The sequence below is a fragment of the Thiocapsa rosea genome (assembly GCF_003634315.1).
Classification (GTDB): Bacteria; Pseudomonadota; Gammaproteobacteria; order Chromatiales; family Chromatiaceae; genus Thiocapsa; species Thiocapsa rosea.
This window is the reverse complement of the sequence record NZ_RBXL01000001.1, coordinates 942,881-1,400,210: the sequence shown is the minus strand read 5'-3', so window position 1 is coordinate 1,400,210 and position 457,330 is coordinate 942,881. Positions and strand designations below refer to the sequence as shown.

At 64.5% G+C, this 457,330-nt stretch carries 420 protein-coding genes, 2 tRNA genes, 1 other RNA gene and 5 pseudogenes (1 of these 428 only partly in view); 236 read left to right on the top strand and 192 right to left on the bottom strand.

Annotated features, from left to right (window positions below; all coding sequences use genetic code 11):
• Positions 1-107 precede the first annotated feature (107 nt).
• The 3 genes from BDD21_RS06435 to glgC form a co-directional block, all read right to left on the bottom strand.
• Positions 108-905: a thiazole synthase gene (locus tag BDD21_RS06435; protein WP_120796450.1), complete on the bottom strand. Its 798-nt coding sequence runs from the start codon at positions 903-905 to the stop codon at positions 108-110.
• 75 nt (positions 906-980) lie between these two features.
• Positions 981-1,181 (bottom strand): sulfur carrier protein ThiS, encoded by a 201-nt coding sequence (thiS, locus tag BDD21_RS06430; protein WP_120796449.1) that lies wholly within the window; start codon positions 1,179-1,181, stop codon positions 981-983.
• Between the two features lie 13 nt (positions 1,182-1,194).
• A complete protein-coding gene (gene glgC, locus BDD21_RS06425) occupies positions 1,195-2,466 on the bottom strand; it encodes a glucose-1-phosphate adenylyltransferase (RefSeq protein WP_120796448.1) in 1,272 nt (423 codons plus the stop codon).
• A 272-nt stretch (positions 2,467-2,738) separates the two neighbouring features.
• Here glgC and glgB point away from each other — a divergent pair, with 272 nt between their 5' ends.
• The 3 genes from glgB to BDD21_RS06410 all read left to right on the top strand — a co-directional run bounded on the left by glgB (position 2,739) and on the right by BDD21_RS06410 (position 6,164).
• Positions 2,739-5,021: a 1,4-alpha-glucan branching protein GlgB gene (gene glgB / locus BDD21_RS06420; protein WP_120796447.1), complete on the top strand. Its 2,283-nt coding sequence runs from the start codon at positions 2,739-2,741 to the stop codon at positions 5,019-5,021.
• Between the two features lie 14 nt (positions 5,022-5,035).
• Positions 5,036-5,494 carry a YaiI/YqxD family protein gene (locus tag BDD21_RS06415; RefSeq protein ID WP_120796446.1) on the top strand — a complete coding sequence of 153 codons (459 nt, stop codon included), beginning with the start codon at positions 5,036-5,038 and terminating at the stop codon, positions 5,492-5,494.
• 97 nt (positions 5,495-5,591) lie between these two features.
• Entirely contained in the window at positions 5,592-6,164 is a 573-nt protein-coding gene (locus BDD21_RS06410; RefSeq protein WP_120796445.1) for an NnrU family protein, read from the top strand.
• A 231-nt stretch (positions 6,165-6,395) separates the two neighbouring features.
• Here the strand turns inward: BDD21_RS06410 and BDD21_RS06405 are convergent, their stop codons facing one another.
• Positions 6,396-6,650, bottom strand: coding sequence for a hypothetical protein (locus tag BDD21_RS06405; RefSeq protein WP_120796444.1), 255 nt, complete (start codon positions 6,648-6,650; stop codon positions 6,396-6,398).
• 50 nt (positions 6,651-6,700) lie between these two features.
• Positions 6,701-7,126 carry a hypothetical protein gene (locus BDD21_RS06400; RefSeq protein WP_120799781.1) on the bottom strand — a complete coding sequence of 142 codons (426 nt, stop codon included), beginning with the start codon at positions 7,124-7,126 and terminating at the stop codon, positions 6,701-6,703.
• A gap of 240 nt (positions 7,127-7,366) precedes the next feature.
• On the opposite strand from BDD21_RS06400, the gene moaE reads away from it, so the two are divergent.
• Positions 7,367-7,837, top strand: a complete 471-nt coding sequence (gene moaE, locus BDD21_RS06395) for a molybdopterin synthase catalytic subunit MoaE (protein WP_120796443.1) — start codon at positions 7,367-7,369, stop codon at positions 7,835-7,837.
• 330 nt (positions 7,838-8,167) lie between these two features.
• Here moaE and ureG read toward each other — a convergent pair whose 3' ends face one another.
• The 4 genes from ureG to BDD21_RS06375 form a co-directional block, all read right to left on the bottom strand.
• Positions 8,168-8,782: an urease accessory protein UreG gene (ureG, locus tag BDD21_RS06390; protein WP_120796442.1), complete on the bottom strand. Its 615-nt coding sequence runs from the start codon at positions 8,780-8,782 to the stop codon at positions 8,168-8,170.
• Between the two features lie 10 nt (positions 8,783-8,792).
• Entirely contained in the window at positions 8,793-9,479 is a 687-nt protein-coding gene (locus BDD21_RS06385; protein ID WP_120796441.1) for an urease accessory protein UreF, read from the bottom strand.
• On the bottom strand, positions 9,463-9,921 hold the full coding sequence (gene ureE, locus BDD21_RS06380; RefSeq protein ID WP_170164926.1) for an urease accessory protein UreE: 459 nt from the start codon (positions 9,919-9,921) through the stop codon (positions 9,463-9,465). The genes BDD21_RS06385 and ureE overlap by 17 nt, the downstream gene beginning before the upstream one ends.
• Positions 9,922-10,203: 282 nt before the next feature.
• A complete protein-coding gene (locus tag BDD21_RS06375; RefSeq protein ID WP_120796440.1) occupies positions 10,204-11,421 on the bottom strand; it encodes a phosphatase PAP2 family protein in 1,218 nt (405 codons plus the stop codon).
• Positions 11,422-11,745: 324 nt separating this feature from the next.
• On the opposite strand from BDD21_RS06375, the gene mgtE reads away from it, so the two are divergent.
• Together mgtE and BDD21_RS06360 are read left to right on the top strand one after the other, a co-directional pair.
• Positions 11,746-13,158: a magnesium transporter gene (gene mgtE, locus BDD21_RS06365; RefSeq protein ID WP_120796439.1), complete on the top strand. Its 1,413-nt coding sequence runs from the start codon at positions 11,746-11,748 to the stop codon at positions 13,156-13,158.
• Positions 13,159-13,290: 132 nt separating this feature from the next.
• Positions 13,291-14,925, top strand: coding sequence for a choice-of-anchor I family protein (locus tag BDD21_RS06360; protein ID WP_120796438.1), 1,635 nt, complete (start codon positions 13,291-13,293; stop codon positions 14,923-14,925).
• 56 nt (positions 14,926-14,981) lie between these two features.
• Here the strand turns inward: BDD21_RS06360 and BDD21_RS06355 are convergent, their stop codons facing one another.
• The 3 genes from BDD21_RS06355 to BDD21_RS06345 form a co-directional block, all read right to left on the bottom strand.
• Entirely contained in the window at positions 14,982-16,337 is a 1,356-nt protein-coding gene (locus BDD21_RS06355; RefSeq protein WP_245969442.1) for a hemolysin family protein, read from the bottom strand.
• Positions 16,327-17,670 (bottom strand): hemolysin family protein, encoded by a 1,344-nt coding sequence (locus BDD21_RS06350; protein ID WP_120796436.1) that lies wholly within the window; start codon positions 17,668-17,670, stop codon positions 16,327-16,329. Before BDD21_RS06350 ends, BDD21_RS06355 begins: the two co-directional genes overlap by 11 nt.
• Before the next feature lie 247 nt (positions 17,671-17,917).
• Positions 17,918-19,369 (bottom strand): glycosyltransferase family 2 protein, encoded by a 1,452-nt coding sequence (locus tag BDD21_RS06345; RefSeq protein ID WP_120799779.1) that lies wholly within the window; start codon positions 19,367-19,369, stop codon positions 17,918-17,920.
• 516 nt (positions 19,370-19,885) lie between these two features.
• Between BDD21_RS06345 and BDD21_RS06340 the strand changes: the two genes are divergently transcribed.
• Positions 19,886-20,269, top strand: a complete 384-nt coding sequence (locus BDD21_RS06340) for a hypothetical protein (RefSeq protein ID WP_120796435.1) — start codon at positions 19,886-19,888, stop codon at positions 20,267-20,269.
• A gap of 43 nt (positions 20,270-20,312) precedes the next feature.
• On the opposite strand, the gene BDD21_RS06335 is transcribed toward BDD21_RS06340, so the two are convergent.
• From BDD21_RS06335 to BDD21_RS06305, 7 genes are all read right to left on the bottom strand, one after another.
• Positions 20,313-21,224 (bottom strand): Tim44 domain-containing protein, encoded by a 912-nt coding sequence (locus BDD21_RS06335; RefSeq protein WP_120796434.1) that lies wholly within the window; start codon positions 21,222-21,224, stop codon positions 20,313-20,315.
• A gap of 129 nt (positions 21,225-21,353) precedes the next feature.
• Positions 21,354-23,096 (bottom strand): gamma-glutamyltransferase, encoded by a 1,743-nt coding sequence (ggt, locus tag BDD21_RS06330; RefSeq protein WP_120796433.1) that lies wholly within the window; start codon positions 23,094-23,096, stop codon positions 21,354-21,356.
• Positions 23,071-23,322, bottom strand: coding sequence for a YfhL family 4Fe-4S dicluster ferredoxin (locus BDD21_RS06325; RefSeq protein ID WP_120796432.1), 252 nt, complete (start codon positions 23,320-23,322; stop codon positions 23,071-23,073). The genes ggt and BDD21_RS06325 overlap by 26 nt, the downstream gene beginning before the upstream one ends.
• A 67-nt stretch (positions 23,323-23,389) precedes the next feature.
• A complete protein-coding gene (coaD, locus tag BDD21_RS06320) occupies positions 23,390-23,866 on the bottom strand; it encodes a pantetheine-phosphate adenylyltransferase (RefSeq protein WP_120796431.1) in 477 nt (158 codons plus the stop codon).
• An 87-nt stretch (positions 23,867-23,953) separates the two neighbouring features.
• Entirely contained in the window at positions 23,954-24,547 is a 594-nt protein-coding gene (gene rsmD / locus BDD21_RS06315) for a 16S rRNA (guanine(966)-N(2))-methyltransferase RsmD (RefSeq protein ID WP_120796430.1), read from the bottom strand.
• A 239-nt stretch (positions 24,548-24,786) separates the two neighbouring features.
• Entirely contained in the window at positions 24,787-26,133 is a 1,347-nt protein-coding gene (locus tag BDD21_RS06310; RefSeq protein ID WP_120796429.1) for a M16 family metallopeptidase, read from the bottom strand.
• Positions 26,123-27,499, bottom strand: a complete 1,377-nt coding sequence (locus tag BDD21_RS06305; protein ID WP_120796428.1) for a M16 family metallopeptidase — start codon at positions 27,497-27,499, stop codon at positions 26,123-26,125. Before BDD21_RS06305 ends, BDD21_RS06310 begins: the two co-directional genes overlap by 11 nt.
• 552 nt (positions 27,500-28,051) lie before the next feature.
• Between BDD21_RS06305 and ftsY the strand changes: the two genes are divergently transcribed.
• From ftsY to BDD21_RS06265, 8 genes are all read left to right on the top strand, one after another.
• Positions 28,052-29,290 carry a signal recognition particle-docking protein FtsY gene (gene ftsY / locus BDD21_RS06300; protein WP_120796427.1) on the top strand — a complete coding sequence of 413 codons (1,239 nt, stop codon included), beginning with the start codon at positions 28,052-28,054 and terminating at the stop codon, positions 29,288-29,290.
• Between the two features lie 12 nt (positions 29,291-29,302).
• On the top strand, positions 29,303-29,971 hold the full coding sequence (gene ftsE, locus BDD21_RS06295) for a cell division ATP-binding protein FtsE (protein ID WP_120796426.1): 669 nt from the start codon (positions 29,303-29,305) through the stop codon (positions 29,969-29,971).
• Positions 29,972-29,973: 2 nt separating this feature from the next.
• Entirely contained in the window at positions 29,974-30,984 is a 1,011-nt protein-coding gene (gene ftsX, locus BDD21_RS06290; protein WP_120796425.1) for a permease-like cell division protein FtsX, read from the top strand.
• Positions 30,985-31,325: 341 nt separating this feature from the next.
• Positions 31,326-32,738 (top strand): SLC13 family permease, encoded by a 1,413-nt coding sequence (locus BDD21_RS06285; protein ID WP_120796424.1) that lies wholly within the window; start codon positions 31,326-31,328, stop codon positions 32,736-32,738.
• A 74-nt stretch (positions 32,739-32,812) separates the two neighbouring features.
• Positions 32,813-34,720 carry an ATP-binding protein gene (locus BDD21_RS06280; protein WP_147431001.1) on the top strand — a complete coding sequence of 636 codons (1,908 nt, stop codon included), beginning with the start codon at positions 32,813-32,815 and terminating at the stop codon, positions 34,718-34,720.
• Positions 34,717-35,202, top strand: a complete 486-nt coding sequence (locus BDD21_RS06275; protein ID WP_120796422.1) for a response regulator — start codon at positions 34,717-34,719, stop codon at positions 35,200-35,202. The genes BDD21_RS06280 and BDD21_RS06275 overlap by 4 nt, the downstream gene beginning before the upstream one ends.
• A 413-nt stretch (positions 35,203-35,615) precedes the next feature.
• Complete coding sequence (rpoH, locus tag BDD21_RS06270; protein WP_120796421.1) at positions 35,616-36,455, top strand: RNA polymerase sigma factor RpoH; 840 nt, start codon at positions 35,616-35,618, stop codon at positions 36,453-36,455.
• Between the two features lie 348 nt (positions 36,456-36,803).
• The gene (locus BDD21_RS06265) at positions 36,804-38,927 is read left to right on the top strand and encodes a YgiQ family radical SAM protein (protein ID WP_120796420.1); all 2,124 of its coding nucleotides are present in this window, start codon (positions 36,804-36,806) and stop codon (positions 38,925-38,927) included.
• On the opposite strand, the gene BDD21_RS06260 is transcribed toward BDD21_RS06265, so the two are convergent.
• The gene (locus tag BDD21_RS06260; protein WP_120796419.1) at positions 38,918-40,237 is read right to left on the bottom strand and encodes a BPSS1780 family membrane protein; all 1,320 of its coding nucleotides are present in this window, start codon (positions 40,235-40,237) and stop codon (positions 38,918-38,920) included. The two genes, BDD21_RS06265 and BDD21_RS06260, sit on opposite strands and share 10 nt — an antisense overlap.
• 294 nt (positions 40,238-40,531) lie before the next feature.
• Positions 40,532-42,493, bottom strand: a complete 1,962-nt coding sequence (locus tag BDD21_RS06255) for an SEC-C domain-containing protein (protein ID WP_120796418.1) — start codon at positions 42,491-42,493, stop codon at positions 40,532-40,534.
• A 314-nt stretch (positions 42,494-42,807) separates the two neighbouring features.
• Here BDD21_RS06255 and BDD21_RS06250 point away from each other — a divergent pair, with 314 nt between their 5' ends.
• Positions 42,808-47,787: an nSTAND1 domain-containing NTPase gene (locus BDD21_RS06250; protein WP_120796417.1), complete on the top strand. Its 4,980-nt coding sequence runs from the start codon at positions 42,808-42,810 to the stop codon at positions 47,785-47,787.
• 205 nt (positions 47,788-47,992) lie between these two features.
• Positions 47,993-48,388: a phospholipase A2 family protein gene (locus BDD21_RS06245; protein WP_120796416.1), complete on the top strand. Its 396-nt coding sequence runs from the start codon at positions 47,993-47,995 to the stop codon at positions 48,386-48,388.
• Between the two features lie 139 nt (positions 48,389-48,527).
• Here BDD21_RS06245 and BDD21_RS06240 read toward each other — a convergent pair whose 3' ends face one another.
• Positions 48,528-48,851, bottom strand: coding sequence for an SEL1-like repeat protein (locus BDD21_RS06240; protein ID WP_120796415.1), 324 nt, complete (start codon positions 48,849-48,851; stop codon positions 48,528-48,530).
• A 241-nt stretch (positions 48,852-49,092) separates the two neighbouring features.
• Here BDD21_RS06240 and BDD21_RS06235 point away from each other — a divergent pair, with 241 nt between their 5' ends.
• From BDD21_RS06235 to BDD21_RS06215, 4 genes are all read left to right on the top strand, one after another.
• The gene (locus BDD21_RS06235) at positions 49,093-50,337 is read left to right on the top strand and encodes a DUF1015 domain-containing protein (protein ID WP_120796414.1); all 1,245 of its coding nucleotides are present in this window, start codon (positions 49,093-49,095) and stop codon (positions 50,335-50,337) included.
• 297 nt (positions 50,338-50,634) lie between these two features.
• Positions 50,635-52,848, top strand: a complete 2,214-nt coding sequence (locus tag BDD21_RS06230; RefSeq protein WP_120796413.1) for a RelA/SpoT family protein — start codon at positions 50,635-50,637, stop codon at positions 52,846-52,848.
• Position 52,849: 1 nt separating this feature from the next.
• Entirely contained in the window at positions 52,850-54,001 is a 1,152-nt protein-coding gene (locus BDD21_RS06225) for a phosphotransferase enzyme family protein (RefSeq protein WP_120796412.1), read from the top strand.
• Positions 54,002-54,335: 334 nt separating this feature from the next.
• Positions 54,336-54,695 (top strand): hypothetical protein, encoded by a 360-nt coding sequence (locus BDD21_RS06215; RefSeq protein WP_120796411.1) that lies wholly within the window; start codon positions 54,336-54,338, stop codon positions 54,693-54,695.
• Here BDD21_RS06215 and BDD21_RS06210 read toward each other — a convergent pair.
• The 3 genes from BDD21_RS06210 to BDD21_RS06200 form a co-directional block, all read right to left on the bottom strand.
• Positions 54,667-56,208 (bottom strand): B12-binding domain-containing radical SAM protein, encoded by a 1,542-nt coding sequence (locus BDD21_RS06210; protein WP_120796410.1) that lies wholly within the window; start codon positions 56,206-56,208, stop codon positions 54,667-54,669. The genes BDD21_RS06215 and BDD21_RS06210 overlap by 29 nt on opposite strands.
• 46 nt (positions 56,209-56,254) lie before the next feature.
• The gene (locus BDD21_RS06205) at positions 56,255-57,184 is read right to left on the bottom strand and encodes a 2OG-Fe(II) oxygenase (RefSeq protein ID WP_120796409.1); all 930 of its coding nucleotides are present in this window, start codon (positions 57,182-57,184) and stop codon (positions 56,255-56,257) included.
• 171 nt (positions 57,185-57,355) lie between these two features.
• A complete protein-coding gene (locus tag BDD21_RS06200; RefSeq protein ID WP_120796408.1) occupies positions 57,356-58,324 on the bottom strand; it encodes an MBL fold metallo-hydrolase in 969 nt (322 codons plus the stop codon).
• A 496-nt stretch (positions 58,325-58,820) separates the two neighbouring features.
• Here BDD21_RS06200 and BDD21_RS06195 point away from each other — a divergent pair, with 496 nt between their 5' ends.
• Positions 58,821-59,606, top strand: a complete 786-nt coding sequence (locus tag BDD21_RS06195; RefSeq protein ID WP_120796407.1) for a DUF2189 domain-containing protein — start codon at positions 58,821-58,823, stop codon at positions 59,604-59,606.
• 288 nt (positions 59,607-59,894) lie between these two features.
• Here the strand turns inward: BDD21_RS06195 and BDD21_RS06190 are convergent, their stop codons facing one another.
• The 8 genes from BDD21_RS06190 to BDD21_RS06155 form a co-directional block, all read right to left on the bottom strand.
• The gene (locus BDD21_RS06190) at positions 59,895-60,557 is read right to left on the bottom strand and encodes a sulfotransferase family 2 domain-containing protein (protein ID WP_120796406.1); all 663 of its coding nucleotides are present in this window, start codon (positions 60,555-60,557) and stop codon (positions 59,895-59,897) included.
• 96 nt (positions 60,558-60,653) lie between these two features.
• Entirely contained in the window at positions 60,654-61,568 is a 915-nt protein-coding gene (gene xerC, locus BDD21_RS06185) for a tyrosine recombinase XerC (RefSeq protein ID WP_120796405.1), read from the bottom strand.
• 187 nt (positions 61,569-61,755) lie between these two features.
• Positions 61,756-62,457 carry a DUF484 family protein gene (locus BDD21_RS06180; RefSeq protein WP_120796404.1) on the bottom strand — a complete coding sequence of 234 codons (702 nt, stop codon included), beginning with the start codon at positions 62,455-62,457 and terminating at the stop codon, positions 61,756-61,758.
• Between the two features lie 103 nt (positions 62,458-62,560).
• Complete coding sequence (gene dapF / locus BDD21_RS06175; protein ID WP_120796403.1) at positions 62,561-63,391, bottom strand: diaminopimelate epimerase; 831 nt, start codon at positions 63,389-63,391, stop codon at positions 62,561-62,563.
• An 8-nt stretch (positions 63,392-63,399) separates the two neighbouring features.
• Positions 63,400-64,071: a class I SAM-dependent methyltransferase gene (locus BDD21_RS06170; protein ID WP_120796402.1), complete on the bottom strand. Its 672-nt coding sequence runs from the start codon at positions 64,069-64,071 to the stop codon at positions 63,400-63,402.
• Positions 64,068-65,318 (bottom strand): diaminopimelate decarboxylase, encoded by a 1,251-nt coding sequence (gene lysA / locus BDD21_RS06165; protein WP_120796401.1) that lies wholly within the window; start codon positions 65,316-65,318, stop codon positions 64,068-64,070. The genes BDD21_RS06170 and lysA overlap by 4 nt, the downstream gene beginning before the upstream one ends.
• A 57-nt stretch (positions 65,319-65,375) precedes the next feature.
• On the bottom strand, positions 65,376-65,585 hold the full coding sequence (gene lptM, locus BDD21_RS06160) for an LPS translocon maturation chaperone LptM (RefSeq protein WP_120796400.1): 210 nt from the start codon (positions 65,583-65,585) through the stop codon (positions 65,376-65,378).
• 202 nt (positions 65,586-65,787) lie between these two features.
• On the bottom strand, positions 65,788-66,669 hold the full coding sequence (locus BDD21_RS06155) for an META domain-containing protein (RefSeq protein WP_245969440.1): 882 nt from the start codon (positions 66,667-66,669) through the stop codon (positions 65,788-65,790).
• A gap of 434 nt (positions 66,670-67,103) precedes the next feature.
• Between BDD21_RS06155 and BDD21_RS06150 the strand changes: the two genes are divergently transcribed.
• The 5 genes from BDD21_RS06150 to BDD21_RS06130 all read left to right on the top strand — a co-directional run bounded on the left by BDD21_RS06150 (position 67,104) and on the right by BDD21_RS06130 (position 69,888).
• On the top strand, positions 67,104-68,027 hold the full coding sequence (locus BDD21_RS06150) for a TolC family protein (protein WP_245969438.1): 924 nt from the start codon (positions 67,104-67,106) through the stop codon (positions 68,025-68,027).
• The gene (locus BDD21_RS06145; protein WP_120796398.1) at positions 68,024-68,797 is read left to right on the top strand and encodes an efflux RND transporter periplasmic adaptor subunit; all 774 of its coding nucleotides are present in this window, start codon (positions 68,024-68,026) and stop codon (positions 68,795-68,797) included. Before BDD21_RS06150 ends, BDD21_RS06145 begins: the two co-directional genes overlap by 4 nt.
• 204 nt (positions 68,798-69,001) lie before the next feature.
• On the top strand, positions 69,002-69,235 hold the full coding sequence (locus BDD21_RS06140; protein WP_120796397.1) for a hypothetical protein: 234 nt from the start codon (positions 69,002-69,004) through the stop codon (positions 69,233-69,235).
• 111 nt (positions 69,236-69,346) lie between these two features.
• Positions 69,347-69,616 carry a type II toxin-antitoxin system Phd/YefM family antitoxin gene (locus BDD21_RS06135; protein ID WP_120796396.1) on the top strand — a complete coding sequence of 90 codons (270 nt, stop codon included), beginning with the start codon at positions 69,347-69,349 and terminating at the stop codon, positions 69,614-69,616.
• Complete coding sequence (locus BDD21_RS06130) at positions 69,613-69,888, top strand: type II toxin-antitoxin system RelE/ParE family toxin (RefSeq protein ID WP_120796395.1); 276 nt, start codon at positions 69,613-69,615, stop codon at positions 69,886-69,888. Before BDD21_RS06135 ends, BDD21_RS06130 begins: the two co-directional genes overlap by 4 nt.
• A gap of 201 nt (positions 69,889-70,089) precedes the next feature.
• On the opposite strand, the gene BDD21_RS06125 is transcribed toward BDD21_RS06130, so the two are convergent.
• Positions 70,090-72,390 carry a primosomal protein N' gene (locus BDD21_RS06125; protein ID WP_120796394.1) on the bottom strand — a complete coding sequence of 767 codons (2,301 nt, stop codon included), beginning with the start codon at positions 72,388-72,390 and terminating at the stop codon, positions 70,090-70,092.
• Between the two features lie 521 nt (positions 72,391-72,911).
• Here BDD21_RS06125 and BDD21_RS06120 point away from each other — a divergent pair.
• The 4 genes from BDD21_RS06120 (at position 72,912) to BDD21_RS06105 (ending at position 75,273) form a co-directional block, all read left to right on the top strand.
• Positions 72,912-73,541 (top strand): HNH endonuclease, encoded by a 630-nt coding sequence (locus tag BDD21_RS06120; RefSeq protein ID WP_120796393.1) that lies wholly within the window; start codon positions 72,912-72,914, stop codon positions 73,539-73,541.
• 45 nt (positions 73,542-73,586) lie between these two features.
• A complete protein-coding gene (locus BDD21_RS28225) occupies positions 73,587-73,730 on the top strand; it encodes a hypothetical protein (protein WP_211334985.1) in 144 nt (47 codons plus the stop codon).
• Between the two features lie 26 nt (positions 73,731-73,756).
• Complete coding sequence (locus tag BDD21_RS06110; RefSeq protein WP_120796391.1) at positions 73,757-74,632, top strand: fructosamine kinase family protein; 876 nt, start codon at positions 73,757-73,759, stop codon at positions 74,630-74,632.
• Positions 74,633-74,757: 125 nt separating this feature from the next.
• Positions 74,758-75,273 carry a SixA phosphatase family protein gene (locus tag BDD21_RS06105; RefSeq protein WP_120799777.1) on the top strand — a complete coding sequence of 172 codons (516 nt, stop codon included), beginning with the start codon at positions 74,758-74,760 and terminating at the stop codon, positions 75,271-75,273.
• Positions 75,274-75,424: 151 nt separating this feature from the next.
• Here the strand turns inward: BDD21_RS06105 and BDD21_RS06100 are convergent, their stop codons facing one another.
• Entirely contained in the window at positions 75,425-77,473 is a 2,049-nt protein-coding gene (locus tag BDD21_RS06100; RefSeq protein ID WP_120796390.1) for an elongation factor G, read from the bottom strand.
• A 33-nt stretch (positions 77,474-77,506) separates the two neighbouring features.
• Between BDD21_RS06100 and BDD21_RS06095 the strand changes: the two genes are divergently transcribed.
• The gene (locus tag BDD21_RS06095; RefSeq protein ID WP_120796389.1) at positions 77,507-78,472 is read left to right on the top strand and encodes a L,D-transpeptidase family protein; all 966 of its coding nucleotides are present in this window, start codon (positions 77,507-77,509) and stop codon (positions 78,470-78,472) included.
• On the opposite strand, the gene BDD21_RS06090 is transcribed toward BDD21_RS06095, so the two are convergent.
• On the bottom strand, positions 78,451-78,648 hold the full coding sequence (locus BDD21_RS06090) for an alanine-zipper protein (RefSeq protein ID WP_007192175.1): 198 nt from the start codon (positions 78,646-78,648) through the stop codon (positions 78,451-78,453). The two genes, BDD21_RS06095 and BDD21_RS06090, sit on opposite strands and share 22 nt — an antisense overlap.
• 436 nt (positions 78,649-79,084) lie before the next feature.
• Between BDD21_RS06090 and BDD21_RS06085 the strand changes: the two genes are divergently transcribed.
• From BDD21_RS06085 to BDD21_RS06065, 5 genes are read left to right on the top strand one after another with little or no spacing between them, the layout of a single operon-like run.
• Entirely contained in the window at positions 79,085-79,696 is a 612-nt protein-coding gene (locus BDD21_RS06085; RefSeq protein WP_120799776.1) for a chorismate--pyruvate lyase family protein, read from the top strand.
• 41 nt (positions 79,697-79,737) lie between these two features.
• The gene (locus BDD21_RS06080; RefSeq protein ID WP_120796388.1) at positions 79,738-80,436 is read left to right on the top strand and encodes an RDD family protein; all 699 of its coding nucleotides are present in this window, start codon (positions 79,738-79,740) and stop codon (positions 80,434-80,436) included.
• A complete protein-coding gene (locus BDD21_RS06075) occupies positions 80,433-81,419 on the top strand; it encodes a stage II sporulation protein M (RefSeq protein WP_120796387.1) in 987 nt (328 codons plus the stop codon). Before BDD21_RS06080 ends, BDD21_RS06075 begins: the two co-directional genes overlap by 4 nt.
• Positions 81,409-82,974: a DUF4129 domain-containing protein gene (locus BDD21_RS06070; protein ID WP_120796386.1), complete on the top strand. Its 1,566-nt coding sequence runs from the start codon at positions 81,409-81,411 to the stop codon at positions 82,972-82,974. The genes BDD21_RS06075 and BDD21_RS06070 overlap by 11 nt, the downstream gene beginning before the upstream one ends.
• The gene (locus BDD21_RS06065) at positions 82,964-84,136 is read left to right on the top strand and encodes a DUF4350 domain-containing protein (protein ID WP_170164695.1); all 1,173 of its coding nucleotides are present in this window, start codon (positions 82,964-82,966) and stop codon (positions 84,134-84,136) included. The genes BDD21_RS06070 and BDD21_RS06065 overlap by 11 nt, the downstream gene beginning before the upstream one ends.
• Positions 84,137-84,236: 100 nt before the next feature.
• On the opposite strand, the gene BDD21_RS06060 is transcribed toward BDD21_RS06065, so the two are convergent.
• Positions 84,237-89,048 (bottom strand): RecQ family ATP-dependent DNA helicase, encoded by a 4,812-nt coding sequence (locus BDD21_RS06060; RefSeq protein WP_245969437.1) that lies wholly within the window; start codon positions 89,046-89,048, stop codon positions 84,237-84,239.
• A gap of 637 nt (positions 89,049-89,685) precedes the next feature.
• Between BDD21_RS06060 and ltrA (BDD21_RS06055) the strand changes: the two genes are divergently transcribed.
• Positions 89,686-90,942, top strand: coding sequence for a group II intron reverse transcriptase/maturase (gene ltrA / locus BDD21_RS06055; protein ID WP_120796384.1), 1,257 nt, complete (start codon positions 89,686-89,688; stop codon positions 90,940-90,942).
• On the opposite strand, the gene BDD21_RS06050 is transcribed toward ltrA (BDD21_RS06055), so the two are convergent.
• Positions 90,914-91,555: a PolC-type DNA polymerase III domain-containing protein gene (locus BDD21_RS06050; RefSeq protein WP_120796383.1), complete on the bottom strand. Its 642-nt coding sequence runs from the start codon at positions 91,553-91,555 to the stop codon at positions 90,914-90,916. The two genes, ltrA (BDD21_RS06055) and BDD21_RS06050, sit on opposite strands and share 29 nt — an antisense overlap.
• A gap of 53 nt (positions 91,556-91,608) precedes the next feature.
• On the bottom strand, positions 91,609-92,766 hold the full coding sequence (locus tag BDD21_RS06045) for a GGDEF domain-containing protein (RefSeq protein WP_245969436.1): 1,158 nt from the start codon (positions 92,764-92,766) through the stop codon (positions 91,609-91,611).
• A gap of 183 nt (positions 92,767-92,949) precedes the next feature.
• On the opposite strand from BDD21_RS06045, the gene BDD21_RS06040 reads away from it, so the two are divergent.
• Positions 92,950-93,819 carry a hypothetical protein gene (locus BDD21_RS06040; protein WP_120799774.1) on the top strand — a complete coding sequence of 290 codons (870 nt, stop codon included), beginning with the start codon at positions 92,950-92,952 and terminating at the stop codon, positions 93,817-93,819.
• A 347-nt stretch (positions 93,820-94,166) separates the two neighbouring features.
• Here the strand turns inward: BDD21_RS06040 and BDD21_RS06035 are convergent, their stop codons facing one another.
• From BDD21_RS06035 to BDD21_RS06025, 3 genes are all read right to left on the bottom strand, one after another.
• Positions 94,167-95,036 (bottom strand): restriction endonuclease, encoded by an 870-nt coding sequence (locus BDD21_RS06035; protein ID WP_120796382.1) that lies wholly within the window; start codon positions 95,034-95,036, stop codon positions 94,167-94,169.
• 241 nt (positions 95,037-95,277) lie between these two features.
• Positions 95,278-95,922: a LutC/YkgG family protein gene (locus BDD21_RS06030; RefSeq protein ID WP_120796381.1), complete on the bottom strand. Its 645-nt coding sequence runs from the start codon at positions 95,920-95,922 to the stop codon at positions 95,278-95,280.
• Positions 95,919-97,328, bottom strand: coding sequence for a LutB/LldF family L-lactate oxidation iron-sulfur protein (locus BDD21_RS06025; RefSeq protein WP_120796380.1), 1,410 nt, complete (start codon positions 97,326-97,328; stop codon positions 95,919-95,921). Before BDD21_RS06025 ends, BDD21_RS06030 begins: the two co-directional genes overlap by 4 nt.
• A gap of 649 nt (positions 97,329-97,977) precedes the next feature.
• Between BDD21_RS06025 and BDD21_RS06020 the strand changes: the two genes are divergently transcribed.
• On the top strand, positions 97,978-98,364 hold the full coding sequence (locus BDD21_RS06020) for a type II toxin-antitoxin system RelE/ParE family toxin (protein ID WP_120796379.1): 387 nt from the start codon (positions 97,978-97,980) through the stop codon (positions 98,362-98,364).
• Entirely contained in the window at positions 98,345-98,662 is a 318-nt protein-coding gene (locus tag BDD21_RS06015; protein ID WP_120796378.1) for a helix-turn-helix domain-containing protein, read from the top strand. The genes BDD21_RS06020 and BDD21_RS06015 overlap by 20 nt, the downstream gene beginning before the upstream one ends.
• Before the next feature lie 354 nt (positions 98,663-99,016).
• On the opposite strand, the gene BDD21_RS06010 is transcribed toward BDD21_RS06015, so the two are convergent.
• Complete coding sequence (locus BDD21_RS06010) at positions 99,017-99,793, bottom strand: (Fe-S)-binding protein (RefSeq protein ID WP_120796377.1); 777 nt, start codon at positions 99,791-99,793, stop codon at positions 99,017-99,019.
• 360 nt (positions 99,794-100,153) lie between these two features.
• Between BDD21_RS06010 and BDD21_RS06005 the strand changes: the two genes are divergently transcribed.
• From BDD21_RS06005 to BDD21_RS05990, 4 genes are all read left to right on the top strand, one after another.
• The gene (locus tag BDD21_RS06005; RefSeq protein WP_120796376.1) at positions 100,154-101,191 is read left to right on the top strand and encodes a type IV pilus twitching motility protein PilT; all 1,038 of its coding nucleotides are present in this window, start codon (positions 100,154-100,156) and stop codon (positions 101,189-101,191) included.
• A gap of 123 nt (positions 101,192-101,314) precedes the next feature.
• A complete protein-coding gene (locus BDD21_RS06000) occupies positions 101,315-102,472 on the top strand; it encodes a PilT/PilU family type 4a pilus ATPase (protein WP_120796375.1) in 1,158 nt (385 codons plus the stop codon).
• 61 nt (positions 102,473-102,533) lie between these two features.
• Positions 102,534-103,439: an LOG family protein gene (locus BDD21_RS05995; protein ID WP_120796374.1), complete on the top strand. Its 906-nt coding sequence runs from the start codon at positions 102,534-102,536 to the stop codon at positions 103,437-103,439.
• Positions 103,440-103,452: 13 nt separating this feature from the next.
• Positions 103,453-105,720: a TonB-dependent receptor family protein gene (locus BDD21_RS05990; RefSeq protein WP_120796373.1), complete on the top strand. Its 2,268-nt coding sequence runs from the start codon at positions 103,453-103,455 to the stop codon at positions 105,718-105,720.
• A 107-nt stretch (positions 105,721-105,827) separates the two neighbouring features.
• On the opposite strand, the gene BDD21_RS05985 is transcribed toward BDD21_RS05990, so the two are convergent.
• The 3 genes from BDD21_RS05985 to BDD21_RS05975 all read right to left on the bottom strand — a co-directional run bounded on the left by BDD21_RS05985 (position 105,828) and on the right by BDD21_RS05975 (position 108,567).
• Positions 105,828-106,637, bottom strand: coding sequence for a Fic family protein (locus tag BDD21_RS05985; protein WP_245969435.1), 810 nt, complete (start codon positions 106,635-106,637; stop codon positions 105,828-105,830).
• A complete protein-coding gene (gene ppk2 / locus BDD21_RS05980; protein ID WP_120796372.1) occupies positions 106,634-107,482 on the bottom strand; it encodes a polyphosphate kinase 2 in 849 nt (282 codons plus the stop codon). The genes BDD21_RS05985 and ppk2 overlap by 4 nt, the downstream gene beginning before the upstream one ends.
• Before the next feature lie 275 nt (positions 107,483-107,757).
• Positions 107,758-108,567, bottom strand: coding sequence for a proteasome-type protease (locus BDD21_RS05975; RefSeq protein WP_120796371.1), 810 nt, complete (start codon positions 108,565-108,567; stop codon positions 107,758-107,760).
• Positions 108,568-108,817: 250 nt separating this feature from the next.
• Here BDD21_RS05975 and BDD21_RS05970 point away from each other — a divergent pair, with 250 nt between their 5' ends.
• The 3 genes from BDD21_RS05970 to gltS all read left to right on the top strand — a co-directional run bounded on the left by BDD21_RS05970 (position 108,818) and on the right by gltS (position 112,403).
• Positions 108,818-110,242, top strand: coding sequence for a dihydrolipoyl dehydrogenase (locus tag BDD21_RS05970; protein WP_120799772.1), 1,425 nt, complete (start codon positions 108,818-108,820; stop codon positions 110,240-110,242).
• Positions 110,243-110,331: 89 nt separating this feature from the next.
• Positions 110,332-110,685 (top strand): hypothetical protein, encoded by a 354-nt coding sequence (locus tag BDD21_RS05965; protein WP_120796370.1) that lies wholly within the window; start codon positions 110,332-110,334, stop codon positions 110,683-110,685.
• 485 nt (positions 110,686-111,170) lie between these two features.
• Complete coding sequence (gene gltS / locus BDD21_RS05960) at positions 111,171-112,403, top strand: sodium/glutamate symporter (RefSeq protein ID WP_120796369.1); 1,233 nt, start codon at positions 111,171-111,173, stop codon at positions 112,401-112,403.
• Positions 112,404-112,558: 155 nt separating this feature from the next.
• Here gltS and BDD21_RS05955 read toward each other — a convergent pair whose 3' ends face one another.
• From BDD21_RS05955 to BDD21_RS05940, 4 genes are all read right to left on the bottom strand, one after another.
• Positions 112,559-113,077: a hypothetical protein gene (locus BDD21_RS05955; RefSeq protein WP_120796368.1), complete on the bottom strand. Its 519-nt coding sequence runs from the start codon at positions 113,075-113,077 to the stop codon at positions 112,559-112,561.
• A 19-nt stretch (positions 113,078-113,096) separates the two neighbouring features.
• Positions 113,097-113,636 (bottom strand): hypothetical protein, encoded by a 540-nt coding sequence (locus BDD21_RS05950; RefSeq protein WP_120796367.1) that lies wholly within the window; start codon positions 113,634-113,636, stop codon positions 113,097-113,099.
• A 15-nt stretch (positions 113,637-113,651) separates the two neighbouring features.
• On the bottom strand, positions 113,652-115,220 hold the full coding sequence (locus BDD21_RS05945; protein ID WP_120796366.1) for a PDC sensor domain-containing protein: 1,569 nt from the start codon (positions 115,218-115,220) through the stop codon (positions 113,652-113,654).
• A 193-nt stretch (positions 115,221-115,413) separates the two neighbouring features.
• Positions 115,414-117,252, bottom strand: coding sequence for an SLC13 family permease (locus BDD21_RS05940; RefSeq protein ID WP_120796365.1), 1,839 nt, complete (start codon positions 117,250-117,252; stop codon positions 115,414-115,416).
• A gap of 189 nt (positions 117,253-117,441) precedes the next feature.
• Here BDD21_RS05940 and BDD21_RS05935 point away from each other — a divergent pair, with 189 nt between their 5' ends.
• Positions 117,442-118,056: a Uma2 family endonuclease gene (locus BDD21_RS05935; RefSeq protein WP_120796364.1), complete on the top strand. Its 615-nt coding sequence runs from the start codon at positions 117,442-117,444 to the stop codon at positions 118,054-118,056.
• A 270-nt stretch (positions 118,057-118,326) separates the two neighbouring features.
• Here BDD21_RS05935 and BDD21_RS05930 read toward each other — a convergent pair whose 3' ends face one another.
• On the bottom strand, positions 118,327-119,229 hold the full coding sequence (locus BDD21_RS05930) for a DUF6268 family outer membrane beta-barrel protein (protein ID WP_120796363.1): 903 nt from the start codon (positions 119,227-119,229) through the stop codon (positions 118,327-118,329).
• A 335-nt stretch (positions 119,230-119,564) separates the two neighbouring features.
• Between BDD21_RS05930 and BDD21_RS05925 the strand changes: the two genes are divergently transcribed.
• The 3 genes from BDD21_RS05925 to BDD21_RS05915 all read left to right on the top strand — a co-directional run bounded on the left by BDD21_RS05925 (position 119,565) and on the right by BDD21_RS05915 (position 123,740).
• On the top strand, positions 119,565-122,240 hold the full coding sequence (locus BDD21_RS05925) for an ATP-binding protein (protein ID WP_120796362.1): 2,676 nt from the start codon (positions 119,565-119,567) through the stop codon (positions 122,238-122,240).
• Between the two features lie 127 nt (positions 122,241-122,367).
• Positions 122,368-123,186, top strand: a complete 819-nt coding sequence (locus BDD21_RS05920) for a response regulator transcription factor (RefSeq protein ID WP_120796361.1) — start codon at positions 122,368-122,370, stop codon at positions 123,184-123,186.
• A complete protein-coding gene (locus BDD21_RS05915; protein WP_120796360.1) occupies positions 123,186-123,740 on the top strand; it encodes a hypothetical protein in 555 nt (184 codons plus the stop codon). Before BDD21_RS05920 ends, BDD21_RS05915 begins: the two co-directional genes overlap by 1 nt.
• Positions 123,741-123,989: 249 nt before the next feature.
• Here the strand turns inward: BDD21_RS05915 and BDD21_RS05910 are convergent, their stop codons facing one another.
• From BDD21_RS05910 to BDD21_RS05900, 3 genes are all read right to left on the bottom strand, one after another.
• The gene (locus tag BDD21_RS05910; RefSeq protein WP_120796359.1) at positions 123,990-125,114 is read right to left on the bottom strand and encodes a baeRF11 domain-containing protein; all 1,125 of its coding nucleotides are present in this window, start codon (positions 125,112-125,114) and stop codon (positions 123,990-123,992) included.
• A 148-nt stretch (positions 125,115-125,262) separates the two neighbouring features.
• Positions 125,263-126,069: a hypothetical protein gene (locus BDD21_RS05905; RefSeq protein ID WP_147430999.1), complete on the bottom strand. Its 807-nt coding sequence runs from the start codon at positions 126,067-126,069 to the stop codon at positions 125,263-125,265.
• Between the two features lie 60 nt (positions 126,070-126,129).
• Entirely contained in the window at positions 126,130-127,959 is a 1,830-nt protein-coding gene (locus tag BDD21_RS05900) for an SLC13 family permease (protein ID WP_120796357.1), read from the bottom strand.
• A 322-nt stretch (positions 127,960-128,281) separates the two neighbouring features.
• Here BDD21_RS05900 and BDD21_RS05895 point away from each other — a divergent pair, with 322 nt between their 5' ends.
• The 6 genes from BDD21_RS05895 (at position 128,282) to BDD21_RS05870 (ending at position 136,772) form a co-directional block, all read left to right on the top strand.
• Positions 128,282-128,659: a hypothetical protein gene (locus tag BDD21_RS05895; protein WP_120796356.1), complete on the top strand. Its 378-nt coding sequence runs from the start codon at positions 128,282-128,284 to the stop codon at positions 128,657-128,659.
• A 509-nt stretch (positions 128,660-129,168) separates the two neighbouring features.
• On the top strand, positions 129,169-130,587 hold the full coding sequence (locus BDD21_RS05890) for a dihydrolipoyl dehydrogenase (RefSeq protein ID WP_120796355.1): 1,419 nt from the start codon (positions 129,169-129,171) through the stop codon (positions 130,585-130,587).
• A gap of 37 nt (positions 130,588-130,624) precedes the next feature.
• Entirely contained in the window at positions 130,625-131,407 is a 783-nt protein-coding gene (locus BDD21_RS05885) for a 3-hydroxybutyrate dehydrogenase (RefSeq protein ID WP_120796354.1), read from the top strand.
• Positions 131,408-131,449: 42 nt separating this feature from the next.
• Complete coding sequence (locus tag BDD21_RS05880; protein ID WP_120796353.1) at positions 131,450-131,596, top strand: rhodanese-like domain-containing protein; 147 nt, start codon at positions 131,450-131,452, stop codon at positions 131,594-131,596.
• A gap of 52 nt (positions 131,597-131,648) precedes the next feature.
• Positions 131,649-135,050: a mechanosensitive ion channel domain-containing protein gene (locus BDD21_RS05875; protein ID WP_170164693.1), complete on the top strand. Its 3,402-nt coding sequence runs from the start codon at positions 131,649-131,651 to the stop codon at positions 135,048-135,050.
• 30 nt (positions 135,051-135,080) lie between these two features.
• The gene (locus BDD21_RS05870) at positions 135,081-136,772 is read left to right on the top strand and encodes a GntP family permease (protein ID WP_425470219.1); all 1,692 of its coding nucleotides are present in this window, start codon (positions 135,081-135,083) and stop codon (positions 136,770-136,772) included.
• Between the two features lie 186 nt (positions 136,773-136,958).
• On the opposite strand, the gene BDD21_RS05865 is transcribed toward BDD21_RS05870, so the two are convergent.
• Entirely contained in the window at positions 136,959-138,374 is a 1,416-nt protein-coding gene (locus BDD21_RS05865; RefSeq protein ID WP_342769594.1) for a patatin-like phospholipase family protein, read from the bottom strand.
• A gap of 182 nt (positions 138,375-138,556) precedes the next feature.
• On the opposite strand from BDD21_RS05865, the gene BDD21_RS05860 reads away from it, so the two are divergent.
• The 7 genes from BDD21_RS05860 (at position 138,557) to BDD21_RS05830 (ending at position 147,388) form a co-directional block, all read left to right on the top strand.
• Positions 138,557-140,023: a GntP family permease gene (locus BDD21_RS05860; RefSeq protein ID WP_120796350.1), complete on the top strand. Its 1,467-nt coding sequence runs from the start codon at positions 138,557-138,559 to the stop codon at positions 140,021-140,023.
• 54 nt (positions 140,024-140,077) lie between these two features.
• Entirely contained in the window at positions 140,078-141,160 is a 1,083-nt protein-coding gene (locus BDD21_RS05855; RefSeq protein ID WP_245969434.1) for a phospholipase A, read from the top strand.
• A 176-nt stretch (positions 141,161-141,336) separates the two neighbouring features.
• Positions 141,337-142,449 (top strand): efflux RND transporter periplasmic adaptor subunit, encoded by a 1,113-nt coding sequence (locus tag BDD21_RS05850; protein ID WP_170164692.1) that lies wholly within the window; start codon positions 141,337-141,339, stop codon positions 142,447-142,449.
• A gap of 4 nt (positions 142,450-142,453) precedes the next feature.
• Positions 142,454-145,582 (top strand): efflux RND transporter permease subunit, encoded by a 3,129-nt coding sequence (locus BDD21_RS05845; protein ID WP_120796347.1) that lies wholly within the window; start codon positions 142,454-142,456, stop codon positions 145,580-145,582.
• Positions 145,583-145,850: 268 nt separating this feature from the next.
• Positions 145,851-146,243 (top strand): nucleotidyltransferase domain-containing protein, encoded by a 393-nt coding sequence (locus BDD21_RS05840; RefSeq protein WP_120796346.1) that lies wholly within the window; start codon positions 145,851-145,853, stop codon positions 146,241-146,243.
• The gene (locus BDD21_RS05835; RefSeq protein ID WP_120796345.1) at positions 146,222-146,674 is read left to right on the top strand and encodes a HEPN domain-containing protein; all 453 of its coding nucleotides are present in this window, start codon (positions 146,222-146,224) and stop codon (positions 146,672-146,674) included. Before BDD21_RS05840 ends, BDD21_RS05835 begins: the two co-directional genes overlap by 22 nt.
• A gap of 129 nt (positions 146,675-146,803) precedes the next feature.
• Positions 146,804-147,388: a Uma2 family endonuclease gene (locus BDD21_RS05830; protein ID WP_120796344.1), complete on the top strand. Its 585-nt coding sequence runs from the start codon at positions 146,804-146,806 to the stop codon at positions 147,386-147,388.
• Positions 147,389-147,422: 34 nt separating this feature from the next.
• On the opposite strand, the gene BDD21_RS05825 is transcribed toward BDD21_RS05830, so the two are convergent.
• The 4 genes from BDD21_RS05825 to BDD21_RS05810 all read right to left on the bottom strand — a co-directional run bounded on the left by BDD21_RS05825 (position 147,423) and on the right by BDD21_RS05810 (position 150,039).
• Positions 147,423-147,731: a hypothetical protein gene (locus BDD21_RS05825; protein ID WP_120796343.1), complete on the bottom strand. Its 309-nt coding sequence runs from the start codon at positions 147,729-147,731 to the stop codon at positions 147,423-147,425.
• Positions 147,732-147,752: 21 nt separating this feature from the next.
• Positions 147,753-148,007, bottom strand: a complete 255-nt coding sequence (locus BDD21_RS05820) for a Txe/YoeB family addiction module toxin (protein WP_120796342.1) — start codon at positions 148,005-148,007, stop codon at positions 147,753-147,755.
• Positions 148,004-148,258: a type II toxin-antitoxin system Phd/YefM family antitoxin gene (locus tag BDD21_RS05815; protein WP_120796341.1), complete on the bottom strand. Its 255-nt coding sequence runs from the start codon at positions 148,256-148,258 to the stop codon at positions 148,004-148,006. Before BDD21_RS05815 ends, BDD21_RS05820 begins: the two co-directional genes overlap by 4 nt.
• A gap of 77 nt (positions 148,259-148,335) precedes the next feature.
• A complete protein-coding gene (locus BDD21_RS05810; RefSeq protein ID WP_120796340.1) occupies positions 148,336-150,039 on the bottom strand; it encodes an FAD-dependent oxidoreductase in 1,704 nt (567 codons plus the stop codon).
• A 517-nt stretch (positions 150,040-150,556) separates the two neighbouring features.
• Here BDD21_RS05810 and BDD21_RS05800 point away from each other — a divergent pair.
• Positions 150,557-153,196 (top strand): mechanosensitive ion channel domain-containing protein, encoded by a 2,640-nt coding sequence (locus tag BDD21_RS05800; RefSeq protein ID WP_147430998.1) that lies wholly within the window; start codon positions 150,557-150,559, stop codon positions 153,194-153,196.
• Positions 153,197-153,378: 182 nt separating this feature from the next.
• The gene (locus BDD21_RS05795; RefSeq protein WP_170164689.1) at positions 153,379-154,212 is read left to right on the top strand and encodes an alpha/beta fold hydrolase; all 834 of its coding nucleotides are present in this window, start codon (positions 153,379-153,381) and stop codon (positions 154,210-154,212) included.
• Between the two features lie 57 nt (positions 154,213-154,269).
• On the opposite strand, the gene BDD21_RS05790 is transcribed toward BDD21_RS05795, so the two are convergent.
• Together BDD21_RS05790 and BDD21_RS05785 are read right to left on the bottom strand one after the other, a co-directional pair.
• On the bottom strand, positions 154,270-154,740 hold the full coding sequence (locus BDD21_RS05790) for a hotdog family protein (RefSeq protein WP_120796336.1): 471 nt from the start codon (positions 154,738-154,740) through the stop codon (positions 154,270-154,272).
• A 73-nt stretch (positions 154,741-154,813) separates the two neighbouring features.
• Positions 154,814-155,155: a hypothetical protein gene (locus BDD21_RS05785; RefSeq protein WP_120796335.1), complete on the bottom strand. Its 342-nt coding sequence runs from the start codon at positions 155,153-155,155 to the stop codon at positions 154,814-154,816.
• A 181-nt stretch (positions 155,156-155,336) separates the two neighbouring features.
• Here BDD21_RS05785 and BDD21_RS05780 point away from each other — a divergent pair, with 181 nt between their 5' ends.
• The 3 genes from BDD21_RS05780 (at position 155,337) to BDD21_RS05770 (ending at position 157,620) form a co-directional block, all read left to right on the top strand.
• Positions 155,337-156,101 carry an MlaC/ttg2D family ABC transporter substrate-binding protein gene (locus tag BDD21_RS05780; protein WP_120796334.1) on the top strand — a complete coding sequence of 255 codons (765 nt, stop codon included), beginning with the start codon at positions 155,337-155,339 and terminating at the stop codon, positions 156,099-156,101.
• Positions 156,102-156,313: 212 nt separating this feature from the next.
• Positions 156,314-156,850: a retropepsin-like aspartic protease family protein gene (locus BDD21_RS05775; RefSeq protein ID WP_245969433.1), complete on the top strand. Its 537-nt coding sequence runs from the start codon at positions 156,314-156,316 to the stop codon at positions 156,848-156,850.
• A 281-nt stretch (positions 156,851-157,131) separates the two neighbouring features.
• Entirely contained in the window at positions 157,132-157,620 is a 489-nt protein-coding gene (locus BDD21_RS05770; protein ID WP_245969431.1) for a retropepsin-like aspartic protease family protein, read from the top strand.
• A gap of 143 nt (positions 157,621-157,763) precedes the next feature.
• On the opposite strand, the gene BDD21_RS05765 is transcribed toward BDD21_RS05770, so the two are convergent.
• On the bottom strand, positions 157,764-159,347 hold the full coding sequence (locus tag BDD21_RS05765; RefSeq protein ID WP_120796333.1) for a gamma-glutamyltransferase family protein: 1,584 nt from the start codon (positions 159,345-159,347) through the stop codon (positions 157,764-157,766).
• Between the two features lie 265 nt (positions 159,348-159,612).
• Here BDD21_RS05765 and BDD21_RS05755 point away from each other — a divergent pair, with 265 nt between their 5' ends.
• Positions 159,613-161,052 carry a formylglycine-generating enzyme family protein gene (locus BDD21_RS05755; protein ID WP_120796331.1) on the top strand — a complete coding sequence of 480 codons (1,440 nt, stop codon included), beginning with the start codon at positions 159,613-159,615 and terminating at the stop codon, positions 161,050-161,052.
• Positions 161,036-161,968, top strand: coding sequence for a PfkB family carbohydrate kinase (locus BDD21_RS05750; protein WP_245969429.1), 933 nt, complete (start codon positions 161,036-161,038; stop codon positions 161,966-161,968). Before BDD21_RS05755 ends, BDD21_RS05750 begins: the two co-directional genes overlap by 17 nt.
• 84 nt (positions 161,969-162,052) lie before the next feature.
• On the opposite strand, the gene BDD21_RS05745 is transcribed toward BDD21_RS05750, so the two are convergent.
• From BDD21_RS05745 to BDD21_RS05725, 5 genes are all read right to left on the bottom strand, one after another.
• Positions 162,053-162,865 (bottom strand): DUF429 domain-containing protein, encoded by an 813-nt coding sequence (locus BDD21_RS05745; RefSeq protein WP_120796330.1) that lies wholly within the window; start codon positions 162,863-162,865, stop codon positions 162,053-162,055.
• A 14-nt stretch (positions 162,866-162,879) separates the two neighbouring features.
• Complete coding sequence (locus tag BDD21_RS05740; RefSeq protein WP_120799767.1) at positions 162,880-163,920, bottom strand: NADP(H)-dependent aldo-keto reductase; 1,041 nt, start codon at positions 163,918-163,920, stop codon at positions 162,880-162,882.
• A gap of 286 nt (positions 163,921-164,206) precedes the next feature.
• Complete coding sequence (locus BDD21_RS05735) at positions 164,207-164,761, bottom strand: Spy/CpxP family protein refolding chaperone (RefSeq protein WP_120796329.1); 555 nt, start codon at positions 164,759-164,761, stop codon at positions 164,207-164,209.
• A gap of 297 nt (positions 164,762-165,058) precedes the next feature.
• The gene (locus BDD21_RS05730; protein WP_120796328.1) at positions 165,059-165,778 is read right to left on the bottom strand and encodes a response regulator; all 720 of its coding nucleotides are present in this window, start codon (positions 165,776-165,778) and stop codon (positions 165,059-165,061) included.
• The gene (locus BDD21_RS05725) at positions 165,779-167,311 is read right to left on the bottom strand and encodes an ATP-binding protein (RefSeq protein ID WP_120796327.1); all 1,533 of its coding nucleotides are present in this window, start codon (positions 167,309-167,311) and stop codon (positions 165,779-165,781) included. It abuts the gene before it with no gap.
• Between the two features lie 541 nt (positions 167,312-167,852).
• Here BDD21_RS05725 and BDD21_RS05720 point away from each other — a divergent pair.
• From BDD21_RS05720 to trpC, 12 genes are all read left to right on the top strand, one after another.
• Positions 167,853-168,374 carry a hypothetical protein gene (locus BDD21_RS05720; protein ID WP_120796326.1) on the top strand — a complete coding sequence of 174 codons (522 nt, stop codon included), beginning with the start codon at positions 167,853-167,855 and terminating at the stop codon, positions 168,372-168,374.
• 301 nt (positions 168,375-168,675) lie between these two features.
• Positions 168,676-169,341 (top strand): energy-coupling factor ABC transporter permease, encoded by a 666-nt coding sequence (locus BDD21_RS05715; protein WP_120796325.1) that lies wholly within the window; start codon positions 168,676-168,678, stop codon positions 169,339-169,341.
• Between the two features lie 13 nt (positions 169,342-169,354).
• A complete protein-coding gene (djlA, locus tag BDD21_RS05710; RefSeq protein WP_120796324.1) occupies positions 169,355-170,176 on the top strand; it encodes a co-chaperone DjlA in 822 nt (273 codons plus the stop codon).
• Positions 170,177-171,068: 892 nt separating this feature from the next.
• Positions 171,069-171,752 carry a ribulose-phosphate 3-epimerase gene (rpe, locus tag BDD21_RS05705; RefSeq protein ID WP_120796323.1) on the top strand — a complete coding sequence of 228 codons (684 nt, stop codon included), beginning with the start codon at positions 171,069-171,071 and terminating at the stop codon, positions 171,750-171,752.
• A gap of 142 nt (positions 171,753-171,894) precedes the next feature.
• A complete protein-coding gene (locus tag BDD21_RS05700) occupies positions 171,895-172,563 on the top strand; it encodes a phosphoglycolate phosphatase (RefSeq protein ID WP_120796322.1) in 669 nt (222 codons plus the stop codon).
• 333 nt (positions 172,564-172,896) lie between these two features.
• Positions 172,897-174,390, top strand: coding sequence for an anthranilate synthase component I (gene trpE, locus BDD21_RS05695; RefSeq protein WP_120796321.1), 1,494 nt, complete (start codon positions 172,897-172,899; stop codon positions 174,388-174,390).
• A 49-nt stretch (positions 174,391-174,439) separates the two neighbouring features.
• Positions 174,440-174,676 carry a FitA-like ribbon-helix-helix domain-containing protein gene (locus BDD21_RS05690; RefSeq protein ID WP_120796320.1) on the top strand — a complete coding sequence of 79 codons (237 nt, stop codon included), beginning with the start codon at positions 174,440-174,442 and terminating at the stop codon, positions 174,674-174,676.
• Complete coding sequence (locus tag BDD21_RS05685) at positions 174,663-175,082, top strand: type II toxin-antitoxin system VapC family toxin (RefSeq protein WP_120796319.1); 420 nt, start codon at positions 174,663-174,665, stop codon at positions 175,080-175,082. Before BDD21_RS05690 ends, BDD21_RS05685 begins: the two co-directional genes overlap by 14 nt.
• A gap of 202 nt (positions 175,083-175,284) precedes the next feature.
• The gene (locus BDD21_RS05680) at positions 175,285-175,539 is read left to right on the top strand and encodes a hypothetical protein (protein WP_245969428.1); all 255 of its coding nucleotides are present in this window, start codon (positions 175,285-175,287) and stop codon (positions 175,537-175,539) included.
• A gap of 114 nt (positions 175,540-175,653) precedes the next feature.
• Positions 175,654-176,283 carry an anthranilate synthase component II gene (locus BDD21_RS05675; RefSeq protein WP_120796317.1) on the top strand — a complete coding sequence of 210 codons (630 nt, stop codon included), beginning with the start codon at positions 175,654-175,656 and terminating at the stop codon, positions 176,281-176,283.
• 255 nt (positions 176,284-176,538) lie between these two features.
• Positions 176,539-177,579, top strand: coding sequence for an anthranilate phosphoribosyltransferase (trpD, locus tag BDD21_RS05670; protein ID WP_120796316.1), 1,041 nt, complete (start codon positions 176,539-176,541; stop codon positions 177,577-177,579).
• Between the two features lie 2 nt (positions 177,580-177,581).
• On the top strand, positions 177,582-178,388 hold the full coding sequence (trpC, locus tag BDD21_RS05665; protein ID WP_120796315.1) for an indole-3-glycerol phosphate synthase TrpC: 807 nt from the start codon (positions 177,582-177,584) through the stop codon (positions 178,386-178,388).
• A gap of 245 nt (positions 178,389-178,633) precedes the next feature.
• Here trpC and crp read toward each other — a convergent pair whose 3' ends face one another.
• The gene (gene crp / locus BDD21_RS05660; protein WP_007192305.1) at positions 178,634-179,290 is read right to left on the bottom strand and encodes a cAMP-activated global transcriptional regulator CRP; all 657 of its coding nucleotides are present in this window, start codon (positions 179,288-179,290) and stop codon (positions 178,634-178,636) included.
• 170 nt (positions 179,291-179,460) lie between these two features.
• Between crp and BDD21_RS05655 the strand changes: the two genes are divergently transcribed.
• Both BDD21_RS05655 and speD read left to right on the top strand, forming a co-directional pair.
• A complete protein-coding gene (locus BDD21_RS05655; RefSeq protein WP_120796314.1) occupies positions 179,461-179,910 on the top strand; it encodes an OsmC family protein in 450 nt (149 codons plus the stop codon).
• Positions 179,911-179,946: 36 nt separating this feature from the next.
• Positions 179,947-180,768, top strand: coding sequence for an adenosylmethionine decarboxylase (speD, locus tag BDD21_RS05650; RefSeq protein WP_120796313.1), 822 nt, complete (start codon positions 179,947-179,949; stop codon positions 180,766-180,768).
• Between the two features lie 430 nt (positions 180,769-181,198).
• Here the strand turns inward: speD and coq7 are convergent, their stop codons facing one another.
• On the bottom strand, positions 181,199-181,843 hold the full coding sequence (gene coq7, locus BDD21_RS05640) for a 2-polyprenyl-3-methyl-6-methoxy-1,4-benzoquinone monooxygenase (RefSeq protein WP_120796311.1): 645 nt from the start codon (positions 181,841-181,843) through the stop codon (positions 181,199-181,201).
• A 209-nt stretch (positions 181,844-182,052) separates the two neighbouring features.
• Complete coding sequence (locus BDD21_RS05635) at positions 182,053-183,291, bottom strand: (Fe-S)-binding protein (protein WP_120796310.1); 1,239 nt, start codon at positions 183,289-183,291, stop codon at positions 182,053-182,055.
• Between the two features lie 155 nt (positions 183,292-183,446).
• Here BDD21_RS05635 and BDD21_RS05630 point away from each other — a divergent pair, with 155 nt between their 5' ends.
• The 5 genes from BDD21_RS05630 to BDD21_RS05610 all read left to right on the top strand — a co-directional run bounded on the left by BDD21_RS05630 (position 183,447) and on the right by BDD21_RS05610 (position 186,782).
• A complete protein-coding gene (locus BDD21_RS05630; protein ID WP_120796309.1) occupies positions 183,447-183,761 on the top strand; it encodes a (2Fe-2S) ferredoxin domain-containing protein in 315 nt (104 codons plus the stop codon).
• A 182-nt stretch (positions 183,762-183,943) separates the two neighbouring features.
• On the top strand, positions 183,944-184,381 hold the full coding sequence (gene rplM / locus BDD21_RS05625) for a 50S ribosomal protein L13 (protein WP_120796308.1): 438 nt from the start codon (positions 183,944-183,946) through the stop codon (positions 184,379-184,381).
• An 11-nt stretch (positions 184,382-184,392) separates the two neighbouring features.
• Positions 184,393-184,782, top strand: a complete 390-nt coding sequence (rpsI, locus tag BDD21_RS05620) for a 30S ribosomal protein S9 (protein WP_120796307.1) — start codon at positions 184,393-184,395, stop codon at positions 184,780-184,782.
• A gap of 151 nt (positions 184,783-184,933) precedes the next feature.
• A tRNA-Gln gene (locus BDD21_RS05615) sits at positions 184,934-185,007 on the top strand.
• Positions 185,008-185,501: 494 nt separating this feature from the next.
• Positions 185,502-186,782: a porin gene (locus BDD21_RS05610; RefSeq protein WP_120796306.1), complete on the top strand. Its 1,281-nt coding sequence runs from the start codon at positions 185,502-185,504 to the stop codon at positions 186,780-186,782.
• A 210-nt stretch (positions 186,783-186,992) separates the two neighbouring features.
• Here the strand turns inward: BDD21_RS05610 and BDD21_RS05605 are convergent, their stop codons facing one another.
• Together BDD21_RS05605 and rpiA are read right to left on the bottom strand one after the other, a co-directional pair.
• A complete protein-coding gene (locus BDD21_RS05605) occupies positions 186,993-187,460 on the bottom strand; it encodes a DUF29 domain-containing protein (protein ID WP_120796305.1) in 468 nt (155 codons plus the stop codon).
• Positions 187,461-187,710: 250 nt separating this feature from the next.
• Positions 187,711-188,370, bottom strand: coding sequence for a ribose-5-phosphate isomerase RpiA (gene rpiA / locus BDD21_RS05600; RefSeq protein WP_120796304.1), 660 nt, complete (start codon positions 188,368-188,370; stop codon positions 187,711-187,713).
• Between the two features lie 406 nt (positions 188,371-188,776).
• On the opposite strand from rpiA, the gene ilvA reads away from it, so the two are divergent.
• Entirely contained in the window at positions 188,777-190,309 is a 1,533-nt protein-coding gene (gene ilvA / locus BDD21_RS05595) for a threonine ammonia-lyase, biosynthetic (protein WP_120796303.1), read from the top strand.
• 694 nt (positions 190,310-191,003) lie between these two features.
• On the opposite strand, the gene BDD21_RS05590 is transcribed toward ilvA, so the two are convergent.
• The 4 genes from BDD21_RS05590 to BDD21_RS05575 form a co-directional block, all read right to left on the bottom strand.
• Positions 191,004-191,615, bottom strand: coding sequence for a 5-formyltetrahydrofolate cyclo-ligase (locus BDD21_RS05590; protein ID WP_120796302.1), 612 nt, complete (start codon positions 191,613-191,615; stop codon positions 191,004-191,006).
• Positions 191,616-191,633: 18 nt separating this feature from the next.
• Positions 191,634-191,819: non-coding RNA, 6S RNA (gene ssrS / locus BDD21_RS05585), on the bottom strand.
• 15 nt (positions 191,820-191,834) lie between these two features.
• On the bottom strand, positions 191,835-192,164 hold the full coding sequence (locus BDD21_RS05580; protein ID WP_120796301.1) for a cell division protein ZapA: 330 nt from the start codon (positions 192,162-192,164) through the stop codon (positions 191,835-191,837).
• The gene (locus tag BDD21_RS05575) at positions 192,161-192,370 is read right to left on the bottom strand and encodes a TIGR02449 family protein (RefSeq protein WP_093032316.1); all 210 of its coding nucleotides are present in this window, start codon (positions 192,368-192,370) and stop codon (positions 192,161-192,163) included. The genes BDD21_RS05580 and BDD21_RS05575 overlap by 4 nt, the downstream gene beginning before the upstream one ends.
• Before the next feature lie 84 nt (positions 192,371-192,454).
• On the opposite strand from BDD21_RS05575, the gene BDD21_RS05570 reads away from it, so the two are divergent.
• From BDD21_RS05570 to yihA, 9 genes are all read left to right on the top strand, one after another.
• On the top strand, positions 192,455-193,081 hold the full coding sequence (locus BDD21_RS05570; RefSeq protein ID WP_120796300.1) for a UPF0149 family protein: 627 nt from the start codon (positions 192,455-192,457) through the stop codon (positions 193,079-193,081).
• On the top strand, positions 193,078-194,385 hold the full coding sequence (gene pepP, locus BDD21_RS05565) for a Xaa-Pro aminopeptidase (protein ID WP_120796299.1): 1,308 nt from the start codon (positions 193,078-193,080) through the stop codon (positions 194,383-194,385). Before BDD21_RS05570 ends, pepP begins: the two co-directional genes overlap by 4 nt.
• 199 nt (positions 194,386-194,584) lie before the next feature.
• The gene (ubiH, locus tag BDD21_RS05560) at positions 194,585-195,823 is read left to right on the top strand and encodes a 2-octaprenyl-6-methoxyphenyl hydroxylase (protein WP_120796298.1); all 1,239 of its coding nucleotides are present in this window, start codon (positions 194,585-194,587) and stop codon (positions 195,821-195,823) included.
• Entirely contained in the window at positions 195,810-197,072 is a 1,263-nt protein-coding gene (locus tag BDD21_RS05555) for a UbiH/UbiF/VisC/COQ6 family ubiquinone biosynthesis hydroxylase (RefSeq protein WP_120796297.1), read from the top strand. Before ubiH ends, BDD21_RS05555 begins: the two co-directional genes overlap by 14 nt.
• A gap of 171 nt (positions 197,073-197,243) precedes the next feature.
• Positions 197,244-198,497, top strand: a complete 1,254-nt coding sequence (locus tag BDD21_RS05550; protein ID WP_120796296.1) for a 6-phosphofructokinase — start codon at positions 197,244-197,246, stop codon at positions 198,495-198,497.
• A 370-nt stretch (positions 198,498-198,867) separates the two neighbouring features.
• The gene (ppa, locus tag BDD21_RS05545) at positions 198,868-199,416 is read left to right on the top strand and encodes an inorganic diphosphatase (RefSeq protein WP_120796295.1); all 549 of its coding nucleotides are present in this window, start codon (positions 198,868-198,870) and stop codon (positions 199,414-199,416) included.
• A gap of 137 nt (positions 199,417-199,553) precedes the next feature.
• Positions 199,554-200,144: a cyclic pyranopterin monophosphate synthase MoaC gene (moaC, locus tag BDD21_RS05540; protein WP_120799766.1), complete on the top strand. Its 591-nt coding sequence runs from the start codon at positions 199,554-199,556 to the stop codon at positions 200,142-200,144.
• On the top strand, positions 200,141-200,626 hold the full coding sequence (locus BDD21_RS05535; protein WP_120796294.1) for a bacteriohemerythrin: 486 nt from the start codon (positions 200,141-200,143) through the stop codon (positions 200,624-200,626). Before moaC ends, BDD21_RS05535 begins: the two co-directional genes overlap by 4 nt.
• A 23-nt stretch (positions 200,627-200,649) precedes the next feature.
• A complete protein-coding gene (gene yihA / locus BDD21_RS05530) occupies positions 200,650-201,285 on the top strand; it encodes a ribosome biogenesis GTP-binding protein YihA/YsxC (RefSeq protein WP_120796293.1) in 636 nt (211 codons plus the stop codon).
• Positions 201,286-201,361: 76 nt separating this feature from the next.
• Here the strand turns inward: yihA and BDD21_RS05525 are convergent, their stop codons facing one another.
• Positions 201,362-202,153 (bottom strand): hypothetical protein, encoded by a 792-nt coding sequence (locus BDD21_RS05525; RefSeq protein ID WP_120796292.1) that lies wholly within the window; start codon positions 202,151-202,153, stop codon positions 201,362-201,364.
• Positions 202,154-202,551: 398 nt separating this feature from the next.
• Between BDD21_RS05525 and BDD21_RS05520 the strand changes: the two genes are divergently transcribed.
• On the top strand, positions 202,552-204,039 hold the full coding sequence (locus BDD21_RS05520; RefSeq protein ID WP_120796291.1) for a phosphomannomutase: 1,488 nt from the start codon (positions 202,552-202,554) through the stop codon (positions 204,037-204,039).
• A 481-nt stretch (positions 204,040-204,520) separates the two neighbouring features.
• Here BDD21_RS05520 and ptsP read toward each other — a convergent pair whose 3' ends face one another.
• The 13 genes from ptsP to BDD21_RS05450 all read right to left on the bottom strand — a co-directional run bounded on the left by ptsP (position 204,521) and on the right by BDD21_RS05450 (position 215,350).
• Positions 204,521-206,263, bottom strand: coding sequence for a phosphoenolpyruvate--protein phosphotransferase (ptsP, locus tag BDD21_RS05515; protein WP_120796290.1), 1,743 nt, complete (start codon positions 206,261-206,263; stop codon positions 204,521-204,523).
• On the bottom strand, positions 206,260-206,529 hold the full coding sequence (locus BDD21_RS05510) for an HPr family phosphocarrier protein (RefSeq protein WP_120796289.1): 270 nt from the start codon (positions 206,527-206,529) through the stop codon (positions 206,260-206,262). The genes ptsP and BDD21_RS05510 overlap by 4 nt, the downstream gene beginning before the upstream one ends.
• Positions 206,526-206,933 carry a PTS sugar transporter subunit IIA gene (locus BDD21_RS05505; protein WP_120796288.1) on the bottom strand — a complete coding sequence of 136 codons (408 nt, stop codon included), beginning with the start codon at positions 206,931-206,933 and terminating at the stop codon, positions 206,526-206,528. The genes BDD21_RS05510 and BDD21_RS05505 overlap by 4 nt, the downstream gene beginning before the upstream one ends.
• A complete protein-coding gene (gene rapZ / locus BDD21_RS05500) occupies positions 206,930-207,799 on the bottom strand; it encodes an RNase adapter RapZ (protein ID WP_120799765.1) in 870 nt (289 codons plus the stop codon). The genes BDD21_RS05505 and rapZ overlap by 4 nt, the downstream gene beginning before the upstream one ends.
• A 56-nt stretch (positions 207,800-207,855) precedes the next feature.
• Positions 207,856-208,818: an HPr(Ser) kinase/phosphatase gene (gene hprK, locus BDD21_RS05495; protein ID WP_120796287.1), complete on the bottom strand. Its 963-nt coding sequence runs from the start codon at positions 208,816-208,818 to the stop codon at positions 207,856-207,858.
• Between the two features lie 22 nt (positions 208,819-208,840).
• On the bottom strand, positions 208,841-209,290 hold the full coding sequence (locus BDD21_RS05490; RefSeq protein ID WP_120796286.1) for a PTS sugar transporter subunit IIA: 450 nt from the start codon (positions 209,288-209,290) through the stop codon (positions 208,841-208,843).
• A gap of 240 nt (positions 209,291-209,530) precedes the next feature.
• Positions 209,531-209,866, bottom strand: a complete 336-nt coding sequence (hpf, locus tag BDD21_RS05485; protein WP_120796285.1) for a ribosome hibernation-promoting factor, HPF/YfiA family — start codon at positions 209,864-209,866, stop codon at positions 209,531-209,533.
• Positions 209,867-209,896: 30 nt separating this feature from the next.
• Positions 209,897-211,381, bottom strand: a complete 1,485-nt coding sequence (locus BDD21_RS05480) for an RNA polymerase factor sigma-54 (protein WP_120796284.1) — start codon at positions 211,379-211,381, stop codon at positions 209,897-209,899.
• A gap of 181 nt (positions 211,382-211,562) precedes the next feature.
• Complete coding sequence (gene lptB, locus BDD21_RS05475) at positions 211,563-212,333, bottom strand: LPS export ABC transporter ATP-binding protein (RefSeq protein ID WP_120796283.1); 771 nt, start codon at positions 212,331-212,333, stop codon at positions 211,563-211,565.
• 89 nt (positions 212,334-212,422) lie between these two features.
• Positions 212,423-212,944, bottom strand: a complete 522-nt coding sequence (gene lptA / locus BDD21_RS05470) for a lipopolysaccharide transport periplasmic protein LptA (protein WP_120796282.1) — start codon at positions 212,942-212,944, stop codon at positions 212,423-212,425.
• Positions 212,941-213,567 (bottom strand): LPS export ABC transporter periplasmic protein LptC, encoded by a 627-nt coding sequence (lptC, locus tag BDD21_RS05465; RefSeq protein ID WP_120796281.1) that lies wholly within the window; start codon positions 213,565-213,567, stop codon positions 212,941-212,943. Before lptC ends, lptA begins: the two co-directional genes overlap by 4 nt.
• Positions 213,564-214,085 carry a 3-deoxy-manno-octulosonate-8-phosphatase KdsC gene (kdsC, locus tag BDD21_RS05460; protein WP_120796280.1) on the bottom strand — a complete coding sequence of 174 codons (522 nt, stop codon included), beginning with the start codon at positions 214,083-214,085 and terminating at the stop codon, positions 213,564-213,566. The genes lptC and kdsC overlap by 4 nt, the downstream gene beginning before the upstream one ends.
• 245 nt (positions 214,086-214,330) lie before the next feature.
• Positions 214,331-215,350, bottom strand: a complete 1,020-nt coding sequence (locus BDD21_RS05450; RefSeq protein ID WP_120796278.1) for a KpsF/GutQ family sugar-phosphate isomerase — start codon at positions 215,348-215,350, stop codon at positions 214,331-214,333.
• A gap of 304 nt (positions 215,351-215,654) precedes the next feature.
• Between BDD21_RS05450 and BDD21_RS05445 the strand changes: the two genes are divergently transcribed.
• The 11 genes from BDD21_RS05445 (at position 215,655) to BDD21_RS05395 (ending at position 224,747) form a co-directional block, all read left to right on the top strand.
• Positions 215,655-216,218 carry a hypothetical protein gene (locus BDD21_RS05445; RefSeq protein WP_120796277.1) on the top strand — a complete coding sequence of 188 codons (564 nt, stop codon included), beginning with the start codon at positions 215,655-215,657 and terminating at the stop codon, positions 216,216-216,218.
• Between the two features lie 137 nt (positions 216,219-216,355).
• Positions 216,356-217,288: an ABC transporter ATP-binding protein gene (locus tag BDD21_RS05440; protein WP_120796276.1), complete on the top strand. Its 933-nt coding sequence runs from the start codon at positions 216,356-216,358 to the stop codon at positions 217,286-217,288.
• Positions 217,285-218,067 carry a lipid asymmetry maintenance ABC transporter permease subunit MlaE gene (mlaE, locus tag BDD21_RS05435; RefSeq protein WP_120796275.1) on the top strand — a complete coding sequence of 261 codons (783 nt, stop codon included), beginning with the start codon at positions 217,285-217,287 and terminating at the stop codon, positions 218,065-218,067. Before BDD21_RS05440 ends, mlaE begins: the two co-directional genes overlap by 4 nt.
• Positions 218,068-218,072: 5 nt before the next feature.
• The gene (gene mlaD, locus BDD21_RS05430; RefSeq protein WP_120799764.1) at positions 218,073-218,537 is read left to right on the top strand and encodes an outer membrane lipid asymmetry maintenance protein MlaD; all 465 of its coding nucleotides are present in this window, start codon (positions 218,073-218,075) and stop codon (positions 218,535-218,537) included.
• The gene (locus BDD21_RS05425) at positions 218,537-219,154 is read left to right on the top strand and encodes an MlaC/ttg2D family ABC transporter substrate-binding protein (RefSeq protein WP_120796274.1); all 618 of its coding nucleotides are present in this window, start codon (positions 218,537-218,539) and stop codon (positions 219,152-219,154) included. The genes mlaD and BDD21_RS05425 overlap by 1 nt, the downstream gene beginning before the upstream one ends.
• A complete protein-coding gene (locus BDD21_RS05420; protein ID WP_120796273.1) occupies positions 219,151-219,465 on the top strand; it encodes an STAS domain-containing protein in 315 nt (104 codons plus the stop codon). Before BDD21_RS05425 ends, BDD21_RS05420 begins: the two co-directional genes overlap by 4 nt.
• Before the next feature lie 281 nt (positions 219,466-219,746).
• Complete coding sequence (gene murA, locus BDD21_RS05415; RefSeq protein WP_120796272.1) at positions 219,747-221,021, top strand: UDP-N-acetylglucosamine 1-carboxyvinyltransferase; 1,275 nt, start codon at positions 219,747-219,749, stop codon at positions 221,019-221,021.
• Positions 221,022-221,053: 32 nt separating this feature from the next.
• Positions 221,054-221,755, top strand: a complete 702-nt coding sequence (gene hisG / locus BDD21_RS05410; RefSeq protein WP_120796271.1) for an ATP phosphoribosyltransferase — start codon at positions 221,054-221,056, stop codon at positions 221,753-221,755.
• A 6-nt stretch (positions 221,756-221,761) separates the two neighbouring features.
• Positions 221,762-223,090, top strand: a complete 1,329-nt coding sequence (gene hisD / locus BDD21_RS05405) for a histidinol dehydrogenase (RefSeq protein ID WP_120796270.1) — start codon at positions 221,762-221,764, stop codon at positions 223,088-223,090.
• A 178-nt stretch (positions 223,091-223,268) separates the two neighbouring features.
• The gene (gene hisC, locus BDD21_RS05400; RefSeq protein WP_120796269.1) at positions 223,269-224,345 is read left to right on the top strand and encodes a histidinol-phosphate transaminase; all 1,077 of its coding nucleotides are present in this window, start codon (positions 223,269-223,271) and stop codon (positions 224,343-224,345) included.
• A gap of 174 nt (positions 224,346-224,519) precedes the next feature.
• Positions 224,520-224,747 (top strand): hypothetical protein, encoded by a 228-nt coding sequence (locus BDD21_RS05395; protein WP_120796268.1) that lies wholly within the window; start codon positions 224,520-224,522, stop codon positions 224,745-224,747.
• Positions 224,748-224,892: 145 nt separating this feature from the next.
• Here the strand turns inward: BDD21_RS05395 and BDD21_RS05390 are convergent, their stop codons facing one another.
• Positions 224,893-225,384, bottom strand: a complete 492-nt coding sequence (locus tag BDD21_RS05390; RefSeq protein WP_120796267.1) for a DUF192 domain-containing protein — start codon at positions 225,382-225,384, stop codon at positions 224,893-224,895.
• Positions 225,385-225,606: 222 nt separating this feature from the next.
• Between BDD21_RS05390 and BDD21_RS05385 the strand changes: the two genes are divergently transcribed.
• The 3 genes from BDD21_RS05385 to BDD21_RS05375 all read left to right on the top strand — a co-directional run bounded on the left by BDD21_RS05385 (position 225,607) and on the right by BDD21_RS05375 (position 227,350).
• On the top strand, positions 225,607-226,218 hold the full coding sequence (locus BDD21_RS05385; RefSeq protein ID WP_245969426.1) for a CIA30 family protein: 612 nt from the start codon (positions 225,607-225,609) through the stop codon (positions 226,216-226,218).
• A 7-nt stretch (positions 226,219-226,225) separates the two neighbouring features.
• Positions 226,226-226,792: a cytochrome c3 family protein gene (locus BDD21_RS05380; protein WP_120796266.1), complete on the top strand. Its 567-nt coding sequence runs from the start codon at positions 226,226-226,228 to the stop codon at positions 226,790-226,792.
• 228 nt (positions 226,793-227,020) lie between these two features.
• Positions 227,021-227,350, top strand: a complete 330-nt coding sequence (locus tag BDD21_RS05375; RefSeq protein ID WP_120796265.1) for a c-type cytochrome — start codon at positions 227,021-227,023, stop codon at positions 227,348-227,350.
• On the opposite strand, the gene BDD21_RS05370 is transcribed toward BDD21_RS05375, so the two are convergent.
• The 3 genes from BDD21_RS05370 to trxA form a co-directional block, all read right to left on the bottom strand.
• The gene (locus BDD21_RS05370) at positions 227,342-228,451 is read right to left on the bottom strand and encodes a hypothetical protein (protein WP_120796264.1); all 1,110 of its coding nucleotides are present in this window, start codon (positions 228,449-228,451) and stop codon (positions 227,342-227,344) included. The genes BDD21_RS05375 and BDD21_RS05370 overlap by 9 nt on opposite strands.
• 194 nt (positions 228,452-228,645) lie before the next feature.
• Positions 228,646-229,902 (bottom strand): transcription termination factor Rho, encoded by a 1,257-nt coding sequence (gene rho, locus BDD21_RS05365; RefSeq protein WP_120796263.1) that lies wholly within the window; start codon positions 229,900-229,902, stop codon positions 228,646-228,648.
• 219 nt (positions 229,903-230,121) lie between these two features.
• Positions 230,122-230,448, bottom strand: a complete 327-nt coding sequence (gene trxA, locus BDD21_RS05360) for a thioredoxin TrxA (protein ID WP_007192251.1) — start codon at positions 230,446-230,448, stop codon at positions 230,122-230,124.
• Between the two features lie 232 nt (positions 230,449-230,680).
• Here trxA and BDD21_RS05355 point away from each other — a divergent pair, with 232 nt between their 5' ends.
• Positions 230,681-232,297 (top strand): DEAD/DEAH box helicase, encoded by a 1,617-nt coding sequence (locus tag BDD21_RS05355; protein WP_120796262.1) that lies wholly within the window; start codon positions 230,681-230,683, stop codon positions 232,295-232,297.
• 27 nt (positions 232,298-232,324) lie between these two features.
• Here BDD21_RS05355 and yrfG read toward each other — a convergent pair whose 3' ends face one another.
• Positions 232,325-232,990: a GMP/IMP nucleotidase gene (gene yrfG, locus BDD21_RS05350; protein WP_120796261.1), complete on the bottom strand. Its 666-nt coding sequence runs from the start codon at positions 232,988-232,990 to the stop codon at positions 232,325-232,327.
• 69 nt (positions 232,991-233,059) lie between these two features.
• Between yrfG and nudE the strand changes: the two genes are divergently transcribed.
• The 11 genes from nudE (at position 233,060) to BDD21_RS05295 (ending at position 246,776) form a co-directional block, all read left to right on the top strand.
• Positions 233,060-233,611 carry an ADP compounds hydrolase NudE gene (gene nudE / locus BDD21_RS05345; protein ID WP_120796260.1) on the top strand — a complete coding sequence of 184 codons (552 nt, stop codon included), beginning with the start codon at positions 233,060-233,062 and terminating at the stop codon, positions 233,609-233,611.
• A 210-nt stretch (positions 233,612-233,821) separates the two neighbouring features.
• Positions 233,822-234,868 (top strand): thioredoxin family protein, encoded by a 1,047-nt coding sequence (locus BDD21_RS05340; RefSeq protein ID WP_120796259.1) that lies wholly within the window; start codon positions 233,822-233,824, stop codon positions 234,866-234,868.
• A 341-nt stretch (positions 234,869-235,209) separates the two neighbouring features.
• A complete protein-coding gene (gene pta / locus BDD21_RS05335) occupies positions 235,210-237,345 on the top strand; it encodes a phosphate acetyltransferase (protein ID WP_120796258.1) in 2,136 nt (711 codons plus the stop codon).
• A gap of 13 nt (positions 237,346-237,358) precedes the next feature.
• Entirely contained in the window at positions 237,359-238,576 is a 1,218-nt protein-coding gene (locus tag BDD21_RS05330; protein ID WP_120796257.1) for an acetate/propionate family kinase, read from the top strand.
• A gap of 110 nt (positions 238,577-238,686) precedes the next feature.
• Positions 238,687-240,348 (top strand): OmpA family protein, encoded by a 1,662-nt coding sequence (locus tag BDD21_RS05325; protein ID WP_170164687.1) that lies wholly within the window; start codon positions 238,687-238,689, stop codon positions 240,346-240,348.
• Between the two features lie 72 nt (positions 240,349-240,420).
• Positions 240,421-241,275 carry an urease accessory protein UreD gene (locus BDD21_RS05320; protein ID WP_245969424.1) on the top strand — a complete coding sequence of 285 codons (855 nt, stop codon included), beginning with the start codon at positions 240,421-240,423 and terminating at the stop codon, positions 241,273-241,275.
• 165 nt (positions 241,276-241,440) lie between these two features.
• The gene (ureA, locus tag BDD21_RS05315; RefSeq protein ID WP_120796255.1) at positions 241,441-241,743 is read left to right on the top strand and encodes an urease subunit gamma; all 303 of its coding nucleotides are present in this window, start codon (positions 241,441-241,443) and stop codon (positions 241,741-241,743) included.
• A 216-nt stretch (positions 241,744-241,959) separates the two neighbouring features.
• Positions 241,960-242,280, top strand: coding sequence for an urease subunit beta (locus BDD21_RS05310; RefSeq protein WP_120796254.1), 321 nt, complete (start codon positions 241,960-241,962; stop codon positions 242,278-242,280).
• Entirely contained in the window at positions 242,277-243,980 is a 1,704-nt protein-coding gene (gene ureC / locus BDD21_RS05305; protein WP_120796253.1) for an urease subunit alpha, read from the top strand. Before BDD21_RS05310 ends, ureC begins: the two co-directional genes overlap by 4 nt.
• Positions 243,981-244,384: 404 nt before the next feature.
• Positions 244,385-246,157: an arginine--tRNA ligase gene (gene argS / locus BDD21_RS05300; RefSeq protein WP_120796252.1), complete on the top strand. Its 1,773-nt coding sequence runs from the start codon at positions 244,385-244,387 to the stop codon at positions 246,155-246,157.
• 1 nt (position 246,158) lies between these two features.
• Positions 246,159-246,776, top strand: coding sequence for an SPOR domain-containing protein (locus BDD21_RS05295; protein WP_120796251.1), 618 nt, complete (start codon positions 246,159-246,161; stop codon positions 246,774-246,776).
• 63 nt (positions 246,777-246,839) lie between these two features.
• Here the strand turns inward: BDD21_RS05295 and phoU (BDD21_RS05290) are convergent, their stop codons facing one another.
• A complete protein-coding gene (gene phoU, locus BDD21_RS05290) occupies positions 246,840-247,505 on the bottom strand; it encodes a phosphate signaling complex protein PhoU (RefSeq protein ID WP_120796250.1) in 666 nt (221 codons plus the stop codon).
• Between the two features lie 126 nt (positions 247,506-247,631).
• On the opposite strand from phoU (BDD21_RS05290), the gene BDD21_RS05285 reads away from it, so the two are divergent.
• Entirely contained in the window at positions 247,632-248,291 is a 660-nt protein-coding gene (locus BDD21_RS05285) for a histidine phosphatase family protein (protein WP_120796249.1), read from the top strand.
• 118 nt (positions 248,292-248,409) lie between these two features.
• Here BDD21_RS05285 and BDD21_RS05280 read toward each other — a convergent pair whose 3' ends face one another.
• Both BDD21_RS05280 and BDD21_RS05275 read right to left on the bottom strand, forming a co-directional pair.
• Complete coding sequence (locus BDD21_RS05280) at positions 248,410-250,695, bottom strand: bifunctional diguanylate cyclase/phosphodiesterase (protein WP_120796248.1); 2,286 nt, start codon at positions 250,693-250,695, stop codon at positions 248,410-248,412.
• Positions 250,696-250,699: 4 nt separating this feature from the next.
• Positions 250,700-253,651: a chemotaxis protein CheB gene (locus BDD21_RS05275; protein ID WP_120796247.1), complete on the bottom strand. Its 2,952-nt coding sequence runs from the start codon at positions 253,649-253,651 to the stop codon at positions 250,700-250,702.
• Between the two features lie 400 nt (positions 253,652-254,051).
• Between BDD21_RS05275 and BDD21_RS05270 the strand changes: the two genes are divergently transcribed.
• Together BDD21_RS05270 and BDD21_RS05265 are read left to right on the top strand one after the other, a co-directional pair.
• On the top strand, positions 254,052-254,246 hold the full coding sequence (locus BDD21_RS05270; RefSeq protein WP_120796246.1) for a cation transporting ATPase C-terminal domain-containing protein: 195 nt from the start codon (positions 254,052-254,054) through the stop codon (positions 254,244-254,246).
• 94 nt (positions 254,247-254,340) lie between these two features.
• Entirely contained in the window at positions 254,341-255,117 is a 777-nt protein-coding gene (locus BDD21_RS05265) for a Uma2 family endonuclease (protein ID WP_120796245.1), read from the top strand.
• A gap of 77 nt (positions 255,118-255,194) precedes the next feature.
• Here the strand turns inward: BDD21_RS05265 and BDD21_RS05260 are convergent, their stop codons facing one another.
• From BDD21_RS05260 to BDD21_RS05215, 10 genes and pseudogenes are all read right to left on the bottom strand, one after another.
• Positions 255,195-255,653, bottom strand: a complete 459-nt coding sequence (locus BDD21_RS05260) for a PAS domain-containing protein (RefSeq protein WP_120796244.1) — start codon at positions 255,651-255,653, stop codon at positions 255,195-255,197.
• 88 nt (positions 255,654-255,741) lie between these two features.
• Entirely contained in the window at positions 255,742-257,424 is a 1,683-nt protein-coding gene (locus BDD21_RS05255; protein ID WP_120796243.1) for a proton-conducting transporter transmembrane domain-containing protein, read from the bottom strand.
• Entirely contained in the window at positions 257,421-258,920 is a 1,500-nt protein-coding gene (locus BDD21_RS05250; RefSeq protein ID WP_120796242.1) for a proton-conducting transporter transmembrane domain-containing protein, read from the bottom strand. The genes BDD21_RS05255 and BDD21_RS05250 overlap by 4 nt, the downstream gene beginning before the upstream one ends.
• Complete coding sequence (locus tag BDD21_RS05245) at positions 258,917-260,389, bottom strand: complex I subunit 5 family protein (RefSeq protein ID WP_120796241.1); 1,473 nt, start codon at positions 260,387-260,389, stop codon at positions 258,917-258,919. The genes BDD21_RS05250 and BDD21_RS05245 overlap by 4 nt, the downstream gene beginning before the upstream one ends.
• 4 nt (positions 260,390-260,393) lie before the next feature.
• Positions 260,394-260,702 (bottom strand): NADH-quinone oxidoreductase subunit K, encoded by a 309-nt coding sequence (locus BDD21_RS05240; protein ID WP_120796240.1) that lies wholly within the window; start codon positions 260,700-260,702, stop codon positions 260,394-260,396.
• Positions 260,699-261,703, bottom strand: a pseudogene (locus BDD21_RS28220) (hydrogenase subunit MbhD domain-containing protein). The gene BDD21_RS05240 and the pseudogene BDD21_RS28220 overlap by 4 nt, the downstream one beginning before the upstream one ends.
• Positions 261,704-261,741: 38 nt before the next feature.
• Positions 261,742-262,047 carry a monovalent cation/H(+) antiporter subunit G gene (gene mnhG, locus BDD21_RS05230; protein ID WP_120796239.1) on the bottom strand — a complete coding sequence of 102 codons (306 nt, stop codon included), beginning with the start codon at positions 262,045-262,047 and terminating at the stop codon, positions 261,742-261,744.
• Complete coding sequence (locus tag BDD21_RS05225) at positions 262,034-262,315, bottom strand: MrpF/PhaF family protein (protein ID WP_120796238.1); 282 nt, start codon at positions 262,313-262,315, stop codon at positions 262,034-262,036. Before BDD21_RS05225 ends, mnhG begins: the two co-directional genes overlap by 14 nt.
• On the bottom strand, positions 262,312-262,833 hold the full coding sequence (locus BDD21_RS05220) for a Na+/H+ antiporter subunit E (RefSeq protein ID WP_120796237.1): 522 nt from the start codon (positions 262,831-262,833) through the stop codon (positions 262,312-262,314). The genes BDD21_RS05225 and BDD21_RS05220 overlap by 4 nt, the downstream gene beginning before the upstream one ends.
• The gene (locus tag BDD21_RS05215) at positions 262,833-263,222 is read right to left on the bottom strand and encodes a hypothetical protein (RefSeq protein WP_120796236.1); all 390 of its coding nucleotides are present in this window, start codon (positions 263,220-263,222) and stop codon (positions 262,833-262,835) included. The genes BDD21_RS05220 and BDD21_RS05215 overlap by 1 nt, the downstream gene beginning before the upstream one ends.
• A 201-nt stretch (positions 263,223-263,423) precedes the next feature.
• Between BDD21_RS05215 and BDD21_RS05210 the strand changes: the two genes are divergently transcribed.
• From BDD21_RS05210 to BDD21_RS05175, 6 genes are all read left to right on the top strand, one after another.
• Positions 263,424-266,054, top strand: a complete 2,631-nt coding sequence (locus BDD21_RS05210; protein ID WP_120796235.1) for a hypothetical protein — start codon at positions 263,424-263,426, stop codon at positions 266,052-266,054.
• Positions 266,055-266,205: 151 nt separating this feature from the next.
• Positions 266,206-266,499, top strand: a complete 294-nt coding sequence (locus BDD21_RS05205) for a molecular chaperone DnaJ (protein ID WP_120796234.1) — start codon at positions 266,206-266,208, stop codon at positions 266,497-266,499.
• 3 nt (positions 266,500-266,502) lie between these two features.
• Positions 266,503-267,180 (top strand): nucleotide exchange factor GrpE, encoded by a 678-nt coding sequence (locus BDD21_RS05200; RefSeq protein WP_120796233.1) that lies wholly within the window; start codon positions 266,503-266,505, stop codon positions 267,178-267,180.
• Positions 267,177-268,958 carry an Hsp70 family protein gene (locus tag BDD21_RS05195; RefSeq protein WP_120796232.1) on the top strand — a complete coding sequence of 594 codons (1,782 nt, stop codon included), beginning with the start codon at positions 267,177-267,179 and terminating at the stop codon, positions 268,956-268,958. The genes BDD21_RS05200 and BDD21_RS05195 overlap by 4 nt, the downstream gene beginning before the upstream one ends.
• Positions 268,959-269,426: 468 nt before the next feature.
• The gene (locus tag BDD21_RS05180) at positions 269,427-271,265 is read left to right on the top strand and encodes a hypothetical protein (RefSeq protein ID WP_120796229.1); all 1,839 of its coding nucleotides are present in this window, start codon (positions 269,427-269,429) and stop codon (positions 271,263-271,265) included.
• The gene (locus BDD21_RS05175; RefSeq protein ID WP_120796228.1) at positions 271,258-275,409 is read left to right on the top strand and encodes a DEAD/DEAH box helicase; all 4,152 of its coding nucleotides are present in this window, start codon (positions 271,258-271,260) and stop codon (positions 275,407-275,409) included. The genes BDD21_RS05180 and BDD21_RS05175 overlap by 8 nt, the downstream gene beginning before the upstream one ends.
• A gap of 316 nt (positions 275,410-275,725) precedes the next feature.
• Here the strand turns inward: BDD21_RS05175 and lysM are convergent, their stop codons facing one another.
• The gene (lysM, locus tag BDD21_RS05170) at positions 275,726-276,163 is read right to left on the bottom strand and encodes a peptidoglycan-binding protein LysM (protein WP_120796227.1); all 438 of its coding nucleotides are present in this window, start codon (positions 276,161-276,163) and stop codon (positions 275,726-275,728) included.
• A 160-nt stretch (positions 276,164-276,323) separates the two neighbouring features.
• Between lysM and BDD21_RS05165 the strand changes: the two genes are divergently transcribed.
• From BDD21_RS05165 to BDD21_RS05155, 3 genes are all read left to right on the top strand, one after another.
• Positions 276,324-277,532: a cell surface protein gene (locus tag BDD21_RS05165; protein WP_120796226.1), complete on the top strand. Its 1,209-nt coding sequence runs from the start codon at positions 276,324-276,326 to the stop codon at positions 277,530-277,532.
• Positions 277,529-278,485 (top strand): DUF6384 family protein, encoded by a 957-nt coding sequence (locus tag BDD21_RS05160; protein ID WP_120796225.1) that lies wholly within the window; start codon positions 277,529-277,531, stop codon positions 278,483-278,485. Before BDD21_RS05165 ends, BDD21_RS05160 begins: the two co-directional genes overlap by 4 nt.
• 100 nt (positions 278,486-278,585) lie before the next feature.
• Positions 278,586-280,073 carry a coiled-coil domain-containing protein gene (locus BDD21_RS05155; RefSeq protein WP_120796224.1) on the top strand — a complete coding sequence of 496 codons (1,488 nt, stop codon included), beginning with the start codon at positions 278,586-278,588 and terminating at the stop codon, positions 280,071-280,073.
• Positions 280,074-280,196: 123 nt separating this feature from the next.
• Here the strand turns inward: BDD21_RS05155 and BDD21_RS05150 are convergent, their stop codons facing one another.
• Positions 280,197-281,138, bottom strand: a complete 942-nt coding sequence (locus BDD21_RS05150; RefSeq protein WP_120796223.1) for an ADP-ribosylglycohydrolase family protein — start codon at positions 281,136-281,138, stop codon at positions 280,197-280,199.
• 217 nt (positions 281,139-281,355) lie between these two features.
• Between BDD21_RS05150 and BDD21_RS05145 the strand changes: the two genes are divergently transcribed.
• The 5 genes from BDD21_RS05145 to BDD21_RS05125 all read left to right on the top strand — a co-directional run bounded on the left by BDD21_RS05145 (position 281,356) and on the right by BDD21_RS05125 (position 285,731).
• A complete protein-coding gene (locus BDD21_RS05145) occupies positions 281,356-281,907 on the top strand; it encodes a cytochrome b (RefSeq protein ID WP_120796222.1) in 552 nt (183 codons plus the stop codon).
• A 239-nt stretch (positions 281,908-282,146) separates the two neighbouring features.
• Complete coding sequence (locus tag BDD21_RS05140) at positions 282,147-283,325, top strand: aspartate aminotransferase family protein (RefSeq protein WP_120796221.1); 1,179 nt, start codon at positions 282,147-282,149, stop codon at positions 283,323-283,325.
• A gap of 28 nt (positions 283,326-283,353) precedes the next feature.
• On the top strand, positions 283,354-284,289 hold the full coding sequence (argF, locus tag BDD21_RS05135; RefSeq protein WP_120796220.1) for an ornithine carbamoyltransferase: 936 nt from the start codon (positions 283,354-283,356) through the stop codon (positions 284,287-284,289).
• 109 nt (positions 284,290-284,398) lie between these two features.
• The gene (locus tag BDD21_RS05130) at positions 284,399-285,082 is read left to right on the top strand and encodes a TIGR04211 family SH3 domain-containing protein (protein WP_120796219.1); all 684 of its coding nucleotides are present in this window, start codon (positions 284,399-284,401) and stop codon (positions 285,080-285,082) included.
• Positions 285,083-285,275: 193 nt separating this feature from the next.
• Positions 285,276-285,731 carry a bacteriohemerythrin gene (locus BDD21_RS05125; RefSeq protein WP_120796218.1) on the top strand — a complete coding sequence of 152 codons (456 nt, stop codon included), beginning with the start codon at positions 285,276-285,278 and terminating at the stop codon, positions 285,729-285,731.
• A 290-nt stretch (positions 285,732-286,021) separates the two neighbouring features.
• On the opposite strand, the gene BDD21_RS05120 is transcribed toward BDD21_RS05125, so the two are convergent.
• Together BDD21_RS05120 and BDD21_RS05115 are read right to left on the bottom strand one after the other, a co-directional pair.
• Entirely contained in the window at positions 286,022-286,303 is a 282-nt protein-coding gene (locus BDD21_RS05120; protein WP_120796217.1) for a hypothetical protein, read from the bottom strand.
• A gap of 244 nt (positions 286,304-286,547) precedes the next feature.
• Positions 286,548-287,024 carry a HyaD/HybD family hydrogenase maturation endopeptidase gene (locus BDD21_RS05115; RefSeq protein ID WP_120796216.1) on the bottom strand — a complete coding sequence of 159 codons (477 nt, stop codon included), beginning with the start codon at positions 287,022-287,024 and terminating at the stop codon, positions 286,548-286,550.
• A 120-nt stretch (positions 287,025-287,144) separates the two neighbouring features.
• Here BDD21_RS05115 and BDD21_RS05110 point away from each other — a divergent pair, with 120 nt between their 5' ends.
• Positions 287,145-287,390, top strand: a complete 246-nt coding sequence (locus BDD21_RS05110) for a HypC/HybG/HupF family hydrogenase formation chaperone (protein WP_120796215.1) — start codon at positions 287,145-287,147, stop codon at positions 287,388-287,390.
• Positions 287,391-287,438: 48 nt separating this feature from the next.
• Here the strand turns inward: BDD21_RS05110 and BDD21_RS05105 are convergent, their stop codons facing one another.
• The gene (locus BDD21_RS05105) at positions 287,439-287,894 is read right to left on the bottom strand and encodes a hypothetical protein (protein ID WP_120796214.1); all 456 of its coding nucleotides are present in this window, start codon (positions 287,892-287,894) and stop codon (positions 287,439-287,441) included.
• A 206-nt stretch (positions 287,895-288,100) separates the two neighbouring features.
• On the opposite strand from BDD21_RS05105, the gene ppsR reads away from it, so the two are divergent.
• The 5 genes from ppsR to BDD21_RS05080 all read left to right on the top strand — a co-directional run bounded on the left by ppsR (position 288,101) and on the right by BDD21_RS05080 (position 292,797).
• Positions 288,101-288,916 (top strand): posphoenolpyruvate synthetase regulatory kinase/phosphorylase PpsR, encoded by an 816-nt coding sequence (ppsR, locus tag BDD21_RS05100; RefSeq protein WP_120796213.1) that lies wholly within the window; start codon positions 288,101-288,103, stop codon positions 288,914-288,916.
• Between the two features lie 137 nt (positions 288,917-289,053).
• Positions 289,054-290,151 (top strand): Re/Si-specific NAD(P)(+) transhydrogenase subunit alpha, encoded by a 1,098-nt coding sequence (locus BDD21_RS05095; protein ID WP_120796212.1) that lies wholly within the window; start codon positions 289,054-289,056, stop codon positions 290,149-290,151.
• 121 nt (positions 290,152-290,272) lie between these two features.
• Positions 290,273-290,569, top strand: a complete 297-nt coding sequence (locus tag BDD21_RS05090) for a proton-translocating transhydrogenase family protein (protein ID WP_120796211.1) — start codon at positions 290,273-290,275, stop codon at positions 290,567-290,569.
• Between the two features lie 12 nt (positions 290,570-290,581).
• Positions 290,582-291,982: an NAD(P)(+) transhydrogenase (Re/Si-specific) subunit beta gene (locus BDD21_RS05085; protein ID WP_120796210.1), complete on the top strand. Its 1,401-nt coding sequence runs from the start codon at positions 290,582-290,584 to the stop codon at positions 291,980-291,982.
• A 245-nt stretch (positions 291,983-292,227) separates the two neighbouring features.
• Positions 292,228-292,797 carry a Uma2 family endonuclease gene (locus BDD21_RS05080; RefSeq protein WP_120796209.1) on the top strand — a complete coding sequence of 190 codons (570 nt, stop codon included), beginning with the start codon at positions 292,228-292,230 and terminating at the stop codon, positions 292,795-292,797.
• Positions 292,798-293,115: 318 nt separating this feature from the next.
• Here the strand turns inward: BDD21_RS05080 and BDD21_RS05075 are convergent, their stop codons facing one another.
• From BDD21_RS05075 to BDD21_RS05070, 3 genes are all read right to left on the bottom strand, one after another.
• Positions 293,116-294,504, bottom strand: coding sequence for an alginate export family protein (locus tag BDD21_RS05075; protein WP_120796208.1), 1,389 nt, complete (start codon positions 294,502-294,504; stop codon positions 293,116-293,118).
• On the bottom strand, positions 294,494-294,664 hold the full coding sequence (locus tag BDD21_RS27735) for a symporter small accessory protein (RefSeq protein ID WP_170164686.1): 171 nt from the start codon (positions 294,662-294,664) through the stop codon (positions 294,494-294,496). Before BDD21_RS27735 ends, BDD21_RS05075 begins: the two co-directional genes overlap by 11 nt.
• A gap of 220 nt (positions 294,665-294,884) precedes the next feature.
• Positions 294,885-296,714 carry a sodium:solute symporter family protein gene (locus BDD21_RS05070; protein WP_120796207.1) on the bottom strand — a complete coding sequence of 610 codons (1,830 nt, stop codon included), beginning with the start codon at positions 296,712-296,714 and terminating at the stop codon, positions 294,885-294,887.
• 252 nt (positions 296,715-296,966) lie between these two features.
• On the opposite strand from BDD21_RS05070, the gene BDD21_RS05065 reads away from it, so the two are divergent.
• A complete protein-coding gene (locus BDD21_RS05065; RefSeq protein WP_120796206.1) occupies positions 296,967-297,332 on the top strand; it encodes an acyl-CoA thioesterase in 366 nt (121 codons plus the stop codon).
• Between the two features lie 26 nt (positions 297,333-297,358).
• On the opposite strand, the gene BDD21_RS05060 is transcribed toward BDD21_RS05065, so the two are convergent.
• A complete protein-coding gene (locus BDD21_RS05060; protein WP_120796205.1) occupies positions 297,359-297,787 on the bottom strand; it encodes an acyl-CoA thioesterase in 429 nt (142 codons plus the stop codon).
• Positions 297,788-298,190: 403 nt separating this feature from the next.
• On the opposite strand from BDD21_RS05060, the gene BDD21_RS05050 reads away from it, so the two are divergent.
• The 5 genes from BDD21_RS05050 (at position 298,191) to folK (ending at position 304,883) form a co-directional block, all read left to right on the top strand.
• A complete protein-coding gene (locus BDD21_RS05050) occupies positions 298,191-298,835 on the top strand; it encodes a c-type cytochrome (RefSeq protein WP_120799761.1) in 645 nt (214 codons plus the stop codon).
• Positions 298,836-298,840: 5 nt separating this feature from the next.
• Positions 298,841-299,542, top strand: coding sequence for a c-type cytochrome (locus BDD21_RS05045; protein WP_120799760.1), 702 nt, complete (start codon positions 298,841-298,843; stop codon positions 299,540-299,542).
• 327 nt (positions 299,543-299,869) lie between these two features.
• Positions 299,870-303,316 (top strand): acyl-[ACP]--phospholipid O-acyltransferase, encoded by a 3,447-nt coding sequence (locus tag BDD21_RS05040; protein WP_120796203.1) that lies wholly within the window; start codon positions 299,870-299,872, stop codon positions 303,314-303,316.
• 238 nt (positions 303,317-303,554) lie between these two features.
• Complete coding sequence (locus tag BDD21_RS05035; RefSeq protein ID WP_120796202.1) at positions 303,555-304,061, top strand: Hsp20/alpha crystallin family protein; 507 nt, start codon at positions 303,555-303,557, stop codon at positions 304,059-304,061.
• Between the two features lie 204 nt (positions 304,062-304,265).
• Positions 304,266-304,883, top strand: a complete 618-nt coding sequence (gene folK, locus BDD21_RS05030) for a 2-amino-4-hydroxy-6-hydroxymethyldihydropteridine diphosphokinase (RefSeq protein ID WP_120799759.1) — start codon at positions 304,266-304,268, stop codon at positions 304,881-304,883.
• 41 nt (positions 304,884-304,924) lie between these two features.
• Here the strand turns inward: folK and BDD21_RS05025 are convergent, their stop codons facing one another.
• From BDD21_RS05025 to BDD21_RS27375, 4 genes are all read right to left on the bottom strand, one after another.
• Positions 304,925-306,211, bottom strand: a complete 1,287-nt coding sequence (locus BDD21_RS05025) for a DNA cytosine methyltransferase (protein WP_120796201.1) — start codon at positions 306,209-306,211, stop codon at positions 304,925-304,927.
• A 121-nt stretch (positions 306,212-306,332) separates the two neighbouring features.
• Complete coding sequence (locus tag BDD21_RS05020) at positions 306,333-306,707, bottom strand: hypothetical protein (protein WP_147430996.1); 375 nt, start codon at positions 306,705-306,707, stop codon at positions 306,333-306,335.
• A gap of 136 nt (positions 306,708-306,843) precedes the next feature.
• Positions 306,844-307,104, bottom strand: coding sequence for a hypothetical protein (locus BDD21_RS05015; RefSeq protein ID WP_147430995.1), 261 nt, complete (start codon positions 307,102-307,104; stop codon positions 306,844-306,846).
• 507 nt (positions 307,105-307,611) lie between these two features.
• Positions 307,612-308,244: a fibronectin type III domain-containing protein gene (locus BDD21_RS27375; RefSeq protein WP_147430993.1), complete on the bottom strand. Its 633-nt coding sequence runs from the start codon at positions 308,242-308,244 to the stop codon at positions 307,612-307,614.
• 346 nt (positions 308,245-308,590) lie between these two features.
• Between BDD21_RS27375 and cysD the strand changes: the two genes are divergently transcribed.
• Together cysD and cysN are read left to right on the top strand one after the other, a co-directional pair.
• On the top strand, positions 308,591-309,490 hold the full coding sequence (gene cysD, locus BDD21_RS05010) for a sulfate adenylyltransferase subunit CysD (RefSeq protein WP_120796198.1): 900 nt from the start codon (positions 308,591-308,593) through the stop codon (positions 309,488-309,490).
• A complete protein-coding gene (gene cysN, locus BDD21_RS05005; protein ID WP_120796197.1) occupies positions 309,490-311,397 on the top strand; it encodes a sulfate adenylyltransferase subunit CysN in 1,908 nt (635 codons plus the stop codon). Before cysD ends, cysN begins: the two co-directional genes overlap by 1 nt.
• A 189-nt stretch (positions 311,398-311,586) precedes the next feature.
• Here cysN and BDD21_RS05000 read toward each other — a convergent pair whose 3' ends face one another.
• On the bottom strand, positions 311,587-312,594 hold the full coding sequence (locus tag BDD21_RS05000) for a sulfate ABC transporter substrate-binding protein (RefSeq protein ID WP_120796196.1): 1,008 nt from the start codon (positions 312,592-312,594) through the stop codon (positions 311,587-311,589).
• Between the two features lie 335 nt (positions 312,595-312,929).
• Between BDD21_RS05000 and cysT the strand changes: the two genes are divergently transcribed.
• From cysT to BDD21_RS04980, 4 genes are read left to right on the top strand one after another with little or no spacing between them, the layout of a single operon-like run.
• Complete coding sequence (cysT, locus tag BDD21_RS04995) at positions 312,930-313,784, top strand: sulfate ABC transporter permease subunit CysT (RefSeq protein ID WP_120796195.1); 855 nt, start codon at positions 312,930-312,932, stop codon at positions 313,782-313,784.
• Complete coding sequence (gene cysW / locus BDD21_RS04990) at positions 313,784-314,668, top strand: sulfate ABC transporter permease subunit CysW (RefSeq protein WP_120796194.1); 885 nt, start codon at positions 313,784-313,786, stop codon at positions 314,666-314,668. The genes cysT and cysW overlap by 1 nt, the downstream gene beginning before the upstream one ends.
• A gap of 10 nt (positions 314,669-314,678) precedes the next feature.
• Entirely contained in the window at positions 314,679-315,767 is a 1,089-nt protein-coding gene (locus BDD21_RS04985; RefSeq protein WP_120796193.1) for a sulfate/molybdate ABC transporter ATP-binding protein, read from the top strand.
• A gap of 1 nt (position 315,768) precedes the next feature.
• Positions 315,769-316,704, top strand: coding sequence for a CysB family HTH-type transcriptional regulator (locus BDD21_RS04980; RefSeq protein WP_120796192.1), 936 nt, complete (start codon positions 315,769-315,771; stop codon positions 316,702-316,704).
• Positions 316,705-316,726: 22 nt separating this feature from the next.
• Here BDD21_RS04980 and BDD21_RS04975 read toward each other — a convergent pair whose 3' ends face one another.
• The 3 genes from BDD21_RS04975 to BDD21_RS04965 form a co-directional block, all read right to left on the bottom strand.
• Positions 316,727-316,945: a hypothetical protein gene (locus tag BDD21_RS04975; protein WP_120796191.1), complete on the bottom strand. Its 219-nt coding sequence runs from the start codon at positions 316,943-316,945 to the stop codon at positions 316,727-316,729.
• A gap of 445 nt (positions 316,946-317,390) precedes the next feature.
• On the bottom strand, positions 317,391-318,710 hold the full coding sequence (locus tag BDD21_RS04970) for a ferredoxin reductase family protein (protein WP_120796190.1): 1,320 nt from the start codon (positions 318,708-318,710) through the stop codon (positions 317,391-317,393).
• A 276-nt stretch (positions 318,711-318,986) separates the two neighbouring features.
• Positions 318,987-319,295 (bottom strand): PepSY domain-containing protein, encoded by a 309-nt coding sequence (locus tag BDD21_RS04965; RefSeq protein WP_120796189.1) that lies wholly within the window; start codon positions 319,293-319,295, stop codon positions 318,987-318,989.
• A 213-nt stretch (positions 319,296-319,508) separates the two neighbouring features.
• On the opposite strand from BDD21_RS04965, the gene BDD21_RS04960 reads away from it, so the two are divergent.
• Genes BDD21_RS04960 through BDD21_RS29155 form a run of 3 tightly spaced genes read left to right on the top strand, consistent with a single transcriptional unit; the run spans position 319,509 to position 320,102 of the window.
• Positions 319,509-319,724 (top strand): hypothetical protein, encoded by a 216-nt coding sequence (locus tag BDD21_RS04960; protein WP_120796188.1) that lies wholly within the window; start codon positions 319,509-319,511, stop codon positions 319,722-319,724.
• The gene (locus BDD21_RS29160) at positions 319,703-319,930 is read left to right on the top strand and encodes a phosphoadenosine phosphosulfate reductase domain-containing protein (protein WP_425470216.1); all 228 of its coding nucleotides are present in this window, start codon (positions 319,703-319,705) and stop codon (positions 319,928-319,930) included. The genes BDD21_RS04960 and BDD21_RS29160 overlap by 22 nt, the downstream gene beginning before the upstream one ends.
• A 16-nt stretch (positions 319,931-319,946) precedes the next feature.
• The gene (locus BDD21_RS29155) at positions 319,947-320,102 is read left to right on the top strand and encodes a phosphoadenosine phosphosulfate reductase domain-containing protein (protein ID WP_425470215.1); all 156 of its coding nucleotides are present in this window, start codon (positions 319,947-319,949) and stop codon (positions 320,100-320,102) included.
• A 159-nt stretch (positions 320,103-320,261) separates the two neighbouring features.
• Here the strand turns inward: BDD21_RS29155 and BDD21_RS04950 are convergent, their stop codons facing one another.
• Positions 320,262-321,836, bottom strand: a complete 1,575-nt coding sequence (locus tag BDD21_RS04950; protein ID WP_120796187.1) for a carbon-nitrogen hydrolase family protein — start codon at positions 321,834-321,836, stop codon at positions 320,262-320,264.
• A gap of 162 nt (positions 321,837-321,998) precedes the next feature.
• On the opposite strand from BDD21_RS04950, the gene BDD21_RS04945 reads away from it, so the two are divergent.
• The 9 genes from BDD21_RS04945 to sdhB all read left to right on the top strand — a co-directional run bounded on the left by BDD21_RS04945 (position 321,999) and on the right by sdhB (position 329,362).
• Positions 321,999-322,997, top strand: coding sequence for a zinc-binding dehydrogenase (locus BDD21_RS04945; RefSeq protein WP_120796186.1), 999 nt, complete (start codon positions 321,999-322,001; stop codon positions 322,995-322,997).
• A 4-nt stretch (positions 322,998-323,001) separates the two neighbouring features.
• Positions 323,002-323,625: a metallophosphoesterase family protein gene (locus tag BDD21_RS04940; protein WP_120796185.1), complete on the top strand. Its 624-nt coding sequence runs from the start codon at positions 323,002-323,004 to the stop codon at positions 323,623-323,625.
• The gene (locus tag BDD21_RS04935; protein ID WP_120796184.1) at positions 323,622-324,395 is read left to right on the top strand and encodes a tRNA 2-thiocytidine biosynthesis TtcA family protein; all 774 of its coding nucleotides are present in this window, start codon (positions 323,622-323,624) and stop codon (positions 324,393-324,395) included. The genes BDD21_RS04940 and BDD21_RS04935 overlap by 4 nt, the downstream gene beginning before the upstream one ends.
• 327 nt (positions 324,396-324,722) lie before the next feature.
• Positions 324,723-325,055 carry a helix-turn-helix domain-containing protein gene (locus tag BDD21_RS04930; protein ID WP_120796183.1) on the top strand — a complete coding sequence of 111 codons (333 nt, stop codon included), beginning with the start codon at positions 324,723-324,725 and terminating at the stop codon, positions 325,053-325,055.
• On the top strand, positions 325,045-325,452 hold the full coding sequence (locus tag BDD21_RS28525; protein ID WP_245969418.1) for a HipA N-terminal domain-containing protein: 408 nt from the start codon (positions 325,045-325,047) through the stop codon (positions 325,450-325,452). The genes BDD21_RS04930 and BDD21_RS28525 overlap by 11 nt, the downstream gene beginning before the upstream one ends.
• The gene (locus BDD21_RS28520; protein ID WP_245969417.1) at positions 325,400-325,813 is read left to right on the top strand and encodes a HipA domain-containing protein; all 414 of its coding nucleotides are present in this window, start codon (positions 325,400-325,402) and stop codon (positions 325,811-325,813) included. Before BDD21_RS28525 ends, BDD21_RS28520 begins: the two co-directional genes overlap by 53 nt.
• Before the next feature lie 278 nt (positions 325,814-326,091).
• Positions 326,092-326,724 carry a succinate dehydrogenase/fumarate reductase transmembrane subunit gene (locus BDD21_RS04920; protein ID WP_120796182.1) on the top strand — a complete coding sequence of 211 codons (633 nt, stop codon included), beginning with the start codon at positions 326,092-326,094 and terminating at the stop codon, positions 326,722-326,724.
• Positions 326,721-328,610: a succinate dehydrogenase (quinone) flavoprotein subunit gene (gene sdhA, locus BDD21_RS04915; RefSeq protein ID WP_120796181.1), complete on the top strand. Its 1,890-nt coding sequence runs from the start codon at positions 326,721-326,723 to the stop codon at positions 328,608-328,610. Before BDD21_RS04920 ends, sdhA begins: the two co-directional genes overlap by 4 nt.
• Entirely contained in the window at positions 328,607-329,362 is a 756-nt protein-coding gene (gene sdhB / locus BDD21_RS04910; RefSeq protein WP_120796180.1) for a succinate dehydrogenase iron-sulfur subunit, read from the top strand. Before sdhA ends, sdhB begins: the two co-directional genes overlap by 4 nt.
• Here sdhB and BDD21_RS04905 read toward each other — a convergent pair.
• From BDD21_RS04905 to BDD21_RS04895, 3 genes are all read right to left on the bottom strand, one after another.
• Complete coding sequence (locus BDD21_RS04905; RefSeq protein WP_120796179.1) at positions 329,337-329,837, bottom strand: bacteriohemerythrin; 501 nt, start codon at positions 329,835-329,837, stop codon at positions 329,337-329,339. The two genes, sdhB and BDD21_RS04905, sit on opposite strands and share 26 nt — an antisense overlap.
• 252 nt (positions 329,838-330,089) lie before the next feature.
• Positions 330,090-330,545 carry a hypothetical protein gene (locus BDD21_RS04900; RefSeq protein ID WP_120796178.1) on the bottom strand — a complete coding sequence of 152 codons (456 nt, stop codon included), beginning with the start codon at positions 330,543-330,545 and terminating at the stop codon, positions 330,090-330,092.
• A 57-nt stretch (positions 330,546-330,602) separates the two neighbouring features.
• On the bottom strand, positions 330,603-330,905 hold the full coding sequence (locus BDD21_RS04895; RefSeq protein ID WP_120796177.1) for a hypothetical protein: 303 nt from the start codon (positions 330,903-330,905) through the stop codon (positions 330,603-330,605).
• Between the two features lie 66 nt (positions 330,906-330,971).
• On the opposite strand from BDD21_RS04895, the gene BDD21_RS04890 reads away from it, so the two are divergent.
• The 3 genes from BDD21_RS04890 (at position 330,972) to BDD21_RS04880 (ending at position 333,380) form a co-directional block, all read left to right on the top strand.
• On the top strand, positions 330,972-331,571 hold the full coding sequence (locus BDD21_RS04890; protein ID WP_120796176.1) for a histidine phosphatase family protein: 600 nt from the start codon (positions 330,972-330,974) through the stop codon (positions 331,569-331,571).
• Positions 331,572-331,711: 140 nt separating this feature from the next.
• Positions 331,712-332,161, top strand: coding sequence for a DUF29 domain-containing protein (locus tag BDD21_RS04885; RefSeq protein WP_120796175.1), 450 nt, complete (start codon positions 331,712-331,714; stop codon positions 332,159-332,161).
• Positions 332,162-332,327: 166 nt separating this feature from the next.
• Positions 332,328-333,380 carry a 3-deoxy-7-phosphoheptulonate synthase gene (locus BDD21_RS04880; protein WP_120796174.1) on the top strand — a complete coding sequence of 351 codons (1,053 nt, stop codon included), beginning with the start codon at positions 332,328-332,330 and terminating at the stop codon, positions 333,378-333,380.
• A gap of 262 nt (positions 333,381-333,642) precedes the next feature.
• Here the strand turns inward: BDD21_RS04880 and BDD21_RS04875 are convergent, their stop codons facing one another.
• The 3 genes from BDD21_RS04875 to BDD21_RS04865 form a co-directional block, all read right to left on the bottom strand.
• Positions 333,643-334,584 carry an IS1595 family transposase gene (locus BDD21_RS04875; RefSeq protein WP_120796173.1) on the bottom strand — a complete coding sequence of 314 codons (942 nt, stop codon included), beginning with the start codon at positions 334,582-334,584 and terminating at the stop codon, positions 333,643-333,645.
• Between the two features lie 226 nt (positions 334,585-334,810).
• Positions 334,811-335,641, bottom strand: coding sequence for a monofunctional biosynthetic peptidoglycan transglycosylase (gene mtgA / locus BDD21_RS04870; protein WP_120796172.1), 831 nt, complete (start codon positions 335,639-335,641; stop codon positions 334,811-334,813).
• The gene (locus tag BDD21_RS04865; protein ID WP_120796171.1) at positions 335,641-336,348 is read right to left on the bottom strand and encodes a biliverdin-producing heme oxygenase; all 708 of its coding nucleotides are present in this window, start codon (positions 336,346-336,348) and stop codon (positions 335,641-335,643) included. Before BDD21_RS04865 ends, mtgA begins: the two co-directional genes overlap by 1 nt.
• Positions 336,349-336,557: 209 nt before the next feature.
• Here BDD21_RS04865 and BDD21_RS04860 point away from each other — a divergent pair, with 209 nt between their 5' ends.
• A complete protein-coding gene (locus BDD21_RS04860; protein WP_120796170.1) occupies positions 336,558-336,830 on the top strand; it encodes a hypothetical protein in 273 nt (90 codons plus the stop codon).
• Between the two features lie 39 nt (positions 336,831-336,869).
• Here the strand turns inward: BDD21_RS04860 and BDD21_RS04855 are convergent, their stop codons facing one another.
• Both BDD21_RS04855 and uvrB read right to left on the bottom strand, forming a co-directional pair.
• On the bottom strand, positions 336,870-337,085 hold the full coding sequence (locus BDD21_RS04855; RefSeq protein WP_245969415.1) for a DUF29 family protein: 216 nt from the start codon (positions 337,083-337,085) through the stop codon (positions 336,870-336,872).
• Positions 337,086-337,391: 306 nt separating this feature from the next.
• Positions 337,392-339,401, bottom strand: a complete 2,010-nt coding sequence (gene uvrB, locus BDD21_RS04850; protein WP_120796169.1) for an excinuclease ABC subunit UvrB — start codon at positions 339,399-339,401, stop codon at positions 337,392-337,394.
• Between the two features lie 109 nt (positions 339,402-339,510).
• Here uvrB and BDD21_RS04845 point away from each other — a divergent pair, with 109 nt between their 5' ends.
• Both BDD21_RS04845 and BDD21_RS04840 read left to right on the top strand, forming a co-directional pair.
• Entirely contained in the window at positions 339,511-340,695 is a 1,185-nt protein-coding gene (locus tag BDD21_RS04845) for a pyridoxal phosphate-dependent aminotransferase (protein WP_120796168.1), read from the top strand.
• A gap of 64 nt (positions 340,696-340,759) precedes the next feature.
• Positions 340,760-340,835: transfer RNA gene (locus tag BDD21_RS04840), tRNA-Asn, on the top strand.
• A 514-nt stretch (positions 340,836-341,349) separates the two neighbouring features.
• Here the strand turns inward: BDD21_RS04840 and BDD21_RS04835 are convergent.
• A complete protein-coding gene (locus BDD21_RS04835; protein WP_120796167.1) occupies positions 341,350-342,600 on the bottom strand; it encodes an ISL3 family transposase in 1,251 nt (416 codons plus the stop codon).
• 298 nt (positions 342,601-342,898) lie between these two features.
• Here BDD21_RS04835 and BDD21_RS04830 point away from each other — a divergent pair, with 298 nt between their 5' ends.
• Positions 342,899-343,864, top strand: a complete 966-nt coding sequence (locus BDD21_RS04830; protein ID WP_120796166.1) for a hypothetical protein — start codon at positions 342,899-342,901, stop codon at positions 343,862-343,864.
• Positions 343,865-343,883: 19 nt separating this feature from the next.
• Entirely contained in the window at positions 343,884-344,435 is a 552-nt protein-coding gene (locus BDD21_RS04825) for a BRCT domain-containing protein (protein WP_147430992.1), read from the top strand.
• 278 nt (positions 344,436-344,713) lie between these two features.
• Here BDD21_RS04825 and BDD21_RS04820 read toward each other — a convergent pair whose 3' ends face one another.
• Positions 344,714-345,259: a hypothetical protein gene (locus BDD21_RS04820; protein WP_120796164.1), complete on the bottom strand. Its 546-nt coding sequence runs from the start codon at positions 345,257-345,259 to the stop codon at positions 344,714-344,716.
• Between the two features lie 333 nt (positions 345,260-345,592).
• Here BDD21_RS04820 and BDD21_RS04815 point away from each other — a divergent pair, with 333 nt between their 5' ends.
• Both BDD21_RS04815 and BDD21_RS04805 read left to right on the top strand, forming a co-directional pair.
• Positions 345,593-345,835 carry a hypothetical protein gene (locus BDD21_RS04815; RefSeq protein WP_245969413.1) on the top strand — a complete coding sequence of 81 codons (243 nt, stop codon included), beginning with the start codon at positions 345,593-345,595 and terminating at the stop codon, positions 345,833-345,835.
• Positions 345,836-346,373: 538 nt separating this feature from the next.
• Positions 346,374-346,679, top strand: a complete 306-nt coding sequence (locus BDD21_RS04805; RefSeq protein WP_007191777.1) for a helix-turn-helix domain-containing protein — start codon at positions 346,374-346,376, stop codon at positions 346,677-346,679.
• Between the two features lie 947 nt (positions 346,680-347,626).
• On the opposite strand, the gene BDD21_RS04790 is transcribed toward BDD21_RS04805, so the two are convergent.
• A complete protein-coding gene (locus BDD21_RS04790; protein WP_120796162.1) occupies positions 347,627-347,908 on the bottom strand; it encodes a helix-turn-helix transcriptional regulator in 282 nt (93 codons plus the stop codon).
• Complete coding sequence (locus tag BDD21_RS04785; protein WP_120796161.1) at positions 347,901-348,200, bottom strand: type II toxin-antitoxin system RelE/ParE family toxin; 300 nt, start codon at positions 348,198-348,200, stop codon at positions 347,901-347,903. The genes BDD21_RS04790 and BDD21_RS04785 overlap by 8 nt, the downstream gene beginning before the upstream one ends.
• Positions 348,201-348,960: 760 nt before the next feature.
• Here BDD21_RS04785 and istA point away from each other — a divergent pair.
• From istA to ltrA (BDD21_RS04770), 3 genes are all read left to right on the top strand, one after another.
• The gene (gene istA / locus BDD21_RS04780; RefSeq protein WP_120795811.1) at positions 348,961-350,502 is read left to right on the top strand and encodes an IS21 family transposase; all 1,542 of its coding nucleotides are present in this window, start codon (positions 348,961-348,963) and stop codon (positions 350,500-350,502) included.
• Between the two features lie 57 nt (positions 350,503-350,559).
• Complete coding sequence (gene istB / locus BDD21_RS04775) at positions 350,560-351,315, top strand: IS21-like element helper ATPase IstB (RefSeq protein ID WP_120795810.1); 756 nt, start codon at positions 350,560-350,562, stop codon at positions 351,313-351,315.
• 238 nt (positions 351,316-351,553) lie between these two features.
• Positions 351,554-352,885: a group II intron reverse transcriptase/maturase gene (ltrA, locus tag BDD21_RS04770; protein ID WP_120796160.1), complete on the top strand. Its 1,332-nt coding sequence runs from the start codon at positions 351,554-351,556 to the stop codon at positions 352,883-352,885.
• Positions 352,886-352,967: 82 nt separating this feature from the next.
• On the opposite strand, the gene BDD21_RS04765 is transcribed toward ltrA (BDD21_RS04770), so the two are convergent.
• Together BDD21_RS04765 and BDD21_RS04760 are read right to left on the bottom strand one after the other, a co-directional pair.
• Positions 352,968-355,223, bottom strand: coding sequence for a diguanylate cyclase (locus BDD21_RS04765; RefSeq protein ID WP_170164685.1), 2,256 nt, complete (start codon positions 355,221-355,223; stop codon positions 352,968-352,970).
• Between the two features lie 123 nt (positions 355,224-355,346).
• Entirely contained in the window at positions 355,347-356,135 is a 789-nt protein-coding gene (locus tag BDD21_RS04760; RefSeq protein WP_245969411.1) for a type I restriction enzyme endonuclease domain-containing protein, read from the bottom strand.
• A gap of 150 nt (positions 356,136-356,285) precedes the next feature.
• On the opposite strand from BDD21_RS04760, the gene BDD21_RS28515 reads away from it, so the two are divergent.
• Entirely contained in the window at positions 356,286-357,896 is a 1,611-nt protein-coding gene (locus BDD21_RS28515; protein ID WP_245969410.1) for a hypothetical protein, read from the top strand.
• A 334-nt stretch (positions 357,897-358,230) separates the two neighbouring features.
• Here BDD21_RS28515 and BDD21_RS04750 read toward each other — a convergent pair whose 3' ends face one another.
• Together BDD21_RS04750 and BDD21_RS04745 are read right to left on the bottom strand one after the other, a co-directional pair.
• Positions 358,231-358,530, bottom strand: coding sequence for a helix-turn-helix domain-containing protein (locus tag BDD21_RS04750; RefSeq protein ID WP_120796158.1), 300 nt, complete (start codon positions 358,528-358,530; stop codon positions 358,231-358,233).
• A pseudogene (locus BDD21_RS04745) lies at positions 358,527-358,799 on the bottom strand (type II toxin-antitoxin system RelE/ParE family toxin); the annotation flags it as partial. The pseudogene BDD21_RS04745 and the gene BDD21_RS04750, both read right to left, overlap by 4 nt.
• A 162-nt stretch (positions 358,800-358,961) precedes the next feature.
• Here BDD21_RS04745 and BDD21_RS28210 point away from each other — a divergent pair.
• Both BDD21_RS28210 and BDD21_RS28205 read left to right on the top strand, forming a co-directional pair.
• Positions 358,962-359,186, top strand: coding sequence for a hypothetical protein (locus tag BDD21_RS28210; RefSeq protein ID WP_211334982.1), 225 nt, complete (start codon positions 358,962-358,964; stop codon positions 359,184-359,186).
• A gap of 72 nt (positions 359,187-359,258) precedes the next feature.
• Entirely contained in the window at positions 359,259-359,432 is a 174-nt protein-coding gene (locus BDD21_RS28205; RefSeq protein WP_211334980.1) for a hypothetical protein, read from the top strand.
• Between the two features lie 132 nt (positions 359,433-359,564).
• Here BDD21_RS28205 and BDD21_RS27730 read toward each other — a convergent pair whose 3' ends face one another.
• The gene (locus BDD21_RS27730; protein WP_170164684.1) at positions 359,565-359,705 is read right to left on the bottom strand and encodes a hypothetical protein; all 141 of its coding nucleotides are present in this window, start codon (positions 359,703-359,705) and stop codon (positions 359,565-359,567) included.
• 51 nt (positions 359,706-359,756) lie between these two features.
• Between BDD21_RS27730 and BDD21_RS04735 the strand changes: the two genes are divergently transcribed.
• Both BDD21_RS04735 and BDD21_RS04730 read left to right on the top strand, forming a co-directional pair.
• Positions 359,757-360,410 carry a hypothetical protein gene (locus BDD21_RS04735; protein WP_120796157.1) on the top strand — a complete coding sequence of 218 codons (654 nt, stop codon included), beginning with the start codon at positions 359,757-359,759 and terminating at the stop codon, positions 360,408-360,410.
• 161 nt (positions 360,411-360,571) lie between these two features.
• The gene (locus BDD21_RS04730) at positions 360,572-360,994 is read left to right on the top strand and encodes a hypothetical protein (protein ID WP_211334978.1); all 423 of its coding nucleotides are present in this window, start codon (positions 360,572-360,574) and stop codon (positions 360,992-360,994) included.
• A gap of 66 nt (positions 360,995-361,060) precedes the next feature.
• Here BDD21_RS04730 and BDD21_RS04725 read toward each other — a convergent pair whose 3' ends face one another.
• The 16 genes from BDD21_RS04725 to kaiC all read right to left on the bottom strand — a co-directional run bounded on the left by BDD21_RS04725 (position 361,061) and on the right by kaiC (position 378,900).
• On the bottom strand, positions 361,061-361,888 hold the full coding sequence (locus tag BDD21_RS04725; RefSeq protein WP_120796156.1) for an ABC transporter permease: 828 nt from the start codon (positions 361,886-361,888) through the stop codon (positions 361,061-361,063).
• A gap of 180 nt (positions 361,889-362,068) precedes the next feature.
• The gene (locus tag BDD21_RS04720) at positions 362,069-362,596 is read right to left on the bottom strand and encodes a nitrous oxide reductase accessory protein NosL (protein WP_245969409.1); all 528 of its coding nucleotides are present in this window, start codon (positions 362,594-362,596) and stop codon (positions 362,069-362,071) included.
• 160 nt (positions 362,597-362,756) lie between these two features.
• Entirely contained in the window at positions 362,757-363,641 is an 885-nt protein-coding gene (locus BDD21_RS04715) for an ABC transporter ATP-binding protein (RefSeq protein ID WP_120796154.1), read from the bottom strand.
• Complete coding sequence (locus tag BDD21_RS04710; protein ID WP_120796153.1) at positions 363,638-364,615, bottom strand: NapH/MauN family ferredoxin-type protein; 978 nt, start codon at positions 364,613-364,615, stop codon at positions 363,638-363,640. The genes BDD21_RS04715 and BDD21_RS04710 overlap by 4 nt, the downstream gene beginning before the upstream one ends.
• Entirely contained in the window at positions 364,612-365,463 is an 852-nt protein-coding gene (locus BDD21_RS04705) for a 4Fe-4S binding protein (RefSeq protein WP_120796152.1), read from the bottom strand. Before BDD21_RS04705 ends, BDD21_RS04710 begins: the two co-directional genes overlap by 4 nt.
• Before the next feature lie 14 nt (positions 365,464-365,477).
• Positions 365,478-366,890 carry a nitrous oxide reductase family maturation protein NosD gene (nosD, locus tag BDD21_RS04700; RefSeq protein WP_245969408.1) on the bottom strand — a complete coding sequence of 471 codons (1,413 nt, stop codon included), beginning with the start codon at positions 366,888-366,890 and terminating at the stop codon, positions 365,478-365,480.
• A 95-nt stretch (positions 366,891-366,985) separates the two neighbouring features.
• A complete protein-coding gene (locus BDD21_RS04695; protein WP_245969407.1) occupies positions 366,986-368,260 on the bottom strand; it encodes a hypothetical protein in 1,275 nt (424 codons plus the stop codon).
• 139 nt (positions 368,261-368,399) lie between these two features.
• Positions 368,400-369,161: a c-type cytochrome gene (locus BDD21_RS04690; RefSeq protein ID WP_120796150.1), complete on the bottom strand. Its 762-nt coding sequence runs from the start codon at positions 369,159-369,161 to the stop codon at positions 368,400-368,402.
• A gap of 235 nt (positions 369,162-369,396) precedes the next feature.
• The gene (locus BDD21_RS04685) at positions 369,397-369,723 is read right to left on the bottom strand and encodes a c-type cytochrome (RefSeq protein ID WP_245969406.1); all 327 of its coding nucleotides are present in this window, start codon (positions 369,721-369,723) and stop codon (positions 369,397-369,399) included.
• Positions 369,724-369,888: 165 nt separating this feature from the next.
• Complete coding sequence (gene nosZ, locus BDD21_RS04680; RefSeq protein ID WP_120796149.1) at positions 369,889-372,201, bottom strand: Sec-dependent nitrous-oxide reductase; 2,313 nt, start codon at positions 372,199-372,201, stop codon at positions 369,889-369,891.
• 220 nt (positions 372,202-372,421) lie between these two features.
• On the bottom strand, positions 372,422-373,285 hold the full coding sequence (locus BDD21_RS04675; protein WP_120796148.1) for a sirohydrochlorin chelatase: 864 nt from the start codon (positions 373,283-373,285) through the stop codon (positions 372,422-372,424).
• Between the two features lie 199 nt (positions 373,286-373,484).
• The gene (locus BDD21_RS04670) at positions 373,485-374,129 is read right to left on the bottom strand and encodes a response regulator transcription factor (protein ID WP_120796147.1); all 645 of its coding nucleotides are present in this window, start codon (positions 374,127-374,129) and stop codon (positions 373,485-373,487) included.
• 155 nt (positions 374,130-374,284) lie between these two features.
• Positions 374,285-376,381, bottom strand: coding sequence for a hybrid sensor histidine kinase/response regulator (locus tag BDD21_RS04665; protein ID WP_120799754.1), 2,097 nt, complete (start codon positions 376,379-376,381; stop codon positions 374,285-374,287).
• 53 nt (positions 376,382-376,434) lie between these two features.
• The gene (locus tag BDD21_RS04660; RefSeq protein ID WP_245969405.1) at positions 376,435-376,824 is read right to left on the bottom strand and encodes a circadian clock KaiB family protein; all 390 of its coding nucleotides are present in this window, start codon (positions 376,822-376,824) and stop codon (positions 376,435-376,437) included.
• 31 nt (positions 376,825-376,855) lie between these two features.
• Positions 376,856-377,173, bottom strand: coding sequence for a circadian clock KaiB family protein (locus BDD21_RS04655; protein WP_120796146.1), 318 nt, complete (start codon positions 377,171-377,173; stop codon positions 376,856-376,858).
• A 17-nt stretch (positions 377,174-377,190) separates the two neighbouring features.
• Positions 377,191-378,900: a circadian clock protein KaiC gene (gene kaiC / locus BDD21_RS04650; RefSeq protein WP_120796145.1), complete on the bottom strand. Its 1,710-nt coding sequence runs from the start codon at positions 378,898-378,900 to the stop codon at positions 377,191-377,193.
• A gap of 609 nt (positions 378,901-379,509) precedes the next feature.
• Here kaiC and pufB (BDD21_RS04645) point away from each other — a divergent pair.
• From pufB (BDD21_RS04645) to pufA (BDD21_RS04630), 4 genes are all read left to right on the top strand, one after another.
• Positions 379,510-379,653 (top strand): light-harvesting antenna LH1, beta subunit, encoded by a 144-nt coding sequence (gene pufB, locus BDD21_RS04645; RefSeq protein WP_120796144.1) that lies wholly within the window; start codon positions 379,510-379,512, stop codon positions 379,651-379,653.
• Positions 379,654-379,673: 20 nt separating this feature from the next.
• The gene (gene pufA / locus BDD21_RS04640) at positions 379,674-379,892 is read left to right on the top strand and encodes a light-harvesting antenna LH1, alpha subunit (RefSeq protein ID WP_120796143.1); all 219 of its coding nucleotides are present in this window, start codon (positions 379,674-379,676) and stop codon (positions 379,890-379,892) included.
• An 89-nt stretch (positions 379,893-379,981) separates the two neighbouring features.
• Entirely contained in the window at positions 379,982-380,122 is a 141-nt protein-coding gene (gene pufB, locus BDD21_RS04635) for a light-harvesting antenna LH1, beta subunit (RefSeq protein ID WP_120796142.1), read from the top strand.
• Between the two features lie 29 nt (positions 380,123-380,151).
• Complete coding sequence (gene pufA / locus BDD21_RS04630; RefSeq protein ID WP_120796141.1) at positions 380,152-380,307, top strand: light-harvesting antenna LH1, alpha subunit; 156 nt, start codon at positions 380,152-380,154, stop codon at positions 380,305-380,307.
• A gap of 555 nt (positions 380,308-380,862) precedes the next feature.
• Here pufA (BDD21_RS04630) and BDD21_RS04625 read toward each other — a convergent pair.
• The 7 genes from BDD21_RS04625 to BDD21_RS04595 form a co-directional block, all read right to left on the bottom strand.
• The gene (locus tag BDD21_RS04625; protein WP_120796140.1) at positions 380,863-381,615 is read right to left on the bottom strand and encodes an anaerobic ribonucleoside-triphosphate reductase activating protein; all 753 of its coding nucleotides are present in this window, start codon (positions 381,613-381,615) and stop codon (positions 380,863-380,865) included.
• 39 nt (positions 381,616-381,654) lie between these two features.
• A complete protein-coding gene (gene nrdD, locus BDD21_RS29010; RefSeq protein ID WP_120796139.1) occupies positions 381,655-381,846 on the bottom strand; it encodes an anaerobic ribonucleoside-triphosphate reductase in 192 nt (63 codons plus the stop codon).
• Between the two features lie 53 nt (positions 381,847-381,899).
• Positions 381,900-384,887, bottom strand: coding sequence for a ribonucleoside triphosphate reductase (locus tag BDD21_RS29005; protein ID WP_120796138.1), 2,988 nt, complete (start codon positions 384,885-384,887; stop codon positions 381,900-381,902).
• A gap of 316 nt (positions 384,888-385,203) precedes the next feature.
• A complete protein-coding gene (locus tag BDD21_RS04610) occupies positions 385,204-385,737 on the bottom strand; it encodes a DUF302 domain-containing protein (RefSeq protein ID WP_120796137.1) in 534 nt (177 codons plus the stop codon).
• A gap of 166 nt (positions 385,738-385,903) precedes the next feature.
• A complete protein-coding gene (locus tag BDD21_RS04605; RefSeq protein WP_120796136.1) occupies positions 385,904-386,932 on the bottom strand; it encodes a YeeE/YedE family protein in 1,029 nt (342 codons plus the stop codon).
• A 203-nt stretch (positions 386,933-387,135) separates the two neighbouring features.
• The gene (gene soxZ, locus BDD21_RS04600; RefSeq protein WP_120796135.1) at positions 387,136-387,459 is read right to left on the bottom strand and encodes a thiosulfate oxidation carrier complex protein SoxZ; all 324 of its coding nucleotides are present in this window, start codon (positions 387,457-387,459) and stop codon (positions 387,136-387,138) included.
• A 37-nt stretch (positions 387,460-387,496) separates the two neighbouring features.
• A complete protein-coding gene (locus BDD21_RS04595; protein WP_120796134.1) occupies positions 387,497-387,961 on the bottom strand; it encodes a thiosulfate oxidation carrier protein SoxY in 465 nt (154 codons plus the stop codon).
• 306 nt (positions 387,962-388,267) lie between these two features.
• On the opposite strand from BDD21_RS04595, the gene miaB reads away from it, so the two are divergent.
• The 5 genes from miaB (at position 388,268) to BDD21_RS04565 (ending at position 393,254) form a co-directional block, all read left to right on the top strand.
• Positions 388,268-389,644: a tRNA (N6-isopentenyl adenosine(37)-C2)-methylthiotransferase MiaB gene (gene miaB / locus BDD21_RS04590; RefSeq protein ID WP_120796133.1), complete on the top strand. Its 1,377-nt coding sequence runs from the start codon at positions 388,268-388,270 to the stop codon at positions 389,642-389,644.
• A gap of 14 nt (positions 389,645-389,658) precedes the next feature.
• The gene (locus BDD21_RS04585; RefSeq protein ID WP_120799752.1) at positions 389,659-390,657 is read left to right on the top strand and encodes a PhoH family protein; all 999 of its coding nucleotides are present in this window, start codon (positions 389,659-389,661) and stop codon (positions 390,655-390,657) included.
• Positions 390,654-391,217 carry an rRNA maturation RNase YbeY gene (ybeY, locus tag BDD21_RS04580; protein ID WP_245969404.1) on the top strand — a complete coding sequence of 188 codons (564 nt, stop codon included), beginning with the start codon at positions 390,654-390,656 and terminating at the stop codon, positions 391,215-391,217. Before BDD21_RS04585 ends, ybeY begins: the two co-directional genes overlap by 4 nt.
• The gene (locus BDD21_RS04575; protein WP_120796132.1) at positions 391,198-392,088 is read left to right on the top strand and encodes a CorC family transporter; all 891 of its coding nucleotides are present in this window, start codon (positions 391,198-391,200) and stop codon (positions 392,086-392,088) included. The genes ybeY and BDD21_RS04575 overlap by 20 nt, the downstream gene beginning before the upstream one ends.
• 137 nt (positions 392,089-392,225) lie before the next feature.
• Complete coding sequence (locus tag BDD21_RS04565; protein ID WP_120796131.1) at positions 392,226-393,254, top strand: ribonuclease T2 family protein; 1,029 nt, start codon at positions 392,226-392,228, stop codon at positions 393,252-393,254.
• Between the two features lie 276 nt (positions 393,255-393,530).
• Here BDD21_RS04565 and BDD21_RS04560 read toward each other — a convergent pair whose 3' ends face one another.
• A complete protein-coding gene (locus BDD21_RS04560) occupies positions 393,531-394,307 on the bottom strand; it encodes a 23S rRNA (adenine(2030)-N(6))-methyltransferase RlmJ (RefSeq protein WP_245969403.1) in 777 nt (258 codons plus the stop codon).
• 220 nt (positions 394,308-394,527) lie between these two features.
• Positions 394,528-395,418: a phosphoribulokinase gene (locus BDD21_RS04555; RefSeq protein ID WP_120796129.1), complete on the bottom strand. Its 891-nt coding sequence runs from the start codon at positions 395,416-395,418 to the stop codon at positions 394,528-394,530.
• A 275-nt stretch (positions 395,419-395,693) separates the two neighbouring features.
• On the opposite strand from BDD21_RS04555, the gene BDD21_RS04550 reads away from it, so the two are divergent.
• The gene (locus tag BDD21_RS04550) at positions 395,694-397,850 is read left to right on the top strand and encodes an ATP-binding protein (protein WP_120796128.1); all 2,157 of its coding nucleotides are present in this window, start codon (positions 395,694-395,696) and stop codon (positions 397,848-397,850) included.
• Positions 397,851-397,937: 87 nt separating this feature from the next.
• On the opposite strand, the gene BDD21_RS04540 is transcribed toward BDD21_RS04550, so the two are convergent.
• The 7 genes from BDD21_RS04540 to metG all read right to left on the bottom strand — a co-directional run bounded on the left by BDD21_RS04540 (position 397,938) and on the right by metG (position 405,781).
• Positions 397,938-398,660 (bottom strand): electron transport complex subunit E, encoded by a 723-nt coding sequence (locus tag BDD21_RS04540; protein ID WP_120796127.1) that lies wholly within the window; start codon positions 398,658-398,660, stop codon positions 397,938-397,940.
• Entirely contained in the window at positions 398,660-399,307 is a 648-nt protein-coding gene (rsxG, locus tag BDD21_RS04535; protein WP_120796126.1) for an electron transport complex subunit RsxG, read from the bottom strand. The genes BDD21_RS04540 and rsxG overlap by 1 nt, the downstream gene beginning before the upstream one ends.
• The gene (gene rsxD / locus BDD21_RS04530; protein ID WP_120796125.1) at positions 399,304-400,350 is read right to left on the bottom strand and encodes an electron transport complex subunit RsxD; all 1,047 of its coding nucleotides are present in this window, start codon (positions 400,348-400,350) and stop codon (positions 399,304-399,306) included. Before rsxD ends, rsxG begins: the two co-directional genes overlap by 4 nt.
• Positions 400,351-400,461: 111 nt before the next feature.
• A complete protein-coding gene (gene rsxC / locus BDD21_RS04525; protein ID WP_120796124.1) occupies positions 400,462-402,060 on the bottom strand; it encodes an electron transport complex subunit RsxC in 1,599 nt (532 codons plus the stop codon).
• Positions 402,061-402,073: 13 nt separating this feature from the next.
• Positions 402,074-402,646: an electron transport complex subunit RsxB gene (gene rsxB, locus BDD21_RS04520; protein WP_120796123.1), complete on the bottom strand. Its 573-nt coding sequence runs from the start codon at positions 402,644-402,646 to the stop codon at positions 402,074-402,076.
• Positions 402,647-402,659: 13 nt separating this feature from the next.
• Complete coding sequence (gene rsxA / locus BDD21_RS04515; protein WP_007191813.1) at positions 402,660-403,241, bottom strand: electron transport complex subunit RsxA; 582 nt, start codon at positions 403,239-403,241, stop codon at positions 402,660-402,662.
• A gap of 458 nt (positions 403,242-403,699) precedes the next feature.
• Positions 403,700-405,781, bottom strand: coding sequence for a methionine--tRNA ligase (gene metG, locus BDD21_RS04505; RefSeq protein WP_120796121.1), 2,082 nt, complete (start codon positions 405,779-405,781; stop codon positions 403,700-403,702).
• A gap of 245 nt (positions 405,782-406,026) precedes the next feature.
• Between metG and apbC the strand changes: the two genes are divergently transcribed.
• Both apbC and dcd read left to right on the top strand, forming a co-directional pair.
• Positions 406,027-407,118, top strand: coding sequence for an iron-sulfur cluster carrier protein ApbC (gene apbC / locus BDD21_RS04500; RefSeq protein WP_120796120.1), 1,092 nt, complete (start codon positions 406,027-406,029; stop codon positions 407,116-407,118).
• Between the two features lie 241 nt (positions 407,119-407,359).
• Positions 407,360-407,926 (top strand): dCTP deaminase, encoded by a 567-nt coding sequence (dcd, locus tag BDD21_RS04495; protein WP_120796119.1) that lies wholly within the window; start codon positions 407,360-407,362, stop codon positions 407,924-407,926.
• Between the two features lie 88 nt (positions 407,927-408,014).
• Here the strand turns inward: dcd and BDD21_RS04490 are convergent, their stop codons facing one another.
• Positions 408,015-409,241 (bottom strand): glycosyltransferase, encoded by a 1,227-nt coding sequence (locus BDD21_RS04490; protein WP_120796118.1) that lies wholly within the window; start codon positions 409,239-409,241, stop codon positions 408,015-408,017.
• A gap of 84 nt (positions 409,242-409,325) precedes the next feature.
• On the opposite strand from BDD21_RS04490, the gene BDD21_RS04485 reads away from it, so the two are divergent.
• From BDD21_RS04485 to BDD21_RS04450, 8 genes are all read left to right on the top strand, one after another.
• Positions 409,326-409,724, top strand: coding sequence for a hypothetical protein (locus BDD21_RS04485; RefSeq protein WP_120796117.1), 399 nt, complete (start codon positions 409,326-409,328; stop codon positions 409,722-409,724).
• Between the two features lie 124 nt (positions 409,725-409,848).
• The gene (locus BDD21_RS04480; RefSeq protein WP_120796116.1) at positions 409,849-410,892 is read left to right on the top strand and encodes a PstS family phosphate ABC transporter substrate-binding protein; all 1,044 of its coding nucleotides are present in this window, start codon (positions 409,849-409,851) and stop codon (positions 410,890-410,892) included.
• A gap of 94 nt (positions 410,893-410,986) precedes the next feature.
• A complete protein-coding gene (gene pstC, locus BDD21_RS04475; protein ID WP_120796115.1) occupies positions 410,987-412,378 on the top strand; it encodes a phosphate ABC transporter permease subunit PstC in 1,392 nt (463 codons plus the stop codon).
• Complete coding sequence (gene pstA, locus BDD21_RS04470; RefSeq protein ID WP_120796114.1) at positions 412,371-413,678, top strand: phosphate ABC transporter permease PstA; 1,308 nt, start codon at positions 412,371-412,373, stop codon at positions 413,676-413,678. Before pstC ends, pstA begins: the two co-directional genes overlap by 8 nt.
• A 149-nt stretch (positions 413,679-413,827) precedes the next feature.
• Positions 413,828-414,691 (top strand): phosphate ABC transporter ATP-binding protein PstB, encoded by an 864-nt coding sequence (gene pstB, locus BDD21_RS04465; RefSeq protein WP_120796113.1) that lies wholly within the window; start codon positions 413,828-413,830, stop codon positions 414,689-414,691.
• Complete coding sequence (phoU, locus tag BDD21_RS04460) at positions 414,691-415,455, top strand: phosphate signaling complex protein PhoU (RefSeq protein WP_120796112.1); 765 nt, start codon at positions 414,691-414,693, stop codon at positions 415,453-415,455. The genes pstB and phoU (BDD21_RS04460) overlap by 1 nt, the downstream gene beginning before the upstream one ends.
• Positions 415,456-415,699: 244 nt before the next feature.
• Positions 415,700-415,987: an encapsulin-associated ferritin-like protein gene (locus BDD21_RS04455; protein WP_120796111.1), complete on the top strand. Its 288-nt coding sequence runs from the start codon at positions 415,700-415,702 to the stop codon at positions 415,985-415,987.
• A 211-nt stretch (positions 415,988-416,198) separates the two neighbouring features.
• The gene (locus BDD21_RS04450) at positions 416,199-416,501 is read left to right on the top strand and encodes a 4a-hydroxytetrahydrobiopterin dehydratase (protein WP_245969402.1); all 303 of its coding nucleotides are present in this window, start codon (positions 416,199-416,201) and stop codon (positions 416,499-416,501) included.
• Here BDD21_RS04450 and BDD21_RS28500 read toward each other — a convergent pair.
• Positions 416,498-416,671 carry a hypothetical protein gene (locus tag BDD21_RS28500; RefSeq protein ID WP_245969992.1) on the bottom strand — a complete coding sequence of 58 codons (174 nt, stop codon included), beginning with the start codon at positions 416,669-416,671 and terminating at the stop codon, positions 416,498-416,500. The two genes, BDD21_RS04450 and BDD21_RS28500, sit on opposite strands and share 4 nt — an antisense overlap.
• Here BDD21_RS28500 and BDD21_RS04445 point away from each other — a divergent pair.
• The 6 genes from BDD21_RS04445 (at position 416,612) to BDD21_RS04420 (ending at position 422,163) form a co-directional block, all read left to right on the top strand.
• A complete protein-coding gene (locus BDD21_RS04445; RefSeq protein WP_245969884.1) occupies positions 416,612-417,802 on the top strand; it encodes an ISAzo13 family transposase in 1,191 nt (396 codons plus the stop codon). The genes BDD21_RS28500 and BDD21_RS04445 overlap by 60 nt on opposite strands.
• Before the next feature lie 29 nt (positions 417,803-417,831).
• Entirely contained in the window at positions 417,832-419,091 is a 1,260-nt protein-coding gene (locus BDD21_RS04440; RefSeq protein ID WP_120796109.1) for an ABC transporter permease, read from the top strand.
• Positions 419,092-419,318: 227 nt separating this feature from the next.
• Positions 419,319-419,900, top strand: coding sequence for a DUF3299 domain-containing protein (locus tag BDD21_RS04435; protein ID WP_120796108.1), 582 nt, complete (start codon positions 419,319-419,321; stop codon positions 419,898-419,900).
• Positions 419,901-420,203: 303 nt separating this feature from the next.
• On the top strand, positions 420,204-420,698 hold the full coding sequence (locus BDD21_RS04430) for a 6-pyruvoyl trahydropterin synthase family protein (protein ID WP_120796107.1): 495 nt from the start codon (positions 420,204-420,206) through the stop codon (positions 420,696-420,698).
• On the top strand, positions 420,695-421,396 hold the full coding sequence (locus BDD21_RS04425) for an SDR family NAD(P)-dependent oxidoreductase (RefSeq protein WP_120799749.1): 702 nt from the start codon (positions 420,695-420,697) through the stop codon (positions 421,394-421,396). The genes BDD21_RS04430 and BDD21_RS04425 overlap by 4 nt, the downstream gene beginning before the upstream one ends.
• 5 nt (positions 421,397-421,401) lie before the next feature.
• The gene (locus BDD21_RS04420; RefSeq protein ID WP_120799748.1) at positions 421,402-422,163 is read left to right on the top strand and encodes an SDR family NAD(P)-dependent oxidoreductase; all 762 of its coding nucleotides are present in this window, start codon (positions 421,402-421,404) and stop codon (positions 422,161-422,163) included.
• A 144-nt stretch (positions 422,164-422,307) separates the two neighbouring features.
• Here the strand turns inward: BDD21_RS04420 and BDD21_RS04415 are convergent, their stop codons facing one another.
• Together BDD21_RS04415 and BDD21_RS04410 are read right to left on the bottom strand one after the other, a co-directional pair.
• Positions 422,308-422,727, bottom strand: a complete 420-nt coding sequence (locus BDD21_RS04415) for an SCP2 sterol-binding domain-containing protein (protein ID WP_120796106.1) — start codon at positions 422,725-422,727, stop codon at positions 422,308-422,310.
• Positions 422,728-422,896: 169 nt separating this feature from the next.
• Positions 422,897-424,420 (bottom strand): Ppx/GppA phosphatase family protein, encoded by a 1,524-nt coding sequence (locus BDD21_RS04410; protein ID WP_120796105.1) that lies wholly within the window; start codon positions 424,418-424,420, stop codon positions 422,897-422,899.
• A 177-nt stretch (positions 424,421-424,597) separates the two neighbouring features.
• Between BDD21_RS04410 and recQ the strand changes: the two genes are divergently transcribed.
• Together recQ and BDD21_RS04400 are read left to right on the top strand one after the other, a co-directional pair.
• Complete coding sequence (gene recQ / locus BDD21_RS04405) at positions 424,598-426,802, top strand: DNA helicase RecQ (RefSeq protein ID WP_120796104.1); 2,205 nt, start codon at positions 424,598-424,600, stop codon at positions 426,800-426,802.
• A 54-nt stretch (positions 426,803-426,856) separates the two neighbouring features.
• Complete coding sequence (locus tag BDD21_RS04400; RefSeq protein WP_120796103.1) at positions 426,857-427,243, top strand: hypothetical protein; 387 nt, start codon at positions 426,857-426,859, stop codon at positions 427,241-427,243.
• Positions 427,244-427,355: 112 nt separating this feature from the next.
• Here BDD21_RS04400 and metH read toward each other — a convergent pair whose 3' ends face one another.
• The 3 genes from metH to BDD21_RS04385 all read right to left on the bottom strand — a co-directional run bounded on the left by metH (position 427,356) and on the right by BDD21_RS04385 (position 432,668).
• Positions 427,356-429,995: a methionine synthase gene (metH, locus tag BDD21_RS04395; RefSeq protein ID WP_120796102.1), complete on the bottom strand. Its 2,640-nt coding sequence runs from the start codon at positions 429,993-429,995 to the stop codon at positions 427,356-427,358.
• 608 nt (positions 429,996-430,603) lie between these two features.
• Complete coding sequence (locus tag BDD21_RS04390; RefSeq protein WP_120796101.1) at positions 430,604-430,870, bottom strand: hypothetical protein; 267 nt, start codon at positions 430,868-430,870, stop codon at positions 430,604-430,606.
• Positions 430,845-432,668 carry a Na/Pi cotransporter family protein gene (locus tag BDD21_RS04385; RefSeq protein WP_245969400.1) on the bottom strand — a complete coding sequence of 608 codons (1,824 nt, stop codon included), beginning with the start codon at positions 432,666-432,668 and terminating at the stop codon, positions 430,845-430,847. Before BDD21_RS04385 ends, BDD21_RS04390 begins: the two co-directional genes overlap by 26 nt.
• Before the next feature lie 593 nt (positions 432,669-433,261).
• Here BDD21_RS04385 and BDD21_RS04380 point away from each other — a divergent pair.
• The 7 genes and pseudogenes from BDD21_RS04380 (at position 433,262) to BDD21_RS04350 (ending at position 440,163) form a co-directional block, all read left to right on the top strand.
• Positions 433,262-433,696, top strand: a complete 435-nt coding sequence (locus BDD21_RS04380; protein ID WP_120796100.1) for a death domain-containing protein — start codon at positions 433,262-433,264, stop codon at positions 433,694-433,696.
• 752 nt (positions 433,697-434,448) lie between these two features.
• Positions 434,449-435,611: pseudogene (locus BDD21_RS04375) on the top strand (type I restriction-modification enzyme R subunit C-terminal domain-containing protein); the annotation flags it as partial.
• A 507-nt stretch (positions 435,612-436,118) separates the two neighbouring features.
• Positions 436,119-436,364, top strand: a complete 246-nt coding sequence (locus BDD21_RS28200; RefSeq protein WP_211335234.1) for a hypothetical protein — start codon at positions 436,119-436,121, stop codon at positions 436,362-436,364.
• Between the two features lie 218 nt (positions 436,365-436,582).
• Complete coding sequence (locus tag BDD21_RS04365; protein WP_245969396.1) at positions 436,583-437,398, top strand: transglutaminase-like domain-containing protein; 816 nt, start codon at positions 436,583-436,585, stop codon at positions 437,396-437,398.
• On the top strand, positions 437,395-438,141 hold the full coding sequence (locus tag BDD21_RS04360) for a proteasome-type protease (RefSeq protein WP_120796099.1): 747 nt from the start codon (positions 437,395-437,397) through the stop codon (positions 438,139-438,141). The genes BDD21_RS04365 and BDD21_RS04360 overlap by 4 nt, the downstream gene beginning before the upstream one ends.
• A gap of 203 nt (positions 438,142-438,344) precedes the next feature.
• A complete protein-coding gene (locus BDD21_RS04355; protein ID WP_281269129.1) occupies positions 438,345-439,115 on the top strand; it encodes a substrate-binding domain-containing protein in 771 nt (256 codons plus the stop codon).
• 64 nt (positions 439,116-439,179) lie between these two features.
• Positions 439,180-440,163 carry a D-cysteine desulfhydrase family protein gene (locus BDD21_RS04350; RefSeq protein ID WP_120796097.1) on the top strand — a complete coding sequence of 328 codons (984 nt, stop codon included), beginning with the start codon at positions 439,180-439,182 and terminating at the stop codon, positions 440,161-440,163.
• Between the two features lie 503 nt (positions 440,164-440,666).
• On the opposite strand, the pseudogene BDD21_RS29120 reads toward BDD21_RS04350, so the two are convergent.
• Together BDD21_RS29120 and BDD21_RS04330 are read right to left on the bottom strand one after the other, a co-directional pair.
• Positions 440,667-441,461: pseudogene (locus tag BDD21_RS29120) on the bottom strand (DinB/UmuC family translesion DNA polymerase); the annotation flags it as partial.
• A gap of 10 nt (positions 441,462-441,471) precedes the next feature.
• Entirely contained in the window at positions 441,472-442,077 is a 606-nt protein-coding gene (locus BDD21_RS04330) for an HD domain-containing protein (protein WP_120796095.1), read from the bottom strand.
• A gap of 261 nt (positions 442,078-442,338) precedes the next feature.
• On the opposite strand from BDD21_RS04330, the gene BDD21_RS04325 reads away from it, so the two are divergent.
• The 3 genes from BDD21_RS04325 (at position 442,339) to BDD21_RS04315 (ending at position 443,391) form a co-directional block, all read left to right on the top strand.
• The gene (locus BDD21_RS04325) at positions 442,339-442,599 is read left to right on the top strand and encodes a CopG family ribbon-helix-helix protein (protein WP_120796094.1); all 261 of its coding nucleotides are present in this window, start codon (positions 442,339-442,341) and stop codon (positions 442,597-442,599) included.
• Positions 442,596-442,886, top strand: a complete 291-nt coding sequence (locus tag BDD21_RS04320) for a type II toxin-antitoxin system RelE/ParE family toxin (protein WP_120796093.1) — start codon at positions 442,596-442,598, stop codon at positions 442,884-442,886. The genes BDD21_RS04325 and BDD21_RS04320 overlap by 4 nt, the downstream gene beginning before the upstream one ends.
• A 190-nt stretch (positions 442,887-443,076) precedes the next feature.
• Positions 443,077-443,391 (top strand): hypothetical protein, encoded by a 315-nt coding sequence (locus tag BDD21_RS04315; RefSeq protein WP_120796092.1) that lies wholly within the window; start codon positions 443,077-443,079, stop codon positions 443,389-443,391.
• A gap of 480 nt (positions 443,392-443,871) precedes the next feature.
• Here BDD21_RS04315 and BDD21_RS04305 read toward each other — a convergent pair.
• The 3 genes and pseudogenes from BDD21_RS04305 to tnpC form a co-directional block, all read right to left on the bottom strand.
• Positions 443,872-444,135 (bottom strand): annotated as a pseudogene (locus BDD21_RS04305) (Txe/YoeB family addiction module toxin).
• Complete coding sequence (locus BDD21_RS04300; RefSeq protein WP_120796090.1) at positions 444,132-444,374, bottom strand: type II toxin-antitoxin system Phd/YefM family antitoxin; 243 nt, start codon at positions 444,372-444,374, stop codon at positions 444,132-444,134. The pseudogene BDD21_RS04305 and the gene BDD21_RS04300 overlap by 4 nt, the downstream one beginning before the upstream one ends.
• A gap of 603 nt (positions 444,375-444,977) precedes the next feature.
• A complete protein-coding gene (gene tnpC, locus BDD21_RS04295; protein ID WP_120796089.1) occupies positions 444,978-446,423 on the bottom strand; it encodes an IS66 family transposase in 1,446 nt (481 codons plus the stop codon).
• A 202-nt stretch (positions 446,424-446,625) separates the two neighbouring features.
• On the opposite strand from tnpC, the gene BDD21_RS04290 reads away from it, so the two are divergent.
• Positions 446,626-447,051: a type II toxin-antitoxin system VapC family toxin gene (locus BDD21_RS04290; RefSeq protein WP_147430990.1), complete on the top strand. Its 426-nt coding sequence runs from the start codon at positions 446,626-446,628 to the stop codon at positions 447,049-447,051.
• 164 nt (positions 447,052-447,215) lie between these two features.
• On the opposite strand, the gene BDD21_RS27370 is transcribed toward BDD21_RS04290, so the two are convergent.
• Positions 447,216-448,097: a hypothetical protein gene (locus BDD21_RS27370; RefSeq protein ID WP_147430989.1), complete on the bottom strand. Its 882-nt coding sequence runs from the start codon at positions 448,095-448,097 to the stop codon at positions 447,216-447,218.
• Positions 448,098-448,231: 134 nt separating this feature from the next.
• Here BDD21_RS27370 and BDD21_RS04280 point away from each other — a divergent pair, with 134 nt between their 5' ends.
• Positions 448,232-449,494: an ISAzo13 family transposase gene (locus BDD21_RS04280; RefSeq protein ID WP_120796086.1), complete on the top strand. Its 1,263-nt coding sequence runs from the start codon at positions 448,232-448,234 to the stop codon at positions 449,492-449,494.
• A gap of 28 nt (positions 449,495-449,522) precedes the next feature.
• On the opposite strand, the gene BDD21_RS04275 is transcribed toward BDD21_RS04280, so the two are convergent.
• The 4 genes from BDD21_RS04275 to BDD21_RS04260 form a co-directional block, all read right to left on the bottom strand.
• Entirely contained in the window at positions 449,523-450,818 is a 1,296-nt protein-coding gene (locus BDD21_RS04275; protein WP_120796085.1) for an AAA family ATPase, read from the bottom strand.
• A 142-nt stretch (positions 450,819-450,960) separates the two neighbouring features.
• Complete coding sequence (locus tag BDD21_RS04270) at positions 450,961-451,176, bottom strand: DUF433 domain-containing protein (protein WP_425470277.1); 216 nt, start codon at positions 451,174-451,176, stop codon at positions 450,961-450,963.
• 353 nt (positions 451,177-451,529) lie between these two features.
• The gene (gene uvrA, locus BDD21_RS04265; protein ID WP_120796084.1) at positions 451,530-454,355 is read right to left on the bottom strand and encodes an excinuclease ABC subunit UvrA; all 2,826 of its coding nucleotides are present in this window, start codon (positions 454,353-454,355) and stop codon (positions 451,530-451,532) included.
• Between the two features lie 199 nt (positions 454,356-454,554).
• Positions 454,555-454,782 (bottom strand): hypothetical protein, encoded by a 228-nt coding sequence (locus BDD21_RS04260; protein ID WP_120796083.1) that lies wholly within the window; start codon positions 454,780-454,782, stop codon positions 454,555-454,557.
• Between the two features lie 134 nt (positions 454,783-454,916).
• On the opposite strand from BDD21_RS04260, the gene BDD21_RS04255 reads away from it, so the two are divergent.
• The 3 genes from BDD21_RS04255 to rfbB all read left to right on the top strand — a co-directional run.
• Positions 454,917-456,299, top strand: coding sequence for an MFS transporter (locus tag BDD21_RS04255; protein ID WP_120796082.1), 1,383 nt, complete (start codon positions 454,917-454,919; stop codon positions 456,297-456,299).
• 78 nt (positions 456,300-456,377) lie between these two features.
• Entirely contained in the window at positions 456,378-456,890 is a 513-nt protein-coding gene (ssb, locus tag BDD21_RS04250) for a single-stranded DNA-binding protein (RefSeq protein WP_120796081.1), read from the top strand.
• 222 nt (positions 456,891-457,112) lie between these two features.
• On the top strand, positions 457,113-457,330 hold the 5' end (the start) of the coding sequence (gene rfbB, locus BDD21_RS04245; protein WP_120796080.1) for a dTDP-glucose 4,6-dehydratase. It continues 841 nt past the right edge of the window; 218 of the gene's 1,059 nt are visible here — the first part of the coding sequence; the start codon lies at positions 457,113-457,115; the stop codon falls past the right edge of the window.

Genomic DNA, 457,330 nt, shown 5'->3' with positions numbered 1-457,330 from the left:
ATCGAACCAGTGGATTCAACAATTCTGAACCGCGTCCGGCACGAACCTCGCCCGTAGCCTGCGACGCCAGCCCCACAACGACCATCCCATTCCGCTCGAGACGCGGTTCAGAAGAACAGCCCTTCGATCGGCGAGGACGCCGAGGCGAACCGCTTCGGCGCCATGCGCCCGGCCAGGTACGCCTCGCGCCCCGCCTCGATACCCTTGCGCATGGCGCTGGCCATCAGGATGGGGTCGCGTGCCGCGGCGATCGCGGTGTTCATCAGCACGCCGTCGCAGCCGAGCTCCATCGCCACGGCGGCATCGGAAGCCGTGCCGACACCCGCGTCGACCAGGATCGGGACATGGGCGTTCTCGACGATGGTGCGGATGTTGAGCGGATTGCGGATGCCGAGACCCGATCCGATCGGGGCGGCCAACGGCATGACGGCGATGCAGCCGATCTCTTCGAGCTGCCGGGCGACGATCGGGTCGTCGTTGGTGTAGACCATGACCTGGAAGCCGTCCTTGACCAGCTCCTCGGCGGCCTTGAGCGTGGCGATCACATCCGGGAAGAGTGTCTTCTCGTCGCCGAGGACCTCGAGCTTGACCAGGGTGTGACCGTCCAGCAGTTCGCGCGCCAGCCGGCAGGTGCGCACGGCGGTCTCGACATCGTAGCAGCCTGCGGTATTGGGCAGAATGGTGTAGCGCTCGGGCGGCAGGATGTCGAGGATGTTCGGCTCGCCCGGGGTTTGACCGAGGTTGGTGCGCCGCACCGCGACCGTGACGATCTCGGCGCCGCTCGCCTCGATGGCACGCGCGGTCTCCGCCATGTCTTTGTATTTTCCGGTGCCGACGAGGAGTCGGGAGCTGTACTCGCGTCCGGCGAGGGTGAAGCGATCGGATGCGGCTGTCTCTGTGGGCATGGATGTCGTGGCCAAGAAAGAAAGATTCAGGATCGTTTCAGGATAAAGGATTCGGGGCAGGACCCCCAAGTCGGGTCATCCGCCGCCGACGGCGTGGATGATCTCGACCTGATCCTGCGGGGCGAGCCTGTGCTCGGAGAAACGGCTGCGCGGGACCAGCTCGGCGTTGACCTCGACGGCCAAGCGGCGGGTGCCGAGCTCGAGCTGCTCGATCAGCTCGGCCATGGTGAGTGCGTCGGCCACCTCGGTGGCGGCGCCGTTCAGGATGATCTGCATTCGGACGAGGCCCTCAACGGACGTGGTTGGCGTCTTGGCCGAGCATCTCGGGCGTGACGAGTGTGACGCCGCCCTCGCTGACGTAAAAACCCGCTTTGCGATCCGCTTCCTGATCGAGGCCGATCACGGTTCCCTCGTCGATTTGGCAATAGCGATCGATCACCGCATTGCGGATCGTGCAGTTGCGCCCGATCACCACATCCGGAAGGATGACGGAATCCTTGACATAGGCGTAGGAATTCACGCGTACATTCGAGAACAACAAGGAATGCCGCACGGTGGACCCGGAGATGATGCAGCCGCCCGAGACCATGGAGTCGACCGCCATACCGCGTCGATCTTCGTCGTCGAACACGAACTTCGCCGGCGGCAATTGCTCTTGATAGGTCCAAATCGGCCAGCTCTTGTCATAGAGGCTCAGGGGTGGTGTGACGCCGATCAGCTCTAGGTTTGCCTCCCAAAAGGCGTCGAGCGTACCGACATCCCGCCAATAAGCCTGCTCGCCGCTGCGCGGGTCGCGGAAGGTGTGCGCCATGACGCGATAGTGTTTGATGACGGAGGGGATAATGTCCTTGCCGAAGTCATGCGAGGAGCGCGGGGTGTCGGCATCCTTGATCAGCTGTTCGAACAGGAAGCCGCGATTGAAGACATAGATGCCCATCGAAACGAGGCTCTTGCTCGGCGACCCGGGAATGGATTCCGGTTCCTTCGGCTTTTCGGAGAACTGCAGGACGCGGCCCTCGTCGTTGACCGACATGACGCCGAAGTCACTGGCGCGCTCGGTCTCCATCTCGAGGCATCCGACCGTCATATCCGCGCCGGATTCGACGTGATAGGCAATCATGGCGCCGTAATCCATCTTGTAGATGTGATCGCCGGCAAGCACGAGGATGTAGTCCGGATTGTGGTCGCGAATGATGTCGAGGTTTTGGAAGACCGCGTCCGCTGTACCCGCATACCAGGCGGTTTCCGCAACACGCTGCTGTGCGGGCCATAATTCGACGAATTCGCCGAATTCGCCGCGCAGAAACCCCCAGCCTTTCTGGATATGTAGAATCAGTGAATGCGCCTTGTATTGCGTCAAGACGCCGATACGGCGGATCCCCGAATTGATGCAGTTCGAAAGCGGGAAATCCACGATCCGGAATTTACCGCCGAAGGGCACGGCCGGCTTGGATCTCCAGGCCGTCAGGTGCATCAGGCGCGAGCCCCGTCCTCCGGCCAAGATCAGCGCCAGGGTATTTCGGGTCAGGCGGCTGACGAACCGGGGATTCGTTTGGGGCATAAGTCCTCCTGTAGTCGTCTAGACGAAGGCATAAGAGTAGTCCCCCTTATGTTAACATCAAGCCGGTACGAAGCGTCGGCGCGCTGCCCAGCGGTCGGGTGATCCCCTCGCCGCGCCTCGGGCCGTCGATTCCGACGAGACCCCCGAACCTGTCCGCCCATCTGCTGCCGACCCGCAGATTCAGGGCGTGGCGCCGCGATATCGAACGGTTTCCGCGACAGCGCCGATCACAGGCGACATCGAGAAGCCGACAGCGAAGGAATTACTTCAGAATGGCAACCGCGACACAGCAAGCCCCCAAGGTTCCGGAACCCTTGCAGCGCATCATCGAGGCGCGCCACCACGACCCGTTCGAGGTCCTCGGCCGACACCTCGAGGGCGACCGGGCAGTGGTCCGCGTGTTCCTGCCGGGCGCCGAGTCGGCCATCTTGGTCGAGGCGTCCGAGCCCTTCGCGCGGATCGAGGGGACGGATTTCTTCATCTGGGAGGGCACGGCGTCCAAGGTTCCCGAGCGTTACCGCATCGACTGGATCGATGCCTCCGGCGAGCATCACGTCCATCATGATCCCTACTGCTTTCCCCCCCAGCTCGCGGATTTCGATCTGCACCTCTTCGGCGAAGGCCGACACTGGCACGCTTACCGGTTCTTGGGCTCGCATCTGACCGATGTCGAGGGCGTGTCGGGCGTGCAGTTCTCGGTCTGGGCGCCGAGCGCCGAGCGCGTGAGTGTCGTCGGAGACTTCAACCAATGGGACGGGCGCGCTCACCCGATGCGTGTGCGCGGCGGCACGGGTGTTTGGGAGCTGTTTATCCCCGGGATCGGACAAGGCGGGTTCTACAAGTACGAGATCCGCGATCGCGCGACCAACATCCACGTCAAGATCGATCCCTACGCGCAGGCCTTTCAGGAGCGCCCGCAAACGGCCGGTTTCATCTGCCCGGAAAGCCGTTTCCGTTGGGCCGATCAGGATTGGCTGGCTGCCCGAGCCGAATCGGATTGGCAGCATGGGCCTTTCTCCGTTTACGAGGTCCATCTGGGATCCTGGCAACGCGGTGCGGATGGCGAGTTTCTCAATTATCGGGTGCTTGCAGAGCAGCTCGCGGACTATGTGACCGAGCTTGGCTTTACCCATATCGAGCTCCTTCCCATCACCGAGCACCCCTTAGACGCCTCTTGGGGTTATCAATGCACCGGTTATTTTGCGCCGAGTGCCCGTTTCGGCTCGCCGGACGACTTCCGCTTTTTCGTCGATTATCTGCATCGCCGCGGTATCGGTGTGCTGCTCGACTGGGTGCCCGCCCATTTTCCCAAGGACGCCTATGCCTTGGCGCGCTTCGACGGCACGGCCCTCTACGAGCATGCCGATCCGCGCATGGGCGAGCACAAGGATTGGGGAACCCTCATCTTCAATTTCGGCCGCAACGAGGTGAAGAACTTCCTGTTGTCGAGCGCGCTCTATTGGCTCGACGAGTTCCATCTGGACGGGTTACGCGTCGATGCTGTCGCCTCCATGCTGTATCTCGATTATTCGCGCAATGCCGGTGAATGGATCCCGAACAAATACGGCGGCAACGAAAACCTCGAAGCCGTCGATTTCATCCGCCAACTCAATACCGTGACGCACGAGCAGCACCCGGGTACGCTCATGATCGCCGAGGAATCCACCGCCTGGCCGGCGGTCTCGCGTCCGACCTATCTCGGCGGTCTCGGCTTCAGCATGAAATGGAATATGGGTTGGATGCACGACACCCTGTCCTACATGCAAAAGGATCCCATCTATCGTCATTATCATCACGATCTGCTGACGTTCGGTCTTCTCTATGCCTTTACGGAGAATTTCGTGCTGCCCTTCTCGCACGACGAGGTGGTGCACGGAAAGAAGTCCATGCTGGATAAGATGCCCGGTGACGCCTGGCAGAAGTTCGCGAGTCTGCGTCTGCTCTACACCTTCATGTTCAGCTACCCGGGCAAGAAGCTGTTGTTTCAGGGCTGCGAATTCGCACACGGCGCGGAATGGGACTTCGACGCGGCGATGGATTGGGAGCTGCTCGCGCGTCCGCAGCACGAAGGCATCAAGCAGATCGTCTCGGACCTCAACCGCCTCTATCGGGAGCAGCCTGCGCTGCATGAGGTCGACTTCGACAGCACGGGGTTCGAGTGGATCGATTGTCACGACAGCTCGCAATCCGTTTTGAGTTATCTGCGCAAGGACATCTCCGGTCAGCAGATCGTGGCCGCTGCATTCAACTTCACCCCCGTGCCGCGCACCAACTATCGCATCGGTGTCCCCGAGCCCGGCTTCTATCGCGAGGCACTGAATTCGGACGCCGAGCTCTACGGCGGCAGCAACGTCGGCAACCAGGGCGGTGTCGAGGCTGAACCGGTGAGCTGGATGGGGCGCCCTTATTCCATCCCGATCGCCCTGCCTCCGCTCGCCGGACTCATCCTGGTGCATGAGCCGATGTCCGCCGACGCGGTCAAAAGCGAGGCCGAAGGCGCGATCACCGATGCCGAGCAGCCGACCGCAGCGCCCGTTGCGGCCGAGGCGAGCTGACGGGGCCGAGACAGGTGGAGATCTGGGTCGACGCCGACGCCTGTCCGAATGCCGTGAAGGAGATCCTCTTTCGCGTCTCGGAACGGCTCGGTGTTGCTGTGACGCTGGTGGCGAACGGGCCGGTGAGCACGCCGCCCTCGCCCTTGGTGCGCTCGGTGCGGGTCTCCGCGGGGTTCGACGTCGCCGACAACGAGATCCTGAATCGACTCGCCGCCGGCGATCTGGTCATCACCGCGGATATCCCGCTCGCGGCCGAGGTCATCGAGCGTGGCGGCCAAGCCCTGAACCCCCGCGGCGAGCTCTACACCAAGGATACGATTCGCGAGCGCCTGACGATGCGCGACTTCATGGATACCCTTCGCGGCAGCGGCATCAACACAGGCGGGCCTCCCGCCTTCGGGGCGCGCGATCGGCAGGCGTTTGCGAACGCCTTGGACAGTCTTCTCGCGAAATCCAAACCGCGTCCGGCGTAATCTGCGGGGTTTCGAGTGCGAGGGAGTTCGCCGCGTCCTACGATCTCGGTGAGGCGCGGTTTGGATGATTTTTCAATGCTTGTGGAGGAATCCTCGGATGGCAGTACTCGTCCTCGGTTTGATCCTGTTTCTCGGTATTCACTCGGTGTCCATCATCAATAGCCAATGGCGTACCGACCTGGTCGCGCGATTCGGCGAGATTCCATGGAAAGCCGTGTACGGGCTCCTCGCCCTGGTCGGGTTTTATTTGATCGTCTCGGGATACGGGGCCACCCGTCTATCGCCGGTCATCATCTACGAGCCGGCAGTCTGGATGCGTCACATCAGCCTGCTGTTGATGCTGCCGGTCTTTCCGCTCCTGCTTGCGGCCTATCTTCCGGGTCGGATCCAGTCCGCGACCAAGCATCCGATGTTGCTCGCGGTGAAGATCTGGGCGACGGCGCACCTGCTCGCGAACGGCACGGCCGCCGACATCCTGCTGTTCGGGACCTTCCTTGCTTGGGCGGTGGCCGACCGGATCTCGCTCAAGCATCGCACGACCCCGACCGTCTACGGAGCACCGCCCAGCCAGGTGAACGACGCCATCGTCATCATCGGCGGGATCGGGCTCTACCTGCTCTTCATGTTCTGGCTGCACAAGTTGCTGATGGGCGTTGCACCGATCGGGTGAGCGGTTTAAACCGCGCCCGGTGCGGTATGCGTCATGTGTTGGAGTGGATTGGACGCGCCAGCTCCGACGACTGCCGGAGCTGGCGCGGTTTAAAGTGTTGAAAAAATTAAAACTTAAACCGCGTCGCACCGAGATCGAGGATATCTCCAAAGCCAAACGCAACGCGAAAATGACGCATATCGCTCTGGACGCGGTTTAGGAGCCGCGGTTCCGGGGTTCGCCCAAGACGCTTCAGGGCCGCTCGTCCAGGACCGAGAAGCTCACGAAGGTGGCGATCAGGATGAAGGTTGCGACACAGCCCGGGCTCGGGCAGAGCAGCATCAGGACGGCGGCGCCGCTCCAGACGAAGAGGCAGAGTGTGCGACGCGCCCGGTGGGCCGGCGTGGCCTTGCGGCTTTGGAAGGCAACGTAGTCGGAGCGCCCGCTGCACAGCCAATCGATGGCTCGGTGCGGCCACCCGGCGATTTGCGAGAGAAACCGATGCATGCTCGATGGATTTATCGCGAGGCGCTTCGGCGCCTCGCGATTCGCACCGATCAGAATTTGGTCACGACGACGTTGACACCGTCTTCTTGGCCCAGGTCGAAGGTGTTGTCGCTCAGCTTTGCGACCGTGCCGATGACCTCGACAACAACGGCGGGATCGCTCCCTGCGTTGATGACGAGACCATTACCCGAACCATCGTCGATCACGAGGGTCGCGGCATCCGGTCGGGTGATCGAGATACCCTCGGCGGGCGAGACGATGGTCAGGTCCGCGTTCAGGAAGCGCACGGACAGCGCGGAAGGATCGCGATTGGCCTCGACGAAGGCGTCGGCCGCGTCGACCGCGCCGGTCTTGACCTTTTCGACTAGACCCGCGGCCGCCGCTTTCGCCTTGCCCGCGATCTCCCGTGCATTCTCGCTCGTGGCGGCCTCTTTGACCGCAGCCACCGCTTTGTCGAGTTGCTCTTTCCAGTTCATCGTCGTTTCCTCTTGTGGATGGTTGTGCAAAACAGGGACTTGGAGGACGACATCGGGCATGATTCGTCCCTGAGTGGGTCTTCCTCGGCGGGCGTTTCGACACCCGGGTCGGAGGGAAAGCCGGCGAGATCCGAGGCCGAACGCTCGCACTCGAAAGTATAGGATCCCCCTGATTTCTTTGCCGAGCGGACCGGGCAGACCGGGGGCGAACCCCGGACACCAGCGTCGGAGGAACCGAACATGCAACGCATTCGAGTCCAACGCGACCTCTTCGACATCGCGGAGGAGCAAAAAATTCTCTCCCGCGACAAGCCGCAGGTCGGCGCCGTCGTGACCTTCGTCGGTTTGATGCGCGACATCAACGAGGGTGCCGAGGTCGTCGCCATGACCCTGGAGCACTATCCTGGGATGACCGAGAAGGCACTCGTTGCCATCGCCGAGGAGGCCGCTCGGCGCTGGGATCTGGAGGACATCAGCATCCTGCATCGCGTCGGCGAGCTCGCGCCGCAGGATCCGATCGTCTTCGTGGGCGTGAGCAGCCGACACCGTGGCGAAGCCTTTCGCGCCTGCGAGTTTCTGATCGACTATCTCAAGACCCGTGCACCCTTCTGGAAGAAGGAGCGGACGGCGCAGGGCGAGCGGTGGGTCGATGCGCGCGGGACGGATGACGACGCGGCGCGGCGCTGGGTGGATGGATCGACCGACTTGTAGGGGCGAATTCATTTAGCGCCCCTACGCCCTTCCTGGCATGCGCAGTCGGGACCCTTCTTCCCTGACGTCAACCTAACCCGGCAGAGCCGGAACCAAGAAAAGAGGTCGAAAGGTCCGCTCGTTGTCGTTGTCGTTGTCGTTGTCGTTGTCGTAATCGGATTCCGGACGAACACGACAACGACAACGAGAATTCCGCGACGGTTTGCACAAGACGCGCGGCGTGAGGGACTGATCTATTTTTTAATCTCTTAAACCGCGCCGACTCCGGCGGTCGTTAAGTCTGCCGGGCCGATCTCATCCAAACACATCGCATACCGCGGCGGGCGCGGTTTAAGCCCCGAGCATCCCCTGATGCTCGATGAAGTCGAGGATCGTCTCCAGCCCCTGACCGGTGCGCAGATTCGTGAAGACGAACGGCCGCTCCCCGCGCATGCGTTTGGAGTCGCGCTCCATCACCTCCAGCGATGCCCCCACGTAGGGCGCTAGGTCGATCTTGTTGATGACCAGGAGATCCGAGCGGGTGATGCCTGGCCCGCCCTTGCGCGGGATCTTCTCGCCTTCGGCCACGTCGATGACATAGATGGTCAGATCCGCCAGCTCGGGGCTGAAGGTCGCGGCGAGGTTGTCGCCGCCGCTTTCGATGAAGACCAGATCCAGGTCCGGGAAGCGGATCTGCAGATCCTCCACGGCGGCCAGATTCATCGAGGCGTCCTCGCGAATGGCGGTGTGCGGACAGCCGCCGGTCTCTACGCCGACGATGCGCTCGGCGGGCAGTGCCTGCGAGCGGATCAGGAACTCGGCGTCTTCACGGGTGTAGATGTCGTTGGTGACCACCGCCAGCTGATAGCGGTCTCGCAGCGCCTTGCAGAGCGCGTCCAGCAGCGCCGTCTTGCCGGAGCCGACGGGACCGCCGACCCCGATGCGCAGGGGTGTTGCATCGACCATGGTGTCTCCTTCAGGAACGAAACAAGCGAGTGTATTGGGTCTCGTGGGCGGAGCTTGCGATCGCCAGGGCCGGAGTCGAGGCGCCGATCTCCTCGTCCGCGACCTCCAGGGCCGCGCCGACCGTGCTCGGGATAAGCGTTGCCAGGCGCGCCAGCGCCTGTTGGCCGCGCGTCTGGCCCAAAGGGACGAGCTTGATCCCGGCCAGAACAAGATTCTCGAGCCAGCTCCAGGCATAGCCCGTTGCCGCGTCGCGCGGCTCGATCCGCCATGAGCCCGCGGCGAAGGCGAAGCCGGCGGCTTGACTGCGCGCGAGCTGCGGCTTCCAGGCGAGTGCGTCTTCGAGCCCCCAGGCGATGAGCAGATCGGCGAGCGCGCGTCCGCGATCGGTTTCCTCGCGCCGCAGCTCGGCGGTTTCGCGTCCGGCCAAGAGCCGATCGACCCAACCGGCCATCACCGCTTGATCGCGATCGAGCGCCGCGGCCTGCATCCGCACCAAGAGCGGAAGGTCCAGATACCGAAGGCTGCCCCCGATCTGATCGGCCATCCAGCCTTCCAAGTCGTCGGCATCGCGGATCCAACCGGTCTCGACCGCCCATTCGATGCCCTGGGAGTAGGTGAAGCCGCCGACAGGCAGCGACGGGCTGACCAGGTGCATCAGGCGCAGCAGAGGCAGCGCCCCGTCAGTGCTCGTGGACATGGCCCGAATGATCCGCGCCCTGACCGCCATAGGCCCCGGCCTCCGGCTCGAAGCCGGCATCCACGAGCCTGACCTCGAGCCCGAGACCGCGCACCATCTCGTCGAGGACCTGATCCTGTCGGTAGCTGAGTCGCCCCGGCTCGATCTGCAAAGGCACATGCCGGTTGCCGAGGTGGTAACAAGCGCGTGCGAGCAGCAGGGGATCCGCGCTCTCGACGCGCGAGAGGTGCTCCGGCGCCGCGATGATGCGCGCGACCAGACCGTCCTCGGCGATCAATCCGTCCCCGTGATTCAGCACGGTGCCCCGGGGCAGAAAGAGTCCGGCCTCCCGGCCGTCGTCGAGCATGACGCGCAGCCGACAGCGGGTGCGTTGCTCCAGCGTAAGTGTCAGGGTCACGTCCGCCGGGATGTGTGCGGTGGTCGTGCGGTTGAAGCGGATCAAGGGTTCGGATTGCGGCACGGCTTCGCCCCCGGTTGTGCACAAGACTGCGGTCCTAAACCGCGCCAAGCGCGGTATGCGTACTGTGTTGAAATGGCTTGGCCGCGCCAGCTCCGGCGGCTGCCGGAGCTGGCGCGGTTTAAGTCATTGAAAAAAATAAAATTCTAAACCGCGTCGCCGCTAAGGGCCGTGGATGCAACCAACGTCGAACTCACGCGAAAGTGAGCATATCGCTCTGGACGCGGTTTAGCAGGTGGCTGTCGATCACTGTGCGCACATTGCCGATCAGTGTTCGACCCGGATCACCTTGCCATCGGCCGTCTGCAGGTCGAGCTCGGGGAGCGGATCCTGCGAGGGATGGACCCGGATGTCTCCCGAGTCGATCCGGACCTCGACCCGATCCCAATCGTTCGCGACGATCCCCATGACGACCTTGGTGTCCTTCTCCGTGAAGATCCCCTGATGGCTGAGCCGGTAGGTCAGCACCCGGTGGTCGCCGGTCAGCTCCGGCTCGACCTTGCTCCAGGGTAAGCCGAAGCCACGCGCCTCCAACCGAATCTCGGCCGTGCGGTGCGTACCGCCCGGCCAGAAGAGGATCACGTATGCCTGATCGGCGACCAGGCGCAAGACTCGGGGAGACGGATCGAAGTCCCCCGGCCGAACCCATTGGATCTGTACGTTCTTCAACGGCGTCGCCAACAGCACCGCCCCGATCATCAAGACCGCGACAAGCGCGTAGAGCGCCGCCGTCAGCTTGGGGCGTCGCAACTCGGGCATCGGCGACAGGGGTGACGCCGCCTCGACGGCCTCGCGCCTCGGGATGCGCAGGACGAAATAATAGAGCCCCCAGGCAATCCCGTAGGCGATGACCCCGGACCAGATGACGTCCGAGAGGAAGTGGTCCCCCGCCGCCATCCGCCCGATTCCGAGCAGCGTGCCGAAGGCGAGCGAGCCCGCCAGCGCCGTCCAGGCGAGCGCCGGTCTGCGTCTGCGCCAGATGATGAAGAAGACGCCGAGCATGTAGCCGATGGAGCTGTGCCCGCACGGGAAGGACTTGCCGTCCCCGTGCTCGGAGATCGCGAGCGGCGGGACATAGGCGCGGGTCCCGCCGAGCTGCTCGATCTGGTGCGGTCGCGGCCGACCCCAGTTGTCCTTGAAGACACCGTTGACGATGAGGCCGGGTCCGAGGATGGTCGCGGCGATGAGCAGGATCGCGTAACAGCGCAGCCGCCTGAACGACTGCCAGACCGCGCCGGCGCCGAGGACAAGCAGGCCGCCGAGCATGACGAAGCCGGTCAGAAGCGGCGAGGCGACATAGAGAAAGGACCACAGCTGGGCTTGGGCCTCGTACCAGGGGTCGTCGGCCTCCGGATGATAAAAGAGCGCGGCGGCCTGGATATCCAGGTCGGTCAGCCAAAAGGGCAGGGTCCCGGCCAGGGCGATCAGGACTAAGGCGATGCCTTGCGGGAGCCAATCCCGGTGCGCTGCGGTGGTTTGCGGCATGGGTTGTCTCGGCGGTGCTCAGTCCAGGTGCTTCAGCCAAACATGAAAAACCCGGATGCGCAGCCGCGCGAGCGCCGGCAGGTCGGCGATCAGATCCGCTCCCGTGCGGCACTCGACGTGCAACTCGGACATTGAGAACCCTCGTTCCTTCACGCGTGATTCGGACCGGTCCCGCGACGGCAATCGCGCCCGATCATCCCGAGACCTTCGATGCGGCATCATAACCCGGTCGGATTTGATTTGATCCGCCGGTGTTGCCACACTCGCCGGCTTTCGAGCCTTCGAAACGCCGCTCAGCACTCCTGCGCCGGGACCGCCTCAGCCATGACAGAGACCACCGAAGCGCTTCGGCTGCGATGGACCCGCGGCCGACCGGGCGAGACACTCGACGTGAACCGCCCACTGGTCAAGGTCATCGGGCGCATGATCAAGGCGGGCGAGCGCGACGAGATTCGCCGTCTGCTGCGAACCTGGCACCCGCAAGACATCGTCGAGCTGCTCGTACAGCTTCCCCTGAAGCGCGCTCGCAAACTGTTTTTGGTCTTGCCGCCCGGCCCCGCCGCAAAGGTGATCGCCGGGCTCAACAACGATTTTCGCAGCGCCCTGCTCGAAGACGCCACGATCGAGCGTCTCGCCGAGATCCTCGACGGCCGGGATGCCGAGGACGTGGTTCATGTGCTGACCGAGCTTCCCGACGAGGTCCAGGAGCGGCTCATCCCGCACCTGCGCGAGGCCGACGCCATCCGCGAGCTCAAGGCGTATCAGGAGGATTCGGCCGGCAGTATCATGACCCGCAAGCTGGTTGCGGTGCCGCCGGACTGGAGCGTGGGGCAGGTCGTGGCCGAGGTGCGTCGTCGCGCCGATCTGATCAAAAAACTCTCGGCGGTCTATGTCGTGGATGCGGACCGCAAGCTCCTCGGCTATTTGAAGCTGCGAGATCTGCTGCTGCGCCCCAGCGACATCCCGGTGGAGCAGGTCATGCGCACCGATCTCGTCTCGGTCAGCTCTGAAATGGATCAGGAAGAGGTCGTGCGGGTGACCACGGAGAACGACCTCATCACGGTGCCCGTGGTGGATGCCGAAGGTCGGCTGCTCGGGCGCATCACCGCCGACGAGCTGCAGCGTGTGGTCCGCGACGAGGCCGAGGAGGACGTGCGTCTGCTCAGCGGTGTCTCGCCCGACGCACGCCCCAACGATCCGGTGCTCGGCATCGTCAAGAACCGGCTGCCTTGGCTGCTCGCGGGGTTGGTCGGCGCGCTCGTCTCGGGCAGCGTCATCAGCTCCTACGAGGCGGAGATCGCCACGGCGGCCATCCTCGCGAGCTTCATCCCGATCGTGATGTCGATGGCCGGCAACGCCGGTATTCAGGCCGCGACGGTCGCCATCCAGGGCCTTGCCGCCGGCACCCTCTGGATTGGCGATCTGCCCTGGCGTCTCGTCAAGGAGATGCTCGCGGCCTTGCTGAACGGGTCGATCGCCGCGCTGATCCTCGCCGGGATCGTGCTCGTCGTGGGGCCCTTGGTGGGCGTTGCGGAACCGATACGCTTGGCGTTGACCGCAGGTGTGGCCTTGACCATCGTCACACTGCTCGCCGTGACCATGGGCGCGGCCGTACCGCTGATCCTCAATCACTTTCGAATTGATCCGGCGATGGCCACGGGGATCTTCATCACCACCGGCAACGATATCATTGCGGTCCTGGTGTTCTTCCTGGTGGCGTCGCTGTTCTATCTCTGAGTACCTTCGCGGTGATCGGCGTCCGGCTCGCGGCACGCAGCCGCGTATCGCCGAATCGTCATCGCACTGACCCTGAACGGTCATGCCTGATCCCGATAATCGTGGATTTTCACCCACGAGGATCTCCGTCTCATGACGTTTCCGACCGTCTCTCGACTTACCGCAGGCTGCGCCCTGGGGCTCGTTATCGCCACTCCTGCCCTAGCGGGCCCCCACCTACCCCTTCCTACGATCGCCATCGCGCCGCTCGGCACCTATTCAACCGGCGTATTCGGCGAATCCGCGGCCGAGATCGTGGCCCACGACCCCAAGACGCAGCGTCTGTTCGTCGTCAATGCGCAGAGCGGCAACGTGGATGTGCTCGACATCCGCACCCCCTCCGCCCCGCAGCTCTTGTTCAGCGTGGGCCTCGACGGGATCGTCAACAGCGTGGCTGTCCACAAGGGGTTGATCGTCGCCGCGGTCGAGGCGGATCCCAAAACGGATCCGGGCAAGGCGGTGTTCTTCAATGCCGACGGGAAGGTTCTCGCGTCCGTCGAGGTCGGCGCGCTGCCGGACATGGTGACCTTCACGCCGGACGGAAAGCGGGTGCTGGTGGCCAACGAGGGCGAGCCGAGCGACGATTACACGGTCGATCCGGAGGGCTCGGTCAGCATCATCGATCTGCCGCGCAACATTCGCAACCTCGCACAGGCCGACGTACGCACGGCCGATTTCCGCGCATTCAACGACGCGAAGCTCGACCCCTCCGTGCGAGTCTTCGGTCCGAACGCAAGCGTCGCGCAAGACCTCGAGCCCGAGTACATCACGGTCGACAAGGACTCCAAGACCGCCTGGGTGTCGCTCCAGGAGAACAACGCCGTCGCCGTGCTGGACATCAAGTCCGGAGCATTCACCGCCATTCACGGTCTCGGTTTCAAGGACCACCTCTTGGCGGGCAACGAGCTAGATGCGAGCGACCGCGACGAGGGCATCAATATCGCCAACTGGCCGATCCTGGGCATGTATATGCCCGACTCGATCGCGAGCTACGAGCACCGCGGGCGGACCTACATCGTCAGCGCCAACGAGGGGGACGCCCGCGACTATGCCGGCTTCAGCGAGGAGTCGCGCTTCCGGGCGCTCTCCGGAGCGACCCCGATCTGTGCCGACTCGCCCCGCCTTCAGGCGTTCTTGGCCAACAATCCGATGGGGGTCACCGATCTTGCCGGGCTGCGCGAGAACATCAATCTGGGACGACTCACGGTGACCACCGCAACCGGACTGCGCGATGACGGAAGTTGCTACGAGGACATCTATGCCTTCGGTGCCCGCTCCTTTTCGATCTGGAGCGCCGACCTGACGCAGGTCTACGACAGCGGTGCGGATTTCGAGCGTATCACCGCCGACATCTATCCCGAGAACTTCAATTCCAACCACGTCGCGAACGCCTTCGACGACCGCAGCGACAACAAGGGACCCGAGCCCGAGGGCGTGACCGTAGCCAAGCTGTGGGGGCGCACCTATGCCTTCATCGGCTTGGAGCGCATCGGCGGCGTCATGGTCTACGACGTGACCAACCCCTATGCACCGAGCTTCGTTCAATACCTCAACAACCGCGATTTCAGTGCCGAACCGGGCACGCCTGAGGCGGGCGATCTGGGTGCCGAGGGGCTGACGGTCATCGAGGCGTCGAAGAGCCCGATCCGAGGGGTGCCCTTGTTGGTCGTCGCCAACGAGGTGAGCGGTACGACCACACTGTTCCGCATCGAGCGGGTCCGGCGGTAAGGCATCGGGTCTTCTGCCGCGGCCTTAAGGGATGCCGTGATCGTCGCGGGCGACGATCACGGCTCCGCGCCCTGCTCGCGATCCTCGTCGTTCGGCGTCTCCGGCATCTCGAACGTCAGGGTGGCCTGGCGGACACCACGGCCGAAGAGGCCGCTGACCTCGAATCGCAGGCCGTTCCACCGGACCAAATCTCCGAGCACGGGCGGTCGGCCCAGCTCGCTCAGGATCAGCCCGGAGACGGTGTCGATCTCGGGGTGCTCAAGCTCGCGCCCGATCAGATCGCCGAGTGTATCCAGGCGCACCGTGCCTTGGACCTGGTAGCCCGCGGTGCCGACCGGCAAGACATCCGGGACGTCCTCGACACCCTCCTCGATATCCCCGACGGCCTCGGCGCAGATGTCTTCCATGGTGAGGATGCCCGCGGTCCCGCCGTGCTCGTCCATCACCACGATCATTTGGTTATGTACCCGATCCATGGCTGCAAGGACATCGTCCAAGGTCGCGGTTTCGGGCAGGAAGGCCGTCTCTCGGACCACCGCGGGGTCGAGCCCCGTGCCTGCACGCAGCAGCGCCATCAGATCCTTGACGTGGATGGTCCCGATGATCTGGTCGAGACTGCCCTCGTAGACCGGGTAGCGTGTATGACGGTGCTGATGCAGGATCTCGCGGAGCATGGCGTCGGTTGCGCCGACCGGGATCCCGCTCGCGCGTACCCGCGGCACCATCGCCTGCACGGCGGCGATCTCGCTGAAGTCGGCAAGCTCGAGGAAGATCCGACCGCTCTCCTCGCTCAAGAGGCCGCTCTCTTGGCTCTCGCGGGCAAGCGACTCCAGCTCGTCCTGGCCCAGATAATGGGCCGCGCTGCGTCCGCGCTTGAAGCCGACCAGACCAAGCAGGATGTTGCCGGTCAGATTGAGCGCACGGACCAAGGGATAGAGGATCAAGCCGATCACCAGCATGGGCGGGGTCACCCACATGGCGACCGTCATGGGCCGGGTGAGCGCAAGTGCCTTGGGGACCATCTCACCCAAGACGATGTGCAGATAGGTGATCGCGGTGATGGCCAGCACCGCTGCGAGCCCATGCGCCGTGACGAGCGCGCCTAGGCCGGTGAATCCCGCGAGCAAGAGCCATTCCTCGAAGAACCCGGCCAGGGTGTGCTCGCCGTACATCCCCAGCCCCAAGCTCGCGAAGGTGATGCCGAGCTGGGCCGTGGCGACATAGCGATCGAGTCGCGCCGGGTCGTCGAGGATGCGGGCGATGCGCCTTGCCAGGGCGTCTCCGGCCTCCGCGCGCGCGGCCATCGCGGCGCGCGAGGTGCCGATGATCGCGAACTCGGCCGCGACAAAAAGTCCGTTGAGGGCCACCAAGGCCATCACGACGATCAGGACGATCGAAAGCTCATGCATCATCGTCTCCCGATGTGCCGCCGACGACACGGACCATGACGGATACGATCGCCGGCCCGTCCATCGCCTCGATCTCGAACGCGAGGCCGATCACCTCGAGCCTGTCGCCCACCTCCGGGATGTTCCCGAGCTGCTCCAACAACCAGCCGGCCAGGGTCTCGGCATGACTGTCGTGCCAGACGGCCGGGTCGGTGTAGGGGCGCGCCCAATCGATCGCCTCGTCGAGCGGGAGGCGTCCGGGCAGGCGCCAACGCTCGGCATCGAGCTGCTCCGGGTCGAGCTCGCTGTTGGACTTGAACTCGTCGGACAGCTCGCCGATCAGCTCGCGTACGATGTCCTCCAGGCTGATGAGGCCCTCGACGTCGCCGTATTCGCTCACCACCAGAGCAATGCGGGCGCGCCGATCGCGCATCTGTCCCAGCACCCGATCCAGGGTCAATCGGTTCGGCAGCGCCAGAAGCGGGCGGACCAGGGGCTGCAGCGCGAGGATCTCGCGCCCGCCGGCGGTCGCGATCGCCAGATCCTTGACATGGATGAAGCCACGCACGTTGTCGAGCCCACCCCGGTGGACCACCAGGCGGGTGTAGGGCGACGCATCGATCTCGGCCAAGAGTTCATCGAGCGGTGCGGCCAGATCCAGACTCGCGATCTGTCGCCGCGGGACCATGAACTGGCGCACCGTGTGGCGGCTCAGGCGCAGCACTTCGCGCAGACGCTTACTCGCCTTGGCCTCCAACATCCCGCCCTCGTTGCTTTCGCGAATCAGCAGCTCGATCTCGTCCGGAGAATGGACATGGCGGTGGCTGACCTCCGGGTCGATGCCGAACCGCCTCAGAATCAGGTTGCCGCTCCCGTTGAGCAGTCCGATGAAGGGGTAGAACACGACCAAGGACCAGCGCATCGGCAGGTAGGTGTACATGGCCGTCCCGACCGGGTACTGGAGCGCCACCGTCTTGGGGATCAGCTCCCCGAGCACGACCTGCGTCGAGGTCAGCACCACCAGCACGATGGTCGCCGACAAGGCATAGGCGCCCACGGTTTCCATCCCCCAGTCCGAGACCAGGAGTGCACCGAACGCAAGGGCGATCGTCGCCTGTCCGAAGGCGCCGAGGATCAGGCTGGAGAGTGTGATCCCGATTTGGCAGGTGGCGATGTAGCGATCCAGGCGCGTCGTGTCTTTGACGATGGGCAAGAGTGCCGCCGCGAGCCGGTGACCCTTCCGGGCAAAATGCTCGACGCGACTGGCCCGCGCACCCACGATCGCGAACTCGGCCGCGACATAGAGTGCATTGATCAGGATCAGAACGCCGACGACGAGAAACATCCATGCGCTCATCGGGGGCCTCCGGCAAGGCCGGGAGGCGGGCTCGAGCAGCGAGAGGTTGGATCCTTCGTGAACTGTGGGGCGGGGATCAAGCCCGGACTGTCGGGGTCCGCGGAGTCGGCATCGTCGGGTTTGCCGACGACGAGCATGGGGGGGTTGTTCATATCCGTGAGTCTATCAGGCAAGCATGGGGGGCAAGCGTCGTCCTGCATGCACCCGAATCGGCCGAACATGGTTTGACCGACTCGGGCGAATGGCGTCAGGAACCGGCGCCTGTCTGTTTCGACAGCGCGCGTCCGTCCAGGAACTGCAAGGTTCCCACGCCCAGCAAACCGCCGATAACCATGACCAGATAGATGACGGTGACCGGCTGTTCCATCAGGGCGAAACCCAAGAGGCCAAGTCCGGCACTCAGCTCCACGAGCCCGTTCGGCCAGCGCACGATCCTGCGCGGGCCGGCGGTAACCGCGCCCTTCGGGGTGCGTACGAAGGGACTGCGGTAACCGAGCAGCGCCTCCAGGCCGGCGCGCGCGTTGGAGAGGAGAAGCCCGGTGGTCAGGAAGAGCGCACCGAAGACCTCGGTCGCCGTTGCTCGGGCTCCGGAGCGGATGCCCGCGAGTGTCAGGAAACCGATGGGTGCTGCGAAGCCGAGTAGCGAGGTGACGATCGCGACGCGTCCCAGTGTCTCCCCGGCGACCGCCGCGCCGGCGATGAAGGGCAAACCCAAGACCACGCAGGCCGCGCCGATCAGGAAGGCCAGGGGTTGGCCCAGCTGGAAGCTGATCATGACCTTCTGCCAGCGCGGCAGCGCCGGGCTGGCCCAGATCATCGGCAGCAGCTTCACGAAGCACTGAGCGAATCCCTTGGTCCAGCGAAACTGTTGCGTCCGCCAGGCGCGCACCGAGACGGGCAGCACGCCGGGGACCGGAAGGTCCTTCATGAACCCGGACCGCCACCCGCGCAGACGGGCCCGCAAACTCAGATCCAGGTCCTCCGTGAGGGTGTCGCCTTGCCAGCCGCCGGCGTCATCGATGGCGCGGCGACGCCAGACACCGCAAGTCCCGTTGAAGGGGACCGGCAGACCCAAGCGCCAACGTGCCTCCTGCTCGACCTGGAAATGCGAATCGAGCAGACGCGCCTGCGTGCGGGTGAGCAGGTTGTCGTCCCGGTTGATGTGCGCCCAACGGGCCTGGACATAGGCAAGATCGGGCTGTGCCAGCAAGGGGTCGATGGTCTTGCGCAGGAAATCCGTCGGCGGCATAAAATCGGCGTCGAAGATGGCCACGAACTCCGCATCCGAACGCTCGAGGCCGGCCGCCAGCGCGCCGGCTTTGAAGGCGGTGCGCTTAATGCGATGCAGAAGCTCGATCTGCACACCTTCGCGCCGCAGCTTGGCGACGGCCCGCTGGCTGAGCGACAGCGAAAAGTCGTCGGTGCTGTCGTCGAGCACCTGGATCTGCAAGCGGTCTCTCGGCCAATCCAGGGCCATTACGGCCTCGAGGACGCGATCGACCAGCTCCCCCTCGTTGAAGAGCGGGAGCTGAATCAGCACGCTCGGCAGTTGTGCGTGCGCGTGCGACGTCGCGACGAGTCGTCGGGACGGCGTGATCAGACGCGCAAACATCAAGCCGAGCAGATTGAGCGAAGACAGCGCCAAAAGGATCAAGCCGAGCGTCAGGATCAGCTCGACAAAGGGCTCCGCTGCGAGCATGGGGATATGTCCGTAGGATCTGGATCGGTTGTAGGGATAGGTTGGCCGGTCGGCCGGCGGTGAGGGAGACGGGGCGAGCGGATGGCCAATATCCCCGGCAAGGATGTTTCGATTCGGGTCGGGGTCGGGTCCTTCGCCGACCATCCGACTGATCGGCGGCTCCGGCTCGTACGCGCGACAGAATAGAGCGAGCTGCAGCACGACCGCAAGAGCCGCATCGTGCAGCCTGTCTCGATTCGTGCGTGAAAGGCCGTCGGGCGACGAAAGGCGAAGTACAAGCGCGTTGCACCTCGTAAAATCAGGCATCTATCCTAAACCGCGTCCAGAGCGAGATGCTGATTTTCCAGTGAGCTCGATGTTTGGCGTGTTCACGGCCCTTGGCGGGGACGCGGTTTATCATAATATATTTTTTAAGCGGTTAAGCCGCGTCAGCTCCGACGGTCGCGGATGTGGCCGTGGCCGATCCAATCCAAAAACATTGGACGCGGTTTAACTTCAGACGACCAGGCTCCGGACATGCTCGATCTTATGCAGCACATCGCCTTGCGTTGCGCACCGGCCCGCGCCGTCCTGATGGGCCTTGCCTTGGCGGGAGTATTGGCCGCGGGGATCTCGCTCGTCGCGTTCGAGGCGGCGAAGGGCGATCTGGTTCTGTTTCCCGCGTTGGTCGTTCTGTTGTGGTCCGTGCTGGGGGTGGTCTTCATCGATCTGTTTGCCCGAATCCCGGGAGCTCCCGAGGCGGGCGGCGGCTGGCGCCGATGGATGCGGGGGCTGTTGCGAAGGCTCTACTGGCTCCTCGCCATGGGCTTCTTGATCCTTGGTTTAATCGCCGTGGATGTGAGTTTTTCCATCGCACGCGAGTGGTTCAACGACAGGGCACCGATCGGGCAGGACAAGTGAGGATGCCGGCCTGCGCCGCGAGCGGCGCAGGCCGGTTCCAGGATCAGCCTTCGACCTGCTGGATCCCTGCAATGTGCCAGTCGCCCTCGGCGCCGTCCCAACGGTGCTGAACATGCCAGATCTCGCTGAAGGCATCCGCTGCGCCGTTTTCGTCCTCGCGGATCAGGCCGGAGAAGAGCACGCTCGCCACAACCAGGTCCCCCTCGCGACGCACCCCGATCATCTCGGCGTTCAAGCGCACGACCTCGGTGGATTGGCTCCCTTCGGTCTTGAGGCGCTCGCGCTGCAGATCCGCGAAGAGCTCGGGGGTCATGTATTCGCGAATGCCGTCGAAGTCAGCTTGGTCCCAAGCCGACTGAAGATTGATGAAGTGCGACTTCGCGCCTTCCAGGAAGCCGGCGCCGTCGAACCAGCTCGGTGACTGGTTGTCGCCGGCCACCGGACCGCCCTGAGCGCCGATGCCGGGGTGCAGGATGCCGCTATCTGCCTGTCCGCGGCGCTCGTAGGCCGGAGCGGATCCGGCGTGCGGGAACCCGCCGCCCACGCCGGCCGCGGCCATCGCCGGTTTGGCCTGGTTACGCTTCCACATGCGAAACAGCATGAAGCCCCCGACCGCAAGCAGCGCGATCAGCAGGAAGTCCATGATCTGGAACCCCTCGAAGCCGTCGCCGAAGAACATGGAGGCCAGCAGACCGCCGGCCGCAAGACCGGCCAAGGGACCGAGCCAACGGCTCGCACCGCTCGCCGGGCGTTGACCGGCAGCGGCTTGTGCTGCATTGGGCTGGGCCGGACGTTGCGCCGTCGCGGCGGGTTGGGCCTGGCGCTGCATCCCGCTGGACTGCTTGCCGAGGTTCATACCGCCGCCCATGCGCTTGGCCTCGACGTCGGCGGGGACGGAAAGGACGGTGACCGCAACGATGGCGATGGCCGCAGTCATGAGTGATTTGAATCTCATGCGAGTCGTGACTCCTCGATAGGTGAATTGACGTAATCATTGTGGCGATTCGGGACTCGACAGCAACCCTTTAGCATCCGGTCTGCGTGGCAAAAAACAATTCGGACCTGACCGCCCGATCCGCCGGATTCACCGAACCTCGGCGTGTCCGGCACCGCGCGGATCGCTCGCGGCCTTCACTTGCCCGTTCGCGCGATCCCAGAGGATCGCCTGCATGTCCCCGATGGGGCGGATCAGCAGCTCGAGGCGATGCCCCATCGCCGTGAGATCGCGTTGTTCGGCCGGGCTCAGTGCACCCGATTCGAACTCGAGTCGGTCCGGAAGGTACTGATGATGGATACGCGGTCGCGCGATCCAGTCCTCGAGCGGGACCCCGTCCACAGCCCCCAGAACACCCTGCAGCACCATGGTGATGATGCGGCTGCCGCCGGGTGTGCCCAGGATGGCGACCGTCTCGGACGACTCCAGAAAGGTCGGCGACATGCTCGAGAGCATGCGCTTGCCGGGGGCGATGGCGTTGGCCTCCCCGCCGACCAAGCCGTAGGCGTTCGCCACACCGGGTTGTGCGGAGAAATCGTCCATCTCGTCGTTCAGCAAGACACCGGTGCCGGGCGGGACGAATCCGGAGCCAAAGGGATAGTTGATGCTGAGCGTCGCTGCAACCCGGTTGCCCTCGCGATCGAGGATCGAGAAATGGGTGGTGTCGCGGCCCTCGGAGGCGGGCACATCGGTCTCTGGGGTCGTGCTCGGGGTGGCTCGGGTCGGATCGAAATCGCGGATCAGGCCGGCGGCGTAGTGCGGATGCGTCAGACGCTCGATCGGCATCTCCACATGATCGGGGTCGCCGAGATAGCGGGCGCGGTCGCGATAGGCCCGGCGCATCGTCTCGGTAAGCGCATGGACCCGCTGGGTGTCGGATTCCGGTTGCGGCTCGATCGCGGAGAGCATGTTGAGGATTTGGACGAGCAGCACGCCTCCGGAGGAGGGCGGTGCGGCACTGACGAGACGCCAGCCGCGAAACTGCGCGACGATCGGCTCGCGCTCCACGGCCCGGTATTCGGCAAGGTCCTCGAGCGTCCAGATCCCGCCCGCGGCACGCACGCCTGACACCAGGCGCTCCGCGGTCTCGCCGGCATAGAAGCCCGCATGGCCGCCACTCGCGAGGCGCTCGAGTGTGTCGGCGAGATCCGGCTGACGCAGACGGTGCCCGCGGGGCGGGACCTCGTCGTCGACCAGGAACTGAGCGGCTCCTGCCGGCGAGGCACGCAAGGCCGACAGACGCCATGCGGCCACCCGTCGATACCCGTCGCCGATGTCGAACCCATCGCGCGCGAGACCGACCGCCGGAGCGAGGGTCTGCGCCAACGGGAGGCGTCCGTAGCCCTCGGCGAGTTGTACGAGCCCGGCCGGTGTGCCGGGAATACCCGCCGATAGGGGGCCGACAAGGGCAGACTCGGGGACGAATTGCCCGGCGTCGTCGAGAAAGAGGTCGCGATGGGCCGCCAGCGGTGCACGCTCGCGTCCGTCAAGCATGGTCTCGTGGCAATCGTGTGCGCGATGAAGGAGCCAGAAGCCCCCGCCGCCGAACCCGGAGCCGTAGGGCTCGACGACAGCCAAGGCTGCAGTGACGGCGACGGCGGCATCGAAGGCGTTGCCTCCGGCGTCGAGAATCTTAAGGCCGGCCTCGGTCGCCAAAGGGTGGGCAGAGGCGATCGCGGCCTGAGCAGGACGGACCTGCGGTCCGTCACAGGCGGCTCGGACCCCCGCGGATGCGAGCAGGAGAGCCGCGAACCCTAAGCCGCCGAGCCACAGGGCGCGGCGACGGCCTGCGACGCTTCGGGCGACGTCAGCTCTCCCCGGTGATGTGCTCATACTTGGCCCGAAGCTCCTCCTCGGTCTCCTCGTGATCCGGGTCCTTGATGATGCAGTCGACCGGGCAGACCTCGACACACTGCGAGGTCTCGTAATGACCGACGCACTCGGTGCAGAGGCTGGCCTCGATGACATAGATCTCGTCGCCTTGCGAGATGGCGCCGTTCGGGCACTCGGGCTCGCACACATCGCAGTTGATGCACTCGTCGGTAATAATCAGGGCCATGAAATCACTCCTGGTCGAGGGGTTTAGGGTAGCTGAACCCAAAGGGCTGTATGGGGATGCGCGGATCTTATCCAAACCGCTCGTTCAGTGCAGCCTGCACCGCAGGCGCCACGAAGGTCGAGACATCCCCGCCGAGTCGAGCGATCTCGCGTACCAGCGAGGAGGAGATGTAGGAGTAAGTCTCGGCCGGCGTGAGAAACAGGGTTTCGATGTCCGGCGCCATGCGTCGGTTCATACCGGCGAGCTGGAACTCGTACTCGAAGTCCGAGACCGCCCGCAAGCCACGCATGATGACACTGACGCCGAGCTGCCGAGTAAATTCCACGAGGAGCCCGTTGAAGGGAACCACCTCGACGTTCTCACGCGGCCCGAGTGCCTCTCGAACCAAAGCCACGCGCTCGTCGGTCGAGAACAGCGGCGTCTTGCCGGTATCCACCGCGACGGCGACGATCACGCGGTCGAACAGTCGCGCGGCGCGCAGGATCAGATCGGTATGACCATTAGTGACGGGATCGAATGTCCCCGGATAAACCACGCGTCGCAAACCCGTGTCCTCGCTCGGATGAAGGCCCGCAGGCCCCCGGGGCCGTCGGCGGCCCGCACGATACCACAGCGGAGGCTTGGGTAGGAGTCATGTGGTTTCGGCATCCGCGCCGACGATCACGAGCCCGTAGCGCACCTCCCCGGCCGTCTTGTCACGAACGAGGTCCCAGTTCGCCGGCAGATCCGGAAACCCGATCCGCGCCGGGGCCTCCAAATAGACGCGCCCGCCCGGCTTGAGCCAGCCGCGGCCGTCCAAGCGCTCGATCGCGGGTGCCCAAAGCGCCTCGTCGAAGGGCGGGTCGAGGAAGACGATATCGAACGGCTGATCCGAGCCTTCGAGCCAGCGGATGGCATTGCCGCGCACGATCCGCGTCTCTTCAGCCCCCAGTCGACGGGCGTTGGCTTCGAGCTGGCGCGCGACCGGCGCGGACTGCTCGATCAGAACCACCTCGCCCGCGCCGCGCGAGACCGCCTCGAATCCCAGAGCGCCGCTCCCGGCAAAGACATCGAGACAGCGCGCCCCGGGAATCACCGGTGCCAGCCAGTTGAACAGGGTTTCGCGCACGCGATCGGGCGTCGGTCGCAGCCCGGTCTCGCTCGGGATCGGCAGGCGGCGGCCGCGATAGCGACCGCCGATGATCCGCAGCTCGCCCCGAGTGCCCCGTTCCACCTTATTTTGCATGCTCAGAGCCCCCCAAAGGCGTCAGGGCAAGGCACAGGCCGCGGGGAATAGTGGGTCCTATCTCCAAGGGCTGTAACGCCGCCCTGGCGCCTTTGGGGGGCTCCCGTAGGGCGAGGCGAGAAGCGCTCAGCGCCGTTGTTGCGCGAGTTTGCAAGAGGGCCACTCTTCCTTCACTCGCGCGCCTAGCCGCTGAACGCTTCTCGCCTCGCTGAGCATGAAAAATAAGGTTGAACGGGGCACTAATCTTCGTCACCGACACGCGCGGTTTGCTCGGTGCTGCCCCCGACCACCACGATGGCCAGCCGATCCGGATGGAGCCGACGCGAAAAGGCATCCTTGATCTGCTCGGCCGTCACCGCCTCGATGCGGTCGGTGAAGCGGTCGAGATAGTCCAGCGGCAGGTCGTAGAAGCCGATCACGGCAAGATATCCGACGATGTCCGAGTTGCTCGCGATCCGCAGCGGGAACCCACCGGTGATGTTCTTCTTCGCTGCGGTCAGCTCCGCCTCGCTCGGTCCCGACGCGATGAAGCGACGCAGGGTGTCGAGCATGACCTCCCGTGCCTGGTCGGCCTGATCGTTTTTGGTCTGCAAGCCCATTAGGAAAGGGCCGGGCTGCGCCAAAGGCAGGAAATAGCTGTAGGTGCTGTAGGAGAGCCCGCGCTTCTCGCGGATTTCCTCCATCAGCAGCGAGACCAGACCGCTGCCGCCGAGGATGTGGTTGCCCACGTACAGGGTGAAATAGTCAGGATCGCCGCGACGCATGCCGGGTTGACCGGCCACCACGGTGGTCTGGCTGGACGGGAAGGCGATCTGCTCGGTCACCGCGGCCTCCAGATCCGCCACCTCCGGCAGGGGCGCCGGCCGCTCGCCCTGTGGAAGTCCGGCGGTGATCCGCTCGGCGAGCGCCTCGGCTTGCGGGCGGTCGAGCGCGCCGACGATCGCCAGCACCAGGTTGGCCCCGGTGTAGTGGCGCCGATGGAAGTCGACCAGATCCTCGCGCGTGATCGCCGTGACCGTCTCGGCCGTACCGGACGGGTCCGCCGCGTAGGGATGAGTGCCGAAGATCTTGCGATAGAGCGCCTTCTGCCCGACGGTGCGCGGCGACTCCTCGGCCTGGCGCAGTGCGATGAGCTGATTGCGACGCTCCCGCTCGAGATCCGCATCCGCAAAGCTCGGGTTGCTCACCAGGGTCGCGAGCGTTTCCACGGCCGTATCCATTGCCGGCTGTCGGGTGAGGGTACGCAGCGACACCGTGGTCTTGTCCCGATCCGTGCTGGCGCCGAGTTTGGCGCCGACGTCTTCGAGCCGTGCCGCGATCGCGTCGGCGTCCCAGTCACCCGCACCCTGCGTCAGCATGCCGGCCGTCATGGACGCCAGGCCCGAGCGCTCGCCGTCGCGGGCGCTGCCCGCGTCGAAGACCAGGTTCACGTCGACCATCGGCAGCTCGGGCGAGGCCACGAAGAGCACGCGGGCGCCGCTCGCGGCCTGCCACGTCTGAATCTCGGGGGCGGCCTGAAGCGTCCCTGCGGCGCACAGCAGAAGTGCGCTCGACCAGACGGAGAATCGGCGGGGATCAATGCACATTGGTCTGCATCTCCAGCGCAACCGGTGCGCGCGCGGTTTGGTTGTCGTCCATCGGCTGCGGATCCAGGATACCGACGGTGAGCTTCTCGGGGACCAGATACTTCTGCGCAACGGCGCGGACCTGCTCCGGGGTGACCGCCGCAAGTTTGTCGACATAGGTCTCGGCGAGTTCCCAACCCAGTCCCACCGTCTCGAGTTGGCCGAGGACCATGGCTTGGTAGAAGAGAGAGTCGCGCTCGTAGACCTTATCGGCGATCAGTTGATTGCGCACGCGCTCCATCTCGCGCTCGTCGACGAGATCGGTTCGGACGCGCTCGATCTGCGCGAGCAAGGCCGCTTCGACCTGCTCGATCGTTTGGCCCTTGGCCGGCACGCCGCTCAACATAAACATGCCCGGCAGGCGACCGAAGGCGCTGTAGCTCGCGCTCGCCGAGGAGGCAACCTGGCTGCCGCGCACCAGCTCGCGCTCCAGCCGTGCACTGCTCCCTCCGTCCAGGACCGAGGTCAAGACCTCGAAGGCGTACGGCTCCCAGGCCTCTTCGGCGTCGATCAGGGCCGGCGCCTTGTAGCCCATCAGGAGGTAGGGCTCTTGCGCGGGCGCCTTCACGACGATCCGCTTGGCCCCGAGCTGCTCGGGCTCGGGTTGCATCTTGGGAGCCCGGATCCGCTCGGGCTCGAGCGGGCCGAAGTGCTTCTCGGCCAACCGGAAGACCTCCTGCGGATCGACATCGCCTGCGACCACCAGGGTCGCGTTGTTCGGGGCATACCAGAGACGGTACCAGTCGCGCAGGTCCTCGACGCTTGCCTGCTCCAGATCGCCGGACCAGCCGATCACGGGGATTCGGTAGGGCGAGGCGACGTAGGCGACGGCGTTGAAGCGCTCGAAGGTCAGGGACTGGGGGTTGTCGTCCGTGCGGGTGCGGCGCTCCTCCTTGACGACCTCCAACTCCTTGACGAACTCCTCCTGATCCAAGGCGAGATTGCGCATGCGCTCGGCCTCGAGCTCGAAGGCGATCTCCAGTCGGTCGTTTGCGAGCGACTGGAAATAGGCGGTGTAGTCACGCCCGGTGAAGGCGTTCTCCTCCCCGCCGTTCTCCGCGATGATGCGCGAGAACTCACCCGGGGCGAGCCGCTCGGTCCCCTTGAACATCATGTGCTCGAGCAGGTGCGATATCCCGGTGATCCCGCCGTACTCGTAGCTCGATCCCACCTTGTACCAGACCTGCGAGATGAGGATCGGGGCTCGCCGGTCCGGTTTGACCAGGACCTTGAGCCCGTTGTCGAGCGTGCGTTCATGGACGGTCTCTGCCGCCGACAGCGTCAGCGTCGGCAGACACAAGAGCAAGCCTAAAAGAATTCGGTGCATGAAGACTCCGGTCGGATGTAAACCGCGTCCAGCGCGGTATGCGATGTTTTTGGATGGGATCGGCCCCGGCAGACGTGACGAGCGCTAGAGTTGGCGCGGTTTAAGAGATTAAAAAATATATCATTTTAAACTGCGTCTCTGCTGATGGCTGTAGATGCACGAAACATCGAACTCACTCGAAAACGGGCATCTCGCTCTGGACGCGGTTTAATCGGAAGGCGAAAAACCGCTGCGGGCGATGTTGGGGCAGAGACGGGGCCTTGGTAGTTCCCGGAGATGACGGTTTGTTAAGCCGCGCCCAGAGCGGTATGCGATGTTTTTGGATGAGATCGGCCCCGGCGGATTTGACGACCGCTGGAGACGGCGCTGTTTAAGACCGGGTTCACCCCGCGACGGGCGAGGCTTGGGGGATCTGGCCGCGGCGATCTGATAGCATTGCGTCCACACGGGCGGAGCGGCCTCGTCTGGCGTTGTATCGCAGTCACCGTCGAGTGCTCGACGGATCGCTCGTCTGCCCCTCGCTGTTTCTCTCCCCCCTTCAGGCATGTCGTTATGTTCGGTTTCGGAAAAAAGCACAGGAAAGCCGCGTTGCCGGAGTCGGATCAGTCGGCTGCCGCCGAGCCGTCAATCGGCCTCGGCGGCTCCGACGCGTCGGCCTTGGTGGCCGAGGCGTCGTCGGCCCAATCCGCGGTCCATTCCGGGTCGGTCGAGTCCGAGCCGCTACCCAAGCGGGGCGGGTGGTTTCGATCCAATCGCCAACCGGTCGAGGCGAACATGCCGAGCGCGTCTGCGTCGCCGGCTGTCGAGACGCGTGCTCCCGAGCCTGTTGCTGCCCCCGCCCCGGTTCGCGTTCAAGAGGATTCAACGGAGAAGAAATCCGGCGTCCTCTCGCGACTTCGCGAGCGCTTGACGCGGACCCGCGAGACGCTCGGCGACGGTCTCGGGACGCTCTTCATCGGTCGCAAGCGCATCGACGACGATCTCATGGAGGAGCTCGAGACCCTGTTGCTCACGGCCGACGTCGGTGTCCCCACGACCGCCCGCATCATGGAGGATCTGGCGAGCCGCGTGAAGCGCAAATCGCTCGCCGACCCGCAGGCACTGCTCCGGGCGCTCAAGGGCGAGTTGCGCGCCGTCCTGCTGGCGGCCGATGCCCCGGTTCGTCAGCCTGCAGCCGGTCGCCCCCAGGTCATCCTTATGGTCGGGGTCAACGGTGCGGGCAAGACCACCACGATCGGCAAGCTCGCCAAGCGGCTGCAGGAGGAGGGCAACAGCGTCATCCTGGCCGCCGGCGATACCTTCCGCGCGGCGGCGGTCGAGCAGCTCCAGACCTGGGGCGAGCGCAACCGGGTGAGCGTGGTCGCGCAGCAGACCGGGGCGGATTCGGCATCCGTCATCTTCGATGCCCTGCAGGCGGCCACGGCGCGCGGCGCCGATGTCCTGATCGCCGATACGGCCGGGCGGTTGCACACCAAATCCAACCTGATGGAGGAGCTGGCCAAGGTCGCTCGCGTCATGAAGAAGATCGACCCCGATGCGCCCCACGAGGTCATGCTGGTCGTGGATGCGACGACCGGTCAGAACGCGCTCAGCCAGGCGATCCATTTCCATCAGGCGATCGGTTTGACGGGGATTACGCTGACCAAGCTCGACGGCACGGCAAAGGGCGGGATCCTTTTCGCGATCGCGGACCGTCTGAAGGTTCCCATTCGTTTCATCGGCGTCGGCGAGACCATCGATGACTTGCGCCCCTTCGACGCCGACGAATTCCTCGATGCCTTGCTGAGCTGAGGAGGCGGGGCCGTGATCTCTTTCGAGCACGTCTTCAAGCGCTATCCGGAACGCGGCGAGGCGCTGAGCGATCTCAGCTTCGAGATGGAGGCCGGGGAGATGGCCTTCCTCACCGGGCACTCGGGCGCCGGCAAGAGTACACTGCTGCGCCTGATCGGGCTGCTCGAGCGGCCGACGCGCGGCCAGGTGATCGTCAACGGCCGCAATCTCGCCGCCCTGCCCAGACGCAAGATCCCCTATCACCGCCGCGAGGTGGGGATGATCTTCCAGGATCATCGATTGCTCCCGGACCGCAGCGTCTTCGACAATGTCGCCCTGCCGCTGGTCGTCGCCGGACTCGGGCAGCGGGAAATCGGCCGGCGGGTCCGGGCCGCGCTCGACCAAGTGGGTCTGCTCTCGCGCGAGCGGGCCACCCCGGTTGCACTCTCGGGCGGGGAGCAGCAACGCGTCGGCATCGCGCGCGCCGTGGTCGGGCGTCCGCCGCTGGTGCTGGCGGACGAGCCGACGGGAAACCTCGACCCCGACCTCTCGCGCGAGATCTTCGGTCTCTTCGAGCGCTTCCATCAGGTCGGCGTGACCCTCTTGATCGCCACCCATGACCTGGGTCTCGTCATGTCCATGCCGTATCGAACCATCACCCTCGCCGACGGGCGATTGGCCAACGACTCGGGGACCTGGTAAGCATGGCCAAGCCCAAGACGGCCAAGCCCAAGACGGCCGAGCCCAAGACGTCCAAGCGCACGCCGCACCGCCGCAGCGGTCCGCGTCTGCTGGACATGCCCGGGCTTTGGGCGAACAGGCATCTGCAGAGCGCGGTCGCGACCCTGGGGCGCCTCATGCGTACGCCGCTGCCGACCGGGATGACGATCGCGGTGATCGGGATCTCGCTGGCCTTGCCGGCCGCGCTCTTCGTCGTGACGGAGAACCTGCGCACCATGGCCGGCGGCTGGGACCAGGCGGCAGCCATCTCGCTGTTTCTGAAACAGGATGTCGACGATGCCGGGGCCGCGCGGTTGGCGGAGCAGTTGCGCGCTCGCCCCGAGCTCGCCCAGGTCCATCTGATCAGTCGCGAGCAGGCGCTCAACGAGTTTCGGGCACTCGGCGGATTCGAGGACGCCTTGTCCCAGCTCAAGAGCAACCCGCTGCCGGCCGTCCTCGCCCTCTATCCGCGCGCCGCATCTTCCGCGCCCGAGCGGTTGCAGGCGCTGCACGACGAATTGATGACACTGCCGGAGGCGGACTTCGCGCGGATGGATACGCTCTGGCTGCAGCGCTTCCAGGCGATCCTCGACTTGGCGCAGCGTGCGGTTCTGCTGCTCGGCGGGCTCCTGGGTCTCGGTGTCTTGTTGATCGTCGGCAACACCATCCGGCTCGAGATCCTGAACCGGCGCATCGAGATCGAGATCATGGAGCTGGTCGGCGCGACCGGGGCCTTCATCCGTCGTCCGTTTCTCTACGCCGGGGCTTGGTACGGCCTGCTCGGCGGCCTGACCGCTTGGTTCCTGGTGACCATCGCCGTCGTACTGCTCCAGCAACCGGTCTCGCGCTTGGCGACCCTCTATCGGAGCGAATTTCCGCTCACCGGCCTGGGACCATTGGCGATGCTGGTGATCCTCTCCGGGAGTATGCTCTTCGGTCTGATCGGCAGCTGGATCGCCGTGAACCGTCATCTGCGCGGCGCCGAGCCGGGCTAAACCGCGCCCGGTGCGGTATGCGATGTTTTTGGGTTGGATCGGCCGCGGCCGGAACCTTCGGTGTCGGAGCTGGCGCGGTTTAGGAGTGTTGAAGATGAGAACGGCAATCCTGCGTCTCCGCCTCGGTTCCGGGATGCACTCATCTTCGGACTCCCCGTTTGGTGCATCCACGGTCACGAGCGGGACCGTGTTTTAAAATGATATATTTTTTAGTATGTTAAACCGCGCCGGTGCCAGCGGCCGTCAAGTCTGCCGGGGCCGATCCCGTCCAAAAACATCGCATACCGCACCGGGCGCGGTTTAGATCCGGCTCAAACCCCGAAATCAGGACGTTCTTACCCATGTCGACCCCGATTGCGCGACCGCGCGTCAGCTTGCCGCGTCCCACCCCTGTGCAGCGTCTCGGGTTGCTCCTGGGCTCGATCGCCTTCGTGGTGCCGCTCCTGGTCGAGATCCCGGGCTTGGAGCCGGCCGGACATCGGATGCTGGCGATCTTCCTGCTTGCGATCCTGCTCTGGGTGACGGAGGCGATTCCCCTCTATGCCACGGCGATGCTGGTGATCCTGCTTCAGGTCCTGATGCTCTCGGATCAGGCGCTAGTCGGCGGCGTTGGTCCGCTACCGTCCGCGGCGAGCTATTTCGCGGCCTTGGCGAATCCGGTCATCATCCTCTTTCTCGGCGGTTTTCTGATTGCGGACGGCGCCCACAAATTCGGGCTGGATCGCAGCCTCGCGGCCGTGATGCTGCGGCCCTTCGCCGGCAACGCCCGCTCCTCGGTGCTCGGGCTCATGGCGATCACGGCGCTGCTCTCGATGTTCGTCTCCAACACGGCGACCGCGGCCACCATGTTCGCGGTCGTCATCCCGATCCTGGCGGCGCTGCCGGCCGGACCCGCCCGCACCGGCGTGGCCTTGTCGATTCCGGTCGCAGCGAACGTCGGCGGGATCGGAACCCCGGTTGGCTCTCCACCCAACGCCATCGCGCTGGGTGCTCTGGAGGCATCGGGCCAGGGGGTCTCGTTCGTCGGCTGGATGCTCCTGGCGGTCCCGCTGATGCTGGTGGTGTTGCTCTTTGCCTGGTGGTTTCTGACGCGTCGCTACATCGCCGCGGATACCCCGTTGACGCTCCAGCTCTCGGCCGACTTCGACCACTCGCCCGCCGCGATCCTCTTCTACGTGATCGCCGGTGCCACGGTGCTGCTCTGGTTGACCGAGCCCTTCCACGGTATCTCTTCCTCGACGGTCGGTTTCCTTCCGGTCGTCGCGCTGCTCGCAACCCAGGTCATGGGCGCCGACGACATCCGACGTCTGCAATGGCCGGTGCTTTGGCTGGTCGCCGGCGGGATCGCGCTGGGTGCCGGGATCGGCAACAGCGGTTTGGATGCCTGGCTGGTCGGTTTGGTCGCCTGGGATGCCCTGCCGTTGACGATCTTGCTGCTGCTGTTGGTGGGTGTCTCGGTCGGACTTTCCACCGTGATCTCGAACTCGGCGACTGCGAACCTGCTGGTCCCCTTGGCGCTGAGCCTGGCGATCGGGCTGCCGATCGATCCGACCGCGGTCGGCGTGATGGTTGCGCTCGCCTGCGCGCTGGCTATGGCCTTGCCGATCTCCACGCCGCCGAACGCGGTCGCTTACGCGACCGGCGAGGTGCCGACACGGGAAATGGTCGTCAGCGGCATCGCCATCGGTGGCTTCGGTGCGCTCCTCCTGGCGCTGGTGATGCCGACGCTCTGGGGCGTCCTGGGCCTGTTGTGACCGAGTCCGCTGATCGCGCAGGAGCGCAGCGAGCACCGACGGGCGATCGCCTCTCTCCCCTGTGGGTTTTGATCGTGGCACCCGAGCCCTTGGCCGGTTCGGTCGAGGAGGAGGTCGCGCGCGGGGTGGCCGACATCGCGGAGGTGGCCAGGATCGCCGATGTCGTGGAGGCTTGCGCCTTGGTGGCAGCGCATCCCGAGCGGGTCGTACCTCTCGTCCTCATGGCGGCTTCGACCGCGCAGCCCGAGTCAGTCGACACGCGCATCGCGACCCTGGACGAGCAGGCGGTCCTGCGCCGGGCGAGCGTCCTCCTCCTGACCGACCGAGTGCTTCACGATGATCTGTCGCTCTCGGTCGACCGCGACCGGCTGCATGCCGTGATGACCTGCCCGTGGTCGCCCGGCATCCTCGCCTGGCACGCGCGGGCTCAAACGGTGCGCTGGCTGAGCACGCACCGACCGACCGATCCGCGCACCCGGGCGCTCGTGGCGGTCGACGGACGCCCGGTTGCGCAGCCCGAGAGCGATCTGCTGCGACTGCTCGAGCTAGATACGCACGAGGTGGCCACCCAACTGCTCGCCGGGGTCGAGCGCGTTCTGGGTCCGCGCCCGCGTTTGCTCCTGCCGGCCGGGACACGCCTGATCCACGAGGGCGTCGATGTGGACGCCGTCCTGGTCGTGCTGCGCGGCAGGGTCGCGCTCGACCACGCCTCGCCGACCGGGGATCTGCGGCTCCACCACGACTCGACCGGGTCCGTTGTCGGCCTGCTGTCGCTGGCCCAACAGCAGCGCGCCTTCTTCACGGCGCGTGCGACGACCGAGGTCGAGGTCGTGCATCTCTCCTTCGAGCAGCTCGATCGCGCGCTGGCTGTGGATGCCTCTCTCGGTGCGGCGATGGCGGCGGTCTCCATCCGCGCCCTCGCCAAACGGCTGCGTCGCGCCGATCAGCTCCAGGTCGAGAAGACCCAGCTCAATCATGTCCTGGAGCGTGAGCGGCAACAGCTCTCCGAGGCGCTGCACCTGCTCGAGCAGGCCCGTTTGGATCTGGTCGAGCAGGCGCGCTACGCCACCCTCGGCGAGATGGCGACCGGGATCGCCCATGAGCTCAACAATCCGGTCGCGGCCATGCTGCGCGCGACGACTTATGTCGGCGAGGACCTGGAGCGTGTGCTCGCGAGCCATCCGCAAGGCCGCCTTGCGAGCGAGATCTTCGCGGCCGAGCGCGACCGTGCGCCGCGCAGCACGCGCGAGGAGCGCGCGGCGCGTCGACATCTCGAAGCGGCCCTCGGCGATATCGGCCTGGCCCAGCGTCTGTTCGATGCCGGAATCGAGGACCCCGACCGGGCGCGTGCGCTCGCAGCCGATCCCCCGAGCCTCGATCTGGCCGAAGCGGTCGCCGGCATCGGCTCGGCGGTGCGCAACCTCGAGGTGGCGTCCCGACGGATGTGCGAGCTGGTGACGAGCCTGCGCGCCTACGCCCGTCCCAAGGGCGAGCCGGTCGCCGGGGTCGATCTGCATGCCGGTCTCGAAGACACGCTGCGTCTCGTGGCGCACCGGCTGCGCGATGTCGAGATCGAGCGCCGCTACGGCGATCTGCCGCCGATTCGCTGCCATCCCGGCGAGCTCGAGCAGCTTTGGACCAACCTCCTGGCCAACGCCCGCGACGCGCTCGGGGACGGCCCCGACGGCGGCGGGCGCATCGCTTTGATCACGGATGCGCCCGACGCGCGGCATGTGCGTGTGCAGATTCGCGATAACGGGCGCGGGATCGATCCGCAGGTCCTGCCGCGGGTCTTCGAGCCGCGCTTTACCACCAAACAGGGTGCCGTGCGCTACGGGCTTGGGCTCGGCCTCGCCATCGCGCGGCGGATCGTGGATGCTCATGGCGGCACAATCGAGCTGAGCTCGCGCCCCGGCTGCACACGGGTGACTATAACGCTGCCGGTGGCCGGCCCGCCGGACGACGAGGACATCGAGACATGAAGCTGGCACTGTTGATTCTGGAGGACGAGCGCCCGGTCCGCGAGGCGCTCAGGCGCGACCTTGCGTTGTTCGCGCGTCATGTGCGCATTGAGGAGGCCGAGGACGTGCCGACCGCGTTGGAGGTCATCGATGAGATCGACGCGGCAGGCGATCGGCTCGCGCTCGTGATGGCCGATCACCGCTTGCCCGGAATCAGCGGTGTCGACTTTTTGATCGGCCTCGCGGCCGACGATCGCACCGCAGCCGCACGCAAGGTCCTGGTGACGGGCCAGGCCGATCAGGACGACACCATCCGCGCCATCAACGAGGCCGGACTCGACCGCTACGTCGCCAAACCCTGGCAGGCGGATGCCTTGTGCGACATGATCCGGGACCAACTCACCGAGTTTGTCGTTGCTGCCGGTGTGGATCCATTGCCTCATCTCGCCGTCTTGGACGCCGAGCGTGCACTTGCGATCGTGCGGGAGCGCGGAGATCTGTGAGCGGGAGTCTTGCCGGATGCGGAGGCTTGCACGGCTCCGGACCTGGAGCGTTCAGGTCTCACGGACCGTCTTTTGAAGCGATAGGGCGTCTACGCCTTGAACAGGTTCGCGATATTAAATCCCATGATTGTTCAGGGTGAAATGTGCCCTCAAGGCGTCTCCGTGAAATTTTGTTAATTTCGCATTCTATTGATTCTAAGATATAAATATCATCATCAGCGCTGACGATGAAGATCATCGGAACATACGATCTTGATTTTGAACGTGTCTGTCTTGCCGAATTTGCGAACCTCTCCTAGAGTCTGGTGAACTTTTGTCGCGGTCTGACCTCCAAAACCCCGCCGAAAGTGCTGGCAAAATCCCGAGCGTACTGCTAGGATATTTTCCAAGGTAACTAACTCAGGTATTGGATCATGGCCAAAGACTTCGCTCTCATGCCGACGGGTACCATCGACTCATACATCAGCGGCGCCTACCAGATTCCGGTCCTGACTCCGGAAGAAGAGAAATCGCTCGCCATTGCGCTGCGCGACCATGGCGACATGGACGCGGCGAAGCGGCTCGTCACCTCCCATCTGCGTTTCGTGATCCGCATCGCGCGGGGTTATCTCGGTTACGGACTGCCGCTTCCGGATTTGATCCAGGAAGGCACCGTGGGTTTGATGAAGGCGGTTCGCCGGTTCGAGCCGGACATGGGGGTGCGTCTCGTCTCCTTCGCCGTGCACTGGATCCGGGCTGAGATCCACGAGTACATCCTGCGGAACTGGCGTATCGTGAAGGTCGCGACGACCAAGGCCCAGCGGAAGCTCTTCTTTAACCTGCGCAGCGCGAAGAAGCGGCTGGGCTGGTTCACGAAGGACGAGGTCGAGGCCGTTGCCGCCGATCTGGGCGTGAAGCCAGAGACCGTCCTGCAGATGGAATCTCGGTTGGCCAATCAGGATCTGTCGTTCGACGGTTTGGAAGACGACGATGACGACTCGCCCTCCGCGCCCTCGACATATCTACCCGACATGCGGATGGAGCCCGCCAAGCTGCTTGAGCGCCAGGACACCGAGCGCGACCAGCACCATCGTCTCTACTCCGCGCTCAAGGGACTGGACGAGCGCAGCAAGACGATCCTGCGCGAGCGTTGGTTGTCGGAAAAGAAGCAAACACTTCATGAGCTTGCCGAGCAGTTCGGTGTGTCCGCAGAGCGCATTCGCCAGATCGAGAAGAATGCGATGAAGAAACTGAGGCTCCAGCTCGAGGTGTAAGATGGTCCGCAAGCCGAGGTCGCAGCGTGCTCCGGCGAGCGCGTCCTCGGCCCCGTGACCCGAAGACGGTCTGCCGACCGCTTCTGGCCCCGTGCATACCCGATCCAAGGCGGTGGTCACCCCAACGGTGTCCGCCGCTTTTTTGTTTGGCCCTTAAACCGCACCCAGCGCGGCATGCGATGTTTTTGGATGGGATCGACCTCGGCAGACTTGACGGCCGCTGGAGTCGGCGCGGTTTAAGAAATTGAAAAATATATTATTTTAAACCGCGTTCCCGCTAATGGCTGTGGATGCACCAAACGTCGAAGTCACTCGAAAATCAGCATCTCGCTCTGGACGCGGTTCAATATGATGAAAGCACCCGACATCTTCTCCCACCGCAAGCATTGGGCTCACAAGCTGGGGACCGCCCCCGAGCTGCCCATGTCGCGCGCAGAGATGGATCTGCTCGGCTGGGACAGCTGCGACATCGTCATCTTGACGGGGGATGCCTATGTCGATCATCCCTCGTTCGGGATGGCGATCATCGGTCGGCTGCTCGAGGCGCAGGGCTTTCGTGTCGGCATCATCGCCCAGCCGGACTGGACCTCGGTCGAGGACTTCCGACGCCTCGGACAGCCGAACCTCTTCTTCGGCATCACCGCCGGGAACATGGACTCGATGGTGAACCGCTACACCTCCGATCGGCGTCTGCGCTCGGACGATGCCTACACGCCGGACGGTGCCGCGGGTCGCCGCCCCGATCGATCGGTGACCGTTTATGCCCAACGTGCGCGCGAGGCATTCAAGGGCGTGCCCATCGTGATCGGGGGGATCGAGGCGAGCCTGCGTCGTATCGCCCACTACGACCATTGGTCCGAGCAGGTCCGTCGCTCCGTCCTGGTGGATGCGAAGGCCGATCTCCTGATCTACGGCAACGCCGAACGCGCACTGGTCGAGCTGGCGCATCGCCTGGCGCGCGGCGAGCCGATCGAGCAGATCCGCGACCTGCGCGGGACCGCCTTCATGACCCGCGGCCGCCCGGAGGACTGGGCGGAGATCGATTCGAGCGGGCTCGATCGGCCGGGCCGAGTGGATCCGCATCCGGATCCCTACGCGGTTGCCGCGAAGGAGGCCGACGCGAGCGACTCCCCCTCGACCCCCGATGGGGCGCAGGTCCTCCGGTTTCAGCCGCGCCCGCAACGCACGGATCGCGCCCGCACGGTGGTGCGCCTGCCCTCGTTCGCGCAGGTCCGCGATGACCCTGTGCTCTACGCCCATGCCTCCCGGGTCTTCCATCTGGAGACCAATCCGGGGAACGCGCGTGCGATGGTCCAGGCCCACGGCGATCGCGATGTCTGGCTTAATCCGCCGCCGATCCCGCTCACCACGGCCGAGCTCGACCGGGTCTACGAGCTGCCCTACAGCCGCCGCCCCCATTCGAGCTACGGCGAGGCGCGCATCCCGGCCTGGGAGATGATCCGATTCTCGGTCAACATCATGCGCGGGTGCTTCGGCGGCTGTACCTTTTGCTCGATCACCGAGCATGAGGGCCGCATCATCCAGAGCCGCTCGGAGGAGTCCATCCTGCGCGAGCTCGAGGAGATCCGCGACCGCACCCCGGGCTTCACGGGCACCATCTCCGATCTCGGCGGACCGACCGCCAACATGTACCGGCTCGCCTGCAAGGATCCGCGCATCGAGTCGTCCTGCCGACGTCCGTCCTGTGTCTACCCCGACGTCTGCCCGAACCTCAACACCGATCACGCCCCGTTGATCCGGCTCTATCGCCGTGCACGGGCCATCCCCGGCATCAAGCGCGTCCTGATTGCCTCCGGATTGCGCTACGACCTGGCGGTGCGCTCGCCCGAGTACATCCGCGAGCTGGTGACGCACCATGTCGGCGGTTATCTCAAGATCGCACCCGAGCATACCGAGGCCGGACCGCTCAGCAAGATGATGAAACCCGGCATCGGGACCTACGACCGCTTCAAGGAGTTGTTCGACCGGTACTCGCGCGAGGCGGGTAAGGAGCAGTATCTCATTCCCTATTTCATCGCCGCCCACCCGGGCACCAGCGACGAAGATATGCTCAATCTGGCGCTCTGGCTCAAGCGCAACGGTTTCCGACCCGACCAGGTCCAAGGTTTTCTGCCGACACCGATGGCGACCGCCTCGGCCATGTATTACTCGGGTCGCAATCCGCTGAAAAAGGTCACGCGTGATTCGGAGCGGGTCCCCGTGGTGCGCAAACAGCGCCAGCGGCGTCTGCACAAGGCCTTCCTGCGCTACCACGATCCGGAGAATTGGCCGCTGCTGCGCGAGGCACTGAAGGAAATGGGCCGTTCCGATCTGATCGGAAACGGCAAGCGTCACCTGGTGCCGTCCTTTCAACCCGCCGGCACGGGTCTGTCGCCGGAAGGGCGCCGCAGCGCCGGTCGCCCCGGTCGCCCGGCCGTGCGAAATCGCCGACCGGCAAAGACTCAACCGTAAAAGATATCCCGATAGGCGGTATAGATGGCGATGGTCAGGACGGGCACGACAACCAGCAGCCCGAGCATGAGGGGCAGGGAACCGAGGATCACCAGCGCCATCGCGACCAGCCCGTAGATCAGGAAGGGCAGGATGTTTTTCAGGCAGCCGGAGAAGCTCAGCCCGAACGCCTTGAGCACCGGGACCTGATCGAGTGCCACCAGGCTCGGGGCGAAGAACATGGCCATCGCGAGCGGGATGCCGAGCAGCATCGCCACGAGCACCGGAAGGAGGATCATCGGGTTCGCGAAGACGATGCCGATGTCGTTCGGGTCCATCGTCGACAGATCCATCGTGCTTCCCATGGACGCGAATACCGCGGCGAACAGCAGCCCCGCGACGATCACGATGCCGAACGCCAGCAGCAGATAGACGAGACCGACCAAGGCGAGCGGCCCCGGACTCTGCGACACACCCGCAAAGAGGTGACTGATCTCGAAGCGACCCTCCCGAGACTGACGGTGCGCGCCGATCACGAGTCCCGCGCTCAGCATCGGCGTGAGGATGGTCACGACCAAACCGCCGACGAGGGGCACGATGCTGATCAGAATCAGGATGATGTAAAACAGGACCACCGCACCGATCCAGGCCCCCGGCTGTGCCTTGAACAGCTGCCACGCCTCGGTGATCCACAGCCAACCGTGTCCGACGGGCCGCGATTGAGGTGCCTGCAGCGCGTCGTCCTCAGGCTCGGCGCGAGGCGGTGTCAAATCGGCGCGCGGCGGGGCATAGGGGTTGTCGACCCGGTTTGGCGGGCGCGTTGGACGCATCCCGTGGTTGGCAAGGTAGCGCTCCACGACCACTCCGCAGGCCTGACAGATGCCGGTGAGCTCCGAAACGGCGTCGGCGCCGCATTTCGGGCAGCGTGTCGGACCGCCGTCGGCGCTGGTGTCGGGGGTGTTGCCGGCTTGTCGGCCGTCCCCTTGCCGTCCCTCGCCGGGCCGAGCCGATGCTTCGGGGCCGTTGGGCCGCGGTGCCGGCTGCGCGACGACCCCGCCCGTTCGGCTGCCCGCGGGCGCCGGTGCGGCGTTTGAGGTGGATTCCGGCTCGAGGGTCACCTTCAGTCCGATGGTGCTCAGCGCGTCCCGATAACGCTGCGCCTCCCCGCTCGTCAAGCTGTGCTTCAAGACTCGGCCGGGTCCGCCGAGAATCAGATCCCGCGCGGTGTCTTCCTGAAGTTTAAACTTTGCCGCCAGCCGCGGCACCACGTCCTGCAATGCATGGCCGGGCATAAGCTCGCCGGCGTAGAGGATCCGATAGCGTCCTTCCATCGCGGTTCTCCTGAGAAAGGCAGTGATACGGGAGCGACTCGGTCAAGCGATGTCCAACAGACCGCCGACGACCAAGAGGCGGGGTCCGCCCAACGGGCTCGTCTAAACCGCGTCCAGAGCGAGGTCCTAAACTTTACGAGTGAGCTCGACGTTTGGTGCATCTACGGCCCTTCACGGGGACGCGGTTTAAAACGATCTATCTTTTAATCCCTTAAACCGCGCCAGCTCCAGCGGTAGTCAAGTCTGCCGGGGCCGATCCCATCCAACAGCATCGCATACCCTGCCGGGCGCGGTTTAAGCGGTCAGGCGTCTCAGCCAGGCGAGGATGCCCGGTTCCGCCGCCCAGACGTCGCGCATCGCCTCGCGGTACATCCAGGCTTGGTCGTCGCCGCCGGGAAGGGTGTCGGGCGGGGCGAACCGAGGACGTTTGATGCGTTTACGGGTCAGATAATGCGGGATTCTCGGCAAGCGGTTGACGGCGGTCGTCAGCACCAGGCGTGCCCTGTCCTGCCGCCCGAGGCGGTAGAGTGCCAGCACCTCCCCGTAGGCGAGATCCGCCAGTCCATCGTTCGGAAAGCGCCGGGCCAGCGCCAGTGCGAGTTCGTCCTGGCCGTCGCGCAGATAGTGATTCATCAGCTCCGCGCGCACGCCGTGATTGTCCCGAGGGTTGAGTCGCAGCAGGGTCTCGAGCGTTCGTGCCGCACCGTTCGGCTCGTCTTCGTCGATCTGGCAGAGATACTGTCTGAAGAGTAGCCGCAACGCCGGGCGATTGGGGGGCGCAGACCAAGGAATATGTTGGGGAGCGTCCTCGGGCAGCACCTGATCCAGAATGCTCCGCGCGCGCTCGAGGAGCGGACGCAACAGGAGATGGGAGATCCACGGCAATGCGCTCTCGGGATGCAGGTAGAGGGCGGTCGCGAGATCGTCGAGCACCTCCAGACTGTCGGCGAGTGCCGGGTTCGCCTGCAGGTGATCGAGCCAGTCGGGGGTCGACCAGAGATCGACGTCCTCGTCGGGAACGAGCCGGGTGGAATCGGGTTTTGCCCGGGGAAAGACCGATTTCCAGTCGGTTTCGAGCTGGCGCAGTGCCGCCGGGGGGCGTAGCCGTACCGGGTTGGGGCCGTATCGCGAGAGGCCGAGGTCCCCGTCGTCGTCGTCGCCGTCCGGCACCGGGGCATCGAGGTCGTCGAACAACGCGAGCTGTCCCGGCAGCCACCCGGGCGCATGGACGTTCAGCGGCTCCAAGCGGTAAACGGGCAACGGACGTGCCTGAATCAGGGTGACCACGTCGTGAAGATCGAGCAGGACCGGATCCAGTGCATCCGAGTGGCTGTCCACGAGCGCTTGTTGCGGATCCTCGACGGCCTGGTTGAGAAAATCCAAGACGCCGGGATGGGTGAACCCGATCTGACGGAATCGGAACAGCCAGAAGCGGGCGCGCTCGCGGGCGATCCAGTCCTTGTGCTGGGCTGCAAGGAGCGTGATCTCGAGGATCGCCGTGCCGGGATTGTCCGGGTCGCTGCGCAACGCGGCCGTGAAGGCGGCATCGGCCTCGGGGAAATCGCCGTCGTCGATCGCCATGGTGCAGCGCCGCTGCCAGGCGGCGGCTTGCAAGGGGCGGCTGCCCTCGGAGCAGATTCGGGCGAGGAACGTCTCCTTCTTGCGCCGATGACCGAGGCGATCGTAGGCATCGCACAGGATGTCGATCGACGGCTCGAATTCACCGTCGAGATCCTCGAGCGATCCCGCAAACAGGGGTTCCAGGAGCGCGGCCGCGCGCTTCGGGCGATCCTCCGCGAGCCAGCGATCGGCGATGCGGGCAAGCAGGGGCTCGGGAACCGCATGCAGGTCGAGTGCCTCGCGCAGCCCGTGCTCGGGCAGCTCGTCGAGCAGGATCTCCCAGACCAGGTCGCTCGAGAGCTCGGGCACCTCGTCGATGGCGCCGCAGCACTCGCCGTAAGGGCTTCCCGAGCCGCAGGAGCAGGGTTCTTCGGGAGGATGAGGGGTCATCAGTCGCGTCTGGAAGGCGCAGGTCGGCTGCGGGGTCGCGTTCCAGATCGCGGTGCCGAGGAGATTGGCGAGGCGTCGACGCTCGACCTCGTCGAACTCGGTCCCGGACAACCCGAGCATCTCCGGGAGATGCGCGCGCGCCCAGTCGAGGAAGCTGTCCGGATCCGGTGCAAGCAGGATCTGTCGCACTGAACGCTGAATCACCTCTTCGAAGCGTTCGGTATCGGCCATGTCGTGGTCCAGCATCGCGATCTCCTCCGTCGGATGGAGGCAGTGTGGGGATGCGCCCGCCGCGGCTGAATCGGTCTCGCGGCGGATCCTGCATCATCCGATTGTAAACCCTCTCGGGTCGGCTGTGTCGATGACCTGAAACAGTTGAAGCTAAACCGCGCCCGGGACGATATGCGATGTGTTTGGATGGGATCGGCCCCGGCAGGCGTGACGACCGTTGGAGTCGGCGCGGTTTAGGTTGAATTGACACGCGGCGGTCACCCATCCCGGTTCCGAAAAACCCGTCTGCCCCGAGTATAGTTGCGGTATGTCCGTCCCCGATCATCCCTATGACTGAGCACAAGGTCAGAATCTTCGTCTCCTCGCCGTCCGATCTGGAGCATGAGCGTGCCCTGGTGAAGGATGTCATCGAGGCGTTGGCCCAAGAGTATCTCCCCTATTTCAGCCTCCAAGCCGTGCTATGGGAAGAGGAGGCCCTGACGGCCGCGCAGAGTTTTCAGGCCGGACTCCTGCGACCTTCCGAATGCGAGATCGTGCTTGTCATGCTCTGGACCCGGCTCGGTACGCCGCTTGCCGAGGACCCCTACGAGGGCATGACGGGGACCGAGTGGGAGTTCGTCGATGCGGTGCGGGAGTCTGCCCGCACGGGCACACCCGAGGTCTTGGTCTATAAAAAGACCGCGCCGCGCATGGTGGACGTCAACAATGCGGAGGCGACCCGCGAGGCGCTCGCCGACCGGCATCGACTCGAAGAGTTCTTCCGCACCCACTTCTTCAACCCGGACGGCAGCTTCAGCCGCGCCTTCAGACAGTTCGGCAACGACCGCAGCTTCCGCGAGCTGCTCGAAACGCAACTGCGCAAGCTCCTGAACCGACGCATCAGTGCGGAGCGGCGCCTGGCCTCCGATGCAGCCGACTGGCGCGGGAGCCCCTTCCGTGCCGGTACACCCTTCGAGCTGGCCGACGACCGCGTCTTTACGGGTCGCGAGATCGAGACGCGCGAGCTGGTCGCCCGCCTCGAGGTGCTGCAGGGTCCGGGGTGCGGCCTGCTCCTGTTGAGCGGTCCGAGCGGGGTGGGCAAAAGCTCCCTGATCCGCGCCGGGCTGCTGCCGCGTCTGGTTCGGCCCTTTCTCTTCCCGGGCATTGCCGGGTGCCGCTGGGGTTTTGTGGATCTGGAGGATCGCGACCCGATCGATGCCCTGGCCGTCACCCTCGCCGCGCCCGGTCTGTTGGGGCCGGCGCTGGACGGCTTCGGGCTCGATGTCGCGCGCCTGACGCGATTGCTGGTGAGCGAGCCGGAGGTCGCCGCCGATCAGCTTCTGGCCGCGCTCGCGCAGTTGGCCGATGATCCGGCGAGCAGAAGCAACGACGCGAACGGGCGTTTACAGCTCGCGGTCATCGTCGACCCGCTCGATCGTCTGTTCACGGAGGCGATGCGGTCGGAGCCTCGCACTCGCGCCTTCGTCAAGGCATTGGCCCTGCTCGCCGCCCGAGACGGCGTCTGGGTGATCTCCTCGCTGCGCAGCGACTACCTGCGCCACCTCAGGGAGATGCCCGAGCTCGCGTCGCTCCTGGACGAGCAGAGCTGGTTTCGCCTGGAGCCGCCGCCCGCGGCGCGGATCAGGCAGGTGATCGAGATCCCGGCACGGGTGGCCGGGATCGAGTACGAGGGCATGGCCGGCGGCGGACGCGGTCTGGTCGAGGCGCTGGAGTCGGAGGCGAGCCTGCTCGAGCACTGGCCGGCCGTGCTCGAGCCTGCCCTGGACGAGCTCTACCGCCGCGCGCGCGACGGCTCCGGCGATGCGGAATCCAATCGAAATCGGCCCCTGACCCTTGCCGATTATCGCCAGGTCGGCGGACTTTCCGGCTCATTGCTGGGCCGTGCTGACGCCCTTTGGGAGGCGTTGGATCCCGAGGTTCGAGATGCGCTCCCGGTGCTCTGCCGCGGTCTGATCGCACTCGAGGGCGGAGGCGCGTCGGGGCTTGGTGCACGCCGCGGGGATCTTCGCACCCTGAGCTGTCAGCCGGCGGTCGCCAGGCTCGTCGAGTCGCTGATCGAGGCTCGCCTGTTGGTCGCCGAGGGCGTGGCCGATCCTTCGACCCGGCTCGGCTGCTCGCAGGAGGCCCCGCGTCTCATGGACGATCTGCGGCGCATCATGATCCAGACCGGCGAGGAATGGCGCGAGCGGCTGCGCAGCCGGCGCGATACCGCAGGGCGCAATGAGTCGGTGCCGTCGGACGGCGATTTCGAGGTCGCCTCCGATCCCGCCATCGTGGCCTCGGCCATCGATCGCGACGCGGACCCCGACGCCGTGTCGGTCCTGCACTGGGAGGATTACCGTGCGCTCGCGACCTTCATCCATCCGGCCCTGTTCGAGCGGTGGTCGCCGATCCACGACTGGGTCGGGGACCCGAGCAACCGACGCGATCTCATCCTGCGCTATCAGATCTCCCGCCAGGCGCGCCTGTGGAGGCGCACCGATTGCAATCGCGAGTATCTGCTCGGAGAGGCCGGCTATGCCGCGGCGCGGCGCTTCGCCGATGCCTACGGCGAGGAGCTCGAACCCTTGGAGCAGGAGCTTCTCGAGCACTCGCATCAACACCTGGTGCTGCAGCGACGGCGCAATCGGTGGGCCCGTGTCCTCGGTCTGACCTTGGCCACACTCCTGGTGCTCGCCACGGGAGCGGCCTTCTGGGCTTGGGACGCCTCGCGCGAGGCCACCTTGAACCTGCAGCGCAGCCTGCTCAAAGCGGCCGATCTCGCCGTACGACAGGGCAACACCCCGGAGGCGGTGCGACTCGCCCTCAACGCCGGTCCCTATCTGCCCGAAGCGGCGACCGAAACCTTGAGTCGCGCCTTTACCACGAACCGTATGATCGCGATGGTCCAGTCCGAGGCAATGGCGGGCGACCAACCGCTGCCTCCGGCGTTTCGAGAAGACGGCGAGCGCTTGGTCACTCAATCGCGGGGCGAAGGTGCGCAGCTTTGGGCACTGCGCGGGCAGAGCTACCAGCCCGAGGCGCGTCTATCCGGTCCGGAGATCCCGATCCATTCGGTGCGCTTCGTCGGCAGCGGCGAGGCGCAGACCATCCTGGGGATCGGCGAGGACGGGGTTTGGCGGCTCCCGGCCGAGCCGGGGCAGCCGCCGGACTGGAGCTGCGGCGCGCGCCCGGACAGCCCGATCGCGCTGGACCGGGACGGCCGTTTTCTCGCACTCTCCCACGGTGCGCCGCAGGATCGCTATGCCGTCTGTCTTCTGGACCTGAGCCGCCCGGGTGCGCCGCTCTGGGACGAGCCCGTGCACGCGAGCGAGGTGCGCAGCATCGCCTTCGCGCCGGATGGGGAGCTGCTCGTCACCGCCTCGCGCGACGGCTCCGCGCGCGTGCTCCAAACCGGTACGGGAACCGAACGGGTGGTTCTGCCGAGTAGCGGCTCGCTCGGCCGGCCGGCCAACGATGCCCGGTTCGACCCCGCCGGTCTGCGGATCGCCGTGGCCTCCGCCGACGAGCGGATCCGTGTCTACGACCTCGACGGCGGCGAGCTTGCCGAACTCGGCATCATCGAACGCGACGGCCGACGCATTCGTATCCACAAGTCCGCGGTGCGCGAGGCGGTGTTCTCGCCCGGCGGACAGTATTTGATTGCCGGCGACGATGCCGGGCAGGTGGTGCGTTGGGATCTCGAGAGCCGCCACGCCGAGGTCCTCGGGCATCACGGACTGAGCGTGGAGCACGTGCGGGTCTCGCCGGGCATGGACGACGAGGATCGCGAGCCTCTTGTCCTGAGCGCCTCGCTCGACAAGACCGCGCGGCTCTGGGGCTTGCTCTCCGGCAGGGAGGTCGCGGTCTTCAGTCATGACGCCGCGGTGACGGATGCACGCTTCAGTGCCGACGGCCGCCGAGTCCTGACGTACTCGGATCCGGACGGCTCGGCCCGGCTCTGGTCGGTCAAGCCGACCGAGACGCTGGCCTTTCATCTCCCCAGCGCGGATCACGTCTGGCATCTGGCGATGGCCGAGACACCTGCATCCCCGAGCCCCGCATCGCCCGATGCCGGAGCGCATGATTCCGGGACGACGGAATCGGAATCGGGGGCGGGCTCGGGCTCGGTCATGCTGGCCACCGCGGCCTTCGACGGACGGGTCGAGGTCTGGCAGTACGATCGGCGCGACGATGCGCCTCCGCCGGTGCGCATCTGGACCCTGGCGGGGCATCAGGGGCGGGTCCGGCGGGTCGCCTTCTCGCCCTCGGCTGACCGGCTTGCGAGTGCGGGTCACGACGGCACCGCCCGGGTTTGGGATCTGAACACCGGCGGTGGGTGCCGCCTCGTGGCCGCCACCGACGGTGCGCCCTGCAGCCCTGATGGCGGGCGCGCCTGTCCGAACGTCCATCAGGTCCTGTTCGCCCCCGACGGGCGCTGGCTTCTGACCACATCGAGCGATCTCGCCGAGCCGGTCCGCTTCTGGAATCCGCAGACCTGCGCCCCGCTGGAGGCTGCACCCGGCTGGGGCGATGGCGGAAGCGGGGTTCAGGCCGCGGCGGTCTCCTCGGGTGTGGACGGAACGACGCTGGTCGCAACCGGCGACGACGGCGGCGGGGTCCAGGTCATGCGGATGGAGAGCACCGGCGGCTGGGTGCCGGTGTGCTCCGCTCAATGGCACACGAACACCGTCACCGACGCGGCCTTCTCCCCGGATGGTCGGTGGCTGGCGACCTCCAGCGAGGACGGCAGTGCCGCCCTCGTGGCACTGAACCACGAGGGTTGCGCGTCCCCCCGCTATCTGGAGCCCCAAGCCGGCATCCTCTACAGCGTCGCGTTCGCGCCGGACAGTCAGGCACTCGTTACCGCGTCATTGGACGCGAAGGCACAGGTGTGGGCCCTGGACGGCTCCCGGCTCGCGGATCTCGTCGGGCACAAGGATCGGATCTACACCGCCAGGTTCAGCCCCGACGGACGTTGGATCCTGACCGCCTCGCGTGACGGTGCGGTGCGCATTTGGATGCGTCCCACGCGTCCGAGCGTGTTGCCGGAGGAGTCCTTTCTTACACTCGATGGCGCCCTCGGCGGGGTTGCCTACGCAGACTTCAGCCCCGACGGCCATTCCATCGGCGCCGCCTACTGGGAGAACGCTACCCTGCTCTGGCGTCTCTGGACCGAAGAGACCGCGCCGGACCGCCGCCTCGAGGCGATTTGGGGCCGGGACCGCGCGCGCCTTGCCCTGATCCGCGAGGCCGCGCGCTTCAAGGCGGAGAACCGGCTCGACCGGCGCGAGCGCGATATCTCGGATGCGGCGCCGCAGGTCGAGTAGTTTCGCCGCCTGCCGCCTGCCGCCTGCCGCCTGCCGCCTGCCTCGCCGTCGCTTTCGTTGTCGTTGTCGACGATCGAAACGACAACGATTACGACAACGACAACGACAACGACAACGACAACGAATGGTCTCGACACATCTGCCATGCTGCACTAGCCTCTCGGGCGTGCAAGCATCAGTCCCCTCGAGCGAACGAGGATTCACCATGAGCCGTACCGCTGTCCTTTCCTGTCTTCTCGGCGCCCTGCTCGGCACCTGCGCGACCCAGGTCGCTGCCTTCAAATGCATGCCGCTCTACGGCAATTGGTGCGGGGTCGGATACCCGGTCGCCGGGTTCCCGCCGCCGGTGGATGCCTTCGATGCGGCCTGCATGCGCCATGACCTCTGCATCGCCGGTCCCGGCCCTGAGCAGGTCTGCGATATCGCCTTCGTCGGCGAGCTGCATGCCGTCGCCGCCCAAGTCGGCTATCTGCCGCGACCGCTGCAATGGGCCGAATACGTCATCCGCGTGAAGGCCGGCGGCCCGGTCGGGGGCATGCCGATGCCCTCGCCGTTCGATGCCTTCGGTCTGATGTCGAGCGTCGCCGCGCCCTGCTGGTAAGTCAGGAACGATTCAAAAACAACCGAAACACGTAGGATGGGTAGAGCGAAGCGAAACCCATCCAGCCCGCGCCAAGCCCATCGGAGCGAAACCCGTCAACGCGTCGGGCAGTTTCGACGAGAGTCGGAGTCAGTACGGTTCAGTGCGTGGTCGTTGACGCCGCGTGGGTCGCACGATGCGCGACGATCAGCTCCTTGGCCGCGTCGAACTCGGCATCGGTCATCTGGCTGCCGATGATGTTGCGCAACTGATCGGCGTCCGTGTCCCCTTGCGCGATGGCCAACGACAACCAAAAATGGGCGCGGGCCAGGTCGATCTCGACCCCGCGCCCCTCGGCATAGATGAGGCCCATCGCATACTGGGCGTCCATCTCTCCGCGCTCGGCGGCATCGCGAATGCGCGCGACCTTTGACGGGTCGTTGCGCAGCAGGATCAGGTCCTTGAGGTAACTGTTGTCGGCCATGCTGTCGATTCGGATTCGCGGCGGAGGCATCCGCATGAGTATAGAGCAGCCTTCCCGAGCTCGCGTCCCCGGCGGCGGGCTCGTCCGACTCCGCGTCGCCCGGCTCGGGTCTGCAGATCGCGCGGCGGACAGCCGCGTCGGATTTGGCCGAGGCTCGATCCGAGCTGATACCATTGGGCCGCGGACACCGATGTCCCGAACGCCATCCATCCAGTCTCGACGCCACCGACGGTGAGTCTCCATGCCCCTGATCAAACCTTTCGCGGCGCTCCGCCCGGCCCGCGCGCATGCCGCGGACGTGGCTGCCCCGCCCTACGACGTGATGAACGCCGCCGAGGCACGCCGGCTGGTCGAAGGGCGCCCCTGGAGCTTTCTGCACATCTCGCGCCCCGAGGTCGATCTGCCCGAAGGCATCGATCCCTACAGCCCGCCGGTCTATGCCAGGGCACGCGAGAATCTCGATCGGATGCTGGGCGAGGGTGTCTTGGTGCGCGATGCGGCGCCCGGCTACTACGTCTATCGTCTAACGATGGGCACACATCGCCAGACCGGTCTGGTCGCTGCCGCCTCGATCGATGCCTACGACACGGATCGGATCAAGCGCCATGAGCTCACGCGTCCCGTCAAGGAGGACGACCGGGTGCGCCAGATCGATGCACTGAACGCGCAGACCGGACCTGTCTTGCTCGCCTGCCGGGCGCGACCGGACATCGATGTCCTGCTTGCGAGCCTCGTCGCGAGTCCGGCCGAGACGGACGTCACCGCGCCCGACGGGATTCGACACGAGCTTTGGCCGATCATGGACGCGGCGCCGATCGCCGCGCTGACCGCGGCCTTCGAGGGCCTGGACGCACTCTATATCGCCGACGGCCACCACCGTTGCGCCGCGGCCTCGCGCGTCGCCGCCATGCGCCGCGCCGCGAATCCGCATCACACCGGGGCCGAGCCCTACAACTTCATGCTGTCGGTGATCTTTCCGCACGATCAGATGCGGATCCTGGACTACAACCGCGTGGTCAAAGATCTACACGGTTACAGCGTCGAGTCCCTGATGCAGCGACTCGCGGTCGCCTTCGAGATCGAGGGCGCACCGGGTCCGGTCGCGCCCGAGCGTCCCGGCGCATTCGGGATGTACCTGGCCGGTCACTGGTATCGGCTGGCGCTCGATCCGGGGCGGATCCCCTACGACGACCCGGTCGGGCGGCTCGATGTCAGCCTGCTGCAGGACAACCTGATCTGCCCGATCCTCGGCATTCAGGACCCGCGGCGCGATGACCGGATCGATTTCGTCGGCGGCATCCGCGGACTGGAGGCGCTCTCGGAGCGGGTCGACTCGGGCGAGATGGCCGTCGCCTTCGCGCTCCACCCGACCCGGATGGAGGATCTGATGGCGGTGGCCGATGCCGGCGAGGTGATGCCGCCGAAGTCGACCTGGTTCGAGCCGAAGCTGGCGGACGGGCTGGCGAGCCATCTGCTGACGGATTGAACCCGCAAGGATCCTCTCGACACGAGGCCCGCAACGACGCGCGCCGCATCCTTAGACTCGGCAGTGCGTCGAGTCTGCGTCAACGATCCAGTCCGCACGTTTTCTTTGCGCCCTTCGTGTCTTTGCGTTTGGCTTCGGAGATGTCCTCGATCCCGGTGAGACACGGTTTAGAATTTAATCGTTTTGAATACGTTAAACCGCGCCAGCCCCGACAGTCGTCGGAGCTGGCGCGGTCAAAACACTCCAACACATGACGCCTACCGCACCGGGCGCGGTTTAAGAGAGTCGCTCCACATCATGGTCAAACCCACCTACAACCTCCCAGAGTCGCATGGCGACGACGACGAGGCGATCCGTCACTGGCTCGACGGGTTGGCGAGCCATTATCCGACCGAGGAGCTTAAGCAGATCGCCGGCGCCTGCGCGGCACTGACGCGCTGCCGCGGCGACCGGCGTATCGAGACCGGCGAGACCCATGTGCGTCACGTGCTCTCCACGGCGGACATCCTGGTGCGTCTGCGGATGGACTTCGAGACCCTTATCGCGGCCCTGCTCAACGGCTGTCTGGATCAGGGCGACCTCACCGAAGCGCAGCTCGAAGATCGCTTCGGCCCCGGGATTGCGCGGATGGTCGGCGATCTCTCGCGCATCGGTCAGATCGCCAACATCGACGCCATCATTGCCGCCAAGGATCAGGACGAGCACGAGGAGAACCTGCGCCGTCTGCTGCTCGGCATCGCGGAGGACGTGCGGGTGGTGCTGGTGGTGCTCGCCGAGCGCGTCCACCTGATGCGCGCCATCAAGGACCTGGAGCCGGAGCGCCGCGCCAAGATCGCGCGCGACACCCAGCGCATCTATGCCCCGCTTGCCAACCGTCTGGGCATCTGGCAGGTCAAGTGGGAGCTCGAAGATCTGAGCCTGCGCTACCTCAATCCCGAGGAGTACAAGCGTATCGCCAAGCTCTTGGCCGAGCGCCGCGAGGAGCGCGAGGACTACATCGCGACGGTCATCCAAACCCTGTACGACACGTTCGGCGAGGCCGGCATCGCCGCCGAGATCACCGGCCGCCCGAAACATATCTACAGCATTTGGCGCAAGATGCAGCGCAAGGAGGTCGAGATCGCCGAGATCTTCGACCTGCGTGCGGTGCGCATCCTGGTCGGGTCGGTCGCGGACTGCTACGCCGCGCTCGGGCTGGTGCACGGGCTCTGGAAGCACATCCCCCGGGAGTTCGACGACTACATCGCCACGCCCAAGGGCAACATGTATCGGTCGCTCCATACGGCCGTCGTGGGGCCGGAGGACAAGCCGCTCGAGGTGCAGATCCGCACCCACGAGATGCATCAGCACGCCGAGTTCGGTGTCGCTGCCCATTGGGCCTACAAGGAGTCCAAGGGCCACGACGCCGAGTTCCAACGGCGCGTCATCTGGATGCGCAACTGGTTGGAGCTTAAGAACGAGGGCGACGAGACCGGCGGCTTCCTCGAGCGCTTCAAGGCCGAGTTCGAGCCGATCCACATCTATGTGCTCACCCCGCAGTCGAAGGTGATCGAGCTGCCCAAGGGGTCCACCGCACTCGACTTCGCCTATGCCATCCACTCGGAGGTCGGCAACCGCTGCCGCGGCGCACGCATCAACGGACGGATCGTACCGCTGAACTACGAGTTGCGCAGCGGCGAGACCGTCGAGATCCTGACCCAGAAGAACGCCTCGCCCAGCCGCGATTGGTTGAGCCCGCATCACGGCTATCTGACCACGGCGCGCGCTCGCAACCGGGTCCGCCAATGGTTCAAGCAGCTCGATCACGATCAGCATCTGCAAGGCGGCCGCGCCACCCTGGAGCGCGAGCTGAGCCGCTTGGGCATCGCGGAGAAACCCAATCTGGAAGAGCTGGCGACCCGCTTCAACTTCAAGCGGGGCGAGGATTTGCTGGCTGCGATCGGACGCGGCGACCTCTCGGTCGGACAGGTCGCGCGTCAGGTCGGGGAGCGCAAGACCGAGGAGGACAAGGAGATCGAGCCCAAGCTCCGCCAGCCGCACAAGCCGCGGTTGGAGGGCGCCACCGATGTCGTGGTGGAGGGCGTCGACGACCTCATGACCCATCTGGCTCCCTGCTGCAAGCCGGTCCCCTACGACCCCATCATCGGCTTCGTGACCCGCGGGCGCGGCGTGACCATCCATCGTAAGGATTGCAGCAACCTGCGCAACCTGCCGCCCGGCGAAGCGGAGCGTCTGATCGATGTGCGTTGGGCGGATCAACCCGCCAACGCCGGCTACTCGGTGGACGTGCTGGTGATCGCCGCGGATCGTAAGGGTCTGCTGCGCGATGTGTCCTCCGTGCTCTCCGACGACGAGGTCGACGTGCTCGGCGTCAACACCCATTCGGAGCGATCCACGGACACCGCCGCGATGCGCTTCACCCTGGAGGTGAAGAACATGGCGCATCTGGAGAAGATCCTGGCGAAGCTGCAGCAGATCCCGGATGTCTTGGACGTGCGGCGGTCTTACTGAGATGGGGCGGGCAGAGATCGACGAGGCGCCACAGCCGCAGACGCACGCATCGCTCGTGACCATCGCCGAGGCGTTCGAGATCCCCGCGCCGGTCGCGACGATCGAGCCTTACGGACGCGGGCTGATCAACGACACCTTTCGTGTCGCGGCCGATGGAATGTGCTATGTGCTTCAGCGGATCAACGGCGCGGTCTTTCCGGAACCGTTGCGGATCATGTCCAACATCGAGGCGCTCGATCGGCAGGCGCGGCTGCACCCCGATCTCGGATTTCGGGTTCCGGCGTTGATCGCGACCCGTGCAGGCGATGCGGGTCTGCGCACGCCGGACGGAAGCGTCTGGCGTCTCATGACGCTGATCGAGGATGCCGTCGGTCTACCCCGCATCGAGCATCCCGAGCAGGCTCGAGAGGTCGGCAGGCTCCTCGGTCGCTTCCATACCCTGCTGCAATCGCTCCCCGCCGAGGCAATGGGCGTCACCCTCCCCGGATTTCACGACACGCCGGCCTATCTCGCGCGCTTTCTGTCGGCCCTGGAGCGGGTCGAGGGCGCCCGGAACGACCCACAGATCGAGACCTGTGTCCGGTTCGCGATCGACCGCCAAGCGCTCGCGATGCGCCTCGCCGATGCGCGCGATCGAGGCGAGATCCCCCTGCGCGTGACCCACGGCGACCCCAAGCTCGACAACATCCTTTTCGATCGCAACAGCGGGCGTGCACTCGCCCTGATCGACCTCGACACCCTGCAGCCCGGCCTGATCCTGCACGATATCGGCGACTGTCTGCGCTCCTGCTGCAACCGCAGCGGTGAATCCGCGAATGGCCACACCGGGGTCGCGTTCGATCTCGCCATCGCCGAGCCGATCCTCGGCGCCTATGCCGCGCAGACGCGCGATTGGCTGAGCGCCGAAGAGATCGCCCTGATCCCCGAGGCGATCCGCCTCATGCCCTTCGAGCTGGGCCTGCGATTCCTGACCGACCACCTCGAAGGCGACCGTTATTTCAAGGTCGCGGAGCCGGGCGAGAACCTGCGCAAGGCCGGGATCCAGTTCGCCTTGGTCGAGGATATCGAAGTCAAGGCCGAAGATATCAGCGTGATGGTGAGCCGCTGCTTTCGCACAACCGTAAAATGGATCTGCCGGCAGGCAGAGCCGTAACCAGGAAAAGTGGTCGAAGGCTCTACTCGATGTCGTTGTCGTCCGGAATCCGATTACGACAACGACAACGACAACGACAACGACAACGACAACGACAACGACGACGACGACGACAACGACGACGACGACAACGACGACGACAACGACGACGACAAATGCCGCGACGGTTTGCTCGAGACCAACGGCGTAAGGGACTCGATGCCTTCCATGCATGTGCAGTCGGGATGCTTATTCTCGGAAATCGCCGTACCGCCAGCACAACCTGCAGCGCTTCTTTCACGTCCTTGGCCGACGTCGGCTCTTTTCAGGCTCATCCATTGCGACAACCGAAACCATGACCGCACCCGATGCCCGACTACTGTCCTCGCTGACCCACCTCGCCGAGCTGCTCGCCCGCATCGGGCACCCGCGGGCCGCGGAAGTCGAGGAACAGGTCACCCTCTTCGCGGAGTCGCCCGAGCGCGTGCGACACCGCCTCGACGCCAATGATTGGTGGGCCGGCGCCGGCTCACTGGCGGCCGAGACCATGGCCGATAATCCCGGTCTGCCCGAGGCGCTCTGGCGCCGCGAGGTCCGCGAGTTTCGCGAGCTGATGATCGAGATCGGCGAGGTCCTGCAGGCCGAAGGTGCCGCCAATCCGGGCATCTCCTCTTGGCTCCTCGCCTTCAACAACTGGAATGCGTCCGAGGTTTGAGATGACGCGCCTGGCGCGTCGGCAGCGTCCCCTCGGTCTTCGGCGACGGCGGTGGGATCCGCCGCGTGGGGTCGAACGATAAGCGTCCACGCGCACCGCAGGCCGCATAGTCGCTGCGCAATGCCGCGGTGGCCGTCTCCGCCATCCCCTGCAGCGACAGCCAGGCGTGCAGGCCCTCGTACAGATGCTCGAGCGGGATGCCGTGTGTCTTGCCCGAGTGCGCGTAAAACCAGTCGGACCAGGCGAGAAAGCGCTCGAACGGCGCATCGCCCAGCAGGAGCGGCAGGGTGCGACCGAACCGCCCCGAGTTGCCCACCAGATCCCAGTAGCGCGCGAACCGCGTCAGCCGCTGCATGGTCCCCCGGTCGATGCGATCGCTGGCGAGCAGGCTGTAGGGCGGGTCCGGGCTGAACACCAGCCCGAACCGCTCGGCGTGCCGACAGACCGGCGCGCCGCGCAGCCGCTTCAGTATCCCGACCTGGATCTCGTGGGGACCGATTCCCATCAGCCGGTCGAAGCCGGCCGCGAACGAGGCCGGATCCTCGCCCGGCAGGCCGATGATCAGATCGGCATGCAAATGTGCCGTGGTTTCGGCATGCAGCCAGCGCAGATTGGCCTCCGCCTGCACATCGTCCTGACGCCGCGAGATCAGCGCCTGGACGTCGGGATTGAAGGTCTGCACGCCGATTTCCAACTGCAGCGTGCCCGCCGGAAATGCCGCGAGCATCCCCTTCAGCCGCTCCGGCAGATGATCCGGGACCAGCTCGAAGTGCAGAAAGGGCAGGTCATCCGGGCACTCCCGGATGCGCTCCAGAAAAAACCCCAGGATCGCCGAGGCGTGATCGATCTTCAGGTTGAAGGTCCGGTCGACAAACTTGTACCGGCGAGCGCCGCGCGCGTACAGCCGATCCAGCTCCGCGATCAACGGTTCGAGCGGAAAGGGCCACGCGGTCCGATCCAGCGCGGACAGACAGAAGGCACACTTGAACGGACAGCCCCGCGACGCCTCGACGTACAGATTTCGCCGCCTCAGATCCTGGTCCGAGAACTCGTCGTAGGGAAAGCGGATCCTCTCCAGAGGCGGCTGCTCGCCCGCATGCACTTTCGCCGCGGGCCGCTGTCCGTCCAGGATCGTGCGCGCCAGCCGGGCGAAGGTCACCTCGCCCCAACCCGTCACCACATAGTCGGCCAGCGCGCAGATCCGCTGAGAGTCGACCTCGTGACTCACCTCCGGGCCGCCGAGCACGACCACCACATCCGGAGCGGTCTCCTTGAGCAATTCGACCACACGCGTCAGGGGTTCGACATTCCAGATGTAGACCGACAACCCCACGATGCGCGGGCGTTCGGCCAACAGTTGTTCGACGACCTCCGCGGGTGCCGCGCCGAGTACAAACTCGCACAGCATGCTGACCTCGCGCAGCGGCCCCAGATTCGCACGCAGATAGCGCAACGCCAGCGAGGCATGCGCAAAGCGCGCGTTCAAGGTGGCGAGGACGATCGGGGTCGGCATGCAGGGCTCCTGATTCGGTGGACAGGTTAACCTGTTTTGACTCTTTCTATTCCGGCAGGCAAAGCTGCCATGCAGGCTGGAGGCGCGTAAACTTTTCTACTCGATTGAGTTTGTTTCGCAAGATATTCCAGTGCGCCAGATCAAACGAATCCCGATACAAGTAGGCCATCCAGTCCGCCAGGAGCACGGCTGCATCGGTTTCCGTGTCGCCGGTATCACAGTCAGCAAGCCCGGCGCTGTGACGGTACCCGGTCACAATGGTTGCCTCGTCATAGCCCAAGCGATGGAGTGCAACCGCCGCTGTACCTGCACGGAATGTCGTATCCTCGGGCAGAATCGATTCTGCCGATGAGGCAACAGGGTCGAGTGCCGCCGGTAATTCCGAGAAATGAAGGTTGGCAAACAAGGCTTGAACGTAAGCAGCCAGTTCGGGCGTATTCGCAATATGCCAAAAATTGAAGACCACTGTTTGGCGTGGCTGTGTAACCTCGGTCACCCCATGGTATGAATCTGCGTGAAGCGTAAACCCAAATGCCGTGTTGTATTCAGGGTCAACACTGAACACTGCTTTGCCCTCCGGCGATGAGAATAATTCCAAAACACCGCCATGATCAGGTTGCCATTCTTGATTAAGTTGCACGACCAGTCGCGCAATCTCGTAGCCCAAAAGCGGCCGGTCACTATGTATGCCGATGACGTGCCCAGGCAGCATTCGTTGAGCCGTGACGTCAACGCGATCAACGAGTGGCAACCGGGTAATCTCTCGCATTCTAGCGAGTATTTCGGCCTGAAAGGATGCCGGAATCGTCTTGGTGACATCGCAAAGAGAGCATCGGTAAAAGGCACCATCCCGATGCTGCCAATCATTGGTCCGCAAAAATAGTGCCTCCAGCACAGCACACTGGTCCTCTGAAAATGCAGAGTCCACGCAAAAAAAGGGGAACGGGTTATGGTGGTGATTCGCGTGCAAGAGCAACGGCTGAACTCCTACGCTGCGCGCCGAGCGGGAGTCCCGCAGCCGCGGAGGCAATATGCTGAGCGCGTCATGCACGCCGTGAGGCCATATCAGGGCGTTGTCGTGCCCGGCGGACCAACGGGGAGTCGCACACTGTCCGGCATGGAGAGACTATCCGGGTGTAGACGACATCTACCGAGCTTTCGCTCGCCGCTTCAACCAAACCTCCAGCCCCTGCGCATTCAGCTCCGTATCAAGGCTGAGTAGCTCGGCGATGGCGTCGTCCGAGAGCGAGACACCGTGGGCGCGAGCGCCGGCGACCAGATAGGCACTCACGGCGCTTTTGATGCGGGACTCGCGGTCCGGATCGGCGTTGTCCTCCTCGGCGAGTGCGATGTCGGCGAGGGCGCGGATGCTGGCACGCAGGTCGTCGACCAGATCTGCGGGGTTTTGGACTCGGCCGTAATGGGTGAGATACATGGCTTGCGGCGCATAGGCCATGAGCTTGTCGAGGCTGTCGAGCCAGGCGTCGGGGTCGAAGGCGACCGGGGTGGTCGGGGCGAACAGCCAGGGGCCGGCGGCGGTGTCGAATTCTCGGTAGGAGATGCCGAAGGTGTCGCCGGTGAAGAAGCCGCGGCTGGTCTCGTCGTAGATGCAGCCGTGGTGGTTGGCGTGTCCGGGCGTGTCGATGAACCTCAGCTTACGGCCGGCGAGATCGAAGGTGTCGCCGTCCTGCGCGATGATGATGCGCTCCTCGGGCACGGGTGTGAGTGCACCGAAGTCGCGGGCAAAGGCGTCCTCGCCATAGACCGCCGTGGAGCCGGCGGTGAGGCGGCTCGGGTCGATCATGTGAGTCGCGCCCTTGGGATGAATGACCAGACGCGCGTTCGGGCAGGCGGCCATCAGGGTGCCGGCGCCACCGCCGTGGTCGAGGTGGACATGAGTCGGGATGACGTAGTCCACATGCTCCGGGGTCAGGCCCAGGTCGGCGATCACGCCGAGCAAACCCGGAACGGAGTTGGCGGCGCCCGTGTCGATGAAGGCTAGCCGATCCGCGGAGCGCACCAGATAGCAGGCCGCAAGGCCGTGCCGGTAGAGGCCGGTCTCGAGGCAATAGAGACCGTCGTCGATCTGTTGGTAGGGTGCGGGTGCGGTGGACATGCGCGTGCGTACTCCGATGTGAATGCGTGGCTTGGATGGGCGCCGAGTCTAAACCAAGCGCCGTCTTGATGCAGCGCAGCACCCATCGGGGTCCGGGTTTGTATCGGGTAACACCTGAGATCCCATCGATATTTTCCCTATAAACAGTCACCCGCATGACGTAAGCTTCAGCCCGTCGATTCGGGGTTCCGTCCCGCTTCATGCGGTGCTGCAAAGGCGTTGGGAATTCAACGAGCCTCGAACGGTGATGAGGTCGCGAACCTGGCATCTCGGGATTGCTCACGAGGCGATCTGTCGGAGCCTCGGCCTTCGCCCCGGCCCCAGGTCCGACCCGCTTGCCTTTTGCCGAAACCTTGTAGAATCTTAGCGCCTCGCTCAGTCTTCGCTCAGGGTCGTGTTGCTCGGGATCTGAAGGATTGCCGACCGCGGGTCGGCCGCTACCGCAGATCCGGACAGCCCCTTTGCCGGTTTCCATAACAATATCGGAGGAATCAGGATGGACAACGCTGCCGTCGCGGACGAACCGCGCCACGTGGAGCCTCGCGTCAACAAGATCACCCTGGATCACCCCTGGCAATGGCTTGCCAAGGGTTGGCGGGACATCAAGACAGCACCTGTCTACAGTCTGAGATACGGTGCCATGATCGTGCTGCTCAGCGGTCTGATCGTCTGGCTGACGGTCATCGGGCATTTGACCTTTTTGATCCCCTTCCTGACCGCGGGTTTTTTCTTGATGGCCCCGTTTTTGGCGATCGGGCTCTATCAGATGAGCGCGCACTTGGAACGCGGTGAGCCGGTGGATCACTGCCAGGCATTGGAGGCATTCAAGCGTAATCAGGGTCAGTTGGGGATCGCGATGGGGTTCCTCCTGATGACGATGCAGCTCTGGATCCTGGCATCCGTGTTTCTCTTCATCATGATGTTCAACGATCCCTTTCCACCGTTTTCGCGCTTTATTCCGGTCGTCGTCCTGTCGGGCGAGTATTTGGGACTCATGCTCGCGGTGATTCTGGTCGGCGCCTTTTTCGCCATTTGCGCCTTCTGCATTAGCGCCATTTCGGTGCCGATGCTGATCGACCGCCCGATCGACGGCTTCACCGCGATGCGCACCAGCGTCCGCGCGGTGGCGCTGAATTGGTTGCCCATGTTGCTGTGGGCGATCCTGCTGGTCGGGATCGTGGGGCTTGGGCTTCTGACCTTCTATATCGGACTCTTTATCGCCGTTCCCTTGGTGGGACATGCGACCTGGTATGCCTATCGGGATTTGGTGCCCAGAGATTGAGTGACTCCGGCCATAGCGTTACGTGGCGCAGAGCGCCACGGGGGTATGCGTGACACCGCGGAGCGGTGTTACGCGTTTCTGAAGAAGGTGGGGTATCGCTGCGCTCTTTGGGTGCGCGGTCACCGGGGGCGGAGCGGGGAGGATGGGTTTCGCTGAGCTCTACCCATCCTACGGTTTTGGTTTTTTTGAGTTGTTCTTTATCCTCCTAGACCGCGTCGGCGAGGATCGCGCTGATGCCTAAGAGGCCAATCCAATCCCGAGACCGTGCATAGGACTCCGGGACGCGGTCTAGTCAGGATCGAATCGATAGCCGAGTAGCTCGACATCCGCGGCAAAGTGTTTCGCGACCAGCTCGGCGGTCGTGTCCGTGTAATAACCCCGATAGTCCTTGCTGCGATCGGTGGCCTTGCGCGCATGCGGAAGTGCCGGCGCGGGGATGCCGATGCGCTTGCAGGCGACAGCGAAATCCTCGTGCAGACGCTCGTAGCGACCGATGAAGTCCACGATCACGGCGCCGTGCAGGTCGATCAGATAGTCGCTCTGCAGCTCGATCGAGGTGTCGACGTGATATTGGTACGGCCGCTCGGGGTCGAGCTTCCAGCGCAGGAAGGGCTCGAACTCGGTGTGGCCGCCGAGGTACTGCGGCCGTTCGCGCCGGATATGGTGGAACGAGCTGACCTGAAGGTCCCAGGGGTTGCGCACGAAGGCGAACTTGAACAGCCCGTCGAAGACCTCCTTGGGCAGCATCTCTTTTGCGGCGATCGCCTTGGCATGGCGGGGCAGCTTGGTGGCGATACGGTGCCCGCTGAGATGGCTCAGTCTGCTGCACAGAAACATGGACCAGTACCAGGGATCGCGCCAGCGCAGCCCTTCCAGCGCGGCGCGCACGCTGGTCCCGCCGGTCTTGGCGATATGGACGAAGAGAAAGCGATGTTTGGGCGAGAGCAGCATGGTGTAGGGTCAGCGGGGTCGATAAGCCTGAAAGCGGTCGTTGATCACGCTCGGCGTGAGGTCTGCTCTTCCGGGTTGAAGCCGGAGGAGGCGGCGTCAATCCGACCTGGGTGTCTTCTTCTTCGCACGCGGGTGGGCCTGGTCGTAGACCTGCGCGAGATGCTGGAAGTCGAGATGGGTGTAGATCTGGGTGGTGCCGATATCGGCATGGCCGAGCAGTTCCTGAACCGCGCGCAGATCGCCCGATGATTCCAGTAAATGGGTGGCGAAGCTGTGCCGCAGCAGATGCGGATGCAGGTCGCGCGTAGCGCCTTGCACGCGGGCCCAGCGGGCGATGCGCACCTCGACCGTGCGCGGGTTGATCCGCGTCCCGCGACTGCTCACGAAGAGTGCGGGCTCCCCCGCCGCAGCCAGATTGGCGCGCACCTGCATCCAGCGCTGAACGGCGTCGCGGGCCTTGCTGCCTACCGGTACGCGCCGGGTCTTGGATCCCTTGCCCAGCACGCCGAGCTCGCCCTCGGCCATGTCGATGTCGCCGACGTTGACCGAGACCAGCTCGGCGAGCCGCAGGCCCGAGGAGTAGAACAGCTCGATCATGGCCTGATCGCGGATCGTGAGCAGATCATCGTCGGCCGGATGGTCCAGCAGGCTGCTCAGCTGATCGGCGTCGAGTGTCGCCGGCAACCGCCGGGGGCTCTTCGGTGCCCTCACCCCGACGGCCGGATTGGATCCGGCGAGCCCCTCGCGCAGCAACCAGCGATAGAGACTGCGCAGGCTGGACAGCTCGCGCTGCAGCGTCTTTCCGGAGGCGCCGCGACGGTGCCGCCAGGCGAGATATTGACGCACGGCCTGCTCGTCGAGCTTCTCGATGGCGAGTGATTCGGCCTCGCTCAGCCAGGCATTCAGCCGCTCGAGATCGCGGCGGTAGGCGATTAGGGTTTGCTCCGACAGCCGTCGCTCATGGGCGAGATGGCCGAGGAAGGATTCGATCAGGTCGCCCGATGTACTCATGTCATAGCAGTGAGTAGTGAGTAGTGAGTAGTGAGTAGTGAGTAGTGAGTGCAGCCCCGAGCTTCGGCGGGCGATCTGTCAAAAATTCTATTTATTTCATTGTCCTAAATCGCGTCAACTCCGACGCTTAAGGATCTGGCCGAGGCAGATCCAATCCAAAAACCATGCATATCGCTCCGGACGCGATTTAGCTCGTCTCGTCGCAATGTCCCAGCGGCACGACGCGCAGCTTCTGTCCGAGGATCTCGCCGAGCCGGTCGAGCAGCTCGGTGCCCATGTCCGGGCGAAAGCGCTCCCCGTCGTGGCTGCCGATCGCCAGCACGCCGGCATGGCCGTCCGCACGGACCGGCACCAGCGCGGCGGATCGGATCTCGGCCCCCGCCTGGCCGAAGAGGATCTGCGCCTTCTCGCTGTTGAGCGGGCCGCACAAGGCATGGTGGCGATCGACGAAGTCGCGGAACGCCAGCGTCAGTGCGTCCGGTCGAGGGCCGCCCTCGTCCTCGGTCTGGAAGAGCTTGAGCGTCATCGCTTCGGCCGAGAACTCGGTCAGGAGCGCATCCTTGAGCAGGGCGCAGATCTGCTGCGAATCCTGCGCGGCAATGAGCTTCAGGACCAGATGGTGGAGCCTGCCGGAGAGCGCCTCGTACTCGCGGGCACGCGAGATGAGATGCGTGAGGCGGTGGCGCTCGGCTTCCAGCTGCTTGCGCAAGAGGCGCACCTGCTGCTCGATCAGAGACACGGCGGCCCCCGAGTCGTGCGGGACCTCGAGCGCCGCCAGGAGCTTCGGGTTGCGGGCGAAGAAGGTCGGATCGCTCAGGAGATAGTCGATGACCCTGGATTCGATCTCCGGGTCATCGGTCGCGACGGGCGCGGGTTCGAGGGGAGTCATGCGCAATACCTCCCTGCGGGGGTGATGTCGGGCCTCGCGATCTCGGCCCGACCTGCTGCGGTCTGTTGGATGTCGTGCACGCGGTCGGACCCGCCGAGGCTTCTCATAGCGCGATCTCGCCTTCAAAGACCTGCACGGCCGGTCCGGTCATCCACACGGGTTCGCCGGGTGCGTTCCACGCGATCAGAAGATCTCCGCCGGGCAGGCTGACCCGAACCCGCGAGTCCACCAGATCGCATCGGCGGGCGTGGACCATGGCCGCGCAGGCACCGGTGCCGCAGGCCAAGGTCTCGCCGGCGCCGCGCTCGTAGACGCGCAGGCGCAGATGATCGCGGGCGAGGATCTGCATGAAACCGACATTGACCCGTTGCGGGAAGCGCGGGTGGGCTTCAACCAAGGGGCCGATGCGCGCGAGCGGAGCCGTGTCCAGGTCCTCGACCAGGATGACGGCGTGCGGGTTTCCCATCGAGACCGCGCCGATGACCAGCGACTCGCCCGCGACAGCCAGGTCATAGGTGAGCGCTTGCCGATCCGCCAGAAAGGGAATCCGCTCGGGCCGGAACTCGGGCGCGCCCATGTCGACACGGACCTGATCGGCGTCCTCCAGATAGAGTCGAATCGGACCGGCGGCCGTTCCGACCGGGATCTCGTCGTGATCGGTCAGGCCCCGGTCGCGCACGAAGCGGGCAAAACAGCGCGCACCGTTGCCGCACTGCTCCACCTCGGAGCCGTCGGCGTTGAAGATGCGGTAGTAGAACTCCGTGTCGGGCAGGCGCGGCGGCTCCACGAGCAGAATCTGATCGCAGCCGATCCCGAAACGCCGGTCGGCAAGACGGCGGGCGAGTGCGGGGTCGATCGCGATGGGGTGCGCGGTGGCATCCAGGACGACGAAGTCGTTGCCCAGGCCCTGCATCTTGCTGAAGGCGAGTCGCATCCGTTCACTCACTCGGGCAGGCGTCCCGAGACAGCCAGATGGCGGTCGCTGACGACGCCGACCTTGAGCCCGTCGAGCCCCGCGACGGTCAGCTGTTCGGCGACCTCCGCCGGCTCGAAGGCGGCGAAGAGCGAGTTGCGGAAGTCATCGCGCAAGACCTTCGGCTCGCCGTCGGCATAGGTCGATACCAGCGCCTCGACCCAACCGGCCGAGGCGGGGCGCATCAGATCCATGATCAGCACCAGCGCACCGGGCTTGCCGGTCTCGATCAGGGTCCGCCACAAGACCTGAGGGTCGTGCAGATGGTGCAGCAGGCTGTTGGAGATGATCAGGTCATAGCCGCCGCGATCCAGGGCCGCGGAGGGGATTTGATCGCGGATCAGTCGACACCGCTTGGCCACACCCGGCAACGCATCGAGCGCGGTTTGGGCGAGATCCAGCATGGGTTGCGAGCCGTCGAGCGCATCGCAGGTTGCCTTGGGCCAGGCCCGCAGGAAGCGGATGCTGATGTCCGCCGGCCCGCAGCCGATGTCGAGTGCGCGTGCGCCATCGAGTGGACCCGGGTCGAGCCGACGCAGCAGCTCGATGAAAAGCGTGTTGGATTCGTTGAAATCCGCTTGGGCATAGGCGAGCGCTTGCTCGTCGCTGTCCATCAACTCGGGTTCGGGACGGCGTTTCATGACGGCAGAACGGACTCCCCGGCGAAGAGACTCGCGATGGTCTCGCGCTCGCGCACCAGATGCACGCGATCGCCGTCGACCATGACCTCGGGCACGCGCGGGCGGCTGTTGTAATTGGAGCTCATGGTGAAGCCGTAGGCGCCCGAGCCGCGCACGGCGAGCAGGTCGCCCTCGCGCAAGGCGAGCTGGCGTCCCTTGCCGAGGAAGTCTCCGGTCTCGCAGACCGGGCCGACCAGATCATAGCGGGCCGGCTCGGCGTCAATGTTGTGCATCACCGGCACGATGTCCTGAACGGCCTGATAGAGCGCGGGGCGCACCAGGTCGTTCATCGCCGCGTCCAGGATCGCGAAGCGACGCTGGCCGTTGTGTTTGAGATATTCCACGCGGGTCAGCAACACGCCGGCGTTGCCGGCGATGGCGCGGCCGGGCTCCAGGATGATCTCGTAGGGGCGATCGCCGAGCAGGTAGCTCATGGCCGCGGCATAGGCGGCGGGCTCCGGGGGATGTTCTTCGGTGTAGCGGATGCCGAGTCCGCCGCCGATGTCGAGATGCGCGATCGGGATGCCGATCTCGCCGAGCCGCTCGGCCAGCGTCAGCACGCGCCCGAGTGCGTCGATAAAGGGGGCCAGATCCGTGAGCTGCGAGCCGATATGACAGTCGATCCCGCTCACCCGCAGGTTGGGCAGTGCCGCCGCCCGGACATAGACCTCCTCGGCCGCATGGATATCGATCCCGAACTTGTTCTCCTTCAAGCCGGTGGCGATGTAGGGATGGGTCTGGGCATCGACGTCGGGATTCACCCGCAGCGACACGGGCGCGACCACGCCCATCTCCCCGGCGATCCGATCGAGTCGAACCAGCTCGGACTCGGACTCGACGTTGAAGCAGCGAATCCCGACCTCCAAGGCGAAGCGAATCTCGTCCTCGCGCTTGCCGACCCCGGAGAAGATCACCTTGGCCGGGTCGCCCCCGGCGGCGAGTACGCGCTCGAGCTCCCCGAGCGAGACGATGTCGAATCCCGAGCCCAGGCGCGCAAGCACATTGAGCACCGCCAGATTCGAGTTGGCCTTGACGGCGAAGCAGACCAGGTGCGGATGGTCGCGAAAGGCGCGGTCGAAGGCGCGCCAATGGCGTTCCAGCGTCGCACGGGTATAGACATAACAGGGCGTACCGAAACGCGCGGCGATGTCGGCGAGCGGGACATCCTCGGCGTAGAGGACATCGTCGCGATAATTGAAGTGATCCATGCGGTCTCGGGAGGCTCTCGGCTTGATGGAATTAGGGGGTGATTGGGGACGATTCGGCTAGGGTCTGTCGGGGGGTGCGGCCGACTCGGGAGGCGCAACGGGGGCACTCGGGACATCCGAGCCGAGATCGGCTGCGGGCGCCGACACCTCGACGATCGGCCGCTCGGGTAGATAGAGCGGGCCTTTCTGACCGCAGGCCCCGATCATACTCGCGATGCCGAGCACCGTGACGAGGAGGTAGAAAGCTGTTCTGGCCCAGCAGTGCATGCGTGCCTCGTTCGGGTCGGTCCCATGACGATCGGGAGTATACCCGGACTTGATGTTGGTCGGGCGGCTCCCCCGGGAGCCGCCCGACCAACATCAAGGTGGTAAAAAGCTTGGAAGAATTAAACCGCGCCCAGAGCGGTGCGCGATGTTTTTGGATGGTGCCGGCTCACGCAGACTTGACGACCGCTGGAGTCGGCGCGGTTTAACGCCCCTCGGTCGCCTTCGCCGCCTCGGGAACAACCCGGAAACGCGCGGCGGTCGTGCCGCCCTCGGTCGTCAGCCACAGTTGCTCGCCCTCGATACGATAGCCGCGCACCATCCCGAGCGCCGCGGCATAGGCCGCCGCCTGCTCGGCAACCGCCTGCGGGTCCCGGCAGGCCATGCGGGTGGTGGCGATGGGGCCGATCATGAGCCGACTCTCGTCGAGGGTGAAGCCGCTCATGTAACGGTTGCAGCCGTCGGAGCCGGAGAGGGTTCCTTCCGCGGTCAAGGCCAGGGTGATCTCGGTGCCCTTCACCGTCGAGACCAGCGCCTCCTTGCCGTTGTTGTAGGTGTCCAGTCGCCAGGTGACGCCGACCAACGGTGTCTCCGCCAGCGTTTCGAGCAGGATCAACACGGCGCCGTGGGAATCGAGCAGCTCCAACGTCTGCCCGGCCTGTCGATAGCCGGCCACGGCGGCGAGATGCGCCGTGATCGCCTGCTCCAAGGCCATCAACGACTCCTCGCAGGCCATCATGGTCATGGCCATGCGCGGGTCGATCGTCAGACGATCGCCGTCGAGGGTGTAGCCACCCGAGAAGCTATTGCAGCCCACGTTGCCGGAAACGCGACCCTCGGCGAAGGCGAGTCGCGGCGGCAGCTCGCGGGTTTCGATGGAGACGAGATCGTCCTCGTCCTCGTCCTCGTCCTCGTCCTCGTCCTCGGCGTCGGACCGATAGGCGAGGATCCGCCACGGCGTCGCGTCGATGGCCGGCACGGCAGTCTCGGCGCCGTCCGCAGTCGGCTCGTCGGTCGCAAAGGACGGAGCGATCATGCCGGTCAGGCCGATCAGGCCGAGAAGAACCAGGGTTCGAAGGGCTGACATGCGCGAGTTCCTCTGTGATTCGGGTGGGCTGGGTCAGGGTTTCGGCCATCGCCGCAGTGAGCGCGAAGCGCCGAGCGCCGGCGTGGAACATGTCCTGTCGATCCGGTGGAAGCGGCGTCACCCCGCCAGTGTAACCCCGCCCGAAAGACCTGCCGAGCCGTCGCGGGAGCCCTGCGCGGTAAACCCGAGCGGATCACTTGAGCAATGACCCTGAATCGGCTTAATCTCCGGCTTCGCGGGCTCGGGTTCACCGAGCCCTGCCACGAAACCCCGCCCTACGAGGGCAAGCCGGCAACACGATGCGCGAGGTGGATCCGATCCATGACAGGGCCAACGTCCGAGATGCCGACACGCATGGATCCGCACCCGTGAGGACCGTGGCGCGACGGTGTGCGCTTGGATGCCGAATCGTTGTCCTGTTCGTCGGAGCCGTCTTGACCGGCACGGCGGCAGCCATCTCCGACCCGCTCGGCTTGGAGGAGGCCCTGGAGACCGCGTCCGGTCACCCGCGGGTTACGGCCTCGCCGGAGGTCGCCGATCTCCTGCCCCGTCGCCAATCGCTCTACCTGGACTGCCAGCGGCTGGCCTTTCGCAGCTCGAGCGTCGCCGACCCCGAGCGGAACCGCCCGCTCGAACCCCTGATCAGCGCCCGGGACGCGCAGCGTCTTGAAATCATGGAGCGCTTCTTCGACGTGCTCCTCGCCGATCTGAGCTTCTCCACCGAGAGCGAGGCCATGGCGGTCGCCTACATTCAGTTCGACCGCGCCTCCGTGCGCAACGAACTCGGCCAGATCTCGCCCCTGCGTGTCCTGGAGCTGGAATCGGTCTATCAGGAGATCCTGCACCGTCGGGCCGCAAGCGAGATCAGCCAGCAGTTGACGCGCGCACTGCTCGCACAGGCGCTCGGCAATCCGGCCGATCTGCCGCGCAACCTGCTCCAGCCCGCCCTCTCGATGCCGCCCGACCCTCTGCCGACCCTCGACGCCGTTCTCGCACGGGCGGCCGAGACCCCGGTCGTGCTCGGGTTGACGGCCGGCCGCTCGCAGGCCGACCGCGACCTCATTGCGATGGAGATCCGCCAGCAGGCGTTGGAGCTGCTGCTGCGGCTGCGCGCATTGACCGCGGCGGAGCGCAACCTGCGCACCGAGTTGGCCTGGCGCGATCTAAAGCTCGACGAGAGTCGCACGCTCTACGAGCAGGAGGTGACCGCCGATCTGGGTTACTCGATGAGTCAACAGACCCAGACCCGGCAGCAGAGTCAACGGGTGAGCTTCTGCCGCGCACTGGTGTGGGCGGAACTCGAGGCCCTTGCCGGGCAGCCCCTCGCCGAAGCGGCAGACGGAGATCAAGATCAATGACGAAACAGGCGTGGATCATCGCCCTCGGCGCGCTCATGCTCGCCACGGAGGCCTTCGCCGCGGCGGAGCTCAAAGGCTGGCTCGAATGGGTGCATGAGGTCGAAATGCGCGTGCTCGAAAACGGCGTCGTCGACGAGGTCCTCGTCAGCGCCGGTCAGCATGTCGTGAAAGGCGATCTCCTCTTGCGGATGGATCAGCGCGAGGCCCAAGCCCGGCTCCTCGAGGCCAAGGCACGCGTCGCCCGAGCGCGCGTGGAGGTGGAAAAGGCCGGGCGCGATCTCGTGCGCAGCCAAGAGCTGTTCGATCGCGGCTTGATCGCCATCGAAGAACTCAAGGATGCGGAGCTTCAGCAGCTCGCCGCCGCAGCGGAGGAGGAAGCCGCGAAGGCGGCCGAGGCCACGGCGCAAGTCGCACTCGAACACACCGAGCTGCGCGCCCCCTTCGACGGCATCGTGGTCTCGCGCAAGGTCTGGAACGGTGCGGTGATCTACAAGACCATCCAGCAGGAGCCCCTGATTGTGATCGCGCCGGACGATCAAATGCTCGCCCGGGCCTTGGTGACCGCCGGCACGCTGCGGCGCTTCAAACCGGGCCAGCCGGCCCGCATCAAGATCGACGGCGCCGTGCGCGACGGGCGGGTTTACAGCCTCGGTGTCCAGGCCGTGCGCGTGGAGCTCGAAGGCGCCGTCTACTATCTCGACATCATCTTCGAGCGCCGCCCCAACGAGCTGCTGCGGCCGTCCGAGACCGTGCAGATCGTTTTGCCCTGATCACCGCCGCGCATCTCGGCCTCGCTCGTAAGAGCGACCACCCAAAACATCACTCGCTCGTGACACCCGCTCTGCGGTGTCACGCATGCCCCTGGCGCTCTGCGCCACGATGGCCGGAGTGACGAGCAAGGCCCGCATCTTTACGCGGCGCGGACGCGGCATGACCCGCAGGCGCGCTACGGCTTCAAGCGCCGGCTGGCGCGGTTGCTGTATCGCCACGGCCGGGACCGCCAGCGGATCCTCGATCTGTTCGCCGTCATCGACTGGATGATGCGGCTGCCGGACCCTCTCGAGCAGGCGCTTTGGAACGAGATTCAAACGATTGAAGGAGAACGCAAGATGGCGTACGTGACGAGTGTCGAACGTCTGGCGAATCAGCGCGGACAGCAGGAAGGCGAGGAAAAGGGCCGCTTCGAGGGCGAGGCGAGGGCGCGGTGAAGGGCCGCGTCGATCTCTTGGCCCGCCCAAGACCCCGGTCCCAGGATTGCGGTTGCGCACCCTTTACCGCATGATGAACCGCACGATCAAGCATGAATCCAGGAGTCCAACGTGACCAGCATCAGCGCCAACGAGCTGAAGACAAAGGGCGTCGCTGCCATCGAGACGGCCCTGTCCGGGCACACAGAGGCCGTGGTCTCGGTGCGTGGCAAGGACCGGTTTGTCGTCATGGACCTGGCCCAGTATCACTACCTGCGGGAGTGTGAGCTGGATGCGGCTCTGGCCCAGACCCAGGCAGACCTGGCCACCGGCCGTTTTGTGGAGGAGTCTCCGGATGACCACCTCAAGCGCATCGATGCCTTGCCGGACCCGGCGGAATGACCTTTCGGCTACTCTTCACGGAGCAGTATACCCGCCGCGCGGCGCGCTTCATCAAGCGTCATCCCGAGCTACGCCAGCAGTACCTGAAGACGCTGGAATTGCTTCGGGCCAATCCGTTCCACCCCTCTTTACGCCTGCATCCACTCGAGGGTCGCATGGCGGGCCTGTACTCGGTATCCATCAACCTGTCGTACCGCATCACCCTTGAGCTCTTGATCGAGGACGAGCGAATCACGCCGGTGAACGTGGGCGACCATGACGCCGTCTACTAAACCGCGCTCGGTGCGCTTTCAGAAAAATCCGCGCGGGCGTTTCATGCAAACCAAGAACACATGACGTTTAATTTGGCGTGGTTCGCTCCCAACTGCAAAGTTCTCTCGGCGGAACGCTCGGCAACATCAGCGGCGCGAACACTGTAGGGGCGACTCAAGTCGCCCCTACAGTGACTCTCGACAACAGCAAGGGCTCGAATTTCAGTACATGTCCTGCGGATCCACGTCCAGCGACCAGCGCAGCCCTTTGCTTCTGGGCAAGGCGCGCAGGGCGAGGCTCCAGCCGGCAAGAAACCGCTGGAGCCGCGGGCGTTGTGACGATTGGATCAGGAGCTGCGCGCGGTGACGCCCGCCGCGGCGCTCCATCGGGGCTGGGACCGGGCCGTAGCACTGCACCCCAGTCTCGGCGAGACGTTCGGTACGGCCCTCTGCAAGCCCTTCTGTAAGCCCTTCTGCAAGCCTTTCTGCAATCAGGCGCGCCTGATTCAGGAATGCCGTTGCGGTTTCGGCGGCCGGGGCCTCGGCGCGCAGCAGGGCGAGATGGCTGAACGGCGGCAGCTCGGCCTCGCGTCGCTCGGCGAGGGCCGTGGTCGCGAAACCCGCGTAACCCTCGCGCAAGAGACTTTGGAGCAGCGGGTGCTCGGGGTGGCGGGTCTGGAGGACGACCCGACCGGAGCGCTCGGCGCGTCCGGCGCGTCCGGTGACCTGCACGATCAGCTGTGCGGTGCGTTCCGGTGCGCGGAAGTCGCTTGCGTAGAGCGATTGGTCGAGATCCAGGATCCCCACTAGGGTCACGCCGGGGAAGTCGTGTCCTTTGGCCAGCATCTGAGTCCCGAGCAGGATCTGCACCTCGCCGCGGCGGACCTCGTCGAGGAGGCGCGCCAGCTCGCCGCGACGTCGGGTGGTATCTCGGTCGAGCCGGGCGATGCCGACGCCCGGAAACAGGGGGCGCAGCTCCTCGTCGAGTCGCTCGGTGCCGCGTCCGAGCATGCGCAGGTCCGTCCCTTTGCAGTCCGGACAGGCGTCGGGCAATGGCCGAGTCCAACCGCAGTGGTGACACCAGAGACGTCGTCGGGCCAGGTGAAGCGTGAGTCGTGCGTCGCAATGCGGGCAGTCGCCGACCCATCCGCAGGCGTGACAGGTGAGCACCGGGGCATAGCCGCGGCGGTTCAGGAAGAGGAGCACCTGGTTGCCGGCAGCGATCTCGGTCCGCATCTCTTCGCGCAGGACCGCGGAGAGCCCGGCCTGGAGCGGCTGATTGCGGATGTCCAGCAGCGAGGTCCGCGGCGTGCAGGCGGCACCCGCGCGCTGCGGCAAACGCAACCAGCCGTAGCGCTCGGTCTGCGCGTTGTTGAGCGTTTCGAGCGAGGGTGTCGCCGAGCCGAGAACGACCGGGCAACCGACCAGTTGGGCGCGTCGCACGGCAACGTCGCGTGCCGAGTAGCGGAAGCCCTCCTGCTGTTTGAGCGAGGCGTCATGCTCCTCGTCGATCAAGATCAGCCCGAGCCGAGGCAGGGGCGCGAAGACCGCCGAGCGGGTCCCGAGCACGACCCCTGCACGCCCGGAGGCGGCGCGGTGCCAGGCCCGCTCCCGTTCTCCTGCAGCCAGCCCGGAATGCAGCACTGCGGGCGGATCGGGCAGTCGCGAGGTCAAACGCTCGCGCAACTGGGGGGTCAGGCCGATCTCGGGAACGATCAGAAGGGTTTGGGCGCCGCGGGCGGCAGCGGCCTCGATCAGGCGGATATAGACCTCGGTCTTGCCGCTGCCGGTCACGCCGTCGAGCAGGAAGGGGCTAAACCCGCCGAGCCCGGCTGCGACCCGACGCAGCGCCTCGGCCTGATCCGCATTGAGCTCGGGACCGGGGGCGGACTCGGCGCGGGGTGGGCGCGTGACGGGCCCAGCCGGCGCGAGGCGGCAGGTCTCCAGCAGGCCGCGGGCACGCAGGCTGCGCAGTGTTGCGGCGCAAGGACCCAGGCATGCGGTCAGATCCGTCACCGCGATTCCCTCGCGTGTGCTCCTGACCAGGCCGAGAAGCTCACGCTGTTTCGGTGCGCGCCGCAGCGTCTCGAGGTCCAGGGTCCGGCCGGCGGGCGTCGCCGAGACGCCCGGGACCTGCTCGTCCAGGATGGGTTTGGCCTGGCGCAGACGGGCGGGGAGGGCGCTGAACAGGGCCTCTCCGATCGGCTGCCGGTAGTAGTCCGCCGCCCAGCGGATCAGGGTCAAGTCGGCTGCGCTTAAGACGGGGCGTGGGTCGAGGAGACGCTCGATCGGCTTCAGGCGCGCGGGATCCTGATCGGAGGTGTCGCGCAGCTCGAGCAGGATGCCCACGCGTCGACCTTGGCCGAAGGGTACCAACACACGCTGACCGGGCAGCAGTGACGGCGTTGCCGAGCCGTCGTCCGATGCCGGAGCCGGCGGCAGATAATCGAAGGCATCCATCAGCGGCGCAGCGACGGCGACACGCAGGATCGAGCCGGGTTTTCCGAGTGGGGCAGGTGGCACGTTGGTTGAGCGCGTTTTCCGAGGACGGGTTCTTGAGGACGGGCGGCAGTCGTCGATTAAACCGCGTCCCCGCTAAGGGTCGTGGATGCACCACACGTCGAGCTCACTCGAAAGTGGGCATCTCGCTCTGGACGCGGTTTAGACGCGGGACGTCCACGCTTGGCTAGGAAACACCGGCAATCACTTGTCGCGGAACATGAAACCCGAGCAACTCACAATTTCTGTGGATAAGTCTGGGGATGACTCGTGTAAAGCCGATGCGAGCAGGCGCCGTTGTTACGGTTTTGTTCGTTTGGAAACTTTTTGGCCAATTTGTAAACATGTTTTTAATCAATGTGTTGCGCATTGCCTCGGCCGTTCCCGCCGGGCGCCGCGAAACCGCGCCGGGCGCCTTCGCCCGCATGCGAGGCGGCTGTGAATGATCGGTTGTGCAAACAGTGGTTTCGCCACATGACGGCGCCGGGTTGCGCAAGAAGGTCAACTGTGTATCATGCTCGCAAATTCCGAGCCGTAACGCCGCTATGTTGTCACTGACTCAACAGGTACTGCGAACGGATTTGGCGGGTATGCCGATGGAATGGGTGGACTACCGGGTTGCCGCCCGGCTGTATTTCCTTGGGCAGGTGGCCTATGCCTGCGGCGATGCTTTGTTCGAGCTGCGCGGCGGCATCAACTCAAGTACCCACCGACAGAGTCGTCTGGAGATCCACTCCATCATCGCGACTTACGGGACGCATCACGCCCTGAACAAGCTTCAGGACGATTATGCGCCACCTCTGTCGAACCGCACCCTGTTTCACCGCGACGACCACATGTGCATGTATTGCGGCAGCCGCTTCTCTGGGCGTCATCTGTCGCGCGACCACGTGCGCCCCACCAGTCGCGGCGGAATGGACGTCTGGAACAACGTCGTGACCGCCTGTCTGCGCTGCAACAACTTCAAGGCCGGGCGTACGCCCGAAGCGGCGGGCATGGAGTTGTTGGCCGTGCCCTTTACGCCGACGCATGCCGAGTACATCTTCCTGATGGGACGCCACGTCCTGGCGGATCAGATGGCCTTTCTGCGCGCCCATTTTCCGCGCTCGAGCCCCTTGCATCGGCGTGCCGCTCGGGGTGTCGAGGAGATCCCGATGAATGAGCCCGACGAGTGAGCCCGATCGGTGATCGGGGCGTTATTCATAAGCTCGGTCGGTAGGGTGGACGAGCGAGAGCGCAGTCTACCGATCCCCGCGCCGACGCTGGTGGACTGCGCTACGCTTGCCCACCCTACAGTGCTTGTCTACTCGACCGCCGCGATCAGCGACGTGGCCGGTTTGATGGACGAGGCCGTGATCGGGTGACCTGATCAGGAGGGTGAGCAATCCAGGTGAATGATCGCGCAACGATCGCACGCCATATCACGAGTGCGACCGGCCGGCCTTTCCGGATCCAACGAGAGCAATCGGTCGGAGGCGGCTGCATCAATCGCGCCGTCGTTCTCGCCGACGGTGCGCGAGCCTATTTCGTCAAGCTCAACAGCGCAGACCGGCTGGCGATGTTCGAGGCGGAGTCCGAGGGGCTCGCCGCACTGCGCGAGGCGAAGGCGATCCGGGTTCCGGAGCCTGTCTGCACCGGCATCGCAGGCGCCCAAAGCTATCTGGCCATCGAGCATCTGGATCTCGCCGGGCGCTTGGACGGTGCGGAGGCGGGCCGTCGACTCGCGCAGCTGCATCGATGCACCGCGCCCGACTTCGGCTGGCATCGCGACAATACGATCGGCTCGACGCCTCAGCACAACGCCCGAGCCTCCGGCTGGGTGGACTTCTGGCGTGCGCATCGGCTCGGGTTTCAGTTGGATCTGGCGGCCCGCAACGGCTACGGTAGGGCGCTGTCGGACTCGGGCGAGCGGTTGATGTCGGTCCTCGACGACCTGATCGGCCACCGTCCAGCGCCTTCTTTGCTGCACGGGGATCTCTGGGGCGGCAACATCGGCGCAACCCGCGAGGGCGAGCCGGTCATCTTCGATCCGGCTGTCTATTACGGCGACCGGGAGACCGACCTGGCGATGACCGAGCTCTTCGGCGGCTTCGGGTCCGACTTCTACGCGGCCTATGGGGAGACCTGGCCGCTGCCGCCCGAGTACGGCACGCGGAAGACCCTCTACAATCTTTACCATGTCTTGAATCACCTCAACCTCTTCGGCGGCGGCTATCTCGCACAGGCCAAAGGGATGATGGATCGGCTGCTGGCGGCGGCGCGTTGAGGGGGTTGGGTGCGCGGCGCGGGGCATCCTCATTTCCTTGAAGATGACGGATATGTTAAAAGGCACGCTATTGCGACCAAGATTTGTCCACACTCTGCTTGAGTTACGCCGACCCTTTCTTCTCCATGCCCAGAGAGCTCCTCATCCTGCGACACGCCAAGTCCGACTGGGACTCGGTCGCGACGAGCGACTTCGACCGTCCCTTGGCCAAGCGTGGAAAGAGCGACGCCCCCAAGGTCGGCGCCTGGCTCTATCGGGAGGGTTTGGTCCCGGATTTGGTGGTGAGCTCCCCGGCCGAGCGCGCCAAACAAACCGCGTCGAAGGTCTGCAAGTGTCTCGACATCAAGAAAAAACAGATCCTCTGGGATGCCGACATCTACGAGGCCGAGGTCCCGAAGCTCTTGTCCGTCCTCGGGCGCTGCTCTCCCGAGGCGGCGATCGTCCTGCTGATCGGCCATAACCCGGGTCTCGAAGAGCTCCTCATGCACCTCGTCGGCGAGGATCTCGAGATCCCCGACGACGGCAAGCTCCTCCCCACCGCCACCGTCGCCCGACTGGAGATGCCAGACGACTGGGGGGCCCTGCCGTGCGGCAGCGCCCAACTGATCTCGATCACCCGCCCGCGCAGCCTAAAGGGCTGATCCCGTCAACGATTCCTATCCGCAGGCCCTGCGGCGTCCGAAGAACATTCCCTTTTTGCTTTTTTTCTCCTAAACCGCGCCCCGCCAAGTCCGCATGTATCCGCTAAGGCCGCAGCGGCCCCGAAACGTCGCATGTCGCGTCGAGCGCGGTTTAGACGTCGAATCGGTCGAACTCCATGCTGAACTGCCCCCGGCCTTGCGTGAGGCTGCGCAGCGCGGTGGCATAGCCGAGCAGGGGTTCGAGGGCGGCCTCCACGCGGATCGCGATGTCTTCGCCGACGGACTCGGTGCCCTGGATCAGGGCGCGTCGTGCCTGCAGATCGCCCAAGACCGTGCCGAGGCTCGGCTCCGGGATGACGACCTCGACCCGCATGATCGGATGCATCGCTGCCGGCTCGGCGCGTTCGAGCGCCTGGCGCAGCGCCTTGGATGCCGCTGCCCCGAGCGCCTCGGGGGTGGAGGCCGCGCCGAAAAGCTCGACCTCGGTGATCCGCACCAGGACGTCTTGGACTTGGGCGGCGAGCAAAGGCCCGGCCGCCAGGGTCGATTTGAGCGATTGCTCGATCGCCTCGCGTTGCGCAGCGCTCGGCTCCGCCCCTTCGGGGATGACGCGCGCGGCCCATTCGATCCGCTCGCCGGTCCCTCGCGGGAGCGGCTCGATCGCGAGTGCGACGCGCGCCATGAGGTCCTGCTGACGCGGATCGGGCGTCGGCGGCGGTGCGAAGAGGGCATCCGCCGATGCCGGCCGGCGGATGGTCTCGCGCACGGCGACGGCGGGTCGGCCGCTGCGGATCCGCACGCCGAACTCGCGCTCGATGCGCTCGAGCACGATCTGAAGGTGCAGCTCCCCCATGCCGCGCAGCAGCCGTTGGCCGGTCTCGGGATCCTCCTCGACGCGCAGCGTGGGGTCCTCCTGCTGCACCTTGTCCAGGACCTCGAGCAGCTTCTCTTCGTCCGTGCCGGCGGCGGGCTCGATCGCCAGCCCCAGCACCGGGGCGCGGGCCTCGATCCGTTCGAGGCTCAGCAAGTGACCGGGGGCGCACAGCGTATCGCCGGTCGAGGCGTGGCGCAGTCCGGCCAGGAGGACGATCTCGCCGGCTTCGGCGCGGTCGATGCGGGTCTTCTTGCCGGCGTCCACGTCGAAGAGACGTGCGACCTGCTCGCGCCGAGCCCCGCCGGTCGGGGTCGGCACCTCCACCGTGTCGCCCGGCGCCAAGGTCCCTCGGTAGATCCGCACGAAGACATGACGGCGTCCGTCCCAGAGTTGGACCTTGAAGGCGAGGGCCGCCAGCGGACCCTCGGTGCCCATGGCGATCTCGACCTCGGTTCCGTCCGCAAGCACGGCATGTGCGGACGGCCGGTCCAGCGGGGCGGGCAGGAAATCGACCACCCCGTCGAGCAGCGGTTGAACCCCGAGATTGCGGAGCGCACTTCCGCCGTAGCAGGGGCAGAAGCGGCCTGCCAGCGTGCCGCGACGGAGCGCGGCGCGCAAGGCCTTGGGCGGGGGTTCCTCGCCGGCCAGGACGCCATCGGCCAGGTCCTCATCCATCTCCGCGGCGGCTAGATACAGTGACTCGCGTAGATCCGAGAGCGCCTCCCAGAGTGCGTCCGGGCACGGCTCGGTGACGAGCGCGTCCCCCTGCTCGCCGAGGAAACCAATTCGCCTTCGCTCGATCAAATCCACGACCGCGTCCTCTTCCGGAAGCGGAAAGGTGATGGCGATCGGCTCGATCTTCAGGCGCCGTCTGACCGCGTCGAGCGCCCGCCGGTAATCCGCCCCGGGGCGATCCATTTTGTTGACGAAGAAAAGGGCGGGCAGATTGAAGCGGGTGCGTTGACGCCAGACCGTCTCGGTCTGAGGTTCCACGCCCCGCACCCCGTCGAGCACCAGGATGCAGCCGTCGAGCACACGCATGGCGCGCTCCACCTCGATCGTGAAGTCGACATGTCCGGGCGTGTCGACCACCTGCAGCAGGTGCTCGCGCCAAGGTGCCTTCGTGACGGCGGCGGTGATGGTGATGCCGTGTTGCTGCTCCTCGGCCATATAGTCCATGTGGGCCGCGCCGTCATGGACCTCGCCGATCTTGTAGGAGGCGCCGGTGTAGAAGAGGATTCGCTCGGTCAGCGTGGTCTTGCCCGCGTCGACGTGGGCGGCGACGCCGATGTTGCGGACGTGAGACAATCGCGACAATTTCTTCATCCGATTTCAACCGATACAGAAGCGAGAGAGTCTATGAGCGATATTGATCTTGGCCGACGCAAACGCGCGTGGTTTGCCACGGCGGTTTGCGCATCCGTGTTGGGCGTCGGGGTCATCGACGGTGCCGGGGCCGAGACCTTCCGCCTCGAGAACCCGAATGATTCGGTGGTGGGGGTCCCCTTCTACTTCAAGGCGCGTGCCCAGGATACCTTGCTGGACATCGCACGCCAGAACGGGCTCGGGTTCGACGACATGCGTCAAGCCAACCCCAACATCGATGTCTGGTTGCCCGGCGAGGGCACCCCCGTGATGGTTCCGGCCTTTTACGTGCTTCCGGATGCACCGCGGACCGGCATCGTGGTCAATCGTGCCGAAAAGCGACTCTATTACTTCCCGCCGAATGACCCCAACGAGGTGCGTATCTACGCGATCACCGTCGGCAAGGACGCGATGAGCACACCGCTGGGCAGCTTTAAGGTGATCGAAAAGCGCGAGAATCCGACCTGGACACCCGGTCCGATGACGCGCGCGAACCATGCTGCTCGTGGTCACATCCTGCCGCCGACGGTACCGCCGGGTCCCGACAACCCGCTGGGCGAGTATGCCATGCGTCTGAGCAATCCGGATTACCTCATCCACGGGACCAGTCAGCCCTGGGGCCTCGGGATGGAAGTCAGCGGCGGCTGTATCCGCATGTACCCCGAGGGAATCGAAGAATTATATCGTCTGACGGACATCTCGACGCCGGTCAACATCATCGATCAACCCTACAAGGTCGGATGGCGTGGAGACGACCTGTACTTGGAGGTCCAGACCGGGGAGAAAAGCGTGCGGCGGAGCGCGAGAGAGGTGATCCCTCAGTGGGTGAAGGACACCGACGGTGTGAAGATCGACTGGGAGGCGGTAGAGCGTGCGGTTAAAGAGGACACCGGCATCCCACAACTCGTGGGAAGCCGGCGCAGTCCCTCGGGAGGGTCTTACTTGCCCATGATCTTCTGATACATGCGGTCAAGACGCTCGGTGTTGGCGTTGCAGCAAGCCTGGGCACTGTTGGCAGTGTCCATGGCTTGCTGAGCCATGTCGCGAGCGGTCTGGTCGGTGGTGCAACCGCCCAGCAAGGAAACGCCGAGAACGGCAACAGCGGACAGGGAAGCGAGCTTGACAATCTTGGTCATCGTTTTAAATCTCCAAAGTTGGCCACTAGGCCCTATGTATATAACACATAACCGCGGGTTTTTCCGAACCTCCGGCCTCGTCCCGCCCGAAGGTGCCGGGACGCTCGGGGCGGAGGCAGGTCACTGATCTCGCGCTTGTTGCTTTTACCTCACTCCGAGGGGTGCGAGGCGCCGGCTTCAGGCGCGGGTCACCGTACAGATTGAGGCAAATTTAGCCACGTATCAAGTCCGCCACGCCGAAGGGTGTGATTTTTTTCCGGACGGAGGATCAAGACGGCTTCACGGAGCGCGGAACGACGGCCATCCGTCTATCGCGCGGCTGTGTTGTCGTGCGTCTGCACTGGAACCGCGCACCCTCATGGGGCAGAATTGCATCCGGTCGATCACGCCGATGATCCGTCGGGAGACCGCCCTCGTCGGCCCGAAGGAGATTCAGATGCGCCGTTTCTACGGTCGTTCAGTGCAGGACCAGGGCGCGCGATCCGCTCAGGTGTCCTTTCGATGCGACGGATTCGTTCGCGACGGCGTCATCTCGACCCCTTCCGGGGAGCCGGCGCCGCTGATGGCGCTTCCTCCCTTTCTGCGTGCACTCTTGGTGACGGACGGCACCGTGACCAAGATCCTCGAGGCCTATTTCTGGGAGCCCGTCACGGTCGATACGCTCGAGCAGCGTTTCGAGACCGCCGAGGAGCCCGTTCCCGCGATCCAGATCGTGCCCGGCGATCGTTGTTTGACCCGCGATGCACGGCTGCGCGGAACGGATTCGGGACGCAGTTTTGCCGAGGCATTCTCGCTGATCCGCACCGAGCTGATCCCGTCCGGCTTTCGCCAGCGCCTGATCGATCGCGAGATCGGCATCGGCGTGCTGATTCGCGACAGTGGTCTGGAGAGCTATCGCGAGGTTCTTGATGTCGGTATGGAGGTGAGCTCCGACGGCGGCCTTGCCGTGTGCCGAACCTATCGCATCATCATCGAGAAGCGTCCGGTGATCCTGATTACCGAGTGTTTCCCGCTCGCGCTCTATGCCGGGGAGCGGGACGCCACCTGACCCGGCCCGACTCTCGCCCCGACCCTGGCCCCGAACGGATCATGCCGACCCCCATCGATACCGTTCGGCTGCACGAGACCCCGGAAGGCGTCGACCTTGCCCTGCGGGTCGCGGGTCCGGCTCCGCGCGCCATCGCCTACCTGCTGGATGTCGTCATCCGCTTCGCGCTCCTGATCGTCGTGCTGCCGCTCGCGGCCTTTTCCGGCTTCGGCACCGGGCTGATCCTCCTCGCCCTTTTCGGGCTTGAATGGCTCTATCCCGTGTTCTTCGAGGTGCGCAGCGGGGCCACACCGGGCAAGCGCTCGATGGGCCTGATGGTGGTGCACGACGACGGGACGCCCGTGCGGTTGCCTGCGTCTTTGATCCGCAATCTGCTTCGTACCGTGGACTTTCTCCCGATACTCTACGGGGTCGGGCTCGTGAGTATGCTGGTGGATCGCGATTTCCGCCGTCTCGGCGATCTGGCCGCCGGCACCCTGGTGGTCTACGCCGATACGCCGCCGGAGAAACCGAGCATCCCGCAGGTCGCTGCACAGGCCCCGCCCGCCGGTCTGGCGCTCGAGGCGCAACAGGCGATCCTGGCCTTCGCCGAGCGCGGCCATGCCCTGTCCGAGGCACGCCGGATCGAGTTGGCCGAGATCCTCGCGGGCAGCGTCGGCCGGCGGGGTGAGGCCGCCGTCGCGCAGGTCAACGCCTGGGCCGCATGGCTTGCCCGCGGGGCGCCGGAGGGTCGCGGATGAAACAGGACGCCTTCGAGGCCGCCGCGTCGCCGATCTGGACCGACTACCGCGCCATGCTCGACGCACTCGAGAACCCGCGACGGCGGCGGGCACATGTTCCGGCCTTGACGACCTTTCCGCATCTGCATCGACGTCTGTGCAGCGACTATGCGCTGGCCCGCAGTCGGCGCTACAGTCCGGGGCTGATCGCCGAGCTCGAGGTGCTGGTGCGGCGGGGCCACCGCCAGCTCTATCGGAGACGATCGGCCCCGTTGCGTTCCACGCTCGACTTCATGGCGAGCCAGTTTCCCCGCACCCTGCGTCGGCATGCGAGCGTCTTTTGGATCGCTGCGGCGCTGTTTTTCCTGCCGATGATCGGGATGGGGATCGCCGTTCATCAGGACGCGGATCTCGTCTACAGCCTGCTCGATGCCGAGCAGGTCGCGGAGTTCGAGTCGCTCTACGACCCCGTTCGGCATCAGCCGGGACGCGGCAGCGAGCGGCAGGCGGATACGGACGTGGCCATGTTCGGCTTCTACGTGATGAACAACGTCGGGATCGGGTTTCGCACCTTTGCCGGCGGGTTGATCCTGGGTCTGGGCAGCCTGGTTATCCTGCTCGTGAACGGATTGTCCATCGGTGCCGTCGCCGGACACCTGACCCGTTTGGATTACGGCGCCACCTTCTGGCCCTTCGTCAGCGGTCACGGACCCTACGAGCTGACCGCGATCGCCATCTGCGGCGCGGCCGGATTGCTGCTCGGCCAGGCACTCCTGGCCCCCGGGCAGCACACCCGACTCGCCGCACTTCGAGCGAACGCGCGCGATGCCGTGATCCTCGTCGGCGGTGCGGCGGTTCTGCTGGTCTTTGCCGCGGTGATCGAGGCATTCTGGTCGGCAGGTCCTGCGCCGTCGGGCCTGAAATACGGTGTCGGTGTCCTCGGGTGGGTCCTGGTTGCGGTCTACCTTGTGCTGGCCGGACGAGCGGGCGACGATGCGCCTTGACGCTGTCGGTGCACGCCTGCGTCCGCGTCGCCCCTGGGAGGGGGTGGATCTGGGCTTTGCGCTGGGGCGACAGTGGTTCGTGACGCTCTGGATCCTCTGGTGGATCACCGCGCTGCCGGTTGCCGTGCTCTTGGCGGTGCTGACCGGCGGACGGCCGGACCTCTGGCTGGTCGCCGTCTGGTGGTGCAAGCCGCTGTTCGAGGCACCGCTTCAGTCCTGGGCGGGACGCGCCCTGCTCGGCGAGCGCCCTGAACCTGCCGAGCGTGTCACCATCATCCGCGTCGCCGTGACGCGACACATCCTGCCCCTGCTCCTGTGGCGCCGATTTGCACTGCGTCGCTCCTTCCTGATGCCGGTCGCGCTCCTGGAGGGTCTGAGCGGTGCCCCGGCTCGGCGCCGTCGCGCGGTCTTGAGCAACGGCATCGGCGCGCCGACCTGGCTGACCCTGATCTGCTATCACTTCGAGGCCATTCTCTGGGGCGGCGTGCTGCTCGCGCTGGTCTTCCTGGTCCCCGAGGAGCTGCCCCGTCTCGATCTGACCGCCGCGGTCACCCAGTCCGACTCCCCGGTTTATTGGATCAGCGCCGCAGTCTATCTGCTCGCCTTTTCCGTGATCGCGCCCTTCTACGTCTGCGCCGGCTTCGGCCTCTATCTGACCCGTCGCACCGAGCTGGAAGCCTGGGATCTGGAGCTTGCATTTCGGCGTGCCCGCGACGAGCAGGATGCGGCCGCTCGCGGGGCCGCGAGTCTGACCTTGACTGCTCTCTTGGCCGTCGGTTTGGTCCTGTCCTTGCCGAGCCCCACTGCCGAGGCGTTCGTAGCGCGCGATGCCGCTCTTGATCCCCTTTTTGAAACCCTTCCTAATCCGGGCGAGGCGCAGCTCCTCATCCGGGAGATCCTTGCGGACGACGAGTTCGGGAGCACGCAAGAGGTGACGCTCTGGCTGCCGGTCGAGCGCGACCCGGTCGAGCCCCTCGAGGGCTGGACCTGGCCGAGCGACCTCGGCGCCTTGGCGGTGACGCTCGCCGAGATCCTCAAGTGGTCGTTGCTGATCTTGGCGTTTGCAGGACTCGTCTGGCTGGCGCTCAAGGTGATTGTAGGGGTGGCGCAGAAGCGGCCTCGATGGCGCAGATCCAGACCCGGAGCGCGAGACGACGGAGACTGGTCAACGGTCATGCTCAAGCATCTGGGTGCTGAGCCGTTTCCCGACGATCTTCGGGCGCGCGTCCGCCGTTTGATCGAGCAGGGCGAGCATCGCGCGGCCCTTGCGTTGTTGTACCGCGTGAGCCTCGCCGAGCTGGCTCGGCAGGGTGTCGCGATCCCGGCGGGTGCGACGGAGGGCGATTGTCTGGCATTCGCGGCGCAGGCCCGGCCGTCTGCGCGGGTCGGCCTCATGACCCGCTTGACCGAGCACTGGAGCCGGGTTGCGTACGCGCATCGGCAGCCCGCCGACGCCGAGATCATCGCGCTGCTCGATGACTGGTGTCGTGCTCGGGATCTGCCGACCGGGCCGACCGGGCCGACCCGAGATCCGAGAGCGTCTCATGACGCCTGAGCGCCGCGTCCTCAGGCTCGTGATCGTCGGGCTGATCCTGGTCCTCGTCACCCTGATCGGCGTGGCCCTGAGTCAGCTCGAGCGCAGAACCCTGGAGATCGAGGTCGGCCCCTCGGAAGAGGCCAGGCGCAACCCCTTCCTCGCGGCGGAGCGCTTTCTGGCGCGTCTTGAAATCCCGGTGTCGAGCGAAAGCGGGCGCGAGCGTCTGCGCCGACTCCCGCCCCCGACCGACACGCTGGTCGTGCGCCACCCCGGGTCTCTCGCGCCCGAGCGCCGTCGGGCGCTCGACCAATGGATGACGGATGGCGGGCGCTTGGTGGTCACGGCGAGCGAGTCGGTTACGGCGTATGCCGAGGAGGGTGACCTCGCCGCCGGGTACGGGGTCTGGTTGAGCAGCGACGACGCCGATCGGCCTGCGACCGAGGGTCAAACAGAGGTTCTCGCCGAGGTTTCGATCGAGGGTCCGGGGAGCCCGCTTCGGGTCGCCTTCTCGACCGAACGCGCTCTGGAAACGCTTGCCGAGCCCGAAATGGCGGCCATCGCCGCCGATCGGCTGCGCATGGTGCAACTGCCCGTGGGCGAGGGATCACTCGTCGTGCTCGCCGACGATCGTTTCATGACCAACGCCGCAATCGGCGAGCACGACCACGCGCTCTTGATGGCGTACCTCCTCGCCCCCGCTCCCGGCGGTACCGTTTGGCTGCTCTACGACCGCGACGTGCCTTGGATCGGTGCGGTGGTCTGGTCCGCCGCGCCCTACGCGGTGATCTCAGGCGCCCTGTGTCTGCTCGTCTGGGCCTGGTCGGCGGGCGCGCGTCTCGGACCGCTCCAGCCGGTGCCGAGCCGAGACCGGCGCGATCTCCTCGAACACTTGGATGCGAGCGCCGACTTTCTCTGGCGACACGGGCAGGCCGCCCATCTGATCAAGCCCACCCGCCGACGGGTCCTCGAGCTCTGGCGACGCCGCCGCCCGGACCTCGGCGGGCTCGACGACGCGGCGCTGGCCCACGCGATTGCGATCGCCACGGACGAGGACCCGGACGCCGTCGTCCGGGCGCTCCATGTCCATGCGGAAGACGCCGATGCCTTCGTGCGGCAGAGTGCACTGCTTCAGCGTCTCTGGCGCAAGGCGTCGATTCGGTCGGGTGGACAAGCGCCGTAGGGTGGACAAGCGCAGCACAGTCCACCAACGCCGGCCCAGGATTCGGTGGACTCCGCTCTCGCTCGTCCACCCTACAGGTCCCAAAAGCCCCGCATCACCCTCAAGGCCCGCGCCAGCGGATCTCCACCAGCGGGACCTCCCATCGCTCCGAGCGGCAGTGTTGCGCATGCTCGGGCGTGTTCTGTCGGTTGTCGCGGCGGATCAGGGCATCGACGCGGATTCGCTCGATGCGATCGATGTCGGGGAGCCAACGGGCCGTTGCGCGTTTGGACAGGCGGGCGACTCGATGGCCGGCTTGGTCGAGCAGAAACAGGTCCTGACCGACCGGCTCCCAACGCACATCGTCGCCAGGTCCGAGTGCGGCCAGATGACGGTGGATCGCCGCATCCGGTGCCATCCGCCCGGCATAGCCGAGATCCAGGTCCGCCGGTGTCAGGCGCGCGTAGCGACGCCGGATGACCTCGGCCGGCGGTGGCTCCACGACCGGTTCGATCTTGACGAGCCAATCGCCTTCGATCTCGGTCAGATAGGGGTGGCGGCTGCCGGCGATCGCCATCAGCGTCAGGGTCTCCTTCGCCCGTGTCATGCCGACATAGAAGAGACGGCGCTCCTCCTCGCTCTGCGGATGCGCGTCCCATGCGCCGTCGGCGACGAGGACATGGGGAAACTCCAGCCCCTTGGCACCGTGCAGGGTGGTCAGCAGGAGACCCTCGCCGAGCCGGCGTTCGCGCCGTTGCTCGGCAAGGGTCTCGTAGCAGAATTCGGCGATGTCGACGGCGGGGACCTCGATGGTGCCGGCCTCGGCCCGCCAATCCTCGATCAGGCGTTGCAGAAGGGAGCGCCAGGGGTTCGGCCGCTCCGGCAGCCACGCCGACAGCGCCGCGGCGCTCAGCGGCTCGCGTGCGCGTTGTGTGAGCGCGCTCAGGAAGGCGTCGATCTCGCGCACCCGGTGCAGGGGAGGCAGGTCGCCTGGCCAGTCGACCGGGATGCCTCGGTGCTCGCAGAGTGCGCGGACCGGTTCCAGGATGGCATGGCGGCGGGCGAGGACGGCGATGTCGGCCCAGTCTTGATCGCCGAGGCGCCGAAGCTCCTCGATGCGTGCGACCAGCGCGGCGGCCTGGCACGCCGGATCGGCCACACGGAGCACCAGCACCCGTCCCCTGGCATGACCGTCAAGGTCTTGCCAACGCCCGCCGCTGGGTCGGGTGGCGCGACGTCGATCGACCCGGATCGGGTGGTCGCGCTTCATCCGGTCGCGGTTGTGTGCGATCAGAGCGTTCGCTGCGGCGACGATGTGCCCGGTCGAGCGATAGTTCTCGACCAGGTGATGCAGCTCGGCGGCGTAGTCCGCTTTGAAACGGCGGATACACTCGACGTTTGCGCCGCGGAAGGCGTAGATGCTCTGATCGTCGTCCCCCACCGCGAGCAGGGTGAGCTTGTCCTCGTCTTGGGCCCGGCCGGCGATGGCCGCCACCAGCCGGTATTGCTCCGTGTCGATATCCTGATACTCGTCGACCAGGATGTGCCGATAACCGGCGAGGAGTCGTTCGCGCGCCGTGTCGGGCTCGATGCCGGGCAGGTCCACGCGGCCCTCCAGCAGGTCCACGGCCTCGCCGATGAGACCGTCGAAGTCGAGCGCGGCGTCGGTCGCCGCGGCGAGACGCTCGGCGTAAGAGCGCCCCGTCAGGCGCATCGCAAAGCCGTGGTAGGTCTGTACCGTGACGCCGCAGGCGTCCTCCCCGACCAGCTCCGCAAGCCGGCGGCGCAGCTCCAGCGCGGCACCGCGGTTGAAGCAGAGGACCAGGATGCGATGCGCCGGAACCCGCAGCACCCGCAGCAGATAGGCGCAACGGTGGACGATCACGCGGGTCTTGCCCGAGCCCGGCCCGGCCAGCACCAGACGGTTGCCGTCCTCGTGGGCCGCGACGATCTCGATCTGCTCGGGGTTGCCCAGATCCTCGACGATGCGGCGGAAGGACTCGGCGGTGGTCGCACGCAGGAGCTGCTCGCGGCGGTCGGCGAGCCAGCGTTTCACGAAGGCCTCCTTGCCGAGCGTGAAGTAGCCGGTGACCAGGCTCAGGGCCTGGCGGATCTTCTCCGCGCCCAGACGGGCGTACTCGTTCATGACATGGATCTGGAAGACCCGCTCGCGATAGTGCTGGGCCAGCGGCTGATACTGGGCCTCGCTGTAGCGTCGTCCCTTCGCCTGCGGGAGCAGGCGCAGGGTCATGGCCGAGCGGAAGACCGCGAATCCGCTTTGCAGGATGATGGCGCCGTGCTCGTGCAGGAACAGCAGGCCGCGCTCGGCTGCCGCCAGCGGGTCGCGCAGCTCGGCGGACAGGGCCAGATCGTCGCGCAGCGCGCGGGTGAGCTCATCCGTACCGAAGGCGACCAGCAGCGCGCCGTTGGCGGGGGCGTCGTCCGGGAGCTTGGCCAGGAGGGTCTTCAGGATGCGGGCGGCCACGGCGCGGCGACGCTCGGCGGTGCGGTGCAGGGTCGGCCAATCGCGATGCAGGCGCAGACGGTAGTGGTCCCGGTCGGTCTGGCGCAGATCCAGGCTGCCGCGGGCGCCTGCCAGACCACGACCGTCTAGGGTCAGACCCTTGAGCAGGGTGCGCAGGGTCTCCGGGTTGCTGTCGTGGCCCTGATCGAGCAGGTGCTGGTTGAGACGGCGCAGGGAGAGCGGCAGCCAGACGCCGGTCTCGGCGCCCGGCTCTTGCTCGCGCAAGACCTCCAGCATGGCCCGCTCCAGACGCGCGACTCGCGTGAGGATCAAGGCCGAGTGGTTCCTGACCTTGTGACTGACGAAGGCGGTGAGCTGCGGGCCGTCGCGCAAGAGGCCGGCGCCGGCCATGTCGTGCAGTGTCCGCAGGACGCGCTGCGAGGGGGTGTCGCCGCGATCCCAAGGCGGGACAGGATCGGGCGAGGCGGTTTGGCCCTCCGCGGTGCGGACGAAGGCCGGCAGTCGTGCTAGGTCGTCGGCGGTGAAGGCGTCGTTAGGGTCGGCATTGAGCATCGCCTCCAGGATCGCCAGCCAGCGTCGGCCTTGGGCGGCCGAGAGGCCCAGCCCACGGATCCTCCGCTCGGCCTCCTCCAGGCTCGCCACCGCGGGGCGGCCCTGAAAGACGAAGGTGCGGTTTTCGTTGCGCTCGACCAGCCCGGCACGCTCCAGCCAGGCGATGGCGATCCGCACCCGGGTGTCGGCGTCCGTGGCCTCGGGATCGAAGCCCAGCCTGAGGTCCTCGTCGCGCAGCAGCTCGCCGCTGGTGACGACCACGACGCCCTCGCGGTCGCGCTTGGCCCGGCGCACCCCGCGCAGGATCTCGGCGATGTCGCGGCGCGACAGCTCGGAGAGGGACTCCATCCGAAACTGCGACTCGATGTCCTGCTCGTCGTAGAGCAGCACGCAGGCTGCGGGTTTGCGGTCGCGCCCGGCTCGCCCGGCCTCCTGGATGTAGCTCTCGAGCGAGCCGGGGATGTCGGCGTGCACCACCAGGCGAACGTCCTCCTTATCCACGCCCATCCCGAAGGCGTTGGTGGCGCAGATCACCTGCAGCTCGCCGGCGACGAACGCCTCCTGGATGCGCTTCTTCTCCGGCGCAGGGATGCCGGCGTGGAATGCCTCGACCGCCCAGCCTTGGCGGCCTAGGCACTCGGCCAGGGTCTCGGTGCCTTTGCGCGTCGAGGCGTAGACCACCGCAGCGCCGCCGGTCGGGTCCGGATCCTCGCTGGATCTCGGAGGGCCGAGGTGCTCGGTCAGGATCGCGTGGATCCGGGCGTCCTTCTCGTGCTTGCCGACGACCTGGACCTCGAATTCGAGGTTGTCGCGCTCGACTCCGCCGGCGTAATCGACCAGATCGAGCCCCAGCTCCTCGCGGAAATAGGCCAGGATCTCGGCCTTCACGTCACGCTTGGCGGTGGCCGTAAAGCAGGCCACGGGCGGGACCGGCACGCCCTGGCGCTCGGCCAGGGTGCGGATGAATCGCCCGGCATAGAGATAGTCGGGGCGAAAGTCGTGGCCCCATTTCGACAGACAGTGGGCCTCGTCGAAGACCCAGCAGCCGATCTCGCGGCTGGCCAGGACGTCCGCCACCGAGCGGTTGCGCAGTTGCTCCGGTGAGATGTAGAGCAGGGCGATGTCGCCCAGGCGAACGCGCTCCATCACGTCGCCGCGCTCCGGCGGGGTCAAGAGGCCATAGATGGCCGCCGCACTGGTTGCACCCGTCTTCTTCACCAGGTTGTCCACCTGGTCCTTCATCAGGGCCTGCAGGGGCGAGACGACGACGCTGAGCGTGCCTCGACGATGCGCGCGCACCAGGGCCGGCAACTGAAAGCACAGTGATTTGCCGCCGCCGGTCGGGAGGATCGCGAGCAGCGATCGGTCGGCGATGCCGTCTCGGACGACGATCTCCTGCAGGCTTTCGCCGTCCTGCGCCTGCGGCTCGGCGCGGAAGGCGTCGAAGCCGAACCAACGCGCAAGCTGCGCCCGCGGATCGTTCACCTCTCGGCACCAGGCACAGCCGGGATCCTCGCAGGGGTTGCCCCGCAGGGCCTTGAGCAGCGTCACCGTTCCCGGGAAGCGATGCCGCACCCAGGGCGGCAGCACCGAGTTGCCGCCGGCCACCTGGAGCCAGGCCGCGGCATAGGCGAGGACCGGGCGGCGGTCGGGATTCGCCAGATGATCCAGGATCAGGCGCGGGGCGACGCTCGAGCAGGCACGGTCTTGCCAGCGGCTCAGCAGGGTCTCGCGCACCTCGGTGACGCTCGGCAGCTCGCCCGAGAGCAGCCGAAAGACCGCCGCCAGGCCGTCGCCGCCGGTGGCGTTGGCCTCCAGCAGGGTCGCGCCGCGAAAGCAGAACTGGAAGACCCGGATCAGGTCGCGCTCGCCGTTGCCGGCTGCAGACGTGTGCATCTCACCGGCAGGTAGGGTGGACGAGCGAGAGCGAAGTCCACCGAGGTCTGGGTTGACGCTGGCGCTGGTGGACTGCGCTGCGCTTGTCCACCCTAGTGTGCCCGACATGGGCATGTACTTGTTACCTGAAAGGAGGTAACCGCGAAGAGTGACGAGAAGCGTAGCGAAACCCAAGGTGGACGCCGCGAGGCCAAGCTGAAAGCAGGGTGTAGCCAAGACACGACCGTAGGAACACGAACAGGCAGCGAGGCCGGATGCGGGCGATGAGCGTGCTAGGGAACGCGAAATCCAACCGTCACCGAAAGACGTCTCCGGTAGAGCCTGGCGGCACGGGTCGAAAGTACATGTTCTTACTCGGGGAGATCTGGCCCGTGAGAGCGGTCCAGAAGTCAGCAGAGGCCGTAGTAGCGTTGAGGCCCGGTGAAAGTCGGGAGGAGTGAAGGGCCGAAGAGTCACGAAAGAACCACAGTCTGCATCCGATCCGGAAGGCGGGCAGATGGGCGACACGCACTCGGCGTTGCAACTGCGGCAGCTACCGGGACGGCGAGCCGAACCGAACGGGTGGATTCCCGCATGGGGGAGGTCCGCGCTCATCAAGTCAACCGTGATCGCGAGCACAGACGCAAGAAGGGGTTCAATGAGCAACACGGTTGAGATCAGTCTGGAGGCGGTGCTCGACACCGTCAACATGGAACGGGCCTGGGCGGGGGTGAAAGCCAACGCCGGGTCCGGCGGGGTCGACGGCAAAGGGATCGCCGAGACCGAGGCCCACCTCAAGTGCCACTGGCCGGTGATTCGGGAGAAGCTCCTTCGGGGCGATTACCGCCCGGCGGCGGTGCGCGCGGTGGACATTGCCAAGCCGGGCGGCGGGACACGCCGCCTGGGCATTCCCACGGTGCAGGACCGGCTGATCCAGCAGGCCCTGCACCAAGTGCTGAGCGCGGCTTTCGATGGCGACATGAGCGAGCACAGCTGGGGCTTTCGCCCCGGACGCTCGGCCCATGACGCCGTCACGGCCGCACGCGGGTACGTGGCCGACGGCAAGGAATGGGTGGCGGATATTGATCTGGCGCGCTTTTTCGACCAGGTCAACCACGACCGCCTGATGCACCTGCTGGGACAGCGGATCAGCGACAAGCGGATCATGACGCTGATCGGGCGCTACCTGCGCGCACCGATGGACGAGGGCGATGGACGGCACATTCGGCGCAGCCGCGGCACGCCGCAAGGCGGGCCGCTGTCGCCGCTGTTGGCCAACCTCTACCTCGACGTGCTGGACCGGGAGCTGGAGCAGCGGGGCCTGTCGTTCGTACGCTACGCCGACGACATCGCCGTGTTCGTGGCCAGCGAACGGGCCGCCGAGCGGGTGCTGGAGCGCCTGACGCGGTGGCTGCACACGCACCTGGACTTGGACGTCAACGCCACCAAGAGTGGCGCACGCCGTACCGAGGAGAGCGCGCTGCTGGGCTTTCGCATCCACCCCGGTGGACAGGTGAGTCCGGCGCCGAAGGCCATCGAGCGGTTTAAGGATCGGGTGCGCGAACTCTGGGACGCCCGGCAAAGCCTCACCAGCGAGCAACTGCGTGAACAGTGGCAACGCTATGTCACCGGATGGTGGAACTATTTCGGCTACGCCAACTGGCGCCGCGAGGTCCACGCCCTGTCGGGTTGGGTCAGGCGGCATATGCGCAAATGCTTCTGGCTGCGCTGGCACGATCGCCACGGACGGTTCAACGCGCTGCGGCGCCTCGGCGTGCGCGGACGTGCGCTCGGGGTGGCCGGCTGTCGGCGCGGTGCCTGGTTCATGGCGCGTCATATCGTCGTCAACCAAGCATTGAAAACCGCAACACTGAATCGACACGGATTCACTCTACCGTGGACGCTTGCGGGCTAAGCCCGCTGGGCTCAACCGCCGGATGCGGAAAACCGCATGTCCGGTGGTGTGGGAGGGCTGACGGGCGCAATCCCGTCAGCCCGACCCGATCGGGGCTTGTCCACCTTAGGGCGCTTGTTGTCCCGACTGCGCTTGTTCGCCCTTCGGTGCAGCGCCGCGCCAGCTCGTCGAACTGCTCGCGCAATACCTGCTCGGCCAAGCGGCAGTCCTGAACCGGGTCGGCGACGCTGTCGCGCACCAGCTTGTAGTCCTTGACCAGCCGGTGATAAGGGTTCGCCGGGAAGGCCAAAGGCGACAGATAGAGGGTATCGATGATGCGCCGCCCGAGCAGGTCCAGACTCGGCGCTCGGGCGCGCAGTGTCGGCAGGTCGTGCCCCAGCAGATTGTGGCCGATGATGAAGCTCGCATCGCCGGCAAACCGCGTGAGGTCATCAAGTGCGCGCGCCGGATCGAATCTCCCTTGGCGACGGAACTCACGCCCCTGTCTGATCGCCCCGATCTTGTGGATGGCGCCGTCCGGCCCGGTCTCCAGATCGAGCAGGAGCGAGCGCTCGATGAGCGAATCGATGCCGGACGTCGGTGCCGGCTCGGACGGTGGGGCGTGATGGGGCACGGGTCTGGTGCAGGTCGGCTTCCGTGAATTGGATAAGCGCGCCGAGGCCGGGTTCAGGGGGCGATGGTCGCGACCTGATTGCGCCCTCGGCGCTTGGCCTCGTAGAGGGCTGCGTCGGAAGCGCGGATCAGATCGGCCTCCGAAGCCACGGACGCATGGTCGGAGGATGCGACACCTAAGCTGACTGTCACGCGCTCGGCGATCGGCGATGCCGCATGAGGGATGTTCAGGTCCCACACCGCCTCGCGGATGCGCTCCGCGACCTGCTCCGCCCCGAGCAAGCTCGTCTGCGGAAGAACAAACGCGAACTCCTCTCCGCCGATGCGGGCCGCGGCGTCACCCGGTCGCTGCAGGGCTGCGGCCATGGCCTGTGCGACGCCGAATAGGCAACGGTCGCCGGCCGGGTGTCCGTATCGGTCGTTGTATGCCTTGAAGTGGTCGATATCGGCCGAGATGACCGCCAGGGTAGCGTGCGCTCGATCGCCCCGCCTCCATTCGTTTCCGAGCTGCTCTTCGAAGAACCGCCGGTTTCCGATGCGGGTGAGCTCGTCGATACGCAACATCTCCTGAAGCGCCGAGCCCTCCGCAATCGATGAAGCCAGCTTCAGCCGCATGTCGGTGGCATCTTGAAATAATCGCCTCACCCGAGCGGACGAGGACAGCATGGCGATGCCGAAGATCAGGATCATCATGCCCATGATCCAGTGCACGCGGTCACCGACCAAGACCATGCTGAGTGTCATGGGCAGCACGATCGGGATCGCGAAACAGGGATAGGCTCTATTCAACGGCGACAGCAGCGGTACGCCGCCCGCGACCATCCCGCCGAGCACGAAGGCAAGAAAGACCTGATGTGCTAAGGAGCTTGGATGAAACAGGAAGAGCCCCGCTCCTCCCCACACGAATCCCGCCGCGCACGCGCCCGCCACGAAGACACGCCTCCAGACGGCATCGTCGACACGTATCCGTCGCTGCGGATCGGAAAACGCACGCAGGGTCCTGAACCGAAATGCAGTCACCGACACAAGACAGGCCAACCAGATGAGCAGGGTCGCTTTCTCGATGCCTCCCCAGAGAACGCCGGTGAGCAGCAGAGCGTTGACCAGGCTCACCACCAAGGCGATCGGGAGTTGTCGATAGGCTTGCTCGGTCAGTGCGGAGAGAATGTCCTCTTCTCTCGGGCCGATGAGGTCGGGGGCTGCGGTTTCCAATCACGACCTCCTTTGGCTCGATTTCGGTGGTGCGAGACGTCGTCATGCCGGGTAGCGCGCGTCCCAAGCGGACTCGATCATAACGCCGGCCAAGCCTTCGGCGAAGGTGTGTTTTTTCGCTTTCCGCGATGTATCGACACCTCGAGTCGGGCGCCGACGCCGCAGCGGGACTATCATCGGGCCATGAGTTCACTGCGCGAGTCCATGGCCGAGCACGGCTTCGAGTCCAACGACGACTACGACTTTCAGGTCCGTTGTCTGTTGAAGGGGACGCCCAACCGTATCCGTACCCTGAGCATCCAGGGCGACGGCGAGCGGCGCAAGACTGCATTCGCGACCGCGCTCGCCCATGCTTTGGAGACCCCGCACATCCTCTATCACGACTTCTCGGACGAGGTGCCGCCTACACCTGAGGTGATCTTGCCGCCGGGCACGGATGAATACGGCCGCAAGGCGTCTCCGGTCGACCCGCTCGACGACATCGTGAGTCAGGCCTGCGCGCTGAGCGAGGCTGAATCGACGGTGCTGATCTTGGATCAGTTGCAGGCGGCCGATTTCCGTGAGCATATCCGGATTCATCGTTTGATCCGCGACCGGCGCTGGTTGGTGCGCGACGCGCCTTATCACGCCAACCCGCGCAACCTGCTGTTGTTCCTGATCAGCGAGGCGTCGCTCTACCATGCGTTGCAACGCGAGAGCTTCCGGGTCTGGGTCGGCCGCGTCTCCGAGCGGCGGGTGACCTTGAGCCCGGCGGAGCTTGGACTCAAGCCCGACGCGGCGCTGCTGCTCGATGCCCTGAACGACCTGTTCGGTGCCGTCGATGCCTCACCGACACGCAGCGAGATGGCACGGCTGCTCGACGACCTTGCCTCCCATGTCCAAACCGAGGAGCACCTGATCCACGCCTTGTTCGGCCGCTGCGAAGGGATCGACCGCGATCGGATGAAGGATCCGGAGCTGCGCCCTGCGCTGAGCCGAGTCATCGAGCAGCTACGCGACTATCTGGATATCGAGCAGATCGTTGTCGGAAGGGGTTGCGAAGACGTGGAATGAGGTATCGACGGGATGGGTCGGACGTTTAAACCGCGTCCAGAGCGAAATGCGTCATTTTCACGTTGTGTTCAGCGTCGGGGGCTTCCTCGATCTTGGCGAGACGCGGTTTAAAATTTAATCTTTTTAATACTTTAAACTGCGCCGGCTCCGACCGTCGTCGGAGCCGGCGCGGCCAAGCCATTCCAACGAATGACGCATACCGCACCGGGCGCGGTTTAGGTGATTTCCGGGAAACAGCATCCCAGCTGCGCTGACCTACGACGTGTCGAGGGGAATTCAGGCGCACTTACGATGTGTGGTCGCGGGACGCGCCGAAGCGTTCAGTTGAATTCGCCGAGATGTTGCTGTCATCGGTACTGCTCGAAAAACGGTTGGTCGATGTCGTAGTCCTTTTTCGGCCGAAGCCCCAATCCAAGCGACTCGAACATCTCGACCAGCTTTTCCCCGTCAACCAATTCGATTGGCGTCGCCCCATCACGGATCGCTTCCCGTTTGGCATCGGTCGTAAAGGTCCCGGTTGTTAGGACGATCCCCTTGTCGGCTCGACCCTGAAGTGCGCCGCGAAAATCGCGAACGGCGGATACGGGGACCGCTCCGCGGTACCGTTTGCATTGGAACAGGACCTTGAAGGATACGAGCGGGTTGATCTGCAGGATGCCGTGGCCGTCGATTCCGCCATCGCCCGAGCGACCGGTGACGGCGACCTGTTGAAACCCCGATTCGCGCAGCAGTCGCTGGCAGATCCGCTCGAATCCTTCAGGCGGAAGAGCTTGGAGCGTTGCAAGCAGCAGAGTCTTGTAGTCGAGATGGTCGTCGACACCGTCGGGATTTGTCTGATCATCCGCTGGGGTCGGTTCGACATCCTGCACCGATTTGGGCTCCGAGATGAACTCCCGTTGAGCGCCTCGGAAGAGCGTGAGAACGAACTCCCGATCCAGCGCGCTTGCGCGCCCCTTTTCGGTGAGGTCCCAAATACCTCGCTGAGAGGAGCTGATCAGGCCCGCTTTGACCATGTAAAACCGTGCCCAGGCAATCTGGTTGCGGATCCGAGAGCCACCGTTCTTGTTGGTGACCTCCTGCTCCGCTTCCGGAATGCGCATGCGATCGATGACGAGATCCGTCACTTCGGCGGGGCGTCCGGATCCTCCAAGCTCACGCAGAACCTCGACGATGGGGATACAGAATCTCAGAAACTCAGGTCCGTTGCGCTTTGCCATGCCTTGTGTCGCGTCCTTTTGTTGTTGGCGATTACGGCCTCGATCATCGTTTGGTCCACCTAGCCGGCGAGAGTACGGCGCCCAAGCGTAAGATTCTGATTTGCAAGCCAAGACCGCAGCTATTCTCGCTCTTGCGCTGGGTTTTGGACCAAACGATGATCAAGGCCGCGATTACAGATGTCGGCGATCCGAAAACGACATCTGGGGCGCTGGCTATGGGGCAACCGGCTGCAGGATTTCATCAACCCACCAGCACCACATGCAACCGCCGCGGCCCATGCGCGCCGAGCTGGATGGTTTGCTCGATGTCGGCGGTGCGCGAAGGACCCGAAACGAGGTTGACCGCACGCGGCATGCCGTCCGTGCGCTCGCGCAACGCTGCCCAAGCGTCCTCGAAGTGCCGGAGGATCGGCCGGGCCTCCAGGATCACGACCTGGTTGTCGGGGACGAAGTTGTGGGTAGTCGGGCTTTCGGGCGAGGCGAGGAGCATGAGGGTGCCGGTCTCGGCGATTGCCGCGAAGGCGGGTGTGACCGACAGGGTCTCCTCGATACCGGCGCGGTCGTGATGGATGGTCCACTCGGCGGGCCATGCGAGGTCCTTCAACCCGGCACCGACGGCGGCACGCGGGGCGAGGCCGTGAGCTGACCGGAAGGTCTCCACGGCGGCGGGGATCTGCGCTCGTTCGGCAACGCGTGCAACTGTGCCCGAGCGGCTTTCGAGCTTGCGGATAAAGCGCGTGGTCAGGTCTTCGTCGAAGGCCGGGCGGAGATGCCGGACCGGTGTGGCGATGCGTGCATCCAGGGTTGCGCGGGTGGGTGCATCGAGCGATTCGCGTCCCGCTGCACGACGTACGGCATCCAATATGTCCTCTCGCGCGGTGCTCATGACTGCCCTCGCTCGGCCTGCCAGCGTTCCAGAAAGGTTCGGCCCGGCGGGGCGGGGAGATCGCGTGCCTCGGTCCATCCGCGGGCTCCCGGCAGGCCGCGGATGCGACCCGCACGACCGCCGATCGCGGCGAGCGCACGCCCCACCAGGCGCTCCAGCGCATGATAGAGCTTGGGACGGGTCGCCAGAAGGCGCCAGGCGCCAAGCGCGTGGCGCTTGCGACGCGGGACGATGGCCTGCTTGAACTGCTCATGGCGCAGTCGTCGCAGGAGATCGGGCAGCGGGATCTTCACCGGGCAGACCGAGGCGCAGCGGCCGTTCAGGGTGCAGGCGTTGGGAAGGTCGTAGGCGGCGTCCAGACCCTTGATCAGCGGAGTCAGCACCGAGCCCATGGGTCCGGGATAGACCCAGCCGTAGGCATGGCCGCCGATCGCGCCGTAGACGGGGCAGTGATTCATGCAGGCACCGCATCGGATGCAGCGCAGCATCTCGCGAAAGGGCCCCGCGAGCATGCGGGAACGGCCGTTGTCGACCAAGACGACATGGTATTCCTCCGGCCCGTCGAGATCGCCCGGCCGCTTGGGTCCGGTCGAGAGGGTCGTGTAGGTCTCGGTCTCCTGACCGGTGGCGCTGCGGGCGAGCAGGCGCAGGAAGAGTGTTGCGTCGTCCAGCGCGGGAACGACCCGCTCGATGCCGGCGGTGACGATGTGCACCCGTGCGAGCGTCTGGGTGAGATCGCCGTTGCCCTCGTTGGTGACGATCAGGCTGGAGCCGGTCTCGGCGATCAGGAAATTGCCGCCGGTGATGCCGACATCGGCCTGGAAATAGCGTTCGCGCAGCGCCAGACGGGCCGCGTCGACCAGGTCCGCGATCTCGGTCAGGCGCGGTCCGCCGTGGGCCTTCTCGAAGAGATCCGAGACCTGCTCTCGGGTCTTGTGCACGGCCGGAGCGATGATGTGCGAGGGCGCCTCGTCCGCAAGCTGAATGATGTACTCGCCCAGATCGGTCTCGACCACGGTCAGGCCGGCGTCGATCAGGGCCGGGTTGAGGCCGATCTCCTCCGACACCATGGATTTTCCCTTGGTGACGGTGCGCGCATCGACCCGTTTGCAGATGTCGAGGATGATCCGACGGGCCTCGGCGTCGTCGCGGGCCCAATGGACTTGACCGCCGGCCGCGACGACGGCCGCTTCGTAGCGTTCCAGATAGTGGTCGAGATGGTCGAGGATGTGGTCCTTGAGCGTCTTGGCTGCCTCGCGCAGGGCCTCGAACTCGGACAGCTCGGCGACCTGCACAGCGCGCTTGGCGACGAAGCCGTCGCGCGCCTTGTCCAGCGCCTGTTGGAGGCTGGCGTCATGGAGCGCGGCGACCGCGCGCGGCTGAAACTCGTGGGAGCGGATGTCCAATGAGCGTGCCCTCGAAGCCCCTGGTTGGATGTCGGTCGGATGGGTGCAGGGTCATCCGCCGTGCCGTTTTGCAATTGCGTTGCCGCTCACCTTATTTCACAAAAAGCCCTCGGAGTCGTCCCCGCCGATTTTTTCGGACGATTCCGACGTTGCGAATCCAGCGCGTGGATCCGCGATTCTCGTTCGGATTGCGGTTTTCCTTCAGCCCGGAATCGACCGGAAGCCGCCGCTCAACCCGGTCCTGTCGAGTGGCGACTTGACGCGCTTTGCCGACGCTAGCCCTAACGCTCCGGATAGGCCGTCGACCTATTAATGCCGCCGAGCGCCGACTGCTTCGACGTCTGGAACGGACGGGGAACCGGACGCTCGGTACTCTCGGCGACGACAGCTCTGGTCGGGGCAGCGATCCATTCGCCTCGCTTTCACGACCTGCAGAGATCCGACGTCTGACCTGTAAGTATTGTCGGATCGGACCCGCATGAGCTGACAACGTCTGACCCTACCGACCCGCATTCGACTGACAACAGGCCAGATTCACATCGAATCATCCTGGCGTTGCGCTGGTTAACGCCTGGAACGTGGCGTATCGATTTCGTATGACCTTATGATATAACACTTGGTGTGATATCGGGCCGGAGCACAAGGGCACGTGAGGATCTTCAAGAATGCTTGGTTCGAGCGCTTCGCGCGCAAGCAGAAGATCCGGGACGGGATGTTACGCGAAGCCGTCCTCCGAGCGGAGCAGGGTCTAATCGATGCCGATCTCGGCAGCGGGGTCATTAAACAGCGTGTGGCGCGCCCCGGGCAAGGTCGCTCTGGAGGCTACCGGACCCTGATCTTGTACCGCCGGAGGCATCGTGCTTTTTTCGTCTATGGATTCGCCAAGAACCAGCAGGCCGACATCAGCGACGAGGAAGAAGCAGCGTTCAAGAAGGCCGCACGGCACGTCCTCGAACTGACGGACGAGCAGCTCACTGCGCTGATCCAGAACGGGCAATTCTCGGAGGTTAAACACGATGGCGAAACAGTATCGTAGCGACGCGATGGCCTCGATCCACGAAACCATGGAAGCCCTCCATGAGGTGGGCGCCATCGGCAAGCAGACCATGCGCGAGTTCGATGACGTTTGCCTGACGCCGGTCGAACCCCTCTCTCCCGAGGCCATCCGCGCCCTGCGCGAGCGCGAGCATCTTTCTCAGCCGGTCTTTGCCCGTTACCTCAATGTCAGCAAAAACTTGGTCTCGGACTGGGAGCGAGGGGTCAAGCGTCCCGGCGGACCAGCGCTTCGGCTCCTGACCGTCATCGAGAAGAAGGGGATTCAGGCCATCGCGTGAACACTCGGCCCCGAGTCGAAAGGACGCTCGCGGCAGTGATCCCTCGCTGTTCAGTTCGGAGAAACGAACGGCAGGCAGGGGCCGGATTTTGGCGATTAGGGCCACAGCAGCGGGCCTAGTGTCAAGATCGGCCGCGGACTACCTGCGTCCACTGGATAGGTCATTGCGGCCGCTCCTCGGTGCCGGCTGAGCGTCCGGAGTCGGCCTCGACGCCATAAAGAGGGCCGTCCACGTGCGACCGCAACGCGTCCGGATCGGTCACTCACGACCACGCGCAGAGCTGCAGTTCCGGGTCGTGATACGGGTCTTTCCACTCGCGCCATCGGGAACGTCCGCGCGTCGCGTTGCAGCGTCTCAACCCCGCCCGTCCCCGATGCCTGGCCCGTCGGCCGTCCCGGCAAGCACCTCGGCAACATGATAGACCCGGATCGCCGAGCCGATTCGGCTCAGCCGCCCGGAGATGTTCATCAGACAGCCCAGATCGCCGCCGATCAGCGTATCGGCCCCGGTGGCGAGGATGTTCCGGATCTTGTCGTCGACGATCTTGACCGAGATCTCGGGATATCCGACGCAGAAGGTCCCGCCGAACCCGCAGCAGACCTCGCTGTCGGTCATCTCGTGCAGGGTGAGCCCCTCGACGCCCGCGAGAAGCTGGCGCGGCTGGCCTTTGATGCCGAGTCCGCGCAGGCCGGAGCAGGAGTCGTGGTAGGTTGCGATACCGTCGAATCTGGCCTGAACACGCGTGATGCCGAGGACGTCCACCAGGAATGACGTCAGCTCCCAGCTTTTTGCCGCAACGGCTTCGGCGCGGTCGCGCCAGTCGCGGTCTGCGGCAAAAAGGACGGGATAGTCGTGCCGGATGGTCGCCATGCAGGAGCCCGAGGGACCGACGAGATAATCGTAGTCCTCGAAGGCGGCGATGACCTGTTTGGCGAGTGCGCGTGCGGAGTCGTTGTCGCCCGAGTTATAGCCCGGCTGTCCGCAACAGGTTTGGTGTTGCGGCACGCAGACGGTGCAGCCCGCATCCTCGAGAAGCTGTGCGGCGGCAAAGCCGATGCTTGGCCGGAAGAGGTTCATGAGGCAGGTTGCGAACAGGCCGACACGCGGGGAGGTCTTCGGGGTATCGGTCATCTAAAGGGGCTCCGGTGGGTCGTGGACTTAAGCCCTGGTCGGTATCGATTCGGCACTCTAAACCGAATGGGGCGAAACGCCGCGCCGATGGATCCATCGAGACCGGGGCCGGCTCTTCGGGCTATGCTAAACCGCGTCCAGAGCGACATGCGTCGTTTTCACGTTGCGTTTGGCTTCGGAGATGTCCTCGCCCTCGGTGAGGCGCGGTTTAAAATTTAATATTTTTTAGAACCTTAAACCGCGCCGGCTCCGGCGGTCGTCGGAGCCGGCGCGGCCAAGCCAATCCAACAAACGACGCATACCGCACCGGGCGCGGTTTAGACCATGTCATGCCGGCCGCGGTTTAATCGGGAGTGATTCGTGGATATCGCCGAACTACTAGCCTTCAGCGTCAAGAACAACGCCTCGGACTTGCATCTCTCGGCCGGCCTGCCGCCGATGATCCGTGTCGACGGCGATATGCGCCGCATCAATGTCCCGCCGCTCGAGCATCGTTCGGTGCACTCGCTTGTCTACGACATCATGAACGACAAGCAGCGCAAGGACTACGAGGAGTTTCTGGAAACGGACTTTTCGTTCGAGATTCCGGGTCTGGCCCGGTTCCGCGTCAACGCCTTCAACCAGAAGCGCGGCGCCGGCGCGGTTTTTCGGACCATCCCCTCCAAGGTCTTGTCGCTCGAAGAGCTGAACGCGCCCGAGAGCTTCAAGGAGATCATCAGTGTTCCGCGCGGTCTCATCCTGGTGACCGGGCCGACCGGCTCGGGTAAGTCCACGACACTCGCCGCAATGGTGGACCATCTCAACGAGACCGAGTACGCGCACATCCTCACCATCGAGGATCCGATCGAGTTCGTGCACAGCAGCAAGAAGTGTCTGGTCAACCAGCGCGAGGTCCACAAGGATACGCTGGGCTTCAGCGAGGCGTTGCGCTCCGCGTTGCGTCAGGATCCGGACATCATTCTGGTCGGCGAGATGCGCGACCTCGAGACCATTCGGCTGGCGATGACCGCGGCCGAGACCGGGCATCTGGTCTTCGGCACACTGCACACCACTTCGGCGGCCAAGACGATCGACCGCATCATCGACGTCTTTCCCGCAGCGGAGAAGGAGATGATCCGGGCGATGCTCTCGGAGTCGCTGCGCTCGGTCATCGCGCAGACCCTGCTGAAGCGGGTCGGCGGAGGGCGGGTCGCCGCGCACGAGATCATGATCGGCACACCGGCCATCCGTAATCTGATCCGCGAGGCCAAGGTGGCCCAGATGTATTCGGCGATCCAGACCGGACAGGCGCACGGGATGCAAACCTTGGATCAGAACCTCAAGGAGCTGGTCCAGCAGGGGTTGGTGTCGCGTAAGGATGCGCGGATGAAGGCCCAAAACAAGGACGGCTTTATCTGATCCGGATCCGTCGCCGTGGCTCGCAAACCTGCCCACGTCGCTGCATCCTTTGCGAATCGAAAGGTCCGGCCGAGCATGGATGGATGCCGCCCGGGAGTGTTCTCCTGAAAAACGAGGTCTCGTATGGACCTGAATCGTGCAATCGAGCAACTGCTGAGCATGGTGGTCGAGCGCAAGGCGTCCGACCTCTTCATCACCGCAGGCTGGCCGCCCAGCGTGAAGATCGACGGGGCCATCTATCCTGCGACGAAGCATCCCTTGTCGGCCGAGCAGGCACACGACATGGTGCTCGGCCTGATGAACGATCGTCAGCGCGAGGAGTTTCGGGCGACCAAGGAGTGTCAGTTCGCGATCGACCGCCCGCATCTGGGGCGCTTCCGCGTCAGTGCGTTCGTCCAGCGCGAGGCGACCGGGATGGTCCTGCGTCGGATCGAGACCGACATTCCGACCATCGAGGCGCTCAAGCTCCCTGCGATCCTGCGCGAGCTGGCGTTGACCAAGCGCGGTATGGTGATCTTCGTCGGCGGAACCGGGACGGGGAAATCGACCTCGCTCGCCGCGCTCGTGGGGTATCGCAACCGACACAGCTCGGGCCACATCATTACGGTCGAGGATCCGATCGAGTTCGTCCACGAGCATCACGGCTGCATCATCACCCAGCGCGAAGTGGGCGTGGATACCGAGTCCTACGAGGTCGCGCTCAAGAACACCCTGCGCCAAGCGCCGGATGTCATCCTGATCGGCGAGATCCGCACGCGCGCGACCATGGAATATGCCATTGCCTTCGCGGAGACCGGCCATCTCGTTTTGGCGACCCTGCACGCGAACAACGCCAACCAGGCGCTGGACCGCATCATCAGCTTCTTTCCGGACGACTCGCGTAACCAGCTCCTGCTCGATCTCTCTTTGAATCTCAAGGCCGTCGTCGCGCAACAACTCGCACCGCGCAAGAGCGGTCAAGGGCGTCGGGCCGTCGTCGAGATCCTGTTGAATACGCCCTTGGCCTCCGATCTCATCCGCAAGGGCGAGGTGCACAAGCTCAAAGAGCTGATGAAGAAGTCCAACGAGCAAGGCATGAACACCTTCGATCAGGCCCTGTTCAACCTCTATCAAGAGGGCGAGATCAGCTACGAGGATGCACTGCGTTATGCCGACTCGGCCAACGAAGTGCGGCTCGTCATCAAGCTGCAAGGCGGCGCTGCGCAGCGCGAGGCAACCGATCGCATGATCGATGGGGTTTCCCTCGTGCACGACAACGAGTACCGCGGCCGGCGCCCCTGATCCGAGTACCCCCGACGGCCCGCCCCGGCCTCCGAAACCGACCCCGAGAACCCATCACCCCATGCACAAGCCGACCGAACGCGATCACACCGCCTTACCGACCGCCCGCGAGGATGCCGCGCGGGCCGCCGAAACCAGCTCGACACCGCAGACGCGCTCTGCGGCCTACCGTCTCGCCTACACGGATGTCGATTTTCTGATGCGCGAAGAGGCGCGGCCGCTGCGCCTGCAGCTCGAGCTGCTCAAGCCGGAGTTGGAGCTTCAGGATCAGCGGGTCGAGTCCACCATCGTGGTCTTCGGCAGTGCCCGGATTCCGGACCCCGAGACGGCTGCCCGCAACCTCGTGGACGCCGAGCGCGCCCGGGCCGACGCGCCGGCCGACGCGCAGGCGCAAGCTGCGGTCGAACGCTGCCGGCGGGCGCTCGATCGCTCGCACTACTACGCGGAGGCGAGGCGTTTCGCGCGGATCGTCTCCGAGCAGGAGCAGGACGCACGATCGCGCTGCTTCGTGATCGTCACGGGTGGCGGACCCGGCATCATGGAGGCGGCCAATCGCGGCGCAGCAGACGTCGATGCCGTCTCGATCGGGCTCAGCATCACGCTCCCGCACGAACAGGCTCCGAACGCCTACATCACCCCGGAGCTGTCGTTCCAGTTTCACTACTTCGCCCTGCGCAAGATGCATTTCCTGATGCGTGCGAAGGCATTGGTGGTCTTCCCCGGCGGCTTCGGCACCTTCGACGAGCTCTTCGAGACGCTCTGCTTGATTCAGACAAAGAAGATTCGACCTATGCCCGTGATGCTCTTCGGGCGCGCGTTTTGGGAGCGCGTCATCGACTTCGAGGCGCTGGTCGAGGAGGGGGTGGTCAGTCGCGCCGACCTCGCCCTCTTCAGCTTCGTCGAGACCGCGGAGGACGCCTGGTCGCGGATCTGCGCCCATTACGACGAGTTGGACTGCGAGTCCTGATCCGGATGCCCGAGTGACTCGCGCAGGCGGCCCGACCATCGGTGGCAACGTGCGGCATTCGGGGTCGACTCGCGGCGTCCTCGCGGCCGCGCTCGCGGCTCTCCAGTGCGGGACTGCGGTCGCGCAGGGGCTCCAAGCCGAGTCCGACGAGGAGACGATCGAGTTGGCCCCTTTGGTGGTGACCGCCACGCGCTCGGGCGAAAGTCCCTTTGACCTGCCGGTCGCCATCGATGTTCTGGACAAGGCGATCATCCAGAACCAAAAGCCCATGGTGCTGATCTCCGAGGATCTGCCGCGTGTCCCCGGAACGGTCGTGACCAACCGCGGGACCTATGCGCAGGAAGAGCAGATCATGATCCGGGGCTTCGGCGGGCGCTCCCAGTTCGGAACACGCGGGATCAAGCTGATCGCAGACGGCATTCCCGCGAGCACGCCCGACGGCCAGGGCGGACCCGGACTCTTCGATCTCGGCTCGGCACGGTCCATCGAGGTGATGCGCGGCGGTTTCTCCGCCCTCTACGGCAACCACTCGGGCGGCGTCGTGCAGGTCTTCACCGAGGACGGCCCGCCCGAGCCGACCCTGTCCGTGCGTGCGATGGGCGGCAGCGACGGCACCTGGATCGCCGGGTCCAAGCTGGGTGGCGAGGCCGGGCGTCTGAACTATGTCGTCGATCTCTCCCGCGCGCAGACCGACGGCTACCGCGATTGGAGCCGCGCCACCAAGGAGCAGGGCAACACCAAGCTCAAGGTCGCGCTCGACGGCGGCGGTACCCTCAGCCTGATCGCGAACGCCTTGAATTTGCCTGAAAGCCAAGATCCGCTCGGCCTGACCGCGGAGGAGGTCAAGCGCAATCCCCGCCAGGCGTCGCCGGCCGCGCTGACCTTTCAAACCCGGCGCACGCTCGATAATCTCCAGGGCGGGGTCGTCCTGGATCAGCCGCTGAGCGCTGCGGACGACCTGCGCGTCATGGCCTACACCGGAACACGCAGCAACGAGCAGTACATCGCCATCCCGCTCGCCAACCAGAACGCCATCACGGCCTCGGGCGGCGTGAGCGCGTTCGATCGGCGTTTTGCCGGCGGAAACCTCCTGTGGACCCATTCGACGACACTCGCCGACGGCCCCATGACCTTGGTCCTGGGCGGGGAATACGATCGGTCTTCGGAGGAGCGCAAAGGTTATCTCAACGTCTTGGGCGAACGTGCCGCGCTCAAGCGCGACGAAGACAATACCGTGGCGAGTTGGGGAACCTTCGTTCAGGGCACCTGGGGCTTCGCACCCCGCTGGAGTCTGGATCTGGGGTTACGCTACACCGAGGTCCGCTTCGACTCCGACGACGGCTTCATCTGCACCCCCGATCGCGTGACCGCACCCGGCACCCGGCCGGGCACCTGCAGCGGCTCGACCGTTCCGATCACGGCCGCCAACCTCAACCCCGACGACAGCGGCAGTCGGACCTACGGCGCATGGACGCCCGCGCTCGGCCTCCTCTACAGCCTGACGCCCTCGATCAATCTCTACGCCAACCTCGGCAAGACCTTCGAGACGCCGACCTTCACCGAGCTGGCCTATCGCCCCGACGGCGGTGCCGGCCTGAACCTGGGTCTGGATCCCGCCGTGAGCCGGCATTACGAGATCGGCGCCAAATTTCTGCTCGGCGCGGACGCCCGCCTGAATCTCGCACTCTTCCAGATCGACACCGACGACGAGCTGACCGTGGCGACCAACGGGGGCGGACGGGCAACCTACCGGAACGCGCCCGCGTCGCGTCGCCGAGGTGTGGAGCTGCTGCTGGAGTCACCTCTCGGCCGGGGTTTTGCCGGCTATCTGGCGGCGACCTACCTGGGCAGCACATTCACCGAGAGCTTCCCGGCCTGCGCGGGCATTCCCTGCCGTACCGTCGCGCCGACGCTTAATGTCACGAGCGTCGAGGCGGGCAACCGCATCCCGGGCGTCCCCGCGTTCACGCTCTTCGGTGAGCTCTCCTACGCCTACGAGCCCCTGGGCTTCGACGCGGCGGCCAGCCTCTACGGTCAGGACAAGGTCTACGTGAACGACCGCAACAGCGAGACGGCGCCCGGCTACTGGCTCGCCAACCTCCGAGCGGGCTTTACGCAGGATCTGGGCGGACTCCGGCTCTCCGAGTTCGTGCGCATCGACAATCTGCTCGATGAGTCCTACATCTCCGCGGTGAGCGTCAACGATGCCAACGGCCGCTTCTACGCACCCGGTCCCGGCACCAATTACCTGGTCGGCATCACGGCGAGCTACAGCTTTTAAACCGCGTCCAGAGCGAGATGCTGATTTTCGAGTGAGCGCGACGTTGGTTGCACCCACAACCTTTAGCGCGGACGCGGTTTAAATCATTGCGCCGCGGAGGCCGTCAATCACTCCGCCCCGAGACGTTCCAGCAGGGTCTGCATGGCGTGCAGGACATGCCCGGCGATCAGGGTAATGAAGTCGGTGCTGTCGGCCTCCAGATTGGCCTTCTCCAAGGCATCGTAGTAGGCGCGGCGGCTGTCGGTGTCGCCGGGGATATTGGCGATGCAGTAGCCGTCGGCCAGCAGGCCCAGATTCATGACCAGTCGCGCCGTGCGGCCATTGCCGTCGAGAAACGGATGGATCGTCACCAGCCGCTCGTGGGCCTCGGCGGCGCGCACGACGGGGTGCAGGTGCAAGGCGTCGTGCGTAAGCCACAGCCCGTAGTCCTCCATCAGCTTGGGCACGGCCCAAGGTTGCGGCGGTAGATGACGGCTGCCGGAAATCATCACCGGCAGCTTGCGGTAGCGCCCGGCGTTGTCGCGGTCGATGCCGCGCAGCACCAGCGCATGAATGTTCCGCACCTCGCCCTCGTCCAGTGCCGCGCTCCGGGCCGCTAGCTCGCGGATATAGAGGATGGCCTCGTAGTGGTTGATCGCCTCGAGATGCTCGCGCAGGGGCTTGCCGCCGATCGTGAGGCCCTTGTTGACCACCAGATCGGTCTCGCGCAGGGTGAGGGTGTTGCCCTCGATGCGGTTGCTGTCGTAGGTGTACTCGATGTCCAGCGCCTGTTGCAGTTGTGCGCTGGTGAGCGGCCGAACGGCATCGAGCCGGGTCTTCAAACCGTCGATCTGTGTGAGAAGGGTCTCGAGCTCGGCCATCTTCGGGTTCTCCTTCGATGCCTCGGCGGCCTTGTCCGCGGTGCCCGACCTGCTCACCAATGCTCGGGGATCCAACGCCGATCGACCATGCTGGCCTGGTCGTCGTAGGCGTCGTCGGTCTCGCGATCCGGCATTTTGACCTTGGTCTTCGGCAACGGGTCGTACGGGAATTGGCTCAGCAGGTGGCGGATCACGTTCAGGCGTGCCCGCTTCTTGTCGTCTGAGCGCACGATCGACCAAGGGGCCGTATCCGTGTCGGTGGCGCTCAACATGAGGTCGCGCGCGCGTGAGTATTCATACCAGCGCTTGCGGGACTCCAAGTCCATCGGAGAGAGCTTCCACTGACGCACGGGGTCTTCGATGCGGGCGCGGAAACGCCGCTCCTGCTCGGCGTCGCCGACCTCGAGCCAGTATTTGATCAGCGTGATGCCTTGCTCGACCAGGTTGTTCTCGAACCAGGGGGTCGCGACCAGGAAGTGATCGCGCTCGTCCTCGGTGCAGAACCCCATCACGATCTCTACCCCGGCACGGTTGTACCAGCTGCGATCGAAGATGATGACCTCGCCGGCGGCCGGGAAATGCTGCAGATAGCGTTGCATGTAGAGCTGTGTCTTCTCGCGGTCGGAGGGCGCCGGCAGGGCGACGACTTGGAAAACGCGTGGACTCAGGCGCTCGGTGATCGCGCGAATGGTGCCGCCCTTCCCGGCGGCATCGCGTCCCTCGAAGACAATGACCACGCGCTCTCCGGTGCGCTTGATCCACGACTGCAGGGCGCTGAGCTCGACCTGAAGCTCGCCGAGCTCGCGCTGGTAGTCCTTGCGGCGCAGCTTCTCGCGTGGGGCGTCCGTTTCGGGAGCTTTCTCCTCGTGCTTCGCTTTTTTCTTCCCGTCATGTTTCGACATGCGCTCGCCTCCGCTCGCTGATATAGGGCTCGCTCGGAAACCCGGCCTCGTCTCTGCAGAGCGGGTAGGGTGGACAAGCGCAGCGCAGTCCACCAGCGACGGTGCAGGAGTTGTGTAGGGGCGACTTAAGTCGCCCCTACCTCGCCCTTACCTCGCCCCTACAGGGTGAGGGATCCCGTTCCGTAAATCATCTTAAACCGCGCCTGCTCCAGCGCTCGTAAAGTCTGCCCGAGCCGATCCCATCCACAAACATCGCATGTCGCGTCGGGCGCGGTTTAACTCTGCATCTGATGCGGACTCTCGGCCTCGGCGCCGCTTGCCGTGTCCGGTTGCTCCCACGGGAAGTGAGGCAGACCGAAGAAGGCGTGGCGCAAACTCTCGACCCAATCACGCGTCATCGTCTCCAACTCCGCCGAGGACTCCTCCAACCGGAGTCGGTGCGACGGCGCCAAGGCGTCTTTCGGGCAGATCGCGACCTCGAAAGGTGGCCCGACGGTCAGGTTGGAGCGCGCCGTCCCGGCCAGCGAGACCAGGCACACGCGCGCCCCGTCGTTCAGTGAGAGGGCTGGCGCCACGATTTGATCCAGGATCGGCTTGCCGTATTTGCTCTCGCCGATCTGCAGAAAAGGCGTCTCGGGTGTGGCCGCGATGCTGTTTCCCTGAGGGTAGATCATGAAGAGTCCGTGGGGTTGCCCGGCGATCTGTCCGCCCAGGATAAAGGTGGCTTCCACGCTCGCGCCGATCTGGCGCAGCGCGGGACCATGTTCGTTCTGGACCGCCTGGTTGACCTGGCCGATATAGTTCGCCGCCTCGAACAGGTAGTTCACGCTCGCGAGCGTGACGGCGGGGGCCGGATCGTTTTGACCCGGATTCGCCGCTTGATCGAGATCGCGGCGGATCCGGTTCAATACCTCTTGGGTTGTCGCCAAGTTGCCGGCTGCGAGCAGGACGAACATCCGGTCCGGCGCCGGCTGGAAGAGGTGCAACTTGCTGTAGGAGGAGATGTAGTCCACGCCCGCATTGGTGCGGGAGTCGGATGCCATGACAAGGCCCTGGTCGAGACAGAGTCCAACGCAATAGGTCATTCGGGTGAATCTCCGAGGAGTGGAAGGGTCGGTCGATATCGGGTCCGTCCGGAGTGATGCGGATCGACAAACGGCGTCGGTCCACCCGAGCGGGATCACGAGGATGCGAACAGCATCAAGCTTGCTCCGAACGGCGTCAAGAACCTCCCGCCGGTCGGCGTCACTCGCGCGGGATTGTCATCGTGTCATGCGAGCATGGACAATCAACGTGACCGTCGGGTCATCCGGCAAAGACTCCGAGGAGAATCAGGTGAAAGAACGCAACGTCGACGTCGCCATCATCGGCTCCGGCACCGCCGGACTGAACGCCATGGGGCAGGTCCGCCGGGCGGGCAAGAGCTTCGTCCTGATCAACGGGGGCGAGCCGGGGACGACCTGCGCACGGGTCGGTTGCATGCCATCCAAGGCCATGATCCAGATCGCCGAGGATTATCATCGGCGCACGCATCTGGGCAAATTCGGCATCGACGGTCACCAGGGCATGACCCTGGACATCCCCGAGGCGCTCGAGCATGTTCAGGATCTGCGCGACACCTTCGTGGATCGCGTCCTCGGCAACAGCACCGACGACATGTCGGAGGATCTCTTTCTTCAGGACTACGCCCGCTTTGTCGAGCCGACCCTGATCGAGGTCGCCGGTCAGCGCATCCGCGCCAAGGCCGTCGTGATTGCGACCGGCTCGCGACCCTTGGTGCCTGAGCCATGGAAGGCGTTCGGCGACCGCGTCATCACGACCGACGAGATCTTCGAGCTCGAGGATCTCCCTGCGACCATGGCCGTGATCGGCCTCGGGACCATCGGGCTGGAGATCGGTCAGAGCCTGGCCCGGATGGGCGTGGAGATCACCGGGTTCGATGCGGTCGACCATATCGCCGGGGCTCAAGACCCGGAGGTCAACCAGTCCGCCATCGAGCTGCTGGGCAAGGAGTTTCCCATCCATCTGGGCGCGCCCGCCGAGATCGCCGAGGAAGGCGATCGGTTGCGCGTCACCGCGGGCGAGCAGAGCGTCCTGGTCGACAAGGTGCTTTGCAGCATCGGGCGCGTGCCCAACGTGGAGCGGCTCGGGCTGGAGCATCTGGGCGTCCCGCTTGACCCGCGCGGCATCCCGTCCTTCGATCCGCACAGCATGCAGGTCGGCGATCTGCCCGTCTTCATCGCGGGCGACGTCTCCGGATACCGGCCCATCCTTCACGAGGCCGGCGACGAGGGCAAGATCGCGGGCTACAACGCCGCGCGTATCGACACCGCCGCCGCATCCGAGCGTTTCCGCCGCAAGGTCCCGCTCTTCATCAACTTCTGCGACCCCAACATCTTCGCCGTCGGGATGCGCTGGAACGCGCTCGATCCCGAGACCACCGCGGTCGGACAGATCAAGCTCGCCCCGGTCGGGCGCGCGCTCATCATGGGCAAAAACAAAGGGGTCATCCGCGTCTACGGTGACAAGGCGACCGGCCGTATCCTCGGCAGCGAGATGATCGGACCCAAAGGCGAGAACCTCGCCCACCTGCTCTGCTGGGCGATCGCGCAGGGCCTGACCGCCGGCGATCTGCTGCGCATGCCGTTCTATCATCCGGTGATCGAAGAGGCCCTGCAGGCCGCACTCTACGACCTCTATTCAAAGGTCGAGGCCAAGAACAGCGGGGGGATTACGGAGCTGGAGCGTCTGGAGGATTGAGGCGTAGGGACATAGTCGGCTCGCGTTCTCCCCGCGGAGTGCATCGGCGAGTTCGGCAAGGACTTCAACAGACAAAGAGGGCGTTCCTAATGACCAAATCAGAACGGGCAAGCCAGATCTGGGCAGTGCTGGCCTGGGCGGCTCGGAATCGCCAGACCGTGACCTATGTGATGCTGGCACGCTTGATCGGCGTGCCGGCGGCTGGACTCGGCCAACTTCTCGAGCCCATTCAGTCCTATTGTCTGATTTGGGACCTGCCACCTCTGACTATTCTTGTGGTCAAGCAGGAGTCGGGCTTACCGGGTGCTGGGTTTACCGGCGCCAGCGCTTCGGACCTGGCTCGGAAGCAGATGGAAGTTTTTGCGTTCGATTGGCTGGAGCATGGCAACCCGCAACCCGGCAAACTCGAAGCCGCAGTTCATGATTGGCCGTCTAATGGCTGAGAGCCTCGAAGGGCGCATGTCCGGCCGAACAGGGCCGCTTGGTCTCCACGTGCGGACCGCGATCGGGCGGCAACTGAACTACTCGCCTGGGCCGAGTGCCGTCACCACCCTAATGGGTTGCCGCCAAGTTCAAATACAAGACCGCGTTGGTATCCAGAACAACGTTCACGTCCATTCATCTGAGTCCCTTAGGGGTTCGGTGGCCGGTCGATTAAGCGATGCCGCCGCGCTGACAAGGGCATCATCCGCCGAAGCCGAACCACACTCAAATGGATCGAATGCGGGCAAGCAGGTATCCTCCCGCTACGCTCGAGTGAGCCGGCACCAGCCTGCGAACGAGCGCAACGCTCGCCGAGTTCGAGCAGGACCCGGCCGAATCGACATCGACCGTAGGTTCAGACGCCCAAGCACCTGCAAGAAAGCGTGGACCGACAGGATGCCGCGCGGACATTCGTGTGTTTCCTGCAACAACTAAGAGGCATGATATGGAGCTGTTGGACGGTATCATCCGGATCGATTCATTCCTCGCCGTGACGATCGGCATCGTCGTGCTGTTCGTCGGCAAGCTGCTGAACACCAAGATTGGGTTTCTGCGCGAGTTCAGCATCCCCGAGCCGGTGACCGGCGGATTGCTCTTCTCCGTCCTCTTCGGGCTGCTCTATTTCGCCTCCGGGCACGCGATCGAGTTCGAGCTGCGCGCGCGCGACATCCTGCTGGTCTATTTCTTCACCACCATCGGCATCAATGCGAGCGCGCGTGATCTGGTGACCGGCGGTCGCCCGCTCTTGATCCTGTTGGTCATCACGATTGCCTTCATGTTCGCGCAGAATCTTACCGGGATCGGGGTGGCCTCGCTCTTCGATCTACCGGCCGCGGTCGGCGTGGTCGGGGGCAGCATGTCCCTAATCGGCGGGCACGGGACGACCATCGCTTGGGCGCCCTCGATCGCGGAGAACTTCGGAATCTCCAACGCCATGGAGATCGGCATCGCCAGCGCAACCTTCGGTTTGATCCTGGCCAGCATCATGGGCGGTCCGATCGCCAAGTTCCTGATCACGCGCCACAAGCTCACGCCCGCGCCCCAGGTGGTCGAAGAGGTGCAGGATGTCGGGCTGACCGAGAAGCAGCGCAAGGACGGCGTCGATCACATGGACTTTCTGGGTGCCGTCCTCGCCATCCACATCTGCATCATCATCGGTTACGCGCTGAACAAGGCGATTGCGGAGGCCGGGCTCATGCTGCCGCTCTTCGTGACCTGTCTCTTCGCCGGCATCCTCATCACCAATCTGGTTCCCAAGAACTTCTCCAAATGGAGCGGGGTGACTTGGCCGACACGCACCTCCGCCGTTGCGTTGATTGCCGACATCTCGCTCGGCGCCTTCCTCGCCATGTCGCTGATGAGTATGCAGCTCTGGACCTTGATCGATCTGGCCGGACCCATCTTCACCATCCTGGCGGCTCAGTTCGTCCTGGCGGTGACCGTCACCATCTTTATCCTCTTCCCGTTGATGGGTAAGAACTACGATGCAGCGGTCGTCTCGGCCGGATTCGGCGGCGTCACGCTCGGCTCGACACCCACCGCCATGGCCAACATGGCGGCGGTGACCCAGCGCTTCGGCCCGTCGCACCAGGCCTTTATCATCGTCCCGCTAGTCTCGGCCTTCTTCATCGACCTGACCAATGCGTTGGTGATTCCCTTCTTCCTGAGGACCTTCTAAACCGCGCGCGGTGCGGTATGCGTTGTTTGTCGGAGCTGGCGCGGTTTGGAGGATGGGTTTCGCTGCGCTTTATCCATCCTACGCGTGGATCTGGCCCGCGCCGTGAGGGCTGTAGGTTCTACCGAGCCGTCGGGGGTACGATAGGCCCCGCCCCGTCAGGGTACCGGCCGCGCCATCTGATCCACATCCAGTCCCATCTGGCCGACCTTCTGGTTCAGACCTCGGAATCTGAGCGCCATGTCCGAGACACTGGCGTTGATGGTCCCGACGCGCCCATCCATCTCGCCCATGCTCTCGGTCATCTCGCCGACGTCCCTGTTCATGCGCTCGACCTTCACCGCCAGGGTCTCCATCTGCTCGCGCAGCACGGGCATGAGACGGATCTCCTGCTCCATGCGGGTCATGTCGCCGCGAATCTCGGACATGCGCCCGGAAACGGTAGCGAAATGGCCGTACATCTCGTTGAGGTTCGAGATGATGGCGCGGATCTCCATCGTCAGTTGATTGACGAAATAGAGGTTGGCGAGTGCCAGAATGCCGATCAGCACGAAGAAGACACGGGGCGCGATCGCCTTGCGACCGGCCTTCTTCTGGTCGCGGATGCGTCGGGTCAGGTCCGCTTCCGTGCCCTTGAGGATCTCGTTGATCCGGTCGGTCTGTGCGTTGTCGAGCATATCCGTGATCCGAGCGGGTTCAGCGAAACGGGTTCATCTGGTTGAAGAAGCGCATCGGTTTGGACATGTGATTGACGTCCTGCATCATCCGCATGAGGCTGTCGTCCATCACGGCAAACGACAGGCTCATGTCGTTCACCTGCAGCGTCATATGGCCCAGGTTCGTATTCATCCTCGCCACGCGCCCCGTCATGGTCCCGACGCTTCCGCTCATGTCCGCGACATCTCCATGGATGTTGTCGACCTGAGCGATGATTCCCGAAAGGCTGGCGACATCCTCGGTCATCCGGGCCATGCTGCGGCGAATGCTGAACATGTCGTCCGACATGGCGCCGAAGTGGATGTTCATGGTTGCCACGGCATTGCGAAGCTCGGGCGCTTGGACAGACAGGATGATGATCAGCAACGAGATCGTCAGGACGACGGCGAAGAGATCGAACAAGGCCAGCCTCGACAGCACCGAGATCCGTCGATCGAGAAACTCTTGTCGCTCGCCGAGCAAGCGGATGACGCGTTGCAGTCGGTCGATCGCCTCGTCGATGCGTTCTTCATCGGCCATGAGGAGCGGTCCTCGTCAAGCTCGGGTGATGATCGAATCGTTCGGGCCGCGGGGCGGAGCGGCGGCGCCGTCGGACCGCAGTCGCTCGCAGTGCGCGATCAAGAGCGCGCATGCCCGATCGTCGGGCGCATAGACCAGAGCCTCGCTGAAGGCCGCGATTGCCTCGTCCCAAGCGCCTGCACGGTACTTTGAAAAACCCAGCTCGCACAAGCGGATGAATTCAGGCTCCTCGGCCTTGAGGGTCCCGGTCGCGAGCGCTCGGACGACCTCCGTCGGCAGCCGACTCTCCACGAGCACCATGGTATCGCGCATGCTGCAAATCGCCTGGTCCATCTCGCGGATCTCGCGAAACGCCGACGTGACCGGGACGACCTCGGCGGGGCGGAAGAGACGCAGCAGCTGGGTGTTGCGGGTGAGCTGCTCGACGGACTCCGCAAAGGTCGCCGCCATCGGATAGACCACGAAGAGTGCAAGCATGACGATGATCGCCGAGATCACGATGGATTCCTGCAGGGCGCGCTGCGCCTCGCTCAGGAGATCCGCCTCGTCCAAGACGATGACCAACCGCCACGGCAGGCCGAACCCTTCGCCGAAATAGATCACGTGAGCGAGGTAGGTGCGGCCGTGCGTGACGGACCGATAGGCGTGGTCGGATCGGGCCGAGGCGCCGAAAGGCCCGATCGAGCCTAGGGCGTTCCTGACCCAAGGCAGCGCGACCTCGCTCGCTATCGGCAAGCCGTTTGTATCCGCTGAGCCTAAGTTTGGGCCTACGTTTGGGCCAGTGTCCGAGCCGCCGCCGATCCCGAGACGATGCGGATAGGCGATGAGCCGATCGCGCTCGTCGAGCAGGAAGGCCGCGCTGTTGGGCCCGATGTCTTGGCGCGAGAGAAACGCCGAGAGGCTGTCGAGCGTCGCGTCCGCTCCCAGCACGGCCAGGATACGGCCTTCGCCGTCCAGGAGCGGGTAGGTGACCGTGATCCCCAAGCGGCCCGACCCACTGAACCGATAGGCGTCGGTCCATTGCAGGCGCCGCTCCGGGCGGGTGTTGCCGTACCAGGGACGCTCGCGCGGGTCGAATGCGGGCTCCCGCTCGAGGTGCGCGAGCGGACGATAGTCGCGATCGCGGACGATGATGCGCTCCGTCGGCGGCGTGACCCCGCGGTCGATGACCCGGGTCGCGGGCTCGGGCTCGGTCCGGGCCTGTACGAAGTTGCCGGCCTGATCGGCGATATAGATGCCGGTCAGCTCCGGGGTGAAGACCACTTGTTGCCAGAAGAGGTCGGAGAAGAGGACCTGTCCGGGGATGACACGCGTCGCGGCGGCGACCGCGGCATTCGACAGGAGATGGCCCTCCGCCGTCCGCACGATCCCGGTCGCGCGTGCGACCACCTTCTCCCCGATCTCCTCGACGATCCGGCTCGACAGCTGATAGACGACCGACTCTGCGCGCTCCGACATCTTGTAGACGATGGCCATGACCGTGACCATCATCGGGACCAAGAAGAGGAGGAGGATGGCAAACCGGAACGAGGCCAGCCGCCTCGGAACGAAGCGGGCCAAGCGGGTTGGTCGGCGGATCGTCATCGGTTAAACCGCGTCCAGAGTGAAATGCGTGATTGTCATGTTGTGTTGGGCTTAGGGATTTTTCCGACCTTTGTGGAGACGCGGTTTAAAATCATATGTTTTTTAATCTCTTAAGCCGCGCCGGCTCCAGCGGTCGCTCAATCCGCCGGGGCCGATCCCATCCAAACACATGGCATGCCGCGTGGGGCGCGGTTTAAGAGAGCGGCAGCAGCCAAGGCACCAGGAGGACGCTCATGATCATCACCAAGAGCGTCAGGGGCAAGCCGATGCGAATGAAATCGGCAAAGGTGTAGTTGCCCGCGGTCGCGACCAAGGTGTTGATGGGCGAGATAGGCGTCATGAAGGCGCTCGATGCCGCGAGAGCGATGATCATGGCAAAGGGGTAGGGCGATGCGCCCAAGGCTTCGGCGACGGCGAGTGCGACCGGGATCATCAGGACCGCATTGGCCGTGTTCACGATGAAGAGGCCCAGCAGCACCGTGATGGCGAACAAGACACCGAGCACCACATGGGGACCGGCGTCCCCGATCCAGGCCACCAAGGCGTTTGCCGCGATGTCGACCCCGCCGGTGCGGTCCAAGGCGAGCGCGAAGGGCATCATGCCCACGATCATGACGATGCTCCTGAGCTGGATCGAGCGGTACGCCTTGTCCAGATCGATGCAGCGAAAAAGCCCCATCATGAGACAGCCGATCAGAGCGGCCTGGACGTTCGGGACAAGGCCGGTCGCCATCAGTGTCACGACGACGACGAGCGTCAGAACCGCGTAAGGCGCGCGTTTGGCCGCCGGAAGATATTCGTCGAACTCCTTGGGCAGATTGAGCACGATCAGATCGCGCGTATCCTCCTGCAGGCGGCGGATCGTCTTCCAGGGGCCGACGAGCAGCAGGGTATCGCCGATCTTCAGGGTCTCGGCGCGCAGGCCGTGCGGTGCATGGGCCTCCGGGCCGCGCCGCATCCCGACCACGGTCAGCTCGGAACGGACCATCACCTCCGCCTCCGCGATCGTCTTGCCGGCAAAGCGCGACTCGTCCGCGATCATGATCTCCACCATGCCGATGTCCTGCGAGCGGTCGACGAAATAGCGACCCGTGCGCGGCAGAAGTTCGACCCCGTAGCGCTCGCAGAACTCGGTCACGTCGATGTGCTTTTCCTCCAAGTCGACGTCGATCAAGAGGATGTCGTGCGCTTGCAGAGCGGTCTGCGGCGTGCGCGGGAGCAATTGGCGCGCACGCCCGAGACCACGCTCGATGAGGATGATCCGCACACCGATCTTCGCGGGCAGATCCAGCTCGCCCAGCGTTCTGCCGAGCAAGGGCGAGTCGGGTCGCACCCGCACGCGGTACTCGCGATCGGCGAGCCGGTAGCGCTCGACCCACTGCATCAGTTTCGGGCGCATCCGGGCGGTCGGCGCCTCGGATGTCTTGGGACGCAGCCAGCGCTGCGTGACCAGCATATAGAGGGTCGCCATCAGTAGGATCGGCAACCCGAAGGGCGTAAAGGAGAAGAAGTTGAAGCCCTCCTCGCCGGTGCGCACGAGCTCGTAGTTGATCACCAGATTGGGCGAGGTGGCGACCAAGGTCATCATGCCGCTGATCAGTGCCGCATAGGCCATCGGCATCATGAGCTGGCTCGCCGGGATGCGGCGCCGGCTCGCGATGCGCAGCACCACCGGGATAAAGATGGCGACGACCCCGGTCGAGCTCATGACCGAGCCGAGAAAACCCACCGAGAGCATCAGCAGCACCAAGAGTCGCCAGGCGCTGTGGCCGCCGCGGTTGGCCAGCCAGTCGCCGATGCCGCGAGCCACCCCGGTGCGGGCCAGCGCCTCGCCGATCACGAACATGGCTGCGATCAGGACGATATTGGGATTACTGAAACCGGCGAGCGCCTCCTGGACCGAGATGACGCCCGTAAAGGGCAAGGCCACCATCATGATGAGGGCCACGGCATCCACCCGCGGCTTGTTGAGCGCGAACATCAGGATCGCGGCGCCCAGCATGAGAAGGACAATCAGAAGGTCTTGCGACATGCCGTTTCCTCCGTGGCGCTGCGACCCGTGGCCGGCCCGGCGCGATGGATTTCCGACCCGGGACCCCGCGCCCCGATCCGAAAAGCGTTTATCCTATCGGAAAGCGCCATGGATCTCGCACGCACTGCCGTGCGAGTATCGATGGCGCCGTGCGCGGTGTGAAACGATCGGCATCGGAGACCAAACCTCATGTCCAGTCAGGCCCGATATCGGCAACCCGACCCTGAACCGACCCATGACGGCATCATCCACTTCTCCGGCGTGAGCTGGGATGACTACGAGCGTCTTCTCGTGATGCGCGGCGATCATTCCGCCCCGCGGATCGCCTACCTGGAAGGAGAGGTCGAGATCATGAGCCCGTCGCAGACCCACGAAGGCATCAAGTCCGTGATCGGCCGTCTGGTCGAGACCTATTGTCTGGAGCGCGACATCGTCTTCTCGACCTACGGCTCATGGACACTCAAGGACAAGGCCCGCAACCGCGGTGCCGAGCCGGACGAGTGCTATGTCTTCGGGACCGAGGCAGCGGAGCGCCCGCATCTCGCCATCGAGGTCGTCTGGACCCACGGTCGCATCGACAAGCTCGAGATCTACCGCCAGCTCGGCGTCGCGGAGGTCTGGTATTGGCGCAAGGGTGTGATCCAACCCTACTGTCTGCGCGGGGAGCGCTACGAGCCGGTGAACGAGAGCCAGGTCCTGCCCGGATTGGATCTGGCCCTCCTGATGCGCTTCATCGAAGAGCCGACCACCTCGCAGGCGATCCGCGGCTATCGCGATGCGTTGCGGGTCGAGGAAGGGCGCTGATGCCCGAAAGCGTCGCACCGGCTCGCCGTGAAACGGCCGCCCCTCCCCGGGATAGTCGACTTGCAGTCGACCTCTTCCGCAGACCTGAACCGCGTCCAGAGCGAAATGCGTAGTTTTCATTTTGTGTTTAGCGTCGGAGACTTCCTTGATCTCAACGAGACGCGGTTTAAAGTTAATTTTTTATACTTTAAACCGCGCCGACTCCGGCGGTCGTCAAGTCTGCCAGGGTAGATCCCATCCAAAAACATTGCATACCGCGCTGGGCGCGGTTTAAAAGCGCCCGATCAAAGACACCCCCAACATCACCGCAGGATCCTGATCCTCCTCGTACAGCCGTCGCCCCTTCTCGTCGTCGACCCTTAGGGTGGTTCCGGTCGACGCACCGGCGTAGAGCTTGAAGCTCAGGCTCTCGGTCAGGTCGCGTCCGAGCTGCACGAAGACGGGGATAAATCTGTGCTCGCCGACGCCGTCGGGGAAGGGGCCGTCGGAGTCGAGCCGAAAGCGATAGGAGCGGTAGGCCGCGCCCAAGCCCGCAGTCCATCCCGAATCGAGCACATACGACAGCTCCAACCCGGCGGGACCGGCCGGGCCGGCCGGGAAAGGATTGGTGAGGCGCAAGCGATCGTTGATCCGCCAGTCGATGATCAGGAAGGGGAAGGCGCTCGTCTTCTCGATCTTCTCGAAGACGCCCACGCCCACACCGAGAGTGAGATCGGGCCGCAAGGCGCGCGATACCGAGCCCGTGGCCCCGTATTCGAGCGTGTCCCAGAAGTTGGCGCCCGATTCGCCCGAGGACTCGATCGTCGGTGACAGACCCAGCCGCCAACCGCTTTCGGTCGTGAAACCGTAGGGTATGGAGACACCTGCTCGGTACAGCCTGTCCCACGGCTGCTCGCCGCCGAATCCGAGTGGTTTGTCGAAGTCCCAGTCTTCGTAGTCCAGGCGCAGCCGCACACCCAGAGACGACTGCCCGTCGAGCGCCCAACTCGTTCCGAGCGACATGAGCACGGCGGCATAGGCGGCATCGCCGCCGGAGTCGAGATCGCTGTCGAATTGAACGACCGGGGCGACGGAAAAGCTGACGCCCGGCGGCGATTGCGCGACGGAGACCGCGGCAAACCCGGTCGACAGCACGGCGGCACAGGCGACACGAACGAGGCAAGGCGCTGGCATCGGAGACACTCCCTGGAAATCATGGTGAGGTGATTGAGGAAACGGCGTGGACCATAGCATCCCGAGATCGGGCTGGACCAGCGCTTGCCACGGGTTGGACCGGGGTCCTATTCGAAGCCGGCCCACACGGAATCGCGACACGACAGGGATCTTCGCGACAGCACCCTCCGTCAAGCAGATCATGGTATACCTCGACAAGCGCACCGGCGGCTCCACAGCTAGAACGGCGTCGGCGTGGTTCAGTCATCGGGCAAGCGCAGCGCAGTCCACCAGCGCCGGCGCGGGGTTCGGTGGACTTCGCTCTCGCTCGTCCACTCTACCGGCCGGTCTCATAAATGACGCCGACAAGGCGCATGCCGTCGGCACCGAGTCTCGGAGTGGTCGCAGCCGCCGGGTTTGCGCATCGGATCGGGACCAATCAGTGGCTATCAGGCATCTTTCGCCAACAGGTCGGAAGGAGTGCACAAGCAGATGGGGGAGCTTGGAGGATGTTGTGCGTAAAGAACCTGTTGCTGATCGGGCTGGGCCTGGGTTTATTGATCCCTTGCGCAGTAACCGCGCAAACGCTCGACGTGAGCCCGCTAGGGTTGACGGATCAGGAGCGCGCTTGGCTAGCTGCTCGTCATACGGTCCGTGTCCGCATCAGCGAGTATCCGCCGTATATGATCAAAGAGCCCCGACCAACAGGGCTTGCGGTCGATTATCTCGATCATATTGCGGAGCAATTTGGTTTCGACGTCGAATACGTCCCCGCGGAAATGACCTTTGGTGCTGCCGTTGCCGATCTCGCTGGCCCCCGGGAGCATTACGATCTGCTGCCGACCTTTACGCGAACGCCGGAACGGCTGAAACAGTTCGCCGTCACCGATGATTACCTGAGCGCGCCTTGGGTGATCTATACCCGCCAGGATAGTCCCTACCTGATTGGCCTCGAAAGCCTGGCCGGGAAGACAGTCGTCGCAGAGTGGGGATTCTTGATCATTGATATGATCAAGCGGGGCTTTCCAAGTATCGACATCCTTCAGGTGCCGACGGCCCTGGATGCACTCACGGCACTCGCGACGGGACAAGCCGATGCCTATGTCGGCAATCTGGCCGTGGGTACCTTTCTGATTAAGGAGCATCGGCTCACGAACCTCGTGGTCGCCGCGCCGACGCATTACGGCATCAACACCCAGGCGATGGCGGTCCGAGCGGATTGGCCGGAATTGGCCAGTCTGATCGATAAGGGCATTGCCTCGATGACGCAAGAAGATCGCGACGCCATTCTCGGTAAATGGATTCATCTCGAGATGCGATCACGAGAGGACTATCGATTGGCGTTCAGTATCTTGGCTGCCGCCTCATTGGTGGTCATCGCTGTCTTTTTCTGGAATCGAAGGCTGGCGCGCGAGATTCGGGTGCGGCAGCGTGTCGAGTCGGAGCTGCGCCGATCCGAGGTTCGACTCCAAGAAGAAAAGAAGGCGTTGGAGCAGACCAAGACACAGTTGCAGCACAAGAAGGAGACATTGCAGGAACTCAACGCGACTTTGGAGGCCCGGTTGCTGGCGGCGGTGAAGGATCGTACCCGCGTCCTGAGCAATGCGGCGGCCCGTGCGCAAGAGAGCGACCAGGCCAAGTCGGCCTTTCTATCTGCTGTCAGCCACGAGCTGCGCTCACCCCTGCACGACATCCTGGGCTATGCTCGGCTGCTTGCCCGGCAGGTCCCGCTGCAGGCTCGCGACCAGCTGGGGATCATCCTGGAGAGTGGCAATCAACTCCTAAGGCTGATCAACGATATCCTCGACTATAGCCACGGCGAGGTAAAACCCATCGTGTTTGAGCCGGGGCCACTCTCGCTCGGCCGGTTGGCGCGCAACCTGACCGCGACCTACCGACCGCTCGCGGCGCGAGGAAATAATCGATTCGTCGTCAAGCTTGAAACCGGCAGCCTGGACTGGGTCATTGCCGATGAGCTGCGGTTGACCCAGATCCTACGCAATCTCTTGGACAATGCCTGCAAGTTCACTCGCGATGGATGTATCGAGCTCGGCATCGAGCGGATCGAGTCGACCACGGCAGCGGAGAACGCAAAGGGCGCCGACTGTTTGCTGAGCTTCAGTGTCGCCGATACCGGTGTTGGGATTCCGGCGGCGAAGCGGGAGGCGGTGTTTCAACCCTTCCAGCGCCTGGAACGGCACCGAGGTTTGCCCGGCATCGGGCTCGGACTGCCGATCGCGCAGCAACTGACCACGGCCATGGGCGGTGAAATCAGTCTGTACAGCAGCGTGGGTCCGGATTCGGGCAGTACCTTCCGATTTCAGCTGCGGTTGCCGATCGGCACGGCGCTCGAGCAGGGCGCCGACGAGGATCTGGTCATCCTGGGCTACGCGGGACGGCGTCGTACCTTGCTGATTGCCGATGACCAAGCGACGAGTCGCGACTTCTTGTCGGAGTGCTGCCGCAGTTGGGGGTTCGAGGTCATCGAGGCAGCCGATGGCGCCGAGGCCATCGAGCGTTTCCAGGCGCGGGAGGCGTCGGTGGACGCGGTCTTGGTCGATCAATTCATGCCCCGTCTCGATGGCTGGGCGTGTTTGCAAGCGCTGCGCGCTTCGCAGCGGGGGCGCCATCCGCCGGTGATCCTGATCTCGGCCGCACCCGCGCAACGACCTCGAGGCCATCCCGAGGACATGGCCTTCGATGGATTTGCCATGAAACCGCTCACCGAGTCGATACTGGCGAAACTCTTGGCCGAAGCGCTGGCGCTGGATTGGGAGTATGAGACCGCCTCTCCGGTCGAGGACATACTGCAGCCCGATCCGATGCTGCTGTCGGTCGCTCTCGCCGCCGACGAGCGCAAGTGTTTGCAAGCGATGGTCGCCATGGGTCAGGTCGTCGGCCTGCAACGATGGGCGCAGGAGATGGCGGACAAGGACTCAGAGCGCAAGCCCATGTGGCTGGGCATCGAGCAACTCTGTCGCGCTCTCGATCTACAGGCATTGAAGCGATTGGCCGCCGCGGCCTCGAATTGATCGAGCGCAGCCCGATGGACTTTGCCGAGTCAGCATAAGACTGTGCTGCGAGCCGCGTTCGGCTGCGACCAGGGGATTTCCTCGGTTAAAATCGGTGGTCGTTTCGACGGTGAAAGAGTCCACCAGCATGACCGACAACATGGCGCGTATCTTGATCATCGATGATCAGCCGGCATCGATCGGTCTGCTGATCGCCTACTTGCAGGGACGCGATATTGACCTCTTGGTTGCACAGACCGGCGAAGACGGACTGAGGATTGCGGCCGAAGGTCAGCCTGATCTAATTCTGCTCGACGTACGGATGCAGGGACTGGATGGCTTTACCGTTTGCCGACGCCTCAAGGCATCGCCCAAGACAAGCTCGATTCCGGTGATCTTTCTCTCCTCGTCGATTGAAACCGAGGACAAGTTGCGGGGGTTTGCCGCAGGCGCCACGGATTACATTACCAAGCCGTTTTCCGAGCAGGAGGTTCTCGCGCGGGTCTACCTGCAGATCGGCGACCACCAACAGGTGCATGCCCTGAGCCGCCAGGCCCTTGATGAGCTCGAAGACATCCCCCTTTCAGCCTCGGCGAACCGGCTCGACCAACGCCTCTTCATGGACGCGGTGGCGGTGCTGATCAAGCGTCTCGTCGACCCGCCGAGCGCGGTTGCGTTGGCGCATCAGGTCGGGACCAATCAGCAGCGGCTGACGCGCATCTTTCGTGAGCAGGTCGGGATGAGCGCCTACGAATACCTGCAAGAGATGCGACTGGAGCGGGGGCGTAGCCTATTGCTGGAGACGGATCTCCAGATCCAGTTGATCGCGGACCGGGTCGGTTACCGCAACGCAGGCGACTTTACCCGCGCCTTCGGCCGCCATTTCGGCGTGACGCCAAAGAAGTACCGGCAAGGCCGACTGCAGTCCGGTTGCGTTGATGGTCGTCCCGACGGACTTGACCTGTGATGTCGCGTAACGACCATGGCAAAAGCACCGTTCAAGCTGAGATCGACATCCGCATTGCGCGGATCGACCAGCTGTTCGAGACCTTCGATCCCTCGCCCTTTCGCGAGCGCGACCTCGATCCCGCCGCCACCGCCTTCATCGTGGACTGGGCGCGGGAACTGAACCGCTCCATCCCGATCGAGCTGCATCTCCATGTGCGTTACGCGGGCCCGGAGCAAGAGGCGCCGGAGGAGGTGGTCAGCGCGATCCAGGGTTACTTTCAACGCCGAGCCGACGCTGCTACACGGGAGATACGCGAGCTGTTTCGGACGGGACGCATCTACCTATTGGTCGGGCTGTTGATCCTGTTGCTCTCCCTGGGCGGCGCCGAAGCCGTGATCTATCTGTTCGGCAATCGTCCGAGCGTCACGTTGCTGGCCGAGAGCCTGATCATCCTCGGCTGGGTGGCGAACTGGAAGCCGCTGGAGATCTTCCTGTATGACTGGTGGCCCATCCGCCGCGATGCCAGGCTGTTTCGCCGCCTGGCCGCGGCGAGGGTCACGGTGCAGGGTTGAGCGACGCAGGGTTGAGCGACCCAGGGTAGCCCCGCGCCGCGCCCGCGCGCTGGATCAGATTAAACCGCGTCCAGAGCGACATGCGTCGTTTTCATGTTGCCTTTGGCTTCGGAGATGTCCTCGATTTCGGTGAGACGCGGTTTAAAGTTTAATATTTTTTAATACCTTAAACCGCGCCGGCTCCAACGGTCGTCAAGTCTGCCGGGGCCGATCCCATCCAAAAACATCGCATACCGCGCTTGGCGCGGTTTAGATTGGATAACGCAGGACCGCCGCCACCGCCTTGCCGGGCTCGGGCATATCCTCGGTGCGCACGCTGAGCACCTCGCCGCCGGTCATCAGCACGCGACGGGCGACCTCGTCGGCCACACCGTAGGTCTCGGCGCTGGCCTCGTCGGCGAAGGTGACGCTGCCGTCGGCGTCGTCGACCGTGCCGTTGACCGCCTGATCCATGTCGACGAGCAGGCTGGCGACGGCGCCCGCCGTCGCGGCGCGCGCTGCGCGCACCAGATCCGTGGTGGCGCGGTCCTCGTTGAGCCGCGCGCGGTAGCGCTCGTGCCAATCGGCGATCCGACCGCGGTAGACCTCGTCGAGCAGCGCGCGCGCGGCCATCGCAAGTTCGCCGGCGCTCTTGCGCTCGGGATTGCCGCCCAAGCTCTGCTCCAGCAGGTGAGGGTAGCTGTTGACCGAGCGATAGATCGCATCCAGGGCATCGACCGAGGCCAGGATCAGCGGCTCTTGGCGGCCGGCGAGGATGGCGCGCAAGGCGGTATCGACCTGGCGCGCATATTGGCGCAGCCGCACCTTTTTGCCCTCGCTGCCGCCGATGCGACCGCTGTAGGAGCGAACCGAGATGCTGCGTTGACCCACCGCCGAGGCGGCATCGGCGGGTAGATCCGGGACCTTCAGCTCCGCCGCCGGCAGGTCCTTGTTGACCTCGATCAGGCGCACGCCGCCGTCGGCTAAGGCCAGCACATAGCCGGCGTCGCAAAAGGTGGTCGAGCGCAGCAGTGCCTTGAGGTGGAAACGGTCCGAGACCTTGACCAGCGGCTCGAGCGCGTTCGGCACGCGGAAGGTGCGCAGGTTGTCCGGGGTGGCGTAGATCACCAGACCGTGCGCCTGATAGGCCCAGAAGACGTCGTCCTCGACCAGGTCGTCCAGTTCCTCGATCAACGCGCGAACGCGGCGCTTGTTGGCGCCGGCCGCCTCGAGCTGATCCACCGCTTCCTTGATCAGATTCTTGAGCTGAATACGGGCGGCATCGATGTCGTCGCTGACCGGCGTGGTCGGCAGCGAGATGGACACCGCCATGTCGCCGCGAAAGGCGGCCAGGTCGGCATAGTCATCCGCGGTCGGAATGTCGAGATAGAGCATTGGGTTCTCCGTCAGTCGTTGTGTCGGTGTTGTTTATTGAAAACAGCGCCATGGCAGCCTGTCAGGCGGGCGAGCCCGAACAGGAGCCGAGCAAGGCGGCCATCGGCCGAGATCGATCCGGCCCGGCATGCGCAGGCTGGACAGCTGCTCACTGTCCCGCGTGGGCAGCGGCGGCCGCGGCGACGGTTGCGATGGCGGTCAGGGTCAGCGTGATCTGCTCGAACAAGAGCCCGGTGACCGGTTCGACGGGCAGCATCGGCGCGACAACGGCGGTCCAGGCGGTCGTGGCTACGGTGAAACCCAGCACGATCTTGGCGATCAGGATCGGCGCATGTCGCGGGATGCGAAGCCGATGGCCGAGTGCTGCCAGCGCGAGCACGGCGGCCACGGCTACGCCGGTAATGGCAAGGTTGATCCAGATCGTATCCGGTAACCCGGCGACGCTGCAGCGCGCCGCGTCCGGGTCGTTCTGGACGCGGAAGAACTCGAGGTCCAGCGCATTCGAGAACTGCAGCGAGAGGACCAGGATCGGTCCGAGCAGTGACGTCATCAGGAGGATGACATGTTGGGCGGGCAAGAAGATCTCGCGATTGGCGCCATAGGTCCGCAGCACGGCGTTCAGTCCGAACAGCAGCAACAACGCCGAGAGTCCGAAGGCCGGGCCGAACAGCATCTGCTCATGCGCGGCGACCGCGGCAACCGTGCCGCCGGCGGTGCGCCCCGCCAGCACCGCATAATTGATCGACAGGACCAACAGCGAGAAAAAGGCGCAGACGAAGACCACCACCGCGTTGGTGCACTCGACATCCTCGCGCTTGGCCTCGTGATCGAGCGGGAGCAGGATCGCGAGCAACGCGAAACCCGTCAGCAGGCCGGCAATCGACGAGTACCAGCCGGCCGTGCTGGCGATATCGAATTCGAAGTGGGCGATCCGGCAAATCATCGAGGATGGCATGGCGAGGAGGAGCTGGCTAGGATGAGATGGACTGGCACGGGCGCTGATCAAAGCGGCAAATCAGAACGGATAGAGCCAGGGCACCAGGGTCAGCGACAAGGTCAGCACCAGGACGACCAAGGGCAGCCCGATCTTGGCATAGTCGCCGAAGCGATAGCCGCCGAGGGTTCCGACCATCGCATTCGCCGGCACCACCGGGGTCATGAAGGCGCTGGAGGCAGCCAGCGCGACGATGATCGCGAACGGATAGGGCGAGGCGCCGAGCTCGGCCGCGAGCGCTATCGCCAGCGGTGCCATCAGCACCGCCGTGGCGGCCGGGACGACGAACAGCCCGAGGGTCAGGGTCATTAGAAATAGCGTGGCCAGAATCAGATAGGGGCTCGCGCTGCCGAGCAGCCCGACCAGCGTATCGGCGGCGAGATCGATCCCGCCGGTGCGCTCCAGCGCCATCCCGAACGGCAGCATGCCGGCAATCAGCACCAGGGTGCGCAGGCTGATCGCGCGGTAGGCGCTGTCCAGATCGATGCAACGGAACACCCCCATCAGCAGGCAGCCGACCAGGGCCGCATGCATTGCCGGCAGCAGCTCCGACACCATCAGGCCGACCGTGACCGCCAACGCCAGCACGGCATAGGGCGCTTGCCCGGCCGCCGGCAGGATCTCGTCGAGCTCCTTCGGCAGGTTCGTCGTGATCAGGTCATGGTCTTGGCCGCGCAGCGTCTCGATGGCCGCCCAGGCGCCGACCAGCAGGAGGGTGTCGCCGGCCTTAAGCGTCGCGTTCGCGCGCGCTTCGGCATCGAGCACGGCCTGGCCGCGACGCAGACCGACCGCAACCAATCCACGCTGTAGCTGCACACCGGCATCCGTCAGGGTCTTGCCGAGCAGCCGCGAATCGGCCGGCAGCATGACCTCGGCCATGCCGATCGCCTGGGCACGGTCGGTGAAGTAGAGCCCGGACAGCGGCAGCGGCTCGAGCCCGAGCTCGGCGCAACGGGCAGCGGCCTGGCCGACCGGGTTGACGCTGTCGAGCAGGATGCCATCGCCCGCTTCAAGCTCGGTCTCGTCGCCGGGAGCGATGAGGCAGCCGCCGCGCGCCGGGCTGCGCTCCAGCGCGATCACCCGCCAGCCCCGATCCGGCGTCAAGCCGAGCGCGGCGAGCGACTGGCCGACCGCCGGCGATCCGGGTACCACCCGGGCACGCCGCTCGCGCTCGGCGAGTCGGTAGCGCGTCACCCAGTCACCGAGTCGCGGCTTGGCGCCGGCGCTCTCGGCGGGTGCGGCGTCGGATCCCAACCAGCGGCTGGCGATCATCATATAGAGGACGCCGAGGATCAGCACCGGAACGCCGATCGGGGTCAGCGACAGGAAATCCAGCCCTTCCGCACCGGTGCGGGTCAGCTCGTAGTTGACGATCAGGTTCGGGGCCGCGGCGACCAGGGTCAGCATGCCGCTGATCAGCGCCGCATAGGAGACCGGCATCAGCACCTGTGCCGGGGTCATGCCGGCATTGCGGGCAATCCGCAATGCCACGGGGATGAAGATGGCAACCACGCCGGTGGAATACATCACCGAGCCCAACGCGCCGACAATCAGCATCAACAGCGCGACCAGGCGCGCGGGCTGATTGCCGCCGCGGGTCACCAGCCAGTCGCCGAGGCGTTGGGCGACGCCGGTGCGCGCCAGGCCCTCGCCGATCACGAACATGGCCGCGATCAGGATGATGTTCGGATTGCTGAACCCGGATACCGCCTCGCGAGCGCTGATCACACCGGTAAACGGCAGGGCCACCATCATCGATAGGCCGACCGCATCGGCGCGCGGACGGCCCAGCATGAACATCAGGATGGCCCCGGCCAGGAGTACGAGCACCAGGATCAATTCAATAGACAAGGTGGCTCCTTCGTCAAGCGGCCAGCGACAGATCGTCACTATATCAGGGACCCGTTGCGGCGAGCGACGGCAGGCGCCTCTGTTCTAAGCTTTGGCGCGCGAAAAATGCGCTTTGAGGAACAATCAAGTTGCCGCCCCTTCCCAAACAGGGCGCCACATCGCTATGGTCGGCAGTGAGCGATTGTCGCGCGCCTGAACACTACCGCCGCCAATCGGCGGCGTTTCTACGGAAACACGAGGTCGTGGTTGGGTCCGGCGTCCTAATGACTCCGGCCTATTGCGGCCGGATTCTCTCCAGCCTATCACCTCGAGTTCAATCCTAATGAGCAACGTTTGGGAAACCCTTTACCTGGTCGCGTCGACCTTTTTATTCTTCGCTTATCTGATCATCCTCTTCCATATCGTTGTCGACCTATTCCGCGACCCTTGGCTGGGCGGGGGTCACAAGGCCCTATGGCTCATCGGCCTCGTGTTCCTGCCGTTCGTGACGGCGTTCCTCTATGTCCTGGTCCGCGGCAAGGGCATGGGGACGCGGCAACGCTCCGCGCTCGAGCGAGCCAGGTCGGAGACCGATGCCTACATCCGGGACGTGGCGAGAACATCTCCCGCCGAACAGATCGCCGCCGCCAAGGCGCTGCTCGACGCCGGCACCATCAACCAGGGCGAGTTCGACACGCTCAAGGGGAAAGCCCTCGCCTAGGCGCGGCTTGCTTCTGATCGCTCGCAAGGCGTCCCTTCGCGCAACGAACCCCGCTTACCGACGGCGGATGTTCAGGTCATCAGGCCAAGCACGGAGGCGCTGGATACGCTGGTGGTTGCCGGCGTGCGGTTGCAGCTTCGCTATTGACCCATCGACTCTTTCATCGCAGCACGCGGGGGCTCTCCAGCGTGCCGTAAAACGACGCCGTGGTGACGCTGCTCGCCATCGCCGGGGTCGGCCACAAGGGGGAGTTCCCGCGACATCGCCGTGGTGTTGCCGGGCGGCATCCTGCTCGCGCCGGCCGTCATCATCGTGCTCGGCTTGCTGTTCGGTGTCTTCTAGCCGCGCACGCCGGGAGATCGTGGTCTCCGCGGCGGCCCGCGCGCAGGACCCGCCCGACTCGCCGGCGCAGTACCCAAGGCACGAGCCAAGACACGAGCGTCGATGGTCCGCACTCGGCCGGACCGCAGCGCCCACCCATCCCAATCGATCCAGCGGAGAACCTCGGCATGCAAGAACGTCAGATCGACATCGTCATCATCGGCTCCGGCAGCGCCGGCCTCAACGCCATGGCCCAGGCCCGTGCCGCCGGTCGCTCCTTCGTGTTGATCAACGGCGGTGCGCCCGGCACCACCTGCGCGCGCATCGGCTGCATGCCGTCGAAGGTGATGATCCACATCGCCGAGGAGTATTACCGCCGTACCCACTTCGGCCAGTTCGGCATCGACGGCCACGACGGGCTCAGCCTCGACCTCACCGAGGCGATGAAGCACGTGCAGGAGCTGCGCGACGGCTTCGTCCAGGGCGTGGTGAGCCGCAGCACCGACAAGCTCCCGGACGACGTCTTCATCCAGGACTACGCGCGATTCATCGAGCCCACGTTGGTGGAGGCCGCCGGCCAGCGCTTTCGCGCCCGGGCGGTGGTCATCGCCACCGGCTCGACGCCCATCGTGCCGGCGCCCTGGCGGCAGTTCGGCGATCGCGTCATCACCACCGACGAGGTCTTCGAGCTGCCGGACCTGCCGGCGAGCATGGCCATCATCGGCATGGGCACCATCGGTCTCGAGCTGGGCCAGAGCCTCGCGCGCATGGGCGTCGCCGTCACCGGCTTCGATCAGATCGAGCGGATCGCCGGCATCGCCGACCCGGAGGTCAACCGCGTCGCCATCGAGCTCATGCGCGCGGAGTTTCCGATCCATCTCGGCGCACCGGCGGCCCTGGCCGAGGCCGGCGACAGGATCCGAGTCACGGCCGGCGAGCACGAGGTGATGGTGGACAAGGTGCTCTCCAGCATCGGCCGGGCGCCGATGGTCGAGGGACTGGGGCTGGAGGTGCTGGGGCTGCCGCTGGATGCCCGCGGCGTACCGCCCTTTGACCCCGCGACCATGCAGGTCGGTCACTTGCCGGTGTTCCTCTCCGGCGACGTCACCGGCGAGCGCCAGGTGCTGCACGAGGCCGCCGACGAGGGCAAGATCGCCGGCTACAACGCCGCCCATGTCGACCAGCCGCCGGCGCGCTTCAAGCGCAAGACGCCGTTCTACGTCAACTTCTGCGATCCGAACATCATCGCGGTCGGCGCGCGCTTCGACCAAATCGACACCGAGCGCGCAGCGGTCAGCGAGGTGAGCTTCGCCACCGTCGGCCGTGCCCGGGCCATGGGCGCGGGGCGCGGGGTGCTGCGCGTCTACGCCGACAAGGCGAGCGGCCGGCTGCTCGGAGCCGAGATGATCGCGCCGCGCGGCGAACACCTGGGGCACCTGTTGGCCTGGAGTATCGAGCAGGGCATGACCGTCGGCGAGGTGCTGCGCATGCCCTTCTACCACCCGGTGATCGAGGGCGCACTCAAGGCCGCGCTGAGCGACCTCTACGCCAAGATCGACGCGAAAAATCCCGGGCCGGTCATCGAGGTTGCACCGGCGGCCGACTGAATCCCTGTCTCCAATCCCAACTGAAGAGGACGCAACCATGTTGAACGGTAAAACCGCCGTCGTCACCGGCTCGACCAGCGGCATCGGCTTAGGGATTGCGCGGGCGCTGGCCGCCGATGGGGCGGACATCCTGCTGAACGGATTCGGCGATACGTCCGAGATCGACAGGCTGCGCCGACAGCTGTCCAGCGAGTACGGCATCAAGGTCGCCTACTGCGGTGCCGACATGACCAAGCCCGCGGACATCGAGCGCATGATCCAGACGGCCAACCGCGAGCTGGGCAAGATCGACATCGCCGTCAACAACGCCGGCATCCAGCATGTGTCGCCGGTGCAGGACTTCCCCGTCGATCGCTGGGATGCGGTGATCGCCATCAACCTGACCGCCCCCTTCCTGATCACCCGTGCGGTACTGGGCCAGATGCTCGAGCGCGACTGGGGCCGCATCATCAACATCGCCTCGGTGCACGGCCAGGTCGCATCGGTGGATAAGTCCGCCTATGTCGCCTCCAAGCACGGCGTCATGGGCCTGACCCGGGCCGTCGCGCTGGAGACGGCCACCACCGGCGTGACCTGCAACGCCATCTGTCCCGGCTGGGTGCTGACCCCGCTGGTGCAGAAGCAGATCGATGCGCTGGCCATGCGCGATGGGCTCTCCAACGAGGATGCCAGCGTCAAGCTGCTCGGCGACAAGCAGCCGTCGCAGACCTTCACCTCCCCGGAGCAGCTCGGTGCGCTGGCGGTCTATTTGTGCTCGGATGCCGCCTGCAACATGCGCGGCGTCGGCCTACCCCTCGACGGCGGCTGGCTGGCGCAGTAGCGGTGCGGCGATCAAACGAAGGACTTTTGGGGGTAGAGAGTGATGCAAGAGACGCTTTCTTGGGACGCGCAAACGCTGCGCACGGCAATGGCGGCGAATCCTGCGATTCGTGTGATCGATGTCCGTTCCCCGGCAGAGTATGAGTCGGAACATCTTCCCGGCTCCCTCAACAACACGCTTGGCCGCTGACAGGGTCAACCCTCGGCTCGGGCGAGCCGAGCCGGCGCCATCGCCTGCCGCCGTGGAAACCGCGCCGCCGAACTCTTGCCGCCCGACTCAAGACGCCGGCCGGCGTCGCCGCTGGTCGGCAACCCTTGCCGGTCTCATCCTGCTGGCGGCCGGCGCCGCGCCTGTCCTAGCGGCCCCGCCGCCGGCCGCCGACACCGGCGGACTGATCGGCTCGGCGCTGACCTCCGCCGAGGTGGCCGCCGCCCGCGATGCGCTGGCCGATGACCCGAGCCTGACCACCGAGGAGCGCGCCCGGCTCGATGCTGACCTGGATCGGGTGCTGGGCAATCTGGAGGCACTGGCTCAGGCCAACGAGACGGTCTTGGAGCTGCGCGAGGTCCAGGCCAGCGCGCCAGGGCAGGCGGCCACCATCCGTGCCCGGTTGGCGGCGGCCGAGTCCCCCCGGGACCCGCCGGTGGAGGTGCCGGCCGGGGCCGGCCTGGAGACGGTGCAACAATGGCTGGCCCAGGAGACCACCGCGGTGGCGGCCCTGGAGGACCGGCTGACGACCTTGGAGCAGACGCTGACCGAGGACGCCGAGGCGCTCCCCGGCTGGCGCCGTCAGCGCGAGGAGCTGCGCCAGCAGGCCGCGGACCTCGACGACGGGCTCGCCGGGGCCCTGGCCGCCGGCGCTGATGGCGACGAGCCGCCGATCCGGCGCTGGCTGCTGGAGAGCCAGCGCGACCGCATGCGCGCCGAGGCGCTGGTACTGGAGCTGAGGGTGAGCGGAGCGGAGGCGAGCCGAGCGCTGGCCCGGGCTCGGCACGACGAGACCCGTCAGGCACTGGATCAGGCCCGTAGCCGCCAGGCTTGGCTGACCGTGGCGGTCGACGAGCGCCGCCGCAACGAGGCCGCCCGGCTGCGCGCCGAGACCGAGGCAGAGCGGGCGGCGGTTGCCGACGCGCATCCGCCGGTGCGTGAACTGGCCCGCGCCAACGCCGAACTGGCAGAGGCCATCCAGGCGTTGGACCAGCGCACCGCGGCGGTGACCGAGCGGCTCGCCGCGACGACCGCGACCACCACGGCGCTGGCGCAGGACTTCGCCAACGACCGCCAGAGGGTTGCCGCGGCGGGTGTAAGCCAGGCGCTGGGCCGGGTGTTGATCGACCAGCGCGAGCGCCTGCCCGATCCGCGGGTGCAGCGTCGGCAGGCCGCCGAGCGGGCCGACGCCGAGGCCGAGGGCAGGCTGGCTCAGTTGCGCTGGCGCGAGGAGCTGCTGATGCTGCGCGCCGGGGCCGAGCCCCCGGCAACGACGGCCCCGGCCGATGTCGCGACCATCGAGGCCCAGCTCGGGGAGCTGCAAGCCCGCCGGCTCGAGCTGCTCGAGCGCGCCATCACGGCCGAGGAGCGGCACTTGAAGGTGCTGGCGGAGCTTGATTTGGCCGCTGCCGATCTGCGCGCTCTGACCCTCGAATACGACAATTTTCTGGCCGAGCACCTGCTGTGGTTGCGCAGCAACGTTCCCTTGACCCAGCAGAGCTTTGCCGCCCTGCCGGCGGTGCTCGCCGAGCTGTTGCGCCCGACCCAATGGCTGGCAGTGGCACGAACCCTTGGCTCCAGGCTCGCCGACGACTGGATCTGGTGGGGTGGGCTGACGCTGGTGGGCCTGTTGCTGGTGCTCGACCGGACCCTGCGCCGGCGCATCCGCTCGACGGTTGAGCCCTTGCGGCGCATCCGTACCGATCGCTTCGCCTATACGCTGTGGGCGATCGCGCTGACCTTGCTGCTGGCTGCGCCGGTATCGCTGTTGCTGGCCCTGGCCGGGCTGATGCTGACCGGCGCCCCCGGAGCGGACGGCTTTGCCTACGCGGTCGGTCAGGGTCTGCTGCAGATCGCGCCGGGGCTCTATTGCCTGCGTGCGTTCCGGCTGCTGTGCATGTCGGGCGGGGTGGCCGAGCGGCATTTCCGCTGGCGCGCCGACACCCTGGTTCGGCTGCGCCGCTATCTGAATGCCGCCATCTGGACCCTGCTTCCGATCGGTTTTTTCGCGACCACCGTCAACGGGCTCGGGGAGATCCAGGCTGCCACCTTGGGGCGGTTGTTGCTGACCGCCGTGACGCTGGGTTTCGCCCTGCTGCTGGCTCGCGCCGTGCACCCGACCCGTGGCGTGCTGCGGGAGCTCCTGCTGGCCCGGCCCGGTGGCCTGGTCAGCCGCACCCGCTGGCTCTGGTATTCACTGGCGGTAGCGGTGCCGCTGGCCCTGGCCGGGCTGACACTGGCCGGCTTTCAGTACGCCGCGACGACCCTCTTTGAGCTGTGGATCAACCAGCTTTGGTTGGTGCTGGGGCTGGTGGTGGTGCAGCAGTCCATCGTGCGTTGGTTGTTGGTGACCCGCCGGGCGCTGGCCCTGCGGGCCGTACTCGAGCGCCGCGACCGCCGCGCCGCCGGGGCGGTCGGCGGCGCCAAGGCCCCGGCAGACGCCGAGGACGAGGTGGACCTGGGGGCCTTGGATGCCCATAGCCGCAGCTTGGTCAACGCCCTGCTGACACTGGGCGGCGGCATCGGGCTGTGGGTCTTGTGGTCTGACGTACTGCCGGCGCTGGGGGTGCTGGAGCGCATCCCACTCTGGCAAACCAGTACCCTACCGGTGACCCTCGCGGACCTGGGCAGCGTGCTGGTCATCGCCGCCGGCGCCATGATTGCCGTGCGCCACCTGCCGGCCCTGCTGGAGATCCTCCTGCTCAAGCGTGCCAACAGCAGTGCCGGCGGGCGCTATACCATCATCACCCTCACCAGCTACAGCATCATCGCGGTGGCGCTGCTCTACGGGGCCGGGCGGCTGGGGCTCAACTGGGAGCAGGTGCAATGGCTGGTGGCGGCCCTGGGTGTGGGCATCGGCTTCGGCCTGCGGGAGATCGTCGCCAACTTCATCGCCGGGCTGATTCTGCTGTTCGAGCGGCCGGTGCGGGTCGGCGACACGGTGAGCGTCGGCATGCACTATGGGGAGGTCACCCACATCGCGGCGCGCGCGACCACCGTCCGCATCAAGGACCGGCGGGAGCTCCTGGTTCCCAACAACCAGTTGATCACCCGGGAAGTGATCAACTGGACCCTGTCCGATCAGGTCAACCGCGGCGAGATCCGCTTGAGCATCGAATATGGCAGCGATACCGAGGCCGCGCTGCGCATCCTGGCCGAGGTGGCCGCCGCGGATCCGCGGGTTCTGATCGACCCGGCGCCGGTGATCACCGCAGCCGAGTTCGGCGAGCGGGGAATCGAACTGCTGTTTCGCTATTTCCTGCCGTCGCTGACCAACCGTCACCAGATCCGCGGCGAGCTGATCATCGCCATCGACCGGCAACTGCGCACCGCCGGCATCCCCATCGGGCTGCCCCAGCGTGAGGTGCGGTTGCGCGACGCGACTCCGGCGACCCCGGCCGGCGCGGCACCGGCGCCGCGCTCCGAGCTTGGATGAAGACCGACGCCGCTTTGGGTGCGGTGATCGATGCTCGTCCCCTATGCGCTAAGCAAAGCGGAGCAAAAAACGTGCTTTCACGAAGCATTGCGCCGGCAGCGCTTTCCATGGCTGGAGCGCCCTGGTTATGTTACGCCGGCAACGCTTGGCCGAGTCGACGCCCTCTCCGGAGCGTCGTGCCCCGCCAGCATCGGATCGACGCGAAAGGTGTTTCTGATGGTCGCTGATTGGATAGGGTTAGTCGGTATCCTGGCCGGGCTCGGCCTCTTGATCACGCTGGCCTACCGCGGCTGGAGCGTGCTGCTGGTCGGCCCCGCGGCGGCGCTGGTCGCGGCAGCCATCGCCGGCGAGCCGCTGCTGGCGAGCTGGACACAGACCTTTATGAGCGGCGCGGCCGGCTTCGTCGCGCAGTTCTTCCCGTTGTTCCTGCTTGGCGCCCTGTTCGGCAAGCTGATGGACGACAGCGGCTCGGCGTTGTCCATCGCGCACGTGTTGACCCGTGCGCTGGGGAGCGAGCACGCGATACTCGCCGTCGTGATCGCCTGTGCACTGCTCACCTTTGGCGGTATCAGCTTGTTCGTGGTCGCCTTCGTCGTCGTGCCGGTGGCCGCGGCGCTGTTTCGCCGCGCCGAGATCCCGCATCGGCTGATCCCGGCGACGGTCGCGCTCGGCGCCTTCACGTTCACGATGACGGCGATGCCGGGCACACCGGCCATCCAAAACGCCATCCCGATGCCGTGGTTCGGCACCACGCCCTTCGCGGCGCCCGGGCTCGGGTTGATTGCCGCGGCGATCATGCTGCTGTTCGGACTCTGGTGGCTGGGGCGAGTCGCCGCGCAGGCGCGCCGCCGTGGCGAGGGTTATCGGACGACCCCCGAGTCGGTTGCGATCGGCGAGCCCTCGGGGACCAATGTGCGCTCGGCGGCAGATCCTGCCGAGGACAGGCTGCTGCGTGAACGGGTGAGCACCACCGATGTGTTCGATCCGGCCGAGTGCGAGCACGGGCAGCGCAGCACGCAGCAGCCGCACTTCGCGTTGGCGGTGCTGCCGATGGTCGTCGTCGTCCTCACCAACCTGCTGATGAGCCTGGCGGTGTTGCCGTGGCTCGATACCGACTTCCTTGCCGAGGCCGCCTGGGGCAGCACCTCTCTGGCAGCGGTTGGCGGCATCTGGTCGGTGGCGACCGCGCTGCTGGCCGGCATCCTGACACTGATTGCCGTCAACCTCCGGCGCCTGACCGCGCTGCGCGCGAGTATGAATGCCGGCGCCAATGCCTCGGTGCTGCCGGTGATGAACACCGCGAGCATGGTCGGTTTCGGCGCGGTCATCGCTGCGGTGCCGGCGTTCGAGCTGGTCAGCGCCGCCTTCCTGTCGCTCGACGGAGGACCGCTGGTCTCGCTGGCAGTGGCGACGAACGTCATCGCCGGCATCACCGGCTCCGCGTCCGGCGGGCTGATGATCACGCTGCAGGCGCTCGGTGAGACCTATGCAGAGCTGGCGAGCGCGGCCGGGATCGATCCGGAGCTGATGCATCGGGTCGCCGCGATCGCCTCCGGCGGTCTGTCGAGCCTGCCGCACAACGGCGCCGTGGTCACGTTGCTGGCCATCGCCGGAGTCGGCCACAAGGGCAGTTATCGCGACATCGCGGTGGTGATGCTCGGCGGAACCCTGATCGCACTCGTCGCGATCATCAGTATCGGTCAGGTTTTCGGTTCCTTTTAAACCGCGTCCAGAGCGAGATGCTAAATTTTCGAGTGAGCTCGACGTTTGGTGCATCCGCAGCCCTTAGCGGGTATGCGGTTTAAAACGATCTGTTTTTTATCTCTTAAACTGCGCCGGCTCCAGCGGTCGTCAAGTCTGCCGGGGCCGATCCCATCCAAAAACATTGCATACCGCGTGGGGCGCGGTTTAAGCCTCGTGATCGGGCGGAGCGGTTGCCGCATCGGCGGCGTCCTGCATGACGGTGTCCAGGCCCCAGAGGACATGCTCGAGCGGATAGGTGGAGCGCACGCCAAGATCATCCCAGTGGTCGTTGATCCAGGATTCGGCGGTGCGCCAGCCGATGTCGTGCAGGTATTGGAGGAACGCCCATTCGGCGTTCATCTTCGAAGATACGCCCAGGTCGACGAGCTCCTGCTCGGCGTGGATGCGATGAACGGCCAGATTGCGCAGGCGCTCGTCTTGGTGCTCCGGGGCGCTGCCCAGCATCTTGAGCATCAGGATCGCACGCAGATCTTTCATTAGGCTTGAGTTGAAGTCGATTTCGTTGATTCGATTGAGGATGTCCCGTGCGGTTCGGGGCAGACTCTCGCGCACCAGAGGGTTGATCTGCACGATGACGAGATCGCTCGAGGAGGTTTCCTCGATGAGCGGATAGAGGACCGGGTTGCCCATGAAACCGCCGTCCCAATAGGCTTCCCCGTCGATCTCGACCGCTTGGAACATCAGCGGCAGGCAGGCCGAGGCCATCACCGAATCCACCGTGATGTTCGGCTTTTTGAAGATGTGCGGACGACCGGTGCGGACATTGGTGGCGCTGATGAACAGCTTCAGCGGATCGCAGCGGTTGACCCGATCGAAGTCGACATTGGCCGCCAGCAGGTCACGCAACGGGTTGATGTTGAGCGGGTTCATCTCGTAGGGCGAGACCAGCCTGCTCAACAGGTCCATGGTCAGGAAGCCGGGCGAGAAGTCGAGTGTCCAGCGGCCGAGTATCTGGTCGAGCCAGGTGCGCTGCATCGGGCTGTTCCGCCCGGCGTCGCTGACCGCGCGCCAAAAGCGCGCGAGTGCCTCGCGCGCCGCCTCGCGTCCGCCGGCTGCCAAGCCATCCGCCACGACCACGGCGTTCATTGCCCCGGCAGAGGTGCCGCTGATGCCTTCGATCTCGATGCGCTCCTCGGCAAGCAAGCGGTCGAGCACGCCCCAGGTGAAGGCGCCATGCGCGCCGCCGCCCTGGAGACCGAGGTCGATTTTCTTCACGTGGGATTGGGGCATAGTGGGATGCAATAATGTCTTTATATAAAGAATAACTATACGCGCCGGACGCGCTCGTATGCAACTTGGCAAGGCCGCTGAACGACCAGGCTCCGGAGGCAATGCAATAGTCACAATTGCCTTGCTCCAATCCTTTGCTTCATCGTCGAAGACTTCGGGAAAAGCGTTTACATACAAGCAGTGGTATGAGCTATTGAGCGACGAACCTCGGATCCTCGCCGCCACTGCCATCGTGCCGTGATCGGGCTGGCTATTTATTCGCGAATAATGATAGACTCCCGATCGAGAATGAATGTCCTCCGGCGCGAGGATGCTCGCGTCATCGGTCACTAGACAGCCTGCCGGCGTCGGATTGAGGCGCGAGTGATGGCAATATGAAATCAGTCAACACCTCATGCCGGCGAGCTATGCGGAGCCGTTGTAAACCTCGAAGAGGTGTCCGGTCGCTCCGGTGCCGTCTGCCGTGATCACCGAACTCTCATCCAAACAGCCTTTTGGAGGGCGCTATCGCCATGGGTCTCATTGGTATTCTGCTGGGGCTCGCGCTCCTCATCGGATTCGCTTATCGCGGATGGAGCGTCCTGCTGCTGGCCCCGGCCGCCGCCCTGGTGGCCGCCCTGTTCGCGGGCGAGCCGCTCCTGGCGCACTGGACCCAGACCTTCATGACCGGAACGGTCGGATTCGTCGCCCAGTTCTTTCCGATCTTCCTGCTCGGGGCGCTGTTCGGCAAGCTGATGGAGGATAGCGGCTCGGTCCAATCCGTTGCGCGCTTCATGGGTGAGCGTCTCGGCGCACGCCGGGCCATTTTGGCCGTGGTGCTTGCCGGCGCCATGGTGACCTACGGCGGCGTGAGCCTGTTCGTCGCCTTTTTCGTGCTGGTGCCCATGGCCCAGACGTTGTTCCGGGATGCGAACATCCCGCGCCGCTTGATCCCCGCCGCCATTGCACTCGGAACCTCGACCTTCACCATGACGGCACTGCCGGGCACGCCCGCGGTCCAGAACGCCATCCCCATGCCCTTCTTCGGGACCACGCCCTTTGCGGCACCCGGTCTCGGCCTCATCGCCGCGGCGATCATGCTGCTGTTCGGGCTCTGGTGGTTGGCGCGAGGCGAGGCGTCGGCGCGCCGCAGCGGCGTCGGATACGAGAGCGCTCCGGTCGCGATTGCGGATCAGCCCGCGACCGTCGCGGCCGGGGATCCGCTGGTGCGCGAGCGTGCCACCGTCGCCGGTACCTTCGACCCGCCGGAGGTTCATCAGGGTCAGGTCAGCCCGGATCTGCCCCCGGCCTTCATCGCCTTTCTGCCTTTGCTGGTGGTCGTGGCGGTCAATCTGGCGATGAGCTTCTTGGTCCTGCCCAATCTGGATCTGAGCTATCTCGCCGAAGACCGTTGGGGTCCGACTTCACCGTCAGCCGTCGGTGGGATCTGGTCCGTGATCGTCGCGCTGCTGGCCGCGATCCTCACCCTGCTGGCACTCAATTGGAAGCGCCTGCCGCGGCTGCGCGACACCGTGGATGCCGGTCTCAACGCCTCGGTCCTGCCGGTGATCAGCGTCGCCTGTCTGGTCGGATTCGGCACCGTGGTTGCCGCCATGCCGGCCTTCGAGCTGGTGCGCGATTGGGTGCTCGGAATCGAAGGCGGTCCTCTGGTCTCGCTCGCGGTCTCCACGAACGTCCTGGCCGCGCTCACCGGCTCGGCCTCCGGTGGTCTGACCATTGCCTTGGAGGCCCTGGGTCCGACCTACATGCAGCTCGCCGCCGAGCTGGGGATCGACCCGGCGCTGATGCATCGGGTGGCGGTGATCGGTGCGGGCACCCTGGACAGCCTCCCTCACAACGGCGCCGTGGTCACCTTGCTTGCCGTCTGCGGCGCGACTCACAAGGAGAGCTATCTCGACATCGTCATGGTCGCCATCGTCGGCGCCACCATTGCGCTGGCCGCGGTGATCGTGCTAGGGACCCTGTTCGGATCGTTTTAGACTGCGTCCAGAGCGAGATGCTGAATTTTCAAGTGAGATCGAAACGTGATGGATATGAGCAAATCAAATCGCGTCGGCGTGTTTGCGCTGGCTGCGGTCGTGCTGGTGGCGGGAAGTCCCGCCTTTGCGGAGGGCTCGGCGCCGAGTTTCGCCGAATGCGCGGCGATCGGAACCGATCAAGCGCGGCTCGCCTGTTACGACCGGGCCAGCGGGCGTCTTCCCGTCGCCGAGCCGACCTCCGGCGGCACGGTCCCGGAGCGGACCGCCATGGCTGCACCCGCGGCACCCGTGTCGAGCGGCGACACGCCGGGGGCGGTCGAGCGTATAACCCCTGCCGAGACCTCGCTGATCGACACGGCATGGGCCTTCGATCCGGGATCGAGCGCTTACGATATCCGTTTCTACAACCCCAACTATCTGCTGGTCGGCAACTACACCAGTCGCATCAACAATCGGCCTTTCTCGCCGCTCTTCGATGCCCTCGAAGCCGACGAGCAGGACCTGGACAACACCGAGGCGCGTTTTCAGCTCAGCTTCAAGTTCCGGGTTTGGACGACGGATGATCGACGCTGGGGGGTGTGGGCCGCCTACTCGCAGATGAGCCAGTGGCAGGTCTACAACGAGAAGATCTCGCGCCCCTTTCGCGAGACCAACTACATGCCCGAGTTGATGGTCAGCTTCCGACCGGATATCAGCTTCGGCGGGTTTGATTGGCGCCTGCTCAACGTCGGCTACAATCATCAATCCAACGGCCGATCCGACCCCATCTCGCGCAGTTGGGACCGCATCATCGCCTCGATCGGCATCGAAAGGGGGAACTTCGCGTTGGTCTTGCGGCCTTGGGTGCGTATCGACGAAGGCGACTCCGACGACGACAACCCCGACATTACGGACTATTACGGCTACGGCGATATCACGGCCTTCTATAAGTGGCGTGATCACAGCTTCACCCTCATGGGGCGCGGCAATCCGAGTACCGACAAAGGCGCCGCGCAGTTGACCTGGATGTCGCCGCAGGTGCTCGGACCCTTGCGTGTCTATGTCCGCGCCTTCACCGGCTACGGCGACAGTCTGATCGATTACAACTGGAAGCAGAATACGATCGGGATCGGGATGGCACTGAACGACATCCTCTGATGATGGATTTCCAATAGGGCGCCACGGCGTTTGTGATGTTGCGACCGATGCCGCCGTCACTTGCTGCGGCCTCTGTCCGCGTCTACCATCCCCGGCCATATCAAGTCATTGTTGCCGACGTCCCCGGCATGCCCGCCCGGTCGGCTTGAGACATGCAGCACCCATCTGGAGTCACCATGCAGCGCATTTCGGGAATCTCGGTCTTGATGCTGGCAATCGGCCTCGCCGGGTGCGAGCAGGGCGCGGTGACGGCGCCGGTTGCGGGGCCACCGCCTTCGGTCGGCGTCGCTGCGGCAACCATGCGCGAGGTCACGCCCTCGATGGAGTTCGTTGCCCGCGTGGAGGCGACCGACTCGGTCGATCTGATCGCCCGGGTGAACGGGTTTCTCTTCTCGCGCGAGTTCGAAGAGGGCGCGACCGTCAAGGCGGGTGACCTGCTCTTCCGCATCGAGCGTGAGCCCTTCGAGGCGATCGTGGCGGCACGCCGCGCGGATGTGGAGCGCGCAGAGGCGACACTTCTGAATGCGCGCCTGCAGCGCGAGCGCATCGAGCCGCTGGTGGCGCGCAATTCCGCATCCCAGGCCGAACTCGACCAAGCGGTTGCCGCCCAGCAGGAGGCGAACGCCGCCCGCAGCGCCGCTCTTGCGGCGCTGCAAAGTGCCGAGATCGACTTGGGTTACACCGAGATTCGCGCCCCCTTCGAGGGGACCATCGGTCGCGCCAACTTCGCCGAGGGGGCCGTGGTGGGTCCCGCCTCCGGGTCGCTGGCCCGTCTGGTTCGGCTCGATCCCATCTTCGTCAACATCCCCATTACCGATCGCGCCATGCTGGCCTTCCGCCAAGCGCAGAGCTCGACCGACTTCGCGCCCTATCTGCGGCTGGCCGACGGCAGCATGCTCGAAGAGCCCGGTGTGTTTCAGTTCTTCGACCCCGAGGTGAACGCGACCACCGATACGGTGCGCGTGCGGGCGCTCTTCGACAACACCGACGGGGTGCTGCTCCCGGGTCAGTTCGTCACCGTGAAGGCACGCTCAATGCAGCCCGAGCAGGCCCTGGTGATTCCGCAGGTGGCGGTTCAACAGGATCAGGCCGGCCGACTGGTGCTCACCGTGAACGAGGAGTATCGGGTGCAGGTGACGCGCGTGACGCTCGGCGATCGCATCGACACCGATTGGATCGTGCTTTCCGGGCTCGAGCCGGGCCAGCAGGTGATCGTCGACGGCATCCAGAAGGCGCGTCCGGGTATGATCGTGCAGCCTCTCCCGTCCGCGCTCTACAGCGGAGACTGACCCCATGTTCTCCGCCTTCTTTATCTCCCGCGCCCGCTTTGCGATGGTGATCTCGCTCGTCATCATCATCGCCGGCGTCATCGCTATCCGGGTGCTGCCGGTCGCGCAGTTCCCGGACATCGTCCCGCCGCAGGTCTCGGTGCAGGGCTTCTATCCCGGCGCCAACTCCGAGATCGTCGCCGAGACGGTCGCCGCGCCGATCGAGGCGGAGGTCAACGGCGTCGACGACATGCTCTACATGACCTCGACCAGCGACAATTCGGGCCGCTACCGGCTCGACGTCACCTTCGCGGTCGGCACCGACCCGGACATCGCCGCGGTCAATGTGCAGAACCGCGTCGCTTTGGCCCTGCCGACCCTGCCGAGCGAGGTCACCCAGCAGGGCGTGTCGGTGCGCAAGCAGTCGACCAGCATGTTGCTGACCGTGAACCTGCTCTCGCCGAACGGGACATTCGATCGGCTTTTCCTCTCCAATTACATGGAGATCAACATCCGCGACGCGCTCGCGCGTCTGCCCGGTGTGGGCGAGGCGAGCCAGTTCGGTCCGCTCGACTACGCGATGCGCATCTGGCTCGACCCGCAGGTGATGACATCGCTCGGTGTCAGCGAGGCCGAGGTGGTGGATGCGATCCGTCGCCAGAACCTCCAGGCCGCCGCCGGTCGGCTCGGGGCGCCGCCGGACAACCAGGGGCGCGCCTTCACCTACACGCTCCAGGCCAAGGGGCGGCTGACGACACCCGAGGAGTTCGAGCGCATCCTGGTGCGCACCAACCCGGACGGATCGGTGATCCGCCTGGCCGACGTCGCCCGCATCGAGCTCGGTGCACAGACCTACGACGCCAACGCCTGGATCGACGGCGTGCCGACCGCCGCGCTCGGCATCTATCTCGCGCCGGGCGCCAATGCGCTCGAAACCGCCGACCTGGTCTACGCGACCCTGGACCAGCTCGCCGAGCGTTTCCCGGACGACCTCGAATACGACATCTACTACGACACCACCGACTTCGTGCGCATCAGTATGCGCAACGTGGTGATCACGCTCCTGCAGGCGCTCTCGCTGGTCATCCTGGTGACCTACGCCTTTCTCGGGGACTGGCGCTCGACCCTGATCCCGGTGCTGGCGATCCCGGGCTCGATCATCGGGACCTTCGCGATCCTGCTGGCCGCGGGTCTGTCGATCAACACCGTCTCGATGTTCGCCATCATTCTGGCGATCGGCATCGTCGTGGACGACGCCATCGTCGTGGTCGAGAACACCCAGCGTCTCATCGACGAGGAGAAGCTCAGCGCCAAGGAGGCGGCCAAGCGTGCGATGCAGCAGGTCACGGGTCCCGTCGTCGCAACCACGCTGGTGCTCTACGCGGTCTTCGTGCCGACCGCCTTTCTGCCCGGCATCACCGGCCAGCTCTATCTGCAATTCGCGGTGACCATTTCGGTCGCGGTGACCCTGTCCTCGCTCATCGCGCTGACCCTGAGTCCGGCGCTGTGCGGTCTGCTGCTGCGTCCTTCGCGCGAGCCGCGCGGTCCGCTGCGCTGGTTCTTCAATTTCCTGGACTGGAGCCGCGACGGCTATGCGCGCAGCGTCGCCTCGCTCGGGCGCCGCTCCTTCATCGCCGTGCTCATCATCGTCGCCTCCATGGCCGGGACCGTCTGGCTCTTCGAGAAGGTGCCGACCGGCTTCATCCCGAACGAGGATACCGGCTACTTCTTTATCGATGTGTCGCTACCGGACGCCTCGTCCATCGACCGCACGGGCGCGGTTCTGCAAGAGGTGCAGCAGTTACTTGCGGCCGAGCCGGAGATCGACCATGTCCTGACCGTCGCCGGTTTCAGTCTGCTGGCCGGGGTCCGTTCGAGCGGCGGTCTGGCCATCGCCGTGCTCAAGCACTGGGACGACCGACCGGGGGCGCAAAGCACCTCCGATGCCGTGCTCGCGCGCATCCAACCGAAGCTCTTGGCGTTGCCTCAAGCGACCGTCTTCGCCTTCGCGGCTCCGCCAATCCAGGGCCTGGGCACCGCAGGCGGCATCGAGATGGAGCTGTTGGACCTGACCGGGCGTCCGCCGGACGAGCTGGCGCAGGCACTTCAGGGATTCATCATCAACACCAACGAGAACCCCGAAATTCGCCGCGCCTTCTCGACCTTCAGTGCCCAGACGCCGCAGTTGTTCCTCGACATCGACCGCGAGAAGGCCGAGACCCTGGGCGTGCGCCTGTCCGATCTCTTCGTGACCCTGCAGGCCAATCTCGGCTCGCTCTATGTCAACGACTTCAACCTCTTCGGGCGGACCTTCCGCGTCTTCCTGCAGGCCGATGCGCCCTTCCGGATGACGCCGGAGGATCTGAACCGGCTGCATGTCCGCAACAACCGCGGCGAGATGGTCCCGATCCAATCCCTGGTGACGGTCGAGCCCGTGCTCGGCCCCGAGAGCACGCGGCGCTTCAACATGTTCCGCGCCGCCAGCGTGAACGTCACTCCGGTCGGCAGCACCGGCGAGGGCATCGAGGCCCTGCGCGAGATCGAGCGCAATACCCTCCCGCCCGGCTTCGCCATCGACTGGAGCGGCACCACCTTCCAGGAGGTGCAGGCCGGCGGTGAGGCCGCCGTGGTGCTGATGCTCGCGCTGCTCTTCGTCTACCTCTTCTTGGTCGCCCAGTACGAGAGCTGGACGGTGCCGACCGCGGTCATCCTGTCGGTGGTCATCGCCGCCCTCGGGGGCTTGGCCGCGACCTGGCTGACCGGGCTCGACAACAACGTCTACACGCAGATCGGGTTGGTCATGCTGATCGGGCTTGCGAGCAAGAACGCCATCCTGATCGTCGAGTTCGCCAAGCAGCTGCGCGAGGAGGGGCGCTCCATCCAACAGGCCGCAGCCGACGCCGCCCGCATCCGCTATCGCGCGGTGCTCATGACCGCGGTCAGCTTTATCCTCGGCATGCTGCCGCTGGTGCTGGTGACCGGTGCGGGCGCGGCGAGCCAGCTCTCGCTCGGTGTCGTGGTCCTGGGCGGTATGAGTGCCGCGACCTTCCTCGGCATCTTCGTGATCCCGCCGCTCTATGTCTTCGTGCAAAGTCTGCGCGAGAGGGTGAAAGGCAGCCCGGCGCCCGGTGTTGAAAAGCCGGCGGATTCATAGCCCGCCGTTTCATAGCCCGCGGGGGATCATCACGTCGAGCTCGACCTGCTCGCCGACAGCCGAGCGTGAGGAGATTTCCGAGGTGCCGTTCATTCGTGGGAGCGGCCACCTAAAGCTTTTAAGGGACTCGTGACACCCGCTCCGCGGTGTCACGCATGCCGTGGCGCTCTGCGCCACGTGCCGTATTGGTCGCAGCTCAAGCAACCCCCGCCATCCGGCACCTGTCCAAACCCTCGACGACGTGCCGGATCAAGGACACAATCCCGAGATGTCCGCCCGATCAAGCCTTTTTGCCCCGATCAATTGCCCCGCAGGCACTCCCTTTACGCCGGGCGAGCAGCGTTTGCTGGCGAACTTCGTCGCAAACTGTCTGGATCGGCTCGACAGCACCACCATCGAGCGAATCCTGGTGTTCGGCAGCCGGGCTCGGGGCGAGGGTGTAGAGGACTCGGACCTGGATCTCGCAATCTTCGTCTCGCGCGATGCGCCCCGGGCGATCGCGCGAGACCTGTCCGACATCGCGGAGTCCACGCAAGAGGGCTGGGAGGATCTCCCGCACCTGCGGCCCATCGTCATCCGCGAGGGTGATCGGACGAGCCGCCGACTGCTGAACGACATTATGCAAGAGGGGATCGAGCTATGGGCGAAGACGAGCGCTTAAGTGCGGTAGCCGACGAGCTGGGGCTGCTGCTCGACGAGTTGCGCAGCTTCCGCGCCAATCGGCAGGTCGGCGTCCATCGCAAGTGCATCTCCAACCTCTATTATGCCGCGTTTCACGCGGTCCGTGCCCTTTTGTTCAGCCATGGTTTGGAGACGAAGACGCATGAAGGCACGCAGCGGCTCTTCGCGGTCCACTTCGTCCGATCCGGAGCCTTCGATCGGCAGCACCTGAAGACGCTCGGACAGCTCGAGGCCGACCGACTGCGTGCGGACTACCAAGGTTTCCACCAATTCGATGCCGAGGACGTGACCCGCGCGCGCGTACCTGTCATGGCGCTGGTAGCCGCCGCGATCGACGATCTCGAGGTTCGCGTACCGTCCATTGAATCGATTACGCCGTCGATTCGCGCCGAGATCGACGGCGACGGTTGATCGACAAAGACCGCCGAGTCCGATCGACTGCTTGTTCGAGCAGACATTGCGGGGTATGTTCAGTCCCCGGTCACGATCCGCGTGCAAACTCGTTCAAGCGTTGTCTCGGTCCGGACCCGGAGTCCAATCATGTCTCTTCAACCCAAACATCACCTTGATTTCGCAGACTGGCTCGCCGCCGAACGTGCATCGGATCAGGGCCGTACCCAATATTTGAATGGCGAAGTCTTCGCCATGGCGAGCGGCTCGGAGGCGCACAACCTGATTGCCGGTAACGTGCATGGCGAGCTTCGATCTTGCTTCAAGGGCCGCCCCTGCTATGTCTACACCAGCGACATGAAGGTCCGCGTCGAGTCCGCCAAACTAGGCGCCTATCCGGACGTGATTGCGGTTTGCGGAGAACGACAATTTTTGGATGATCGCCGCGATATCATCACGAACCCCGCACTCATCGTCGAGGTCCTCTCAGACAGCACCGAAGCCTATGACCGGGGCGACAAGTTCGCCTACTACAGGTCCATCCCCAGTTTGCGAGCCTATCTGTTGCTGTCCCAGCAACGGGTGAGCGCCGAACTCTTCCTGCGACAACCGAGCGGCGATTGGTTGCTTTCCGTCTACACCGACCCGAGCGACCGCATCCCTTTGACGGCGCTCGACACCGAGCTGTCGCTGGCCGAGGTCTATGACAAAGTCGAACTCACTGCCGACCATTAGCGTCATCGCGTGTTGACCGATTCGTGTCGAGCAATCAGCTCTCGATCGATCCCTCCGGACGAGCTGCATCGACCAATATGAAACGCTGTTTCGTTCGCACCGAAACAACTCTGAAGGTTAATCGGGCCTTCTTGTTCTCCCAGTTCGTCTTGAATGCCCCGATGTCTTGAAGGTCGCGATCGACCCATCCCGAGACGAGCTGACCGTCGTCGAGCCGACACTCGAAGCGCCGTGACTCAGGAAGGATCCCCATCAATACGCCGGAGTGCTCCTCGGTGCGCTCGGCAATGTCTTCGTCGTTTAGTGCGTCGAGTACATGCTCGACCTCGATTCCCCGTTTCAAATGCACGCTCTTGCTAAGGGTTCAGTAATGGTATCGGCACTGAACAATGATCAGCGATGAATCCTTGACCCGATAGACCAGTCGGTGCTCGCGATCGATGCGCCGCGACCAGTACCCGGACCATTGATGCTTCAAGGGCTCGGGGTCTCCGAGTCCTTGAAATGGCTGTCGTTGCATGTCCTGGATCAGGGTGTTGATCCGTTTAAGCGTCTTTCTGTCTGTTTGCTGCCAATAAAGATAGTCATCCCATGCGGGCTCCGCCCAGGCGAGGATCATTCTTCCATCAGCTCATGGTGCTGGATCTTCCCGGCCTCGACCTCGGCGATGGCGCGATTCAGACGCTCGGCATTTCGAGGACTCGCCATCAAGTAAGCCGTTTCTTCATAGGCATGGAAATCCTCCAGGCTCATGACAACGGCCGGTTTGCCGTTCTGGCGTGTGACCAGGATGGGCGTGTGATCGTCGTTGACCTTGTCGAGCATGCTGGCAAGGTGGGTTCTGAAGGCCGAGTAGCTGATGGTGTCCATCTTGCTGTGATCTCCTGCAGTTGTACCTATTATCGTACTTGTACTGCAGATCGTACGCAACGGGACAGCTAGAAGGTCTACTTCTCCTTCGCGAAAGGCCAGGCGACAACACCGCCTTCCATCACCTTCACGTTGGTCCAGCCATGCGCGTCGAGGATGGCCGCGCCTTCGTAGCCGCGCAGCGAGATCTTGCAGTAGAGGATGATCTCCTTGGACTTGTCCTGCGGCAGCTCGCCGAGCCGGTCGCGTAATGCGCCGAGCGGGATCAGGGTCTCGCCGATACCCAGACGTGTCTCCTCGAACTCATGAGGACTGCGGGTATCCAGGATGAAGCAGTCTGCGCCGGCGTCGACGCGCTGTTTGACCTCGCTCGCCGAGAGTCCGCGCATACGGCCCTGGAGCTTGTTGTCCATGACCTGGGCGGAGCTGATCACATGATCGATGGCGAGCGAGTAGGGCGGGGCGTAGGGCAAATCGGCGTTGACCATGTCATCGACGGTCAGCTTGCCTCGGATCGCCATCGCGACGGTCGCCACGCGCTTGCTCACGTCGCCGGGGCCGATGCATTGGAAGCCGAGGATGCGGCCGGTCTTGCGATCGGCGACCAGCTTGCTGATCAGAAGCTTGCCGCTCATGTAGCCGGGGATGTCGAGCCCGGAGATGATCGCCGTCTCGATGTCGTCGAAACCCGCCTCGCGGGCATCCTTGGCCGAGAGCCCGGTAAAGCCGACCGCGTAGTCGAAGATCTTGCAGATGCCGGTCTGGATGATGCCGGGGAAGCGGGCGCTGCCCTCGTTCACCAGGTTCTGACCGGCGACGCGTCCCTGCAGGTTGGCAAGGTCGCCGTACGGCGCGCGCACCGCCTTGCCGCTGACCAGCGAGGTGCACTCCACGCAGTCCCCGACGGCATAGATGTCCGGATCGGAGGTCTGCATGTATTCGTTGACGCGGATGCCGCCGACCGGGCCGATCTCGATCCCGGCGGCTTGGGCGAGTTTGACATTGGGTCTGACCCCAACGGCGATGACGGCGACCTCGCAGGGCAGCTCGGTGCCGTTGTCGAGCTTAACGCCGACGAGCTTGCCGTTGTCGCCAAGGAGCTCCGCCACGCCGTTGCCGACGATGATGTCCGGGCCGTGCGCGCGGACGTGGTTCTCGACCAGCTTCGATAGGTCCGGATCAAGAAAAGGCAGGATCTGCCGGGTCTTCTCGATCACGGTCGTGTGAATCCCGGCGAGCCGCAGTGCCTCGCAAACCTCGAAGCCGATCAGGCCGCCGCCGACGACGACGGCCTTCGTCGTCTTTCTCTCGTCGCGGACCGCCCGCAGTGCATCTGCATCGGCCATCGAATGCAGCGTCGTGACACCGTCGAGCTCGATGCCCGGCACGGACGGGCGCAGCGGCGTCGCACCCGTTGCGATGACCAGCCGATCATAAGGGATGGTGGACTGCTCGCCGGTCGGTAGATCCCGATAGGTGACGGTCTTCGCAACACGATCGATCTCGGTCGCCTCGGTGCGCACGAGTGCTTGAATGCGCTTGGCCTTTCCGTAGAAGGCCGGGTCGCGGACGATCCCCGCAGGTGTGCAGACGAGCATGTTGCGGTCGTCGAAGGTGCCGCCGACGTAGTAAGGAAAGCCGCAGGAGGCCATGGACAGATCCGGCTCGCGCTGGATCAGGGTGATCTCGGCATGCTCGTCCATCCGGCGGGCCTTGGCGGCGGCCTTGGGGCCGGCGGCGGAGCCGCCGATGACAACGATACGCAGGGGTTGCGACGACATAGATCAAGTCTCTCGGTTGAGCGGAAACGAGTGAGGTGGCGCGGCCGGCCGGGTGCACGATCGGGTGAGGCGTCGGAGTGGGTTGATCGAACGGTGTCGGCCGAGCGGTTCAACACAGGAAGTGTGATCCATTCGGCTGCCGCCGGAATTGCGGATCCGCAACAGTCGGGGAAACGAGCTTGATCCGGGACAGGTTCCGGCGTGAAGGAGGCTTGCCGGGGACGTCGCGCATCCGGTGGTCGTCGGAGAATTCTTCGTTGTCGTTGTCGTTGTCGTAATCGGATGCCGGACGACAACGACAACGAGCCTTCGGCCACTTTCGATCATCGCCGAAGAATCCCGCATGTAAACCGGCCCTTTCGATCGCACGACGGGGCTGGTTTCGCATCTCCTCTTCGATCCACGTTACACTGTCGCGAAATGCCGTCCTGGCGATAACCATCGAACAGGTGACCATTTGTCGACTGCCAGCCCAGCACAGGTTTTGATTCTTGCCCTCGTCCTCGTGACGTCCCCGTTGATCACCAATGCCCAGTCCGGGCCTGCCCGATCCAATCTCGAGCAGGGCGGTTCCGCCGATATCAGCACCGCCGATTCCGAGATGTCGGATGTTTCCGAATCTCCCGATCAACCCCGGGAGCAACGCCGGGATCCGTCCTCGACGCAACGCACCGATCGGCCCGACATCGCCTTTGATCCTGCGCAGGTCGGACTGCCGGGATTCACCGAGCCACGCACGAGCGCGGAGGACTACGCCGAGATCACCTCGCTCATCGACGCGCGGATCGCGGAGCTCGCGGCTGAGGCTCGGGATCCGGAGCAGGACGACGCGACGGAACAGACCCCGGGTCCGGCACAGGATGCGCGGATCGCCTTGCTCGGCGAGCTGCGCACCGCGGTCCAGCGCGAGTCCGTCCTGGCCGCGCGGCTGCGCGAGTTGGATGGGGCGCTGGCAGAGTCGCAGGCGGCTGCCGAGAACGGCGAGCCGCCCGACCTGGACCTCGGCGTCGAGCCGCCCTATCCGCTGCGATTGTTGGACGAACTTCGGGCCAAGCGGAATCTTGCCGAGCACGCGCGTGAAGACGCCGCGCGTTTACGTAGCCAGGCCGATCGCCGGGTTGCCGCGGCCGATCGAAGCCATGAAGCCTCGGTGCGCGAGCGACGCCTCGCCCGAGATCGCTTGGCGGTCGCTCGGGATCAGGCCCAAGGGCAGGCGCAGGCCGGGCTGGACATTGCGTCGCTCGAACGCGATCTGGAGGTTGCTCGCCTGGCTGTCCTCGTGACCCTTCAGGAGCGCGAGTCCGCACAGGTCGGGGCCGCCTTGGCCGAGCGCGAGGATGCCCTGGCCGCCGCTCGGCTCGCCCGGCTGCAGACCCGAATCGCCCATGTCGCCCGCGATGTCGTCTTCACGCGCGAGGCATTGGATGAACGCCTTGCCGAGATACAGGCTCGGGAAGAGGCGGTCCGTGCAGATATCGCCTCACTCGTGGAGGCCGGCGATGCGGCCGAGCTGGCGCTGTTTCAGGCGCGACGTCGCTTGGGGCTCATGACCTCCGATGCCACCGATCGCGATCGCGCACAGGAGCAAGTGCTCACGCGCGAAGCGGAGCTGGCAGCCGCGCGCAAAGGCGTCGAATACCTGCATCAAGCGTTGGGCCTCGCCGGTTCGGCGCGAACCCTTTACGAGCGGCGTTATGCGCTTCTGCAGGGTGAGGAGAGCGCGCTCTGGCCGACCTGGCTGCGCGAGACCCAGTCTCTGATCACAGACATGATTGATGAGAGTGCGTTCGCACAGGCGGAGCTCGACGCCTTGAGGTCCATGCAGCTCGCGCTCGCGCGTCGTCTTGCCCGTGCGGATCTCGGCGCCGGGGTCGAGCAGGCGATCCGCGAGCGTGTCGGGGCGCTCGAGGCGCAGGAGGAGCGCGCGCGGGAGATGCTGCTCGTGAAGGATCAGGTGCAGTCGCTTGCCCAGCGCCTGCGCGACCAGCTCGACCCCTTGGTGAGCGAGCGTTCGCTCGGTCAGCACCTGGATACCGCCAAGCTTCAATTGGCGGCGTGGTGGAACACTGAGCTCTTCGTCATCCAGGATCACGGGATTTACGCACGCGACCTGGTGACCGGTGCAGTGGTCTTTACCTTGGTCCTGATGCTCGTGTCCTTCCTGCGCACCCTGTTGCGGCGCACCGTACTGCCCAAGCTGGTCGAGGGTTCGGAGACCGAGCGCAAGACGGCGCGTGCCGCCGTTCTGGCCCTGATCCGCAACACCAACCAGGTGTTCGTCCTGATCGTTGCCTTCTACGCGGCCATGACCGTCTCCGGCCTGGCTCAAGGTCACCTGAAGGTCTGGCTGTGGACGCTCTTGGTGGTGGCCGTCTACGTGCAGGTCGGGATCTGGGCGACCGCGGGCCTGGTCGACTTCGTACAGCGCCAGCGCAGCAAGAAAGAGCTGCTGGACCCCTCGGCCGTCACGGGTTACGGCCTTCTGTTGTTCTTTCTGCGGGTCGGCGTGTGGATCGTCGTCGTGGTTTCGGTCATGGCCCACTTCAAGTATCCGATCGCCGGTCTGATCGGTGCGCTGGGTGTCGGCGGTATCGCCGTGGCCTTTGCGGTGCAGAACATCCTCTCCGACGTCTTCCATTCCATGGCCATCATCCTGGATAAGCCCTTCAAGGTCGGAGACTTCGTCATCGCCGGCGAGACCCTCGGGGTCGTCGACAGCATCGGCGTGAAGACCACGCGCATCCGCAGCCTCTCGGGCGAGATGGTGGTCATGTCCAACACCAATCTGCTCAACAGCACGTTGCGTAACTACAAGCACATGCGCGAGCGTCGCGTGGTCTTCAAGCTGGGTGTCGTCTACGAGACCCCGCCCGATCGGCTCGAGCGCATCCCGAAGATGATCGAGGAGATCGTCCGGGCTCAGCGGTTCACCCGTTTCGATCGTGCCCACTTCGCCGCATACGGTGATTTTTCGCTGGACTTCGAGGTGGTCTACTATGTCATCGGTGCGGACTTCACGCTCTACATGGACATCCAACAGGCCATCAACCTCGCGATCTATCGCAAGTTCCAGGAGGAGGGCATCCAGTTTGCGTATCCGACTCAGGAGCTGATCGTGCGCCGGCCCCCGGGCGAACTCGGCCGGGCGTCGGCTTGATGTCGGGGGGCTTGCGCTTCCTTGCCGCAGTCGGTGTCCTCTGCGTCTCTGCGGCTGTCCAGTCCGGAGTTGGCCCGCCCGGAGCGTATCAAACCAGAGCCGACCACCCCGGAGTTGATCAACCTGGATTCGAGAACCCGAGCCCCGCAACGAAATCGGCGGACCTCAACGGAGTCGATACCATGATCGAACGCGCGTCCATCGACGATATCGAGATCGCCTACCGGATCGTCGGGCCGTCCCGAGACGGTGTCCCCGTGCTCATGATCATGGGCTACGGCGGGTTGATGGAGATGTGGCCTCCGACGATCGTCGAGACGCTGGCCCGCACCCGCCCGGTTATCGTCTTCGACAATCGCGGTATGGGTGACAGCACCTCTTCGGATCAGGACTATTCGATCGCGCGTTTTGCCGCCGATGCCCATGCCCTGCTGCAGGCGCTGGACATCGACCGCGCCCACGTCCTGGGCTGGTCCATGGGATCCTATATCGCGCAGGAGCTTGCGCTTGCGCACCCGGAGACTGTCGAGCAGCTCGTCCTCTTGTCGGCCTCCTGCGGCGGCGCGGAGGCGATCTGGCCCGACGAGGCGGTCTGGCGGAGGCTGGTGGACATGTCCGGGACCCTCGAAGAGCGCATCCGGCGGATGTTCGAGAACCTCTTCCCGCCCGAATGGCTGCAGGAGACCCCGGACCCGATGCAGGTCTTTCCGCCGATCACGGCACCGATCGACGACTCGAATCTGCTGCGCCAAGCCGACACACTGCGCGCCTGGCCCGGCGTCTGCCCAAGACTGTCCGAGATCGCCGCCCCAACCCTCGTGATGACCGGCACCGAGGATGTCGTCATCCCGCCGCGCAATGCATGGATCATCGGCGAGCGCATCGCCGGCGCCTCCGTCATTCAGATCAAGGGTGGCGGACACGGGTTCTTTTATCAGGCACCTGAACAGACCGCCCGCTATCTTGCCGCCTTCCTCGACGGCGAACAGGTACACCCGCACCCCGGCGGCTTCTGAGGATATCTCCGAAGCCAAACGCACAATAAAAACGACGCATGTCGTTCGGGACGCGGTTTAGCCTCCGATATTCTCCTCCCACCAAGCCCGATAGGCCGCGTCGGGCGGCACCACCTTGGCGGTCGCCTCGCTGATGCGGTTGCCCTCGGGGTCGGCGATGGCGATCTGCATCTCGACGATCCCGCCGCGGATCAGGCGTGCGACCTCGAGCGTCACGACCAGCTCGTCGCCGGGATACAGGGGGCGGCGCAGGCGCTCGGGCGAGAAGGTCAAGCCCAGTGTCCCGTCGCCCGGAAACTCGGTTCCGAAGAGGGCGGAGATGCGGGTCTGCACGAGTCCGCCCGGGACGATGATGTCGCGGGCATCCGGGAACCGGACCCGTGCCGCATCGAGGTCACGATGGATCGCGTTGTGATCGCAGACCAGGGCACAGTAGCGATCGACCTCCTCGCGGCTGAAGCTCAGGCGCGCCTCGTGGCGCATGCCGACCTCGAGCATCGCGGCGGTCAAGCAGCGAGTTGGCGTCATGGTTGGGATCTCCCTGTTGTCCTGCTGAGTCCGGAACGGGTGTTCGCGGCCTTTGCGGCGATCGCGACGCCGCTCAAATGACTTCCAGCGCGCGGATCAGCGCCATGACGTCCGGCTCTTCGGCGAGCTCGCCTTCCCAGACCCGATAGACGCGGGTGTCGGGCGGGACGCCTAGGGTCAGCTCGGTGATGAAACCGGTCGCGCCTTCGGGTGCCGGGTGCTCCCGGGGAGCACCCAAGGCATCGATCAGGGCGGCGATCTCGCGGGTTTGACCCTCCTCGAGCGCGCCTTGGCGCGGCTTGTGGCTGGTGTGGTCGCCGCAGTCGACCCGATAGGCGCCCGTGGGCTCCAGGGTGATCTCCAGCGTATAGTCGTCTTGTCCGACGACCCGGTAGTTGACGCGCGGTAGGGACATGACGTGTTTGCCTCCCTTGTGGTGATATGCCGGATTCGGGCGATTCCGAGTCCTGCCGATGCCCGATAGTTTATACCCTGCCGCTTGCTTTTCCCCGAGCCCGTTGGCAGGCTCCAAGCCTGCCGGGTGCCTAAAGGGCGCTTGGCGGATGACGAAAAACAACATGTTTGGGAGGAATTCGATGAAGTCTCGTTCTTTGGTGCCGCTCCTCGTCTTACTCGGAGCCGCTGTCGGCGCCTCCGCCCAGCCTTACGGCTACCCTCCCCAACCCATGCCTCAGGGCTACGGCCCGATGCCGATGCCCTACGGCGGCGCTTATCCGGCCATGCCGTCCATGCCGGCTATGCCCGCCGTCCCGGCTCGCCCCGAGCGTCCGGCCGCGCCGCCCGAGCGTGCGCAGAACGCGGCGCCGGCTCGGGGTGCCGATGCGCCTGCCGAGGTGCCCGAGAGTCCTGCAGCCGCGGCCAGCGCGACGCTCAAAGAGGGCATGGATAAGCTCCTCGCCTTTCTCGCTCTTAAGGAGGCACCGAACCGGCTCCAGGTCGCCGCCTTCCTCGACCGCGAGATCGCACCCTATTTCGACTTCGAGCAGATGGCCAAGTGGGTGGCCGGTCCAGCGGCCGAAGGCATGAGTGCCGAGGATAAGAAGGCGTTGGCAGCACGGTTGGAGGCCGATTTCCTCGGCACCTTGGCGTCCCGGCTGATGGACTATCAGGGGCAGCAGATCCGCATGTTGCCTCCGCGCATGGGGCCGCGCGGCGACGTCACCGTCAACGTGGCGCTGCTGGGCGCGCAGAACTATCCCGCCAAGCTCGAGTTTCGGATGTACAACGCGTCGACCGGCTGGCGCGTCTACGATGTCGTGGCGAACGGTCAAAGCGCGGCGGCCTATTACCGGGTGCAGTTCCAGCGCATGGCCGGACAGGGGGCCGTGCCGACGCGTTGATCCTCGACCGAGCCGCGCCTTCCGGCGCGGCTCGGTCGGTGTGAATCAATTCGCACCTACGTGGTCTGCACGTACCGCCGGTCCCAGGCCGAGCGAACCACTTCAAGGAGAAGTAGCCAAAGCCCTTACACTCGACCTTGCGAGAGGTCGCGACCGGCGATCAAATCGCCCGACCGGGGGCCGACCATGGGGAGCCGACGATGGATGGACCGATGAACAGCGCGCCGCCCGGCGCCGACGACATGCCATCCAAAGTCGGTCGGGCGATGTTGTTTGCGGCATGGGTCGTCGGATTGGCTCTGCTGGCGATGTTCTTCGATGGCGTGATTACCGGTCGGGACAACCCCAACCCGGATCCGGTCGCGTTGCACAGCAGCAGCGGGGTCCCCGAGGTTCGCCTCGAACGCAACCGTGCCGGACATTATGTCGCCGGCGGCCGGATCAACGGCGAGCCGGTGCGCTTTCTGATCGACACGGGTGCAACCGACGTCGCCTTGCCCCTGTCCTTGGCCGAACGCCTGTCGCTTCCGCTCAGACCCGGCGGGATGAGCAAGACCGCAAACGGCATGGTGCGGACCTGGACCACACGGCTCGACACCGTCGACCTCGGCGGATTGGTCGCGCGCAACGTCCGCGCGACGGTCTTGCCGAACATGCCCGGAGACGATGTCCTGCTGGGGATGAGTTATCTGAGTCATCTGGAGCTGATCCAGCGCGGCGGCGTGCTGACGCTGCGTCCTCACCGCTGACCATCGCGAACCGCGTCTTGGTGTCGGCGTCCCGCACCGATTCTCGACGATACAACCTCGTCATCTTTACGGTTTCGGTTTAAGCTCAAGCGCTCCCGCGCGATGGCGCGACGGCTCGATACCGTCGCGATCGGCGGGTGGCTGGCCTGCGGCGATCCAGCCCCGCGATCGGGTTCGGAGCACACGCCGACGGCGATTTCGTGCGTGTCGACGCGACCCGGAAAACCATGATCAGACTGCAACGAATCCGAGACAAAGCCATCGCTGGGCTCAGACGCAAGATGCCGATCCCTCTGTTCCTGCTCGTGAGCCTGTTGGTGATCCTGTTGGCGCGCGATCTGGCTGCGCGCCGGGATAATCCGAATCCGAACCCGGTCGCCTATCTCGGCGCCGGAGGCGTGCCCGAGGTGGTCTTAAAAGAGAATCAGGTGAGTCAGTACGTGACCACCGGACGGATCAACGGGACCCCCATCGAGTTTTTGGTCGATACCGGGGCCGTGGATGTCGCCATGCCCTACATGGTCGCCCAGACGCTCGGCTTGACGCTCCAGCCCGGCGGGGTCAGCAAGACCGGCAACGGCGATGTCCGCACCTGGGTCGCGCGGTTGGAGAGTGTGGATGTCGGCGGACTGGTCGCCTACAACCTGAGCGCCACCATCCTCCCCAACATGCAGGGCGATCAGGTCTTGCTCGGCATGGCCTACCTCAGACGCATGGAGCTGGTCCTGCGCGGCGGGGAGATGATCCTTCGGCCGTATTCAGGTGAATAAGTAACCTGTCGGAAATGAGTTGAGCACCGAATCTAATCGTTGTCGTTGTCGTTGTCGTTGTCGTTGTCGATTGCGATTACGACAACGACAACTGTGGCAAAGATCTTCTGTCGTCGAGTTGCTCTTTCATTTTTGAAGCGTTCCTAACCGACCTGGAGCGCAGCCCCGCCGCGCCTCGGATCGCCCGCGCCGTGCGTGCTGCCGTCGGGGGCGACCGCAACACTGTGGGCGCCGCCGAAGAACACGCTTTCCCGATTCCAGACCTTGAGCCCCGGCCAGTGCTTGCCGAGTGTGGCGATCGTGTCGTCCGTGATCGGCGGCTCGAGATTCAGTACCCCGTCTTCGTAGTGCATCCGGGGAGACGCCACGGCTGCCTCGAGATCGAGCCCGAAGTCGATCAGATTGGAGACCACCTGCAGGATGGCGCTGCGGATCCGGTTGGATCCGGAGGAGCCGGTCACGACCCAACCCCCGTCCGCCAGTGCCAGAAGGCTCGGCGCCATCATGGAGCTGATGCGCCGATTGGTTGGCCAGCGGTGAAAGCCGTGTGGGTTGATGTCCTCTTCACCCAACATGTTGTTCAGCATGATGCCGGTGCCGGGCAGCACATAGCCGGCGCCCTCGCCGTTGGAGAGGGTCACGCTGGCGAGGTTGCCCTCGCGATCGGCGACGCTGATCTGCGTGGTCCCGCGGCTGAAGGTCGCCGCGCCCTCCATGAGCCTGCGATAGGCTTCCGGAATGCTCGGGGCCAGCGACGGGACTGGCTCCGAGACCAGCGCGGAGCCTGGCGCCGAGAGCGGCTCGGCGAGCGCATCCGGCTGCGCGCGGCGCAGGCGTTGAGTCAGCTCCTGAGCAAGGGCGAGTGCGTGTAGATGCGCGGGGCTGCCGCGTCCGAGGCGGTCCGGCTCGGCGGCATCGAGCAGACCCAGGGTGACGCCGAGCAAGAACCCGCCTTGGGAAGGTGGCGGGTTGGTGTAGAGATGTGCCCCGCGATAGGGGTGGACGAGCGGGGCGCGGCGTTCGACCCGGTAGTCGGCGAGATCCGCCGCGCTCAGATGTCCTCCGTGCTCGGCGCAATCACGGACCAAGCGTGCTCCCAAGTCGCCGTGATAGAAGGGATCCGCGCCCTCGCGGGCGATCCACTCCAGGGTCTCGGCAAGCTGCGGGTTGCACAGCCGTGCACCGACCGGGGCGAGCCGATCGGGTTGATTCGGGTCGGCATAGAGTGCAAGTGACGCAGGGCTCGCGTGCAGGATCGGCGCGACGATCTCGGCGATATCCCGCTGGACGCGGTTCACGATCACTCCGTCGCGGGCGAGGCGACAGGCCGGCGCGACGATGGCCTCGAGTGCAAGCCGACAGTGCTCGCGATGGATCGCGACGAGACCGGCGATCGTCCCGGGTGTCGCGATCGATCCCTGTCCGATATGGAATTCCTGCGTGGCGTCGCCGAAGTCCGCGAGGATCGGATAGAACTCCAGCTCCTGCTCCGGGCGATGTCGCCGCGGGGTCTGCGCGAAGAAGTCGAAGAGCACGGGCGACGCGCCGGCGGGTCGGGCGAGCAGAAAGCCGCCGCCGCCAAGCGAGGCCAGGACCGGCTCGGCGACGCAGGCCGCGCACAGCGCCGCGAGCGCTGCGTCGAACGCATTGCCGCCGGCACGCAGGGCCTCGGCGGCGGCCTCGGCGGTCAGCGGATGCCCGGCCGCCACGCTACCGAGGATGGTCATTGGAGCGGGTTCCGGACGCGTGTGTCGAGTGCATGGCGGAGTTCTCCTGCGCCGATGGCGTGATCCGGGGGGCGGGACGGTCGCCGTCTCTCGTGCCGGACGTGTCCGCTCGCTGTTGCCCGAGGCTGCGGCGGAGGTTCAACCCGGGGTGCAACCGACCGCCGATCATGCGAATCTTACGCGCCGGACCCGCACTCGCGAGCCGCATGATCCGACGATGTTGCCCGACGCTCAAGCCGGTGTAACCAACCCGATGCCCTCCTGAATGGTCGACGAAACGAACTTACAGCCCCTGCAAGGCGATCGCACCGAGACCGACTCACTGCGACAGGCCTTGGGCGAGATGCGTCGCGAGGCCCAGCAGGAGGTCGCGCGCATCAATCGCCGGCTGCGCGAGCGCTCCGCCGTCGAGGGCGGAGCGGCCTCGGCCGCGGAGAAGCTCGCCCTGCGTCAGGAACTCGACAGCCTGCAGCGGACCCTCGGCGCAAAAGAGCAGGCGCTCGATGCGATCACCGAGGAGTGTCGCCGTCTCGAGGACGTCCTGGAGGATCAGCATCTGGTCTTCGACGGCCTGCGCAAAGAGGTCGAGCGGCGCGATCTTTCCCTGAAGTCCGCCCAAGACGAGGTCGGCCGCTTGCGGCAGGCCCTTCTCGATCTTCAGGCGCAGGGGAGCGAGCCCGCCCTGCTCGCGCCGGCACCGCCGCGCGGGCCGTCAGCCGAGCCACCTCGGATCCGGCGTCGCGCGATCAGCGTCGGCCTCTGGCCGCTGCTTCTGCTCCCGGCGTTCGTCCTGCTCGTCCTTTTCGTTTGGCTGCGTGCCGAGCGTCCGCCGGCCCCCGCAACCCCGGAAGTCGCCTCCTCGGAGTCCTCTGCAACGCAGCCCGCGACCGGGGCGAGCGAACTGCCGTCCGGGACCGAGCCGACATCCGGGCCGACATCCGGGCCGACATCCGGGCTGGCTGAGCCCTCGATCGTCTCTGTCCCGACACAGCGTGATCGGCTGCGCAACGGCGGGTTTGGTCCGACGCTCGCGAGGCTCCCGGGCGGGCGTTTTCCGATGGGCCGAAATCTCATGGTCGCGAGCGATTTCGGGCCGGCGCGCGAGGTTGAGATCGCGCCCTTCTTGATGGGGGTCTACGAGGTCACCTTCGAGGAATACGATCGTTTTGCCCGCGCCGTCGGCCGTGGATTTGCGAAGGACTTCGGTTGGGGTCGAGGCAACCGCCCGGTGGTCGGGGTGAGCTGGGACGATGCCCGCGCCTATACGGCCTGGCTCTCCCGCGAGACCGGACGCAGCTACCGCCTGCCGAGCGAGGCCGAATGGGAGTATGCGGCGCGAGCCGGCGGGCGCGGATCCTACTGGTGGGGGTTCGGCCTGGAGCCGAATCGGGCGGTCTGTTTCGATTGCGGCAGCGCCTGGGACAACCGCTCGACGGCGCCCGTGGGGGGCTTCGACCCGAGCCCCTTCGGTCTCCACGACACGGCAGGCAATGTCATGGAGTGGGTCGAGGACTGCTATCAGTCGGGCTACGAAGGCGCACCGAGCGACGGCCGGGCCCGTACGGACGGTCCCTGCACCGATCGCGTCGCCCGCGGCGGCGCCTTCAACAAACCTTCCGCCTCGATGCGAACCTTTGTTCGTGCACGCTTCGTTCCGGGAACGCGTCTGAATATGCTGGGGTTCCGCGTTGCACGCGATCTCTGATCCTGCCGAGACCGTGCGGGGGCGCTCCGCCGGCCCCGTGTTGGGTGTCGGCATCGCCGTGCTCGATCTCGTCTACGAGGTCGCGGTCTATCCCGCCGAGGACGACGAGGTCCGCGCCCTGGCCATGCGCCGGGTGCGCGGCGGCAATGTCACCAACAGTCTCGCCGTGCTGTCGCAGCTCGGACACGACTGCCGTTGGGTGGGTATCCTGGGCGACGACCCCGCGGCCGACCTGATCCTCGCCGACCTTGCCGATCAGGGTATCCACGCGCGGGAGGCCATGCGGGTGCCCGGCGGGACCACCCCGACCTCGTCGATCCTGCTCAGCCGCGGAGGCGGCAGCCGGACCATCGTCCATTTTCGGGACCTGCCCGAGCTGAGTGCGGACGATTTCGGACGGGTCTCGCTCGATGGACTCGCCTGGGTCCATTTCGAAGGGCGCAACCCGCTGGAGACCGCACGGATGATCCGCCGTGTCCGCGAGGAGGCCCCGGATGTGCCGATCTCGGTCGAGCTGGAGAAATCCCGTCCCGGGATCGAGGCGTTGCTGCATGGCCCGCAACTGTTGCTGGCGAGTCGCGCCTTTGCGCGTGCCGGCGGACGCGAGGATCCGGGTGACTTTCTGGAGGATCTCCTCGTGCGCAGCGATGCACGGCTTTGCGTTGTTGCTTGGGGCGCGGACGGTGCCGCATTCCTTGCCCGCGGCGGTCAAGTCCAGCGGGTGCCGGCCTACGTCCCGACGCGTGTCGTCGATACGCTGGGTGCGGGCGATGTCTTCAATGCCGGGGTCATCCATGGCCTGCTGCAGGGTCGGCCCGCCGCGGAGGCAGTCGTGCAGGCGGTCAAGCTGGCGGGTCTGAAATGCGGGCATCCCGGCATCGTGGTCGAGCGCGAATCGCCGCCGAAATCCGACTGACCGGCTGCTGAAAACAGCCTCCACACGACGATCTGCCGACCGTATCGCGTGCAGATCGGTTCCGATCGCGCGTGCATCGGTGCGTCAGCCGCCGATCGGGTGCGCGATCGCCCCTTCCAGACAGTCCATCGCGTCCGGCATCCCGAACCCCGTCTCCCGTTGCGTCCAGGCCCAAGCCGCTTGGATGGCACACAGCAGGGCGTCGAGCCGGTCGCCGCTCGGATCCTCGGCGAGGCTCGGGTCCGCGTCGACCTTCAGGCCGTAGATGGGTTGTGTCGCTCCGTGGAGGATCAGGGCGAGGAGCCTTTTCCTGGCGTCATCTCGCTGCGCTGTCTGCTTGGATCTTGTGTCCTGTTTGTAACCCTGCCTGCCGATGAGCCGACGGGCGAGGACGCCCGGATAGGCTTCGACGACGATCCGCTCGGGGTCGCCGTCTTGGAGTCCCGGAATCCTCACGCCGGCCTTGCGCAGCCGCGGCGCGCCCTCCAAGAACATGAGTCCGACCGGCGTGCCGTAGAGCTTTTGCGGGCTGATCGCCCCGGTCGCACGATCCGTGGCGCGGCGGTGTTCTTTGTCGCCCGGCGGACGGACCGCTCTGTACCCATCCAACGTGGCGCGGAACCCGTCGCGGCCGAGTCCGGCTGCGTGATCCACATAGCCCGCCCAGGTGTCGGGCCAGCCGATGTTCTCGATGAAGGTGCGCGATTGGCCCAAGGGAAAATCGACCCCGGCGATCCATGGCCCGGGTCGCTGCAACGCGGTCTCGAAACCCTCGAAGTCCCGCCATTCGATCAGCTCGCCGGCCTCCAGCCGCAGGCCATCCAAACAGCATTCCAGACAGGTGATGGGCTTGCCGGGACTCGGTCGGCTGGTGAAGTCGATGCCGTAGATCTTCATTCGCCCCTACAGGTTCAAGGCGCCGGATTCGGCTGCCGCGTATGGATCGCCTCGATCTGCGCGATCACCTCGTCCGGGAGCGTGAGATCCGCGCTGGCGAGGTTGGTCTCCAACTGCTCGGGCGTCGTCGCACCGATGATGTTGGAGGTGACGAAGGGGCGGCTCGTCACCCAGGCGAGGGCCATCTGCGCCGGGTCGAGTCCGTGACGTCGGGCGAGTGCGACATATTCCGCCGTGGCCCGCTCGGCCTCCGGGTTCGAATAGCGGCTGAAGCGCTCGAAGAGGGTGACGCGTGCGCCGGCCGGGCGCGCGCCGTCCAGATACTTCCCCGACAGCACGCCGAATCCGAGCGGCGAGTAGGCCAGGAGACCGCAATCCTCCCGGATGGCGACCTCGGCGAGACCGACCTCGAAGGTCCGGTTCAGCAGACTGTAGGGGTTCTGGATGCTGACCATGCGCGGCAGGACATGCTCCTGCGCGAGTGCGAGGAAACGCATCAGCCCCCAGGGCGTTTCGTTGGAGACACCGATCTGCCGAATCTTGCCGGCTTGGACCAGATCGGCGAGGACCTCGAGGGTCTCCAGCAGGGGGACGCTGTGCGCGTCCTCCTCCGGCGAATAGCCGAGCTTGCCGAAGTAATTGGTCTCGCGATCCGGCCAGTGGAGCTGGTAGAGGTCGATCCAGTCGGTCTGCAGCCGCTTCAGGCTGCCGTCCAATGCCGTCACGATGTTGGTTCGGTCCAAGCGCGCCTTGCCGCCGCGAACATGCGGCAGCCATGCGCCCGGACCGGCAACCTTGGACGCCAAAACCACCTGGTCCCGACAACCGCGCGACGCGAACCAGTTGCCGATATAGGCTTCGGTGTGGCCGATGGTTTCCGCGCGCGGCGGCACCGGATACATCTCGGCCGTGTCGATGAAGTTGATACCCGCGGCGAGCGCCCGGTCGAGCTGTGCGTGTGCATCGGCCTCGCTGTTCTGCTCGCCGAAGGTCATGGTGCCGAGGCAAAGCGCGCTGACGCGGATGTCGGTGCGTCCGAGTGGTCTGAGTTCCATTGCGTCCTCCTCAATCGTATCCATGGTCGGACGAATCGCCAGACCCATTGATCAACGTTGGAACCCGGCGGATGGTATTGAGCGGCGGGCGGGTCCGATAGGATGTATCACTACATCCCAATTTGGTCGCCCGTGATTCAAGTCAAGGAAGAAGGCATCATCCGGCCGATGGCCGATGGCCGATGGCCGACGGGCGCTGCCCGAGCAGGCAGCGGAGATGGCTGCGCTGCTGTCCAATGCCCCGGCCGGAGCCCATTAAACCCGTCGTCGGCCGGGGCTTGAGCCATCAGAACGCCGGCCCGCCGCGAGGCTTGTCCTTCGCACAGGGTTCGCCCGGACCGCCACGCTTGGATCCGGGTCCGCGGGCCTCGAACCGCTTGAGCTGATCCTCGGTCAGGACGGCCTTGATCTGCTCTCGGATCTCGTCTCGGGTCATGCCCGAGTCGTCGTGCTTGGTCTGCATGACGGTGCGCACCTCGGCGACCTGCTCCTCGCTCAGATCCAGTCGGTCGGCGAGCCGGTTGAGATGCCTTTCCATCCGAGAGTCCCGCTGCTCTTCGATGCGTGCCTGTTGCTCGGGCGTGAGAACGGCGCCGATGCGTGCCTGCACCTCTTCACGCTGTTGCAGTGCCTGTGCGCGTTGCCCCTCCAGGATGGTTCGGATCTCGCTCTGCTGCTCGCTCGTCAGATCCAGGGTCCGGGTCATCCGTTCGATGCGCTGGTCCGCGAACGCGCTCGGGTCTTGATGGTAGCCGCGAGGTCCGGCCAAGACCGAGGTGGCCATGACGGCCGTGACGGCGAACGCCAAGGTTGCAGTGCGGAAGCTCTTGCCTGTGTTCATACTGTGTCACCTTTGATGTCTTCGTTGCGCCCCGGGAGGGTCCCGATGCGATGTCGAGTCCAGTCCCGACGCACTGCAGGTTAGGTGACCAGGGTGCAGGGGTTGTGCAGAGATCGTGCAGATTTCGTGGAAGCGGCCGGGGCCGGTCAGTAGGGAGGACGAGCGAGAGCGAAGTCCACCGAGCCCCGGGCCGAGGCTGGTGGACTGCGCTGCGCTTGTCCACCCTACGGCGCTTCTCCACCCTACCCAACTTGTCCACCCTTGGCGCTTGTCCACTCGACCCAACCGATCAGCGGCTCAGCCAGGGTCGTGCGAGACGGCCGCGTCGGCGTCGGGCTCCTCGTAGCGATAGCCGACACCATAGACCGAGTGGATCAGCTCGATATCCGGCGCCAGCTCGGTGAGTCGGCGCCGGAGCTTCTTGATGTGGCTGTCGATGGTGCGATCGGACACGACCCGGTTGTCGGAATAGATCCGGTCCATGAGTCGGTCGCGCGAGAGGATCCGGCCAGCGGCCTGATGGAGCGCAGCGAGCAAAGCAAATTCCACTGCGGTCAGCGTGATGACCATGCCGTCGTGCGAGACCTGCAAGCGCTCCGGCTCGAGTGTCAAGAAACCGCCCCGGCGGTGCTCGAGCGACCGGCTCGTTCGTCTCAGGACGGCCTTGACGCGCGCCACCAACTCTCGCGGGCTGTAAGGTTTGCAGACATAGTCGTCGGCACCCAGCTCAAGCCCCAGCAGGCGATCGATCTCCTCGACCCGTGCCGTCGTCATGATGATGGGCACCTGAGCGCGGCTGCGCACCTCGCGACAGATGCTCAACCCGTCCTGACCCGGCAACATGAGGTCGAGCAGGATCAGATCCGGTCCTTCGCGCTCGATCCAGGCGACTGCACCCGTGCCGGTCGCCAGGTGATGGACCCGGAAACCGTCCGCACGCAGATAGTCGCCGACCACGTCGGCCAAGCGCTCCTCGTCCTCGACGATGAGGATCAGCGGCAGTGCAGGTTGGTGCATTTAACTCGTCCCCTCTCGGTCTGTCGGCAGCTCGATGCGGATCGCACAACCGCCCGCTGCCGCAGCCTGTGCCTCGATCGTCCCGCCATGGGCCAACACCACGTTTTTCGCGATCGCAAGTCCCAGTCCGGCGCCGCCCGTGTGGCGGCTGCGCGAGGCATCGACCCGATACAGCCGGTCGAAGAGTCGGGGCAGGTCTTCGGGCGGGACGCCGGGCGGGGTGTCCTCGAAGGTGATCCGATAGCCGCCGACCGGACCTGCGCTCAAAGTCACCGTCAGCCCCCCGCCCGGATCCGTGTAGCTCAGGCTGTTGTGAAGGAGGTTGCCGATGAGTTGGGAGATACGGCCCGCGTCGGCGTGCAGCGGAGCACACTCGGCGGAACCCGAGTCGCGCCGACCGGCGAGCCGATTGTCGAAGACCAAGGCGAGTCCCGCGGCCTCGAAACGCGTCCGGAAGGCATCGATATTCTCTCGGAGGATCTCGGCAAGGTCGATCTCCTGCATGCGGTAGGCGAGTGCACCGAGATCCGTCGTCGCAAGGTCGTTCAGGTCCTCGACCAACCGCGAGAGTCGTAGCACGTCCCCGTGCAGCCGATCGACCTCCGCGCGCTCCAGCGGCCTTACGCCATCCTGCATCGCTTCCAGTTGCGCCCGCAACAGCGCGATCGGCGTGCGCAGCTCATGCGAGATGTCTGCGACCCACTGACGCCGCGCCCGGTCGTTGCGCCCCAGGGCATCCGCGAGTGCGTTGATGTCGCGGCCCAAGCGGGCGATCTCGTCGCCGCCTGCGACCGCCACGCGAGCGTCATAGTCCCCGGCTGCCAGTCGACGAGCCGTCTGCTGGAAGTCTTGAACCGGTCGGATGAGACGACTGGACAGCGGATAGGCCAAGGCGGCCGCGAGCGCCAGCATCGCCGCTACAATCAGCCAGAGGCGCCCACCCTGACGCTCGACGAAATGCAGATCGGCGAGCTCCGCGACCGGGGGACCCGCGATGACCGCCAGCTCGCCGATCGGCGCGCCGTCGAGATCCAACGGAAAACGCCGAGTGTCGGGCAACAACTCCGGCCGTCCGTAGATCGGGGTGCCATCGGCGTCGAGCAGCATCAAACGTAGCTCGATCGGCGGACCCTGATCCCGTCGCTCATTCCGCAAGGACGGCGACGGTGGCCAGACGAAGCCATCGCCGCCGTCCGCCTGATGATGCGCTCCGATGAAGCGTCGCGCCCACGGAGGAGGGCGCGCGCCCTCGCCCGGTCCGCCCCGACGCCCCTCCGAGGGCCAATCGCGCCCCAGCAGCGCGCCGAGCCACAGCCGCGGCGATGCGCGCAGCGGCGCCCAGCCCTCCTCTCGGGCATAGATCTCGATGAGACGCTCGGCAATGACCTCTACGCGCGCCTGCTCACGCGCCTCGGCCAGCTCGACCAATCCGCGTTGAAGCGACCAGTGCACGAACGCCTGCGTGCCCGACAACACCAGGACGCAGGCGAGCAGAAGCGTGAGGAAGACCTTGGTGTGGATGGAGAGTGACATCTTGACGGCAGCTCCGGACGGCTCGGTATGAGCGGCCTCTGCTCGGGCTTGTGCCTCGGGCGCAGCCTCATTTCGAGTGAATCGGTCGGGTCGACCCATGCTCGGCGCACCCAACGCCGTCGGGTGGCATTCGTTCTCGATCGACGGGGCGACGGTAACAGGCGACGGTGCACCAAAAAAGGAACGGGATCGACCCCGACGCTCTTCCTCTACATTTCGCAATGCGCGATGCACAACTGTGCGTTTCAATGGCACCTCACGGATTTCGCGCTCAATCCATCAGAACCCGCGCATGTCCCGTGCCTGTCGGCCGCGCCGCCATCGGGTGCGATCTTGGGAATTTCTCCGCAAGCCTAGCGAGCCGTCAGGCCGGCGGAAGACGACGACTGCAAGTCGTCGATCCCGGGATGTCGCCGCTTCGCGACGATCGCCGGCGGACTTCAGACCTGCCGGATGAGCAGGGCCACCGTCTCGCACACCTGACGCTGTGCTCCGACGAGCGCGAGGCCACCTGACTCGTCGACCTGAAGCGGAGAGCACTATGCAGATAAAACGCATTCTCGATCACGGATTCCGTCCGGCCATCATGGCGCTCTACATCGGGGCGGTAGGCCCGGTCCAGGCACAGTCCTTCGTCGTGGAGAATGGCGTGATCAGCGGCGTGAGGGGTATCGAGATCCAAGGCAGCCTGTACGACGTCACCTTTGCGGATGGCTCCTTCAATGGCGTTTACCCAGCGCAACTCAGTGGATACGGGCCGCTTGCACAGGAGGTCGCCGAAGCCCTCCTCAATGCAAGCGAGAGTGGTGCGCTCAGGGCCGATCCCGGCGAGCAACGGAATCTGCAGCTCCAGGGATGCAGCTCTCGCGAATCCTGCACGGTCTTGATCCCTGAACACTCGACAGGCACGTCACCCTCTGCGCAAACGACCTACGCGGTCGAAGTGATCTATTCCCTGGCGGATTTCCGCTCGGTCACCTCCAAGCTGTGGCCGTTCGACGCATCCACGGACACCGCGCTCATGCCCGACATGCTGTACGCGATCATCACTCCTGCCCGCTAAGGAATCATCTACCCGATGGCCGACGGAGCGCTGCCGGAGCGAGCGGCGGACATGGCTGCCATGATCGCGGACGTTTGAGTCTCCGCCATTTCTCGTTACGCCGCCGTTCCTTGCCGCTCAACTCCGGGTGAACTCCGGCCGTTTCTCCCTTGCCCACGCCGAACCGTGGTTCGTTCGGATACCGGAAGCCCGACACTCCGCGAAGCCCTCCATCGCGCGCACAGAGTTGATCCTCTCGAAAACCTACCTAATTTCGCACAGATGAGGTCACCCTGACCAAGCCACTTCCGACAGGCGCGACATGACGATCGACGGTACGCTGTTTTCGCCGGCCCTGCTCTGGGTCATGAATCTGCTCTTCGCCTTCATCCTGCTGCTCGCCTTGCGGTTGACGCCGTGGCGGAAGTTTCGCGACATGGAGCATTTGAACGTCTTTCTCGGGGCGGTCGTTGCGCTGCTCGTGCTCTGGCACATGGACGTTCAGGTGCAGTCCGGGTTGTCGTTTCATCTGCTCGGGGTGACGGCCATCACCCTGATGTTCGGGTGGTCGTTGGCGGTGATCGGGGCTGCGTTGGTGCTGCTCGGGGTGGTTCTGAACGCGGGAACGGGCTGGGACGGGTTCGCGATGAATGCCCTCCTCACGGGTGTCGTGCCGGCGACCCTGACCCAGGTCGCCTTGATCCTGATCCGCTGGTATCTGCCCAAGCAGTTTTTCGTCTATGTGCTGGTGAACGGGTTCTTGACCGCGGGTCTGGTGGGGGTGATGACCGGCTATCTGGCCGCTTGGTTGTTGGTAGTCAGCGGCGCTTACAGCTTCGCGGATCTCAGCGAAACGGTGCTACCCTTCTTTCCTTTGATGTTCATGCCGGAGGCCTTCCTGAACGGCTGGATCTTGGCCGTGCTGGTTGCGTTCAAGCCGCAGTGGGTCTACTCCTTCAGCGATGAGCAGTATCTAAAAGGCAAATAAGGGAGTTTTCGACATGGGTTGGGTCGGCACAGCCGTCGGCGGCGCGATCGGTCTGGTCGTGGGAGGTCCGGTCGGCGCGGTATTCGGCGCGGCCTTGGGTCAGGGCGTGGATCGGGGCTGGATCGGCGGTCCGCGGCGACCCGCCTTGACGGGTGCGCAACGGGCACGGGTCCAGGCGCGTTTCTTCGAGACGACCTTCTTGGTGATGGGCCATGTCGCCAAGGCCGACGGGCGTGTCAGCGAGGCCGAGGTCGCCTTGGCGCGTTCCGTGATGGATCGGATGTCTTTGGGTACCGACCAGCGCCGCGTGGCGATCGATCTTTTCAACCAAGGTAAATCGTCCGACTTCGATCTGGCGGGCGCCATCGCTGCGTTGAAGGCCGTCTGCACGGGTCAAGGGACCTTGATTCACCTGTTCCTCGAGGTGCAGCTCCTGACCGCCTATGTGGACGGCGCCCCGACGCCGGACCAGCGGCGCGCGCTCGAGACCATTCGGCGCGGGCTCAACGTCTCGGCCTTCGCCTATCGGCAGCTCGAGAACCTTTTGGTGCTGCAGCAGCGGATGTATGCCGGTGCGACTGGGCAGGCCGGCCGCGGCAGATCCTCGTCAGCGTCAAGACCGGCGCCGCTCGTCAGCGCCTACGCGACCCTGGGGGTCGGCCCCAAGGCGAGCGATGCGGAGATCAAGACGGCGTATCGGCGCCTGATGAGTCAACATCACCCGGACAAGCTGATGGCGAAGGGTCTGCCGGAGGAGGCGATGCGCATGGCTTCGCTGAAGACGCAGGAGATCCGGCGTGCCTACGAGACCATCACGGAGGCGCGGGCGGCCTAGTGCCGAGTGAAAATCCGGCCCGCTTAGGTTAGAGTTCCGTTGCGCCAGGCAAAGCCTGGAAGGAGAGGAAGATAGCGAACGGATAAGCCAATCGGAAACTCCTTTTTGCGACCCACCGGGTGCAAGTCCCGAGCCGGTAAGGAGTGGCCATCCACCGGAACCGAGTGTTGTGTGGTGCGGGAGCGATCCCGCCTGCGAAGCGTACACAGGGGGCGTGCAGGCCGTGTGATGGAGCCCCGTTACTGAGTTCAGCGGAGCCGACGTATTCGGAACACCGGAAGGCAACAGTTTCGGCATCGTAACGGCCTGATGTCGAGACTCCGCCGGGGTCTAAGAGCAGGGCATGTACGCACGGGTCGTCCAGGAACCTGGGAGCGCTCAGTTGCTCCTTGCCCGAGACGCGGCGCGGGCACCGCGTAAGAAGCCGCCCCGGCCCGACGGCGCTGGTCCGGCCGACGGGAGCGAACAGGACCGACGGCAAGGTAGCGCCAAGCGAAGGCAACGAAGTGCGGCGCGATGGCGACTGAGCAGTCAGAGTCGGCTGATAGTACCGTTGAGCGTGGGGAACGCACCCGAGCGGACCCATGGGAGGGAAGCGGCCGATCGGTTGAGACACCTTCTGAAGGGACGATGGCGTGAACATCGAGTCACCTGACCATCTGAACAGAACGACAGGAGATCGCGACATGGGCTGAATGGTCCATCGGGTGTGCGACAGTTGTCGTGCAGCGAGCGCTCAACCGAGGAGCCGGATGCGGTAGTCCCGCACGTCCGGATCTGTGGGAGCCGCGGGTGGGTAACCACCCGCGGCCACCCGGTCACTTTCAACATCAAAATGGATCCGGGCCGAGGCGCGTGTGCCGCGGTAAGCGAGATCTTAGGGGACACCAGCATGACGCCTGATCTGATCGCACCGTCCATCCTCTCGGCGGATTTCGCCCGGCTCGGCGAGGAGGTCGACAATGTGCTCGCCGCCGGGGCGGACATCGTCCATTTCGACGTGATGGACAACCATTACGTGCCGAACCTGACCATCGGCCCTCTGGTTTGCGAGGCGCTGCGCAAGCACGGCGTGACCGCGCCGATCGACGTGCATCTGATGGTGAAGCCGGTCGATCGGATCATCCCGGACTTTGCCGCCGCGGGCGCGACCTACATCACCTTCCATCCGGAGGCGAGCGAGCACATCGACCGCACCCTCCAGTTGATCCGCAGCGAGGGCTGTAAGGCCGGTCTGGTCTTCAACCCGGCCACATCGCTGAGCTATCTCGATTATGTGATGGACAAGATCGACATGATCTTGCTGATGTCGGTGAACCCCGGCTTCGGCGGACAGAGCTTCATCCCGGCGACGATGGACAAGCTGCGCGCCGCGCGCAAGATGATCGACGCCTCCGGGCTCGACATTCGGCTCGAGGTCGACGGCGGCGTGAAGGCGGACAACATCGGCGAGATCAAAGCGGCTGGCGCGGACACCTTCGTCTCCGGCTCCGGGATCTTCGGCAAGGGCCGTGACAGCGATCCGCATCGCTACGACAGCATTATTCGTGAGATGCGCGAGCAGATGGATCGCTGAACCGCGTCCGGGGCTGAGGTCGGGGTGGGGGTTTGGTCGATGCGGCTATACTTCCCGTCGCGATTCGAGTCGACGCGGTTCAGGTGATAAAGGGCCTGAATGGTGTGTCCGATTGTGTTGCTGAGTCTGGAGCTGTGACCGCATGCTGCGACCGAAGATGATCCTGATCGATGTGGATGGCACGCTGGTGGACAGCGTCCCGGATCTGACCTTTTGTGTCGACGCCATGATGGCGCGGCTCGGTCGTCCGCCCCACGGGGAAGCGGCCGTGCGGAATTGGGTCGGGAACGGCGTCGAGCGTCTGGTGCGCCGGGCGTTGATCGGACAGCTCGACGGCGAGCCGGACGAGGCGGATTTCGAGGCGGCGCTCCCGATCTTTCTGGAGCTCTATGCGGAGAACACCTCCAAGCGCTCGGTGCTCTATCCGGGCGTGATCGAGGGCATCTCCTTCATGAAGGGGGCGGGTTATCAGCTCGGTTGCGTGACCAACAAGGCGGCTCAGTTTACCGAGCCATTGCTGCGTGATCTGGGGATCCGCGAGAATTTCGGCCTTGTGGTGAGTGGTGATACGCTACCCAAGAAGAAGCCGGATCCCATGCCGTTGTTGCACGCGGCACAACACTTCGGTGTCGAGCCTGCAGACGCGCTCATGATCGGCGACTCGGTGAGCGACGTGAAGGCCGCGCGCGCTGCGGGCTTCGGGATCATCTGCATGAGTTACGGTTACAACCACGGTCATGATATCCGCGAGGCCAAGCCCGACGCGGTGATCGACTCCATGGTCGAGCTCAAGCAATTTCTGGCCGCGTAATATTTTCGAGCGCGTAGGATGGGTAGAGCGAAAGCGAAACCCATCCTCCAGACTGCTCCAGTGCAGTACGACAGATGTGTCGAGACTGTTCGTTGTCGTTGTCGTCATCGTCATCGTCATCGTCATCGTATCGATGGTCGATGACGACAACGACAACGACAACGAAAATGATCTCGTACGGTCTCGGAATCTCTGCACCGCTCCACTAACCACTAACCACTAACCACTAACCACTCTATGAAAACTGGGACGATGCGAGCGATGAACGGGTGGCGATGGCGAGGTTGAGACCGCGTTCCGACCTGCCTTGAATCCCATTGCTCGGAGACCCCGATGACCCCCGCTGCCTTTAGCGCCCTCGCCGACCAGGGCCACAACCGTATTCCGATTCTGCGCGAGGTCCTTGCCGACCTCGACACGCCGCTCAGCGTCTATCTCAAGCTCGCCGAGGGGCCTTACTCCTACCTGCTCGAATCCGTGCAGGGCGGGGAGAAGTGGGGGCGTTATTCCATTATCGGCCTGCCCTGTCGCACCCTGCTGCGGGTGAGCGGCCACGAGATCCGCGTCGAGCGTGACGGCGCGGTCATCGAGTCCGTCGAGACGGCCGATCCGCTGGCCTGGATCGACGCCTACCAGCAGCGTTTCAAGGTTGCGGACCTGGCCTGCCTGCCGCGCTTTACCGGCGGTCTGGTCGGCTATTTCGGCTACGACACCATTCGCTACATCGAGCCGCGTCTGGCGACCTGCCCCAACCCTGATCAACTGGGTACGCCGGACATCCTGCTGATGGTCTCCGACGAGGTGGTCGTCTTCGACAATCTCAGCGGGCGGATGTACATCATCCTGAACCTTGATCCGAGCGCCGGGGATACCCTGGAGGCCGGCGAGGCGCGCATCGATGCGCTGTGCGAGCGGATGCGCAGCGGCGCTCCGCGGCGCTCGTCCGAGCCGGGGCGCACGGTGAGCGAGGCCGACTTCGTCTCCGGCTTCACCGAGGACGGGTTCAAGCACGCCGTCGAGCGCATCAAGGGCTACATCCTGGCCGGCGACTGCATGCAGGTCGTCATCTCGCAGCGTCTCTCCATCCCCTTCCAGGCGCCGCCGCTGGATCTCTATCGTGCGCTGCGCGGGCTCAATCCGTCGCCCTACATGTACTTTCTCGATCTGGGCGATTTTCACATCGTCGGCTCCTCTCCCGAGATCCTGACCCGGCTCGAGGACGGCGTGGTCACGGTCCGCCCGATCGCCGGCACCCGCCGTCGCGGCGAGACCGAGGCCGAAGACCGGGCACTCGAAGCCGAGCTTCTGGCCGATCCCAAGGAGCTGGCCGAGCACCTGATGTTGATCGATCTGGGACGCAACGATGCCGGGCGCGTGGCCGAGATCGGCAGCGTGCGGGTGACGGACAAGATGATCGTCGAGCGCTATTCGCACGTGATGCACATCGTCTCCAACGTGGTCGGCGATCTGCGCGAGGGCATGAACGCCATCGACGTGCTGCGTGCGACCTTCCCGGCCGGGACCGTCTCCGGGGCGCCCAAGATCCGCGCGATGGAGATCATCGACGAGCTGGAACCCGTCAAGCGCGGCATCTACTCGGGCGCCGTCGGCTATCTGTCCTGGAACGGCAACATGGACACGGCGATCGCGATCCGCACCGCCGTGATCAAGGACGGCATGCTCCACATCCAGGCCGGCGCCGGCATCGTGGCCGACTCGGTCCCGGACGCCGAATGGAAGGAAACGATGAGCAAGGGCCGCGCAGTCTTTCGCGCCGTGGCGCTGGCCGAGGCGGGGATCGAGCGGGGTGCCGAGCGGGTCGTTTGAGCCTCGGCTTGCTATGATTGCAGGCACGCTGGTTCGTCGGAGTAGGCCCGTGGCCGATCTCGTTGTCAGGAATCTTGACCAAAGCATCGTCGAGGCGCTCAAACGTCGGGCGGCTGTCCGAGGGCGCAGCGCCGAGGCCGAGCATCGTTTGATCCTGGAGCAGGTCCTGCTGCATCCGGCCAAGCGCACCTTTGCCGAGATACTGGCATCTATGCCGGATGTCGGACGGGACAGCGACTTCGAGCGCACGGAGGCGGCGGAGGGCGCAGACGATGTATTTGATTGACACCAATGTCGTCAGCGAGGCACGCAAGGCATCCAGGGCGAATCCCTGCGTGCGGCGCTTCTTCGGTGCGGCCGCTGCCGATGCGCAGCGGTTATATCTTTCGGCGGTTACGGTCGGTGAGTTGCGCCGCGGTGTCGAGATGATCCGCCATCGGGGCGACCAAGTGCAGGCGACGCGGCTGGAAGACTGGCTGACCCGGATCCTGACCGAGTACCAAAGCCAAATCCTGAGCCTAGACGGGGACGTCGCCCAAGTCTGGGGCAGGTTGAGGGTGCCCCGTCACGAGAACGCCCTCGACAAGCAGATCGCGGCCACTGCGTTGGTCTACGACCTGACCCTGGTCACCAGGAATACCGATGATTTCGTCGGGACAGGGGTTCGGATGCTTAACCCGTTCACAGCATAATTGAATCAATCGAGCAACGGGCGTCCGATGCAGGACTTGACCATCTCTCGGGGCGACCGAGGGGCGAGACGATCGAGAACCTATTGGCGTTATAACGAGCCTTCGGCGGAGGAGATTTTTGCCCCGCCGCAGAACGCTTTGCGCTGGACGTGCTGACGCCCGCGCAGTTCATCCCTCGCTTGAGGAGAGAGCAATGACTGAGATGGCGCTGAATCTTCCAGAATCCCTGCTCGACGCAGCCCGCAAGGCCGCAGCGCGCGATGGCACCTCGCTGGATCACTTTCTTGTGATCGCGCTCGCCGAGAAGCTTTCGGCGCTCCAGACAGAGGACCTGCTCGCCAAACGGGCAAGTCAGGCCGACTTCGCGCAGTATGCGGACGTTCTGAGCCGGGTACCCGATAGGCCACCGTCGCCGGGCGACGAGCTTCCTGCCGAAACCCCGCCGATACGCAATTGATGCGCCACGAAGGCTCGGTCGGGCACGCTCCCACCGAAGTCGGTGGCCGATGGAAGCTGGTGATACGCTTGCGACCTTGCGGATTGCTCAACGTCAACCTGACCTGAAAACGCCATGCTCCTGATGATCGACAACTACGACTCTTTCACCTACAACCTGGTGCAATACTTGGGCGAGCTGGGTGCGGAGGTGCGCGTGGTGCGCAACGACGAGTTGAGCCTGGACGAGGCGATAGCGCTTGCGCCCGAGCGGATCGTGATCTCGCCTGGGCCCTGCACGCCGAACGAGGCCGGGATCTCGGTCCCGCTGATCAAGGCGATGGCCGGGCGCGTGCCGATCCTCGGCGTCTGCCTGGGGCATCAGTCGATCGGCCAGGCGTTCGGCGGGCACATCATCAAGGCGCCGAGCGTGATGCATGGCAAGACCTCGGCGATCCACCACACGAACGCCGGTGTCTTCAACGGACTGGATAACCCCTTCGAGGCGACCCGATACCACTCGTTGGTGATCGAGCAGGAGACCCTGCCGGATTGTCTGGAGGTGACGGCCTGGACCGAGACCGCCGAGGGCGAGCGCGAGGCCATCATGGGCGTGCGCCATCGCGAGCTTGCGATCGAGGGGGTGCAGTTCCATCCGGAGTCGATCCTGACGCGGCACGGACACGATCTGCTCCGTAATTTTTTAGAAACCGCGTCCATCCCGACTGTTGATGTTGGCGGCGATGTCGACGCCGCAGTTCTCTAATAGGCTGCCGAGACGCGGTTTAGGATCCTAAGGAATAACTAAGTAACGGTTCAGAAACAACTGAGCCATTCCGGTTCATTCTCCCCCTCTCCCCAACCCCTCTCCCGCGAGGGGAGAGGGGCTACGATGGATCACTTGTTCTTGAACGGTTGCTAAGAAATCATCACTTAAAACGCGCCGCTCCGACGGTCAATGGGCGTGATAAGGTCAACCCAAAATGAAAACCTCACCTAAACCAAAGAGCGCGTTTTAACCATGGAGCTAAAAGAGGCGATCAACCGCTGCCTGGAACATCGTGACCTGACCGCCGATGAGATGACCTCGGTCATGCGCACCATCATGACCGGCGGGGCGACCTCGGCGCAGATCGCCGGCTTCCTGATCGCACTGCGCATGAAGGGCGAGGCGGTGCCCGAGATCGCGGCGGCGGCGGGCGTGATGCGCGAGCTTGCGAGCGGCGTGGATATCGGCGGGCTCGATCATGTGGTCGACATCGTCGGTACCGGCGGCGATTCATCGGGGACCTTCAACGTCTCGACCACCAGCATGTTCGTCGCGGCAGCGGCCGGTTGTCATGTCGCCAAGCACGGCAACCGGTCGGTCTCGAGTCGCTCCGGTGCGGCCGACGTGTTGGAGGCCGCGGGGGTGCGTCTGGATCTGACGTCCGAGCAGATCGCGCGTTGCGTGCGCGAGGTCGGTGTTGGCTTTATGTTCGCGCCGGGCCATCACAGCGCCATGAAACACGCGATCGGCCCGCGCAAGGAGCTGGGCGTGCGCACGATCTTCAATGTCCTGGGTCCGCTGACCAATCCGGCCGGTGCGCCCAATCAGGTCCTCGGCGTCTTCAGCGAAGATCTGCTCGAGCCGCTCGCGCTGGTGCTGCAGCGCCTGGGCAGTCGTCATGTCCTGGTGGTCCACGCCCGCGACGGTCTGGACGAGATCAGCATCGGCGACAGCACCGACGTGGCCGAGCTGAAAGACGGCGTGATTCACCGCTATGCCATCCATCCCGAGGACTTCGGTCTCACGCGAGCGGATCTGGATTCCATCCGTGTCGGGGATCCGGCCGAGAGTCTGGTCATGCTGCGCGGGGTGCTCGCCGATCGGCCGAGTCCGGCGCGGGATATCGTTCAGCTCAATGCCGGCGCGGCCATCTATGCCGCCGGCCGCGCGCAGACCCTGGCGGAGGGACTGGCAAAGGCGGATGCGGCGATCGCGAGCGGGGAGGCGGAGCGTCGGCTCGAGCGCTTGATCGCGCTCACGGCGAGCTTTGATCACGCAAAGGGCGGCATGTGACCATGAGCGATACGCCCGACATCCTCAAGAAGATCATTCATCGCAAGCTCGAAGAGGTCTCTTTTCGGTCGGCGCGCATGCCGATGGATCGTCTTGTTGCCGGGTTACACGCGATCGATCCGCCACGCGGGTTCGCCGACGCACTCCGGGCGAAGGTCGAGGCCGGCGCCCCGGCGGTGATCTCCGAGATCAAGAAGGCCAGTCCGAGCAAGGGTGTGCTGCGTCCGGATTTTAGTCCCGCCGAGATCGCGCTGAGCTACGCGCGCAACGGCGCGGCCTGTCTCTCGGTGTTGACCGACCGGGATTTCTTCCAGGGGAGCGACGAGGATCTCAAGGCGGCGCGCGCAGCCTGCGCGCTTCCGGTGATCCGCAAGGACTTCATCGTCGACCCTTATCAGGTCTACGAGGCCCGCGCCCTGGGTGCGGACTGCATCCTGCTGATCGCGGCCTGTCTGGACGATGCCCGGCTCGCCGAGCTGAATGCCCTTGCCGGACAGCTTGGGTTGGACGTGCTGGTGGAGGTCCACGACGCGGAAGAGCTGGAGCGGGCGCTGGCGGTCCCGGGCCGGCTGATCGGGATCAACAACCGCAATCTGCGGACCTTCGAGGTGACGCTGGACACGACGCTTGGGCTACTGGACCGGGTCCCGAGCGACCGGCTTCTCGTCACCGAGAGCGGCATCCTGACGCCGGAGGATGTCGAGCGGATGCGCGCAAACGGTGTGAACGTCTTCCTAGTGGGCGAAGCCTTCATGCGTGCCGATGATCCGGGCGAGGAGCTGGCCCGGCTGTTCTTCGGGGTGCGTTGAGCTGGCTTCCCCCCGGGATCGCCGACTTGCAGTCGGCTCTTCGGCCGCCCCGACGAGTTCGGGTGACTCGTTGTCGTTGTCGTAATCGGATTCCCGACGACAACGACAACGACAACGACAACGACAACGACAACGACAACGATAAATTCTGCGACGGTTTGCCCGAGACTGACGGCGCAACTTCCCTGTGACGCCTGCGCGGGTTGGGCACGCTGCGCTTTGCCCAACCTACGGCTGGCGGCTCCCTACCGTGTCCCGAACACCACAATCGTCTTTCCCTTCACGCTGACCAGTCCCTGCTCCTCCAGGCTCTTGAGCACCCGCCCGGCCATCTCGCGCGAGCAGCCGACGTTGCGGGAGAGCTCCTGTCGGGTCACCCGGATCTGCATCCCGTCGGGATGGGTCATGGCGTCGGGTTGCTTGCAGAGGTCGAGTAGGGTGCCGGCGATGCGGCCCGTCACGTCCAGGAAGGCTAGATGGCCGACCTTGCGGCTGGTTTGGCGCAGGCGCTGGGAGAGCTGCAGCCCGACGCTGTAGAGGAAATCCTTGGCGTACTCTTTGAGCTCGACATCGAGCAGGCGATCAAGACGTTGGTAGCTGATCTCCGCGACCTTGCACTTGGTGCGGGTGCGGATGATGACGCTGCGCGTCTTCTGAGGCACGAAGAGCCCCATCTCGCCGATGAACTCGCCCTTATTGATATAGGCGAGCAGCAGCTCGCGACGCTCCTCGGGGTCGTCGATCATCGCCGCGACCGAACCTTCGATGAGATAATAGAGGGTGTCGGCCGCTTCGCCCTGACGGATGAAGTCCACGTTCTTGTCGTAGCTCTTGGCATGACAGTAACGCAGCAAAGGCTCCAACCAGCGGGGATCTTGTTTGGGCGGCGTCAGAATGGTCATGGATCACTGTGCCTGTCTGTCCCGGACATGGCCTGGATTCTAGGCGCGCCCGTGTCCCTTGTCGAACACCGAGGGACGCGAGGCGCGCGGCCGTTGAATCTCCCCGAGCGCGCGCGGGTCGCGCGTCGGGTCTTCTTTTTATGCGGAACGAACGACGGCGGAGACTCCGGATGAAGGCGCGTGTGAAATGGATCGAAGGGGCGGCGATGCTGGGCGAGGCCGGCTCGGGTCATGCCATCGTGATGGACGGGCCGCCCGATCTCGGCGGCCGCAACATCGGGGTGCGCCCGATGGAGATGCTGCTGATGGGCTTGGGCGGCTGCACCCAGTTCGACGTGCTGCTCATCCTGCGCAAGGCGCGGCAGGCGGTGACGGACTGTGTCGTCGAGTTGACGGCCGAGCGGGCGGAAACCGACCCCAAGGTCTTCACCGGGATCCATGTCCATTTCATCGTGACCGGACACGGACTCGACCCGCAACGCGTCGAGCGAGCGATCAAGCTCAGTGCCGAAAAATACTGCTCGGCATCCATCATGCTGGGCGCGACCGCGACCATCACGCACGACGTCGAGATCCGCGATTGCGATGTCGCTCTTGCATCCGTCGAACCGGAAAGGTAGCGTGCGCGCTCTCGTTGTCCAGGAGGTCTCACGCCGATGCCCATGACTCTGAAAAAGCTGCGACTTGAGGGGTTCAACAACCTCACCAAGACGCTCAGCTTCAACATCTACGATGTCTGCTACGCGGACTCGGACGAGCAGCGCGAGGCCTACATCCAGTACATCGACGAGGCCTACAACGCCGAGCGCCTGACCGCAATTCTCACGGATGTCGCGGAGATCATCGGTGCGACCATCCTCAATGTCGCGCACCAGGATTACGATCCGCAGGGTGCCTCGGTGACCATGCTGATCTCCGAGGAGCCGATCGCGGCGGGGCAGATCTCCAACACCGCCTCGCCGGGTCCCTTGCCCGAGGCCGTGGTCGCCCATCTGGACAAGAGCCACATCACGGTTCACACCTACCCGGAAAGTAATCCGCAGACCGGGATCAGCACCTTCCGCGCGGACATTGATGTCTCCACCTGCGGGCGGATCTCCCCGCTGCGGGCCTTGAACTATCTGATCCACGCGCTGGAGTCCGACGTGGTGATCATGGACTACCGAGTGCGCGGCTTCACGCGCGATGTCGGCGGGCGCAAGCACTTCATCGACCACAACATCAGCTCGATCCAGAACTATCTGTCGCGCGACACCAAGAACCGCTATCAGATGGTCGACGTGAACGTCTACCAGGAGAACCTCTTCCACACCAAGATGGTGATCAAGGACTTCAGGCTCGACGACTATCTCTTCTGTGTCGAGGCCAATGATCTCTCGGAGCGTGAGCACCAGCGTATTCAGAAGCTGCTGCGCCGCGAGCTCAGCGAGATCTTTTACGGGCGCAATCTCGGGCGTAATCTCGAATATCTCGGCTGAATTCCGCTGGCTCGGAATTCAGGATGATAGGGGGATCGGGCGGTTCGCTGCGCCCACCGGCACCGGCACCGGCACCGGCACCGGCACCGGCACCGGCCGGCTGGGCGTGTCCCGGGTGCGTCTACCTCGACAGCCCGGCCGACGCCTGCAGCGCGGCAGATGTGTCGAAACCGTTCGTTGTCGTTGTCGACCATCGATACGATTACGACAACGACAACGACAACGACAACGACAACGACAACGACAACGACAACTATAGTGATCTCGGGCGGTCTCGGAATCTCTGCGCCGCTTCACTACCCGGTTGATCTCACTCGCCGGACGCCCTGAACGAATCTAAAAAATTCACCTAAACCGCGCAGCGCCGACATCGATTGCTGGCTCCGAGATTCAAAATCGCTCGGAACGTCCATGCACCGACGAGCGCGGTTTAGACCCAGTAGACCGTGCCCGTCATCACCTTGGACGTCATCCGCATCGCCGAACGAATCGGCGCCGGCAGCTCGGCCCCGCCGGCGGCGTGGGCAATCTGCGCATGGTGGACCTCGTCGGCCTTCATCTGCTCGAGGATGGTGCGCGTCTTTTCGTCGTCGATCGGGATCTGGGCGAGGTGATCGTCGAGGTGGTCCTCGACCTGACGTTCGGTCTCGACGACGAAGCCGAGGCTCCATTTGTCGCCGGCCAGCCCGGCCGCCGCGCCCATTGCGAACGAGCCCGCGTACCAGAGCGGGTTCAAAAGACTCTTGCGGTCCCCCAAGTCTTCCAAGCGTGCGGCACACCAGGCGAGATGATCGTTCTCTTCCTTGGCGGAGCGTTCAAGGCGTTTGCGCGTGTCCGGCAGCTTGGCGGTCAGCGCCTGACCTTGATAGAGGGCCTGGGCGCAGACCTCGCCGGTGTGGTTGATCCGCATCAGGCGCGCGACGTGCCGACGCTGCTCGTCGGTGAGGTCCGCCTCCGGGATGTCCTCTGCCGGGTTGGGGCGTTCGGTGGTCTGAGGGCGCCCGAACAGGGTCCGCAAGGCGTGATCGGCGTTGATCAGAACCTGGTCGATGGGCGTCAAACGGCGTGTCGTCATGGGTCGCTCCGGTCGAAGAGTGTTGAGTTGCGGTCAGTATCGGGGATTCGCCGCCCTGTGACGAGTATGTGGGCGGCCGGGCTCGGTTCTATGTCCAATCGTTGTCGTTGTCGTTGTCGTTGTCGTTGTCGTTGTCGATTACGACAACGACAACGACAACGACAGCAAAGGTATTCTCTCGTCGAGGTGTTTTAACTATTGGACTGTTCCTAAGCTCGTGGATCGAGTGCCGCGGCGATCAACTCGACGGGATGCAGGACTTCGATATCCAGCCCGGCCTCGCGAACCCCCGCAGCCAGGTGCAGCGCGCATCCCGGATTGGTGGTAACGATCACGTCCGGGGCATCCAGGCGCGCCGGGGCCAGCAGGTCGGCGAGCAGCGCCTCGGCCATGGCCGGGTGCTGGAGCAGGTAGGTCCCGGCGGCACCGCAGCAGCCTTGGCCCGGCGGCAACGGTGCCACCGCGAGACCGGGGATGCGCCCGAGCAGCCGATGGACGGCGGCATTCCCGCCGAGCTGGTTGCGATGCGAGCAGGGCTCATGGACCAGGACGCGACGTCGATCGGGGCGGATCTGCAACGACTCAGGCCACTCGACGCCGTCCAGGAAGTCGCACAGCTCCCGAGTACCGCGCAGCGCCGGATCCCCCCGAAGCTCGGCCACACAGGCGCTCGCCAGACCGACGAGCGGGCGGTCGCCATGGATCCGCGCGCAGGCATCGCGCTGTGCGTCGGCCTGTGCGGGCAAGCCGTTGTGTCTGAGCATGGCGCCGCAGCAGGTGTCGGGCGAGGCGATGCGAAGTCGCAGATTCAGTCGCGCCGCGACGTGCAGCGTCGCCTCGACGGCACGTCCCTGTGCGGCCGAGCCCATACAGCCGAGGAAGAGATCGATGTCGGCCCGCTCGGGATTGCGCGGGGCGATCGGCCGCGCGACAGCCCCCATCGCAGTTGCCATTCGATGGTAGGGGCGAAGTGCGGGGATTCGGTCGAGCCGGATCAGCTCCGCCAGTCGGGCCAGGCCAAGGTCGCGATACAGTCGGGGGAGCCAGGCAAATCCGCCCATCAACCGCGCGTTGGACAAGGCGCCGAGCGCGAGCCGGTCGAGGGTCCGACGTGGCGTCGGCACGGCGGCCGTGCGTAGCGCCTTCGCCTGATCGGCGATGCGCCCGTAGGCGACCTCCGAGGGGCAGACGCGTTGGCAGTTCAGGCAGCCGAGGCAGCCGTCGAGATGGCCCGCGAGCGTCGGCGTCATCGCGAGATCCCCGCTCGCCCACCCCTGGATGAGGGCGATCCGCCCGCGCGGTGAATCCGCCTCTTGGCGTGCCTGTTGAAAGGTCGGGCAGTGGGGCAGGCACAGCCCGCATTTGACGCACTGATCGGCGAGCTGCAGCAGTTCACGGGTCGCGCCGGCCTGCGAAAGGCTGCGCGGGTCTACGGTCGAGGTCTTCAATCGCGGGGGTCGTCCAGTGTGGCTCGGTGGGTTCGTTCGGGGTGCGTCCATGCCGGCGAGCCTGTTGCCTCGGACGTCGGTGGCGCTCGGTCGCTGCGGACCTTGATTATGTTACCCTTCCGCGGTCGCTTTGCGTTCAATCCAGGTCATTTAAGATGTCGTACTACCGCTACCATGTCTTCTTCTGTACCAACCAGCGCGAGGACGGGAGCCAATGCTGCAACCAGTGCGGGGCTGCGGCGATGCGCGATTTCCTCAAGCGCCGCACCAAGGAGCTGGGTCTGACCGGGCGCGGCGGGGTGCGGATCAATACGGCAGGCTGCCTTGATCGTTGCGCCGAAGGCCCCGTGATCGTGGTCTATCCGCAGGACACCTGGTACACCTACGTCGACAGCGAGGATCTGGAGGAGATCCTGCAGGAGCATCTGATCGGCGGGCGCTTGGTGGATCGGCTGCTGTTACCCGCCTGAATCGCGGCTTAAATTTCGGGTTGCGTGCGGCGATGTCCTCACGTAGACTTCGCGGTCTTTCTCGACACAGAAAACAAAATCGACGGCCCGCGCGCGCCTCGGCACACGAACCGCACCGGCATCGGGCCGCGCGATGATTCGATGTCGAGCCAACGCGAGCACGGCATCCCGGAGCGAAGGACATGACGACGACAGTGAGTGCAAAACCGGCGGAAGTCCGCCGTGCCTGGTATCTGGTCGATGCCGACGGCAAGACCCTCGGGCGGCTCGCGAGCGAGTTGGCCCTTCGCTTGCGCGGCAAGCACAAGCCGCAGTACACCCCCCACGTCGACACCGGCGACTATATGGTCGTCATCAATGCCGAGAAGGTGCGGGTGACCGGAAACAAGCGCGAAGACAAGATGTACTACCGCCACACCGGTTACGTCGGCAACCTCAAGTCGACGAATCTCGCCAAGCTGCTCGAGTCCAAGCCCGAGCGCGCCATCGAGATCGCCGTGAAGGGCATGCTGCCGCGCGGACCGCTCGGGCGGACCATGTTCAAGAAGCTGCGTGTCTACGCCGGGCCGGAGCACGGTCATCAGGCGCAACAGCCGCAAGTCCTTGAGCTCAACGTTTAGGAATCAGACGCATGTCCGAGAGACAACACGCCATCGGTCGACGCAAGACGTCCGCCGCCCGGATCTTCCTGACCCTCGGGTCGGGCAATATCACGGTCAACGATCGCCCGCTTGACCAGTTCTTCGGCCGCGAGACGGCACGGATGGTCGTGCGTCAGCCTCTCGAGACCGCCGGATTGCTCGATCGCGTCGACATCAAGGCCACCGTCGTCGGCGGCGGCAACACCGGGCAGGCCGGCGCGATTCGCCACGGGATCGCTCGGGCGCTGGTGCTGTTCGACGAGAACCTGCGTTCGCCGATGCGCCGCGCCGGGTTCCTGACCCGCGATGCCCGCGAGGTCGAGCGTAAGAAGGTCGGCCTCCACAAGGCCCGCAAGCGTCCTCAGTTCTCGAAGCGTTAATACAGCTCGACCAGAGAGCGGTCGGTCCTCTGTTGCCGGCTCGGCGCCCCCGAGCCACGTTGATTCGAAGGCTTCAACAGGATCGTGCTCTCGACCTCGGTCGCCTCGCAGGGCATCACACCTCCCCGATGCCCGCGGCACGACCCGCTTTTGGGGGATCGTCTAGTGGTAGGACAGCGGACTCTGACTCCGTCAACCTAGGTTCGAATCCTAGTCCCCCAGCCACAACCTGCTCGTCCTCGCGCCTGGCCCGGCAATCATGTCGGATGCCGCCGCTTCACCGTTGTCTTCCGCTGTACGTCCTGCGCGACACCCTGTCGATGTGGCATCGAGATCAGTCCGGACCCCGCAGCCATGCCCCCCTTTTGGATCCTGGCGCGATGCGGGTGTGGTGATTTTTCGATGCTGTTTCGGGTGTACGGTGCTTGTCTATCGGTTCCCCTGCTTGAAGTCGGCGGCCAAGTAAAATCAAGTCTCCAGGCCGACCTCGCGGCCTAGTACGACGCGATATCGTGACCGTCGCGCCTGTATCGAGCCGATCGGAATGTGTCTGCTTGGCCTCGGGCCGATGCTAAAATGCAACAGGTTCCTTCTGTGTGTCTTTTTTTGCCCCACTCTGTTGCAAAACACTCCGCCTTACACTATAGTTCAGTGCGCAAAGCATGATTGCGTTCGGTTTCTGCAGTCTACCTGACAAATTCACAACAGCGGAGAAGAGTATGAACAAGAAGATCCTTAGCCTCGCGGTCGCTGCCGCGATGGTCGTCCCGGGCGCCGCGATGGCCGAAGCTGTCCTGTACGGCAAGCTGAACATGTCCATCGACTGGGCCGACGTGACCAACGTCATCTCGCAGGGTTCCGTGGTCCGCGAGGTCATCGACCCCGATACCGGCGAAGTGCTGGTTCGCCCCATCCCCGACCGTGATCAGAACTTCCAAGGCTGGGGTCTGAACGGCGGCGGTTATATCCCCGGCGAGAAGCGCGCCAACCGCATCGGTGTCAAGGGCTCCGAGGATCTGGGCAACGGTCTCAAGGCGATCTACCAGGTCGAGTTCGGCATCCAGATGACCGAAGAGACCCGCAACCTGGCCGCGACCGGCGCCAACAACTCGCCGACCATGCGTAACAGCTTCCTGGGTCTGGCCGGCGACTGGGGTACCTTCCTGGTCGGTCGTCACGACACCCCGCTGAAGATCTCCACCGGTAAGCTGGATCTCTTCTCCGACACCATGGCGGACTACAACGGCACCGTCGGCTTCAACGACGTCCGCGCCGACAACGTTATCGCCTACATCAGCCCGAGCCTGAGCGGCTTCCAGTTGATGGCTGCGGTGCACGCGGGTGGCGGCTCGACCATCATCCCGAGCAACGGCAACATCTTCGCCGACAGCATCGCTGAAGGCTGGTCGGCCGCCGGTATCTACAGCAACGGTCCCTTCTACGTCTCGGCCGCTTACGAGACGTTCGGGAACGACCTGTACATGGACTCCACCACCGTGCTGCTCGGTGATCCGCTCTTTGTCGATCCGGTCACGGGCGAAGTGTTCCCGAATGCGAACTTTGTCGGCGATGACTTCAGCGTCTGGCGTATCGGTCTGGGTCTGCTCGACTGGAACGGCTTCACCTTGACCGCGATCTACGAAGACCAGTCCGACCGTCCGGCAGGTCAGTTGTGGAGCCAAGGCGGCAGTGTTCCGGCAGCAAGCGGCTTGGAACTCTGGCAGGTTCAGGCTGGTTATGCCTTCGGCAACAACATGGTCAAGGCCATGTACGGCAGCGGCTCGCGTGACAGCAACTTCAACAAGAACTTGCCCGACATTACGCCCTTCAAGAACACCCTCGACGGTGACTATTACACTTGGGCGATCGGCTTCGATCACAACTTCAGCAAGCGTACCAAGGCCTATGTGCTGTACACCCAGGTCGACGACGATGCATCCCAAGAGATCCGTGGCTCGCAGTGGGACGGCTTCTCGCTCGGCATGATGCACAGCTTCTAAGCCGTTACTCGGCTTGGCATGGAACGCATGACGGGGCCTTCGGGCCCCGTTTTTTTGTCGCTTAAACCGCGCCAGCTCCGACGACCGTCGGAGCTGGCGCGGTTTAAGCTATTAAAAAATATTAAATTCTAAACCGCGTCTCACCGAGAGCCAGGGCATCTCCGAAGCCAAACGCACACTAAGAACGACGCATGTCGCTCTGGACGCGGTTTAGGGCCAGAAGGTCGAGTTCAGCAGCTCATCCTGTCGATAGGGGCATCGCGGCGGAAAATTGCTCGAAGGCAAGCCGGTCTCGTCGATCGCCGATTCCAACGCCTTGGGGTACGCCTGCTCGATCATCTCGGGGAGTCGCTGTGCGAGACTCGGACTCTCCGCGACGATTTCCTCGATCTCTTGACGGGCATTACGGATCGAGCGGCGCCATGATGGGCTGCGTCTGGCCGGCTGCTCTTGCCATTTCAGGAGGTGCAGGAGCAAGACGCGCAGATGGCTCGCGAGTGCTCGTTTTTCACTCCTTCCCATATCCTCCAGCTCCTCGGCAATGTTCTCCACGTCCAGGCTGTCGAAACGTCCCTCCCTCAACAAGCGCGCATTCGCGAACGCCCATGCGACGAGGTCTTGCTCGTAGACGGGCGCTTCGGGTTCATAAGCCGACTTCAGATTTCGTTGGCGCGTCATCGCGGTCGCCTCTTCGCTTGTTGACTCCGAGATCCGGTCCCCCTCGGCGTGATTCCTCGATAAAACCGCATACAGGGCGAGATCCTGAGGTCCGGGTGGGTCCAGCGTTGTATGCCCCACTGAAACCTCGGCGCAAGCGCCTTTTGAAATTCTTATTTTTCAGAATCCTAAACCGCGTCGGCTCGGACGTCCAAGGATCCGGCGGAGGCAGCTCCAATCCAAGATTGATTCATGCCGCTTCGGACGCGGTTTAGGCCCTCAGCGTCTTCGGCCCGTCCGGCGTTCCCAGGATCAAGACATCGGCCGGGCGCAGCGCAAAGATGCCGACGGTGACCACGCCGGCGATATTGTTGATGGTTTGCTCCAGCTTGGCGGGCTCCATGATCTCCAGATGCTGCACGTCCAGGATCAGGTTGCCGTTGTCGGTCACGAATCCGTCACGCCACACCGGGGTGCCGCCCAATTGGACCAGCTCGCGCGCCACATAGCTGCGCGCCATCGGGATGACCTCGACAGGCAGGGGGAATGCGCCCAAGACCTTGACCAGCTTGCTCTCGTCGGCGATGCAGACGAACTGCCGGCTCGCCGCCGCGACGATCTTCTCGCGCGTGAGTGCGCCGCCGCCCCCCTTGATCAACTGAAGCTGCGCGTTGGACTCATCCGCTCCGTCCACGTAAACCGAGAGTTCGCCGACGGCGTTGAGGTCGTAGACCGGGATCCCGTGTGCTTTGAGCCGTTCGGTCGAGGCGACCGAGCTGGACACCGCGCCTTCGATGCGTCCCTTGATGCCGGCGAGTGCATCGATGAAATGATTGACGGTCGAGCCGGTACCGACCCCGACGATGCCCTCTTCGACATAGGCAAGCGCCGCCTCTGCGGCCTGTTTCTTCATGGCGTCTTGTGCGTTCATGTGTCCTCCGGTGTGTTGGTCGCGTTTGGGCTTCAGCGGTCGGCTTCCCGCTATCAGCTATCAGCTATCAGCTATCAGCTATCAGCTAACAGCTAACAGCCCCGACGGTTGGCTGTGACTCGCACGGCGCGGCACAACCGACGACGGTTCTGCTCTTTTCCAGGTCCGGCAGTATCATACCAGAGCCCAGAAACCCCATAGATCCGCCCGGAGTGACGCCGTGCCGAGAGTGAGAAGCTTCTTTTTGAGTGCGGTCAATGCCAGGTGTCCGTCCGGCACTCGGCGGAGAGGCGGCTTAAGAGCCCGTCTTCTTGACACTCTAAACCGCGTCAGCTCCGACGCTCCTGCATGCCCTCGACGTGGATCCAATCCAAGAACAATGCCTATCACTCCGGACGCTGTTTAGATGCCAGACGCCTATATCGAACGGATCCTGCGTGCTCGCGTCTACGATGTGGCGCACGAGACACCGCTGACGCACGCGCCACAGCTCTCCTCTCGGCTTGAGAACGCGGTCTTTCTCAAGCGCGAGGACTTGCAGCCCGTCTTCTCGTTCAAGCTGCGCGGGGCCTACAACAAACTGATCCACCTGGATCCGGAGGTCCGCGCGCGCGGCGTGATCGCGGCCAGTGCGGGCAATCATGCTCAGGGCGTTGCGCTCGGCGCCGCCAAGCTCGGGGTCCCGGCGATCATCGTCATGCCGCGGACCACGCCTGCCATCAAGGTGCGCGCGGTGCGCCGTCTCGGCGGTAAGGCCGTCCTGCATGGCGACTCCTACGACGAGGCATTCGCCCATGCGATGACCTTGGTCGCGGAAAAAGGGCTGACCTTCCTGCACCCCTTCGATGACCCCGACGTCATCGCGGGTCAAGGGACGATCGGGATGGAGATCCTGCGCCAGCATCCGGTCCCGCCCTATGCGATCTTCGTCCCGGTGGGCGGCGGCGGACTGATCGCGGGTGTTGCGGCCTACGTCAAATGGTTGATGCCGGAGGTGCGCATCATCGGCGTGGAGCCGCAGGATGCGCCTACGCTGCATGCGGCGCTCGCCGCAGGGAGGCGCGTCGAGCTGGCGCAGGTCGGACTCTTCGCCGACGGCGTGGCCGTGAAGCTGATCGGCGAGGAGACCTTTCGCATCGCCCGAGAGCGTGTCGACGAGGTCGTTCTCGTGAGCACCGACGAGATCTGTGCCGCGGTCAAAGACATCTTCGACGATACCCGCGGGATCGCCGAGCCGGCCGGTGCGCTCGCCGTCGCCGGCATGAAGCGGTATGTCGAGACGCACAAGATCAAGGGTGAGCATCTGATCGCAATCGAGAGTGGCGCCAACGTCAATTTCGACCGCCTGCGTCATGTCGCCGAGCGCGCCGAGCTTGGCGAGCGGCGCGAGGCATTGCTTGCGGTCGAGATCCCCGAGCGTCCGGGCAGCTTTCTGGCCTTCTGCCGCGTGATCGGACGGCGCCAGATCACCGAGTTCAACTATCGCTATTCGGACGCGTCACGGGCGCAGGTCTTCGTCGGTGTGGAGCTTGCGCGCGGCGACGAGGAGCGCGCCGAGCTGATCGGCCGTCTCGTAGAGAAAGGCTTCGGCGTGCTCGACATGACCGAGAACGAGACAGCGAAGCTGCACATCCGTTACATGGTCGGCGGGCATGCCGAAGGGATCGAGGGCGAAACGCTTGTGCGGTTCGAGTTCCCGGAGCGCCCCGGCGCGCTGCTGGATTTTCTCTCGGCCCTCGGAAAGCGTTGGAACATCACACTGTTTCATTACCGCAACCATGGAGCTGCCTACGGGCGCGTGCTGATGGGTGCCCAGATTCCGCCGGACGAAACGGCCGCCTTTCGCGAGGCACTCGATACCTTGGGTTATCAGTACTGGGAAGAGACCGAGAATCCGGCCTATCGTCTCTTTGCCGGAGCTAAACCGCGCTCGGAATGATTTGCGAGGGCGCGGCGTGGCCGCTGCATCTTCGCGAACAACGGCCTCGGCAAGGCGCGGTTTAGATGATGAAAAAACGATTTAGGGGGTTAAACCGCGTCCAGAGCGAGATGCTGAATTTTCAAGTGAGTTCGGCGTTTGGTGCATCCAGGGCGCTTGGCGGAGACGTGGTTTAACCGGAAATGGAGACACACGTAGGATGGGTAGAGCGAAGCGAAACCCATCCTCCCCGCGCCAACGCCTCACGAGAAACGTTGGTTGGGCAAAGCGCAGCGTGCCCAACACACCGCCGGCATATCGGACGGGTGCGCGGCTTGGCACCCGTGTTTCCGGAATTCGCTATACATCGCGTCGCACACCGGGGGCGGGCTCCAGAGGAGGTTGAGAGATCCCTTGGCTAGGGCTAGGGCTACTAGGCGATTTCCGGGAATCAACATCCCAACTGCGCAGACGATGGGTCGGAAGTGACGTCGACAGTCGTCGCGAAGCGGCGACACTCCCCGGGATAGACGACTGCACGTCGTCTATCCCGGGGGCACGCCGCTTCGCGACGTTGCTTCCGGCCGATCGGGTGTGCGAGGAAGGATCGGTTCGTCCGGAGTCCGACAACGACAACGACAACGACAACGAGTAGACCCTTCGACGACTGACCTTGGTTTCGGCTCTGTCGGTAGATCCTTTTCCGGAAACCACCTTACTCGGGACGCGATCTAAAATAGACCCGCCGTTCGGTCACGACCGCGTCGAGCGGGATGTCCCAGGGGCGAGTCTCGATCTTCTCGATGCGCTGGCACTCGTGCGCGACGCCGATCAGTCGGGGTCGCCGCCAGTATCGGCGGACCTTCAGATAGGCCAGGGTCCGATCGTAGTAGCCGCCGCCCATGCCGATGCGGTTGCACGCGCTGTCGAATCCCACCAAGGGGACCAGGATCAGGTCGAGATGGCAAACGGGCCGGATATGTCGGCCGCGTCGCGTGGGCTCGGGGATACCGAAGCGATTGAGGTGCATCGTCTCGCCGGTTATCCAACGCACGAAGCGGAGCTTGACCCGCGTTCGATCGCCGATGCTTCGGCTCAATACCGGAAGATAGATGGCTTTTCCGCCCTTGAGCGCGTCTTTCAGCAGGGGGCGTGGATCGAGCTCGCCATCGGCGGGCCAGTAGGCCGCAATCCGGTCGGCGCGTCGAAACCGGATGTCGCGACGAAACATCCGAGCAACAAGGCGTGAATGGTGACGTTGAGACCGGCCGCTCAATGCCCGACGGCCTGAACGCAGTGTTTGGCGAAGACGTTTGAGATGAGGCATAGCGGACGTAAGAAGGGGACACCCCCCGCCTGTGCCGTCGCAGACCTTTGTTCTTGAACCAAGAGGTTCAAGTGGGGACACTTGGATCGGCTTCAGGCTTCCCGCTCGAAGGCGGACTTGCACAACAGCCTCACTTCTATGTCCCCAGGGCAGTGATTAGGCTCAAGAAATTACCCAGGCCACTGTCGGACACTGCAGGGGATGTCTTAAGACCAGAGGCTATACCCTTTCGTCCGACGCGTCCAGCGCCTGTTCGCCCGCCAGCGCTTGCGCGACTCGCTCCTGCAGGAGCGCAAGCCGAGGGTCGAGCTCGCCGCTGTCCACGACGCGGGTTCTCCGAAGCTGAAACAGCTCATGGGCAATATTGAGCGCGGCCATCACGGCGATGCGGTCGGTGCCGATGACGCGACCGGTCTTGCGGATCTCCCGCATCTTGCCGTCGAGAATGCGTGCCGATTCGCGCAGTCCTTGCTCCTCATGCGGCGCGCAGGCGATTCGGTAGTCCTTGTCGAGGATCCTGATGCTGACCTGAACCGGCTCGTCGCTCACAGACTCTCCTCCATCGCGCGCAAACGCGACAACATGGCCTCGACTCGACTGCGTGCTTGCTCGGTCTTTTCGATCAGCTCGCCGCGCTCGCCGACCAGCGTCTCCTGGCGAGCCCGCAGCGATTTGTTTTCGTCGCGCAGGCGCTGGTTCAAGCGGATCAAAGTCTCCACCTGTTGTTCCAATTGGTCGAGGTCGAAATGTGCCAAAGTCCACGACTCCGTTGAAGTTGGTCGCACTATAGAAGGCGTGCGGAGGGCGGTCAATCACGCGAAAGCGCATGCTATTATCGCATGGTCGCGGGGCTTTTGATCTTCCTGTGCCCATCCCCGTTTCCCGCCCCGTCCCCCCGAGAGGAGGTTGCCACGAATATCGACGACGCTCGGCTTGCCCGTTATCTGGCGGCGGGCGCACTTTGCGCAACGCCCAGCGAGGCCCACGGCATCCTCTGCGGCCTGATGTGCGGCGGCGATGCGGACCCCGAGTCCACTTGGCTGCAACAGATCAGGCCCGACGCCGAGGCTGAGCCGGGCGATCTGTCGATCCAAGAGGGGCGCGAGGCCCTGGGGGAGCTGGCGCGCCTGACGCGCAAGGAACTCGAGGGATCCGAATTCGGCCTCGTCCTGTTCTTACCCGATGACGCCCGACCCCTTGCAGAACGGGCGACGGCCCTCTATGACTGGGTTCGCGGGTTTCTCTACGCGTGGGGAACACTCGATCATACCGGTGCGCAGCCCTCTGCCGAGACGAGCGAGATCCTGCGTGATTTTACCGACGTGACCCGCATGGATCTCGATGGACTCGACGACGACGAGCAAAACGAAGAGGCGTTGACCGAAGTGAGCGAATTCATCCGGGTTGCGGCCATGACGATCTATCAGGAGCGCGTCGTCGCCCGCGCTCACGTGCCCGAGTCATGACGGCGACCGAGTACAAGCGACGCCGTCGCGCCCTGGCGCACGCGATCGGCCCGAACGGCATCGCGATCCTTCCGGCCGCACGCGAGGTCGTGCGCAATCGCGATGTCCACTACCCCTTTCGCCAGAACAGCGACTTCGTCTATCTGACCGGCTTCTCCGAGCCCGATGCCTTCGCCGTGATTGCGCCGAAACGCAAAGATGGCGAGTACGTGCTCTTTTGTCGGCCTCGTGATCCGGAGCGCGAGCAGTGGGACGGTCGGCGCGCGGGTGTGGATGGTGCAACGGCGGACTTCGGCGCCGATCAGGCGTATCCCCTGAGCGAGCTCGATACGGTCATGCCGACCCTGATCGACGGGCGCGAGCGCCTGTATTTTCCGATCGGCAGCGATGCGGCGCTCGACGCGCAGATCATGGGCTGGGTGAACCGGGTTCGGGCCAACGTCCGCGCCGGCGCCAGTGCGCCCGAGACCTTCGTGACCATCGAGTCGGTCCTGCACGAGATGCGGCTGCGCAAAAGCGCTGCCGAGATCAAACAGATGCGCCGAGCCGCTGAGATCTCCGCCGCCGCCCACCGGCGGCTGATGCAGATCTGCGAACCCGGCATGAACGAGTCCCGGCTCGAGGCCGAGTTTCATCATGTATGCGCCGCATCGGGTGCGCGCGATCAGGCCTACTCGCCCATTGTCGGCGGCGGCGCCAATGGCTGCATCCTGCACTACGTCGAGAACCGGGCGCCGCTGCGCGACGGTGATCTCGTCTTGATCGATGCCGGGTGCGAACTCGGCGGGTACGCCTCCGACATCACCCGAACCTTTCCCGTGAACGGGCGCTTCAGTGCGCCGCAGCGCGCGCTCTACGAGCTGGTGCTCGAGGCGCAGTTGGCTGCGATCGGCAAGGCCAAGCCCGGCAATCTCTGGAACGAGCCCCACGACGAGGCGGTCAAGGTCTTGACCAAGGGGCTGATCCATCTCGGCCTGCTCAAGGGTAAGCTCGCCGAGCTGATCAAGGAGGAGGCACACAAGCCCTACTATATGCACCGCACCGGTCATTGGTTGGGGATGGATGTCCATGATGTGGGAAGCTATAAAGAGAAAGGCGCGTGGCGGCCCTTCGAGCCCGGGATGGTGTTGACGGTGGAGCCCGGGCTCTATTTGGCCGATTCGGACGAGATTCCGGAGCCCTATCGACAGATCGGGATCCGCATCGAGGACGATGTGCTGATTACGGAGTCGGGCAACGAGATCCTCTCGGCCGCGGCACCGAAGGAGCCCGACGCGATCGAATCCCTGATGGCGGACAACTAAACCGCATCCGGAGCGACATGCGTCATTTTCATTTCGCGTTTGGCTTTGGAGATGTCCACGATCTCGGTGAGACGCGGTTTAGAATTTAATATTTTATAGTACTTTAAACCGCGCCGGCTCCGACAGTCGTCGGAGCTGCTGCGGCCAAGCCACTCAAACACATCACGCATACCGCACCGGGCGCGGTTTAAAGGCAACCATGCACGAATACGATCTGGTCATCATCGGCGGAGGCTTGGTCGGCGGCAGCCTGGCCTGCGCGCTGTCCGGCTGCGGGCTGCGGATCGCGGTCGTGGAGGCGGTACCGGCCTCGGCCGAGCACCAGCCGAGCTACGACGAGCGCGTCATTGCCTTGTCCTGGGGCAGCCGCCGGATCCTCGAAGCCATCGGCGTCTGGCCGGACATCGCCCCGGAGGCGGAGCCGATTCGGCAGGTCCATGTCTCCGATCGCGGGCATTGCGGGTTCACGCGGCTCGGTCCGGACGATGCGGGTGTGGAAGCCCTCGGCTACGTCGCCCCGGCGCGCGTGATGGGGGCCGCGATTCGCTCCGCGCTCGCGTTGTCGCCGGACGTGGAGCTGCTCTGCCCGGCACGGCTCCTGGAGCATCGCGTCACGGCCGACCGAGTCGAGCTCGGGGTGCAGCACGGGGAGGCGCGTTTGCGCCTGAGTGCCGCGCTGTTGGTCGCGGCCGACGGCGGCGATTCGGCGGTGCGCCGGCAGCTCGATCTCGAAACCCGTGACGAGCGTTACGAGCAAGACGCCGTGATCACGACCGTCTCTCCCGATCGTCCGCGCAACGGCGTGGCCTTCGAGCGCTTCACCGACACCGGTCCGTTGGCCCTGCTGCCGATGACGGGTGGACGCTACTCGGTGGTCTGGACCTGTCGCGGCGAGGAGACGAGCACGCTGCTCGCTCTCTCGGACGAGGCATTCCTGGCGCGCCTGCAAGCGCGCTTCGGCTACCGGCTCGGGCGTTTTCTGCAGGTGGGTCCGCGACGCGCCTATCCCCTGAAGCTGGTGCTGACGCGCAACCCGGTGCAGCCGCGTGTCGTGCTGATCGGCAACGCGGCACACACCCTCCATCCGGTGGCCGGCCAAGGCTTCAATCTGGGTCTGCGCGACGTCGCCGCCCTTGCCGAGGTCATCGCCCAGAGCGCCCGTGCGGGTGCGGATCTCGGCGGCCCGGCGGCCCTCTCGGACTATCGGGGCTGGCGCGGGTCGGATCAGCCGAGCACCGCACGGCTGACCGATCTGCTCGCCCGTGTCTTCGTCAACCCCTGGACGCCCCTGCGGTTCGCCCGCAACGCGGCCATGCTGGGTCTGGATCTCATCCCCCCGGCGCGCCATCGCGTGGCGCAGCGGTTCATGGGCGTGGGCGGGCGTTTGCCCCGCCTCGCCTGCGGGGTTCCTTTGGAGAAGGCCGATGCACGAAACTGAGCCGATGTCGTCGCGCGTTCCGGACACGAGCGCATCGCAGGAGTCGTTGTTCGACCTGGTCGTGGTCGGCGGTGGAATGGTCGGGGCCGCACTCGCCCGCGCCTGTTCCGGCAAGGGGCTGCGGATCGCGGTCATCGAGACCCGGGAGCCGCGGCGCGAATGGCCCGCGGGCGAGATCGACCTGCGTGTCTCGGCCCTGAGTCGCGCGAGTCAGCGCATCCTCGCGCGCCTCGGCGCGTGGGAGCGCATCGCCGCACTCGGCGCCAACCCCTATCGCAAGATGTGTGTGTGGGATGCACTCGGCGGCGGGAGCATCCATTTCGATGCCCAATCGCTCGGCGAGCCCGATCTCGGGCACATCGTCGAGAACCGCGTCATCCAGTTGGCGCTCTGGGAGACGCTGGAAACCTCGCCGGACATACGGCTCGTCTGCCCTGCGTCCATCGTCGAGATCGAGCGCACGGAGACCGAATCGCGGGTGGTGCTGGGTGACGGGCAGGTCATTGCGGGTCGTCTGCTGGTCGCCGCGGACGGACGCGATTCACTGGTGCGCGAGCTCTCGGGTATCGAGACCGAAGGCCGGGACTACGACCAGCGCGCGATCGTGGCCAACGTCCGGCCGCAGGAGTGGCACGAAGATACCGCGTGGCAGCGCTTTCTGCCGACCGGTCCACTGGCCCTGCTGCCGCTGGCCGACGGTCGCTGCTCGATCGTGTGGTCCGCCACCGAGGAGCGTGCCTCCGAGGTGCTGGGGATGGGCGATGCGGCCTTCTCGGCGGCCGTGACGGACGCCTCCGAGGCGCGGCTCGGCGCGCTTGTCGTCGAAGGCCCGCGCGCGGCCTTTCCGCTGCGACTCCAGCACGCCAAGCAGTACGTCCTGCCGGGGTTGGCCCTGGTCGGCGACGCCGCCCACGCGGTCCATCCGCTCGCCGGGCAGGGCGTCAACCTGGGGTTCCTCGACGCCGCCGAGTTGGCGGCGGCGATCGATCTCGCGCTGGAGCGGGGACGCGACATCGCAGGCATCTGGGCGCTGCGCCATTACGAGCGAGCGCGCCGCGGTGACAATACCGCCATGCTCGCCGCGATGGATCTGATCAAACGGACCTTCAGCAACGAAGCCCCGCCGCTCGCTGCAGCGCGCAGCCTCGGGTTGACCCTGACCGACCGAATCGGCCCGATCAAGGCGCTCTTCATGGAGCGTGCGCTCGGGCTGGGAAGCGACCTGCCGCCGCTCGCGCGTTCCCTTTGAGTGCGGTCCGAGCGGCAGGCATGCCGGCGTGCTTTTTCCGCACCGATTGCTGACCTGAACCGCGCCGGCTCCGGCGGTCGTCAGGTCTGCCGGGGCGAATGCCATCGAAAAACAACGCATACCGCGCCCGGCGCGGTTTAACGACAAGCACCGAAAGATAAGGGGACAGACATGACAGCCAAGAATGCCTTTTACGCACAATCCGGCGGCGTGACCGCCGTCATCAATGCCTCGGCGTGCGGCGTGATTGAAACCGCGCGGCTTCACTCGGTGCGGCTCGGCAAGGTTTACGCGGGACGCAACGGCATCATCGGGGCCTTGACCGAGGACCTGATCGACACCAGTCGCGAGTCCGACGAGGCCATTGCCGCGCTGCGTTACACGCCCTCGGGCGCGTTCGGCTCCTGCCGCTACAAGTTGAAGAGCCTGGAGGCCAACAAACGTGAGTACGAGCGTCTGATCGAGGTCTTCAAGGCCCACGAGATCGGCTACTTCTTCTACAACGGCGGCGGCGATTCAGCCGACACCTGCTACAAGATCTCCCAGCTCTCCGAGACCATGGGCTATCCGGTCCAGGCCATCCACGTCCCCAAGACCGTCGACAACGATCTGCCGATCACGGATTGCTGCCCGGGCTTCGGCTCGGTCGCCAAGTACATTGCCACCTCGACGCTGGAGGCCTCGTTCGACGTACGCTCCATGGCCAAGACCTCGACCAAGATCTTCGTGCTCGAAGTCATGGGTCGGCATGCCGGCTGGATCGCCGCGGCGGGCGGATTGGTCGAAGATCACGGCATCCCGGTGATGATCCTGTTTCCCGAGATCGAGCTCGACCAAGAGCGCTTCCTGGCTGCGGTCAAGCAGAAGGTCGAGCAGCACGGCTACTGCACCATCGTGGTCTCCGAGGGCGCGAAGTATCCGGACGGGCGTTTCCTCGCCGAGCAGGGCACGCGCGATGCTTTCGGCCACGCCCAGTTAGGCGGCGCGGCGCCGGTCGTGGCCAACATGATCAAGGATGCCACCGGCTACAAGTTCCATTGGGCGGTCGCCGATTATCTCCAGCGCGCGGCGCGTCATCTGGCCTCAAAGACCGACGTCGAGCAGGCCTATGCGATGGGACGGGCCGCCGTCCAATTCGCCCTCGAAGGACACAACGCCATCATGCCGACCATCAAGCGGGTCAGCCAGGATCCCTATCGTTGGGAGGTCGGCGAGGCACCGCTGTCGGAGGTCGCCAACGTCGAGAAGTTCATGCCGCGCGACTTCATCTCCGAGGACGGCTTCGGCATCACGCCGGTGTGCAAGGAGTATCTGATCCCGTTGATCCAGGGCGAGGATTATCCTCCGTTCGAGAAGGGGCTGCCCAAGTACGTCACGCTCAAAAACGTGGCGGTCGAGAAGCGGTTGCCGGCCTTCGAGATCTGAGGCGCTCGGGACGAGCTAGCCTCCAGCTGCCAGCCTCCAGCCTCCAGCCTCCAGCCTCCAGCTTTTGACATCTCGTCGTCAGCTATCAGCTATCAGCTATCAGCTTCAGGCAGGAGGCAGGAGGCAGGAGGCAGGAGGCGGGAGGCAGGAGGCAGGAGGCAGGAGGCAGGGTTCGCTCGGCGATAGAATGCCTTCTCGATCTCGGGCGCGGCTCCCGACGCCGTTCAGTCCGCGCGCGATCATTCGGATTTACCGGCCCGGGATCGGCTACAATCGAGCGTATTCGACCTGACCCCGCCAACGCGACCCGCCGTACATCGGTGATCCGGTCGTGTATCGGCGATCCCATCCGCACCACAGAGGCTGACCCATGGATCCGAAGCGCGTCCCACGCGGCGATAATATCCCGAGTGAAATCAATGTCATCATCGAGATTCCGTCGCATGCCGAGCCGGTGAAGTACGAGATGGACAAGGCGACCGGCGCCATGTTCGTCGATCGTTTCATGTCCACGGCGATGCACTACCCCTGCAACTACGGATATGTGCCGAACACGCTGTCCGCCGACGGCGACCCGGTCGACGTGATCGTGGTCACGCCCTACCCGCTGATCTCGGGATCCGTGATCAAGTGCCGCCCGATCGGCGTGCTCAAGATGACCGACGAATCCGGGGATGATGCCAAGATCCTGGCGCTACCGATCGACAAGCTCTTCAAGGGCTACCGCGAGATCGAGAGCTTCCGCGACATGCCTGCCCATCTGCTCGATCAAATCTCACATTTCTTTGAGCATTATAAAGATTTGGATGAAGGTAAGTGGGTCCGCGTCATGGGCTGGGGCGGCCGTGAAGAGGCACGCGAGGAGATCATGGCCAGCGTGAGAATGTTCGAAGAGGCACCGGAGAAGCCGGCGTTCTGATGCGCCCGTGGCTCGCCCTCTCTCGGGGCGAGCGCTCGACATGGCGTCTCGGTCGGCTCCTTCGCCGAAATCCTTATGGTCTCGCCGTGTCGATGCCCCTCGCCGACGTCTTGGACCCTCCACTGCGCGGATCGCCAATGCCGTTCACACATTTCGACGAGAAGGGTGCGGCCCATATGGTGGATGTGGGGGACAAGGCCGTCACCAAACGCCGGGCCGTCGCAGAGGGCAGCATCCGGATGGAGCCTCCCACGCTTGCGATGATCCTCGGCGGCGAGCATCGCAAGGGCGATGTGCTCGGGATCGCCCGGATCGCAGGGATTATGGGCGCCAAGCGCACCGCGGATCTGGTGCCCTTGTGTCATCCCCTGAGCCTGACCCGAGTCGCCGTCGAGCTGGAGCCGCGTGCCGAGTCCTCTCGGGTCTACTGTTCGGTCACGGTCGAGACCAGTGGCCCCACCGGGGTCGAGATGGAGGCGCTCTGCGCGGTGCAGATCAGTCTTTTGACCATCTACGACATGTGCAAGGCGGTGGATCGGGGCATGAGTATCGAGGGTGTACGCCTGCTCGAGAAGGAGGGAGGCCAATCCGGGCGCTGGGTTCGCGGCGTCGCGCCTGCCGTTAACGGCGATCCGGATGCCGTCGATTCCCCGGCAGGCAATCCCCTGGCAGGCAATCCCGGCCAAGCTGGTTCGGACGAGCCGGTCGCGTCATGGAAAAAGCAATGACTCAATTCGTGGAGTGGTCAGCCGCGCTCAGCGTCGGCATCGACGAGATCGACGCACAGCATCAAGCCCTGATCGACCTGATCAACGAGCTGCAGGATGCGGTTGTCGCGGGTATCGAACGCGAGCGGCAGCTCGAGGTTCTCGGCAGGCTCGCCGAGTACACCAAGATCCATTTCGCCGTCGAGGAGAGCCTGATGCGCATCTTCGGCTATCCGGATTACGAGCGCCACAAGGGGCAGCACGAAGGTCTGATCCGCAGCATGCTGGATCTGCAGCGCAGACTGGATCTGGAGCAGGCGCCGATCGACGATGGACTGATGCGGCACCTCAAGCATTGGCTGCTCGATCACATCCTGCACAGCGATCAGGATTACAGTCGGTTCTTTCTCGCCGCCGGCGCCCTGTCGCGACACCAAACGCCGTCCTGGTCGACCCGCATCTGGGATCACCTGCACTTTTGCGGCTCTAAATGCTGGAGCTAAACCGCGTCCGGTCCCCGCTGACGATGAATCCATTCTACCAACGCGCCCACTTCCTGACGGCCGCCGCACGGGTCGATCAATGTCCCCCTGACGAGGGTCGCGAGGTTGCCTTCGCGGGGCGGTCGAATGCCGGCAAGTCAAGTGCGATCAATGCACTTTGCCATCAAAACGCGCTCGCGCGCACGAGCAAGACACCCGGACGGACGCAGCAGCTCATCTTTTTCGAGCTGGACGAGGCACGTCGCCTGGTCGATCTCCCCGGTTACGGATACGCAAAGGTTCCGGATGCGATCAAGCATGATTGGCAGCAGCATATGGCGGCCTATCTTGAGCAGCGCCGCTCACTCGGCGGTCTCGTCGTCGTCATGGACATCCGTCATCCGCTGGCCGAATTCGACCGCCAGATGCTTGAGTGGGGCGGGCGAGCCGATCTGCCGATGCTCGTGTTGCTCACCAAGGCGGACAAGCTCAAGACCGGGGCGGCCCGCGCAACGCAGCATGCGGTCGAGCAGGCCGTTTCGGCTATGGTGGGGAAGGTCGAGGTGATGCTGTTCTCGGCCCTGAAGCGACAAGGTGTGGAGTCCGTCCAGCGGTTGCTCGATGGCTGGCTGGAGGTGGGCAGCGCGACGTCACCCGCCGGGCTGCCGGATCTCGACTGATTGCAGTCTGTCCGGGGGGGGCGAGGGCGCCGGTCAAATCGAGCCGGCACCCTCGGTCCGCTTCAGCGTCCCTCGATCACTGACCCATGCCCTGCGGAGGCGGACCCTGGTCGTAACCGGGCATCATGGGCGGATGGCCCATGCCGCCCGGATAGCCGCCCTGTGGGCCGTAACCGTATCCGTAGCCCCGAGGCTCATAGCCGCCGTGTGGCGGCATGCGCGGCATCTCGGGCATCGGGGGTGGGCTTCCGAACAGGGCGCGGGCCGCCTCGATCTGTTCCTCGCTCATCGCCTCGACGGTCTTGCGATAGGCCTCGAATTGCTCCTCCATCTCTTTGCGGCGTTGCTCGGCCTCGGCCCAGGGCGGGGTCTCGGGCATCTCGATTCCGCGTTCCTCCGCGTCGGCGCGCATTTGCTGCCAATGGGCGTCGCGCATGGCGCGGCGTTCCTCGGGGGTCATGGAACGCATCTGTTCACGCATCGCCCGTCGTTGCTCGCGCATCGCCTCCATGTCCTCGGGCGACATGCCGCGACGCTCGGGCATGGCCGGCGGCTCGGGCATCGGCGGCCGCTCGGCCGACTCCCATGGCGGTGTTTCGGGAAGCGCCAGGCCGATCTCCGCGGCTCGCGCGCGCAGCTCTTCGTAGCGTTGCTCGCGTTCCGCCATGATGGCGGCGCGACGTTCCTCGGCCGCGGCTCGGGCTGCTTCGCCGGGTGCCGGTGCGCTGGCCGGTGCAGCGTCCGGAGCCGGAGCCGGCTCGTTCGTCGGTTCAGCCGGGGCCTGGCTGGTGTCGGTCGCCTGCGGATCGGCGAACGCACTTTGGCCGATGACGAGTGCCAGCGTCGCCGCCGAGACAAGAGGGATCATGCGAGACGTGTCGGGCATGGAAGTAGTCCTCTAAGTGGTAGTCGTCTGTGAAGGTCGGCGGATCCATCGCCTTTGACTCGGGTCAGCGTGACCGGGCATGCGTTGCCGGGCGTGACCAAGTCTCGATCCTTGATGCTGCAACCGCGCAGTCGCCGTGTCCGCCGGGAATCATCGCCGAATTGTTCTCGTAGGGCGGCTCGATGCCCGAGACGCGGGGCCGACGGTGTGCCCGAGCTTAACCGATCCGTGACCCCGAGGGACACCCCCCCGGGTGGGTTGACCGGGGAGCGCATCCCCCGTTCCCCGACGAATGGCGCCGATGCGAGCCACGGAAGCGCTTCCGGGATAGGATAGGCCGTGAGGGTTTCGATACCCCGAAATCGACACGAGGAGTCTGTATGCAGATCGGCGATTTGATGACCATGAGCGGCGTGGCGTTCGGAACCAGCGGTGCCCGCGGGTTGGTGCAGGCGATGACCGATCGGGTGTGCTATGCCTATACCGCTGGCTTTCTCGGCTATCTTCGCGCGAGCGGCGCGCTCGCACCGAATGCCGAGGTCGGGTTGGGTGGTGATCTGCGGCCCAGCACGAGCAGGATCCTGGTTGCCTGCGCCCGGGCGGCGCTGGACCTCGGCTGTCGACCTCGCTACCTCGGGCGTATCCCGAGTCCGGCTGTTGCCGCCTGGGGGTTGGCGCGCGGTGCTCCAAGCCTGATGGTGACCGGCAGCCACATCCCGGACGATCGCAACGGCATCAAGTTTAATCTGCCGACAGGCGAGATCCTCAAGCGCGACGAGGAGGGCATCCGCGGACAACCGCTCGAGGTTGCCGAGACGCTGTTCGACACGGCCGGCGCCTTCGTCGAAGACCAGTCCGATGCGCTTCCCGAGGAGGATCCGCTCGCCTATCGAGACTACCTCGATCGCTACCTGGATTTCTTCCCGTCGGGCTGTCTGAGCGGCCTGCACGTCGGCGTCTACGAGCACTCCAGCGTTGCTCGGGGCGCTTATGTCGATGTGCTGGAGGGGCTCGGCGCACGCGTGACGCGGCTGGGGTTCTCGGAGGTCTTTGTCCCTGTCGATACCGAGGCGATTCGTCCCGAAGAGGTTTCTCTTGCGCGCGACTGGGCCGCGACGGGGCGTTTCGATGCCCTGGTTTCCGCCGACGGGGACGGCGACCGTCCGCTGGTCGGAGACGAGACGGGAGAATGGTTGCGCGGTGACATCGCCGGGATCCTGTGTGCGCGCCAACTCGGCGCCCGCGGGGTGGTGACACCCGTGAGCAGCAACACGGCGGTCGAGCGATCCGGCTGCTTCGAAACGGTGCTGCGCACCCGGATCGGATCGCCCTTCGTCATCGAAGGGATGCAGAATCTCGTCGACCGCGGCATGGACCGGGTGGTCGGCTACGAGGCGAACGGCGGCTTTCTACTCGCGACCGACATCGAGCAGGACGGTCGCATCCTGCCGGCCTTGCCGACACGGGATGCTGTTTTGGTCGCGATCGCCATCCTGCGTGCATCCGTGGAGCAGGGGAAACCCGTGTCGGCCCTCTCCGCCGATCTCCCGCGTCGCTTCACGTGGAGCGATCGTCTGAAGGATTTCCCGACCGAGATCGCACGGGCGCGTCTTGCCGAGATCCACCGCGGCGACCCTGCCCGAGACAAGGCGGCCGCACAGGCCGTTTTCGGCGCTGCATTCGGTCCGGTCGCCGATCTGGATGGCACCGACGGTCTGAGGATCACCTTCGTCAACGGCGAGATCGCGCACCTGCGCCCTTCGGGCAATGCGCCCGAGCTGCGCGCCTATACCGAGGCCGATAGCTCAGAGCGCGCGGAGGAGATGAATCGGATCTGCATGGAGATCCTCTCCCGCTGGCGTGCTTAAACCGCGTTCGGCACGACCTGGAATCGTTGGCGTGTCGGCGCAGCCTCGCAGCGGCCAACAACCGTCGGCGCGACGCGGTTTAAGGAATTTTGGACAGGATTCAAAAACAGCCGATAGCCGTAGGATGGGTAGAGCACAGCGAAACCCATCCTCCACGCGCCAACGCCTCGCTCCCGGCACCGACCGAGCACAGCGAAACCCATCCTCCACGCGCCAACGCCTCGCTCCCGGCACCGACCGAGCACAGCGAAACCCATCCTCCACGCGCCAAGGGCATCGGAGTGAAACCCGGAAGCGCGGCGGTTTGGAGGATGGGTTTCGCTGACGCTCTGCCCATCCTACAAGTGAATCAAGGTGTTCGCCTCGATTCTGCATCGTCTCTTGGATTTTCCTTTCCTTAAACCGCGTCAGGGATAAGGCATTTGGTGTCGTCGAGGGTGCCGTTTTCAGGCCGACACCGATTGAGAACGCCGGACGCGGTTTAAGCCGCGTTGAGCTCGTCGATCAGCGCACCCGGATCCGTATCGTCGAGACGGGCGAAGAGTGCTTCGGTGCGGCGCATCAGGTCGAGCGTGTCGGCCTGAAGCAGGACCTCTTTAACGTCGAGGATGGCGCCCGGCTGCATGCTGAATTCGCGCAGCCCGATTCCGAGCAGCAGGCGGGTGAAGCGCGGATCGCCCGCCATCTCGCCGCACATGCTGACCGGTCGGTTCAGCTCGCGTGCGGCCTCGATGGTCATGCGGATGAGGCGCAGGATGGCCGGGTGTGTGGGGTCGAAGAGATAGTTGACGCCGTCGTCGAGGCGGTCGATCGCGAGCGTGTACTGGATGAGGTCGTTGGTTCCGATCGACAGAAAATCCAGGCGCCGCGCGAGCGCGCGTGCGGCAAGTGCGGCCGCTGGGACCTCGATCATGGCGCCGATCGGGAGTTGCGGGTCATAGTCGAGACCGTCGCGGTCGAGTTGGCCCTTGATCTGCCGGATCAGCGCGAGAACCGTATCGACCTCGTGGACGTTGGAGACGAGCGGCAGCATCAGCCGGATCGGGCCGATCGCGGAGGCGCGCAGGATCGCGCGCAGCTGCGGCCGGAAGAGATCGGGCTCCTTGAGGCAGAGTCGGATCGCGCGCAGTCCCAGCGCCGGGTTCGAGACCCCGGGACCCGGCTCGAGCAGGGTATCGACGCGTTTGTCGACGCCCAGATCCAGCGTGCGGATGGTCACGGGGATCCCGCCGAGCCCGGCGACGATCGCCGCGTAGCTCGCCAGATGCTCCTCCTCGTCGGGGAGATCCCGGCGATTCATGTAGAGGAACTCGGTGCGATAAAGTCCGACCCCGCTGGCCCCGTTGGCCTTCGCAAGCTCCACGTCCTCGGGGAGCTCGAGATTCGCAAGGAGGCCGATCTCGACCCCGTCGCGTGTGACCGAAGCTCGGCCGACCAGGCCGCGCAAACGTAACTGACGGGCCTCCGCGGCGCGTAGGCGGTCGCGGAAAAAGTCCAGTGTCAGGGGGTCGGCATCGGCCAGCACGGTGCCGGTCTCGCCGTCGACCAGGATGAGCTCGCCCTGGCGCAGATAGCGTGTGATGTTGTGGATGCCCATCACGGCGGGTACGCCGAGGCTACGCGCCAGGATGGCGGTGTGGGACATGGGCCCGCCGAATTCGGTCACGAATGCGACCGCACCGCGATGGCGCAGGAGGATCGCTTCCGCGGGCGCAAGGTCGCGCGCCACCACGACCCGGCCCTCCAGATCCCGGGTGGATGGCTCGTTTTGCTCGACCGCGCCCTGCAGGAAGGCTTGAATCTGCTGGACGACATGCTCGACGTCGTCGCGGCGGGTGCGCAGATAGGGGTCGTCCATCTCGTCGAAGATCCGCACCAGGGTGTCGCGCTGCCGTTGCAGCGCCCACTCGGCATTGCAAAGCTGCTCGGTAACGATGCGACGCACCTCCTCGACCAAGGCGGCGTCCTCGAGCATCAGCAGGTGCGTGTCGATGAACTCTGCGATGTTCAGCGGCGTGTGATGCGGGATCTGGTTGCGCACCGCTTTGAGGGCCCCACGCGCGGCGGCGACGGCCACGTCGAGCCGCTCGATCTCGGCGGCGACCTGGTCGGCCGCGATGGCGGATTGCGAGACGGTATGGCCGCCGCGCCCGTCCACGAAGGCGGGTCCGAGCGCGAGCGAGCGACTGGTGGAGATGCCGATCCCCTGAAAGGCGGTGGTCATTCCGACTCTCCGAAACGGTCGCCGATCAGTGCCTCGATCGCGGCCATGGCGGCATCCTCGTCCTCGCCGGCCGCCTCGACCGTGATCCGGGTGCCCTGACTCGCGGCCAGCATCATCACGCCCATAATGCTCTTGCCGTTGACGCTTTGGCCGCGCCGCGCGATCTCGACATGGCTGGCGAACCGCCCGGCGCATTGCACGAGCTTGGCGGCCGCACGGGCATGCAGACCCAGCTTGTTGAGGATCTCGATCTCTTTGCGAATCATGCGCGGTCGTCTCGTCGCGAGCAGAGCAAGACGCCGTCGCGTCCGCCCTGCAAGGCCTTCTCGGCCACGTCATCCAGGTCGAGCGAGGCATAGGTCAGGGCGCGCAACAACATGGGTAGGTTCAGTCCTGCAATGACTCGCGCCTGCTCATGGATCGCGAGCAGCGATACCGCGACATTGGCCGGTGTCGAGCCGTAGAGGTCGGTCAGGATCAGCACGCCCTCGCCCGTGTCCAGCCGCTCCAAGCGTTCGGCGGCTTCCGCCGTCACGACCTCGCAGGGCACATCGTTGACGACCTCCATCGCCTCCACCCCCGGCGGGCATTCGCCGAGAATCGCCGTCGTGACCCGCAGCAGATCCGCGCCGCATGGCTGATGGGTCATCATCAGGATGCCGACGCTCAAGGGAGATCCCGATGCCGGACCATCACCTGATGGCCGTTGGACTCGAAATGATGCCGCAGGGATTCGGTCATAAAGACCGAGCGGTGCTGCCCGCCCGTGCAGCCGATCGCGATCGTCAGATAGCTGCGCCCGTCCGTCTCGAAGCTGGGGATCCAGCGATCGAAGAATCCCTGGATGTCGGCGCGCATTCGGCAAAAGGCGTCCGCGGAATCGAGGAATTCCATCACGGGACGATCGCGTCCGGTCAAGCGCCGCAGCTCGGGTTGCCAATGCGGATTGGGCAGGCTGCGCAGGTCGAAGACAAAATCCACATCGTGGGGAACCCCGTGCTTGAAACCGAAGGACTGCAGCAGGATGGACGCCTTCGGCGAGGCGCCGCCGACCAAACGGCTGCGCACGAGATCGCGCAGCTCGTGGACGTTGGTTTGGGTGGTGTCGATACGGATGTCGGCGCAGCTTCGGATCGGCTCGAGGAGTCGGCGCTCGAGTGCGATCGCCTCCGGCAGCGAGCGATCGCCGCGGGTCAAGGGATGCTTGCGGCGGGTCTCGCTGAAGCGCTTGATCAGGGTTTCGGTCTGGGCGTCGAGGAAGAGGACATCGCAGCCGATGCCGCGCTCGCGCGCCGAGTGCACCAGCTCGGGAAGGTGTCGCAGCTCGTCCGGGCCGCTGCTCGGACTGGTGCGGGCGTCGATCCCGACCGCCGTCATGGTGAAGGCATCATCCAGCCCCTCGTGCAGCCCGAGGGCGAGATTCTCTAACAAGAACAGCGGCAGGTTGTCGATGCAGTAGAACCCTACGTCTTCCAGGGTGTGAAGCGCGACGCTCTTGCCCGAGCCGGACAGGCCGCTGAGGATGACGAGCCTCATCGGCTTGCCGACGTTCGGCAGTCGTTCGCGTGCCTGTTCCTCTGCCGGTGCTTGCGTCATGACGGTGATCTCGGCGGGTCGGGTCGATCGATGCTGATGGCACGCGCCTGGCGGTCGATGAAATCGACGCCGGCATCGTATCCGCGAATGCGCAGAATCTGGTGTCGCACGGCCGCCTCCACCAGGATCGCCAGGTTGCGGCCGGGTGCGACCGGCATCGTGATCTTGGGGACGGCAACCCCGAGGATGTTGCGCACCGAGAGGCTGCCGCTGAGCCGGTCGATCGACTCGAGTTGATGTTTGTCGAGCGGCTGAAGATCGATGATCAGGTTCAATGTCTTGCTGCGCACGACGGCGCCTTCTCCGAACATGGCGCGGATGTTGAGAATCCCCAGGCCGCGGACCTCGAGAAAATCGCGCAGGGCCTCGGGGCAGGTGCCCTCCAAGGTCTCGGGGGCAATGCGTGCGAAACGGGGTGCGTCGTCGGCGATGAGCCGATGTCCTCGCGCGATCAGATCGAGCGCCAGCTCGCTCTTGCCGACGGCCGGATCGCCGACCAGCAGAACGCCCATACCCAGGACCTCGATGAAGACCCCGTGCACCGTGCGGCGCTCGGCGAGGGCATGGGTGAGGAAATAACGCAGGTGATTGATCAGCTCCTCGTCGCCGAGGGAGGAGCCGAGCAGCGGCGTGAGGGTCTGCTCGGCGGCCTCTCGAAAGGCGGGCTCCGGGTCGATGCCGTCGGAGAAGATGACGGCGGTCGGACGATCCGAGAAGAGCCTCTCCACGGTCTCGCCGAAGGCGGTCCGGCCCAGTTCTGCTAGGTAGAGCAGCTCCGCGTGTCCGATGACCTGCAGGCGATTGGGATGAATGCAGTTCAGAGAGCCGATCAGCGACTGCCTCGAACGTCCCGGATCCTCGCCGCGCAACGGGCGCGGGCTCGCCGGCTCGGGCGTGAGCCAGCGCAGCTTGAGCCGCGGCCCGGTCTGCGAGATCAGGGATTGAAGACTTTCGATCATCGCCGGCGGCCGCGCTTGACGGCTAGGTCGCTCTGAGAAGGTCCAGAATGGCCGTGGGCGAGCTCGCATCGCGCAGACGTGCGCGGGTTGCCGACTCGCTGAAGCGACTTGCCAAATAGGCGAGCAGCTGCAGGTGCTCCTCGGTCGCGGTCTCGGGAACCAAGAGCGCGAACGCCAGATCGACCGGCTCGCCGTCGGCTGCATCGTAATCCACCCCGCGGGCGGTTTGCACGAAGGCCCCGATCACCTGAGAGACCTCCTTGATCCGGGCATGGGGCAGGGCGACACCGTGACCGAGTCCGGTGCTGCCGAGGCGTTCGCGCTCGAGGAGGCGCTCGAAGACGCTCTCCGTGCTCAAACGGGGGTGGTCGTTGGCGAGTAGCTCGGCAAGGGTTTCGAGCAAACGCTTCTTGCTGGAAATCTCGAGGCCGTGACCGATACGGGCCTCGTTGATTAGATCGGGGCTGAGCATCGGTATCGGCTCCCGTGCGCTGCGGGCGCGCAGCGCTGCAGCTGGTGGCTCTTGGATCGATGTCCGCGCAGCGACGGCGGGCAAGGGCGTGTGGTCATGGATGCTGATTATCCTCGGATGTCTGGCAGAGGCCGGCGATCCCGCATGCCGGCCTCGTGCCCGATCCCGTTCGTTGAACGCCTCCGACGGGGCAAGAGCGCCCCTCGAAGGTATCAGCGGCGTTCTGACAACGCCGGTGCGTCAGGTCTGATCCGACTCCTCGATCTCGCTGACCTTCGGGCTCGCTGCGCGATGATCGCTCTTCTTCTCCTTGTGGCGCAGGACCTGACGATCGAGCTTGTCGATCAGCCCGTCGATTGCGGCATACATGTCCTCGTGGACCGAGTCGGCAAAGACCTTGCTGCCGTTGATGTGCAGTGTGGCCTCCGCTTTTTGGGCAAGCTTCTCGACGCTCAGGATGACGTGAGCGTTGATGACGTGGTCGAAGTGCCGCGCAAGGCGCTCGAACTTCGTGTCGACGTAGCCTTTCAGCGCATCGGTGACGTCGATGTGATGACCCGTCAGGTTGATCTGCATCTTGTGACTCCTTATGGTTCAAACGGCCTGTCAATCCAGGCGCTTGCGCTCGTTCGAGGGTGGAACCCCCATGGCCTCGCGGTACTTGGCGACGGTTCGCCGCGCGACATTGATCCCCTGATCGCCGAGCTCTTGGGCGATCTTACTGTCGCTCATGGGCTTTCGCGCGGACTCGCCGGCGATCAGCTTGCGGATCAGGGCACGAATGGCGGTCGACGAGCATTCGCCGCCGGAAGCGGTGTTGACGTGCGAGGAAAAGAAATACTTGAACTCAAAGGTTCCCCGCGGCGTGTGCATGTATTTCTGCGTGGTCACTCGGGATACGGTCGACTCGTGAAGCTCCAATGCCTCGGCGACATCGCGCAGAACCATCGGTTTCATCGCCTCGTCCCCGTGCTCGAAGAATTCCTGCTGCATCTCGACGATCTTCGCGCCGACGCGCAGCACCGTGTCGTTGCGGCTGGCCAGGCTCTTGATGAACCAGCGTGCCTCCTGCAAATGGCTCTTCAAGGTGACGCCGTCCGCGCTCTGATCGGCGCGTCGGATCAGGCGCGCGTAGTCGGCGTTCACTCTGAGTTTAGGCATCGAGTCGGGATTGAGTTCGACCGACCATCGGCCCTCGCGTTTGCGCACGAAGATATCCGGGACGACATACTGGGCCGGCGTGCCGGCAATCAGGCTTCCGGGGCGCGGATTGAGCCGTCGGATCAACGCCAGCGCACCTGCGACCGTGTCCTCGGATTCCTTCAGCTGACGGACCAGCGAGGCGACATCGCGCTTGGCCAGATACTCGAACCCGTCGCGGCAGATCGCCGTCGCGGTGCTCCGCCAAGGTGTTTGGGGGGGCAGCTGACTGAGTTGTATCAGCAGACATTCCGGGAGGTTGCGGGCACCCACCCCCGGCGGGTCGAAGGACTGAACGCGGTGAACGACAGCCTCCACCTCCTCGGCACTGATTTCGGGGTGATCGATGGTCAGGAGCAGCTCCTCGACATCGATGCGCAGATAGCCGTCGGCGTCGATCGAATCGATGACCGCTTGGGCGATCATGTTGTCGCGCTCGCTCAGTCTGCACAGATTGAGCTGCCAGGCGAGGTGGTCGAGCAGGGTCTGAGGGCGGCTTTGCTGGGCAAAGGGATCGTAGTCCGAGCCGTCGTCCGAGCCGTGCGAGGTGCTCGGCAGGTGGGAGTCGAAGACGTCGGTCCAGAGTGTGTCGACCGGCAGCTCTTCGGGCATCTCGTTGGATTCGGCGTGGATCTCGCGGTCGATCGACTGCTCGACGGTGACCCGAGGTGTTTCGATGTCCTCGCTCTGAATCGTGCCTGACTGCTGCGTCTCGGCGACGTTGAAGCGATCCGCGTCGTCGCCTTCCTCCAACATGAGGTTGGTGTCCAGCGCCTCCTGAATCTCCTTCTGGAGCTCAAGCGTGGAGAGCTGCAACAGACGGATCGCCTGCTGCAACTGAGGCGTCATGGTCAGGTGTTGGCCGAGCCGAAGCTGGATGGATTGCTTCATGAATCGCGGATGCGCTTTTCGAGGTGTTCGATCAGGTGACCGCCATGGCCAATGCTGGTCGATTCTAGCCGTTTCAGTCCGGTGAAGGCGTCATCAGCCGGGGCAGGATCTCATCTTACACCCAACATCTCGGAAAGAGCAGCCAACCGATTCGCATCTCGAGGTACCTCCCGGTTCGCACCTACATGGAAAAATCCGCGCCGAGGTAGACATCGCGGACCTGCTGATCGGCCAGGAGCTGCGCGGGGGTGCCGGCCGCGATGACGCACCCGGAGCTGATGATGTAGCCCCGGTCGCAGATATCGAGCGTCTCGCGGACGTTGTGATCCGTGATCAGCACGCCGATCCCGCGATCGCGCAAATGCGACACGATGGCCTTGATGTCCCCGACGGCGATGGGGTCGACGCCCGCGAAGGGCTCGTCGAGCAGCATCACCAGGGGGTCCACCGCGAGCGCACGCGCGATCTCGAGGCGCCGTCGCTCCCCGCCAGAGAGGCTGAGCGCGAGCGAGCCGCTGACATGGGCGATCCCGAGCTCTTCGAGCAGGCGCTCGCAGCGCAGATTGCGATCGGCCCGAGACAGGTCGCCGCGCGCCTCCAGGATAGCAAGGATGTTGTCGCGCGCGCTGAGCTTGCGAAACACCGAGGGCTCTTGTGCCAGATAGCTCAGTCCGGCGCGCGCGCGCGCATGCATGGGTTTCAGGGTGATGTCCTGCCCGCTCAGCGCAATGCGGCCCTCGTCCGCCGGAATGAGTCCGACGATCAGATAAAAGCAGGTGGTCTTGCCCGCGCCGTTGGGTCCGAGCAGGCCCACGACCTCGCCGGCGTCCACGCCGACGCTCACGTCGCGCAACACCTGACGACCGCGATAGCTCTTCTTCAGATGCTCCGCGCGCAGTGTCGTCGAGCCCGAGCCCGAGCCTAAGTCGGAATCCGCAATAGAATCCTTCATCCTAAACCGCGTCTCCGCCGAGTCTCTTTGGATCGTTCAAGGGTGGTTTCCGATCGGATGTCATCGGTCGCCTCGGACGCGGTTTAGCCTCATTCTCCCTCCGGCGTGATGGTGATCTTGACCCGTCCGCCGCCTCCCGCGCGGAAATGGGCACGGGCGCGATCGTAGACGATGCGCTCGCTCGCGACGCGGTCGGCCCCCTGAATCAGCAAGGCGTCCTCGATGAGGGTGAGCTCGTCCTTGTCGGCGTCGTATTCCATCCGTTTGGCGAAGGCCAGGACCTCGCCCTCGTCGTTGTCGAGGAGCTGTTTGAAGCTGGCCGGCGCGCCGAGCGCAATGATAAAGCGCGGGCGGCGGTCGTCGCGATGATAAACGGTCACATGATCGCCGAGGAGTCGCATGCTCCCTTGGTCGACCTGGACATTGCCGACATAGATGCTGGTGTTCTCCGCCTCCAGGACCTCGACATCGTCTGCTTCGATCAAGATGGGTTGGCTTGCATCGTCCTCGAGCGCCACTGCCGGGGCGCACGCGAGGGCCATGACGAAGGCCAGGGTCGCGGCCGGGGCAGTGCCCCGGCACCGCCGGTTGTCGATTCCTCTCTCGCTCATGGCGTCTCGGTCTGCTCGGGTGCGATAAAGATATGCGCGCGTCCGTCGAACTGGGCACGTACGGGCTCCTCGTACCAGAGGCGCATCCCGGTCGCGTTCAGCCGATCCGACGCACTGGTGACTTGGACCGCGCGATCGGTCTCGGCGAAGGCCCGTTTATGCCAGATGCGCATCAGCTCGGTCTCCATGCGGGTGGCGGGCCGACTCGCGTCGCCCTTGCGCTCGAGCTCCACGGCGCCCTCGAGACGGACCTCGTCGCCGCCGGGGAGGACCAGCCCGCTGTCCGCGCGTGCGCGCCAGGGCTCGGCTTCGGTCTCGCCTTCACGCTGATAGAGTGTCATGCGCGGGCGATCCAGCTCAGAGAGATCCTCCTCGATATATTGGCGCAGCTCCTCGGCGACCAAGCGTCGGCTCGGTTTGCCCGTGTCGTCGGTCTCCACGGCGCTGAAGCGTGCCACGACATAATCCGGGAGCCGCGCACGCTCGACCGCGGGTGCGGCCGGCTCGGGTTCGGGGCGCAGCTGCCACCATCCCAAGAGCCCGGAGCCGACGAAGAAGACAGCGAGCATCCACTGACGTGCGGACCAGATCGGCAGGTCGCTGACCCGAAGACGTCCGCTCATGGTGTGTCGGCGAGGATCCGCGCCCAAGTGCCCTGCGCCTCCATGATCAGCTCGCAGACCTCGCGCGCAGCCCCGCGACCGCCGCGGGCTTGGGTGCACAGATGGGCATGGCCGCGCACCAGATGGTGCGCGTCGGCGACCGCAACGGCGAGTCCGACCCGGCGCATGACGGGCAGATCCACGAGGTCGTCTCCGACATAGGCGATGGCCTCGTCGTCGATGGACAGCTCCCGCTTGAGCGCCTCGTAGGCCGGGAGCTTGTCGCGGCAGCCTTGGAAGAGGTGCTCCACTCCGAGACTCTTCATGCGGATACTGACCACCTGCGAGGTCCGGCCCGTGATGATTCCAATCTGAACCCCGCTCTCCCGGAGCATCACCATGCCGTGTCCGTCACGCGAGTTGAACGCCTTGTATTCCTGGCCGTCGTCGCCGAGATAGAGACTGCCGTCGGTCAGCACCCCGTCGACGTCGAAGATGACCAGGCGGATCCGGGCGGCGCGTTCGAGGATGTCGTGCATGGGGTCAGTCCTCTTGGGTGTCGATTCGGTGGGGCGGGGAGCCTCGGGTTTCTAGCTTCCTGCTTCCTGCCTCCTGCCTCCTGCCTCCTGCCTCCAGCTTCCGGCCTCCAGCTTTCAGCTTTCAGCTTTCAGCTTTCAGCTTTCAGCTTTCAGCTTCCGGGTGTCAGCTTTTGGCTGGCGGCTGGCGGCTGGCGGCTGGCGGCTGGCGGCTGGCGGCTGGACGGCTGGACGGCTGGACGGCTCCCTCACATGACCCCGGCGCGCAGCAGATCGTGCATGTTCAATGCGCCGACGGGTCGGCCGGTGTCGTCGATGACCAGCAGCGCGTTGATGGATTTCGACTCCATGAGACGCAGGGCCTCTGCGGCGAGGGCGTCGGCCTTGATCGTGATGCAGTTGCGGGTCAGTACGGTGTCGATGGCGGTGCGATGGACATCGATCCCGCGGTCGAGGGCGCGTCGCAGGTCGCCGTCGGTGAAGATCCCGGCAAGGCGTCCCTCGTCGTCGACCACGGCGCTCATGCCCAAGCCTTTGCGGGACATCTCTTCAAGTGTGGCGCGCAGGGTCGTGCCCAGAGGGACCGACGGCAATTGCTCGTCGCGATGCATGACCTCGCCGACGTGCAGCAACAGACGGCGTCCGAGGCTGCCGGCCGGATGGGAGCGAGCGAAGTCCTCGGCGGTGAAGCCGCGGCTCTCGAGCAGGGCGATGGCCAGCGCATCGCCCATCACCAGGGTTGCCGTCGTGCTCGAGGTCGGGGCGAGGCCGAGCGGACAGGCCTCGCTTGCGACACTCACGTCGAGATGGACGTCGCCCTCGCGGGCCAAGGTCGACTTGGGCTTGCCTGTCATGCTGATCAGCGGCACGCCGAGCCGCTTGAGCAAGGGCAGCAGCATCAGGAGTTCCGCGGTTTCGCCCGAGTTGGACAGGGCCAAAACGACGTCGCGGGGCGTGATCATGCCGAGGTCGCCATGGCTGGCCTCGCCCGGATGCACAAAGAAGGCGGGGCTGCCGGTGCTCGCTAGGGTCGCCGCGATCTTCCCGCCGATGTGGCCCGACTTGCCCATCCCGAGCACGACGATGCGGCCCTCGCAGGCCAGCATATAGCGGCATGCGGACACGAAGTTGTCGTCGATCCGCTCTGCCAGCGCGGTGACCGACGCGGCCTCGGTCTCGACGACGGCGCGTCCGAGTGCCTTGATCTTGGCTGATTCGCCGAGCGCGAGCTCAACCGGCGGGCTGCCGAGTCTGCGTCGATCTGTCATGCTGCTCCGAGATCCTCCATCGCGTCGCGTCCCCATCGGCAGCGGGGCGATGGACCTTCTTGATTGGACCGTCAGGTAGGGTGGACAAGCGCAGCGCAGTCCACCAAGCCTTGCACCGGCGTCGGTGGACTGCGCTGCGCTTGTCCACCCTACGGCGCTTGTCCATCCGATTGTTGTGGTCGGCAATGTGGCCGGTTCATACGAACAAGGCCGCGCGATGCAAAATACACCAATGAGCGGTCCTGCGTCGCGCGGAAGGCATCTCCACCGCGAAAGACGATCCTATCGGAGCAACCTTGAGACCATGAGTCGCATTCTCCCCGTTAGAACCGGATGGGATCCCTCGCCCGGCGACGCCGACTTCTATCCGGACGACCTCCCCGAGGATTGGCGGCTAACCTATTTTGCCAACGCGCTCGACGCCGTTGCGCTCGACGCCGATGCCTGGGGGCAGGTGGATGCGGGGCGTATCGCGCGATGGGGTCGCGATGTGCCGGCATCCTTCGCATTTTATCTCCGTCATGATCCCGGCGCAGCGGCGGTCGCGGAGTCTGCCGGGGTTCAGGCGCGTCTCGGCGAGCATTTCGGCGGCTGGATCCTGTGCCCGGATCAGAGCCACGCAGACGACCTTGCCGGGTCCGCATACGTGCTGCTCGAATCGGTGTCGGCGGCAGCGGGGTCGCACGCATCGGCCCTGGCATGTGCGGTGCCCGCAGAGCTCGGCACCGATCTGCGCGCTGCGCGTGGCTGGCTGGAGGGGCTTGCGGCGGCCGCCCGAGGACGACCCGCGCTCGCGCTGATGGGCAGAGCACGATTCGAGGACGTGCGCCGCTGGCAGTCACTCGTGGAGTTGCTCGGCCTGAGTTGACGGGCCGGGTGTTGACGGGCCGGGTGTTGACGGTCTGGGCGTTGGCGCTCCGGCGATTGAGGCTCCGGCGGTTGACGCCCCAGCGCGAGCCGGCCAGAATGCCGTGTTTTCCACCCGCGCCGACAGCGATACGATCTATGGGAAGTCGACGCCCCCGAGCGACACCCCTCGCCGCAGCCTCCGCGATCGGCTCCTCCGAGCCCGCGGCTACACCCGATGCTCCAAGCGCCGGCTCCTCGCCGGAGAAACGCTCGCGCGCCGGCGGCGAGGTCCTGGTGAAGATCCGCGGACTTTCCTTTCGCCGCGGCTCGCAGGTCGTGCTCCACCGGGTCGACATGGACATCCGGCGCGGCGCAGTGACCGCCGTCATGGGGCCAAGCGGCACGGGCAAGACGACCTTGCTCAAGCTGATCACCGGGCAGCTGCGCCCGGATGCCGGGAGTATCGAGGTCGACGGCGAGCCCGTTCACACGCTGGGAAAATCGGCGTTGTTTCGGCTGCGTCGGCGCATGGGGATGCTGTTTCAAAGCGGCGCACTTCTGACCGATCTGAATGTCTTCGACAACGTCGCCTATCCGCTGCGCGAGCATACGGATCTGGGCCCATCGATGCTGCGCAAGCTCGTGCTGCTGAAGCTCGAGGCGGTCGGTCTGCGTGGTGCGCGTAATCTGATGCCGAGCGAGCTCTCGGGTGGGATGGCGCGTCGCGTGGCCCTGGCCCGTGCAATTGCGCTGGATCCCGACATGATCCTCTACGACGAGCCCTTCACGGGTCAGGATCCCATCTCCAAAGGCATGCTGGTGACCCTGATCCGACAGCTCAACGACGCCGCCGGCCTGACGAGCATCCTGGTGTCCCACGACGTGGACGAGACGGCCAGTATCGCCGATCACCTGTACGTGATCTCTCACGGAGAGGTCATCGCGCAGGGAACGCCGCAGGAGATCGCCGCGGACCGCTCGGCCTGGGTGCGTCAGTTCATGGACGGCCTGCCGGACGGCCCCGTGCATTTCCACTACCCGGCGCCCCCCTTGGCGGACGATCTGTTGTCGCGGGGTGTTGCCGGATGATTCTGGACGGCTTGGCGCGGCTGGGACGCAGCGGGCTCGGCGCGCTGGAGCGACTCGGTCGTGCACATCTGCTGCTCGCCGGCATGGTGTTGGGCATCGGCGAGATCCTGCGACGTCCGGGTCTGCTGATCGCGCAGCTCTTCAACATCGGCGTGCTCTCGATGCTGATCATCGGGGTGTCGGGGTTGTTTGTCGGCATGGTGCTGGGTCTGCAGGGCTATTACGTGCTCGCCCAGTTCGGGGCGGCGGAGAGCCTCGGCGTCATGGTCGCGGCCTCGCTGGTGCGCGAGCTCGGCCCTGTGGTCACGGCCCTTCTGGTGGCCGGGCGTGCGGGCTCCGCCCTGACCGCCGAGATCGGCCTGATGAAGGCAACCGAGCAGCTTTCGGGTCTGGAGATGATGGCGGTCGATCCGGTGCGCCGTATCCTGACCCCGCGCTTTTTCGGCGGCGTGCTTGCGATGCCGCTGCTCGCGGCCATGTTCAGCGCGGTCGGCGTGCTCGGCGGCTATTTCGTCGGTGTCGGTCTGCTCGGCGTGGATTCGGGATCCTTCTGGAGTCAGATGCAGTCAAAGGTCGACTTCCACGAGGATATCGTCAACGGCGTGATCAAAAGCGTTGTTTTCGGTGTCGTGGTGACCTGGATCGCGCTGTTTCAGGGGCATGACTCGGTCCCGACATCGGAGGGCGTGAGCCGTGCGACGACGCGCTCCGTGGTTCATGCCGCGCTGGCGGTGCTGGGACTCGATTTCGTCTTGACGGCCTTGATGTTCGGGGAATGATGGCAATGGGTAAACAACGCGGCATCGAGATCCTGGTCGGTCTCTTCATGGCGGTGGGCTTCGTGGCTCTGTTCTTTCTGGCGATGCAGGTCAGCAACCTGAGCGCGGCGGTCAACAGCGAAGGCTATCGCTTGACCGCGCGGTTCTCCAACGTCGGCAGCCTCAAGGCGAGATCGCCCGTGAGCATGGCCGGCGTGCGGGTCGGGCGTGTCGAGGCGGTGACCTTCGACAAGGACACTTACGAGGCGGTGGTGACCATGCGCATCGATGCGGCCACGGATACCATTCCGGACGATACCTTCGCGAATATCTTCACCGCCGGTCTGCTCGGGGAGCAGTACGTCGCCCTCGAGCCGGGCGGGAGCCTGGAGTATCTGCGCGACGGCGACGAGATCGCCTACACTCAGTCGGCCCTGATCCTGGAGCAGATGATCGGACAATTCCTATTCAGTAAAGCCGGAGGCGACTAATGCCAATGCGACGTTCCTTCTTCATTCTCTTCGCTCTGCTCGGTGTGCTCTGGACGAGTGCGTCCTTCTCCTATGCCGAAGACGCGACGGCACTGGTTAAGCGCACCACGGAGAACATGCTCAAGACGCTCGAAGCGCGTCGCTCGGAGGTCGATCGCGATCCTTCGCTGATCTTCGGGATGATCGAGAGCGGCGTCGCCCCGCATTTCGACTTCGAGCGCATCACGCAAGGCGCGGTCGGCCAATCCTGGCGCGACGCGACGCCCGCGCAGCAACGCGCCCTGGTCAACGGTTTCAAGCAGGTCCTGGTCCGGACCTATGCGCGCTCGATCCTAAGCTATTCGGGCCAAGAGATCCGGTATCTGCCGGTCAAGCCGGGTCGCCAGGCGTCCACCGTGACCGTCTCTACCGAGATTATCTCGCCCGGTTCAGCGCCGATCCCGGTCGATTATCGGATGCACAACAACGCCGGGGGCTGGAAGGTCTACGACGTCGTCATCAACAACGCCAGCCTGGTCGGGAACTACCGTACGAGTTTCTCCAACGAGATCCGCCAAGGAGGCATCGACGGTCTGATCGCGAAGCTCGGCGAGATGAACATCCGGACGCGCCAATGAAGGAGGCCCGACTGACGCCCCTCGGCGAGGGGCGTTATTCTCTGGACGGCGTGCTGGACTTCTCGACGGTCAACCGTGTTGCCGTGGGCGGGATCGCCTTGTTCAAACGGGATGCCTTGGTCGATATCGACCTCGCCGGTGTGGAGTCCGCAAACAGCGCCGGCCTCGCACTCTTGTTGGAATGGCTGGACGTCGCCCGCGCGCGCGGCGCCCGGGTGACCTATCGGAACCTGCCGGATTCGCTGGTGCGGATCGCCGCAGTGTCGAACCTCGCCGCACTCTTGCCCATGGAATCCGCCATCGGTCGCTGAAGTGCCGACGCGACGGGGTGTCTCTACCCCGACGTCGACGCGTGCTGCGCGGTCCTGCCGTCGACCACATCGACCCAACCGTTTCCGGGCCTCCACCTCCTAAGAAACGGTTCAAAAATAATTAAAACAACTCGACGAGAAAATACCTTTCCACGGTTGTCGTTGTCGTTGTCGTTGTCGTTGTCGTTGTCGAATACGATTACGACAACGACAACGACAACGACAACGACAACGATTAGATTCGGCGCTCAACTGATTTACGACACGTTACTAAGGTCCTAATGGATAAACTTCTCATCACAGGCGGTGCCCCGTTGCAGGGTCAAGTTCGCGCGTCCGGCGCGAAGAACGCCGCCTTGCCGATCCTCGCCGCCACCCTCCTGGCCGATGCGCCCGTCACGCTCGGCAACATCCCGAGCCTACGCGACATCAAAACCACGTTGGAGCTGCTCGGACGCATGGGTGCGTGCTTGTCGCTCGAGGACGGGTGCCGGGTCGAGGTGCAACCCCGCGAGCTGACCAGCTTCGCCGCGCCCTACGAGCTCGTGAAGACGATGCGCGCATCGATCCTGGTGCTCGGACCGCTGCTCGCACGCTACGGGCAGGCCGACGTCTCCCTGCCGGGTGGTTGCGCGATCGGGGCGCGGCCGGTCAATCTGCATATCGATGGCCTGCGCGCCATGGGTGCCGAGATCCATGTGGAGGGCGGCTACATCCGAGCGCGTGCGCAACGGCTACAGGGCGCGCGTCTGGTCATGGACATGGTTTCGGTCACCGGGACCGAGAACCTCTTGATGGCCGCCACCTTGGCGAAGGGCGAGACCTTGATCGAGAACGCGGCGCGCGAGCCGGAGGTGATCGATCTCGCCGATTTTCTGATCGCCTTGGGCGCGCGGATCGAGGGCGCCGGAACCGACCGGATCTACGTCCAAGGCGTGGAGCGTCTCGGCGGTGCCCACTACGAGGTGATGCCGGATCGGATCGAGACCGGGACCTTCCTGGTCGGGGCGGCCATGACCGGCGGCTGTGTGACGGTGACCCACACCCGTCCGAATTGCTTGGATGCCGTTCTCCAGAAGCTGCGCGAGGCCGGCGCCGAGATCGAGGTCGGCACGGATTCGATCCGGCTCGACATGCAAGGCAAACGCCCCCGCGCCGTCGACATCCACACGGCCCCGCACCCTGCATTTCCGACCGACATGCAGGCCCAGTTCTGTGCCTTGAACAGCATCGCCGAAGGGGTCGGGACCATCACCGAGACCATCTTCGAGAATCGCTTCATGCATGTGCTCGAGCTGCAGCGCATGGGTGCCGACATCCGGATCGAGGGTAATGTCGCCATCTGCCGCGGTGTCGAGCGTCTCACCGCCGCGCCCGTGATGGCCACCGATCTGCGCGCCTCGGCCGGTCTGGTGCTGGCCGGGCTTGTCGCCTCGGGCGAGACGCTGATCGACCGCATCTATCACCTCGACCGCGGTTATGACAACATCGAGGCAAAGCTCTCGGCCCTGGGCGCGGCGATTCGCCGGACCGCGGGCGCAGGAACGACCCGATAGGGGCTAGGCGCAGCCAACAGGACAGCGACATTATGAGTCTCGACACGCCGCTTACCATCGCGCTCTCCAAGGGCCGGATCTTCGACGAGACCTTGCCGCTCCTGGCCCATGCCGGGATCGCGCCGGTCGACGACCCCGAGACCAGCCGCAAGTTGATCCTCGAGACCAACATGCCGCACGTGCGCTTTCTCATCATCCGCGCGAGCGACGTGCCGACCTATGTCCAGTACGGTGCGGCGGATTTGGGTGTCTCCGGCAAGGATGTGCTGCTTGAGCACGGTGGCGAGGGTCTCTACGAGCCGCTCGACCTCGGTATTGCGCGCTGTCGTCTGATGGTCGCCGGTCTGCCGGATGTGGCGGCACCCACGACACGGCGGCTTCGGATCGCGACCAAATATGTCAAAAGCGCCGAGCGCTATTACGCCTCCAAGGGCGAGCAGGTCGAGATCATCAAGCTCTACGGCTCGATGGAGTTGGCGCCCCTGGTCCATCTATCCGACCGCATCGTCGATCTGGTGGAGAGCGGCAACACCCTGAAGGCCAACGGGCTGGTCCCGCTTGAGCATATCGCCGACATCAGCTCGCGCCTGGTGGTCAACAAGGCCTCCTGGAAGATGAAGCATGCCGCGGTCACGTCCTTGCTGGACGCGCTGCGCGAGGCCGTCGCCGGCCGATCGACACCAACCCGGTCGGCCGAAAACCAATCGGACCGGTCAAGTGGACCGGGGAGCTGAGCATCCATGAGCACCATGAGACGTCTCTCGACGACGGACCCCGACTTCCACGCCGACTTGGACGGCCTGCTCGCCTGGGATTCGGTCTCGGACGATCGCGTTCGGCAGACGGTCGCCGACATCATCCGCGATCTGCGCACGCGCGGGGATGCCGCACTGCTCGACTACACGACGCGCTTCGACCGCTGGACGCCGGCATCCGCTGCCGACCTGGAGATCCCGCGGGCACGCCTGGAGGAGGCTTGGGGACGCATCCCGGCGGCCCAACGCGAGGCCCTGCAGACGGCTGCCGCGCGGATCCGCGCCTATGCCGAGCATCAAAGGATCGAGAGCTGGAGCTACACCGAGGCCGACGGGACCCTGCTGGGTCAGCAGGTCACGCCCCTGGATCGTGTCGGGCTCTATGTGCCGGGCGGCAAGGCGGCCTATCCCTCTTCGGTCCTCATGAACGCCATCCCGGCCAAGGTCGCCGGGGTCGGCGAGCTGATCATGGTGGTGCCCACGCCCGACGGGGAACTCAACGAGCTGGTCCTGGCCGCAGCCCATATCGCCGGGACAGACCGCGCCTTCGCCGTCGGCGGGGCGCAGGCGGTCGCCGCGCTCGCCTTCGGGACCGAGACCATCCCCGGTGTCGACAAGATCGTCGGGCCCGGCAACATCTATGTGGCCACGGCCAAACGCGCGGTCTTCGGGCAGGTCGGCATCGACATGGTCGCCGGTCCCTCCGAGATCCTGGTCGTCTGCGACGGCGGGACGGATCCGGACTGGATCGCGATGGACCTTTTCTCGCAGGCCGAGCACGACGAGGACGCCCAATCCATCCTGGTGAGCTGGGATGCCGCGTTCCTGGATCAGGTCGCCGCGAGTGTCGAGCGGCTGTTGCCGACCATGGAGCGCGAGACCATCATCGCGACCGCTCTGCGCGGGCGCGGTGCCATGATCCAGGCGCGCGACCTCGAGGATGCCATCGCCGTCGCCAATCGGATCGCGCCCGAACATCTGGAGCTGTCGGTCGAGGACCCGCAAGCCATCGTGGGCCGCATCCGCCACGCCGGCGCCATCTTCATGGGACGCTACACCGCCGAGGCCGTCGGCGACTATTGCGCCGGGCCGAACCATGTCTTGCCGACCTCGCGCACGGCGCGCTTTTCATCCCCGCTGGGTGTCTACGACTTCCAGAAGCGATCCAGCCTCATCATGGCCTCGGCCGCCGGTGCGGCACAGTTGGCCAAGACCGCTTCCATTTTGGCTCGGGGAGAGGGGCTCACCGCACATGCACGCTCGGCCGAGTATCGCGGCGAGACGCAGTCGCCGGTCGAGCCTGGTCTATCCTAGTGGAGCAATGCAGAGATTCCGAGACCGTCCGAGAGCATTTTCGTGGTCGTTGTCGTGGTCGTTGTCGTAATCGTAATCGGAGTCGTATCGATGGCCGATTACGACAACGACCACGACAACGACCACGAACGGTCTCGACACATCTGCCGCGCTGCACTAGCACCTTCGCGAGACGCCCATGCATGACCTGATCAGCCAGCTCATTCGCCCCGATATCCGTGCCCTATCGGCTTACCATGTCCCGGACCCGGCGGGACTGGTGAAGCTCGATGCCATGGAAAACCCCTACGGCTGGCCCGATGCACTGAAGGCCGAGTGGCTCGAGAGCCTGCGCGAGGTTGCTCTGAACCGCTACCCGGACCCGCAAGGCGCGGCGGTCCAGGCGGCTGTGCGCGAGGCGATGGCCATCCCGTCCGATATGGGTTTGCTCTTGGGCAACGGGTCCGACGAGCTGATCCAGATGCTCGCCATCGCCGTCGCGCAGCCCGGACGCAAGGTCCTGTCGCTCGATCCGGGCTTCGTCATGTACCGCATGATCGCCCGCTTCGCCGGTATGGACTATGTCGGCGTGCCCTTGCGCCCGGACGACTTCTCGATCGATCTGCCGGTCATGCTCGACGCGATCGAGCGCGAGCAGCCGGCATTGGTCTACCTGGCCTACCCGAACAACCCGACCGGCAATCGTTTCGATGCCGACGACATGGTGCGCATCATCGAGGCGGCGCCCGGCCTGGTCATCGTCGACGAGGCCTATGCGCCCTTTACCGATTGCAGTTTCCTGGGGCTCCTCGGCGACTGGCAGAACCTCCTGGTGATGCGCACGGTCTCGAAGATGGGGCTGGCGGGGATCCGGCTGGGTTATCTGGTCGGACCGCATGCCTGGCTCGAACAGATCGACAAGGTGCGCCTGCCCTACAACATCAACGTCTTGACCCAGGCATCCGCGGCCTTCGCACTGAAGCACAAACCGCTTCTCGACGAGCAGGCACGGATGATTCGAGCCGAGCGCCAGCGTCTCCAGACCACGCTCTCGACCCTGAACGGCGTCCACGCCTATCCGAGCGAGGCCAATTTTATCCTGATGCGTGTCGCCGAGGATCGTGCCGACATCATCTTCAAAGGGCTGAAGGATCAGGGTATCTTGATCAAGAACCTCAACGGCGCGCATCCGATGCTGAAGGACTGTCTGCGTGTGACGGTCGGTCGGGCCGAGGAGAATGCCGCCTTTCTCGGTGTCTTAACCAGACTGCTTTAGGGTGCGTGGCAAGGCTCTAGCCGTATCTACGGCGGGCTGCCGGCGCAAGCTTCTAACTTGCGAGTCATTGGGTGCGGAGTCGGTGAGAACCCGGGATCTGGCAAAGACATTGCGGGTCGCCGACGATACCGTCGTTATCGAAATGATTCATCAAAACCGGATCGGAGGAACCCGATGACCGATCATGTCGAGAACCTTATTCTGGAGCACCTGCGGCACATTCGCGCACGAATCGATCAGATGGCCGAAGATACGAGCACCATCAAGCTTCGCTTGTCGTCGCTCGAATCCCAAGTCGCCGGTTTGCACGGCGACAACGCCATTGCGCACCAACGCATGGATCAAATCGAGGGGCGCCTTGGGCGGATCGAGCGGCGGCTCGATCTGCACGAACCTGCCTAAACCGCGCTCAGCGCGGTATGCGATGTTTTGGGATGGGATCGGCGCGCGTAGACTTGACAGCCGCTTGAGCCTGCGCGGTTTAACAGGTCACGAAAAAGCGGCGCCCGACGGAAATTCCACCGATGATCACATGCTGCGTCCGGGATCATGAGTCCGTGTGTGTGATGTGGATCGGGTCGCCCACTTTCAGTCTCAACTCGGCGGCACGCCCCGCGCGCAGCTCGAGCACCTGATCGACCGCTCGCTTGAAGGGGCCGTAGCTCGGACAGGACGCCTTGAGGCAGGGCGGCACCTGCTCGGCCAATGCCACGACCTGACCTTCGTACATGAAAACCAAGTCGAGCGCGACCGGGACGTTCTTCATCCACATCCGGATCGGGCGCGAGGGGTCGGCGGGGAACAGCATTCCGCGATCGTCCGCAAGGGCCGGTCTGAACATGAGGCCGAGTGCGCGCTCCTGCGGCGTGCGTGCGACCTCCAGCAGGATGGTCGCCGAGCCCACCTCGGCCTTCGCCGAGATCGGAAGGTATTGGGCCTCGCTCGCTGGCGCATCCCCGATCGCGAGCGTCATGGCGAGCCAAAGCGCCGCAGCAGCGGCCGGGAGGACGAGATGGAGAGTGCTCGGTCGGGCCATCATGGGGTCATCCGGTTGCGTGATGTCATGGTTAAACCGCGCCCGGCGCGGTATGCGATGTCTTTGGATGGGATCGGCCCCGGCAGACTTGACGACCGCTGGAGCCGCGCGGTTTAAGATATTAAAAATATTCAAATTTAAACCGCGTCCCCGCTAAGGGCCGTGGACAGGCCATAACGTCGAGCTCACCTGAAACTTTAGCATTTCGCTCCGGACGCGGTTTAAATGTACAAAGGTTGCTCTCTCGGTTCCATCATCGCGGGGTTGCTGCTCATGCTCGCTATCCTCAATCCATCCCTCGCGGACGGGGGGCTGATCGACGATTTCTCCCGTGCGGACGGTCTCTCGGCACTGGGTACGCCGTGGCGAGCCGTGACCGATCAGGTCATGGGCGGGCGCTCGGAGGGGGCCATCAAGCGGCGTGTCGTGGATGGGCGGCAGGCGCTTTGTCTCGCCGGCGAGGTCAGTCTGGCGAACAACGGCGGTTTCGTTCAGGCGATGTTGGATCTGACCCCGCCGGGTGGTCCCGAGACCGGGTTGGATGCGAGCACGTTCGACGGGGTTCGGCTCCTGGTGCACGGCAACCGCGAGGTCTACAACCTCCATCTGAAATCCACGGCAACCCTTCTGCCTTGGCAGTCCTATCGCGCGTCCTTCGTCGCCGGACCCGAGTGGCGCGAGGTGCATCTGCCCTTCGAATCGTTCGAGCCGCATCGGCTGGTCCAGCGGCTCGATACACGGCGCCTGACCAAGCTCGGGATCCTGGGTATCGGTCGTGTGTTTCATGCCGATGTCTGTATCGCCGAGGTCGGCTTCTATCGCCAGAAGAGGGAATGATCCTCCCATGACAACCAAGCGGAAATGGCTCCTGACCACTCTGGGTGTGCTCGGCCTGCTGTCCGTCGGCATTCTGATGACCGGGGGCTGGATTCTGGTCGAAGGCGCGGTCCAGGCGACCTCCGGCCGTGATTTTTGTACAACCTGTCATTCCATGGAACCCTTCGCCTTGGCTTACGACCAGGATGTCCATGGCGGGCGCAATCCGCGTGGCCTGAAGGCCGCCTGCGTCGACTGTCATTTGCCCCATGAGAGTCCCGGGCAGTATCTTGCGGCCAAGGTCACGACCGGCATTCGGGACGGGTGGGCTGAGCTGCGATCGGTGTTTCGTGAGCCGGATTGGATCGGTCTCCTCGAGCGTCGCGCCGAATACGTCTACGACTCCGGCTGCATCATGTGTCATGCAGCCCTTGAGGATGCCCCGGCGGAGGACCCGACCACGGCCCTCGCGCATGCGGCCTACTTTCAGGCCGGCTCTAACTTTCGGTGTGTGACCTGCCACGCGCATGTCGGGCACAAGGATCTCATGACCTATTTAAACCGCGTCCAGAGCGATATGCTGACTTCCGATTGAGCTCGGCGTTTGGTGCATCCAAAGCCCTAGCGGGGGACGCGGTTTAAAGTATTCAAAAATATTAAATCCTAAACCGCGTCTCGCCAAGATCGAGGAAGTCCCCGACGCTGAACGCAACGTGAAAATGACGCATTTCGCTCTGGACGCGGTTTAGCGGGCGAGGCGGCTGAGACCTCGCCCGAAGAGCCCGACAACTGATTCGAACGACACGGCGCAAAGGAGACCCCGATGAACGGACACCGCGCGACTGCTGCCCTTCTCGCCACTTTGGCCTTGCCGGCTGCAACGGTCTGCGCCGAGGACGGGAGTCCTGAGGCCGGCCGTCTGGTCTACGAGGCGAAGCTGTGCAATCTCTGTCATATCGTCGCCGGCGTGTCGGGGCCGATGGCCAACCTCGGAGGTTCGCTGGACGGTGTCGGTCAGCGGCGGGACGCGGCTTGGCTCGCGCTCTATTTCACCGATCCAAAGGCAGCCATTCCAAATGCCACCATGCCCGCGGCCAACCTGACCAAGCAGGAACTCGCCGACCTGGTGGCCTATCTGCTTACCCTACGCTGACGCGTGGAGGTCGTCGGAGATGTCGTCGTGGGCATCTCGGGGAATCGGCGTCCAGGCGTCGGCAGGCAAGGGCCGCGGCAGCGGTGTGACCTTCAGGCTCGGCGCCTCGTGTCGCGCGATCAGGACGAGGATCAGGAGCGAGGGCATCACGAACGACAAGAGGCGCAGCGGGGAGCCCTCCGGGGCGCCGAACAGCAGGATCCCCGGACCGATGGCCAGGAGGCCGGCGATCGTCATGAGTCCGAGTGTGCGTCTCGCCAACGCGAACCAGCGCTGCCGCAGCCAGGTCCGGTGAAAGTCGGCGGGCGATGCGCCGAGTGTCGTGACGAGATGTTCCAAGGTCCGTGCGAGCTTGGCTTCCACATCCGGCGTGCGCGCGGGCTCGGTCGCCGGGATGCGCAGATGGGCACGCCAACCCCTGTCGAATGGACGCAATGACCGCCACGCCCATCCCAAGACCGCCAGCAGATCCTCCGATGGACGGATCGCGCGCTGCGGGGTCGAAACGAGCCGGATCTCGGCAGGCATCCCATGCCCGACCTGTGCGTCGAGTTCGATACCGATCCCGTCGACGTCCGTCAAGGCGCGGAGGAAGACGAGACGCACCGCCTCGTTCGAGCCTCCGTCGGTGCCCGGGTCGACCTCGATCCGATAACTGCAGGCCACCCGCACCCCGCCGAGCCTGGGGAATTGACGCCTCGGATCCACCGCATCGACCCGCTCGATCAGGGCCTTCGGGTCCGGCCCGTCGCTGCGCAGGGTCGCCACGCGCCCCGCCGCGTCGGTCAGCGTCCGAGTCAGTCGGAAGTGTTGTCGCCCCGGGTTTTCGAGGACGAGCGTCTCGGTGAGTCCGCCCGGATCACCCCGCGTGCCCGGATATGCGGTTGGTTTGAAACGGATACGGCGCGCCAGTCGGTCGCTCCCGGCGAGATCGACATGCCGCCCCCGACGCGTGAAGGGCTCGGCAAGGGCCAGGATCTCATGATGCGTGAGCGGGATTCGCGCCTGGCGCCGTTCATCTTCGGTCTGCCCTGGCTTAGGGGGCTTGTCCCGCTTGATGAGCGGCGGCCAGAGCGGACGCATCGGCTTCGGCGCGTACATGGCTAAACCGCGCCCCGAGCGAGCCTTGATGTCGCGTTTGAAATGGCCGTCTGGCGGACCCCGCGAGATCCGAGTCGGACACGGTTTAGAACAAAAGAAAATAAAGACTTAAGCCGCGTCGACTGCATCGGTTGTTGGTTCACGCAGGGCGTGCGGACCTGCTCAGCGCGTTTCATGTCACACCGAGACGCGGTTTAACCCTTCATGGAGGAGAAGAACTCGTCGTTGGTCTTGGTCGCCTTGAGCTTGTCGTGCAGGAATTCCATCGCGGCGAGTTCGTCCATCGGGTGCAGGATCTTGCGCAGGATCCACATCTTCTGCAATTCGGCGGGGTTCATCAGCAGCTCTTCGCGGCGCGTACCGGAGCGGTTGATGTTGATGGAAGGGAAGATGCGGCGCTCGGCGATGCGGCGATCCATGTGGATCTCCATGTTGCCGGTGCCCTTGAACTCCTCGTAGATCACATCGTCCATGCGCGAGCCGGTGTCCACAAGCGCGGTGGCCAGGATGGTAAGACTGCCGCCTTCCTCGACGTTGCGCGCGGCACCGAAGAAGCGCTTGGGCCGCTGCAGTGCATTGGCGTCGACACCGCCGGTCAGGACCTTGCCGGAGGAAGGCACGACCGTGTTGTAGGCGCGTGCGAGTCGGGTGATGGAGTCGAGCAGGATGACCACGTCGCGCTTGTGCTCGACCAGGCGCTTGGCCTTCTCGATGACCATCTCGGCAACCTGCACATGGCGTGTCGCGGGCTCGTCGAAGGTCGATGAGATGACCTCGCCGCGCACCGAGCGGGCCATCTCCGTGACCTCTTCCGGGCGCTCGTCGATCAGCAGCACGATCAGGTAGCAGTCCGGGTGATTGTGACCGATCGATTGGGCGATGTTCTGCAACATCATGGTCTTGCCGGCCTTGGGCGGCGAGACGATGAGTCCGCGCTGGCCCTTGCCGATGGGGGCTACCAGATCGATGGTCCGCGCCGTGATGTCCTCGGTGCTGCCGTTGCCGATCTCGAGGGTGAGCCGCTTGTTGGCGAACAGCGGGGTAAAGTTCTCGAAGAGGATCTTCGACTTGGCGTTTTCCGGCCGGTCGAAGTTGATGTCGTTGACCTTGAGCAGTGCGAAATAGCGCTCGCCGTCCTTGGGTGGCCGAATCTTCCCGGAGATGGTGTCGCCGGTGCGCAGTGCGAAGCGGCGGATCTGGCTGGGGGAGACATAGATGTCGTCCGGTCCGGCGAGATAGGAGGCGTCCGCGGATCTCAAGAATCCGAAGCCGTCGGTGAGGATCTCAAGCACCCCATCGCCGTAGATGTCCTCGCCGCGTTTGGCCTGCGCCTTGAGGATGGCGAAGATCAGGTCCTGTTTGCGCGACCGCCCGACGCCTTCGATCTCCATGGACTGGGCCAGTGCGACCAGCTCGGGTACGGGCGCTTTCTTTAATTCGGTTAGGTTCATCACATTTTTTGTCGTCGGCGGAGGTGAGGGGGTGTTCGGCAACGCCCCGGGGCAGGGCCCGTGTTGCGGGGGAACGCGGTTGGGGGTGGTCGCTTTACGGGGACGGGGCGCCTTGGCGGCGGCCCCTCGGGAGTGTCGATCGATGGCCATGGGTGCCGGTATCCGTTCCGGTCCGCGGGACGGCCGGGAGGTTGAACCGGATGCCGTTGTCGATGGCCGTTAGAGGTTGCTGTCGATAAAGGCCGTCAGTTGGGACTTGGACACCGCCCCGACCTTGGTGGCTTCGACCTCGCCCTGACGGAACAGCATCAGGGTCGGGATGCCGCGAATCCCGTAGCGCGGCGGGGTGTTGGGGTTCTCGTCGATGTTGAGCTTCGCGACCTTGATGCGGCCCGCGTACTCCCCGGCGATCTCGTCGAGCACGGGTGCGATCATTTTGCAGGGTCCGCACCAGTCGGCCCAGTAGTCCACGAGCACGGGTTCGAGGGATTTCAGAACCTCGTCTTCGAATGAATCATCGGTCACATGGACGATGCTATCGCTCACTGAAGTGATCTCCCATAGGGTGTTTGCGGCACGGGCGGTTGTTTCGGTATCACGTTCGGCGGATGACGGCGGAGCGGGGTCGCTGGGGCGCGGCGCGAACGGGTCGTGGAGCGGGCGGGCGAATTGGCGTTGGAATGTGCCCTTGAGTAAGATGCTATTTGATCCAAAGCGAAGAGAATTTGCAAGCCTTGCCCACTCCGCGAGGCGCGTAGCTCCAGGGACTCCCCACGTCATGACCGACAAACACCTCACTCAGACCCGCTTCGACAGCTTCGCGCTCGATCAACGGATCATCGACGGACTCGAAGAGGCGGGCTTTACCCGCTGTACCCCGATCCAGGAACAAACCCTGCCGATCGCACTGTCGGGCCGGGACGTTGCCGGTCAGGCCCAGACCGGCACCGGCAAGACCGCTGCCTTTCTGATCGTTCTGATGCAGCGCCTGCTGACCAATCCCGGACCTGCCCCTGTGCAGATCGCACGTCCGCGTGCGCTGATACTAGCCCCGACCCGCGAGCTTGCCGTGCAGATTCACCGGGATACGGAGCTACTTGCCAAGCACACGGGGTTGCGCATCGCCGTGGTCTACGGCGGAGCAGGCTATCAGGAGCAGCGCGATCAGGTTGCCGGCGGCGTCGATATCCTCATCGGCACACCTGGGCGCCTGATCGACTATTTCAAGCAAAAGGTCTTCGACCTGCAGGCGATCGAGGCGGTCGTGCTCGACGAGGCCGATCGCATGTTCGACCTCGGATTCATCAAGGATATCCGCTTCCTGCTCCGGCGGATGCCGCCGCCGGAGAACCGTCAGGGGCTCCTCTTCTCGGCGACACTCTCCTATCGCGTCACCGAGCTCGCCTACGAGCACATGAATCACCCGCAGCTCGTAAAGATCGAGACCGAGACCATCACGGCCGATCGCGTGCGCCAAAGCTGCTATATGACCTCCAACGAGGAGAAGATCGCCTTGCTGCTCGGCCTGGTCCGCGGCTGGGACGATGCGCGCATCATGGTCTTCGTCAACACCAAACGCGAGGCCGATCGCGTCTGGGGTTTTCTCCAGGGCAACGGGATCAACACCGCGGTGCTCTCCGGGGACGTGCCCCAGAAAAAGCGTCTGAAGCTCCTGAAGGACTTCACCGACGGCACGCTCCCGGTGCTGGTCGGCACGGATGTGGCCGCGCGCGGCCTGCACATCCCGGACGTGACCCATGTCGTGAACTACGATCTGCCCGAGGATCCGGAGGACTATGTCCACCGCATCGGGCGAACCGCGCGTGCCGGTGCCGCGGGCGACGCCATCGGCTTCGTCTGCGAGACCTATGCCTTCTGCCTGCCGGACATCGAGGCATTCATCGGCGCGAAGATCCCCGTCGAGCCGGTCGATCCGGCGCTGCTCGCCGAGGTGAATCCGCGCAGCCGGATGCGCCCGGACCGAGAGGATCGGTGCGAGGCGCGGCCTGCACGCGCGCCCCGTGGCGGCGGAGCCGGTGCCGGGCGCGGCGAGCGCCGTCCACGCTCGGGCGGGGAGCGTCGGTCGCCGTCCCGGTCGCCATCGCGGTCGGAGGAGGCGCAGCCGAGGGCGCCGTCCGCGGAGACTCCGGCCGAGACCCCTGTCGCGGCACCTCGCAGACAGCCCGAGATCGCTGCGCTTACGGATCCGTCGGCGGCGGCCCGGTTGGCGGTCAGCGACGCGCCGGTGATCGATAGCCCGGAGGCGGGCGCGCCGCAGACGGAGACCTCGACGGGTGAGCCGAAGAAGCGACGTCGGCGGCGTCGGGCCAAGAAACCGAGCGCAGACGGCACGAATCCGCCGACGCCTGCTCCGGCGCCCGAGCCGGTCGATTGAGCGGCGAAACCGCACCTTGTCACTCGGTCAGTCCGAATGCAGACCCGGAAGCAGATCGCCGAAGTGAGCGATCGCCGGGAAATCGGCGACCTCGCGCCTCGGACCCTTCGAGTCGGGCTCGACGACGGCGATCAACCAGCGAAATCCGAAGTCGTGCGCTGCGCGCAGGACGCTTGTGCTGTCGTCGATGAAGAGGGTCCGCTCCACGTCGAAGGGCTCGATCGCCTGAACCAGCGGCCAAAACCCCGGCGTCTCCTTGGCGACCTTCAAGTCATGCGAGCAGATGACCCGGTCGAAGTGCCCGCCGAGCCGTGTGCGCGAGAGCTTGAGCGCGAGCGCCTTCTGATGGGCGTTGGTGACGAGGACACGGCGCTTGCCGCGCCGTTCGAGTGCCTCCAAAAAGTCAAGCACGTGCGGATGGACGGCAATCAGATGCTCGACCTCCTGCTTGAGCAGGGCGATATCCAGACCGAGCTCGCGGCTCCAGTGATCGACGCAGTACCACTCGAGTGTACCCTCGACGTCGCGATAGCGGGCGAGCAGCTCGGCCTTGGCGACCTCGGGCGCGAGCCCACGGGCTTGCGCGTAGCGCGCGGGGACATGCTCGAGCCAAAAATGATTGTCGAAGTGCAGGTCGAGCAGGGTGCCGTCCATATCCAGGAAGACGGAGTCGATACGATGCCAATCGATCATGCCATGCCCCTTGTCGCCTCGTGTTTCCAGCGTCGCTTCGCAGCGACTTGACCCATCGGAGTTTCGTTCATGCTGCGCAAACCGAAAATACTGGATCGGCGGATCGTCGCCCAGAGCCGCTTGTTCCGGGTGGAGGAGGTCGATCTCGAGTTTGCGAACGGCGCGCGCCGCACCTTCGAGCGCGTGCCCGGGGGCACGGATTCGGTGATGATCGTCCCCATGCTCGACGCCGAAACCGTGCTCCTGATCCGCGAGTACGGTGCCGGCAGCGACCGCTACGAGCTCGGCCTGCCCAAGGGCGTCGTGGAGGCCGGCGAGGATCCCTTGGCCGCCGCCGATCGCGAGATCCAGGAGGAGATCGGCTACGGCGCCCGTGACCTGCGCATCATCAAACGCGTCTCGCTGGTGCCCGGCTATATCGAGCATCATAGTCTCATCGTGCTGGCGCGCGACCTCTATCCCAAGTCGCTCCCCGGCGACGAGCCGGAGCCGATCGAGGTGGTGCCTTGGAGGCTCGACGCGATCGACGCGTTGCTTGCTCGGGAGGACTTCGACGAGGCCCGGTCGGTCGCGGCCCTGTTCATCGCCTTGCGTGTTATGGGTCGCGAGCCTCGACCCTAAACCGCGCCCGACGCGATATGGGTCGTGTGTTGATTTGTCTCGGCCGCGCCGGCTCCGACAACTGTCGGCGCGGGCGCATTTTAAATACTAAAAAATTTTAAATTTTAAACCGCGTCTCCAAGAAGGTCGGAAGAATCCCTGAGCCCGATACAACGTGAAAACGACGCATTTCACTCTGGACGCGGTTTGAACCCCCAACGGAGATCACGCATGTTTCGTTTTTCCGCCGCCTCGGCGATCGTCTTGACACTGGGCCTGCTCGCGGGCGCCCCGACGGTCATCGACGGCGCGAAGGCCCAAGACGTGCCCCCGCCGGATGATTCGGCCTACAGCTTCGACGACTTCCCGCGCGAGGATTTGCTCGAGCATCCGGATTGGTTCAAAACGGGTTTCCTCGATCTTCCCAGCGACCTCGAGGAGGCGATCGCCGACGACAAACAGGGGCTGATCGTCTATTTCGGCCAGAAACATTGTGCCTACTGCCATAAACTTCTGAACGAGAACTTCGGTCTTTCCGATATCCTTGAGTACACGCAGCGTCATTTCGATCTGGTCTCCATCGACGTTTGGGGCGTAGAGGAGGTCACGACGATCGACGGCGCGGTGATGACCGAGCGTGAGTTCTCCATCCGCGAGGACACCAATTTCACCCCCTCTCTGCTCTTCTACGACGCCGAAGGCAAGCTCGCCCTGCGCTTGCGCGGCTATTATCCGCCCTATCAGTTCCGTGCCGCGCTCGAGTATGTCGCCGACGGGCACTACACCCGCGAGACCTTTCGGGATTATCTCGCCCGCGGCGAGAACCGCATGGTGTTCGAGCCGGAGGACCTGAACGAGCAGCCCTTCTTCGCGAAGCCCCCGTACAACCTGGATCGACGCTTCCCGAGCGAGCGCCCGCTCGCCGTCTTCTTCGAGCAAGGCGATTGCCATGCCTGCGACGTGCTGCACGGCCAAGCCCTGAAGGAGCCCGCGATTACGCGCTATTTCGGTAACTTCGACAGCGTCCAGCTCGACATGTGGTCCGAGACGCCCGTCGTTACGCCCTCCGGGGAGCGCACCACGGCACGCGCGTGGGCCGAACAGCTCGGACTTTTCTATGCCCCGTCGATCCTCTTCTTCGATGAGCGCGGCAACGAACTGATCCGGGTCGACTCGGTCGTGCGCTTCTACCGACTGCGCAACGTTTTGAACTACATCAGCAGCAAGGCGTACTTGACCGAGAGTTTCGGCGAGTGGCGGCTGTCCGAGGCCCTTTGAACCGCGGTTGAACCGCGTCCGGTGCGACATGGACGGCGCGGGGTTTGCCTGGATATTGTGGATACCGACAGGCGTCCGAGTCGACGCGGTTCAAGACGATAAAAATTTTAATGACTTAAGCCGCGTCAGGGATAAGACCTTTGGTGCACTTGAGGGTGCGGACCTGAGCCGGACATCAACATATCGCTCGGACGCGGCTTAATACGAGGTCGCCGTCGAGCGCCGTTTTCTGGTATTTTTGCGCAGTGCAGCATTCGGGGGCGTTCGCCGTGCCGAATCATCAAATCACTCGATCGGGTCGCTCGACCCCGTCCAGCCTGTTTCGCGCAAGAGGAAGATCCATGCAAAGCGTCTACATCGCCGGTGCCGGTTCCGGCAGCGGTAAGTCCGTGGTTGTTCTGGGCTTCATGGAGATGCTCTATGCCATCAATCGGAAGGTGGGGTTCTTTCGCCCGATCGTCTCCAAGGGCGTCGAGCAGGACAACCTGACCACACTCATCCGCAGCCGTTACGACCTTCCCTTCTCTCCGGAGATGCTCTACGGCTGTACGGCGGAAACCGCCAGTCATCTGGTTGCAGCCGGTCAGTATGACGAACTACTCAAGATGATCTTGAATAAATTCAAGATGCTGGAAGAGAGCTGCGAACTGGTCGTCTGCGCCGGAACCGATTTCGACGGCCTCGTGCCCTCCCTGGAGTTCGACTTCAACGCCGACCTGGCCAACAACCTCGGCTGCAACGTCGTGGTCGTGGTGAAAGGCTTCGGGCGCAGCCCGGAGGAGGCGCTCGAGGCGCTCTACATGGCCCACGAGTCGATGCGTAATCGCGGCGGAGACTTCCTTGCGAGCGTCATCAACGGGGTCGACCCGGAACATGTCGAGACGGTCAAGGCCCGTGCCCGCAAGCTCTTGCCGGAGCGCGAGAACGTCTACGTGCTGCCGCGCCAGGCCGCACTGGGCATGCCGACCGTCGGCGAGATCCGCCAGGCCCTGGACTGCGAATGTCTCTGCGGCGACGGCGACGCGATGAACCAGGTCGTCTCCAACTACAAGATCGCGGCCATGGAGGTCCCGGATTTCTTGAGCTACATCGAGGACGGCTGTCTCATCATCACCGCCGGCGACCGCTCGGACATCATCCTCGCGAGTCTCGCGGCCGACGTCTCCTCGTCCTTCCCGCGTGTGGCCGGGCTGCTCCTGACCGGCGGACTGCAGCCGGCGGAGAACGTCCAGCGTCTGCTCGAGGGTCTGCGCCGCACCAAGGTCTCGATCCTGCGGGTGCCGACCGACACCTTCACGACGGCCATGCGGGTGAACGGCATCGAGGCGACCATCCTCCCCGGTGACGAACGCAAGATCGCGGCCGGCCTCGGTCTCTTCGAAGGCCATGTGGACATCGAAGAGCTTCGCGCTCGGATCGCGGTGCGACACTCCGACCGCACCACGCCGCTGATGTTCGAGTACGAGCTGGTGCGACGCGCCAAGTCGCGTCGTCAGCGCATTGTGCTGCCCGAGGGCACCGACGAGAGGATCCTGCGGGCGGCGGAGATCCTCACGCTGCGCCAGGTCGTGGACCTTACCTTGCTCGGCGACCCCGAGAAGATCCGCCGTCGGATCGGCGAGCTGGGGCTCAAGCTGGATGACATCCCCATCATCGACCCGATCACCGCCCCGGATCGCGAGCGCTATGCGCAAACCTATTTCGAGCTGCGCAAGCACAAGTGCATCTCCGAGCAGATGGCACGCGACGCACTCGAGGACGTGAGCTATTTCGGCACCATGATGGTCCACACGGGCGACGCCGACGGCATGGTTTCGGGCGCCGTACACACCACCCAGCACACCATCCGACCGGCGTTCGAGATCATCAAGACCAAGCCGGGGGTGAAGCTTGTCTCCAGCGTCTTCTTCATGTGTCTCGCCGATCGGGTCTTGGTTTACGGCGACTGTGCCGTGAACCCGAACCCGACATCGGAAGATCTGGCAGACATCGCCATCACCTCCGCCGGGACGGCAGCCGCGTTCGGGATCGAGCCGCGTGTGGCCATGCTCTCCTATTCCAGCGGCAGCTCGGGAAAGGGCGCGGATGTGGAGCGGGTGCGCGAGGCGGTGCGGATCGCACGCGAGCGTCGTCCCGATCTCAAGCTGGAAGGTCCGATCCAGTACGATGCGGCGGTCGACATCGGGGTGGCGCGCTCGAAGATGCCCGAGAGCGAGGTCGCCGGTCGCGCGACCGTCTTCGTCTTTCCGGATCTCAATACCGGCAACAACACCTACAAGGCGGTCCAGCGCAGCGCCAATGCTGTGGCGATCGGCCCGGTGCTGCAGGGCCTGAAGAAGCCCGTCAACGATCTGAGTCGCGGCTGCACCGTGACAGACATCGTCAATACGGTGACGATCACCGCGATTCAGGCACAGAACGATCACGCCCTCGCCGCGGCGCAAGCCGATGCCGACGCCCACGTGACTCGGGACTGATCAGGAGACTCAGGTGAAGGTACTCGTCCTCAATTCAGGCAGCTCGTCGATCAAATATCAGCTCTTCCTCAGCGAGGATTGGGTTGCCCTCGCCTCGGGCTCGGTCTCGCGCATCGGAGAGCCCGAGGGCGAAATCAAGGAGGAGTGGTTGGATGCATCGGGGATCCGGCAGTCGGGTCGCGCCCGGGTGCCGATCCCGACCCATCAGGACGGCATCGATCGCATCGTCAAGGCCCTGCACGAGACGAGGGTCCTGGGCGACGTCTCGGAGCTGGCCGTCATCGGTCATCGCGTCGTCCACGGCGGGGAGCATTTCAAGCGCCCGACCATCGTCGATGATGCCGTCGTCGATGCCATTCGCGACGTGGTGCCCCTCGCGCCGCTGCACAATCCGGCCCACCTCGCCGGCATCGAGGTCGCCCGACGGCTCTTCCCGACGGTCCCCTCAGTCGCCGTCTTCGATACCGCCTACCATCAGACGATGCCGCGGACGTCCTATCGCTACGCGATTCCGGAGTGGCTGTATCGGGAGCACAGGATTCGCCGCTACGGCTTTCACGGCACCTCGCACTTCTATGTCGCCAAGCGCGCCGCGGCTCTTCTCGGCCGGCCTTTGGAGAGCTGCAACCTGATCACGTTGCATCTGGGCAACGGCTCGAGCGCGACGGCGATCCGCGACGGCAAGAGCGTGGATACCTCGATGGGACTCACCCCGCTGGAGGGTCTCGTCATGGGCACGCGCTGCGGTGACATCGATCCGGCCGTGCTCTTTTATCTTGCCAAGAACCTCGGCATGGAGATCGATGCGATCGAGGATCTGCTCAATCGTCAGAGCGGTCTGCTGGGAATCAGCGGGGTGAACGACATGCGCGAGATCGATCGTCTGGCCGAGGAAGGCAACGACGGTGCGGAGCTTGCTATCGGCATCACGGCCCATCGGATCAAGAAATACATCGGCGCTTATTACGCCGAACTCGGCCGGGTCGACGCCGTCGTCTTCACGGGCGGTATCGGTGAGAACGCCGCGGAGATTCGCTGTCGTGCCTGCGAGGGTCTGGAGAACCTCGGGATCAAGATGGACGACATCGCCAACTATGCGCCCGAAGAGCGCGGCGAGCGCTGCATCAGCACGCCGGAGAGTGCAGTGCAGGTGCTGGTGATTCCCACCAACGAGGAGCTGGAGATCGCGCAGCAGTCGCTCGAGGCGGCAGTCGAAGCCGGCGGCGGCTAAGGCGCCGGCGGCAGAGGCGGCGCAAAGCGGGCGCTGGAGACCCGCGCCCCAATCCGGGATAATCTCGCGGGCTCGTATACCTATAACAACGATCGCCTTGGGAGATGACGATGTCCGGTTCCAATTCCGCGTTGGTGCGTCCGATTGCCTGGGTTTTGTTGGTCGCTTTGATCGGTGTCTATCTGCTGTACGACTGGTACTCAGGTCAATTGTCGGCGCAGTTGGATCAGAAGGACGTCCGTATCGCCGAGGCGGATGCACGGATCAAGGATCGGGAAGCGCGGATCGTTCCGCTGGAAAGCGAGATTGCGGCACTTCAAGAGCGTATCCGGGAGCTGACGGATCTGCATTCGGGGGAGCGCCGCCAGTTGCAGGAGCTGATCTCCGCTGCCGAGCAGGACAAGGCCGCACTCAGGGAGGCGATCGAGACGCTCCGCCAAACCGATGCGAGCGTGCTTGCCGAGGAGCAGGCGAAGACGGCTGCGGCGCTCGAAGAGCGTGACCGTGGCATTGCGGCCTATCAGGAGCTCCAGGTTCAGTACGACGCGGCGCTGGCCAACGCCGAGAGCCTGAAGAAGGATTTGACCGGCCTCCAACGGGTGATCGCCGAGTCGACCGCCGAGCATCGCGAGCAGATCGAGCTGCTTGAGCGCCACCTCAACGAGCGCGTGAGTCTGGCAAAGGCGACTCCCAAGGACGAGGAGCTGATGCGCGCTGCACAGGCCGCCGGCCTGTTGCCCGCGGCACCCGGAGGCGGGGAAGACACGCGTGCGCTGACGGCGCGTTTGGCCGAGGCCCAGGACGCACTCCATACCCTGCAGGCCGAATCCGATGCCGCCCGCAGCGCCCACGAGATGCAGCTCTCGGCCCTTGAGGGCGAGCTGAAGGAGGCACGCACTGCGCTTGCCGAGCAGTCGCAACAGGCCCCGTCTGCAGATGCCGTCACGCAGATGCAGGAGCGTTTGGCGCTGGCCGAGGCCGAGCTGGCAAAGGTCAAGGCCGATGCCGCGACATTGCAGGAGGCCGGAACGGCCTCCGCGGATCAGTTGGCCGACGCAGAGACTCGGATCGCCGCCCTGGCCGAGCAGCTTGCACGCGAGCAGGTCGCCAAGGCGACCGTTGCGAACGAGAAGGAAAACACGGCTGCCGAGCTCGAGGCCGAGCTCGCCCGCGCCAAGACCGAGCTGGCCGATCTTCGCGCCGAGCTCGGCGCCGTGAGTGCTGCTGCCGAGGATATCGGCGAGAAGGCCGTGGCCGAGGCCCGCTCGCGGATCGCGATCTTGGAAAAGGCCATCGAGGAGGAGCGCACCGCCTCGGAGCGGTTGCAGTCTGCCGCGCGTGAAGAGGCCGCTGCAGCGGTGGCCGGCTTGCGTGACCTCTACCGGCGTTTTTCCGAGCTGGGCGGCACGCACACCGATCGTGGCATGTTGCTGAAGCTTGCCGACACCGAGCTGCGGTTCCAGCCCGGCATGGCGACCTTGCCGAACGACGATCTGCCGAGCCTGGATCGGATCGCCGGGCTGCTCGCCGAGCACCCCGACCTGCGTATTCGTATCGAGGGTCATACCGACAGCTCGGGCGACGAAGAGACAAACCTCGCCCTGTCGCTGCAGCGTGCCGAGGCCGTCAAGCAGGCGCTCGTCGAGCGCGGCGTCGACAGCGCGCGGCTGAGCGCCGAGGGACTGGGTCCGGCGCGCGCGATCGCGGACAATACAACGCCCACGGGGCGGGCGCAGAATCGTCGGGTCGAGGTCTATGTCATCGAGGGGTGACCCGGTCGCGCCGCAGCCCCGACGCGGCTCGTCGGTCGCAGGCCAGGCGTTGCAGCCCCCGAGCGAGACCGGGTGACGGAGCCTGCCGTCTCGCGCTTGCCGTCAGCCGGCCGGGCGGACGGTTGGCGCGCCCGACTTGAGCTCGCAATCGCTCCGCGTGCCGGGCGCAGCCGGGTCGTGGACAGGCGACGGGTCGGCCCCTTGACCATCCAGCGCCCCTTCTATCCCGAGGGTGCCCCCTGTCATCTCTATCTCCTGCATCCACCGGGCGGCGTGGTCGGAGGCGACCGGCTGGAGCTTCAGGTCCGGGTGGCGAGCGGTGCGCACGCCTTGGTGACGGCGCCGGGGGCCACGAAACTCTATCGCAGTGCCGGTCCACTCGCGCTGCAGAACCAGCATCTGGCCGTGGCTGCGGGCGGCGTTCTCGAATGGTTTCCGCATGAGAACATCTTCTTCCCCGGCGCCTTGTGCGGTCTGAGCACGCAGATCGCGCTGGCGGGCGACGCCCGTTTTATCGGTTGGGAGATCCACTGTCTCGGACGTCCGGCGATCGGGGAGCGCTTCGTCGTGGGGCGAGCCGAGATCGCCATGAACCTGTCGCGCGACGATCGCCCGGTTTTCACCGATCGGCTGCGCGTGGCGGGCCTGTCGAGCCTCGACGGGGCCGCCGGCTTGCGCGGGTTCCCGGTCTGCGCCACCTTTGTCGCCACCGGAGCCCGTGCCGACGCGCTCGACGCTGCTCGGCATCGTCTGAGCGAGGTCGCGCCTTCTCCGGTCGGTGCGACCCTGATCGATGACCTTTTGGTAGTCCGGGCGCTTGCGCCCGAGGTTGAGCCGGTCAGTCGTCTGTTCAGACATCTCTGGTCCGATCTGCGCCCCGGTCTTTTGGGTTTGGATGCATCGATACCCCGGATCTGGGCGACCTGAACCGCGTCCGGTACGGTCTGCAATCCTCGGCCTGTGCTCGATCTTGCGTGAGTCGATCCACGCAACGCCCGACGCGCTTTAGAATAGAATGATGGGGTTGCGCTGAATCCGCGACCAAGCCCGTCTATCATTGTGTCTACAGACAGCGACGACCAGGAGCCGATCATGGACCTTAGCCCCCGAGAGAAGGATAAGCTGCTGCTCTTTACGGCCGGACTGCTCGCCGAGCGCCGCAGGGCGCGAGGTGTGCGGCTGAACTATCCCGAGGCGATCGCCTACATCAGTTGCGCCATCCTAGAGGGTGCGCGCGACGGCCGCACGGTGGCCGAGTTGATGGATTACGGTCGCACCCTCTTGACCCGCGAAGATGTGATGGACGGCATCCCCGAGATGATCGAGGACATCCAGGTCGAGGCGACCTTCCCGGACGGAACCAAGCTGGTCACGGTCCACGATCCGATCGTCTGATGAACCGCGTCCGGTAGGACATGGCTTGTCCGCGTTCGGGATCGACCTAGAAGCGACTCACGACCGTCGTCGCTGACGCGGTTCATGTGTTTTTGGACTTGATATTTTTAATGTCCTAAACCGCGCCGACTCCAACGGTCATCAAGTCTGCCGGGGCCGATCCCATCCAAAAACATCGCATACCGCGCCCGGCGCGGTTTAGGTAGGAGTAGGCCCATGATTCCAGGTGAGATCATCACGGTTCCGGGCGATATCGAGCTGAACGTCGGCAGGCCCGGAGTGACCATCCAGGTCGCCAACACCGGTGACCGTCCGATCCAGGTCGGCTCGCACTATCACTTCTTCGAGACCAATGCGGCACTCGCCTTCGATCGGGAGCAGACCCGAGGCCGGCGGCTCGACATCCCCGCAGGCACGGCCGTGCGCTTCGAGCCCGGCCAGTCCCGCACCGTGACCCTGGTCCCTTATGCCGGAGACCGTGTCGTGTATGGCTTCAACGCCCAAGTGATGGGAGTGCTCGACGGAGATCAGTCATGAGCAAGATCAGCAGGGCGGCCTACGCCTCAATGTACGGCCCGACCGTCGGGGATCGGGTGCGTCTGGGCGACACCGAGCTCTTCATCCAGGTCGAGGAGGATCGCACCTGTTACGGCGACGAGGTGACGTTCGGCGGCGGCAAGGTGATCCGCGACGGGATGGGTCAGTGCCAGCGTCAGGCCGACGAGGTGGTGGATCTGGTCATCACCAACGCCCTGATCCTGGATCATTGGGGCATTGTGAAGGCCGATATCGGCATCAAAAAGGGCCGTATCGTCGGAATCGGAAAGGCCGGCAATCCGGACACCCAGGCGGGCGTGGACATCCTGATCGGGCCGGGGACCGAGGTCATTGCCGGCGAGGGGCAGATCATCACAGCCGGGGGAATCGACGCCCACATCCACTTCATCTGCCCTCAGCAGATCGAAGAGGCGCTGATGTCGGGTGTGACGACCATGCTGGGCGGCGGCACGGGACCGGCGACCGGCACCAATGCCACGACCTGCACGCCCGGGCCCTGGAACATCCGGCGCATGCTCCAGGCCGCCGAGGCCCTGCCGGTGAATCTCGGGTTCCTCGGCAAAGGCAACGGCAGTTTGCCGAATGCCCTTGAGGAGCAGGTGCGCGCCGGTGCCATGGGGCTCAAACTGCACGAGGATTGGGGCACGACACCGGCCGCGATCGACTGCTGTCTCGGGGTTGCCGAGAAGATGGACGTGCAGGTCGCGATCCACACCGACACGCTCAACGAGTCCGGCTTCGTCGAGGACACCATCGCCGCCTTCAAGGACCGCTGCATCCACACCTATCACACCGAGGGCGCGGGCGGCGGCCATGCCCCGGACATCATCAAGGCGGCGGGTTTGCCGAATGTCCTGCCCTCTTCGACCAATCCGACCCGACCCTACACCGTCAACACGGTCGACGAACATCTGGACATGCTGATGGTCTGCCACCACCTGTCCCCGTCGATCCCGGAGGACGTGGCCTTTGCCGAGTCGCGCATCCGTCGCGAGACCATCGCGGCCGAGGACATCCTGCACGATCTGGGCGCCTTCTCCATGATCGCCTCGGACTCCCAGGCGATGGGCCGCGTCGGCGAGGTCATCTGCCGCACCTGGCAAACGGCGCATAAGATGAAGGTCCAGCGCGGCGCGCTCCCCGGCGATCCGGCCGAGCACGACAACTTCCGGGCCAAACGCTACATCGCCAAGTACACCATCAACCCGGCGATCACCCACGGCATCGCGCACGAGGTCGGCTCGGTGGAGGTCGGCAAGCTCGCGGATCTGGTGCTCTGGCGGCCCGCCTTCTTCGGGGCCAAACCCAGTCTCATCATCAAGGGTGGCCTGATCGCGGCGGCCGCGATGGGCGACCCCAATGCATCCATCCCGACACCCCAGCCGGTCCATTATCGGCCCATGTTCGGTGCCTTCGGCGGCGCATTGGGCGCGACCTGCATGACCTTCCTCTCGCAATGGGCCTTGGAGGCCGGGGAGCCGCAGCGGCTGGATCTCAAGCGCTTGGTCGGGGTTACCCGCGACAGTCGGCTGGTACGCAAGTGCAACATGATCCATAACGACTATCAGCCGACCATCGAGGTGGATCCGCAGACCTACCAGGTTCGGGCCGACGGCCAGCTGTTGACCTGCGAGCCTGCCGGTGTGTTGCCGCTCGCTCAGCGATACTTTTTGTTTTAAACCGCGCCCGGCGCGGTATGCGATGTTTTTGGACGGGATTGGCCCCGGCAGACTTGACGACCGCTGGCGCTGGCGCGGTTTCAGCCTGATGCGCTCCGGCGCTCGCATCGTCGAGGGTGTCCATGTGCGCCCGGCGACACCTCCGATCGGAGCGGTCGGGTGGACAAGCGCCGTAGGGTGGACAAGCGCAGCGCAGTCCACCAGCGCCGGCGCCGGCATTAGGTGGACTTCGCTCTCGCTCGTCCACCCCACGGGCCGGTCTTAAAAACAACACCCGCTCGGTCCATCCCTCCGAGGGTCTGATTCGGTTATTCTATCGTCCCGACGACGCGTCCCCGCGCGTGCGCCACCTGCCTTGCCGGCTTTTCCCCTGCAGATCCGACCGATACTCCAATGAAGTCCCTATGAAACAGGCCATCACCGATTTGATCCGCACGGCTCTGGCGAGCCTCGTCGAGGCGCCGACGGGCGACGCAGGCGGATTGCCCGAGCCCCAACTGGACCGGACCAAGGACACCTCTCACGGCGACTTTGCCACCAACGTCGCGATGGTGCTCGCCAAGCGACTCGGCGCGAAGCCGCGCGAGGTCGCGCAACGCCTGGTGGATGCCTTGCCCGCCTCCCCGCTGATCGCGCGCGTGGAGATCGCCGGGCCGGGCTTCATCAACTTCTTCCTCGCCGAGGACGCCTATCGTCGGCTGATCCCCGAGATCCTGAGCGCTGGCCCCGCCTTCGGACTGAGCCGAATCGGTGCCGGGCGGCGCGTGCAGGTGGAGTTCGTCTCGGCCAATCCGACCGGACCCCTGCATGTGGGGCACGGCCGCGGGGCCGCCTACGGGGCGGTCGTCGCCGATCTGCTCGCGGCGGTCGGCTTCGATGTCCACCGCGAGTATTACGTCAATGACGCCGGGCGACAGATGGACATCCTCGCAAGCTCCGTCTGGCTGAGATATCTCGAGCTGTGCGGCGAGGAGCTGACCTTCCCGAGCAACGGCTACAAAGGCGACTATGTTTGGGACATCGCCGCGACGCTGCATCGCGAGCATGGCGACGCCTATCGGGTGGATGCCGCCACGGTCTTTGCCGGCCTGCCGCCCGATGCGCTGCCTGACGGACACGACGGCGGCGACAAAGAGGCCCATATCGACGGGGTCATCGCCGCGGCGAAACGGCTACTCGGCGACAACCGCTACCGTTATGTCTTCGAGCTGGGGCTGAACACCATCCTCGACGATATCCGCGATGACCTTGCAGGATTCGGTGTCGAGTATCAGGAGTGGTATTCGGAACGCACGCTCGCCGAGAGCGGGGCCGTCACCCGGGCCATCGAGCGTCTGCGCGAAGCCGGTCATGTCTACGAGCAAAACGGCGCACTCTGGTTCCGCTCCAGTGCCTTCGGCGACGAGAAGGATCGGGTGGTGGTGCGCGAGAACGGTCAGAGCACCTATTTCGCCTCCGACATCGCCTATCACATGGACAAGCTCGAGCGTGGCTTCGAGCGCGTCATCGACATCTGGGGCGCGGATCACCACGGCTATGTCCCGCGCGTGAAGGCGGCGCTCCAGGCCATGGGCGACGATGTCGAGCGCCTCGAGGTGCTCTTGGTGCAGTTCGCGATCCTCTATCGCGGCGGCGAGAAGGCGCAGATGTCGACCCGTTCCGGCGAGTTCGTGACCCTGCGCCAGTTGCGCAAGGAGGTCGGGCGCGATGCCGCGCGCTTCTTCTACGTCATGCGCCGTTGCGAGCAGCACCTGGATTTCGACTTGGATCTGGCCAAGTCCGAGTCTTCCGATAACCCGGTCTATTACGTCCAATACGCCCACGCCCGTGTGTGCAGTGTGTTGCGGCAGGCCGCGGAGAAGGGCATGCCGGTCGAGCCGAGCACGGGTGTCGAGAATCTGGAGCGCTTGACCGAGTCGCATGAGCTGGCGCTGCAACGCACCCTGGCGCGTTATCCCGAGGTGGTCGAGGCGGCGGCGCTCAAGGCCGAGCCGCACCTGCTGACGCATTATCTGCGCGAGCTGGCGAACGAGCTGCACACCTACTACAACGCCCACCAGTTCCTGGTCGCGGACGCGGCCCTGCGCGATGCACGCATCAAGCTGATCTTGGCGGTACGCGAGGTGCTGCGCAACGGGTTGGGTCTGCTCGGCGTCTCCGCCCCGGAGGCCATGTGAGATGAGCAAGGATTATCGGCGGGCCAGCCTCGCGCGGGCGACGCCGCGGCGCGGCAAACAGGGTTCTTCCTGTCTGTGGTCGTTCCTGCTCGGCGGCATGCTGGGCGCCTTCGGGGTCGGTCTCTATTGGACCCAGAATCCGGACGCCATGCAGACACCGCCCGCGTCCTTGCCGGCCAAGGTGGAGCGGCCGGCGGCGGCGCCTCCGAGTTTCGAGTTTCCCGACCTGTTGCGCGACACCGAGGTCGATATCGCGCCCCCGCCGCCACCCCCGCCCGCGGCCCCGCGTCCCGAGCCACGGACCGCGGTCGAGCCACGGACCGCGGTCGATTCGGCGCAGCCCGCGCCGGTCACGGCCCCTGCAGTGCCGACCTCCACGACCGGCAAGGGCTTCCTGGTTCAGGTCGGATCCTTCAGGCGCGCGAGCGATGCCGAGCGACTGAAGGCGGAGCTTGCGCTCCTCGGGATCTCCAGTCGGGTGGAGGTGGCGACCATCCCGAGCGGGGAGACCTTTCATCGTGTCCGCACCGGCCCCTATGCCGATCGGGCTGCCGTCGACAAGGTTCGTGATCTGCTCAAACGCAACGGCAAGGAGGCGATGACGATCCCGATCAAGTGACCCCGACAGCCGGCGCCGATCACAGGGTGCCGGCCGCGGCTTCGCGTTCCCTGCCGCGCGGACCTAGCCCAGCTCGGGTGTCTCGCCGGAGGCGACATAGACCGCCCGCTCGGCCACGTTGGTTGCCCGATCCGCAACCCGCTCGTAGTTGTGGACGATCCACAGCAGATAGGTCCCGGTCGCGGCGAAATCAGGATCGGCACGCATCATCGTCAGCACCCGCTCGATCACCGCCTGCTCGTTGCGGTCGACCTGATCCTCGCGCGCGATGCTCGCCCGTGCGCTCTGCTCGTCGCTTCCGCAGGTAAAGGCTTCCAGTGTCTCGCCAAGCATGGCGATTGCATCCGCGGCGACCTCGACGATGGCCTCGACCGATTCGCTCGGGAACCGCGTTTCCCCGGCTCTGCGCAGGATACGTGCGACATCCGCGGCATAATCCCCGATACGCTCGAGCTCCGAGACCAGCTCCATGCAGGCCCCGATGGCGCGCAGATCCGCACCGGCCGGCTTGTAGGCCGCCAGTGTTACCAGGCATTCCTGCTCGAGCACACGCCGCTGCTGATTGATCTGCGTGTCCCCTTCGATGATGCGCTCGGCCAGCTCGAGGTCGTGTCGGCTCAGGCAGGTCACGGATTGGTTCAAGGCGTTGATGACCATCTGGCCCAAGTCGCCGACCGCGGTCTGAAGCTGCGCGCGCCGGCGCTGCACCAGATTGATGTTCTCGCTCATCTCGTCGTCCCCTGTCTCTTGTGTTGATGCTGTCGAAAGCTCGACGGCTTCGGCGCGGGCTCGGTATAACATAAGGACGCCGACCCGCCTAGATTGAAATCCAACGCGCCACCCGGTAGGACCCTCATGACCGACAGAGAAGACGCACCCGCCTCGACGACGATCTGCGTGACCCGTCACGGGGAAACGGACTGGAACATCACCGGTGTCCTGCAGGGATGGATCGATGTGCCACTCAACGACAACGGCCGGAAACAGGCCTTCGAGATGGCCGATGCCTTCAAGGACGCCGGCTTTTCGCAGGTGTGGACCAGTCCCCTGAGCAGGGCGTCGGAGACCGCGCGGATCGTCGCCGAGGTCTTGAAACTCCCCTTCCCGGTCCACTCCGAAGGTTTGAAGGAACGGAACTTCGGCCGCGTTCAGGGGATGACCAAGCAGGATTTGTCCGTCCTTCACCCCGGCCTGCATGCGGACATCATGCGCAGAGACCCTGCTTGCCATTTCGACGCAGGAGAGTCGCCGGACCAGTTCGCCGACCGCATCGTCGCGGCCCTGCATGAGATTGCACGACGGCATCCGGGGGAGCGCGTCCTTGCCATGACCCACGGGTGGGTCATGGATGTGATCACCCGGCATGTCCGACAGTTACCGCGGACACTGGTACTGGATATGAAGCGCAAGAACGGGGAGTCGCTTTGGCTTGCGGTGACGGAGGGATCGGTCTGCTCGGTCTGCGATACCGGTGACGGGATGCAGGCACCGAGCGGTTCGGGTGATGGAGTTTGATCGGTGTCGGTGCGCGGTTAAACCGCGCCCGGTGCCGTATGCGTCATGTGTTGGAATGGCTTGGCCGCGCCAGCTCCGACGACTGTCGGAGCTGGCGCGGTTTAAGTTATTAAGAAAATTAACAGTAACGCGATGCGAGCTCCTCCGGTCCGACCGCTTTGCTGAAGAAATAGCCCTGCGCTTCGTCGCAGCCCTCGCGAATCAGAAGCTCGGCTTGCGCGGCTGTTTCGACGCCTTCGGCGAGAACGGCCAAACCGAGACTGCGTGCCAGACCGATGACGGCTTGTACGATGGCTTCATCGTCGCTCCGGGTCATCAGCCGCTCGATGAAGGAGCGGTCGATCTTCAGGCGTCGAATCGCGAGGTGCTTGATGCAGGCCAGCGAAGAGCAGCCGGTACCGAAGTCGTCCACCGCCAGACCGATGCCGAGTCCGCCGAGCCGCTCCAGATTGGCGATCGTGCCGGTGGGGCTGCCCATGAGCGATGCCTCGGTCAGCTCCAGCTCCAAACGTCGTGGGTCGAGATCCGTTCGCGCCAGGATCGACTCAATCTGCTCCGGCACGTCGTCGCCCTGAATCCTGTGCACGGAAAGATTGACGGCGAGTCGGGGTACCGTGAATCCACCCCGATCCCAGGCGGCCACCTGTGCACAGGCGTGCTCGAGGACCCAAAGATCCAATTGATCGATCACCCCGATGTCGTGCGCCAAGGGTAGAAAATGGCCGGGAGATAGCAGGCCGAGCCTCGGATGGTCCCAGCGGCATAAGACCTCGACGCCGCACAGTTCGCCGCCGGGCAGGCTGACTTGGGGCTGATACTCGAGCATCAGCTCGTTGTGCAGGAGCGCGTTTCGCAGCTCCTGCTCCAGGCGCAGGCGCTCCGCGGCCCCTTCCGACATCTCCGGATCGAAGAATCGGAAACCGTTGCGGCCGGCCGCCTTGGCGCGGTACATGGCGATATCGGCGTGACGAATGAGGGTGTCGGCATCGGCTCCGTCGAGCGGATAGATGCCGATTCCGATACTCAAGCTGAGGAAGAGTTCGCGACCCTCCACGTCGAAGGGTGTGGCGAAGAGATCGAGCAGACGTTTTGCGAGGATCGCCGCGTCGTTGGGCTCTTGAACGTCCTCGGAGATGACGACGAACTCGTCGCCCCCCAAGCGTGCGACGGTGTCGCTTGCCCGCACGGATTGCATCAAGCGCGCGGCGACCTGTTTGAGCAAGAGGTCGCCGACCGGGTGCCCGAGGGTGTCGTTGACGGTTTTGAAACGGTCCAGATCAAGGAAGAGCAGTGCCGTCTCGCCGCCGCGCCGAATCGTGCGGGGGATCGCCTCCTCCAAGCGCTGGCGGAATAGACTCCGATTCGGGAGTCCCGTGAGGGCGTCGTGCTGGGCGAGAAAGTGGAGCTGCTCGCGCGAACGCTTCAGCTCGGTGATGTCGCGATTCACACCTCTGCGCCCGAGGAAGTCTCCCGATTCGCCGAAGACGGGGGTACAGGAATGCTCGATCCAATGTTCATGGCCATCAAGGTGGCGGATCCGCAGCTCCAGCGGCGCGATACCCCCCGACTCGTCGCCGAGATGGGCCTCGAGGTGGCGCTCCCAGTGGCGGCGATCGTCCGGATGCAGCAGGCGGCGGAAGAGGTCCGCATCCGCGACGAATGCCGCCGACGGATAGCCGGTGAGGCGGGTGCAGGCCGGCGAAACATAGCGATAACGCCCGTCCGGCCCGATCCAGTATTCCCAATCAGAGCTGAATTCGGCGATCACGCGATAGCGCTCGCGACTCTCGCGGAGTGCCTCGCGTTGCAGGACGGCCTCGGTGCGGTCGACGACGGCACAGAGGAGGCGACGCCCTTCATCCTCCTCGCTCGGCAGCGCAACCATGTGGAGATCGCCGATGAAGACCTCGTTGCGCTTGGTTCGAAACCGCAGCTCGTGCAGATCGATCGGCTCGTCCGGGCGCAGTTGCGAGAGCGCCTGAATGACCGGTCCGCGGTGGGGCTCGTCGATCAGACGGACAAAGAAATACTGATGGAAGGCGGTGTCGCGCAGCCCGAAGAGCCGCCGTGCCTCCTCGTTGGCCTCTTTGACGAGCCCCTGCCCGTCCACGACGAGCTCGGGCATGGGCAGGCTGTTGAAGAAGGCCATGAAGCGACTCAGGGCGCCCTGGGTCTGATGGTAGCTGCGCTGCAGCTCCTCGTTCTGGATCTCCAGCTCGGCCTGATAAATACGCAGGCTTTCCACCAGAGCGGCTTGGTCGACGTCCTTGCCCACAAGGAGTTTTTCGGCCAAATCGAAGCGACCCTGCCGCAGCGCCAGAAGCGCGCGCGTGCGCAGTTCCTCGTCGGGAATCTCGAACGGGCTCCCGAGATCGGTGACCGGTTGATCGGCTGCCGTCGTCACGCCGCTAGCCTTCGTTGCCCGCGTCGGACCACTGACTGACATTGATGTGGCTGACGATCACCCCGCCGCCGGGGTGCTTAATCGGCGCGACATGCATGGAGAACCAGCGTCGTTCCTGCGCAGAGTGACAGGGGTACTCCATCGCAAACGCGTCGCGCCGCCCCTCGAGCACGGCACGGATGCCATCCAGTGCGGTCCGTCCTCCGGGGCTGTCGACGCCCGAGCCGTCATCGCACGCATCGAGATAGTTGGATCCCACGCCCGAGGCTTTAAGGTCGGGGTCGCCGTTGGCGGCGGCGAACTCGCGCCAGGCGCGATTCACGAGTGTGATGACACCGTTCGGATCGAGCACGGCAACATGCTCCGGCAGCGAGTCGAGCACGGCCTGCATGCGCTCGATATCGTAGAGCGTGGTGATGTCGACAAAGGTCGCGACCGCGCCGCGCGCGTCGCCCGGGCGCACCGCGTAAGGCAGGACGCGCGCGAGATAGACGCGCCCGTTGGCGGCGTGGATCTCGCGCTGGAGCATCTCGCCGCTGTCGACGGTGCGATGCAGCTCGTCGATGAAGGGCGGATACTGCAGCAGGTTCGCGAAATCGTCGATCGGCCGCCCGAGATCCCCGTTGCGGATCTTGAACAGACTGGTCGCCTCGGGCGTGAAGCGGGTCAGACGCAGCGCCGAATCCACGAAGACCGTGGCGATGGCGGCAGCCTTCGCCATGCTGTCGAGGTCGGCATTGAGCCGATTGAGGATCTCGATCTTCTCTTGGTTCTCGGCGTTGACGGTATAGAGCTCCTCGTTGACCGATTGGAGTTCCTCGTTGGAGCTTTGCAACTCTTCGTTGGAGGCCATCAGCTCCTCGTTGGTGGCCTGCAGCTCTTCGTTGGCGGTCTCGAGCTCCTCGATCGTCGCCTGTAGGCTTTCGCGCGTCGCGCCGAGTTCGCGCTCGAGCGTTTCCATGCGCTGGATGGTCTCGCGATCGATGTTGATCGTCTCCATGCCGGCCGCATTCGCGAGCGTCTCGATCGGCTCGGGCTCGGGCTCGGGCTCGAACGACAGCAGCAGATGCGACTCGCCCTGGATCACGTCGAACGGTCTCACCACCAGACGCAGCCGCCGCGAGGTGCCGTCCGGATGTCCGACGGTCAGGATATCCGAGCGCAAGGGTGTGGCACTGCGCGTGGCCTTGTGCAGCAGTGCCTGGGCGACCGAGGCGAGCGGGGCCGCGAGCAGCTTGGCGACATCCAGGGTGGCGCTGCCCTCGGAGATACGCAGATAGTCGCCGACCTCGCCGAAGACATGGAGCAGCTCGAACCGATTGCTGAGCAAGAGGCTGGCCGGCGCATAGCCGCGCAGCAGGATCGATTGTCCGGCATCGATGACGGCGGCATCGCTGGTGAGCTTATGACCGTGGCGGCCGAGCCGCCGCCCCGGGGCGCTGGCGGCACGCGGGGCGAGCGGGGTATTCGCCAGATCCAGGGGCAGCGACACATGGCGCAGAATCCGGTAGATCTTGTGCTTGGAGCTCACGGCGGAGAAATCCGACTGCAGCTCGGCCAGGGTCTCGCTCGGCCCCAGGAAGAGGAAGCCGCCCGGCGCCAACGCGTACTGGATGCGGCGCAGCGCGCGCTCCTGGGCCTGGGTGCGGAAATAGATCAAGAGGTTGCGGCACGAGACCAGATCCATCCGCGTGAAGGGCGGATCTTCGAGCAGATTGTGCTTGGCGAAGACGATGCTTTGGCGGATCTCGTTTTTGACGACGAAGTGGTTCCCGCGCTTGTAGAAGAAGCGTTCGAGCCGTTCCGGGGAGAGCTCCGCCGTGATTGCCTCGGAGAAGACCCCGGCCCCGCCGACCTCGACGTTCTGCTGCTCCACGTCGGTCGCGAAGAGCTTGAAGTTCGGCCAGCGGCGCGCGCGATCGAAGGCCTCGGCAAATAGGATCGCCAGACTGTAGGCCTCCTCCCCGGTGGACGCGCCCGCCACCCAGACCCGGATCGGTTGGTTCTCGCCGCGTTCCGCAACGATGGTCTTCACCACCGTCTCGGCCAGGATGTCGAAGGTCTCCGGATCGCGGAAGAAGCTGGTCACCGGGATTAGCATCTCGCGGCGCAGGACCGCCAGCTCGCCGCGATCGTTGTCGAGCAGCCGGACATAGTTGGCCAGATCCGGGGTGTGCCGGACCTGCATGCGCCGCTCGATCCGGCGCATCACGGTGGCCGGTTTGTATTCTCGGAAGTTGATGCCGCCTTGGTGTTGCAGCAGGTGCATCGTCTCCTCGAAGGCGTCGTCCTTGTCGATGCCCAAGGCGCGCCCGTCGGGCTGGACCTTGGCTCGGGGGATCTGATGGATGTGCTCGACGATGCGCGGACCCAGTGCGTCCGGCGCAAGGATGGCGTCGACCAGGCCGGTGGCGATCGCACTGCGCGGCATGCCGTCGAATTTGGCCGACTCAGGTTCTTGGGCGAGCAGCAGACCTCCGGCGTCGTTGATGGCGACGGCGCCGCGTGTGCCGTCGGATCCGGTTCCGGAGAGCACCACGCCGATGGCGTGCTTGCCGAACTCCTTGGCCACGGACGTAAAAAAAAGGTCGATCGGCAGGGTGAGTCCGCGTGGGTTCTTCGGTGTCAGGCGCAGGGCGTCGCCCGAGACGCTCATCATGCTCGCAGGCGGGATCAGATGGACGCGGTCGGGCTCGATGCGCATCTCGTGCTCGACCGTCACGACGGGCATTGCGGTGTGGCGGCCGAGCAGATTGGCCATCATGCTCTTGTGATCCGGCGAGAGATGCTGGATCACCACGTAAGCGGCGCCGAGATCGGTCGGCAAGGACTGAAAAAAACGCTCCAAGGCATCGAGACCGCCGGCCGACGCGCCGATGGCCACCACATAGCCGTGGAACTGCCCCGTGCGCCCCGGCTCGCCCTGCGGCTGCTCGGCTTCGATCACCTTCGACATGATGGATTCCTATGGCTCCTGCGCGGCCGGGTCGCGGATGCCCCGGCCAGCTCGGCTCAGAGGCCCCGATCGACGCAACGGGGGATTCAAGGCGACCCTGCAATGTCCGAGGTCAGGTCGCGCCGACGGATGAAGTATATACCGAGCGCACGTCGGTTTTCCGCAGCATTGCGCGCCCCGCACACGCCGGGCCGGTGTTGCGCCTCCCCGGCGCGCCTTGTCCCGATGCACCCTGCTTTCCGAAGAACAACGTGCGCTGTGCGCTCGGCATCGCCGAGGCGGTCGCACACGATTGCGGCGAGGCTCGGATTGATCCAGCAGGTCCGACACACGAGTCTCGGGTTGCCCGGGGCCGAGCGGCGGTTCACGCGCGTGAAGAATCTCCGGGTGAACGAGGCCCTTGACGCGTCGGCTCAAGCAGTTCGCGCGCCAGATCACGCTCTTCACCTATGCCCCGCCCATGCAGGCCGTCTTCCACACCGACGGCTTGGATCTCGATGCCTGGGGGCTAATCCTTGGGCTCTCGGTCTTCGCCTTCTTCGCGATGGTGATCGAGAAGGGCATCCTGCGGCGTCTCGGGATCGAGCGCATGTAACCCGGCTCTTCTCGCGTCGTGTACACTTGCCTGCAACCAACGACGCAGTAGAATCCAACGACACCAGCCTGGAAAGCACAACCGGAGCAGGCCGATGAACCCCTTGCTGCATATCGACCCGGACGACCCCTATCCCGAGAGCGACGGACAGCCGATGGCGGACAACACCGAGCAGTACGAGTGGATCGTCAAGATCAAGGAAAACCTGGAGATTCTCTTTGCCGACCGCCCGGATGTCTTCATCGCCGGCGACCTGCTTTGGTATCCGGTGCCGGATCGGCGCGAGACCGGGCCGATCGCCCCGGACGTGCTGGTTGCCTTCGGCCGTCCGAAAGGGCGGCGCGGCTCCTACCGACAGTGGGAGGAGGACGGGATCGCGCCTCAGGTCGTGTTCGAGATCCTTTCGCCGTCCAACAGCGCCAAGGAGATGGCGGACAAGCTGGCCTTCTACGATCACTACGGTGTCGAGGAGTATTACCTCTACGATCCCGACACGAACCGGCTCGAGATCTGGATGCGGCGTCGGATCGACGATGGCGCGTCGCGGTTGGCCTCGCAATCCCATGTGCGCGGTTGGACGAGCCCGCGTCTGGGCGTTCGCTTTGCCGTCACGCCCGAGACGCTGGAGTTGTTCAATCCGTCCGGACGCCCGTTTTTGACCTCCATCGAGCTGGTGCGACGGGCCGATGCGGAGCAGGCACGCGCCCTCGAGGAATCTGCGCGTGCAGCGCAGGAAGCCGCGAGGGCGGAGCAGGAAGCGGAACGCGCCCGACAGGCCGACGCGCGGGCGAACAAGGAAGCGGCGCGTGCCGAGCGTTTGGCCGAGCGGTTACGTGCCTTGGGAGTCGACCCGGACGCGGAGCCGGAGTAGGGGCGTGTGCCCCCGCCTTTCGGTGATCGGCGGTTCGGCGACGCCGCAGAGTCGATGCTGGACGGGCCGAGCCCCCGTCAGGTTTGCCGGTCGGCCACGCGCAGCATCTCCTTGAGCCGTTCCAATTCTTCCCGGGCCTGAACCTGCTCGGTCACGTCGTACTGAACGCCGAGGAAATAGATCAGCTTGCCTTGCCGATCGTACAAGGGACGAATGGAGAATCGGTTGTAGAAGAGCGTCCCGTCCTTGCGATAGTTGCGCAGCGTGACCGTGGTCCGCTTGTGCTCGCGGATCGCCTCGCGCACCTTCTCCAAACCTTCTTGGTCGCGGTCTTGGCCCTGGAGGATGCGGCAGTTGTGCCCGACAATCTCCTCGCGGCTGTAGCCCGTGATCAGCTCGAATGCCTCGTTGGCATAGACGATCGGGTTGTCATCTTGATCCGGATCCGAGAGTGTGATCCCGTTGATCGAGGTATCGAGGATCTGCGACAACACGAAGGGGATCAGATCCGCATCTTTGTCGGCGACGAAATCCATGGCGTGCTCTTTGGTGTTGGTTCGGATTGCCAGAGGTTAGAGCCTTTCCGGACGAGCGGCAACAGGACCGGTCGGAATGCATTTCCGATCAACCGCCAAACGCCGACCACCCCACGGCGAGACCGACCAGGAGCAGTATCGCCAAGGCGGACTCCCACCGCATCAGCCTAGCCTCGGCCTGCCGCGCGAGTGCGCTTGGAGACGCGTTCGACGCGACGCTCATGAGGGCGTCCAGGATCGCGTCGCGCCAACCCGGCAGTCGTATCAGCGCGATTCGGCGCAGGTCGCCGCGGATGGTGCGCATGGTGCGCATCCGTTCAAGCACCGAGGACAGCGACGCGAGCCAACCGATCCAGATGGCTCCGGCGAGCGCTGCGGCCGCGACAACCGAGCTGAAGGACCAAGGGGGCGGGTCGGCCTGAATCGGCGACCACAGGCCGGTCGGCGGGTATCCGAGCAGGCTTGTCGCCGCACCGACGGATGCAGCGACAAGGAGGCAAGCGCCGAGGGCCATCCGGCTGCTCCGATGCCTTGACCGACTCGGGTGACCGTCATGCAGCGCCATCCCCGCGGCAAGCCGACCGAGCAGAAGTGCGACTGTAATCGACGGCCACCAGAGATCAATGACGGTCGGGGATCCCACATCCATCCAGACCGCGAAGACCGGCAGAGGGGCAAGCACCATCAGCACCATGGCGAGCCAGGCCATGGCCATGCGCAGCGCCCGATGGCGGGTCCGGCCGGCGTCATCGAGCAGCACCAGTGCGGCCAGCGCGAGACCCGATTGCAGCGCGACCATGGGCAAGAGTGCCGCGATGGCGGCACCCGACTCGGGCCGTTGCAGCGCGGCCGCGAGCGCCCACAGCCATTGCGCCGTCAACGCCATCAGAACACTGCCCGCAAGCGCGCGTTGCCCTGTCCTCGAAAAGCCCGTGATCAGGGCATAGGCTGCGGTCGCGAATGCCAACCAGTGGAGCGCTACCCCCATGCTCGTCCAGGCAATCTCGCCCAAAGGCAGAAGACGCAGCCAGCCGAGCAGACCGGCTGCGGCCGCGAAGGCGATCACCGCGACGCGCACGGCCGGTGTCGTCGACCCGAACGCGGGCAACAGCCACGGATGCACACCGAGCACGCCGGCCTTCACCCCGAATCCGAGCGTCATGAGGGCCAGGACGAATGTCGGGTTGTCGAGCGCCGCAACCGCCCCGCGCAGATCGGCGAAGGAGGTCCCGCCGGCCGCATGGGCGAGGATCAAGAACAGCTCGAACAGCAGCAGGTCACTGAGCACGAGCAGGATGACCAGCCGTCGGCCGGCCGCGCGCGCCGCGCGCGGTGCAGCCTGCAGGATCAGCGCGTAAACCGCATAGCCCGCCAGCGTCCCGGCGGCGAACCACATGAGCCCCTCGTCCGCCAAGGCGAGGGCAAAGCAGGAGCCCATCGCTAGCAGCGCCGGCAAGGCCGAACGCCGTTCGCCGACATCGCCCGGTCGTCCACCGACCATCAGCGCGCCCGCGATCAGCCACAGCAGCGCCGTCGTCGCCAAAAAGACCCGTCCGGTCGCATCGAGTGCCAGCCCGCTCCCCAGCAGTGTCTCGGGTAGGGACAGCGTCAGGTCGGGGACAAGCAGTGCAACGGCCAGCGCGGGCGCGGCCGACCAAGGCAGAAGCCGGATTGCCGACGGCCGTGCCGCGCGAATCGCCCACAGCGACGCGGCGAGGAAGGGCCAAGCCAGGGCGAACAGCACCGCCGACTGAAGGAGTCCCGCGCTCACGGTCGCCTGAACTCCTGCTCCGCGATGAAGCGTGCCCACTCCAGCGGACTGAAGGGCATCGCCGCGAAGAGCCCCGCCAGGACGGCGGCCAGCGCCGTGATCAGGGGCGGCCACAAGAGCGCGCGTGCGGTCTCGCGTCGCCCGAATTCCCGCTCCTCCGGCCAGGTCGCGGGCGGCTCGCGGAACCAGGCGGCATGGAGGATCGGCAGGAAATAGGCGGCATTGAGCAGGCTGCTCGCCGCCAAGACCACCAGCACCCAATGTTGGCCCGCATCCAAGGCCCCCAGTCCCAGATACCACTTGGTGATGAAGCCGGCCACCGGCGGTGCCCCGATCATCCCGAAGGCCGCGATCGTGAAGGCGACCATGGTCCAGGGCATCCGGCGGCCCACGCCGTTCATCTCGCTGACCTTGTGGATTCCCAGGGTCTCGGCCAGATTCCCGGCGCAGAAGAAGAGCGTGATCTTCATCAGCCCCTGATGCACCAGATGCACCAGGCCGCCGACGGTGGCGATGGGGCTGGCGATGGCGACGCCCAAGACGATGTAGGAGACCTGACTCACGGTTGAGAAGGCAAGTCGCCGCTTCAAATCATCCTGGTAGATGGCGCGCAGCGATCCGTAGATGATGGTCGCCGCGGCCAGAATGGCCAACGGCAGCGTGACCCCGAGCAGTGCGGCGAACTCGACCCCGAAGACCTCGTAGACGACGCGCACGATCCCGAAGGCACCGGCCTTCACGACCGCGACCGCATGCAGCAAGGCACTGACCGGCGCTGGGGCGACCATGGCCATCGGCAGCCAGGCATGCAGCGGGATCAGGGCGGCCTTCACCCCGAGACCGGTGATCAGAAAAATGAAGATGAGGATCAGGGCCGGATGATGCGATGGATCCAGCTCGGAGACGAACCCGCGCGGGGTGAACTCCAGCGTCCCCGTCAGGGTGTAGAGCCAGACGATCCCGAGCAGCATCAGGGCACCGCCGCCGATCGTATAGGCCAGATAGACCTGACCAGCCCGGCGCGCGACCTCGGTGCCGCGATGCACCACCAAGGGGTAGGTCGCCAGGGTGAGCATCTCGTAGAAGAGCAGGAAGGTCAGCATGTCGGCGGCCATGGCGACCCCGACGGTCGCGGTCACGCACAGGCTGAAGAACCCGAAGAAGCGGCTGCGATGCGGCGAGCCCTCCAGATAGCCGATGGCATAGATGGTCGTGACCAGCCACAGCAGGCTCGAGAGGACCAGGAAGAGCAGTGCCAAGGGTCCTGCGCGCAAGGCCAGATCCAGACCCGGCAGAAAGGTCAGGCGAACCTCGAAGGTATGCCCGTGAGCGACGCCCCAGATCATGACGGCCACGAGCGCGAGCTTGGTCACGGCCCCTGCCAGGTTGAGCGTGGTGCGCAGGCGGATGCGCGACTCGTCCAGACCGAAGATCAGAAGACCCGGCACCAGCGAGCTGCAGAGAACCAAGAGCGGAACCCAGGCTTCCAAGGTCATGGTGCTGCTCCCTCAGTCTGGATCCCGAAGGGGTTGCCGATCTCGAGCAAGCCGAGCGGCTGGGAGACGATCAACCCCATCAGCACCGCCGCCGCAGCCAGTGCGAAGGCGACCCATTCCATCGTCGCCGGCACCGGCTGGGCCTGATGCGGGTTCTCCGACTCGGTAAAGGCATGGCCGACGACCTTGAAGACATAGGCTGCGGCCATCACGCCGCCGAGGACGATGACGATCGCCCAGCCCCAGCGACCCTCGGTCAGCGCCGACTGCAGCAGCAACCATTTTCCGATGAAGCCGCCGCTCGGCGGCAACCCCACGATGCTGACCCCGGCCAAGGCAAAGGCCGCCATGCTCAGCGGCAGTCGCTGCACGACCCGATCCAGATCCGCGATCCGATCATGCCCGCCGAAGCGCAACAGATTCCCGGCAACCAGGAACATCGCCGCCTTCGCCAGGGCGTGGGAGAGCGCGAGGTAGAGGACACCGCTCCAGGCCATAATCCCGGTCCCGACGGCCAGCGGAAAGGCCAGAAACAGATAGCCGATCTGGGCCACCGTCGAGTAGGCGATCAGGAGCTTCAGGCGCGTCTGTATCAGGGCCTGGATCGAGCCCCAGAGGACAGCCGCTGCGCCGAGCAGACCCAGCAGCGTCGCGACCCCGCCGGCGATCTCGCCGAAGAGCTCGACCCAGAAGCGCACCAGCAGATAGAAGGAGCCCTTGACCACGAGTGCCGAAAGCGCGGCGCTGACCGGAGCTGCCGCGCTCGCATGCGCCGGGGGCAGCCAGAAGTGCAGCGGGAACAACGCCGTCTTGAGCATCAGGCCGGCGCTCATCAGACCCATTGCGGCCCAAGTGGCCGGTTCCGCGGCAATCCGCTCGGCCAGCAGGGCAATATCGACCGTCCCGTAGGCGTGATAGAGCAGTGCAACCCCGAGCAGATAGGCGAGCGATCCAAGCAAACTGACCAACAGATAGCGCATCGCCCCGACCAGCGCGTCCGCACCGCCCACAATCGCCGTGAGCGCCACCGCCGAGAGGCCAAGGATCTCCAGCGTGACGTAGAGATTGAAGATATCCGCCGAGAGGAAGAGCGCATTGAGCGCTGTGAGCAGGAGCAGCCAGAGCGGCCAGAAGGCTTGCGTGCGGGCGGGGGTGTCGCGGAAATAGGCGGCCGCGTAGAGACTGATCCCGAGACCGACGACGGCGGTCATGAGCAGCATCGCGACGCTCAACCCGTCCGCATAGAGGTCGACGCCGAGCGGCGCACCCCAGCCTCCCACCGCAAGGCGCTGCGGGCCATCGGCAAAGAGGCTCGGAACCTGGAGGATCACGGAGCCGAGAAGCGCAACGACACTGAGCAGTCCGATCGGTGTTGCCCAGCGTCGCATCACGAACGCGAGCAGTGCGCCGATCAGGGGCAGCAGGATGGGTGCGGTCAGGCCGCTTTGGACCAATACAGCCGTATCCATCGGGCTAGCGCTCGTGCTCGTCGGGTAAGCGGACGCGCCCCGTTGCTCCCGCGACACGCAGCATGAGACTGAGTGCCAAGGCCGTGGCGGCAACCGCCACAACGATCCCGGTGATCACCATCGCGTGGGGTACCGGATCCGGGATCCCCGACGCCGTGCGACCTGCCAGGCCGGCGAGGACCAGGAAGACCCCGCTGCCCATCACATTGAAGGCCAGGATCTTACGCAGCAGATGGGCATGCACGATCAAGGCATAGAGACCGAGCACGAAGAGTCCGAGCCCCGTCAGTGCATAGAAGACCGCCGGTGTCATGGATGGGCCTCCGGGCGCCCGCCGAGGAAGAGTGCCGCCAGGGTTGCCCCGATGGCGAGGCTGGCGATCGCCTCGATCAGCAGGATGAGTGCGCCGGCCCATTCGAGCGGATAGTCCAGCCAAACCGCTCCGAAAAAGAACGAGACCATGCCTGCGAGGATGAAGATCGACACGCCCGAGACCAGAATCAGCCGCAGCGGCCAGCCTGCCAGCGCGAGCGGCAACCGCCAGCCCGTGAGGGTCAGAACCACGCCGGCCGCACCGAGCACGGCACCCGCTTGGAAGGCCCCGCCGGAGGATGCACTCCCGGCCCACAAGAGATAGCCGGCGACCATGACCATCAAGGGCGCATAGAGTCGGCTCAGCCGATCCAGCATGGTGCCGGGCCGCCGATCGGCGAAGGGCGAGCCCTCGGCCAAGGACCAGACACTGGCCAACGCCAACAGCAAGACGACCATTTCGAGCAGGGTGTCGTAGCCGCGGAAGTCGAGCAGAACGGCCGTGACCGGATGCGTCACCCCGGTGTCGGACATCGCTGCTTCGACCTGTGCGGACAGCCCCGGCGATTCGGACGGAAGCGAGAAGACGGCGAGCACGAGGCCGCCGAAGATCGCGGCCAAGAGCGCGATCAGGAGCACATGCCCGGCGCGTGCGCCCAACCCCATCGGTGTCACGTCGAAACGCCGCATCGGCGCGGGCGATTATGTCTCGGCATCTCGGCGTTCCTGCGGCTGAGTGTTTTCTGTTCGGCTCGACTCCGCGGGTTCGTCCGCCCGCGCAGACAGCGGCAACCGGGCGAGTGCTGCGAGCAGCAAGGCGCCGGTCAAGCCGGCACCGATTGCCGCTTCGGCCAGTGCGATGTCCGGGGCGTCGAGCCGGACCCAGACCAGCGCCAGGGTCAGACCGAAGCCGATGAAGAGGACCACGGCTTCCAATAAACCGGGGCTCGCCAAGGCCCGCGCCGCGAGCCAGAGGAGCAGCAGTGCAAGCAGGCCATCGATGGCCCAAGTCGCCAGTGCGATCAGGTCCATGGTTGGGATCAGGTCCATGGCTCGATCCCGCGGCGCAGCGCCGCACGCGCGACCAGATGGCAGGCAAAGGCCGAGGCGACCAGAACCAAGAGCCAAATCAGCGCCAGCTTGCCCACCGCGGCAAACGACTCCGCCTGCACCGCAAGCCCGGCCACGATCAGCCCAAGCCCCAGATTGTCGGCCTTGGTCAGGGCGTGCAGACGGGTGTAGACATCGGGGAAGCGCAGCAGCCCCACGGTCCCGGCGAGAAAGAAGACTCCGCCGAGGATCAGCAGGGCGGCCGAGACGATATCGGCGATATCAGGGATCGACATGGCCGTCCTCCCTCTCGCCGCTCCAACTCCGGCGTACGAAGGCGACCATGGTGACGGCGGCCAGAAGGGCGAATACCAGGGCGACATCGCGCACCGCCGGGTAATCCGATGCCTCCGCGAGCAGCAGCAGGACCGCGACGGCCGTGGTGCCGAACAACTGGGCCGCGAGCATGCGGTCCGCCGGCGTGGGTCCGCGCAGGATCCGCCAGAGTCCGGCAGCCAGGGTGAAGATCAAGACGAGTGCAAGTACGAGATACAACAGGGTCATGGTGTCTCGGCATGGGTGCTCGGCGGCGTGCTCAGCCGGATGCGGAAGAGCGCGGCGACCTTGGTCTCCAGGGCTGCCAGATCCGCTTCGTTCGAAGCGCGCTGATCCAGGATATGGATGATGAGGTTATTCCGAACGATCTCGGCACTCAAGGTGCCCGGCAGAAGGCTGATGACGGCCGTCATGACGATCCGCGCCCGACCGGGCGGAAGATGCAGCCGATAGGTCAGCATACCGGGCGCGATGGGGAGGGTCGGCGCACAGGCGCGCCAAGCGACATCGACCCCGCCGCGCAGCGACCACCAGAGAAAGAAGGGAACGAAGCGGGCGAATCCGATTGGGGACCAAGGCACCGGACGCGACAGCGACAGACTCAGGGCGGTGGCCAGGACAACGAAGAGACCGCCGAGCGGCCAAGAGCTGTGTTGCCCTTCGGTCAAAACCCACCACAGCAGCGCGAAGAGCACGAGACGCAGCGCTACGGTTCGAAGAAACGGCAGGGGTCCGTGCAGTCGCATCAGTTCTTCCCGACTGGATCGGGTGCGTTGAGTGCCTCGTCCGGCCAGAATCGCGTCCCGAACAGGGTGGCTTCCAGGCGCATGCCGGATTCGGTCACGCGATAGATGGACACCCCGCGGCTGAACGGCTTTGTCATATTGCCACCCTCGCCCGAGACCGAGCCCCGCGCCTCGGCGGAGACCTCCTCGGTCGCGCGCCGGGTCCGATCCATGCCCTTGGCGGCGAGGTCGGCGCCGGTCGCAAGTGCGTCGAGCGAGAGTGAGCGGCCTCGCTCGTAGGCGTTTCCGGCCCCGGCCTTGAGCCCGTTCCAAAGGCCCTCGGCGGCGGCGAACGATGGACAGAATGCCAGGATCACGAGGAGCTTTGTCAGGGGGCTGAAGGTCTGCATAGTCCGAAGGATAACCTCCGGAGCGCATGATGCACACCTTGAGCGGGTCGGCCGTCCCGCAATCGCCCGCTATGCCGTCGCGCCTTCGAGCGTTCGCGGGATCGACACGCGCGCCGCCCGTTCGAAGCTGAAGCGCGTCGGCCGCCGATGTATACTGCGCGACCGGCGACCTCTCCGTTCTACCCCCTGATTCGATTCGATATGGCAAAGAAGCAAAAGCGACCTTCCGTCAAGGCCCGTCAGCAGGCGTCTGCGGTCACGCCCGAGTCGGCGCGTGCCGATCTCGATGCCGGGCGCTTTCGCGAGGCGATGGCGGGCTTCAAGGATCTGCTCAAGCAGGCCCCGGCGGGCGAAGACCGGGATGGACTCCGGGTCGGACTTGCCGATGCCTACGAGGGGCGCGCGCGCCAGCTCGGCGCCAAAGGCATGCACAAGGAGGCGCTGGTGATGTGGGAGAACCGTGCCGCACTGGGGGCGCTCCCGGCGCATCCGGATCATGCGGTTTGCCTCCTCCGCCTGGGTCGTGTCGCTCAGGTCATGCCGATGCTGGATGACGTCTCCTTGAAGGCCGATCCCGAGTCCCGAGCCTTGTTGCTCGGCCATGTGGCGGCCCAGATGCTCGCCGGCACCGCCGGGATTGCCGAGGCCCTGCCCGCCGACGACCCTATCCGTGTGCAAGCGACCGTCGCCGAAGAGGCCCTCGACGCCTATTGCGTCGGCAACGATCAGGCACTCGCGCAGGCGCTGAAGGCGATCCCGTTCCGCTCGCCTTATCGCGATCTGGTCCAGATCCTCAAGGCCCTGAGCCGGCTTGACCCCGTCGCGCGCGATCACCGGGGCGACTGGACCGAGGAGGCGCGCAACGAGGCCGCCAAACTCCTGGACCGCGTCGACGCCAACTCGGGCTTCGCCGGGTTGCGCGATGCCGCGCGCTTGGCGCTGCTCTCGGAGATCGAGCTGGCACCCAAGCTCCGCGAGATCGGCCCGGCGACACGCGATCTGGTCTTCTCTCTGCGCGGCTGGCCCGCCGAGCGGGCGATCCTCTGGAGCGAGCTGCAAGCGCTCGGCAACGCGCCGCAGCCGAAAGAGCTTCTGCGTCTGATGTTCCGGCATCGTCGGGCGCTCGGCGAGGCATGGGTCCACGAGCGTGGACTGCGTCTGCTCTTGCCGAAGCCGCAGACCGGCGCGAAATGGTGGATCGAGGTCGGCGGCAAACCACTGCGCAAGATCGACGGATACCTGCTGGATGCCTGGGAGAGCGAGGCGGATTCCGACCCCTGGAAGGTCGTCAGCTACTGGCAGGACTATGCGGACCTCCTGTTGGATGCCGCCGAGCATCGCGTCGAGCCGGGCAGCGATACAGCGTTGCGGATCGCGCTCGTGCATCGCCGCGCCGAAACCCTCTTTCAGATCCTCCAGCGGATGGAGCCGGATTCCGACCCGGAGTCCTTGCCGGGGAGCATTGCGGGCGAGCTGGAGAGCAGCCTCGAATACGACCCCGACGACCGAGCCACCTATTTGACCCTGATCGCCTACTACCTGCGCGGCGGCAAGGCGCTCAAGGACGCCCGCAATATCCTCAAGCGCGCCCAAGCGCGCTGGCCGACCGACAAGGCGGTTCTGACCGCCGCCATGGATACCGCGATCGCGAGCGGGGCCTTCAAGAAGGCTGCGACCATCGCCGCCGACATCCTGGCAGTGGACCCGATCAACAGCGGTGTGCGCGAGCGGCTGGTGGAGGCGCATCTCGCCCATGCGCGCAAAAACCTAAGAGAAGAGCGACCGGACTTGGCGATGCGTGCGCTCGCCTTGGCGGAGGACTGGAGCCGCACCGAGCGGACGCGCGAGCGCCTGGATCTGGTGCGCGGTCTGGCCGAGCTGCTCGCGTTCGATCCGCAGGGCGAGGGCCGTTTGCAGGCCCTGGCCGAGAGTCTCGGCAATGGGCTGGCCGCACGCCTCATCCTCTTGCTGGAGGCGGGCGCTTGCGGTATTCCCGGCGCCCGGCTGCTGAAACAGCTCGGACTCGCCAAGGCACCGAAACCCGAAGAGACGGACCTGCGTGCCTTCTTCTCGCGGCTTCGGGCGCATCTGGACACGGGCGCCAAGCTCCCGAGCGAGGTCGGGCGCGAACTGCAGGGACCGATCAAGCAAACGGCCCGGCTCAAGCTCGATCAGAGCGAGATGGAGTCGATCTGCGAAACCCTGCGCCGCACCGACCTGCACGACGTGCGGTTGGCCTTCGCGGAGGCCGCCTTGAAGCGCTGGCGCGGCGAGCCCGTCTTCGAGCTCCATGCGTTCGAGGCACGTCACCGCGGTGTCGTGCCCTGGAACGTCCCGATGCGCGAGACGCTGCGCTTGGAGCAGGCGCTGGAGCGCGCGCGCGACAGCGGCGACTCCCGTCTGGTACATCGGATCATCGAGGCCCTGAGCGGACCGTCGTTGCCCTTCGGCGGGCCGCCGCGCGGTGGCTTTGGCGGCGGATTCATCGAAGATGAGTGGGATGACGAGGACGAGGACGAATACGAATACGACGACATCGACGACATCGACGACGGCGGCATGGCCGGGAGGTCGATCTCGCTCTTGGCCGACATGATTCGCACGCTCGGGCCGACCGGCTTCCGCGACATGATGAAGATGCCGGGTCCGATCGGCGAATCGATGCGCGCGATCGAGCGCGACATCGGTAAGGAGGCTTTGGACCTATTGATCAATGCCCTGGCGGCCGACATGAATGCCAAAGGTTTGCCCTTCCCGGATCCTGGCGTCTTCGACACCGGGCCGTCTCCGAGTACGCGCAAACGCAACCGCGCCAAACGAAAGCGCCGCTGAGCGGGCCGATGCCGGAGTCCCCGGAACGTCCGAACCCCGACCATTTGAACCGCGTCCCCGCCGACACCGCGGGCCCGTACGAGACCGAATCCAGACAAAGACACCGCATGCCCCGCCGGACGCGGTTCAACAACCATCGGACCCTGATCGCATGACCGACCCCTTTCTCATCCTCGGCGTCCCCCTCGATACCGACGACGCCGCCATCGAAGCGGCCTATCTCGCCGGTCTTCGCCGCGCTTCCCCGGAGCGCGATCCGGCGGGTTTCGAGGCGCTGCGCGGGGCCTATGAAAAGATCCGCACACGTCGCGATCGCCTCGCCTATGCACTCTTCGACCAGACCCCGCCGAGCCCCGCCGACATCCTGGCCAAGGCCGCGCCCGTGGGCGAGCCGCGACGCCCGAAGCGGGCGACGCTGACCGCGCTGCTGCGCGGCGAGGTCTGAGGTATGGAGGACGCAAAGGCGGCGTTGCTCGAGCGTTTCCGGGCTTACCTGGAGGAAGAGCCGGGCGCGCGCGAGGGCTCGGACGCGGGCATCGACGACAAGCATGAGACCGACGCGCCCGACCTCTTCACCCTGCTCGCCGAGCTGGCCGCGCTCAAGAACGAGGTCAAGCTCGAATCCCGTCAGGTCAAGACGGCGTTGGAGCAGTTCCGCGACCTTTTCGACAGCCTTCGGCAGGCGAACGAGCATCTGTCCGCCGAGCTTTCTCGGCGCCAGCAGGATGCCCGCGACATCGCCCTGAACGCCGAGCGCGACATCCTGCTCGAGCTCGTCGAACTGCGTGACCGGCTGCGGGACGGCCGCGGTCAGGCCGCCGCCTATCGGCCCAACTGGCTTGCACACGCCAGCGGTGCCGCCGAGTTCATCACCGGCATGACCCAAGGCTTGAGCATGAACCTGCGCCGGCTCGACGAGACCCTGGATCGGCGCGAGGTGCGCCCGATCCAGGTCGTCGGGCAGCCCTTCGATCCGCGGATCATGCGTGCAATCGAGGTCGGGCGTGATCCCGCACTTCCGATCGGCACGGTGCTCGCGGAGCTGCGTATCGGTTATCGGCGCGGCGAGTCGCTCTTGCGTCTCGCCGACGTCATCGTCAACAAATTCGAGGACCATCCCCAGTGAGCGACATCATCATCGGTATCGATCTCGGCACCACCAACTCCGAGGTCGCGGTGGTCGAGGAGGGTCGGGTTCGGCTCATCCCGGTCGACGGCAGCCCCATCCTGCCCTCCGTGGTCGGGATCGCGGACGACGGCGCCCTCTTGGTCGGTCAGAGCGCGCGCAATCAATACATCCTCGCCCCGGAGCGCACCATCCGTTCGGTGAAGCGGCGCATGGGCGAAGACACCGTCATCGAGATGGGCGCGCAACGCTACAGCCCGCAGGAGATCTCGGCGCTCATCCTCGGCCGGCTCAAGCGCGCGGCCGAGTCCGATCTGGGCCAACCGGTGAGCAAGGCGGTCATCACGGTCCCGGCCTATTTCTCCGATGCGCAGCGCCAGGCGACCCGCGACGCCGGCGAGCTCGCCGGGCTCGAGGTGGTGCGCATCATCAACGAGCCGACGGCCGCCGCACTGGCCTACGAGGTCGATCACCAAGAGCCCAAGACCATCCTGGTCTACGACCTGGGTGGCGGCACCTTTGACGTCTCGGTCGTGCGCCTCGCCAAAGAGGTCACCGAGGTCCTGTCGAGCCACGGCAACAACCAGCTCGGCGGCGACGACTTCGACGGGAAGATCCTGGATCACCTGGTCGCGCATCTGAAGGAGCAGGGCACGGACCCGAGCGCGAATCGCGTCGCCATGGCGCGTCTGACCCGCGCGGCGGAAACCGCGAAGATCGCGCTCAGCGACGCCCCTTACGTGCGGATCGACGAGGAATATCTGCTCGAGCATCAGGGCAAACCGGTCAATCTGTCCCTGGAGCTCTCGCGCGATGACTACGAGGCGATGATCGCGCCCTTTATCGACGAGACCATGGACGCGGTGCACACCGCACTCGAAGGGGCTGGCTTGGGCATCGGGGACCTCAGCGAGGTCCTGCTGGTCGGCGGCGCGACCCGCACCCCCTTGATCCAGCAGCGTCTCGAAGAGCTGCTGCGGATGCAGCCGCGCAGCGAGGTCGACCCGGATCTGTGCGTGGCGAGCGGTGCGGCCATCCAGGCGGCCGTGATCGGCGGTCAACGCGTCTCGCGCGTGCTGGTGGACGTCACGCCCTACACCTTCGGGACCAGCGCGCTGGGCGAGCTCAACGGCGAGTTTTACCCCTTCGTCTATGTCCCCTTGATCCGCAAGAACACCCCCATCCCGGTGACCAAGAGCGAGGCCTTCTCCACCATCGAGGACGGCCAGCCCGCGATCGACGTGCGCGTCTACCAAGGCGAGGACCCGGATGCGCTCAACAACACCGAGATCGGCGCCTTCCGCATCGAGGGCCTGAGCGACGCGCCGGCCGGCAACGTCATCGTCACCACCTTCTCGCTCGACGTGAACGGCATCCTCAAGGTGACCTCGCGCGAGAAGCGCACCGGTCTCGAGCAGCGCATCGTCATCGACAACGCCACCGCCCGCTTCGAGCAGGACACCATGGCCGCCGCACGTGCACGCATCGGCGCACTCATCGACGGCGACTTCAGCGCCGAGCCGAGCGATGCGTCCGAGGGCGCCGAGGGGAACGACGGGGAGAGCGTCGCGGCGAGTGCCGAGCGACGCGATACCGTTCAGGCCACGGCCCTGATCGAGAAGGCCGAGCGCCTGATGGAGACCGCGAATGCCGAAGACCGCGAAGACCTGGTGAACCTCATCGAGACCCTTCGCGATGCGGTCGCAGCGCGCGACGATATCGCCATCCACGAGGCGATGGACGGGCTCTCCGACCTGATCTTCTATCTGGAATCCTGAGCCTGATGCGGCGAGTCGGGTCTTGGCCCTTGCGCCGCAAGTCTTGAGCAAAAGCTGCAGAATTTTTCGTTGTCGTTGTCGTTGTCGTTGTCGTTGTCGTTGTCGTGTTCGTTGTCGTGTTCGTTGTCGTCCGGAATCCGATTACGACAACGACAACGACGAACAGAGCCTTCGACCACGTTTCCTGGGTCCGGCTCTGCCGGGTTAAAGTTATGGACCGTTGTCCCAATTGTCGCGCCCGTCTCGACGGATCCGATCAGTGCCGTCGTTGCGGGCTGGAGCTCAACCTACTGCGCGCGGTCGATCGTGCCGGCGATGTCGCCGTCGCGCGCGCGATCCGTCGTCTCGCCGAGGACGACAGGGTCGGTGCCATCCGCGATCTGAAGCAGGCGCGGGCCTTGTCCGGCGGGGCGTTCGTCTCCGCCCTGCTCGCCTTTGCACGTTCGACACCCTCTCCCGAGTCCGCCCATGACATTACAGCAGGCCCTCTGGCTCCTGACCGCCGAGCAACTGAAACAGCGCCGCAACCTGTTGTTGAATGGGAACCGCTCGACCCGCAAAGCGGATATGGTCGAGGCGATTTCCCATGAGCTCTTGTCGGCGGATCTCAGCCAATACTGGGCGCGGCTCTCCGAACTTGAGCAAAACGCCGTCGCCGAGAGTGTGCATCGCTGGGGCGGATTCTTCGACCGCGACGGCTTCAAGGCAGGATACGGCTCGCTTCCGAAGGCCTTCGCACCGGTGGCCTATACCTATTCCTTTTCGCGGCCCGATCGTGACCGCCAGGAGCCGCGTTCGCTGCTGCCGCTCTTCTTCTACGACGGATCGATCCCCGAGGATCTGCGCAAACGATTGGCGTCGATCGTCGCGGTGCCGAAGCCGCACGAGATCACGAGCTTCGCCGACGAGGATCTGCCGACGAGCATTGCCTCGGCGGTCATCCTGGAGCCCGAAGAGGCGGCCTCCGAGCCGCTGCGGCGGCTCGCCACCGAGACCCTGATCCATCATGACCTGCCGGGCGTGCTGCGCCTGATCGGTCAGGGCCGCATCAGCGTCGGCGCTAAGACGGGGCTGCCGAGCAGCGCCTCCATGACCAAATTGGAGAGCGTGCTGCTCGGCGGTGACTGGTACAGCGCGGACGACGACCTGGACGAGCCACGCTCGGCCGGCGGTCCGATCCGGCCCATTCGCCCCTTTGCCTGGCCGCTCCTGCTGCAGGCCGGAGGGCTGGCGAAGGCCGACGGCAGCAAGCTGGCCCTGACCGCCCGCGGCAACAAGGCACTGTCTCTGCCGGTCGAGGAGGTGATCTCGCACCTCTTCGCACGCTGGCAACAGAAAGGCACACCCGATGAGCTACGTCGCGTCGACCTGATCAAGGGGCAGACGGCAAAAGGCGTGCGACTCAGCGCGGTGTCGGAGCGCCGAGCGGTCATCGCCGAGGCGCTCCGGAACTGCTGTCCACCGGGTCGCTGGGTGGCCATCGACGAGCTCTTCCGACAGATGCAGTTCCGCGGCCACCGCTTCGCGGTGACCGAGAACGCCTGGGGGCTGTATTTCGTCGAACAGAACTACGGCAGCCTGGCTCACAGCGGCGCCGACGGATTCGAGGTCCTCCAGGGTCGCTACATCCTCGCGTACCTCTTCGAGTATCTCGCGACACTCGGCATGATCGATGTCGCCTACACCTCGCCCTACGACGCGAGGTTGGATTACACGGATGCTTGGGGGGCCGATGAGTTTGCCTTCCTGAGTCGTTACGACGGGCTCAGGTACATCCGGCTCAATGCACTCGGGTCCTATTGTTTGGGGCTCGCCGAGACCTACGAGCCGGTGCTCCCGAAGCGACCGCCGCTGTGCTCGATCGGCGCCGATCTACTCCTGACCCTCAAGCGCGAGCCCGAGCCGGCCGAGCGGCTGGTGCTGGAGCAGATTGCCAAGCCGCTCTCGGCCACACTTTGGCACCTGGATCCCGACGCCGTGCTGCGGCACAGTGCCGACACCGGCGAGCGAGGACGCATCCGCGCCTTCATCGAGTCGTCGACGGACGAGACCCTGCCGGCCGAGGTCGGCCAACTGCTGCGCGACGTCGAGGAGCGCTCCACCGCGCTCGCCGATGCCGGGGCGGCTCGGCTCATTAAGTGTCGGGATCCCGCCATCGCCGTCATGTTGACCTCGGATCCCGTCACGGCCCCGCACTGCACCCGTGCGGGCGAGCGCCTGGTGTGTGTCCCCGAACCCAAGCTCGCAGCCTTCCGCAAGGGGCTTGCCAAGCTGGGTTTCGTGCTCCCGGAGACCACCAATGGCTGATGCGCTCGCTGCCTTCGCCGCGCTGAGTGTCCACGACCAGCGGATCCTGCGCGCGCTCTCGGTGATCTGCGAGCCGGTTGCTCGCGACCGACTGCAGCAGATTTTGGATGTCTTGGATTGGCGCGATCAGGCGGGAGAACTCTTGAGCCGGCGTGTCGACGAGGCGCTGCACAAACGTTTGGTTGCAGCGGGTCAGATCGAGGCGGAACGCGGCACGCTCGCGTGTCGTCGAGATCTGCTCGAGCCCCTGACGCGCGAGACGCTCGCCGACGGCACCTTCGAGTCGATCGTCGCGGCGGCCGAGCGGGTCATTCCGGTCGTCCCCCCGAACGCGCCCACCTGGCTCGTACCGAGTCCCGAGCGACGTCTGCGGATGGTCCGGGTTGCCCTGTACGCCGGGCGTCAGGACGAGGCGCTGCGGATGTTCGCCTTGAGCGATCAGGTGTCGTTGAGTGGATTGTCCGCGGCCCATGTCATGCCGCTGACGCAGGTCTTGACGTCCTCGACGGACCCGGCCTGGCTGGAAACGCTCGACCCGCGGCTCAAGATCGCCGGTCTTGTTCCGCCGTTGCGCCTGGCGGCCCGTGACATGATCGAACGCGCCGGCGTCTACGCCCTTATGGAGCAGCTCTTCGTCCCGCTCGTCGGAACCCATCCCGAGGTCGCCGAGGCCCTGATCGAGCAGAGACTGCAGCGCGGCCGGCTTGCCGAGGTCCCACCCTTGCTGGACGGACGCAGCGATCCCGCTGCCTTGGTCCAGCGCGGTTGGCTGCAGTTCCTCCTCGGACACTACGAGCAGTCGCTCGACGACTTCGATGCGGCCCGGGAGTCCATCCGCAAGACGACCCGCAAGCGTAAGGTCTATCTGCCCGGGATTCCGGGAGTTTTGGCGTTGCTGACGCGGCTGCGGCGCGGCGAGCGGGAGGACTTCGAGTTTGTTCAGCAGCAGGTCGCGATCGCGCTGCGTGCCGATGTCACCGACCCCGTCGAGCCCGTGTATCGGCTGCTCGGCGAGTTGGCGGCCGTCTTGGCCGGGCAGCGACGGGTGGACGAGTGCGCCTGGCTGGAACAACGACTCGGGTTGCGCGGCGCCTTCGTGCTCCTGCTTCAGTCCCTGATGCTCCACTGGCTCGGCGAGCGGCCGGCACCCGAGGCGCTCGACGTGCTCGCCGGCTGGGCGGCGAAGGCGAATCAGGCCGGGTACCTCTGGTACGCCCACGAGGCGTCGGAACTCCTGAATGCCTTCGGTTTCGAAGGCGAGCGCCCGCAGCTCGGCACCCCGCCGGACGGTCTGGCGTCGATGACCGATCTGCTCGCTCGCAAGGCGACCTGGGAGATCGCGCTCGATGCTCTCAAGGGACTCGGCGCCCAGTCCGCACCCGGTGCCGACACCTCCGAGGGCGCCGATCGGCGTATGGCCTGGCAGATCGGCTTCATCAAGACGCACGCCATGCTGGAGCCGCGCGAGCAGAAGCGCATGAAGCGCGGCGGTTGGACGAGCGGGCGTGCCGTGTCCCTGCAGAAGCTCGTCGAAGAACCGGAGAGCTTCGGCTATCTGACCCCGCAGGACCGCGAGATCTGCGCCTGTATCGTGCGCGAGCAGGGCACGACCTGGTACGGCGGCTCCGATCGCCTCAGCTATCGCTTCGATGCCGACCGTGCGCTGCTCGCCGCGGTCGGTCATCCGCTGCTGACGGTGCGCCGGCAGGGGGGCAACGGCGTCACCGAGCTCCCGCTGGAGCTGGTGCTCGGCGACCCCGTGCTCTCGGTGGTCCGGCGCCATCGGGACATCCTGGTGACCATCGAGCCCTTCCCGCCGGAAGGGCGCGCACTCTTGCCGGTCGACGAGACGTCGAAACGCATCCGACTGGTCCGGTTCGAGCCCGCCCATCGCGACATCGCCCGCATCCTGGGACCCGAGGGCCTCAAGGTCCCCGAAGGCGCCGAGGCGCGGCTGCTCGAAGGGCTGGCCGCCGTGGCCCCGATGGTCACCGTCCATTCGGATATCGCCGGGGACGACAGCGCCGCCGAGACGATGGCCGCCGACGCCCGACCGCACCTGCACCTGAGCCCCTTTGCCGCCGGTTTGAGCCTGGAGCTGCGGATGCATCCGTTCGGCGACAGCGCCCTTCAGCTCCTGCCGGGGGAGGGGAGGGCGACCCTGCTCACCGAGATCGAGGGGCGCGCCGTGCGCTGTACCCGCGATCTCGAGGGCGAGCGCACGGCGGCCAGCGAGGTGCTCGACGCCTGTCCCGCACTCCGCGACAACGCGTCTTGGAGCTGGTCGCTCGACGACCTGGAAGTGGCGCTGACCACGCTTGAGCAGCTCCACTCGCTCGGCGAGGCGGTCGTTTTGGATTGGCCCGAAGGCAAGCGGATCGGACTGACTCCCGAGATGCAGATGGCCCAGCTGCGCGTGAAGATCGAGCAAGAGGGCGACTGGCTCGATCTGCAGGGCGAGATCCGGCTCGACGGCGGTCGGATCCTCCTCATGCAGGAGCTGCTGGATCTGGCGGCTGCCGCAAAGGGGCGTTATATCCCGCTCGGCGAGCGCGATTTTCTGGTCCTCAGTCAGGCGTTGCGACGCAAGCTCGACGGTCTGCGCGGTCTGACCGACAACGGCCGCTTCCACCCGCTCGCCGCACCGGCCATCGCCGAGGCGATCGACGGGATGACGCTCGATACGGACAAGGCCTGGCAGGCCCTGCTCGATCGCCTCGCCGCCGTCGAGGAGCTGGAGCCCGAGGTCCCGTCCACACTGCAGGCCGAGCTGCGCGACTATCAGATCGAGGGCTACCGCTGGCTCGCCCGGCTCGCGCATTGGGGGGCCGGCGCTTGTCTCGCCGACGACATGGGCCTCGGCAAGACCCTGCAGGCGTTGGCCCTGATCCTGTCGCGTGCCCCCAAGGGTCCGACCCTGGTGTTGGCGCCGACCTCGGTCTGCAGCAACTGGGTCGACGAGGCGCAGCGTTTCGCGCCCACCCTGCAGCCGCGCCGCTTCGGTTCCGGCGATCGGGCCGCCATGCTGGACGCCGCAGGCCCCTTCGATCTGATCATCTGCAGCTACGGCCTCCTGCAGACCGAAGGGGAGCGTCTCGCCGCGGTGTCCTGGGAGACCATCGTCGCGGACGAGGCCCAGTCGTTCAAGAACGCCCTGACCAAGCGCTCCCAGGCCATCATGCGGCTCAAGGGCGACTTCCGCATGATCACCACGGGGACGCCTGTGGAGAACCATCTCGGCGAGTTGTGGAACCTCTTCCGCTTCATCAATCCGGGTCTGCTCGGCTCGCTGGAGACCTTCAACCGCCGTTTCGCGATCCCGATCGAGCAGGGCAAGGACGCGGGCGCGCGGCAGCGTCTGCGCCAACTGCTGCGCCCCTTCATCCTGCGTCGGCTTAAGAGCGAGGTCCTCAGCGAGCTGCCGCCGCGCACCGAGATCACCTTGCGCCTGGAGCTCAGCGACGGCGAGCTGGCCCTCTACGAGGCGATGCGCCGACAGGCCGTCGAACGCCTGTCCGGCCCGGAGGCGGCGGCCAATCCCGGTCAGCAACGCATTCAGCTCCTCGCCGAGATCATGCGTCTTCGGCGTGCCTGCTGCCATCCGCGTCTGGCCCTTCCCGACAGCGATCTGTCGAGCGCCAAACTGGATGCCTTCAACGAGATCCTCGACGAGCTTTTGGAGAACCGTCACAAGGCGCTCGTCTTCAGCCAGTTCGTCGACCACCTCTCACTGATCCGCGCCCATCTCGACGCGCGCGGCATCCGCTACCAATATCTCGACGGATCCACCCCGGAACCCCAGCGCCGCGCCGCCGTCGCTGCCTTCCAGGCCGGCGAGGGCGAGCTCTTTCTGATCAGTCTGCGTGCCGGCGGCGTCGGTCTGAATCTCACCGCCGCCGACTATGTGATCCACATGGATCCCTGGTGGAATCCCGCCGTCGAGGATCAAGCCTCCGACCGCGCCCATCGTATCGGACAGCAGCGTCCGGTCACCGTCTACCGGCTGGTCGCGAAGGATACGATCGAGGAGCGAATCCTGGCGCTGCATGCCGCCAAGCGCGATCTGGCGGACGGGTTGCTCGAGGGGAGCGAGGGCGGGGGGCGGTTGAGTTATGCGGATATGCTGGCCTTAGTGCGCGGCTAAATCGCGTCTTGAGGTCAACCGCGTGGTTCCAGTGGCGGGCGGGGTCGGAGCGGGGGCGATGTCTCGGCGGGGACGCGATTTAGGATAATCAAAACAGGCTTGCGAATTGCTGTTGTGCCGTTCCGGGGTGCAGTTGAGAGCGCGTTCCCCGGGATAGTCGACTTGCAGTCGACCCGCTGGCCCTCAGGCCAGCGCACGATGTCGACTGCAAGTCGACTATCCCGGGGGGCGGAGCCGTATGGACAAGCGAAGCGCAGTGCACCAGCGCCCGCGCAGGTATCGGTGGACTTCGCTCTCGCTCGTCCACCCTACAGGGTTACCCGGCCGACTTGGGGATACGAATCTTCTGCCCGGGGTAGATGAGGTTGGCGTCCTTGATGACCTCCCGGTTGGCCTCGAAGATCCGGGGATAGGCGTTGGCGTCGCCGTAGTATTTCTTGGCGATGGCCGAGAGCGTGTCGCCTTTCTCGATCGTGTAGAAGTCGACCTCTGCGGTCTGCGGCGGCGCGGTGAGCTGGTCGGCCTTGACCTCCGCCACGCCTTTGACGTTGCCGGCCATGAGCACGGCCTTCTCCATCGCCTCCGGGCTCTCGGCCTCGCCGGTCAGCGAGACCACGCCGTTGTCGTAATTCACGGTCAATCCCTTGATCCCGGGGTTGTCCTGCTCGATCTCCGCCTTGATCTTATCCCCTGCCTCGGCTTCGTTGCCGAAGAGCTTCTTGCCGATGTCTTTCGCGAAATCGAAGAGTCCCATGGTGTCCCCCAGTGAGTTGTAACGTCTTGACCGCCAACGCGGCAAGGCTAAAACTAGCACACGCAACGACGCCCGGCCATCCATTGCGCATCTGCGCCGTCGACGACCTTCACCACAGTCCAAGGCCGGCGGATCCGCCCCGGCCTTGCGGAGGACAACCATGAGCATCACAGAGACCGCTGCCGTCGCGAGCGCGACCCCCATGCAGTATCTGGACAAGGCCATGAACGGCCTCCATGACCTGGGCCTGCTCCCGACCGAGGGCGACCGGCAGGCCGACCCGATCATCGCGCTCTTGAACCAAATCTCGACCCTGGACGAAGGGCGCGTCGCCGCCATTGCGCGGACGCTCAGCCAGGCGTCGCTCTTCAACGACGTGGTACGCCGACAGGTCCAAGCGATGGAGATCGGCAGTCGCTACGAGGACATCACCAAGGCATTCAACAGCATCCGCGACGATGCCAAGATGATGGTGGATCAAATCGAGGACGGTAAGCTCGACACCTTCGAGCGCATGAGCAACGTCTGGATGAAGGTCACGCGCGGCGACATCGCCGCGCGTTTCGACAAGATCAAGACGAGCTATCTGGACGTCACCGCATCCACCGACGACCAGATTCGGCGCGAGCACCGGATCCTTGAGGCGTATCAGGACTTCCGCGGCGCCCTGAAGCAGTCCGAGGTGCTGGCGCTTGAAGTGCTCGAGACCGCACAGGATCGGCTGGATGCCGCGAAGGCGGCGCTGGCGCAGGCCATGACGCAGGTGGAGGCGAATCCCTCGGGCGAGCCCGCCGAGCGCGCCCGCCTCGAGCTGGCCCGCGACGAGCAGTTGCGAGCCCTTCAGCTCGAAGAAAAACGCTATCAGATCGCCAAGGACCTCTCGGACAATCTGACCATCTCCTACAACACCTCCGAGGTGGTCATGGCGCGCCTGCTCCAGACGACCAACGCCAAGGAGCGTGTGTATGCTCAAGCTGTGAGCTTCTTCAGCACCAACGAGGTCGTGCTGACGGCGCTCACGGCATCCTTCACCGGGATGTTCGGGCTGCATGAGGGGACACAGACGGTGGAGGCGATGAAGGAGGGCGTGAGCCAGTCGCTCGAGGTCCTGGCCGATATCGGCGGCAAGGTTCAGGAAGCGGCGGTTCGGGCGGGCTACGGGCCGACCGTGCGTGCCGACGCGGTCAAGAAGCTGGTCGACTCCGTGGTGACTTGGCAGACCCGATCGCACGAGATCATCGAGGAGATGCGCGCACAAAGTACCCGCAATGCCGAGGAGATCCGCGAGGCGGTGGAGGAAGGCAAGCGCAAGCTCGCGCGCCTCGCCGAGGAGGGCAAGGGTCTCGATCTTCTCCAGGTTCAGGCATGAGCAGCGAGACCCCCGTCGAGAGCGGCGTGCGGCCGGTCGGCGCAGCGGCGGCGCAGGCCGCGGTTGCAGGCAGCAGCCATCCGCTCGACGAGGTCATGCTCGCGATGGATGTCGTGGATACGCTCAGACGCCGCGAGCGTCTCGTCAAGACCGAGCTCGACGACCTGGGCCGCGAGGAGGATCTCAAGGAGCGTCTGCGCAAAATCTACGCGGCCCAAGGGATCGATGTGCCGGACCACGTGATCGATCAGGGTGTGGCGGCCCTCCACGAGGGGCGCTTCACCTTCACGCCGCCGCCCCGTTCGCTCGCGACCCGGCTTGCCCGGATCTATGTCAGCCGCGGCAACTGGGGTAAATGGGTCGGCGGCATTCTGGGCGTCATGGTTCTCGCCGCCGCCATCCATTACGTCTCCTTCGTGGCTCCGGATGCCGACTTGCCGGACGACTTGGTGCGTGTCCACACCGAGGCGGTTGCACTGGCGGAGAACGACCAAGTGCGCGAGACGCTGGAGCGTTTTCTCGGCGCGGGTCAATCCGCGTTGCGCAACGACGACACCGAAGGCGCTCGCCGAGCGCTGCGCGAGCTGGAGGCGGCCCGCACGACCTTGGGGCAGGAATACAGCCTGCGCATCGTCAACCGTCCGGGCGAGCAGACCGGTGTCTGGCGAGTGCCGGACGTCAACACGGGTGCGCGCAACTATTACATTCTGGTCGAGGCCGTGGATCCGACCGGGCGGGTGCTCCCCGTGCCGATCCGCAACGAGGAGACCCACGAGACCGAGACCGTGGCCATCTGGGGTCTTCGCGTGGACGAGGAGACCTTCAACGCGGTTGCACGCGACAAGCAGGACGACGGCATCGTCGACCGCGATCGTTTCGGCTACAAGGCTCGCGGCGAGCTGGTTCCGCGATACGATATGCCGACGACCGGCGGGGCCATCACGCGATGGTAAGTCCTGGTTCTGCGACTGAACGAACACGTCGAGATGCGGCTCGGTTGCGCCATCCGGGCGTGATCTTCGCGGCAGAAGCCGCTCACTCTGGAGACCGCGCATGATGTCCGGCAGACAAGCCCTCGGGGAGATCGATCGGGCGGTCGACGAGGCACGCGCTCGGGTCGCTGCGGTCGAGGCCCGGGTGGAGACCGCCGAGCAGCAACTGCAGGCGCAACGCCGGGGACAGCTCGAAGACTATAAGGCGCTCGCGCAGCTTCGCGTCGGAATGCTTGCCGACGCCACGTTGTTGACGCACCTGGACCAATCCGAGCGGCAGGTCGCGGCGCTTTTGGCCCAACGCGAGACCGCGCTGACGCTGCTGAAGGAGCAGATCGAATTTGCGGATTCCGCACTCCGTGCCCTGGAGTCGGAGCGCAGCGAGCAGGCCGCGCAGGTCGATGCGGCTGTGCAGGCTGCGGACGCGACCCAGGCCCTGACCCAGGCCCGGCTCGCCGGCGATGACGCCTACAAGGCGCGGCTCCAACGTGCGACCGAGTCCGAGCGCAAAGCCGCGCACGCCGCCGAAAAGGCGGACCGCAGCGAGCAGGAACGCGAAGAAAAGGGCGTCTCGTACCGAGACGATCCGCTCTTCATGTATCTGTGGAAACGTCGCTACGGCCTGCCCGGCTACAAGGCGTGGCCGTTGACGCGGTGGCTCGACGGTAAGGTTGCCGGCCTGATCGGCTATGCCGACGCCAGCGCGAGCTATGCCCGCCTGAACGAGATCCCCGAGCGCCTGCGCGAGCATGCCGTGGCGCTCGCGGCCGCGGCCGAGGCCGAGCTTGCCGCCCTGAAGGCTCTCGACGAAGCCGCACGGGTCGAGGACGGTATCCCGGCCCTCGAAGCAGAGATCCTCCAAGCACAGGAGGCGCTCGAGGCCATCGACAGGCGTCTCGCCGAAGCGCAAAACGACCTGCAGGGTCTCGAGGTGCGCAAGGCCTTTTATGCCGCCGGGCAGGACGAATACAGCGCAAAGGCGCTGGAGCTGGTGACGTCCGAGCTGCAGCGCGATGACTTGCTTGAGCTGCGTCGCGAGGCCCTCGCCACCCCCTTCCCGGACGACGACCTGATTGTCGCCCGCTTGTTGGAGCGCGAGGACGAGCGGCGCCGACTCGATGGAGCACTGCAAACGCTGCGGGAGTCGCTCGCACGGGATCGCCAGCGTCTCGACGAGGTCGATGCCTTGCGGAAGGACTTCCAACGCAACCGCTACGATCGTGCGGACTCGCAGTTCGGCAACGAGGCCATGATCGCCATGATGCTGGGGCAGTTCCTGAACGGCGCCCTGGACCGACGCAACCTCTGGCGGGTCATGCAGGAGCAGCAGCGCTCTCGCCCGGAGCGCTCCGATCCGGGTTTCGGCTCAGGCGCCTTCCGTCGGGGTACCGTCTGGAGTGGCAACCTCGGCGATGCGGGTCGCCAGAGCGACATCTTCGGCGGTTTGGGCCGGGGGAGCGCCGGACGCGCCGACGGCAGGGGTGGGTCGAGCGGCGCCCGGAAGCGCGGCGGGAGCGGCGGCGGCTTTCGTACCGGCGGAGGTTTCTGATGGCGTGCGCGCTCGGACGCCTTTAGGTCGGCCCGGTGTCGCGCCCGTTCCGGTCGTTGCGCTGGCGAGGTCGCGTCCTGCTCGAGCGCATCCTCCTCGCCGCCATCGGCGGGTATGTGGCCTTCATGCGTCGAGCCCGAGCAGGCGATCCGCGAGCCCGGCAATCTCCGGGCGCTGCGGCAGGGTGTCGAGCCACGACGTCGGGATCGCCCCCGTGCCCAGCGCCGCGCCCAGCAGGGCGCCTGCGAGACAGGCGACCGAATCCGAATCACCGCGGATTCGCGCGGCCTTCTCGACCGCCAGACCCAGATCGGCCGGCCAGCGCAGCGCTGCCCCCACCGCGAGGCCCAGCGCACTGCCGGAACGCCAGCCGCCGTCCCCCGGCGGGATGGCGTCCTCGTCGAGCCAGTCCTCGCCGCGGCGCGCCCATGCCAGTGCTGCGCGCAGGCTCGCGGCAACCTCTCCGCCTTGATGCCAAGGCCCGTCGAGTCCTTGGATCGCCTCTTCGACAAGCGTCGTGTCCCAGCGTCCCGTCTCCAAGATCGCCCGGACCAGCCAGGCCCCGGCGATGGCCGCTTCGACCGCGTTGGGATGGGCGTGGGTGAGCAGCGACGAGATACGCGCGGCATCGATCAGGTCCTCGCCCCGAAAGGCCAGCGCCAAGGGCACGATCCGCATCACCGCCCCGCAGCCGTCGGACTCGCGCACCCCGCTGGCGGTCCAGTCGCGGTCTCGCTCGAAGCGGGCGGTCCCGGTCAGGCAGGTACCGCCCGGCGCGGTCGATGGGGTCAGAGGGTCATGGCTCCAGCGCACGAACGCCTCGCCCACCAGCGTACCGAAACGATCGGGCTCGAGCGGACCCGGTCCATGATCCAAGATCGCCGCGCCCAGATAGAGCGACATGTGGGTATCGTCGGTCCAATGGCCTAAGTGGACCGGGCGGGTGCGTACGCTCGCATCCTTCACGAACTCGAGCGGGGCGCCGAAGCGGTCGCCGCACGCATGGGCGAGCAGGGCCGCGCGGGCGCGATCGGAGAAGGTCGAGTTGTCGTCGGTTCGGATCATGTCCGTCTTGTCGTGGTGTCTCGGCGTTCTTGTTTGGCCAAAGCCCAAGACGTCCGCGTCCGATTGATGGTTGTGTCGGTGCCCACAGGTACTACCTTATGGCTGGAAAGCGACCGGAAGAAACCGCGTTGGATAGCCCGGGGTTGGGCGTTTTGGCGCGCAAGGAGCATAGCGCAGCCGACGTGATCAATCACATCAATGTCTTTCGGAGGATTGGATGGAGACCCTTCGTTACAACTATGCTCAGCGACTCCTGCATTGGTTGATTGCCCTGCTGGTTTTGGGTTTGCTCGCTGTCGGGTCCCTCTTGGGTACCCTCGGATTCGATGGGCTGAAGGATCTGGTCGGATTGGAGATGACCAATCAGCTCTACGGTTACCACAAGACATTCGGTATCCTGCTGCTTGCCCTGATGCTTCTGCGCCTTGGCCTCAAGCGTCTTTTTCGGTCTCCGGTCTATCAACCGCCTCTGACCGGATTCGAGCGTGCGGCCAGTCTGACCGTGCATACGCTCTTTTATGTTGCCCTGATCCTGATGCCGGTTTTGGGTTGGCTGGGCACGGCGACCGGCGGTTTTCCGGTGCAGTTTTTCGACCTCACCCTACCCGGCCTGGTCCCCGAGAACAAGGAGCTGAGCAAGACGCTGTTCCAGCTTCACGGGATTGTCGGTTGGGTCATTCTGGGTTTGATCCTGATTCATGTCTCTGCCGCGATCTATCACTGGCGGATTAAACATGACGGTGTGATGAAGCGCATGAGTCTGTTCTGACGTTCCACTCGGAGCGCCATGTCGATGCATTCGGAGATCGGCCGACGATCGAGTCGGCTCCTCTTGATTGCAGCCGAACGTGCGTCTTCTCGGGTTCGTCGGGGATCAGATATCTCGGGTTCTTGTCGCTCAGGATCTTTTCGCGCTATATTCCCCGGCTTCGCCTTTGAGCAGAGGCGGTTTCCCTAGTGGAGGAACCGCCTTTTTTGTTTTTTGGAGACGCAGCGGGGTCTGCCGTAATGACCGAACCCTTGATGGCCACCTATAAACGCTTGCCGGTCGCCTTTGCGCGCGGCGAGGGCGTTTGGCTTTGGGATACGGAAGGCCGACGGTACCTTGATGCTCTTTCGGGCATCGCGGTGTGTGGGCTCGGGCATGCGCACCCGGCGGTTCGGGATGCGCTTTGCGAGCAAGCGGGTCTGTTGGTGCATACGTCCAATCTGTACCGGATCACCGAGCAGGAGCGCCTCGGCGCCATCCTGACCGAGATGTCCGGCATGGACCGGGTCTTCTTCGGCAACTCCGGCGCGGAGGCCAACGAGGCCGCGATCAAGATCGCACGTCTCTATGCTCACCGGCGCGGGGTCGAAAATCCCGCGATCCTGGTCGCCGAGAACAGCTTCCACGGGCGCACGCTCGCCACCCTGTCGGCAACCGGCAATCGTAAGGTCCAAGCCGGTTTCGAGCCGCTCGTGCAGGGCTTCGTGCGGGTGCCTTACGACGACGTCGAGGCGATCGAGACCGCGGCGGCCAATCGTCCGAACATCGTGGCCATTCTGGTCGAGCCCATCCAGGGCGAGGGCGGCATCCGCATCCCGGCACCGGACTACGGGCAGCGTCTGCGCGAATTGTGCGATCGGCACGGTTGGCTCTTGATCTGCGACGAGATTCAGACCGGGATGGGGCGTACCGGCCGGTGGTTCGGGCATGAGCACGGCGGGACCTTCCCGGACGTGGTCACGCTCGCCAAGGGTCTCGCCAATGGCGTGCCGATCGGTGCTTGTCTTGCCCGCGGGGCCGCGGCCGAGGTCTTCGGGCCGGGTGCGCATGGCTCCACGTTCGGCGGCAATCCCCTGGTCTGTCGCGCGGCGCGCGCCGTGCTCGAGACGATCGTCGACGAGGACCTGATCGCCAACGCGGCCGAGCAAGGCGCCTATTTACTCGAGGGTTTTCGTACGGCCTTAAGCGGCGTGCCGGGCGTGGTCGAGGTGCGCGGGCGGGGTTTGATGCTGGGGATCGAGCTGGATCGCCCCTGTGCCGATCTGGTCGTGCAGGCGCTCGAGGCCGGTCTGCTGATCAACGTGACGGCGGATCGGGTCATCCGTCTTCTGCCGCCCCTGATCTTGGCCCGTGCAGAGGCCGACCGACTCCTTGAAGGGCTGACTGCCCTGATCAAGCGCTGGCTCAGCGATGCCTGAGCAGTGCCCCGCGGAAGAGACGATGTCCATGGATGCTGATCAGACACATTGCCGACACTTTCTATCCCTGCTCGATCTGAGTTCCGAGGAGGCCCGCAGGCTGATCGCGCGGGGGACCGAGCTCAAGCGGATGTTGAAAACCGGCGAGGACTATCGGCCGTTTCCGAACCGCACCTTGGCGATGATCTTCGAGAAATCCTCGACGCGCACCCGTGTGTCCTTCGAGGTCGGTATGGTACAGCTCGGCGGTCACGCCTTGTTCCTCTCGCCGCGCGACACCCAGCTCGGACGCGGCGAGCCGATCGAGGACAGCGCACGGGTGCTCTCGCGCATGGTCGACGCGGTGATGATCCGGACCTTCGATCACGCTATCGTCGAGCGTTTTGCGGCGCATTCGCGCGTACCCGTCATCAACGGCCTGACCGATCGCTTGCATCCTTGTCAGCTCTTGGCCGACATGCAGACCTATCACGAGCATCGCGGTGATATCCGCGGTCGACGGGTGACCTGGATCGGCGACGGCAACAACATGTGCCACTCCTTCATGGAGGCCGCACAGGTGTTCGATTTCGAGCTCAGGGTGGCCTGTCCGGAAGGGTTCGAGCCGCAGGCCGATCTGCTCGCCGCTGTCCAAGGGCGTTGCACCATCCTGCGCGATCCGCAGGAGGCCGCCGAGGGGGCCGATCTGATCGTCACCGACGTCTGGGCCAGCATGGGTCAAGAAGAGGAGCAGGCGAAACGCGAGGCATTGTTCGCGCCCTTCCAAGTGGACGATGCCGTCATGTCGCGGACCGCGCCCGACGCACTCTTCATGCATTGTCTGCCGGCACACCGTGGCGAGGAGGTCTCCGCCTCCGTGATCGACGGTCCCAGATCCGTGGTCTGGGATGAAGCCGAGAACCGTCTTCACGCGCAAAAGGCGCTGCTGGAATTTCTCCTGCTTCCCCTGCTTCCACAAGGGTGACAGGCGCCAAGCCGCTGGTGTAACTTCCCGTTTTCGCTTGCCCGACGCGACCGCTCGGCCCGGTCGCGCGACTGCTCACGTCAGACCTACGCCTCGCCGAGGATGCCCCGTGAGACGTTCCGCATTCCTCTTTGTCCTGCTCCTGAGCATCCAATCCGCTCAGATTCTGCCTCTATGCGCCGCGACGCGCTATGTCACGGATTCGCTCGAGGTCACCTTGCGCACGGGCGAGAGCAGCCGTTATCGCATCATCCGCATGCTGCCGAGCGGTACGCCGGTCGAGGTCGTCAGCGTCAACAAGGCAACCGACTATGCGCGCGTGCGTACCGAGGACGGAACGGTCGGTTATGTGCTCGAGCGTGAGCTGCAAGACGAGCCTGCTGCACGCAATCGCGTCATCGAGCTCGAGAAACGCTTGGTCGAGCTTCAGGGCGAGCCGGACACGCTGGCCGCGAGGCTCGGGGCGCTGCAGGAGGCGTACGACCGGCTCGATGCCGATTTCCAGGTCGTGCAACGCGAGAAGCTGCGGCTCGAGCAGGAGCTGGCCACCATTCGCCATGCCTCCACGAATATCCTCGACATCACCAGCGACCGAGAGCGCCTGCGCATCCAGGTCAGCGAGCTCACGCGCGAGCGTGCCGACCTCGAGCAGGCCAACCGCGACCTCGGCAACCGCACCAACCAGCGCTGGTTCATGATCGGCGCCGGCGTCATCCTCATCGGCGTGCTGATCGGCTTGTTTTTGCCGCACCTGAGTTTCCGTCGTCGGCGCGGGTCTTGGGGTTCGCTCTGAAGCGCGACCTGCTGCAGTGCTGCGGAGCGGCGGCGTTCGGTGCTGCTGCGCCGTCGGTGCGTCGGGGGTTGTGCGAAGCGGTGCACCGGGCCAGGTCGGGGTGCCCGGGCAGAGGGGCCTGCTCAGAGGACGAGCCGGCCTGTGCTAGACTCCCGGCGAAGGTGAGTCCGATTCCAACTCCGCAGGGGTCTTCATGTTAAGAGAGTGGTCCGATATCTACAGCATCGGCATCGAGGAGATCGACCGACAGCATCAAGGCTTCTTCGCTGCCTCGCATCAGCTCTACGAAGCGATCCTGGACCGCGAGGCCAAGAACGGCGTCATCGAGGCCGTCGCCTTCATGCGGGCCTATGCCGAGACTCATTTCTCCACCGAAGAAGACTTCATGCGCAAGCACGACTATCCGGACCTCGACGCGCACCTGAGGCAACATGTTGCCTTCATGCGGCGCTTGGATGCGCTGGAAGACGACCTGCGCACCTTCGGTCCCGGTCAGGAGCTCGCGGATCGGGCCTTGGAGATGACCCAGGATTGGTTGATCGATCATATCGCCGACGAGGATGTCCTCTACGCCCTGCATGTGAAGGCGGGAGAGTTCGGCGATTATCCGTCCGGGCCGCGGGATCAACCGACGATCGGAGATCGGTAACGTTAAACCGCGCCGAGCGCGGTATGCGTCGTTTGTCGGATTGACTTGGCCGCGCCGACTCCGATCGTTGTCGGAGCCGGCGCGGTTTAAAGTATTAAAAATATACAATTCTAAACCGCGTCCCCGCTAAGGGTCGTGGAAGGACCAAACGTCGAACTCACTCGAAAGTGAGCATCTCGCTCTGGACGCGGTTTAAACCCCGTCCAGAGCGAAATCCGAGTGCCGTTCGAGCGGCCCCGACGGCCCACGTCCGCAAGACGCGGCGCCGCCGGAGCTTCCCGGACAATCGGTCAGGATGTTTGCTCGACATCCTCCGCGGCCGCCGCATCCGGGGCCGGCGTCTCGGGGGCTGCCGCTTTCGCTCTCCCCGTGCTGCGACAGTGGCTTGAGACCTCGATTCCGTCTTTCCGTGTATAACCGGCTTGCCAGCGGCATGCCTCGGTCGTCGTGCACACCGTCTCTTCCAGGCCCTTGCACGCAGATGCGGCGAAGACCGAGCCGCTGAGCGCGAAGGTCATGGCCACTGCGGAAAGAGCAAAGGCCGAGAGAGAGCGAATCGTCGTGGGTCGCATGTAGGCAGATCCTCGTTTGCGGGTTGGCGATGGCGCGGCGCGCATGTAGACGCAGCGTGCTCGTGCACGATAGAGCCAAAGCGTACACAAATCAAGGATTCTTGTGAGAAGGCGAACGCGGAGCAGTGCGGAGATTCCGAAGCCGTCAGATATCATTTTCGTTGTCGTCGTATCGATGGTCGATTACGACAACGATTACGACCACGACGACGACCACGAATGGTCTCGACGCATCTGCCGGACTTCAGGGGCAAGTGTCCCAGCGATCGAGGAGCGAGCGGATCCGCGCGATCGCATCGGGAATCGCAGCCTCGACCGAGGGTGTCAGCCGGTCGCCCCAGCCGACGAACGCGGGCTCGATGCCGACCAAGGCGCGCTGGAGCGGGAGTGTGTCGGTGAGGCGTGCGATGTCCATCAGGTCTGAGAGACTGACCTCGTGGACGGTCTTGGCGTTGACGCTGAGTTGGCGATCCATCGCCTCGCCCTCGAAGACTCTGACGCTGCCGGGGGGCTCGCCCATCGTCGCGGCATCGACGACGATCAGTCGCGGACAGTCCCCGATCGGCAGGGCGAGCGTGAAGCTCAAGGTTCCGCCGTCGATGCACATGAGGGATGCGTCCGGAGCGCTTTCCTGCTCCAGTCGGCGGACCACCTCGGCGCCGACCGCTTCGTCGGTCATGAGGACATTGCCGAGGCCGAGGATGAGAGTGGTTGGTTGCACGGCGATCGACCTTCTGCCAGTAGTGGTTGATCTTACGATCGTTTGATCTGCGTCCTTGCAGGTGTCCGCGGTGCGGCTTAGCCTGCCGTGCAATGATCGACTTCCCTTGGGGGCTTGTCCATGTGTCTCGGTATCCCGATGCAGATCCAGTCCGTCGACGGCTTCCTGGCCCGGTGCACGGCGAAAGGTGCGGAGCGCGAGGTCAATCTCTTCATGCTCCAGGACGACACAATCGGCGTCGGCGACTATGTGGTGGTCCACCTGGGCCATGCGATCAGTCGGATGAGTGAAGAAGAGGCGGCTGCGGCTTGGGAGATCTATGACGCGATCCTGGCGGCACAGGACGGCGATCGGGTCCAGGTTTGACCCGGCGGGCCGGGATGCCCTTGCGGGCACTCCGACCGCCGTGCGGACTTAGCCCAAGAATGCCTCGGCCAGCGCGTACTGATGCTCGGCCTCGGAGGTCTCGGGTGCGTCGTCGTCCTCGATGAGGGTGCAGTTGACGGCCATGCGCGCCTGCATGGCGGCCTTCCATGCGCGGTTTTGTTTCTCGCTCAGGAGCGCGTCGGGCGTCAGGGCTGCTGCGGCGGAGGCGGCGACGAAGTGGTCGGCCTGCGCCAGCCAGTCGGTGTCCTTGCCGCAGTCGGTGTAGGTCTTGGTGGCATACGCCTTGGCCGCCTTGAAGGCGTCTTCAAGCTCGCCGGGGGCGACCTGATCGCGCATCCCGGCCTCGATGGCGCGGTTGACCCGCTCGTCCTTGCTCAAATGAATGACGTGCTGGGCGAAGCGGGAGCCGAGAATGCGTTGCTGCTGCGCGTCGAGTCCGTTGAGGGCATCACGCAGCGCGTGGTCGTTGTTGATCTTGGGCATCGGGAAGCTCCTCGGCCTGTCGGTGGACCGGCCGGGTGGCGAGCCGGCTCGGCGAAGATCGGTCGCGATACGGACCGAAACCGTTCTCGGGGCGTGCGGCGTATCTGGTCTCCCAGTCACGCCTGCACGCTGTGGTGATCAGCGTTTCTCTATATCACCAAATTCCAATATACACTGCATTGACTTGCATCACTCTGTCAGGGCCTATGAATCGCACCGTCTTCTTCGTCTCAGAGAGCACCGGCATCACCGCCGAGACGCTCGGCCACAGCCTGCTGTCGCAGTTCGATACCATCGACTTCGAGCAGGTCTACATGCCCTACATCAACACCGACCTGCGCGCCAAGGCGTTGACGCAGCGGATGCAGGAGGCCGCCGATCGCGACGGGGTTCGCCCGGTCGTCTTTGCGACCATGCTCAACAACGAGATCCGCGAGATCCTGCAAAGCGGCAACTGCTATTACGTCGAACTCTTCGAGGGTTTTGTCGAGCCGCTCTCGGTGGAGTTGGGTGTGCCGCCGAGCCGAAAAGCCGGGCGTAGCCACGCCATCACCAAGCCGAGCTATTACACCAAGCGGATCGAGGCGATCAATTTCGCCATGGCCAACGACGACGGGATCCGGCCGGACAATTTTCATCGTGCAGACGTCGTTTTGATCGGTGTCTCGCGTTCGGGCAAGACGCCGACCTGTCTCTATCTCGCGATGCATTATGGACTGCGCTCGGCCAACTATCCGATCACGGAGGAGGATTTCGAGCGCGGCGACGTTGCTCAGTTGGTTTGGGATTGTCGCCACAAGCTGTTCGCCCTCACGATCGATCCGCAGCGCCTGCAGCTGATCCGAGAGGAGCGTCGCCCCGGTAGTGGCTACGCGTCGCTGGAGCGCTGTCAGGAGGACATCCGGATGGCGGCTCAGATCTACAAGCGACTCCAGATCCCGGTACTCAACACCACCAGTCAATCGATCGAGGAGATCTCCTCCCACATCATCAAGGCGCTGCGCGGGAGCGGAGAGCGCTGAGGGTGCGTAGTTTGTTGCCTGGCCCGACTGCGCCCCGGATCGGTGCACGGGTGGTTGCGGCGACTGGCCCTCGCACCGATAATGCGCGGGTTTTTGCCGCTTGCGGGCGGCCGACCTGCGGATAGGACGATAGAGCGATGAAGATCGGAATTCCCTTGGAGACCGCCTCCGGCGAGACCCGCGTGGCATCGATCCCGGAAGTGGTCAAGAAATTGATCGGTAAGGGTTTCGAGGTGATGGTCGAGGCGGGCGCCGGGGCGCGTGCCGGCTACCCCGACGACGACTACGCGGCGGCGGGTGCGCAGCTGACCGACCGGGCCGGCGCCTTCGATGTCGACCTCCTGCTCAAGGTCCGTCGACCCGACACGGCGGATGTCGAGGCACTGCGTCCGGGCGGACTCTATATCGGCCTGCTGGAGAGCTGCGGGGACGACGAGATCCTCTCGGCGATGCTCGCCAAAGGGATGCGTGTCCTGGGCATGGAGCGGATGCCGCGCACCTCGCGCGCCCAGTCCATGGATGCCCTGTCCTCGCAGAGCAACATCGCCGGGTATCGCGCGACCCTCGAGGCGGCGGCCCGTTACGGCCGTTTTCTGCCCATGATGATGACCTCCGCGGGTTCAGCGAAGCCGGCGCGTCTAATCGTTTTGGGCGTGGGTGTTGCGGGACTGCAGGCGATCGCCACCGCGCGCCGACTCGGCGCCGATGTCTACGCCTATGACGTGCGTCCCGAGACCCAAGAGCAGATCCGCTCCCTGGGCGCCAAGCCGATCGAGCTGGACCTGGGTGAAAGCGGTGCCGGCGAAGGCGGTTACGCCAAGGAGCTCTCCGAGGAGGCGAAGGCCAAGCAGCAAGCCGCCTTGAGCGACCAGCTCGCCAAGGCCCACATCATCATCACCACGGCCTTGATCCCCTGTCGTCCGGCGCCCGTTCTGGTCACGGAAGACGTTGTCAAACGGATGCGACCGGGTTCCGTCATCGTCGATCTGGCCGCGGCCAACGGCGGCAACTGCCCACTGACCGTCGCGGGCGAGATCGTCGAGCGCCACGGCGTGACCATCGTCGGTCTGACCAACTTCCCCGCCTTGGTCCCGGCGGACGCGAGCGCCTTTTACGCCCGCAACCTCGCCAATCTGATCGAGATCATGGTCGCGCCGAGCGAGTCCGGCCCGGTCATCAAGGACCTCGCCGAGGACGACATCACGGCGGCTATGCTGGTGAAGCCCGCGGCCTGAGCGCGGTCCGAGACCATCGGGCCGCAAAGGCCGCTTTGCGGCCCAATCGCCTTTTCTGCGATGACTGACCACGGATCATCGGCGACGCGCCGATGATCACTGTCCAACCGGAGTTACCCCTATGCCCGAGGCACTCGATCCCTCACTCGTTGCCCTCTATGTCTTTATTCTGGCTTGCTTCATCGGCTACTCGGTGGTCTGGGGCGTCACGCCCTCGCTGCACACCCCGCTGGTGGCGCTCACCAACGCCATTTCCGGCATCGTCCTGATCGGCGCCCTGCTCGTTGCCGGTGATCCCGAGGCGGGGCTCTTCACCCGGTTCATCGGTTTCATCGGCGTGCTCCTGGCGTCGATCAATGTCTTCGGCGGCTTCCTGGTGACACACCGGATGCTCTCGATGTTCAAGAAGAAAAAGTAAGGACACGCCGTCATGACGCTCTCGGTTAATCTTCAGGCGGTGGCCTATCTGGTCTCCGCCGTGCTCTTCATCCTGGCCCTGAAGGGCCTGACCCATCCGGCATCCGCCCGGCGCGGCAATCTCTACGGCATGCTCGGCATGCTGATCGCGGTCGTCGCGACCCTGATGGGCGATCAGGTCCAATCCTACGGATTCATCATCGTCGGGATGACCGTGGGCGCCGTCATCGGCGTCAAAGTGGCCCTGCGCATCCAGATGACGGCCATGCCGCAGTTGGTCGCGGCCTTGCACAGCTTCGTCGGCATGGCCGCTGTGCTGGTGGGCATCGGCACTTTCCTGACGAAGCGCAGCGCAGGCGAGCTGAACGGGCTCCTGATGGGCGAGATCTCCGCCGGCGTGGTCATCGGCGCCATCACCTTCACCGGCTCGGTCATCGCCTTCGGCAAGCTGCAAGGTCTGCTCAGCGGCAGCCCGGTCAAGTTCATGGGCCAGCATCTGCTCAATGCGCTTTTGGGGATCGCGACCCTCGCCCTAGCCGTGCATTTCGCCATGACCGGCAGCTTGCTCTCGCTGACCCTCATGACCCTGCTTGCCTTCACCCTCGGTGTGACCCTGATCATCCCGATCGGCGGGGCGGACATGCCGGTCATCATCTCGATGCTGAACAGCTATTCGGGTTGGGCCGCGGCCGCAACCGGCTTCACCTTGCACAACAACCTGCTCATCATCGTCGGCGCACTGGTCGGCTGCTCCGGCGCGATCCTTTCCTACATAATGTGCAAGGCGATGAACCGCTCGATCATCAACGTCGTCTTCGGCGGTTTCGGTTCCGATAGCAGTGGGTCGGACAGTGCGGGCGCAGTCGCCGCCGAGAAGGGTGTGAAATCGGCCGCGGTCGAAGACGCCGTCTACTGGATGGAGGATGCCAACCGCGTCATCATCATCCCCGGCTACGGCATGGCCGTGGCTCAAGCCCAGCACGCACTCAAGGAGTTGATGGAGCTGCTCGAAGCGCGCGGCGTGGAGGTGAAGTTCGGGATCCATCCTGTCGCAGGCCGCATGCCAGGACACATGAACGTGCTGCTCGCCGAGGCCGACATCCCCTACGATCGCGTGCTCGAAATGGACGAGATCAACCCCGACTTCCCGAGCACCGACGTGGTGCTGGTCGTCGGCGCGAACGACGTCGTCAATCCAGCGGCCAAGGAAGACAAGACGAGCCCCATCTACGGCATGCCCATCCTCGAGGCCGGCCGGGCCCGTCAGGTCTACTTCCTCAAGCGCTCCATGCGTCCGGGCTACTCGGGCGTCGACAACCTCCTCTTCTATCAGGAGAACACCTCGCTGGTCTTCGGCGACGCCAAGGATACGATCGAGGGGATGAACAGCGCGCTCAAGGGCGGCGGGCACTGAGCCTAAACCGCGTCCAGCGCGAGATGCTCACGTTCGCGTGAGTTCGACGTTTGGTGCATCCACGGCCCTTGGCGGGGACGCGGTTTAAGCAACGCCCCGCAGCGGACGCGGGGCCGGCGTTCGGTGCTTTTCAAGGGCGATGTCGCATCGGTCCGAAGGCTTTCGGGGTCGCTCGGTCCCGGCTAGACTCATGCGAGGCCGGCCGCGTCGCTTCTCGGCAAGCGCGGTCGACAACGAGGAATTCAGTGGAAGCCAGACGACTCCGAACGATCGATGATCTTCTGGCCTGGCCGGGAGAGGAGCGCGTCGAGCTGATCGATGGCGACATCGTTCAGCGCCCGATGGCGCGCTTCGAGCACGGTCTTGCGCAATCGGCGTTGTCCGACGAGGTTCAGGTCTTCAAGCGTCGGGGTGGTCCGGATGGCTGGTGGATCGTGACCGAGATCAGTGTTCAATACAGCGAGCACCAGTGCCCGAGCCACGATCTCGCGGGATGGCGTAAGGCGCGGGTCCCGCAGCGACCGAGCGGCGTTATGACATTGGCCCCCGACTGGGTGTGCGAGATTCTCTCGCCCGGTCACGAGCGTAAGGATCTGGTCCATCATCTGATGCTGCTCCAGCGTGCCGGTGTCCCGCACTACTGGATCGTCTCTCCGGAAGATCGGACGCTGATCGCCTACGCGCTCGATGCCGGCGGCTATCGCATCATCTTCTCCGCCGACTACCCGCCCGATACGTCACCCGGACGCGTCCGGGTTCCGCCGTTCGATGCCGTCGAGATCGATCTCGGCTATGTGTTCGGCAGCGCGGGCTGAGCCGACCCGTGCCGACGGCCACGCCGCTTGGATCCTCGCGATACGCGAGATTCCCCCCGGATAGCGCTGTAGGGTGGACAAGCGCGGCGCAGTCCACCAGCCCCGGCGCCGAGTTCGGTGGACTTCGCTCTCGCTCGTCCACCCTACGGGCTGAGCCGATCTGCGCGGATACTGCGCCGCTTTGGCCCTGGCGACACGCGAGCATCCATTCCCCCGGGATAGTCGACCCGCTGGCCGTCAGGCCGGGGGAAGAGGTCGACTGCAAGTCGACTATCCCGGGGCTCGCCGCTCGGCGGCGATTTCTTGTGTCGCCCGGTCTTACCAGGTGAGATTCAACTCCGCTCGGACGAAATAGGATTCATCGCGCCGGTTCTCGGCGTAATAGTCACCGGGCCAGAGGTATTCGGCGACCAAGTGTCCGGCGACGTGTTTGCTGAGCTTGGTCTTGACCCAGACGGCGGCGAGATGTCCGCGGAAGTGGCTCTCCCCGCTGAGGTTGACCAGCTGCGCAGGGGTGCGTGTGGTCATCTCGTCGGCCCAAAGTGCGTGATAATCGACCGTGACCAAGGTCGTCGGGTGGGCCTGGATGCCCCAGCCGAGATTCAGGCGACTCAGGTTCGTCGCCTCGCCGACGCGGCTCTCCAGCGGCCATTGGTAGATCATCAGCTCGCTCCACTGCGGCCAGCGGCCCCAGAGCGGGTCGAAGGCTTGAGTGCCGTTGCTGTCGGGGTCGTTGCCGGAGAGAAACTCGTAGCCGAGATGAAATCGATTGGCGAGCGGATCATTCAGGCTGTAGGTGGCGCGTCCGTTGAAGCCGAATGCATCCAGGTCCGCATCATTGCGTGTACCCCACTGATAGGCCGCCTCCGCACGCAATGTCCATTGGGGTAAGAGCTTCGACTCGGCACGCACGCCTGCGGTATAGGCTACACCCGAATCCGGAGGGGAAGGAAAGGGTGCGCCGTTGTTGACCCGAATGTTGCCCGGCGTGTTGTCCGGCGTGCTGCTTTTATAGATCAGATAGCCGTCGAGGTCCGTGTCCTTGACCAGGCTCTTGTTGCGCGCGTAGAGGATGGCGCCGGTCTCGTATTGCTCGATCTGATCCTCGATCACGCCGTTCAGAGGGCTCGGGAAACGGCCCGTGTCGGCGTCCTGATTGAGGTAGATGAGATCGAGCGTGGTCCCGATGGACGCCAGTTGATAGGTCGCGCGGGCGGCGTCGAAATAGATGGTCCGAGAGCCGTCGAGCGGCGTGCCTTCGAGCACCAGCCAGCCATTGCCGAGGATGATCTCCTGGCGGCCGAGTTTCACCGAGAGCGGCGAGCCGGCGATGTCGTTGAAGGCGACATCGAGCAGGTCGAAGAAGAGTCCGCCGCTGTACCAGGTCTCGAAACCCGGCACCGGCCATTGATTCTCCTTGGGCTTATTGTAGTGACGGCCTTCCCACATGAGTCGCGCCGTCCCGACGATCTGGTCGGTCGGTGCGTAGATCCCCCAAAGACGTCCGCGATACCGCTGAAAGGTCCGGTCGGCGATCGGGCTTTGGTCGTTCAGGCCGACGTTGCCGATAAAGACTTGGCGCAGACGCAGATCTGCACCCGGCTTGAAGCTCGAGGCCGCGTCGGCCGCCTGAGTGTCTGCCGAGACACCAGCCGAAAACACCGCTGCGGCCAGGGCCGTCAACCATGTTGATGGGCTAGAAATCATCGTCCACCTTCTTTTCGTCCAGCGCCCAAAGGCGATCCTCGGGGCTCACCTCGTCGCGCGCGGCGTTGCGGCGGACCAGCCCGTAGATGATGCCGATCACGGCCATCGCGATGGCGCCGAAATAGGCCATGAGGACATACGGATCATCGATACCCAGCATCCCGTGCGCTCCTGAATTGAATTGCGTCCGAAATTGAATTGCGTCCGAGGCTACGGTTGATCCGAGATGCAAGGCCGCTCCCTCGCAGTCACCAAAGCAAACCCAGTCGACGCAATTCAAAATAAAATAAAAAGTACTTAAACCGCGTCCGCGCCAAGATTCATTGATGGCGAGAACGCAGCGGCACCCTGAAATCTCTCATATCCCACCGAGTCGCGGTTTAAGGGGGGAAACAGCGACGCAAATGCGCCTGATCCGGCGGTCGCGTGACCGCACTGACCAAGATCAGGGTCAGCAGAGAGGCCGGCAGGGCGATGATGATCGGGTCTACCGACGGCCAATTGGGATAATCCGCGAGCAGGCTGGTCTTGCCGTCCGTGATCATCTGCACCAGCCCGATGGCGCTGGCCTCGCGTGCCTTGATGAAGGCCAGCCAGAAGAGCGAGACGCTCATGCCGACGGTCATGGAGGCGAGTGCGCCGGCGCGGGTCACGCGTTTGGAGATGAGTCCTCCGATGTAGGCCGGCAGGAAGCTCGCCGCACAGAGTCCGAAGAAGATCGCCGTGAAGCGGGCGATGACGTATTCCTGTCGCACCGTGTAGCTGATGGTCACGGCGATGATGAGTCCGACCATGATGGCGAGACGCATCACCAGGATGCTCGGCTCGCGTTGATGTCCCTTCTCCGAGATACGCTCGTAGAGGTCGCGCCCGGCGGCCGTGCCGATGGTGTGGAACTGGCTCGACATGGTGCTCATGGCCGCGGCGAGCAGGGCGAGGAAGAAGATGACGCCGAACCAATGGGGCATCGCCGCCATGATGAAGGCCGGGATGATCGTGTCGGCGTCGCCCTTGGTGTAGGTCGCTGCGATGGAGCGGCCGGCGACTAGCTCGAAGGTCGCGCCGTCGCCGTCTTGTGCCGAGGTCCGCTCGCTGATGATCATGGGCGCGCGCGCCGGCGCCTGTGTCTTCGGGTTGAGGATCGACGTCCAGGCCCCGGCTTCGTCTTTCTGCATCAGCTCGACCAGTGCGCGATCCTTCTCGGGATTGATGACCTCGACGACCTTGCCCTGCAGCAGCGGGCCGTGCTGTGCGAACCAGGCGTTCGAGAGGCTGCCGACGACGAAAGGCGTTCCGACCATGAGCAGGATGAAGACGGCACCGATCGGCACCGCCCGGTCGAGCTCGCGCCGGCTGCGCACCGTCATGAAACGCACCACCAGCTGAGGTTGGGCGAGCACGCCGATCCCCACGCCGAGCACCAGCGCGGTGATGACGGTCCACCAGAGGTCGTAGTTGGTCGCGCCCCAGCCAAAGGCAGGCATCGCGGTCCAGCCCTGATGCCCGATCTGCGCGAGCGATGCGGGTACCATATCCGCCATGTCGGTCAGGGTTTGGTGAGCCTGGGTGATGCCGCCGAGGCTCATATAGGCAAAGATCAGCAGGAAGATCATGGCGAAGACCATGACGAACCCCTGCATGGTGTCCGTGTACATCACGGCCTTGATGCCGCCCGGGATCACGTAGGCTGCGGTGATGAGCGCGAAGATCAGAAGCGCGACCTCGAAATCGATCCCGAACTGGGTGGCCGCGAAGATGCTGCCCCCGGTCATGACCGCAGCCGAGTAGAGCGGCATGAAGAGAAAGATGAGCGCGCCGGCGAAGATCTGGATGCCGCGACTCTGGTAGCGTTGGCCCAGCAGCTCGGGAAAGGTGTGGGCGCCGAGATGATGGCCGAGTCGCCGGGTGGGCTCGCCCAGAAAGATGAAAGCGATCAGAATCCCGAAGCCGATGTTGAGCACGGTCAGCCACAGCAGACTCATGCCGAAGAGTCCGGCCACCCCGCCGAAGCCGACGATGGCGGCGGTGGAGATGAAGGTCGCGCCGTAGGAGACCGCCATGATGATCGGGTGGGCCGAACGCCCGCCGACCAGGAAGTCCGCTGCCGAGCGGGTGCCGCGGTAACCGAGCCAGCCGAGATAGCCGGTCGCGAAGAGGTAGACCAGAATGACGACGATGTCGACCCAGCCTACGGAAGAATGCCCCGTCATGAATGCCCCTTAAACCGCGCCCAGTGCGGTATGCGTCGTGTGTTGGATTGGCTTGGCCGCGCCGGCTCCGACGACTGCCGGAGCTGGCGCGGTTTAATTTACCGAAACAGTCGTTGTTGTCTTGTCAGGACGCGCGGGGGCGAAAAATAACCCGGACGTTCGTATCGTTATATAGATCCAGCGCAGTTAAACGGCGGTTTTGACCCCTTGACGACCAATTGTTGACCTTTCGATGACCAGGAGAGCCCGTTCGTGGAGAGTTTCAAAGTCGTACGCCCCGAGTTTCTGAACCATTACGGCTATCTGTTCGGTGGCTTTTTGTTGAAGTGGGTCGACGAGATCGCCTGGATCGCGGCCAGCCGCGATTATCCCGGCTCCCGTTTCGTCACCATCGCGATGGATCGCGTGGAGTTCCACCGCAGCGTGAAGCAGGGCGCGGTGTTGCGCTTCGACGCACTCGAGAGCTGTCGCGGCAACACCTCGATCAGTTATTCGGTGCACGTCTTCGCCGATGATCTGACGACCGGCAACGAGGAGCCGATCTTCACGACCTGCATCACCTTCGTGCGGGTCGACGAGCAGGGGCGGAAGATTCCCTTGTCTCGGCCCGGCACCTGAGAGGCCGCAGGGGGTGTGCCGGCTCCTTACTGCGGGCGGTTTTGCGTGTAGGGATGGATGGCGTCCAGAATCCCGTCGGACAGACACGATGCCGGCGAGCCGTCCCGATTGATTTGGAGATGGACCGTCTTCGCCGTTGCGGCGAGCGTCCCGTCCTGCGTCTCGAAGCGATAGCCGACGGCGAAGGATCGGGTGCGGATCTCCTCGATCGCCAGCGAGATCTGAACCCGATCACCCTGGCATAAGGGTCGGTGATAGTCTGCCTCGGCATGCACGAGCGGGAGCAGGAGTTCGCCCTCGCGGATGAGGCGCTCGAGCGGGAGGCCGGCCTGCGCCATGAATGCCTCGTAGGCATCGTGCGCATGACGGAAGAGGTGGCCGAAAAATAGCCGTCCGGCCGCGTCCGTGTCGTGCAGGCGGACGCTGAAGGTGTAGGCGAAACGGTTTGGGTCCATGTCTGACTCCGGAGGCGGGTCGCGATGATCGATCTTAAACCGCGCCCGGTGCGGTATGGGTGGTTTGTTGGATTGGCTTGGCCGCGCCGGCTCCGACGACCGTCGGAGCTGGCGCGGTTTAAGAAATTGAAAAATATTAAATTTTAAACCGCGTTCCACCGAGATCGGAGGACATCTCCGAAGCCAAACGCAACATGAAAATGACGCATGTCGCTCTGGACGCGGTTTAACGCGGAGCCGATGCAGGCGTGTCCGTTCGTGCTCATGGCACTGATGCTGCCTTCGCCTTCCGCCCCGTCGGCGAGAATGGGCTCCGTCTCGGCGAGGCGGCCTTCGCGATCGACTTGCCCGCGACGGATGGCGTGCGACATGATTGGGGCACGATCAGATTCGAGGAACCGAAGTGAGATTGCTCGCAATTCAATCGCTCGTTGTGTTGGCCGGCTGCGTCGGGATTCTTTCGGCACCGCCCCTGTTTGCTCAAACCAAGGGGGATCCCGAGATTGGTGCGACCATCGCGGCGCGGGTTTGTGTAGCCTGTCATGCCGAGGACGGTACCAGCCCGATGCCCAATACGCCTCGGCTGGCCGGCCAGCACGCGACCTATCTCGTCAAGCAGATGAAAGACTATCGTGCGGGGCGGCGTACCAGCGAGGTGATGGGCAACTTCATCGGCGCACTGACCGAAGAGGAGATCCCGCACGTCGCCGCCTACTACGCTGCTCAGGAGGTGATCCCGGGCGTCGTGACCGATCCCTCGCTGCTGGACCTCGGCCGACGGGTCTACGACGACGGCAATCCCGGCAGCGGCATACCCGCGTGCTCGGGCTGTCACGGCGACGAGGGTGAAGGCACGCGCCGTTTCCCGCAGCTCGCCGGTCAGGACGTCGGCTACACCGTCGAGCAAATGCGCCGTTATGCCGTCGGCGAGCGGACCAACGACCGAGGACTCATGCAGACGGTGGCCGATCGCATGACTGAGGCCGAGACACTGGCCGTGGCCCAATACATTGCCAGCCTGATGGTCCTCGAAACGGAGGAGGAATGAACGCCATGATGACCCGTCTCGTCTGTCTCGGAGCACTCGTACTCGTGCCCTGCATCGCCTCCGCGTCTCCGCCGGCGCAACCCCATGCGCCGGGTATCGAATCGCCCGGCTATGTCTGGAACGCACCCAACGAGGATCAGATGATCGCGTTGGCTCATCGCGCCGACCCCGCGAACGGCGAGGAGGCCTATGCCGTCTGTCGCGGCTGCCATCAGGCGGATGGCTCGGGTCGCGGGGATGCCATCTATCCGCAGCTGGCCGGCCAACACGCGAGTGTGCTGATCAAACAGATGGTCGACGTGCGCGCCGGGCGGCGCGACAACCCCAAGATGCACCCCTTTGTCGCCGAGTGGGTGGTGTCGTCCGAAGAGGTCGCCGACATCGCGGCCTATCTGTCGCAGCTCCCGATTCCGCCGACCAATCTCAAAGGCGACGGGACCGCATTGGCACGGGGCCAAGCCCTCTACGAAAAGGACTGTGCGACCTGTCATGGCGCGCAGGGCGAGGGCGATGCCGTGGAGTTCTACCCCCGCGTCGCGCATCAGCACGTCAGCTATCTCGACCATGAGTCCAAGCTCATTCGCGACGGTGGGCGGCGCAACGCGAATCCCGAGATGGTGAAGGCGATCAAGGGATACAGCGACGCGGATATCGCGGCGGTGAGCGATTATATGTCCCGCTTAACGGCTGAATCGCGTCCGGAGTGATCGGGGTGTAGGGGCGACTTGAGTCGCCCCCTGTACCCTGCTCGTTGTCGTTGTCGTAATCGGATTTCGGACGAACACGACAACGACAACGACAACGACAACGAGAAATTCCGCGACGGTCTGTTCAAGACGTGCTGCGTAGGGGATTCGGTTCACCCAACCGACCGACGTGCTCGTGACACCGCTCACGCGGTGTCACGCCTCTCCTGGCGCTCCGCGCCTCGTGCCGCTTCGGTCGGAGTGATGCACGAGGGCCGTCTGCGGCAATAACGCGGTCCACAGGCCACAACGACAACAATCTCGGTCGACGCCAGGGGGCGCATTCGCATGGGTCAGCTCTTTCGCATCACCGGTTTCGTCGCCTATATCGGCATGATCTTTCTCAATGCCTTCGTGGACTTGGGGCACAAGATCATCATTCAGAACACCCTCTTCAAGACCTATGACGGCGATGCCCAAATCTTGCTGACGGCGATCGTCAATGCCCTGATCCTGTTGCCCTTCGTCCTGCTCTTCACGCCTTCCGGTTTTCTTGCCGACCGCTTCCCCAAGCATCTGGTGATGCGCGCGAGCGCTTGGGTCGCCGTTGCCGTCACGCTCGCCATTACGCTCTTCTATTACCTCGCCTGGTTCTGGGCGGCCTTCGCCATGACCTTCCTGCTGGCGGTGCAGAGCGCCTTTTATTCGCCGGCCAAGTACGGCTATATCAAGGAGCTGGTCGGCAAGGAGGCGCTGGCCTCGGCCAACGGCTGGGTCCAGGCGACGACCACGACGGCGATCCTGGCGGGGATCTTCTTCTTCTCGATCCTCTTCGAGGGGCGTCTGGCCGGCATGAGCTACGGTACACCCGACGAGGTGATGGGGATGATGGCGCCGCTCGGTTGGGTCTTGGTCGCTGGCGCCTTGATCGAGGTCGTGTTGGCCTACCGCCTGCCCGTGCGCGCCGCCGGCACCGAGATGCGATTCGTCTGGCCGGATTACGCCACCGGTCGATATCTGCGAAACAATCTGCACGCCGCCTGGGACAATCAGGTGATCTGGCTCTCGATCGTGGGGCTGGCGATTTTTTGGTCGATCGCGCAGGTAATCCTTGCCGCTTTCCCGGCCTTCGCCAAAGAGACGCTCGGCGAGACCAACACGGTCGTGATTCAGGGCGTGCTCGCCTGCTCGGGTATCGGCATCATCCTGGGCTCGGTTCTGGCCGGACGCGTCTCGCGCAATCATATCGAGACCGGTCTGATCCCGGTCGGCGCGCTGGGCGTTGCGGCGGCGCTCTTTGTTCTGCCGGGTCTGGGGTCGGCCTGGGCGCACGGGTTGAACTTCCTGCTGCTCGGTGTCCTCGGCGGCGTCTTCCTGGTGCCCCTCAACGCCTTGATCCAGTTCAACGCCGGCGAGAAAGGGCTCGGGCGCGTGCTTGCGGCCAACAACTTCATCCAGAACATCGTGATGCTGAGCTTCCTAGGGCTCACGGTGCTGGCGGCCTATCTCCAAATCGGCGGTCTGACGGTGATGCTCGCGCTCGCCGTCGTCGCCCTCTGCGGGGCCATCTACACCCTCTATCAGTTGCCTCAGTCGATGGTGCGCTTCCTGATGGCGAGGGCTATGTCGACCCATTATCGGCTCGATGTCATCGGCTTGAAGAACATGCCGGCCCAGGGCGGCGTGCTGATGCTCGGCAACCACATCAGTTGGGTCGACTGGGCGATGGTGCAGATGGCCAGTCCGCGGCCGGTGCGCTTCGTGATGGAGCGGGTCATCTACGAGCGTTGGTATCTGCGCTGGTTCCTGGACTTCTTCGGTGTGGTGCCCATCTCGGGCGGGCGCAGCCGCGAGGCGATCGAGACCGTCTCGCGGTTGCTCGACGCGGGCGAGGTGGTGTGCATCTTCCCGGAAGGCACCATCAGCAAGAACGGGCAGCTCTCCGAGTTCAAGCGCGGCTTCGAGAGATCCGCCCGCGCAGCCACGTCCGGCGTCATCCTGCCCTTTTATCTGCGCGGCCTGTGGGGGAGTCGTTTCTCCTACGCCAAGGAGAAGCTCAAGGCCAGTCGCCGCGAGGGCCGAACCCGCGACGTGCTGGTCGCCTTCGGGCAGCCGCTGCCGCGCGAGGCGAGCGCAGAGCAGGTCAAGCAGGCGGTCTTCGAGCTGTCGGTGACCTCTTGGCAGACCCACATCGCGACCCTGCCGACCCTGCCCCCGGCCTGGCTCGCGGCGGCGAAACGACGTCTCGGCGAGGTGGCCGTGATCGATTCGGTCGGGACGCGTCTGACCAATCGGCGCCTGATCGCGGCGGTCCTGCTGTTCGCGCGCCGCATCAAGCGTCTCGCCCCCGACCCGGCCGTCGGCATCCTGCTGCCCGCGAGCAGTGCGGCGGCCATCGCCAACCTGGCGGCGCTGCTCGTCGGCAAGCAGGTGGTCAATCTCAACTACACCGCCAGCAGCGAGGCCCTGCTGGCCGGGATGCGCAACGCCGGCGTGCGCCATGTGATCACCTCCGAGCGCTTCCTCGACAAGCTCCAACAGCGCGGGATCGATCTGGACGCGGCCTTCGCGGAGGTCACGCTTCATCCGATGGAGGCCCTGCGCGCCGAGATCGGCAAGGCGGAGGCGCTGGCGTTCCTGGGTATCGGCATCCTCCTGCCCGCCGGGCTCTTGCTCAGGCTGTTCGGCCGGCCCGGCCGGCCCGACGACACCGCCGCCATCCTCTTCTCCAGCGGCAGCGAGGGCACGCCCAAGGGCATCGAGCTGAGCCATCGCAACATCATGGCCAACGTCCGCCAGATCTCGGACGTGCTCAACACCGAGCCGGACGATCTCATCCTCGCCAACCTGCCGCCCTTCCATGCCTTCGGGCTCACGGTGACTACCTTCCTGCCGCTGCTCGAAGGCATCCCGATGGTCTGCCATCCCGACCCGACCGATGCGGTCGGCACCGCCAAGGCGATCGCCCGTTATCGTGCGACCGTGCTCTGCAGCACCTCGACCTTCCTGCGGCTCTACATCCGCAATCAGCGTGTCCATCCGCTGATGCTTCAGTCCGTGCGTGTGGTGGTGGCAGGCGCCGAACGGCTTGCCCCGGAGGTCCGCGATGCCTTCGCGCTCAAGTTCAACAAGCTGATCTACGAAGGCTACGGGGCGACCGAGACCACGCCGGTCGCCAGCGTCAACGTCCCGGACGCACTCGAGACCGAGACCTGGAAGATCCAGGCCGGCTCGCGTCCCGGTACCGTGGGTCTGCCGCTGCCCGGCACCAGCTTCCGCATCGTCGACCCCGCGACCCTGGCAACCCTGCCGCCCGGCGAGGACGGGCTCATCCTCATCGGCGGTGTGCAGGTGATGAAGGGCTATCTCAACGACCCGGACAAGACCGCGGACGTGGTGGTCGAGCTGGATGGTCAGCGCTGGTACAAAACGGGCGACAAGGGCCATCTGGACCCGGACGGCTTCCTCACCATCGTCGACCGTTACTCGCGCTTCGCCAAGCTGGGCGGGGAGATGATCAGCCTGGGCGCGGTCGAGGATCAGATCCGCCGCATCCTCGGCCAACCCGAGCTGGAGCTCGCCGCCGTCAACCTCCCGGACGAGCGCAAGGGCGAGCGCATCCTGCTCCTGGTCGCCGGCGAGATCGATGTCGACGGCCTGCGCAAGCAGCTGTTGGATGCCGGGATGAACCCCCTGAGCATCCCCGCCGCGGTGTTGCAGGTCGAGGCGATCCCCAAGCTCGGCAGCGGCAAGACGGATTTCGGGGCGGTGAAGCGGCTGGCGCTCGCGGCTTGAGGAGGCGAGCCCCCGGGATCGTCGACTTGCAGTCGACCTCTTCCGCTGTGCTCGGTCAGGAGAAGGCCGCCGTCATCGACTGGACTGCCGTTGGCGACACGTCACCTCGTCGGCTTCGAGCATTGTGGTCTCGTCACGATCGATCCGTGGCAGCCGTGATGTGGTTCAGGGCGTGCGAGGGGGCAATCCTCGGCCGCTGAGCTATACTTTAAGTGGGAATAGAGACAGGAGGACTGCCATGAAAACCAAAAGCAAAGCGATTGGCGAAGCGGTCCCGCGTCGTGAGACCACGCTCTTCGACGAGATGGATCGCGCATTCGACGACCTCATGCTGGGCGGCCCGCAGCGCGGTTGGCGCCACGGCTGGATGCACCCCTTCCGGGAGATGTGGCCGGAGTGGGCACGCCTTGAGCATGCGGTCGAGATGACCCCGAAGATCGACTTGATCGATCGCGAAGAGGAGCTTCTGGTACGCGCCGAGGTGCCGGGCGTCGAGAAGCAGGATCTCGAGATCGAGCTGGTCGGCCAAGTGTTGACGCTCAAGGGCGAGCGTAAGCATGAGCAGACCGAAGAGAAGGGCACCTACTACCGGTCCGAGATCGCGCGCGGCAGTTTTATGCGGTCGCTGCGGCTGCCCCAGAACGTGGACCTGGAGAACGCCAAGGCCGAGTTCAAGGACGGTGTGCTTGAGATCCATCTGCCGAAGACCGAGAAGACGGAGCGTCGGCGGATCGAGGTTGCTTGAACCGCGCCCGGTGCGGTATGCGTCATCTGTTGGAATGGCTTGGCCGCGCCGGCTCCGACGACTGTCGGAGCTGGCTCGGTTTAAAAGTCAAAGGCGCCTGAAGCGCCCGATCGCACACCATCGCGTGTGCGCTGCCGCCCCCGGCATCCAAGAGCACGGATGCCGGGGGCGGTCTTTTTTTCGGATGCGTTCGAGGCGGCCACCATGACCCTGATTGACTCTTCCCCCGGTCGGTTGGCCCTCGGTGTACCGGTCGCCGTGTGGATCGGCCTCGGCAGCAATCTGCAGGAGCCGGAGCGGCAGGTGAGGGCGGCCCTCGGCGAGCTGGCCGCGCTGCCCGAAAGCCGTCTGCAGGCCGCCTCGCGCCTGTATCGGACAGCCCCCGTCGGCCCGCCCGGCCAACCCGACTACATCAACGCGGCGGCCCGTCTTGAGACCCGGCTCCCGCCGCGAGCACTCTTGGCGGAACTCCATCGCATCGAGCTGGCTCATGGCCGTCGACGTGACGGCACCCGTTGGGGGCCGCGTATCCTGGATCTCGACATCCTCATCTATGGCGACGCGCGGATCGACGAGCCCGGCCTGACGATCCCGCATCCGGAGATGGCCCGACGTGCCTTCGTGCTCGTCCCTCTGGCCGACGTGGCGCCGCCGGATCTCGCGGTGCCCGGCGTGGGGATTCTGGCCGAGATGCTCGAGCGCTGCGAGCGCGACGGGGTCGAGCCCTTGGGCGATCGGGCTGCAGGAACGAACGCGTCGTCGATCGGGTCGGGCACCGCCGGGCAACGCGATGAACGACGCAAAAACAATGGGGTCATGTAGTCCCTGGCTTCTAACCTCGCTCTATTGGTTTTGTCCGTTCTTCACGACCCATGTGCCATGAGCAAGTCATCTGCTTCGCATTCGGCCCCTCCGCGGTCGGGCCGGGTGTGGCTCGGTGTCGGCTTGATATCCTCCGCGCGTAGGCGAGTGCCGGGCAGCACGCAATTCGCGATCGCGGGTTTCTCGCCCGTGAACATCCACTCCACGACATGGGCAAGCTGGTGGGAGATCAGCGGCGGGACCGCATCCCCGATGTGGCGGTACTGATTGGCCAAGGATCCGCCGCCGAACCGGTAATGCGCGGGAAACCCCTGCAGCAGCGCGAGCTCTCGGAGGGTGCAGAGTCGATGCTGTTCCGGATGGCTGTAGCGGCCGTTGCCGACGTGTGCGCACTCGCGCTTGATCGTGGCCGCCGGTCGGTTCCAGGCCATGCGCCCGTAAACATCGGGGTGGGACCCGAAATCCCGGGCCGCGACGTAGCGCTTCATCGCGGGCGTCATGAGAAGATCGGCGTCCCGATGGTCCCGAAGGTTGATCCACGAGCCTCCGTCGACGGGGATGGCACGCAGGCGAGCGAGCGTTGCGCCGTTCATTCCGGGTGAGACGTGGAAGGGGTCGTCCGGATGGCGCTCTCCCGCGGTCACCGGAGGCAGGTGACCGATGCATCGGCGCACGTGCGTGGCCGTTCGCTCGACCTCGTAGCCGTGCCAGAGATCTTCGAGACCCTTCGTGCCGATCGGGAGTCTGGTTGCGATCACCAGCGCGCGCTCCCGTCGCTGGGGTAGTCCGAATCTGTCCAGCATGTGGACCGTCGCCCGGACGTCGTAGCCCATTCGTTCGAGCTGCCGCCGAAGCTCCTCGAAGTGATGGGCGAAGTTCCCCTTCAGAAGCTCACGGGCGTTCTCCATGACAATCACCCGGGGCCCGAGGATGCGTGCCCAATGCGCCGTGCGCAGCACCAAGCTGTTGCGCTCGTCGTCATCCAGGTGATTGTTCGGATTCGTCCGAGAGAAGCCGGTACAGGGCGGGCACGCGGACAAGACATCCAGATCCTGCCCGCCGAGGAAGTCGCGCCTCGCAGCCTCGATCAGGGTATCGTCGACTCGGGCGAGATCCGTCGAGATCGGCGCGAGACCCAGGTTGACCCGAAACGTCTCGTTGCATCCCGAGCGGCCCTGTCCGCTGCTTGGCTTACCATGCTCGCCGTCGAATGCGGCGACGACCCCGAAGGACGGATGCGCGTGGAAGCCGTAGCTCATGCCGCCGGCGCCCGAGAAGAGATCGATCAAGGTACGGCGGCGATTCTCGCTTGGGCGGAGGAGGGCCATCGATAAGACTTCCTGGAGGCGAACGACAGAGTTCGGGCTAAACCGAGTCCAGAGCGACATGCGTCATTTGAATAAGCCCTCGCGCGGTCATCCAACGCAACCGGCACCGATCCGGCGCAATTCATCGGTGTACATCGATCCGAGAGGCGAAACAATAGCCATTGTGGCGGCGACTGTCGTCCACGACGACCATGACGCTTTTGTTCGTGGCGAGAGCGAGTTGTGCTTGATCCAACATCCGAAATCCTCTGACCGCATCCGTGAAGTGCCCGCTGCAGCTGAAGCTCACCCAGTCGGGGAGGCACGCCGGCAAGGTCTCTTGCGGATTGACGCTTAGGGCAGCCATGCAGCCCCCATAAGTGCTGTCGGCGGTGACCAACACCCGATTGACCTGAGCCGTGACGACGGCCTCGGTGGCCACGACCGAGCTGTTGGGTAAAACGGAAAGCAGGACAGCCGCGACGGCTGTTCTGTTGCTGATCGAAACAAAATTCATCGGTGCCCCCGGCCTTTTGCCGTGTATGAAGGCATTGAAGAGCGGATGATGCTGTGCGTCGGCCCGTATACTCAGATACGACTGCACGGCGGCCGAAGCATCCGGGTTTCGTACCGAAACCCACAAGACCCACTCATCAAAGCAAGGTTCCGAATCCTTCGGCCTCGATTGGCAGCCCGATGTCTACGGGCTCCCGTTCCTGGTTTTGGTTCGGACATGGAGAATCGGCGTCGAGCTGGGTGCCGATCTCGATGACCTCGGTGAATGTCCGTGGAAGATACCAAACATCCGTTTCGTTCGCGTCCAGGGTCCGGCCGATCTCGATCGGCACGGGTTCCGGCGCATCAGGAGACCCGGAGACGGGCGCATCGGCGTCGATGGGTTCCCCGATCTGCACAACCTCGGGCCTAGTCGCTCGGCCTGTGTCTTCGACCGGAATCGGATCACTGATGTCGAGTCTGTTCCGCGGTTCGGTTGGTTCTTTGATCCGAAAGGTCTCTGCACGCTGCGCATCCGAGCGCAATTCCGCTTCCGCCGCTAGGGGAAAAACTGCGCTGACGGGTTGCGGTGTCGTCAACTTGGCGTTCACAGTGTTGCATGGCGGCGCCATCGGCTGACGGTCGATCGCTTCTGTGGTCGGTCGCACCTGCTCGTCCGGCGTGAGTACGTGAACGATGGTCGCCGACGCAGCAACAACGAGGACAGGAAGATATCGACGAATCACTGTTTCGGGTGTCGGGAGTGTATCCGGTGAGTGCTGTTGGCGTCCGTGAGTGCGGTTCGATACACGCTAAACCGCGTCTAGAGCGACATGGGTCATTTTCATGTTGCGCTTTGGCCTCGGGGATATCCTCGACCTCGGTGAGACGCGGTTTAATCGAGTCGGTCCCGGCACACACCGGGCTTATTTCAAAAGAGCTCGCCAGCCTCCTCCATTCGGTAAACAAGCCCAGCAGGGCTCGACCGGCAGCACTTCCCCGTCCGGCGCAATGGCGGCAATCACTTCATTCGAAAAGTCACTGCATGCAAGATTGTCTGCCGTGCAGGCGCGTACAGCGAGGTAATGAAGCTGTCCGGGGGTGAGGCCACTGATGACGGCAGTCGTTTGGGTTGTATCCACCGAGCCGACGTATGTCCGGCTCGCTTGCCCGAAATGGACCTGGTATCTCGATGCTCGAGGGTCGTCTACCGGATTCCACGTGACCCGCACATCCGCACCGAAGCAGTCTCCGGAAACCGCAAAGGCAAGAAACGCCCATCCGACCGATTCGATCCTCTGCGATGTTGCGCGGCACTTTCCAGCGACGAGACCGGTGCTTTCGCGATCCGCGCTCCGAGTACCGAGGTGAGATCCAAAGGCTGCCGTGATCAATCGCGTTTCCGGGGTTGCGGTTCGTTCGAGCATGATCTCGATTCCGGTCGGCTGCGCGATGGATGACTCGGCTGCTCCAAAATCGACCGTATGAGTCAGCCCGTCGTCTTCTCGAAGACGGGAGGTTCCGCAGCGTGAAAAAAAGTCGAAAAGCACGCCAGGCAAGCAGCGGAACACACTCCAATATGCCTGAAAGATGGGTCAGTCGAGCCGGCACGTCAAGTCCCTGGGGCTGCAGGATCCACCGGATCAGCCGTGTAAGCGACAGACGGTGTGCTTCTTGCTGCTGCGGCACGGCGTGGATGCCTCGATGCTGCGGATGCCGAGGCGGGTGGTGCTCGAATCGAAGAGATGTGCGGCGTCCACCCAACGCCTAAGCTCTCGCGGGAATGCCCGCGGGCGAAGGCCGAACCGGACCTGATAGACTCGGAGCCCTGGATCGGCCGCCCGAGCATCCGGCCCGGAACACCCATCCACGATCGTCTTTGACAACAGCCTCGGTTAGGACCTGATGACGACTCTCACACACCTGCAACGTCTGGAATCGGAAAGCATCCACATCATGCGTGAGGTGGTGGCCGAGGTGGAGCGCCCCGTGATGCTCTACTCGGTCGGCAAGGATTCCGCCGTCATGCTCCACCTGGCCAAGAAGGCATTCTATCCGTCCACGCCGCCCTTTCCGCTCCTGCATGTGGATACCACCTGGAAGTTCCAGGACATGTACCGTTTGCGCGAGAAGGCGGCGCGCGATGCGGGGATGGAGCTGCTCGTCCATCAAAACCCGGAGGCGATCGCGCGCGGCATCAACCCCTTCGATCACGGCTCCTTGCATACTGAGATTTGGAAGACCGAGGGGTTGAAGCAGGCGCTCGACAAATTCGGCTTCGATGCGGCCTTCGGGGGCGCGCGGCGCGACGAGGAAAAGAGCCGCGCCAAGGAGCGTGTCTTCTCGTTCCGCTCGGCCAATCACCGCTGGGATCCGAAGAATCAGCGCCCCGAGCTCTGGAAGCTCTACAACGCCCGCAAGGCCAAGGGCGAAAGCATCCGTATCTTCCCGCTCTCCAATTGGACCGAGCTCGACATCTGGCAGTACATCCATCTCGAGCAGATCGAGATCGTGCCGCTGTATCTCAGCGCCCCGCGCCCGAGCGTGATCCGCGACGGCTTGATTCTGATGGTCGATGACCATCGCTTCCCGTTGGCGGAAGGCGAAGAGGTCCGCATGCGCTCGATCCGCTTCCGCACGCTCGGCTGCTATCCGCTGACGGGCGCGGTCGAGAGCGAGGCCACGACGCTGACCGAGGTCATCCAGGAGATGCTGCTCACCACGACGTCCGAGCGCCAGGGTCGCGCCATCGACCACGACCAGTCCGCCAGCATGGAAAAGAAGAAGCAGGAGGGGTACTTCTGATGGCCAGCGACATCTACAAGACCGACGAGCTGATCGCGCGCGATATCGATGCCTATCTGGAGAAGCATCAGCACAAGACGATGCTGCGCTTCATCACCTGCGGCAGCGTGGACGACGGCAAATCGACACTCATCGGCCGTCTTCTCTACGACAGCAAGATGATCTTCGAGGACCAGCTCGCCGTGCTCGAAGCGGATTCCAAACGCGTCGGGACCCAGGGTCAGGAGATCGATTTCGCCTTGCTGGTCGACGGCCTGGCCGCCGAGCGCGAGCAGGGCATCACCATCGATGTCGCCTATCGCTTCTTTGCGACCGACCGGCGCAAGTTCATCGTCGCCGACACGCCGGGCCACGAGCAATACACGCGCAACATGGTGACCGGCGCCTCGACGGCCGATCTCGCGGTCATCCTGATCGACGCACGCAAGGGCGTGCTGACCCAGACACGGCGCCACAGCTATCTGGCCCATTTGGTCGGGATCCGCAACATCGTGCTCGCGATCAACAAGATGGATCTGGTCGACTACGATCGGGCCAGATACGACGCCATCATCGGCGACTACCGTGCCTTCGCGGACCAGATCGGGATCGACGGCTTTCAGGCGATCCCGATCTCGGGTCTCAAGGGCGACAACATCACGTCCGCGAGCGACGCCACGCCCTGGTATGAAGGCCCGACCCTGCTCGACTATCTGGAGACGGTGGAGATCGACCAGACGCGGATGATCGAGCGACCGTTTCGCATGGCGGTGCAATGGGTCAACCGTCCGAATCTCGATTTCCGCGGCTTCTCGGGCCAGATCGCCAGCGGGCGCGTCAAGCCGGGCGACGCCGTGCGCATACTGCCCGGCAGCACCACAACCACCGTCGCGCGCATCGTCACCCTGGACGGCGATCTGAGCGAGGCCGGCGCAGGCCAATCGGTCACCCTGACCCTGGCCGACGAGATCGACTGCTCGCGCGGCCAAGTCATCACCCCGGCCGACCAGCCGCTCGAGGTGGCCGATCAGTTCGAGGCGACCATCGTCTGGATGGCGCAAGAGCCGATGATCCCGGGTCGCGCCTACATCATGAAGATCGGCACGACGCAGGCGACGGTCACGGTGACCGACGAGAAGTACCAGGTCAACGTCAACACCATGGCCCACGAGCCGGGCAAGACCTTGGCGCTGAACGGCATCGCCGTGTGCAACATCGCCACGAGCAAGGCGATCCCGTTCGAGCCCTACGCCGAGAATCCGGACCTGGGCGGCTTCATCCTGATCGACCGGCTGAACAATGCAACCGTCGGCGCCGGCATGATCCATTTTGCCCTGCGACGCAGCCACAATCTGCCCTGGCAGACGATCGACGTGGATCGCGACGCCCATGCCGCCATCAAGAATCAGCAGCCGCGGCTGCTCTGGCTCACCGGGCTGTCGGGCTCGGGCAAGACGACCATCGCCAACCTGGTGGAGAAGAAGCTGCACGCCATGGGGCGCCACACCTTTCTGCTGGACGGCACCAACGTCCGTCAGGGGCTGAACAAGGATCTGGGGTTCACCGATGCCGACCGGGTCGAGAACATCCGGCGCATCGGCGAGGTCGCCAAGCTGATGACCGACGCGGGGCTGATCGTCTTGACGGCCTTCATCTCGCCCTTCCGCAGCGAGCGGCGCATGGTCCGGCAGCTCTTCCCGAAAGGCGAGTTCGTGGAGATCTTCATCGATACGCCCATCGAGGTGGCCGAGCGCCGCGATCAAAAGGGCCTTTACGAGCAGGCGCGTCGCGGCGATCTGAAGAACTTCACCGGCATCGACAGCGCCTACGAGCCGCCCGAGTCCCCCGAGATCCGTATCGATACGACGCGGCTCTCGGCCGAGGAGGCGGCCGAGGCGATTATCGAGTCCTTGTCGATGTCGTTTTAAACCGCGCCCGGTGCGGTATGTGTCATTTGTTGGATGGCTTGGTCGCGCCGGCTCCGACGACTGTCGTAGTCGGCGCGGTTTAAGGTATTGAAAATCTTAAATTCTAAACCGCGTCCCACTGGGATCAAGGATATCTCCGAAGCTAAACGAACAATGAAAACTACGCATGTCGCTCTGGACGCGGTTTAGTCAGCGAACGCTATAGATTTGGTCGAAGATGCCCCCGTCGGCGAAGTGTTTCTCCTGGGCGGCCTTCCAGCCGCCGAGGTCTTCGATCGTCACCATCTCGACCTGGACGAACCGATCCTTGTACCGTGCCGCGACCTCCGGGTCGGTGGGACGATAGAAGTGTTTGGCGGCAAGCTCCTGGCCTTCCGGTGAGTAGAGGAATTCCAGATAGGCCGTCGCCACGGCGCGGGTCCCCTTCTTGTCCACGGTGCGATCCACGACCGTGACCGGCGGCTCGGCGAGGATCGATAAGGATGGGACGACGATCTCGAACTTGTCCTCGCCGAACTCCTTGAGTGCGAGGAATGCTTCGTTCTCCCAGGAGAGGAAGACATCGCCCAGCTCGCGTTGCACGAAGGTGGTGGTCGAGCCGCGAGCACCCGAATCGAGCACCGGGACATTCTTGTAGAGTCGGGCAATGTAGTCCTGCACCTGGGCCTCGTCGCCGCCGTATTCCTTCTCCGCCCAGGCCCAGCCCGCCAGATAGTTCCAGCGCGCGCCGCCCGAGGTCTTGGGGTTGGGTGTAATCACGGCGACCCCCGCGGTGACCAGGTCTCCCCAATCCTTGATCCCCTTCGGATTGCCCTTGCGCACCAGGAAGACGATGGTCGAGGTGTAGGGCGAGCTGTTCAGAGGCAGTCGCGACTGCCAGTCCTTAGCCAGGAAACCGGTCTCGGCGATGGCATCGATGTCGTAGGCCAGCGCCAGGGTTACGACATCGGCTTCCAGGCCGTCGATGACCGCGCGGGCCTGCTTGCCGGCCCCGCCGTGCGACTTTTGAATCCTGACCTTCTCGCCGGTCTTCTCCTCCCAGTGTTTGCTGAAGGCCGGGTTGAATTCCTGGTAAAGCTCGCGCGTCGGATCGTAGGAGACGTTGAGCAGGGTCGTTTCGGCCCGGGCCGCTCCGAGGGCGGACAGCATGAGCAGGGCAACGAGGGAGAAGGATGGATGGAATCGGATGCTGGTCATACCGGGCTCCTGCGTGGTTCGGGTGAGAGTGGAGCCTTGATTGAAACGCCGCCGGCCGCCGGAACGAACCAACAAAATCTGCAAACCTTATCGCCCCCGGCGAAGGCGATTCCGCTGTGGTTCGCTTATCTCAAAAACCGCATAGCATCCCGGTAAATCGATCGTTCGCGGGGCGTCGTGCCGCGCTAAGCTCTCAACGTATCCGAAGCGATCTGCGGTTTCTCGACCACCTCAACCATCGCAGATCCTCGGCTGGAGGCGCTCCAAGCGCTGTGTTTCAAGGCCCGAGGCGATTGTCTGGGGCGCAACCCCGCGCGGGTCAAGGTCAACTGCCGATGACGATCGCTGCCTACTTCAACCCCACGCACCAGACCCGAGTGCTGCCGGGCTTCGGTCTCGCGCTCGGCTACACCCTGGTCTATCTCTCGCTGATGGTCTTGATCCCGCTGTCGGCGGTCTTCCTCAAGAGCGCGACCCTGTCCTGGGGAGAATTCTGGGCCATCGTCAGCTCGCCCCGCGTGGTTGCGACCTATCGGCTGTCCTTCGGGGCCTCCTTGCTGGCCGCAGCCATCAACGCGGTCTTCGGTTTGGCGCTGGCCTGGGCGCTGGTGCGCTACAGCTTCCCGGGCAAGAAGCTGATCGACGCGCTCGTCGATCTGCCTTTCGCGCTGCCGACGGCGGTCGCGGGGATCTCGCTCACCGCACTCTATGCCGGTAACGGCTGGATCGGCAGTCTGCTTGCACCGCTCGGGATCAAGGTCGCCTTTACCCCGCTCGGGGTGCTGGTGGCGCTGGTGTTCATCGGGGTGCCCTTCGTGGTGCGCACCGTTCAACCGATTCTGGAGGATCTGGAGACCGAGCTCGAGGAGGCCGCTGCGAGTCTGGGCGCCGACCGGCGGCAGACCTTTACGCGGGTGATTCTGCCGATCCTGCTCCCGGCCCTCCTGACCGGCTTCGCGCTGGCCTTCGCAAGGGCGGTCGGCGAGTACGGCTCGGTCATCTTCATCGCCGGCAACATCCCGATGGTCTCGGAGATCACGCCCCTGATCATCATCACCAAGCTTGAGCAGTACGATTACGCGGGCGCGACCGCGGTCGCGGTGGTCATGCTGGTCTTCTCCTTTTGCATGCTGCTCGCGATCAACCTCTTGCAGGCCTGGAGCGCGAAACGCACCGGGAGGAATCGCTGATGGCCGCCATCGGTGCGCTTTACGGTCGGGGCGATGCCCGCCGGTACGAGACCAACGCCGCCACGCGCGAGAGCTCGGCGGTGAAGTGGCTGATCCTGACCGCCGCCCTGAGCTTTTTCCTGCTGTTCCTCTTGATGCCGCTGATCGCGGTCTTCGTCGAGGCCCTGCGCAAGGGTTGGTTGACCTACATCACCGCGATCGCCGATCCGGACGCGCGCTCGGCGATCCGTCTGACCCTGCTGGTCGCGGTCATCTCGGTACCCGTCAACCTGGTGTTCGGGGTGGCCGCGGCCTGGGCGATCGCCAAGTTCGAGTTCCGCGGCAAGCGGTTTCTGACCACCTTGATCGATCTGCCGTTCTCGGTCTCGCCCGTGATCGCGGGCCTGATCTTCGTGCTCCTGTTCGGTGCGCACGGCTGGTTCGGCGCCTGGTTGTTCGCGCACGACATCAAGATCATCTTCGCGGTCCCGGGCATCGTGCTGGCGACCGTCTTCGTCACCTTCCCCTTCGTCGCACGCGAGCTGATCCCTCTGATGGAGGCCCAGGGCAGGGAGGAAGAGGAGGCGGCGGTCGTGCTGGGCGCCAACGGTCTCCAAACCCTTTGGCGCGTGACGCTCCCCAACATCAAATGGGGTCTGCTCTACGGCGTGATCCTGTGCAACGCGCGGGCAATGGGCGAGTTCGGTGCGGTGAGCGTCGTCTCCGGACACATCCGGGGCCAGACCAATACCATGCCGCTGCACGTCGAGATCCTCTACAACGAATACAATTTCGCTGCGGCCTTCGCCGTGGCCTCGCTGCTGGCGCTGCTGGCACTGGTGACCTTGGGGCTGAAGACCTTCGTCGAATGGAAGGCCGATCAAGGCGTCATGCAACCCGATTGAGGAGTCTCCGATGAGTATCCAGGTCGAGCAGATCAACAAGACCTTCGGCCGGTTTGTCGCCTTGAACGATGTCTCGCTTGATTTCCCGAGCGGCGCATTGACGGCGCTGCTGGGTCCGTCGGGCTGCGGCAAGACGACGCTCCTGCGGGTGATCGCCGGGCTGGAGACCGCGGACTCGGGACGCGTCGTCCTGGAAGGCGAGGACGCCTCGGACACCCATGTGCGGGAGCGTCAGGTCGGATTCGTCTTTCAGCACTATGCCCTGTTTCGCCACATGACCGTGCTGGAGAATGTCGCCTTCGGGCTGCGGGTGAAGCCGCGGCGGGTCCGCCCCAAGGAGGTCGAGATCCGACAACGGGTCCGGCGTCTGCTCGATCTGGTGCAACTCGGTGCCCTGGCCGATCGCTTTCCGGCCCAATTGTCCGGCGGCCAGCGTCAACGGGTCGCGCTCGCCCGGGCGCTGGCGGTCGAGCCGCGGGTGCTGCTGCTCGACGAGCCGTTCGGCGCGCTCGACGCCCAGGTTCGCAAGGAGCTGCGGCGTTGGCTGCGACGTCTGCACGACGAGCTGCACGTGACATCCATCTTCGTCACCCACGATCAAGAGGAGGCACTGGAGGTCGCCGATCGCGTGGTGCTGATGCATCAAGGTCGCGTCGAGCAGATCGGCACGCCGGCCGAGGTCTACGAGCACCCGGCCACCCCCTTCGTCTACGGGTTTCTCGGCGCGGTCAATGTGTTTCACGGGCGGATCGACGGGGCGCATCTGCGGATCGGCGGCTCCACCATGCCTTACGACGGCCATGACGCCGGCCAGGGCGCGGACGCGATCGGATTCGCGCGTCCACACGAGCTGGAGATCCTGACCGATCCAGCCGCGCCGCACGGGGTCGAGGCCGTCGTCGCGCGCATCCTCGCCTTCGGCTCCGGGGTCAGGGTCGAGCTTGACCGCCTTCCCGACGCCTCGGGCCGCAGCGAGCCCGCCGACCATTACGAGGTCATCCTGCCGCGCGAGCGGATCCAGGCACTCGCCTTGACCGAGGGGCAACGGGTGCGTCTGTCGGCCTCGCGGATCCGGGTCTTTCCGCGCGAGGCCGCCTGACGTGAACTTCCAGCAACTGCGTATCCTGCACGAGGCGGTCCGGCACAATTTCAACCTGACCGAGGTGGCCAACGCGCTCTATACCGCCCAATCGGGTGTCTCCAAGCACATCAAGGACCTGGAGGACGAGCTCGGGGTGGAGCTGTTCATGCGCCGAGGCAAGCGTCTGCTCGGCCTGACCGAGCCGGGCAAGGAGCTGATGCCGATGGTCGAGCGCATACTGCTCGACACCCAAAACATCAAGCACCTGAGCGAGCAGTTCGCCCGGCAGGACGAAGGGCGTCTGGCCATCGCCACCACCCACACCCAGGCCCGCTATGCCTTGCCGTCGGTGGTGACGCGCTTCAGACAGACCTTTCCGAAGGTCTATCTGGAGCTGCACGAGTGCGGCCCGCGCGAGATCGTCGCCCAGCTGCGCGCCGGCCAGGTGGACATCGGCATCGCCACCGAGGCGTTGGCCGACGAAGAGGATCTGGTCAGCTTTCCGTACTATCAGTGGCGGCATGCCCCGATCGTCCCCGTCGGGCATCCGTTGACGGGCGTCGAGCACCTGACGCTCAAGGCGATCGCCGATTATCCCATTATCACCTACTACCCCGGCAATACTGCTCGGGCGCGCATCGATGCCGTCTTCGAGCGAGCCGGGCTCATGCCCGACGTGGTCATGTCCGCCCTCGACGCGGATGTCATCAAGACCTATGTGGAGCTTGGTCTGGGCGTGGGGATCGTCGCCGCGATGGCCTACGACCCGGTCCGCGATTCGGGCCTGTGCCTGCTCGACACCTCTGACATGTTCGAGGTCAATACCGCCCGTCTGGCTCTGCGACGCGGTCACTATCTGCGTGACTATGCCGTGCGCTTTATTCTGGAATGCGCCCCGGCACTGACCGCGGAGCAGATCAAGGGTGCGGTGTTTCCCAAGGCGTCGCTGCCCTAATGCCGGATCCCGGACATGACGATCAGGCGCCGCTGCGATAGAGCTGCGGGGGCTGATCGGCGACGTAGCGCGCGATCGCGTCCTCGATCGACATGGTCGGCTCGGCCGCGCGGCGTGATGCGAGCGTCGGCCGCTGCCGGATGGATGGGGTACGGACACCTCTGGCCGCGAGACCGCTCCGTGTCCGCATGACGCCGATCGCGCTCATCTGGGCGGGATGCTGGATTGAAGAGGTGTTCATGGTTCGCGCTCCGTTTGTTGCCTTGAAGGGGTTTGGTCGCGAGGAATCGCGGCCTTGGGTGCAAGGTAACGCAGGAGTGCTGACCATAGGCTGACTGCGCCTGTCAGCAACCTGGCAGGTGGGCCGTCAGTGCTCGGCAAACACCTGCATTTTTCCCTCGGCATCGAAACTCATCACCTAATAGGACGGGGCCTTCCATGCCCGGCGAGCCGGGCGGCATGCCTGGGGCCGAGATATCCCGACCACGGGCAGGCGCTCGGCAAGCAGACGCCGGCGATTCCATCCTCGACGCCCTCAACCCAGCGCCCGATCCAGATCGGCCAGCAGATCCTCGACGATCGTGCATTGCACATCCGATCGGCCGGAAGCAACGCCGCCCAAGCGGCGCTCCCCCGGGGTGTCGTCAGCCGCGCGCTTGAGCTGACACTCGGTCTGGTATGGCCGTTCAGCGCATCTCGAAGGCTTCCTGATGGAAGCGCAAGCGTCCGCGCCATGCGCGTGTCAGTCCGGTCCGCAACCGCTTGGCAAATCGGCTTGGGCCGCAGAACCAGACTTCGGTCTTGCGCAATCCGTCGTGCATGGATGCAAGATGCTCGGCGCTCAGCGTGCTTCCGGCCTGGCTGTCGTGGATGTGAAGCGAGACGCCCGGCAGGTCCGCGCACAGGGTTTCGAGGCGATCAACGAAGGGATCTGTTCCGCGGTTCCGTGTGCTGTAATGCAGATCCGTGATGAGAGAGGCGTCCGGCTTGGCGCGCAAGGCTTCCAGCCAGGCGATGAAGGGCGTGACACCGATTCCGCCGGCCACCCAGATCTGTCTTGCCTCGGGATTCCGGCGCGGGAGCTGAAAGAAGCCGTAAGGCCCCTCGACCGTCACGGCCTGCCCCACGGCAATTCGCTGTGGCAGCGCGCGGGTAAAATCGCCCAGCGCCTTGATCAGGAACGTCACACGACGGTCCCCGTGATCGGCGCTCGCGATGGTGAAGGGGTGATGGCCCTCGAAACGATCAAAGCTCACGAAGGCGAACTGCCCGGCGCGATGTCCCCGCCAACGGGGTTCCAGCTGACAGACCATCTCGGTGACATCGTGCGAAGGGGTCGAGATCGACACGATCGACCCTCGTGCCCTGCGACTCTGGCCGACGAGTCCCAAGAGTGACATAACGGCGGCCACCGATCCCGCCACCAGCAGCATCCCGAGAAGCAGGCCCAGCGGTTGGCTCCAGTAATGGGTTGGAGCCAGCACGGCGGCATGAAAGGCGAGCGCCAGATACAGAAGCGGCATTGCACGATGGACATGGCGCCAGAACTTGTATGGGAAACGCTTCAGGAGACTCAGTACCAGCATGGCCAGCAGAAGGTAGATGCCGATCTCGCCAAGTTCCTCGCCGACATCGCGCACGTCGTGAAGCAGACCGCTGAACTGCTCTTCCAGCGGTCGCCCATGGCGACCGAACACGGATTTGATCAGGTCGTCCCCTTCCTCAAGCAGCCAGTGCGTGGCGGCGAAGCTGACAGCAAGAATGGCGGTCCATTTGTGCAGGCGGTAGACGCGGTCCATTCCGCCGAGAGGGCGTTCCAACCAGGTCGGGCGCGTCGCGAGCACCATCGCGAGCGACATCAGGCCGATCGCGAGTAGGCCGCTGAGGTAGAGCGCTTGGCTTTGAATGGCCCATGGCAGGGAGTTGGTCCCCGGACCACTCACGCTGAGTGCGCCCGCCCAGGCAAGTACGAGAAGCGCAATGAAGCCGGTTAGATGGATTGTCATGATGGCCGGAGCCCCTTGATTGACGCAATGATTGCTCGTTTGAATTGGGTAAACCGCGCCCCGTGCGGTATGCGTTGTTATTGGCTTGGATCGATCTTGGCAGCATCGATGAGTGTCGGCGCTCGCGCGGTTTAAGAAATCGAGAAAATGCAGGATTGCTGACGCAGAAGGCAACGTCGTTCGTCTGAACCGCGTCGGCCGTCAAAGATGTGGCTGTCTGGACCGTTGTCCGACATGCCCCGAGTGCCGATTCGTGCGGACGCGGTTCAGCATGGCTTACTTCTCTTTCCTCCTGATCACGTCGCCGGTTGCGGCATCGAGATAAAGCTTATGGGCAGTCCCGTCGGCGGCCAGAATCGTGATCTCGTAACGATAGGTGCTGTCTTTTCGCTCGAGCTCGGCTTCCACGAGTTGACCCGGCTGTACGGATTCAGCACTGGCCATCGCCTGTTCCATCGGCAGGATCGCGCCGGTCCCGCGCAGTTGCTTGATCTCGTCGTGGTCGAGTCGCTCACTGGCTAGGGGATTGCCCATTGCCAGCAGCAGTCCAAGACCGGTGGTTGCCATCAGGTGATGTCGTTTCATCTGCTTGCTCCGTTTGAGAGAGTTTGTCGGTGCCGATCAAGCCAGTTGTTCGCGGATGGCTCCGCTCGACTGCTCAAGCGACGGGTGCAGCCTGATGGTTCAAACTGAACTGCCGCTGAAAACCGACCCTTATGAAGCCAACATTCTGATTCGGAATTCAATTTTTTTCTGCGAAAGCAGGTGTAAATTCCGAAGCGTCGCGCCGACGTCTCCGTGCCGCGTCTGTTCATTGAGGCCGAGATCGGCTTTTCGGTCGAGAGCATTGCGGAGTCGATCGACGGGGTGAATATCCTCTATCGGGTCGACCTTCGCGTGCCCGACGTGCACAACCTGCCCGATGCTCGATCGCTGATGGCGGGTGCTTCTTGTTCTCGTTTGCAGCCGCAATCAGGCTTCTGTCCAACTGGATGCATCTGGTCGCCCGGGTGATCCCGCGAATCCCGGTGATCCTGATCGATACCGGCTATCTCTTCCCGGAGACCTACCGCTTCGTGGATACGCTCGCGGACCGGCTGGATCTCGACCTGAGGGTTTACCGCGCCGACATCTCCCCGGCCTGGCTGGAGACACGGCGGGTCGACTCTCGGAGGGCGGCCGCGAGGGCATCGAGCACTACAATCGGGTCAATAAAGTGAGCCCACGCAGCGCGCCTTGAAGGAGTTGGGCGTCTCCACCTGGTTCGCCGGACTGAGACGGGTGCAAGCCAGCACGCGCAGCGCCTTGCCTGTGCTCCAGGTTAAGGACGGACGCTACAAGATCCATCCGATCGCCGACTGGACAGACCGCGACGTCTACCTTTACCTGTAAGGGCCACGATCTGCCCTATCACCCTTTGTGGGAGCGCGGCGATGTCTCGGTCGGTGATTGGCACTCGACCGATCCGCTGCGCCCCGGCATGTCGGCTGAGCAGACCCGCTTCTCTCGGACTCAAGCGCGAGCGTGGCCTGCACGAGTGCGCTACTGACCTCAGCGCTCCCGCCACACCGTTGTATAGAGATCATGCCGGCGATCCTTCAGGTTCTGAACCGTCCCCGAATTGCGCGCGGCACGCAGGGCCTCCAGACGCAGATCGGCGAAGGCGACCGTCTCGACATTGGGCGTGGTGTCGGCCGCGATCCCGTCGCGCGCGAAAGGGAAGTCGCAGGGTGTAAGGATGCAGCTCTGGGCGTATTGGATGTCCATGTTGTGGACCTTCGGCAGATTGCCGACGTTGCCGGACATGACGACGTAGCACTGGTTTTCGATCGCGCGCGCTTGGGCGCAGTAGCGCACCCGCAGATAGGACTGGCGCTCGTCGGTGCAGAAGGGCACGAAGACGATGTTGGCGCCCTGATCGACCAGATGACGGCCGAGCTCGGGAAACTCGGCGTCGTAGCAGATCAGAACACCGATGGGACCGCAGTCGGTGTCGATCGCGTTCAGCGACTGGCCGCCCTCGATGTTCCACCAATAGACCTCGTTCGGGGTCGGGTGGATCTTGGGTTGCTCATGCACCTCGCCGCTGCGCAGACAGACGTAACAGACGTTCTCGACCCGGCCGTTGGGCATCCGCGTGGGGTGCGAGCCGCCGATGATGTTGATGTTGTAGCGCACCGCCATGTCGCGCAGCGCATCCTTGAGCGGCTCGGTGTACTTGGTCAGGGCCTCGATCGACTCGGCGGGCGAGAGCTCCTGATCCTCCATCGAGAGCAGCTGCAGGGTAAAGAGTTCCGGGAAGACGACGAAGTCCGCCCGGTAGTCGGCGGTGACGTCGACGAAGTAGCGCACGAGATCGGTGAACTCCTCGAACGAGCCGACCCGCCGCTGCATGTACTGCACGGTCGCGACACGCACGGTGTCGGGTAAGCGGCCGCCGTAGCTTTTGGCGCGCTGCTCTTCCTTCTCGTCCGGCGCATTGGGGTTGCGCCAGACCAGATGAACCGCGTAGCCCTCGGATTCCTTGTCCTCGGGCAGGTAACGCGGCAGCATTCCCAAGACCTCGAAGCCGTTGCGCATCTGGAAGGTCAGCACCGGATCGCGCAATCGGTTCGCTTTGACCTCCTCGAGATAGGCATCCGGCGTTCCGTATCGGCGCAGGCGCTTGCTGAGCGAGGGGATGCGCCCGCCGAAGACGATGCCTTTGACGTCCCAGGAGCGGGCTAGCTTCTTGCGCTCGTCGTAGAGACGCTGGCCCAGACGCAGCCCGCGGTAGTCCGGGTCGACGCAGACCTCCATGCCGTAGAGATAGTCGCCGTTCGGGTCGTGCCGCGAGGCGTAGCCGCCCCCGGTGATCTCGTTCCAGGTGTGCGGCTGGAGGGCCACATCGCCGTTGATCAGGAAGGTGGCGCAGTAGCCGACGATGGCGCCCTCGTATTCGGCGACGAACTGTCCTTCGGGGAAGTTGTGGATCTGGCCCAGAAGCATGGCCCGCGAATAGGTCCCCATGCCGCTTGCCTGATAGACGCGCGACACTAGGCTGCGGATGTGGGGGATGTCTTTGACGCGGGCATTGCGCACGATCAAAGGCGGTTTCGCGAGCTTGGTCTTGGCGGTGTTGGACATGCTGGGTACTCCGTTGCGGTGGCTGGCGATCGCGGCAGGGCTCGGCTGGGTTCCGGGTCGGGCCCTCGGATTGTGCCGAACCTGTCGATGGGGCTAGCATGCCCCCGAGCGCTGCCGTCGGTAGTGGATTCGGAAAGACTTACGACACGAGGTGAAACGTCCATGAAGGCAATCGAGATGCGCGAGACCGGCGGGCCGGCCGTTTTGCAACTGGTCGATCGGCGTCGTCCCGAGATCGGCGGGCCGGACGATATCCTAGTCAGGCTCAAGGCCGCCGGTGTGAATCCGGTGGATACCAAGATCCGCACCAACGGACCCCTGATTCCGAACGGCTTGCCGGCGGTTTTGGGCTGCGACGGAGCCGGCGTGGTCGAGGCCGCGGGCGAAGCGGTCACGCGTTTCAAGCCGGGTGACGAGGTCTGGTTCTGTTGGGGCGGGCTCGGCGGGCCGGTCGGCAACTACGCCGAGTATATCCTGCTCGACAACCATCTGGCGCAGGCCAAACCGCGCGAGATCGGGTTCGTCGAGGCCGCCGCGGCGCCGCTGGTCCTGCTCACGGCCTGGGAGTCGCTGCACGACCGGGCGCGTTTGCTCGAGGGACAGCGGGTCCTGATCCATGGCGGCGCAGGCGGGGTGGGGCATGTGGCCATCCAGCTCGCCAAGGCGGCGGGTGCGCGCGTCTGCACGACCGTGAGCAGCTCGGAGAAGGCCGATTTCGCCCATGCGCTCGGCGCCGAGTATTGCATCAACTACAAAGAAGAGGACCTCGTCGAGTCTGTCATGCACTGGAGCGAAGGGCACGGCGTGGACATCGCTCTGGATACCGTCGGCCCCGAGGTCTTCCGCAAGACCATCCCTGCGATGGCCCACTACGGTGATCTGGTGACCATTCTGGATCCGGGACCCGACTTGGACCTGAAGGAGGCGCGCGTGCGCAATCTGCGGATCAGTCTGGAGCTGATGCTGACCCCGATGCTTCGGGATCTGCCGCGGGCACGCACCCACCAGGGCGAGATCCTGCGCCGCTGCGCCAAGCTGATCGACCAGGGCGACCTGCGCATCCATGTCTCGGAAACCTTCCCGCTCGCGCAGGCGCAGGAGGCGCACAAGCACATCGAGACAGGCCATGTCACCGGCAAGCTTGCGCTGACGATGGATTAGGACGATGGGCTCCGGCGACGGTGGGGTGATTGCTCGGATTCCCGGCCGCAGCCTGCGCCTTGCGATCCTGTCCGACACGCATGGGGATCTGGATGCACGCGTCGAGCACCTGGTCACGACCTGCGATCTGGCGATCCACGGCGGGGATATCGGCAATGCCGATATCCTCGCCCGGATGCAGCCCGGTCTCGGGCGGGTCTTCGCCGTCTTCGGCAACAACGATGTCTCGCGCCGATGGCCGGAGCGCGATCACGACCTCTTGCGCCAGCTCCCGGAATGGGTCGAGCTCACGCTGCCGGGTGGGTGCTTGGTCGTGATCCACGGCCATCAGGGTCCGGCGCGCGACCGACATGCGCGGCTGCGCGCCCGGTTCCCGACAGCGCGGGCCATCGTTTACGGGCACAGCCATCGGCTCGTGCTCGACATGGATACGACGCCTTGGGTTCTGAATCCTGGCGCGGCCGGTCGGACCCGAACCTACGGGGGACCCTCCTGTCTCGTGTTGAGCGCAGGAGAAACCGAGTGGGAGGTCGAGGTCCATCGCTTCGCCTTCCTCGCCACCCGCCGCTCCAATGCCCCGGTCTTGAAACGCCAAGGCGCACGGCTCGCGAAGACGACCCGCATATGAGCCACTCCGAGCACAATCGCTCCAAACCACCCAAGTCCCTTCTGCGGCTCGTCGGCCGTGCCATCGCGGACTTCCGCATGATCGGCGAGGGCGACCGCATCCTGCTCGGCGTCTCGGGCGGCAAGGACTCACTCTCCCTGCTGCACATCCTCAAGCACCTGCAGACCTATGCCCCGGTGCGCTTCGAACTGGCGGTGCTGACCGTCGATCCGCAGGTGCCGGGATTTGATCCCGAGCACCTCAAGGCATACTACGAGGACTTGGGTATACCCTGGTTCTACGAGCAGCAGCCCCTGATGGACCAGGCCAATGAGCATATGGACGGCGACTCCTTCTGCGCCTACTGCTCGCGCATGAAGCGCGGCATCATGTACCGCATCTGCCGCGAGCAGGGTTACGGCGTGCTAGCTCTGGCCCAGCATCTCGACGATCTGGCCGAGAGTCTCCTGATGTCGCTCTTCCACGGCGGCCAACTGCGCACCATGAAGGCCCATTACCTGAACAACGAGGGTGACGTGCGCATCATCCGCCCGCTGGTCTATTGCCGCGAGCGTCAGACCGCCGACTATGCCGAACGTGCCGAACTGCCGGTCGTCCTGGACTCCTGCCCTGCCTGTTTCTCCATGCCCACCCGCCGCGAGCACATGAAGGCCCTGTTGGCCCGCGAAGAGGCCGAGCACAGCCATCTCTTCGCCAACATCCTGCATGCGCTCAAGCCGATTATGGTTGAAGGGGAGCTGCCGCAACCCGGTCGGGCCGATCCCCCCTGACGCGGAGGGTTTGCGCCGACGAAGGTTTCACCGGTGTGCACATCGGGATGCAGCAGGCGGTTGGCTAAACCGCGTCCAGAGCGATATGCGTCATTTTCACGTTGCGTTTGGTTTTGGAGATATCCATGATCTCAGTGAGACGCGGTTTAAAATTTAATCTTTTTCAATAGTTTAATTCGCGCCAGCTCCGACGGTCGTCGGAGCTGGCGCGGCCAAACCATTCCAGCAAATGACGCGTACCACACCGGGCGCGGTTTAAGTACGGGTGCAAAGATACAATTTGATTGTTTAAGGCGTTAACAATCAGTTCTATGACAGGCTAGACCCATGAGCCGACTGCTCTCACCCACCACGCGCCAAGCCCTGAAGCTGTTGGGCGGATTGATCGAGGAAGGCCGGATCCGCAAGGGCTGGTCCAGGGAGAGTTTGGCTGAACGGGTTGGTGTGGGGGCGCTGACCATCCGGCGCGTGACACAAGGTGAGCCCGGCGTTGCCATCGGCACCTACTTTGAAGCTGCGTCGTTGTTGGATATTCCGCTGTTCGAGCAAGCCTCGCTGCGCGAGCTTGACCGAGAGGTAGCGCGTCAGAGCGAGAAACTGACGCTATTGCCCTCGCGAATCCGCCGCCAGCGCGAGGATCGGTTGGACGATGACTTCTGATGCGCCGCAGGCCTACGTCTGGGTGTGGCTGCCCGGAGCCGACATGCCGGTGGTGGCCGGTCTTCTGCGCCGTGATGCGCGAGGCGGCTACGGCTTTGCCTATGGGCGCTCCTATCTCGCGCGTGAGGATGCGATCAGTCTGTTTCCCGACGAGCTGCCGTTGCAGCCGGGTGAGCAGCGGCAACGCGACGACGGGTTGCCGTCGTGTCTGCGCGACGCAGCGCCCGACGCTTGGGGACGTCGGGTCATCATCAACCGCCTTTCGGCAGGCGGCGTCGGTTCCGAAACGGCGCGATTGGAGCTCGACGAGTTGACCTACCTGCTGGAGTCCGGATCCGATCGCATTGGCGCACTGGATTTTCATTCTCTGCGGCAACACCGACGACCATGCGCGTAATCACGCCGCCTTTTGGGATGGCAGACCTTATCGGTTGACGCCGGCTTACGACATCTGCCCGCAGGCGCGCACCGGGGGCGAGGCGAGTCAGGCTATGCTGTTGATCGGCCAGCGGCGTGATAGCCGGCTTGCGGCCTGTCTTGGCGCGGCACCTGTCTTCGGTTTCACGCTCGATGCGGCCCGTACTCTGATCGACGATCAGATTGCCGTCATCGAGCGCGAGTGGGAGTCGGTTTGCGACCAAGCGGGACTGAGCCAGCCGGAGCGTCGTGCCTTGTGGGGGCGGCAGTTTCTCAACCCCTATTGTTTTGAGGGTTATCCGACCGCTTCACCGATCCCAACCGGCGAGCGTCCGAGTTAAACCGCGTCCAGAGCGAAATGCGTCATTTTTGTTTTGTGTTCAGCGTCCGATACTTCCTGGATCTTGGCGAGACGCGGTTTAAATTTTAATTTTTTTATATTTTAAACCGCGCCGGCTCCGACAGTCGTCGGAGCCGGCGCGGTCAAGCCATACGAACAAATGACGCATACCGCACCGGGCGCGGTTTAAGGCCAATCCGACTCCCGACTGAGCCCGGTCAGATCCCCGGCGGTCGGATCCGGTTAAACTGCCCCCTAATCCCCGCTGTCCGATCGCCCATGTCCGCATCCATCGAAAATCCGCATTTCCTCCTGCGTCGTCTGCACTCCCTGCTAGGCCTGCTCCCGGTCGGCGCCTTTCTGATCTTCCATCTCTGGGAGAACTCTCAGTCGCGCTTCGGTGCGGAACATTACAACGAGCAGGTCGTCGCGGCACTCAAGGGCATGAATTATCTGCCCTTGATGGAGATCTTCGTGATCGCGCTGCCGCTGCTCTTTCACGCCGGCTACGGGCTGGTGATCACGGCTCAGATGCGTGCCGAGCTTGCCCGCTACAGCTATACGCGCAATCGGCTGTACTGGCTGCAGCGGATCTCGGGCGTCGGCATCCTGCTCTTTCTCCTGGTGCATGTCGGGATGACGCGCATCGCCGGGATCTGGGATCCGAGCGTGGGCGATGACCTCTTCGCCCACATGCAGGCGCTGTTGAGTCAGCCTTGGATGCTCGGGCTGTATCTGGTCGGTCTGCTGCTTTCGGTGTTTCATCTGGCCAACGGGCTCGCCTCGATGGCGATCGTCTGGGGGCTCACGACCTCGGTTCGCGCGCAACGCCTGTTCGGTTGGGTCTGTTTTCTGCTCGGTCTGTTGTTGGCGGCCATGGGTATCCATGGCCTGATGGGGTTCCTCTCATGAGCAAGCCGAACGTGATCGTCATCGGCGGCGGCTTGGGCGGACTCTGGGCGACCTTGCGGATCGCCGATGCGGGTTTTCCGGTCACGCTCTTCTCGCTCTTCGAGGTCAAGCGCAGTCACTCGGTCTGTGCCCAAGGCGGCATCAATGCCGTGCTCGACACTAAGGGGCAGCATGACTCGATCCGTCAGCACATCATCGACACCATCAAGGGCGGCGAGTATCTGGCGAATCAGCCGCCGGTGAAGAGCATGTGCGAGGATGCACCGGGCCTGATCCGCACCTTCGAGCGCATGGGCGTGACCTTCTCGCGCACGCCCGAGGGCTTGCTCGACCAACGTCTCTTCGGCGGCGTGAAGAACAAGCGAACCTGCTTTGCCGGTGCCAGTACCGGGCAACAGCTCCTCTACGGCGTCGACCAGCAGGTCCGGCGACTGGAGTCCGAGGGCAAGGTCGTCAAGCATGAGTGGTGGGAGTTCTTGTCCTTGTTGCTGGATTCTGCCGGCGTCTGTCGCGGCATCGTGGCGATGGATCTGAACAGCCTCGAGGTGCGTGCCTTTTCGGCCGATGCGGTCGTGGTCGCGAGCGGCGGCATGGGCCAGCTCTATGCGCCCAAGAGCACGACCTCGACCAATTCGACTGGTGCTGCGGCGAGCCGCTGCTACCGACAGGGTGCCTGGATGGCGAACGCCGAGTTCTTCCAATTCCACCCCACCGCCATGATGGGGCACGACAAGAATCGGCTCATGAGCGAGGCGGCGCGCGGGGAGGGCGGGCGCATCTGGGTGCCGAAGACGCCCGGCGATCGGCGTCCGCCCAAGACCATCCCGGAGGCCGAGCGCTTCTATTTCCTGGAGGAATTCTTCCCGGCCTACGGCAACACGGTCGCCCGCGACGAGGCGGCGCGGGCCATCTGGACCGTGACCCGACAGATGGGCCTCGGCATCGGCGGTGACGGCGGCGACCGGGTCTATCTCGATCTCACGCACCTGGATGCTGCATTCATCGGCTCGCGCCTGGGCGCCATCCTGGAGATCTATCGCAAGTTCGCCGGCGTCGACCCGATGACCGAGCCGATGGAGATCTTTCCGGCGGCGCATTACGGTATGGGCGGTCTCTGGGTCGACTTCGAACGTTCCGCCGACGGCGGAATCCAACCCGAGAGCCCGCGTAATCACGCCACCAACATCCCCGGACTCTACGCGTGCGGCGAGTGCGATTACGCCTATCACGGGGCCAATCGACTGGGTGCCAACTCGCTCCTGTCGGCGAGCTACTCGGGTCGGGTCGCCGGGGAAGCGGTGGTGAGCTACCTGAAGGGTCTCGCCTCGGATCGCGGCCCGCTGTCACCGGAGATCCCGCAGGCCGAGGTCGTGCGACAGCAGGCGATCAACGCGGATCTGATGCAGGCCGAGGGAGCGGACACGCCTTATTTGATCCAGAAGGAGCTTGGCGCGCTGATGACGGGAAAAGTGGGCGTGGTGCGCTCGAACCCGGAGCTGGAGTCTGCCCTCGGCGAGCTTCAGGTGCTGAGGGAGCGCTTGAGCAAGGCGCGCCTCGGCGAGTCGAGTACCTGGGCGAATCAGAGTCTGGCCTTCGCGCGCCAACTCGGCGACATGATCGAGCTGGCCGGAGTCGTGACCCGGGGTGCGCTGGCCCGCGACGAGTGTCGCGGTGCTCATTACAAACCCGCGTTTCGGATTCCGATCCCGGAGGGAAGGTTCGCGGGCGACCCCGAGTTCGAGGCGTATCGGGACCGCTGGCACGCGAACAACGCGCAGTGGCTCAAGACCACCATCGCCGAGCACACCGAGGACGGACCCAGACTCAGCTACCGGGAGGTGGACCTGAGCGTCTACGCGCCGACCGAGCCGAGGGATTATCGATGACCGAGCAGCCGATCCACTTGCGCATCCGCCGTCAGGACCGTCCCGACACCGCACCCTATTGGCAGGAGTTCGCGATTCTCGGCCATTCCGACCACAACATCGTCTCGTTGCTGATGGCCTTGCGGGAGAACCCGGTCACGATCTCGGGCGAGCGGGTCGACCCGATTGTCTGGGAGCACAACTGCATGGAGGAGGTCTGCGGCTCCTGCGCCATGCTGATCAACGGTGTCCCGCGGCCCTCCTGCTCGGCCCTCGTTGCCGATCTCGATCAGCCGATCCGCCTGGAGCCCTTGCCGAAATTTCCGGTCGTGCGCGACCTGCTGGTCGATCGTCGACGGATCGACCAGGGTCTGAAGCAGGTCAAGGCGTGGATCAAGATCGACGGCGTCTGGGACACGCATGAAGGCGCCCCGCGTATCGGACCGGATGCCTGGGCGGCGGATTATCTCTACAGCCGCTGCATGTCCTGCGGCTGTTGCATGGCCGCTTGTCCGCAGTTCGGGCCGCACTCAAGCTTTATCGGCCCGGCGCCGCTGGCCCAGGCCCGCCTGATGAACGCCCATCCGACCGGGCGTTACGATAAGACGGAGCGTCTGCACGCCATCATGGCCGAGGGCGGCTTGAGCGATTGCGGCAACGCACAGAACTGCGTGCGGGTCTGCCCCAAGGAGATCCCCTTGACGACGGCGATCGGCGAGCTTGGGCGTCAGACCACGGTACAGTTGCTCAAAGACCTCTTCGGGCCGCGTTGAGCTGCGCCCACACCGCGACGCCGGAGCGGTCCCGGGTCGCGGACAAGCGGTCGTCCATTTCGTGGAACGCCTTCGCGAAGTCGCGATCCGCGCCCAGGATATGGTCCAGGATCCAGTCTCGCGCGTTTTCCTGCGCATCCTCGTCGAAGACGTCGAGGCCCTCCGCACGCCAGCGGCGTAGCTGGTCGGTGTACTCGGCCATCAAGAGCGCATGCTCGGTGCAGTGCTCGGCGATGTCCTCGTAGCCGACGGCCTGCATCAGTTCCTCTTCCCGTTTGAAATGCTCCCGCACGGCTTCGCCGAGATCGGTCAGGGCATCGATGAGGGCGAAGGCGTCGCCGGAGCGTCGCGGGGATGCCTCGGGACCGAAACGGTGACAGATGTCCGCGAGCTGCTCAATCAGCCCTCGGTGCTCCGCATCCACGAGATCGATGTTGAGAGACCATTCGTCGTGCCAAGTCAAAAGCCTTGTCATCGGGTCCTCCGTCGTGCAGCCGGCGCCGCGGTATATGGGCGCCGAAAGATTGCGCCCTCCGGGATAGGTCGGGCGCAGGGTCCGCTGTGTCGTCCGGACTAGGGGACGTCTTGTTGTTGTCGTGCTGTCCGGTCGGAGCCCGTCCTTGTGCTCGGCCCCGTACCGGCTCTAAACCGCGCCAGCTCCGGCAGTCTTCGGAGCTGGCGCGGCCAAGCCATTTCAACAAAGTACGCATACCGCACCGGGCGCGGTTTAGGCCGGGCGTCTCAGCGGCAACACCCGCGGGGCCGGTGTCGGTCCGCCCGTGCCTCGCTCGCGTTCGAGTATCTGCTTGATGACCGGCTGGATCTCGCCGAGCAGCCGCGTCTGCGTCTCCCGCATATCTTTAAAATAATAGACGATCTCACAACCGACGGGGTCCGAAATGGACTGCCGTCCGACCGCCGGTCGCCAGGCGATCCGGATCAGGCGACCGCCCTCGCCGTCTTGGTAGGCATAACCGCCGTGGCTGTCGATGAAGACCACCTCCTCGCGATCGATAATGGCCTGATATTGCATGGAGCGGATCGGGATGAAAACGGCGCGTCCGGCGTTGCCTCTCAGGAGCAGCTGCAGTCCGTTGTAGAGCGCAGCCGGAATCCGTGTCTGCTCATGCGCGACCGCTTCGTCGGGTCGAAAGAAGGTCTCGCGGATCAGATAATCGGCCATGTCGGGATGCCCCGCGGATCCGGATGTCGATTGGCCGCCGCCCGGAGCGGCACCCGCTCAGTCGTTGTCGCCGAGCTCGGGATCCCAGCCGGCTGCGCGTGCTTTTTGGATCGCCGCCGTATAGATCCGCTCGTGCCGTTCGCGCAGCTCGGGCGGGAGTCTGGAGACGAGATGGCCGTAGGGATGCCATGCCTGCGTGACCTTGTCGTAGAGGTCCTCGATGCCTTGAATGGTCCAGCCCTCGCAGGTTTGTTCCTCCGGGATGATGCCGAATACCCAGGCGTCGCGGATGATGTTGGCGGTCGGGGTCATGGCGCCGCCGCCCTGCTTGTCGATGCCCTCGTAGATCTTGTTCGTCATAAGGTCTGTCCTGGTTGATATCCGCTACACTCTAGCGCCTTGCCTCTCCGACTGCTACGTCTGCCCATGTCCGAGATCCTGGTCGATCTGATCCGTCACGGCGAGCCCGTCGGCGGTGCGCGTTATCGCGGCAACGGGACCGACGACCCGCTCAGCCCGGCGGGCTGGTTGCAGATGACCGCGGCGCTGGGCGAGGCGGCGCCCTGGGATCAGATCATCAGCTCGCCGATGTCGCGCTGCCGCGTCTTTGCCGCGGATCTTGCCGGGCGGCACGGTTTGCCGCTGGTCGTCGACCCCGGCCTGATCGAGGTCGGCATGGGCGCCTGGGAAGGGCGCGCCCGCAGCGCCGTTGCCGAGGAAGAGCCCGAGCGCTTCGCTGCCTTCTATCGCGACCCTGTCGGAGAGCGCCCGGCCGGCGCCGAGCCGTTGGAGCGCCTGCTTGCGCGGGTGTCGGACGCCTACGCGCGTCATCTTGCCGCCTATCCGGGCCGCCGGCTGCTGATCGTCTGCCACGCCGGGGTGATGCGGGCGCTCATCGGCCACCTGCTCGGTGCCGATGCCCGCCGCTGGTATCGCATCCGGATCGACTACGCCGGACTGGTGCGGGTCCGGCACGGGCGTCTCGGTCCGAGCATCGAGTGGGTCAATGCGCGCACGTTGTTCTAGCCCGAACGGCTCAGTCTCCGGATGCGAATCGGGACCAGGATGGCCGATGTCTGCGGGCATGATCGATCCAAGGTTTGAAACGCCGCGCGGTCGGTGTAGCCTCAACGCGTTGCCGACCTGGAATCCGAAGGCAAAGACTTATGCCGAAACAGACTGCCGAGCACGCAAGCTACGATCGCGATTACCACGCCTGGCTGACGGAGAGCGCGGCGCTCCTGCGCGAAGGTTGCCTGAGCGACATCGACTTTGCGCAAATTGCCGAGGAGCTCGAGGACATGGGCAGGAGCGAGCGTCGGGCAATCGAGAGTTATCTCAAGGTCCTGATCGTTCATCTGCTCAAATGGCAGCACCAAACCGAGCGACGCGGCCCGAGCTGGCAACTCTCGATTGCCAACTCTCGGGACGCGATCGGTCGGCGCCTTCGCGAGAGCCCCAGTCTTCGGCCGAAGCTTCCGGAGATGGTCGTGGAGCGTTATCCGAACGCTCGCCAGCATGCGGCGCTCGAGACGGGTTTGGATCTCGCCGATCTGCCGGAGACCTGCCCATTCACCGTCGCGCAACTCTTGGACGATGGCTACTGGGGTGCATGAGCGGAGGGCGGAATCGTGAGGCATCAACTTCGGTCTCCCGTCCGGCGATCGCGCCCGATGCCTGCGCGATGCGCATGCCGTACATGAGTACATGAGCATGGAGGCATGGAGACCCGAGCGATTGGGCTATACTCAGCGGCTTTCGATGCCGTTGTAATCCCAGCCCATGCAAAAGACCGACGATCTGCGCATCCGCGAAATCAAAGAAGTCCGCTCCCCGAGCGCGCTGCACCAGGAATTCCCGATCTCGGAGGCGGCTGCGGAGACCGTCTATTCCACGCGTCACGCCATTCAGCAGATCCTCCACGGTCGGGACGATCGCTTGCTGGTCGTCGCGGGTCCTTGCTCGGTTCACGATCCGCGCGCCGCGCTGGAGTACGCCGAGCGTCTCAAGGTTCTGCGCGACGCGCTGAGCGATCGCCTGCTCGTGGTCATGCGCGTCTACTTCGAGAAGCCGCGGACCACTGTCGGCTGGAAGGGTCTGATCAACGATCCGAATCTGGACGGCAGCTTCGAGATCAATCAGGGTCTCGGGATCGCGCGCAAGCTCCTGCTGGACCTCAACGGCATGCAGATCCCGGCCGGGACCGAGTTCCTCGATCTCATCAGCCCGCAATACATCGCCGATCTGGTGAGCTGGGGCGCGATCGGTGCGCGCACGACCGAGAGCCAGGGCCATCGCGAGCTGGCATCCGGCCTGTCGTGTCCGGTCGGCTTCAAGAACGCCACCAACGGCGACGTCAAGGTCGCCATCGACGCCATCCATGCCGCGGCACGCCCCCACGTTTTTATGTCCGTCACCAAGGACGGCCAGTCCGCGATCTTCAGCACCACCGGGAACGTCGACACCCACATCATCCTGCGCGGCGGCCAGCGCCCGAACTACGATACCGAGAGCGTGAGCATCGCCGCCGAGCAGATCATCGAGTCCGGCCTGACACCCAAGATCATGATCGACTTCAGCCACGCCAACAGCCGCAAGCGGCCGGAGAAGCAGATCCGGGTCTGCCAGGACGTCGCCGGCCAGATCGCGCGCGGGGATCGCGGCATCATGGGCGTGATGATCGAGAGCCACTTGGTCGGCGGTCGGCAGGACTTGGCCGCGAGCGACGGAATGGTCTTCGGTCAGAGCGTCACCGACGCCTGCATCGGCTGGGACGATACGGTGCCGATGCTGCATGAGCTTGCGGATGCCGTGATGCGCCGACGCGCGCTGTAGCTGGCTGTGCGTGGTCTAGGGTGATGTCTGGTGAATAGGCATCCCGACTGCACATGCCTGGAAGACCTTTAAGGGATGTAGGGGCGAATGAATTCGCCCCTACACGCGGGTAGATCCTTTCCCGGAAATCGCCTAAACCGCGTCCAGAGCGACATGCGTCATTTTCGTGTTGCGTTTGGCTTCGTAGATGTCCTCGATCTCGGTGAGACGCGGTTTGAAATTTAATATTTGGTGATTAGCGTCGTGCCTCAGCCAGAGCATTTCACGCCGTGCGGACGGCGCCCTGGCGCAGCCATTTCTCGGGGCTGGGCGGGGTGCGGACGCTGGCATGGAGGAGTCGCCCGACCAGCGAGGGCAGATCGAAGCGGCGGTTCAGGCGATACTGCGCCTCGGCGAGGTAGCGCGCCAAGTACTTGTGGACGTTGACGTGGTGATAGGTGCCCCGGATCGCGGTCTTGAGGTTGGAGATGACGGTATTGACCCAGCGGAACGCATCGATCTCGCTGGATTTGCGCGGGCTGACCACGATCGCCCCGTAGGCGGCGACTTCTGCCTCGGCGCAGCCGAGGCTCGCGAAGGCGTCGGTGACGAGGTGTGCGTCGGGATCCAGCGCCTTGCGCACCCAAGCGCGCAGCGTGTCGCCCTTCAGATCGGGGAGCGGGTCGAAGCGCACGTGTCGGGGATGACCGTCGTCGCCGACTTCCACGGCGGCGATGAACACGGCCTTGCCTTCGGCGCCGCGTCCGCGCTTGCCCCCGACGACGGCATCGTCGGCAACGACCACGCCGGTGAGCAGCCGGCCGGACTCGCGCTCGGCCATGGCTTCGAGGAGTTTGTGCTTGAGCCGCCAGGCGGTGCGATAACACACGCCGAGATGGCGTTTGAGCGACAGTGCCGAGAGGTTGTTCTTGTTCTGCGTCACCAGGTACATGGCTTGAAACCATTTGGTCAGCGGCAGCTTGGAGCTCTCGAACAGGGTCCCGCACGTCAGCGAGGTCTGCACCCGACACTGCGCACACTGCCGGTAGGTGCGCCCGTCGACGTGAAAGCGACTGTGCGAGGTGGCTCCGCAGTGCGGACAGACGAACCCCTGCGGCCACCGCGACGCCTCCAGGGCCGCCGCGCACTGGGCTTCGGTGCCGTAGCGTGCGAAGAAATCGTCCAGGGACATGCCCGGCTGGAATTGAATCGGGTTCTGCGGCATCGCCGTCGTTCTCGCTGCGGGTGGAGATGCCCGACAGTATGCGCCCGGGGGTGACTCATTCCGTGAGCCTGCCGGCTCGAAAATCGCTGGCTGAGGCACGACGCTAATCACCTAATATTTTTCGATACTTTAAACCACGCCGGCTCCGACGGTCGTCGGAGCCGGCGTGGTCAAGCCAATTGGTCAAGCCAATCCAACAAACGACGCAAATCGCACCGGGCGCGGTTTAAAGCCGATTCAGGTAACGTGTTCCGCCGAGTCGGCTCGCCTGATCGCTGATCCAGGCCGCGCGCCGCTCCAAACGTTCCGATGGCTTGTCCAAACGATAGTGTCCGGGTGCAGGCAGCACGCCGATCAGGAGCGATGCCTCGCGCATCGTCAGCTCGCTTGCGGGACGATCGAAATAGCGCACGCTGGCGGCGCCGATCCCGTACGTGCTGGGGCTGAACTGCACGATGTTCAGATAGACCTCGAGGATGCGCTCCTTCGGCCATAGGATCTCCATCAAAAGCGCGAACCATGCCTCGAGCAGCTTGCGCTGCCAATCCGAGCCGGGCCAGAGAAAGAGGTTCTTGGCCGCTTGCTGGGTGATGGTGCTGGCACCGCGAAGGCGTCCGCCGTTTTTGTAGTCGGCCCAGGCGATGCGGATCTCGATCAGGTCGAACCCCCGGTGGCTCGGAAAACGCTGGTCTTCGCCGGCGATGGCCGCCAGACGCGCCGGCAGCGAGATCCGATCCCAGGGCACCCAGGTCTGATGATAGTAGGGTGGCGACTGATCGAGCCGCCAGAGATTGTAGGCGTGCCGCAGCATGAAGGCGGATGCCGGCGGGTCGAGCCAGCGCAGCGTCAAGACCAGGACAATCGAGAGCAGCACCAGATTGCCGAGCCCTTTGAGCAGGAATCGAGCGATGCGGTTCAGCGGGTGTCGGTCCCGACCGATGGTCTCGATGCGGAAGACACGGGCATGCGGCGCCGGCTCGCGAGGCGTCGCCCGGGATCCATCCTCGATTCCGGCGTCCACCCGGGTCGCCTCCGGCGCTTGTTCTTCGTTCTTCATCAATCCTCGTGGATTGCCGCAACCGAGGCCGCAAGGCGCCCGCCCCCCGAGCTCAGCAGTCCGATAGGCTCCGGACCGGTCTGCGCAGGCGCGAGGCGTGTCCCTGCACCGTCGAGCATCCGGTGAACCACCGCGAAGGCCGCACAGGCCCCCGAGACGACCTCGACCGGATCCATTCGGCCGTGCGCGGGCAGGCTGTCGAGGATGCTCGCGAAGCGTTTCCAGGCCGCCGAGGAGTGCTCGCCGTGGAAGTCGAGGAAAACGGCCGAGCCCAGTGCCGGACCGAGACGGCGGCGCAGATGTTTCGCGATCACCCGACCGCCGAGTGTCGCACCCTCCAGGACATAGAGACCGCCGAGCGCCGCGCTCGAGCCGGTCGGGGTGATCGGCGGCGATACGCGCGGCACGTGCTGCCGACCCTGCTCGGCAAGATCCTCGAGGATCGCCGGCAGCTTGGGTCGAATCCCCAGGTCGTTGCGGATCTCCTCGTCCAAGGCGTCGAGCAGGCTGCCCTCCAAGGCCGCGTAGACCTCGGCCAAGGCTTGCAGATAGTCGAGATAGTCCTCGCGGGTGACGCTCGGCGACGTGAGTCGGGCCATCAGGGGTAAGCGCTCGACGGCCTGGTGCGTCCCGGCCGTCGCGTGGCGCAAGAGGACCGCCAGTCGCGCGGAGGTTGTCGGTCGTGTCGTGTCGTGGGTGTCTTGCATGGGTTCTTCAGGCTCACTGCGCTCTGCGCTCGCAGCCAGTCTAACACCCGTCCTTGTTCTCCCTGAAAAACACCGAACCGTCGTTCGGCGCGATGCCGACGGCGCCCGGCCGACGAACGGTCGAGCGTGCACGTCCGCAGGCTCACGTTTTGAGCCACCCCCCGCGGCATGCTGTGGTTCCGTCCAGTGCAAACCCTGCGGAGCCGACGATGAACACCGTTGCCGATCTCTTCGTGATCCTGCTGTGCCTTTCCGGTCTTTTCGTGATCCTGAGCCTCGTGTGCGCCATCCTCGAGCGCATTCCCGACGAGGCCGGTGCGCGGCCGCGGCGCACGCGCGTCCAGCCGCAACGCCCGCGGCGTCGCTCCCGCGTGGCCCGGCCTCGGCGCAAGCCGGTGGAGCCGGTCACTGATTCACCGAGCCCGTCGGTCTGCACCGCGGTCGTTCGGCCGGGGCAGGGCGCCCGAGGTGTGCTTGGCTGATCCCGGATGGCGGCGGCCACGGATCCGACGCGGGCCGTGTCACTCGGGCAGCCAATCCACCTCGAGCACGTCGGTCAGCCGCCACGGACAGTCGTCCGGGAACGCCGAGAGCCCCGTCTCCCCGGCGGCATCGGCAACCGCGTCGGCCCAGATCTCGTCGAGCCACGTTTCGTCGAGAAGCGGTGTCACCCCCGGGATAGACGACTTGCAGTCGTCCTCTTCAGCCGGCCCGACGGCCCGCGAGGTCGAGGTCAACGCAACGCACTCGAGAACCGCGCTGAACGCGCTTTGGCACCGGTTTCCGTTTTGCTCATCCATTCGCGATCTTCCTCTCCTTTCAGGTATTGCCTGACGCGGCGGTCGTGCGAGCGAGGCCCGCGGAAGAGGACGACTGCAAGTCGTCTATCCCGGGGCACGCCGCTTCGCGACGTTGCTTCCGGCCGATCGGATGTACAAGGAACGATTGGTTCGTCAACGACAACGACAACGAGTAGAACCTTCGACGACTTGCCTTGGTTCCGGCTCTGGCGGTAGATCCTTTCCCGGAAATCACCTAAGACGTCAGGCCGCAAGCCCCCGCCCCTGCAACTCCTTGATCTTATCCCGGACGGCGGCGGCCTGCTCGAACTCGAGGTTCTTCGCGTGCTGGTACATGGTCTTCTCCAGCGCCTTGAGCTTCTTGGCCATCTGCTGCGGCGTCAGGCTGGCGTATTCGATGATCTCCTCGGCGACCTTGGCATACTGGCGCGCCTTCATGGGTGCGCCCGGGATGGCCCCTTCCAGGATGTCGGCGACCGCTTTGCGGATGGTCTGAGGCGTGATGCCCTCCGCGGTGTTGTGGACGATCTGCTTGGCGCGGCGTCGCTCGGTCTCGCCGATCGCGCGCTCCATGGAGCCGGTGATGCGATCGGCATAGAGAATCGCCTTGCCGTTGGCGTTGCGCGCGGCACGCCCGATGGTCTGGATCAAGGAGCCTTCCGATCGCAGGAAACCTTCCTTGTCGGCATCCAGGATGGCGACCAGCGAAACCTCCGGCATGTCGAGCCCCTCGCGCAGCAGATTGATCCCGACCAGCACGTCGAACTCGCCCAGACGCAGATCGCGAATGATCTCGACCCGCTCGACCGTGTCGATGTCCGAGTGCAGATAGCGGACCTTCACGCCGTGCTCGTTGAGATACTCGGTCAGGTCCTCGGCCATCCGCTTCGTCAGGGTGGTGACCAGCACGCGCTCGCCGACGGCGACCCGCAGCCCGATCTCCGAGAGCAGATCGTCGACCTGGGTGAGGGCAGGGCGGACCTCGACCTCCGGATCGACCAGCCCCGTCGGGCGCACCACCTGCTCGACGACGGCCCCCGAATGCTGGATCTCGTAGTCGCGTGGGGTGGCCGAGACATAGATGGTCTGGGGTTGGCGGGCCTGGAACTCCTCGAAGCGCAGCGGGCGGTTGTCGAGCGCCGAGGGCAGCCGGAAGCCGTAGTCGACGAGGTTCTCCTTGCGCGAGCGGTCGCCCTTGTACATGCCGCCGAGCTGGGGCACGGTGACATGGCTCTCGTCGATGACGACGATGGCATCCGCAGGCAGATAGTCATACAGCGTCGGCGGCGGCTCGCCGGGTCCGCGTCCGGAGAGATAGCGGCTGTAGTTCTCCACCCCGGAGCAGTAGCCGACCTCCAGCATCATTTCCAGGTCGAACAGGGTGCGTTGCTCCAAGCGCTGGGCCTCGACCAGCTTGTCGTTGTCCCGCAGCCAGATCAGCCGGTCCTTCAGCTCGACCTTGATTTGCTCGACGGCGTTTAGGACGGTCTCGCGCGGGGTGGCGTAGTGTGTCTTCGGAAAGACCGTATAGCGCGGAACCTTGCGCAACTGCTCGCCGGTCAGCGGGTCGAAGAGCGAGAGTGACTCGATCTCCTCGTCGAAGAGTTCCACCCGCAGCGCCTCGTCGTCGGACTCCGCCGGGTAGATGTCGATCACGTCGCCGCGCACCCGATAGGTGCCGCGCGAGAGTTCGATCTCGTTGCGTCGGTATTGCAGATCGGCAAGCCGGCGCAGCAGGGCGCGTTGATCGATCAGATCGCCGCGGTTCAGATGCAGAACCATCTTCAGATAGGCGTCCGGGTCGCCCAATCCGTAGATGGAGGAGACGCTCGCCACGATGATGACATCGGGGCGCTCCAGCAGCGCTTTGGTGGCCGAGAGCCGCATCTGCTCGATGTGTTCGTTGATCGAGGAGTCCTTCTCGATATAGGTGTCCGTGGAGGGGACGTACGCCTCGGGCTGGTAGTAGTCGTAATAGGAGACGAAATACTCCACCGCGTTGTGCGGGAAGAACTCCTTCATCTCGCCGTAGAGCTGGGCCGCGAGCGTCTTGTTCGGCGCCAGGACTAAGGCCGGGCGCTGCACCCGGTCGATGACGCTGGCGATGGTGAAGGTCTTGCCCGAGCCCGTCACGCCGAGCAGGGTCATGGCCGACTCGCCGTCGCTCAGACCCTCCACCAGGCGTCGGATCGCCTCGGGCTGGTCGCCTGCGGGGGCGAACGGCGCGACAAGTTGAAAGGGGCGTTCAGACATCGGAGTGCGTGCCGGGTGTTTGCGGTTTCGTTATGATTGGGAGCGACACACCGCATGTCCAGTCACAACAAGAACCACCCTCACCACAAGAGCCCAGAGAAGACACTCGATGACCATCAAGCTTGCCGCGCGCGTTCAGGCTGTCAAACCCTCCGCCACCCTGGCCATCACGGCCCGCGCCAAGGCCCTGCGCGCCGCGGGCAAGGATGTCATCGGGCTCGGTGCCGGGGAGCCGGACTTCGACACGCCCGACCACATCAAGGAAGCGGCCATCGCCGCGATTCGCGCCGGCTTCACCAAATACACCGCAGTGGACGGTACCACCGAACTCAAGCAGGCCGTGATCGACAAGTTCAAGCGCGAGAACGGGCTGAACTACGAGCACGACCAGATCCTGGTCTCCTGCGGCGGCAAGCAAAGCTTCTACAATCTCGCCCAAGCGCTCTTGGATCCAGGCGACGAGGTGGTGATCCCTGCGCCTTACTGGGTCTCCTACCCGGACATGGTCCTGCTCGCCGGCGGCGCGCCCGTGCTCGTGCACGCCGGGGCCGATCAGCGCTTCAAGATCACCCCCGGACAGCTCAAAGGCGCGCTGACCGACAAGACCCGCCTGGTCGTCATCAACAGCCCCTCGAACCCCACCGGCATGGGCTACAACCGCGAGGAACTGGAAGCGCTCGGCGAGGTGCTGCGCGAGTTCCCGCGAACACTCATCGCCACCGACGACATGTACGAGCACATCCGCTGGAGCCCCGAGCCCTTCGTCAACATCGTCAACGCCTGCCCGGAGCTCTACCCGCGGACCCTGGTCCTCAACGGCGTCTCCAAGGCCTACTCCATGACCGGCTGGCGCATCGGCTACGCCGGCGGCCCGGCCGAGATCATCAAGGCCATGAAGAAGGTGCAGGGCCAGAGCACGTCCAACCCGGCATCCATCTCGCAGGTCGCCGCCCAGGCCGCGTTGGAAGGGCCGCAGGAGTGCATCGGCGCCATGCTCAAGGCATTCCACGAGCGCCACGACTTCGTCGTCGAGCGCCTCAACCAAATCCCCGGCATCGAATGCCTGCCGACCGACGGCACCTTTTATGTCTTCCCGAAGGTGCAGGGTGCGATCGACAAGCTCCCCGGGATCGCCAACGACCTGGATTTCGCGGAATACCTGATCGAGAAGGCCGGTGTGGCGCTCGTACCCGGCTCCGCCTTCGGCCTGAACGGCTACGCCCGCATCTCGATCGCCACCGGCCGCGACAACCTTGAGAAGGCACTGGAGCGGATCGCCGCTGCGGTCGGCTGAGAGCGGCGTCTCGCCGATCTTGACTCGATGTAGGCGCCCGGCTAACATTACGGGCTCGCATAGATCCCTGGTAGCTCAGTCGGTAGAGCGGGTGACTGTTAATCACTAGGTCGGCGGTTCGAGCCCGTCCCAGGGAGCCAAATAGAAGAAGGGCTTAGGTCAGAAATGGCCTGAGCCTTTTTGCTGTGGTGCTGCTGAAAGGCGTTTCGGTTGCCGTTCGGTTGCCGTTATGCGGCCGCTGTCCAGCCACGTAGAGCCTCCCCGGGCGTCCGCGAGGCTGGACTGGCCGTCCGCCTTGATGTTCTACGCCCATGCTGGGCTCGACCCCACCCCTGCCTCCTCTTCTTCGCCCTGCACAGGATCTCCAGGCCACCTCGATCCAGCCGGGTCACCTTGCCGACTGAAGCAGGTTGAGTAGTCCCCCCTGTGCGTATCGCGCAAGCCCGTGCGGGTGGACCCTACCCCCACCGGGGGGGAGCCGCCGAACCGTCTAGCGTAGGTAGGGCCTCGGAAATTTGGCTCTCCCGGAATTCAGGGAAAGCGCTAAAATATTTAAAAACATGACGTTGTAGTCATTTTGACCGAACACGTTGGTTGAAAATATCGCTGGACGCACCCCGTCCAAGCCATTTTTAAGCGGTTGTTTTTCATTGATCAGCGCGCGAAAACCCGATAACCGCACAGATCGAGGTACACCCTCTGGTAGAGCCGGCGCAGGTTGCTCAAGCCATAGCACCGCCGTTTTAATACTTTGATCTTGTTGTTGAGACCTTCGACGAAACCGCTCGTGTGTCGTTCGGTAAAATAATTGGTGATCTCGTCCCAATGACGGCGCAACGTTTTCAGGAAGGATTGAAAACACGTCATCTCGGCGTTCTTGACCCGTCGCATCCAGCCACTGAGTTTGCGCTTGGCCTGACCTTTGGACAGGGGCATGTCGTAGACCTCGGTGAGGGCTTGGCTGAGGGCATGAGCTTGCGCGAGTTGCGGGGAATAGGCGAACAACCGGGCGCGGATCCGCCGTTCCTCGGCGCTCAAGTCGGATTCGCGCTTGCGCAGGATCCACTGGACGTTCTTGAGCCCGCCGTACTCGGTTTTCGACAGGTCGCGCTTGAGCCGGCGCAGTTCTGTCTTGCGCAACGTCTCCACGGCGTCGCGATACAAACGCGCGACATGGAAGCGATCGGCGCAGATGGCGACGTGCGTGCCGAAGACGGCCTTGGCCGCACCGATGAAGCCGCTGTACAGGTCGGTGCACACGACGCGAACGGTGCGCCGCAAGGATTTTGGGATCGTGCGCAAAAACGCCTCGATGGTCGCGCGCTTACGGTCCTTGAGCACGGCGAGGATGCTCAGGGTGTCCTCGACCCTGGCGCTGACGATCACCACGAAATTGCCGTGGCCTTTGGTCAAGGCGATCTCGTCGAGCCCGAGCACGGGCAGCGCCGTGAGCGTCGTCCAGTCGATCTGGCTCGGGACGCACCGATCGAGAATACCGTCGAGGTGCTCCGGGGTGACGGCCTCCTTGTGCGCGACGTCTTCCAGGGTGCTGTTGATCAGGGCGCGCATCAGGCTGTGTTCGAACGCACGGGTGAAGCCGCTGCGCGGGTCGTACCAGTCCACCCGTTGGGTGGTGGTGGGATGATCCCGGCAATCGGGGCAGCGATACCGTTTGGGACGAATGAGAATTTCGGTGCGATGCTCGAAGATCGACAGATGGCGCAACCGCCGTTCTTCACCGAGTCCATGCGGCTCAGTGATGCGTCGGCCGCAGCTCCGGCACTGCGTGCCCTCCTCGGTGCTGTGCACATGAATTTCCAGCACAGCGGCGTCCGTGATCTCGACGCGGTCGATGGCGATCTGCGGCAGTCCGAGCAGGCGCAGGAGTTGGCTCTGGTCAATCATCGGTTTTCCATTGAGTTAAAAGCGTTCGAATGGAAGTTTACCAAGATTGGCTGCGTAGAACACTGATTTTACTAAACTTGGCGTTCCCTGAGATCCGGGAGAGCCGGAAATTTGTGGTGAAACATTCGGCCGCTTCGCTGAACGTCCCTGGCTCCGACGCCTTGCGCGGCCGGTGCCTGTACGCCGCTGCGTAGGCTGGAGGTGAGAACTTGCGCCGATGCTGGGCTACAAGTTAAATAGGCAGTTACCGACGCCCGCAAGGAGCTGGTAGAGGACACCTCATCACACGGAGCACGACATGGACTTCTTCACTCGGTTCAAATGGGCCGTCCCAACCGCTTTCGCCGACACCCTCTCCATCTGCCAATTCATTGAGGGTGATGTCCTCCACGAGCACAAAGACGCATACCTAAAAGGCAGGTACGGCAAGACGCTCCAGGTGAAGTACCCAGCCTATGGCTCCAGGCAGACTGCTGCTGGTTCTGACGGCCCTACCGACGTTCCTATGTCACTGGTGCCTGACGAGGGAACGTCCAATGATGAAGGGGTCTCCAGTGACGTAAATAGGCCCGCACAGGCTCCACGCTCCGCTGGCGGGGGGCTCTTCGAGAGCAACTGGCGATCGGAGGTTAGGGTCGTTCTTTACGACAGACTCAGTCCCATAAGTGTCGGGCAGATACGGACGACCCAAGGGCGTCTCTACACAGCACTGTGGAAAGGGGATCTCGCCGTGCTGCGTGAAGAGTACGACCACCCCGATCCCCCGATGCCCATTCGCTTGGTGACAAAAAGACTTGCTCGGACTCACGCAGTGGCTGCTGCCATAGCCAGGGAATTTGGGTCAGCGGAGGCATCCGCCGAAGAGGCGTCAGCGCCACACCCTCCAGTGTTCGTCATGGTGCAGGATGCTGCAAATGCAGTTTCACGCGAAAAGCACAGGAACGTGAGCCAAGCCCTCGGCGGCTATCTGCTGGGAGAGCCGAGGGTAATGGAACCCCAAGATGCGGGACTGGCTGACTGGGACCGGATCGCACCAACAACACACATTGCCTTCTTCGTCCTAGATCCGAGCCTGACCAGCGAGGAAATCTCAGAAATCATCAAGGGAGCTGTCTACGCGGGTAATGCTGGGAAGTTCCGACTTGCAGCCCATGGAGTGGTGTTTGACGGCGCGGAGTCTCCTGGATCCGACGCGCAAAGTGCGCTGGATGCCCGCAGGGGGTTGATAGGACCGGATGGGGGACCGGATACGTCACGGGAGTAGATGGGGGGAGGAGCTGGATATGCCCAAGAAAAACGAGTCGCGCGACGATGATGTCCTGGTCTTCATCTACCGCGATGCGAAGGGACACATCGCCGTTCAAGAGGTCTACAGCGCCTCCGAGGATGATACCTACATCCAAGGGTACAGAGTGGATGACGGAGGGATCCGAACCTACCGCAAAGATCGAGTCCTTGAGGTAGTCACTCCTGAGACTCAAGTCGCTCAGCGCGTCGCCTTCTACCAAGACACGCTTCCTCCACCGACACTATCCGCGACACGCACATCCGGGATTACGCGACACGTAGTCTCACATCGAGATGGAATTCCCGAGGTGTGCTTCACGGGCTTCAAGGCCCAAGACAAGACCGAACTGAAGAGGCTCGCCGAAGACTGGGGGATGGTGGTCCGCTCTGTTGTTGCCTCGCATCTCGATTTCCTGTGCTACGGCTACAACGCAGGACCGATGAAGATGGAGCGAGCCCGGCAGCAAGGGGTCACCATCCTGAGCGAATACCAGTTTCGAGTCATGCTGGAGACTGGGGAGGTGCCTGAGTCAAGCGCCCCTGAGTAGGATATGCTCCGCTTACGGCGGGAGCCGTCGGGCTAGGTAGTTCAATTTGTGCCAAAACCGCCTTCGGTCGCTCATGCAGAATTGGTGTTTAGCCAAAGAGAGAAAGAGAGCGGGGTCAAGTTTTGTAATCACGCAACGTGATTACAAGACCCCGATGCCGTAAGACTTGCCCCGGATGCCCCTTGACCCCGTTGGAATGGCTTGGCCGCGCCAGTCCGACGACTGTCGGAGCTGGTGCGGTTTAATGGCTTTAACGAAAAAAGATCTTCACGCATGAGTCAAATTTGCGCGGGCGTCATTTTGGCCTGAGCGATAAGTTGCTCCAACGCACGATCGAGCGCTTTGATGGCCTTTGTCACCGGGCGGTCGGGCGCTTGCGGGCAGCCGTCGAAGAGTTGTGAGAGTCCGGGTCGCAGCAGGCGGTTGTTGAGTTTCACGAAGAGCATGGCCACGCGCAGGCCGGTGGGGGTGACCTGATACTGGTGGCTGTTGGGCAGACGTTCGATGAGGCCGTGCAGGCGCAGTCGGCGCAGATCATAGGTCGCCTTGCCTGGACCGTAGTCCTCGAGCGGCACGCCGAGCAGTTGGGCCATGTTCTCGCGCAGCCAGACGTTGCGGAAGCGCTGCGGAATGAAGAACAGGCACAGGGTGGCAAGGAGTGACATGACGCGTGGATCACCGAAGGTCAGGCGGGGGACACGTTGCCCGTCGATGGTCTGCGGCTGGGTGACGGCCTCGAACACCCCGGCGGCCAGGGCACAGTCCTGACTGATGGTTTCGACCTCGAGCAGGCGGCGATTGGCGGCAAAGCCGATCGCCCGCAAGGCGGGCAGGTTGCACAGTTTGCGGCCGATGCCGAAGTCAAGGGGATAGCGGGGTCAAGTCTTGTAATCACGCAACGTGATTACAATACCCCAATGCTGTAAGACCCGGATGTCCCTTGACCCCGTTGCCCCTGGATAATCGCGACATGCCTACGCGGGGAGTCACGCAACAAATAAATCTGCAGGAAAGGGGTCAGGTTCAATGTGGTCCAGGGAAGCAGCAGGAGAGGGGGCAGGTTTAATTTCCGCTAAACGTCCCCCCGTCCCAGACGCCCGCGAGACCCCCCAAGGTGCCAGGACAGATGTAGAGAAAGGGGTCGGTTCAGTTGATCTGTGATCTGGTCCATCAGCTTGGAACGCCGCTTCGTGTTGGCGGCTTCCGACGGGCTGTCGATCTCCGAGGTGCTGAAGCGCGGCCTGCAAGCCCACGCGGCACAGGCCGAAAAACAAGTCGACCGCAAGCCCTATGACATTTACCGTGAGCTGGATCTCGGCCTGGGCGGCGATGCGCGCGCACCGGCGCGTGAGGCCGAGGCCGCCTTGGCGCACCTGATCCGCAGGAAGCACCCGCGGTGATCCTGGTGGATACCGGACCGCTGGTCGCGCTCTTCGATCCTGCGGATGGTGACCACGAAGGGTGTTTTCGATTCCTTGCACAGATCGAATCTCTTGCGACGCTCGCCCGCAAGAGCGTTCGGGCCGGGGTCCCGCACCACGGCCCACGAGCGAACTGCGACACGTATCCCCTCCGACCTTGTCCCAGCGTCTTGGCTTGTCGCTTATGCGCCAATGGCGTATGCTCGGGAGATGCTGACGATCATCGAGTCTCCGCTGTTCACAAGGCTCTGACCGGACTATTGGTCAGAAGAAGAGCGAGCCGATTTCGCGAGCTATGTTGCTGCCGGCCCAGAGGCGGGCGATGTTGTGCCTGGCTCCGGTGGCTGTCGAAAAATCCGTTGGGGAAGGCCGGGGACCGGGAAGCGCGGCGGGGTCAGAGTCATCTATACCACGCGGCTTTCGAGCGGTGCTGTCGTGCTGCTCGTCATGTATGCCAAGAGTTCCGAGGGCACGATTCCTTCTCACGTCTTACGGCAAATTGCAGAGGAGATGGGATATGCCACTCACTGAAAAAGAGCTCCTTGAACGCGATGCCAAGCGCAATATTGGCGAGGAACTGCTGCAAGCCATTCGCGATGTGAAGGCGGGGCGTCATGGCGCGGTCTATGAGGTCGAACCTAACGAGGTAGCGGCGACGCGCTTGCGCTGCGGTCTGTCGCAGGCACAGTTCGCAGCTGCCCTCCGTATCTCGCCGCGTACCTTGCAGCAGTGGGAGCAAGGGCGCCGCAGGCCGTCCGGAGCGGCCGAGACCTTATTGAAGATCGTTGCCCGCCACCCCGAGATTCTGCGCGAAGTCATTTGATGCACGAGAGCTGCGATCCACGTCCTCGGCGCTTCCGTTTTGCGTGGGGGACCCTGCTGCCCCAGCTTTCGACGTTGCCCGGTCATTGCCTCGATCTCTGCAGAAGCCGTCCTGCGGGGGCTCATTCTCGAATTGTGCGCCCTGCGCCCCTTTACGGCCGCCGAGCTCTGCAATGTGCTCGGGCGCAGTGACCCACGGGAACTGACACGCAGCCACTTGAAACCGATGCGGGAGGCTGGGCAAATCGAACTGCGCTACCCGGAAAGCGTCAAGCACCGACACCAAACCTATCTATTTGGTTCTTGAAAATGCCCAGGAGAACCGGCATGCGTGATGGACAGACAACACCAACGCGGACCTGGACGCCGAATTGGGCCTCACTGCCCGGCGATACCATCGCCGATATCCCGTGTTGCTCAAACTCTCTCACGGCCTCGGGCGCTCCCGTTCTGCGTCGGCATCTCCGCCTGCGCACCTTTCGACGTTGTCCGTTCATTGCTTCGATCTCTGCGTAAAACCGTGCGTTCGCGATCGGTTGGGCTTGGTTGCCGATCGATCAGCGATCGGCGGCGGGTTCGTTCGCCATTCCTGCTCGGATCGGATTGAGCTCAATGGAGCGCTGGCGAAGCAGAAGGTAGGTGTCCTCCAGGACCAACGATGACCGGTATCAACTGCCGCACTGCGGTGCCTCCCCCAGCCATCCCGGATAGGCGTGATAATCCTGCTCGCTGAAGAAACAGGCATCCCGGTTGTGGCAGTGCTGCGCGAAATGCATCAAGCACGCCATCAAGGTGGTCTCGGGGGTGTCCGGGTATGGGAGAAGCTTAGCAGCAATTGAACCGGGCTCCTTTTCTGCGCATCGGCTGAGTCGGACGACGTTGCTTGCGGCGTGCTCGCCGACCAAGGCCAGCAGGTGCCGCGGCGCGCTCATCGAGCGGGCGGCGGCCTCAACGTCCGGCCTCGAGTCTCAGCACGGTCTTCGATCCCGTCGCGCGGGCATACCGGTCGAGCGTGCGCAGGCTGGGCAGGGTCCGGCCACTCTCCAGGCGGGCGACGGTCGATTGCGAGGTACCCATTCGCTCGGCGACCTGAGCCTGACTCATGCCGGCGCGGGTGCGTGCGGCGATCAGCTCGCGGGCAATGGCGTATTCCGCCTCCATGGACTCGTAGGTGGCGCGGGTCTCGGGCTCTTCCAGCAGGCAGGCCTTCAGGTCTGCAAGCTCAGTCATCGGTCAGTTTCTCCAAGCGGGTGCGGGCGATCTCCAAGGCATTTCGCGGTGTCTTTTGGGTCTTCTTGATGAAGCCGTGCAGCACGGTCAGTCGTTGGCCGGTGCGGGCCACGTAGACCGCGCGGGCGATGCCGTCGCGGCCTTTCATGCGCATTTCCCATAGCTTGCCTTCCAGGTGGCGGATGTGCGGCATCCCGACCTGTTGCGGCCCGAAGGTTTGCAGCAGCTCGGACACGTGCAGGAACCGGGCGCGGTGAACGCATCGAGCCTGGTCTTTTGGCCTTGAGTTCAGCGGCTATTGCGACGGGGTACAAGCGTTTGAGGGGGCGGCAGTTCCGTAGTGAGGATCACGCTTCCGTAACACATCAATCCGTTTGCGCCAGGCAAAGCCTGGGAAAGGGGGAAGAATCTCATGAAGGATCGTGAGCCTCGGAAACCTTTCGTAGTGACCCGCTGGGTGAAAGTCCCGGACCGGTAAGGGCTAGCGACCCACCGGAATCGAGTGTTGCGTGGACCGGGAGCGATCCCGGCTGCGAAGCGTACACAGAGGGCGTGTAGGCCGTGTGATTGAGCCTCGAAAGATTCAGATGCGGAGCCGACGCTGTACGGATGGCGGAAGGCAACATCAGCTGCATCGTATCGCTTGATGCAGGTGATCCGCCGGGGTCGGTGAGCAGGGCATGCACGCAAGGGTCACCCGGGAACCTGGGAGGGCTCAGCCGTTCCTTGTCGCAGACGCGGTGCGGGCGCCGCGCAAGAAGCCGCCCGGATCGCCGTCGGAAGGGTCCGACCGACGGTTGCGAACAGGACCACAGACAAGGTAGCGCCAAGCGAAGGCAACGAAGTGCGGTGCGATGGCGGCTGAGTTGCGTATTCCGGCCCAATCCGGCCACCCATTCTGATTGAAAGCGGCCACCCATTCTGGTTCAAACCGGCCACCGATTCCGGCTGAATCCGGCCACCGATTCCGGTTGATCCGGCCACCCCGGCCGGGGTCTCGCCACACGGGATAACCCTGCGTAGGGTGCCTCCTCTTTTCAGGAGGTGCTCAGATGCCAAGACAGAGGTTATCCATGCGAAAAGTCGAAGAGGTGTTGCGGTTGAAATGGGGTTCCGGGCGGTCGGTGCGGGAGATCGCCCGTGCGCTCGGTATCGGGCGAACAACGGTGTCGGAGTACTTGGATCGGGCCGAGGCGGCAGGGCTGTCCTGGCCGTTGCCCGAGGGTCTGAGTGCGGGCGAGTTGGAGCGGCGGCTGTTCAAGCCGGGCGGGCGCCCCGCCGAGCGCGGGCTGGTCGAGCCCGACTTCGATGTCGTTCACCGGGAGCTGCGGCGCAAAGGCGTCACGCTGTTCCTGCTCTGGCAGGAGTACCGCGAGCGCCATCCCGAGGGCTATTCCTACAGCCAATTCTGCGCCCGCTACAGCGTCTGGAAGGGTCGGGTGGATGTGGTCATGCGCCAAACCCATCGGGCCGGGGAGAAGCTCTTCGTCGACTACGCCGGGCAGACGGCGGCGGTGATCGACCCCGACAGCGGGGAGATCCGCACCGCGCAGATCTTCGTGGCGGTGCTCGGGGCCTCCAACTACACCTATGCCGAGGCGACCTGGACGCAGACGCTCCCCGACTGGATCGGCGCGCAGGTGCGCGCGCTGAACTTTCTCGGCGGTTGCCCGGACATCATCGTTCCCGACAATCTGAAAAGCGCCGTCAGCAAGGCCCACCGTTACGAGCCGGATCTGAATCCGACCTACCAGGATTTCGCCGCCCATTACGGGCTGGCGGTGATCCCGGCACGGGTGCGCAAACCTCGGGATAAGGCCAAGGCCGAGGGCGGCGTGCTGTTGGTCGAACGTTGGATCCTGGCGCGCCTGCGCCATCAGGAGTTCTTCTCCCTTGCCGAGCTCAACGGGGTCATTGCCACCCACCTGCAGGCGCTCAATACCCGTCCCTTCAAAAAGCTCGACGGCTCGCGCCTGAGCCAATTCGAGGCGATCGATCGCCCGGCCCTGCGCGCGCTGCCGGCAACTCCCTACGAGTACGCCGAATGGCGCAAGGCACGGGTGGCGCCGAACATTCACATCGAGGTCGACGGGCACCACTATTCGGTCCCGCACGCCCTGGTCAAGCGCCAGGTCGACGTGCGCATGACCACCACCACAGTGGAGGTCATGCACCAAGGCCAGCGGGTCGCCAGCCATGTCCGCAGCGCCCGTCGGGGCGGCTATACCACGGTGACCGACCACATGCCGGAGCGCCATCAACGCGCCCTGGAGTGGACCCCGGAACGCCTGCAGCGCTGGGCGCACACCATCGGCCCGGCCACCGCTGCCGTCACCACGCAACTGCTCGGCGCGCGGCGCCATCCACAACAGGCCTTCAATGCCTGTTTCGGGGTGCTGCGCCTGAGCACGGCCTACAGCGAGGCCCGCCTGGAGGCGGCCTGTGCACGCGCGCTCACCCTCGGCACCGTCAGCTACAAAAGCCTCGCCACGATCCTGGAGAAAGGGCTTGATCAGCGGCCCTTGCCGACCCCCGATCAGCAGAGTTTGCCGCTGGATCACGCCAATCTGCGCGGCGCCGACTACTACCACTAACCGTCACCATGACCCCGTCGAACGACGGGGTCCTCACCCGTTACGGAGACCAGCGCCATGTTGCTTCACCCCACCCTGGAGACCCTCGCGCAACTGCGCCTCGACGGCATGCTCAAGGCTCTGCAGGAACAACTCGAGATGCCGGAGATTCAAACCCTGAGCTTCGAGGAGCGCCTCGGCCTGCTGCTCGATCGCGAGCTGAGCACGCGCGAGAATCGACGCCTCAAGACCCGGCTGAAACAGGCCAAGCTGCGTGAGCCGGCCGCCATCGAAGATCTCGACTACCGCACGCACCGCGGCCTGGACAAAGCCCTGATGAGCCGCCTGGCGACCGGTCAGTGGATCGGCGAGCACCTCAACGTCATCCTCACCGGGCCGACCGGCGTCGGAAAAACGTGGATCGCGTGCGCACTGGCCCACAAGGCCTGCCGCGACGGCTTCACCGTGCGCTATCTGCGCCTGCCCCGGCTGCTGCAGGATCTGGCGATGGCCCGCGCCGAGGGCCGCTACACCAAGCTGCTCGCCGAACTGGCGCGCACTGAGCTGCTGGTCCTGGATGACTGGGGATTGGCCCCTTTGAACGACGAGCAGCGGCGCGATCTGCTCGAAATCCTCGACGACCGCTTCAAGACGCGCGCCACCCTGGTCACCAGCCAACTCCCGGTCGCCCTTTGGCATGACTACCTCGGCGATCCGACCCTCGCCGACGCCATCCTCGATCGCCTCGTGCACTGCGCCTACAAGATCAATTTGACCGGAGACTCGATGCGCAAACACTCCACCGGGTTGACAGACGATCCCGCCCTCGCGTAACTACACCCATCCCGTGTCGCGGGGCCGCTTCGGACCGGCCGCTTTCCTTCGGACTGACTGGCTGGATTGAATCAGAACCAGTGGCCACTTTCCTTCGGACCGGGTGGCCACTTTCGCCGGAATACGCAGCTGAGTCGTCGGAGTCGGCCGATAGTACCGAGGACGGTGGGGAACTCACCCGAGAGGACCCATCCGAGGGAAGCGGCCGACCGGTCTAAACACACGTCTGGAGGGACAGATGACGCGGGCATTGGATCGCGAGATCATCTCAACGCGACGACAGGCGATCGCGGAATTGGCGAGCGAGGCACCGCAGATGGTGCTGTTGACGCTGGCACACCACATCGACCTGGTGTGGATGGAAGAGGCGTACCGGCGCACGCGCAAGGATGGTGCGGTGGGTGTGGACGGCGTCACGGCCGAGGCGTATGAGCAGAGGCTGCACGAGAACCTGAGCGACCTGCTCGAGCGGTTCAAGAGCGGTCGCTATCGTGCGCCGCCGGTCAGGCGCGTGCATATTCCCAAGGCAGGGGCGAAGAACACAACCCGGCCCATCGGCATTCCCACCCTGGAGGACAAAGTGCTTCAGCGGGCGGTGCTCATGGTGCTGGAGCCGGTGTACGAGCAGGACTTTTTGGACTGTTCCTACGGTTTCCGCCCGGGGCGCAGCGCGCATCAAGCGCTCGAAGCGCTCTGGAAGGGGCTGATGGACATCGGCGGAGGCTGGGTGATCGATCTCGACATCCGCTCCTTCTTTGACAGCATGGACAGGACCCATCTCAATGCCTTTCTCGACCAACGGGTGCGTGACGGCGTGATCCGCCGCGCGCTGGGCAAGTGGATGCAAGCCGGGGTCATGGAGGACGGGGTGATCAGCTATCCCGAGCGGGGCAGCCCGCAAGGGGGCGTGATCAGCCCGCTGGTGTCGAATCTCTACCTGCACGAAGTGCTCGACCGCTGGTTCGAACACGAGGTCAAACCCCGCCTGCGTGGACGGGCTTTCATGGTCCGCTTCGCCGATGACGGGTTGCTGGCCTTCGAGCGGGAGGACGACGCCCGGCGGGTGATGGACGTGCTGCCCAAGCGCTTCGAGCGCTTTGGGCTGACGCTCCACCCCGAGAAGACCCGACTGGTGGACTTTCGTCGTCCATCACGGACAGGCACGCAGTGTGGCTCCCGACGGGAGCGCAGTTTCGACCTGCTCGGCTTCACCCACGACTGGGGGCGCTCCCGGAAGGGGCGTTGGGTGGTGCAACGCAAGACGGCCAAGTCCCGTTTCAGCCGTGCGTTACGGCAGATCGGACAATGGTGCCGGAACAACCGTCACCGACCGGTGCCGGAGCAACAGCAGGCGCTGAGCCGCAAGCTCAAGGGCCACAATGCCTACTACGGCATCACGGGCAACTCACGAGCGCTGTCGCGATTCCGCTTCGAGGTCCAGAGACGCTGGCATCAGTGGCTCAACCGCCGCTCGCATGCGACGCGCCTCGATTGGCCGGCGTTCAACCGTCTGCTCAAGCGTCATCCCCTCCCGCCCGCGCGTGCGGTCCATAGCCTCTATGCCACGTAGCGAATGTTTAGGCCGAGGAGCCGGATGCCCGAATTGGGCACGTCCGGATCTGTGGGAACCGCGGGTGAGCAATCACCCGCGGTCACCCGGCCCCCTTTTGTCTCGCCGATAGCGTGGCGGCGACCCCGGTGGGCTGGTCGGCTTCCGCCGCTCGCCAGACTGCGCTCACCACCTGGTTGCGTCCGCGCGCCTTGGCCTGGTAGAGGAGCGCGTCGGCACGGGTGTAGATCTCGTCCCAGTCGGTGAGCGGTGGGTCGCCGTTGCGGATATCAGCTGGACAAGCCATCAGGAATCCAATCGACAGGGTGACGACCGGCGCGGTATCGCTAGCCACGTGTTCGATCCCGAGCGCCTCGACGGCGACGCGCAAACGTTCTGCATTGTCCGCGTTGGCCTCCGTGAACATCACCGCGAACTCCTCGCCGCCGGTGCGAAAGGCCAGATCACCGGCGCGTCGCGTCAGTTGGATCAACAAGGCTCCGATCTGTCGCAACACCTCGTCGCCTGCCGGATGGCCGTAATGGTCGTTGTACTCTTTGAAATGATCGATGTCTGCGAGCAGAAGGTGCAGCGTTCGCTGCTCGCGCGCGGCGCGCTGCCACTCGGACGGCAGCCGCTCCTGGAAGTGCCGACGGTTGTAAAGGCCGGTGAGTCCGTCGGTGATGATTAGTCGTTCGATCCGTGTATTGGCTGCGCGCAGTGCGGCATTGAGCCGTTGCAGGTGGTGGTTCCAGACCAAGACGCCGAGCACCGCCAGGGCGAGCGCGAGTGCCCAGGGCCAGAACCGCAAAAGGTCGATAGGCTGCTCGTAGCGCACCGAGATCCAGCGGTCGCGCACCGTGCGGATCTCCCGCGCTGGCACTGCGGCCACCGCTCGCGATAGGCTGGAATGCAGCAACGGGAGCCCCTTGCGCACGCCGATCGCCAATTCGTAACGCTGCGGCAGATCGCCGGCGACCTTGACGTTCAGGATGCCATGCTCACGGGCGGCGTAGGCGACGGTCGGCAGCAGGTCGATATAGCCGAACACATGCCCGAGGGACACAGCGCGCATCGCCGTGACCACGTCCGGCACCGTTTCGATGGCGAGCGCCGGGTGCGCGCGGCGCAACATGTCGATGCCGGCGTGTCCGGCCACCATGACGAAGCGCTGATCCGCGTGCGCATCCAAAGTGCCCTCGAATCGTGCGTCTTCGCGGACGACGACGACCATCGGCTCCGACAACAGGGACCCGGTGAAGTCCAGGTATTCCGCGCGCTCCGGGGTGATGGCGACAGCGGAGACGATGTCGCAGTGCCCATCATGCGCAAGCTGGAGCGTCTCGCTCCAACTCGCGGTGCGCACCAACTGCGTCGTGTGGCCCAGCCGTTCGAGCGCCAATTTCAACAGGTCCGACATGATGCCCTGGCTGCGACCGTCCGCCGTCAGGCCATCAAAGGGCATCCAGTCGGGATCGATGCACAGTCGAATCGGCCCCAATCGGTCCAGGAAAGACCGTTCCTCGTCACTCAGTACGATTTCGTCGGTGCCGGTCGGCGTATTCAGCGGTGATAGGAACCAGCGCGCCTGCAAACGCGTGCGCTCGGCCTCGCCCATGGCCGTCAGCCCCTTGTCGATGATCGCGATGGCTTCCGGCCAGTCGTTGCGAACGGCAAACACCAGGTCCAGCGGTTCGTTGAGGTCGAAGGCAAATTGCAGGAAGGGCCGACCAAGACGGTTGGCCCGATACAGCAGTGAGCCGTTGTCGAAGGTGGCATCGGCGCCGCCGGTGGTGACCGCATCGATGATCTCATCGACCGTGTCGAACCGCAGGATGCCGGCGTGCGGAAAGCCGCTGGCGACCTTCTCGTCGAACAGATTGCCGCGATGGAGCGCGATCGTGCGCCCCGCGAGGTCGTCGCGGGCACCGAGGCTCAGCGGGTTGCCTTTCGGGACCAACAGGTATTTATGCAGCCGGATATAAGGTGCGGAGAAGCTCAAATGCTCGGCGCGTTCCGGGTGCACGGCGCCGGTACTGAGCCCGTCGATTGCACGGCTGCGGGCCTGCTCCTGGCGCTCGCGCCAGTCTCCCGGCAGGAGCCGCACGCGCAGCCCGGTCAATGCTGCGATGCGGTCGAGCACGTCGGCGTCGTAGCCGGTGACGGCACCGTCTTGACCGACGATGACGTAGGGGTCCCAGCTATCACCGGTGCCGAGCGTGATGACTGGATGGGCGCGGAGAAAGACCTGCTCGGCCGGCGTCAATTCGACTGGAGATGCGGACTGCGTTTGGCTGTCGGCGAGCGGCGCGGCAGGCGAGGCGGTCGCTGCGAACAGCCACACAACGCATAGTGCCACCCAACCGCGGCGGCGTCCGCCCGAGACCACACAGCGAACCGTCGGAGACATCGTGCCTGCTGTTTCTGATATGTGCTCAGTGCAATAGCCTGCACCTTCAAGGACCATTTGCCTAATTTTAGCTCATCCCGTTGCTGCAAGGAGTTCCTTGAACGCGATGCCAAGCGCACTCTCGGCGAGGAACTGCTGCAAGCCGTTCGCGATGTGAAGGCGGGGCGTCATGGCGCGGTCTATTTCGCGTTCCGCTTTGCCGAGCGTCTCCTTCTGCAGCAGGTCGAAGAGCGCGAGCTCATCTTCGCTGAGCCCCTCCTCGGCGGCACGTCGCTGCTCGGCATCAAGACCGCCGACCAGGTCCGTCAGGGCGGCGAAGGTGTCTTCGATCGTGACCCGGTCCTTCTCGCGGTTGTCGTCGGCGACGATCTCCTGGTAGCGCTTGTAGTCATCCATCCGTTTCGGATTGTGCCTGAGCATCTCGGCGAGCTTCTGTTCGACGATCTCGCGGATGTCCTGGAGCGCCGTCGCTTTGTGCCTGACCTTCTTCGCGAACTCGTCGCGGAGCCTCTCCAGGTCGATCCGGCTGAGATCGTAGGTCAGCCCCTCGGTTTGGTCGTCACCCGGTGCCTCGGCGCGGATGGCCTGATTCACGATGCGGTGCAGCTCCTTCAGAAGCTCGGTGACGTCTGCGGTGTCGCGCCGCTCGGTGAGTTTCTTGTAGATGGCCTCGATGTTGTCGTGTCGCTCGGCATAGGTGAAGGCCATCGGCTCCATCAGCAGCGCCCGGAATCGAACGAAGAGCTGGCGGGCCAGGATCTCGAAACGCCGTTTGGACTCGTCACTGGTGTAGACGGCGTCCATGGCGTCCGCAATGCCATTGATGCGCGCAAAGCCTTTAGTCCCGAGTAGGGACTTCATCTAGCGAGGCTTCGCCTCAGACCGACGAGTCATGGGGTGAGCCCCGGCGTTGGGCGGCCCCGGTTGAGCAACGGAAGGCTAAACTTCCGATAGTAGCCGCACGTAGCGGCGTGTGGCGCGTGGCCAAGATGTCAACCGGGGCCTGCCATCATGTTAGACCAAACCGTCGGTGAGTTGCTGAACGATCGGGTCACGCTGGATCTCGAAGGAATCGACCGGCTGTATCTCAACCTGTATCAACCGCGGCTGCAGACCGGCGGCGGGGTAGCCAACTTCTTCAAGGTCCATCGTGGTGCCAAGGTCGCCTCCACGGTGTTGATGGCCCCGATCAGTCACGCCTTCGTCAAGGCGATCGAGGGGTTTGCGCAACGCGAGGGCGTGGAGATCGTGACCTTCGCCAAGGGACAGCGCAAAGACGACATGACCCGCGAGCGGCTCCGCGACTTCGCTCAACCCGAGGGTGTCCTGTACATCGGCAAGGCTCAGGAACGGTTTGCCAGCTTCCGCATGATCAAGAAAATCAGCACCCACACCGGCCAGCCGTACCCCTGGTTCACGCGCGGGACGGTGATGTGCAACCATTTCTACTTCTATCTGGTGGATGCGGACTTCGGCCCCCTGTTCATCAAGTTCTGCTCCTACTTTCCCTACACCGCGCGGGTCTGCCTCAACGGTCATGAGTACGTCAAACGCCAGTTGGCCAAGGCGGGCATTGCCTTCGAGGCGCTGGACAACGGGTTGCTCAGCTGCGCCGAACCGGCCCGTGCGCAACGCATCCTCGATGACCTGAACGAGGCGACGATCGCCGCACTGGTGGCCAAGTGGTTGGGACGGCTCCCGGATCCCTTCACGGCGGAAGACCATGCCGCCGGCTACAATTTCCAACTCTCCATCCTGCAGGCGGAGTTCGCCCGCACGCAGGTGTTCGACCGACCGCTGTCCGGACGCCATCTGTTCGAGGAGGTCATCCGCGAGAACCTCGACTTGGGACGGCCCGAGAAGGTCAGCCTGATCTTCAACCGGAGGATCACCAAACGCACGCCGGGGAGCTTTCATACCCGCGTCATCACCCAAGGGGTTATCCCTTCGCTGCATGTCGGCTACAAGTCCTCCAAGATCAAGCAGTACTTCAAGGAAGGTCGGGCCCTGCGCACCGAGACCACGATCAACAACACCCACGACTTCGGCATCGGACGGAATTTGAACAACCTGCCCGCCCTGCGGGCCATCGGCTTTGCCGCCAACCGTCGCTTGCTCGAGGTCGAGACGCTCAGCCAGGACTGTCTGCTGGCCGAGGGGGTGTTCGATCAGGTCACCCAACCGCAGGTGGTCGGCGGGCAACGCGCCCCGGGGCTGCACCTGGACGATCCGCGGGTCTTGGCGCTGTTCACCGCCCTGTGCCTGTTCCTCACCCTGCCCGAGGGCTTCCGACACGCGGGGATGCGCACCTGGATGGCCCAAGCCTTGGGGGTGCCCGAGGACGCCTACTCACCCGGACGCATGACCTACGATCTGCGCCGACTGCGCCTGCATGGCCTCATCGAACGGATCCCGCAGAGCCATCGCTACCGGGTCACCGATGCCGGACTGCGGGTCGCCCTGTTCTTCACCAAGGTCCACAGCCGCATCCTGCGACCGGGGTTGTCCCAATTGTTCGACGGCTGCCCGAAGGCGCCCAACCGGCCCATCGCCACCGCCATGAGCCGGCTGCAACAGGCGTTCGCGGACCTGTTCGAGCAGGCCAAACTTGCGCCGGCTTAAACTTGACTCACGCGCGCAGAAAGTTGTTCGTCAAGGAACCCTAGTGTAAAAGGGGGCCTGGCTCAATTCCTGCCGTTGTCGCAACGTTGAGTGCATGTGCCCCCGCACGATTCCACATCGACAATCAGCCGCTGACCGCGTGTAGCGCGGTCATCACCGCGCGGCCTGCTTCTTCGACGCCCACGACCGGCTCGCTCAACGCGGCTGGCTGCGAGAGGCGCTCATGCGCGTGCGCTCCCGGCTGAAGGAATTCGTGCTGATGACCAACGACTTGCACCTGTTGGTAGCGCCATCAATCGCACACGGAACGCTCCTGCGCAGCCCTCGCAAACAATCAGGCCGCCTCCAGCCGAACCGCGACGCGCATCCCGAGTGCCGCCGCGATATTGACCAAGGCATCGAGCGAAAAGCGCGAAATGCGTCCGCGCAGCAAATCGTTCATCCGAGGCTGGGTCACCCCGCAGCGCATTGCGGCCTCGTTCTGGGTCCATCCGCGTGAGGCGATGGTGGCGCTGATCTGGTCCATCAGTTCGGAGCGCAGCTTCAGGTTGGCGGCCTCCGCCGGGGTGTCGGCGATGGCATCCCAAACGCTGGCGTAGGTCTCGACGCTGTCGTCATTCTCAAGGTCGCTCATGGGTGGCCCCGTGTCAGTTGGTTGAAACCCGCCCTGGCAATTTCAATCTCGCGTTTTGCGGTCGTTTGGGTCATTTTCTGGAAGGCATGGAGAACATAGACGGCATCTGCCAGCCGCGCCGTGTAGATGACCCGAAAGGTGCCAGCTTCATCCCAAATTCGCAGTTCCTCGACACCCTCGCCGATGGTTGCCATGGGTTTTGAGTCATTGGGACGTTGGCCACGCTGCACCAACTCAAGCTGGCGCCCTGCATCCTGACGTGCGTCCGGCGGGAAGGAGCGTTAGCATTTGAGCGAGTTGCCAAGGAATCGCATCGGTTTCATACCTGAAATATATCGACACGGATATAGTGCGGCAAGCAGTCAAGCAGTCAAGCAGTTGATGCGATGATTGCGCCTACACCCCGTTCGCAGCCCATTCAGGATGCCCGCATGCACAACGACTTCCGCTCTGAAGCCGCCTTCGAAACCGTCATCGAGGCCCACCTGCTCGCGAGCGGCTACGTGCGGGTCGCGCCGGAGGGTTTCGACCGCGAGCGGGCCATCTTCCCTGATATGGTTCTGGGCTTCATCCGAGAGACCCAACCCAAGGAGTGGGCCAAACTGGAGGCGCTGCATGGCGAGCGCACCGGCGAGCAGGTGCTCGGCGATCTCTGAAAGTGGATGGACCGGAACGGGGCCTTGGCCACCCTGCGCCATGGTTTCAAGTGCTCTGGGCGCACCTTGTAGGTGGCGTACTTCAAGGCCGCGCATGCTCTGAATCCGGAGCTGGAGACGCGCTATGCGGTGAACCGGCTCGGGCTGACGCGGTGTTGTCGCTCGCTTTATTTCACCGCCCAATTCCAGAATTGTTTCGCGACGAATGCCCACACCTTTCCCGCACTGATGACCCCGGTGGCATAGTGTCGGCAGGTGGAGGAGTGCGAGGAGTGCGAAGGCAGCCTGTCGGGTACGCGGCGGGGTGGTCGACGCGCCCGGGTCGGGCGCAAGCGAGGACGGCTCCCGGCGGATGGCGACCCGCCGGGCGCGGGTCGCTCAGAAGGGCAGCGGATCGTCGAAGGCGTTCTCGAACAGATCGAGCTGGGTTTCGGTGAACGGGTCGTCGTCGGCGTCCTCGCCGCAGAGCCAGCGGTGATGGCTGAGGGGATTCCATGCATACGCTGCAACGCCCATCATGAAGAAAGATCCGGATAACGATCCTTCAACGAAAAACCACGAGGACTCTCTATGGCGCTCGATCAAAAGGCATTGCAGAAGAAGCGGGCCAAGCGTGAGCTGAAACGCCGGCAGACCAAGCCGGCGGCTTCGGAGCTGCCGGGAGCCTTATCCCAGGCGCGCGTATGGGCCAACGTGGGCCGGGCGCCGATCGCGGACGTCTTTGTCCCGTCGAATATCTTCGAGCTGGGCATCGGCACGGTCTGGGTGAGCCGGAGTCTGCCGGATGGGCGCTATGCCGTCGTCGGGATGGTGGTGGATGTTTTTTGTTTGGGCATCAAGAACGCCTTGTACAAGATTGTCGACGCGGCCGAGTATCCGACCGTCCTGGCCCGCATCCAAGGGAATCCGACGGAGTCGTTCGAGGCCCGGGATCCGAGCTATGCGCGCAAGCTGGTCGAGGACGCCTTGGCCTACGCCAAGGACCTCGGCTTCGAGCCGCACGCAGACTACCGGATTGCCCGGTTGATTTTCGGGGATATCGATGCCGGCGCCTGCCCGGTGTCCTTCACCTTCGGGAAGGACGGCAAGCCCTTCTATATCAACGGGCCGAACGATACGACGGCGATGCAGCGGCGCATCGTCAAGCAGCTGGAGCGTCGCTGTGGTCCGGGGAGATACAACTATCTCGTGACGGTGTCGGATCGCGATCGGCCTGTGGGGTGAATTGACGCTGTTGGTCGTGAGGTCGATACTCTGACTTCTGCGGTTGGTTATTCGTGCGTAAGAGACTGATGAACGCCGAGTCTCTGGCGTGAGTCAGTCGCCGGATGGCCGGTCGACAGCACCGAATCAAACACCACCAAAGAGGCGAGGTCATCACAGCCATGAAACCGATCGAGCTGACATCCTTCGACGATTTTCTGCACCTGGCGCGGCGGCAGCCCGAGCCCCAGCAATTGCTGTTCGTGTTCACGCGCAACGAGCTTCCGGATGGGCACACGCCCGAGCAAGCGGAGCGCTATAAGGCCGGCCAAGGCGGGCATCTGGCGCCGGTGGTTTGCGTGGACAAGGCGCCGTACGAGATCGGGGGGTTTTCGACCTTTGTCGAGGAGGCCGACGGGAATATCGAGGATTGGGCCGTGTTCTTCGTGGCCGCCCTGCCCGGGGTCGCCAATCGCGAGCCGACGCCGCTCGCGGTCGAGGAGGCGCTCGATCGGATGGTCGAGTCCGTGCGGATCGGGCAGGTCGGCACCTATCTGGCCTTCGATCGCTCGGGTGCGCCCTTGCAGTTCGCCTCGGTGAATTGACGTGCGCTCGGCGGGTGTCGGGACGACATACCGCCGCCCCGCTCCAGCCCCGTGCACGACGGGGTCTTACGGCAGGTCGCCGCGACGGAAAAGCAGATAACCGCCGAATGCACACGCGGTGCCGACCAGCATCGGGTAGACAATGGCGTAGGCCATGTACCCGGCCTGCCCGAAGTTGTCGAGGATGACGTAGGCGGAGGGGCCGAGCATGACCAGCTGCGAATCGAGCAGGAGCATCGCTGCGGTACGGAAGACCTGCATGGGGTTGGCCAGGGCGATGCCGACGACCGTCTCGGGCGGGATCTGATTGCGGATCAGGGTGCCGAGCAGGATGAGATCCAGGAACAGCAGGAGCGTCAGCCAAACGACGAAGGCGGACGCCTGGGCCACATCGGCCGAGCGGCTGAGGGTCGAGAGCAGCATGCCGATGCCCAGGAAACACCAGGCCAGCGCCATCAGCAGCGCCGTGTACCAGATGAAGAGCACCCAGGGCACGGCGGCCCCTTTCACCGAGCCCCAGACGATGGCGCCGACCATCGCGAGGAACACGGGCAGGAAGACAACCAGGAAACGCCCCGCGAGCTTGCCCCAGTACCACGGCGCCAGACCGATGGGCAGCGAGAGTAGGTATTCGTAGACGCCGGCCTCGCGATCTCCGGCCACCGAGCGGACGGTCGTGATGAGCACGAAGACCGGCAGGATGGCCATGGCGAGCTGGATATAGGTCACCATCAGGCGGGACAGCCCGGTAAAGCCCATGATCCGCGACTCGGTCAGCCCGAAGGCGAACAGCAGGACCACCAGCCCGCCGAAGACGAGCGTGTAGGCGACGAACCACTTGGCCCGAAACGACTCGAGGAGATCGGTTTGGGCGGTCAGCCAGAATTCACGCATGGTCTCGGGACTCCGTTAAACCGCGCCCAACGCGATATGCGTCGTTTGTTGGATTGGCTTGGCCGCGCCGGCTCCGAAAACCGTCGGAGCCGGCGCGGTTTAACCTCGAAAAGACAGCATCGTAGGATGGGTAGAGCGAAGCGAAACCCATCGATCGTGGGCAGCGTTCAACGAAGCCCGTCATTTGTGCTCTGCCCGTCTCAGGGTTCCCGGGGGGTGGAGGTGTCCGCCGTGGACATTGAAGCGCGCTTCGACATCGAAGATGTGCGCCTTGGCGTGCGTGAAGTCGAGCCCGTCCGGCGCGGGCTCGGGTTGGGCGCCGAGGCCGTATTCCATCGGCGTCACCTGGCCTCGCAGATAGGTCGCGGTGCGTGCGTCGATCCAGTCGCCGGTGCGCCAGTCGTTCACCCAGATTTCGGTGGCGGAGTCGTCGCGCTCGGCGCGGTCTTCGAGCCAGATCAGGGCGCATCCGATGTCGTCGAAGCGATAAACGCGCGAGCGCCCGTCCGGCGTCGGGACACGCACCTGTGCGGAGTGCAATCGGTCCGAGAGGACCATGCGGCAGCGCTCGCAGGCATCGCGGTCCCATTTCACCTCGACAGGTCCTTGTCCAGGATCGCCGCCGCAGGCGGGGAGGACGAACGTGAGCATGGCCACCAGAATACCGGCGTAGAGTCGTCTGCCGTCGGCGCAGAAAGACGGATCCATCGTCGGCACACTCGCTTGTCGGCTCACCCGAAGCGATTTGCGTCGGACATGCCTTCGAGCACAAAGAACTAAATCACTAAACCGCGTCCACTGCGACGCCTGTTGATCGCCGCGGACCAAGCGCTCGTCCTGAACCGATTCATACCCCACGGGACGCGGTTTACGCATACCGCACCTCGGCCAGCCCCGGCTCGCTCGCCGCGTCCAATCGGATCGACTCAAGCAGCCCCGCATAACGCGACAACAGCCCGAGGAACCTCAGCCGGTCCGCCCCGGCGACCCAGCCTTCCCAGGTGATGCCCAGATCGAGACTGCGTAGACCCCATGGGGTGACTGCGCGCGCAAAGGCGTCGTCGGCCCGCCTCAGGACCAGACGGCAGCGTAGACGGCTGGTGAGATCGACCAGGTCCGCGACGCGGTCGTCGAGCACGACCAGACCCTGGTCCATCTCGATGACCCGGTTCACGAGCGCGGCGACCTCGTCGAGACGGTGACTGGAGATCAGCATGGCGACCTGCCCCTGACGCTCGGCGAGGAGTTCGAAGAAGATGTGCCGCGCGTCGGGGTCCAGGTTGGCGGCGGGCTCGTCCATGACCAGCAGCTCGGTATCCCGACCCAGGGCGATGCTGATCAGCAGCTTTTGTTTCTGCCCGCCAGAGAGCTTGACGAAGGGCTGGTGCCGAAACGCCTTCGCATCCAGCCCGAGCCGCGTCGCGACCGCCTCCATACGGCGCGGATCCGCGCCGCAGACCCCGGAAGCGAACTGGATCAACTGCCCGACCGGCATCTTCAGCGGCGGCGGCAGCTGCGGCACGAAGCCGATCTTGCCGAGCACCTCGCGCCGGTGCGCGCGCGGGTCCAGATCATCGACACGGACCTTGCCCTGACAGACATACTCGCCGAGCAAACAGCGGATCAGCGTGGTCTTGCCGGCCCCGTTGGAGCCGACCAAGGCGACCCGGTGTCCGCGCGCGATGACGAGATCGACCCCCTTCAGGACGGTCTGACGACGAAACCGTTTGGTGACCTGCTCGAAACGGATCATAGGACCTTCTCCAGCCCCTTGTAGGTGAAGCTCAGCGAGCTGGTCGGACAGATATCCACGCAGAGACCGCAGCGGGTACAGTCCGCACCGATGTCGGTGGCGAGTCCCCGCGCTCGGCCGCGAATGGTGACATCGAGCACATGGGGCACCAAGCAGACACTGCGACAGTCACCCTCGTGGTGGCAGCTCTGCATCTTGTACTGCACGCGCAGCGGCGAGAAGACACCGACGAGACCGTAGGTGATCCCGATCGGGCAGACATAGCGACACCAGGCCCGACGCGAGAGCAGCACCTCGACGGCCAGCAGGGCGAGGATCCAAAGCAGCGCGAGACCGGGGCCGTAGATGAGCGCGCGGCTGAGGATCCCGGTCGGCGAGATGGTCTCGAAGACGGTGTAGCCGGTCAGCAATGCAAGCAAGGCGAAGATGACGTAGAAGACCGCCCGCACGGTGCGATGGAACTGGATATCGATCGCCCAGCCGTGCTTGGCGAGCCATAGATGCAGCGACTCGGCCCATTCGGCGACCAAATGATAGGGACAGACCCAAGAGCAGAAGGTGCGCCCGCCGAGCAGGATCCAGAGCACCACGACGGTCAGGGTGCCGATCAAGAGGTTGATGACGACGTGCTTGTAGGCCAGCGTGACCTGCAGCGCCGAATTGAGATCGGCCAGGTGAAAGCCGATGACGCGCGAGGCGGTCAACGCGCCCTCGACGAGTTGGACGTCGAGCACATAGGAGACGACGAACAGCAGGTTCACGACAATTAAGGTGATCCAGCGGCGATTGCGCCATTTGTGGCGGTTCGGGCTGCGTGCGTGACCGGCCTCGACGGCTTGCAGCGCATCGCGTGTCAGCGGCGTTTTGCGCTTCTCCTTATAGATCAACTGGATCGGGATCGGGATCTGCTCGGGCGTGGGCTTGACCGGCTTGAGCCCCGCGAGCTGGCGCAGCGAGTCGACGAAATAGCTCATTGGAAGTCGGCGCTCCGATGGATGTCCACGACGATGGCGGCGGGCTCGGCGGGACAGACCATCTCGCAGACCCCGCACCCGACACAGCCATCCAGAACGACCGGGGTCGCGGAGAGGCCGTCGGGTTTCGGCTCCAGCCGGATGGCATGGAGCGGCGGGCACTGGTTGGGATCGCCCGAGGGCGGCGTTCCGGCCTCGCATTGGGTGATGCGGATCTCGATCGGGCAGAGTCGGACACAGAGATCGCAGAGGGGCAGGTCGAACGGATGCTCGGCGAGCCGGATCGGGGTCCAGCGGTCGACAGACTCGAAACGCAGCAAGGCGGGGTGATCCGGGCCTCGGGCCTCGCCTTTGAGGGGTAGCCCACGCACGGCGAGACAGCCTCCCGGTCGGGCGAGCCGGGCGAAGCCCATGCGGGTCTCCGCCGGATAGTCGATGTCGTGTGTCAGTGCGCCGGTCGGACAGGCCAGAACGCATTGCAGTCCGTCGCAGGAGAAGTCACAGGATTGGTCGCGCGCCTGGATGTAGGGCACGCCGAGACCGACACCGTCGTCGATGTCGGCCAATTTGATCGCTTCGACCGGACAAACCTGCACGCATTGGCCACACTTGATGCAGGCGGAGAGAAACTCCTGCTCGTCGAGCCGATCCTTGAGCGCGCCCGGCGGGCGCAGACGCGCGTTGGCCCGACCGATGAGCGGGATAAGTCCGGCGAGCGAGGCCCCGACCATCCCGACGAGCAGGGCGGCGCTGCGCAGAAACTCGCGTCGTCCTTGGTCGCGCAGCTTCTTGGTCTTGCGCCGCGGTTTCGGCGTCGGTGTCGGCCGGCCGGTGGGTGTTTCTTTCATCGTGGGTCGACCTCTCAATCCCGTCCGAGCGAACGGCGCAGCGCCTCGTAGGCGTCATAGCCGCCGGGCTCGGCGTCCGGGGCGGACGTCTCGGGCTCGGCGTCCGGATCCAGCGCCCAATCCGATGCGCTGTCCTCGCTCGCCAATCCGGCTTGCGGCACGGCGAGCACGACCTCGGTGTCTGCGTTCCAGAGCGGTCGCTCGTCGCGCACCAGAAGATCCGGAGTCGTGAAGGGCGCGAGCCGCTCGAGGAAATCGATGACCTCGAGCATCGGGGAACCCTTGAAGAACTGCGCCGGGGGCACGTCCATCCAAAGTCGATCGGCGAAGGCGTGAATGACATGCGGTGAATCGCCCAGGCCGTCGCCGTCTCGGTCGAACCCCTCGTAGTCGTCCCAGTAATTGCCGTCCCAGGTGTTGCGGTTGGCGGTCTTGCCGCCCTCCACGACGACTTGCGTGGTGTTGCCCTTGAACCGATTTCCGGTCAGGACGTTGCCCTGCCAGTCGTTGATGAAGCGGATCCCGATGCCGTTGTAGGCGATCAGGTTGTTGCGAAAATGATTGATGCTGCCCGGCTGGTAGGGCGAGACGTCCAGGTACAGGCCCTCGGCGCAATAGAGGATGCGGTTGCCCTCGATGACGACGTCCGAGGTCTCCTTGAAGCCGATCCCGATGCCGGTTGTCCCGGTTGCATTGGCGATCAGGTTGTTGCGCACGATGATGCCGTCGCTGTACATCAGGAAGATCCCGACCGTGTTGTTCTCGTAATGGTTGCCCTCGACCCGATTGGTTTGGGAGTACATGAAATGCAGCGAATAGCGCCCGCCGCGGGCGTCGTTGCGAGCGATGAGATTGTCGCGCGAGTACCAGACGACGGTGTCGCGCGCATCGCGGATGATGTTGTCCGTGACCTGGTTGTCGAAGCTGTACCAAAGCCGAATCGCATCGCCCCGCACACCGAGATCGACCGGCTTGGAGGAGATGTGGTTGCGCCGCACGATGTTGTTCTCGGACTGCTGCAGGTCGACGCCGAACAGGGCGTTGTCGATGCGGTTGTCGCTGATCACGTTGAACTTGCCCCGGACCTGCACGCCCGAATCCAGGTCGTTGTGCGAGCTGCCCGAGTTGGTGAGATGCAGGTTCCGAAGCGTCGCGCCGTCGGTCTCGAGCAGCACCACGGTTCCCTTGCCGCCCCCGTCGATCGTCACGCGATCGCGACCGTCTATGGTCAATGGCTTGTCGACGCGCACCGGCCCGGCGTAGATGCCGGGCTCGGGCGTCAGCACCGAGCCCGCCTCGGCGGCATCCACCAGAGGCTGCAACGCCGGGTAGATCGCTTGAGCCAGCGCCGGGATCAAGAGCAACGCAGCCCATCCAAGCCGGCCGGATCCCAACCCTAGGATGGGTAGAGCGACAGCGAAACCCATCCACCCCGCGCCAAGGGCATCGGACAGAAACCCGGAAACGCAGCGGTTTGGAGGATGGGTTTCGCTGCGCTCTACCCATCCGGTTGAGCTTGCGCTCATGGCGACGACTTGAGCTGTTTGCGGCGCAGCAGGCTCGCCGCCGCCAGCACGGCCGAGAGCAGCAGCATGAGTCCGAAGCCCCAGTAGGGATAGGAATGGGTTCCGAACTGGGCGACCTTGCCGTCGCCGAAGACGGTCGGCATGAAGGGCTTCACCGTGAAGGCACCCATCGCGTTCATGTTGTGGCCGTACCACCACAGCCAGGCGGAATAGTCCAGGATGAAGAGCAGCGGCAGGGCCATCGGTGCCAGGATCAAGAGCCAATAGAGCGTTCCCTCGCTGCGTCGGGCACCCCAGAGCAGGACCAGCATGGCCCCGATGATGCTCCAGAAGACGACATGCGCCGCCGTGCTCATGATGCCGACCATGGGTTGGATCTCTTCGGGGTTATTGAAATAGCGCCCGAGGCTCTTGCCGTAGTGCCAGGCGAGCACCTGGTGTCCGCTCCCGGTCCAGGGTCGGCGTTCGCCCGAAGGCTGCTTTGCCTGATCGCGCTCGAAGGCCCCGCGCAGGCTTGCGGCGAGTGCTGCCTTGTCCGGATCGGCGACGCCGCCGATATCCGGAGCACCCGGGGCGACCTTCGGTTCCGCATCCCCCTCCAGCGATGCCTTCATTTGGGCAATCAGCGCCTCGGCCGGTGAAAGGCGCTTTTCGGCTTCGGGTGTTGCGGTCTCTTGGTCGAGTGCGAGCGCCAAGGCGCTCAAATAGCCCCGGCTATTGAGCTTCAGCCCGTCGGCCGTGTAGAAGGTCATTGCCATCCAGCCGACGATCAACGCAAACCCGGCGCCCATCACCGCCAAGCGGGTCTTGGATCCGGGGATCGCGAATCCGACGACCATGACGCCGAGCATCGACAGCAGGAACGGCGCAAAGGCCCTCTCGACCACGCCGCCGGCCGAGATGGGATACATGCCGACATAGTGATTGATGGTATCCATCTCGTGGACACAATTGAGCGCCTCGTCCTCCGTGATCTCCGACTTCTCCACCATTTTGCAGCCATTGAAAACGCCGTTCATATGAAAATGGATGCGCACACCGTCCGGGAAGGACTCCGGCGGGTAGTTGGGCGCGGTCAGCGAGACCCACCAGATGGGAACGAAGTAGATGACGCCGAGCAGGATCAGTCCGATCAGGCTCAGGCCGAAAATAAGTGATGTACGCCGATCCGAGAAGGAGGCTTCGGGTGTGTGGCTCATGATGAATACAGCCATGCGCGTGCGTTGCGGTGAGGAGCCTTCGGCATCGATCCGGCCGGCGGAAGCTGCCATGCGGAGCGCCGAGCCGATGCGCAACACCGCTGCCGCGGGGTCGCGACATCAGTGTCGAGCTTCGGATCGCACGATCTGGAACGCGGCCTAGCGATTGCGCAGGCCGACCACCGGATCCGAATCGGCATCCTGTCCGGGGTTACTCGAAGTCCGGGTTCTTCCAATCAACCGAGTCGGCCAACTGCTCCTCGGGTACCGGTTGCCATGAGACATAGCTGTTGACCGCCTGCATGTCCTTGTCGGAGAAATTCTTGATTTGCTCGACCATCTCCGGATTCGCATTACGCCGCTTGTGGTCGCGAATCCATTCGAACTGACGCACCATATAGGCGTAATGCTGGCCGTTGATGCGCGGATAGAACTTCTCCACGTCGCCCATCCCCAACTCACCGTGACATCTCACGCAGTTGTCCTTATAGAGCTGCTCGCCCAGCGTATACTCCTCCGTCCCGGGACCCCAGGGCCCTTTGCCCCATTCCGGATTCATCGGCAGGCTTTCGATATAGGCGACCACATCGGCCAGTGCCTGCGCATCGCCGATTGCCTGCGGAAGGGTGAATGGATACATGGTCGGATTGTCACGGTTGCCCGCGCGGATGTCGGCCATCTGCTTGACCAACACCCCTCGATGTTGGCCGGCCAGTTGGGGGAAGGTCCCGTCCGGTGTCCCCCAGCCCTCCGGAAGATGGCAGGCGGCACAGACCTCATAGACGTCCATGCCGTTCTCGAGGTCGGGGGTCAAATGCAAGGCTTCATCCTGCTCGCCGCCCCCGATGTTCCAGGCTGCCGGATCTCCGGGATGGACTCCCGCGGTGTCGCTCGGATCTGCAGCCCAGGCACTCGCGCTGACCACAACGGTCGCCGTCAGGATTGCGGTCTTCAAGATTTCACGCTGAAACATCTCAACCTCCATTAAACCGCGCCCAGTGCGGTATGCGTCATTCGTTGGAATGGCTTGGCCGCGCCAGCTCCGACGACTGTCGGAGCTGGCGCGGTTTAAGTTATTAAAAAGATTAGCTTTCAAACCGCGTCTCGCCAAGATCGAGGAAGCCCCCCACGCTAAACACAACGTGAAAATGACGCATTTGGCTCTGGACGCGGTTTAGTACGCGAATGGCTCGCAAAGAGGCCACGTCTTACTTCAAGGTGGCGAGCCAATCGGCAATGACTCGCATCTCCTCTTCTGTAACGAGATGCATGACGCCGCGCATCGCCGCGGTCATGCCGTTGTCGCGGGCGCCGCTTTTGATGTCGACCATTTGGTTGTAGGCGTAATCCGGGCTTTGTCCCGCGAGCTTCGGATAGATGGGTAGGATGGGTGTGTCGGCGTCCTTGCCGTGACAGGCGACACAGGTCTTGGTCACATACAGCTCGGCGCCGTCCATCGCGAGAAGGGGCAAGGGTGTCATTGTCGCTGCGGCGATCGGGATCGACAGAAGAACGGACTTCAAGGCGTTCATCATGGACTCTCCGGCTAAACCGCGTTCAGTGCGGTATGCGTCGTTTGTTGGATTGGCTTGGCCGCGCCGGTTCCGACGACCGCCGGAGCCGGCGCGGTTTAATAGCCGATTGCGAATGTCGAGAGGCTGTCGTTGACCGGGATCGGGATCCCGCTCAACGAGGCGACTTCACTGGTTGACCGTCGCACCCTCCTCGTCGAGGAGGTTCTTCGCACGCAGGCCCAGATCGGCGGCCTTCACCTGATACTGCCACCACTGATTGGCCCAGAGCATGGCGTTCTGCCAATCCGCCTTGGCTGCAGCCTCCTCTGATTTCTTCTTGGACTCCTGCGCAAATCCGAGCTGATCGGTGGCGTCCTCCACGAGTGCGACCGCGATCGGGAAGTCCTGGAAGTTGCGGGCCGTGATATAGGCGACCACCTGATCGATCACGGCCTGGGTCTCGAGGTTGGTCTTGACTTGGGTGTCGTAGTCGGATTGCGAATAGAGGGTCCCCTCGACCATCGCCACCGTCGTTGCCTGATAGCCCTTGGGGCGGACCAGCAGGTATCCCTGCATCTCCAGGTGCAGCGCGGAGCAGAACTCCGTGCAGTAGTAGGGGAAGACGCCTTCCTGATCGGCGACGAAGCTGAAGGAGGCGGTCTTGCCGGGTTCGATCGAGAGGTTGACGTTCTGTCCGTAGAGCGCGAAACCATGCACCTGGTCCTGGGCGCGTTCGAGATTGGTAAAATGCAGATGGACCTGGTCTCCGACCTCCGCCTCGATGATCTCGGGCGTGATGTGCGAGCGGATCACGGTACCCATCACACGGGTCGTGCAATGGCCGTCGGCATCGCAGGTGCGCTCGGTCGTCTCGCGGCCGGCACGGGTCCGATTCGGATGCAGTTCATCGGTCCGACTGTTCCAGCCTGATTTGTAGCGCACCGCCGGCTGCAGCTTCTCGGCACGGATCGCCGCGGCATAGTGCGGCTCGCCCAGCGGCAAGGGCATGTCGTAGAGGAGCTGCATCTTCTCGCCGCTGATGTCGATCAACTGATGGTTCTGCGGATGCAGCGGGCCGACGGGCTGATGACGATCGATCGCGAGCTTGTTCAAGGCCACCAGATACCGACCTTGCGGGTTGACCGTATCGCCCTCCATGGTCATCAGGTGGCCGATGTTGTAATGGATGGACAGCTTGTCGAGGACCTTGCCCTCGCAGTAGTCGTACTTGGCCACCTGCGAATCCACATAGAGCGAGGTATAGGCAACGCAGGGTTTGGAGTCGAATTGCGTGTGCAAGGGACCCAGCCCGAGGTTGACCTGGGTATGGAGCGCGGCCTGCATCGGGATGATCGGCACGCCATAGGGGTCGGTTCCCTCGAAATTGCCGTCCTCGATCGCCTTCTTGATCTTCTCGAAGCTGAAGACGGAGACATGGCTGTCGAGCTTGCCCGAGACGATGATGAACTTGCCGTCCGGGGTGACATCGACGCCGTGTGGACTTTTGGGCTCGGGCACCAGGTAGAGCAGGCCCTCGGCGATCGCCTGCTCCATGGGGATGAAGAACATTCCCTTCTCTTTCGTGACCTTGCCGGCCTTGATGAGCTCCTCGGCCTTCTTCCAGTTGGTCACATGCAGATAATCGGTATCCTTGGAGGAGCAACCGGCCTCGAAAGGCGGACGCCCGCGCTCGATCCCGCCGACATAGCGCTCGGTACAGAATGAATTGGTGAAGCCCCAGCCATAGCTGTCCTTCTTGCCGGCGTCGGAGAGATCCTGGCTGTAGGGTCCGAGCTCCAGCGTGAAGGAGCCTTCTGGATCAATGCGGCCTTTCTCCTTGTTGAAGCTCCAGTAGGTCAGGCCGCCGCGGTACTTCTCGTTGAACTCCTCCAAGGGCACGTAGCCGTCTTCGAGCAAGGGTGCTGCGTATTGCGCGGCCTCCATCACATACTCGGTGTTGGGCGTGACGAAGGCGCCGCCGTGCGATGACTTGAAGAAGGGATTGACGACGATCTGCTTGGTCTCGAAGTCGTGCAGATCGATCACTGCGATGCGCGGGTTGGCCTTGTCGTTGATGAAGAGATATTTGGCGTCGTAGTCGCCGTCGGTCTCCGAGAGGGCCGGGTGGTGGGTGTCGCCGTAGACGATGTCCTTGTCGCGGGTGCGCCCTTGGGCGAGGACCGCCTTGGACTCGTCGTCGAAGCCGTAGCCCTGCCAGGGCTCGGGTGTGAAGACACCGATGTATTTGAGCAGGCGCATCGAGGGGATGCCGTAGACGATGACCTGCCCGGATTGGCCGCCGGAGCTGAAGACGACGAACTCGTCGCGTCCGCCGGTCGGAACATAGGTCTTGGCTGCGGCCAGGAGATCCTTTTCGGTGAGGCCGCGACGGTCCATCACCTCCTTTAGGTTCTCGCTGGACCACGCGGCTGCCGTGGCCCCGAGGCCGATAACGACTCCCGTGGCGAGGGTCGTCAAACGTTGCGCTCTTTTAATCATGTGTCCTCCTCCGGCGCCATTGAACGAGATCTCGAACCGGTCACTCGACAGGTTCAAGCTAGCAAAAGGCATCGGGGAAGAACTTGATCTATGTTAAACCGCGCCCGGCGCGGTATGCGTCATTTTTTGGAATGGCGTGGCCGCGCCAGCTCCGACGACTGTCGGAGCTGGCGCGGTTTAAAGAATAAAAGGGTTCAAATCCCGCCGGTGGTGTGTGATTTCACGCACTTTCGGTCTTGACGACGGATGCCGCATCCATCTCCGCGGCCCGCGTTTCGAGGATGTCGAGCAGCCGGGGATGACCGCCGACCAGTGCGGAGGGGTGGACACGAAAGCCCGGATGGTCGCGTTCCACCGACGCGCAGATCTCGGTGATATCGCCGCCCGGGCCGGCATGGCGTCCGGGCGAGAGAAACAACATGCAGAGGATGACCGGGGTCGAGACGTCCTCCGCGGCGAGCGCGCGCAGACGATCTTCCAGCAGCTCCCCGTTGAAGTCGTACTCCGCACCGGAGCGTCGTTCCATGACCGCCTCGCCGAGCTCGACGCGAGGACCGGGCACCTCGGCGAGTTTTGCCGTCAGCCGCCGAGCGAGCCAACGCCGCACCTCGGTCACGGCGGGGATCGGCGAGCCGTGGTCGACCAGCAGGACCCGATGCGGCGCGATGCGCTGCTCGGAGGCTGCGCCGTGAATCCGATCCAAAAGGATCTCGACCAGCTCGGGTTCGCCCTCCGGCAGAGGGCAGAGCGCTCGCGCGATCCGAACATCGAAAGGGCCGAAATCGCCTTGCAGGGTCGCGATGCGCTCCGGGACATAATCGCTGATGGCCCGGCTCGGGCCGAAGAAGAGCGGGAGGATCACGAAACGCCGAATGTTCTCGCTTAGGCGACGACGCAGAAAAGGCTCGAAGGTGTCGGCGGCGTGTCCGTGCAGCTCGTTCGGGGCGATGCGGTCCGAGTGCAGCAGGGAAACGGGGTGAACGGTCTCGCCGAGACGCTCGGCGAGACCGCTCGCGATCCGTCTCAGGCTCAGCGTGGCATCGGCTCTCTTGGAGCCGTTGTCGATCAGTAGGATGTCGCGCACGTTATCCTCGTGTCCGATGGGATCCGAATCCCGTTAGGCCAGAGGTGGGGTAGTTGAGGCGTCCACGCAATTGCGCGGGCGCGCGCAGCGTCGGCGCCGACGACCGCATCCTTGCCGCCAAGGATGCCGAGATCTGCGCTGCGCCGTTTCGGAGCGACTCGCGAAGACCGATAAGGGCCGAGCGCGCCCGAGGCCGGGGTTAGGGCGCGCGCGTCGGTTCCTTCGGAAGGCGATCTTGAATGGTCACGCGTGCGAGTGTCAGATCGGCAAGGTTCTTGGCCTGCATCTTCTTCATGAGGCTCGCGCGGTGAAACTCCGCGGTCCGCACGCTGATGCCGAGCGCATCGGCGATCATCCGATTCGTTTGCCCTGCGGTGAGTGCTTGAAAGACCTGCTGCTCGCGCGGCGTCAATGCGCGATAGCGCTGCAGCGTCGCATCCACGTCGGCGTCCGGTCCGAGCCCAGTGCCGGCCTTGTGCAGGGTGTTCTGTACCAGCTCCAGGAACGCTTGAGCGTTCAATGGCTTGGTGATGAAGTCCACAGCGCCGAGCTTCATGGCGCGCACCGCCATCGGGATATCCCCGTAGCCCGTGATGACGATCGTCGGGATCTCGATCCCCGCATCGCGCATGCGTTCCAGCAATGTCATTCCGCTGATGCCGGGCATCCGCACGTCTGCGAGCAGACAGGCGGGTCCGGGCCGCGCGAGCACGCCGGATTGCAGAAGCGCTTCGGCATCGGCGAATGCCCTCGAGCGGATCGCTACCGACTCCAGCAGCGTGCACACCGCATCGCGCAACGCGGGATCGTCGTCGACGATGTAGGCGATCGGCTCATTGCTCATGGATATCCTCGGGTCGGACACCTCCGTCGTCGATTTCGGGTGGGCTCGGATTGCGAAGCGGCCTTCGCCTCGATAGTGAGCCGTCGGATGAACGCGATCGTCAAGGTCGTGATTGATTGGTTGAAGCACGACGCGGACGCGTGTCGGTTCCGCGATTATACCGGGTCTGAAGCCGGCAGTGCCTCGCCTTTGCTGCGTTCCCCGGGCCGCTCGAAATCACCCCCCGTGCTCGGGTTGTCGATCGCCGGGCTCGCGCTGCTGCGAAGCGCCTCGCGAAGGCGTTCCATGATGGTGCATGCAAGCCTGATCTGCTGGTCGATTCCGCTCAGTGCGTCGCGTAAGCGAGCCGAATCCGCGCCCGATGCTGCGGCGAGGGCTCGCGCCGCCAAGGCATAGCACCCGGCGGAACTCAACGGCTGGGCCAGGTCGTGGAGAAGGGGCGCGGCGCGCGCCTCGATCGTTGCTGGATCCGGGTACAGAGGATGCGCTGGCCGGTCGCGATCGCGCAGATCACGCAAGACGGCATCGAGTCCGTCGAAGGAGATCGGCTTCACCAAGTGCCGATCGAAACCGGCATCGAGCGAGCGTTGTCGATCCGCCTGCTCGCCCAATCCCGTCATCGCGATCAACGCGATTCGGCGATACTCGGGGCGGGCGCGGATCCGGCGGGCCACCTCCAGCCCGTTCATGCCGGGCATGCCGATGTCGAGGATGACGGCGTCTACGGGGTGCTGCTCCAAGGCCGCCAAGGCCGAGGGTCCGTCGTAGCTGACGTGAATCTCGGCGCCTTTGAGCTCGAGCAGCATCGCCAGACTCTTCGCGGCGTCCCGGTTGTCGTCGACGACAAGGATGCGGTAGGTCTCGGCCGCCGGTGCCGAAGCGGCGACGAGGCGATGCTCGTCCGGTGCAGCCGCACCCTCTCGGGCGAGCAAGGGCAGAAACACCCTCAACTCGCTACCCTGGCCGGGTCCGGCGCTGCGTGCCTCGACGCGACCGCCGTGCAGCTCGACGAGCTTCTGCACCAGCGACAGACCGATCCCCAGGCCGCTCCGGCCAATCGACGGTGTCGGGTGGCCTCGGGAGAACATGTCGAAGACTCGGGGCAGAAGCTCGGCAGGGATGCCGACCCCGGTATCCTGCACCGAAACCAAAACACCGCCGTCGACCGCTCTTGCCTCAACCCGGATGTCCTGCCCGGCATCCGAGTATTTCGTGGCGTTGTTCAATAGGTTGCCGAAGATCTGCGACAGGCGGGTCGGATCCCCCTCCAGCCAGAGCGGCTCTGCCGGAAGGTTGATGACGAGACCTTGGCCGGCGGCGTCGATCAGCGGCCTGACGGTCTCCACGGCGCTGTCGATGACGCTTGCCAGCGCGACCGGCTCCTTGCGCAGCTCGATCTTGCCATGGGTGATGCGCGATACCTCGAGGAGGTCGTCGACCAGTCGCTCGAGATGGGCGAGTTGACGCGCCATCATCGTCCGAGCTTCCTCGGCGGCCGGGGCCGAGACATGTCTCGAGCAGAGGATTTCGAGGGCGTTGCGGATCGGCGCAAGCGGGTTGCGCAGCTCGTGGGACAGGACCGCGAGAAAGGCGTCCTTGCGACGATCGCTCTCGCGCAGCTCACGGGCCGCCTGTGCCGCCTGCTCGCGCGCGGCCAAGGCTTGGGCCATCAGGTCGAGTGCCTCGGCGCGCGACGCGCTGAGGGCCTGCTGCTGCTCCTCGAGCTGGGTGACGAGCGCGCGATCGGCCTCCAGGCGGCTGAGATCGGTGCCGACCAGGCAGATGATCGCACCCGCCGGGCGGTCGAGCCGGCTCGCCCAAAGATGCATGGGGACGGCCGCGCCGTCCGCGGCAAGAAAGACCACGCGATCATCGGCGATGCCCTGTCCGGATGCCTCCAAGAGGTGTCGCAAGCGCTCGCTGTCGTGCGGGGCGGCAAGCTCGAGGATCGGGTGGCCCAGGAGGTGGCTGCGTCCGCGTTTCAGCAGCGCGCTCGCCCGGTCGTTGGCGTAGAGCAGGAGTCCATCCGGGGAGATCGCCAGGCCCGCCTCGTTCATGGTCTCGACCATGAGTCGGTGGAGGTTTTCGGTCTCCATGAGGGAGAACACCCGGTCGCCCTGACTGCCGCTTACGATGACGGCATCGACCTCGCCCTCGCGAATGGCACGCAAGGCGTCTTCAGCCTCTTCGAGGCGGGCTTGCAGCTCGAGGTTTTCCGCCGTGAGCCGGTCGATAACCGCGTTCGGGGTCATCTCGCAAACCTCGGTCCGATGGGGCGGCATTCGATCACGACCAGGGTCGGGTTTCAGTCCGCCTTGTCCCTGGGCCGCAGATCAAGGCCCACCAGCACGCGATGCTCGTCGGCCATATCGCCGATCAGGCGGCGCAGCGGCAGTGGAAGCTTCTTGATCAGGGTCGGGGCGGCCACGATCTGCTCGCTCTTGGCTAAGCTCGGGTGCTCGTAGATATCGATGACCTCCAGATCGTAGCGGCCGCGCAGATGTTTCTCGCAGACGTCTTTGACCGAGCGGATCGCTGCAACGGAGCGTGGCGTGAGGCTCGCGACGTACAGCGTCAGAACGTGCCCGCCGCTTGCCTTCGGCTGCGCTGCGGCATCGACACGCGGCAAGTCCGGTTGGGTGGACATCGCGCCTGCGGAATCGAGCCCGCAGGCCGGGAGACGTGTTGCGGTCATGGCGATCCTCTGCTCGACGGGTTGAGGTCCTTTACCGGGGGCGCAGGTCGAGGCCGACCAACACCCGCTCCGTATTTGAAAGGTCGCCGATGATCTTGCGCACCGGCTCGGGGAGCTTGCGCACCAGGGTCGGCACGGCGACGATCTGGTCGCCGCGGGCGAGTCGCGGGTTTTCGAGCAGATCGACGATCTCGATGTCGTAACGTCCGGCCAGATGGGTCTCGCACAGGGCCTTGAGGTTTTCGAAGGCCCGAAGCGAGCGCGGGCTCTGACCGGCGACGTAGAGGCGCAAGCACCAGCCTTCCGCTTCCTGTTCCGGATCATACAGGGTTGTTTCGGTCTGATTCATCGTCGATTGCCTCTGCGTCAGTCAGCGCCCCTGGCGTGAAACACCGCGGCCTCATCGTGCGCGGCATTCGCGACACGTTGGGCCTCTTCGGTCTTCGCAATCGCTGCATCTACATCGATCCCGACGAGCTGTGCCTCCAGCGACTGAATTCGGGCCATGAGATTTCGGCGCTGCAGCTCCCTGGCACGTTGCTCACGCTCATGTGCCTGCCGAACCGCGAGGTGGTCGGCCTGATCACGGGTTTCCTGCGCGATTCGCGCCCCTCCGGTGAGGACCTCGCCGGCCCGGGTGTAGACATCGGACAGATGGAGTCCCTCGTTGTCCAGCACGAGCTCTCGGACCTGATTGGAGTGGGCCATGCCGCGGCTTTTCAGGACATAGAGGAGTCGGTTGCGCTCGCCGAAGGATTGCACCATCTGCAGCATCAGCCAGGTGTCGATCAGTGAGCTCACGCCCTCGTCGGTCCGTTCCGAATGTGTGGATTCGGACCCCTGCGTCAAGCTGGTGAAGAGCGCGGTGATCCCGGCACCTTTCAGGAAGTCGATGATCCGGGTGAGCATCGTCTTGACCTCCGCGGTGTCGCCGACCGCGGCGAAGTTCGTGATCGGGTCAAGGATCACTGCAGCGGGACGGATTGACTCGACCAGCCTGTGCAGGCTGACCAGATGATTCTCGAGTCCGTAAAGGGTCGGACGGACGGCGTGACAGACCAACAGCCCCCGGTCGATGTGCGGCTGCAGGTCGAATCCGATCGAGGCCATGTTGCGCAGGATCTGGTCGGGTGACTCCTCCGAGGACCAAAAGAGACAGCGTTCCCCCCGCCTGCAGATGCCGTCGGCAAACGCTGTCGCGATGCTGCTCTTGCCCGCACCCGAGGCGCCGGAGAGCAGGACACTGCTGCCTTTGAAATAGCCCCCGCCGCCGAGCATGGTGTCCAGTCTCGGGATCCCGGTGGACACGTACTCGCGAGAGACCCGGTGGCTCAGACTCACCGAGCTGATCGGCAGGACACTGAAACCCTCTTGATCGATCAGCGTCGGGTATTCGTTGGTCCCGTGGCGGGAGCCGCGATACTTCACGATGCGTAGGCGGCGGGTGGCGACCTGGTTGGTCATGCGGTGGTCCAGGAAGATGACGCAGTCGCTGACGTATTCCTCCAAGCCATGTCGTGTGAGGGTCTTCTCGCCTTGCTCGCCAGTGATCACCGCCGTGACGCCCTGATCCTTGAGCCAGCGGAACAGACGCCGCAGCTCGGCACGCACGATCGCCTCGTTGGCCAGGGCGGCGAACAGTGCGTCGATTCCGTCCAACGCCACGCGCCTTGCCCCGACCTCGGCGATCGCGCTGCCGAGGCGCACGAACAGGCCATCCAGATCGTACTCACCCGTTTCTTCGATCTCGCCGCGCTCGATCCGCACGCTGTCGAGCAGGATGCGATTCTGTTCCACCAGCGTGCCGAGTGCGAAGCCGAGTGACTCCACGTTGACGATCAATTCGTCCTCGCTTTCCTCGAAGGCCATGAACACGCCCGGCTCGTCGAACTCGCGCGCTCCCCGCACGAGAAACTCCATCGCCAGGAGGGTCTTTCCGCAACCTGCTGCGCCGCCGATCAGGGTCGGTCGCCCGCGAGGCAAGCCTCCGCCGGTGATCTCGTCGAGACCACGAATGCCGGTCCGGCATTTTGCGAGTCCGGTCTGTCCGGTCACGTTTGCGAATTCAGTCTGCATGGATGTCGTCTGCTCCAACGCACGCGTCTTGCTCCTCGGGACCGCAGTCGCCGCGCCGGTTCGGCGTGGGCCGCGCCAATGCCCATCGTCGGTGAGCCGTCATAGAGCACACCGGCGACTGTCTTTCATCTTAAACCGCGTCCAGAGGGAAATGCGCCATTTTCACGTTGTGCTTGGCTCCGGGGATACCCTCGATCTCGGCGAGACGCGGTTAAAGATTAAATATTTTTCAGCATTTTAAGTCGCGCCAGATCCGGCGGCTGTCGGGGTTGGCCTGGCCAATCCATTCCAACACATGATGCATATCGAACCGGGCGCGGTTTGAGCCTGTTCGCGATCCGACGGTCGCCCGACGCCGGCTCATGAAAGAGATCCTAAAAAAAGATGTAAGACGAGCTTGACAAGTCTCTGTGTCAAGCTAAGATGACACGTAAGATTACTAGGGACAACGCGAAAGATAGCTTGCTAGGCACTGTATTATAGCTTGCTAGTCCTAGGTGATCCTGCCCCGAATGACAGGGCAACGGGTTCTCGCGACGATGAGCGCCGCGAGAGAGCAGCCGCCGAACCCACGAGGTCCGGCACTATCCACAGGTTGGAGGCCGATCCATGGCTGAACAGGCAAGCCTTTCCGGTTTAACCGAGCAACAGGCGAAAGAGTTTCACGAGCAGTTCAAGATCACCTATAGCGCGTTCGTCGGCATTGCGGTACTCGTGCATTTGTTCGTGCTCGCGGCCAATCCTTGGTTTTAGGGTCTTAAGAGGAGACATCCATGAACGTATTCGACTACAAGCCGCTTGAGAAGGACTATCGGATTTGGCTGGTGTTGAATCCGGCGGTGTGGTTGATGCCCATCCTGTTCGCGGTCCTGGCAGTGGCGTTGGTTGTCCATGCCTACGCTTGGTCGCTCGGCATCGGCTTCAGTCCAGTCGAGGCGGTTGCCGAAGCACCCGCGGCAGTCGAGGCAGCACCGGCCGCGGTCGCTGAATAATCGAGATCTCGGTAGCGCCTCTGACCGAACGGGTCACCGGCGATCCAGGATAAACGGGTTTTTTCAATCATTCCTGTTGGAGATAAACGATGGCTGAGCAATCCTTGTCGGGTTTGACCGAGCAGCAAGCGAAGGAATTTCACGAGCAGTGGAAAATCACCTATACGGCATTTGTCGGTATCGCCGCGGTGGTGCATCTGTTCGTCCTCGCAGCCAATCCTTGGTTCTAATCCGTTTTTGACACGAAAAGGTGATTGTGATGAGTGAAGTCAACAAACCCAAAAACCCGGAAGACGATTGGAAGGTCTGGTTGGTCGTTAATCCTGCGGTTTGGTTGATGCCGATCCTGTTCGCTGTCCTGATCGTTGCGCTGGTCGTGCACAGCTATGTGATCTCTCTGGGATATGGCTTCTAGCCAAGCGGTTTGACGAGAGGGACGGCGTTTCGTCTCCTCTCGTCCTGCTGACCGGAAGTACCCTACCGAGGATTGCAGCGGACGGCGGATTCTCAAGGTTGAGTGAACCACGTCCGGATGCTCTTGATGGCATTTAACCTACTGTAAGATATGCTGTATCCTGGGTTTTGGCGGGGCAGGGATGCCCCCTCGGATGGCGCTGACGGTGTTCGGCTGCCTATATCGAAATTGCGTCCCGGGCGCATCTGTACGTCCTCCTAATCGATCCCTGATTCTGACTCTCTCCTTTTTCTTGAGCAATGCCGCTTGCTGTTTTGCGGTGTTGTCATCGACGGTAGCGATTTCGTTCGGACAATACCAGCCGAGCGGATTGGAGTGAGGGCAGTCTCCTCACTCCTGTTTTATTCCCCGCGTACATGGAGTCGCTGCCGTTCCGAACGATGCGGCGCGCTGTGTCCCGGGATCTTGCGTCTGCATCATGGGGTCGCTGACGGGTCGGAACGGCGCGGTGACGCGATCCTGAGCACCGAGGGCGCGCAGTTCTCCCCCGACGCGTCAGTGACCACGCAAGAGGAATCGGTCGAAGGATGCGGGATCGATGGCGGCCGCGAGCTGCGCGAGCGGGATTCTCGGCGGCGCAAGGCGAGGATCCAGGGCGTGCCGAGTGTCGCAGGCTTGAACGGCATATCGCCGCACGCCCTTCTGAGCGAGCGCGGCGGCAAGCGCCGCGAGATCGCGCGCGGTCCAGTCCGGCATGGCCGTTGTTCGGACCTCCAGCGTAACGCCGGACGCTTGGATCAACGCCAAACTCTCCCAGGCTGCATCCCCTGATCGGGGGACACCCGTGATCGCGGGATAGTCTTCAGGCAGCGCCTTGATGTCGAGAGCGACCCAGTCCAGAAGGTGTAACAGCCGTGCCAAGCGTTCCGGCGCGGGGCCGGCGGTGTGCAAGCCGACCTTGAACCCGAGCCCCCGGACCTCGGTCATGGCTGCGGCCAGTGCGGATTGGAGGGTCGGCTCGCCGCCGCTGAAGACGACGGCGTCGAGCAGCCCGCGGCGACGCTCGAGGAATGCGTGAACCTCCGGCCAGGCGATGATCGGGGCCGCGCTCGGATCGATCAGGGCGCTGTTGTGGCAGTAGCCACAGCGCCAAGGACAACCTTGACAGAAGACGACCGCGGCGAGTTCGCCGGGGTAGTCGATCGTTGTCAACGGGACGAAGCCGCCGATACGCAAGCGCTTCGCCTCCGCCGAGACAGCAGCGCTCGGCCCATCGGCGTCGCTCGGGCAGGGCGTTTGTCGAGACATGGGAACAGCGCAGCGATCGGCTCGATGCGGCGCGAAGACCTAGGCGGCGGCGCGGCGCTCGTCACGGATTGCGGATCCGTTGGGTGCCTCGGTGAAGTAGCAGCGCTCGGCGTGCTCCGCACGCTTGCCTGCGTTGAAGGCCGAAACCGGGCGGTGATAGCCCATGACGCGCGTCCAGACCTCGCAACGGGTGCGCTCTTCGGTCTTCAGCTCGATGGTTTGGTGGGTCAAGGTCGTGCTCCTGATTTCAGTTGATGATGTTGTTTGTCGGGTGACGCAATCGCTCATCCGACCGACGCGAGTGTCGCGTCGAGCGCCGCGGTCTTGCGTGCGATCAGCTCGCGGTCGCAGACCGGGCAGAACTCGTGCTCGCCCGCGATGTAGCCGTGTTTGGGGCAGATCGAGAACACCGGCGTCACCGTGATGTAGGGCTGACGGAAGTTTTCCAGTGCCCGCCGGACCAACCGCTTGCAGGCGTCGGTCGTCGAGATCTGCTCGTTCATGTAGAGGTGCAGCACCGTGCCGCCCGTGTACTTGGTCTGCAGCGCCTCCTGCATGGCGAGCGCCTCGAAGGGGTCGTCCGTATAGCCCACCGGCAGCTGCGAGCTGTTGGTGTAATAGGGCGTCTCGGACGTGCCGGCCTGGAGGATGTCCGGGAAGCGCTTCTTGTCCTCGCGTGCGAAGCGATAGGTCGTGCCCTCCGCGGGCGTGGCCTCCAGGTTGTACATGCTGCCGGTCGATTCCTGAAACTCGACCATCCGAGCGCGGACATGATCCAGGATCCGGCAGGCCATGGCGTGGCCCCATGCCGTCGTGATGTCATCGGAGTCATTGGTGAAGTTGCGGATCAGTTCGTTGATCCCGTTCACGCCGATGGTCGAGAAATGGTTGCGCAGCGTGCCTAGATACCGCTTGGTATAAGGGAAGAGCCCGGCATCCATGTGGCGCTGGATGACCTTGCGCTTGATCTCGAGACTGTTGCGCGAGAGGTCCAAGAGCCTGTCGAGCCGTGCCAGCAGTCCGGCCTCGTCGCCCCGATGGGTGAAGCCCAACCGCGCACAGTTGATGGTCACGACGCCGAGCGAGCCGGTCTGCTCGGCCGAGCCGAAGAGCCCGTTGCCGCGCTTCAGAAGCTCGCGCAGGTCCAGCTGCAGCCGGCAGCACATGGACCGTACCATGTTCGGCGTCAGCTCGGAGTTCAGGAAATTCTGGAAGTAAGGCAGGCCGTACTTCGCCGTCATCTCGAACAGATGCTCCGCGTTCTCGCTGTCCCACGGGAAGTCGGAGGTGATGTTGTAGGTCGGGATCGGGAAGGTGAAGATCCGGCCCTTGGCGTCGCCCTCGGTCATCACCTCGATATAGGCCCGATTGATCAGGTCCATCTCGGTCTGGAGATCGCCGTAGGTAAAAGGTTGCTCCACGCCCGCGATCACCGGCACCTGCTCGCGCAGATCCTCGGGGCAGACCCAGTCGAAGGTCAGATTCGTAAAGGGCGTGTTGCCGGTGACAAAGGTCTTGCCGCGACGGCGTGCGACAAAGGTGCCGTTGCGTGTGGTCGGGCACCAGACCAGACCCTTGTAAGGCTTGCGCTCGATGAGCTGGATGTAGGTGTCGCGGTTGCGGATGATGTTGAGCACGTGCACGCCGGAGTCCTTGCGCGTGTAGACCGTGCTGCCGTAGCCGGCCAATGCGCACAACTCCTGCAGGGCATCGAGATTCTCTCTGTCATTGGTGTAGATCCGGACGCGTCCGCTCTCCTCGACGCTGCCGTCGCCCTTCACGTAGGTGTCGAGGAAGAGTCGGATCTGCCGGACCGACAGGGTGCGGATGAATCCGGGGACACACTTGCGCTCGAGATACCCGAGCACGAAGTCGCTCGCGTCCCGGTTCAGGCGATAGCGGCAGACGGGGAAATTGGCGTAGGTCCCGGTGTGCTCGTAGCGATGCCAGCTCAGATCGAGCTCGTGCAGCAGCCATTCGATTTCGGCGGCGTTTTCCGGATTTCCCGTCGACTGATAGAGAGCAACCCGGCGGCGACCGTTGCTGAAGTCGAAATTGCCCTCGGCGACCACCCAGGCCATCAGCATGACCAGCTTATCGTCGACCTCGAGCGTCGAGGTGGTCTCCCAGGCATTGGGTATGATCACCGGGGACTTCAGCTGCGCGACGGTCTCGATGTCTTCCAGTACCCAGCGGTCATCGCTGTTGAAGACCTTGCGCAGGATCTTGTGCCGTGGCGTGACCCATTGCTCCTGCGTGCGGTTGCGCAGCACGTACATGTCGCCGTCGAAGTCGTAGGCGGTGATCGCCAGCGGTTCCAGATATTCGAGCTGATTAGTGCGCCAGTCGAGTGTGGCGATCTTCTCGCCCAGGGCGATTTGGTCGTGTCGCTTCCAGCCGTTCTCGGTCAGACACTCGGTCTCGTCGTCGACACACTGGCAACCCCAACGCGAGGGCACATTCAGGTTGTAGATCAGCTCCTGGATCGCCTGTTTGACATGAGGGTAATCCAGCCCGTCGACGCGCACGAAAGGCGCCATGTAGGTATCGAAGCTCGAAAACGCCTGTGCACCGGCCCACTCGTTCTGAAGCGTGCCGAGAAAGTTGACGATCTGCCCGATCGCCGAGGACATGTGCTTGGGTGGACCCGCCTCGACCTTGCCCGGGACCCCGTTCAGCCCCTCGTTGAGCAGGGTGCGCAGCGACCAACCGGCGCAGTAGCCGGAGAGCATGTCCAGATCGTGGATATGGATGTCGCCGTCGCGATGGGCCTGGCCGATCTCGGGCGGGTAGACGTGGCTCAGCCAGTAGTTGGCGATCATCTTGCCCGAGGTGTTGAGGATCAGGCCGCCGAGGGAGTAACCCTGGTTGGCATTGGCCGCGACCCGCCAGTCCGAGCGGTCGAGATATTCGTTGATGGAGCCGCCGACATCGACCAGCGTGCGATGCTCGTCGCGCAGCTTCTTATGCTGCTCGCGATAGACGATGTAGCTGCGGGCGGTCTCGAAGTGGTTGGCGCTGATCAGCGTCTGCTCGACGACATCCTGGATGCCTTCGATGTCGGGCAGGCGCTCGGCCCCGTAACGATGTGCCAGCACCTTGACCACCTGCGCGGTCAGCAGACTCGCCTCGGGCGTACCGAACTCGCCGCTCGCCTGTCCGGCGCGACGGATCGCAGACTCGATCTTGGCCGCATCGAAACGCACCTCGACACCGTCGCGCTTGCGGACCCGCAAGGGCAGGGTCGACAGGGTGTTCTGCTGGTGTCCCATGGAGGCGTCTCTTGTCCGTTGCCACTATATCTTGTGGTGCGGACTATAACGCCAACTAGATGCTGTGTTGGAGAGTTTGATGGGAAGTTGATCGGGGTCAACCCGGATGCATTCTCCGGTTGCGCTCCGGGAGACTCCGGCCGCGCACTTGCGCCGGGCTTGCTCGGTACCGGCTCCGGCACCGCCGGTGATGCCTGACGGGCGCCGCGCCGGTCCTGGCGTTGATGACCGCCTAAACCGCGCCAGCTCCGACAGTCGTCGGAGCTGGCGCGGCCAAGCCATGCCAACAAACGACGCATACTGCACCGGGCGCGGTTTAGGGCTTATAGAAGTCCGCGACGCGGACAAGGACCTCCCTCAACTCCTCCGCTGCCGCTTGGGCCTCATCGACCTGCGCGATGCCGAGTGCTTTTGCCTCGCTGACGGGGTCGGCGAACCCGACGACGATGCGGGCCGGTTTTGCCTCGTAATCCCCGCCCGGCCCCGTTGCGACGTGCTCGCGGAACACGGTGAAGCGGCAGGGAATGATCAGGCTGATGAAAGGGTCTTTACGCACGGCCTGTTTCAGATACTGTGACTGGCAGGCCTGGATGATGGTGTTGTCGGTCCAGACCCCGAGTTTGCGCAAACCGAGACCGACATCCTGGACATTCACCACATCCCAGTTCTGGGCCAGGATCTCGGTCTGCACCCGATCGACCACTTCGCTGTATTGCAGCGTGGCAGGCAGATAGATGACGTAGGATTCACCGTGGCGCTGGACATCGTCGGCCAGGGCCGCGGTGGACAGCAGGGTGGCGAGCATCAGGCTCAGCGATCCCTTCAGGGAAGTTCTCAAGCTCGTCTTCATGTGTCGTTTTCTCCCGTGGTGGTGGGCGCTGCCGCCCCGATCCAGAGGCGGTCTGCGCCGGTATTCTGTTGCAGCTCGTGACGCGGCGTCGGGCCCGCCGCTCCGTTTCGTCGCCCGAAGCTCATTCCCTCGAGGTGCCCATCTCCTGCCGGACGAGGGCCGTTGCTCAGGCCGCGGTTCGGCTGACCCAGTGCATCCCGAGCGTCATCCCGCCGACGATCCCCGTGACTGCCAACAGAGAGGACACCGATAGGGTGGCCGCGCCCGTCAACCCCTGGCCGATGTTGCATCCTCCGGCCAGGAGGGCTCCGAATCCCATGAGCGCGCCGCCCGACAGATAAGCGGAGACGCGTTCGCTCGCCGGCGCCACCCAGCGAAACTCACCGGCAACCAGCGCCGCGAGACCTGCGCCGATCAGGGTGCCCGGCACCAGGAGCAGGGCGAAGGCGCTCCCCGTGTGCTGACCCATCGCGAGCCAGGTGGCGGTTCGTGCCAAGGGCGCCGCCAAGGTGATCGACGCCGGCGGCTGGGGATCGAACTCATCGACGCCCGGCACACCGGTCACCCACCAGCCGGCGACCACCAAGAGCCCGATCAGCAGGCCCGCGACGATGCTGCCGGGATGATCCCGCCACCGGCCGAAGGCCAAGATTGCGTAAAGGCAGGCCAGACCGACCGCGAACGGTGCCACCCAGATCGGCCAATGCAGGATGACGGAAAGAGAGGCGTCGCCCGCACCGATCGGCAGTGCGCGAGCCATCACCCAGGCTTGCACCGGACCTAGGGCGCCGAACATGGTGGCCATGGCGACCAAGGCGAACGTCAGCAGTGTCAGCAGGGCGCCGAGATTTCCCTCGGCGGTGCGCACGAGGGTGCGGGACGCGCAGCCTCCCGCAAGCATCGCCCCGAAGCCGAAGATCAGGCCGCCGCCGAGCGCGCCGAGCCAATTGAAGGCGGGGCGGCGATAACCGGAATCCGCGATGGCCACCAAGTGCCACCACTCGAGTGCGAATGTCCCGAGTACAGCCACCCCGAGTGCGGCGAGATAGGCATGCGCTTGGCGATAGTCGCGCATGATCACGAAGTTGCTCAGGGCAGACACCACGCAGAAGCGCGATCGCTGGGCCACGACACCGAAGGCGAAGCCGATCGCCAGTCCGCCGCCGGCCAGCCAAGGGTTGATCTGATCCCACATGGCGAGCGCCCTCTTAAACCGCGCCACACGCGGTCTGCGATGTTTTTGGATGGGATCGGCCCCGGCAGACGTGACGACCGCTGGAGCCGGCGCGGTTTAAGAGATTAAAAAAGATATGATTTTAAGCCGCGTCCCCGCTAAGTGCCGTGGATGCGCCAAACGTCGAACTCACTCGAAAATCTGCATCTCGCTCTGGACGCGGTTTAGGTGACGACGACCTCCATGGCGTCCTCGACCCCGCGTTCATCGCTCCACCTGCAGCGCACGCGGTCCCCCGGGCGCGCCTCGGGGAGGCGAATCGCCAGGTATGGATTCCGGGCCATGCCCCAGCTCCACTGAGCCCGTAACAGGGTTTCCCCGTTGAGATCGCAGACCAACTCGCGGATGAAGTGGCGAGGAACCTTGAGTCCCGTCGTCGGATCGGTTCGATTGCCTGTCTCCATCGGATGGGACAAGAGGAGTTTGACCTCGGCGGCGCCGTCCTTCATCCGAGCCGCCATTTTGTGCTCTGCCTGCTGTCGCGCCATCGCATCACCTCGACTGGATTCGCAGCCTCGTGATGAATCAACCACAGCCCCCGGCGGCAACCTGGATGTGCCGCCTGGCGCTGAAGTGTTTGCCGTCGGCCGTGACCACGGCGATGAGGTCTCCGGAGTTCGCCATCTTGACCCGCGTGTCGAGCTGACCACCCAGTTGCGGAGCCAGCTCGAAGCGACCGACGGCCGGTGTCGGGTTACTCACGGAGAACAAGGTCAGTAGGAGCGGGCCGGCCAAGTCCGTGCGGATCGCGATCGGGACGCTGGCCCCGTTCTCCGCAATCGCATTTGCCTGGAGTTGAACATGGTCGCTCGGCTCGACCGGTTCCCCTCCGAACAGGATGGCCATCGCATCCTCGAGGCGCGTGGCGTAGAAGCCATCCGCCGGCCAGTCCGAGGCCAACACCGTCACCGGCCAGAGCAACCCGGCCTGTGCCGCAATGGCAAGGGAACCGGTTGCAAGACCCGCGCTCAGCAAGCATCGTCGTCTCATGACGTCGTCCTCGCGATTCGAAGCCGTGACCCTACCGATCGTCTTTTCCTTAGATTGTTGTCGGCGATTCGCCAATCCGCAAGGGCGGAATGCCGACTATTTCACACGGATATTAAGATCGTCGTTTGAAGGGATTTGTTCCGAGCCAAGTCCTGCTCGACCAACTTGACACCCGGGCACCGAAGCCGGACGATGCAGCCTTGTGCGGCTTATCCCTAGACGGCCGCGGGTTGTGGATCGCTTCTCCTCACCCCATCACCGTTCAATCGCGCAGTCGCGCCCCTCCTCTTCGCTCTCATGCCCTCCATGCCCCGCAAGCTTTTTATCGAGACCCACGGCTGCCAGATGAACGAGTACGACTCCGCGCGCATGGCGGACGTCCTGAACGCGTCTTCGGGTCTGGAGTTGACGAAGCGGGCGGAGGACGCCGATGTCCTGCTGCTCAACACCTGCTCGATCCGCGAGAAGGCGCAGGAGAAGGTCTTCTCGCAGCTCGGGCGTTGGCGGGCGCTGAAGCTTGAGAATCCTGACCTGGTAATCGGTGTGGGTGGCTGCGTGGCGAGCCAGGAAGGCGAGGCCATCCGCGCCCGTGCGCCCTATGTCGACATCGTGTTCGGGCCCCAGACACTGCACCGGTTGCCCGAGATGCTCAAGAACCTCGGTGAGCGCCAAGCGCCGCAGGTCGATGTCTCCTTCCCTGAGATCGAGAAATTCGATTGCCTTCCGGCACCGCGTGCCGAGGGGCCGACCGCCTTCGTGTCCGTGATGGAAGGCTGCTCCAAATACTGTACCTACTGCGTCGTACCCTATACGCGCGGCGAGGAGATCAGCCGGCCGTTCGACGACGTGATCGCGGAGGTCGCCGCCTTGGCCGAGCAAGGCGTGCGCGAGGTCACCCTGCTGGGGCAAAACGTCAATGCCTATCGCGGCGCTTTGGCCGACGCGTCCGGCGAGGACGACGCCGCGGATCTTGCCCTGCTGATCCGCTATGTCGCCGCGATCGACGGGATCGACCGCATACGCTTCACCACCAGCCACCCGGTGGAGTTCTCGGATAGTTTGATCGATGTCTATGCGGATGTGCCCGAGCTCGTGGGCTTCGTGCACTTGCCGGTGCAGTCCGGCTCGGATCGCATCCTCGCCGCCATGAAGCGCGGGCACACGGCGCTGGAGTTTCGCTCCAAGATCCGACGGCTCCGGCAGGCTCGGCCGGGGATCGGCATCTCCAGCGATTTTATCGTCGGCTTTCCGGGCGAGACCGAGAGCGACTTTGCCGCGACCATGGATCTGATCGAGGAGGTCGGGTTCGATCAGAGCTTCAGCTTCATCTACAGCCGGCGCCCCGGCACACCCGCGGCCGACTATCCCGACGAGGTGCCGCTTGCCGAGAAAAAAGCACGTCTGGAACGGCTTCAGGCCCGCATCAACGACAATGCCCGTCACTACAGCCAGGCGATGGTCGGCACCCTTCAGCGGATATTGGTCGAGCGGCCGTCGCGCAAGGACCCGTTCCAGCTTGCCGGTCGGACCGAGAACAACCGCGTGGTCAACTTCACCGGTGCGCCCGCGCTGATCGGTGATTTCGTGGACATCGAGATCACCGAAGCGCTCCCCAACTCGCTGCGTGGTCGTCTCGTTACCGCCGCGCCGGCGCGCATTGCGATGAGCGGAATCGGCGCTTGAACTCGGCCAGCGGCGTGTCCACTCAACCGCAAACCCTGGATTTGGAACTTGAGCCTGCCGACAACGTGCGGCTCGCCAACCTTTGCGGCCAGCTCGATCAGCACCTGCGCCAGCTTGAGCGTCGACTGGGCATCGAGATCAGCAATCGCGGCGTCAACTTCCGGCTCATCGGCGATCCCGAAGGGGTCCGCCTCTGCGAGCAGCTGCTCCGGGATCTCTATGCCGAGACCGCAGCCGAGGTGCTGACACCCGAGACGATTCATCTTTGGCTCCAGGAGTCCGGGGCCGATGCGCTTTTGGAGTCGGCCGAGGATCGTTTGCCCGATGTCGTCATCAAGACCAAGCGCGGTCTGATCCGTGCGCGTGGACCGAATCAGCAGAGCTATCTCCACGCCATGCTGAAGCACGACATCAACTTCGGCGTCGGCCCTGCCGGGACGGGCAAGACCTATCTTGCGGTGGCCTGCGCGGTCGAGGCACTCGAATCCGACAGCGTGCGCCGGCTCTTGTTGGTTCGCCCGGCGGTGGAGGCCGGCGAGCGCTTGGGATTCCTGCCCGGCGATCTGGCCCAAAAGATCGATCCCTATCTGCGTCCGCTCTACGATGCGCTCTTCGAGATGCTCGGTTTCGAGAAGGTGACCAAGCTGCTCGAGCGCAACGTCATCGAGGTCGCCCCGCTGGCCTACATGCGTGGGCGCACGCTCAACGACTCCTTCATCATCCTGGACGAGGCCCAAAACACGACGCCCGAACAGATGAAGATGTTTTTAACGCGCATCGGCTTTGGCTCGACTGCGGTGATTACGGGCGACGTGACCCAGGTCGATCTGCCGCGCGGGCAGCCTTCCGGTCTGCGCCAAGCGGTCGAGATCCTCAAGGACGTCGAGGGCATCAGCTTCACCTTCTTCAACGCCCGCGACGTGGTGCGCCATGCACTGGTTCAGCGCATCGTCAATGCCTACGATGCCTTCGAGCAGCCGGTTCCGCTGCGAGGGCGGGATTCGAAGGCATGAACGGCGATGGACCCGTTACGCTGGATCTGGATCTGGATCTGGATCTGGATCTGGATCTGGAGCTGGATCTCCAGATTGCCTGCGATGCGGCGGATCTTCCGACCCCGACCGACTTCGAGCGCTGGGCAGCGGCCTCCCTGGCCGGTCGACGCAGGCGTGCGGCCCTGACCATTCGCCTCGTGGATACCGGGGAGAGTGCTGCCCTGAACGGAACCTATCGCGGGCGTGAAGGGCCGACCAATGTCCTCTCCTTTCCGTTCGATCTTCCGCCCGAGCTGGAGCTCGGTCTCGACCCGCAGGATTCGATCGCCGATCTGCTTGGCGATCTCGTGATTTGTGCCGACGTGGTGCAGTGCGAGGCACGCGAACAGTGCAAGACGGCCCAGGCCCACTGGGCCCACATGGTGGTGCACGGCGTCCTGCATCTGCTTGATTACGATCATCTTACCGAGAGCGATGCCGAGGAGATGGAAACCCTGGAATCGGGTATCCTCGGCGCTTTGGGATTTCCTTCACCTTACGAGGATCAAACAGCACACGATGGCCAGCGACCGATCTAGCGAGGGCTCGCGTTCACGTAACTGGTTCGAACGGATCGGCCAGATGCTCGGGGGCGAGCCACAAGACAAGGAGCAGCTCCTGGAGGTACTCAAGGATGCGAAGGAGCGCGAGCTGCTCGATACCGACGCCTTGAGCATGATCGAAGGCGTCCTGCAGGTTTCCGATCTGCGCGTACGCGATATCATGATCCCACGTGCCGAGATGGTGTATCTCCGGCGCGACGACCCGCTTGAAAAAATCCTCGAGATCGCCGTTAAATCGGCGCATTCGCGTTTCCCCGTGACGGGCGACGACAAAGGAGAGGTCGTCGGCATCCTGCTGGCCAAGGACCTGCTCTCCTTCTGCCGAGACCACGGCAAGCGCGCCTTCAACATCCGCGATCTGTTGCGTTCCGCAGTCTTCGTGCCCGAGAGCAAACGCCTCAACGTCCTGCTCAAGGAGTTTCGGTCCAGCCGCAACCATATGGCGATCGTGATCGACGAGTACGGCAGCGCCGGCGGACTCGTGACCATCGAAGACGTGCTCGAGCAGATCGTCGGCGAGATCGACGACGAGCACGACTACGACGAAGGCCCCGGGATCTTCCGGCGCGGCAAGAACGCGTTCAGCGCCAAGGCGCGTACGACCATCGAAGATTTCAACGCCTATTTCGGCAGCGACTTCTCGGACGAGGAGTTCGACACCATCGGCGGACTGGTCGTGAACGCATTGGGTCACCTGCCCAAGAAAGGCGAGTCCGTCGAACTCGGTCGGTTCCGCTTCACCGTGATGCGTGCCGACAGCCGGCGTGTCCACCTCGTAAGCGTGGAGGCGTTGGATGCCGCCGAGAGTCTACCCGATGCCTCCGAGGATGCCGCGCGTCCATCCTGAAGCTGACGGCAGACGGCTGACGGCAGGAGGCAGGAGGCAGGAGGCGGGAGGCGGGAGGCAGGAGGCAGAAGGCAGAAGGCAGAAGGCAGAAGGCAGAAGGCAGAAGGCAGAAGGCAGAACCGAAGAGGCAGGAACCAATGGTACAAAAACCCCCGCGCCTGCGCAGATGCGTGCTGTCGGTGTGCGTGCTGTTGTGGTCGTCTGCACCCTTCGCCGAGCGCCTCGACGCCGTTCTCATCGCCGAGGAAGCGTGCCCGGCGACGGTCTCGACTAAGCGACCGGACAACCCCGGTTCGATCCAGCTCGTTCCCGGCCAAGACTATGTGGTCGTCGGGACCAATCGAGCGGATCCGAGCCACTATCGACTCAGGTTCGAGGGCGCAAACCCGAAGGAGCGCTGGGTCGAGATCCGATGCGGTCGACTTGTCGACACCCCGGTGACGATGGCGACGACGGAGACGACGGATGCGCTGCAATCGCCCCCGCCGCCATCGCGTGCGGGCTCGATGGAGAGCCAGTTCGTGCTGGCGGCCAGTTGGCAGCCCGCCTTCTGCGAGTTGCGCGCGACGCGTCCGGAATGCCGGGACCAGACGCCGGAGCGGGCGGATGCGCGGCGCTTCTCGCTCCACGGTCTCTGGCCTCAGCCCATCGGCAACAGTTATTGCGGTGTCGGCGAGCGGGAGCGAGCTCTCTCCAAATCGGGCCGGTGGCGCCTCTTGCCGGCGCTCGATCTGGATGCGACGACCCGCGCGCGTCTGGACGCATTGATGCCGGGAACCCGATCAGATCTGCAGCGTCACCAGTGGGTCAAGCACGGAACCTGCTACGGCACGGATGCGGACACCTATTTCCGTCACTCCATGGCGCTGCTCGAGCAGCTCAACGCCTCCTCCGTGCGCGCACTGTTCGAGGAGAACATCGGCAAGCGCCTAAATGCGACCCGGGTGCGGGCCGCGTTCGACGATGCCTTCGGCAAAGGGGCCGGCGATCGGGTCCGCCTGAGCTGTTCCGAGGAGCTGATCGAGGAGCTGCGGATCGGTCTGAAGGGCGTCGTCGACGACACCGCCGAGCTTGGTGAACTGATCCTTGCCGCGCCCAAGCGTAGCCCCGACTGCCGCGGTGGATGGGTCGATCAAGTAGGCATCCAGGGAGCACGCCCGCGCTGATCGTCACCTGTCGGGAATACGTTGAGCACTGAATCGATGTCGTTGTCGTTGTCGTAATCGTTCTCGTCATCGAGAACGACATGGCTCCTAAACCGCGTCCAGAGCGAGATGCTGATGTTCGTGTGAGTTCGACGTTTGGTGTATCCACGACCCTCAGCGCGGACGCGATTTGAAATGATATATTTTTTAATAGATTAAACCGCGCACTCTCCAATGCTTGTCAAGTCTGCCCGGGCCGATCCATCCAAAAACACCGCATACTGCGCTGGGCGCGGTTTAGAGTCGACTGATCGTCCATGCCGGGACCGACCGGCCCGTCGCCTCGATCGCGAGCACCTCGGCGAGTGGCGGCAACAGGTCCGCGAGCTGCTCTTCCAGGCGCCAAGGCGGGTTGAGGATCAGCATCCCGGAGCCGTGCATCCCGAAATCCTCGACCTGTCGCCGCACCGTCAATTCGCACAGAAGCCCGTTCGGGACGGATCCCCGGATTCGCCCGATCAGATCTGCGGAGCGATCGCGTTGAAGCCCCAAACGCGGGAACCAGAGTGCATATACCCCGGTCGGCCAGCGGGCATGCGCGGCGATGAGTGCGTCTGCAACGCGCCTGTACTCGGAGCCCTGCTCGTAGGGCGGGTCGATCAGAACCAATCCGCGGGCGGGCTTCGGCGGCAAGAGCGCGGTCAATCCTTCGAGACCGTCGCGACGGTGGATGCCGATCCGCGGGTCCCCGCCGAGATGACGACGCAGCGTCTGCGATTCGGTCGGATGAAGCTCCATCAGGATCAGTCGATCCTCGGGGCGCAGCAGATGCGCCGCGAGGTCGGGTGAGCCCGGATAGCGCGAAAATCCGCCGTCGGGATTCAGCGCGGAGATGACTCCCAGATAGGCAGAGAGCCGCGGAAAGGCGTCACGCCGCTCCCAGAGCCGCTCGATCCCGAGCCGATACTCCGCAGTCTTGACCGCCTGCTCGGCCTCGAGGTCGTACCGACCGGCCCCGGCATGCGATTCGACGTAGACCAGCGGTTTGGGTTTGGTCAGGAGTGCCTCGAGCACGAGGGTGAGAACCGCATGCTTGAAGACATCCGCGTGATTGCCGGCATGGAAGCCGTGAAGGTAGCTTAACAGGCCGCTGCTCCTCTCGGACCCATCGACATCGATGCGGCGATCGCAAACGAAAGCGCGTCCGGTATACCCTGAACGAGGCGCCCACGCGGAGCGCCGACGAACCGCCTCGCGGGCGAGTCTACCCGCGAGGCCCTTGGATGGTGCGCGCTCAGACCTTGCGCGCGTCCATCATGCGCTCGATGATGGGCTGCAGGATGACCTCCATCGCCATCCCCATCTTGCCGCCCGGCACGACCATGGTGTTGCGCCGCGACATGAAGGAGTCGTTGATCATCGCCAGGAGATACGGGAAATCGATCTGGAGCCGCTCCGGATCCCTGAACCGGATGATGACGAAGCTCTCGTCCGGCGTCGGAATGTCGCGGGCGATGAAGGGATTGGAGGTGTCGACCGTCGCCACGCGCTGGAAGTTGATGTCGGTCAGCGAGAACTGGGGCGTGACGTGGCGGATATAGTCCGGCATGCGGCGCATGATGGTGTCGACGATCGCCTCGGCTGAATAGCCCCGCTCGGCGTTGTCGCGGAAGATCTTCTGAATCCACTCCAGGTTGATGATCGGGACCACGCCGACGCCGAGATCGACGTGCTGGGCGACATTGTCCTCCTCGGTCACGACCAGTCCGTGGAGCCCTTCGTAGAAGAGCACGTCGGTGCCCTCGGGAAGATCCTCCCACGGCGTGAACTGGCCGGCCTTCAGTTGCGCGCCGAGGCGTGCGTTGTGGTGATCGGCCTCCGAGTCGCTATGGATGTAATAACGCTGCTTACCGGTGCCGCTCTCGCCGTAATTGCGAAAGAGCTCCTCGAGCAGATCGAAGCGATTGGCCTCGGGACCGAAATGGCTGAGGTTGCGGTGGGTCTCGGCGGCACGCGCCATCTCTGCCTTCATCTCGATGCGGTCGTAGCGGTGGAAGCTGTCGCCCTCGATCACGGCGGCCTTGATCCCGTCGCGATAAAAGATGTGCTCGAAGGCGCGCTTGACGGTGGTCGTACCGGCACCCGAGGAACCGGTTACCGCAACGATCGGATGCTTCTTGGACATAGTCTTCTCCTCGTTCTCTTGAGCTGAGGGCCTCGTCGCGCCCGGGTTTCATCGGGCTGCGATCGGGCCTGCGATCGGTCCGGGGATCGAGCCCGGAATCGGAATGGATGCGCGCGGGCCGGTCAATCTCGTCTCGCGGCTCGGGATGGGCGACGTGCCGAAATGCGCGAAACGATTCGCTAATATACCATGATCGATCTGCGCGGCAGCGATCGCGCAAATGCGGCTCGGGCGCTCAAACTCGGGCGTTCAAACGCAGGCTCGGAGGGAAGGGAATGAATGGAGTGTTCAGGCGTTTCGGTGTGAAGGAGGAACTGACGGGAAACCCCGAGTTTCAATCGGCCTTGGTGCGCATTACCACCTGTCTTCTGGGTGCGCTCTACATCGCCGTCGGCGCCCTGACGCAGTATTACCGGGTCGATGTCCCCTACTATCTCGCGCTCTTTGCGATCTATCTGGTCTCGAACGTCTGGTTTCTGATCAGTATCGCCGTGCGTCCCACGTGGCCGGCACGGGTGTATCTCGGGATCTGCCTTGATGTCCTCGCCATCAGTTTGGCGATCTTCATCACCCGCGAGGCGATCAGTCCCTTCTACCTGCTCTATATCCTCGTCTTCATCTCCGCCGGGATGCGATTCGGCAAGCGCCATCTCGTCGTGGCCTCGTTGGCCGCCGTCTTCGGCTACAACATCGTGCTGATCGCGCTCGACGAATGGCGTCTTCACACCTTCGAGGCGACCTTCTTCCTGGCGCTCCTGGTGCTGCTGCCTTTGTATCAGTACTCCTTGCTGCGTAAGCTCCAGGATGCGCGTGCCGAGGCCGAAAGGGCCAATCAAGCGAGAGGTGATTTTCTCGCCTTCATGACACACGAGCTGCGCACCCCTTTGACCGGCGTCGTCGGCATGACCGAACTTCTGCGCGGGACACGACTGGATGACGAGCAGCGCGATTGTGTCCAGGCCATCGCCAACTCGGCGGATATTCTCGGCGCGCTGATCGGCGACATTCTGGACCTGTCGAAGATCGATGCGCGTCGGGTCGTCCTCGAGCATATCCCCTTCGATCCGCGCAGTCTGGTACACGACGTCTCGGAGGCACTCGCGATGCGTGCGCATTCGGCGGGCCTCGAGCTTATCTGCGACGTGGATCCCGACGTCCCGATCCGGTTGGTCGGTGATCCGCTTCGGTTGCGTCAGATCCTTTTCAACCTGATGGGGAACGCCGTGAAATTTACGCCGACGGGCGAGGTCAGGGTCAGTCTGAGCGTCCGCCCGCCCGAGGCCGAGCAGAACCGCCCCCACCTGCTCTTCGAGGTCGTCGACACCGGAATCGGCATTCCGCCGGACAAGCTCCCGCGACTCTTCGAGCGTTTTCGCCAAGCCGATGAGTCGACCACGCGACGCTTCGGCGGAACCGGTCTCGGGACAACCATCTCGCGCGAGCTGACCCTGTTGATGGGCGGGGCGATCGGCGTGCAGAGCGAGGAAGGGCGCGGGAGTCGCTTCTGGATTCGTCTGCCCTTGATCGAGGATGTCGCGGCGGTGCCGAGCGTGCCGGACGGTCGGCTCCATGGTTTGAGGATCCTCATGCTGGAGCCGAACGCGACCTGCCGTGCGCTGGCGTGTGCCGCCTTCGGCCGCGAGGGCGCAGTCTGCGAGACGCCCGCCAAGCCTGCCGATGTCGGCTCGGCGCAGATCCGGGGTCAGCGTTTCGATCTCCTCGTCATCGCCGACCATCCTCAGGGTCGGGATCTGAATGGGGTGCGGGCGCAGGTCGAAACGGCCCTCGGCAAGGCGATACCCTGCCTCTTTCTGGTTTACCCCGGACGGCGTCCCGCGCTCGAGGAGCCGAAGGACACCTGTCTGACGAAGCCCTATCTGCGGGAGGACTTGATCGCCGCAGCCGAGTCGCGCTTGGGGCGCAACGCCATCCCGGCGGATGGAGCGCAAGCCGGGCGGTCCGCGCCGTCACTCGGTCTGGAGCCCATCGCGGATGCGGCGCGGATGCGGGTCTTGGTCGCCGAGGACAACGAGATCGCCGCCAAGGTGATCACGCGCTTTTTGGCCAAGATGGGCTTCGAGCTCACCCGCGTGGCGGACGGGGAGGCGGCCTTGGCCGAAGCGCTGAGCGGTGACTACGGAATCGTGATCGTCGACCTGCGGATGCCCAAGCTCGACGGGATCGGCTTCGCCCGGCGCTACCGCGAGCAGGTGCCGGATCGACCGATCCCGATCGTTGCATTGACTGCGAACGCTTCCGAGGACGTCAAGCGAGATTGCTTATCGGCAGGCATGGATGACTTTCTGTCGAAACCGGTCAAGCCGGAAGAGCTGCGGAGGGCGCTTGAAGCGGCGCTCCAGGAGCTTCCGGCCACCAGCGTCCAGCCACCGGCCGATCGATTTGACGGCGCCAACGCCGGTCATCGATCCTGAGGCTGGAGGCTGGAGGCTGGAGGCTGGAGGCTGGAGGCTGGAGGCTGGAGGCTGGAGGCTGGAGGCTGGAGGCTGGAGGCTGGTTCCTCAGCCCGCCGCCGGTGCCACCGCGCCGCCTGAGGATGTCTGAGCGGGGGCGGTCTTGGCCGCTCGCACGGTCGCGCGCCGTTTGACGCGCTTGTCGATCACGTTTTTGAGCGCGATCAAGAGGCCGAGCCCGATGAAGGCACCGGGCGGGAGAATGGCGATCAGCGCACCCTGGAATCCTTCGCCCAGGCTGAGACTGAGGCCGGTTGCGGCCTCGCCGAGCAGAAGGTTGGCCTGGTAGAAGAGGGTGCCTTGGCCGATGAATTCACGCATTCCGCCCAGCACGACCAACACCAGCGTAAAGCCGATCCCCATCGCGATCCCGTCGAGCAGGGCACGGTCGACGCGGTTCTTGGATGCGAACGCCTCGGCCCGGCCGATGATGGCGCAGTTGGTCACGATCAGCGGGATAAAGAGTCCCAATACCAGGTAGAGCTCGTAGAAATAGGCTTGGACAGTGAGCTCGACCGCGGTGACGAAGGAGGCGATCACCAGCACGAAGACCGGCAAGCGGACCTCGGGTCGCACCAGGTCGCGGATCAGGGAGACGGTCACATTGGAAAGGACGAGCACGGCCGTCGTGGCTAGGCCCATGCCCAAGCCGTTGGTCGCGCTCGTGGTGGTCGCCAGCAAGGGGCAGAGCCCCAACAAGGCGACGAGCGCCTGGTTGTTGTTCCAGAACCCGTCGCCGATGATGCTGCCGTAGGGTTGAGGTGCCGCCATCAACCCGCTCCCTTGGCTGCGGTCGTGGTGCCTTCGAGGGGCTCGAAGAGGGCATCGCCCTGTTGCTTAACGTAAATGAGCGTGTTCTTGACCGCCTGGACGATCGCACGAGGTGTAATGGTCGCCCCGGTGAACTGATCGAATTCTCCGCCGTCGCGTTTCACCGCCCAGCCATCGGGCGTCGGGTTGGAGAGTGATTTGCCGTCGAAGCTCAACACCCAGTCGGATTTACGCTCCTCGATCTTGTCGCCGAGACCGGGTGTCTCGTGGTGGAACAAGACGCGCACCCCGCCGACGCTGCCGTCGCGCAGGACCGAGACCAGGAGCTGGATCGGACCGGCATACCCGTCCGGAACGACCGGATCCAGAATGACCGCAGTGGGTTCTCCGGACTTGCGGACACGGTAGACCCGCGTGTTCTGCGCGCCGAGGAGTTCGCGCGCACTCACCTGGATCAAATCCTCGAGCGGTGCGTTGTCGTACTGTCCGTCCGGGATAATGGACTCGAGCTTGCTCAGCATCGCGACCCGTTGGTTCTCGGCGATGCGCCCGTCCATCAGATGATGGGTGACGGCGACGAGCGCGACCCCGGTGACGGAGAAGGCGCTCAGCACGACGGCGGCCAGAATGATCGGTGCTTTCTTCATGGTTTGGCTCGGTTTCCGGTGTGCCCGAAGACCCTGGGCTGCGTGTAATGATCGATCGTCGGGGCGGCGATGTTCATCAACAAGACCGCGAAGGCCACGGCGTCCGGGTAGCCGCCCCAGGTGCGGATCACGAACACCACCAGCCCGATCGAGGCCCCGAAGATGATCTGACCGGTCTTGGTCGTACAGGCGCTGACCGGATCCGTCGCGATGAAAAAGGCCCCCACGATGGCCGCCCCGCTGAACAGATGGAAGGCAGGGACAGGGTGGGTCGTCGGGTCGAGCAGCCAGAAGGCGCCCGCAGCGACTGCCAGTGCCGCCAGCATGGAGACCGGGATGTGCCAGGTGATGATGCGCCGCCACAGGAGATAGACACCCCCGAGCAGGAACCCGTTCGCAACCCATTCCCAACCGCGTCCGCCGAAGTCGCCCCACAGCGGACTGAGTCGAATCTCCGCGATGGACATGCCTTGATCGAGCTTGCCGCGCATCTCGTCGAGCGGCGTCGCCGCGGAGATGGCGTCCCATTCGACACCGCTCGGCAAGGCGCCCGCGAAGATCAGGCGCAGCGACTCCGTGAAGGAGACCGCGTGCTCGGCGAGCATGTCGGGCGCCAACCAGGTTGTCATGGCGACCGGGTAGGACACGAGCAGAAAGACGTAAGCGGCCATCGCCGGGTTGAAGGGGTTGTAGCCGATGCCTCCGTACAACTGTTTGACCAGGACGATGGCGAACAGCATGCCGAGCAGGGTCATCCACCAAGGCAAGGTCGGCGGGACCGAGATGGCGAAGAGCACGGCCGTAACGACAGCGCTGTAGTCGCCGATGGCCGGCCCGATCGGGCGTCTGCGCACCAGCATGACCGCCGCCTCGGCGGCCACGGCTACGGCGACGGCGAGCATGATGTTGATGAGCACGCCCCAGCCGAAGAACCAGATCATCGCCAGGACACCGGGCACCAGGGCGAGCAGGACCTCCTGCATGACTCGGTCGACCCGGTTCGGTCGAGACCCGTGAGGCGAGCAGACGAGCGTGGCGCTCATGCCTGTACCTGCCGCGCCGTTGCAGCGTAGGCCGAGTGCATCGCCGACCCTGCGGTGAAGTCAGGCCGCTGCGCTTCGGGCGTGGTCCGGCGTCTGGTCCGGCGGCGTGTCTTAGGCGTCATCGGTTTCCTCCGCCTTGGCGGCTGCGGCCTTCTTGGCTGCGGCGCGTTGCTTGGCCGCTTCGATTGCGGCCTTCTTCGCGTCTTGGTCGGTTTGACTCTTTCCGGGTCCCGCCTCGAGCGACTCCTTCTTCTGGCGAAGTCGGGCCTTGCGCTCGCGCTCCTGGCGCTCGAGCCGCGCTTGCTTGGACTCGTGGCGCATGCGTGCCAGCTCGGCCTTGCGCTTGTCTTCTTCGCGTGCCCAGACCTCGTTCTTCGCGTAGCGGTAGTATTGAACCAGCGGGATGTGGCTCGGACAGACCTGCGCGCAGCATCCGCACTCGATGCAGTCGAAGAGGTTGTAGTCCTGGACTCGGTCGAGATCCTTCGCGCGCGCATGCCAGTAGAGCTGTTGCGGCAGGAGCTTGGCCGGGCAGACCTCGGCACAGCGCCCGCAGCGGATGCAGGCGAGTGCGGGGCCGGGATCGGGTGCCTCCACCTCGGTCAAGGCCAGTACGCAGTTGGCCGGTTTGGTGACCGGGATCGTGGGATGGGCGATCTCGAAGCCCATCATGGGCCCGCCGCAGACGAGCTTGCGCGGGCGCTCGCGATAGCCACCGCAGTGCGCGATCAGGTCCGACACGGGTGTGCCTATACGCACCTCGAGGTTGCGCGGCTCGTCGATCGCCCGTCCGGTCACGGTGACGATGCGCGAGATCAGCGGGCGCCCCTCCAGGACCGCATCGGCGACGGCCGCGGCAGACCCGACATTCTGGCAGACGATGCCGATCCGAGCCGGGATGGCGTGGGTCGGAACCTCCGCGCCGGTGAGGATGCGGATCAGCTGCTTCTCCCCGCCGCTCGGGTAGAGCGTCGGGATGGAGCGGATCTCGGTATAGCCGCGCATGTCCGTTTCGGCGAGGGCGAAGCGCATGGCCTCGAATGCCTCGGGCTTGTTGTCCTCGATCCCGATCAGGATCCGGGGATCGCCGAGCAGATGATGCATGATCCGCGCGCCTGCCAGGATATCTCCGGCACGCTCGCGCATGAGTAGATCATCGCAGGTGATATAGGGCTCGCACTCGGCCCCGTTGATGATCAGTGTGCGGATACGTTGATCCGGGCCGGGGTTGAGCTTGACGCTGGTCGGAAACGAGGCGCCACCGAGTCCGACCACGCCGGCCCAGCGAATGCGTTCGCGAATCTCGGACGTGTCGAGCTGTGCGTAACGCGTCATCGGCTCCGGCAGCTCGGCCCAGGTGTCCTCGCCGTCGGTCTCGATGACGGCGCAGAGCGCGGAGAGTCCCGATGGGTGCGGCACCGGACGCGGCTCGATCGCGACCAGGGTTCCCGAGCTCGAGGCATGGATGCAGGCGCTGACATAGCCTTCGGCCTGCGCCAACAGCTGACCCTTGAGGACGCGTTCGCCGACCTTGACCACCGGCCGCGCCGTTGCCCCGATATGTTGCTGCAGCGGGATCACGAGGCGTTTTGGCAGCGGCATGGTCTCGACCGCGCGGCCGTTCGAGAGCGCCTTTTCGTCGGGCACATGGATTCCGCCGTGGAATGTCCACAGCCGCTCGCGGCGCAGGAGTGAAAGGATGGATGCCATGGCAGGGCTCCGGTCAGGCTGCCTCGGTCTCTCGCTCGGGCGATGCCGCGCGTGGGGTGGGCTCGCTGGACGGATAGGGCCAGCGCCAATGGGGGATGTCGGTGGGGATCGGCACCATCCGGATGCACTCGACCGGGCAGGGCGGCAGACAGAGCTCGCAGCCCGTGCATTCGGCGGCGATCACGCCGTGCAGCTGCTTGGCGGCGCCCACGATGGCGTCGACCGGGCAGGCCTGCAGACACAGGGTGCAGCCGATACAGGTCGCGGCGTCGATCACGGCGATCGATGGCGGCTTCTCCTCGACCTCGAGTGCTGCAGGCTCGCGGCCGAGCAGATCCGCCAAGGCGAGCAGGGTTGCTTCCCCGCCGGGGATGCACTTATTAATTTCGTCCTCGCCGCGGGCCAGGGCCTCGGCATAGGGCCTGCATCCGGGATGGCCGCATTGGCCGCACTGGGTTTGCGGCAGGAGCGCATCGATCTGATCGGCGATCGGGTTGCCTTCCACCCGAAAGCGGATGGCGGAATAGCCGAGCAGCAGTCCGAGGACGGCGGAGAGTCCGGTCATGGCGAGGATGGCGATCAACATGGCAATCCTCCGCTCAGCTCGACACGAGCCCGGCGAAGCCCATGAATGCCAGCGACATCAGGCCCGCGGTGATCAGGGCGATGGCGCTGCCCTGAAAAGGCTCCGGGACATCGCCGACCGCAACGCGCTCGCGCACCGCGGCGAACAGCGTGAGCACGAGCGAGAAGCCCACGGCGGCACCGAAACCGTACAGCGTTGCCTCCACCAGGCTGCGCTCGGCCTGAAGGTTCAGCAGCGCAACCCCGAGCACGGCGCAGTTGGTGGTGATGAGCGGCAGGAAGATCCCGAGCACCTGATAGAGCAGCGGGCTGGTCTTGCGCATGATGGTCTCGGTGAACTGCACCACGGCCGCGATCACCACGATGAAGGCGATGATGCGCAGATACTCGATGCCGAGCGGCACCAGCATGTACTCGTTCACCAGCCAGGAGGTCACGGAGGAGAGCGTCATCACGAAGGTCGTCGCCAGACCCATGCCCGCGGCGGTCTCGAGCTTCTTCGAGACGCCCATGAAGGGGCAGAGTCCGAGAAATTTCACCAGCACGAAGTTGTTGACCAACACGGTGCCGATCAGGATGAGCGCGTATTCAGTCATGCTCTCTTTGGCTTCGGGGCGTGCGACGGGCGCTTGCTGGATCCTTCGAGTCGCGAAACAGTCCGCGGAATGCTGCAAGCGCGAAATCGTCGAAGGATACGCCTCGGGGGCTGCTTGCTACAACACCGGGACTGAAGGGTTATGGGATGATGGCTGCCAGCCGTCAGCCGTCAGCCGTCAGCCTCCAGCTTCCAGCCTCCAGCCTCCAGCCTCCAGCTTCGATGCCTTTGGCCCTTGGTTATCCTTTCGTCCAGGCCCCTCGGGTTCCCCAAACGGACGCGAAACCCCGACCGCACGCCCGGGTACGCCGACTTTAGTCGGCCGAGCGCGCCCGCGCTGCGGACTGAAGTCCGCCTCCCCAGGGGCCGACTGAAGTCGGCGTACCCGGGCGGAGACCTGGACACTGCCGGTATGGCCGAAACGATGATCGAGGCCAACCGTGTGGACGCGGTTTAACTCTATTTCACCCGCATCCCCGGCTGCGCCCCGGCATCCGGGCTCAGGATGAAGATATCCTTGCCGCCGGGACCGGCGGCCAACACCATCCCCTCGGAGACGCCGAAGCGCATCTTGCGCGGGGCGAGGTTGGCGACCATGACTGTCAACCGGCCTTCCAGCTCGCTCGGGTTGTAGGCCGAGCGGATCCCGGCGAAGACGGTGCGGGTCTCGCCGCCGAGGTCCAGCTCGAGTCTCAGGAGCTTGTCGGCGCCCTCGACGAGACCGGCGGAGCGGATCCGGGCGATGCGCAGATCGAGCTTGGCGAAGGTCTCGATGTCGATCGTCTCGGCAATCGGCTGCCCGCTCAGGTGCTTGCTCGACTCATCCGGGGTGGCCGGCGGCGGTGCCGTCGTGCTCAGGTCTTCCTTGGATGCCTCCAGCATGGCCTCGATCTGGGCCGGCTCCACACGGGTCATCAGCGGTTTGAAGGGGGCGATTTCATGGTCGAGCAAGGGCTCGACGATCGCGTCCCAGGTCAGCGGCTCGATTTGCATAAAGGCTTCCGAGTCGGCGGCCGTACCCGGCAGGATGGGGCGCAGATAGCCGATCAGGATCCGGAAGAGGTTGATGCCCATCGAGCAGACCGCGTGAAGGTCGGCCTCTCGGGCCGCGTCCTTCGCGATGACCCATGGCGCCTGCTCGTCGATGTACTGGTTGGCGCGGTCGGCCAGCGCCATGATCTCGCGCACGGCGCGGCTGAGCTCGCGCCGTTCGTAGGCAACGGCGATGGATTCGCCGGCCTGTACGAAGTCGGCATGGAGCTGCGGATTGGCCAGGGTCGGCGAGAGTCTGCCCGCGAAACGCTTGGCGATGAACCCGGCGCTGCGGCTGGCGATGTTCACGACCTTGCCGACCAGATCCGAGTTCACGCGTGCGGTGAAGTCCTGCAGGCTCAAATCAATGTCGTCGACGCCCGGCCCCAGCTTGGCCGCGAAGTAGTAGCGCAGATATTCGGGATTGAGATGATCCAGATAGGTGCGGGCCTTGATGAAGGTCCCGCGCGACTTGGACATCTTCTGTCCGTCCACCGTCAGGAAGCCGTGGGCGAAGACGGCACTCGGCGTGCGGAAATCCGCGCCGTGCAGCATCGCCGGCCAGAACAAGGCATGGAAATAGATGATGTCCTTGCCGATGAAGTGATACAGCTCGGCGGCGGAGTCCTTGCCCCAGAACCGATCGAAATCCAATCCGGCGTCGCGCCCGCGGGGGCTGTCGCAAAGGTGTTGGAAGCTGGCCATATAGCCGATCGGGGCGTCGAGCCAGACATAGAAGAACTTGCCCGGATGGTCCGGGATCTCGAAGCCGAAGTAGGGCGCATCGCGCGAGATGTCCCATTCCTGCAGGCCGGCATCGAACCACTCGTCGAGCTTGTTCGCGACCTGGGCCTGCAGGCCGCCGCCGCGGGTCCAATCACGCAGCATGGGCTCGAAGTCACCGAGGCGGAAGAAATAGTGGTCCGATTCGCGCTGTTCGGGCACGGCGCCCGAGACCGCCGAGCGCGGATTCTTCAGCTCGTTCGGCGAGTAGCTCGCCCCGCAGGCCTCGCAGTTGTCGCCGTACTGGTCCGGCGCGCCGCACTTGGGACACTCGCCCTTGATGAAGCGGTCGGGCAGGAACATCTGCTCGACCGGGTCGTAGGCTTGGGTGATGGTGCGCCGGCTGATGTGGCCTTTATCGCGGTTGCGGGAGTAGATGAGGTTTGCGAAGTGGCGGTTTTCCTCGGAGTGGGTCGAGTGGTAGTTGTCGAAGCCGACCCGGAAGGCCGCGAAATCGGACTGATGCTCCTGGGCGACCCGTGCGATCAGCGCCTCGGGCGTGATGCCTTCCTGGCGAGCGCGCAACATGACGGGCGTGCCGTGAGCGTCGTCCGCACACACGTACCAGCAGGCGTGCCCGCGCATCTTCTGGAAGCGCACCCAGATATCGGTCTGGATATATTCGACCAAATGGCCGATGTGGATCGGCCCATTGGCGTAGGGCAGTGCGCTGGTCACCAGAATCTCTCGGGGGCTGCCGCCCGGGATGTCGCGGGTTTGACTCATGGGTGGGCTCTAGTGCATCGGCTTTGGGGTTTCGAACGATGCCCCAGTATCTCACGGCCCGTCCCGGTCCGGACAGCGCGGCCCCGGCCGGCGGGTTTCATGTCGAGACTTGATTTACGGCATCTCCACACCAAAAGTCCGGGGGAACTTTTCCGGCCCCTGGCGCATCGTGCCGGCCCACCGAAAAGCACTCGTTGTACGTGACCCGGCAGCGTCGGGCGCATCCATCTATCCTGGAGTACCTCATGTCCGAACCCACGAAAGAAGCCGTTGACGCCGCCATCAAGGGCTACAAGGAACCCCATCTCGGGCGCGATCTGGTGGCGGCGCATTCGATCAAGGGCGTCGATATCGAGGGCGGTCAGGTCCGCATCAAGGTCGTCCTGGGGTTTCCGGCCAAGACCATCTGCGCGGACATCGCCAAGGCACTCGAAGAGGCTGTTCTGAAGGTCGATGGCGTCGAGATGGTGCAGGTCGACGTGACCTGGGAGATCAAGTCGCACTCGGTTCAGAAGTCGCTCAAGCCGATCGACAATATCAAGAACATCATCGCCGTCGCCTCGGGCAAGGGCGGTGTGGGCAAGTCCACGACGGCGGTGAATCTTGCGCTGGCCCTGTCGGCCGAGGGTGCGAGTGTCGGCATCCTGGACGCCGACATCTACGGCCCGTCTCAGCCGCGCATGCTCGGGATCTCGGGCAAGCCCGAATCCAAGGACGGTAAGAGTCTTGAGCCGATGAGTGCCTACCATCTCCAAGCCATGTCCATCGGCTTCCTCATCGACGAAGAGACGCCGATGATCTGGCGTGGGCCGATGGTCACGCAGGCACTCGAGCAACTCCTCAACGATACCAACTGGTCGGATCTTGACTATCTAGTCATCGATCTGCCTCCGGGCACGGGCGACACCCAGTTGACACTCGCCCAAAAGGTGCCGGTTTCGGGCGCCGTGATCGTCACCACACCCCAGGACATCGCCCTGCTCGACGCGCGCAAGGGTCTGAAGATGTTCCAAAAGGTCGAGGTGCCGGTGCTCGGCATCGTCGAGAACATGAGCACCCACATCTGCTCGGCCTGCGGTCACGAAGAGCACATCTTCGGCGAGGGCGGCGGACAGAAGATGTCCGAGCAGTACGGGATCGATCTGCTCGGCTCGCTTCCGCTGAACGGCCACATCCGCGAAGAGACCGACAACGGCAAACCGACCGTGGTCGCCCAGCCGGATTCGCGTGTCGCCGAGATCTATCGCGAGATCGCCCGCAAGACCGCCGCGAAGCTGTCGTTGCAAGCCAAGGATTATGCTTCGAAATTCCCGCGGATCGTCATTCAGAACAACTAAACTGCGCCATTTGGGGTATGCGAGGTCCGAGTTTGTTTCGGCCTCGCAGACTCCTTTAAGTGTCGTGCCGGGCGCAGTTTAGGACTTTGTCACCGCGTGACTGACGGGAGCTGCTTTGGAGGGGCGCGGGCGTTCCGCGATCCTCTGCCGCCGGCGATCTTGCCGTCTTGCCGGTCCGGCTTGTTGTGCTTGGCTGCGCGGTGTAGCCTTTCCAGCTTTGCGCGCACACCGAGATTTCGCGATGGCCATCAAGTCCGACCGTTGGATCCGCCGAATGGCCGAAGAAGGCGGCATGATCGATCCGTTCGAGCCGATTCAGGTCCGCGAGGGCGAGCATGGCCGGGTCATCTCCTACGGGACTTCCAGCTACGGCTACGACGTGCGTTGCGCCGACGAGTTCAAGATCTTCACCAACATCAACTCGGCCATCGTGGATCCCAAGAACTTCGACTCGAACGGCTTCGTTGATCTGAAGTCCGACGTCTGCATCATCCCTCCGAACTCGTTTGCCTTAGCCCGGACCGTCGAATACCTTCGGATCCCGCGCAACGTCCTCACGATCTGTCTCGGTAAGAGCACATACGCGCGCTGCGGCATTATCGTGAATGTCACCCCATTGGAGCCTGAATGGGAGGGTCATGTGACCCTGGAGTTCTCCAACACCACGCCGTTGCCGGCGAAGATCTACGCGAACGAGGGCGTGGCTCAGATCCTCTTCTTCGAATCCGACGAGGTCTGCGAGACCTCGTACAAGGACCGCGGCGGGAAATATCAAGGCCAACGCGGGGTGACCTTGCCGAAGTCTTGATGTCCGCTAAACCGCGCTCGGAGCGAAATGCTGACGTTCGAGTGAGTTCGACGTGTGGTGCTTCCACAGCCCTTAGCGGGGACGCGGTTTAGCTGACGTCGTCGGTCCTCGGGATTGTATCGACCGCCGGATCCGCCGCGCGAACGTGTTTGCGCCGCTCGATCACCTCCCCGTAAAAATCCAGCATCCGTTCCGCGAGAACGGGTGCCGACCAGGATCGTGCGTGCTCGACCGCCTCGACGGCCAGACGTGCACGCAGTGCCGGATCCGTGAGCAGCCGCACCGTCTTGTCCGCGAAATCGGCCTCGTCGTCCTCGGCGATCAGCGATCCGCCGCCGCCCGCCAGAACCTCCTTGGTGCCCATCACCGCCGTCGAGACCACCGGCACGCCCAGTGCCATCGCCTCCAGGAGCACGAGTCCTTGGGTCTCGGTCTTGGAGGCGAAGACGAAGGCGGTGCCTGCGCAGTAGCAGTCCTCGAGGGAGCCGTCGCGCTCCAGATAGCCCGTGAACAGGGTGTTGTCGGTCAGCCCGAGATGGTTCGCCAGGTTTTGAAGTCGACGGTGTGCCGGACCCTCGCCGGCGATGACCAAGAGCACATCCGGGACCTGCGTCTTCACGCGCGCGAGCACCCTCAGGACGAAGTCGATGTTCTTCTCGAAGGCGAGCCGGCTGACATGGACCAGAACGGGGCGCGTGGGCGGGATGCCCCGAGCGTTTCGGAAGCGAGCGCCGTCGCCTTGGCTGAATTGGACCAGCTCGATCCCGGTCGGGATCACCGTCGCGGGCGTCTTCACACCGTAGCCTTTCAGGACCTCGAGCATGGCGTGCGAGGGCACCGCCAGCGCATCGACATCGTTGCATTGGGCGGTCGAGAAGTCGCGTGCGAGCCGTTGCATCCAGGCGGTCGGGACAAAAGGGACATAGTGGTGGAGGTACTGCTCGAAGAAGGTATGGTAGCTCTCCACCACCGGGACATCCAGGCGCCTGGCGATCCCGAGGCCCAGATAGTGCGCGAAGAAGGGCGTCTGAATGTGGACCAGATCGAACCCACGGCTCGCCAGCATGCGATCGTGGCGACGGATCTCGCGAGGACGCAACATGCGATCTTCGGGGTCGATGATGAGATAGCGCGACGGGATTCGCAGGACCTCGAAGGGCTCGGGCGCGGACTCGCCCCCGGCCGCCGAGTAGTCCGGCGCGATCAAGGTGACCTCATGTCCTTTCTCGACGAACTCCCGCGCAAACGTCTGGATCGACGTCGATACGCCCGTAATGCGAGGGAAGTAGACGTCGGAGATCATCAGGATGCGCATGACGATGGACTTGCGGGCTGTCGGCAAATCGGCGAATCATACCCGCAGTCGTTCACTAAGCCCATCCAATGAAGGATTCATGACATGACTTATCTCTCGAGCCGGCGGTCGCTTCGCGGACCGATGATTTCGATGCTCTTCGGTGCTGCACTGACCGTCGGACCGCTCGGTAGCGCCTTCGCTGCCGGGGCGCCCATGCTTTGGGGTGCGGGCGTGAAGCCATGCTCCGATTTTCTGGCCATCGCACCGGCCGACCCGACCGCGCAGGCGATCGCCGGGGAGGGCTATCGCCGCTACCAGGAGTGGCTGTCGGGCCTCGTCACCGGGTTGAATCTCGCCACCGGGCGCGATGTGCTGAAGGGCGCCGAACTCGATGCCGCCATGATCCGTATTCGGGCCAACTGCGAGCGTCATCCGAACGATGATTTCTTCAACGCCGCCATGCGTTTGGTTCGGTCGCTGGGCGAACCGAACAAGAATTGATCGCGCGCGCCGGCTCGGTGCGTTCGGGCATTGTCATCGAATTGTCACATGAACTTCATACAATCGGCATGATGCAAGGTCACAATTCGGGCTCGCTTATCAACGCCCTCCCGGAGGTCTCATCATGAACAAAACGATCATTGCCACCGCGGTCACGCTCGCCGTGGCCTCGCTTTCGACGCAAGCCATGGCCCGCGATTCCATCTGGATCGCCGGCTCCTCCACCGTTTTCCCCTTCTCCACCGCGGTCGCCGAGACCTTCGGGCGCGAGTCGTCCTTCCCCACGCCGAAGGTCGAGTCGCTCGGCACCGGCGGCGGCTTCAAGCTCTTCTGCTCCGGCGTTGGCGTGGACAAGTCCGACATCAGTAACGCCTCGCGTGCGATCAAGAAGTCCGAGTTCGAGCAGTGCCAGGCCAACGGCGTGACCGAGATCACCGAGGTCAAGATCGGCTACGACGGCATCGCCATCGCGAATGCGAAGTCCGGTCCGGCCCTCGATATGAGCCTCGGCGAGCTCTGGCTAGCCCTGGCCAAGGATGTCCCGAACGAGGACGGTAAGCTGGTCGCGAACCCCTACAAGAAGTGGAACGAGATCAACAAGGATCTGCCCGACGTCGCCATCGAGGTTCTGGGCCCGCCGCCCACCTCCGGCACCCGCGACGCCTTCGTAGAGTTGGCGATGGAAGGCGGTTGCGACAGCTTCGATTCCGTGAAGGCGCTCAAGGATTCCGACAAGGACATGCACAAGGCGGTCTGTCACGGCATCCGCGAAGACGGCGCCTTCATCGAGGCCGGCGAGAACGACAACCTGATCGTCCAGAAGCTGATCGCCAACCCGAATGCGGTCGGCATCTTCGGCTTCAGCTTCCTTGATCAGAACACCGACACGCTGCAAGGCGCCAAGATCGCCGGTGTGGATCCGACCTTCGAGACGATCGGCGACGGCTCCTATCCCGTCTCGCGCTCGATCTACTTCTACGTCAAGAACGCCCATGTCGGCACCATTCCGGGCATCCAGGAATACGTGGCCGAGTTCACCAACGACAAGGCGTGGGGCCCCGAGGGCTATCTGGCCGACAAGGGTCTGATTGCGCTGCCTGACGAGATGCGCGCCAGCGTGGCCGAGCAGGCTCAGGCGCTCAAGCCGATGGCCGCACCGGCCAAGTAGGGACGCCAGGGCCCCTGCTCGGGTCCGACCTTCCCGATCGATCAGCGGCCCTCCGGGTCGCTGGTCTGTTTTCCGACTTTGCGCAGTCCTGGTTATGCACTCATCGACCCTTTTGATCATCGTGCTCGGCTTGATGTCGCTGGCCTACTATCTCGGGCGTAAGCGCGCCATCGTCAGTGCCGGCGGCGCGGGGCGGATCAGTACACTCCATTCGCTTCCGACCTACTACGGTCTGTATGCCGCACTTTGGGCCGGCATCCCGGCGATCCTGCTGATGGGGCTCTGGACGGCCTTCCAAGACGAGATCCTGGTCGCGCTGGTGAAGGCCGAGCTGCCGGGGTCGATGCTCGAGGGGCTGTCGCCCGGAGCCGTCGGGCTCCTGGTGAACGACATCAAGAACCTGGCCTCGGGTGCGATCGTGTCGCGTGTGGCGACCCCGGAGATGCAGGCCGCCGCGGATCGCTTCGCACTCTTCAGCCAGATCGCGGTCTGGGCGATGTGGCTCGGCGTGTTGGCGCTTGCCGTCGGCGGAATGGCGTTCGCTTGGCTCCGGACCAACCCGCGGATGCGCGCACGCAACCGCGTCGAATCCATCTTCATGGTCATCCTGGTGGTCTTCTCCTCGATTGCCATCTTGACCACCCTGGGGATCGTGCTTTCGGTCTTGTTCGAGTCCTTGCGGTTCTTCCAGGAGATCTCTCCGCTCGACTTCTTCTTCGGCACCCTGTGGAGCCCGCAGACGGCCCTGAGGGCCGACCAAGTCGGTGCTTCGGGAGCCTTCGGGGCGGTGCCCCTCTTCACCGGCACATTGATGGTATCGACCATCGCCATGCTGGTTGCGGTCCCGATCGGCCTGATGTCGGCGATCTATCTCTCGGAGTACGCGCCGCGTCGCGTGCGCTCGTGGGCCAAGCCGACACTCGAGGTCTTGGCCGGGGTGCCGACCGTGGTCTACGGTTTCTTCGCCGCCTTGACCGTTGCCCCCTTTATCCGTGAGCTCGGCATGTCCATGGGGCTGAACGTTGCCTCCGAGAGTGCGCTGGCAGCCGGGCTCGTCATGGGGGTCATGATTATCCCCTTTGTCTCGTCCTTGTCCGAGGACGTGATCAATGCGGTTCCCCAGGCGATGCGGGACGGCTCCTACGCGCTCGGCGCGACCCAGTCGGAGACGATTCGCCGGGTGGTGATCCCGGCCGCCTTGCCCGGGATCGTCGGCGGCGTCCTTTTGGCCGTCTCCCGCGCGATCGGAGAGACCATGATCGTGGTGATGGCGGCGGGGCTCGCAGCCAACCTGACCGCGAATCCGCTCGACAGCGTCACCACGGTGACCGTTCAGATCGTAACCCTACTCACCGGCGACCAGGAGTTCGACAGCGCCAAGACCATGGCGGCCTTTGCCCTGGGTCTGACCCTTTTCGTGGTGACCTTGGCACTCAACGTGATCGCGCTGCACATCGTGCGCAAGTATCGAGAACAGTATGAGTAAGAGCCACGCGGCCGGTGCGCCGCCGAAACGCACCATCGACATCGTGAACGCGAGCCTGAAGCGGCGTTATGCCCGCGAGCGGCGATTCCGTCTGGTCGGTCTCGCCGCGGTGATCCTGGGGCTGACCTTCGTGGGTTTGCTGTTCGCGGACATCATCGCGAAAGGTCATACGGCCTTCGTCCAGACCTACATCCAACTCCCGGTGACCTTCGACGCGGAGACGCTTGACCCCATGGGGACGCGCGACCCCGAGACCCTGGCGCGGGCCAATTATCAGGCTGTCATTCGGGATGCGCTGCGCAACGAGTTCCCGGAGGTCACCGAGCGGCGCGCGACCCGCGCGCTTGCGTCCATAATCAGCGTGGGGGCACCCTCGCACCTGCGTGACATGGTCCTGAAGAATCCGGATCTGGTCGGCACCACCCGAGAGGTCTGGCTGCTTGCCGATGACGACATCGACATGCTGATGAAGGGTCATATCGATCGGAACCTTCCCGAGAGCGAGCGCCGCGTTAAGGATCAGACGGTCGGCTGGGTCGAGCAGCTCGAGTCGCAGGGACGCATCGAGAAGCGCTTCAACACCATCTTCTTCACCAACGGGACATCGCGCGAGCCCGAGCTGGCCGGCATCGCGGGGGCGTTGATGGGCTCCTTCTACACCCTGGTGTTGACCCTCCTCATCTCCTTCCCGATCGGTGTCGGCGCAGCCCTCTATCTCGAGGAGTTCGCGCCGAAGAATCGCTGGACCGATCTGATCGAGGTGAACATCAACAACCTGGCGGCGGTCCCTTCGATCGTCTTCGGGTTACTCGGGCTCGCCGTCTTTATCGCCTTGTTCGGCGTGCCGCGCTCAACCCCTTTGGTTGCGGCGCTGGTGTTGTCGCTCATGACCCTCCCGACCATCATCATCGCCAGTCGAGCGGCCCTGAAGTCGGTTCCCCCGTCGATCCGGGAGGCGGCCTTGGGGGTCGGGGCCTCGCCGTTGCAGACGCAGATGCACCATGTGTTGCCCCTGGCGATGCCCGGCATGTTGACCGGGACCATCATCGGGATGGCCCAAGCCCTGGGCGAGACGGCGCCGCTGCTGATGATCGGCATGATTGCCTTCATCGTGGACATTCCGAGTGGCTTCACCTCGCCGTCCACGGTCCTGCCGGTTCAGATCTTCCTCTGGGCCGACAGCCCCGAGCGTGCCTTCGTCGAGCGCACCTCGGCGGCGATCATGGTGCTGCTTGCCTTCCTGATCCTGATGAATCTGGGCGCTGTCCTGCTGCGGCGCCGGTTCGAGCGGCGCTGGTGAGTGCGTCTCGTAAAATACGACTAAACCGCGTCTCAACGGGGTCGAGGACATCTCCGAAGCCAAACGCAACATGAAAACGACGCATGTTGCTCTGGACGCGGATTAGGTACCGACGTCCATGAACGTTGGGTATACACTTGAGGTCAGTTATGAGCACCACGGTTGATGAAATGAGTCGACGCACCGGCGCGATGAGTTCGGCCGAGCTGGCGGGTGGACGCGAGTCACGGGCGACGGTCGGCGATGTCACGTGCGCCAATCCGAGAATGGTCTGTCGCGATGTGGATGTGTTCTACGGGAGCACGCAGGCGATCAAAGGCGTGAGCCTGGATATCGGCAAGAACGAGGTCGTTTCCATGATCGGCCCGTCGGGCTGCGGGAAATCGACCTTCCTGCGCTGCCTGAACCGGATGAACGACACCATCGACGGCTGTCGTGTCACCGGGTCCATCCAGCTCGATGGCCAGGATATCTACGACAAGGGGCTTGATCCGGTGCCGTTGCGCGCGCAGGTCGGGATGGTGTTCCAGAAACCCAATCCCTTCCCCAAGTCGATCTACGAGAATGTCGCCTACGGGCCTCGCATCCACGGTCTTACCAACTCCAAGGCGGAGCTCGACGAGGTGATCGAGGGCAGCCTGCAAAAGGCCGGCCTCTGGAACGAGGTGAAAGACCGACTCGACAAGCCCGGCACGGGTTTGTCTGGAGGCCAGCAGCAACGTCTCTGCATCGCCAGGACCATCGCGGTCTCGCCCGAGGTCATCCTGATGGACGAGCCCTGCTCGGCGCTGGATCCGATCGCCACGGCCATCATAGAGGAGTTGATCGACGAGCTGCGGGCCAACTACAGCATCGCCATCGTCACCCACTCGATGCAGCAAGCCGCGCGTGTGTCGCAACGCACGGCTTATTTCCATCTCGGGGACCTGATCGAGGTCGGCGAGACCAATCAGATCTTCACCAACCCCAAGCACAGGTTGACCGAGGACTACATCACGGGGCGGTTCGGCTGATGGTCGGCGACAACAACGCCGCGTCGGCGGCAGACCTTGCGGGCGGTCACACGGTACGCCGTTACGACCAAGAGCTCGCGAAGCTGCGCGGGATCATCCTCGACATGGGTCAGCGGGTGATCGAGCAGACTCAAGCCGCCGTCGCCGCGGTCGTCGACGGCGAGGAGACCCAAGCCTACCGAGTGCTCGATCGCGAGCCCCAGATCGACTACCTCTCGCTGGACGCGGACGAGGAGATCTTCCGGGTCATCGCCCGTCGTCAGCCGACCGCCGTGGATCTGCGCATCGTGCTCGCACTCTCCCGGATCGCCGGCGACGTCGAGCGTGCCGGGGACAAGGCGGTGCGCATTGCCCGTCAATCCCTGGTCCTGCGCGAAATCGGCATCGGCCAAGGCGGCATTCCGTCTGATGCACTCAAGGACTTGCTCCGTAAGCTCGACGATCATGCCTGCTGTATGTTCGAGCGCAGCATCCAGGCCGTCGCCGGCTTCGACGTCGAGCTTGCGCTCGGCGTCTTCGAGGATGAGCCGCGACTCTTCGACGCCTCCGACGAGGCACGCGACTTCCTCGGCAAAGAGGACCTCGCAGGATTCACGCCACGCCAGATCGTGTGTCTCTTGACCAGTGCCCATGCCCTGGAACGTATCGGCAATCACGCCTCCAACATCGCCGAGCAGGTCATCTACGTGGCCGAGGGCAAGGACATCCGCTACCGCAATCGCGAGATCCTGATCGAGACCCTGCGCCGCGACCGCCAATCCTAAACCGCGACCGGTGCGGTATGCGTCATGTGTTGCCGCAGTTTAAAGTATTCAAAAAATATCAAATTCTAAACCGCGTCTCGCCGGGATCGAGGACATCTCCGAAGCCAAACGCAACATGAAAACGACGCATGTCGCTCTGGACGCGGTTTAGGCCGCGGTTGTGTTTCGACGCTGCACGTCCGACAATCGGCGAAGCGCCGACGATGCGCATGATCGGTGAACCAAACGATTCGGAGAAGTGTCCATGGCGAACGAGGGCTACCACGAGCCGACCGAAGAATTGTCCGACGAGACCCGGGACATGCACCGGGCCATCATCTCGCTGATGGAGGAGCTCGAAGCGGTCGACTGGTACAACCAACGGGTCGACGTCTGCAAGGACGAGGACCTGAAGGCGATCCTGGCGCACAATCGCGACGAAGAAAAGGAACACGCAGCGATGGTTCTCGAATGGATCCGCCGTAAGGATCCGTCTTTCGACAAAGAGTTGAAGGACTATCTCTTCACCGAAAAACAGATTGCCCATCACTAAACCGCGTTCGGGGTTCTTGTCGGGGGCGGAGTGATCCACCCCTTTGGCGCGGCCACAAACCTTGGCTGATACGCGGTTTAGGTGAGAAGAGCAGACATTTTCCTTTTGGATGTTGTCCACTTCTTGAACCGCGTCTGCTCAAACCTCTGGGGGTGCCTATGAAGCCTGACAAAACCTCAAGCAGTCCATGTCGTGCCCGGCGCGGTTCAACATGAGCCGTGCCAAGCTGGATGCCGAATCGATCGCGAGGGCGCTTTCGGAGCTCAACGCCTCCGCCGCGTCGCCGTGGAATCTGGCCGACGGTAAGCTGCACAAAGAATTCCGGTTCAAGGACTTCGTCGAGGCGTTTGGCTTTATGAGTCGGGTCGCGCTGGTGGCCGAGTCGATGGATCATCATCCGGAGTGGCGCAACGTCTACAACCACGTTGTTGTCGATCTCGCGACCCACGACGCGGGCGGGATTACTGCGCTTGATTTCACGCTGGCGAGCCGGATCGAAGGCTTGAGCTGTTAGACGTCGTAAATAAATAACTGGCCGATTTGGTGATGTTGTGCCATGTTTTCTGCATGGTCGAACCGGCACTGATTGAGCGCGTAAGGCGGAAGTTCCAGCGCTTGCAAAGCGTGCTGGACGAGCGGGGGCGTCGGCACTGGGCGGCGTGTGAAGCACTGGAGCTCGGTCACGGCGGCATCCGCGCCGTCGCTCAAGCCACCGGTTTAGGCGAGCGCACGATTCAGCGTGGTTGCGAGGAAATGCGCGGTGAAGAGGCATCGGATCCATCGCCTGCGGGTCGGATACGGCGCTCCGGAGGAGGCCGGCATGCGGTGACGGCACAGGATCCGAAACTACTCGAGGCACTGGAAGCCTTGGTGGAGCCGAGTGCGCGGGGCGATCCCATGTCCCCCTTGCGCTGGACCTGCAAGAGCACACGCAAGCTCGCTGAAGCGTTGGCGCGACAAGGTCATGGGGTCAGTCACAGCAAAGTAGCGCAGTTGCTCAAGCAACTGGACTATCGCCTGCAAGGGACGCGCAAATGTCTCGAGGGGAACTCGCATCCTGATCGGGACGCGCAGTTTCGCTATATCAATCGGTGTGTGAGAGTGTTTCAACGGGCCGGTCAGCCGGTGATCTCCGTGGACGCCAAGAAAAAGGAACTGGTTGGTCCCTTTGCCAATCGGGGCCGGGAATATCGCCCGAAGGGACAGCCGGAACCCGTCCGGACGCACGATTTCGCCGACAAAGCGCTGGGCAAGGTGTGCCCCTATGGAATCTATGATCTCACCGACAATCGCGGCTGGGTCAGCGTCGGCGTGGATCATGATACCGCCCAATTCGCCGTGGCCTCGATTCGTCGCTGGTGGGCTCGGATGGGACACCAGTGCTACCCGCATGCGCAGTCGCTGCTGATCACCGCCGATGGGGGCGGCAGCAATGCCAGCCGCAACCGGCTCTGGAAGGTGGAGTTGCAGAAACTGGCCGACGAGCTCGGACTCGCCATCTACGTGCGCCACTTTCCGCCCGGCACCAGCAAGTGGAACAAAATCGAGCATCGCATGTTCTGTCACATCACCGAGAACTGGCGGGGCCGACCGCTCATCAATCACGAAGTCATCGTCAACCTCATCGCAAACACCACGACGACGAAAGGATTGGAGATCCGAGCCGAGCTCGACGAGGCAGGCTATCCGACCGGCATTTCCGTGAGCGACGACGAGTTTCGCGCCGTGAATCTTGTTCCTGCCAGATTTCATGGCATGGATTGGAACTACCTCATCAAGCCTCGCTCAGATCACCGGAAATCGGCCACTTATTAATTTACACCTCCTTAGGGCCCCGAGGATCCGTGCCCATCCTGAGCCTGGCTTGGAAGAGCCTCCTCAATCGTCGCGGTACGGCGTTGCTGACGGTCATATCGATCGGTCTGAGCGTCGCGCTGCTTGTCGGCGTGGAGCGTCTTCGAACCGAGACGCGTGCGAGCTTCGCCAACACCATCTCGGGCACCGACCTGATCGTCGGGGCGCGGACCGGACCGGTTCAGCTGCTGCTTTATGCGGTCTTCCGAATCGGTCACGCCACCAACAACATCTCCTGGGACTCCTACCTGGACATCGCGGCCCACCCCCGCGTCGCCTGGTCCATCCCGATCTCTCTGGGTGACTCGCACCGCGGATACCCCGTCCTCGGCACCAACTCGGCCTACTTCGAGCATTACCGATACGGTCGCGGTCGCACGCTCCTCCTGGCGGAGGGTGCGATTTTCTCCGACCTCTACGACGCGGTGCTCGGGGCCGATGTGGCGAAGGCGCTGGGTTACGGCTTGGGCGATTCCATCGTGATTGCACACGGCGCCTCGGATGTCGCCTTCGCGCGGCACGACGACCATCCATTTCGGGTTGCCGGGATCCTCGCGCCGACCGGCACCCCGGTCGACCGCACGGTCCACGTGAGCCTGGAGGGGATCGAGGCGGTCCATGTCGGTTGGGAGGGCGGAGCACCTCGGCCGGGCCGCGTCGTCGATGCAGATGCTGCGCGTGCGATGGACCTTGCCCCCAAAGCCATTACCGCGGCCTTGGTGGGTCTAACCTCGCGGATCTCGACCTTCCAGGTGCAGCGCTTCGTCAACGACTACCGAGCGGAACCGCTGATGGCCATCCTGCCCGGCGTGGCACTCGCCGAGCTCTGGGGCCTGATTGCAGTCGGCGAGCGGGCCTTGCTGCTGGTTTCGGGATTCGTCGTCGTCGTCGGTCTCTTCGGTCTCCTGACGGTGCTGTTGACGAGTCTCGGCGAGCGAAGACGCGAGATGGCGATCCTGCGCTCGGTCGGCGCCCGCCCGGCCCATGTCTTTGCGCTGATTCTGGGCGAGGCGCTCGCGTTGACCCTGCTCGGCATCCTTCTCGGCCTGGGGCTTCTCTACGCGGGCCTGCTGGTGGCCCAGCCGTTGATCCTGTCGGCGATGGGGGTCTTCGTCGCTGTCGGAACCCTCTCGGCTCATGAGATGATGTTGCTGGCACTGGTCCTCGCCGCTGGATTCCTGGTCGGCCTGATCCCCGCTTATCGCGCGTATCGGATGTCTCTGGCGGACGGGCTGTCGATTCGAGTGTGAGTGATTAAACCGCGCCCGATGCGATAGGCGTCGTTTTTTGGATTGGCTTGGCCGCGCCAGCTCCGACAACTGTCGGAGGTGGCGCGGTTTAAGTTATTGAAGAAAATTAAATTTTAAACCGCGTCTCGCCGCGTCTCACCGAGATCGAGGATACCTCCAAGGCCAAACGCAACGTGAAAATGACGCGTCTCGCTCTGGACGCGGTTTAATCCCTGAGAACTCAAACGATGAGACTGTTTGCGCGTCTGTTCCCGGTTATTCTTGCCCTATGGCTCGTGGGTTGCGGTGAAGAATCCGCTGGACCCGAGTCGGCGACTTCAAGCGCGATGCCGGTCGAGGAGATCGACTGGGATCGCTTGATCCCGGTCGAGTGGCAGCCCGAAACCCTGCTCGAAGACTTCGACCTCGACGCGCTCGATGAGCTGGACGACGACGATCCGCGCGCCTTAGAGCTGATGGACAAGCTCATGGCCCTCTGGGCCGATGCTCCGGTGGTGGAGGAGCTGGACGGGCTGCGGGTCCGACTTCCCGGCTTCGTCGTGCCCTTGGAGCTGGATGCGCGCAGGATGTCCGAGTTTCTTTTGGTGCCTTATTACGGCGCCTGCATCCATGTTCCGCCGCCGCCCGCGAATCAGACGATTCATGTCGTTGCGCCCGAGGGCCGCGAGTATGTCGGCGAGCTGTTCGATACCGTCTGGGTCACGGGGACGCTTCGGGTGATCCGCAGCAGCAGCGACCTGGCCGACGCAGGCTATCGGATCGACGTGACCGAGATCGAGCCCTACGACGGCGAGGTGGAGCCTCTTTAAACCGCGCCTCCGCACGGTATGCACCGTTTTGCCTTGAATCGGTCTCGCAGGAATCAATGGCCCTTGCAGCGGGCGCGGTTTAAGTCTTTCGATTTTTTGCCCTGAATCGCGTCGACTCCAACGTCGTTGGTGTCTTCGGACGGGCGAGTGGACTCAAGCATCATCATGCACCACGGACGCGGTTCAGCTTGGATTCGGTCGAGTGCCCCCACATCCCCCAAGTGTCGGACAGGTGCGAGCGATCGCGCCCTTCACCGACGGGTGCTCCGGTCCCGGGGCACGCGAGCCGCACCGGAGACGACCTTGGATACCGACATCCTGACCCGTATCGAGATCAGCAAGGAATATCTCAATTTCAGCGCCGGCCATTTCACCATCTTCTCCGCGACCGAGCGGGAGAATCTCCATGGCCATAATTTCCGGATTCGCTGCAATGTCACGGCGTCGGTCGGCGCGGACGGGATGGCGTTCGATTACGTCATGCTCAAGCGGGTGCTCAAGGCGCTTTGCGACGAGCTCGACGAGCGTCTTCTGCTGCCCGAGTGCTCGCCGCACCTGCGCGTCGAGCGTGGCGACGGGATGGTAATCGCTTGGTTCGGCGAGGAGCGCCTGACCTTCCTCGAGCGCGACGTGCTGCTCCTGCCCATTCGAAATGTGACGATCGAAGAGCTGGCCGAACTGCTGCTTGCGCGGCTGCGCGCGCGACCCGAGCTGGCGGGTCGGGATCTGCGCGCCATCGAGCTGGGTGTCTCCTCGGGTGCCGGGCAATGGGCCTTTTCGTCTTGGAGGACATCATGAATCTACTTGTCGTCACCGGCGCGAGTGCGGGGATCGGCCGTGCCATCGCGACCCGCTTCCTGGTGGAGGGCAGCGTCGTCGTCAATCTCTCTCGCCGTCCCTGCACGGAACGTGGGGTGGAGAATCTGGCATGCGACCTGGCCCAGCCGGAGGCGATCGAGCGGATCGCCGACAGGCTGACCGTCTGGTTGGCCGATGCCGAGCGCATCTGTCTGGTCCACAGCGCTTCGGTTATGCGTCGCGACACCATCGACGCCTTGCCGAGCGAGGAGCTTCGCGCTGTACTCGAACTCAATCTGGTGGCCGCCAACGCGCTGAATCAATTGGTTCTGCCGCATATGAGTGCCGGGTCGAGCATCATCTACATCGGCTCGACCCTGGCGGAGAAGGCGGTGCCCGGCGTGGCGAGCTACGTGATCGCCAAGCATGCCCTGGCCGGGATGATGCGGTCGACCTGCCAGGATCTTGCCGGGCGCGGGATCCACACCTGCATGATCTGCCCCGGCTTTACGGATACCGAGCAGATCCGTGCCATGATCGACGGCGATCCGGACACGCTTGCCGCCTTGGCGGGGATGTCGGCGTTCGATCGGCTGATCGAGCCGGAAGAGATCGCCGACACCGTGGCCTTTGCTGCCCATGCCCCGGTGCTGAACGGTGCACTTATTCACGCCAACCTCGGGCAGCGCGAGCGATGACCGCGATGACCGCTAAGGCGCCGCGCATCGTCTGTATCAGTGGCGGGACATCCGGGATCGGCGCGGGGCTCGTTGCCGCCTTCATCGAGGCCGGCGATCGGGTCGTGACCTTCGGGCGGGATTCGGAGAAGGTCGCCGCGCTCGCGCAGACGTGGGGTCAGGCCGTTGACTGCGGGAGCTTACGTCTGCTCGTGGGCGACGTGACGCATGCGGACTTCCGCGCGCGTCTCGTCGCCGAGATTCGGGATACGGACGGGCGACTGGACGTCTTGGTCAATAATGCCGGCGTGATCTTGAGCCAAGGCGATATAGACGAGACGGTCGATGCCTGGCGGACGACCCTGGAGGTCAACCTGATTGCGCCTTTTGCCCTGACCCAAGCCTGTCTCGGCGTGTTGGAGCAAAGCGCCGCTCCGGTCGTGATCAACATGTCGTCGGCCTGCGCGCAGCACCCCTTCGAGACCTGCACATCGACCAGCTATTCCGCCAGCAAGGCGGGTCTGGAGATGTTGACGCGGCGATTGGCGATGGCGTTGGGGTCACGCGGCATTCGGGTGAACGCTGTGGCTCCGGGCGTGGTGGAATCCCCGATGTGGGGAGGGGCGAGCGATCTGATCGCCTCGACCGTGAAGCGCCGTCATCGCTTACGCCAAGAGGCCGTCGAGCCGAACGACGTGGCCCGTGCCGTCCTCTTTCTTGCGTCCGAGAATGCGCGCAGGATTACCGGTGCGTGCCTCAACGTCGACGCGGGGTATGCGCTTGGCTAATCCGAAACGAGCTGTTATTAGGCCAAGACGCCAAGCGCGGGAAGATCTTCAATCAACCTGAACCGCGTCCCGCCGAGTCGGTTGTCCGAGGTGACCTCGCAGTCACCTCGAAACGATTGATGTTACTGCCGGCGCGGTTCAGGTTCAGCCGAGTTCGTCCGTCGGAATCTGCTGCATGAGCCCGAAGCTCTTCACGAAGGGATTGGCCATGCGCGGGTCCTTCAGCATCGCCTTGTAGTCACCTTCCTTGAACTTGAGCTTGCCGGTCATGAAGGCGGTGCCCATGCCGGCCATACCGATGCCCTTCTCGACCCACTTGAGCCAATCCTTGAGGTCCGCGCGCATGTCCCAGTTGGCGGGCGGATCCGTCTCCGACCAAGCGCCGGCCCGCACGCAGACGCCCTTTTCGACGACGAAGACGCCGCGCGGATTCTCTTCGTCTTTGAATCCACAATAGATCACCGAGTTGAAGTCGATCTCGGCCAGCTTGTCCGTGACCTCCGGCTCACCGTTCCAAGCGTCCTTAAGATGGTTCATCCAGTCTGCTGAAAAAAGTGCGGCCATTGTTGTCCTCCAGTTTAGCGGCGTTGAAACCGCGCGCGATACCGCGGCGGCGGGAAAATTCCGTTCCGGGGTCTGCGGTGGCGAACCCAGGTTCACTTGTAATTTTACCAGGATGAGGGGAAAAGGATACGGGCGAGCAGGTGGTTCCATCCGGGCGGACCCGACAGGCTCATCCGAATTCCAGGCGAATCCCCGCGGAAGCCAGGCGCTCGGCCTCCTCTTCAAGCTCCAACCGGGTCAAGGGGTGATCGGCGAGCCAATCGTCCGGGAAGCTCAAGGCGAGGTTGTCCCCGTCGGTCGTGAGCGTCGGATTGGGTTTGCTTTCCGAGGAGCGACCGCGATGCAGCAGAACGGCCAGCCGCAGGATCATGCAGAGCCTGCGCGCCGCCTCCCCGGTCTCGCGGGGTAGGACCGCGAGCTCTTGGACGGGAAACTTCCTTCTGTGTCCGAGCACCAAGACGGCGAGCAGCATTTGCTCCGGTCGCGTGAAGCCGGCGAGATCGGCGTTGCGCAGCAAATAGGCCCCGTGTTTCTGGTGCTGGCTGTGGGCGACCATGACGCCGATTTCGTGGAGTCGTGCCGCCCACGCGAGCATGAGCCTGTGGTTGGGGTCCTGCAGCGACCAAGGCCCGGCGAGTCGGCGCAAGAGGGCCACGGCCGTCGCCCGGACGCGCTGGGCGTGGTCCTGATCGATCTGAAAGTGTCGGCCGAGGGTCTCGACGGTGCGTTCCCGGACGTCCACGTGTTGGCTGCGCCCCATCGTTTCGTAGATCAAGCCTTCACGCAGTGCGTATTCCGAGACCTGCAGATGTTGGATCCCGAGCGTCTCGAAGACCGATCGCAGGACGGCGACACCGCCGGCGAAGACCGGCTTACGCTCCTCGGCCAAGCCCTTGAGCGCGAGGGCGGAGATTCGGCCCGTCTCCACGAGCGCATCGCGAAGTCGCAGCAGCGCCGTCGCCGAGATCCCGTCCTCGCACCAGCCTTCGGCCGCCACGACAGCTGCGATGGATTTGATGGTGCCGGAGCTGCCCACGGCCGTTTGCCAGCCCGTGCGGCGAAACAGCTCGCGTACGGGCCGCACCTCGAGCGCTCCCGTAAGCTCGGCCTTTTCCATGGCCCGGGCGGTGATGCGCCCGTCGGCGAAATGACGGCGCGACATGCTCACGCAGCCCATGTGCAGGCTCTCGCGCAGGCGCGGAGAAAAACCGAGCCCGACGATGATCTCCGTGCTGCCGCCGCCGATGTCGACGACGAGGCGGCGCTCGGTGCCTGCGGCTAGATCGTGGGCGACGCCGAGGTAGATCAGCCGCGCCTCTTCGCGGCCCGCGATGACCTCGATCGGGTGACCGAGCTTGGCTTCCGCCCGGGGGAGAAAATCGCTGTCGGGCGCGAGCTGGCGCAAGGTATTGGTTCCGACCGCACGCACGCTGCCGGGAGGGAAGCCACGGAGCCTCTGGCCGAATCGCTCCAGGCACGCCAAGGCGCGCTCGGCGACCTGCGCGTCGAGCTGCTTGTCCTCGCCCACGCCTTCGCCGAGTCGGACCATCTCCTTGAGGCGATCGGTCACCTGCATGTGACCGTTGCCGATGCGGGCGACGATCATGTGAAAGCTATTGGATCCGAGATCGACGGCTGCGACGACCTCTGGCAGCATGGTCTCGACGGCGTCCTGGACGGGCTCTTCAATCATGGCAGGGTCCAACGCTGAGCGGCGCGTAAATGGTACCAGAAGCCGACTCCGTCGCGGGTGACGTGCGTTGATGCTGCTCGATGTGGCCGCACGCATGCGTGCAGAGCGCCCATCGTACACGAATAGGTTAAAATGTGCATCGCAACCGATGCGGTTGCGATTCCGTGGAGTGACAGGATGAACGAGACGCCGCTTCAGGTGCTCAACCGCGTCTTCGGCTACGACCGTTTTCGCGGTGCGCAGGCGGAGATTATCGATCGGCTGATCGCCGGCGGAGACGCCCTGGTCCTCATGCCGACGGGTGGGGGCAAGTCGCTCTGTTATCAGATTCCGGCGATCCTGCGCCCCGGCGTGGGGGTCGTGGTTTCGCCGTTGATCGCCTTGATGCAGGACCAGGTCGATGCACTGCGGCAGCTCGGCGTGCGGGCCGCCTTTCTGAACTCATCGCTGACGCTGCAGGAGGCCCGCACGGTCGAGGAGGCGATGATCTCGGGCGATCTGGACCTGGTCTATGTCGCTCCGGAGCGGCTGCTGACCGAGCGTTTCCTCGCGCTGTTGGATCGCGTCCGGGTTGCCTTGTTCGCGATCGACGAGGCCCACTGCGTCTCCCAATGGGGCCATGATTTCCGCCCCGAATACATCCAGCTCCACCTGCTGCACGAGCGCTGGCCCCAGATCCCGCGCGTCGCACTCACCGCGACCGCCGACGCGCCGACCCGAGCCGAGATCCTGACCCGCTTGGGTTTGGAGCAGGCCGGGCAGTTCGTGTCCAGCTTCGATCGACCGAACATCCGCTATCGCATCGTCGAGAAGGCCAACCCGCGTCAGCAGCTCATCGCCTTCCTGCGCAACGAGCATCCCGGCGATGCCGGCATCGTCTATTGTCTGTCGCGGCGCAAGGTCGAGGAGACGGCGACCTATCTCGCGACCCAGGGCATCGCGGCGCTGCCCTATCACGCAGGGCTTCCGGCCGAGACCCGCCGCACGCACCAAGCCCGGTTCCTGCGCGAGGAGGGCGTGATCATCGTCGCGACCATCGCCTTCGGGATGGGGATCGACAAGCCGGACGTGCGCTTCGTCGCCCATCTGGACCTGCCCAAAAGCCTGGAAGCCTACTACCAGGAGACCGGACGCGGCGGCCGGGACGGTCAGCCCGCCGATGCCTGGATGACCTATGGTCTGGGCGACGTGGTGATGCTGCGTCGCATGATCGAGGACTCCGAGGCCGAGGAGCGCTTCAAGCGGGTGGAGATGCAGAAGCTCGACAGCATGCTCGGCTTCTGCGAGACCACCGAATGTCGGCGCCAGGTTCTGCTCAACTATTTCGGCGAGCCGCTTCCCAAGCCCTGCGGCAACTGCGACACCTGCCTGGAGCCGGTCGCCACCTGGGACGGGACTCGGGCGGCGCAGATGGCGCTCTCCTGCATCTATCGCACGGGCCAGCGCTTCGGCAGCAGTTATCTGGTGGACGTCCTGCTCGGCAAGGCAAACGAGCGCATCCGCCGCTTCGGACATGACCAAGTCACGACCTTCGGCATCGGCCAGGAGCTCTCCGCGGATCAATGGAAGTCCGTCTATCGTCAGCTCGTCGCAGCCGGCTTCATCAGGGTCGATTTCGAGGGGCACGGGGCGCTCTGCCTGACCGAGCAGAGCCGTCCCTTGCTGCGGGGCGAGCGAACGCTGCACCTGCGCCGGGATCCGGACCGCAAACGCACGAGCTCCGCCGCACGTCGCCCCGCCATGGCGCCGCCGACCGATCCGGAGGCGCTCGCGCTCTGGCAGGCCCTGCGCGACTACCGGCGTCAGCTCGCCGTGGAGCAGGATGTGCCGGCGTACCACATCTTCAACGATGTCACGCTCAACGAGATGCTGACCTACCGCCCGCGCGATCGCGACGAGCTGTCTCGGATCAACGGTGTCGGTCAGGTGAAGCTCGAGCGCTTCGGCGAGGGCTTCCTACGGCTGCTCGCCCTGCATGAAGCCGAGCACGGCCGACCCGAACGGGTGCCGGTCCTGCCGGCCGCCCGAGCGGCGGCGAGCGAGGCCCGCGCCGGTGCGATCGAGCTGAACGACTCGGTGCGAGAGACCCTGGCGCTGCTGCGTTCTGGACTCTCGGTGGATGCAATTGCCGATCGCCGTGAGCTCAAGGCCAGCACCATCTATACGCACCTGTCGCGCTGCATCGAGGTCGGCGAGCTTTCGGTCGGCGAGGTCGTTACCCTCGACCGAGACAGTCTACGGGCCATCGAATTCGCCATCGAGCAACAGCCCGAGGGCGCGCTTATCAGCCTCAAGCCGATCTACGACGCCTTCGAAGGCCGCTACAACTATGGACTCTTAAGCTGTATACGGGCCGGGATGGGGATCTCGACAGGGGGTTGATCCGCTGTAGCTCGTTATATAATCCCGACCGCGCGCGATCCAGCGGAGCCCGCTATGAGCCTGACCCAGCAAGACATCGATTTCATCAAATCCAACATGGCCGTTTGGCTCGCCGAGCAGAGTCTCGGCAAGCCGCCGGCCGTCTACGAGATCGAGCTGCGCGAGCGCATGGTGCGTGTCGAGGAGGAGCTCAAGCACCAGCGCGAGTTGATGCGTCAGGGCTTCGAGCAGATGGACAAGCGCTTCGAGGCGATGCAGGCCAACATGGATAAGCGCTTCGAGCAGATCGACAAACGCTTCGAGCAAGTTGAAAAGCGCTTCGAACAGATCGACAAGCGCTTCGACGAGATGATCCGTCGCCACGATCGCCACTTCCTGTGGCTGATCGCGTTCATCACCACGGTCGGCGGACTGATCATTGCCGCCGGCAAGTTGTGGTAAGGCGATTCCCGGATATGTTTTTTAAAATCCTAAACCGCGCCGGCTCCAGCGGCCGTCAAGTCTGCCGGGGCCGATCCCATCCAAAAACATCGCATACCGCCCCGGGCGCGGTTTAGTCCGCCTCGTACGCCAAATTCGGCGCCAGCCAGCGCTCGATCTCGGGCAGCGGCATGCCTTTGCGCTCGGCGTAGTCTGCAACCTGGTCGCGGGCCAGCTTGCCGACCGCGAAGTAACGGCTGTCGGGGTGCGAGAAATACAGCCCGCTGACCGCGGCGGTGGGGACCATCGCCTTGGATTCGGTCAGCCAGATGCCGGTGTTGCGCTGCGCATCCAGGGCCTGCCAGAGCAGGTCCTTTTCGGTGTGATCGGGGGCGGCCGGATACCCCATGGCGGGGCGGATACCCTGATAGCGCTCCTCGATCATGTCCTCGTTGCTCAAGGTCTCGTCGGGTGCATAGCGCCAATGGCGTGTGCGCACCCGCGCGTGCAGCATCTCGGCCAGTGCCTCGGCGAGCCGGTCGGCGATGGCCTTGAGCATGATGGCGGAGTAGTCGTCGTGATCGGCCTCGAAGGCGGCGACGCGCGCGTCGATCCCGATCCCGGTGGTGCAGGCAAAACCGCCGACGTAGTCGGGGATGCCGGTCTCGGCCGGGGCGACATAGTCGGCCAGACACTCGTTGTATTTGCCCGGCGGCTGTTTGCCCTGCTTGCGCAGACAGTGGAAGGTCAGCAGGGTCTCGCTGCGACTCTCGTCGGCGTAAACCGCGATATCGTCACCGACCGCGTTGGCGGGGAAGATGCCGATGACGGCGGCGGCGCCGAGCCACTTCTCGCTGATGATCTTGTGCAGCATCGCCTTGGCGTCGTCGAAGAGCTTGCGCGCCTCGACGCCCTTCTCGGGGTCGTCCAGGATCTGCGGATAGCGTCCGCGCAGCTCCCAGGCATGGAAGAAGAAGGTCCAGTCGATGTAGGCCGCGATCTCTCCGAGGGGGATGTCGTGAAAGGTCTGTACACCGGGCTCGGCGGGGACCGGCGGCTGATAGTGCTCCCAATCGATCGGCGTGCGGTTGGCTTGGGCTTTGGTTAGGGGCACCAGGTCGCGGGCCTCGTCGCGCGAGGCGCGACGCTCGCGGATCTGCACGTATTCGGCCCGCACACCGGCGACATACTTCTCCTTCATCTCCTTCGACAGCAGACTGCCGGCGACACCGACGGCGCGCGAGGCGTCCTTTACATGGATGACCGGGTGCGCGTACTGGGGCTCGATCTTGACCGCGGTGTGTAGCTTCGAGGTGGTCGCACCGCCGATCAGCAGCGGGATGGTGAAGCCCTGGCGCTGCATCTCCTTGGCGACATGGACCATCTCGTCGAGCGAAGGAGTGATCAGGCCGGATAACCCGATGATGTCGGCGTTCACCTCGCGCGCCTTGGCCAGAATCCGATCGGCCGGCACCATGACGCCCATGTCGATCACTTCATAGCTGTTGCACTGAAGCACCACGCCGACGATGTTCTTGCCGATGTCGTGCACGTCGCCCTTCACCGTCGCCATGAGGATGCGGCCCTGGGTGTCGCCCTCGCACTTCTCGGCCTCCAGGAAGGGCTCCAGATAGGCGACGGACTTCTTCATGACGCGCGCGGATTTGACCACCTGCGGCAGGAACATCTTGCCCTCGCCGAAGAGGTCGCCGACCACGTTCATGCCGTCCATCAGCGGGCCTTCGATGACGTTGATGGGTGCGCCGAGCTTCTGGCGTGCCTCCTCGGTGTCCTCGACGATGAAGTCGGTGATGCCCTTGATCAGCGCATGTTCGATGCGCTTCTCCACCGTCGTTTCGCGCCAGGAGAGATCCTGCTTGTTCTCGATGCCCGAGCCGTCGCCCTTGTACTTGGGCGCGATGTCGAGCAGCCGCTCGGTGGCATCCGGGCGCCGATTGAGGATGACGTCCTCGACCGCCTCGCGCAGCTCCGCCGGAAGGTCGTCATAGATGGCGAGCTGACCGGCGTTGACGATCCCCATGTCCATCCCGGCGCGGATGGCGTGGTAGAGGAAGACCGAGTGGATCGCCTCGCGCACCGGGTCGTTGCCGCGGAAGGAGAAACTGACGTTGGAGACGCCGCCCGAGACCTTGGCATAGGGCAGCTCGCGCTTGATGCGACGGGTCGCCTCGATGAAGTCGACCGCGTAGTTGTTGTGCTCCTCGATGCCGGTGGCCACGGCGAAGATGTTCGGATCGAAGATGATGTCCTCGGGCGCGAAGCCGATCTCATCGACCAGGATGCGATAGGCGCGCGCGCAGATCTCGAATTTGCGGTCCTGCGTATCGGCCTGACCGACCTCGTCGAAGGCCATGATCACGGCCGCCGCGCCGTAACGCTTGACCTTCTTGGCCTGCTCGCGGAAGGCGGCCTCGCCCTCCTTCATGCTGATCGAGTTGACGATGCACTTGCCCTGGACGCATTTGAGCCCGGCCTCGATCACCGACCACTTGGACGAGTCGATCATGATGGGCACGCGCGCGATGTCCGGCTCCGCGGCGATCAGGTTCAGGAAGCGCATCATGGCCGCCTGCGAGTCCAGCATCGCCTCGTCCATGTTGATGTCGATGATCTGGGCGCCGTTCTCCACCTGCTGGCGCGCGACATCGAGCGCGGCGTCGAAGTTGCCGTCGAGGATGAGTCGCTTGAACTTGGCGGAACCGGTGACGTTGGTGCGTTCGCCGATGTTGATGAAGGTGGCTTGTGGGGTCATGGCATGGATTCACTGTGGCGGGGGCGGTTGCGTCGCGGCGCGGAGCCGTCGGTCGCGAGCGCTCAGACGAGAAGGGTGCGCACATCACACTTGGCATCCTCGTGATGATGATGTCCTCGCCCTGGCTGGCCTGCCAGACGACCTCAGGAGAAGCGGGCCTTGGCGTCGGTCACGCTGAGAATGGCATTCATCGTCGAAGGTTTTGGTGGTCTGACCTGGACGGACCTCGACGGACTATAAGGTCCGGGCCGGCAGTGAGCAAGGCCGTCCGATCCGGGGCTTGCTGCCCCGTAATGCGCAGCTCAAAAAGAATTCGCTTTTGTATCAATCGATACCGTCAGGCGCGGAGAGCCGATCATGTGTCGCCGGGGTGAGATGTTCCACCCGCACTTGAGTGGCGAGCTTCCGATCGAAAGGGGCGCGACGATGGTCGCTGGAGGCGCCCCGTTTCGGGCCGCACTTCGCCGCGAAAGGGTCTCGAACTCGAAGTCGACCAGCACGTCGCTCGCCGCCGAACGAGTCGGCTGAAGGCGCCTTGCTTGGAGCCGAAAACACCGTGACCGAGGCAGCCGGAATCGGCCCGCCGTCTGTGCCTGCCGAGCCGCCGATCAGGCCGAGTCTTTTTTCGGACCCGCGCGCAATTCTTGAATCAGCTTGAGCGCCTTGTTACGTTGGGCCTCGATGACGTCCAGCTTGCCCGCAATCTCGTCGTGCTCCTCGCCGGCCGGGGTCTTCGTCAGCTTCTCACGCAGCTCTCGTTCCTTGATCTTGAGCTTTTTCGTCACCTTGAGGATTGAGTCGATCTCTTTCCGCTGGGCTGCCCTGTCGGCATCGAAAAACCGGGCCAACTTATTGAGAAGCTTTTTCCGGGCCATGGTGTGCACCGAACCTCTTTGTTTCGGAATTACGATCAGCGGCGATACGCTGAATCTCGTCATCATCGAGGGCCAGCTTGTCTTCCATGGCCTCGTCCTCCGGTGTCCCCGGTTGCAGCAGGGCCTTAGATGCCTCGATCAGATTATCGCAGATCTCGGAGGCATAGCTCTCGTCGTTCATCATCGAGGTGGCCATCCCTGGCGCAAGCCGTCTGCTGCGAATCATCTCGTTGATATCGGACGTGAGGTCTTGACTCGATGTCTCGAGCGAGAGTTTGAGCGCGTCCAATGACAAGCTCGTGACAGTCTCCGGATCCTGCGACCGAATCTGTTGGATCTCCCTGAAGACTCTGGCGATCCGCCGCCGAATCCGATTGTAGGGCCCACGCACGATGGGATCAGACGACAGGCCGTAGGTGGAGAGATTCTTGTGCATGTGCTTCATGGCCTTTACGGCCTCGACGATGTCCCGGCTGGCCTGCTGGAGCGCGTAGAGCTGATTGCCCTCTGATGCCGCCAACCCGCGTCCCTGGGTCTCGCTGATGAAGGCGATGATTGCGCTGTGCAGGCTCTTGATCTTACGCTCGTAAACGTCGTCCACGTCGAGTGGAATCATGCGTTGGGTGCTGGCCACCGCCGCCGTGAGTGATTGATCGGATTCGATCACCGAACGCGAGAGGCTCAGTCCCTTCGCGATCAGGTCATAGGCATTGTCGTACAGACGGCCGAGCTCCTTGCGCAGTGCGTTGATTGCGCTGGACGATGTCTCGAGCGCGCCCGGATACAGGTAACGGGGTTGCTCCATGGGCTTGGCGACGGAGGTCACATGGCGAATCAGGAAGCTTTCCAGGAGCCGGGTGAAAGGGGCCAGCAAGATGACCCCGAACAGATTGAAGAGGGTGTGGAACAAGGCGAGTTTGAGGAGCAGATTATCATCGGCGATGCCGATCAACCCGCCCAAGTAGTCGACCGCCCATCCTATCTGCCGGATCAGCGCGATCGCGACTGCGGCAGTCAACAGGTTGAAGATGACGTGTGCGACCGCAAGACGCTTGCCGCCGAGGTTGGCGGTCATGCCTCCGATCGCCGTCGTGATGGCGCTCCCCAGGTTGGCGCCGATCGCAAGCGCCAGGGCATTGTCGTAGGTGATTTGGCCTGCGGCGAGAGCAGCGATGATGACCAGCAAGGTCGCATGGCTTGACTGCATGACGACGGTGATCGCCACGCCGATGGCGGTGTACAAGAGCACACCGAGGAACCCTTCCACCGCATAGGCCGAGAGATCGAACGCGCCCTGGAAGGCGTCGAACCCCGACTTCATGTAGGCGATGCCCAAGAAGAGGAAACCCACGCCCATGGCCAAATAGCCCAACCCTTTCATGGCCTTGGGCTTTTGTAGCAGCAAGACGACCCCGAAGACCAGTGCGGGCATGGCATACTCGGCGATGTTCACGGTCATGCCCAGTCCGGCGATGAGCCAGGCACCCGTCGTGGTCCCCAGGTTGGCACCCATGATGATCCCGATACCGGCCGCCAAGGTGATCATCTCGGCACTGACGAATGAGATGGTCACCAAGGAGACCAGTGTGCTGGACTGCATGAGGGTGGTGCTGATCACGCCGAAGCCGATGCTCTTCCAGAGCCGGTTGGTCGATCCGCGAAGCACCCTCTCGAGAGCGCCCCCGGTGAAGGCCTTGAAGCCTTGCTCCAAAGACAACATGCCGAAGAGGAAAAGGGCGACGCCCGCGGCAATCTCCTTGAAGGTCGGGCTGACCCAGAACCCGTAGCCGAGTCCCATCAACATGATCGGCAAGATGATGCGACGGCCTGTCAAAGCGGTGCCCTTACACCGGTCCGGTCGTGGCCCCGATGAACAGTACCTGCGGCGGTCTGAATGGCTTTGACGCCCAAGGGATAGACTGCCTCCGTACAACAGATGACACCATCTCCGGTTCAAAATCTCCCAGAAACGGTGTCAGGCTCTTGGTCGGCATGGTAACCAAACTGTCATCTTTTCGTAACCCTGTAGGCCCGATCAGGCCAATGGGAGCGACGGCAGACCCGGTTCGAGAGGGAGGCGGGCATCGCCCGACAGAAGTACGTCGTAGAGTCGGTTCGCCAGCTCCCTGGCCTGCTCCGGCCGCCGGCAGCGCCGCGCTCGACGCGAAGATCTCGGAAACCACGCTGAATGGCCTTTGGCCGGCCGGAAGACGTTATCGGTTAGCGTTCCTGTCAGTCGCTCGTGCCACCCGCTCTGCGCTGTCACGCATGCCACCCGGCGCTCTGCGCCAAGTGCCGCGATGGCCGGAGCGACGAACAGGTCCGGCGTGTGGAGTTGCGCCCGCCTCCGCAAGGACTCATCCAAACCCGCTAAACCCTGGAGCCTTTTCCATGAGCGATTACCAAGCCTACGAAGACAAGTGCGAAATCATCCGTACCGAGAATGCGATTCTACTGACGGAGTTTACGGCCTGGCTCAAGGCGTCCGGCCTGTCCGAGAAGGTCGTCAAGAACCATCGTCTCAATATCGATTTCTACATCAACGACTATCTGCTCTACGACGATACGCTCGAGGCCAAGGACGGCGCGGGCGAAGTCGGCATGTTTCTCGGCGACTGGTTTATCAGGAAGGCCATGTGGTCAAATACATCCAGCATCAAGGAGAACGCGGCAAGCCTCAAGAAGTTCTATGCCTTTATGCACGAAAAGGGCTTGGTGAGCGCGGACGACCTGGCAGAGTTGAAGCAGACCGTCAAGGAAGAGATGCCGGATTGGTTGGACACCGTGCGTCGCTACAACAACCCCGCGATCGATGATCCTTGGTGAGCGCTACCCAACGGAGCCTTACCGAACCAAAACGACCCTGAACGCATGGTTGGGTCTGGAGGCCACCGCCGAGCATCCTGCGTAGACCGAGCATTTCGTCTTCACAGTCGATCGAGCTGCAAAGGCGCCGACCCGGTGACATCTTGCCTGGGTGGCGAGGTATCCGCCCTCGGGCAGGGAGCAAATCTCGCAGGGGGCATCGGGAAGGAACGATAGCGGACTTCGGTACACTACCCTCCGCGCGGTGTCCCGGGTGGCAGGTCGGGGCGCTCGCGAGACCGCCATCGCCGCGAAGCGGCGACACCCCCGGGATAGACGACTTGCAGTCGTCCCCTTCCGCCGCCCCGACAACTGCCGAGGGTCGCGCTCGATGCGAAGATCTCGGAAACCGCGCTGAATGCCCGATGGCCGGCCTCGAAAAGTCACCCGTTTCCGTCTTTGCTCAATCGCTCGTGACACCCGCTCCGCGGTGTCACGCGTGCCCGTGGCGCTCTGCGCCACTTGCCACGATGGCCGGAATGAAGAACAAGGGCCGTCTTACGCGATTGACGTCGGGATGTAAGGGCATGATCCGGAAAGCAAAGAAGGAGCGAGGACGTGGCCGTAACGAGTGACATCGGACGTTGCTTTCATCGGGGGATACACGGACAGGGGATAACTCTCTGACAGTCCAAGCTTTCTCAAGGCTGAACAATCACAGAACACAGTTACCCGAGTCAACCAGAAACAACCGTTGTCCGTCCCCGGTTTCCACGCTTGCGGTACGCGACCTCGTCAACCAGGCCACGACGAGCAAAGACCCGAACTACTGCCACCGCGTCACCGCGGACGACGGCGTCTTGGGCGACCAACATCTGCGCGACTTTCAGGACAACGGGAAGACCATCCCGACCATCCTGACCACGTCGCAGAAGCTCTCGACCGGCGTGGATGCACGCAATGTGCGCAACATCGTCCTGATGCGGCCGGTGAACTCCATGGTGGAGTTCAAGCAGATCATCGGCCGCGGCACGCGCCTCTACGACGGCAAGAACTACTTCACCATCTACGACTTCGTGAAGGCACACCACCACTTCAGCGATCCGGAGTGGGACGGGGAGCCGATCGCCCCCGAGACCTGCGAGCGGTGCGGCGAGTACCCCTGCGTGTGCGAGACGCCGGATCCCGTCCCCTGCGACCTGTGCGGAAAGGTGCCTTCCGTCTGCGTCAAGGTGCCACGACCGCCCTGTCATGTCTGTGGCGAGAGGCCCTGCGTCTGCCGAAAGAAGGGGAAGGCGCGCGTGAAGCTCGCCGACGGCAAGGAGCGGGCCATCCAGCACATGACGGTGACGTCGTTTTGGCACCCCGACGGCAAGGAGCGGGCCATCCAGCACATGACGGTGACGTCGTTTTGGCACCCCGACGGGACGCCGATGTCAGCCCAACAGTTCATGGAGGTGCTGTTCGGCCGGCTGCCCGAGTTCTTGAAGGACGAAGACGAGCTGCGCAGGCTATGGAGCCTGCCCGACACCCGCGCGAGGCTACTTGCGGGGCTCGCCGAGCAGGGCTTCGGAAAAGAGCAGCTTGCCGAGATGCAGAAGATCATCGAGGCGGAGCAGAGCGATCTCTTCGACGTGCTCGCCTATGTCGGCTACGCAGCCGCGCCGCTCTCGCGCGAGGAGCGCGCAGCACGCGCGAAGGTCATCATCGATGCACGCTTCTCCGGCACCCAACAGGCGTTCCTCGACTTCGTGCTGCTGCATTACGTGCAGGTCGGTGTCGAGGAGCTGGAGACGGAGAAACTCACACCCCTCTGCTTCGACTCAGATACCGGAACTCGTTGAGCGACGCGGTCGCCGATCTCGGGGGTGCCGCCGAGATCAAGGGTCTCTTTGTGGACTTTCAGAAGTGGCTTTGCGCGGAGGCGGCCGCTTAAACCGCGCTCAGATCGGTATGCGATGTTTTTGGATGGGATTGGTCCCGGCAGCCTTGGCGACCGTTGGGCCGGCGCGGTTTAAGATACTAAAAAATATAGATCTTTCGGCTATTTTCGAGTTCATCAAACGGCTGCGTTGCCTGAGCCACGAAAACGAGTCACGCCGCGGGAGGCTTGTGCGGCCCACCGGAGCCAAAAAGCATAGGCGTGAAATTTGCCTTTTGAGAGGGTACGCTTCCCGAAATGCCACGATCTGTGCGAGCTGACGACTACGCGATTGTTCGAGGACCGGTGGCGAAGTTAGGTAAACTGTCCCCGGAAAGGGGGGAGGACTGTCGGACTTTCACCATTCGCCGGCAGAGGTGCGGCGTGCCGGGGTGGCGCAGGTGTCGGCGCCGTCCATGACGGCGAACTATTCCCTGTGGCGCACGGGAAATCGGCGCCAAAAATTTGATCTTGACCCGGCCTCGTGCCTTCGTGCCGCATCGGCTTCCGTTCTCGATTGCCATGATCGAATCCCTGCTGTTGACGACTGCCCGCGTTTCGACCTTTTTCGGAAGCCAACGGCTCACCGGCGCGAGCGGGTTCTTCTTTGCCGGGGATGCGCGATTGCCGTGGAAGCTACTCGGCGTGCACTCCGCCCGACTGGACATGAGCGGCGGGGACATGCGGGCCGAGGAGTCGCTGGGCCTGAACTGCGCCTGGTACGCCGATATCCTGCTGACCCTCACCACCGGGAATCATGCGCGCTAGCGGGTGCCGGAAAGGCTTGCTCTCAAACGGGTGAGCGAGTCCCCTTACCGCGGTTGAGCAGCGCCCGGCCGGGCCAAAGGATAAGCGAAACCGGGGTTGCGCCGCGCCCTGGCTGTTGAGTCCCGTAGGTACGCTGCCGAACAGACCTGCCGACGACATGAGCCCAGCATGTGACTTACGCGCCGTCCAAGCGGCACGGCAGCACTGGAGCGGCGACAATGATGCAGATACGTGTCGGTTTCGAGATGGAGTACCGGTGCCCTGGCCCGACGCCGATGATCCTGGCGCTCAACATCCACTATTCGCGGGCTTCCGACTTGGTGCGACCGGATGTTCTCGTCACGCACCCCGCCGTGCCGGTCACCGCGTATCGCGACCAGTTCGGGAACTGGTGCAGCCGCCTGGTCGCGCCGCCGGGGCGCTTCCTGCTCGGCACCGATGCGCTGATCAACGACTCCGGGGAGCCCGACGTTGTGGCCCCGGGGGCAACCCAGACGCCGGTCGAGCACCTGCCGGAATCGACCCTGGTCTACCTGCAGGGGAGCCGCTATTGCGAGACGGATCTGTTGTCCGACATCGCGTGGCAGAAGTTCGGCGACGGGCCGACCGGTTGGGCCCGCGTGCAGGCGATCTGCGACTTCGTCCACCGGCACATCGAGTTCGGCTACGCGCATGCACGCCGCACGCGCTCGGCCCGGGAGGCCTACATGGAGCGACGGGGCGTTTGCCGCGACTATGCCCACCTGGCGGTGACGTTGTGCCGCTCCATGAACATTCCCGCCCGGTACTGCACCGGCTATCTCGGCGACATGGGCACGGAGCCGCCCCACGGGCCCATGGATTTCGCCGGCTGGTTCGAGGCCTACCTGGGCGACCGCTGGTACACCTTCGATGCGCGCAACAACACGCCGCGCGTCGGTCGCGTGCTCGTCGCTCGCGGCCGAGACGCCTGCGACGTCGCCCTCGCGAGCACCTTCGGGCCAAACACCCTGGAGCGCTTCAAGGTCTGGGCCGAAGAGGTTGCCGGGCCATGACCTACTGCGTCGGAGTTAAGCTCGACCAAGGCATGATCTTCGCCAGCGACTCGCGCACCCATGCGGGTGTCGACAACTACGCCAAGTTCTGCAAAATGACGGTGTTCGATCGCCCGAGCGATCGGGTACTGGTGCTGCTGAGTTCGGGCGGCTTGGCCGCCACGCAGACGGTGATCAACCTGCTGCGCCGACGCGCCACCGGCGAAGCGCCGCATCTCTGGAGTGTCGACTCCATGTTCGATGTGGCCAACCTGGTGTCGGATGCGATGCGCGATATCGAGCGCCGCGACACCCCCTTCTTGGAGAGCAGCGGCCTGAAGTTCAACGCGTCCTTCATCCTCGGCGGCCAGATCGCGGACGAGGAGATGCGGCTCTTCCGGATCTATGCCGAGGGCAACTTCATCGAGGCCGGCACCGACACCAATTTCCTGCAAACCGGAGAGGCCAAATACGGCAAGCCGATCCTCGACCTCGGCGTGAGCTCCAGCGCGACACTGGAGGACGCGACCAAATGCGTGCTGGTGTCCTTCGATTCGACGATGCTCAGCAATCTCTCGGTGGGCATGCCGATCGACTTGTTGTGCTATGCCCGGAACAGCCTGCGGGTCACCATGAAGCGCCGCTTCGCCGAGGGGGACGTCTACTTCGACGCGCTGACCCGGCAGTGGCTCGAGGGCACGCGCAAAGTCTTCCGCGCGCTGCCGTCGCTGCAGTGGAAGCTGGAAAACCGAATGGGTGGTTGATGGCCTGCGCCGCTGGCTGACCGGGCGTCCGACGGCGCAGACGCCGAGGAGTTCGCCTATGCGATCGTGGCCGTATGGCGGACGATTGGTCAGGCCCTGCATCCGGTCATCGGGCCTCGAGGCGCGGCGCCCACAGCCGCGAGCGCCCCAGCAGCGAAGGAGCTGGTGCACCATTGGCGCCGGCTTGACGGGCGTGAGGCGCTGTGCGACCGTCGCCACAAGCGCGCAGTGCGGCAGCAAGCACCCACCAACATCCGCGCGAGGAGTCGAACGGACCTCGACGATGTCGAGGCACGACGCGTACTGGATTTCGATGCCGAGCGAATCATCCGGCGAGGAGAACAGCGCTTACAGCCGCTGCGCTGGCAGCCGACATTCCCATGGTGGCATTCGACTCGGTCGCTCCCGATGAACTCGGGATTCTGAGTATCGGCAACGACTTCCGCGCTCAGGCAACCATGGCCGCGGAGCGGCTGGTGGAGCTGATGGGCGGCAAGGGCAAGGTGGCCATCATGCAAGGTGTTCCAACAGCGCCGAATCACCGCTTGCGCTACGACGCGCATAAGGCCGTCTTCGCCAGGTACCCCGACATCGATGTCGTCGCCGAAGGCATCGATCAGGACGACATCGCACGCGTGCAGACCGGGGCGGGCGCCATCCTCAAGGCGCATCCCGACCTCAATGGTTTTGTCTCGTGCAATGCCTTGGGGCCGATCGGCATCGGCCGGGCCATCGCCGAGGCTGGTCTTGCGGGCAAGGTCCACAGCGTTGGTCTGGATGACCTCGATCCCCTCTTGGAGCTGATTCGTCAGTGCGTGGTGGATTCATCCGCCTCGACCAAGCCCTATTTGCAAGGCAGCTGGGCGGTCACGGCGCTTTGGATGGCCCGTCTCGGGCGGCCCCTGCCCGCTGTCGTCGATACCGGCATTGCCCATATCACCCGAGACAACCTCGACAGCTACCATACCGAGTAGCTGTCTGGGTGGAGGCGGATCTGCGCCTCGCTGTTCGTGCCAAGGACCTGCGGAGAATCCCCCGATGACAGCCGCATCCATCCCCCGCCTGAGCCTGGCCCACCTGCCCACGCCCGTCGAGCCGCTGCCGCGGCTCTCCGCCCTGCTCGGCGGTCCCCGGCTCTTCATCAAGCGCGACGATCAGACCGGCCTCGCGCTCGGCGGCAACAAGACCCGCAAGCTGGAGTTCCTGGTGGCCGAAGCGCAGGCACAGGGTGCCCGGACCCTCGTCACGACCGGCGCCTGGCAGTCCAACCACTGTCGCCAGACCGCCGCGGCGGCGGCCCGCTGCGGGATGGACTGCATCCTGGTGTTGACCGGCGAGCGCCCCGCCGAAGCGACCGGGAATCTGCTCCTCGATCACCTTCTGGATGCGCGGATCGTCGCGACATCCGATCGCCGCGACCGCGATCGGCTCCTCGAGGAGACCGTCGAGACCGCCGCGGCGCAGGGCCAAGCCCCTTACCGGGTTCCCTACGGGGGCAGCAGCCCGACCGGAGCACTGGGCTATGCCTTTGCGATGCAGGAGGTGCTGGCGCAGGGGATCGAGGTGGATTGGATGGTCTTCGCCACCTCCAGCGGCGGCACCCAGGCCGGGCTGGTCCTGGGGCAGCGCGTCTTCGGTTACCGGGGGACACTGCTCGGAATCAGCATCGACGAGCCGGCATCCGCGCTGACGTCACAGGTCGCCGCCCTGGCGAGCGACGCAAGCGCGGCGCTGGGCGCACGCATCGCCTTCGACCCCGCGGACGTGCACGTCGATGATCGCTACTGCGGAGCGGGCTACGGGTTCATGACCGATCTGGAGCGCGAGGCGATCAAGATCTTCGCCCGCACCGAGGGCATCCTGCTGGATCCGGTCTACACCGGGCGTGCCGCCGGCGGTCTGCTGGATCTCATCCGTGAGGGCTTCTTCCCGAGCGATGCACGCATCCTGTTCTGGCACACTGGCGGGCAGCCGGCGTTGTTTGCCGAGCCGTACCGAAACGAGTTGATGGGAGGGCATTGATGCTTCGAGAAGAAGCGCCTGCCGCGCTTGTACTCGCCCCATGGTGTACGGCGAGGACGGCTGACGGCACAACGCGATGTGTAGTCGTTCAGGCCGTGGCGCATCCCGTCCGGCGCGGCCGGCCCGGACTTGCCTCGCGGGGTCACGCCGGCGGCATGACTGCCTTCGGCGATCTCGGTCACGGAGGCCGGGATATCCATCAGGACCCAATGGAAGAAATCCACACGAGGCAACGACGCCGGGACCGTGCGGCCCTCTTGATTGACGTCGTCGCCCCGACTCGGGACGTCGGGGACCCCGCGCGCACCGTCGCCAATCCCGCCCAGCGTGTCGTCGAGACCCCGGAGCCGCGCTCCGAGCGCCGCCGCCAACCGGACCCGGACAAGCTGACCTGCGAACCTCAGAGTCTCGCGCCCGTACTTGCGATTGACCGCATTCAGCACCGCCATGCGCCGCCGCGCACGATCGTCCTCTCCGACCTCGGCGAACAGATCCGCCGGCGCCTGCTCGGCCGGGACCACATCCGGCAACAGCACCCCGGCCTTGCGGTAGGCATCGCCTGCGCGAAACAGCCGATCGACCCCGCGGGTCGCGGCCCGCACCAGCGCCGTGCTGTCCTGAGTCGGCACGGGGAAACCCAGCGTCACGGCGTTCGCGTAGAACGCCCGGCCCGTATCGAAAGGATTGGTCTGCACGAACACCGTCAGCGCCGGGGCGGAGAGCCCCTGCGACCGCAGCTTCTCGCCGGCACGGCTCGCGAAGGCCGTGACCGCCGCCCGCAGCTCCGCCGGCGCGGTCACCTCAGCACCGAAGCTGCGCGAGACCATGACCTGACGGCGCGGCGGCGCCACCTCCTCCAGCGCCAGACAGGCTTGCCCGCGCAGTTCCCGGGCGATGCGCTCGACCACCACGCCGAAGGACGCGCGCAATCGCTGCGGATGCGCCTCGCGCAACGCCAGTGCATCGGCGATGCCGAGTGCGCGTAGACGTGCCCCCGAGCGCGCCGCCATGCCCCAGAGGTCTTCCACCGCAACCCCCGCCAGCACGGCGTCTCGATCCGGCAGCGCCGACCAATCGAGCACCGGACCGGCCGGCCCATAGCCCTTCTTGGCCAGCCGATTGGCGAGCTTGGCAAGCGTCTTGGTCGGGGCGATCCCGACCGCCACCGGGATGCCGGTCCAGCGCCGCACGGTGCGGGCGATCTCCAAGCCCAGGGCAGTCGGATCCAGGACCCCGGTCAGGTCCAGAAAGCACTCGCAGGAGGCATAGAAGTTGTTGCAGTCGACCAGGGCGAACATGCCAAGAGCCTCACGGGCCCTCCTCGTCGGCGAGGGCCTCCACCGCCGCCCACTCGCGCCGCAGCGCCTGTTCGAGCGCCGCCGGCAGACGCCCCGCAAAGGTCTCGACCAAGGCCCCGTAGTACCAGAGCGTGCCCGCGCGCCCGGCGCTGAAGCGCGACCAGACCACCGCGCCACACTCCAGCCGATCCAGGTGGATCGCCTGCAGGTTGGCGAGCTTGTCGCAGGCCGACACCAGCAGCCCCGGCCCCGTGGCCCGCGCCAGATGCGCCAGGTAGGCCTCCTTGCGCTCCCGCCAAGGGGCCTTGTGCCCCGCCGCATCCGGCACCCCGTCGGTGCAGAAGCGCACCAGCGCCAGCACCTCGGGACCGAACCCCGCCGCGATCGGCTCCGCCCAGTGCGCGCCGCCGTCCTCCAGCACATCGTGCAGCAGCGCGGCGATGATCTGCTCGGCGTCCCCGCCGTGACGCTGCACCAGCGTCGCGACCGCCACCGGATGGGTGATGTAGGGCAGCGCCAGCCCCGAGGCGTTGGCCGTGCCCTTGCGCGACTGCCCCCGGTGAGCCTGCGCGGCGAGGCAGAGCGCGGCTTCGAAACGAGACTCGAAGGATGTCATGGGTGATTCCTCGGCAAAGACACCAGACTAGCACTGCCCCGCGACAGTGACTGTCGCACCCGCGCGCGGCTCAGAACGATAGACGCGATCTCGCCCTGGCTGATCGTGCGCAGCAGCGCGAAGCAATCAATGGATTGGGGTACCCGGAAAGGCTGCGGCGAGGTGCGGCAGGACGCCTGATGCATCGCATTCGCTTGTTTGTCCTTGGTCTTTCATGCCATGATTGCAAAAGATTGCAATGCATACACATGAGGTTCCCGCATGGCCGGAAGCACCATCACCGTGCGCACAGACCCGGAAGTCGCCGCGCAAATCGCCGTCCTCGCGCAGGCAATGGATCGGTCCCGAAACTGGGTCATCGAGGAGGCGCTCAAACAATACATCCAGACCCAGTCCTGGCAGATCGAGGGAATCAAACAGGCGCAAGCCTCGCTTGATCGCGGGGAAGGCATCCCGTTCGACGCGGTGATGGAGGAAATGGACGCGCTGATCGAGCAGACAGCGCGCACGCGTGACGCATGAAGATCGTCTTCTCGCCAGAGGCGCGCGACGATCTTCGGGAGATCTTTCTCTACATCGCGAGCGACAACCCGGACGCGGCGCGCGCTTTGCTGAAACGACTTCGCAGCCGCATCAGGGACCTCGAGGATACCCCGCACATCGGCAAGCCCGGCCGGGTTCCCGGCACGCGCGAGCTGGCCATCCCCGGAACCGTCTACATCGCTCCCTACCAGGTCAGCGGCGATCAGCTGCAAATCCTGCGTGTCTATCAAGGTGCCCGGCAGTGGCCGGATCACTTCGAGGAGTGACCCCGCGAGGGCGATCCGGCCTGTCGAGCATATGATCTCGACCCGACGCCGACCCAGGTCGACGTCGCTGGAAGACTCTCGCCTGCGTACGGTATGTTGTCTGTTCCTTGACTCCAACCGCGACGTTTCGCCAGAAGGGATCATTAGGACACCACAGCTACCCGGGTTCGCCTGCCTTGCGGCGATCCATTTGCTCGTTGCCGCCGGCACCGCCCAAGCCCAATCGTGCGAGCCTATTCAGTTCAAGCGGGGGCATTCCTCGGGCACCGTCCGCGGGATCGCTCCGCCGGATGACGTTGTTTGCTACGAGCTCAGAACCAGTGCGGGCCAACGCGCGGACGTCTCGGTCGAAGGCAATAACATCGTGTTGTCGGTCTCCGGCCTCGTCGACGGGCGGGATCAATACAGCTTCACGACCGAGAAGAAAACCTATCGGATTGAGGTCGGCCAACTCATGCGCTCCATCAGCGATGAGCCATTCGCGTTGACGGTTTCCGTGCGCTGAGCGCTGAGCGGCACCGTGTCGATGCGCGTGTGGTCGTCATTCGCACCCGTTTGGCGGGGTTTGGCAAGAGCATTCCCGGCGCTCTGACAGGCAGCCGATGGCCGACTTGACCGAGTCGTCCTGCCTGCTCGAGGAGGTCGCCGGCACGCACACCCGAGGCGAGCAGGCTCCGCCCGGCGTCCGCCGCAAGCGGCTCGTCGAGGCGATCGTGCTTGCCGGCCGTGACATGCGGCGCCGAGTCCTCACGGAACTGGGTGTCATGAAGATCGGTGGGAAAGGCTCGCAGATCACCCGTGCAGGCCACAACCAGCCTTCCCTCGCACGGTGCGGGGCTACAAGACCTCAGAGGTTCCGCGGAGGCGCGTTTCGGAGTGCCATACCATGTTGACAAATCAGCCCAGAACGCAGCATTACAAGGCATGACCCTGGGCTTGCTGCGGCGGCGATCGAGTGAACTCTGCTCAGCGTAACGGGTCCACGTTATTCGTAATGGGTCCATAGCCGTAGCACCTTAACAATCCTTTCCTCTTCCAGAATCTCGTATACCATGCGATGCTATATATTGATTCGCCTTGAATAGGCGCCCGCAAGATCGCCAACGAGTTTCTCGAAAGGGGGTGGCCGCTTAAATGGGTCTTCGGCAAGAATCGCCAACAACTCCTCTGCCTTTGGCTTCAACCCACTTGAAGCCAGCCTCTTCGCGTCCTTCTGTGCTTGCTTCGTATAAACGACCTGCCAGTTCACCAATTTAGATCACCGGCACATTCGTCAGCGGGCGTCTTCATACCTTCCCGGATCGATTCGCGCATACCAGGGACAGATAGCAGAAACAGAGTCTCCTGGATCGCCTCCCAGTCCTCCGCGGAAACCAGCACTGCACTGTTCCGCTTCCCCGAAATCAGCAACGGCTGATGCGAGGATGCGGTCTCGTCGATCAGGCGATACAGGTTTGCGCGCGCTTCGCTGGCCGAAATTGCAGCCATAACACATCTCCAAATGAGCTACAAATGCCGATTGTCGGATATTTCGTACGTACGTCAAGAGGTACGTTTGAGCGGCATAAGACCCAGAGGCGAAAACCGGGAACAGCCCACGGCTTCCATGGTGCGTCCCCGGCGCGGACGCGCCGGGCCAAGTCCGTCGACCGACCGTGATCGCGATCTGTTCATGAAAGCGTCGACTCCCGCGGACGAAGCCACCGATGGTCGCGTCCCGAAGGGCGTTCAGCATGTCCTGCGGTGTCGCTTCGGCGAAGAGTCCTCGGTACTCGGAACGTCGCCCTTCGTCTCCTTCGGCAAGGTCCGGATAGAGCGCGTGGGAGGTTTGTTGAATGCATTAGGGGTGCTTTGATCTAACGCCCCGGCGTCGGGCAAGATCGTACTTGCCCATGACCGGAAGAAAATCCAGACAACCACCAAGACCCGAAACCCCAGAATCCGAGACTGCCATGAACGCCATCGAGTTGGACATCGAAATCACGGCAGACCGCTCCATCCACCTTAAGCTCCCAAGCGAGGCGCGCACAGGCCGCGTGCGGGTCGTCGTCCTGTACGAAACCGAGGTAACTGTTCAGGTAGCCAACTGCCTTACGGCAAGTGCGGCATCGGAGGCTGACCCCGGAAGGTCATCACCAGGGCGGGATAGAGATCGATCGACTGCTTGCGCAGGGTGGACAGATAGGAGCGTACCGTGGCGAAGGCCGCGGCACCTTCGGGCGCGCGGAAGCAGCCCGAGACCTTTTGCTTGAGCTTGGGCATGCGCAGGTCGCGCTCGGCTTGGTTATTGTCGAAGGGGACGCGCAGGTCCGTGACAAACCGCATGACCTCGTCGCGGTGGGTGCGCAGGCGTGCGACCAGGTTGTAGGCCGGCGTCTGTTTGACCCGTCGTCGACTGCCCGGTGGCGGGAGGCGCTGGGGATGAAAGAAGGCCCCCTCGGCGAGGATGGTGTCGTAACGGGTGAAGAAGCCCTCCACCACCGGGCCGGGGAGGGTTTCGAGGCCGGCCGCGCGGGCGGCGACCGTGGCGTCGTTGGCCTCGCACAGCAAGGCGATCAGCTGCTTGGGCCAGGACAGCACGGGGTCGGCTTCGGCCAGGGCGATAAGCTCGCGCAGGTGATGGGCATTGCAGAAGGCGTGCTGTGCCGGGGTGCTCAAGTACGCCCGCCAGTGGTCGTGGACCAGGATGCCGCGAAAGCCGTCGAGCAGACCGATGCCGGTCAACGCCTCGGCGCCGCGCTTGGCGTGCACGGCATAGAACGTCAGGACCGAGGTGCACAGCACATGCAGCCACTGCAGGGCGCCGGCGACGCGCATCCCCGTTTCATCGGCATGGGCCACGACGCTGCGCACGATGGATTGACCGATCGCCGCCACGGGTGCCGCCAAGCGCGCCGCCGCCTCGCGACCCATCCCGACGAGGGTGGCCGGGGAGAGCGTGATGCCCGCCAAGACACCGAGCAGCTCGGCGCTGCGCCGATAGGGTAAGAGCTGATAATGCGTCAAATACACCGCCAAGGCCGACAACCCGGGGCCATACTGCACCGGCGCACCGAGCGCGTCCGGGAAGGCGCTGCAATGCACTTGGCCGCAGCTACACACGCCGGTCACGGTCCGATACTCGGTGACCTCGCGGCGCACGACCAAATCGATGACCTGACGGCGCTCGGGCAAGACCTCGACAGCCAGCTCGGCGCAGTCGCGCCCGCAGCCGCAAAGCCCCTCCAGGGGCACAACGATGCGGTGCTCGGGATCCTCGACCAGTGCTCGGGTGGCGCCGGGATGATCCTTCTGACCACCGGGCTTCATGCCGCTGCGCACGCGGCGCGAGCGCGGCGGCGGTTTCTTGAACGGCGGGTCCGAGGACGGGGGCTTGCTGGAGTTGTGGCTATCCTTGCCCAAGCGCGCTTCCAAATCGCGAATGCGCTGGAGCAGTTCGGCGATCTGTTTCGCCTGCTCGGCGTTCTGCGCCCGCAACCGCGTCAGCTCGGCATCTTTGCTGTCGGGGCGGTCGGTTGTCGGTGGCGGCTTAGGCATGTCGCAAACTTACCGCCCCAGGGTGTTGTTTGGCAAGCCGACCTGAACAGTTACAAACCGAGAGGAATATGCAGGCCGAGAGTGAAACCGTGCGGGGGAATCTCGACGCTTTCCTCGCGACACTTCCCAAGAATTCACCCGGGCGAGATCACCGATCGATTGCTGCCCAAGTTGAAGCTGAGCGTCCGAGTTGGAACTGACGATGAGGCGCATCTTTCTCGACACCTGTATCGTGATCGATTTCATCGAAGGTACCCCGGAGCAGCAGGACAACCTCAAGGCTCTGATCGCCGGCAAGGAGGTGTTCGGCAGCGAGTTCGTTCGCATGGAATCAAGGCTACAAGCGGTCCGCGATCAACGAGACGACTTGATCAACATCGACGACGGCTATTTTGACAGTTGCCTGCTTGTCCCCTTCGAACGTTCGCTGTTCGATCTCGCGAGTCGCCTCCGTATCGATCACGGTATCAAGACACCGGATGCGCTCCACCTTGCCGCGGCACTGACATCCGAATGCGAGCAGTTTTTTACCAACGACAAACATCTTGCCAAGGCTGCCGGGCATCAACTCGATGTCTGGGATTGGACACGCATCGGACAGGCAGCGGGCCAACGGGCACGCCCATGATTACAGGAAGAACACGATCGGGTTCGGAGCACCTTAAGGCGCATCGTCGGGTCTGCTCGGTGGGGTATTGACCCAAGACCGTTCACGCGGATCAGGTTTCCGCAACAAAGGTAAATCTGGCCACTTTTCGCAGACTTAATTGAACCTAAACCCTTTCCCTCATTCTACAGGATGGATGACGACGACAGCGCATTCACAGGATACTTTGCCAAGAGTTTCCGTGTTTTGGCTCGCACAGCGCGCTTGAGGCGCTTGTGATCGTCTGACTGACATCGCCTCCATACAATATCGGCGAGCAGCTGAGTAAGAGCATCATTGGAAAGTGAGGACGGAGTACCGCTCTCGTTCTTAGCCGACCGAATAAACAAGCGCCTCAAGATGGCAAGAATGAGGTGCCCATTGAGAATGTGAGTAATGCAGCGCTTTTCTAGAAAGCTAGTTAGCTCCGCTTCCGCATCCATAATCTTAACTGGATCAAGTTGTGGTTCGATCAATGCGACAAGGGAAGAAATCTTTGCTGGATCAATGTCTGGTCCAGAACGGGTAAGCTCAAGCTGTTCAATCGCATCCGGAAGAACGCGTGGTGGAGTTGGCGATCTTCTTGCCGCAATATCCAAGGCTACTGCATGAAGCAATTCATCCCTAAGATGCTTTTCAACTCTTTCCATCTCCCCTCCAACCAAGTCCTTGTTCTCTCCGCATCGAGCGTGCCGAAGGCAGGCTCGATTGACTGGCTCATGTTCCCACAAATAGTTCTCGAACGAATAACGCGCCAGAATAATGACGCAACGGTGAGGCACCTTTGTGCGCTTCAATATCCTATAGTCGCCATCCAGAATCACGAGGTAGGGGTAGTCGTGATCTACCAGGGCTTGAATGAGCGCATTGGCATTCTCCGAACCGTGAAAAGCTTCCATGCGGCAGGGAATTTGCTCTGTAATTGGCTCGTAGAAAAAGATGTCGGTTGGTCCTTCAACCCAAATGGTCGGAACCTGATGGAATCTCCACTTTTCCGCGAGGCCGCCGGGCGTTCTTGAGAAACACATAATTAGGAACGATTCACTAACAAGTAACGCATTTCATCTCGGGCCATTTGTATACGAAGAGCGTCACCCACTTGAAAAAGAATCGACCTGCTGCGAGCATCGCTGGCGATGATCCGAACGGGAGTGGTCGCAGCATGAACGAGTTTCCGGGTTACGGCGCAGCGCACGAGGAGACGATGCGGATGTTCTCGCGCACCTTGGACGAGGACCATCGCCGCCGCTACGCGGCGATCGAGGCGCTGAAGATCGGTTTCGGCGGCATCACCTATGTGGCGCGTGTGCTGGGGATGAGTCGACGCACGCTCTACACCGGGATTCGCGAGTTGGAGCAGTTGCGCGAAGACGACCCGGACCATCCGCGGCGCCCGAGCGGCGATGCCAAGCGGGTGCGCCGCCCGGGCGGGGGCCGTCCGCCGATCACCGAACGCAAACCGCAGCTGGAATCGACGCTGCACGAGGTGCTCGAGGTCCATAGCGCCGGCAGTCCGACCGACGAGCGGGTGCGCTGGACCGATCTCAAACCGCTGCAGTTGGCCCATCGCCTGCTTGAGCACGGGTTCGAGATCAGTCGCAATACGGCCGCCGCGTTGCTGGATCGGGCCGGCTTTCGTCGCCGCGCCCTGCGCAAGGAGTTGATCACCGGCGTGGTCGACCCGAAGGCGCGCGACGAGCAGTTCCGCCACATCGCCGCGCTGCGCCGTCTGGCGCGTCGGCGCGGGATTCCGGTGTTCAGTATCGACACCAAGAAGAAGGAGTTGCTCGGCACCCTGCATCGGCCGGGACAGTCCTACAGCACCGCACCGCAAACGGTCTTCGATCACGACTTTCGCCACCTCGCCGACGGCGTGCTGGTGCCGCATGGCGTCTACGACGTGCGCGCCAACGTCGGCTTCATCACGCTCGGGACCTCGCGCGAGACCAGCGCCTTCGTCTGCGACGCCATCGCCTTGGCCTGGACGGTGCTGTTCCGGGCGATGTATCCCAACGCGACCGAACTGCTGTTGCTGTTGGACTGCGGCGGGGCCAATGCCGCGCGCTCGCTGCGCTTCAAGGAGGACCTGATCGACCTGGCCCGGCGCTTGGGCGTGCGTCTGCGCATCGCCCACTATCCGCCCTATACCTCCAAGTGGAACCCCATCGAGCACCGCCTGTTCAGCCAGGTCGAGCGCTCCTGGCGCGGGGTCATGCTCGACAGCCCGGAGACGGCTCTGCGCACCGTCGAGCAGACACGCACCCAAACGGGGTTGAACGTGACCGCGCGGATCCTCGATGCAACTTACGAGATCGGGCGCACGTGCTCCGACACGTTCCGCGACGTCAAGGATCGGTTCATTCGCCATGACTGCGTGAACGGACAATGGAACTACCTTGTCGATCCGAATGGGTTCGCTTATTAAAATGTTTAACTTGTTTTTGAACGGTTACTTAGAATCGTGCCAAGTCGATCACTTTGTTTCCGAAGCCGGCGGCGATATCAGGCGAGTGCGTTGCAACGATAAACTGGCAACGCCCGGCAAGCTGCGTCAGTGAACCCAGTAACTTCTCCTGCCATGATACATGAAGTGAAAGCTCGGGCTCGTCCGCTACATAAACCACTGGCGATTTTTCAGACAGTAACGCCTGTGTAAGTAGAATCAATATCTGCTTTTCGCCGGAAGATAGATGGCGCCATTCAATCGGACCCCGTTGCGCTTTGTTTGGGGAAATAACCAATTCTCCACGATCAGAGACGTCGACTGATTTCTCTCTTAGGAAGGAGTTTACAATCCTTTCGTATGAGTGAAGCGGAGAGAATAGCTTCTCACGCTTAGTCTCCAATTCCTGAGCGAACGTCACGATCGATCGCGTGCGACTTATCAGCGGGATAATGATCAACGTTTCCATGTCGATTTCGGTTGGGCTTGACGTAAACTTTGACAGAGCCCTTTTTGCGGCAGCAAAATGATCGTTAATCCTTTCCTCCATATTCCTGTCTACCAACCCTACATCGCGGAACGCTTGAAGGAGCGCCTGCTTGTCCCCCTCGGATGGCGCAATCGATTGCTGTGGTTTCAGCAGCAGTCTATCATGTTGCTTATCATAGAGAATGTTTTCCAGTGCGTGACGCTGGAATTCTTTTCTTAACTCTGAAAGCTCTGTATTTAGCGATAGACGATATTGTTGCAACGAATCCACTAAGCCCGCAAGGCATTCATCAACGGACTCTAGTGGCTTCCTATGCAAGCGCTTTCGCGCCACCTCTTCTTCTTCTGCAATGGGAAGTCTTCGACTAACCGGAAGCCAAACCGCGGGGACTAACTCCCGAAGACTTTTTTGTAGACGACGTAGGTCGCCTTTAATCCCAAAATGGCGGCGCGCCATTTCAAGTGGAATATCGGCGAAACTTGGGTCGTCGCCAAACTGCTGAAAGGGAGCGAGTGGGACGTTAAAGGGCTGTCTATCAATATGAATCGTGAGATCTTGTTCTGATTGTGTAAGCCGCACTTCACGTCGCTCATTTCCTTCGAATGCCTTTAGCCCTAAGACCACTTCAGAGAACTGCGTGCGGCATAGGCGCGGGAAATTTGCGGTGAGGGTATCGTATAGAATATTAATCAGGGTCGTTTTCCCCGAGGCATTTGGCCCAATGATCACGTTTACGTCTTCATGAAGTAATATGGGGTAGTTCTTGTAACCCCAGAGTCCTGTAACGTCGAAACTTCTGATGAAGTAGGTGTTCATAGTTTATGTTCGCACGTTGCAAGTTCCCCACTCAGCAGTTGCGGCAGCAAGGTGTCGCGTAACGTGACGAGGGTTCGGGATAGGAACAGGGTGCCATTCGGGACAGACCACGGTTTTCGAGAACTGGCGTCGATCAGAAACCTCATCGCGCCAAGCTCTTCAGCGCGTAACGGTGTCTCATCAAATCAGCAGCGAATCGCAGACAAGCATCGATATCGGCTGGCTCCAGCGATGGATACTGGTTCAGGATTTCCTCCCGTGTCTCTCCGGCGCTGAGGAAACCCAGGATCGTCTCGACGGTGATCCGCAGTCCCCTGATGGTCGGATGTCCGTTGCAGAGGTCAGGATTGACGGTGATACGGCCGTCCAGGTACGAGAGGGGGCGTGATGCTGTCTGACACTGCGTTCATTGAGTCTGGCTCCAGGTGTTGTGTCGCCATCAGCGACTCGGTCGATGTCGAACCGCCGGAGATGCAACTCTCATTCGGCTTCGCCTCTGGCCGTTTCAGACCATAGGTTACTTCGATTCGCCGATCGGCTCCTGCCGAAATTCGAGCATCGCTCGTTCACCAAGCCCATGATGTGCGGCCTCCCGTCGGAACGGTCCGCAGGGTGCGGCGAGGAACGACCCGCACCCTGTACATCCGGCGCGGCTTGCTAGCTCACCGCGCCCGGTGTGTGGCGCAACGGCCGCAATCACGATCCGTCCACTCACCACCCCCGCTCCAACAACGGCCCCAAAAACCGCCCGGTATGCGACCGCGCGTTCGCGGCAATCTGCTCGGGCGTCCCGACCGCGATGATCTCGCCGCCCCGGTGCCCGCCCTCCGGCCCCAAGTCGATGATCCAATCCGCCGTTTTGATGACATCCAGGTTGTGCTCGATCACGACTACGGTGTTGCCCTGGTCGCGGAAGCGGTGCAGCACATCGAGCAGGTGCTTGACGTCGTGGAAGTGCAGGCCGGTGGTGGGCTCGTCGAGGATATAGAGCGTCCGGCCGGTGTCGCGCTTGCTGAGCTCGCGGCTGAGCTTGACGCGTTGGGCCTCGCCGCCGGAGAGCGTGGTGGCGCTCTGGCCGAGGCGGACATAGGCGAGGCCGACATCCATCAGGGTCTGGAGCTTGCGTTTGATGAGCTGGACGGGCGAGAAGAAGTCGAGCGCGTCCTCGATGGTGAGGTTCAGCACCTCGTCGATGGTCTTGCCCTTGTAGCGGATCTCGAGCGTTTCGCGGTTGTAGCGCCGGCCCTTGCAGGTGTCGCACTGGACATAGATGTCGGGCAGGAAGTGCATCTCGACCCGAATGAGTCCGTCCCCTTTGCACGCCTCGCAGCGTCCGCCCTTGACGTTGAAGCTGAAGCGGCCGGGTCCATAGCCGCGCGAGCGCGCCTCGGGGACGGCGGCGAAGAGGTCGCGCACCAGGTTGAAGAGCCCGGTGTAGGTGGCGGGGTTGGAGCGCGGGGTCCGACCGATGGGACTCTGGTCGATGTCGACGACCTTGTCGAAGTAGTCGAGCCCTTCGATGGCGGTATGGGGTGCCGGCTGGAGGCTGGAGCCGTTGAGATGACGTGCGGCGACGGGGAAGAGCGTGTCGTTGATCAGGGTGGACTTGCCCGAGCCCGAGACGCCGGTGATGCAGACGAAGCTCCCAACCGGGATCTCGGCATCGACGGCGCGCAGGTTGTTGCCCCGTGCACCCAGGATACGCAGTTGGCGGTCCGGATCGTTGGCCGTGCGCTGTGTCGGGATGGCGACGCGCAGGTCACCGCAGAGGTAGCGCCCGGTCAGGGATCGGGGTGCGGCCGTGATCTGCTCCGCGGTCCCTTGGGCGACGATCTCGCCGCCGTGCACGCCGGCGCCCGGTCCCAGGTCGACGACCAGATCGGCGCAGCGGATCGCCTCCTCGTCGTGCTCGACGACGATGACGGTGTTGCCGATGTCGCGCAGGTGGGTCAGGGTCTTGAGCAGGCGGGCATTGTCGCGCTGGTGCAGCCCGATCGATGGCTCGTCCAGGATGTACATGACGCCGACCAGCCCGGCGCCGATCTGGCTGGCGAGCCGGATGCGTTGGGCCTCGCCGCCGGAGAGCGTCTCGGCGCTGCGGTCGAGGGTCAGATAGTCGAGGCCGACGTCGACCAGGAAGCGCAGCCGGGTGGCGATCTCCTTGATGACCCGAGCGCCGATCTCGCCGCGCTTGCCGGGGAGCTCCAGCGCCTCGAAGAAGGTCAGGGAGTCGCCGACCGGCATGGCGGCGACGGCGGGCAGGTTGTAAGTCTCCAGAAAGACATGACGGGCCGCTTCGTTCAGGCGCGAGCCGCCGCAGGTGGGGCAGGGTTGGTACGAGAGATAACGCGCGAGCTCCTCGCGGACTGCGCTGGAGTCGGTCTCTTTGTAGCGCCGCTCCATGTTGCGGATGATGCCCTCGAAGGGACGCACCTTGGCCGCACCCCGTTCGTGCGGCAACTTGAGCTTGATCTTCTCCTTGCCGGTGCCGAAGAGGATCAGCTCCTGAGTCGGGGTGTCGAGTTGGTTCCATGGCGTCTCGACATCGAACCCATAGTGCTCGCCCAGACCACGGATCACCTGAAAGTAAAAGGAGTTGCGCCGATCCCAGCCGCGCACCGCGCCGGCCGCCAGGCTCATCTCCGGATGGAGAACGACCTTTGCGGGGTCGAAGAACTGCTCCATCCCGAGCCCGTCGCAGGTGGGGCAGGCGCCGACCGGGTTGTTGAAGGAGAAGATCCGGGGTTCGAGCTCCGGGATGCTGTAGCCGCAGACCGGGCAGGCGAAGGACGCCGAGAAGGTGATCATGGGCCGCTCGGGCTCGTCGATCGCGGCGACGCGGACGATGCCGCCCGAGAGCTTGAGCGCGGTCTCGAAGGACTCGGCCAGTCGCAGGGCGAGATCGGGACGCACCCGGAAGCGGTCCACCACCACCTCGATGTCGTGCTTCTTCTTGATGTCCAGCTCGGGCGGGTCGTCGAGCTCGTAGAGATCGCCGTCGATGCGGGCGCGCACGAAGCCTTGCGCATGCAGCTCGCCGATCAGCCGCTGGTACTCGCCCTTGCGCGCCGAGACTACGGGTGCGAGCAGCATCAGCCGATCGCCCTCCGGTAGGGCCATGACTTGATCCACCATCTGACTGATCGTCTGGGCCTCCAGCGGCTCGTCGTGCGCCGGGCAGCGCGGCTGGCCGACGCGTGCGAAGAGCAGGCGCAGATAGTCGTAGATCTCGGTGATGGTGCCGACGGTGGAGCGCGGATTGTGCGAGGTCGTCTTCTGCTCGATCGAGATGGCCGGGGAGAGCCCCTCGATATGGTCCAGGTCCGGCTTCTCCATGACCGACAGGAATTGCCGGGCATAGGACGAGAGCGACTCGACATAGCGGCGCTGGCCCTCGGCATAGATGGTGTCGAAGGCGAGCGATGACTTGCCCGAGCCCGACAGACCGGTGAAGACGATCAGCCGTTGGCGGGGCAGGTCGAGATCAATGCTTTTGAGGTTATGGGTGCGTGCGCCGCGGATGCGGATTGTGTCCATGGGGCTGGGAGACCTGCGGCGGGTGGGCGGCCAATTCCCGATTATTCCTTAAAGATCGCTCGACCGTCTCCATCCGCCGCCGCGGATCGGGCGGTCTGCGGCGGATGGTGCCGGGGCGGCGACCAAGGCTGGCCCCCGGTGTCGGGGAAGATGCGACGGCAGGTATGGCCGCCGTGTCATCGGCGGCTACACGCAGCGCTCAATGCTCGTCGTGAAGCTCCAATCGCCGCTCCAAACGTTCCAGGCGGCGTTTGATGTCGTCGACGTCCGATTTGCTGCCGTAGACCGCTGCCGTGAGTCCTGCGAGCTGTTGCCCCATCGCCGAGAGCTGGAGACTGTTGGCGGTCACCTCGCGTTTGATGTCTGCGATGTCCGCTCGGATCGCGCGAAGATGCTCGAGGACGAGATTTTCGATGTCTGCCGTCATTCGGTGTTTCTCCGCGGAATTCGTTTTGAGAAGACTGGTCTGCGGGAGGATCCCTGTCAATCGCGATCGGGCACGATCGCCGACAAGCCCTTATACTCGCGTCTTCCCCGAATCGACGTCGCAGGCCACCGTCCTTGACCCCGTCTCATCAACCCCTTGTCGCCTTCACCGGGCTGGAGAAGCGCGCTGCGGCCGGTCTGGCCGCGATCTTCTCCACGCGCATGCTGGGCCTCTTTATGGTCCTGCCGGTTTTTGCACTCTATGCACACGACCTGGAGGGCGCTACGCCCTTGCTGGTCGGACTGGCGATCGGCGCCTACGGCTTGACGCAGGCGCTGTTTCAGATCCCGCTCGGGCTGCTGTCGGATCGGATCGGCCGCAAACCCGTGATCTACGGGGGGCTGGTGTTGTTCGCGATCGGCAGCGTCGTCGCGGCCCTTGCCGATCAGATCGAGCTGGTCATCCTGGGGCGCGTGATTCAGGGCAGCGGTGCCATCGCGGCGGCGACCATTGCGCTCACCGCCGATCTGACCCGCGATGCGGTGCGCACGCGCGCCATGGCGGCGATCGGGATCAGCGTCGCCCTGTCGTTTGCCGCGGCGCTTGTGGTCGGACCGCCCTTGGCGCGCTGGCTCGGGATCTCGGGCATCTTTTGGCTGACCGCGTTTCTGGCGATCGCCGGCATGTTGGTGCTGGCCTATGTCGTGCCCGAGCCCGAACGCTCCAGCGTCCATCGCGAGGCCCAGCCGGTGATGGATCAGTTCGCGGGCGTGCTGGGTAACCCCACGTTGCTGCGCCTGGATCTGGGCATCTTCCTGCTGCACCTCACCATGGTGAGCATGTTCGTAGTGCTGCCGCTGTCGATCGAATCGGCCGGCCTGGCGGCCGTGGATCATTGGCTGCTCTATCTGCCGGTTGTCCTGCTCGCGATCGTGATCATGGTCCCCTTCATCATCATGGCCGAGCGCGGCGGCAAGGTGAAGGCCGTGCTGATCGGTGCGGTCACGGCGATGTGTGCGTCGATGGTGGGCTTCTACCTGTTCAATCAGTCGATTTGGGTCGTCGGGTTCCTGCTGCTGGTGATGTTCACCGTCTTCAACCTGATGGAGGCCATCCTGCCGTCGCTGGTCTCGAAGGCCGCGCGTGCCGGTGCGCGCGGGACGGCGATGGGGGTCTTCTCCAGCTCGCAGTTCATCGGTGCTTTTTTGGGCGGACTGCTCGGCGGTTTGGCACATCAGAGCTTCGGGGCGGACGCCGTCTATCTGGTCGGGGCCGCGACCTCGCTGGTGTGGATCGGTCTGGCGGCCACGATGGCGATGCCGGCGAATCTGACGGCCCATGTCCTCTCGCTCGGCGATCGACCGGGCGACGAGGGTTTGGGTCTCGAGGCGCGTCTGCTGGCCATCCCGGGTGTGGAGGACGCCGTCGTCGCGCTCGACGAGGGTGTCGCCTACCTAAAGGTGGACAGTGGCCGACTGGATTGGGCAACATTGCAGACATTTTCGGCCAGAGCCTGAGGACAAACGCCCGGGTCGGCCGCGTGTTTTTTGGCGAGACAACAATCGCCCGCGTATGGCGCGGAGCGGGAGGACTGCATGGCAGGCGTCAACAAGGTAATTCTCATCGGCAACCTCGGGGCTGATCCGGAGGTGCGTTACATGCCGAGCGGCGATGCGGTGGCGAATATCCGCATCGCAACAAGCGAGACCTGGAAGGATAAGAACACGGGCGAGAGACAGGAGCGCACCGAGTGGCACAACGTCGTGTTCTTCGGCAAGATCGCCGAGATCGTCAAGCAGTATCTGCACAAGGGGTCGAAGATCTATGTCGAAGGCAAGCTGCGCACTAAAAAATGGCAGGGTCAGGACGGACAAGATCGCTACACGACCGAGATCATAGTCGACATCAACGGGACCATGCAGATGCTCGACAGCCGTTCGGGCGGCGGTGGTATGGGGTCATCGGTGCCCTTCGACGACGCGCCCGCCCATCAGTCCTCGCGCGGCGGGCGGCCGCAGTCCTCAAGTCCGGCGCCGTCGTCGGGAGGCAGTAGCCCCGGAGGCAGCAGCCAAGGTGCGGCGGATTTCGACGACGACATCCCGTTTTAAACCGCGTCCAGAGCGAGATGCTGATTTTGAGTGAGCTCGACCTTTTGTGCATCGACGGCCCTTGGCGGGGACGCGGTTTAGAATAATCAATTTTTTAAATTCTTAAACCGCGCCGGCTCCAACGGTCGTTAAGTCTGCCGGGGCCGATCCCGTCCAAAAACATCGCATGCCGCGCGGGGCGCGGTTTAAGCCTTCCACCACCAGCGTCAAGGAGCATCGCGAGTGCTGACCCTTCTCGTCACCGGCGGGGCCGGATTCATCGGCGGCAACTTTGTCCACCACATCATCGAGACGACCGATGCGCGGGTGGTCAACCTCGACCTCCTGACCTACGCCGGCAATCTGGACACACTCGCCGATCTGAAGGACAACCCGCGTCACGTCTTCGTGCAGGGCGACATCGCCGATCCTGCGCTGGTCGCCCGGCTCCTTGCCGAGTA

Coding starts and splice junctions, on each gene's coding strand:
- BDD21_RS06435 (WP_120796450.1), bottom strand. CDS start 905: ATGCCCACAGAGACAGCCGCATCCGATCGCTTCACCCTCGCCGGACGC.
- thiS (WP_120796449.1), bottom strand. CDS start 1,181: ATGCAGATCATCCTGAACGGCGCCGCCACCGAGGTGGCCGACGCACTC.
- glgC (WP_120796448.1), bottom strand. CDS start 2,466: ATGCCCCAAACGAATCCCCGGTTCGTCAGCCGCCTGACCCGAAATACC.
- glgB (WP_120796447.1), top strand. CDS start 2,739: ATGGCAACCGCGACACAGCAAGCCCCCAAGGTTCCGGAACCCTTGCAG.
- BDD21_RS06410 (WP_120796445.1), top strand. CDS start 5,592: ATGGCAGTACTCGTCCTCGGTTTGATCCTGTTTCTCGGTATTCACTCG.
- BDD21_RS06405 (WP_120796444.1), bottom strand. CDS start 6,650: ATGCATCGGTTTCTCTCGCAAATCGCCGGGTGGCCGCACCGAGCCATC.
- BDD21_RS06400 (WP_120799781.1), bottom strand. CDS start 7,126: ATGAACTGGAAAGAGCAACTCGACAAAGCGGTGGCTGCGGTCAAAGAG.
- moaE (WP_120796443.1), top strand. CDS start 7,367: ATGCAACGCATTCGAGTCCAACGCGACCTCTTCGACATCGCGGAGGAG.
- ureG (WP_120796442.1), bottom strand. CDS start 8,782: ATGGTCGATGCAACACCCCTGCGCATCGGGGTCGGCGGTCCCGTCGGC.
- BDD21_RS06385 (WP_120796441.1), bottom strand. CDS start 9,479: ATGTCCACGAGCACTGACGGGGCGCTGCCTCTGCTGCGCCTGATGCAC.
- BDD21_RS06375 (WP_120796440.1), bottom strand. CDS start 11,421: ATGCCGCAAACCACCGCAGCGCACCGGGATTGGCTCCCGCAAGGCATC.
- mgtE (WP_120796439.1), top strand. CDS start 11,746: ATGACAGAGACCACCGAAGCGCTTCGGCTGCGATGGACCCGCGGCCGA.
- BDD21_RS06360 (WP_120796438.1), top strand. CDS start 13,291: ATGACGTTTCCGACCGTCTCTCGACTTACCGCAGGCTGCGCCCTGGGG.
- BDD21_RS06355 (WP_245969442.1), bottom strand. CDS start 16,337: ATGATGCATGAGCTTTCGATCGTCCTGATCGTCGTGATGGCCTTGGTG.
- BDD21_RS06350 (WP_120796436.1), bottom strand. CDS start 17,670: ATGAGCGCATGGATGTTTCTCGTCGTCGGCGTTCTGATCCTGATCAAT.
- BDD21_RS06345 (WP_120799779.1), bottom strand. CDS start 19,369: ATGCTCGCAGCGGAGCCCTTTGTCGAGCTGATCCTGACGCTCGGCTTG.
- BDD21_RS06340 (WP_120796435.1), top strand. CDS start 19,886: ATGCTCGATCTTATGCAGCACATCGCCTTGCGTTGCGCACCGGCCCGC.
- BDD21_RS06335 (WP_120796434.1), bottom strand. CDS start 21,224: ATGAGATTCAAATCACTCATGACTGCGGCCATCGCCATCGTTGCGGTC.
- ggt (WP_120796433.1), bottom strand. CDS start 23,096: ATGAGCACATCACCGGGGAGAGCTGACGTCGCCCGAAGCGTCGCAGGC.
- BDD21_RS06325 (WP_120796432.1), bottom strand. CDS start 23,322: ATGGCCCTGATTATTACCGACGAGTGCATCAACTGCGATGTGTGCGAG.
- rsmD (WP_120796430.1), bottom strand. CDS start 24,547: ATGCAAAATAAGGTGGAACGGGGCACTCGGGGCGAGCTGCGGATCATC.
- BDD21_RS06310 (WP_120796429.1), bottom strand. CDS start 26,133: ATGTGCATTGATCCCCGCCGATTCTCCGTCTGGTCGAGCGCACTTCTG.
- BDD21_RS06305 (WP_120796428.1), bottom strand. CDS start 27,499: ATGCACCGAATTCTTTTAGGCTTGCTCTTGTGTCTGCCGACGCTGACG.
- ftsY (WP_120796427.1), top strand. CDS start 28,052: ATGTTCGGTTTCGGAAAAAAGCACAGGAAAGCCGCGTTGCCGGAGTCG.
- ftsX (WP_120796425.1), top strand. CDS start 29,974: ATGGCCAAGCCCAAGACGGCCAAGCCCAAGACGGCCGAGCCCAAGACG.
- BDD21_RS06285 (WP_120796424.1), top strand. CDS start 31,326: ATGTCGACCCCGATTGCGCGACCGCGCGTCAGCTTGCCGCGTCCCACC.
- BDD21_RS06275 (WP_120796422.1), top strand. CDS start 34,717: ATGAAGCTGGCACTGTTGATTCTGGAGGACGAGCGCCCGGTCCGCGAG.
- rpoH (WP_120796421.1), top strand. CDS start 35,616: ATGGCCAAAGACTTCGCTCTCATGCCGACGGGTACCATCGACTCATAC.
- BDD21_RS06265 (WP_120796420.1), top strand. CDS start 36,804: ATGATGAAAGCACCCGACATCTTCTCCCACCGCAAGCATTGGGCTCAC.
- BDD21_RS06260 (WP_120796419.1), bottom strand. CDS start 40,237: ATGGAAGGACGCTATCGGATCCTCTACGCCGGCGAGCTTATGCCCGGC.
- BDD21_RS06255 (WP_120796418.1), bottom strand. CDS start 42,493: ATGCTGGACCACGACATGGCCGATACCGAACGCTTCGAAGAGGTGATT.
- BDD21_RS06250 (WP_120796417.1), top strand. CDS start 42,808: ATGACTGAGCACAAGGTCAGAATCTTCGTCTCCTCGCCGTCCGATCTG.
- BDD21_RS06245 (WP_120796416.1), top strand. CDS start 47,993: ATGAGCCGTACCGCTGTCCTTTCCTGTCTTCTCGGCGCCCTGCTCGGC.
- BDD21_RS06240 (WP_120796415.1), bottom strand. CDS start 48,851: ATGGCCGACAACAGTTACCTCAAGGACCTGATCCTGCTGCGCAACGAC.
- BDD21_RS06235 (WP_120796414.1), top strand. CDS start 49,093: ATGCCCCTGATCAAACCTTTCGCGGCGCTCCGCCCGGCCCGCGCGCAT.
- BDD21_RS06230 (WP_120796413.1), top strand. CDS start 50,635: ATGGTCAAACCCACCTACAACCTCCCAGAGTCGCATGGCGACGACGAC.
- BDD21_RS06225 (WP_120796412.1), top strand. CDS start 52,850: ATGGGGCGGGCAGAGATCGACGAGGCGCCACAGCCGCAGACGCACGCA.
- BDD21_RS06215 (WP_120796411.1), top strand. CDS start 54,336: ATGACCGCACCCGATGCCCGACTACTGTCCTCGCTGACCCACCTCGCC.
- BDD21_RS06210 (WP_120796410.1), bottom strand. CDS start 56,208: ATGCCGACCCCGATCGTCCTCGCCACCTTGAACGCGCGCTTTGCGCAT.
- BDD21_RS06200 (WP_120796408.1), bottom strand. CDS start 58,324: ATGTCCACCGCACCCGCACCCTACCAACAGATCGACGACGGTCTCTAT.
- BDD21_RS06195 (WP_120796407.1), top strand. CDS start 58,821: ATGGACAACGCTGCCGTCGCGGACGAACCGCGCCACGTGGAGCCTCGC.
- BDD21_RS06190 (WP_120796406.1), bottom strand. CDS start 60,557: ATGCTGCTCTCGCCCAAACATCGCTTTCTCTTCGTCCATATCGCCAAG.
- xerC (WP_120796405.1), bottom strand. CDS start 61,568: ATGAGTACATCGGGCGACCTGATCGAATCCTTCCTCGGCCATCTCGCC.
- BDD21_RS06180 (WP_120796404.1), bottom strand. CDS start 62,457: ATGACTCCCCTCGAACCCGCGCCCGTCGCGACCGATGACCCGGAGATC.
- dapF (WP_120796403.1), bottom strand. CDS start 63,391: ATGCGACTCGCCTTCAGCAAGATGCAGGGCCTGGGCAACGACTTCGTC.
- BDD21_RS06170 (WP_120796402.1), bottom strand. CDS start 64,071: ATGAAACGCCGTCCCGAACCCGAGTTGATGGACAGCGACGAGCAAGCG.
- lysA (WP_120796401.1), bottom strand. CDS start 65,318: ATGGATCACTTCAATTATCGCGACGATGTCCTCTACGCCGAGGATGTC.
- lptM (WP_120796400.1), bottom strand. CDS start 65,585: ATGCACTGCTGGGCCAGAACAGCTTTCTACCTCCTCGTCACGGTGCTC.
- BDD21_RS06155 (WP_245969440.1), bottom strand. CDS start 66,669: ATGTCAGCCCTTCGAACCCTGGTTCTTCTCGGCCTGATCGGCCTGACC.
- BDD21_RS06145 (WP_120796398.1), top strand. CDS start 68,024: ATGACGAAACAGGCGTGGATCATCGCCCTCGGCGCGCTCATGCTCGCC.
- BDD21_RS06130 (WP_120796395.1), top strand. CDS start 69,613: ATGACCTTTCGGCTACTCTTCACGGAGCAGTATACCCGCCGCGCGGCG.
- BDD21_RS06120 (WP_120796393.1), top strand. CDS start 72,912: ATGTTGTCACTGACTCAACAGGTACTGCGAACGGATTTGGCGGGTATG.
- BDD21_RS06105 (WP_120799777.1), top strand. CDS start 74,758: ATGCCCAGAGAGCTCCTCATCCTGCGACACGCCAAGTCCGACTGGGAC.
- BDD21_RS06100 (WP_120796390.1), bottom strand. CDS start 77,473: ATGAAGAAATTGTCGCGATTGTCTCACGTCCGCAACATCGGCGTCGCC.
- BDD21_RS06095 (WP_120796389.1), top strand. CDS start 77,507: ATGAGCGATATTGATCTTGGCCGACGCAAACGCGCGTGGTTTGCCACG.
- BDD21_RS06090 (WP_007192175.1), bottom strand. CDS start 78,648: ATGACCAAGATTGTCAAGCTCGCTTCCCTGTCCGCTGTTGCCGTTCTC.
- BDD21_RS06085 (WP_120799776.1), top strand. CDS start 79,085: ATGCGCCGTTTCTACGGTCGTTCAGTGCAGGACCAGGGCGCGCGATCC.
- BDD21_RS06080 (WP_120796388.1), top strand. CDS start 79,738: ATGCCGACCCCCATCGATACCGTTCGGCTGCACGAGACCCCGGAAGGC.
- BDD21_RS06075 (WP_120796387.1), top strand. CDS start 80,433: ATGAAACAGGACGCCTTCGAGGCCGCCGCGTCGCCGATCTGGACCGAC.
- BDD21_RS06070 (WP_120796386.1), top strand. CDS start 81,409: ATGCGCCTTGACGCTGTCGGTGCACGCCTGCGTCCGCGTCGCCCCTGG.
- BDD21_RS06065 (WP_170164695.1), top strand. CDS start 82,964: ATGACGCCTGAGCGCCGCGTCCTCAGGCTCGTGATCGTCGGGCTGATC.
- BDD21_RS06060 (WP_245969437.1), bottom strand. CDS start 89,048: ATGCACACGTCTGCAGCCGGCAACGGCGAGCGCGACCTGATCCGGGTC.
- ltrA (WP_120796384.1), top strand. CDS start 89,686: ATGAGCAACACGGTTGAGATCAGTCTGGAGGCGGTGCTCGACACCGTC.
- BDD21_RS06040 (WP_120799774.1), top strand. CDS start 92,950: ATGAGTTCACTGCGCGAGTCCATGGCCGAGCACGGCTTCGAGTCCAAC.
- BDD21_RS06035 (WP_120796382.1), bottom strand. CDS start 95,036: ATGGCAAAGCGCAACGGACCTGAGTTTCTGAGATTCTGTATCCCCATC.
- BDD21_RS06030 (WP_120796381.1), bottom strand. CDS start 95,922: ATGAGCACCGCGCGAGAGGACATATTGGATGCCGTACGTCGTGCAGCG.
- BDD21_RS06015 (WP_120796378.1), top strand. CDS start 98,345: ATGGCGAAACAGTATCGTAGCGACGCGATGGCCTCGATCCACGAAACC.
- BDD21_RS06010 (WP_120796377.1), bottom strand. CDS start 99,793: ATGACCGATACCCCGAAGACCTCCCCGCGTGTCGGCCTGTTCGCAACC.
- BDD21_RS06000 (WP_120796375.1), top strand. CDS start 101,315: ATGGACCTGAATCGTGCAATCGAGCAACTGCTGAGCATGGTGGTCGAG.
- BDD21_RS05995 (WP_120796374.1), top strand. CDS start 102,534: ATGCACAAGCCGACCGAACGCGATCACACCGCCTTACCGACCGCCCGC.
- ppk2 (WP_120796372.1), bottom strand. CDS start 107,482: ATGTCGAAACATGACGGGAAGAAAAAAGCGAAGCACGAGGAGAAAGCT.
- BDD21_RS05975 (WP_120796371.1), bottom strand. CDS start 108,567: ATGACCTATTGCGTTGGACTCTGTCTCGACCAGGGCCTTGTCATGGCA.
- BDD21_RS05965 (WP_120796370.1), top strand. CDS start 110,332: ATGACCAAATCAGAACGGGCAAGCCAGATCTGGGCAGTGCTGGCCTGG.
- gltS (WP_120796369.1), top strand. CDS start 111,171: ATGGAGCTGTTGGACGGTATCATCCGGATCGATTCATTCCTCGCCGTG.
- BDD21_RS05955 (WP_120796368.1), bottom strand. CDS start 113,077: ATGCTCGACAACGCACAGACCGACCGGATCAACGAGATCCTCAAGGGC.
- BDD21_RS05950 (WP_120796367.1), bottom strand. CDS start 113,636: ATGGCCGATGAAGAACGCATCGACGAGGCGATCGACCGACTGCAACGC.
- BDD21_RS05945 (WP_120796366.1), bottom strand. CDS start 115,220: ATGACGATCCGCCGACCAACCCGCTTGGCCCGCTTCGTTCCGAGGCGG.
- BDD21_RS05940 (WP_120796365.1), bottom strand. CDS start 117,252: ATGTCGCAAGACCTTCTGATTGTCCTTCTCATGCTGGGCGCCGCGATC.
- BDD21_RS05935 (WP_120796364.1), top strand. CDS start 117,442: ATGTCCAGTCAGGCCCGATATCGGCAACCCGACCCTGAACCGACCCAT.
- BDD21_RS05930 (WP_120796363.1), bottom strand. CDS start 119,229: ATGCCAGCGCCTTGCCTCGTTCGTGTCGCCTGTGCCGCCGTGCTGTCG.
- BDD21_RS05925 (WP_120796362.1), top strand. CDS start 119,565: ATGACGCCGACAAGGCGCATGCCGTCGGCACCGAGTCTCGGAGTGGTC.
- BDD21_RS05920 (WP_120796361.1), top strand. CDS start 122,368: ATGACCGACAACATGGCGCGTATCTTGATCATCGATGATCAGCCGGCA.
- BDD21_RS05915 (WP_120796360.1), top strand. CDS start 123,186: ATGTCGCGTAACGACCATGGCAAAAGCACCGTTCAAGCTGAGATCGAC.
- BDD21_RS05910 (WP_120796359.1), bottom strand. CDS start 125,114: ATGCTCTATCTCGACATTCCGACCGCGGATGACTATGCCGACCTGGCC.
- BDD21_RS05905 (WP_147430999.1), bottom strand. CDS start 126,069: ATGCCATCCTCGATGATTTGCCGGATCGCCCACTTCGAATTCGATATC.
- BDD21_RS05895 (WP_120796356.1), top strand. CDS start 128,282: ATGAGCAACGTTTGGGAAACCCTTTACCTGGTCGCGTCGACCTTTTTA.
- BDD21_RS05890 (WP_120796355.1), top strand. CDS start 129,169: ATGCAAGAACGTCAGATCGACATCGTCATCATCGGCTCCGGCAGCGCC.
- BDD21_RS05885 (WP_120796354.1), top strand. CDS start 130,625: ATGTTGAACGGTAAAACCGCCGTCGTCACCGGCTCGACCAGCGGCATC.
- BDD21_RS05880 (WP_120796353.1), top strand. CDS start 131,450: ATGCAAGAGACGCTTTCTTGGGACGCGCAAACGCTGCGCACGGCAATG.
- BDD21_RS05870 (WP_425470219.1), top strand. CDS start 135,081: ATGCTCGTCCCCTATGCGCTAAGCAAAGCGGAGCAAAAAACGTGCTTT.
- BDD21_RS05860 (WP_120796350.1), top strand. CDS start 138,557: ATGGGTCTCATTGGTATTCTGCTGGGGCTCGCGCTCCTCATCGGATTC.
- BDD21_RS05855 (WP_245969434.1), top strand. CDS start 140,078: ATGAGCAAATCAAATCGCGTCGGCGTGTTTGCGCTGGCTGCGGTCGTG.
- BDD21_RS05850 (WP_170164692.1), top strand. CDS start 141,337: ATGCAGCGCATTTCGGGAATCTCGGTCTTGATGCTGGCAATCGGCCTC.
- BDD21_RS05845 (WP_120796347.1), top strand. CDS start 142,454: ATGTTCTCCGCCTTCTTTATCTCCCGCGCCCGCTTTGCGATGGTGATC.
- BDD21_RS05840 (WP_120796346.1), top strand. CDS start 145,851: ATGTCCGCCCGATCAAGCCTTTTTGCCCCGATCAATTGCCCCGCAGGC.
- BDD21_RS05835 (WP_120796345.1), top strand. CDS start 146,222: ATGGGCGAAGACGAGCGCTTAAGTGCGGTAGCCGACGAGCTGGGGCTG.
- BDD21_RS05830 (WP_120796344.1), top strand. CDS start 146,804: ATGTCTCTTCAACCCAAACATCACCTTGATTTCGCAGACTGGCTCGCC.
- BDD21_RS05820 (WP_120796342.1), bottom strand. CDS start 148,007: ATGATCCTCGCCTGGGCGGAGCCCGCATGGGATGACTATCTTTATTGG.
- BDD21_RS05815 (WP_120796341.1), bottom strand. CDS start 148,258: ATGGACACCATCAGCTACTCGGCCTTCAGAACCCACCTTGCCAGCATG.
- BDD21_RS05810 (WP_120796340.1), bottom strand. CDS start 150,039: ATGTCGTCGCAACCCCTGCGTATCGTTGTCATCGGCGGCTCCGCCGCC.
- BDD21_RS05795 (WP_170164689.1), top strand. CDS start 153,379: ATGATCGAACGCGCGTCCATCGACGATATCGAGATCGCCTACCGGATC.
- BDD21_RS05790 (WP_120796336.1), bottom strand. CDS start 154,740: ATGACGCCAACTCGCTGCTTGACCGCCGCGATGCTCGAGGTCGGCATG.
- BDD21_RS05785 (WP_120796335.1), bottom strand. CDS start 155,155: ATGTCCCTACCGCGCGTCAACTACCGGGTCGTCGGACAAGACGACTAT.
- BDD21_RS05780 (WP_120796334.1), top strand. CDS start 155,337: ATGAAGTCTCGTTCTTTGGTGCCGCTCCTCGTCTTACTCGGAGCCGCT.
- BDD21_RS05775 (WP_245969433.1), top strand. CDS start 156,314: ATGAACAGCGCGCCGCCCGGCGCCGACGACATGCCATCCAAAGTCGGT.
- BDD21_RS05770 (WP_245969431.1), top strand. CDS start 157,132: ATGCCGATCCCTCTGTTCCTGCTCGTGAGCCTGTTGGTGATCCTGTTG.
- BDD21_RS05765 (WP_120796333.1), bottom strand. CDS start 159,347: ATGACCATCCTCGGTAGCGTGGCGGCCGGGCATCCGCTGACCGCCGAG.
- BDD21_RS05755 (WP_120796331.1), top strand. CDS start 159,613: ATGGTCGACGAAACGAACTTACAGCCCCTGCAAGGCGATCGCACCGAG.
- BDD21_RS05745 (WP_120796330.1), bottom strand. CDS start 162,865: ATGAAGATCTACGGCATCGACTTCACCAGCCGACCGAGTCCCGGCAAG.
- BDD21_RS05740 (WP_120799767.1), bottom strand. CDS start 163,920: ATGGAACTCAGACCACTCGGACGCACCGACATCCGCGTCAGCGCGCTT.
- BDD21_RS05735 (WP_120796329.1), bottom strand. CDS start 164,761: ATGAACACAGGCAAGAGCTTCCGCACTGCAACCTTGGCGTTCGCCGTC.
- BDD21_RS05730 (WP_120796328.1), bottom strand. CDS start 165,778: ATGCACCAACCTGCACTGCCGCTGATCCTCATCGTCGAGGACGAGGAG.
- BDD21_RS05725 (WP_120796327.1), bottom strand. CDS start 167,311: ATGTCACTCTCCATCCACACCAAGGTCTTCCTCACGCTTCTGCTCGCC.
- BDD21_RS05720 (WP_120796326.1), top strand. CDS start 167,853: ATGCAGATAAAACGCATTCTCGATCACGGATTCCGTCCGGCCATCATG.
- BDD21_RS05715 (WP_120796325.1), top strand. CDS start 168,676: ATGACGATCGACGGTACGCTGTTTTCGCCGGCCCTGCTCTGGGTCATG.
- djlA (WP_120796324.1), top strand. CDS start 169,355: ATGGGTTGGGTCGGCACAGCCGTCGGCGGCGCGATCGGTCTGGTCGTG.
- rpe (WP_120796323.1), top strand. CDS start 171,069: ATGACGCCTGATCTGATCGCACCGTCCATCCTCTCGGCGGATTTCGCC.
- BDD21_RS05700 (WP_120796322.1), top strand. CDS start 171,895: ATGCTGCGACCGAAGATGATCCTGATCGATGTGGATGGCACGCTGGTG.
- trpE (WP_120796321.1), top strand. CDS start 172,897: ATGACCCCCGCTGCCTTTAGCGCCCTCGCCGACCAGGGCCACAACCGT.
- BDD21_RS05685 (WP_120796319.1), top strand. CDS start 174,663: ATGTATTTGATTGACACCAATGTCGTCAGCGAGGCACGCAAGGCATCC.
- BDD21_RS05680 (WP_245969428.1), top strand. CDS start 175,285: ATGGCGCTGAATCTTCCAGAATCCCTGCTCGACGCAGCCCGCAAGGCC.
- BDD21_RS05675 (WP_120796317.1), top strand. CDS start 175,654: ATGCTCCTGATGATCGACAACTACGACTCTTTCACCTACAACCTGGTG.
- trpD (WP_120796316.1), top strand. CDS start 176,539: ATGGAGCTAAAAGAGGCGATCAACCGCTGCCTGGAACATCGTGACCTG.
- trpC (WP_120796315.1), top strand. CDS start 177,582: ATGAGCGATACGCCCGACATCCTCAAGAAGATCATTCATCGCAAGCTC.
- crp (WP_007192305.1), bottom strand. CDS start 179,290: ATGACCATTCTGACGCCGCCCAAACAAGATCCCCGCTGGTTGGAGCCT.
- BDD21_RS05655 (WP_120796314.1), top strand. CDS start 179,461: ATGAAGGCGCGTGTGAAATGGATCGAAGGGGCGGCGATGCTGGGCGAG.
- speD (WP_120796313.1), top strand. CDS start 179,947: ATGCCCATGACTCTGAAAAAGCTGCGACTTGAGGGGTTCAACAACCTC.
- coq7 (WP_120796311.1), bottom strand. CDS start 181,843: ATGACGACACGCCGTTTGACGCCCATCGACCAGGTTCTGATCAACGCC.
- BDD21_RS05630 (WP_120796309.1), top strand. CDS start 183,447: ATGTCGTACTACCGCTACCATGTCTTCTTCTGTACCAACCAGCGCGAG.
- rplM (WP_120796308.1), top strand. CDS start 183,944: ATGACGACGACAGTGAGTGCAAAACCGGCGGAAGTCCGCCGTGCCTGG.
- rpsI (WP_120796307.1), top strand. CDS start 184,393: ATGTCCGAGAGACAACACGCCATCGGTCGACGCAAGACGTCCGCCGCC.
- BDD21_RS05610 (WP_120796306.1), top strand. CDS start 185,502: ATGAACAAGAAGATCCTTAGCCTCGCGGTCGCTGCCGCGATGGTCGTC.
- BDD21_RS05605 (WP_120796305.1), bottom strand. CDS start 187,460: ATGACGCGCCAACGAAATCTGAAGTCGGCTTATGAACCCGAAGCGCCC.
- rpiA (WP_120796304.1), bottom strand. CDS start 188,370: ATGAACGCACAAGACGCCATGAAGAAACAGGCCGCAGAGGCGGCGCTT.
- ilvA (WP_120796303.1), top strand. CDS start 188,777: ATGCCAGACGCCTATATCGAACGGATCCTGCGTGCTCGCGTCTACGAT.
- BDD21_RS05590 (WP_120796302.1), bottom strand. CDS start 191,615: ATGCCTCATCTCAAACGTCTTCGCCAAACACTGCGTTCAGGCCGTCGG.
- BDD21_RS05570 (WP_120796300.1), top strand. CDS start 192,455: ATGGTCGCGGGGCTTTTGATCTTCCTGTGCCCATCCCCGTTTCCCGCC.
- pepP (WP_120796299.1), top strand. CDS start 193,078: ATGACGGCGACCGAGTACAAGCGACGCCGTCGCGCCCTGGCGCACGCG.
- ubiH (WP_120796298.1), top strand. CDS start 194,585: ATGCACGAATACGATCTGGTCATCATCGGCGGAGGCTTGGTCGGCGGC.
- BDD21_RS05555 (WP_120796297.1), top strand. CDS start 195,810: ATGCACGAAACTGAGCCGATGTCGTCGCGCGTTCCGGACACGAGCGCA.
- BDD21_RS05550 (WP_120796296.1), top strand. CDS start 197,244: ATGACAGCCAAGAATGCCTTTTACGCACAATCCGGCGGCGTGACCGCC.
- ppa (WP_120796295.1), top strand. CDS start 198,868: ATGGATCCGAAGCGCGTCCCACGCGGCGATAATATCCCGAGTGAAATC.
- moaC (WP_120799766.1), top strand. CDS start 199,554: ATGCCGTTCACACATTTCGACGAGAAGGGTGCGGCCCATATGGTGGAT.
- BDD21_RS05535 (WP_120796294.1), top strand. CDS start 200,141: ATGACTCAATTCGTGGAGTGGTCAGCCGCGCTCAGCGTCGGCATCGAC.
- yihA (WP_120796293.1), top strand. CDS start 200,650: ATGAATCCATTCTACCAACGCGCCCACTTCCTGACGGCCGCCGCACGG.
- BDD21_RS05525 (WP_120796292.1), bottom strand. CDS start 202,153: ATGATCCCTCTTGTCTCGGCGGCGACGCTGGCACTCGTCATCGGCCAA.
- BDD21_RS05520 (WP_120796291.1), top strand. CDS start 202,552: ATGCAGATCGGCGATTTGATGACCATGAGCGGCGTGGCGTTCGGAACC.
- ptsP (WP_120796290.1), bottom strand. CDS start 206,263: ATGACCACCGCCTTTCAGGGGATCGGCATCTCCACCAGTCGCTCGCTC.
- BDD21_RS05510 (WP_120796289.1), bottom strand. CDS start 206,529: ATGATTCGCAAAGAGATCGAGATCCTCAACAAGCTGGGTCTGCATGCC.
- rapZ (WP_120799765.1), bottom strand. CDS start 207,799: ATGAGGCTCGTCATCCTCAGCGGCCTGTCCGGCTCGGGCAAGAGCGTC.
- hprK (WP_120796287.1), bottom strand. CDS start 208,818: ATGATCGAAAGTCTTCAATCCCTGATCTCGCAGACCGGGCCGCGGCTC.
- BDD21_RS05490 (WP_120796286.1), bottom strand. CDS start 209,290: ATGCTCAGCCCCGATCTAATCAACGAGGCCCGTATCGGTCACGGCCTC.
- hpf (WP_120796285.1), bottom strand. CDS start 209,866: ATGCAGATCAACCTGACGGGTCATCACATCGACGTCACCGATGCGCTG.
- BDD21_RS05480 (WP_120796284.1), bottom strand. CDS start 211,381: ATGAAGCAATCCATCCAGCTTCGGCTCGGCCAACACCTGACCATGACG.
- lptB (WP_120796283.1), bottom strand. CDS start 212,333: ATGAAGGATTCTATTGCGGATTCCGACTTAGGCTCGGGCTCGGGCTCG.
- lptA (WP_120796282.1), bottom strand. CDS start 212,944: ATGAGCGAGAGAGGAATCGACAACCGGCGGTGCCGGGGCACTGCCCCG.
- lptC (WP_120796281.1), bottom strand. CDS start 213,567: ATGAGCGGACGTCTTCGGGTCAGCGACCTGCCGATCTGGTCCGCACGT.
- kdsC (WP_120796280.1), bottom strand. CDS start 214,085: ATGCACGACATCCTCGAACGCGCCGCCCGGATCCGCCTGGTCATCTTC.
- BDD21_RS05450 (WP_120796278.1), bottom strand. CDS start 215,350: ATGACAGATCGACGCAGACTCGGCAGCCCGCCGGTTGAGCTCGCGCTC.
- BDD21_RS05445 (WP_120796277.1), top strand. CDS start 215,655: ATGAGTCGCATTCTCCCCGTTAGAACCGGATGGGATCCCTCGCCCGGC.
- BDD21_RS05440 (WP_120796276.1), top strand. CDS start 216,356: ATGGGAAGTCGACGCCCCCGAGCGACACCCCTCGCCGCAGCCTCCGCG.
- mlaE (WP_120796275.1), top strand. CDS start 217,285: ATGATTCTGGACGGCTTGGCGCGGCTGGGACGCAGCGGGCTCGGCGCG.
- mlaD (WP_120799764.1), top strand. CDS start 218,073: ATGGGTAAACAACGCGGCATCGAGATCCTGGTCGGTCTCTTCATGGCG.
- BDD21_RS05425 (WP_120796274.1), top strand. CDS start 218,537: ATGCCAATGCGACGTTCCTTCTTCATTCTCTTCGCTCTGCTCGGTGTG.
- BDD21_RS05420 (WP_120796273.1), top strand. CDS start 219,151: ATGAAGGAGGCCCGACTGACGCCCCTCGGCGAGGGGCGTTATTCTCTG.
- murA (WP_120796272.1), top strand. CDS start 219,747: ATGGATAAACTTCTCATCACAGGCGGTGCCCCGTTGCAGGGTCAAGTT.
- hisG (WP_120796271.1), top strand. CDS start 221,054: ATGAGTCTCGACACGCCGCTTACCATCGCGCTCTCCAAGGGCCGGATC.
- hisD (WP_120796270.1), top strand. CDS start 221,762: ATGAGCACCATGAGACGTCTCTCGACGACGGACCCCGACTTCCACGCC.
- hisC (WP_120796269.1), top strand. CDS start 223,269: ATGCATGACCTGATCAGCCAGCTCATTCGCCCCGATATCCGTGCCCTA.
- BDD21_RS05395 (WP_120796268.1), top strand. CDS start 224,520: ATGACCGATCATGTCGAGAACCTTATTCTGGAGCACCTGCGGCACATT.
- BDD21_RS05390 (WP_120796267.1), bottom strand. CDS start 225,384: ATGATGGCCCGACCGAGCACTCTCCATCTCGTCCTCCCGGCCGCTGCT.
- BDD21_RS05385 (WP_245969426.1), top strand. CDS start 225,607: ATGTACAAAGGTTGCTCTCTCGGTTCCATCATCGCGGGGTTGCTGCTC.
- BDD21_RS05380 (WP_120796266.1), top strand. CDS start 226,226: ATGACAACCAAGCGGAAATGGCTCCTGACCACTCTGGGTGTGCTCGGC.
- BDD21_RS05375 (WP_120796265.1), top strand. CDS start 227,021: ATGAACGGACACCGCGCGACTGCTGCCCTTCTCGCCACTTTGGCCTTG.
- BDD21_RS05370 (WP_120796264.1), bottom strand. CDS start 228,451: ATGTACGCGCCGAAGCCGATGCGTCCGCTCTGGCCGCCGCTCATCAAG.
- rho (WP_120796263.1), bottom strand. CDS start 229,902: ATGAACCTAACCGAATTAAAGAAAGCGCCCGTACCCGAGCTGGTCGCA.
- BDD21_RS05355 (WP_120796262.1), top strand. CDS start 230,681: ATGACCGACAAACACCTCACTCAGACCCGCTTCGACAGCTTCGCGCTC.
- yrfG (WP_120796261.1), bottom strand. CDS start 232,990: ATGATCGATTGGCATCGTATCGACTCCGTCTTCCTGGATATGGACGGC.
- nudE (WP_120796260.1), top strand. CDS start 233,060: ATGCTGCGCAAACCGAAAATACTGGATCGGCGGATCGTCGCCCAGAGC.
- BDD21_RS05340 (WP_120796259.1), top strand. CDS start 233,822: ATGTTTCGTTTTTCCGCCGCCTCGGCGATCGTCTTGACACTGGGCCTG.
- pta (WP_120796258.1), top strand. CDS start 235,210: ATGCAAAGCGTCTACATCGCCGGTGCCGGTTCCGGCAGCGGTAAGTCC.
- BDD21_RS05325 (WP_170164687.1), top strand. CDS start 238,687: ATGTCCGGTTCCAATTCCGCGTTGGTGCGTCCGATTGCCTGGGTTTTG.
- ureA (WP_120796255.1), top strand. CDS start 241,441: ATGGACCTTAGCCCCCGAGAGAAGGATAAGCTGCTGCTCTTTACGGCC.
- BDD21_RS05310 (WP_120796254.1), top strand. CDS start 241,960: ATGATTCCAGGTGAGATCATCACGGTTCCGGGCGATATCGAGCTGAAC.
- ureC (WP_120796253.1), top strand. CDS start 242,277: ATGAGCAAGATCAGCAGGGCGGCCTACGCCTCAATGTACGGCCCGACC.
- argS (WP_120796252.1), top strand. CDS start 244,385: ATGAAACAGGCCATCACCGATTTGATCCGCACGGCTCTGGCGAGCCTC.
- BDD21_RS05295 (WP_120796251.1), top strand. CDS start 246,159: ATGAGCAAGGATTATCGGCGGGCCAGCCTCGCGCGGGCGACGCCGCGG.
- phoU (WP_120796250.1), bottom strand. CDS start 247,505: ATGAGCGAGAACATCAATCTGGTGCAGCGCCGGCGCGCGCAGCTTCAG.
- BDD21_RS05285 (WP_120796249.1), top strand. CDS start 247,632: ATGACCGACAGAGAAGACGCACCCGCCTCGACGACGATCTGCGTGACC.
- BDD21_RS05275 (WP_120796247.1), bottom strand. CDS start 253,651: ATGTCGAAGGTGATCGAAGCCGAGCAGCCGCAGGGCGAGCCGGGGCGC.
- BDD21_RS05265 (WP_120796245.1), top strand. CDS start 254,341: ATGAACCCCTTGCTGCATATCGACCCGGACGACCCCTATCCCGAGAGC.
- BDD21_RS05260 (WP_120796244.1), bottom strand. CDS start 255,653: ATGGATTTCGTCGCCGACAAAGATGCGGATCTGATCCCCTTCGTGTTG.
- BDD21_RS05250 (WP_120796242.1), bottom strand. CDS start 258,920: ATGACCTTGGAAGCCTGGGTTCCGCTCTTGGTTCTCTGCAGCTCGCTG.
- BDD21_RS05245 (WP_120796241.1), bottom strand. CDS start 260,389: ATGGATACGGCTGTATTGGTCCAAAGCGGCCTGACCGCACCCATCCTG.
- BDD21_RS05240 (WP_120796240.1), bottom strand. CDS start 260,702: ATGACACCGGCGGTCTTCTATGCACTGACGGGGCTCGGACTCTTCGTG.
- mnhG (WP_120796239.1), bottom strand. CDS start 262,047: ATGTCGATCCCTGATATCGCCGATATCGTCTCGGCCGCCCTGCTGATC.
- BDD21_RS05225 (WP_120796238.1), bottom strand. CDS start 262,315: ATGACCCTGTTGTATCTCGTACTTGCACTCGTCTTGATCTTCACCCTG.
- BDD21_RS05220 (WP_120796237.1), bottom strand. CDS start 262,833: ATGCGACTGCACGGACCCCTGCCGTTTCTTCGAACCGTAGCGCTGCGT.
- BDD21_RS05215 (WP_120796236.1), bottom strand. CDS start 263,222: ATGCAGACCTTCAGCCCCCTGACAAAGCTCCTCGTGATCCTGGCATTC.
- BDD21_RS05210 (WP_120796235.1), top strand. CDS start 263,424: ATGGCAAAGAAGCAAAAGCGACCTTCCGTCAAGGCCCGTCAGCAGGCG.
- BDD21_RS05205 (WP_120796234.1), top strand. CDS start 266,206: ATGACCGACCCCTTTCTCATCCTCGGCGTCCCCCTCGATACCGACGAC.
- BDD21_RS05200 (WP_120796233.1), top strand. CDS start 266,503: ATGGAGGACGCAAAGGCGGCGTTGCTCGAGCGTTTCCGGGCTTACCTG.
- BDD21_RS05180 (WP_120796229.1), top strand. CDS start 269,427: ATGACATTACAGCAGGCCCTCTGGCTCCTGACCGCCGAGCAACTGAAA.
- BDD21_RS05175 (WP_120796228.1), top strand. CDS start 271,258: ATGGCTGATGCGCTCGCTGCCTTCGCCGCGCTGAGTGTCCACGACCAG.
- lysM (WP_120796227.1), bottom strand. CDS start 276,163: ATGGGACTCTTCGATTTCGCGAAAGACATCGGCAAGAAGCTCTTCGGC.
- BDD21_RS05165 (WP_120796226.1), top strand. CDS start 276,324: ATGAGCATCACAGAGACCGCTGCCGTCGCGAGCGCGACCCCCATGCAG.
- BDD21_RS05160 (WP_120796225.1), top strand. CDS start 277,529: ATGAGCAGCGAGACCCCCGTCGAGAGCGGCGTGCGGCCGGTCGGCGCA.
- BDD21_RS05155 (WP_120796224.1), top strand. CDS start 278,586: ATGATGTCCGGCAGACAAGCCCTCGGGGAGATCGATCGGGCGGTCGAC.
- BDD21_RS05150 (WP_120796223.1), bottom strand. CDS start 281,138: ATGATCCGAACCGACGACAACTCGACCTTCTCCGATCGCGCCCGCGCG.
- BDD21_RS05145 (WP_120796222.1), top strand. CDS start 281,356: ATGGAGACCCTTCGTTACAACTATGCTCAGCGACTCCTGCATTGGTTG.
- BDD21_RS05140 (WP_120796221.1), top strand. CDS start 282,147: ATGACCGAACCCTTGATGGCCACCTATAAACGCTTGCCGGTCGCCTTT.
- argF (WP_120796220.1), top strand. CDS start 283,354: ATGGATGCTGATCAGACACATTGCCGACACTTTCTATCCCTGCTCGAT.
- BDD21_RS05125 (WP_120796218.1), top strand. CDS start 285,276: ATGTTAAGAGAGTGGTCCGATATCTACAGCATCGGCATCGAGGAGATC.
- BDD21_RS05120 (WP_120796217.1), bottom strand. CDS start 286,303: ATGCGACCCACGACGATTCGCTCTCTCTCGGCCTTTGCTCTTTCCGCA.
- BDD21_RS05110 (WP_120796215.1), top strand. CDS start 287,145: ATGTGTCTCGGTATCCCGATGCAGATCCAGTCCGTCGACGGCTTCCTG.
- BDD21_RS05105 (WP_120796214.1), bottom strand. CDS start 287,894: ATGCCCAAGATCAACAACGACCACGCGCTGCGTGATGCCCTCAACGGA.
- ppsR (WP_120796213.1), top strand. CDS start 288,101: ATGAATCGCACCGTCTTCTTCGTCTCAGAGAGCACCGGCATCACCGCC.
- BDD21_RS05095 (WP_120796212.1), top strand. CDS start 289,054: ATGAAGATCGGAATTCCCTTGGAGACCGCCTCCGGCGAGACCCGCGTG.
- BDD21_RS05090 (WP_120796211.1), top strand. CDS start 290,273: ATGCCCGAGGCACTCGATCCCTCACTCGTTGCCCTCTATGTCTTTATT.
- BDD21_RS05085 (WP_120796210.1), top strand. CDS start 290,582: ATGACGCTCTCGGTTAATCTTCAGGCGGTGGCCTATCTGGTCTCCGCC.
- BDD21_RS05075 (WP_120796208.1), bottom strand. CDS start 294,504: ATGATTTCTAGCCCATCAACATGGTTGACGGCCCTGGCCGCAGCGGTG.
- BDD21_RS27735 (WP_170164686.1), bottom strand. CDS start 294,664: ATGCTGGGTATCGATGATCCGTATGTCCTCATGGCCTATTTCGGCGCC.
- BDD21_RS05070 (WP_120796207.1), bottom strand. CDS start 296,714: ATGACGGGGCATTCTTCCGTAGGCTGGGTCGACATCGTCGTCATTCTG.
- BDD21_RS05060 (WP_120796205.1), bottom strand. CDS start 297,787: ATGGACCCAAACCGTTTCGCCTACACCTTCAGCGTCCGCCTGCACGAC.
- BDD21_RS05045 (WP_120799760.1), top strand. CDS start 298,841: ATGATGACCCGTCTCGTCTGTCTCGGAGCACTCGTACTCGTGCCCTGC.
- BDD21_RS05040 (WP_120796203.1), top strand. CDS start 299,870: ATGGGTCAGCTCTTTCGCATCACCGGTTTCGTCGCCTATATCGGCATG.
- BDD21_RS05035 (WP_120796202.1), top strand. CDS start 303,555: ATGAAAACCAAAAGCAAAGCGATTGGCGAAGCGGTCCCGCGTCGTGAG.
- folK (WP_120799759.1), top strand. CDS start 304,266: ATGACCCTGATTGACTCTTCCCCCGGTCGGTTGGCCCTCGGTGTACCG.
- BDD21_RS05025 (WP_120796201.1), bottom strand. CDS start 306,211: ATGGCCCTCCTCCGCCCAAGCGAGAATCGCCGCCGTACCTTGATCGAT.
- BDD21_RS05020 (WP_147430996.1), bottom strand. CDS start 306,707: ATGAATTTTGTTTCGATCAGCAACAGAACAGCCGTCGCGGCTGTCCTG.
- cysD (WP_120796198.1), top strand. CDS start 308,591: ATGACGACTCTCACACACCTGCAACGTCTGGAATCGGAAAGCATCCAC.
- cysN (WP_120796197.1), top strand. CDS start 309,490: ATGGCCAGCGACATCTACAAGACCGACGAGCTGATCGCGCGCGATATC.
- BDD21_RS05000 (WP_120796196.1), bottom strand. CDS start 312,594: ATGACCAGCATCCGATTCCATCCATCCTTCTCCCTCGTTGCCCTGCTC.
- cysT (WP_120796195.1), top strand. CDS start 312,930: ATGACGATCGCTGCCTACTTCAACCCCACGCACCAGACCCGAGTGCTG.
- cysW (WP_120796194.1), top strand. CDS start 313,784: ATGGCCGCCATCGGTGCGCTTTACGGTCGGGGCGATGCCCGCCGGTAC.
- BDD21_RS04985 (WP_120796193.1), top strand. CDS start 314,679: ATGAGTATCCAGGTCGAGCAGATCAACAAGACCTTCGGCCGGTTTGTC.
- BDD21_RS04975 (WP_120796191.1), bottom strand. CDS start 316,945: ATGAACACCTCTTCAATCCAGCATCCCGCCCAGATGAGCGCGATCGGC.
- BDD21_RS04970 (WP_120796190.1), bottom strand. CDS start 318,710: ATGACAATCCATCTAACCGGCTTCATTGCGCTTCTCGTACTTGCCTGG.
- BDD21_RS04965 (WP_120796189.1), bottom strand. CDS start 319,295: ATGAAACGACATCACCTGATGGCAACCACCGGTCTTGGACTGCTGCTG.
- BDD21_RS29160 (WP_425470216.1), top strand. CDS start 319,703: ATGCATCTGGTCGCCCGGGTGATCCCGCGAATCCCGGTGATCCTGATC.
- BDD21_RS04950 (WP_120796187.1), bottom strand. CDS start 321,836: ATGTCCAACACCGCCAAGACCAAGCTCGCGAAACCGCCTTTGATCGTG.
- BDD21_RS04945 (WP_120796186.1), top strand. CDS start 321,999: ATGAAGGCAATCGAGATGCGCGAGACCGGCGGGCCGGCCGTTTTGCAA.
- BDD21_RS04940 (WP_120796185.1), top strand. CDS start 323,002: ATGGGCTCCGGCGACGGTGGGGTGATTGCTCGGATTCCCGGCCGCAGC.
- BDD21_RS04935 (WP_120796184.1), top strand. CDS start 323,622: ATGAGCCACTCCGAGCACAATCGCTCCAAACCACCCAAGTCCCTTCTG.
- BDD21_RS04930 (WP_120796183.1), top strand. CDS start 324,723: ATGAGCCGACTGCTCTCACCCACCACGCGCCAAGCCCTGAAGCTGTTG.
- BDD21_RS28525 (WP_245969418.1), top strand. CDS start 325,045: ATGACTTCTGATGCGCCGCAGGCCTACGTCTGGGTGTGGCTGCCCGGA.
- BDD21_RS04920 (WP_120796182.1), top strand. CDS start 326,092: ATGTCCGCATCCATCGAAAATCCGCATTTCCTCCTGCGTCGTCTGCAC.
- sdhA (WP_120796181.1), top strand. CDS start 326,721: ATGAGCAAGCCGAACGTGATCGTCATCGGCGGCGGCTTGGGCGGACTC.
- sdhB (WP_120796180.1), top strand. CDS start 328,607: ATGACCGAGCAGCCGATCCACTTGCGCATCCGCCGTCAGGACCGTCCC.
- BDD21_RS04905 (WP_120796179.1), bottom strand. CDS start 329,837: ATGACAAGGCTTTTGACTTGGCACGACGAATGGTCTCTCAACATCGAT.
- BDD21_RS04900 (WP_120796178.1), bottom strand. CDS start 330,545: ATGGCCGATTATCTGATCCGCGAGACCTTCTTTCGACCCGACGAAGCG.
- BDD21_RS04895 (WP_120796177.1), bottom strand. CDS start 330,905: ATGACGAACAAGATCTACGAGGGCATCGACAAGCAGGGCGGCGGCGCC.
- BDD21_RS04890 (WP_120796176.1), top strand. CDS start 330,972: ATGTCCGAGATCCTGGTCGATCTGATCCGTCACGGCGAGCCCGTCGGC.
- BDD21_RS04885 (WP_120796175.1), top strand. CDS start 331,712: ATGCCGAAACAGACTGCCGAGCACGCAAGCTACGATCGCGATTACCAC.
- BDD21_RS04880 (WP_120796174.1), top strand. CDS start 332,328: ATGCAAAAGACCGACGATCTGCGCATCCGCGAAATCAAAGAAGTCCGC.
- BDD21_RS04875 (WP_120796173.1), bottom strand. CDS start 334,584: ATGCCGCAGAACCCGATTCAATTCCAGCCGGGCATGTCCCTGGACGAT.
- mtgA (WP_120796172.1), bottom strand. CDS start 335,641: ATGAAGAACGAAGAACAAGCGCCGGAGGCGACCCGGGTGGACGCCGGA.
- BDD21_RS04865 (WP_120796171.1), bottom strand. CDS start 336,348: ATGCAAGACACCCACGACACGACACGACCGACAACCTCCGCGCGACTG.
- BDD21_RS04860 (WP_120796170.1), top strand. CDS start 336,558: ATGAACACCGTTGCCGATCTCTTCGTGATCCTGCTGTGCCTTTCCGGT.
- uvrB (WP_120796169.1), bottom strand. CDS start 339,401: ATGTCTGAACGCCCCTTTCAACTTGTCGCGCCGTTCGCCCCCGCAGGC.
- BDD21_RS04845 (WP_120796168.1), top strand. CDS start 339,511: ATGACCATCAAGCTTGCCGCGCGCGTTCAGGCTGTCAAACCCTCCGCC.
- BDD21_RS04835 (WP_120796167.1), bottom strand. CDS start 342,600: ATGATTGACCAGAGCCAACTCCTGCGCCTGCTCGGACTGCCGCAGATC.
- BDD21_RS04830 (WP_120796166.1), top strand. CDS start 342,899: ATGGACTTCTTCACTCGGTTCAAATGGGCCGTCCCAACCGCTTTCGCC.
- BDD21_RS04825 (WP_147430992.1), top strand. CDS start 343,884: ATGCCCAAGAAAAACGAGTCGCGCGACGATGATGTCCTGGTCTTCATC.
- BDD21_RS04805 (WP_007191777.1), top strand. CDS start 346,374: ATGCCACTCACTGAAAAAGAGCTCCTTGAACGCGATGCCAAGCGCAAT.
- BDD21_RS04790 (WP_120796162.1), bottom strand. CDS start 347,908: ATGACTGAGCTTGCAGACCTGAAGGCCTGCCTGCTGGAAGAGCCCGAG.
- istA (WP_120795811.1), top strand. CDS start 348,961: ATGCCAAGACAGAGGTTATCCATGCGAAAAGTCGAAGAGGTGTTGCGG.
- istB (WP_120795810.1), top strand. CDS start 350,560: ATGTTGCTTCACCCCACCCTGGAGACCCTCGCGCAACTGCGCCTCGAC.
- ltrA (WP_120796160.1), top strand. CDS start 351,554: ATGACGCGGGCATTGGATCGCGAGATCATCTCAACGCGACGACAGGCG.
- BDD21_RS04760 (WP_245969411.1), bottom strand. CDS start 356,135: ATGAAGTCCCTACTCGGGACTAAAGGCTTTGCGCGCATCAATGGCATT.
- BDD21_RS28515 (WP_245969410.1), top strand. CDS start 356,286: ATGTTAGACCAAACCGTCGGTGAGTTGCTGAACGATCGGGTCACGCTG.
- BDD21_RS04750 (WP_120796158.1), bottom strand. CDS start 358,530: ATGAGCGACCTTGAGAATGACGACAGCGTCGAGACCTACGCCAGCGTT.
- BDD21_RS28210 (WP_211334982.1), top strand. CDS start 358,962: ATGCACAACGACTTCCGCTCTGAAGCCGCCTTCGAAACCGTCATCGAG.
- BDD21_RS27730 (WP_170164684.1), bottom strand. CDS start 359,705: ATGATGGGCGTTGCAGCGTATGCATGGAATCCCCTCAGCCATCACCGC.
- BDD21_RS04735 (WP_120796157.1), top strand. CDS start 359,757: ATGGCGCTCGATCAAAAGGCATTGCAGAAGAAGCGGGCCAAGCGTGAG.
- BDD21_RS04730 (WP_211334978.1), top strand. CDS start 360,572: ATGAAACCGATCGAGCTGACATCCTTCGACGATTTTCTGCACCTGGCG.
- BDD21_RS04725 (WP_120796156.1), bottom strand. CDS start 361,888: ATGCGTGAATTCTGGCTGACCGCCCAAACCGATCTCCTCGAGTCGTTT.
- BDD21_RS04720 (WP_245969409.1), bottom strand. CDS start 362,596: ATGGATCCGTCTTTCTGCGCCGACGGCAGACGACTCTACGCCGGTATT.
- BDD21_RS04715 (WP_120796154.1), bottom strand. CDS start 363,641: ATGATCCGTTTCGAGCAGGTCACCAAACGGTTTCGTCGTCAGACCGTC.
- BDD21_RS04710 (WP_120796153.1), bottom strand. CDS start 364,615: ATGAGCTATTTCGTCGACTCGCTGCGCCAGCTCGCGGGGCTCAAGCCG.
- BDD21_RS04705 (WP_120796152.1), bottom strand. CDS start 365,463: ATGAAAGAAACACCCACCGGCCGGCCGACACCGACGCCGAAACCGCGG.
- nosD (WP_245969408.1), bottom strand. CDS start 366,890: ATGGGTTTCGCTGTCGCTCTACCCATCCTAGGGTTGGGATCCGGCCGG.
- BDD21_RS04695 (WP_245969407.1), bottom strand. CDS start 368,260: ATGGCAGCTTCCGCCGGCCGGATCGATGCCGAAGGCTCCTCACCGCAA.
- BDD21_RS04690 (WP_120796150.1), bottom strand. CDS start 369,161: ATGTTTCAGCGTGAAATCTTGAAGACCGCAATCCTGACGGCGACCGTT.
- BDD21_RS04685 (WP_245969406.1), bottom strand. CDS start 369,723: ATGATGAACGCCTTGAAGTCCGTTCTTCTGTCGATCCCGATCGCCGCA.
- nosZ (WP_120796149.1), bottom strand. CDS start 372,201: ATGATTAAAAGAGCGCAACGTTTGACGACCCTCGCCACGGGAGTCGTT.
- BDD21_RS04670 (WP_120796147.1), bottom strand. CDS start 374,129: ATGAGCAATGAGCCGATCGCCTACATCGTCGACGACGATCCCGCGTTG.
- BDD21_RS04665 (WP_120799754.1), bottom strand. CDS start 376,381: ATGACCCCGAACGCGGTTATCGACCGGCTCACGGCGGAAAACCTCGAG.
- BDD21_RS04660 (WP_245969405.1), bottom strand. CDS start 376,824: ATGACCGCAACACGTCTCCCGGCCTGCGGGCTCGATTCCGCAGGCGCG.
- BDD21_RS04655 (WP_120796146.1), bottom strand. CDS start 377,173: ATGAATCAGACCGAAACAACCCTGTATGATCCGGAACAGGAAGCGGAA.
- kaiC (WP_120796145.1), bottom strand. CDS start 378,900: ATGCAGACTGAATTCGCAAACGTGACCGGACAGACCGGACTCGCAAAA.
- pufB (WP_120796144.1), top strand. CDS start 379,510: ATGGCTGAACAGGCAAGCCTTTCCGGTTTAACCGAGCAACAGGCGAAA.
- pufA (WP_120796143.1), top strand. CDS start 379,674: ATGAACGTATTCGACTACAAGCCGCTTGAGAAGGACTATCGGATTTGG.
- pufB (WP_120796142.1), top strand. CDS start 379,982: ATGGCTGAGCAATCCTTGTCGGGTTTGACCGAGCAGCAAGCGAAGGAA.
- pufA (WP_120796141.1), top strand. CDS start 380,152: ATGAGTGAAGTCAACAAACCCAAAAACCCGGAAGACGATTGGAAGGTC.
- BDD21_RS04625 (WP_120796140.1), bottom strand. CDS start 381,615: ATGTCTCGACAAACGCCCTGCCCGAGCGACGCCGATGGGCCGAGCGCT.
- BDD21_RS29005 (WP_120796138.1), bottom strand. CDS start 384,887: ATGGGACACCAGCAGAACACCCTGTCGACCCTGCCCTTGCGGGTCCGC.
- BDD21_RS04610 (WP_120796137.1), bottom strand. CDS start 385,737: ATGAAGACGAGCTTGAGAACTTCCCTGAAGGGATCGCTGAGCCTGATG.
- BDD21_RS04605 (WP_120796136.1), bottom strand. CDS start 386,932: ATGTGGGATCAGATCAACCCTTGGCTGGCCGGCGGCGGACTGGCGATC.
- soxZ (WP_120796135.1), bottom strand. CDS start 387,459: ATGGCGCGACAGCAGGCAGAGCACAAAATGGCGGCTCGGATGAAGGAC.
- BDD21_RS04595 (WP_120796134.1), bottom strand. CDS start 387,961: ATGAGACGACGATGCTTGCTGAGCGCGGGTCTTGCAACCGGTTCCCTT.
- miaB (WP_120796133.1), top strand. CDS start 388,268: ATGCCCCGCAAGCTTTTTATCGAGACCCACGGCTGCCAGATGAACGAG.
- ybeY (WP_245969404.1), top strand. CDS start 390,654: ATGAACGGCGATGGACCCGTTACGCTGGATCTGGATCTGGATCTGGAT.
- BDD21_RS04575 (WP_120796132.1), top strand. CDS start 391,198: ATGGCCAGCGACCGATCTAGCGAGGGCTCGCGTTCACGTAACTGGTTC.
- BDD21_RS04565 (WP_120796131.1), top strand. CDS start 392,226: ATGGTACAAAAACCCCCGCGCCTGCGCAGATGCGTGCTGTCGGTGTGC.
- BDD21_RS04555 (WP_120796129.1), bottom strand. CDS start 395,418: ATGTCCAAGAAGCATCCGATCGTTGCGGTAACCGGTTCCTCGGGTGCC.
- BDD21_RS04550 (WP_120796128.1), top strand. CDS start 395,694: ATGAATGGAGTGTTCAGGCGTTTCGGTGTGAAGGAGGAACTGACGGGA.
- BDD21_RS04540 (WP_120796127.1), bottom strand. CDS start 398,660: ATGGCGGCACCTCAACCCTACGGCAGCATCATCGGCGACGGGTTCTGG.
- rsxG (WP_120796126.1), bottom strand. CDS start 399,307: ATGAAGAAAGCACCGATCATTCTGGCCGCCGTCGTGCTGAGCGCCTTC.
- rsxD (WP_120796125.1), bottom strand. CDS start 400,350: ATGAGCGCCACGCTCGTCTGCTCGCCTCACGGGTCTCGACCGAACCGG.
- rsxC (WP_120796124.1), bottom strand. CDS start 402,060: ATGGCATCCATCCTTTCACTCCTGCGCCGCGAGCGGCTGTGGACATTC.
- rsxB (WP_120796123.1), bottom strand. CDS start 402,646: ATGTTGATCGCCATCCTCGCCATGACCGGACTCTCCGCCGTCCTCGGA.
- rsxA (WP_007191813.1), bottom strand. CDS start 403,241: ATGACTGAATACGCGCTCATCCTGATCGGCACCGTGTTGGTCAACAAC.
- metG (WP_120796121.1), bottom strand. CDS start 405,781: ATGAGTCAAACCCGCGACATCCCGGGCGGCAGCCCCCGAGAGATTCTG.
- apbC (WP_120796120.1), top strand. CDS start 406,027: ATGTCCGAACCCACGAAAGAAGCCGTTGACGCCGCCATCAAGGGCTAC.
- dcd (WP_120796119.1), top strand. CDS start 407,360: ATGGCCATCAAGTCCGACCGTTGGATCCGCCGAATGGCCGAAGAAGGC.
- BDD21_RS04490 (WP_120796118.1), bottom strand. CDS start 409,241: ATGCGCATCCTGATGATCTCCGACGTCTACTTCCCTCGCATTACGGGC.
- BDD21_RS04485 (WP_120796117.1), top strand. CDS start 409,326: ATGACTTATCTCTCGAGCCGGCGGTCGCTTCGCGGACCGATGATTTCG.
- BDD21_RS04480 (WP_120796116.1), top strand. CDS start 409,849: ATGAACAAAACGATCATTGCCACCGCGGTCACGCTCGCCGTGGCCTCG.
- pstC (WP_120796115.1), top strand. CDS start 410,987: ATGCACTCATCGACCCTTTTGATCATCGTGCTCGGCTTGATGTCGCTG.
- pstA (WP_120796114.1), top strand. CDS start 412,371: ATGAGTAAGAGCCACGCGGCCGGTGCGCCGCCGAAACGCACCATCGAC.
- pstB (WP_120796113.1), top strand. CDS start 413,828: ATGAGCACCACGGTTGATGAAATGAGTCGACGCACCGGCGCGATGAGT.
- phoU (WP_120796112.1), top strand. CDS start 414,691: ATGGTCGGCGACAACAACGCCGCGTCGGCGGCAGACCTTGCGGGCGGT.
- BDD21_RS04455 (WP_120796111.1), top strand. CDS start 415,700: ATGGCGAACGAGGGCTACCACGAGCCGACCGAAGAATTGTCCGACGAG.
- BDD21_RS04450 (WP_245969402.1), top strand. CDS start 416,199: ATGAGCCGTGCCAAGCTGGATGCCGAATCGATCGCGAGGGCGCTTTCG.
- BDD21_RS04435 (WP_120796108.1), top strand. CDS start 419,319: ATGAGACTGTTTGCGCGTCTGTTCCCGGTTATTCTTGCCCTATGGCTC.
- BDD21_RS04425 (WP_120799749.1), top strand. CDS start 420,695: ATGAATCTACTTGTCGTCACCGGCGCGAGTGCGGGGATCGGCCGTGCC.
- BDD21_RS04420 (WP_120799748.1), top strand. CDS start 421,402: ATGACCGCTAAGGCGCCGCGCATCGTCTGTATCAGTGGCGGGACATCC.
- BDD21_RS04415 (WP_120796106.1), bottom strand. CDS start 422,727: ATGGCCGCACTTTTTTCAGCAGACTGGATGAACCATCTTAAGGACGCT.
- BDD21_RS04410 (WP_120796105.1), bottom strand. CDS start 424,420: ATGATTGAAGAGCCCGTCCAGGACGCCGTCGAGACCATGCTGCCAGAG.
- recQ (WP_120796104.1), top strand. CDS start 424,598: ATGAACGAGACGCCGCTTCAGGTGCTCAACCGCGTCTTCGGCTACGAC.
- BDD21_RS04400 (WP_120796103.1), top strand. CDS start 426,857: ATGAGCCTGACCCAGCAAGACATCGATTTCATCAAATCCAACATGGCC.
- metH (WP_120796102.1), bottom strand. CDS start 429,995: ATGACCCCACAAGCCACCTTCATCAACATCGGCGAACGCACCAACGTC.
- BDD21_RS04390 (WP_120796101.1), bottom strand. CDS start 430,870: ATGGCCCGGAAAAAGCTTCTCAATAAGTTGGCCCGGTTTTTCGATGCC.
- BDD21_RS04385 (WP_245969400.1), bottom strand. CDS start 432,668: ATGGGACTCGGCTACGGGTTCTGGGTCAGCCCGACCTTCAAGGAGATT.
- BDD21_RS04380 (WP_120796100.1), top strand. CDS start 433,262: ATGAGCGATTACCAAGCCTACGAAGACAAGTGCGAAATCATCCGTACC.
- BDD21_RS28200 (WP_211335234.1), top strand. CDS start 436,119: ATGATCGAATCCCTGCTGTTGACGACTGCCCGCGTTTCGACCTTTTTC.
- BDD21_RS04365 (WP_245969396.1), top strand. CDS start 436,583: ATGATGCAGATACGTGTCGGTTTCGAGATGGAGTACCGGTGCCCTGGC.
- BDD21_RS04360 (WP_120796099.1), top strand. CDS start 437,395: ATGACCTACTGCGTCGGAGTTAAGCTCGACCAAGGCATGATCTTCGCC.
- BDD21_RS04350 (WP_120796097.1), top strand. CDS start 439,180: ATGACAGCCGCATCCATCCCCCGCCTGAGCCTGGCCCACCTGCCCACG.
- BDD21_RS04330 (WP_120796095.1), bottom strand. CDS start 442,077: ATGACATCCTTCGAGTCTCGTTTCGAAGCCGCGCTCTGCCTCGCCGCG.
- BDD21_RS04325 (WP_120796094.1), top strand. CDS start 442,339: ATGGCCGGAAGCACCATCACCGTGCGCACAGACCCGGAAGTCGCCGCG.
- BDD21_RS04320 (WP_120796093.1), top strand. CDS start 442,596: ATGAAGATCGTCTTCTCGCCAGAGGCGCGCGACGATCTTCGGGAGATC.
- BDD21_RS04300 (WP_120796090.1), bottom strand. CDS start 444,374: ATGGCTGCAATTTCGGCCAGCGAAGCGCGCGCAAACCTGTATCGCCTG.
- tnpC (WP_120796089.1), bottom strand. CDS start 446,423: ATGCCTAAGCCGCCACCGACAACCGACCGCCCCGACAGCAAAGATGCC.
- BDD21_RS04290 (WP_147430990.1), top strand. CDS start 446,626: ATGAGGCGCATCTTTCTCGACACCTGTATCGTGATCGATTTCATCGAA.
- BDD21_RS27370 (WP_147430989.1), bottom strand. CDS start 448,097: ATGTGTTTCTCAAGAACGCCCGGCGGCCTCGCGGAAAAGTGGAGATTC.
- BDD21_RS04280 (WP_120796086.1), top strand. CDS start 448,232: ATGAACGAGTTTCCGGGTTACGGCGCAGCGCACGAGGAGACGATGCGG.
- BDD21_RS04275 (WP_120796085.1), bottom strand. CDS start 450,818: ATGAACACCTACTTCATCAGAAGTTTCGACGTTACAGGACTCTGGGGT.
- uvrA (WP_120796084.1), bottom strand. CDS start 454,355: ATGGACACAATCCGCATCCGCGGCGCACGCACCCATAACCTCAAAAGC.
- BDD21_RS04260 (WP_120796083.1), bottom strand. CDS start 454,782: ATGACGGCAGACATCGAAAATCTCGTCCTCGAGCATCTTCGCGCGATC.
- ssb (WP_120796081.1), top strand. CDS start 456,378: ATGGCAGGCGTCAACAAGGTAATTCTCATCGGCAACCTCGGGGCTGAT.